Below are 457,444 nucleotides of genomic sequence, written 5' to 3'. Positions count from 1 at the left end.
GTTGTGCAGCCCGTTCAAGAATGGTGATGGTCGCGGCCGCTTCCTCGTGGCCCAGGAAGCCGCCGCCGTTCTCGGCGAGGGCCAGGCGCGCATTGGCCACCTGTCGCCCGCCGGCCTCGCCGCGCAATTGCAGGACGAGCTCATGGATCTGCATCAGGCCGGTGGCGCCGATGGGGTGGCCCTTCGACTCCAGTCCCCCCGAGGGGTTGACCGGCCGGCGGCCGCCCAGTGCGGTGTGGCCATGCTCCGCGAGCCATCCACCCTGGCCGGGCTCGCACAAGCCCAGGTGTTCGCACTGGACGATTTCTCCGAAGGCCGTGGCGTCATGGACCTCGCTCACGTCGATGTCCTCAGGCCCGACGCCGGCATCAGCGTAGGCGCCCAGTGCCGCGCGGCGGCTGATGGGCGTCTCGCGTCCATCGACGCGGTCCGATCCGCTGACGAGAACACTGGCCCGCACGCGCACCGCACGCTTCGCATCGAAGCGCTCCAGGGCGTCCTCGCGCACGATCAACGCCGCAGCCGCGCCATCGCCGATCGGCGCACACATCGGCAGAGTCAGGGGCCAGGTGATGGCGCGGGCCGCGAGCACCTCGTCGACCGACATCGCGACGCGATGCTGGGCCAACGGGTTGTGCACGGAGTGGCCGTGGTTCTTGGCGGCCACATGGGCCAGCTGCCGCTGCGTGGTGCCGTGGCGTGCCATGTGCGCGCGAGCCAGGGCCGCATAGATGTCCATGAAGACGCTGCGTTGCTGTGCGACGGCGGCTTGTGTGGGGTCCTCACCAGCTTGTTGTGCAAGAAAGCGCAGCAGTGCCTCAGGCCTTTCGGCGTCATGGGCGCCATCGAAGATGGAAAAGGTGCGGGCTTTGTCCGGGTGCGACAGCTTCTCCGCTCCCACCGCCAATGCGACGTCACACAGCCCGGCGCGCAGATGGGCGCAGGCGAGGTAGAAGGCGGTCGAAGCACTGGCACATGCGTTCTCGACGTTGATGATCGGAATGCCATCCAATCCTGCCTCGCGCAGCGCCACCTGACCACCGATCATGTGCTGTCCCTGCAGCAGCGACTGGCCGACGTTGGCGAAGAACGCGGCACCCACCTGATCGGTCGTCGCGCCGGCGTCGGCCAGGGCGAGATCGATGGCCTGGCAGGCCATCGTGCGCAGCGCAACGTCCGCGAAGCGGCCCGTGGGCGTGCTGCCCACGCCCACGATGTACAGCGGAACCGTCATCTCAGGCCTTCGCTGCCGCGGCGGGCACTGCCGTGCGGCGGATCCGGTTGCGCAGCGTGCCGATGCCCTGCGCCTCGAGTTCGATGACATCGCCATCGCGCAGCAGCCGGCCGGTCTCCACGCCACAGCCACCTTCGAAGGTGCCCGAGGCGAAGAGTTCGCCAGGGTGCAGCGTGCACGAGCGACTGGCATAGCTCACGATGTCCTCGAAGGTCAGCTGCATGTCGGCGGTGCTGCGGGTGGTCTGGACGACACCGTTGAGCCTCGACTGCACCTGCAGCTGGTAGAGGTCGGGGATCTCGTCCAGCGTGGCGATGCAGGGGCCGATGGCATAGGCGCCGTCGAAGTCCTTGCTCTTGCCAGCCGGGCTGCCTTCAGCCACTTGCGTATCCCGCGCGGTGAAGTCGTTGAACAGCGTGACCCCGAAGATGTGGTCGCGTGCTCGCGACACGGGGATGTCCTTGCCACCCACGCCGATGACGACGGCCAGTTCGAGTTCGTAGTCCAGCGATTCGGCGAAACCCGGCCAGGCGATCTCGGCATCCGGCCCGGTCATGTTGAGCGGATTGCCGGTATAGAAGCGAGGCACGGTGAACCAGTTCGGGGGCAACTCGAGCGAGCCATCGGCTCGTGCGGCGGCCATGGCGGCCTCCGGGTCGGCCGACCGGGCGGCCAGTTGCTCGGCGCGTCGCCGCAGGAAGAACCTGGGGTGCTCGATCATGGTTCCCCAGTCCCGGATCAGCGGCGGATTGGGCAGCGGGGGAAGCAACGCGGCGCCGACCAGGGACTCTGCAGCGCCGCCGTGCTTGGCGATCTGCGCACGCGCAAGGTCCCAGGATGCAGGGCCTGCGCGCAGGAAAGCCAACGCAGAGCCGAAGGCCTCTTCGCCAGGGTGGCGAGCCGTGAGGTCCAGCACGCCGTCGACGCCGATGAGGGCACCGAGGCGAGGTGCGTCAAAGCCCTCACGCACGAAAGTCACGATACGCATTGAAGTCGCTCCTCAGTTGGACAGGAAGGCCACGGCACGGGCGGGGGCTGCGCTGGCGCGCGCCAGCTTCAGCGGGAAGAAGCCCACGTGGAAGCCGCGAAGCGGCAAGGCACCGAGGTTGCACAGCTGCTGCACGATGAAGGCCTCCTTCTCGCGGATCGCCTTGTGGCCGTCCCACAGCTGCTGCTTGTCGCCCGTGTCCCTGAAGGCCTGGGCCATCACGGCGAAGGGACGGTCCCAGCCGACCGCATCCGTGCCGAGCACGGTGGCCCCTTGCTCCGACAGGAACAGCGTGCCTTCGCGGCTCATCCCCGGGTACTGAAAGAAGGCCGGCTCGCCCAGGCGATATCGCTCTTGACCGGTCCGGATCAGCACGGCGTCGCCGGGACGGATGGGCTCGCCCACTGCGGACAACGCCTGGCGAAGCGCATCGACGGGGATGGCCTGCCCAGGCTGCGCCCAAGGGCGCACATCGAGCACCTTGCCGGGGCAGAAGAGCTCGTTCAGTTCGACCTGGTCGATGGTGCGTGAGGTTCGTCCCTCGCAGGTCGACCCGCTGTGCAGCGGTGCGTCCACGTGCGTGCCGCAATGCGACGACATGTCGTTGAGCACCTCCGAACCCCAACCCTCGCCGTCGGGCAAGTCGTCGTGGCTGCAGCCGAAGAAGTGGCAGAAGCGGTCGCGGCCGTCCGGCGTCGCCGGGTGGGAATAGTCCACCCGGGGCGCCACCACGCCCGCGGCGGCGGCCATGGCGGGAGGAAGCAGATCGCGGTCGTGCGGGTCCAGCGTCGAGGACAGATCGATCAATCTCATGAAGTCTCCTTTAAGTCATACGTGCGTATAAATATACAACTGTATGATTTCAAGGATTGGCTGTCAACGAACTTCAATACCTCGCCACTTCCCTCATGCCCAAGCCCACCGCAGCGAAAACCGCCGTCTCTTCGAAGCGGCAGGCGCTTTCCGACACCACCGCAAACCAGATCCTCGATGCCGCCGAGGCCCTGTTTGCTGCACATGGCTACGGGGGCACCAGCATGCGAGCGATCGCGGAGCGGGCCAACGCCAACCTGGGAGCCTTCCATTACTACTGGGGATCGAAACAAGCGCTGTGCAAGGCAGTGCTGGAGCGCCGCCTTGGGCCGGTGATGAAGGAGCGCAAGGAGCGCCTGGATGCATTCGAGGGTCGGAAGGTCCCGTTGCGAGACATCCTGCGGGCCTCCATGGCGCCGTCACTGCTTGTCGCGGGAGCCAGTGTCCAGGAGCGCGAGTCGTTCCGCGCGTTCTACGGCCGCATGTTGATGGACCCTGCCGATGAAGTGCATGCGCTGACAGCCTCCATCGTGGACGACTTCGCGCGACGCTTCGTGGATGTCGTAAGCCACGAGCTTCCTCACTTGAGCAGCGAAGAGTTCTACTGGCGCGTCATCTTCGTCTACGGAGCCTTCTTCTATGCGCACAGCACGCACACGCGGGTGCAGGCGCTGTGGCCCGAGAAGCTGCAGCAGACCAGCATCGAGGCCGGTGTCGACTTCCTGGTGAACTTCATCGAGGCCGGTCTCAAGGCAAAGCCGGCGCCCAGATCCGCGGGTTGACGGGCCACCTGACAGACAAGCGTCTGGTTCGGGGGCAGCACTGAGATACGTGATTCGAATGTTCCGGTCGCGCTGGCGGCCATGGCACTGCTCGTCTGAAACAGGAGGCCGGAGCGCCAATAACAGGACCCCTCACGAACACCGGCCGCAGTGATCGAGATCGAAAGCGACGCGATCAAATGACGCTCAGGAAATGCGACTTCGTTCTCTACGCCGCGCCTTCCGGCATGCCATCAGCACCAAATGCAACACCGCGCTCTTCCAGCTTCTCGCGCGCGGCGTGGTGCACCACGCCGCGTTTGCGCGTGTCGGACTCCAGCAGCCTGCGCAACGTGGCCTGGCTGACATTGGCATTGCGCACCACTTCCATGCGGACGCCCCAGAACTTGTCATTCGCAAAACGATCCAGGATCTCTTCGTCTGCATCCGGGTTCATGGCCGCCACGGCGCGTATGGCCTGATTGGGATCAGTCAAGAAGGGCTCGAGCTCAACCGCATTGGCCGCTCCACTGGCAGCGATGTAACGAAGCGCCTCTGCAGCTTTCTGTTCAGTTGTCTTTTTGACCATTGCACTCTCAAAGTGATGAAGCTCACCTAGCTTCTCATGCGCAATGGTTGATGCATCCGAATTCCGGCTGCCCGGGTCGGATATACGGCCATGGATCCCGCAAGAATCCTCGCGACCTGTGGGGGGCGAAACGACTTTCCTCCAGCTTTCGGCTCAAGCCGGCGACGATGGCCGGGATCATCGGCGCGTCGCCGCGAGCGCTCAGTGCATCGAGTTGTGCATTGCCGAGCGAGCAGGCGGCAGTTGCTGCGATCGCATAGGGAATTTCAGGTCCAAGGGAGTTCCAATGCGGTCTACGACAGGCCGTTCTACGGGCTTGCCTGCCGGGATCGTCCTTAAAGCAGACATCGGCGGCCCCGAGTCCGGCGGCGGAAATCGTTGCATAGCAGCCCCTCGCAAGGATGAGCTGCCGGATTGCGCCCAGCACGCTTCTACCGCTTTCGGCGCGCTCTCAACAGCCGATAACTGGGTATTCAACTTCTCCCGCTCGTGTCACAAGCATGAATTTGGCGTCCCCGGCGGTCACCCGAACTGCGGCAGCGGTAGGGCGTGCAGAATTCCACCAGCCTCACTTCTTTCCCGCTGAATCAGGTAGTACCGCGGCGGGTCACCCTGCCAAGAAGAAGGAAGAGCGCGGCGCGGGCTGATCAGCCGGGTCCGGCTTCAGCCACGCGCAACCGGTAGAGACCGACGTCGACGAGCCCCGCGCGGAAGCCGGCCTCGCAGTAGGAGAGGTAGTAGGTCCACAAGCGCTTGAACGCGGCGTCGAAGCCGAGCGGCTCGATCTGCGGCCAGGCGGCGAGGAACCGGCGACGCCACTCTGCCAGGGTTCGCGCGTAGTCCTTGCCGAAGCAGCGAGAAGCCTCGATCACCAACCCTGCGCGTTGCGCCTGTTCCCGCAGCACGCGCGGACTTGGCAGCATGCCGCCGGGAAAGATGCAGTGCTGGATGAAATCGGTCCCCTGGCGGTAGCTGTCGAACTGCGCATCGGCGATCGTGATCGCCTGCAGCACCACGACGCCACCAGGCTGGAGGCGCTCGCGCAAGGTGGCGAAGTAGGTGGGCCAGTAGGCCTCGCCGACGGCCTCGATCATCTCGATGGACACGATGCGATCGAACCGGCCCTGCACGTCGCGGTAGTCCTGCAACCGCAGGTCGACCCGGTCGGCCACGCCCCAGTCCTGCGCGCGTTCGCGGGCGAAGGCCAGTTGCTCGCTCGACAGCGTGACGCCGGTGACGCGCGCTTCGTGCCGGCGGGCCAGGCTCGCGGCCAGCGTTCCCCAGCCGCAGCCGATCTCGAGCACGTCGCCCCCTTGCGGGGTGTCGAGCATGTCGGCGATGGCGGCGAGGCGACGCGCCTGGGCGGCTTCCAGCGTGTCGTCGTCGGCGTCGCTGAACATCGCGCTCGAATACAGCATGCTGTCGTCCAGCCAGTGCCGGTAGAACGCGTTGCCCAGGTCGTAGTGGAACGCGATGTTGTGCCGGCTTCCGCGCCGGCTGTTGCCGTGGGTCAGGTGCCGCAGCCGCGCCGCCCAGCGCGCCAGCCCGCGTCCCTTGAGCAGCGATCCCCAGGCCGATTCGTTGGCCAGGCCGAATTCGAACAAGGCCAGCAGGTCCGGACTTTCCCACTCGCCATCGCGAAATGACAGGGCCAGGCCCAGATCGCCTTGCAGCGCCAGGTGCAGCAGCGGGCGCCAGCTCAGCAGGCGCAGGCTCGCGTGCGGCCCGGGTTCGCGGCCGACCACCTCGATGCACCGGCCGCCCGGAAGGCTCAAGCTCAGCCGGCCGAAACGCGTGCGGGCCAGCAGCCGGCGCAGCGGGGAGAAGACCGGCGCGGCATCGAGGGCGGGTGCGGAAGGTGTGGTCAGGCTCATGGGGTCTTGTTCGAAGGAACGATGGTGAGGTCGTGGTCGGGGGCAGCCGGTCGCGGATGCAGCGGCACGCGCTTGATCCACAGACGCAGGGCCTGCCAGTGGATGGCGGCCACCACCTTGAGGGTCAGCAACGGATGCGTGATGAACACGCGCAGCAGCGCCAGGTCGCTCAGGGGGACGCGTTGGCCGTCGAGCCGCGCGTTGAGCACGGCGCCAGCCGCGTCGTGCACGCTGATTCCGACCGAGACCGCCTCGCCCGGCGGTGCGACGCGGAACCGGTAGTGCAGGTCCATGCCGTTGAAGGGGGAGACGTACATCTGCTTGTCGCAGTGCTGCTCGACGATGGACGCGCCGTCGTCAGCGACGGGGATCAGGTAGCTGTGCCGCTGCCCGAAGGTGTTGTTGACCTCGTACAGCAGCGCCTGCAGCGCGCCGTCGGGTGCATGGCAGAACCAGACGCTGAGCGGGTTGAACACATGGCCGAGCAGCCGCGGCATGGCCAGCAGCCGGATCGCGCCGCCGGTCGGAAGGCCGGCCTCGCGCAGCCGCGCCTCCACCTGGACCCGCAGGTCGCGGCCCGAGCCGTCGCCATGGTCGGCGGCATGGAAGCTGAACAGGTTGAACCGGTCCACCGAGAAGCAGCGCAACCGGGCGTGCAACTGCGGCAGTTCGTCGATGTCGATCAGCAGGTTGTAGACCCGGTAGCTCAGCCGGTGCCGCTTCGGCCGCAGCCGCTGGTGCATGACGCGTCCGATGTAGAGCGCCGAGCCTTCGTGCGCATTCATGGTGCGACGGTCTGTGCGCCTTGCGGCAGGTGGATGCGCCCGGACTCCTGCGCCACGCGCCAGGGCCGGCGTACGCCGCCGAGCGCTTCGGCGACGGCCAGGCCGGCCTGCAATCCGTCCTCGTGGAAGCCGGCGCCGAAGTAGGCGCCGCAAAACCAGGTGCGGCGCTGGCCCTGCAGCTGCCACAGCTGGCGCTGCGCGGCCATGGCCGCGGCATCGAACAGCGGGTGGTCGTAGACCTCGGTGCGGATCAGGTGCTCGGGCCGCGGGTCGATCGCCGGGTTCAGGGTCAGGAACAGCGGCTCGGCCGCCGCGCCCTGCGGCAGGTGGGGCTGCAGCCGGTTCATCCAGTAGGTCACCGTCGGGGCCGCCCCGCTGCCGCGCGTGCCGAGGTAGTTCCAGCTCGACCACACGGCGCGCCGCGCCGGCATCAGGGCGGGGTCGCGGTGCAGCACGGCCAGGTTGCGGCTGTAGGGCAGGGCACCGAGCAGGGCACGCTCGGCACCGGTGGGTGCGTCAAGCAGCGCCAGCGAGCGGTCCGCATGGGTGGCCAGGACCACCTGGTCGAAGCGCTCGGGCCACCAGCCGGCGCTCGTGCGAAGCCGCACACCTGCCGGCTCGCGATGCAGTTCGAGCACGGCCCGGTCCAGCTGGATGCGGTCGGCGAAAGGCTGGCTGAGGCGCTGTACGTATTCGCGGCTGCCGCCCACCACGGTGCGCCAGATGGGGCGGCCGCTGATCTGCAGAAGCCCATGGTTCTCGCAGAACCGAACAAAGGCGGCCACCGGATGGCGACCCACCTGCGCCGCTGGCGTGGACCAGATGGCCGCAGCCATGGGGTAGAGGTGGTCGTCGCGAAACGCGCGGCCATAGCCGTGGGCATCCAGGTAGTCGTCGAGCGCCTGGTCGCCTGCGACCTGCGCATCGCGCGGAGCCTCGCGGTAGAACCGCAGCAGGTCGCGCAGCATGGCCCAGAAGCGGGGGCGCGCCAGGTTGCGCTTTTGCGCGAACAAGCCGCGCAGGTCGGTGCCGGCGTATTCGAGCCCGCCGGCGTCCAGGCTCACTGCGAACGACATGTCCGAGGCCGCGGTCGGCACGGCCAGGTGCTGGAACAACGCGGTGAGGTTCGGGTACGCGGGCTCGTTGTAGACGATGAAGCCGGTGTCCACCGGCACGCTGCCGCGCCGGCCCGGTGCGTCCACGGTATGGCTGTGGCCGCCCAGCCGGGGCTCGCTCTCGAACACCGTGACCTCGTGGCGCTGCGACAGCAGCCAGGCGCACGACAGGCCCGCGATGCCGGTGCCGACGACGGCGATGCGCTGGCCCGAGGGCACCGAGGCAGGCATCGGCAAGGCGGCAGGCGGGGCGAGAAGAGGCAGCATGGGGAGTCTCCGTCGGGTCGTGCTGCCTGTACGCAGGAAATGGCCGTTTGGATTACCGGCGTGTCGCTGCGATGATCCGAACGCGGCTTCCTTGCGTATGACAGCACATGACCGCGGCTCCTGATCCGTCCAACCCCTCTGCGGGCACTCCGTTGCCCCGCAGTCGTCGAGCGTCCCTCTTGACCGTTGTCTCCCCCGATTCCGAGCCATCTGCCTTGCCCGACGACCTCTGGGCCGAGGCGATGGCCGCCGTGGCGCAGCGACAGGACCGGGACGCGTTCGCGCAGCTGTTCTCGCATTTCGCGCCGCGCATCAAGCACTACCTGATGCACAGTGGCAGCCCGGCCATCCAGGCCGAAGAACTGGCCCAGGAAGCCCTGGTCACCGTCTGGCGCAAGGCCGCGCTGTTCGATCCGGCCCGGGCGGCCGCCACGACCTGGATCTTCGCCATCGCGCGGAACCTGCGCGTGGACGCGCTGCGGCGGCGCCAGGGCGTGCAGTCGTCTGAAGACGTGTTCGACTTCGACCTGCTCCAGTCGGACGACCCGGCCGTCGAAGACCAGCTGCACGACGCGCGCCTGAGCGAACGGCTGCGCGGCGCGCTGCGCCAGCTTCCGCCCGAGCAGCAGCAGGTGCTGCACCTTTCCTATTTCGAAGACGCGCCGCATGCCCGCATCGCAGCCCAGCTGCGCATTCCGCTGGGCACGGTGAAGTCGCGCGTGCGCCTGGCGGTCGCCCAACTGCGCCGCCTGCTGGAACATTGACGATGGACATCCGACACCACCCCGACGACGACCTGCTGCTGGCCGGGTCCTCCGGCCACTTGCCGGCTGGCATGCGACTGGTCCTGGCCAGCCACCTGGAACTGTGCCCGCTGTGCCGTGAGCGCGCGCGCGCACTCGATGCCGTGGGCGGCATCCTGCTCGACGGCCTGGAGGCGGCCCCGATGGCCGACGACGCGCTGGCGCGCACCTGGGCCCGGATCGATGCGCACGAAGGCGCTGAACCCGCTCGCGTGCGGGTCAGCGCGCCCCCGCCGCTGCCGCCCGGTGCGCGCTGGCCGCGCGCGCTCGCTCATTGCAGTGCCACGCCCTGGCGCTGGATCGGCCCCGGCATGCGCTGGAGCCGTGTGACCGTGCCCGAGGCCCCGGAGGCCAACGTCTTTCTTCTGCGCATCGCGGCCGGCAAGTACCTGCCGCAGCACACGCACCAGGGGCAGGAGTTCACCCAGGTGCTGCACGGCCGCTTCCACGATGGCCGGGCTTTATTCGGCGCCGGCGATTTCGATGCGGCCGATGCCGAGATCAACCACCAGCCGGTGGTTCAGGACGGCAGCGAGTGCATCTGCCTCGCCTCGCTGGACGGTCGGCTGCGCTTCGACGGGGCTATTGCGCGTTTCTTCGGCGCGCTGGTCGGGATGTGATGCGCGCCGCGACCCACGCCGACACGCCGCTCACGGCCGTGCCCCATGCCAGGTCGGCGGCCGTGACGGCCCAGGGCCAGTCGCGCAGCGTGGCCTGGTTCGTCAGGTCATAGGTCGCGTAGGCCACGAGCCCGAGCAGCGCGCCGCGACGCAACGCCACGGCGGGCTCGCCAGCCTCCAGTGCCGGCGCGATCGCCAAGACGACCAGGCCGACCAGGTAGAGCGCATAGAACAGCGCCGCCGCCGTCCAGTCCACCTGCGGCGCCATCAGCGCACCGAGCGCGGGCTGGTACAGGCGCGGTCCCATGACCGACAGCCAGATGGCGTCCAGCACCAGAAAACACACGAGCGCCCACAGGTAGGCAGCGAGCAAGGTACGCGGGGAGGGCTTCATGGGGTGCTCCGTGCAGGAGAGGTCAGTCGGTAGCTCAGTTGGCGATCGCCCTTGGTGTCAGCGTCGAGCCCGATCCAGCGTCCGCTGTCGGCGGCATACCAGATGCGGATGCGCTGCTGCGCCGCCTGCAGTCGCCAGCCGCGCGCCCGCACGGGCTGACCGCGGACCTCGAGGGTCGCATCGGGCAGCGGCTCGAAGCGGACCGGCTCGACCTTGCCCGTCTGGGGATCGATCAGGCGCTGTTGTTTCACCAGCCGGGGATTCCAGTAGGCAAAGCTCATCGGGCAGTCGCCGTCGAAGCGCTGCGCGATCTGCTGGCGGATGCCGTCGTCGTCGGTCTCGGCGCGCAGTTCACGCAGGCAGTCGCCGGCCCAGCGCTCCTCGGCCTGGTGCCGGTAGCGGTAGACAGGGATGCCGAGCACGCGCACGGTGAACCGGGCACGACTGTCGACGCTGCGCGTCGCCGCCGTGCCGCCGACGACAAAGCGATGGGTCCCGATCGGCTTGCCATCGAGCATGGCGGTGAAGTGCCATTCGCCCGCTTCCTCGTCACCTTCCTGTGCCACGGCCAGGCAGGTCGCCAGTGCCAGCATCAGCCCCAAGGCTCGGTGCTTCATGGACGGGCGCCACGTCGCGGCGGCCAGGGGATGAAGGCACTGGTGCGTGCCGCGTAGCTGCGGTAGGCGGGCCGGCGCTCGGCGATGTCGTGCTCCAGCAGCGACACGCCCGACACCTTGAGCAGCAGGACGGTCATCAGCAGCGGAGACACCAGGCACCACGCCACCGCCCATCCGCCCGCTGACAGCGCTGCCAACCCAAGGCCCCACCAAACGCAGGCCTCGCCGAAGTAGTTGGGGTGGCGCGACCAGGCCCAGAGGCCGCGGTCCATCACCGCATCCTCGCGGCGCGGGTTGCGCAGGAAGCGGGCGAGCTGGGCGTCGGCCACGGCCTCGAAGACCACACCGCCGCCGGCCAGCAGCAGGGCCAGCACATCCAGCCAGGACAGGGGCGACGGGTGCGCGAACGCGGCCAGCAGCGGCCAACCGACGATCCATGCCAACACCGCCTGGAGCCCGAACACGAGGTAAAGGCTTTTCAGTCCGAAGTGCGGTTCGTTGCGCGCACGCATGGCCTGGTAGCGGCGGTCTTCGCCGTGGCCCCAGTTGCGACGCCCGATGTGCAGCGCCAGCCGGCAAGCCCATACCAGCAGCAGCCCGAGCATCCAGATGCTGCGGGCGTCGAGCGCGCGGGCATCGGCGCCGGCGTAGGCCAGGGCCGGCGCCGCGATCATCAGGGGCCAGATCCGGTCCGCCAGGCTGGCATCGCGCACCACGACGCTGAACACCCAGACCGGCAACGCCAGGCCGAGGGCGATCGCCAGACCCAGGCATGCGAGCGACAGCATCACCGTTTCTCGAACAGGTAGTGACCGACCCACCACTGGCCGCCCTCGGCGTAGCCGAACAGCTCTTCCACCGAAATGAAGAAGAGCCGCCAGCGGGTCCACCACACCGGCGCGTCGCGCTCTCCGTAGACGGCGGCCAGCAGGGGCATGAGGGTGACCCGCCGGGCGTCCATGCGCGCCAGCCAGGCGGCCGAGGTCCGCGCGTAGTGGCGGCCATCCCAGCGCCAGCGGTGCAGCAGGCGCAAGTCGTCTTGGCAGCGCAGGGCGAGATCGTCGCTCGGCATCATGCCGCCGGAGAAAAAGTGGCGGCTCATCCAGTCGCTGGCATCGCGCTCCTCGAACGGGTAGGGCGCTTCGCGGTGAACGAAGACGTGCATGAAGAACCGCCCCTGCGGTTTCAACCAGCGGGCCACGTGCGAAAAGGCGCGCGGCCAGTTGCGCAGGTGCTCGAACATCTCCACCGACACCACCCGGTCGAAGCGCTCGCCGGTCTCGAAATCATTGAAGTCGCAGGTGATCACCTCGAGGTTGTCCAGGCCGCGTGCGGCGGCCTCGGTCGTGATGAACAGCCGCTGCGAGTGCGAATTGGAGACCGCCGTGATGCGGGCGCGTGGGAAGTGTTCGGCCATCCACAGGCTCAGCGAGCCCCAGCCGCAGCCCAGCTCCAGAATGCGCAGCCCGTCTTCCAGGCCGGCGCGGGCGCAGGTTTCGGCCAGGGCCGCCGCCTCGGCCTGCTCGAGCGTCTGCACTCCTTCAGGCCACCAGCAGCAGCTGTACTTCCGGTGGAGGCCCAGCACGCCTGTGAAGAACTCAGCGGGCAACTCGTAGTGCTGCTCGTTGGCTTTTTCGGGCAGCAGGGCCAACGGTGCCTCCTGCAGTCCGTCGAAAAATGCCTCCGAACGCAGGGCGACGGCTTCCGGGTCGCCGCTGTCCAGCTCGACCAGGCGCTGGCGCAGCAGCCGCCGCACCCCCACCCGAACGGCGCCGTCGGGCACCAGGCCTTGTTCAACCCAATGGATGGCAGTGGAGGTGCTCGAGGCTTGGGGCATGGCGGTGGGTGCAGGAGAGAGTCTCTTCCTCCTACGCCAGGCCGGCCGCAATGGATCACTGTTCGTCGACTTCAGCGCATGGGGACTGAGGCGACGGTGCGAAGTACGGCGGTCGGACACTTGGCGGCGCTACAGGCCAGGCCCACTATCTCTGGACAAACTGGACATGCACCGCAAGAGCTGCGAAGCGGACGTAGCTGTGCACACGGCTCCCGGCGTCAAGAGGGGGCTGAGCCCGCGCCGACGTTGATTTCACGAGGCTTGATGCATCGGCGCGTGGCGCGACCGGCCGACGATCCGGATCGCAGACGCAGGGGCCGTCTGAATCGCCGGATGGGCGGGCGGGTGCAAACCCTGGGTGAACGGCTAGACCACGCCCCGGAACAAGGGCAGGCAGGCCATTGCAAGCTGTTTGACGTGGCGGTCGTCGGTGCCGCAGCAACCGCCCATGACATTGAGGCGCTTCAACCGGTGCATCTTGAGCGCGGCATAGGCCTGCCCCAACTCCACCGGGTCGCCCGCATCCAGTTCGGGCGCCTCGTTCAACTCGGCATGGCTCATCCTGGAGGCGTTCGCGCGCAGACCGCGAATCCGCTCGGCCCACGGCGCGTCGCCATGCACCACCTGCTGGAAGTGGCTGGGGTGGGCGCAGTTGATCATGAAGTAGGCCGGATAACCCGCGGTGGCGCCGTCCACCTGCTGGATGGCGTCCGCCAGGGACTGCCCCGTCGGCAGCCTGCCATCGGTCTCCACCGTGAAGGAAATGACGACGGGCATGTTCGCCTGCTTCGCGGCCAGCGCGATCCCCGACGCCTCTTCGACGTAGTTCATGGTGATGGCGGTCACCAGGTCGGCCGCGGTGCCGGCGAAGGTCTCGACCTGCGCACGATGGTAGTCCTGCGCTTCGCGCACCGACATGGCACGGTCCGGGACATAGCCGTCGCCGCGAGGTCCAAGGCATCCGCTGATGACGATCGGCGTCCGGCGAGTCTGGTAGGCATCGCGGATGTCCTCCAGCAGACCCACCAGCTGCCGGTTGACCGCCGCGAGCTCCTCGGGGCCGTAGCCCAGCCTGTTCCCCCAGTCTGGATTGGACCGCCAGGTTGCCGTTTCCAGAATCAGCCCGACGTCGAAGCTTCTGGCCAGCGCCGCGTAGGTCCGGAAATACTTCCGCAACGCTCTTTCGCCTTCCGGCGTCCGGAGCAGGTGAAAGGCGGCAAAGTCGGGAAGTTCCTGCCCCTCCAGAAAGATCAGGGTGGTCTCGATGCCACCGTCGGTCATGAAGAAATCATCGCCGAGCTGCGGCAATGCGCTCCTGTAGGTTGCCATCGCTGACTCCTCTCATTCGGGTGTCCGAATGGCCGCAGCCGCCAAGGCGCCGGGCCCGCGAAGCGGATGATGACAGTGAGCGCCTCGCGGGCCAAGTGCCTGGCCGGCGGCGCGCCTTTCTCCCCCTCAGGCTTCGGCTGTCGATCAACTGCCGGTGGCGGTCACTCGAAGCCTGACGGAGGGGCTGGAGTTCACGGAGTGATCTCTCCGGATCGGATGGCCATGCGAACAGCTTCGGCTGTCGTCGTGGCCCCCAAACGTCGGCGGACACGCCGCAGGTGATTCTCGATGTTGCGTTCGGAAAGGCCCATGCTGGATGCAGGCTTCCGCCGGCCGCTTTCCGGCAGCCATCCAGCGCATGACCGTTTGTTCGCGCGGAGTCAGGCGATGCTCGAACCGCTGAGCCTTTCCGGTCGACGCCTGCACCCGGCGGCTCCGTGCAACGGCGTCAGCTCGTTCGGCGCTTCACATTCGGAACCAAGGCCTTGATCACCGCGTCGGCCATCCGATGCAGAGACGGCGCGTTCTGATAAACCCGCTCCATCACTGCCAGGCCTCGGGTGAATGTGATGACAACCTGCGCGGTTTCCTTGGGGGACAGCGACAGCTGTGTCGACATATCCCCCGTCGACATGGCGGCTGAGACGACGCCCTGGAGCTCGTCGAGCAACTGACGCAGCCGCTCCTGGATGCGCGGGCCTGCACCATCGACCTCCGTTGCCGTCTTCGTGGTGAGACAGCCCCGAGGCGGTACGCCTTGCGTCATGTTGGTGATCGCGACCTTGAAGAAGGCGCGCAACGCCGTCTCTGCACGGGGTTTGTCGAGGGCTGTGCGCGCGTTGTCCAGAAACCTGGTGGCGTACGCCTCGAAGGCCAGCAAGAACAGCTCCTCCTTGCCGCCATAGGCGTGATAGAGCGAACCGCGCTGCACATCGGCGGCCTCTGCCAGATCGGCCATGGACGTGGCCCGCCAGCCTTTTTGCCAGAACACGTCCAGCACCGCGTCCAGCACCTTGGCCTCATCGAACTGCCTGACTCCTGCCATGAGAAATCCTCGCGCTTTCTATTTTTGACAACGACGTCAAACTTGACAATACTGTCAATGATAGTCCGTCTGCCACGCAGGCGATGCCCGCGGCGCCAGGCAAGACACTCGCATCGCTTTGAAGGAACCCATTCCGATGACTCGGCTTTCTGCCTCACCGCCAGTTTCCCAGCTCGGCATCGATCGTCGATGGGTGGGTGTGCTGTTCGGACTCGCTTCGGCCCTGATCTGGGGCGCCTTTCCGGTCGTGACTCGCTTCGGGCTGACTCACACGGCATTGGACGTCTACGACATCACCTGCATCCGGTACACGGTCTCGGGCGTGATGCTGCTGCCGTTTCTCGTACGACGAGGTCTCATGGGGCTGAGCTGGACCGCCATCGCGCTCATGACCGCCGGCATTGGCGCGCCCTACATGCTGGTGGTCGCCTTCGGCCTCGGCATGGCGCCGGTGGAGCAGTTCGCCGTGGTCACGCCTGGCAGCATGATCCTGTTCTCCGCGCTCATCAGCGCCTGGGGACTCGGCGCCAGGCTCTCGCGCAGGGAGACGGCGGGCATTGCGCTGATCATCCTCGGGGTCGCGTTGGTCGGCTTCCACAACTTCAGCGCCGTCCGCTCCTCGCCGTGGGCCTACCTGATCTTCCTGCTGGGCGGGCTGCTGTGGGCCATCTACACGGTCTCGTCCAAGCAGTTCTCTGCATCGGCGCTGCACGCCACCGCCATCGTTTCGGTGTTCTCGATGATCATCTACCTGCCCGCCTACCTAGCGACGCGCGGGCTGCACCTGTTGCAAGCGCCGCTGGGCGACATCGGTGTGCAGGCGTTCTATCAGGGGGTCATGGTCTCCACGGTGGCCTTGTTCTTTTTCAGCAAGTCCGTCCAAATTCTGGGCGCAGCCGTCGGTGCCACGTTCGCTGCACTCGTTCCCGGCGCAGCGACGCTGCTCGCCCTGCTGATTCTTGACGAGCGGCCCAGCGCCACAGCCATTGCCGGGCTGGTCATCGTCACAGGCGGCATGACTGCGATGCTGATACAGCAACGTCGATCCTCGTCCCCCGTTGAATCCAGAGGACATTGAGTCCCTGACCGGCAATTTCCGTCGAGGCGTTTCTGCATCGAAGGGCGCAGCTTCCTCGGTGGTTCATTCATCGAACAGGCGGCGCAGCCGCGAGGCCGTGGAGCAGCACCGTCCAGTGCTGCAGTCGGGCCATGGCGGCCTCGCGGCCTTTCTGCGCCGCTTGCGGACCGCTGCCGTCGTCGGCCAGCGCGATCAGTTCGTGGGCAGCCGTCGTCACGGTCCGCGCGAAGTCCTCGGTGTGGCCTCGCCACACCACGATGCGATGGTGCAGGCCCAATTGCGCGGCGCGCTGCGCATTGATCGCCTGCTCGGGCTGGTCGGTCAGGAGCAGGAGGATCGGCTTGCGGTACACCGCCGCGACCGACAGCGCCGCCATGCCGGGTGCCGAGACGATGAAGGCGCTGCGCGCAGCCCTCTCGATCCAGTGCCCGTCCTGCGCGTGCCAGCCCGCGCGCTGCGCATAGCCTTCGCCGACGAGGTGCGCCGGCGTGCGCGCCTCGGCCAGGCCGCGCTCCAGGCCGTCGGCCAGCGCGGCTTCCTTGAAATGCGGGTTGAGGTACACGGCGGCCTGCGGCGCGAGGTCGTCGTGCGCTTCCGTGTCGGCGCCCACTGCGGCCACCGGCGTGGCGAGCCGGTGGCCGCCGCGTCCGTCGGCCTGCGGCTCGCCGTAGGCGAAATCGTGCGCGATGCGCGCGCGGCTGCGGTCGATCTGCCACGCGACGATGCGGCTGAAGCTATTCGCCATCCACGCCGGCATGCGCCCGCTGAAGTTGGTCTGCAGCGCATGCCGCAGGCTCGCGCCATACACATGCACCACCTTGCGCCGCCAGCCCGGCATCCAGCCCATGAACAGCAGCGCGGGGTGGAAGGAGTCGTTCACCACCAGGTCCGCATCGCGGAACCACGCGCGCAGCCGAAGGATGTCGCGCAGCATGCGCTCCGGGCGGAACACGTAGTGCGCCACGTTGCGATCGGTTTCGCGGCGCAGCATGTTCTGCTCGCGGTCGAACTGCACCGCGTAATGGCGCGAGAGCACCGGCGCCTCGATGCCGAAGCCAGCAAGAAAACGCGCGCCTTCATCGGAGGTGGTGAGCACCTGCACGCTCGCGCCCGCGGCGCGCAGCGAATGCGTGAGCAGTTGCGCGCGCATCAGGTGGCCGCGCGCGTCCGCGGTCGCGAGGTAGACGATGCGCGGCGGCATCGACGGACTCAGGCTGCCACCGGCCGCGCACGGCCGGGGCCCAGGCGCAAGGCTACGCCCGCGAGGTACATGCCCAGCGCGCCGGTGATGCCGAAGCCGCGCTCGGTGTCGCGCACTTCACGCATCAGCTGCGCGAGCCGTGCTTCTTCGTGCGGCGCCACGCAGCGCTGCAGCGTGTGGCTGCACAGGCGGATGTGGCGGTCTTCGTCGGCCAGCACGCGCGTGAGCAGCGGGTGCAGCGCATGCCGCGGGCCGATCAGCGCGCAGTGGCGCTGCAGGATGCGCGAGGCCATCTGCTCGGCGGCGAGGCCGATCGCATAGGCCGGCACGAGGCCACCGTGCGCGAAGTGCGGCGCATGGCGCTGGATGAGGCGCTGCCAGCGCGCGAGCTTGCGCTGGCTCAGCCAGTCGGGCTTCGGCGCCGCTTCCGGCGATGCAGCTGCCTGCGCCGTGCCGCCGCGCGCGGCGATGGCGTCGGCGAAGAGCCGCGCATGCAGTTGCTCGTCGGCCAGGTGTTGGTCAAGCTGGCGCGTGAGCCATTCGGGCGCGTTGGTGCGCAGCTCGCGCTGCAGCGCCTGCTCGGACGATTCTTCGCCGATCAGATAAAGGCGCAGCAACATCACTTCGCCGGCGCGGCTCGCATGCATCTGGCGCAATGCGGCGCGCTTGATGTGGTGCACCAGCCGGGCCTGCAGCGCCGGCCAGCCACGCAGTTGCGGCGGCGAGAGGCAGTCGAATGCCGCGTTCGCCGTGGCGGTGTCAGCGTCCATCGGTTTTTTGGGCCACCGGGGTCTGCGGCTGCAGTTGCTGCCAACCGAGCACGAGGCCGATGAAGCTGCCTTGGAGGAAGGCGCGCGCCGATGCATCGGCACCGGCGAACTCGCGCTGCTGGCCGTCGTAGCGCACGTAGCCCTTGCCGCCCGCGGCACCGAGCACCAGCTTCTCGTTCTTATGAAAGCCGCGTTGCATCAGCGGCAGCAGCAGCGACTGCGATTCGAGGCCATAGAGGAACAGGTCGCGCTGCACCACCTGACGCGGAATCTGTCCGCTCAGCGCCTGCAGCTCGAGCGACCAGTCGCCTTGCCGCATCGCCTCGGACAGCTCGCTGCCCTTGGCCCCCGGCGCGTGGAAATGCGCGCGCGCCACCGACTTGGAGGCGCGGCCCAACCCCAGGCCGACGGTGATGTCCGCATCGGTGGCGTCGCCTTTGCGGTTGTCCCGCACCTGCACGAATTCGTTGGCGAGCCGCGCGGCGATCGAGGGCCTGGAGAGCGTCTCGGCGATCTGCGCCGGCGTGAGCACCACGCGCTCAGCGCCGCCTTCGATCACCACGACCTGGTACGGGTCGATGCGGATGTCGCTGAATTCGCCGCCGACGGGCGAGTGCGCATGGCTGCTCACCGACCAGTCGTTGCCCGAGCGGCTCAGCAGCGCATGGAAGGTCAGCGGCACGCGCTGGCCACTGTGACGCGACTGGCCCGAGCCTTGCAGCAGCACGTCGCCCACGACGGTCTTGCGGCCGTAGCTGCGCGGGTTCGCAAAGCGCAGGGTGTGCGCCGCGCTGTCGAGTGCGACGCGCGTGTCGGCATCGTCGAGGGCGAGGCGGTTGCACTCGTTGGCGGGGCCCGCGAGCGCGGAGAAGGGGCAGCCGCTGTCGGACTTGAAGTTGAAGACGCCACGCCCGGTGAAGTCGGCAGCGCCCGCCGCGGCGCATGCGCCGGCCAGCACGAGAAGGCTGAAGATATTTTTCTTGTTCATGTCGGGCGATGGTACGAAAGCGCCTGCGCGTCCGCGTTCGTGCGGCCCGTCGTGTGCAGGCCGATGCCGCGCGCGAAGGCGCCGAGCATGTCGATGGCCGAGAAGCCCACGATCAGCGCCACGCCCGCGAGCCAGCGCAGGCCCCGCAGGGGCGGCAGGTCCTGGTGGTTGAGCGCGCGCACGCTGAAACCCAGCCGCGTGAACAGCACGCACAGCGGCCCGATCGGCCCGCTCTTCGCAAGCCACTGCCAGCGCGCCGACACGTAGCTGCGCAAGAGATGCGGCGTGAGCGAGTACGTGTCCTGCCCGCGCATCCAGCGCAGCTTGAGCGCTTCGGCGCGCGTGTCGGGCAGGCGGTGCTCGGTGTGGGCCGCGGCCGCGTAGTGGATGGGAACGTTGGCCGCCTTCAGCCGCATGCCCAGCACCTGGCAGTGCGCGCGGTACACGCCATCGAGCGCCTGGTAGCTGTGCTGCTCGAACACGTCGCGGCGGAAGGCCACGTTGTTCGCGTAGAAGTTGCTCGTCGCGCCCGCGTGGTCGGCGTTGGGAAAGTACATGAAGTCGATGGTCGTGAGCGCGGTGCCCACGATGCTGGCCGCGTAGCTCGTGCGGCCGGCCACCACCGCGGGCGCGTCGGCGCCGCGCGTGAAGGGCGTGAGCATCTGCAGCAGCCAGTCGTCGTCGGGCAGGCAATCGGCATCGGCGAACACCACGTGGTCGCAGCGCGCCGCATCGGTGGCCGCGAAGCCGACGTTCTTGGCGTCGTAGTAGCCGGTGGCGGCGTCGATGCGCACGAAGTCGATGGGGCGGCCCGCCAGCGCCATGACGGCCTCGCACGATGCGGCGTTCAGCCCGTCGTGCGTGATGACCACCTGGGCCAGGGCCGTGAGCGGCAGCTTCTGCTTGGCCAACAGGGCGACCAGGCGCTGCAGGCTGATGCTTGCGGCGGCTTCGGCATCCGCTCCGCCGCGCAGGTTGTTGGTCTCCAGGACCAGCGCGCAACGCGCGGCAACGTGATCGGGCATCATCGAATTTTCCTGTCTGGACATTGTTTTGAAGGCTTGCATCCTGCTTTTATCTCACAACCGCCGCGGCTGCCAGTGCCTTGGGGGAGGGCGCTGCGCATGAGGCTCGCCATCTTCGGTGCCGGTTATGTGGGCCTCAGCTTCGCCGCCTGCATGGCCGAAGCGGGGCACGACGTGCTGTGCGCGGATGCCGATGCCGGCCGCATCGAGGGCCTGCAGCAGGGCCGGATGCCGCTGCACGAGCCGGGGCTGGAGGCGCTGGTGTCCACAGGCCTCTCGACGGGGAAGCTGCGCTTCACGGCCGACGAGCGTGCCGCGAGCCTGCATGGCGACGTGCTCTTCATCGTGGTCAACACGCCGGCCGATGCGCAAGGCGATGTCGACCTGCGGCATGTGATGGCCGTGGCCCGCAGCATCGGGCAGCACCGGGACCGCGATGCCGTGGTCGTCTGCAAGTCCACCGCACCGGTCGGTACCGCGGAGCAGGTCGAGGCCGTGCTGCACGCGGCGCTTTCGCAGCGCGGTGCGGCCCATCGCGTCGCGGTGGCCGTGAACCCCGAGTTCCTGCGCGAGGGCTCGGCCGTGCGCGACTGCCGCCAGCCCGACCGCGTGGTGATTGGTGCGACCGACCCCGCGGCCATCGATCTGCTGACACGGCTCTACGAACCCTTCGTGCGCGACCCGGCGAAGCAGCTTCTGGTGATGGACCGGCGCTCCGCCGAGCTCACCAAGTACGCCGCCAACGCGATGCTCGCGACCCGTATCAGCTTCATGAACGAGATGGCGCGCGTGGCCGAGCATGCGGGCGCCGACATCGAGATGGTGCGTCGCGGCATCGGCTCGGATCGGCGCATCGGCCCCGACTTCCTGCAAGCGGGTGCGGGCTATGGCGGCTCGTGCCTGGCGAAGGACGTGCGGGCGCTGCGGCATGCGGCCGATCGCGAGGGGCAGCCGCTGCGTCTCCTCGCGGCCGTCGAGGCGGCGAACCATGAGCAGAAGGGACGCCTCTTCGACCTGATGACGCATCACTTCGAAGGCCGCATCGCGAACAAGACCATCGCCCTCTGGGGCCTGGCCTTCAAGCCCGACACCGACGACATGCGCGATGCGCCGAGCCTCGTGCTGCTGGAGCGCTTGTGGGCGGCGGGCGCGCACGTGCAGGTGCACGACCCGGCGGCGATGCCGAATGCGCGCGCCATCGTCGGCGAGCGCGCCGACGTGCGCTGGTGCGACACGCCCGAAGACGCCTTGCAGGGCGCCGACGTGCTGGCGCTCGTGACCGAATGGCCCGTGTTTCGTCGCCCCGATCTGGCGCGCATCGCCAGCACATTGAAGGCGCCCGCGATCTTCGACGGCCGCAACCTCTACGACGCCGCCGAAGTCGAAGCCGCCGGCATCGCGTACTACGGCATCGGGCGCGGGCGGTCAGTGCGGCGCTGAATCGTCGTCAGCAGCATGCCGGTCACTCGCCGGCTTTTGATTCATTGAAAACGTCAACCCCATGTCGGAACGAATCGAACTGAAGCTTGATTGGACAAGAAAACAGGTCCGGCAACTGGCCGCAAACGGCGAGGTGTCCATCCTGCAATTTGCCGCCGCACAGGAGGTGCCGCCTTCGCTGCTGGAAATCCTGAACGAAGATCTCTTCAGGCATCGGCCGGACATCACATGGCGGATGTATGGAAGCTACGCGCGTGTGTGCGATCTTTCTTGCCTGAGGCTCATGCCCCATGTCGAAAGGTTGAGCCTTGACTGCCTCACTCGGGTCAGCAACGCGCATGCCGTAGATGCCTTGCCGAAGCTGAAGGAGTTCGTCTTTGATGTGTACGAAGCAGATTCGCTGGATGTGTTGAACGCAGTGCCCACAGACCTGCAAAGACTCAGAATCGGCAAGACGAAAACGAAGAAGACCGATCTTTTCGGGCTGGAGCGCTTTTCCCATCTGAGACAACTCGTTGTTGCCGGCCACACGCGAGGCCTCGAGGTGATTGGAAAGCTGTCGACCTTGAATGAGGTGTCCCTCATGGGGATGCCTCTGTCGAACCTGGTCTTTCTACGGCATCTGCCCCACCTGCATACGCTTCAACTGGGATTCGGAAGCGCGCAGAACCTGGACACGCTTGCGGGCCTGAACGCCCTGAGACACCTGGCACTGCTGCGGATCAAGGATTTGTCGGACCTGTCGGTCGTCAGCCAACTGGAGACGCTGCGAAGGTTGACTGCGCAAGATCAGTCACACCTTGCCAGCTTGCCCTCGTTGGCTGCGCTTGAGGATCTGGCGCTGATCGTTCTCAACAACGTGGGGCTGAAGGACCTGAGGTGGGTGGCCTCTGCACCGGCGCTCGAAAGCCTGGCCATGTTTCAGATGCCAACGCTGGTGCACGGTGACATCCAGAGTCTCCTGCGTCAGCCCGGCCCCCTGAAGCGCCTGATGGTGGGATTGAAAAGCGCCCGCGAGCACAAGCTCGCGCGGCAGGCGATCGAGGATTCAGGCCTGTGGGACGATGGCGGATGGTGGCGGTGACATCGCGACCCTTGGCGTGGTCGTCGCATTGAACTGCGAGGCGATGTCTGTACTCATCAATTCGGAGACGGCCTGCATGAGCATGGCCGCACTGACCGGCTTGGGCACCCCCACCCGCATATTCGGGCCAGCGCTCATTCCTGGCGCGCGTGGCTTTGGCGCACGGCTTGCAGATACCCGTCCAATGCCAGCAGGACCTCCTGAACCATGATGTCCGCGCTCGGCAACACGGCGCTCACCAGCAGCGTCTGCTTCACCAAAGCATCGACGACGGTGTAGGCGCCGAAGGCCACGCGCGCATCGTGCAGCCCTTCGGGCCAGTCCACCGCGCACGTCAGTGCCTTGCCGAAGAGGTTGACGTTGTGCTGGTACAGGCGGTTGTAGACGAGCTGCGGCGAGACGCGGCGCTCGATGGAGCTCAGCGCCCGCCAGCGCCCGCCGCCCTCCAGCATCGTGTGCACCTGGGTCTGCGCCAGCAGACGCGTGATCTCGCTCAGCGTGCGTTGGCCTTTCGCCTGGACGACGTCGTCCACCGCGCTCGACAGCGCCGTCGAGAGCTTGCGCACCCAGGTGCGCACGGTCATGGCCGCGACCGCTTCCTTGCCGGGGAAGTACTGGTAGACGCTGCCGACGCTGACGCCGGCCACGTTGGCGATGTCGCGCATCGACGTCTTCTCATAACCCTTTTCCAGCAGCAGGAGCACGAAGGCATCCTGGATGGCGATGGACGTCATCCATGCGCGTGACTGGGAGGGCTTGCGTCGGGGTTTGAGGGCGGTCGTCATGGCTGAAAAGCGAACACCGGGACGGCGCACGCAAGGAGGAGGGCCTCGTTGCAGAGGGAAATCAACGCCTCGGCGCGCGTTCCGAAAACTGAACATGCCTGCCCGGTCGATTTCCTAGACTTCTTCCAACCCAAGGCAGCCGGTGGCCGCGAGCCCCGAACCTCACTTCAATCCAAGGCCAACGCGCGCGCACTCGTCATTCTTGCATGTCACCTCCAGCGACCTACAAAGCACCCTTGCGCGAACTGCGCTTCGTCCTGAACGACCTGCTCGGCATCGATGAAGAACTGAAGGCACTTCGCCTGCCCGGCGCCATCGCCCGTGAAGACATCGACGCGCTGATGGAGGACATGGCGGCCTTCGCCGAAGAGGTGCTCGCACCGCTCAACCAGAGCGCGGACCGCGAAGGCTGCGCCTGGCGTGACGGCGAAGTCGCCATCCCCGGCGGCTTCAAGGCCGCCTACGACATGTTCCGAGGCAAGGGCTGGGCCGGCCTGGGCGCGGCGCTCGAACACGGCGGCCGCGCGTGGCCGACGGTGCTGACCCATCTGGTGACGGAGCTGATCGGCTCGGCCAACCATTCCTGGCTGATGTACCACAGCATTTCGCGCGGCGGCTACGAATGCATCCGCGCCAACGGCACGGCCGCGCAGCAGGCGGCGTACCTTCCCCACCTGGCCAGCGGCGCGTGGACCAGCAGCATGTGCATCACCGAGCGCGAGGCCGGCACCGACGTGGGCCTGCTGCGCACGGTGGCCGTTCCGCAGCCGGACGGCGGCTACCGCCTCACCGGTCTCAAGCGCATGGTCACGGCCGCCGAGCACGACCTGGCGGACAACATCGTCCATCTCGTGCTGGCCCGGATCGCGGGTGCGCCCGAGGGCGCGCGGGGGCTTTCGCTGTTCATCGTGCCCCGGCATCTGCCCGGCGCTGCCGAGCGCAACGGCGTGCGCTGCGAAGGGCTCGAGGACAAGATGGGCATCCGCGGCACGCCGACCTGCTGGCTGCGGCTCGACGGTGCGCGCGGCGAACTGCTGAACACCGCCGGCAACGGCCTGGCGGCCATGTTCGTGATGATGAACATCGCCCGCCTGGCCACGGGCATGCAGGGCGTGAACCAGGCCGAGGCGGCCTACCAGCTGGCGCGCGACTACGCCCGCACGCGGCTGCAGGGGCGCGGCTTCAGCGGGGCGCGCAAGCCCGAGCCACAGCCGGCCGCCGATCCGTTGATCGTGCATGCCGACGTGCGCCGCATGCTGCTGGTGCAGAAGGCCTGGACGGAAGGTTCGCGCGCGCTGGCCTACTGGCTCGCGTTGCAGGTCGATCGCTCGAAGCTCCACCCCGAGCCTTCGGTGCGCGGCGAGGCCGACGAGCTCGTCTCGTTGCTCACGCCGGTGCTCAAGGCCTTCGCGACGGACAACGGCTACGCCAGCGCCACCCTGGCACAGCAGGTCATGGGCGGCTGGGGCTACCTGGACGATAGCGGTGTTCACCAGTACCTCCGCGATGTGCGCGTGGGGCAGATCTACGAAGGGGCCAACGGCATCCAGGGTCAGGACCTGCTCGGTCGCAAGATCCTCGGCGACGGGGGCGCCAGGCTGCGCCGGTTCCTGGACGTGGTGCACCAGGTGCTCGAGAAGCACGAGGCGCACCCGGTGCTGCAGCCCTGGGTGGCGCAGACGCGGACGCTGTGCGCGCGCCTCGAGGCGCTGGCCCGGCACCTGATCGCTCGGGCACCGTCGCACCCCGACCAGGTCGGCGCGTCCGGCCACAGCTGCCTGCGCATCGTCGGTGTGCTGGCCCTCGCGTGGCAGTGGATCGGCATGGCCTCGATCGCGCAGCGCAGGATCGACGCGCGGCAGTCCGATGGCTTCGACGTCGCCAAGGTGGCCACGGCCCGCTTCTATTTCGCGCACCTGTTTCCCGAGGTCGAGCAGCACTTGCTGGTGGCCGCGCAGGACGACGACGCCGTGATGGCGCTGGACGCCGACTTCTTCTGATCCCGCCGCGCAGCTGCTCCCGGCTGCGCCCACAAAAAACACCGGAGGCGGGGCCCGGCGGCATCGCGCTGCCCGGCCCTGCATCCAACTGGAAAAAACTCCATGAACCTGATCTCGATGTTCGACGAGAGCGCGTCGCGCTGGCCGACGAAGACGCTGCTGCACTGCGGCGACGAGGCCTTCAGCTACGCGCAGATCCAGGCGCTCAGCCGCCGCGCCGCGCAGGTGCTGCGTGACCGGGGCGTGGGGCAGGGCGACCGCGTGGCGCTCATGTGCTTCAACACGCCGTACTTCCTCATCGGCGTGCTGGGCGCGCTGCGCCTGGGCGCGGTCATCGTGCCGGTCAACCACAAGCTGCAAAAGCCCGAGGTCGAGTTCATCCTGCGCCACAGCGCCGCAATGCTCTGCATCATCGACGTCGCCCTGGGCCCGTTGGCGCAACGCATCGAGACCGAGGCCTGCCTGCTGGGCACCGGCGACATGGCCGGCGCGGCGGATGTCGGCTTCGATCGCTTCGACACGCTGGTGCAGCGCACGGAAGCGGGCGAGCTGCCTGCGCCGGTCGATGACGATGCGCTGGCGCAGGTGCTCTACACCTCGGGAACCACCGGCCAGCCCAAGGGGTGCCTGCACAGCCACCGCGCGGTCTTCACCACGGCGCTGGTCTGCTCGGCGGCCCTGTCGATGACGCACAACGATCGGATGCTCATCGCCATGCCGATCTGGCATGCGGCGCCGCTCAACAACTGGACCTTCGGGACGCTGCTGATGGGCGGCACGCTGGTCTTCCTGCGCGAGTACGCGCCGCGCGGATTCCTGGAAGCGATTGCGCGGCACCGCGTCACGCTGACCTTCGGCGCGCCCATCGCCTTGCTCGCGCCGCTCGAACTCACCGACTTCGACCGCCACGACCTGGGCTCGATGCGCCTGTGGATCTATGGCGGCGGCCCGCTGGGCGAAGACATGGCGAAGCGGCTCATGCAGCGCTATCGCACGACGCAGTTCATGCAGGTCTACGGCATGACCGAGATGGGCCCGCTGGGCACCGCGCTGTTCCCGGAGGACGCGCTGCGCAAGGCCGGGTCGATCGGCCGCTCCAGCCTGCCAGGCGTGCAGGTGCGCGTGGTTGCTGAGGACGGCAGCGCGACGCCCGCGGGCCAGGTCGGCGAGATCCAGCTGCGCAGCGAAGCCGCCATGCGCGGCTACCTGAACGACCCCGAGGCCACGCGCGCCGCGTATACGCCCGACGGCTGGTACCGAAGCGGCGACCTGGCCCGGGTCGACGAGGACGGCTACTACTACGTGGTGGACCGGCTCAAGGACCTGATCACCACGGGCGGCGAGAACGTGTACTCCAAGGAGGTGGAAGACGCGCTGTCGCCGCATCCCGATCTGGCCGACGTGGCCGTCATCGGCCGCCCCCACCCGGACTGGGGCGAAACCGTGGTGGCGGTCATCGTGCCCCGGCCCGGCCGGCAGCCGGACGCGGAGGCGCTCAAGGCCTTCCTGGCCGACAAGCTGGCCCGCTACAAGATCCCGCGCGACTACGTCTGCGTCGACACGCTGCCGCGCACGCCGTCGGGCAAGTTGCAAAAGCACCTGCTCCGAGAAGACATCGGTGCACCGGCTCCCTCTCTTCTTTCCACTTTCAAGGACATCCACGCATGAACCTGTTCGACCTGAACGGAAAAGTCGCCGTCGTGACCGGTGCCAGCCGCGGCATCGGCCGCGCCACCGCCGAGCACCTGGCGCTGCTCGGGGCCAAAGTCTGTGTTTCCAGCCGGCGGCTCGAGGCCTGCGAGGAAGTGGCCGAGGGCATCCGCGCGCAGGGCGGGCAGGCCTTCGCCTGCCAGGCCAGCATCTCGCAGCCCGAGGAGCTGCGCGCGATGGTGGCGGAGGTGCGCGAGCGCTTCGGCGCCATCGACATCCTGGTCTGCAATGCGGCCACCAACCCGCACTACGGGCCGCTGGCCGAGATCGCGGACGAGATGTTCATGAAGATCGTGCGCAACAACGTGCTGAGCAATCTCTGGCTGGCCAACCTCGTTCGGCCCGACATGCAGGCCAGGGGCAGCGGCGCCATCGTGATCGTCTCGTCCATCGCGGGCCTGCAGGGCTCTTCGACGATCGGCGCCTACGGATTGTCCAAGGCCGGCGACATGCAACTGGCCCGCGACCTGGCGGTCGAGTGGGGCCCGCAGGGCATTCGCGTCAACTGCATCGCCCCGGGCCTGATCGACACCAAGATGGCCGGCATGCTGCTCGCGGACCCCGAGATCCAGTCGTTCACGCAGAAGAAATTGCCGTTGCGGCGCGTCGGGCAGCCGCAGGAGATCGCCGGCGCCATCGCCTTCCTGGCATCGCCCGCAGCCGCGTTCGTGACCGGCCAGACGCTCGTCGCCGACGGCGGCGCCGTCATCGTCTGAACACCCATCGATCGACATCCACACGAGGAGACTTACCGTGAGCCTGACAAAGACCATCGCCGCGCCGATGCTGTGCATCGCCCTGGCCGCCAGCGCCCAACCCGTGCAGACCGTGAAGATCGCCACGCTCGACATGCTGTCGGGCCCGATGGCCGGACTGGGACAGAACGTGTTGAAGAGCTTCCAGTACGCGGCGCGGGTCGCGAATGAGGAGAAGTGGGCGGGGCCCTACCAGTTCGAGATCGTTCCCTTCGACAACAAGCTGTCGCCGCAGGAGGCCGTGGCGCTGCTCGGCACGGTCGTGGCCAAGGACATCCGCTATGTGGTCCAGGGCGCGAGTTCGTCCAGCGTGGGCATCGCGCTGGGCGAGGCCATCGACAAGCACAACGCCCGCAATCCGGGCAAGGAGATCGTGTTCCTGAACTACGCGTCGCAGGCGCCGGTGCTCACGAACGAGAAGTGCAGCTACTGGCACTTCCGCACCGACGCGCACTCGGACATGAAGGTCGATGCGCTCACGACCTACCTGGCCGGCCGCAAGGACATCCGCAAGATTCACCTGCTCAACCCCAACTACGCCTACGGGCAGGACACGGCGCGCGCATCGCGCGAGTCGCTCGCGCGCAAGCGCGCGGACATCGAGATCGTGGGCGACGACCTGCACCCGACCGCACAGGTGAAGGACTTCGCGCCCTACATGGCCAAGATCCGCCAGTCCGGCGCCGACGCGGTGATCACGGCCAGCTCGGGCTCCGACCTGGCGCTCATCGTGCGCGCGGCCAACGACTTCGGGCTGAAGGTCGACTTCTACACCTTCAACGGCAGCAACTACGGCGTGCCCGGCACCATCGGCGCGACGGGCGAGGGCCGCGTCAAGCTGGTCTCGACCTTCAACCCCAACGACCCCGGTGCGAAGAGCTCGGCCGTGCTGGGCAACTTCAAGAAGCAGTTCGGCGAGGACTTCATCAACGGCATGGGCTACAACGCCGTCGTCGCGCTGTCCGGCGCCATCCGCAGCGCGAAGTCGGCCGAACCGGCGAAGGTGGCCGCCCAGCTCGAGGGCTTGCGCTTCGACGGCATCAACGGTCCCGTGGTGCTGCGCAAGTCCGACCACCAGGCCCAGCAGGCGATGTTCGTCCAGAGCTGGGAGAAGGTCGACGGCGCGGCCGTCCGCTACGACCAGGAAGGCACCGGGTTCGGCTGGAAGCAGATCGCGAGCGTGGATGCCAAGGCGGCCGAGCAGCCCACGACCTGCCGCATGAAGAGGCCCCTGTGACCGCACCACGGCGCGAGGCGTTCGCCCCGGCACCATGACCACCATCTACATCGACGAAAGCGGCCACAGCGGCGACATGGTCGACAGCGGCACGGGCTACGACTTCAAGCGGCAACCCTACTTTGCCTTGGCGGGCGTCGGGCTGCAGGACGAAGAGGAGTGGGATGCGCGCCTCCAGGCGTTGCGCGATCGCCATCGCATTCCTTTGGGCGAACCCGGTGCCCGATCGCTGGCATCCAGGCCGGAGTTCTCCGCTGCGGTGATCCACGCCTTGCTCGACCGGCGGGCCCCGCTGTTCGTCGAGCTGGTCGACAAGCGCTACTTCATCTGCACCTGCATCACGTCGTTCCAGCTGCTGCCGTCCTGCCTGGGCTACCCCGAGTCGATGCGGCTCGACTTCCTCAGGAACGCCGTCGCGGATTTCCTGCACGTCCATGCCGATGCGCAGGTGCTGGACCGCTTCGTCGCGTCCTGCCTGACGCCGGAGGCTGGAACACTTCACGCATCGTTTGCCAGCCTGCGCGAGCTGGCCACGCAAACCGCCGAGGAGGAGGAAGAGGCCGCGGCGCAGATCGCCAAGGGGTTCGGCCGCATCGTCGAAGCGGCGAACACCGAGTACCACGCGCTGAGCGAGGCCCAGCATCAGCCCTGGCTGGAGTTTCTTCCGCCGCCCGAGCTCAACACGTCGTCGACACAGGCCTGGACGCTGCCGAACCTGACGTCGTTCATGCGCATCTACGCGCGGATCCATCTGTACTACCGGCACTGCCTGGCCGATGTCCGGCTGGTGCACGACCAGAATTTCGAGGTGCAGCGCATCCTGGGTCAAGGGAAGGCCGCCGCCGAAGGAGCGGACCGTGCGATGGAACTGCTGTGCACGCCCCCGTCCGACCACCGCTTCGAGGACGTGGCCGCCCTCGATTTCAGGCAGTCGCACGAAGCAGCGGGTGTGCAGATGGCCGAGGTGGTGGCGGGCGCCACGATGCGGTTCTTTCGTGACCTGCACGCAGGCAGATGCGTGTGCCCCGCGCTGCGCGAGGCCATGGTGCGGCTGATCTCCGAAGGCGACGAGCGTACGGGGTACGGCCTCAAGCAGGTGGTGCCGACCCGCCAGGTTCGCATCGGTGCCGAAGAGGCGTGGGCCTGAGCGGACGATCGTGTTTCGTCGACCGCCGACACGGAACCTTCGGGCGAGCAGGGCCTCCTATCTGGCTTCTCCGCTTCTTTCCCCCCGTTTCGCCCGATGAATGAAATCCGCAATGCCGCCGCCGAGCTCGCTCTTTTTCGCCGCCGCGTGGTGGTGGTCGGTTGCGCGGTGCTGTTCGGATTCGGACTGATCGGCGCGCGGCTGGTCTACCTGCAGGTGGTGCGCCATGAAACGCTGGCGGACCGGGCCGAGAGCAATCGCACCGCGATCGTCCCCGTGGTTCCCAACCGCGGCCAGATCCTGGACCGCAACGGCGTGGTGCTGGCGTCCAACTACGCGGCCTACACGCTGGAGATCACGCCGTCGAAGGTGGGCGACATCGCCACCGTCATCGACGAGCTGGGCGAACTGCTCGAAGTGACGCCCAAGGACCGCCGCCGCTTCCAGCGCCTGCGCGAGGATTCGCGCAGCTTCGACTCCCTGCCCATCCGCACCCGCCTGAGCGACGAAGAGGTGGCGCGTTTCGCGGCGCAGCGCTACCGCTTCCCGGGCGTGGAAATCCGGGCGCGGCTGTTTCGCACCTACCCGCACGGCGAGGTGGGCGCGCACGTGATCGGCTACATCGGCCGCATCAACCAGCGCGAGAAGACCGCGATGGACGACTGGGAGGAAGACGAGCGCGCCAACTACAGGGGCACCGACTACATCGGCAAGGTCGGCATCGAGCAGAGCTACGAAAAGGCGCTGCACGGCCAGACCGGCGTGGAGCAGATGGAAACCTCGGCCGGCGGGCACGCGGTGCGTCGCCTGTCGCGCCACCCCGCCAGGCCGGGGCAGACGGTGATGCTGTCGCTCGACATCAAGCTGCAGAAGCTCGTGGAAGACATGTTCGGCGAGCGCCGGGGCGCGCTGGTCGCCATCGACCCCAAGACCGGCGAGGTGCTGGCCTTCGTGAGCAAGCCCACCTTCGACCCCAATCTGTTCGTCGAGGGCATCGACACCGAGAACTGGAAGGCGTTGACCGAGTCGCCCGACAACCCGCTGCTGAACCGCGCGCTGCGCGGCACCTACCCGCCGGGCTCCACCTACAAGCCCTTCATGGCGATGGCGGCGCTGCAGACCGGCAAGCGCAGCGCGGACAAGGTGGAGAACGACCCGGGCTTCTACAACTTCGGCGGGCGCACCTTCCGCAGCCACCGGGGCGGGCTGGGCGGCGTCGACATGCACCGCGCCATCCAGTTTTCAAGCAACACGTACTTCTATTCGCTGGCCGCCGAGATGGGCGTGGACCTGATCCACGACTTCATGGCGCCCCTGGGCTTCGGGCAGTTCACCGGCATCGACCTGCAAGGCGAGTCGCGCGGCGTGCTGCCCAGCAGGGCGTGGAAGCGCGCGGCCTACCGGCGCGCCGACATGAAGACCTGGCACCCGGGCGAGACGATTTCACTGGGTATCGGCCAGGGCTACAACAGCTTCACGATGCTGCAGCTGGCCTCGGCCAACGCCACGCTGGCCAACGGCGGCGTGCGCTACCAGCCCCACCTGGTGCGGGCCATCCGCGACACATCGACCGGCGAGGTGGTGCGGCAGGTCCAGCCGCCGGCCCAGGACCTGGGCTATGCGCGCAAGCACGTCGAGGTGGTGCGCGACGCGATGGTGGCGGTCACCAAGGGCGGCACCGGCACGCGCGTGTTCGCGGGCGCCGCGTACACCTCGGCCGGCAAGACAGGCACCTCGCAGGCCGTGGGCCTGAGCCCGAAGGCGCGCGCGAGCGGCAAGGCGCTCGATGCGCGCCAGCGCGACCACGCGCTGTACATGGCATTCGCCCCGGCCGAAGACCCGACCATCGCGGTGGCCGCGATCGTCGAGAACGCGGGCTTCGGCGCGGCGCACGCGGCGCCGATCGTGCGGCGGGTGTTCGACTACTGGATTGCAGGGCAGTACCCGAACGACGCCGACATGGCGGCGGTCCAGGTGGGGAAGGCCGGCGCGCCCATCGGCCAACCGCTGGTGGCCAGCGAGGTGCCGGTGCTGGACGATGGCGCGCAGGGGGATGGGGCTGGGGTGCTTTGAGGGGCCGGGGCGAAGCCTCAACCCGGTGCGAGCCGCTGGGCGAACCAGTCCGCCACGAAGGCGGTCCGCTCCGCCGCATGGTTGTAGATCGTGTGCTCGCCGTCTTCCCACACGCGCAAGGTGACGTCGGGGTTCGTCGCGGCTTCCCGAAGTCCGATCAATAGCTGGGAGGCGCCGGGGCGTCGGCGGGGATGGCGCCGGGTTGGAAAACCTGCGTGAAGTCGCAGCACTCCTGTGCAAGCAGCACCGTGGAGTCGATCAACGTGCTTCGCTGCTCGCTCCTGCTCATTGCGACGTAGGTGATGTCGGGGATTGCCGGCGTGACCTTGATGGGTTGCAGCAAGCCCAGGTCGACCATCGGAGCGAGGCAATCGCGAGGAAGGGGACTGATCCCGATTCCAGACACGGTCATGCCGATGATGGCAATGATGCTGTTGCTGGGCAGCGATTGCTTCGGGGTGAGGCCGAAGGACTTGAACCAGTTCTCCGAGGCGAGGCCCGCCCCCGAGCGGCTGCCCTGGGTCAGGATTCGATGCGAGGCCAGCTCGTGGAGGCGCAACGTCCTGTCCGCAGGCAGCATGCCGGGCTTGCACATCCAGGCGCTGACCACCTTGCCGATGGCTTTCTTGGTGATCCGGCTGTCGTCTTCCGCGTCCGGAACGATCGCAAGATCGATCTCGTCGGCCAGGAGTCTCTTGCGAATGGTCACGCTGCCGTCGACGTCGGGCTCCAGCACAACGCGGGGGTGATGGACCTGCATCATGCCCACCAGCCGCGGGAACCAGGTCATTGCGGTGAGTTCGGTGAGGCCGATCCGCAGTCTGCGCTCGACAACCTGTGCCTGTGCAAGCTGCTCCATCGCTTCGTCGCGCTGGGCAAGAAGCCGCTTTGCGATCGCAAAGGTCTGCTGCCCCTTCTCCGTCAATCGGGCGGCGCGTGAAGAGCGGTCGAACAGTGAAGTATCGAGGAGGCTCTCCAGTTCCTGGACTCGCCGCGAGATCGCCGACTGCGTGGTGTGAAGCTTCTCGGCGGCCTGCGAGAAGCCGCCAAGCTTGACCACCCAATAGATCGCTTCAAGTTGCTTGAACGACATCATGTTCGTTCTGCCGGTGGGACTTCATGCACTGCGGGTTCCCCCTTGGTATATGTGAAAAACAGATGCAATTCTATAAAAATAAATCGTTTTTTTTAATTTTTCAAAGTCTCCAGAATGCGGGCTTCCATCTCATTTCTTGGCCTCTGGCATCCAGCCGCTTCAGGAGTTGCGCTCATGTTCCGATTGACTTTCACTCGCGTCATCGCCGTCGCTCTTTGCGTCTGCGCCACCACGGCACAGGCCGATCGCCTCAGCGACATCAAGGCGCGCTCCAAGCTGGTGTGCGCCACGCTGACGGGGGCGGAACCCCTTGCGTTTCAGAACCCCGCCACCCGCGAGTACGTCGGCTTCGACGTGGATACGTGCAAGAGCCTCGCAAAGCACCTCCACGTTGAACTGGAGCACCGCCCGATTTCCGTCGAAGCTCGCATTCCCGAGTTGGCGCTGGGGCGTGTGGATGTGGTGGCGGCCTCCCTGGGCTACACGAAGGAGCGCGCCGAGCAGATCGCCTTTTCGGACATCTACTACCAGCTGCCCTTGAAGATCATCGTGGCGAGCAATTCGCCCATCCGGACGTTCGCCGACCTTGCCGGGAAGAAGATCGCCGCCAACAAGGGCTCGACCTCGGAGCTCAACGCTCGCAACAAGCTTGCGGGTTCCGAAGTGGTGACCTACCAGGACGGCACCATGGCCTTCCTGGCGCTCGCACAGGGAAAGGTTCAGGCCTATGCCATTTCTCAAGCACCTGGCGCGCGACTGCTCCACGAAAGCTCGGGCAAGTTCCGCTTCCTCGACGAGTCCCTCGTCTACGAGCCCACGGGCCTGGGTGTGAAGAAAGGCGAGAGCGAACTGCTCGATGCGGTGAACAAGGCGCTGCGCGACATGGAGTCGTCCGGGGAACTCGACGCGTTGTGGCGCAAGTGGTTCGGGCCCGACACGAAGCTGAAGATCGTTCGCGAGAAGAAGCTGACGCCGCTCAGTGCATTCTGATCAAGCTCGCAAATCAGAGCCACGAGCGCATCCATGCTTGATCTGAATTTCGGGGCCGTGTTGAACGGCCGCTATCTGGACTGGTTGATCGCCGGCGCGTGCAACACACTCGTGCTCTTCGCGGCTGCATGGGTGTCGGGCCTCCTTCTGGCACTTGTCGTCGTTTCCATGCGGCAGTCCGGTCTGGCCGGACTCCATGCCGTCTCCAAAGGGTTCGTTGGCTATCACCGGAACGTGCCTGGCCTGGTCCAGATCTTCATCTGGTACTTCGGCGTGCCTCAGGTGCTGCCCGAGGCCTGGCAGGCGTGGATCAACGCCCATGGGAGCGAATTCATCTTCGTCTGGATCGCGCTGACGCTGAACGCGGCGGCCTTCATGTCGGAGGATCTGCGCAGTGGTGTGCGGTCCCTGTCGCCCACGCAGATGGAGGCGGCGCGAGCGTTGGGCCTGTCCTACGCCAAGGCGATGCGCTTCGTCGTTCTTCCGCAGGCACTTCGCGTCGCAGTGCCGCCTTTGACCAACCAGACTCTCGGGCTGTTCAAGGCAACGAGCTTGGCCATGGCGATCGGCCTCGCCGAACTGACCTACGCGGCCCACCAGATCGAGAGCGAGAGTTTTCGCACCTTCGAGGTCTACGCCATTGCATCGATCTTCTACTGGGTCTGCTCCTTCGCGCTGATGGGCATCGGCCACGCCTGGAGCGTTCGCCTGGATCCGCTGCGAGGTGTCCGATGATCGACATCCTTCGTGACTATGGGCTTCTGCTCCTGGTCGGCCAATTTCCGAACGGTCCCGTTGGCGGCTTGGCGCTCACGCTGTTTCTCGCCGTGTCGGGGCTGCTGCTTTCGTTTCCCCTCGCCGTCGTGATGGGGGTGGCCCGGACGTCCCCCATCAAGGCTATTCAGTACCCGGCGACCGCTGTCGTCTACGCCGTGCGCGGCCTGCCTGTCCTGATGCTGATCTTCTGGGCCTACTTCATCGTGCCGATGGTCGTGGGGCACAGCATCTCCGGGATCACCACCTTGATCGTCGCCCTTGTCGTCTACGAGCTCGCCTTCATGGGGGAGGTCGTGAAGGCGGGCATCGTGGCTGTCCCCAAGGGCCAGGTCGAGGCCGCTCGATCGTTGGGGATGACCTACTTTGCAACGATGCGCAAGGTGATCCTGCCGCAGGCACTCGTCAACATGATCCCGAGCATCCTGAACCAGTTGATCAACCTGATCAAGAACACGTCGCTCGGCTACATCATCAGCGTCGGAGAGCTGACCTATTCGGCCTACCAGATCAACGCCCAACTGCTCACCCGCCCATTTCAGGTGTATCTGATTCTGGCCATCACCTATTTCGTCCTCTGCTGGACGCTGGGATTGGCTGTTTCCCGGTTGGAAAAGAAGTTGAACCAAGCACGCTGCACGCCCGACGTGCCGACCCCCCTCCAGCGCCTGGTGTCCAAAGAGGCCACGACATGATCACCTTCGACAACGTGGACAAGTTCTACGGCGGCTATCAAGCCCTCAACCAGATCAACGAAACCGTCAAGCAAGGCGAGGTGGTGGTGGTGTGCGGGCCCTCGGGTTCCGGCAAGTCCACGTTGATCCGAACGGTCAATCGGCTGGAGCCGATTTCGAAGGGCCGCGTCATGGTCAACGGCGAAGACGTGCACAACCCGAAGACTGACGTGAACAGCTTGCGCAGTCGCATTGGCTTCGTCTTCCAGAGCTTCAATCTCTTCCCCCATTTGAGTGTCATGCGCAATCTCGAGCTGGCGCCCATGACGGTGGCGAAGGTGAGCCAGAGCGAGGCGCGCGAGCGCGCAATGGAGTTGCTGGTGAAGGTTGGCTTGGCGCACAAGGCGGATGCCTACCCGCCACAGCTCTCGGGAGGCCAGCAGCAGCGTGTGGCGATTGCCAGAGCGCTCGCGATGCGTCCGCCGGTGATGCTTTTCGATGAACCCACGAGCGCGCTGGACCCTGAGATGGTGGGTGAGGTCCTGGCCGTCATGAAGCAGCTGGCCTTGGATGGCATGACCATGATGTGCGTGACCCACGAGATGGGTTTCGCGAAAGAAGTGGCCGACCGAATCTTGTTCATGGACGCGGGGGCGATCGTCGAGCGTGCCGTTCCCGATCAGTTCTTCGCCAATCCACAACACCCCCGCGCCCGGAAATTCATCGCCGAAGTTCGGCGCCCCTGAGTCCCGGCCGCATTCCGATCAAGCCGATTGTGCGTAGCTGCACAGGAGTCGTCATGTCCAATTTTCTTTCCAAGTCTCTGGCTCGCATCAAACCGTCGAGCACCATTGCCGCCACGCAGCGGGCTCGCGAGCTTGCCGCGCAGGGCCGCGACGTGATTGCGCTCAGCACGGGCGAGCCCGACTTCGAGACACCCGAGCATGTTCAGGTGGCTGCCATCCGCGCACTCACTGGCGGCAAGACCAGGTACACGCCGACCCATGGCATTCCCGAGTTGCGTGATGCCGTCGTCGAGAAGTTCCAGCGGGAGAACGGCGTTGTCTACACGCGCGATGAAATCATCATCAGCAATGGAGGCAAGCAGGTCATCGCGAATGCGTTCATGGCCACGCTCAACGAGCACGACGAGGTGCTGATTCCCGCTCCCTACTGGGTCTCGTATCCGGAGCTCGTGGCCATGTGCGGAGCGACCTCCGTCATTGCGCAGACGACCGCCGCCAACGGCCTGAAGCTGACACCGGAAGCGCTCGAGCGGCACATCACTCCCCAAACGAAATGGGTCGTTCTCAACTCGCCAGGGAACCCCTCCGGCGCAGCCTACACGCGCGATGAACTGCGTGCGCTTGCAGATGTCCTGCTGCGTCATGAGCACGTCTGGGTCATGAGCGACGACATCTACGAGCACCTGGTGTACGACGCGTTCGAGTTCGCAACCATTGCAGCCGTCGAGCCGCGGCTGCGGGAGCGGACGTTGATCGTCAATGGCGTTTCGAAAGCCTATGCGATGACGGGGTGGCGCATCGGCTACGGGGCCGGGCCGGCCTCCTTGATCAAGGCGATGGACGTGGTCCAGGGGCAGGTGACGTCCGCCGCCAGTTCCGTCGCGCAATGGGCGGCTGTGGCGGCGCTGCAAGGCCCACAAGATTTTCTGGCGGCGAGGCGCGAAGTGTTCAAGCAACGCCGAGACCTGGTCGTTGACCAACTCGATGCCTGCGTTGGCCTCGCATGCGCACGACCCGAGGGCGCCTTCTATGTATTTCCATCGTGCGCCGGAACCTTCGGGAAACAAGCGCCCAGTGGCAAGCCGATTCAGGACGACGCGACATTCGCGCTGGAGCTTCTTGCCGCAGAAGGCGTCAGCGTTGTGCATGGAAGCGCATTCGGCATGCCCGGTCACTTCCGCGTTTCGTACGCCGCGAGCACGCAGAGCCTGGTCGAAGCCTGCAAGCGCATCCAGCGCTTCTGCGCCGAACTCTCTCCCTGCTGAATCCGCCGGCCACACGACGCAGCCGTGCGCGAGCGGCTCTCAATTTCCACCGTACGGGCCGAGCGATTTACAGCCCGCTGATTTTCTGGTTGATACGGAATCAAAAACTTTACCCCTTGATTGACAAGATAGGAGACGAAAAATGCCGCTGTGGACGGAATTTGAACCTGCACAGGCCGTGAATGAATTTCGCGCCTTTGCCGAAACCTACGCAAAGCCTGCTGCGGCTCAACTCGATCGGGATGATGCATACCCCTCCGATGTCGTGGAGCAAGCGGCCAAACAGGGCCTGAATGCGTTGATCGTCCCTCAAGAATATGGAGGTGGCGGATGCTCATTCCGGCGAGTGGTTTCGTTTTTCGAGGAAATCGGGGTCGCCAGCGCCTCTGTCGGGATTTCATTGAATTCGAATTTTCAGGCGCAGAACGCAATTTTGCGATCTGGCAATGAAAAGTTGAAAAGAGAATTCTTGCCAAAATTTTCCCAGGGCCTGACAGCAGCATATGCACTGACTGAGCAAAATCATGGCAGCGACATCCGTTCCTTGGACACCAAAGCGGTGCTCGAAAGTGATCATTGGGTCCTGTCCGGCCAAAAATCATTCATTACATCGGGGAGTGGTGCCGATCTGTTCATCATCCTGGCCCAAACCGAGAAAGGACTGGGGGTTTTTGCAGTTCCGCGAGAAGTACCTGGCGTGAGCACCTTTGTCGGAGAGAGGAGCGAGACCTTTGGCGGGCGAAATGGGCCACACGTGGAACTCAAACTCGAGAACGTTCGCTTGCCCTACGAATACCTTCTGGGTGAACCGGGTGGAGGCCTGAAAGTCGTGCTGCGCAATCTGAACTATTCGCGCACGCTCAATGCGGCCATGGTCATCGGAATGGCCCGTGCGGCATTCGACGAATCCCTTGCCTACGTCAAAAACCGAAAGGCCTTCGGGCAGTCCGTCTTCGATTTTCAAGGAATCCAATGGTATTTCGCAGAAATGCTCACGGACATCGACGCAGCCCGCCTGTTGCTGTACTCGGCGGCTGACGCATTGGAGGCGCAGCGCGAGCCCGAGCGTTACGCCAGTGAAGCAAAGCTGTTTTGCTGCTCCGTCGCCAATCGGGTGACGTCCCAGGCCATTCAGGTTTGCGGCGCATACGGAACGGCTGTGAATTCGCCTTTCAATCGCTATTGGCGGGATGCCAAGGTTGCTGAGATCGGGGGAGGGTCGGTGGAAATATTGAAGAACACGATTGGCAAATACATCGGCCGAATGGAGTTGGGTTGATTGAAAACAGCCTGCAAATCGATCGGCTGACAAAAGGTCACTGCCCACCTTCTTCTGAAGAAGAGAGTGGTGGCGAAACGTTTCAAATATTCTGCAGAGAACCCAAGCAATGCTCAATCAAAATATCCGCAATTTGGCGCTCCTCATTCAGGACGCCGTTCGACGATCGCCTGAAGCGGTGTTCGGCACAGACAAGGTGTCGGCCCCCATGGCAGATGCTTTCAAGACGGCGCAGGCGCTTTGCGCATCGATGTCTGGCGCCATTCTCAAGGGGCAAACAGTCGCTTTTGTTGGGGTCACCAGCGAGCACTATTTGATCTTCTGGATGGCTTGCCAGTTGCACGGCGTCCGCACGGCACTCATCAATCCGCACTACCCTCAAGACCTGATCAGGGAAATGCTGCTTGATCTGAATCCGGATGCCGTTGCATTTTTCGATGACACGTACTGCGCACCCACTCATCCGAACTGGGCTTCTATCGACGCACGGAACGCGTGGTCCGGCCATTTGGTTGTAAAGAGTGCCGAGATCCCGAGACCAGGCAAATCAGACGTGCCAGTCGAGGGCGATGCGCTCTTGACGGGGCTGGCCTGCGACGGCTCGGAGATCGCGTGCTATATGCATACCTCGGGCACCTCGGGTCGCCCCAAGTTTTGCGCACTGAGCCACTCCTATTTCATCAGGCTGGGCCGCTTCATTGCCGACTCTCTCGGCTACGTTCGCGATGACGTTGTCTTTGCGCCGATGCCGATGTTCCATATCAACCCCCTCGGCTACGGTGTCGTGGCGGCCTGGACTGCAGGCGCGGGCGTTCTGGGGACACAGCGTTTTGCCGCACAGAATTTCTGGAGCACCGTGAAGCAGATCGGCGCGACCGCGCTCGTTCTGCATGTCACGCCCCTTCAAATGCTGATGAAGGAAGCGGATGTCGACGCAAGCGCGGGCCATCAGGTGCGCGTGGTATTTGGCGCCATCAGCGAATTCCTGGGCATGTTCGGAATTCCCATTGGAATCACGGCGTATGGGTCCACCGAAGCCGGTGGGCTTTGTCACACATGGCATGTTCGCGCAGGCGACCGCTCCTTGGCGGAAGAAGGCCCTACCCACTACGCCGGGCGCGTGCGTTTCGACGCCGAATTCAAGATATCCGAAGAGGGCGAAATCCATGTCAGAGCGCGGGAGGCGGACACGCTGTTTTCTGGCTACCTTCGCGACGGAGCTTTAGACCCTTCGACGGACGCCGACAGCTGGTTTCACACGGGCGACCGAGGCCGCGTTGACCACCTTGGAAACCTTGTCTTCATCGAGCGGATGAGCGAATCCATTCGAGTCAACGGCGAATACGTTCCGATCGATTTCGTGGAACGTTCTTTGGAAAAGGAAGCGGAGTTGTCCGAGTTCGCGATCTGGTCGAGAGCGGATGCGGTGAGCGGTCAACGCGTCGTCTTGTGGATTGCAGATCCTCGAATTGACCTGGAGAAGACGCTCGCAGCAATTCAGCGTCTGCCGAGCATCATGCGGCCCGTGGAAATCATCCAGATCGCGAGCCTCCCCCGCGACACCGGAGTGAACAAGGTTCAGCGCCGACGGCTGCACGATGAGCACGCACTGTGGCGCCATGAAGTTTCCGCGCAATAGCACTCGAGGGTACGTTTCATGAATGCTTGTCGTGTCAGCTGTGAACTCACAGGGCATGTTGCCGTGCTCGAAATCAACAATCCCCCGCACAATTTCGTCGACATCGAGCTGGTCAAGGAATTGGCCGACAGTCTTGAGCATTTCGATGCGGTCGAGGATTGCCGCTCGATCGTTCTGCGCAGTGGCGGCAGCGTGTTTTGCGCTGGAGCGAATTTCGATCAAGCCGAAAACAGCACGGCGCTCGACCCGTCGCCGTTCTACGCGCAGGCCATGCGGCTTTTCTCGAACAGGAAACCCATCGTTGCCGCGATACAGGGCGCTGCCATTGGCGCCGGATTGGGGCTGACCCTGGTCGCTGACTTCCGCGTGGGATCGCCCCAGTCGCGGTTCAGCGCCAACTTCAACCGACTGGGCATTCATCCCGGTTTCGGAATCAGCCACACCTTGCCGCGCGTCGTGGGCGCGCAAAAGGCCGCCTGGATGCTCTACACGGGCGAGCGGATCAGCGCGCAGCAGGCATTGGCGCTGGGGTTGATCGACGCTCTTTCCGAGGATCAAGACCCGTTTGCCACGGCACTGGCCATGGCGGAAGAGATCGCGCGCTCGGCGCCCGGTGCCGTCCAAAGCACGAGGCGCACGTTGCGAGCGGGATTCGCGGACCACGTGATGCAAGTGAATCGCCATGAGTGCGCGGTTCAACGCGAGCAGTTTCGGCATCCCGACTTTCTGGAGGGCGTGAGGGCTGCCGCACAACGCCGCGTTCCGGTGTTTCAGGGCCGTTGAACGCCTTCTACATCAGGCCCGCAGCGTTGCGGAGCCTGGACCTTCGCTTGATCTGTCAGTGCAGGGCGCATTGAACATTCACGGGACACGATATGAATCGAACACTTACCGAGAGACATCCAGGGGCTCCTGATCGCTCGACCCACCTGAGTCGGCGATCCGCCGTGCAGCTCGCGGCCGCCGGTCTGGCGGTGTGGACTGCAGGTGCATGGGCGGCGTCGGCGCAGAGCGACGCCTTTCCCGTGCGGCCCATTCGCATGGTCATTCCATTTCCTCCATCGGGCGCCGCCGATCTCGTCGGCCGCGTGTATGCCAAGGCTCTGGCAGAACTCTCGGGTCAGCCGGTGGTTCCTGACAACAGGCCTGGCGCAAGTGGCCTGATCGGTGCACAGAACGTGCTTGCATCTGCGCGCGACGGATATTCGCTGCTGATCGGGAGTTCGTCGACGCTTGCAGTGAACGCCGCCATCGCCAAGAGCTTGCCCTACGATCCCCTGACCGACTTTGTACCCGTGGGTGTCCTGGCAACAGGGCCCGTTGTGCTTGTGACGGGGGCATCTTCGGGAATCAAGAGCTTCGAAGACCTGGTCCAGAAAGCACAGGCCCGTCCCAAGACCCTGAACCTGGGCATCGGCTCCACGGCCTTGCAGCTGCAAGCCGAGTGGCTCAACGAGACGGTGGGCATCAAGACCACGACCATTCCGTACAAGGGTGGCAGTGAAGTGGCCTCCGCCTTGTTGGCAAACGCCGTCGACGTTGGAATGCTGGATGTGTCGGCAGCACATGCCCTCATCCGGTCGGGCAAATTGCGAGGTCTTGTGCTTGGCGCAAGCCAGCCTCTCGCCTCGCTCCCGGGTGTGCCGACGACCGCGCAACTCGGTGTGAGGGGCTATACCGGTGAATCCTGGATCGTCGCTGCGGTAGCTGCGGGCACTCCGGATCATGTGGTTGACTACTACGCCACGGTGCTGGCGAAGGCCGCCAAGCTGCGATCGACGCAGGATTGGCTCCGCGAGCGAGACCTCGGCTACGTCTATCGCACCGCAGCGCAGACCAAGGCGTTGATCGCTGCCGACATTGCGCTCTACAAGCAGTTGGTCGATCGACTGGGTATCCCGAAGGTATGAAGGCCGTGACACCAACACCTCGCACGCTGCTACTGGCTGGGCGCTACAGCCAGGTCTTCAAGGAACCTCTGCTGGCCTGTCTCGGCCCCGGTTGGGTTGCCGAGTCATGGTGCGCCGAGGAGGGCACGGAAGGCTTGACGCGCAAGGCAGCCGCGGCCGAAATCCTGATCGGATCTGCCGAATGGGCGCGACACGCACAAGGCCTCGGCGTTGAAGCGACCTTCGCCGCCAGCCGCCGGCTCGGCCTGACCATTCTCCCGTTCTCGGGTGTCGACTGGTTGCGCTCCGAGTGGGTGCCAGCCAACTCGGTGGTCTGCAACGTCAGCAACGGCAGCGATCCCATCGCCGAGTACGTGATGGGCGCCATCTTGAACGCCGAGATTCCATTCCGCGAGATGGATGCCGAATTGCGGCAGCACCGATGGACCTGGGGCGGCGGCTCCGTTGTCGGTCGCAAGCACGGAGAGTTGCAAGGCAAGACCATCGGCCTGGTGGGCTACGGAAGAATCGGCCAACGTGTCGCTCAATTGGCCACTGCGTTTCGAATGCAGGCGATCGCCGTGAGTCGATCGCCCGGCGTCTCCCGCGAGCTGAACTGGTGGCGCGGCATGGAGGCTCTGCCGACCCTCCTTGCGCAGAGCGACTATGTTCTCCTGTGTGTACCGGGTGGCGCAGAAACGCTGAACCTGATCGACAAGGATGAGCTGTCTCGCATGAAGTCGAACGCCATCCTCATCAACGTTGCACGCGGGCCGGTCGTCAACGAGGCGTCACTTTTTGGAGCGCTTCAGCGGCGCGAAATTCGTGGTGCCATCGTTGACACCTGGTACACGTATCCGCCGCCGTCTTCGATGGTGGGCGCACCCGGCAGCCTGGCGTTCGAAACCTTGGACAACCTGGTGATGACGCCGCATGCCGCGGGATGGACGGATGCACTGGAAACGCGCCGGGTTGAAACCGTCGTGCGCAACGTGCACAGCTACCTGCATCGCGAGGCACTCACCGACGTTGTCATCGACAAGCGTTCGGCGGCGTGCCAATGCCTCTGATTTCCTGGAAAGTGTTCACCGTGTCTGGAGAAGAACAATGCAATTGACAGCAGCCTGCCTGCCGCCGCCGGAGCACTATGCGGCCCCCGACTTTCAGGTCCCCGCGCGGGCGTGCGATTCTCATTGCCATGTCACGCCTGAAGATTTCTTGAACACGGTGCCGGACGCGAGCTACGAGCCCGCACCGGCACCGCCTGCGGAACTGCGCCGCCTGCGCCGATCGATCAAGTTCGAGCGATCGGTGGTCGTTCAGGCCAGCGTGTATGGCAAGGACAACCGCGCCGTCGAGCAAGCACTGCGCGCTGAGCCGCAGGTGCTGCGTGGCGTGGTGGTGGGTGATGCGGACACGACCGATGCACAGCTCGATGCCTGGCACGCCATGGGCGTCAGGGGGATGAGATTCATCATGTCCGGCCAACTTGGCGGCACCGTCGATCTCAACGACCTGAAGGTCCTGGCGCCGAAACTGGCGGACCGTGGTTGGCATGCCGAGATTCTTCCCAGGGAGGATCAGTGGCCCTCGCTCAAGTCAACGCTGGAGCAGTTGCCCTGCACGCTGGTCGTCGACCATCTCGGCGGGTTGTCCTTGGGGGAGCAGTCCAGCGAGGCTGAGCGCGTCTTGTCGTCGCTGCTGTCAACGGGCCGTGTGTGGGTCAAGCTGATCGGCTATCGCCTGTCGGCCGACCTTCGAGATCCTCGCATCGCCCGCCGCGCCCAGCGCTTGTACTCCGAAGCGCCAACTCGCATGGTCTGGGGAACCGACTGGCCCCATGTGGGATTTTCGGTGGAGCAAGACGCTGGCGTCTTGCTTAATGCTCTGGCGAGTTGGTTTGACCAAGATGCAAGCGCCATCGAGAGGATCCTTGCCTCCAACCCTGAGGAGCTTTTCGACTTCCCGCGCGCTGCCGTCCGCATGGATCCCGTCGATCCGATCATCGTGACCGGAACCCCACAGCGCCGAACTTGACGCTCGGGGCGAGAACGGGGGGAGGCGATTCGGCACGGTCCGCGCATCTGTTCAATCCAGTAGTCCCGCTCGGACGGGTTGCGATCACCGGGCGCCAGCTGGCCGGGCCGGGCGAGAATCCTCCGATTCCCCGTCCGCCTTCCCGTTCCACCCGAATCGCCCAGCGCCCGTGACCTCCACCGACCTCCAGGGCTTCATCCTCACGCGCCACTGGCGTGATGCACCGACCGGCACCGAGATCGAGTACTGGCTGGCCACCGAGGCGGGGCCGAGGAAAGTGGTGCTGACCTCCCGCAGCAGCGTTGCGTTCGTCGCCGCCCGGCACAGGGCGGCTGTGGAAGCCCACCTCGCGGCCATGCTGGGCGTGCAGTTGCGCGAGCTGGAGCTCCGGAATTTCCAGCAGGAAGCCGTCCTCGGCATCTATGCGACGCACTTCCGCCAGATCGGCCGGTTGGCGCGCGCCCTGCAGGCGCAGGGCATCCCCTTGCTCGAAGCCGACGTGCGCCCGCACGACCGCTACCTGATGGAGCGCTTCATCACCGCCGGTGTGCGGGTGGAAGGCGGGCGCGCCGAGCGCGCCACGCTCGTCGACTGCAAGCTCAGTCCTGCGCCTGAATTCCGACCGGTACTCAAGGTCGTGTCGCTGGACATCGAGACGAGCCAGCATGAAGGGCTCTATTCCATTGCGCTGGACGGCACGGCGGAGCGCGTCGTCTTCATGCTCGGCGAGCCGCCGCCCGAGCCGGGCGACTCCATGGACTTCTCGCTCGTCTACTGCCCGACCCGCAAGGCCATGATCGAGCAGCTCAACGACTGGTTCGAGCGCAACGACCCCGACGTCCTCATCGGCTGGAACGTGGTCCAGTTCGACCTGCGCGTGCTGCAGAAGACCGCCAACGACTGCGGCGTGCCGCTGCTGCTGGGGCGGGAGCGCCGGCCCATCGAGTGGCGCACGCACCCGGGCAAGCAGGGCTACCTGTTCGCGCCCACGCCGGGGCGGATCGTCCTCGATGGCATCGAGGCGCTCCGGGCCGCGGTGTGGAGCTTTCCGTCCTTCAGCCTCGAGAATGTCTCGCAGACGCTGCTGGGCGAAGGCAAGGCCATCGGCGATGAGTACGACAAGATGGCGGAGATCGAGCGGCGGTATCAGCACGACAAGCCCGCGCTCGCGCTGTACAACATCCGCGACTGCGAGCTGGTCCTGCGCATCTTCGAGAAGGCGAAGCTGCTGCAGTTCATGATGGAGCGCGCCCAGGTCACCGGCCTGCAGGCCGACCACTTCGGCGGCTCCATCGCCGCATTCAGCCACCACTACCTGCCGCGGATGCATCGCCTGGGCTACGTGGCGCCGAACGTGGGCGAGATTGCGAGCAAGGCCTACCCGGGCGGCTACGTGATGGACTCGAAGCCGGGCTTCTACGACTCCGTCGTGGTGCTGGACTACAAGAGCCTCTATCCCTCGATCATCCGCACCTTCCTGGTCGATCCGGTGGGCCTCGTCGAGGGCTCGAACGCCGCCGATCCGACCGGGCTCATCCACGGACCGCAGGAGACTGTCTTCTCACGCGACAGGCACTGCCTGCCGCAGATCGTGACCACGCTCTGGCACGCGCGGGACGAAGCCAAGCGGGCGAAGAACGAGCCGCTGTCGCAGGCGCTGAAGCTGCTCATGAACTCCTTCGCCGGCGTGCTGGGCGCGTCCGAGTGCCGGTTCTTCAACCCGAAGCTGGTGTCCGCCGTGACCCTGCGCGGGCACGAGATGATGAAGCTCACGCGCGAGTTCGTGGAGCAGCGGGGCTACGAGGCGATCTATGGCGACACCGACTCGATCTTCATCTGGCTCCGGCGCACCCATACCAACGAGGAGGCGCATGCCGTCGCGGCTCGCCTGGCGGGCGACATCAACGACTGGTGGGCGCGCACGCTGCGCGAGGAACAGGGCCTGCAGAGCTTTCTCGAGATCGAGGTCGACACGCACTACAAGAAGTTCTTCATGCCCACCATCCGCGGCTCGGAGGTGGGCAGCAAGAAGCGCTACGCCGGACTCAGCGTGGATACCGCGGGCAACGAGGAGATGGTGTATCGCGGCCTCGAGATGGCGCGCAGCGACTGGACCCCGCTGGCGCGCCAGTTCCAGGAGGGCCTGCTGTCACGCATCTTCCAGGGTGAGCCCTACAAGGCCTTCGTGACCGACTATGCGAAGGCGACGCTGGCGGGCGCCAAGGACGACCTGCTCATCTACCGCAAGCGCCTGCGCCACCGGCTCGACGACTACCTGGTCAACGTGCCGCCCCAGGTGCGGGCCGCGCGCATCGCCGACGAGCACAACGCCCGGGTCGGCCGGACCCAGCAGTACCAGAAGGGCGGCTGGATCCAGTACGTCATGACCCGCAACGGGCCGGAGCCGCTGGAAACCCGCCATTCGCGCATCGACTACGAGCACTACCTCACCCGGCAACTGCAGCCGATCGCCGATGCCATTCTTCAGCCCATGGGCGACAGCTTCGCGGCCTTGACGACGTCGCAGCGCGAGCTCTTCGAGCCAGGATCGCCGTGAAGCGACCGCAGGATCAGGTGCCGGGTCGCGGGTCCTTGTCCGTAATGGACAGGTCGACCGGCACCCGCGTCTCGTGCCGGAGGTTTCCGGGCATCTCGAACACCACCGTGAGGTGCCCCTTGACGCGCTCGAAAGGCTTGTCCAGCTTCACGTAGAAGCCCCGCTGGCTGCTCAGGGCGTTGTCGTAGGTCCAGAGCGAAAAGTCCTGCAGCGACGACGCACCGCTGTCGTCCTTCAGGCGCAGCTTTTCGTTCTTCTCGTTGGTCAGCGCGTAGTCCTTGATCCGGTAGGTGGCAGCGTCGGCGATGTCGTCGTTCGTGTTGACGATGTGGCCGTTGCGTTGGTATTCGTCGACCTTGGCCTTGGGCAGCGGGTAGTAGGTCAACACGTCGAACGCGCTCGCCGGTTTTTTCCGGATCAGCGTCTGGTCGGAATTGATGACCATCACATGGGCACCGAGTTGCGCGAGCAGCGCCCGCGCCTGGTCCGGGGTGTACGGCTGGCGCGGTGCGGCGTGGGCCTGGGAGGCGGGCAGTGCGAACAGGGTGGACAGGACCAGCGGCAGCAGTTTCTTCATCGGGGAGCCCGTGCGGGACGAATGACGGATGCCGGCCATTAGGCCATGGCAGCGTCATGCCCCCGGTGCGCTCCTAGTCGTCGTCGCGCACCCGGTACTGCCCCATCAGCGTGCGCTGCACGGTCGGCGGCACGGCCTCGTAGTGCGACAGCGCGATGGTGTAGCGCCCCTGGCCGCTGGTCATCGCGTTGAGGCGCGACTGGTAGTTGGCCAGCTCGACCTCGGGCACCTGTCCGCCGATGGCCACCGTGCCGGCCCCCAGGCCCGACGTGCCAGTGACCAGGCCGCGCCGCGCCGACAGGTCGCTCGTGACGTCGCCCACGGCATGCTCGGGCACGGCGATCTCGATCTGCACGATCGGCTCGAGCACGGCCGGTTGCGCCTCGCGGATCGCCGCCATGAAGGCCTTGCGGCCGGCGGTCGCGAAGGCGATGTCCTTGCTGTCCACGCTGTGGTGCTTGCCGTCGTAGACCACCACGCGCACGTCGACCACCGGGTAGCCGGCGATCGCGCCGTACGCCAGTACCTCGCGCACGCCTTTCTCGACCGCGGGGATGAACTGGTTCGGAATGGCGCCGCCCCGGACTTCGTCGGCGAACTCGAAACCCGCGCCGCGCGCCAGCGGTTCGATGCGCAGGAAGACTTCGGCGAACTGGCCGGCGCCGCCGGTCTGCTTCTTGTGGCGGTGATGGCCCTCGGCCGGCGCGGTCACGGTCTCGCGGTAGGCGATGCGTGGCGGCCGCGTCTGGACCTCGAAGCGGTACACCTCGCGCAGGCGTTCGAGCACGAGGCGCAGGTGCAGCTCGCCGAGGCCGTAGAGCACCGTCTCGTTGGTCGCGGCCACATGCTCGATGCGCAGGCACGGGTCTTCGGCCGCGAGCTTGCCCAGGATTTCCCAGGCGCGCTGCTCGTCGCCATGGCGCTTGGGCTCCACGGCCAGGCCGTACACGGGCACCGGGAACGGCAGCGGCGCGAGGTGCACGTGGCTGTCTTCGGCCGCGTCGTGCAGCACGGCATCGAAATGGATCTCATCGACCTTGGCCACCGCCACGATGTCGCCCGGCACCGCGTGCGACACCTCGACGTGGTCCTTGCCCTGGAGCATGAACAGGTGCCCCACCTTGAACGGCTTGCGGCCGTCGCCGATGTAGAGCTGGCTGTCGCGCGTGACCGTGCCCTGGTGCACGCGAAAGATGCCCATCTTGCCGACATAGGGGTCGATCGTGACCTTGAACACGTGCGCCAGCACGTGCAGCGACGGGTCGGGCCGGGCCTGCATGGGCTGGGCCTGCGCGCCTTCGCCGACGAGGAACTCCGGCGGGTTGGCCTCGGTCGGGTCGGGCAGGAGCTTGACGATCACGTCCAGCAGCTCGGCCACGCCGGCGCCGCTGCGCGACGAGGTGAAGCACACCGGAATCAGGTGGCCTTCGCGCAGCGCCTGCTCGAGCGGCGCGTGCAGCTCGGACGGGTCGACGTCGCCCTCTTCGAGGTAGCGGTCGACGAAGGCCGCATCGACCTCGACCACCTGTTCCACCAGCGCGCGGTGCGCCGCTTCGACGGGCCCGAAGTCGGAGCGTCCGAAGCGGTTGAAGAAGCAGTCGATCACCTGCCGGTTGACCCCATCGGGCACGTTCAGCGGCAGGCATTCACGGCCGAAGGTGGCCTGGATGTCGGCCAGCAGGCCCGACAGCGAGACGCCCTGCGAATCGATCTTGTTGACGATGATCATGCGGGCCAGGTGGCGCGAGGCCGCGTACGCCATCATGCGCACCGCCATCGGCTCGATGCCGGTGGCGGCATTGATGACCACCGCCACCGTCTCGACCGCCTCCAGCGCCGGCAGGCTCTGGCCGAGAAAGTCGGGGCCGCCGGGCGTGTCGATGAGGTGGATGCGCGTGGCGGCGTGCGTGAGGTGCATCACCGAGGCGTTGAGCGAATGCAGCATGCGGCGCTCGAGCGGGTCGTGGTCGCTGACGGTGCTGCCGCGCTCGACGCTGCCGCACGCGCCGACGGCGCCCGCCTTGAACAACAGGGCCTCGGCCAGGGAGGTCTTGCCAGCGGCCGCCGCGCCCACCAGCGCCAGCGTTCGCACTGCTTCCATTTCGGCCGCGAGGCCGTTCGATCGGCTTGGCATGGCGGGACTCCTTTGCGCGTCCGCAAGGCCGGCCCGGCGGCCCGCAAGGGCTCGGGTGCTGCGCATCGACGCCGGGGCAGCGTACGGGATTGACCGTGCCGATGCAAGCCGGGGAGGGCGCGCCGGTCAGCCGCTCAGGGCTCCTGCGGCGCGGTGCCTTCGGATGGCGGCCGGTCGGCGGGCAACCTGCCCAGCCGCGAGGAGGTCGCGCGCTCCGTGCGGATCTTGCGCAGCGTGTTCGTCAACGCCTGCGGGCTCGTGTTGAGCTGCCTCGCCGCCTTGGCCGGGCGCATGCCCTCGACCAGCACCAGCCGCGCGGCGGCAAGGGACGGGGTGGCTTGCAGGTGCAGCAGCTCGGCCACCTGCCAGAACTCGGCCGAGGTGAAGGTGCCGAGGTCCGGCGGTAACGAGCGCGAAGGGACGGCCTGGCGTTTCTCGAAAACGCAGTGGGGCGCCGGGTCCATCTGCCCGACCCGCGCGACCAAGGCCTCGAGGTAGGCCTGCGTGGCGGGGGTGTTGGAAACCCAGTTCGAATGGATGACCAGCTTCGTCCCGTCGTCGGGGAACGTGTGCTCCCAGCTGACCCTCAACTCCGTCATGGCTGGCTGCGGAACGAGCGCAGCGTGGGGCGGCTCGTTTCCATGTGATTTTTTTGCATTCGTGCAGTATGTCGCGACAACTCGCGCATTCTTTTGTCGATGTCGCCAGTGTGACCGATGAAGGCGGGTTTTATCCCGGGCTTTCGGTGTAGGCGAATGGAAAGACGGGCTGCCTCGCGGCGATGTGGCACGCGATGCCCACCGGTCACCGGAGGCGAGCCAAGAAGGGCGCACGAACACGCGCCGCGCGCGACCGGCGCGGCGAGGGCTGTCTTCCTTGCGGTCTGTCCGCCCTAGGCCGATGCGGCCGATGGCTGGGCGGATGCGGCCTGCGGTTGTTCCTGCGAGGTGCGAACCGGCGCGGGGGGACCGCAGTCGTCCGGCATCTTGCGCGAGGTGCCTCTCACGAGGTGGCGGGGCACGTGGTGTGTCTTGATGAAAAGCGCCAGCGCCTCGCTGCGCGCGGGCTCGGAGACCGGTAGAAACATGTGCAAAGCGCTCATGGTGTCGTTCCGTCGATGCCAGGCAGGAAGGCGGCGCACCCGCTTGTGCCGGGTGGCTGGCGACCCCTGGCATGGCCGCCCGGCGAGCATTATGAGCGTCTGGATCAACCGCGTTGGCGCTGATGTTTTCGGGCGTTCGGCCGCGCCAGAATGCTTGCTTGTCAACAGGAGCACACCCCATGGGCCACACCGCAACGATCGTCTCCACGGACGTCAATTTCAACCACCGCATCCAGGTCGGCAAGTTCCAGCTCGTGGCGGACGAGCCGGCGTCGCTGGGCGGGCAGGGCGCGGGGCCGGCGCCCTATGACTACTACCTGGCCGCGCTGTCCGCCTGCACCGCGATCACGCTGCGGATGTACGCCCAGCGCAAGGGCTGGGAGCTGGGCGAGTTCAAGGCCGAGCTGAGCTTTTCGAAAGACGCGGACGGCAAGGCGCACATCCACCGCGTGCTGGACGCCAGCGCACCGCTGACCGATGCGCAGTGGAGCCGGCTGCTCGAGGTGGTGGCCAACACGCCCGTCACGAAGACGATGCGCGAAGGCGCCGAGATCACGAGCGAGCGTGGGGTGGCTGCGGCCTGATTCAGGCAGCAGGCGCGGCGCTGTTCAGCGCCGCGAGATCACGCGAACCACCGGTTCGCTGTGCACGCGGAAACCCATGCGCTCATAGATGCGCCGCGCGCCCGCGTTGCCCTGCATCACATGCAGCACGGGCATTTCGCCACGCTGCATCTGCTGCGCCACCAGGCGCGTGACGAGGCGCTTCGCGTAGCCCTTGCCCTGCGCGTCGGGGTGCGTGCAGACACCGCTGATCTCGCGCAGCGTGCCGGCGGCCATGCGTTCGCCGGCCATCGCCACGAGACGGCCGTTGTCGTCGAAGCAGCCGAAATACTCGCCGAGTTCGATGGTCCGCGTGGAGAAGGGACCGGGGCGCGTCAGGTCGGCCAGGGCCAGCACTTGTTCCAGATCTGCTGCGCCCAGTCGAACGACATCGGGGAGCGTGTCGGCCACGGGCACAGTCGCGTCCCAGATCATCTTCACGATGACCGACTCCATGTCGACCTGCCAGGTGGACGGTGCGGTGCCCGACCAGCCGATGGCATAGAAGTGCTCGTCCGGCGTGCAGAAGGGCAGGAGCGCGTCGAGGTCGGGGTGCAGTGCGTCGGCAAAACCGACGATGGGGGAGAAGCCTGTGGCGTACCGGCGGGAGGTCGCTGTGCCGCTGGCATAGGGCGCATGCGGGCCTGAAAGGGCGTGCCAGGTGAGGTTCGTGAGGAGGTCTGTCATGGGACTGGATTCTTGCGGTCTGACAGGGACCGTTTTGCGCCGACCGTTGATGTGGGGGCGGCGCCTCCTCGTCGGTGACGAGGAGGTGTGTCGCGTCACGAGGCGAGGGCAACCTCGCCGGCGTCGGCGACTCAGTGCATCAGCACTTCATGGCCGTGGCTTGTGCGGCGAAGGCGTCGGAAGCGGCCTTGCAGGCAGCGCCGAGTTGGGCGGCGTTGGCGCCGTAGCTGGCCCAGGTGGCCTTGGTCTGCTCGAGGCTGCCCTTGAGCGCGTCGGCGGCGGCACCGCTTTGCTTGCCCACGCAGGCGCTCACCTTGTCCAGGTACTCCTGGCATTCCTTGGGCACGTCGGCCGATGCCGTCGTGGTGGCAGCGGGCGCGGCAGCAGCCGGTGCGCTGGCGGCCGGTGCGGGTGCCGGCGTGGCCGGTGCGGTGGCAGCAGGTGCTGCGGGTGCGGCCGGCGCTGCGGGCGTGGACTCTTGCTTCGAGCAAGCGGTGATGGCGGCAGCCACGAAGATGAGTGCGAGCAGTTTGTTCATTTTTTCTTACATGAGCGAGTTGGATGATGTGCCACGCCTCGTGTCCTCCGGCGCGCAGTGCGCACACCAGGAACGCAAGATTCGGGGCCGGAACAGTATCACCGCGCCCTGTGCAACAGACCCCCGCGAAGGCAGGAATCGGGGGTCTGCAGATGCTCCAAAAACGTAACAATTATCTTGAATCGTTAAATATTGCCGGGTTAAGCAGTCGAAGCTGCGCGGGCGTACACAGGGGGCGTGATGGCCCGCCGAACCGGGTGCTCGACCGGCCTCGCATCTGCAAGCGGATGTTGTTGATTCTTTCGAATTACATCGAAGCGACGAGGCCGCGCGAAGTTTCCCGGAGGCGCGGCGCGGGCCATTTCCGGAGTCGGCCGATCGGCCTGTCGTGCCTCTTCAGCGGTCACGCACATGGTTACAACCCCGTGCCGCAGACCCGCTCCTCGCGGTGCGCGGCAGCCGGCGGGACATGGCCGGATGTGGCCCGGTTCCCGGTCGATCGAATTGCCGCCGGACCCTTGGCTTGTGCATTGCATCAATTAATTCTTATGGCAAAGGTTCTCATTGCAGGATGGCATGCACATGCTCTTTCAGTTGTGAATCGGCTGCGATGAATTGAGGCGTTGGTGCGCCATTCATGACGACCGAGTTCTTTGTCATCAAGGAATAGGGAATTCCCACCCCGATTTTCTACGGAATCCCGTAGTTGAAAATCGGAAATAAATCGGGTAATTAAATCGCGCGAAATTTGCAAAGGCTTCGATCGCCTTGCTGTCGAGGGAGGATCGCCTTGTGCGGAGAGGAGTACGGCGATGGATATGCCTCACATATGAGCCGGCGAATGGCTCACTATGAGCGGGTAACAATTAATTTCAAATTGATGGGAAAAGCAAAGGAAGCCGTTGTTTTTGCGATTTTTTGACGGTATTGGCTCGAAAAGATAGAACGTTAATAGTGGACACATTTGCATATTTGTCGTCACACTTTGAGCCATGCCAAGGTCTCAATCGCCCCAATTCCTTCGCCCACGCGCTCATCGATTTGCGCTGGAAAGCCGGCAGCTATTTGATGGCGCCGCTTTTGTGGAGGCCGCCGCGGCGGCACCGGCGGACGCGCCGCAGGGCCCGCACGGGGATGCGCCGCATGCCGCGGACGCGGCGGCACCCGTTGCCGTGCCGCATGGGCGCGAAAGCACGCCCGAAGCGGACGCGCGATCCGCGCCCGGCCCGGCCCCGGCCTCGTCCAGCGAGGTCTACGTCGTCGACAAGAACGTTGCCAATTGGCAGCAGCTCGCAGCCTCGGTGCCGCAGGGCGCCGGCCTGATCCTGCTGGACACCGGCTCGTCCGGCGTCGAACAGCTGCGCCAGGCGCTCGAGGGGCGCAGCGGCCTCACGGCGCTGCACATCCTCAGCCACGGCAGCGCGGGCGAGATCACGCTGGGCAACGAAACCCTCGACGTCGCCGGCCTGGCGCGCTCGGCCGGCGCCTGGCAGGCGATCGGCGCGAGCCTGGGCGCGAACGGCGACATCCTGCTCTACGGGTGCGACGTGGGCGCCGACGGGCAACGCTTCGTGCAGGCCCTGGGTCGCGCCACGGGCGCCGACGTGGCGGCGTCGAGCGACGCCACCGGCGCCGCCTCGCGCCAGGGCGACTGGTCGCTCGAAGTCGCGACGGGCCTCATCGAGTCGCGCGCCTTCGCCGCCGCCGACTACGACGGCCTGCTGGCCGCGCCCACCGTGTCGACGACCACGCCGCGCCTCACGGTCAGCGAACCCAGCTCGCTCAACGCGCCGGGCGCCGACCGCGCCACGCTCAGCGGCTGGACGCTCACCGACGACGGCGCGGGCAACGTCACGGTCGACGTGACCGTCGAGAACCCCGCGCTGGGCGCGCTGTCCAGCGCCAGCATGAGCGGCGTCACCACCGTGCCCGGCGGCTACCGCTTCGTCGGCAGCGTGGCCGATGCCAACGCCTGGATCAACCAGCTGGTGTTCACCGCCGCCGACACCGAATTGGGCAACGCCACGGCCACCACGCGCATCCTGGTGTCGATCACCGATTCGGAAACGCCGGCGCTCACCGCCAACCGCGCGCTCGACGTGACGATCACGCCGTCGAACGACCCGACCACGGTGGCCGACGCGGCGCAGACGGTCTCCGAGGGCGGCACCACGCTGCTGACCGGCACCACGCTCGACGCCGTCGACCCCGAGGTGACGGTCGGCTCGCAGAACACCGGCCAGATCGTCTACGGCATCGCGACCAACACCACGCACGGCTACCTCACGCTCAACGGCGAACGCATCGGCGTGGGCTCGGTCTTCACGCAGGCCGACGTGCTCGCGGGCCGCGTCGCCTATGTGCACACGGCCACCGGCGCGGACCAGAACCTGGACGACAGCTTCGTCATCGTGGTCAACGACGGCGCCACGCCGCTGGCCGGCTCCGACCACGCCACCATCACACTGAACGTCACGCCGCTGAACCAGCCGCCGGTGGTCTCGGGCGGGGGCAGCGTGTTCGAAGGGCAGCCACCCAACGCCATCGACCCCGGCGGCAACCCGGCCTCGGTCGTGGGCAACTTCATCGTCGCCGACGGCGGCGGCGACGATGCCAGCGGCGACCTCACGGTGCGGCTGACCAGCCTGCCCACCGACGGCACGCTGTACTTCACCGGCACGGTGCTGATCGGCGGCGTGCCCCAGAACGTCACCAACCGCGCCATCACGCAGGCCGACATCGATGCCGGCTTCGTGTTCGGCTACGACGACCGCGGCGGCCTCACCTACGGCAACAACGGCCAGCGCGACAACAACGGGCAGAGCTACCCGTTCACCGACGGCTTCGGCGTCACGGTGAGCGACGCCGGCGGCGGCACGGGCACGCCGTCGTCCACCTCGGGCACCATCGCCATCAACGTGCGTCCGGCCAACGACGACCCGGTGCTCGACCCCGGCAGCACGCTCGAGGCGACCGTGGACCCGGCGGGCGGCGGCTACACCGTGACGCTCACGCCCGGCATGCTCGGCGCGACCGACGTCGATTCGAGCGACGACAACCTGACCTTTGCCGTCACCTCGATGAACGGCCTGAACCAGGGCTACCTGTTGCTCGACGGAAAGATCCTGCCGCCGGGCGGCACCTTCACCATGGAAGACGTGCGTTCGGGCCGCGTGCAGTACGTGCAGACGCAGGGCGCGGCGGCGGGCGACACCGACACCTTCAGCTTCCAGGTGGTCGACAACACGCTCGGGCCGACCTGGGACGCCAACGGCAACACCGTGATCCGCGAGGGCGCCGACCGCAACCCCGACGGCACGCTGAAGACCTACGAGTTCACGATCAACCTCGTCGAAACCCCGGCGGGCAACGGCGATCCGCTGCAGACCATCGACGGCACCGTCACCACCTCGGGCTCCAACCACGCGGGCACCGACCAGAACGGCGCCACGCGCGGCACGCTCAGCGAAGGCGGCTCGGTGGTGCTGGGCGGCACCGGCTCCGACTTCAACACCGTGCCGGGCCTGAGCTACGTGGTCGAAGGCGTGCCGCCGTCGCAGGTGATCTACACGGTCACCGACTACACCGGCACCACGGGGCCCGTGCGCAACGGCGTGCTGCAGCGCTTCGACGGCGCGGCCTGGGTCGACATCGACACCTACGAGACCTTCACGCAGGAAGACCTGAACGCCGGGCGCATCCGCTTCCAGCACGACGGCGACGTGGAAGACTTCGAATCGGCCGTGTCGCTCTCGGTGACGGCCGGCGTCGCCGTCGGCGGCGTGCGCAACGTCTGGAACACCAGCTTCTCGTTCTTCATCACGCCGGTCAACGACGTGCCCGTGGCCACCGGTTCGTCGAACACGGTCATCCGCGAAGGCGAGACCGCCTACCTCACGACCGGGCAGATCCGCGTCGTCGATGCCGACGATGCCGCGAGCGAAAGCTACCTCGAAGGCTCGGCCACGCTGCTGAACGGCGACCCGAACTACGCCTTCAACAACGCCGGCAGCGGGCCGGGCGCGATGCAGTTCGAGTTCGACAGCCTGCCCACCGGCGGCCAGCTGCAGTACTGGAACGGCGCCGCCTGGGTGGCCGTGGCCGTGGGGCAGCGCATCGACGCCTCGCTCATCACCGGCAGTGCCGGCACCACGGGCCTGCGCTTCGTGAGCGACGGCTCCGAGGTGCGCACCACCCAGTTCAACGTGCATGCCGTGGACCGCTGGGGCGCCGCGTCGAACCCCGTCACCGTCGGCATCCAGATCACCAACGTCAACGACGCGCCGGTGATCGCGCCCGACCCGACGCAGCCCGACCCGCCCGGCACCGCCAACCAGCCGCTGACCGTGGCCGAGGGCGGGCGCGGCCAGATCACGCCGGGCATGCTCAGGGCCTTCGACCCCGACAGCACGCTCACGCAGCTGCAGTACACGATCACCTCCGTCACCACGCACGGGCGCATCATGTACTCGACCGACGGCGTCAACTTCGTGGCGCTGGGTGTGGGCTCCTCGTTCACGCAGGCCGATGTGAACGCCGGGCGCATCTACTATTTCAATTCGGGCGACGAATCCGACGGCCACACCGAAGCCAACGGCGATCCGCCGAGCGACCGCTTCACCTTCACGCTGAGCGACGGCGACAAGGAACAGACCGGCGGCCAGTTCTGGATCTACGTCACGCCGCTGAACGACGCGCCCACGGTGACCGCACCGGCCGGGCCGATCGACATCGACAGCAGCAACCCGGCGCACAACCCCGTGCCCGGCTTCAACGTCGGCGACACCGACCTGGACGCGGTGATCCAGGGCGAGACCGACTTCGTCCAGGTGACGGTGCGGCTGCTGGACGCCAACGGCAACCCGCTGAATGCCGCGGCCTACGCGGGCGCCACCATCGGCTCGACCTCGATGGGCGGCGTGACCGTCGACGCCGACAAGAACGGCAGCGGCGACTTCCTCACGCTGCGCGGCACGCGCGCCCAGGTGAACGCCGCGCTCGCCGGCCTGACACTGACCTTCGACACCGACCGCGACCAGGCCTATCGGCTGCAGGTGATCGTCGACGACCGCCTGCGCGACACCGCCACCGGCGTGCTGCAGCCCGGCGCCAACGGCGGCCCGCAGAACGAGCCGAGCGTTCCGGGCGGGCCGAACATCACGATCCCGACCACCGAGTACGACTGGTACGCCGACACGGTGCCCACCACCGGCGACATCACGGGCAACATCGCGGCCGCCTCGGTGCTGGTGCGCGCGTCGAGCGAGAACGACCCGGGCGTGCTGGTCGTGCCGCCCGCGCACACGGTCTACGAAGACCAGCCGACCTACATCGGCGCGGGCTTCGTGGTGTCCGACCCCGAGTCGGCCGCCTTCGGCACGCCCATCACGCTGCGACTGACCGTGCCCAACGGCACGCTGGGCATCGGCGGCACCGGCGGGCAGACGAGCTTCACGCTGCCCAGCGGGCGCGTCGTGACCATCGCCGGCGACAACACCGGCGCGCTCACGCTCGCCGGGCGCGCCAGTGACATCCAGGAGCTGATCACCAGCGGCGCCGCCACGGGCCTGACCTACCGCAGCGCCACCCACGTCAACCACGACCTCAACGGCGCCGACGCCGGCGACGTGACGCTCACCGTCTCCTTCGACGACACCGGTTCGCAGATCGGCGGCGACACCGGCGGCGGCAGCGTGTCGAACAACCCGCCCGACATGACGATGGCGCTGACCATCGTGGCGGTCAACGACGCGCCGACGGCCGGGCTCACGCCGGGCACCAACCCGAACACGCCGCTGTACCTGACGGGCGGCAGCACGCCGTCGGCCGTGCCGGGCTTTGTCGTGCGCGACCTGGACATCGACGGCGACGGCGGCGGCATCGCGCCCGGCGAAGCCGATTTCCTGCAGGTCACCGTGCGCATCACCAACGGCACGGGCGCGCCGCTGGGCGCGGCGCAGTACACGGACGGCGGCAGCGACGCCATCACCATCACCTCGAGCAATGCAGCCGGCTCGGGCGTGACCATCGACAGCACCTACGACGGCACCGGCAGCGCACTCGTCATCCGCGGCACGCGCGCGCAGGTGCAGGCCTACCTCGATGGCCTGCAGGTGGCGCTGGGCGGCAGCCTGGCCAACACCGACCAGGCCTACCGCGTGCAGGTCATCGTGGACGACCGCCTGCGCGAGAACAGCAGCGGCGCGCTGGCGGGCGGCGCCAACGGCGGCCAGAACAACAACGCGAACGGCGGCACGGTGGCGGTGCCCACCACCAACGTCAACCCCTACGCGCTGATCCCCGCGGGGCTGACGGCCAACGTGGCCTCGGCCTACCGCACGCTGTTCCCGTCGTCGATCAACGACCCGGCCCACATCGCGGCCGGCAACCCGACGGTGGACGAGGGCAACGGCAGCGTCACGCTGACCGGCCTCACGGTCACCGACCAGGACGCGGCCGCCACCGACGTGCTGACAGCCACGGTGTCGGTGCCCCCGGGCTTCGTCATCAACGGCGTGGGCGGCAGCGGCGGCACGGTCGGCCCGTTGGGCGGCGCCAGCATCACCATCACCGGCACACTGGCGCAGATCAACAGCCGCATCAACGCCATCTCGATCGCGCTGCCCGACGCCCCCGGCGCCGCGCTGCCGGCCGACTGGAACGGCACCTTCACCGTGACCGTGGTGGTCAACGACGAGGGCCACACCGGCGGGCGTCCGGGCGTCCTGGCGCCCGGCGACAACAGCACGACCGGCACCTTCGCCTACGCGGACGGGGTCGGCAACCGCCTGGTCACCACGCGCACCTTCGTCTTCACGGTGGCGCCGGTCAACGACGCGCCGGTGGTGGTGGGCGGCACCACCCAGACGCTGCCGAACGTCACCGAAGACGTGGGCAACAACGCGGCCGGCACCCCCGTGGGCACCCTGTTCGGCTCGCACTTCGACGACGGCGCCGACCTGATCGACAACAGCGGCAACGGTGGCACCGGCGGCAGTTCGTCCGACACCTTCTTCGGCGTCGCGATCACGGGCCACGTCCCGGACCCCGCGCAAGGGGCCTGGCAGTACTCGCTGGACAACGGCACCACCTGGATTCCCGTCGGCGCACGCACCGACGGCACGGCCCTGGTGCTGGCGGCCGACGCGCAGCTGCGCTTCGTGCCGGCCGCCAACTTCCACGGCACGCCCACCACGCTGACCGTGCGGCTGGTCGAGACCGACACCAACAACGACAGCGCCACCGCCGACCCCACCTCGGGCAGCCAGGTCGACACGTCCGGTGCCCGCAATGGCGGCACCACCGTCTACAGCGCCGGCACCATCGTGCTCGGCACCACGGTGATCAACGTGAACGACCGGCCGACGGCGACCGATGCGACCGTGCCCGCCGGCGTCGAGGACGTGACGGGTGCCGGCGTGCGCGTCGACACGCTGCTGGGCGACGGCTACGGCGACGCGACCGACAACCAGACGGCCATCAGCGGCGGCGGCGATGCATCGACCTCGTTCGGCGGCATCGCCATCGTGGGCAACAACGCCAACGCCGCGCAGGGCGCGTGGGAGTACAGCCTGAACGGCACCGACTGGCTCGCCGTGCCGACGGGCGCCTCCGACACCAGCGCCTTGCTGCTGCCCACCAGCGCGCAGCTGCGCTTCGTGCCGGCGGCCGACTTCAACGGCACGCCCGGCGGGCTGGTCGTGCGCGTGTCCGATGCGCCGGTGGCGGCGGGCAGCGGCGACATCAGCGCCATCGTCAACGACGCCACCAGCCAGTGGTCGGTGCTGCGCAACGTGTCGACCAGCATCGCGCCGCGCAACGACGCACCGGTGATCGGCGGCACCACCGGCGCGACCGCGGTGGAGAACAACCAGACCGGCACCGGCGTCAGCATTCCGCCCGTGGCGCTGGTCAGCGGCGGCACAGTCGGCGACCTCGACCTGGCGACCACGCCCGGCCTGGCCGCTGGCGTGTTCGGCGCGGGTTCGCTCACCGTGAGCCTGGACGGCTACCAGCCGGGCGACCAGCTGTTCGTCAACGGCGCGCTGCCCCCGGGCGTCACCGTCTCGGGCGGCAACGGCGCGCCGCTGGTGGTGCAGTTCGACGCCGACACCACCGTGGCGGAGGTGCGGGCGGTGCTCGACCAGCTGTCCTACCGCAGCAGCAGCGACAACCCGACGGCGTTCGGCACCGACAACGAGCGCGTCTACTCCATCGTGCTCAACGACGGCAACAACGTGCAGCCCGGCGGCAACGCGGGCGGCCCGCAGCCGCTGAACAGCAACGTGCTCACCGGCACGCTCACGATCACCGCCGTGAACGACCCGCCGACCGCGGTCGACGACACGCACAGCATCGACGAAGACACGCCCTCGGTGGGCAGTAACGTCATCAGCGGGCGCATTCCAGGCGAGGCCGACCACGACCCAGACAGCACCACGCTCACGGTCACCAGCATCCGCACCGGCCCCGAGGCCGGCGCCGGCACGGCCGGCACGCTGGGCAGCCCGCTGACTGGCACCCACGGCAGCATCGTGCTGAACGCCGACGGCAGCTACACCTACACGCTGGACAACACCGACCCGCGCGTGCAGGCGCTGATCGCCGGCGAGACGCTCACCGACCTGTTCACCTACGCCATCTCCGACGGCGCGGGCGGCACCGACACCGCGCAGATCACCATCACGATCCGCGGCGCCAGCAACGACGTGCCGGGCATCACGGTGACCGACGCCAACGGCAACGCGACCGGCCAGGTGACGGTGCACGAGTCGGGCCTGACGAGCGTGGGCGACACGAGCGAGACAGCGGGCGCCGGCTTCAATATCGCGGCGGCCGACGGCGTGGCGAGCATCAACGTGGGCGGCACGATGGTGACGCTGGCGCAGCTGCAGGCCCTCACGCCGGGCGCACCGATCACGATCACCACGCCCGACGGCCAGATCCGCCTCACGGGCTTCAGCGGCACCACGCTGTCCAACGGCGTCGTGACCGGCGGCACGGTCAGCTACACCTACACGCTGACCTCGGCGCAGAACCACAGCGCGGGCGAAGTGACCGAGGCGGTGGCGCTGAGCGTGACCGACCGCGACGGCGACGTGGCCAGCGGCACGCTCACGGTGCTGATCGTGAACGACGTGCCCACCGCGAACCCCGACACCAACAGTGTCACCGAAGACACCGCGCCGAACCCCGTGAGCGGCAACGTGAAGACCAACGACCGCGAGGGCGCGGACACGGCCGTGCCGGTGACCGGCGTGAGCTTCGGCGGCAACGCAGGCACGGTGGGCAGCGCGCTGGGCATGGAATACGGCAGCATCGTGCTGAACGCGAACGGAACCTACAGCTACACGCTGAACAACAGCGACCCGCGCGTCAACGCGCTGAAGGACGGCGAGACGCTCACGGACACGGTGAGCTACACCCTCACCGATGCCGACGGCGACACCTCGACCACCACGCTGACGATCACCATCCACGGCCGCACCGACGCCAGCCCCGAGATCGTGCCGTTGGACGGCAACGGCGCGGCCACGGGCCAGACCGAGGTCTACGAGCGCGGCCTGGTCGACGGCCCGGGCGGTCCCGATGCACGCGAGAACGGCAGCGGCGTCGTCACGGTGTCGGCGGCCGACGGCCTGCAGACCGTCACCGTGGGCAACCGCACGCTGACGCTGGCCGAGCTGGCCAACCTGGGCACCACGCCGGTCGTCATCACGACGCCGCTGGGCACGATCACGCTGACGGGCTTCACGGCCACCACCTCGGTGGGCGGCGTGCCGACGGCGGGCAACCTGGCCTACACCTACACGCTGCGCGCGCAGGTGTCGCAGCCGAACGCGACCGAGAGCACGGAAGCCATCGACCTGCAGGTGACCGACGCCGGCGGCGCCACGGCCACGGGCACGCTCACCGTGCGCATCGTGGACGACGTGCCGCAGGCCACCGACGACACGGCCGCCATCACCGAAGACGCCGCGCCGAACACGGTGTCGGGCAACGTGGCGACCAACGACACCATCGGCGCGGACGACCGCAACGTGGCGCCGGTGACGGGCGTGAGCTTCGGCGGCGCGGCCGGCACGGTGGGTGCGTCGATCACCACGACCTACGGCGCCATCGTGCTGAACGCCGACGGCAGCTACACCTACACGCTGAACAACACCGACGCGCGCGTGCAGGCGCTGTCGGTGGGCGAGACGCTGACCGAGCAGGTGCGCTACACGATCACCGATGCCGACGGCGACACCAGCACCGCCACGCTCACGATCACCATCCGCGGCGCCAACGACCTGCCGGGCATCGCCGTCACCGATGCCAACGGCGCGGCGACCGGGCAGGTCACGGTGTTCGAGTCGGGCCTGGTGAGCATCACCGACACGGGCGAGCGCGCCGCCAGCAGCTTCAACATCACCGCGCCGGACGGCGTGGCCAGCATCAACGTCGGCGGCACGGTGGTGACGCTGGCGCAGCTGCAGGCGCTCACGCCGGGCGCGCCGGTCACGATCACCACGCCCGACGGGCAGATCCAGCTGACGGGCTTCAGCGGCACCACGCTGCCCAACGGCATCGTGACCGGCGGCGCGGTCAGCTACACCTACACGCTGGGCGCCCCGCAGAGCCATCGCTCCGGCGGCGTGCTGACCGAGGTGACCGAGCAGATCGCGCTGTCGGTGACCGACCGCGACGGCGACGTGGCGAACGGCACGCTCACCGTGCTCATCGTCAACGACACGCCGCAGGCCACCGACGACACGGCCGCCATCACCGAGGACGCGGTGCCCGACACGGTGAGCGGCAACGTGAAGGCCAACGACCGCGACGGCGCGGACAACGGCAACGGCGTGCCGGTGACGGGCGTGAGCTTCGGCGGCGCGGCCGGCACGGTGGGCGTGTCGCTCACGACCACGTACGGCGCCATCGTGCTGAACGCCGACGGCAGCTACACCTACACGCTGGACAACGACAACGCCGCCGTCAACGCGCTCAAGACCAACGAGCAGCTGACCGAGACGGTGCGCTACACGATCACCGACGCCGACGGCGACACCAGCACCGCCACGCTGACGATCACCATCCACGGCCGGCTGGACGGCGACCCGGCCATCGGCGCGGTGGACGGCAACGGCGCGGCCACGGGACAGGCCGAGGTGCACGAGCGCGGGCTGGTCGACGGCCCGGCCGGCCCCGACACCCGCGAGCGCACCACCGGCACGATCGTGGTCTCGGCGAGCGACGGCATGCGCAGCGTCACCGTGGGCGGGCGCACGCTGACGCTGGCCGAGCTGGCGAACCTGGGCACGACGCCGGTCACCATCGACACGCCGCGCGGCACGCTGGTGCTCACCGGCTTCACGCCCACCAGTTCGGTGGGTGGCGTGCCGACGACGGGCGAACTGGCCTACACCTACACGCTGGACGGGCAGGTGGCGCAGCCGAACGCGACCGAGAGCACGGAAGACATCGCGCTGGTGGTGACCGACGCCGGCGGCGACACGGCCACGGGCACGCTCACCGTGCGCATCGTGGACGACGTGCCCGAGGCCGTGAACGACACCAACGCCATCACCGAGGACGGCGCGCCGAACACGGTGGGCGGCGACGTGAAGGCCAACGACATCGTCGGCGCCGACGACGCCAACGGCGTGCCGGTGACGGGCGTGAGCTTCGGCGGCGTGGCCGGCACGGTGGGCGTGCCGATCACCACCACCTACGGCCGCATCGTGCTGAACGCCGACGGCAGCTACACCTACACGCTGAACAACGCCGACCCGCGCGTGCAGGCGCTGGTCGTGGGCGACACGCTGACCGAGGTGGTGAGCTACACGATCACCGACGCGGACGGCGACACCAGCACCGCCACGCTGACCCTCACCATCCACGGCGCCAACGACGGCGTGACGCTGGTGATCGGCGACAACAACGGCCCCGACACGGCAGGGCAGGCCACCGTGTACGAGCGCGGCCTGGTCGAGCCGGGCGACGCGAGCGAGACCGTCTCGGGCAGCTTCTTCGTCACCGCGCCCGATGGCCTGGGCAGCATCGCGGTGCACGGCACCACGCTCACGCCGGCGCAGCTGGCCGCGCTCGGCACCAGCCCGGTCACCATCGCCACCGACCGCGGGCGCATCACGCTCACCGGCTTCGATGCGGCCACGGGCACCGTGCGCTACACCTACGTGCTGGGCGCCGCGCAGAGCCATGCGGGCGGGCAGGTCACCGACGACATCGCGCTGCAGGTGACCGACCGCGACGGCGACACCACGCAGGGCACGCTGCGCGTGCTGGTGATCGACGACGTGCCCACGGCACGCAACGACGCCACCGCCATCGGCACCACGCGCCCCGGCGCCACGGCCACCGGCAACGTGTTCGGCGGCAGCGGCATGGGCGCGAACGACGTGGCCGACCGCCTGGGCGCGGACGGCACGCCGACGCCGGTCACGGGCGTCTCTTTCGAGGGCGTGGCCGGCACCATCGGCGGATCGACGGCGGGCCGCTACGGCAACCTGCGCCTGAACGCCGACGGCAGCTACAGCTATTCGGTGAACGCCAGCAATGTGCGCGTGGCCTCGCTGGGCGACGGCCAGACGCTGACCGAGGTGTTCGACTACGTCATCACCGACGCCGACGGCAGCACCAGCACGGCGAAGCTGGTCGTCACCATCAACGGCACCTCGCAGCACCGGCCGCTCACGGGTGACCAGGTGTTCCCGGCGGACTTCGGCGACCCCAGCCGCCGCATCGACCAGTCGATGACACCGGCGCTGTTCGTGCAGATCGCGGTGCAGGAATCGCAGCGCCTGAGCCAGAGCTTGTCGGGCGCGATCGCCGCGCGCGCGCTGGGCGGCGACCGCCTCTTCGGCGAGGACCGTCCCACCGACCTGTGGGGCGAGCCGCAGGGCGTGGACTACGCCGAGCACGTGAGCCGCGACGGCGTGGCCTTCTCGCTGCGCATGGTGCGCGACGTGGAGCAGACGCTCGCGCTGCGCGGCGTCACGGCCGGCAAGCTGGTCGACGGCGCGAGCCCGCTGTTCGGCGACTTCGACAGCTTCTCGGCGCCGCAGCAGCAAGCGCCGCAGGAGGCGCCGGCGCGCGAAGGCGGGCGCATCGTGGTGCCGCGTGCCGATGCGGCGCATCCGTCCACCGAGCCCGCGCAGGCCGATGCGGTGCCGGCGGCCGGTGCCGCCGCGCCGGTGGCCGCCGACACGGCGCGCTCGTTCTCCAGCCGCGTGGCCGCGGCCGCCGCGGAGCGCGACGCGGTGCGCGAGCTGCTGCGGCATCCGCAGCGCGCCACGCCCACCGTGCGCGTGCCCACGAGCTGATCGACGCAGAGAAAAACGCCGGAGCCATCGAACCATGTCCTACCCATCGAGCACCATGACCGACATTCACAAGCAACCCGCGTCGACCTTCCGTTTCCCCCTGTCGTGGACCGCTGCCGCGGCCGCGCTGATGCTGGCCGGCTGCAGCATGACGCCGGTGCAGCTCACGCGCGACGAGATCGTGGTGCGCGTGCGCCACGACCAGAAGCAGCTCTACAAGGACCAGGCCGCGGTCGCCACGCCCATGACGTATTCCGAGGTGCTGGCGCGCGCGCTCAAGTACAACGCCGACTACCGCCTGAAGCTCATGGAGTCGGCCCTGGCGCGCGGCCTGCTCGACGTGTCGGCCGCCGACATGCTGCCCAAGCTGGTGGCCGACGCCGGCTACAACGACCGCAGCAACGACTCGGGCGGCACCAGCATCGGCATCGAGGACCGCGTGGTGAGCCTGCGGCCCTCGACCTCGGAGCAGCGCTCGCACTACTACGGCCGCGCCACGCTGTCGTGGAACGCGCTGGACTTCGGCATCAGCTACTTCCGCGCCAAGCAGGCGGCCGACGAGGTCAACATCTCGGAAGAGCGCCGCCGCAAGATCCTGCAGAACATCGCGCAGGACGTGCGCAGCGCCTACTGGCGTGCCATCGGCGCGCAGCAGCTCATCGGCGATGCCGACCGGCTGGCTGTGCGCATCGAGGACGCGTTGAAGAAGTCGCGCGAGGCCGAGCGCGCCGGCGTGCTGCCGCCCGCGCAGGGCCTGGCCTACCAGCGCGCGCTGCTCGACGCAATGTCGCTGGTCAACGCCAAGCGCCAGGAGATGCAGTTCGCCAAGCGCGAGCTGGCCGCACTCATGAGCCTGCCGCCGGGCGTCGACTTCACGCTGGTCGAAGGGCCACAGGACGGGCGCGCACCGGTCACGCTGGACATCGACAAGCTGGAGGTCGCCGCGCTGGAAAACCGCGCGGAGCTGCGCGAGGAAGACTACAAGGCGCGCATCGGCATCGCCGAGACCAAGAAGCAGATCGCCTCGCTGTTCCCCAGCCTGAACCTGTACGCCGGGGCGCGCTACGACTCCAACTCCTTCCTCTACAACAGCAACTGGAGCGACGCGGGCGTGAGCCTGTCGATGGACCTGTTCCGGCTGGCGGCCATCCCGGCCATCAACCGCACCAACGACGCGCGCAAGAAGACCGACGAAGCCCGCCGCCTGGCGCTGACCATGGCGGTGGTCACGCAGGTGCGCGTGTCGGCCGAGCGCTACAAGCTGGCGGTGGTTGACCAGGAACTGGCCGCCGAATCCAGCCGCGTCGATCAGCGCATGGCCAGCGTGGCGCGTGCCGGCGCGAGCAACCAGCTCGAGAGCGAACTCGAGGCGCTGCGCGTCGATGCGCGCGCGCTGGTGTCGCGCTTCCAGCTGGCCACGGCTTATGCGGCCACGCAGACCTCGTACGGCCGGGTGCTCAACTCGGTCGGCATCGACCTGATGCCGGCCACGGTGGCCAGCACCGACATCAAGACCGTCGCCAAGGCCATCGAGCAGAGCATGGCCGAGGGCGAGAAGGCGGTGTTCCTCGAGGCGGCGCTGATCCCGGTGCGCAACCGGCCGGTGACCGTGCGCGTGCGCGACCTGCCAGCGGGCGTGAGCGAAGCGGCGGTGCGCGGCGCGGTCGAGCGCATCGTCACGCGCAACGAGCTGGTGGCCTCGGGGTCGGCCGATGCGCTCGTGCTCACGCTGGCCTTCCAGCGCAACGTGCCGCAGCAGCGCGGCACCACGCGCGCCCAGTGGCGGCTCACGCTGGCCGAGCCGGGCGGGCGCGAGCTGCTGTCGCAGAACTACGCGAGCTACGTGCCGGCCGTGACCACGGAGAGTGCCGTGAGCGCCTTCGCCGAGGCGGCGACGCTGTCGGTGATCACGGATGTGCGGCGCCTCGCGCGCACGGGCGCCACGGTGACGCAGAAGTGAAAGCGAGCCCGCCCTTGAAACCGTCGTCCTTCTCCGCGCTTCGCATCGGCGTGCTCCTGGCCTGCGCCCTGGGCGGTGCCCTGCAGGCCGGCGCCCAGCCGGCACCCGCGCCGCGCGCCGCCCCGGCGGGTGCGCCGGGCAACCTGGCGCCGGTGCGTTTTCTCGTCGTGGCCGCGCAGGAAAGCGTGCTCTCGGCCTCGGCACCGGGCCGGTTCGCGAAGGTGCCGGTGAGCCTGGGCGACACAGTGCGCGCGGGCCAGGTGCTGGCCGCCTACGAATGCGACGAGATCCAGGCGCGCCGCGCCGCCGCGCGGGCCGAGCACGAGGCCGCCAAGGTGCAGTACGTGGGCAAGCTGAAGCTGCAGGGTCTGCAGTCGGCGGCCGAGATCGAGGTCGAGCTGGCGGCGGCCAACGTGAACAAGGCGCAGAGCCAGGTCCGCATCTTCGATGCGCAGATCGCGCAGTGCAATTTCGTGGCGCCGTTCGCCGGCAAGGTGGCGCGCGTGCATGTGAAGGTGGGGCAGGGCGTGAACCCCGGCGCGCCGGTGGTCGAGCTGGTCGGCAATGGCCCATTGAAGGCGCGCATGAACGTGCCCTCGCAATGGCTCGCGTGGCTGAAGACCGGCCAGCGCCTGGACGCCACGGTCGACGAGACCGGCGCTGCGTTGGTGTTGAAGGTCACGCGCGTGTCGGGCCGCGTGGACGCGGTGAGCCAGACCATCGAGATCGAGGCCGAGCTCGCGGGCGATGCGGCCGGCCAGGTGCTGCCGGGCATGAGCGGGCAGGTGCGCGCGCCGGTCGGCAGGGGATGAGCGCCGCGCGCGGCAAGGGCGGAGCGTCGTGACCGATCTCGCGTTCCATGCGCTGGCCGCGAAGGTGCGCGCGGCGCAGCGTCCGGCCGACCTGGCCTTTCTGATCTGCAACGAGACCCACGCGATCGCGCCGTACCGGCAGGCCGCGCTGGTCGGCTTCTTCGGTGCGCGCCGCACGCGGCTGGTGGCGCATTCGGGGCTGGCCGATGTGGAGTCCGACTCGCCCTATGCGCTGTGGCTGGCCTCGGTGGCCGACCACCTGAAGGCGCGGCTGGACGAACTGCCGGCCGCCGCGCGCGTGCTGGCGTTGTCGCCCGGCATGCTGCCGCCCGCGCTCGCCGCCTCATGGGCCGACTGGCTGCCCGACCAGGTGTGGGTGCTGCCCATGGCCGACCCCGACGGCCGCGCACGCGCCGCGCTGTTCCTGGCGCGCGAGGCGCCGTGGCCCACTGAGTTCGACGCCAAGGCGCCCGAGTTCCTGCTGCTGCAGGCCGCCGCGATGTACGGCCATGCGTGGTGGGCACTGACCGGGCGCCGCCGCTCCATCGGCACGCTGCTGCAGGAAGCCTGGGCGCGCAAGCCGCTGCGCTGGGCGCTGGCGCTGCTGCCGCTCGCGCTGCTGGTGCCGGTGCGCGAGTACGCGCTGCTGCAGGCGGAGGTGATCTCCACGCGCAGCCAGGTGATCGCCTCGCCGCGCGACGGCGTGATCCGTCGCATGACCGTGCCGCCCAACACGCCGGTGGTGGCCGACCAGACCATCGCCGAGCTCGACGACACCACGCTGGACAACCGCCTGGCCGTGGCGCGCGCGGCGCTGTCGACCGCGCGGCTGGAGCTGCACCAGGCCTCGCAACGGGCCATCGAGTCGCAGTCGGCCAAGGCCGAGCTGAGCCTGGCCGAAGGCAAGCTGCGCGAGCGCGAGGTGGAGGTGGGTGCGCTGCAGCGCGAAGTGGCGCAGCTGCAGATCAAGGCGCCGGCCGCGGGCGTGTTCGTGTACTCCGACCCCGACGACTGGGCCGGCCGCCCGGTGCAGACCGGCGAGCGCGTCGGGCTGCTGGCCGACCCGGCCGTGCTCGGCGTGCAGGCCTGGGCACCGGTGAGCGAAGCGGTCAACCTGGCGCCGGGCGCGCCCATGACGCTGTTCCTGCGCGTGGCGCCGCTGGACCCGGTGTCGGCCCGGCTCGATCACGCCGGCTACCAGGCGGTCGAGGCGCCCAACGGCGTGGCGAGCTACCAGCTGCGCGGCCACCTGAGCGAACCCTCGGGCGTGGCGCGCATCGGCCTGCGCGGCACGGCGCGCGTGTCGGGCGAGTGGACCGTGCTCGGCTACCTGCTGCTGCGCCGGCCGTTCGCGGCGGCGCGGGAGTGGTGCGGGTGCTGAGCGGCACGGCGCCCGCAGGCCGTGGCGCCCCGGCGGGTGCTGCAGCGCCGCCGCCGTGGCCGGCGCTGCGCGAGGAACTGCAGATCCATCCGGCCGGCGCCAACGGCGACGGCTCGCCGGCCTGGCACGTGTGCGACCCGGTGCGCAACCTGTTCTTTCGCATCGGCTGGCTCGAGTTCGAGATCCTTCAGCGCTGGCCGATGGCCGACGCCGCGCGCATCGCGCAGGCGATCGAACGCGACACCCCGCTGGCGCCCGACGCCGACGACGTGGCGCGCTTCCAGGGCTTTCTCGAACAGCACCAGCTGCTGCGCACCGTGCGCCGCAAGCCGCCGATGCCGGCCTGGCGATGGCTGCTCAACAACTACCTGTTCGTGCGCATTCCGCTGGTGCGGCCGGCGCGGCTGCTCGAGAAGATGCTGCCCTGGGTCGAGTGGCTCTACAGCCGCTGGTTCGTGGCGCTCAGCGCGCTGGCCGCCGGCGTCGGCATGCTGCTGGCCGCGCGGCAGTGGGACACGGTGGCGGCCCAGCTGCGCGGCGCCATCAGCTGGGAAGGCGTGCTGGGTTTTGCGGGCGCGCTCGTGGTGTCGAAGCTGCTGCACGAGATGGGGCACGCGCTCATGTCCACGCGCCACGGCGTGCGCGTGGGGCACATGGGCGTCGCGCTGCTCGTGATGTGGCCGATGGCCTACACCGACACCGGCGAAAGCTGGAAGCTGGCGCGCTCGCGGCACCGCCTGGCCATCGCGTCGGCCGGCATCTGCGCCGAGCTGGTGCTGGCCGCGTGGTCGACGCTGTTGTGGGCCTTCATGCCCGACGGCGACCTGCGCAATGCGCTGTTCTTTTTGGCGACCACGGCCTGGGTGCTGACGCTCGCGGTGAACGCCAGTCCCTTCATGCGCTTCGACGGCTACTACATGCTGACCGACGCGCTCGATTTTCCGGGCCTGCACGAGCGTGCCGGCCAGCAGGCGAAGCGCGCGCTGCGGCGCTGGCTGCTGGGCTTCGACGATCCGTCGCCCGAGACGCTGACGCCGGGCTTCCGGCGTTTTCTCATCGCCTTCGCGTTCGCCACCTGGGTCTACCGGCTGGTGCTGTTCATCGGCATCGCGGTCGTGGTCTATCACGCGTTCTTCAAGGCGCTGGGTGTGTTCCTTTTCATCGTCGAGATGGGCGTGTTCGTGGTGCGGCCGGTGATGGCGGAGCTGCGCGTGTGGCACGCGCGGCGCGGCGAGATCAAGCCACGGCGGCGCCTCGGCGCGGCGCTGCTGCTCGCGCTCGTGGCGGTCGTGCTGCTGGTGCCGTGGCACGGCGGCATCTCGGCGCCGGGCGTGATCCGGGCGGGCGTCGAGCAGCCCGTGTTCTCGCCTTACGCGGCGCGGCTGGCGGCGATGGAAGCGAACGACGGCGCGGCCGTGGCGGCGGGGCAGTCGCTGGTCACGCTCGAGGCGCCCGGCCAGACCGAGGAGCGCGAGAAGGCGCGCGTGATGTCCAGCGCCTACGCGCGCGCGGCGCGCGGCGCCATGGGCCTGGAAGAACGACCGGCGGCGCAGCAGGTGCTGGCCGAGCAGCAGGCCAGCCGCTGGGACACCGAACGCCGCGCGCGCGACGCCGAGCTGCTGCGCCTGCGGCTGGTGGCGGCGCACGGCGGCACGCTGCGCGACGTCGATCCGCTGCTGCAGTCCGGCACGTGGGTGGCGCCGTCGCAACTGATGGCGATGGTGGTCGACGGCCGGCGCTGGCGCGTGGAAGCGCTGGTGCCCGAGCACGACCGCCAGCGCCTGGCTGCCGGCAGCCGCGCGGTGATCCTCGTGAAGGGCCGCACGCGCAAGCTCGAAGGGCAGGTGCGCGCCATCGACAACAGCCCGGTGCGCCGGCTGCCGCACCTGCTGCTGGCGCAGGACCACGGCGGCCCGATCGCGCTCAACCCGACCGCGCAGAAGAAAGACCTGCGTCCGGCCGAAGCCTGGTTCCGCGTGACGGTGGAGGGAGAAGACGACGCGCCGGTCGATGGCGTGCGCGAGGTGCGCGCGCATTTCGAAGGCACCCGCGAGAGCCTGGCCCGCCGCTGGATCCATGCGGCGACCTCGGTGCTGATCGAGCAGTCGGGGTTCTGAACAAGCGCGCCCGCTTGCGCCGGCCGGCCATGTGCCGGCAGGCGATGCCCGCGGTCTGCCTTACAGCCGGGTGTGCTCGGAGCGCGGCAGGCGGTCCTGGTCGGAACGCAGGACTGCCAGCATGCTCATGAGCGTCACGCCCGCGGCAAGACCGACCAGGAAAGCAAGCACAACGAGGGAGGGGTCGGTTGTCATGCGGTTCTAACGCCGACCCATCCCGCAAGGTTTACGAGTGTTTACACTTATTTGTCATGTCTGCAGGTCCGGGGTAAACAGGCGTCCACAAGAGGGTCCCTGTGCTTCGGCACCCACCTGCCACACGGCGTGGCTATAGTCGTTCGACCATGCAGAAACGGATCGAGGTTGTCTTTGTCTCGCGGCGCAATTCGCTGCGCAGCGTGCTGGCCGAGGCCTGTCTTGCCCACCTCGATGCGAAGCGCTTTTCGGTGCGCTCGTGCGGGCAGCCGGGGCGGCTGGCGGCGGACGTGCACCCCGCGGCCGTCGAGGCACTGGGCAGCGCCGGCATGGCCTTGCCGACCTCGCCGCCGCGCAGCTGGGACCTGCTGGCGCGCGCGGGATCGCACAACGCCGATGTCGTCATCACGCTCGACCCCGCGCTCGAACCGCTGCAGCCGCGCTGGCCCGGCCAGCCCGATGCGGCGCTGTGGCCTTACCCCGACGTGGCCGGCGCCAATGCCGGCCCGGACGACGCGGCGCATGGCGCGCTCCTGGTGCTGTATTCGCTGCGCCGCCGGCTCGAATTGCTGGTCAACCTGCCGCTCGTGGGCGCCGACCGCAGCGCGCTGCGCTCCGACATCCGCGACATGGCGCACATGCGCTGACGCGCTCCGCTAGGGAGCGGCGAGCCGCAGCACGAAGGTCTTGGTGTGCGGGTCGGTGAGAAACACCTGCGCCACCTGCCAGGCCTGCGCATGCGCGTCGCGCCAGGCGGTGGCGTACTTGATGTCCAGGCGGGTCATGGGCGGTTCGTCGAGCCGCTCGAGCCGGCGCCAGAGCCGGTAGCAGTGCGCGACCTGCCGGGGCGAGCCGAGCAGTTCCTCGAGTTTGATGCGGTAGGTGAATGCCGCCACCATCACGTCGCGCACCGTGACGTTGCGGCCCTCGACTTCGATGGTGTAGAGGTGCTCGGCGGAGTGGATCTCGTCCTTCATGCGGCGGCGCGGAAATCGGGGCGGACGGTGTCGACCTGCAGGGCAGGCCGGTCGGGAGGATGCGCAGAAAGAGGGAGACGGATCACGGCCGCTCCATCCTAGATGGCACGCTGTTTCGGCGCGAGTGCCGAAAGTCATGCGGATGTTCACACATGGTGTCCCTTTGCGCGAAGCGCGTGAAATTGTTATTAAACGAAATTAAATGCTAATACCTAGGAACTATGTCCTAGGGCGGCGCCGGCAGTAGCCCTAAGCTCCTCACTGACATGAGCGCCACACAGCAACATCTTTTCGTCGAACTTTCCGACGGTTGGTCCAGCGAGATCGACATCCGCCAGACCACCGGCGGCCGCTATGCCGGCGTGGCCGAACTCCGCCTGCGCGGGCTCAAGCGCGGCGTGCTCGTCTTCATGCAACAGCCCTCGCTGGACGCCGCGCTCGCGCGCGTGCGACTGCGGGCCAGCCAGTTCGCCCGCGAGCGCCTGTCGCTCGCCGAAGCCCGGACCGGCGCACGGGCGAGCTGAGCGGGTTCATCCGCACCCGCCGCACCCGCCGCACTTGCGGTTGAAGTTTTTCTATCCCGGCCATCGGCATTGCCAAACCCGCTGCGCCCGCAAGCGGCGCACCATCGAGGCTCACGGATCTCACCGATGGAGCACACGACATGTTGAAGACCTTCAGGAAAGCCATGGGCGCCGCCATTTCGCTGGCCGGGTTCGTGGTGCTGGTGACCCAGCAACTCTGAACGCCCGGCCTCTTTTCCCACATGCTGCAGCTCAGGGCCGCGCCGGCAGCAGCGGCGAGGTGTACACCGCCGGCGGCGGGCGCTGCGGATGCACCGAGGTGCCGAAGGTGTTGCCCATGCGATGCCCGGTCGCCGCGCGGTTGAACAACCCCAGCTGATTGCCCGGCCGCTGCGTGATCGCTTCCGACGCCAGCCCGGGCGCCGCGTCGTCCGGCCCGCGCGCGGGCATCGTGGGCGCGAGCTTGCGGGTCAGGCAGTCGTAGGCGGGCGTGCGCTCGCCGTTCACCACCACTTCGACGCAGCTGCCGTCGGCTTCGCCGCCACCGGAGGGCGGCGTCTGCGCCGCCGCGCCAGTGCCGATCACCGAGAGCATCACGCCGAACAGCCACACACCGACGCGCATCGTTGCACCCCAGGAAAAAAAAGAAGAAGAAACGCCGTACCGCGATCACGGCCAACCCGGCAGTCTGGACCGCGCGCAAGTCAGGAAGAAGACGGAATCTCGCGAGCTCGGAAGTGTGAACGAAACGTCACATGTCGGTCATGCACGGTCGCTAGTCTCGCCCGCACGCTCACCCGGGCCGCACGGCGGACGGCCGCTTTCCAGACCCTTCGTTGCTGCTGTTGATCCTCCGTCACATGACACGTACTTCCGCATCGGGCGGTGGCCTGACACTGTCCTGGTGCCTGGTCATGGCGCTGGTGATGTGCGCCGCCCACGCCGCGGCAGCCGACGACATGGCGAGCGACGCGCCGGCGCTGCATTTCGACCTGCCGGCGCAGCCGCTGGCACGCTCCCTCGCCGTCTTCGGCCGCCTCACCGGGCATTCGGTGCTCGTCACCAGCCGCCTCACCGACGGCCGCGAGGCGTCGCCGGTGCAGGGCGACTTCGCGCCGCGCGACGCGCTGCAGCGGATGCTCGTGGGCACCGGGCTGGTGGCGCGCTACACCGGCGCCAGCGCGTTCACGCTCGTGCCCGCACAGTCGGCGACCGCCGTCCCCGAAGAACGCGCGCCGGCGGGCGCCGCCCCGGCCGGCAATGCCCCGGCCTTGCAGGCCTACGCGGCCGTGCTGCAGGGCGCGGTCACGCGCGTGCTGTGCATCGCGCAGCCCGACGCCTTCGGCCGCTACCGGCTCGCGGTCCAGTTGTGGATCGACCCGGCGGGCGCCGTCACCGAGGCCCGCCTGCTCGAGGGCAGCGGCGTGCCGGCGCGCGATGCCACGGTGCTCGCCAGCCTGCGCACGCTCGGGCTGGACACGCCGCCGCCGGCCGCGCTGCCGCAACCCGTCACGCTGCTGCTGACGCCGCGCCCCGATCCGGCGCGCGACTGCCGGCCGTACCTGCGCGCGCGCGCAGGCTGAGGCGCATGTCCGAATCGATCAAGGCCTCGCTGCGTGCGCTGTTCCTGGCGCGCTATGCGCAGTTCCGCAAGCACCTGCACCACCGCCTCGGTTCGGAAGACCTCGCCAACGACGCGCTGCAGGAGGCCTACCTGCGCGTGGAGAACTCGACCGTGCGCAGCGCCGTGCGCTACCCCTCGGCCTACCTGTTCCGCATTGCGCTCAACGTGGCGGAAGACCAGCGCAAGAGCAACGCGCGGCTGCTGAGCGTGGGCGAGGTCGAGGCGCTGTACGACATGGCCGACGAGGCCGCCGACCCCGCGCGCGGCGCCGAGGCGCGCAACGAGCTCGAGGCGCTCGAGCGCGCGCTGGCCGAGCTGCCGCGCCGCCGCCGCGCCATCGTGCTGGCCGCGCGCGTCGACGAGATGCCGCACAAGGACATCGCGGCGCGCTACGGCGTGTCGGCGCGCACCGTCGAGAAGGAACTGCGCGCCGGCCTGGAACATTGCTGCGAGCGGCTCGGCCGGGATTTCATCCAGCGCTTCGGTCCTGGCGCCGGAAAACAGTCTCCCCATGATGACCGCTGAAGAATCCCAGGCGACCGAGGCCATGAAGCAGACCCTGCAACGCGAAGCGCAAGCCTGGGTGGTGCGGCTCGGCTCGCAACAGGCCACCGAAGACGACGCCCAGGCCTTCCGGCGCTGGTGCGCGCGCAGCCGCGAGCACGCGCAGGCCTTCGTGCAGGCGCGGCAGGTGTGGCAGGCCATGGCGCCGGCCGCGCAGCGCGTGCGCCAGCAGGAAGCGCGCGAGGCGGCTCGCCGTCTGCCGGTGCCCGGACGCCGTGCCTTCCTGGGCGGCGCGGTCGCGGCGTCGGTCGCCTACCTCGCGGTGTCGCCGCCGCTGGCGCTGTGGCCCTCGGTCGCCGAATGGGGCGACGACTACCGCACCGCCACCGGCGAGCAGCGCGAGGTCGCCATGGGCGACGGCGTGGTGCTGCAGATGAACACGCAGACGCGCATCAACCTGCGGCACGGCACAACGGAGAGCGCGGGCGAAGCCATCGAGCTGGTGTCCGGCGAGGCCGAGGTGCTCGCCGGCGGCCCGGCGTCGGCGCGCGTCACGGTCGCGGCGGGCGGCGGCACGGTGTCGGCGACGCGCGCGCGTTTCAACATCCGCCACCTCGACGGCGAGGTCTGCGTGACCTGCCTGGCGGGCCAGGTCGACGTGGCGCAAGGCACGCAGCAGGCGCGGCTCGACGAAGGCCGGCAGCTGCGCTACGGCCCCGCGGGGCTCGGCGTCGTCACCGGTGTGGACACGGGCCCGGTTGTCGCCTGGCGCCGCCGCCAGCTCGTGTTCGACCAGGTGCCGCTGTCCGAAGTGGTGGCCGAGGTCAACCGCTACCGCCACGGCCGGCTCATCCTCACGAACGAGGCGCTGGGCCGCAGCCGCGTGCAGGCCAGCTTCTCCATCGACCGGCTGGACGACGTGGCCTTCCTCGTGCGCGACGTGTACGGCGCCGAACTCACGCAGCTGCCCGGCGGCATCGTGCTGCTGGGCGCCGCCAGCGCCTGAAGTGCGTTCGTGAAGATTTCGTGACATGGTGCAGTCGCGCCGGACCTTCGCTGTCATAGCTCGGTAGTCCACGGGCCCTTGCGCTTCGTGGCCCCGATCGAGCAACGAAACACGAACCCATGGAAGTCCGCATGCAACGCAGCAGCCGCCGCACGGTGTCCCGGCGCAATCCGCCGAACGCGTCCTCTTCTTCTTATTCGTCCGCCGCATTCGCGCAGGTCCGGCTCACGCCGCTGGTGCGCGCCATCGCGCTGCTGCTGGCCGGCGGCGCCGCGTTCGACGGCGCGCAGGCGCAGCAGGCGTTCAGCGGCGCCTGGATGGCGCAGAAGAACATGGCGCAGAGCACCGCGCTCGCCACCGGCCGCCTGCCCAACGGCCTGCCCGCCGCGATGCTCGCGGGGCCGCAGGCGCAGCAGCAGCGTGCCAATGAACAGCTGCAGCAGTCCCTCGGCAACCTGAACCTGGCGGCGCGTGCCATCGCGGCGCAGCAGTCGGCGCAGGCCGCGGCGCGCGCCGCCGCGCAGCACGATCCGTCGGTGCCCGACGGCCTGGCCGAAGGCGGCCTGAAGGTCGACACGAACGCGCTCACCGCCGGCTGGCACAACGCGCGCCCGCTCACGACCGATTCGCAGCGCCAGGCCGCGGGCCGCACCGTGGTCACGGTCGAGCAGACGGCCGACAAGGCGATCCTCAACTGGGAGACCTTCAACGTCGGGCGCAACACCACGGTGAAGTTCGACCAGCAGGCCAGCTGGTCGGTGCTCAACCGCGTGAACGACCCGAAGGCTCGGCCTTCGCAGATCCAGGGGCAGATCCAGACCGACGGCACGGTGATGGTCGTGAACCGCAACGGCATCGTGTTCAGCGGCAGCAGCCAGGTCGACACGCGCAACCTCGTGGCCGCGGCCGTGGGCATGAGCGACGCGCAGTTCAAGCGGGGCCTGTACAGCGAAACGCGCGGCAGCGCCCAGGTGCCGGTGCTGGCCAACGATCTGGTGCTCCACGCCACCGGCGCCACGCACGGCGCGGCCACCGCCGACGTGGTGGTGGAGCCCGGCGCGCGCATCGCCACGCGCCGGCCCACCAGCGTGACCGAGGGCGGCGGCTACGTGCTGCTGGCCGGGCGCGAGGCGCACAACCACGGCAGCATCACGACCGCCAACGGCCAGACCGTGCTGGCCGCCGGCGACGCCTTCGTGATCCGCAAGGGCATGGGTACCGACGGCAACAGCGACTCGAGCACGCGCGGCAACGAGGTCGATCCGCTGCGCCTGGCCGGCAGCGCCGCCGGCCGCGTGCGCAACACCGGCCTGATCGCCGCGCCGACCGGCGACGTGACCCTGGTCGGCAAAACCGTGGAGCAGCAGGGCGTGCTGCTGTCCAGCAGCTCGGTCAACACGCGCGGCACGCTGCACCTGCGGGCGGTGGGCGAGGCCGGCGAGGCGCGCGTCACGCTGGCGCCGCAGAGCACCAGCGCGATCGTGCTGGAGAACGACGGCGCGACCGCGCTCGACGTGCAGCGCGACACCCTGCTGAAGGACTCGATGCGCCTGAGCGACGGCGGCTACAACCGCCGCGACCAGTCGCTGGTGAAGATCGACTCGGCCGGCGACATCGACTTCGACGGCGGCTCGCTCACCCTGGCCACCGGCGGCCAGGTGCAGGCGCGCGCCGAGCGCCGCACGCGCGTCGCCAGCGGCGCCGCCATCGACGTGGCCGGCGCGGTCGGCGTCGGCGTGGCCATGGCGTCGAACAACGTGAAGATCAACGTGCAGGGCAACGAGCAGCGCGACGCGCCGCTCAACCGCGACGGCAAGCGCCTGAACAACCTGGACATGTGGATCGACCGCCGCGACCTCGTGCGCGTGGCGGCCGGCGTCAACGGCTACGCCGGCGAGCGCTGGTACACCGGCGGCGGCCTGCTGGAGGTCGGCGGCTACCTCAACACCGACGGCCACACCGTCGGCGAATGGGCCGCGTCGGGCGGCACGGTGGCCTTTGCCGGCGGCGAGTTGGTCACGCAGCGCGGCTCGCGCATCAACGTGGCCGGCGGCACGCTCGACGTGCAGACCGGCCGGCTGCAGCAGAGCTGGCTCAAGGGCCCCGACGGGCGCCTGTACAACCTGTCGACCGCGCCGGCCGACATCGTCTACACCGGCCTGTACCGCGGCTTCGAGGACGAGCACGCGCGCTGGGGCAAGACCACCACCGGCTACTTCTACAACCCGCTGATCGCACCGCGCGAGCGACTGGAAAACGGCTACACCGTGGGCCGCGATGCCGGCCAGGTGCAGGTCGGCACGCGCGCCGCGGTGCTCGAAGGCGACATCGACGCCACCGTGTTCCAGGGCGAGCGCCAGCAGCGCAAGCGCGATGCCGGCCTGGACAGCTACCGCCAGCTGCAGACCGCGGCCCCGCTGGCCGGGCGCCTGGTCATCGGCGGCGTGGCGCCGGTGTACGACGCCGCCACCGGCCTGCTGCGCGACAACCCGTCCGCGCGGGTCGACCGCGTCACCTTCGCCGAGGCGCCGATCTCGCCCGCCTCGCTGGCCGACGCGCTGGCCGCCGGCGAGGCGCTGCCGAAGGACCTCGCGGGCCACGTGCGCATCGACAGCCAGTGGCTGCAGCGCCAGCGCCTGGGCGGCGTCGTCGCCTATGCGAACGACACGGTGGCGGTGACGTCCGCGCTCGCGGTCGCGCCCGGCGGCAGCATCGCGCTGCACGCGCCCACGGTGGCGGTGGAGGCCGACCTGGTCGCGCGCGGCGGTAGCATCGCGCTGGGCGACCTGGTCAGCCGCTTCGCCAGCGCCAACGGCGGCAGCTGGGTCGACATCTCCATTGCCGACGTGCTGCCGGTCGGCTACGCGCCGCGCGTGGCGGTGGGCGAGGGCGTGCGGCTGGATGCGCGCGGCCTGTGGAGCCACATCGCGCAGTCGCCCGATCGCATCGAGGGCCTGCCCTATGTCGATGGCGGACAGGTCACGCTGCGCAGCACCGGCGACGTGGTGCTCGGCGCGCGCAGCCTGGTCGACGTGTCGGGCGGCGCGGCCCTGCTGGCCGGCAACGAACTGCGCGGCGGCCGTGGCGGCGACGTGACGCTGATGGCGGCCCAGCCCGGCAACGATGGCGCGGGCCCGGGCACGCTGCGCATGGACGGCGAGGTGCGCGGCCACGGCGTGAAGGGCGGCGGCAAGCTGACGCTGGCCAACGGCGCGGCCATCGGCATCGGCGAACTGCCCGCCGGCGGCGACGGGCAGCTCGCGGCCGGGCGCAGCAGCACCGTGCACCTGCGGCTGGCCGGCGACTACGTGATCGCCGCCGGCAGCGAGATCCCGATGGACTTCGCCGTCACGGTGTCGCGCGCGCTGCCGGGCGAGGCGCTCAAGGAGAGCGTGCAACCCGGCGTCAGCAACGCGCGCACCGTCATCACCGGCGCCGACTGGGTGGTGCCGCCGGGCACGCAGGCGTTCCTGCTCGACGGCAAGGGTTACGAGCCGGGCCAGACGGTGCCGGCCGGCAGCGTGCTGGCGGCCATCACCCTGCTGGCCCAGGGCTACGTGCTGCCCAAAGACGTGTTCCCCTCGGGCCTGCCGATCCCGCCCAAGACCACGTCGTACAAGGCCGGCACGGTGGCCGCCGCCGACACCGTGATGCCCGCGGGCACGCCGATCGTCGCGGGCACCGCGCTGCCGCGCGCGGTCGCGGTGCAGCCGCTGCTGCGCCTGGACACCGACTTGTTCCACAGCGGCTTCGCGCAGTACACGGTGCGCGGCCAGGACGGCGTGGCCGTGGCCGACGGCGCGCGCGTGGACGTGCGCATGCCGGTGCAGCGCTTCGACCCCGTCGCTGGCGCGCTCGCGCCCACCGGCGCCGACCCGTCCATCGCGCTGCCGCTGTGGACGCCGCCGGTGTACCAGGACGATCCGGTGAAGCAGAAGCTCACCCAGCGCGCCGGCGCCGACCTGACGCTGGAGGCCGGCACGCTCTACCAGCGCGCGCCGCTGGTGGTGGGCGAGGGCGCCCACATCGCGCTCGATCCCGGCCGCACGCTCACGCTGCGCGGCAACGACCAGATCACGGTCGATGGCACGCTCTCGGCCTGGGGCGGGCGCGTCGCGCTGCTGCCGGGCGATCACGGCATGGGCAACGCGCGCAACCTGGCCGACGGCATGCCCAACGCGCGCTCGTACTGGATCGGCGAGCACGCGCTGATCGACGTCGCCGCGCGCCCGGTGGTGGCCACCGACGCGCGCGGCCACCGCTACGGCCAGGTGGCCAACGGCGGCACCATCGAGATCGGCGGGCGCCACGTGCTCGATGCCACGCAGCTGGACGCGGCCGATGCCTTCGTGGTGCTGCGCCCCGGCGCGCGGCTGGAGGCCTCGGGCACGTCGGCGACGCTCGACCTGCCGGGCCGTGGCGCCACCGAGGTCGCCAGCCATGGCGGCACCATCGCGCTGAGTTCCTTCCGCGGCCTGTTCCTGGACGGCGACATGCGCGCCGCAGCGGGTGGCGCGGGCGCGGCCGGCGGCATGCTGGCGCTGAACCTGGACACGCCCCTCTACGGCACGGTGGCGCGCTACAACCTGAAGGGCGAGAACGTCGACGACGCGGTGCGCGTGCCGCGCGAGATGCTGCTGGCGCAGGTGCAGGGCCGCAGCGCGGTGGCCGACGCCGCGGGCCTGCGTCCGGGCCAGGCGCACGGCGCGCTGGCCTACGGCACGGCGCGCATCGGCGTCGATCGCATCCACGACGGCGGCTTCGACAACCTGTCGCTGCTCAGTCACGGCATGCTGTCCTTCGACGGCAGCGTCGATCTCTCGCTGGGCCAGAGCCTGCGCCTGACCACCACCGCGCTGGCCCTGGCCGAGGCGTCCGCGCCCGATGCGCGCGTGACGCTGGCTGCGCCTTACATCCGCCTGGCCGCCAGTGGGCGCACCCAGATCGACGACTACATCCTGCCCAACCCGGTGCTCGGCTCGCGCAACGCGGGCGGAGGGGCCGGCACGCTGGGCGTGCCGCTGGTGTCGGCCGGCAGTTCGCTGCGGCTGGACGCGCAGCTCATCGACCTGGCGGGCATGGTGCAGCAGGGCGTGCGCGGCACCATCGTGCGCAACGTGCCCGAGGACCTGGTCGTGGAGCGCAACGCCTTCGACCGCACGCTGCTGCGCAGCAGCGGCGACCTGCGTTTCTCGAACAACGCCAGGTTCTACGTGCCGGGCGACCTCACGCTGGCGGCGGCGCAGATCTATCCGGCCACCGGCGACAGCGGGCTGGTGCAGGTCGGCCAGCGCAACGTCATCGACAAGTGGGGCACCCGCCAGGCCGAGATGGACATGAACCGCCGGCTGGTGATCGAGCGCGTGGGCGATACGCCGGCCATGCCGCAGTCGGCCTTCGGTTCGCTCACCTTCCACGCCGCCCACATCGAGCAGCGCGGCGTGCTGCGCGCGCCGCTGGGCGGCATCGCGCTGGGCAGCGTCTTCGGCGACACCGCCACCAGCACCGTGCAGCTGCATGCGGGCAGCCTGACCTCGGTCAGCGCCGACGGGCTGCTGATGCCCTACGGCGGCACGCAGGACGGACTGACCTATCTCTTCAACGGCAAGGACGTGGCCTACCGCGTGCCCGGCGTCGGCCCGGCCATCACGCTGTCCGGCCACGCGGTGGACGTGCGCGAGGGCGCGGTGCTCGACATGTCGGGCGGCGGCACGCTCACCGGCACCGCCTTCCTGGCCGGGCGCGGCGGCTCCACCGACGCGCGCATGCACCCGCTGGTGCAGGTGGGCGCGCAGCGCAAGGGCTTCGTGCTGCCCGGCCTGGCCACCAACCCGGTCTATGCCATCGTGCCGGGCGTGCAGCCGCTGCAGGCGCCGCTCGGCGCAGAGAAGGGCGCGAGCGATCCGGCACTGGGCCGGCAGATCACCGTCGGCGCCGGCGTGCCTGGCCTGGCGCCGGGCCGCTACACGCTGATGCCGTCCACCTACGCGCTGCTGCCCGGCGCCTTCCGCGTCGAGCTCAACGGGCTGGCCACGCAGGTCGGCGCGCCGGGCAGCGCGACGGCGATGCGCAACGGCTCCTACACCGCGCCCGCGCAATTGGGCGTGGCCGGCACCGGCATCCACGACGCGCTGCCGCTGCAGGCGGTGTTCACGCCGGGCGACGTGCTGCGCACCTACGCGCAGTACAACGAGACCGGTTATGCCGACTTCGCCGTGGCGCAGGCGCTGCGCGACGGCGTGCCGCGCCCGCTGCTGGAGCGCGACGCCAAGGCGCTGCGCTTCCAGTTCGGCCTGAAGGGCTCGGCGGGCGAGATGCCCGGCGAACCCGCGCTGCGCTTCGCCGGCACCGCGCGCTACGCCACGGTGGGCGACGGCATGGGCGGCACGGCGCTGGTGATCGGCGGAACGGCGCGCTCCTTCGAGGTGCTGGGCGACGGCGCCGCGCCCACGCCGGACTTCAAGGGCACCTCGCTGCATGCGCGCGACCTCAATGCCATCGGTGCCGCGCAGCTGGCCATCGGCGGCGCGCCGGCGGGCACCTTCGTGCAGGACGCCACCGCGGCCGACCGGCTGAGGGACGCCAACCGCCTGGGCTTCAGCAGCGCCGCCGAGGGCATCGTGCTGCGCGAGGGCGCGGTGCTGCGCGCGGGCGAGGTGTTCCTGGTCACCGACCGCCGCGACTCGGGCATCACCGTCGAGTCCGGTGCCGGCATCGACACGCTGGGCCGCGGGCCGGCGGCCTGGGACTCGCGCCGTGGCTACATCTACGAGCCGGGCTTGCGCAGCGTGCTGGCGGTGTCCAACGGCTGGATCGACATCCAGCCGCCGTCCGCGTCCAGCGGCGGACAAACGGGCCCCGGCCGCATCGACATCGGCGTGTGCACCCCCAGCGGCAGCTGCAGCGCCGGCGCGCGGCTGTATTCCGAAGGCACCATCACCGCCGCCACCGACCAGGCCTTCACGCTCGGCGAAAGCACGCGCTACGGCACGCGCAACCTGGTGCTGGCGCTGGGCGGCATCAACGTGGGCGGCGAACGCGCGCTGGGCGACGCCGCCGCACGCGGCGCGCTGCCGCCGGGCCTGACGCTGAACCAGTCGGTGCTCGACCGCCTGCTGCGCGGCGACACCAGCACCGGCGCGCCGGCGCTGGAGAACCTCGTGTTCACCGTGCGCGACGCGGTCAACTTCTTCGGCTCCACGCAGCTGTCGACCATCGACCCCGCCACCGGCCGGTCGACGATCTCGCGCCTGATGCTGACCACGCCCGCGATCTACGGCTGGGGCGATGCCGACAGCGTGGCGCGCATCCACACCGACGCGCTGGTGTGGAACGGCACGCGCACGCCGCCCGGCCTGGTGGCCACCGGCGGCGCGGGCACCGGCAGCGGCCGGCTGCAGATCGACGCGCGGCGCATCGAACTGGGCGCCGCGCGCGACATGCGCGTGGACACCGTGCACGACATGGACCGGCTGGTGCTGGGCTTCGGCGAGGTGCAACTCAACGCGAGCGAGCAGGTCACGGCGCGCCAGAAGGGTTCGCTCTCGGTCTACCAGTCGCAGGGCGCGTGGGACGAGGCGGCCAAGGGCCATGTGCGCACGGGCGGCGCGCTGCGCATCGACACGCCACTCTTGACCGGCGAGGCCGGCTCGGTGATGCGCTACACCGCCGGCGGCGACGTGCGCGTGGCCGCGCCGCAAGGCATGCAGCCGGCCGCGACGACCGACGTGGAGGCGTCGCGCGCGCTGGGTGCCGAGATCGCCATCGACGGGCGCAGCGTGACGCTCGACACCGCGGTGGTGCTGCCCAGCGGCAAGCTGGTGCTGCGCGCCGAGGGCGACGTGCAGCTGCACGACGGCGCGCGGCTGGACCTGGCCGGCCGGCGCCTGCGCTTCTTCGACGTCGACAAGTACAGCTGGGGCGGCGACGTGGAGATCGAAAGCCGCACGGGCAACGTGCGCCAGGCACAGGGCGCGCAGATCGACCTGTCGGCGCAGAACAACCGCGCCGGCCGGCTGGCCGTCACCGCGCTCGGCGCGGGCGCCGGCCAGGTCGAGCTGCTGGGCCGCATTGCGGGCGGCAGCAGCGGCGAGTACGACGCGGGCGGCACGGCGGTGCCTTACGCGGCCGGGCGCATCGACGTGCGCGCGCAGCGCCTGGCCGACTTCGCCGGCCTGAACCGCCGCCTGACCGACGGCGGCGTGGTCGGCGAGCGCAGCTTCCAGCTCAAGCAGGGCGACCTGGTGGTGGGCGACGAGCTGAAGGCGCGCGAGATCAACCTCTCGGTCGACGGCGGCCACCTCACCGTGGCCGGCACCGTGGACGCCGGCGGCGTGCAGGTCGGCAGCATCCGGCTGGCGGCACGCGACGGCGTGACCCTCGCCGGCAACGCGCTGCTCGACGCGCACGGCACGCGGCTGCGCGTGGACAGCTACGGCCAGGCCATCGAGGCGCCCAACCGCGCCACCATCGAGATCGACAGCGGCAAGGGCCGCCTCGTGCTGGAGAGCGGCGCGCGCATGGACCTGCGCGCCGGCACCGACGGCACGCCGCGCGCCTTCGGCACGGTGGAACTCAACGCGCCGCGCCTGGGCGGCGCGCGCGGCAACGACATCGACATCGACGCCGGCGGCACGCAGCGCATCGAGGGCGCGCGCACGATCACCGTCAACGGCTTCTTCCGCTACGACGACGCGCCCACGGGCACCGACCCGGACATCAGCGGGCGGCCCTACCAGCGCATCGACCAGGCCTACCTGCAAGCCAAGCACGAGGACAGCACGGCCTTCATGCGCAACGTGCTGGCCAACGGCGCACTGGTCGACGGCCGGCTGGCCGGCCTGCGCGCCTACGGCGATGCCTTCCACCTGCGCCCCGGCGTGCAGATCGTGAGCCGGACGCCCGACGGCGACCTGCAGATCGACGGCGACCTCGACCTCTCGGCCTTCCGCTACGACAGCCTCAACGCGCGCACGCAGCGCACCGGCGTCTACGGCTCGGGCGAGGCCGGCGCGCTGGTGATGCGCGCGGGCGGCAACCTGAAGATCCACGGCAGCATCAACGACGGCTTCGACACCTCGGCGCTGCCGGCCACGCGCGACGACGACGGCTGGGTGCTGCTGAAAGGGCGCGTGCCCTTCGGTGGCGACGTGGTGGTGCCGCGCGGCGGCGTGGTCACGCTGGCCGAGAACACCTTCCTGCAGCCCGGGCGCGCGCTCAACTTCCAGGCGCCGCTCAAGGCCATGAGCCTGGCCGCCGGCACCGTGCTGCCGGTGCGCGCGGTGCTCACCGAGGGCTACACGCTGCCCGCGGGCACCGTGCTCGGCGGTGCGGTGCGCGATGCGTCCGGCCAGGTCCTTCATGCGGCCGGCACCGTGCTGGCGCAGCCGCTCGTGCTGGGCGCGAACATGCAGCTGGACCCCGGCGTGCGGCTGGCGGGCGCGGCCAAGGTCGGCCCGATGCTGTGGCCGGTCGGCGTGCCGCTGCCGTTCCCCGACGGCGCCGTGCTGGACGTCAACCAGCCGCCGTTCTACCGCTACAACGGCCCGGTGCTGGCGCGCGAGGTGCCGCTGCAGCGCGGCGCCGTCATCCCGGCCGAGACGGTGGTCGTGCTGCCCGGCGGCGCGGCGTCGGTGCGGCTGCGCCTGGCCGACGGCGACGGCAACCAGGGCCGCAACTTCGCCATCGCGCCGATGCTGGCCGAGGGCTCGCAGTCGTGGTCGATGCGCCTGGTGGCCGGTGCCGACACGCAGGCCGCCGACAGCCGCGCGCTGCAGCCGCGCGGGCCGCAGCGCGACCTGCTGCTGGCCGACACGCACTACGGCAACGCCTTCACGAAGCAGCTGGTCTCCGGCGGCAAGGTGTGGTCCTGGAACCAGCAGGCGGAGGACGAAGGCCTGGGCGGGAAGGGCGTGATCCTCACGCCGGAGGAAGTGTCCTGGGGCATGTGCGACATCGGCTATTGCGACCTGGTCTCCGAGACCCCCGAGGTCTGGGACTTCAAGTCCTACCCCGTGCGCCAGCCGCTGTTCAGCGTGGTGCGCACCGGCACCGGCGACCTGGACCTGCTGGCCGGCAACGACTTCACGCAGCGCTCGCCCTACGGCATCTACACCGCCGGCACCCGCGCCGCGGCGCGCGCGGACGACGCCGACTTCCACCTGCCGCGCGCCAAGGGCCCGCAAGGCACGGTGCTCAACGGCGGCTACGACATCTTCGAGCAGTTCGTCGACAGCCAGAGCCTGTACCGCGCCTGGTACCCCGACCACGGCGGCAACCTGCGCATGCGCGTGCAGGGCGATGCGCGCGGCGACACCATCGGCGTGCGCGGCAACATGCGCCGCACGACCGACGAACTGGGCGTGTTCCGCAAGCAGATGCCCAGCGCCATGCTCGGCAACTGGCTGTGGCGCCAGGGCACCGGCAGCGTGGTGCCGGGTGCCGAGGGCGTGCCCACCGCGTGGTGGGTCAACTTCGGCAGCTACGTCGCGGGCCACGAGGGCACGACCTACGACCTCGGCGGCCTCTGGCCCTACCTGGTCGGCTTCACCGGCATCGGCACGCTGGGCGGCGGCAACCTGGTGTTCGAGACCGGCGGCAACGCCGGGATGATGGAGCAGATGGGCGACCACAGCGCCACCTACGTGGCACGCAGCCAGGGCCTGCATCTCGCCGTGGGCAGCACCGGCCGCGTGACGCGCGCGGGCGAGCTGCTGCTGACCGGCGGCGGCGACCTGGACGTGCGCATCGGCGGCACGCTGAACCCGGCGCCCGAGGTGCGCGCAGTGCCCGCCAGCACCACCTGGCAGGCCGGCAGCCTCCAGCGCTACGACCGCATGCGGCTGGACCTGAACGGGGTCTTCGCCAACCTGCGCGGCGCGCTGCGGCTGGAAAGCGGCGCGGTGGGCGGCATCGAGCTGGACTTCGGCACCCCCGGCCCGAAGGACTCGCGCGCGCTCAGCCCCTACGTCGCCGGCTCGTCGATCGCCTCGGGCGGCCCGGTGCTGATTCCCGGCGATGCCGGCGTGCGGCTCGACGCGCGCGGCGACCTGGTGCTCGGCGGCGTGGCCGATCCGGGGCGCGTGCCCACGCTCACGCACGGCACGCCCTTCAGCGCCAACGGCACGCAGCACCCCGGCGAAGGCTGGACCTGGTTCTCGCTGTGGACGCCGTCGACCGCGATCGACCTGTTCAGCGCCGGCGGCAACCTCACGCCGACGCTGGGCTGGACCGACCTGGGCGATCGCACCAACCACCAGGCGACCGACGGCCGCTTCGTCTACCCGGCCGTGCTGCGCGCGCTGGCGGCCAGCGGCAGCCTGTACTACGGCAGCGCGAGCTCGGGCGTGCGCGACGAATCGAGCAACGGGCCGGTGCTGTCGCCCTGGAGCCTCACGCTGGCGCCGTCGCCGGTCGGCCCGCAGTACGCGGTGAAGCGCACCGCGCAGCTGGAGCTGCTGGCGCGCGACTCCATTCACGCGGCGGGCTACACCATCACGCCCTCGGGCGCCGATCCGTCGCGGCTGGTGGACCCGTTCCAGCCGGGCTTCGCCGCGCTGGGCGGCGAACTCTGGTACGGCCGCGAGCTGATCCACAACACGGCCGCCGACGCGCTGCTGCCCTCCATTGCACTGGACGGCCAGAATTCGTGGCTGCGCTTTCCGCTGTTCACGCTCACCTCGCCCAGCGTGGCCGACGTGGCGCCGGCGGGCCAGCCGCCGTCGCGCTTCTATGCGCTGGAGGGCGACATCGTGGGCCTGCGCACCGGCTCGATCGTCTACCGCGGCTCCAACACCGGCGTGGCGACGCCGAACGGGCTCTGGTACGAAGGGGCGGGCCCGGTGGCGATCCGCGCCGGGCGCGACATCGTCGGTGCCGGCACCGCGCTGGGCGAGGTCGATCTCGTGCCGTCGGAGGGCGCGGGCTGGCGCGGGCGCGACTTCCCCGGCCGGCCGGAGCTGCCGCCGCAGCCGCAGACGCTGAACGCCGCCTCGGCGCGCGGCAACCTGATCGTGCACCGCCACGCCGACGACGTGTCGGTGGTGGAGGCCGGGCGCGACATCCGCAACAGCAGCTTCCACATCGCCGGCCCCGGCGAGCTGGTACTGAGCGCCGGCCGCGAGCTGTACATGGCCGACAAGGGCGAGCTCAAGAGCCTGGGCGCCATCGTCAACGTGAAGCCGGGCGACCGCAGCAGCGGTGCCGGCATCTCGGTGGCGGTGGGCGTGGGCCGCGACGGGCCGGACTGGGCCGGCTTCGCCGCGCGCTACCTCGACCCCAGGCGCCGCGCCGCGAGCGGCCAGCCCTTCGCCGACCAGCCCGGCACCGCGCTGTACAGCTACGGCGGCGAGCTCACGCTGGCCGGCTGGCTGTCGCAGCAGTTCGGCTACGGCGGCGACGAGGCCGCTGCCGATGCCTACCTGAAGCGCAAGCAGGCCGAGATCGACGGCCAGCGCAGCGAAGGCGGCGGCAGCACGCGCCGCGACCTGGTGCGCGAGTTCGGCCTGGCCGAAGGCCTGCACCTGGTGAACTGGCTGCGCGACCGCTTCGGCGGGCGCAACAGCCAGGGCCGCCACTTCGACGCCGCCACCATGGACGCGCAGGCCTTCTTCGCCGCGCTGCCGCCCGAGCAGCAGCAGGTGTACCTGCGCAACGTGTACTTCGCCGAGCTGCGCGCCGGCGGGCGCGAGTACAACGAAGAGGGCGGTCCGCGCCGGGGCAGCTACCTGCGCGGGCGCGAGGCCATCGCCACGCTGTTCCCCGCGCAGGGCGCCGACGGCGGCGCGCGCCGCTACCAGGGCGACCTGACCATGTTCAGCAGCGCCAACTACTACGCGAGCAGCTCGGACCCGTTCACCAAGCGCCCGCAGGCCGGCAAGAACTACCTGCGGCGCGACGCCTGGACGGCCGCCGGCCGGCCCAGCGACATCGGCGTGTACGACGCGCTCGATGCCGGCATCCACACCAACTTCGGCGGCAACGTGAACATCCTCGTGCCGGGCGGGCGCACGCTGGTGGGGGTGGACGGCGGCTTCGTGCCGGGCGAGGGATCGGGCGTGCTGACGCAGGGCGCGGGCGAGGTGCAGATCTATTCGCTGGACAGCATCCTGCTGGGCCAGAGCCGCATCTTCACCACCTTCGGCGGCGGCATCCTGGCCTGGTCGGCGCAGGGCGACATCAACGCCGGGCGCGGCTCCAAGTCGACCGTGGTCTACACGCCGCAGCGGCGCCTGTACGACGACGCCGGCAATGTCAGCCTGTCGCCGACCACGCCCAACACCGGCGCCGGCATCGCCACGCTGAACCCGATCCCCGAGGTGCCGCCGGGCGACATCGACCTGATCGCGCCGCTGGGCACCATCGACGCGGGCGAGGCGGGCATCCGCGTGTCGGGCAACGTGAACCTGGCGGCGCTGCGCGTGGCCAACGCCGAGAACATCCAGGTGCAGGGCAAGTCCACCGGCGTTCCGGTGGTGGCGGCGGTGAACGTGGGCGCGCTCACCAACGCCAGCGCCGCCGCCTCGCAGGCCGCCACCGCGGCGCAGGACGCCGTGCAGCGCGACCGCGCGGCGCAGCGCCAGGCGCTGCCCTCGGTGTTCACCGTGCGCGTGCTCGGCTTCGGCAACGAACCCGCGGGCGGCGAGGGCGGTGGCGGCGGTGCCGGCCGCGAGCGCAGCGGCGCGGCCTACGACCCCAGGGGCGTGGTGCAGGTGCTCGGCGCGGGCGCGCTCACGACCGCGCAGATGCAGTCGCTCACGCCGGGCGAGCAGCGGGGCCTGAAACGCTGAGGCGCTGAACCTTTGCGCTACCCGCGCAGGCGGAAAAAACAGAAGGGCCTCCCATGCGGAGGCCCTTCTTCTTATGTGCGCGAAACCCACCGCGCCGGGCCTCGTGCCGATTTCTTGATGAAGTTTTCGTGACAAACGACAGTCGCCGCGCACGCCGTGCGTCTAGGTATCGGTACGCAGCAGCGACATGAAGGCTCTCCACCATGAGCCGCTGCCACGCGAGCTTCATCCTTGAGAACCGAGCTGTAAATGCATGACATGAAGAAGAACGCCCCACCGACCTGCTGGAGAGCGGTGTGGCTGGCGGTGATGGCGATCGGTGCCCCGGTGGCAGCGTTCGCACAAGCACCTGCCGCTGTCTCCACGCCGGCCGCGACCTCGGCCACCCCACCGGCCGCGCCCGCGGCCACCGAACCGACCCGCAAGGTCGACATCGCCGAATACATCGTGCGCGGCAACACCGTGCTCGACGCCCGCGCCATCGAGAAGGCGGTCACGCCCTTTCTCGGCCCCGAGCGCACGCTCAAGGACGTGGAGGGCGCGCGCGACGCGCTGCTCGCGGCCTACCAGGCGGCGGGCTACCAGTCGGTGTACGTCGACCTGCCCGAGCAACAGGTCACGCAGGGCGTGGTGTTCCTGCAGGTCAACGAGACCCGCGTGGGCCGCGTGCGCGTGGTGGGCGCCGAGTACAACTCGCCGCTCGACGTGCGCGACCAGGTGCCGGCGCTGAAGGAGGGCGGCGTGCCCGACTTCAACAAGGCCCAGGCCGAACTTACCGCGCTCAACCGCAGCCCCAAGCGCCAGGTGATGCCGCTGGTGCGACCGGGTGCGATGCCGGGCACGATGGACGTCGACCTGAAGGTCGAGGACCAGAGCCCGTGGCGTGCCAGCGTCGGCCTGAACAACGACTACAGCGCCGACACGCGCAAGCTGCGCGCCAGCGCCTCGCTGGGCCACGACAACCTCTGGCAGATGGGCCACAGCGCCTCCATCAGCTTCTTCGGCGCGCCGCAGGACCTGAACCAGACGCAGGTGTTCTCGGCCTCGTACAACGCGCCGCTCAAGGGCACGAACTGGAGCCTCGAAGCCAACGCCTTCGTGTCCGACAGCAACGTGGCCACCGTGGGCGGCACCACCGTGCTGGGCAAGGGCCACTCGATCGGCCTGAAGGCCACCTACACCGTGCCCAACACCGGCAACTGGTGGCATGCCTTCAGCGTGGGCGTCGACTTCAAGAACAACAAGGAAGCGCTGACGCTCAAGGGCAGCGGCGACACCGTGCCGCTCAAGTACGCGCCGATCACGCTGTCGTACTCGGGCTTCCGCCAGACCGACAAGAGCCAGTACGGCGTGGGCGTGTCGCTGGTGGCGGGCACCAGCAGCTCGTTCAAGTACGGCAGCGACTGGGCGGCCTTCGACTACAAGCGCTACAAGGCCTCGCCCAGCTTCATGGTGCTGAAGACCGACCTCAACGGCGCGCACAGCTTCGAGGGCGGCACGCAGGTGGCCTTCCGCGTCAACGCGCAGATGACCGATTCGCCGCTCGTCTCGAGCGAGCAGATCGCCGCGGGCGGCATGAACTCGGTGCGCGGCTACCTCTCGGCCGAGGCCACCGGCGACTACGGCGTGGTCGGCTCGGTCGAGCTGCGCAGCAAGCCGCTCGCCTTCCTGGGCAGCACCGTCGAGAACTGGCGCGTGTACGCCTTCGCCGACGCCGCGCGGCTGCGCCTGAAGAGCCCGCTGCCCGAGCAGGCCGACCGCTTCTCGCTGTATTCGGTGGGCGTGGGCACGACCTTCAAGGTGGGCACGTATTTCTCGGGCCGCGTCGACATCGGCTATCCGCTGGTCGACGGGCCGCGCACCAAGAAGCACGACACGCAGGTGAATTTCAGCATCACCGCGAGCTACTGACCGAACGAACGACCGACGGCAACAGCCATTCCTCTTTTCGATTTTTTTTCTCATTCCACGAGCTTTCCGGAGAACCCTGTCATGCGACGACTTCTTTTCATCGCGCTCACGCTGCTGAGCACGCTCCTGCCGGGCCTGGCCCATGCCTGGTGGCAGGCCGAATGGGCCTACCGCAAACCCGTCACCATCGACGGCGGCCCGCAGGCCGGCGCCATCGGCAGCGATGCCGGCCGCGTGCCGGTGCTGGTGCGCCTGCACACGGGCAACTTCAAGTTCGAAGGCGTGAGCGAGACCGGCGCCGACCTGCGCTTTGTGGCGGGCGACGACAAGACCGTGCTCAACCACCAGATCGAACAGTTCGATCCGCTGCTGGGCATCGCGCTGATCTGGGTCGACGTGCCCAACGTCTCGGCCGGCACGCCGCAAAAGCTGTGGATGTACTACGGCAACCCCAAGGCCCCGGCCTCGGGCAACGGCCAGCGCAGCTTCGACCCCGACTACACGCTGGTCTACCACTTCGCCGAAGGCGCGGTGCCGCCGCGCGACACCACCGCCTACGGCAACAACGGCCAGACCGCGGCGGTGCCCGTCGAAGGCACGGTCATCGGCAAGGGCGCGCAGCTCGGCAACGGTGCGCTGATGCTGCCCGCCACGCCCTCGCTGGCCGTGACGGCCGGCGGCACGCTGACCTTCTCGGCCTGGATCAAGCCCGATTCGCTCGGCGCGCGCCAGGCGATCTATGCGCGCCGCGACGGCGCCGGCGAGCTCGTGGTCGGCATCGACCAGGGCGTGCCCTTCGTGCAGGTGAACGGCCAGCGCAGCACGCCCGGCCAACCGGTGCAGGCCGGCCAGTGGTCGCACCTGGCGGTGAAGGCCGAGGGCGACAGCGTCGCGCTGTATGTGGGCGGCCGTCCCGCCGTGTCGCTGGCCGCGAAGCTGCCCGCGCTGAACACCGCCGCCGCGCTCGGCGCGGATGCACCGGTTGCCGCACCCGCTGCACCGGGCGCTGCACCCGTGGCCGGCTTTGCGCCGTTCACCGGCGCGATCGACGAAGTGCGCCTGTCGAAGGTCGCACGCCCTGACGCGCTGTTGCTGGCCGATGCCGTGTCGCAAGGCGCCGAATCGCGCCTGGCCGCGTTCGGCCCCGACGAGCAGCAGGCCGGCAAGAGCCACTTCGGCTTCATCCTGGCCGCGATGCCGCTGGACGCGTGGATCGTGGTCGGCCTGCTGGGCCTGATGATGGCGCTGTCGTGGGCCATCATGATCGGCAAGGGCCGCAACTTCGGCGCCACCTCGCGCGCCAACGCCACCTTCATCGAGCACTTCCGCGAGGCCGCCGGTGCGCCGCTGGACCGCCTGGCCACCAACAACACCGTGCCGCAAGAGGTGCGTGCCGATTCCTCGCTGTGGCGCCTGTACGAAGTGGCCATCGAGGAGATGCGCCGCCGCCATGACCGCGGCTACGACCTGAACGCCGTGTCGGCCTCCACCATCGGCGCCATCCGCGCCGCGATGGACGGCGTGATGGTGCGCGAGACCGAGCGCATGTCCAAGCGCATGAACTGGCTGTCGACCACCATCGAAGGCGCGCCGTACGTGGGCCTCTTTGGCACCGTGATCGGCATCATGCTGGTGTTCGTGGTGGCGGCCATGGCCGGCGCCGTGGACATCAACTCGGTGGCGCCCGGCATGGCCGCCGCGCTGCTGTGTACCGCCGCCGGCCTGGGCGTCGCGATCCCCGCGCTCTTTGGCTACAACTGGCTGGCCTCGCGCTCGGACGCCATCGGCGCCGACATGGCCGTGTTCGTCGACGAGTTCGTCACGCGCCTGGCCGAAGAGCAGGGCGAGGGCCGCTCGCTGCCGGTGGCCGTGCAGGCGCGCCGCGCCTGAGGACCGCGCACCATGGCAAACACAGCCGCGAAGTTCGCCGTGCGCAAGCGCACGGGCGGCATCAACATCACGCCCTTCGTCGACGTGCTGCTGGTGGTGCTGGTGATCTTCATCCTCACCAGCAACGCCAGCATCCCGGGCATCAAGGTCGACCTGCCCAAGGCCAGCGCCTCGGTGGCGCTGGAGAAGCCCAAGACCAAGGCCATCACGATCGACAACGCGGGCAACGTGTTCCTGGACGCCTACCCGGTCACGCTGCCCGAGCTCGAGGAGCGCCTGCGCACCGAGAAGGCGCTGTCGCCCGACTTTCCCGTGATCGTGCGCGGCGATGCCAGCGTGCAGTACGCGAAGGTGGTCGACGTGCTCGACCTGCTGCGCCGCATCGAGCTGAACCAGATCGGCCTCGTGACCGGCAAGCAGAAGTGAGGACCGGAGCGTGAACCCTCGCGACCCGATTTCTTCTGCCTCGCCCGCGCCTCGTACGAGTGGCACGGGTGGAACGGCCGCGCTGTGGCGCCGCTGGGGCGGGGTGGTCATCGGCCTGGCGATCGTCGTGGCGCTGGCGCTGCTCGTGTGGCGGCTCTTGTCCGACACCGCGAGCCAGAAGCGCGTGGTGGCCGACGCGCCCACGCTGATGCTGCCGCCGCCCCCGCCACCGCCGCCCGAACCCGAGAAGCTGCCCGAGCCCGAGCCGGAAAAGATCAAGCCCGAAGTGGTCGAGCCCGAGCCCAAGCCGGTCGAGCCGCTGGAAGCGCCGAAGGACGACGCGCCGCCCAGCCCCTCGAAAGACCTGGGCGACCCGGTGACCATGGACAGCGCCGGCCAGGCCGGCAACGACGCCTTCGGCATCCAGGCCGGCAGCGGCGGCGGCATGAGCGGCACCGGCGCCGGCGGCGGCCTGGGCAGCGGCTCGTATGCGCGCTACGTGTCGAGCATGTTGCAGCAGGCGCTGTCGCGCGATCCGCGCACGCGCCAGCTGGTGTTCGACGACATCCAGATCGACCTGTGGCTCGGCGCCGACGGCAAGACCACGCGCGCCCAGCTGGTGCGCGGCACCGGCACCGAGGACATCGACGAGGCCGTGCTGGCGCTGGTGCGCGGGCTCGATCGCGTCGACGAACGTCCGCCGGCCTCGATGCGCTTTCCGATGCGCGTGTCGATGAAAGGCCGCCGGCCATGACTTTCCATTCCTGTACGGCCGACGCCCGGCCCGACTCCTTTCCTCCAGTGAACGAAGCGATGAACACCCTGCACAACACCCTCCCGCGCCGGGGCGCGATGCCGGCCCTGCGCCAGTGCGCGCTCGCGGCGGCCGTGGCCTCCGCCTTCGTGCTGTCGGCCGGCACCGCCATGGCCCAGACCGCCGCCGCGCCCGCGGGCGAATCCGCCATGGTCAAGCTGATTCGTGGCCTCATTCAAAGCGGCACGCTCGCCAAGGACGTGGGCGAAGCGCTGCTGGCCCAGGCCCAGACCGAAGCCATCGCCGCGCAGCAGGCACAGCGCCAGGCGGCCGTGTCGGCCACCGCCGCGTCGGCCACCGTCGCGGGCGGCATGCGCCTCGAAGCCGGCGACGTGCGCGTGCCCTACATCTCGCAGACCGTGCGCGACCAGATCCGCGACGAGGTCAAGGCGCAGGTCATGGCCCAGGCCAAGGACGAAGGCTGGGCCGCGCCCAACGAGACGCCCGAGTGGAGCAAACGCATCCGCTTCGAAGGCGACGTGCGCGTGCGCAACGAGTCGCGCAGCTACGCCGGCAACAACAGCGACATCGAGATCAACTGGCCCTCGCTCAACCAGGGCAGCGGCTACGACGTCAACCCGAACACCAACCTGTCGCTGCCGTCGATCCTGAACACGCGCCAGGACCGCCGCAACCTGTTCCGCGCCCGCGCACGCGTGGGCCTGCTGGCCGACCTGTCGGAGAACACCAAGGCCGGCGTGCGCCTGGCCTCGGGCAGCGATGACAGCCCCGTCTCGACCACCACCACGCTGGGCGGCGGCCTGGGCAAGAAGAGCGTGTGGCTCGACCAGATGTGGATCTCGCACAAGCCGACCGACTGGCTCACCGTGACCGGCGGTCGCTTCGGCAACCCCTTCATGTCGACCGACCTGCTGTACTCCAGCGACCTGAACTTCGACGGCATTGCCGCGCAGTTCGACAAGAAGCTGGCTGCGAACCGCGACCTCTCTCTCTTCGGCACGCTGGGCCTCATCCCGCTCGAATACTCGGCGGACGGTTCGCCCACGCGCAGCCAGCGCAAGATGAAGAGCGAGAACAAGTGGCTGCTCGGCGCGCAGGTGGGCGCCGACTGGAAGATCAACGAAGACAACCGCGTGCGCGGCGCGCTGGCGTACTACAACTTCCGCAACGTCAGCGGCAAGGTCTCCGAGCCTTGTGCGCTGTATGCGGGCGCCGACGGCTGCAGCACCGACTGGTCGCGTCCGGCCTTCATGCAGAAGGGCAACACGCTCATGCTGCTGCGCGACATCTCGCTCGACCCGCTCAACCCGGCCGGCACGCCGCAGCCGCAGTACGTGGGCCTGGCCTCGAAGTTCCGCCTGATCGACCTGAACCTGCGCTGGGACACCCAGGTGGCCGGCAACAACCTGCGCCTGGACGCCAACTTCGTGCGCAACACCGCCTACGACGCCAACGACATCTGGAACCGCGCGGGCATCCGCGGCGCCATCGTCAACAACTTCGGTCCCACCGGCGGCACCAGCAAGTCCGACTTCAAGAGCGGCGGCAACGCCTACATGCTGCAGGCCACCTACGGCAAGCCGGCACCGGCCGCGCGCGGCGACTGGAACGTGCTCGCGGGCTACAAGCGCATCGAGCCCGACGCCATGCCCGACGGCTACAACGATTCGAGCTTCCACGGCGGCGGCACCAACGCGCGCGGCTACTTCCTGGGCGGCTCGTACGCGATCGACAAGAACATGTGGTTCACCGGCCGCTGGATCTCGACCAAGGAGGTCTACGGCCCGCCGCTGTCGATCGACACCCTGCAGCTCGAATTCAATGCGCGTTTCTAAGAAGGAGTCCGCCGTGTCCCGAACGATCTTCCCGGCGCTGGCCCTGGCCGCGCTGGCCGCCACGGCCGGCGTCGCGCAGGCCCAGCAGCCGCAGGGCCAGAGCATGGAGGAGCGGCTGCGCGCGCAGCTGCGCACCACCACCACCCAGCTGCAGCAGGCGCAGAACGAGCTGGCCGCGCTCAAGGCCGGCCAGCCCGCGGGCAAGGCGCCCGCGGCACCCGGCGCGCCGCCGCCCGCGTCCGAGCTCGAAACGCTGAAGAAGGAACTGGCCGCCAGCCAGGCCCAGCTTGCGTCCGAGCGCCACGCACGCGGCCAGGCCAGCGCCGGCAACGCGCAGCTGCGCGAGCAGGCCCAGGCCGCCAGCGAGAAGGCGGGTGCGCAGATCGCGCAGTTCCGCGGCGCCTACGACGAGCTGCTGAAGATGGCGCGCGCCTCCGAGGCCGAGCGCCAGCGCCTGGCCGGCGAGGCCGCGCTGCAGCGCACCGCGCTCACGCAGTGCGAGGCGAAGAACACGCAGCTGTATGCCGTCGGGCAGGAAGTGCTGCGCGCCTACGAAACCATGGACGTGGGCAGCGTGCTCGCCTCGCGCCAGCCCTTCGCGGCGCAAAGCCGCGTCAAGTACGAACAGATCGCGCAGCAGTACGGTGACAAGCTCTACGAGAGCCGCTTCGACGTGCGCGCCGTGAGCGCGCCGGCGCCTGCGGCTGCTGCATCCGCCACGGAAGGAAAGCCCCAATGAACCCCGCACAAGCCACCCCCGCAGCCGGGCTCGGCCGCCGCCTGCGCGCGGCAGCCGGCGTGCTGCTCGTCTCGTCGGTCGGCGTCGCCGCCGCGCAGCAACCCGCCGCGCCCGGCCCCGCCGTGGTCGCGCGCATCGGCGAAGTGACCATCGGCCAGGACGAGATCGAGAAGCTGCTGCAGACCCTGCCCGAGACCGAACGCGCCGCCGTCAAGGCCGACCGCGCGAGCCTCGACGGCTGGCTGCGCCAGCGCCTCGTGAGCGAAGCGCTGCTGCGCGACGCCCGCGCCAAGGGCTGGGCCGACCGGCCCGACGTGAAGGCCAAGATCGACGCCGCCACGCGCGAGATCACCGCGCGCATCGTCGCCACCAGCTACCTCGAATCCGTGAGCCAGGTGCCCGCGGGCTTTCCGTCGGACGCCGAGGTGAAGACTGCCTACGACCAGGGCAAGACCGGCTTCAACCTGCCGGCCGCCTACCGCGTGGCGCAGATCTACCTGGCCACGCCCGAGCGCGACCCGGCCGCCATCGCCAAGGTGCGCGACGAAGCGAATCGCCTCGCCAAGCAGGCCCGCACCGGCGACTTTGCCGCCGTGGCGCGCGCCAGCTCGCAGGACCGCCGCACCGCCGAACGCGGCGGCGAGGTCGACACGCTGCCACTCGCGCGCATCCTGCCCGAGCTGCGCGACACCGTGGCCAGGCTCAAGCAGGGCCAGGTCAGCGAACCGGTGCAGGCCGAGGCCGGCTTTCACATCGTCAAGCTGCTCGACACCCAGCCCGCGCGCACCGCCACCCTCGAGGAAATGAAGCCGCAACTGCAGGCCGCGCTGCGCCAGCAGCGGCAGCAGCAGCTGGTGCAGGCCTACATGGCCCAGCTGGCGCCGCCGGCGCAACTGAGCATCGACAGCGCCGCGCTCGACGCCGCGCTCAAGAAAACCAACTGAACCCGTTTCCCCCCTTTCCTGAAAGAAGAACCACACCATGAACACCACCGCCACGACCCCGGACACCGACGACCAGGCCGCCACGCCGGTGCCTTTCGACATGCTCGACGCCGTCACGCCCGACCAGGTGTCGGACGCCATCAAGGCCGCCGGCGGCGCCGTCACCGCCATCGAACAGGATGGCGTGGTGCGCCTGCACAGCGCCAGCCACGGCATCGGCTTCCAGGTGCTGTGGGGCAACGCCGTCACCACCACCCAGTACACCGACTTCACCCTGAGCTGCCCACTGCGCGTGCAGGGCGGCACGCTGCCCGAGGCCGTGCTCGCCGCCTGGCACCGCAGCAAGCGCTTTGCGCGCGTGGCGCAGCACGGCGACTTCGTCGTGCTCGAGATGGACGTGGTCGTGGCCGGCGGCGTCAGCCCCGCCTACCTGGCCTTTGCCGTGCGGCTGTGGATGCAGATGATGGGCGAGTTCTTCCTGCACCTGCGCAACTACGGCCCCGCCGCCGAGACGCGCGGCGATGCGGCGAATGCCGACGCCGCTGCAGCCACCGCCGCCGTCCAGGGTGTGCCCGCCGCCGCGTGATGCCACTGCCCATGCGCGCCGCATCCGGCCTGTCCGTGGACGACCACCACCATCCCTCGCACGACTCGCCCACGGGCCGCGCCATCCAGGCCGCGGCGCGCCAGGCCCAACGCGCGCGCCGCGCCGAAACCGTGCGGCTGCGCCAGCGCGCCGCGCTGCTCGAGCTGCTGGTGCAGACCATGGCGGAGTTGCACATCTCGATGGCCGAGCTCAATGCGGCGCGCAAGGCGCTGGCGCCGGCTTGGCGGCAGGTGGGGGATGGGGGCGCTTCGCTCGATCGCGATCTGGAGCGTTGACGCAAGGCGGTGAGGCGGCGCAGGGTAGGGCAGAATCGCGCGCCCCACGCTCCCGAAAGGCCGCACCCGTGACGACGCCCGCCCGCTCTGCCCAGATCGCACAGACCACGCCCACGGGCGCCGCCATCGCAGAGAAGGTGGCGCAGGCCTACGACTTCGGCGAGGTCCGGTCGTGCGAGCTGCTGCGGCGCAGCTTCAACCATGTCTACGGCCTGCAGTTTGCCGACGGCCGCCACGCCGTCGCGCGCCTGAGCGCCGACCGCCCGCGCGGCGCGCCCAACATCGGCTACGAAACGGCGCTGCTCGTGCATCTGAAGGCCAGGGGCGTGCCGGTGGCCGGTGCGCTGGCGGCACGCGATGGCGCACATGCTGTCGCGATGGACTTGCCCGAGGGCGAGCGTCCGCTGATCCTGTTCGAGCACCTCGACGGCGACGTGCCCGGCGACGTGCTGTCCGACGTCGAAGCCACCGGCCGCGGTCTGGCGCTGTTGCACGACGCCGCGCAGGACTACCACGGCCCCGCCAGCCGCTACACACTGGAACTGCCCGACCTGCTGCACGCGTCGCTGGAGCGCCTGCACGCCGCGCCCACCATGACCGACGCGCTGCGCCCGGAGTTCGGCGCCATCGCGCGCGCGCTCGAAGCCCGCATCACCGCGATGCCGGCCCTGACGCGCGTTCACGGGCATGGCGATTGCCACGGCATGAACAACTTCGTGACGGAGGGACTTGACGGCGTGCGCGTCGCCTCGTTCTTCGACTTCGACGATGCAGGCCCCGGCTGGCTGGCCTACGACCTGTGCGTGTACCTGTGGGCGATGCACCCGCGCACCGTGGGCGGATCACTCGACGCGACGTCGCTGGCGCGTTGGCGCAGCTACCTGGCGGGCTATCGCAGCGCGCGTCCGTTGCCTTCGGCGGACGTCGACGCCATCGCCGCCTTCATGGCCGTGCGGCAGTTCTGGCTCATGGGCGAACACGCGGGCCGCATCGCGGTGTGGGGCACGCAGTCGATGCCGACGAGCTGGCTGCGCACGCAGGTGAAGATGTTGACGGCGTGGGCGGAGTTGCAGACGCCGGAGTGAGGGTTCGGCTCAGGCTTGCGCCACCCAGCCCCTGAAGGCCATGCCTGCATAGAACAGGCGGACGTTGATGAAACCCGTCTCTTCAAGCAATGCCTCTTCCTGCGCCGGGCTGAGCAGCGTCAGCGTGGAACCGATCGCGGAGGCCGCCTTGCGCGCGTTGTCCGGATCGACGCCGGAAGCCGCCGCGAAGGCGACGTAGCGTGAGAGCCACAGCTCTCGCTCCCCATCTGCCTGGGGAAAGCTGAGATGCGCCATGACGAACGGCGCACCGGGCTTCAGGCGACGACGAATTTCCATCAGCGTCGACTTGCGTTCATCGAGCGTCAGGAAGTGCATCGTCAGCAGACAGGTCGCCGCATCGAACGGACCTTCGGGTGCGGTGTCGGTGTAGCCGTGGTGCAGCGCGACCCGCTCGGCGAGCGGACCCAGCGTTGCCGCGGCGAGGTCGAGCATGGGCTGCGACGGATCGACACCGACGAAATGCCATCGGGGATGCGCCTGCGCGAGCACCTTCAACTCCATGCCACCGCCGGCGCCGATGACCAGCACGTTGGCCGCATCGGGCGCGCGCTCGGCGACGAGCAGGGCTGCCATCGTCTGCAGGTCATGCAGGCCTGGCACCAGGCGGGCGGTCTTTTCGGCGTAGTTGTTGGTGGTGGACGACGTGCTGAAGGCGGCGGTGGGCTGGGACATTTCCACAGTCTATGTGGGCGTCGCGTGCTTCGCAGGCGCAGGGCTGTGGGAGAGCTCAACCGGCCTGCGACTGCCTCAGGCCAACGTCGATACGCGCTCAGCGAGAGACACCCTCGCAAGCCGCCACGTCATCCCGATCCCCACAACCGTCGCGATCAACCCCACCAGGAACACACTGTCGTGACCGTAGTGGTCGGCAATCAGCCCCGCCATCGGGCCTGTGACGCCGTACGCCAGATCCTGGAACGCCGCGAAGCCGCCGATGGCTGTTCCGCGCAGGTGGGCGGGCACGCGCTTGACGGCCTCCAGTCCCATGGCGGGGAAGACCATCGAGCACCCCATGCCGGTGAGCAGTGCGCCCACCATCGCCACGGCGGGATGGGGCGCGAGCCACAGCAGCGCTTGACCCACGGCCTCGATCGCCAGGGAGACGAGCGCCACTTTGATTCCTCCGATGCGGTCGGGCAAGCGACCTGCCAGCAGGCGCACCAGGACGAAGCCCAGGCCGAAGCATGTCAGTCCGTAGCCGGCACCCTGCCAGCCATGGGCCAGGAAGTACAAGGGAAAGAACGCGCCCAAGGCGGCAAAGCCAACGCCTTGCAGGCCCACGACCGCGCCTTGCTTCCAGATGAGTCCCAAGACATCCGAGAACGGTGCTCGGCGCCCCTGTGCCGACATGGCGGGCGCGATGGACCACAGCATCGCGCCGCTGACCAGCGGCAAGGCGATGCTGCCCGCCATCAGGCCGGCGAAACCGAGCCGCTCCAGCAGCCAGAGGCCCAGCGGGCCGCCCACCGCGAAAGCGCCGTACATGCCGGTGCCGACGAGCGCCATGACCTGCCCGGACCGCGCGGGGCCCATGGCCGCCATCGCCCAGCCCAGCATGCCGACGAGCGCGAAGCTTTCGCCGAGGCCCAGCACGAGACGCCCCACCAGAAGAACCAGGTACGCGCCGACGCCATGGCCCAGCACGGGCAGCGAGGAGGCCCAGCACAGGAGCGATGCCGCCGCATAGAGGACAAGGCCCCGGAACATGGCGACCTTGCCGCCGCGTTCGTCAGCCAGCCGACCCGCCCAGCCGCGACTGAGGATGGTGGACAAAAAGGCAATGCCGACGCCCAGGCCGGACGCGACATTGCCCAGGCCCAGCGTCTGCGACACATGGAGCGTCACGGCCGGCATCGACATCGCGACAGACAGGTAAGCGAGAAAAAGCGCGAGGGTCATCCAGACCAACGTGCGCAGGGAAGAAGAATTTGTTTGGACGTTCGTCATCGAGCGCCGCTCCTTGAGTTTTCAAAGGCAGCACCAGCCGGTCGAATGGGCGGGACGATGAGCACCGAAGCGACCCACGCGCACCGCCAGTCGGCATGCGGGTGCCACTGGTGATGCGTTGGTTGACGTAAACGCTTACGGCGGGATGGAGCTCTGAACAGGTCAGAGTCGATTTTTGCAGCGGCGATTCTAGCAACGTGATCGAGAACGGATCGCTCGCGCGCAGACTTCGGCCCGGTCTTCACGAGCCTGCCGCTCGCCGGCGCTTCCTGTCCGGCTACAGTCGGATGGCTCCATGTCCCTGACCCTATGAACAGCATCACTCCCTGCGATTCCGCCCGAACGGCGCGGCGCTTCGCTGCATTCCCTCTCTTGTCGACGCCCACCCTGACGATGGAGCGCACATAGCCATGCACGAAATCATCTGCCCCCATTGCAGCAAGGCATTCAAGATCGACGAAGCCGGTTACGCGGACATCCTGAAGCAGGTGCGCGACGGCGATTTCGAGAAGCAGTTGCACGAGCGGCTGGAACTGGCCGAGCGCGACAAGCGCGCTGCCGTCGAACTCGCCCAGACCCGGGCCGCTGGCGAACTGCAGAAGGCCGCCGCCGCCAAGGACGGCGAGATCCAGGAACTCAAGGCGAAGCTCGAAGCCGGCGATGTCGCGCGCAAGCTCGCCGTGAGCGAGGCCCTGGGCGCCGTGGAACGGGAGCGCGACGCGCTCGCCAACGAGCTTGAAAAGGCCAAGCAGGACAAGCTGGCCGCCACCGCGCTCGCCGAGGCGCGGCACGTGGGCGAGCTGCAGAAGAGCGCCGCCGCGAAGGACGTGGAAATCCAGGAACTGAAGGCCCGGCTCGACGCCATCGAGGTGGCGAAGAAGCTCGCGATCAGCGAGGCCGTCAGCGTCGTCGAGAAGGAGCGGGATCAGTGGAAGAGCGGCCTCGAGCGGGCGGAGCTCGAGAAGCAGCTCGCCGAGAAATCGCTCAAGGACAAGTACGAGACGCAGATCAAGGACCGCGACGACGCGATCGAGCGGCTGCGCGACATGAAGGCGCGCCTGTCGACCAAGATGGTGGGCGAAACCCTGGAGCAGCACTGCGAGACCGAATTCAACCGCATCCGGTCGATGGCGTTTCCCCGCGCCTACTTCGAGAAGGACAACGACGCGCGCACGGGCAGCAAGGGCGACTACATCTTCCGCGACGCGGACGAGGCCGGCACCGAGATCGTCTCGATCATGTTCGAGATGAAGAACGAGAACGACCGCACGGCCACGAAGAACAGGAACGAAGACTTCCTGAAGGAACTCGACAAGGACCGCACCGAGAAGGGCTGCGAGTACGCGGTGCTGGTGTCGCTGCTCGAGCCCGACAACGAGCTCTACAACACCGGGATCGTCGATGTGTTCCATCGCTACCCGAAGATGTATGTCGTGCGGCCGCAGTTCTTCCTGCCCATCATCACGCTGCTGCGCAATGCGGCGATGAATTCGCTCAAGTACAAGTCGGAGCTGGCGCTGGTCAAGGCGCAGAACATCGACATCACGAAGTTCGAGACCGAGCTGGAGACCTTCAAGGCCGCCTTCGGCAGGAACTACGACCTGGCCCACGGCCACTTCCAGAAGGCGATCGCGGAGATCGACAAGTCGATCGATCACCTGCAGAAGACGAAGGAAGCGCTGCTCGGCACCGACCGCAACCTGCGCCTTGCGAACGACAAGGCACAGGACGTGACGATCAAGAAGCTGACGCGCGGCAACCCGACGATGGCGGCCAAGTTCGCCGAACTGAAGAAGCTCGGGTCTTCCGAGACGGAATGACGCTGCCGCAGGCGCTGCCCAGGAAACACATGAACCACATCACCATCGACTACCGCCAGGACGTGCCCCTAGACCCGGTCGACGTCGCCCGCGTCTTCGACCGTTCCGGCATCAAGCGCCCCACGAACGATCTCGCCCGCATTGCACGGATGTTCGCCGCGCCCAGCCTTTTGCTGTCGGCCTGGGTCGACAACGAACTGGTGGGGCTGTCGCGGTCGCTGACCGACCATGCGTACTGCTGCTACCTGTCGGACCTGGCGGTGGACAAGAAGTACCAGGGCCATGGCATCGGCCGGGAGCTCGTGCAGCGCACGCAGGCGATCATCGGCGACGAGGTGTCGCTGATCTTGCTGTCTGCACCTGACGCGATGTCTTACTACCCGACGCTCGGCTTCGAACTGGCGCAGAACGCATACGTCATCCGGCGCAAACGCTAGAAGCCGCTACGGCGACCGCCGTGACCCCGCCAGCCCGGCCTTCGCATCCAGCAGGTGTCCGAGCGGCAGCGCCGTCTCCGACTTGATCTCGCGCAGCACGATGCTCGAGCGCACGTGCGTCACGCCGGGCAGGCTGAACAGCACCTCGTGCAGGAAGCGCTCGTAGTGCTTCATGTCGGGCACGGTCACGTTGAGGATGTAGTCCGCGGGCCCGGTGGCCGACACGCAGCGGATGATCTGCGGGCTCGCGGCCACGGCTTCTTCGAAGCGCTGCACCATCGCCTCGCTGTGGCGGTCGAGGTTCACCTCGGCCACGGCCGACACGTGCAGGCCCACGTGCTCGGGGTCGACGAGCGCGGTGTAGCCGCGGATGACGCCGGCCGCCTCCATGTCCTTGATGCGCTTCCAGCAGGGCGTGGGCGACAGGCCCACGGCCTCGGAAATCTGCTGCACGGTCTGCCGCCCGTCATGCTGCAGTGCAGAAAGAATCTTGAGGCAATGCTCGTCAAGAGAAACAGAACCGACGTTCATCGTGGTTTTCGAGTGAATTCTTCTTCAAACAAGGGTCTGCGCCAGTGTATTGAAGAAACACTTACTTGGGGGGGCGCAGAACAATTTCGGGCATGAACGCCCCACTTGAAGCGACCGCACTCCGACGGCCCGACTACCAACTTTCCGACAACCTCTGGGCCGATGCCGGCTCGGTCTTCCTCACCGGCACGCAGGCGCTGATCCGCATCCTGGCGATGCAGAAACAGCGCGATGCGGCACGCGGCCTGCACACGCAGGGCTTCGTGAGCGGCTACCGCGGCTCGCCGCTGGGCATGGTCGACCAGGCCATCTGGAAGGCCGGCGAGCGCTTCAAGAAGACAGGCATCCGCTTCGTGCCCGCCGTGAACGAGGAGCTGGCCGCCACGCAGGTGCTGGGCACGCAGCGTGTCGAATCCGACCCCGAGCGCACCGTCGATGGCGTGTACGCCATGTGGTACGGCAAGGGCCCGGGCGTGGACCGCGCAGGCGACGCGCTCAAGCACGGCAATGCGTATGGCTCGTCGCCGCACGGCGGCGTGCTGGTGGTAGCGGGCGACGACCACGGCTGCGTGTCGTCGTCGATGCCGCACCAGAGCGACCACGCCTTCATGGCCTGGCGCATGCCCGTGATGCAGCCCGCGAGCGTGGCCGAGTACCTGGAGTTCGGCCTGTACGGCTACGAGCTGTCGCGCTACTCGGGCGCGTGGGTCGGCATGGCGGCACTGTCCGAAATCGTGGAGAGCGCGGGCACGGTGGACCTCGATGCGGTGAATGCGCGCGTCGCCGCCTGGGAAGACGCCGACGCCGTGCGCGCCGCCACCGGCCACGCCGCGCCGCCCGACGGCCTGCACTACCGCTGGCCCGACCTGCCGTCGCTGCGCATCGAGTCGCGGCTGGAAGACAAGCTCGCGGCCGTGGCCGCCTTCACCCGGCGCAACAGCATCGACCGCCATGTCATCGTGAGCCCGCATGCCAAGGTGGGCATCGTCACCTGCGGCAAGGCGCACCACGACCTGATGGAGGTGCTGCGCCGGCTCGAACTCTCGCCCGATCAGCTCGCGCGCGCCGGTGTGCGGCTGTACAAGGTGGGCCTGAGCTTTCCGGTCGAGCAGACGCGCCTCAAGGAATTCGCGCGCGGGCTTGGCGAGATCCTCATCGTGGAAGAGAAGGGCGCGGTGGTCGAGACGCAGCTGCGCGACATCTTCTACAACGCGCCGCCCGAGGCGCGCCCCGTGCTCGTGGGCAAGCACGACCACGCGGGCCAGCCGCTGGTGTCGGCGCTCGGCGAGCTGCGGCCGTCGCGCCTCATCGAGCTGGTCGCACACTGGCTGGCCGCGCACTTTCCGGAGAACCACGACCTGGGTGATCACCTGCAGCATGTGCGCGACTTCACGCCGCCCGAGCTGCTGGCCAACGCGAGCGATGCGGTCAAGCGCCTGCCGTACTTCTGCGCCGGCTGCCCGCACAACACCAGCACCAAGGTGCCTGAAGGCTCGACGGCGCGCGCGGGTATCGGCTGCCACTTCATGGCCAACTGGATGGACCGCAGCACGGCGGGCCTGATCCAGATGGGCGGCGAGGGCGTCGACTGGATCTCGCACGCGATGTTCACGAAGACGCCGCACGTGTTCCAGAACCTGGGCGACGGCACCTACTACCACTCGGGCTACCTCGCGATCCGCCAGGCCGTGGCGGCCAAGGCCACGCTCACCTACAAGATCCTGTTCAACGACGCGGTCGCGATGACCGGCGGGCAGCCGGTCGACGGTGTCATCAGCGTGGACGCCATTGCGCGGCAGGTGGAGTCGGAAGGCGTCACCAAGGTGGTGGTCGTGAGCGATGCCATCCATCACTACGACGCCATCAAGAACAAGTTTCCGGCGGGCACCGAGTTCCACGACCGCGCCGCGCTCGACGAGGTGCAGCGCCGCCTGCGCGAGATGCCCGGCGTGACCGTGCTCATCTACGAGCAGACCTGCGCCGCCGAGAAGCGGCGCCGCCGCAAGAAGGGCGAGCTGGCCGATCCGCCCAAGCGCCTCTTCATCAACGAGGCCGTGTGCGAAGGCTGCGGCGACTGCACCGTGCAGAGCAACTGCGTGGCCGTGCTCCCGCACGAAACGCCGATGGGCCGCAAGCGCAAGATCGACCAGACCAGCTGCAACAAGGACTATTCCTGCGCCAAGGGCTTCTGCCCCAGCTTCGTGGGCGTCACGGGCGGCAAGTTGCGCCGCAAGAGCGGGGCGCTCGCGGCCGGGCGCGATGCCTTCCTGCACCGCGTGGGCGCGCTCGCGCATCCCGCGCCGCATGCGTGGACCGGCCCGTACGACCTGCTCGTGACCGGCGTGGGCGGCACCGGCGTGGTGACGGTGGGCGCGGTCATCGCGATGGCCGCGCACCTCGAAGCCAAGTCGGCCAGCGTGCTCGACTTCATGGGCTTTGCGCAGAAGGGCGGCTCGGTGCTGAGCTTCGTGCGGCTGGCCGACACGCCCGAACGCCTGAACCAGGTGCGCATCGACACGCAGCAGGCCGACGCCATCCTCGCGTGCGACGTGGTGGTGGGCGCCTCGGCCGACGCGCTGCAGACCGTGCGGCATGGGCGCACGCGCGTGCTTGCCAACATCCACGAGATCCCGGTGGCCGAGTCGCTGCGCAACCCCGATGCCGACCTGCATGTCGACCTGCTGCTGGAGAAGATGCGCTTCGTCGCGGGCGAAGAGCAGGTCGAGACCTTCGATGCGCAGAGCCTGGCCGAGGAGTTTCTGGGCGACACGCTGGCCGCGAACATCGTCGCGACCGGCTATGCGTGGCAGCGCGGCCTCGTGCCGCTGAGCCTTGAGGCGCTCATGCACGCGATCGAACTCAACGGCGTGGCCGTGGCGGCGAACCAGTCGGCGTTCTCGCTGGGGCGGCTCGCGGCGGGCGACCCTGCGGCGCTTGACCAGTTGCGTGCGGCACCGGTCGAGGCGGCGGCGCACCAGGTCGACGACCGCCCGCTGGAAACGCTGCTGGCCGATGCGCGTCGCCATCTCACCGGCTACCAGAGCGCCGCGTGGGCTGCGCGCTTCGAGCAGCGCATCCGCGCACTGCAGGCGGTCGAGTCCGCGTTGCCGGGCGGCGACGCGAGCCTGCCTTTCACGCGCAACGCGGCGCGCAGCCTCTTGAAGCTCATGAGCTACAAGGACGAGTACGAGGTCGCGCGCCTGTACACCGACGGCGCGTTCCTGCAGAAGCTGAAGGACCAGTTCGAAGGCGATCTGAAGCTCGAGTTCCACATGGCCCCGCCACTGCTCTCGCGCCCAGCGCACGGGCAGGCACCCGCCAAGGTGCGCCTCGGTGGATGGATGCTGCCGGCCATGAAGTGGCTGGCCCACGGCAAGCGCCTGCGCGGCACGCCCTTCGACCTGTTCGGCCACACGGCGGAGCGCCGCACCGAGCGCGCGTTGATCGAGCACTTCGACCGCCTGCTGCAGGAGATGGCCACCGCGCTGACCCCCGACAACCAGCCGACCGCCGCACGCATCGCGGCGCTGCCGCTGTCGGTGCGCGGCTTCGGCCATGTGAAGCTGGCGAACCTGGACGCGGCGCGCCTGCGCGAGGCCGAGCTGCTGCACCGCTTTGCGCCGTCGCGCTACGCGAAGCCGGTGGACGCACCCAGCGCCGGGCAGATTCGGGGTATCGCCATCGTGGCAAGCGCGCGGTAGTGGGCGCGGGCGGCGAGCGTGAGTTGCTCGGCTACGATCCTTGCCGAAACACTCACGCCCGCCACACCCCGACGATCGCAGGACATGCGCGCCTTCCTCTACTACGCCCTGATGCTCCTGCTCGGATATGCCTGGTACAGGTACGGACAGAAGCTGCTGCGCAAGGGCTATCGCGATGAGGAGGGCGAACTCACCCAGGGGCTCGTAGGGCCCGTCGGATTCCTCATGGCCGGTGGCGTGACCTGCTACCTCTTCTTCGCGATGCTGCGCGCCCTGGTCCGGGGCGAGGTGCCGTGCGTCGGAAAGGGCTGCGTGGGGCAGGTCTACACGCTGGCGGCGCATGCGGGTGACTACTGGGCCAACCTGTTCTTCCTGGCGTGGTGCGTCCTGGGCTTGGGCTATGCGATGTACGTGACGCTCAGGATCTGGTTCCGGGCTTAGCCCGCGCAGTGCGCGCAGCCGGCTCCCGCGCCAGCATCTCGACGACCAAAGCAATGAACCACTGGTGCAGCGCCGAGGTCTCGTGCCGCTCGTGCCAGACCAGCTCGACGGTGCGCGCCGGCGCCGCCAGCGGTGGCGCCACGCGCTTGAGGCCCGTCATGCGCATCGTCTCCAGGCCCTCGGACCAGGGCAGCACGGCGATCAGGTCGGAGCGGCGCACGGCCTCGTAGGCTGCGGAGTAGTGACTCACCGTGCTGACGAGGTTGCGCTGCAGGCCGCGGCCTTGCAGCACGCGGTCGTAGATGCCACCGACACGGCCCGCCAGGCTCACGTCGAGGTGGCGGGCGGCCAGGAATTTCTTCAGCGGAATCTTGTCCAGCTTCGCCAGCGGATGGTCGTTGCGCATGAAGCAGGCGAAGTCCACCGACCACAGCCGGCGTGAGCGCATGAAGCCCGGGCGCTGCACGTCGTCGTTGTAGGCGCCGATGGCGAAATCGGCCCGGTTGTCGTCCAGCGACTGCCCGAAGTCCACGACCGTGCCGGGGTGGGTGTGCAAGCGCATGCCCGGCGCAAGTTCGCCGAGCCGCTCGAGCAGGCGGGGGGCGACGATGCAGGCCACGTAGTCGGTCATCGAGACTGTCAGGCGGGCGTCGCTTTGCGAGGCATCGAAGCTCTCGCCCTCGAGCGTGCCCCGGATGGTGCGCAGCGAGCGCGCCAGCGGCGCCCACAACTCCGTGGCGCGCCGCGTCGGGCGGATGCCCGCGCCGTTGCGCACGAACAAAGGGTCGCCGTAGGTTTCGCGCAGCCGGCGCAGCGCGTTGCTGACCGTGGGCTGCGTCAGCGACAGCTTGGACGCGGCACGCGTCACGTTGCCTTCGTTCATGAGGGCTTCGAAGACCTTCAGCAGGTTCAGATCGGCGTTGCGGTAGTTCATGGACAGGGGAGGCTGAAACCATTCACATGGTCAATGGAATGGATTCAGCATATAAATTTTTCGGAATTGTGACGCGATCCTACGATCCCGTCATTCCTCACCGCCCATGCCCTCGGAACCCGGCAAACAGACCCATGACTCAGATCCTCGTCAAGAACGCCCGCCTGCTCGATCCGCTGAAGCCCGAGCTGCAGGACCGCCACGACATCCTGATCGAGGGCGACACCATCCGCGAGGTGTCCGACCGGCCGATCGTGGCGCGCGATGCGCGGGTCATCGACGCCGCCGGCAAGACCGTGATGCCCGGCCTGATCGACCTGCATGTGCACGTGGTGGCCGTCGACCTGAACCTGCAGCGCCAGGCGCTGATGCCCAACGTGCTGGCGACGCTGCGCAGTCTGCCGATCCTGCGCGGCATGCTGCGCCGCGGCTTCACCACCGTGCGCGACGCCGCCGGCGCGGGCGATGCGTTCAAGCAGGCGGTGCAGTCGGGGCTGGCGCAGGGGCCGCGCCTGTTCGTCTCGGGCCGCGCGCTGAGCCAGACCGGCGGCCATGGCGACGGCCGTGCGCGTTCCGACTATCTGGTGGCCAACGCCGTGTGCCCCAACTGCGCCCGTGTGGGCATGCTCGCCCGCGTGGCCGACGGCGTGGACGCCGTGCGCAAGGCCGTGCGCGAAGAACTGCAGATGGGCGCAGACCAGATCAAGATCATGGCCGGCGGCGGCGTGGCGTCGCCCACCGACCCGGTCGACGCCCTGGGCTACAGCGAGGACGAGATCCGCGCCATCGTCGGGGAGGCCGCGGCCCGCAACACCTACGTACTGGCCCACGCCTACACCCCGGCCGCGATCCAGCGCGTGGTGCGCTGCGGCGTGCGCACGATCGAGCACGGCAACCTGGTCGATGCACCCACCGCCGCGCTCATGGCCGCGCACGGCGCCTATGTGGTGCCCACGCTGGTGACCTACGACGCGCTCGCCAACGAAGGCGCGGCCCTGGGGCTGCCGCCCGCCAGCGTGGCCAAGGTGGAAGACGTGCGCGGCGCCGGGCTGCGCTCGCTCGAGATCTACAAGGCGGCCGGCGTGAAGATGGGCTTCGGCACTGACCTGCTGGGCGAATCGCATCGGCTGCAGAGCGACGAGTTCCGCCTGCGCGCGCAGGTGCTGTCGCCGGCCGAGATCATCGCCAGCGCCACGCGGATCGGCGCCGAGGTGCTGGGCATGAGCGACCGGCTCGGCCGGTTGATCCCGGGCGCGCTGGCCGACCTGCTGCTGGTCGATGGCGATCCGATGCGCAATCTCGATTGCCTGCTGGGGCAGGGCGAGCGCATTCCCCTGGTGATGAAGGCCGGCGTGGTCGAGTTCGACGCGCTGTAGCCCACGCTCCCGAGCTGTTCAGACAACCCGCCGGATGCCTCCGGCCCTCTTCAAGGAAACGACACATGCCCAAGCTGACGCAAGCCGTCTGGCGGTACCGCCACGACCAGATGGTCCGGTTGATGGACGAACTCGCCGTCGATGCGCTGGTGTTCACCACCGCCGATTTCTTTCAGTTCGCGACCAACTTCCACACCGACGTGCAGCCCTGGGAGCGGCCGATCTTCGCGGTCGTGCCGCGCCAGGGCGAGGGCTTCCTGGTCATGAACGAGCTGTCCACGAACCACATGCGCTTCTCGATGGAAGCGCACAAGGTGTGGATCACGGACGTGACGTTCTATGCCGAGCATCCGATGGTGAGCAACCGCCTGCCGCTCGTGTCGCAGCTCCCCGAGATCCTCGCCGAGCGCCTGAGCCGCGCCGGCCTGCGCCGCTCGCGCATCGCGCTGGATGCCGGCAGCGGCGTGATGGCGGCCGTGCAGCGCCTGCTGCCCGACCTGAACGTGCGCGTCGCCACCGCGGAAGTGCGCAGCCTGCGCTGGCAGAAGCACGCCGAGGAACTGGCCGTCATGCAGGCCATGGCCGGGCTGACGGACTGGCTGCAGGACCGCTACCGCGAAGCGATCAAGCCCGGCCGCCTGGTGCAGGAGATGGACTGCGCCATGGCCAGCCTGTTCGTGCAGGAGGCCGCCGAGCGCTTTCCCGGCGAGCAGTTCGAGGTCGTGCGCTGCTGGACGCTCAGCGGCCCGGCGTCGGCCTCGCCGCACGGCGACGGTGCCTCCTGCGGCGCGCGCATCCGCGAAGGCGACGTGCTGGTCAACATCGTGATTCCCCGGCTCAACGGCCTGACGATCGAGAACGAGCGCACCTGGTTCTGCGGGCGCCCCGACGACCAGAAGAAGGCGCTGTGGACGGCCGCGCGCGACGCGACCGATGCGGCCATCGGCGCGGCCGTGACAGGCCGGCCTGTGTGCGCGATCGACGCCGCGGCGCAGGCCGTGATCGAACGCGCCGGCTTTGCCGACTGCATCCGCCACCGCACGGGCCACGCCATCGGCATCGTGCACCACGAGTACCCGGAGGACATGGCCTTCAGCCAGCGCCCGCTGCGCGACAACGAGGTCTATTCGGCCGAGCCCGGCCTGTACGTCTACGGCGTGGGCGGCTTTCGAATCGACGACACGGTCGTGGTGGGCGCGACGCCGCGCGTGCTCACCGCCACGCCCAAGTCGCTCGACTACGCCACCGTCGGTTGATACCGCTCACACCTTTCGCAACCACCGACCTTGACTTCATCATGACCACCCGTCGCACCATGCTTTCCGCGTTGGCCGTTGCAGCTTCGCTGCTCGCCGCACCCGCCTTCGCGCAGGGCTTTCCTTCCAAGCCGATCAAGGTCGTGGTTCCGCAGCCGGCCGGCTCGGGGCCGGACACGCTGGCGCGCACGCTGGCCGACGTGCTCGCCAAGAGCATCGGGCAGAGCGTCGTGGTGGAGAACCGGCCCGGCGCCAACGGCACGCTGGCTGCGGCTTATGTGCTCTCGCAGCCTGCGGACGGCTACACGCTGTTCCTGGCCGGCGTCTCGAACATGTCGTGGAACCCGCACCTGTACAAGTCGCTGGGGCACCAGCCGGCGCGCGACTTCACCGGCGTCGCCGTCATCGCCAACACCCCGTTCGTGACGGTCGTGTCGCCGAGCCTGGGCGTGAAGACGCTGCCCGAGCTCATCAAGATGGCCAAGGCAGAGCCGCAGCGGCTCAGCTTTGCATCCGCCGGCATCGGCAACTCCACCCATCTTGCGAGCGAGCTGCTGAAGTCGCGCACCGGCATCCAGATGCAGCACGTGCCCATCAGCGGCGCAGGTGGCCCCAACGCGCTGACCAGCGTGATGGCGGGCGACACGCCGGTGATGACGACCGTCCCCGTCGGCGTCGTGCCGCTGGTCAAGAGCGGCAAGCTGGTGCCATTGGCCGTGACCGGTGAGCGGCGGCTGGCGCAGCTGCCCGACGTGCCCACGTTCAAGGAGCTGGGCATCGACATGGAAGTGCCCGGCTGGTACTCCCTGGTGGCGCGCGCAGGCGCACCCGGCGACGCGGTCACGCGGCTCAACGCCGAGATCAATAAAGCCCTGGACACGCCCGAGATGAAGGAGCGCCTGGCCGGCCAGATGCTGATCGGCGTCAAGTCGACCCCGGCCGATGTCTTGAAGTTCACGCAGCGCGAGTCGGCGACCTGGGGGCCCATCATCGATCGGCTGGGCATCGCACAGTGAGTGACATGGCGCAGGTTTCTTTCGAGGCGCTGGACCACGCGCTGCGGCGGTTTCCGGGGCACCGGCTGTTCACCGTGCTGGCGATCGACCCCGGCCTTGCGGCGTCCCGGCGCCTGTACACGAGCGACCCGGTGGCGTATCCGTGCGGCGGTACCAAGCCACTGCACCATGACAACGACTTCTTTCGCGAGGTGGTGCAGGGCGGCCGGGCGCGCATCTGCGTTGATCAGGAAGACTGCCGTCGCGCGTTCCCGGACCATGCGCTGATCGACGCGCTGGGCTGCCGGTCTGCCATCAATGTGCCGATCCGGCACGACGGCCGCACCCTCGGTTCGCTGAACCTGCTGCACGAGGAACACTGGTACCAGCCCGACATGGTGCCCGCGCTGATGCGCTTCGCCGAACAGGCCGCACCCTTGCTTCTTTCGCTCCGATACGTTGAGATGCCCGCATGACGATCCATCGCCGAACCTTCGTGCTGAATGCTGCCGTGTCCCTGTATGCGGCATCGCTCGCCACCGCGGCGCGTGCAGCCGGCCCGGGCTACCCCAGCAAGCCGATCACCATCGTGTTTCCTTATGCGGCAGGCGGTGCCACCGACGCCATGACGCGGCAAATCGCGGACCTCATGGCCAAGGCGCTCGGCCAGCCGGTCATCGTCGACGCGAAGCCGGGCGCCGGTGGATCGATGGCGCTGCAGCAGGCCGTGCGCGCCAACCCGGACGGGCACACGCTGGTGCTCGTGGCCAGCGGAACGATGGCCGTCAACCCTTACCTGTACGACCTGAAGTACAAGCCGGTGGAAGACCTGGCGCCCATCACGATCCTGGTCGACATTCCCTTCGTGGTCGTGACAAGGCCGGACTTTCCCGCACGCACCCTCAAGGAATTCATCGCCCATGCCAAGGCGAATCCGGGAAAGATCTCGTTCGCGAATGCAGGCGTGGGCACGCAGGCCCACCTGACGCAGATGATGTTCATGAAGGAGGCTGGCATCTCGGCCAACGTCGTTCCCTACAAGGGCGGCACGGGCGCCATCGCCGACCTGCTCGGCGGCCACATCGACGCCATGATCGACAACGCCGCCGCGCAGGTTGCGAACGTGCAGGCCGGCAAGGTGCGCGCGCTGTTCGTCACCACGCGCGAGCGCAGCGAATCGCTGCCCGGCGTGCCCACGGCGCAGGAGGCGGGGTTGCCGGGCTTCGTGACCTCGGGGTGGTTCGGGCTGGCCGCGCCGAAGGGTACGCCGCAGGCCATCGTCGACAAGCTCAACGCGGTGATCGTCCAGGGCATGGCGCGGCCTGAGACGCGGAAGAGGTTGATTGACGCGGGGTGGATGCCGATGGGCAGTTCACCTGGGGAGGCGGTGGATCGGGCGCGGGCGGACCTGGCGCGGTTTGGGGAGATTGCGCGGCAGATTGGGCTGAAGAGGGAGTGAAGGCCGCCATGGCCTCGTGAGCAGGCGTTGCAAAGTCCGATCGAGCGTGGGTGTGCCGCCGGACTGTGAATGCCCAAGCGATGGGCGCTGCTTTCAAGCGCATGCACGGCACACACTGTGGAGCAGAGCTGGCGGACTCCGATCAGCGACTGGCTCAAGAACTAAGGCGCCACGGGGATCACGAGAACATCTTGGACCAGAACGATTTTTTCGCAGCCGGTGCGTCCGCCACCTTGGGTGGTACTGCGGGGGAGGCAGACGCAATGGTCTCGATGGAGGGGGTGGTGTCGAGCACGATGTCGGGCACGCTTTCCCATTTCACGCGGTCGTTGTGGCTGATTTCACGGAACTCCGCGTCGATCGCCGTGCCGTTGTCATACCACTTTTTGAAGCGCATCTGGCGCTCCTGCAGCGTGCTCATCTCGGTGTCGATGGCAGTGAGTTGCTGCTTGAGGCTCAGGAAGGCCGGGAAGAACCGGTCCGAGAAATCGGGTGCGTCCACCAGCCGTGTCACTTCCTTGGATTGCTCCTGGAGATTGGCGATCATGGCACTGATCATCTGCGCGAACTTGGCCTGACGCTCTTGTTCCTTGTAACTGTCCCAAGCTTCGAGCGCGATGCCGGCAACGGCCAGCGTGCTGCCGAGGCCGTTGGCCACCTTTGTAGCGCCCCAGGGCTTGAATTTGAGGTACTTGCTGATGTCGAGGCCCACCATTTTGGTGGCGGCATTGACGCTATCGCGCACGGCGAGAACCTTGCTGTTCGTGATGACGCCCGGCTGCGAGAGAAAGTTGACGCCCTTCTTGCCAAGCGAGCTCACCACATCGTTGTAGTGCGCAAGTTCGTTGTTGACGTTGATCTGAATTCGGCTCAGATCGCGTGAGATTCCTCCCACTTCGTCACTGAAAATTTCCTCGATTCGTTGCTGGACCAAACAGCCTTCATTGCCGATTTCCCGATGCACGAAGTCGTCGAATGCATCCACGCTCACGTTCTTGGCCTGCAGTTGCAGGTCTTCGAAGTAGCGCAGCAGACGACCGCGCAGACGCACTTGCGTTTGCCCGATGCTGGCGTGGATCTTTTGAAGTTCGATGGCCTGGCTTTGCTTGATTGCTGTGACGCGGCGCGCTTCATCGGCCAGCAGGGCATAGGCCTCCTTGGCCGCGGGCAACTGCTTGGTGATGACGTCCGAGATGATGGATTTCTTGGTCTCGTTGGCCATTGCCAGAAGTCCACCATTGCTTTCGATCTTCTTCTGTGTTGCAGTCTGCAGCTCCCCGATGCGGGAGAGCTTGCGGAAGTCGGCGATGTTGCGCAGCCAGTGCTCCACGCCCATGTCGAAGGGATTGGCCGACACCGCTACGATGGCGGCATCAGTTTGCTCCTGCGGCGCCAGCTCGAGCACGTCGTTCAAGCGCTTGAGGACCGAGGTCTTCTTGATGAGGAATTTTTCCTGGAATTCGGCAGAGTCCGCCATGTCTGCTACTTCGTCGAATCGGCTGAGTACGAACACGGTTCGGGGCAACAGGTTCAGCGTACGGAACAGCCACTTCAGGTCTTCTGTGTGGCTTTCCTTGATCGGATTGGTCGAATTCATCACATACAGAACAAGGTGGGCTTCGCTCACGTAGCGCTTGGTGATGTCCTTGTATTTTTCGATCTGCTCAGTCGATGCGTTGGTCTTTTCCTTGAAGCCGAAAAGACCAGGTGTATCGATGATCTGCAGCTGGTCTTTGAAGTTGTAGATCGCGACTTCGCTGGAGGATTCTTGCTGGCTGATGTTCATGCTCTTTCGGTCGAGCTCTTCTAGCCACGCGGCGGCGATAGAGGTTTTCCCCTCGGAGAAGCCGCCGATCAACGCGACCCTGAGCTTCTGGTCGGTGGCGCTCTCCACTGATTTCTGTAGCTTTTCTGCCAGTTCAGGATGCAGTTGAATGCCTAGCTCGCGGCCTTCCTTCACGAAGGTCGTCAGACTGGACAAGATGTTCAAAGCCTGCAGCTTCTGTTGCTCAAACGAATGAATTGCGCTGGTCATGTTTGTGATGGCTCCTGTTTTCATGCGGCTGCCGCAGCGTCTGCGGCAGTTTTGATGGCTGTGGTGGTAATTGCTGCTCCCGGTGCTGGCTCAGGAATGAGCTTGTCGCGCAAGGTCGTCATCTTGTCGGCAATTTCTTTCAACGCCGTCTTGGTGTTGATGCTTTGCTCGTAGGGAATGCGCATCTGCATTTTGGTGTCCTGCAGCGCTTCATTGATCTTGGCGCTCGCGGAGTCGAGGTTGTTGTCCAGCATTTCGCTGAGCTTCGCGAACACCTTTTCCAGGTTGTCATCGGCAGACTTGCGCTGCTGCTTTTTCTTGTAGTCGCTGCTGAAGAAGCTGCGAACGGCTTTGTAGAAGCTGAACACGAGACCGACCGCTGCAATCACGGCGGCGGCAGTCCAGCCCACGGGATTGGAGGCCAAAAACGATGTCCAAACCAGTGCCACTGCACCACCGAGGGTCGAGATGAGGCCGAAGACGTTGATGCCGCTATCCAACTTGAAGTCGGTGTTGAATCTGAGCTTCATGGACGAGAATGGGGCGTCGATCGTGTAGTGCAGGATCTCGTCCACGTTCTCCTGGTTCTTCTTGATGATCTCCCCGGCCTCGTGTTTGAACATCTCAAACACTTTGGAAAATCGCGCTTCCAGGTCTTTGCCAGCGTTGGTCTTGAGCTCCTCGAAGTCCGTGGTCAGGCGATCTTTGAAGTCATCGTTGCTCTGGTCTGTGCTGATGTAGTCGTAGATCGCCCTGCGCATGGCGGTCTTCTTCTCGGTCAATTGGTCGTGGCATTCGTTCTTGAGTTTCTGCGAAGTGCCGGAGAGCAGGACATCGATCTGCGAGGATGCGGATTTCTGCTGGGCGCCTAACTTTTGCGCCGCGTTGGCGAAGTTGTCGCGTGCCTGGTGCAGGTGGTTGATGCCTTCCTGCAGACAGCTCCGGATCTTTTTCAAGTTGGCGTCGGCGATTTTTCTCTGGAAGTTCTGGCAGATATCGGTGCGTATGAATTGCAGAAATGCGTCCATGCCACTGCGCTTAAGAATTTCGCTGGTACTCATTGCCAGCAAAAATTTCTCGCGACTTTTGACATGCGGGTTGTTGGGGGCCAAGCAACTTGCCGACGCTAGAAAGGCCGGCATGCCGCTCAGGCAGATGTGGCCTTTGTAGGTTTCTGGGCCCAGCGTGCCGGTCAATGACTTGCCCATGTCAACCAGACCGACGGAATCATTCTTGTTGATCAGCGTCTCGCCCTGCAGAACCTGCGGGTTCGTCGCGCTCTTGTTATAGATCGCCCAGACTTCAGTCTGCTTGCCGAGTTGGCGCTTGATCTTGTCGATCGTGCCTTCCTGGCCTTCGCTTCCCGAGCCGGGTGGTGTGGCTGCGCGCGTCACATAGAAGATGGCATGAGCTTTCTTGACGGACGCTTCGATGGCGCTCATTACCTGCGTTTCGTCGCCTTCGATGCCGGGGACATCGATCAACTGAAACTTCTGGCCGTTTGCCGTGAAGCGGTAGGCATGCGACAGCAGTGTGAAGTCGGATCGGCCGTTGCCGATGATGTTGCCGTCCTGCAGTGGTACCAGTTGCGCACACGAGTTCTCCACTTGGACTTGCTCGCTGCGGCGCGCATCTAGCTCAGCGCTCACTTTGAGCGATTCCGCGGCGATGGCTTCGAGTTCTCCTCCGTTGCTGGCCTTGAGCTGAGCGAGTTGCAGCTCCAGCGCGTGCAGAGCTTTTTCTTCGCCCAGTTTCTTGAACAGGTATACCGTCTTCTGCCACCAGTTCAGGCTCTTGCGCTTGTGCTCAATGGTAGCTTTCAGTGCCTGCAGATGGGCGCCTTGCTGTCGCTCCTCTTCTTGCAGCGTCTGCTTGAGGATCTCCACTTGACCTTGGATTCCGGTGAGTTGCAAATTCAGTTGCCGGATGGATTGCTCCAAGGCCGCGAGGCTGTGTGTATCGATACGAAGGTCCTTGGCCAGCGCCTTGAATTTCTGCTGCGTGGCGAGCTTCTCGCTGTCGCTCAGAAGGATTCGCAGGGTTTCGATCAGCGTTGACTTGCCCGCGTTCGTCTCTCCATAGAACGCAATGGTGAATGTGTCCCATTCGGCGAGCTCCCGAAGTTCGCGAATGTCTTCGTTGGTCTTGTCGCGGAAATTCTCTAGCAATGTTTTGGAGCTGGCGATCGCCTTCGCCAAGTCGTGGTTGCCATTGGTGGCTGAGGCCTTCTTGAGCACCGCTGCAAGCGATTGATCGATCATTGCGGTGACTTGATCGTAGACCTGATCCGTAGTGTTGGTGTTGGACATTTCCGTCAGGGATTTCTGGATTGGAGAGATTGACGTTCATCGCAAGAGGCCTGGGGATACGCTGACGCCTTCCCATTGCTCGGCGACGGGTTGCGCCTCCAAGGCGACAAAGTGATGAAGATGTTGGTCGGCTTGACTTAGCTGCGCCGACTCGGATGCTGCGGGGCGTCTGAGGCTGGAAATATGCGGCGAAGTCCTGACAAGGAGCTCCGCCAGTTGAAAAGGATCGACCCTTGCATCACGCCCTCATGTTTCTGGTTGTTACGAGTGCATTTTGGCATCTGGATGCCTTTCATCAAGACGTCTTGAATGTTGGGCCGTCCGCTTCTGGGTAACTTGCTCCTTGCGTGGTCGCCAATAATGCAGGTGCGCCGTTCCAAGCCACCAGCTCGAAGAACGTGCTGGTTGCGAACTGGCACCACTTCACTCGCACGCTGCTGGAGCAGATACTCGGCTTAGTGGTGCACGGAGTGTTCGCGGGAGGGGAGTCTTGGCGCTACGCAGTGGCGAAGCACGTCGTTGTCTACTACCGCAGCCGAGCAGTCATTGGTCCTGCCGGATTGAAGGTTGGCAAGGCTCACCTCATCCCGTCCGAAAAACACCCTCCGCGAGATCCGCAATCCGCCCCCTCACCGCAACCCCGATTGCCGATCCGCCGCCTCCACCAGCTGCATCAACCCCGGCCCGATGGTGTCCAGCAGCTGCGCCTTCTTCCAGCGAAACCCCGGCACCGCGCAGTTGAACAGCAACCGGCGCGGCCCGTAGCGGATGCGTGCGGCGGCGCCTGCGGCGAGCACGCCGAAGCCTGAGTCGCCCAGGTTGATGGCGAAGCCGCGCTTGCCGTAGTGCGCCACGCTCTCGCGCACGCCTTCGAGGCAGCGCGCGTGCTCGTCGGGCCGCTCGTGCTTCACGCGGGCCAGGAACTCCTGGCGCTCACCCGCAGGCAGCTGCGCCAGCCACGCACGCCCCATGGCGGTTTCGACGATGCCGCGCACGGCGCCGACACCGGGGCGCTTGAGGGTGCCGCCTTCGTGGGCGCACGTTTCCAGGTAGACCACGTCGAGGTCGCTGGTCACGCCGACCGACACCGCGCCCTCGACGCGGTCGGCCAGTTGCTGCATGGCCGGGCGCAGCAGGGCCAGCATCGGCGTGTTGATGACGTAGGGGTAGCACAGCGCCACGGCAGCGGGGCCGATGAAGTAGCGGTCCAGGCGTTCGTCGTGGTCCAGGAAACCCATGGTCAGCAAGGTGCGGCACAGGCGCGAGACGGTGGGGCGCGACAGGCCCAGCTTGGCGGCGAACTCGCTGTTGGCGTGCGCGCGCGGGTCGCCCACGAAGGTCTGCAGGATGAGCAGGCCCTTGGCCAGGGTGCCGGCGATGTACGGGTCTTCGTCCCGCACGCGGCGCAGGTCGTCGGAATGCTTCATGGGCTGGCGGCGATTCTGGACAGGGCGGGGCATGGGAGTGAATCGTAGTTTCAATGATTGAAATTCAGTGCCGGCAATTGTGGACCTGCTTCCTACAGTCGCGGCCACCATGATCCGAGACACCCCCCACTTCGAGGCCCTGCGGGCCGACATCCGCGCCTTCGTTCGCGAACGCTGGCATCCGCTGGAAGACCAGGTCAGCCGCGACAACGACATCCCGTCCGACGTGGTCGACGAGCTGCGACGCAAGGGCTACTTCGGCTGGAGCATTCCCGAGGCTTACGGCGGCCTGGGCCTGACGACCGAGGAACTGGTGCTGTGCGCGATGGAGCTGTCGCAGTCGTCGGTGGCGCTGCGCGCCCGCGTGGGCACCAACACGGGCATCGGCTCCGAAGCGCTGGTGGCCGACGGCACCGAGGCGCAGAAGCAGCGCTGGCTGCCGCGCATGGCGACGGGCGAGCTCACGGGCTGCCTGGCGCTCACGGAGCCCGAGGCGGGCTCGGAGGCGAGCAACGTGCAGACCACTGCGCGCCGCGAGGGCGACCACTACGTGCTCAACGGCAGCAAGCGCTTCATCACCAACGCGCCGGTGGCCGATGTGTTCACCGTCATCGCCCGCACCGAAGACGGCTCGAAGGGCAGCAAGGGGGTGTCGGCGTTCCTGGTCGAGCGCGGGCCGGGCCTGACGACGGGCGCGCCCTACCGCATGATGGGCCAGGCCGGCTCCTTCGTGTCGGACGTGCATTTCGACGAATGCCGCGTGCACGCCGACCAGCTCATCGGAGGGCGCGAGGGCATGGGCTTCCAGACGGTGATGAAGGTGCTCAACAAGCAGCGCCTGCACCTGGCGGCGCTGTGCACGGGCCCGGCGATCCGCATGCTGGACCTGGCCATGGCGCACACCAGCAGCCGCCATCAGTTCGGCCAGGCGGTGGCCGACTTCCAGCTGGTGCAGGCCATGATCGCCGACAGCCGCACCGAGATCTACGCGGCGCGTTCGATGATCCTCGAGGCGGCGCGTGCACGCGATCGCGGCGAAGACGTGGCGATGTCGGCCTCGATGTGCAAGTACTTCGCGTCGGAGATGTGCGGCCGCGTGGCCGACCGCGCGGTGCAGATGTTCGGTGGCTCGGGCTACGTGGCTGACTTCAGCCCCATCGAGCGCTACTACCGCGACGTGCGCCTGTTCCGCCTGTACGAGGGCACGAGCCAGATCCACCAGTTGAACATCGCCAAGCTGGCGCTGCGCGAGGCGGGTGCGCGATGAACGTGCGCACGGACCTCGTTGCACGGGTGCGCGACTTCGTCGAGCGGCATTGCATCCCGCTCGAATCGACGGTCCACGTGCACGACCCGCGGGCGATGGACGCGGCGCTGTCGCAGCTGCGCCCGGTCGCGCGCGAGCTGGGCCTGTACCTGCCGCAGATGCCGGTGGAGGAGGGCGGGCTGGGCCTGTCGTGGGTCGAGCGCGCGGCGGTGTTCGAGGAGGCCGGCCGCAGCTACCTGGGCCCGGCCGCGCTCAACTGCGCCGCGCCCGACCAGCCCAACATGATCAGCCTGCTGCGCCAGGGCACGCCCACGCAGCAGCAGCGCTACCTGCGACCGCTGGCCGAGGGCCGCATCCGCTCGTGCTTCGCGATGACCGAGCCGGCGCCCGGCGCGGGCTCCGACCCGTCGATGCTGCGCACCACCGCGCGGCGCGAGGGGGACGGGTGGGTCATCGACGGCCATAAGTGGTTCATCACCGGCGCGGTGGGCGCGGCCTTCTGCATCGTGCTGGCGCAGACGGACGAGGGGCCCACGCAGTTCATCGTGGACATGGACCACCCGGGCCTTTCGCTGGTGCGCGCCATCCGTGCCGTCGACCCCTTCGCCGTGGGCGGCCACGGCGAGCTGCGCTTCACGGCCTGCCGCGTGGGCGCCGACGCGGTGCTGGGCGAGGTGGGCTCGGGCTTCGTGGCGGCGCAGCAGCGGCTGGAGCCCGCGCGGCTGTCGCACTGCCTGCGGCTCATGGGCCGCGCGCGGCGTGCGCTCGAGATCGCGCAGGCCTACGTGTGCGAGCGCACGTCGTTCGGCGATCGTCTGGCCGACCTGCAGCAGATCCAGGCGATGGTGGCCGACTGCCACATCGACCTGCATGCCAGCCGGCTCATGAGCCTGGACTGCGCGCGCTGCATGGACGCGGGCCTGTCGGTGAAGACCGAGTCGGCGATGACGAAGGTCTTCGTGTCCGAGGCCCTGAACCGCGTGGCCGACCGCGCGGCGCAGATGTGCGGCGCGCTGGGCATGTCGGAAGACGCGCCCATCGCCCTCATCGTGCGCGAGCTGCGGCCCTTCCGTATCTACGACGGCGCCTCCGAGCTGCACCGCGCCACGCTCGGGCGCCGCTTCCTCACGCACTGACACGCTGAACACACAGAGAAACTGGAGACTGACGATGACGTCCTTGATCAAGAAAATTTCGCACCTGACCGCAGGCTTCGTACTCAGCCTCGCCGGCTCGCTGGCGATGGCTGCCTTCCCCGATCGCCCCGTGAAGCTGGTCGTGCCTTTCCCTGCTGGCGGCAGCACCGACCTGGTGGCGCGCGAGGTGGCGCTGGAACTGGGCCACGCGCTGGGCCAGCCGGTCATCGTGGAGAACAAGCCCGGCGCCGGCAGCCTCATCGGTTCCGAACTCGTGGCCAAGTCCGCGCCCGACGGCTACACGCTGCTCATGGCGGGCCTGACCAACATCTTCCTGCCTTACGTGCACAAGGGCCTCACCTGGAACCCGGTGGACGACTTCGTGCCCGTGGGCCTGGTGGCCGACCTGCCCAACGTGATCGCGGTCAACGCGAAGACGCCGTACCAGAAGCTGTCCGAGCTCATTGCCACCGACAAGGCCAAGCCGGGCCAGCTCGCCTTCGGCTCCGCGGGCCCCAGCACGCCGTCGCACCTGGTGTGCGAAATGATCAACCACCAGGCCGGCATCAAGATGCAGCACGTGCCCTACAAGGGGAACGCACCGGCGGTGAACGACCTGATCGCCGGCCACATCCCGGTGATGTGCAACAACCTCGGCGGCACGCTGCCCTACATGAGCAGCGGGCAGATCCGCATCCTGGCGCAGACCGGCCGCACGCGCTCGCCCTCGGCGCCCGACGTGCCCACCTTCGCCGAGCTGGGCCTGCAGGGCTTCGACAGTGGCCTGTGGATGGGCATCGTCGCGCCGAAGGGAACGCCCGATGCCGTGATGCGTCCGCTGCGCGCCGCGCTGGCCAAGGCCTTGCCCGCGGTGAAGGACAAGCTGGCCAAGCTGGGTGCAGCCGCGCTCGATCCGTCGCTGCCCGCGTTCGGCCAGCGCATCGCCGCCGACCGCAAGCTGTGGGACCCGGTGCTCAAGCGCGTCGACCTGAAGGGCAACTGATGGGCCAGCCTGCCGACCACGCGCCCCTGCACGGGGTGCGCATCCTCGACATGGCGACCGTGCTCGCCGCGCCGTTCTCGGCCACGCTGTGCGGCGACATGGGCGCCGACGTCGTCAAGCTCGAGCTGCCGGGCGGCGGCGATCCGCTGCGCGGGCTCACGCCGGTGCACGAGGGCCATCCGCTGTTCTGGAAGACCGCGAACCGCGGCAAGAAGGGCATCTCGCTGGACGTGCGCAAGCCCGAGGGCCGCGCGCTGTTCCTGCAGCTCATCGCCGGCTTCGACGTGCTGGTGGAAAACTTCCGCACCGGCACGCTGGACGGCTGGGGCCTGGACATCGCCACGCTGCACGCGGCCAACCCGCGGCTCATCGTGCTGCGCCTCACGGGCTTCGGCCAGACCGGCCCGTACGCGCGCCGGCCGGGCTTTGCGCGCATCTTCGAGGCGATGAGCGGCTTCACGCACCTGACCGGCGAGCCCGGCGGTCCGCCGCAGCACATGAACTATCCGCTGGGCGACGTGGTGGCCGGGTTGTTCGGCGCCTTCGCCATCAGCACCGCGTTGGCCGAGCGCAATGCGTTGCCGCGCGATCGGCAGCGGGGCGCCGAGATCGACCTGTCGGCCACCGAGGCGATGTCGCGCCTGCTCGATCCGCTGGCGGCCGAGCACCGCATCGGCGGCGTGGTGCGCGAACGAACCGGTTCGCGCGCCACCTACACCGCGCCGTCCAACGTGTTCCGCGCGCTCGACGGCGTGTGGTTCACGCTGGTGGGTACGGGCGGGCCGATCTTCGCGCGCATCTGTCGCGCGATCGACCGGGAAGACCTGCTCACCGACGTGCGCTTTGCCGACAACGCCGCGCGCATCCGCCACCTTGAGGCGCTGGACCGCATCATTGCCGACTGGTGCGGCAGTCTTCCATTCGCGGAACTGGCCGTGCGGCTGGACCGCGAAGACGTCCCCTACAGCAAGGTGTATTCGATCGCCGACCTGCGGGCCGATCCGCACATGCAGGCACGCGGTGCCTTCATCGACGTGCCCGACGAGCAGTTCGGCACCGTGCCCGCACCGGCGCCGGTGCCGCGCTTCGTGGGGCGCGACGGCGTTCGCCCGGCCGCCACGGGGCCGCGCACGGGGCAGCACAACGCCCAGGTGTATGGCGCGCTGGGCCTGAGCGAGGCGCAGCTCGAGGCACTGCGTGACGCGCAGGTGATCTGAAGCGCGCCTGCGCTTTCGCCTGCCCTGCGGGGTAGGCGTTTTGTCATGCCTGCCCCCGTGCCGTCGCGGGACACCTGACTCCCCCAGAAAAGGGCGCTCCGCTCATGTGCGAAAGCGGTGCGATTCCTACAGTCATCCCCATGCCGAACGCTTCTTCCCACGCCGGGAAGGCCAGCGGCTTCGGCCGGCCACGATCACCGGGGACACCGCATGGAACCGCTCGAAGTTCTGCCGAGAACCGCCCTGAGCCTGCTGCGCGAAGACGCCGGCATGTCGTTCATGGAGGTTGCGCTGATCGGTGCGCTGGTGATGGTCGTGGCCATTTTGCTGGTGCTCGCCCTGCGGCGCAGTGCCTGAACACGGGGAGCCCGCCATGCAGGAATTCAACGCTGTTCTCGAACTGCTCGCGATGCTGGCCACCGACATCCGCATGCTGGCGCTCTTCGCGCTGCTCGGCGTGGCGGCTGTCAGCGACTGGCGCTCTTATCGCATTCCCAACTGGCTGACCTTCGGCGGCGCGTGCTTCGCCCTCATCTACGGAACGATGGCGGCACGCACGCCGGCGTCGGGCGCGGCGAGTGCATTCGGTGGCCTGGCCGTGGGCTTCGCCGCGATGCTGCCGTTCTATGCGCTCGGGATCATGGGCGCCGGCGACGTCAAGCTGATGGCGATGACCGGGGCCTTCCTGGGGCCCCAGCAGACGCTGATGGCCTTGCTCTTCACTTTCATCGCGGGCGGCGTCGCGGCGCTGGCCTTCGCGATCCATCGCCGCCGCCTGGTCCACATGCTTGGCAACGTCAAGGCCACGGCGCAGGGCATGGTCATTTCCAGCATCGCGGGCATGCGGCCCGACGGGCGCCTGCAGGCGGGCCAGTCCGTGGGCAAGTTGCCCTACGGCGTCTGCATCGCGGCGGGCACGGTGGTCCAAGTGCTGGCGCACCAGCTGGGCTTTGTCTAGCTCCTACATGTTTCACCCCTGGCGGAGGTTCGTATGAAGAACATCAAGGCGATCGGGCTGATCTTTCTGGCCCTGCTGTTCGGGCTGGCGGCCGCGGTCTACGCGACCGGCTGGATCTCCCGACAAAGTGGCATCGCGTCCAACAAGGTCGTGGTGGCCGCCGTCGACATCGACCTGGGCAGCCGCGTCAATGCACAGATGCTGTCCACGGTCGACTGGCCCAGCGGCTCGGTGCCGAACGGCTCCTTCAGCGACATCAAGGCGCTGAACGACCGCGTGGTGAAGGTCGGCGTGCTGCGCGGCGAAGCGCTCATGGAGGGCAAGCTGGCGCCGGTGGGCACGCAGGGCGGGCTGTCGGCGGTGATCGCCAGCGGCAAGCGGGCCATGACGGTGCGCGTCAACGACGTCGTCGGCGTGGCGGGCTTCGCGCTGCCGGGCAACTACGTCGACGTGATGGTCAACGCCCAGCAGGACAAAGGGCGCGGCGAAGACGCGCTGCAGATCAGCAAGACCGTGCTCGAGAAGGTGCTGGTGCTGGCGGTGGCCCAGGAGGCCAACCGCGACGACACCAAGCCGAAGGTCGTGAGCGCGGTGACGCTCGAACTCTCGCTCGAAGACTCCGAGAAGCTCGACCTGGCACGCAGCGTGGGCACCCTGTCGCTCGTGCTGCGCAACCAGATGGACAAGACCACGGTCGCCACCCTGGGCATCACCAAGGGGCAGCTGTTCGGCGAGAAGAAGGACATCGTGCCGGTTTCCACCGCGGCGGCTCCGGCCCACCCGCGGGTGCGGCTGGCAGGTCCCGCCACGCCGCGAGCCACCGAATGCGTGGAGGTGATCCAGAGCGCCGCCCGTTCGGTCACCTGTTTCTGATCGTCCATCAGGAGGAACACCAAGTGCGCCCACTCACAACAACCATCGCCCGTCTGCTGGCGACCCTCGCGACAGTGGCGACCCCCGCCATGGCCGCGGAGGTCGTGGCAGCCGCCCCGGCCACGGCCGTCGCCATGCCTGCGCCTGCTGCAACCGCTGCAGCAGCAACTGTTGCTGCAGCACCCGCAGCCCCGGCCAGCCGGCGCTGCACCGCCATCATTCCGGACTCCGAGCCGACCTATGCCGTGCTCGGCAAGTCGGTGGTCATTCCGTTGAAGGCGCGCGTGGTGCGCATCGTGTTCGGCGGACAGCCGCAGGGCCGGGCGGCTGCGCCAGCAGCGCCGGCGCAGCCCGGAGCAGCGATGCCGGCGCCTAATGCGAACGTGGGCGACGGCGTAGCTGACATCGAGGTCACGCTGCTGAGTCCGACCGACCTGTTCTTCCGCGGCCGCCAGGCCGGCTCGATGAACGTGGTGTTGCAAAGTGCCGACGGCACCTGCTACATCAAGGATGTGGTCGTTACCGTCGACCCCGGGGCGCTGCAGTCCAAGCTGGCGGAGCTGATGCCGGAAGAGAGCCGCATCCGAGTGCGCAGCGCGGAAAAATCCATCGTGCTCACCGGCGAGATCAGCGACGCGCTCAAGCTCGATGACGTGATGAGTCTGGCCTCGGCCTACGGCGCCGACGGCAAGAAGGTGGTGAACCTGCTGCGTGTCACTGCGCCACAGCAGGTCATGCTCGAAGTGAAGATCGCCGAGATCAGCAAGAACTTGCTGGACCGCCTTGGCGCACGCGTCGGGCTGGCCCGCTCCGGTAACGGTGGTCTCAACAGCTATTCGCTGATCTCCAATTTCCTGAGCGGCGGTGGCGGCCTGATCGAGGCGTTGAGGATCGGTCGCACGTCGATCTCCATCGACGGCCAGAAGGACGACGGCCTGGTGCGCATCCTGGCGGAGCCCAACATCATGGCCATCAGCGGCCAGCAGGCGAGCTTCCTGTCGGGCGGCAAGATCTTCATTCCGGTGGCGCAGAGCTCCTCCAGCGGCAATGGCACGAACATCACGCTGGAAGAAAAGGAGTTCGGTATCGGGGTCAAGTTCACCCCGACCGTGCTCAACGGCGGCCGCGTCAACCTCAAGATGGTCTCGGAGGTGTCGGACCTGTCGCAAACCGGCTCGCCTTTCACCACCATCGGCGGCGTGACCGCCGTGCTGCCATCGCTCACGGTGCGCCGTGCCGACACCACCGTGCAACTCAACGACGGGCAGAGCTTCGTCATCGCGGGGCTCATCAAGAGCAACGTCACGGAGTCCATCAAGCGCTATCCCGGATTGGGCGAAGTGCCGGTGATGGGGGCGTTGTTCCGTAGCACGGAGTTCCAGAACGACCAGACCGAGCTGATGTTCGTGATCACGCCCCGCCTGGTCCGGCCGCTGGCCGAGTCGCCTCGCCTGCCGACCGACAACCACGTCGTTCCCAGCCGTGCGGAGGTTTATCTGAACGGCAGCCTCGAAAGCGCCACCCCGGCACCGGCCGCACCGGCCACCAATACCCAGTGAGGAGCATCACCATGTTCATCAAGTCGACGACTCTCGCATTGACGCTGCTCCTGGGCACCGGATGCTCCCACGTCACTCCCAACTACGACGCGCGCTTTGGCGACGCGGTGCGCGACGCGAAAAGGAAGATGACGATCAATCCAGATGCCGGCAAGGACGGCAATCCGGTGGTGGGCATGGACGGCCGGGCGGCGCGGGAGTCGATGGTGCAGTACCAGAAGTCCTACAAGGCGCCGCCGCCGGCGGTGAACGTCATCAACATCGGTGGCGGGATTGGTGGTGGAGATAACGGCGGCGGGGGTCGTTAGGCGGCCCTCGAACGATTCTTGAATTCGATCAGAAAGGAGTTGCCACGCAAAGATAGAAGTCAATCAACCCAAGAACCAACGCAAGATTTTTCTGTTTTCTTACTGCAATTCAAAGGTGAAAAAAATGAACCAACTTTTTGTCCGTGCCGGCAACTTCATGTCCTCGTTCGTCAAGGAAGAGGATGGTGCGCAAGTTATCGAGTACGCGCTCATCATCGCAGTCGTGTCGATCGCCCTGGTCATTGCACTGCAGGGCCTGACCACCGGAGGTTATTTCACAACCTTCATTGAGCGCGTGGCCGCTTGCCTCCAGGGCAACATGGCCGTCTGCAACCCTTAAGCCCGGCGATCGCATTTATTGGAACGATGGCTATGGCGGTGGCGGTGGTGGGGCCGGCTTGTCCGTTGCCCGCCGCCGCCCAGTACAAAGCGAGGTACTCATCATGTTCAAGTCATTCCTGCGGGATGAGAGCGGCGCCCAAGTGATGGAGTACGCGCTGGTCATTGCCGTGATCTCGATCCTGCTGGCCATCGCGTTGCGGCCATTGGTGACGGACACCGACCTCAGCAATGTTGTCGATCTCGTCCGCACCTGCCTTGGTGGCGTGACATGCGGCTGAAGCACAGAGCTTTTTCGAACCGCCACCCACACACAGGAGCCGATCATGAAAGTCCACACTTCCGGCCACAGCCAAGGCGGCGCGGTAATCGTCACCGTCGCTCTGGTCCTGCTGTTCCTCCTCGGGTTCATGGGCATCGCACTGGACTTCGGTCGCCTCTTCATCGTGAAAACGGAGCTGCAAACCGCCATGGACAGTTGTGCCCTGTCTGCCGCGCAGGAGCTCGACGGCGCCAGCGATGCGTTGACGCGTGCCACCAGCGCAGGAAAGACCGCGGCCGATCTCAACAAGATCAATTTTCAAGGTGGGGCGACCGGCATCGCCCAGACCGATATCGTGTTCAGCGACTCGCTGATCGGCACCTACAGCCATACCTTCACGCCCGTTGCGAATGCCAGGTACGCCAAGTGCCTGCATACGAAGTCGGGCATCGCGCCTTGGATCCTCAATGCCCTGGGCGCGTTCAGCGGAAGTGCTACTTATGGGGCATCGCACAGCGTGGCCGCAGTCGCCGTTGCCACCAGGGCTCCGTCCCAGTCCAATTGCCTCATTCCCGTCGGCATCTGCCAAAAATCCACCGCCCCCGGCTGGGGGTTCACGCGAGGGGAATGGGTCGAGGGCGTGACCAATGACAACGACGATGTGGAGTCCGGTCAGTTTCACTGGGTGGATTTCACCGGCAGCGGCGGCGGGGCGCGCGAGATCAAGGATCTCCTGACCAGCAGTGGGCAATGCGGTCTTCCCGGTATGGGTACAAACGTCGGCAAGGCAGGCAAGACCAATGGAGCGGTTGCCGCGTGGAATACCCGCTTCGGCATCTATCAGGGCAGCCTCAACGCCGCGACTGCCATTCCCGATCAGACCGGGTACGCCTGGTATGCCGACAGCGCTGCCGCCGTGAAGCCAGGCAGGTATGACGACGCCGGCTCGAACGGATTTACTGCCAAGCGCAATTCATTCGCGCCTTACGAAGGGGACAACAAGAACCCCGACACCAAGAACCTCAAGACTCAGGGAAATTTCAATGCCACCGACTACACCAAGGGTGCCAATCGACGTGTGGTCACGACTGCGGTGGTCGACTGCCCGTCGATCACGCTCAAGGGTTTCAGCTGCATGCTGATGCTGCATCCGCTGGAAAAGAATGCGAGCGGAAAGAAGTCGAAGATGTGGCTCGAGTTCATTGGCGATGCGACGCTCGCCGGCAGTCCATGCGCCACCGCGGGTTTGGCCGGCGGCACAAACGGACCCAGGGTCCCGACGCTCGTTCAGTAGGAGCTGGCATGAAAAAGAAACAGAACGGCGTGGCACTGGTCGAATTCGCCCTGATTCTTCCCTTGCTGCTCATCCTGACGTTCATCACGACCGAGTTCGGGCGGGCGCTGTACCAGTACAACACCATCGCGAAATCGCTCCGCGACGCCTCTCGCTATCTGTCCACCCAGGACCCGTCGATCGCAACCACGGATCCCTCCAAGATCACGACGGCCAGGAACCTGGTGGTCTATGGCAACCCGGGAGGTAGCGGCTCGCCATTGGTCCTGGGCCTCACCACTTCTCACGTCCCCGCCCCGACCTGGCAATTCAAGGGCAGCGGCCCGGCCATCAATACCGTGACCATCAAGGTCACGGGATACAAGTTCCGCCCGCTCCTCACCGGCGCGTTCGGGCTTGGTTTTGGTGATGCGAACGGAGAAATTCCCTTCGGGGATATCAGCGCCACCATGCGAGGTCAATCATGAATCGAACAAGACAGATGGGTGCGACCGCGGTGGAGTTCGCGCTGGTCCTGATGTTCTTCCTGACCTTCCTGCTGGGCATCATGGATTTCGTGCGCATGTTGTGGACGTGGAATGCAGCCGCCGAAGCGACGCGCTGGGGTGCGCGTGCGGCCGTCGTGTGCGACCGAAACGCCACGGTCGTACTTTCCAACATGCAGAAATTCCTGCCCCAGTTGACCGCAGCCAATGTCAGTGTCGACTGGTACGACGCGGCAGGCAGCATCAGCGCGACCTGTACTTCCGCCAATTGCAGCGGCGTGAACGTCCGCATCGTCGATCTCGACTACCGATGGATTTCACCCATCGGATTCGGAACTCGTTCTCCGATCCCGATGCCGGGTTTTTCCACCTATCTGCCGCGCGAAATCATGGGGCAGGACCCGAACAGCAACGCCGTCTGCTCCTAGCAACACACCGGACACGACCATGACCATGAAGATCGCCATCGTTTCCCCCAATCCGAACCACCTGCAGGACATGCGCAAGGTGCTGGAGCCGCGCGGCCATGTCGTGTCGCTCTTCGAAGGCGGCAAGAGCCGGATGCAGGCGGTCGTCGACAAGGTCGCACCCGACCTGCTGCTGGTCGACGGCATGTGCTGCGACCCGCAGGAGCTCTCGCTGGTGGAGGCCCTGACCTTGCGGCATCCGGCGGTGGCGGTGGTGCTGCTGTGCGCGATGCAGACGCCCGAGTTCCTGATCCACGCGATGCGCGCGGGCGTGCGCGAGGTGCTGCCGTCGCCCGCCGACACCGTCGCACTCGAGGCCGCCGTCGATCGCATCGCGCTCAAAATGGCCGGTTCGCAGGCGCGCAGCCCTGGGCGGGTGGTGGCGTTCATGCCCTGCAAGGGCGGCAGCGGCGCGACCTTTCTCGCGACCAACATCGCGCACCAGCTGTCGCGCGAGCGCTCGGTGCTGCTGATCGACCTGAACCTGCAGTTCGGCGATGCGCTGTCGTATGTGAGCGACCTGCGCCCGACCGCGACGATGGCCGACGTGGCGCGCGACATCGGGCGCCTCGACGCTTCGCTGCTGGCGGCGAGCGTGGTGCGCGTGTCGCCCAGCTACAGCATCCTGCCCGCGCCCGAAGACCTGGCGCGCGCGATGGACGTCAAGGCCGAGCACATCGACGCCATCCTGCAGGTGGCGCTCGCGCAGTACGACTTCGTGATCTTCGACCTCGGCACGCGCATCGACACGCTCACGCTGCGCGTGCTCGACCGCGCGGAGCGCATCTTCCCCGTGATGCAGACCAGCCTGCCGCACATCCGCAACGTGACGCGCCTGATGCAGGTGTTCAAGTCGCTCGGCTACGCCACCGGCAAGGTTGAGCTGCTGGTGAACCGCAGCACCGGCGGCGGCGAGATCGGGCTGTCGGACATGCGCCGGTCGCTGCCCGGCGCGACGTTCACGACGGTGCCGGACGGCGGCAAGGACGTCGATGCGTCCATCAACCGCGGCGTGCCGCTGGCGGAGATGTCGCGCGGCAGCGCGCTCGCCAAGCGCCTGGACGAGATCGCCCACACGCTCAGCCCGCGGCAGGAGGCGACGCCCGGCTTCATGGGGCGGCTGTTCCGCCGTGCTTGAGACAGGGCGGATTCCCATCAATACCCAGGCGGAGGTGCCAACATGTCATTCAGGGACCAACTCAATGCGATCGACAGCGATGCCGGCGCGCGCTCGGCGGGGCCAGCGGGGCCGGTCCTCGAGCTGACCACGTCGCCTTTCGCCTCGGACACCTACAAGCTGCTGAAGGAGCGCATGCACCTGAAGCTGCTGGACCGCTTCGACCTGGCGGCGCTCGAAACCCTCCAGCCCGACGCCCTGCGGCAGGAAATCTCGACCATGGTCGGGCGGCTGCTGCAGGAAGAGCCCGAGGCGCTCAACGACATCGAGCGGCGCACGCTGATCCGCGACATCCAGCACGAGATGCTGGGCTTCGGACCGATCGAGCTGCTGATGGCCGACCCGACGGTGTCGGACATCCTGGTCAACTCGCCGGACCAGATCTACGTGGAGCGGCGGGGCCGGCTGGAGCTGACCAACGTCAGCTTCACCGACGAGAAGCACCTGCTGCGCATCATCGACAAGATCGTCTCGCTGGTGGGGCGCCGCATCGACGAGTCCAGCCCGATGGTCGATGCGCGGCTGCCCGACGGTTCACGGGTCAACGCCGTCATTGCGCCGGTGGCGCTGGACGGGCCGATGATGTCGATCCGCCGTTTCGCGAAGATCCCGCTGCGCATGAACAACCTCGTGAACGATCTCAAGTCGCTCACGCCACCGATGGCGCAGATGCTCGAAGGCCTGGCGCAAGCCAAGATCAACATGCTGATCTCGGGCGGCACCGGGGCAGGGAAGACCACGCTGCTGAACATTCTCTCGGGCTTCATTCCGGAGTCCGAGCGCATCATCACCATCGAGGACGCGGCCGAGCTCCAGCTGCAGCAGCCGCACGTCGCGCGCATGGAGACGCGGCCGATGAACATCGAAGGTAAGGGCGAGATCACGCAGCGTGCGCTGGTGCGCAACGCGCTGCGCATGCGGCCCGACCGCATCGTGATCGGCGAGGTGCGCGGCGCCGAGGCGGTCGACATGCTGCAGGCCATGAACACCGGCCACGAAGGCTCGCTGACCACCATCCACGCCAACTCGCCGCGCGATGCGCTGGCGCGGCTGGAAAACATGATCGGCATGGCGAACCTGAACCTGCCCCACCGCACCGTGCGCCAGCAGATCGCCTCGGCGATCACGGTGGTGGTCCAGGTGTTGCGGCTGGTCGACGGGCGGCGCAAGGTCACCAGCATCCAGGAGATCACCGGCATGGAGGGCGAGATCGTCACCATGCAGGAGATCTTCACCTTCCACCAGACGGGCATGAGCCCCGACGGCCAGGTGCGCGGCCATTTCCATGCGACCGGCGTGCGGCCGAAGTTCATGGAGCGGCTGCACGCGTACGGCGTGGAGCTGCCCGACAGCATCTTCGATCCCGAAAAGCACTACGAATAGGAGCGCGCCATGTTCGACAACCTGGGGGGGAACACGCTGGTCACGGTCACGGTGCTGGTCTTCGTGACCGCGCTGCTCATGATCGAGGGGCTCTACCTGCTGTGGCGGTCTTACAAGGGGCCCGGCGCGCGCAAGATCGAAAAGCGCTTGCAGGCGATGTCCGCCGCGGTCGACCGCACGCCGCAGGCCCATCTCGCCAAGGAACGCATGCTCAGCGACATGCCGTGGATGCAGCGCCAGTTGCTGGCGCTGCCGCGGGCGCACCGGCTGGACCGCTTCATCCTGCAGGCGGGGCTGGACTGGACGGTGTCGAGCTTTCTGCTGGCCTGCGGTGCACTCGGTGCGTTCGCGTTCTTCGCCGTGTGGCTGGCGCACCAGCCCGTGTGGCTGGCGCTGCTGGCCGGGGCCGTGGCCGCGCTGCTTCCCATCCTGTACCTGCAGCATCAGCGCAGCCGCCGGCTGGATCGCCTCGAAAAGCAGCTGCCGGACGCGCTGGACCTCGTGACGCGCGCGCTGCGCGCGGGCCACTCCTTTGCCAGCGGCGTGCAGATGATCGGCGAGGAAATGCCCGACCCGATCGCCAGCGAGTTCCGCCTGGTGGCCGACGAGGTGAATTTCGGCGTCTCGCTGCAGCAGGCGCTGACCAACCTCAGCGAGCGCGTGCCGCTCACCGACCTGCGCTACTTCGTGGTGTCGGTGCTGATCCAGCGCGATTCGGGCGGCAACCTGACCGAGGTGCTGGGCAACCTGAGCCAGCTCATCCGCGCGCGCTTCAAGCTGCTCGCGCGGGTGCGGGTGCTGTCGTCGGAAGGGCGGCTGTCGGCCTGGATCCTGGGCATCATGCCGTTCGCCCTGGCGGCACTCATGAACATCTTCAATCCCGAGTTCATGTCGCCGCTGTGGACCGACCCGATCGGTCAGACGGTGCTGCGCTACATGCTGGTGCTGATGCTCGTGGGCATCGTGCTGCTGCGCAAGATCGTGAAGATTCACGTCTGAAGGAGAAGCGTCATGGCCATGTTGTTCCCCATCCTGGTTTTTCTGTCCGTGTCGCTGACGGTCATCGGCCTGGCGGTGTGGTTCTCCCCGTCGCGCACCGCGCAGCGGCTGCAGGCGGTGGCGATGCCGTCCGGCAAGTCGGCCTGGACCGAGACCGCCGTCAAGCTCGTCGGGCCGTTCGCGCAGCTGTCGTCGCCGACCGGCGACGCCGACCTGTCGCCGATGCGCGTGCGCTTTCTCAATGCCGGCATCCGCCACCCGGATGCGTACCTCATCTACTTCGGCCTGAAGACGCTGCTGCCGCTGGGCTTCGCGGCCGTCGCGTTCCTCATGCTGCGCGCGGCGGGTTCGGCGGGCGGCATGACGATGCTGCTGTGGCTGGCGCTGGCGGCGCTGGCCGGCTGCTACCTGCCCAACGCGCTGCTGTACCTTCGCATCCGCACGCGGCGCCGCGAGATCTTCGAGAACTTTCCCGACGCCGCCGACCTCATGCTGGTGTGCGTGGAGGCGGGGCTCGGGCTGGACGCCGGGCTGGCCAAGGTCACGGAGGAAATCCAGATCAAGAGCCGGGCGCTCGCACAGGAACTGCACTGGACCAACCTGGAAATGCGCGCCGGCGGCACACGCGAGAAGTCGCTGCGCAACCTGGCGCTGCGCACGGGCGTGGAAGAAATAGGCACCTTCGCCACCATGCTGACCCAGGCGGACCGCTTCGGCACCAGCATCGGAGAGTCGCTGCGCGTGTTTTCGGACGACCTGCGTCACAAGCGCCAGGTGCGCGCCGAGGAGCTGGCGGCGAAGGTGCCGACCAAGATGCTGCTGCCGCTGGTGCTGTGCATCTTCCCGTGCATCTCGCTCGTGATCCTGACGCCGGCGGCGATCCGCGTGATCCGGATGATCGGGCCGATGCTGACCGGGCATCAATGAGGAGGCGACCGGGCCGGAAGGCCGGCCGGGCGCCGCTGCAGCGGATCAGGCCGCCAGCGTGTCGAGCTGGTGCTTGATCGCGTAGATGTACAGCTCGAGCCGGTTCGTGACGCCCAGCTTCTGGTAGATCGCGCACAGGTGATTGCGCAGCGTGTGCTCGGTGACGAAGGCGCGCTCGGCGAGCGCCTTGTTGGAGGCGCCGCAGCCCGTCGCGACGATGCGGATGATCTCGCGCTCCTTGTGCGTCAGCGTGGCCTGGCGCGCCGTGTCGGGGTCGGCCTTCGGCGGCTTCCTGGCCGACGTGAGTTCGGAGAAGACGCGGCCCATGGTCTGTGCGTCGACGCACAGCTCGCCACGGAACACGCGCTCGATGGCGTCGAGCAGCTGCTGCGCCGAGGCGTCCTTGCCCACCACGCCGCGCGCGCCGCGCAGCACGGCCAGATCGAGCGTGCGCTGCTCTTTCTCGGCCGTCAGCACCATCACGCGCGACACCTCGTTGGTCAGCAGCCGGGGCAGGATGTCCAGCGCGCTGTGGCCGTCCAGGTCGAGGTCGAGCACGATGACATCGGGCGCGAGGCTTTGCGCCGTGGCCACCGCCTCGTCGCAACAGCTGGCCGTGCCGACCACCTTCATGCGTGGCTGCTCGCCGTCGATCAGCTTCGACAGGCCCCACAGCATGGTCTTGTGGTCGTCCACGAGCAGCACGGCAATGGGATGGTCGGGATGGTCGAGGGTTTGCATGACGGACTCCTTCCTGTGTCTGCGGCGAGCGGTCAGATCGGGATTTCGATCCGTACCGCCGTGCCGCCATTTGCGCATCGGTCGACATGCGCCTGGCCGCCCAGGGCCGCGGCGCGCTCGGTGAGAGAGCGGGGGTGGAAGGCGGTGAAGCTTTCCTGGCAGGCGTCGTTCTCGATGCACAACGCCAGCTGGCCGTTCTTGCAATCGATGCGCACGCTGCCGTGGCGCGCATGGGTGTGCTTGCAGATGTTGTTCAGCCCTTCGCTCACCATCTGCAGCAGCTCCGCGGTCACGCGGTCGTCCAGGTGCAGCGGGCCGTCGACGGCCATCACGATGTCGATGTCGATGCCGTACAGGCCCTTGATCCGCGCGGCCTGGCGCTCCAGGTGGGGCCGCACCAGCCCGCCGGGATCGTCGTTCGCGCCGTGCCTGACTTCGCCGGCGTAGCGGCGCAGGTCGGCGATCACGCCGTCGGCCACGTCCGCGAGCTTGTCCAGGTCTTCGCGCAGCGGGTTGTCGGCGGCGGCCCGCTTGCGCAGCGCGCACAGGCCCATGCGCAGGCCGATGTAGGGCTGGATGGCGGTGTCGTGCAGGTTGAGTGCGATCTTCAGGCGCTCCGTCGACGCGGCTTCGGAGGCCATGCGGTCGAGCACCTCGATGGTCTCGATGACCGGGAAGATCTGTTCCATGAGGTGGGCGAGGAACAGCGCGTCGGACTTGCCCAGCCGCCCGTCGCGCGACGAGATGAACACCCGGCCTTCGCCCAGGCGCATCGGCAGCGGCGCGCTGATGAAGGCCCGCGCCTCCAGCAGGGCGGCGATGGTGGTGCAGCGCTGCGCGCCGGCTTCGTCGGCGCTGCGCCAGGCGGTGGCGCCCGCTTCGAAGACACGGTGCTGCGCGCGCAGGTGGTTCAGCGGCCAGGGCAGGCGATTGCTGAGTACGACGCTGTCGGGCGTCAGGGCCATGAGCGGCGATTCCGCGAGGCGGCCGATGGTCTCGATGCTCACCTGCTCGCAGGTGTCGTCCTCGCGCAGCGTGCGCAACAGCCAGGTGCCGGTGGCGCGGTCGCGCGTCAGCAGGATGCAATGGCTGGCCCGGAAGAAGGCCAGCGTGCGCTCCATCGTGCGGGCGATGGTGCGTCCGGCGCCGAAGCGCGGGTTCGACAGCTGGCTCACTTCGCCCAGGAGGGCAAGGCGCCGTTGCAGCGCCAGCTTGGAGCCGCCCCAGTAAACGATCATGTGCCCGAGTGCCAGCAGGAAGGCGGTGCGCATCAGCAGCTGCGGCGTGTCGTCCGTGCCTGTGGCCAGTCCGCAGGCGGCGAAGGAGGCGACCGAGGCGATCGTCACGCGGGCACCTTCCTCGAAGCCCCAACGGAACGACGAGGTGAGGATGGCGAAGAAGTAGAAAAGGAAGAACAGGCTGTGGGTGCCGTCGGTCACCACCATGATCAGCGTGAACCACAGCACGTCGGACCAGTGGATGGTTCGGCCCTGGAAGTAGGGCCGCCCCACCGCCGTGCAGACGTGGATCAGCAGGCTGTGAAGGATGTAACCGAAGAAGGCCAGCCAGACCGCTGCGGGGACCTGCTGCCGGCTATCGGCGGCGTCGACCGTGATCGCCAGCAGGGCCGAGATCGACAGCACGAGCCGCATGCGTCCCACCATGAGCGCATCCGCCGCCAGGCTGGCGTCGATGCTGGGGGCGGAGCCGTGCGCTCGCATGGGGATGCATCCGGTGCATGGACCATGTCAGGCACCGCGGGAGATCGCGGTACGGACAGGAGCGCTCGGCAGTGACAGTTTGGAATACATTTTTCTTGCCTGAGACCACAACGTGTGACGAGTTCACATTACTACTTTGGTGTTCAGATGCAATTGAAATCTCGTTCCATTAACGTTTGGTAACTATATTTGCATTGGATTGCATGCGGATAAATGAGGCCGCTGCAGAGGGCGGCGAGAGGGCGTGGTGCCGGTTGGGGAGGCCTAGGAGAGGGCAAGGTACCTCAACGGGGCGTTCGCCTGCCTTGGCGAAGGCGCAGGCCGCGGGGTAACCCGGTTGCGCGGCCTCAGGGCAGGAACAGCAGCATCCCGTAGACCGCAAACAGCATCAGGTGCATGAGCCCCTGGATCGGCGAGGTGCGCTGCCCGTTGAAGCTCAGCAGGCTCAGCACCGCCGTCACCGCAAACAGCAGGGTTTCGGCGCCCGAGATGCCCATGAGCACCTGCTTGCCCGTGACCAGCCCGATGGCCAGCACGGCCGGCACCGTGAGCCCCACGGTGGAGACGAAGGCGCCCAGGCAAAGGTTGATGGCGCGCTGCATCTCGTTGTTCATCGCGGCGCGCACGGCGGTGATCGACTCGGGCGTGAACACGATGATGGCGATGAGCACGCCGCCCACGGCCGCGGGCACGCCGGCCGCGGCAATGCCGTAGTCGGTGACCACCGCGAGGTAGTGCGCGAGCAGCACGATGGGCAGGATCATCGCGAGCAACAGCAGCGAGCGAACGACCACGGCGCGTTTGTCCAGGCGGGCGTGATCGGCCTGCGTGGCAGGCGAGGGCGAGGTCGCCCGCACCGACATCCGCCCCGGCGCCGGCTGGATGAAGAAGCGCTGGTGGCTGCGCATCTGCATCCAGAGAAACGCGCCGTACAGCACGGCCGTGAGCACCGACATGCCGATCGCCTGCACCGGCGTGAACTCGCCCGCGCCCGAGCTGTGGTTGGGCAGCACCAGCGCAGTGCCGGTCAGCAGCACGATCATCGACAGGTAGGCGCCGGCGCCCTGCGCGTTGTATTCCTGGTCGCCGTGGCGGGCTGCGCCCGCGATCAGGCAGATGCCGATGACGAGGTTCAGGATGATCATCATCACGGCGAAGATCGAGTCGCGCCCGATGGTCGGAAACTCGCCCGGGCCCAGCAGCACCGAGGCGATGAGGATCACCTCGATCGACACGATCGAGAGCGTCAGGATCAGCGTGCCATACGGCTCGCCCAGCTGGTGCGCCAGGTGGTCTGCCTCGCGCACCACGCCGAACGAGGCGGCCAGGATGGTGACGAACAGCGCCAGGAAGACGCAGCCGGCCACCACGGGGCTGATCGGCGCGGCCAGCCAGCGGTCGCCGAAAGCGACGAAGAGCCCGACCACGAGCCAGGCGGCGGCGATCAGGGCCCAGGTGGCGTGCGGCACGAGGCGGGCGGGGGAGGGTGTTGTTGTCATGGGCGTTGTCACTCCGACATCAAGAGGGAAGCCAGGGCCAAGAGGCCGCTGCCAGCGAGGCTCAGCCCGCTCGCGGTCCACAGGGCCTTCACGTCGCGCGGTTCGCAGCCTTCGCGGCGCGCATGCCAGGCGGCATAGGCCAGGGCCACCGCCATGGTCAGCGCGGGCCAGTGCAGATCAGGACCGTTCATCGCGCGGCTCCCGATGCGGTGGGCGCGCGCGGGCATTCTGCGCGGTAGGACAGCCGGGTCGCGCCCGTGCGCACGTGCAGGCGCACGGCGCCGAGCGTCAACCGGAAGGCATCCGGCACGGTGGCGCGAGCGCGAGGAAGGCGGAAACGGGAGAAGAAGCGTTGCGCAGCGAGGCGCCAGGAAGGGAGCAGTACGGCCATGTCGAAACTTCGCGAGAAGTCAGGAAAGGGCCGTCCCTTGCAAGGTGAAGGTGCAAGACCGAGGTCGTCCTCGGCCCGGTTCGCGCAGGGCGCGCGAACGAAAAAATGATAGCAGGGAAATCGGGGGCGACGCCCTCAGCCTCCGCGTGCGCGCACCTGGGCCGCATGCAGGAGGCGGGCGCTGTCCACCTTCTGCTTGGACAGGAGCCGCATCCTGCTGCAGCTCGAGCAACGGTACAGGCGCAGCCAGGGCAACAGGCGCATCCACCCTCTGCGCGGCTGGCGGTCCATGTCCTGAAGGTGGCAGGGGCAGGCGGAAACCGAATGAGTCGACGACATTTGTCAGAGTGACCATGCTGTCCAGATCCCACCCTGACCAAGCTCTGCGGCTCTTCGGCTACTGGGAATTGAAAGTATTCATTCTTACGACAAATGTAAACAAGCACACTCACCTGATTTAGGTATTCGCGCCCCGTTTTCCTCGGTTTCGGTCACACCCCGTTTCACTTCTCCCGCGCTTCCTGTGCACCAGTTCACAGAGGGAAAGCCGCCAGTTGACCGGTGTAAACTGCCCGGTTTTCTCCCTCTCTCGCGGTATGGTGCAAGTGTCACGGCGCACAGGCTTCACCGGCTCGGCGCTCACTCGCTTGCTCGCTCAATTGAGCGACATCGACGTTCCCGAATCCAGGCAAGCCCTCGCGGATCGTTTGAGTCAGTGGTTCAGTTGGACCGACGCCATCTCCTTGTCTGCAGCTTTGGATTCCGATCTGGGCGTCGCCGTGTCCGGCGTCCGGGCGTCCGAGGGTGCCGAGGAGGCGCAGGAGTGCGCGCGCCTGAAGGCCGCGCTGGCCAAGGGCAATGCAGACGGCGGTGTGGCCTCGGTGCTGCCCGGCGCGAACGACGACTTTCCGCCGTACCGCCGCCGCTACTTCGCGCGGCAGCAGGCCATGGAAACGGCCATCGAACCGCTGCGCGCCCGCCTGCGGGCCCGGCTGGCCACCCGCTCGCCCGAGCTGGCCCGGCTGGCCGCGGTGGACGCCATCCTGGAACAGGTGGTGGGCGCGCGCGAACGCAGCCTGCTGGCGAGCGTGCCCACGCTGCTGGAGAAACACTTCAAGCGTCTGCGTGAGGCCCATCAGGCCGCGCAGGACGCCAACCCCGACAACCCCCAGCCGCCAGCGACCGCCGCCGCCGGCTGGCTGGACGTGTTCGGCCGCGACATGCAAAGCGTGCTGCGGGCCGAGCTGGACATTCGCATGCAACCGGTCGAAGGCCTGCTCGAAGCCCTTCGCGATCGCTAGCGTGCCGCCCTACAAGAGACAACAAGCTTCCATGAACAGATTTTTCCATTACGCCGTCTTCCTCGTGGGCCTGGCCGTCGTGTGCTGGGTCGGTGCCAGCTATGTCGGCCACAACCCGCTGGCCCTGGTGATCACGGCGCTGATCGGCGCGTTCTACCTGATGGGCGCGCTGGAGCTGCACCGCTTCCACCAGGCCACCGGCACGCTGTCGCATGCGGTGAACGACCTGTCGGCGCCGCCGGCGAGCCTCGGCGACTGGCTCGCCGGCCTGCATCCTTCGCTGCGCAACGCGGTGCGCCTGCGCATCGAAGGCGAGCGCGTCGGCCTGCCGGGCCCGGCGCTCACGCCGTACCTCGCGGGCCTGCTGGTGCTGCTGGGCATGCTGGGCACCTTCCTGGGCATGGTGGTCACGCTCAACGGCACGGGGCTGGCGCTCGAAAGCGCGACCGACGTGCAGGCCATCCGCAACTCGCTGTCGGCGCCCGTGCGCGGCCTGGGCCTGGCCTTCGGCACCTCGGTGGCGGGCGTGGCCGCATCGGCCATGCTGGGCCTGGCCTCGGCGCTGTGCCGGCGCGAACGCCTGCTGGCCGGGCAGTCGCTCGACACGCTCATCGCCACGTCGCTGCGCGGCCATTCGCTGGCGCACCGCCGCGAAGAGTCGTTCAAGCTCATGCAGCAACAGGCCCACGCGATGCCCGCGCTGGTCGACCAGCTGCAGGCCATGGTGGCCGCGATGGACCGCCAGAGCCAGTCGATCAACGAACGTCTCGTCGCCAGCCAGGACCAGTTCCACCAGAAGACCGAAGCCGCCTACACGGGGCTCGCCGCCTCGGTCGACCGCTCGCTCAAAGACAGCCTGGCCGACAGCGCGCGCATCGCCGGAGAAACCATCCAGCCCGTGGCGAAGGTGATGCCCGAGCTGGTCGGCCAGCTGCAGACCATGATGGCCGCGATGGAGCGCCAGACCCAGACGCAGAACGACCGCCTCGTGGCCAGCCAGGACAGCTTCCACCAGAAGGCCGAAGCCGCCTACACGGGGCTGGCCGCTTCGGTCGACCGCTCGCTGAAGGACAGCCTGGCCGACAGCGCCCGCATCGCCGGCGAGACCATCCAGCCCGTGGCGAAGGTCATGCCCGAGCTGGTCGGCCAGCTGCAGACCATGATGGCCGCGCTGGAGCGCCAGGGCCAGGCGCAGAACGAGCGCCTCGTCGCCAGCCAGGACAGCTTCCACCAGAAGGCCGAAGCCGCGTACAGCGGCCTGGCCGCCTCGGTCGATCGCTCGCTGAAAGAAAGCCTCACCGACACCGCCCGCATCGCCGGCGCAACGATCCAACCCGTGGTCGAGGCGGCCATGCTCGGCATCGCGCGCGAAGCCGCGTCGCTGCAGGGCGGCATGGCGCAGGCCGTCGAACGGCAGCTCGAAGGCCTCACGGGCCGCTTCGAGGCCTCGACCGCCGGCGTGGCCGACACCTGGAAGGCCGCGCTGGCCGAACACGAGCGCGCGAGCGGGGCGCTGTCGAGCGACCTGCGCGGCACGCTCGAACGCTTTGCCGAGACCTTCGAGCAGCGCTCGGCCGCGCTGGTCGACGGCGTGTCGGCCCGCCTCGAAAGCACCGTGGGCAGCGTGTCCGACACCTGGGGCAGCGCGCTCGCGCAGCACCAGCGCGTCAGCGAAAAACTGTCGGGCGATTCGCACCAGGCGCTCGCCGCCGCCGCTGCCACCTTCGAACAGCATTCGGTGTCGCTGCTGCGCACCGTGGACGAGGCCCACACCAGCCTGCAGACCGAACTGGCGGCGCGCGATGCGCAGCGCCTGTCGGCCTGGAGCCAGTCGCTCGAAGCCATGGCCGCGTCGCTGCAGAAGGAATGGCAGCAGGCCGGCGCGCACACGCTGAGCCAGCAACAGCAGCTGAGCGATACGCTGGCGCAGGCCGCGCGCGACGTGTCGGCGCAGGCCGAGGCGCATGCGAAGCAGACCGTCGCCGAAGTCGCGCAGCTGCTGCAGGCCGCATCGGACGCACCCCGCGCCGCGGCCTCGCTGCTCGACACCGTGCGCGAGGCGCACGCCAACCTGCAGACCGAACTCGCCACGCGCGATGCGCAGCGCCTCGCGGCCTGGAGCGGGTCGCTCGAGACCATGGCCGCCTCGCTGCAGAAGGAATGGCAGCAGGCCGGCGCGCACAGCCTGAGCCAGCAGCAGCAGATGAGCGAGACGCTGGCGCAGACCGTGCGCGACATGTCGGCGCAGGCCGAGGCCAATGCGAAGCAGACCGTGGCCGAAGTCGCGCAGCTGCTGCAGGTGGCCGCCGAGGCACCGAAGGCCGCGGCCGACGTGATCGCCGAGCTGCGCCAGAAGCTGTCCGACGGCATGGCGCGCGACAACGACATGCTCGAAGAGCGCAGCCGCATCCTCGGCACGCTCGAAACCCTGCTCGGCGCGGTGAACCACGCCTCGACCGAACAGCGTAGCGCCATCGACGCGCTCGTCACGGCCTCGGCCGACATGATGGAACGCGTGGGCAGCCGCTTCACCGAGAAGGTCGAGAGCGAGACCGAGAAGATGGCCGGCATCGCCGCGCAGATCACCGGCGGCGCGGTCGAGGTGGCGAGCCTGGGCGAGGCCTTCGGCTTTGCCGTGCAGCGCTTCGGCGAATCGAACGACAAGCTGGTGGCGCACCTGCAGCGCATCGAAGGCGCGCTGGGCAAGTCGCTGGCGCGCAGCGACGAGCAGTTGGCCTACTACGTGGCGCAGGCGCGCGAGGTGATCGACCTGAGCATCATGTCGCAAAAGCAGATCGTCGAAGACCTGCAGCAGTTCGCCAGCCGCCAGACCGCCGTGACCAGCGAGGCCTGAGATGGTGCGCGACGAGATCGACCTCGACGCCGGCCTGGAGCCGACCGTCCCCGTGTGGGCGGTGTTCGGCGACCTGATGGCGGGCATGCTGGGCGCGTTCGTGCTGATCCTGGTGTGCGTGCTCGGCATGCAGCTGGACCTGGCGAGCCGCCTTGAAACCGAGGTGCAGCAACGCCGCGCCGAATCGCAGCGCCGCGAGGCGCTCGAACAGGCGCTGGCTGGGCCGCTCGCCGCGGGCCGCGTGACGCTCAACAACGGCCGCATCGGCATCAGCGGCAGCGTGCTGTTCGCCTTCAACTCCGCCGACCTGCAACCCGGCGGCCGGCAACTGCTGAAAAGCCTGGCCGGCCCGCTGGGCGCCTACCTGAAGGCGCGCGACGAGATCCTGATGGTGAGCGGCTTCACCGACGACCGGCAGATGCGCGACGGCGCGCGCCTGTTCGCCGACAACTGGGAGCTGTCGGCCCAGCGCGCGCTCACCGTGACGCGCGCGCTGATCGAAGAGGGCGTGCCCTCGTCGTCGGTGTTCGCCGCCGCCTTCGGCGCCGAGCAGGCCGTCGCCTCGAACAGCGACGCCGAAGGCCGCGCGAAGAACCGGCGCGTGGAGATGGCGCCGACGCCCCGACCCAAGAACGCACCCGACGCTGCGAAGTCCCGTGAGTAACGACACCGCACCGGACGATCAGGTCGACGCGATCGCGGCGCTCGACGCCTGGCGCGCGCGCGGCGACGACCGCTTCGACCCGGTGCGCTTCCGCTTCATCGCGGCGATGGCGCAGCGCGCGGCGGCGCACGAGGGCGAGGCACGGCGCCTGCTCGATGCGCGGCTGGCCAGCCTCATGGCAACCTACCGCGCCGATCTGGAGAAGGTCGAACCCGAGGCCGAAGCGCCGGCCGAGGCGCCGCTGCACACCGCGCTCGCCGAGCTGATGAACCACATCGCCCAGCTCGCGCCGCTGCCGCCGCCGCCCGACGCGGAGGCGACCGACGGCGACACCGTGCCCAGCCTGTCCACGGCACCCGAGCTCAAGACGCTGAGCTATTTCCGCGGCACCTGGTCCAAGCTCGCCGCCGACCAGCGCGTGACGCAGTCGCTCGCCAAGGTGCCGAAGAACGCCGGCCCGCTCAACACGCACCACCTCGTGCAGCGCGCGCTCACGCTGATGCGCGACCTGTCGCCGCAGTACCTGCAGCGCTTCATGGCGCACGTCGATGCGCTGCTGTGGATCGAGCAGGTGAACGCCGCCGCCGAGGCCGCGCGCGTGGCGCGCACCGAGAGCCCGCGCAAGAGTTCGCGCAGCCGCGTGAGCTAGAAGCTCAGCCGGCCGCGTCGTGGCACACGACGCACAGCTTGTTGCCGTCCGGGTCGCGGAAGTACGCGCCGTAGTAGTCCGGGTGGTAGTGCGTGCGCAGCCCCGGCGGGCCTTCGCAGCTGCCGCCGTGCGCGAGCGCGATGCGGTGCACCGCATCGACCATCGCCCGCGTGCCGGCGGTGAACGCCGCCATCTGGCCGTTGCCCGCGTCGTGCGGCCGGCCGTCGTGGGGTTGGCAGATCACGAAGAAGGGCCGTGCGCGCCCCGCGCTGTGCCAGCCCGCCCAGGGCTTCTCCGGCTCGCAGAAGCGGCGCTCCAGGCCGAGGCCGTCCATCACCGCGTCGTAGAAGGCCAGCGCGCGGTCGAAATCGGAGACGCTGAAGAAGACATGAGAGAACACGTCGGCTCCTTGTGAAGAGGATGAACTTCCAGCGGATTGTCGTCAGCGCGGCCAGAGCCACCAGGCCAGCCCGGCCGCCACCAGCACCCAGATGCCGATGACCAGGGCCATGCCGGCCTTGCTCTTCGGCTTGCTGCCCGTGCGCGTCATCCATTCCTCGGCCCGCACGCGGCTGCGCACGATGACCTCGGGCGGCAGCAGGCGCACCGCAAGCCAGATCAGCGCCGGCAGCAGCAGCACGTCGTCGAGGTAGCCGAGCACGGGAATGAAGTCGGGAATCAGGTCGATGGGGCTCAGCGCATAGGCCACGGTGAACCAGCACAGCGCCTTCGGCAGCCACGGCGTGGCCGGGTCGCGGCAGGCGAACCAGAGGGTGACGGCGTCGCGTTTGATGCGGCGCGCCCAGTCGCGCAGGTTCATCGTGGCCACGCGCCTCAGGCCGCGCTGCGCGGCCCGAACATGATGATGCCCATGCCGACGAAGCACACGGCCACGCCGACCCAGTCACTGGCCGAGGGCGTCACCTTGTCCACCGCCCAGAGCCACAGGATGGCCACGCCGATGTAGACCCCGCCGTAGGCCGCATACACGCGGCCCGCGGCGGTCGGGTGCAGCGAGAGCAGCCACGCGAAGAGCGCCAGGCTCAGCGCCGCCGGCAGCAGCAGCCAGGCCGACTGGCCTTGCTTGAGCCACAGGTAGGGCAGGTAGCAGCCGACGATTTCCGCGAGCGCGGTCGCGATGAAGAGGCCGAGGGTCTTGAGCAGGTCCATGCCCGCCATTGTGGCGGTGGCCTGTCGATCTCAGGGCTGTCGTCCGGGGCCTGTGCCAGGCCGTGACGAAGGCTCCCACACATCGGGCGTGGTGGCGACCAGCGACTTGAAGTCCTTCCACGGCCGCGCGCCCGGCACCGTGCGCCCGCCGACGATCACCACCTTCGCGTAGGCCACCATGCGCTCGCGCAGGTAGCGGCGCTCGGACTCGGGCCAGGTCTCGATGGCGTGCGGGCCGCGCGACAGCACGATCTCCTTCACGCCGCGGATGCGGTTGTAGGCGGCCACGGTGCCTTCGAGCGATTCGGCACGGTCCCACAGGCCCTTGCCGAAGAAGGCGGCGGGCCAGCGGTCCATGCCCGCGAGCGTGGCGGAGTTCGGATAGAAAAGGATGTGGTGGTCCGCCGCCATGCCGCCCAAAAACAGGTTGCGGTCGGCCAGGTCGGGCGCGTCGGGCAGGTAGCCCGCGCCGCTGGCGAACGACGACAGCAGGATCGCCCCGCGGATGTTGCGCCAGCCGCGCGCCGGCGTGCAGTTGGGCACGGGCATGTCGAAGCTGCAGGCGGCCACGTAGTTGCGCGTGAGGGCCCAGGCGGTCGACATCGAGCCGCGCGAGTAGCCGCCCAGCACCAGCGGAATTTCGCTGGCCTTCTGGCCCGCCAGCAGCCGGCCGCGCGCGGCATTGCCTTCGAGCAGCTGGCCCGTGGGCGTGAGCACCCGCAGGCCCTGGCCGTGCTCGAGCTGGGCGAGCACGCGGAACACGTCCTCGCCTTGCTCCAGCGTGTTGGTGTCGCTCACGCCGCCCGACAGGCCTTCGCCGCGCCGGTCGTAGGCCAGCACGTCGAAGCCGGCCTGGTTCAGCGCATGCAGGTTCTCGCGCCACCAGCGCTGCCCCATGGCCTCGGTGGTGCCGTTGGGGAACGACACCGGCACGGCCTTGCCGCTGGCGCCCTCGATGCGGTAGGCCACTTCGTCCGGGTGCTGGAGGGCCGTGAGCTGCCCGCCGCCGCCCGCCGCCATGACGGCGAGGGCGCGCACCCTGCGGCCGCGTCCGTCGTCCACGCCCGCACCTTCGAGGTACCAGCCGCGCAGCTTGATCGGGTCGGTGAGCTTCAGGTCGAGCCGCTCGAAGGTGTCGCGCGGCACGGTGAACTCGACGATGTGGGTGCGCGCGTCGGCCTCGGCAATGCCTTCGCGGTAGGGCGCCTTCGCGAAGAAGGCGGGGCGGCGGATCTGTTTCAGGTCGACGGTCGGACTGTCGGCATCGATGCGCCCGGCCGGATCGACCGCGCCCGTCACGCGCGTGGCGCGCGCCTTGTTGGGCGGCAGCCAGCGCTGCATCTGTGCGTTCACGCGCTCGAAGCAGGCCGGCTCGGCCTTGCAGGTGCGCCAGCGCGCCTTGAGCTGGTCGTCGGTGAACGCGCCCACGTGGTAGTCGCCGCCCGCGTAGCCGGTGGGCACGGGGTAGGCGCTCATGAGCACCGGCACGCACACGCGCGGGCCGCCGGCGTTCACCGCGGTGCCGGCCTGCGGCAGCAGGTAGCCACCCACCCGCGCGTTGCGGTCGGCGCCGACCCAGGCCATGCAGTCGGTGGGCGGCGGCTTGCTGGCGGCGGCCTGGCGCTGTTCGGCCGTGGTGCCGGTGGTGCAGGCGGACAGGCCCAGCAGGGCACCGAGCAGGGCGAGCGGAAGGGTGGCGCGGGAAGAACGCATGGGGCGGGAAACGCTCGCGGAATGAAGAACCATGTGATTGGAACGCAGCCGAGGCGCAAAAAGGGACCGCGCAGGACCAAGCGTGAACAAATGGATGCCGATACTGTTGCAGAAGGCATGCCAGCGCGGCGGGTGTGAACGCCGCGTTCTGGCGCAGGAGGGTTCCTACTGCTTGTGACCGGACACGGCCTCCCGAAGCATGGGCTGGCGCGCCATCACCTCGTCGCGCGGGCCGTGGTCGCGCACATGGCCGGCTTCCATGAGGATCACCGTGTCGAAGCGCTCGAGCAGGCTCAGCCGGTGCACCGAGGCGATCACGCAGGCCTGCGGAAACGCCGCTGCAATGCGCCCCAGCACGCGCGCCTCGGTGGCGGCGTCGAGCGCGCTGGTCGGCTCGTCGAGCAGCAGCAGCGAGCTGCCTTCGGCCGCGAGCACACCGCGCGCCAGGCACAGCCGCTGGCGCTGGCCGCCCGACAGGTTGAACCCACGTTCCGAGATCGCGCTGTCGAGGTCGCCGTGCGTGGCCTGCAGCACCTCGTCGAAGGTGCTGGTGTGCAGCGCGGCGCGCAGGCGCTCGTCGTCGCAGGGACGACCGAAGGCCAGGTTCTCGCGCACGCTGGCTTCGAACAGCTCGGTCTCCTGCGGGATCAGCGTGGCGAGCTGGCGCAGCCGAGCCCAGTCGGTTCGCTCGCCGTCGAGCGAGAGTGTGCCGCCGTGCGGTGCATACAGGCCGGCCAGCACGCGCAGCAGCGTGCTCTTGCCGCCGCCGCTGGGGCCCACGAGCGCCACGCGCTGGCCCCGGCGCAGCGTGAGCGCCACGTCGTGCAGGCCGCTGCGCGTGGGCGCGGCCGGGTCGTTGGCGACGGCGCCGCGCGGGGCATAGCGCCATTGCAGCTGCGCGACCTGCAGCTGCGTCCACGGCGCCTGCGCGTCGATGCGCTCGTGCGCCGGCACTGCTTCGGGCGGGGCCTCGAGCGTGGGGCTCGTCGGCGCGTGCCAGATCGGCTCGGCGCTGCTGTAGTCGGTGTGCATGCGCGCAAAGAAACTGAAGTTGGCCGCCACCGAGGTGACCACGCCCGCCGCCTGCTGCGCGTACTGGTAGATCATGAACACCGCGCCCAGCATCACGGCCTGGCCCGGCGCGCGCGCCTGCCACACATAGATCACCACCAGGCCCCAGGTCAGCGCCAGCCCCATCAGGTCGACCGCGAACCACTTGCCCTCGTTGAGCACCACGGTGCGCTTCAGCGGCTGCGACACGGCCGCCATGCGACGGCGCAGCAACAGGCGCGACGCGCCCTGCAGCCGCAGGCCGATCACCGTGGAGGCGTTGCCCAGGAAGTCGAGCAGCGCGGCCACGTAGCGCCGGTCGGCGTCGTTCTCGGCGCGTGCGAGCTTCATGAGCGCGCGGTCGATGCGCACGATCACCACGCCGATCAGCACATAGCCCGCGAGCGCCGTCACGCCGCTGGTGCGCGACAGCAGCGCCAGCGCCACCAGCGGCCCGACGAAGTTCACGGCGTTGGTGAGCCAGATGAACTGGTTCTGTGCGAAGTCGGCGAGCGCGCGGCTGGCCTGGTGCACGCGGTGCTGCAGCTCTCCCGAGTGGTGGCTGTCGTGCCAGGCGAGCGGTGCGGCGGCGATGCGCGCATAGAGCTGGTCGGCCAGCGTCTCGCGCACCTTCAGGCCCACGTTGCGCTCGAGGATGCGGCCCGGTCCGTGCAGCGCCCACGCGCCGACGTACACCCCCGCGAGCGTGGCGATCCAGCGGCCCGCCGCGGGCAGGTCGCCGCGCTGCAGCGCGTTGATCGCCTGGCCGGCGAGGTAGGGCAGCGTGAGGCGGATCAGTTGCGAGCTCGCGAGCAGCGCGGTGGCGGCCAGCAGCTGCGCACGCGCACCGGCCGCGAAGTGCCACAGCGCGGCGTAGAGCGCGCGGATGGCGCGGCCGGGGGATTCGGTGGTGGGGGTCGTCGAACTCGTCATGCGCGCATCAGCCTGCCTTGCGGAAGGTGAGGTTGATGCGCTGCGCGCCGAGCCGTGCCTGCAGCGGATGCGAGGCGTCCTTGAGCGGCAGCACGCCATGAAAGCGCAGCCGGTCCACGCCGCCCCACACCACCACGTCGCCGTGCACCAGCGGAATGCGGGTGGTCTTGTCGGCGCGCGCGAGCCCGCCGAACTGGAACACCGCCGGCATGCCCAGCGACACCGACACGATCGGCGCGCCGTGGTCGCGCTCGTCGCGGTCCTGGTGCAGCGAGAGCCGGCTGCCCGGCTGGTAGCGGTTGACCAGGCAGGCGTCGGGCGCAAAGCCGTCGAAGCCCGCCAGCGCCGCCGCGTCGCGCGCGAGCAGTGCAAAGGCCTCGGGCATCGCGGGCCAGGGCACGCCGCTGTCGGGGTCGACCGCGCTGTAGCGGTAGCCGCGCCGGTCGCTGGTCCAGCCGAGCGCGCCGCAGTTGGTGAGCGCGACCGACATGGTGAAGCCGCCCGGCGTGACCAGGTGGCGAAACGGTGCGCGCGCCGCCACGCCGTCGATGGCGTCGAGCAGCGCCTCGGCGCGCGGCAGTGCAAAGCCCGGCAGCACGAAGGCGGCCGGGCCGATCGGCTCGCGCGCGGCGCGCGGCGGAGCGTCGAAGAGGTCGAGCGTCATGGAGGCATTGTCGCCAGCGACGAGGGCGCTTCGGACTGCGGGCGGCGCCTGCAATGCATTCAAGCTGTCACAAAGCGTCACTAGCATTCCGAGCACCAAAGCAGTACGCGGCACCGGCCCGGCGCCTGCGATTCCTCCTTCGTCACAGGACCCGGCATGTCTCGCGTTGCTCGGTCACGGTGGGTGTGTGTCTTGACCCTGATCCTCGGAATTCTGTCCCTCGCGGCCGTGTCGCATGCCGGCGAACCCGCGCCTTCGCCCGATGCGGCGGGGCGCATCGTCTTCGACCTGCCGGCCCAGCCGCTGGCCACCGCCGTGCAGGTCTACGCGCAGGCAACGGGGCAGTCCGTGTTCTTCGACGGGCAGCTCACCGCCGGCCTCGAATCCGCCGCGTTGCACGGCCTGTTCACCCCGCGCGAGGCGCTGCAGCGCCTGTTGGCCGGCACACGGCTGGCCGCTCGCCATACCGATGCGCGCACCTTCACGCTGGTCGAGGCCGAGGCGCCGCCGCCCGTGGCCGCGACGGCACCGGCCGCGCCCGCCGTCCCCGCCATGTCCCCGCGCGACGCGCGTGTGGTGCAGCAGGCGCTGGAGCGCACGCTGTGCCGCTGGCCGCATGCGCGCCCCGGCACCTACCGCGCGCTCGTGCAGCTGTGGGTCGGGCCCGGCGGCCATGTGCGGCGCACGCGGCTGCTCAGTTCCACCGGTTTGGCGCAGCGCGACGCCGCGCTCGAAGCCGCGATGAACACGCTGGTGCTCGAGCGCCCGCCCGAAGGCGAGGCCGACCAGCCGCTCACGGTGCTGCTGCTGCCGCGCACCGGCGACCGCCCCGACGTCTGCGACGCAGCGGTTTCTCCCTGAGCACGCCGTGGAACAGGACACCCCCGGCTTTCTGCGCAGCTTGCTGACCAGCCGCTACATCGACTTCCGCAACCGGCTGCGCCGCCGCCTGGGCTCGGAAGAGCAGGCCGACGACGTGCTGCACGAGACCTGGCTGCGCGTGCAGCGCATGAGCGACCCCGGCCCGGTGCAAAGCCCCATGGCCTACCTGCTGCGCATCGCGTCGAACGTGGCGGAAGACCGGCGCATCTCCCACGGGCGCCTGCTCGACTTCGTGGAGGTCGAGGAGCTGCTGCATTTCTCGGACGACAGCCACGACCCGGCCCGCGTCTCGGAGGCACGCAGCGAGGTGCAGGCGCTGGAGCGCGCGCTCGAGGAACTGCCGCGCCGCCGCCGCGACATCTTCATCGCCTCGCGCGTGGACGAGACGCCGCATGCCGACCTCGCGCGGCGCTACGGCGTGTCGGTGCGCATCGTCGAGCGCGAAGTGAAGGCTGCGCTGGTGCATTGCGCCGGCCGTTTGGGCCGCGACGTGATTCAAAGGTTCGGTCCCGGTGCCGGAAAACAGTCTGAGAAGACATGATGGCCGCCCCCACCCCGACCGATCGCGAACGCGCCGCGCTGGAAACGCAGGCGCACGACTGGCTCGTGCGCCTGACCTCCGGGCGCGCCACCACCGGCGACGCGCAGGATTTCCGTCGCTGGTGCGCCCGCAGCCCGCAGCATGCGCAGGCCATGGCCGAGGTGACGCGGCTGTGGGACCTGACCCGGCCCGCTGCTGAAGCGGTGGCACGGCGCATGCCCGCGGTGGACACACCGCCGCGCGCGGCCATCGCCGCGTCGCGCCCGCCGATGTTCGGCCGCCGCCAGTTCCTCGGCGCCGCGCTCGCGGCCGGTGCCGCCGCCTTCGTGGTGGTGCGCCCGCCCGCCGGCCTGTGGCCTGCGCTGTCCGACATGACGGCCGACTACCGCACCGGCACCGGCGAGCAACGCCGCGTGGTGCTGGCCGATGCGGCGGCGGTGGTCGAGATGAACACGCAGACCAGCCTCAACTTCGCGCGCGGCGCCGAGGGCGAGCCGCCCGTGCTCGACATGCTCGGCGGCGAGGCACAGGTGCAGCTCGACGCGGCGCGTCGCGCGCCCTTCACCATGACGGTGGGCGGCGCGCGCCTCGTGGCCGCGTCGGCCAGCCGCTTCAACGTGCGCGCCACCGGCGGCGAGGTGTGCGTGACCTGCTTCGCGGGCTCGGTCGAGCTGCGCGACGGCGAGCGCGTGCTGGTGGCGGGCGAGGCGCAGCAGATCCGCTACGGCGGCCGGCGCGAGGCCGAGGTGGCGCGCGCGCCCGACCTCGCGGCAGTGACCGCCTGGCGCGAGCGCGTACTGGTGTTCGACGACACGCCGCTGGCGGCCGTGGTCGACGAGATCAACCGCTACCGGCCGGGGCGCCTCATCGTCACGCGCGCCGAACTCGGCCGCCGCAAGGTGCAGGCGCGGCTGCGGCTGGACGAGCTGCCGCATGTCGAGACGCTGATCGCCGTGAGCTACGGCGCGAAGCTCACGTCGCTGCCCGCCGGCATCGTGCTGCTCGGATAGCCGCGCTGTGTGACGCGGCTGTGAAAAAAGCAGTGCGTCGTCTTCGTTCGCAAATTCTCCCGAACTTTTGCAGCACGCGTGTCGGTCGCATCCGGTGAGCCCGGTCTCTTCTCCAGAACGGTTTTTCTCTGGGGTATGACATGAGCAACAAGACATTCCGCCGCGCGCCGGTCGCACACGCTGCCGCCCTCGCGCTGGCCATGGCGGGCCTGGCGGGCAATGCACAGGCGCAGCGCGCCTTCAGCGCCGCGTGGATGGCGCAGAAGAACGTGGCGCAGGGCACCGCCGTGGTCACGGGCTACCTGCCCAACGGCACGCCGGCCTCGATGCTGACGAACCCGCTGGCGCAGCAGCAGAAGGCCAACGAGCAGCTGCGCCAGTCGCTCGGCAACCTGGGCCTCGCGGCGCAGGCGATTGCCGCGCAGCAGGCCGCGCAGGCCGCCGCACGCGCCGCCGCGCTGAACGAGCCCTCGGTGCCCGACGGCCTGGCCGAGGGCGGCCTGAAGGTCGACACCAACTCGCTCAGCGCCGGCTGGCTCAACGCCCGTGCGCTGAACCGCGATTCGCAGAAGCAGGTCGACGGCCGCACCGTCGTCACCGTGGAGCAGACCGGCGACAAGGCCATCCTGAACTGGGAGACCTTCAACGTCGGGCGCAACACCACGGTCGATTTCAAGCAGCAGGCCGACTGGGCCGTGCTCAACCGCGTGAACGACCCGAAGGCGCGGCCCTCGCAGATCCAGGGCCAGATCAAGGCCGACGGCACGGTGCTCATCGCCAACCGCAACGGCATCGTGTTCAGCGGCACCAGCCAGACCGACACGCGCAACCTCGTGGCCGCTGCCGCCCACATCGGCGACGACCAGTTCAAGGCGCGCGGCATCTACTCGAACGACACCGCGCCGAGCTTCACCACGCGCAAGGAAGACCAGGGCAAGGTCGAGGTGCAGGCCGGCGCACGACTGACCACCAAGGAGCCCGCCTCCGTCACGCAGGGCGGCGGCTACGTGCTGCTGCTGGGCAAGGAAGTGGCCAACGCCGGCGAGATCGCCGCGCGCAAGGGCCAGGCGCAGCTCGCGGCGGGCGACAGCTTCGTGATCCGCAAGGGCATGGGCACCGAGGCCAATGCCTTCTCGACCACGCGCGGCAACGAGATCGCGCCGCAGTTCGCGGCCGACAGCACGGCGGGCACAGTGCGCAACACTGGCCTCATCGTGGCGCGCGAAGGCGACATCACGCTGGCCGGCCGCGACGTGCGGCAGGACGGCGTGGCGCTGGCCACCTCCACCATCGCCGTGCGCGGCACGGTGCACCTGCTGAACTCGGCCGCCGACACGCGCGGCAACGTCGCCGTCGGCCAGGGCGCGGTCACGGCCGTGCTGATCGAGGACGACGGCAAGGCCAGCGCGCTCGACAGCCAGCGCGACGCGCTCATCAAGGAGTCGGCCGCGCAGGACGCCGCGCGCGCGCTCGTGCCGCCCGCGCTCTTCGACAACCTCTCGCGGCTGTCGGACCGGCGCGACCAGTCGCGCATCGAGATCGTCTCGGGCGGCGACATCCGTTTCGAGGGCGAGTCGCTCACGTTGGCCACCGGCGGGCAGATCGCGGCCAGCGCCACGCGCCGCAGCTTCGTGGCCGACAAGGCGCGCCTCGATGTGTCGGGCGCGGTGGGCGTGAACGTGACGATGGAATCCAACAACGTCAAGGTCAACGTGCAGGGCAACGAGATGCGCGACGCCCCGCGCAACCGCGAAAGCGGCAAGCTCTTCAACAACGACGTGTGGATCGACCGGCGCAAGCTCGTGCGCGTGGCGCCGGGCGTGGGCGGCTACGAGGGCGAGCGCTGGTACGCGGCGGGCGGCCTGCTGGAGGTCGGCGGCTACCTGGGCAACCAGGGCCACGGCATCGGCGAATGGGCCGCGCAGGGCGGCACGGTGGTGCTGGGCGGCAGCGAGGTGGTCACGCAGGCGGGCTCGAAGGTCAACCTGTCGGGCGGTTCGCTCAACGTGCAGACCGGCAAGATCTACCAGACCTGGCTCAAGGGCAGCGACGGTCGGCTGTACAACCTGAACAGCGCGCCGTCGGACCTGCTGTACGACGGCGTCTACAAGGGCTTCGAGGCCGAGCACGTGCGCTGGGGCAAGGCGAACACCGACTATTTCTACAACCCGCTGATCGGGCCGCAGCGCAAGCTGGAGAACGGCTACACGGTCGGGCGCGACGCCGGCCGGCTGGTGGTGAGCGCGCCCACGGCGGTGCTCGAAGGCGACATCGTGGCCGAGGTGTTCAACGGCGCGCAGCAGACACGCGCACGCGACGCCGCGCTGGACGACGGCTACCGCCAGTCGCAGACGGCGGTGGCGCGCGGCGGCGTGCTGGCGGTGGGGCGCTACGGCGCGCTGGGCCGCATCGACCTGTTCGACACCGACGTGCGCTTCGGCGACGTGGCACCGGTCACGCAGCAGATGGCCGCGGCCGACGCACTGGCCGACGAGCGCATCGGCACGCTGTGGCTCGACGCGGCGCACCTGAATGCGCAGCGCCTGTCGGTGCTCGACATCGGCACGCGCGGCAGCATCAACGTCGAGAAGGCGCTCACGCTGGCCGACGGCGGACGCATGGCCCTGCTCGGCGCGTTCATCGACATCGGCGCCGACGTCACGGTGCGCGGCGGCGCGCTGGAAGCCGGCAATGTCTTCACGTCGCCGGTGGCGGGCGCCCAGCCGCGCGTGCTGGCGAAGGACGCCGATTCGTCGCTCACCGTGCGCGACGGCGTCACGCTCGATCTGCGTGGACGCCGCGTCGACATCGGCACGGCGCCTGAAGACTCGGCCACGCTCGCGGTCATCGACGGCGGCACGGTGCGCCTCGAATCGACGCACGGCGTGACGATCGGGCAGGGCAGCCTGATTGACGTGTCGTCGGGCGCGGCGCTGCTGGCCAAGGGCAAGCAGAAGGGCGGCAAGGGCGGCAAGGGCGGCAACGTGACGCTGGTGGCCGACTCGGCCGCGTCGCCCACCGACGCGAAGGGGCGCCTGTCGCTGGGCGGCGAGATCCGTGGCCATGGCGTGAACGGCGGCGGCACGCTGAAGATCGAAACGGGTCACGCGCTGCTCATCGGTCCCGACCCGGCGCTGTCGGATGCGACGCAGCTCGTGCTCGACGCGTCGCGCCTGCAGTCGGGCTTTTCCACCTACGACCTCAACGGCCATGCGGGCCTCACGGTCGCGCCGGGCGCGCAGCTCGACGTGCTCATGCCGGTCTACCGCATCGCGCCCGGGGCCGGTGCCGACCATGAAGGCGGCATCGCATTGCAACTGTGGACGCCGCCGCTGCTGCAGCAGGACACGGTGAACCGCCAGGCCGTGCAGCGCCAGGGCGCCGACCTCGTGCTGCGTTCGCAGCGCCGCATCACCGAAGGCGGCAACATCGCCATCGGCGCGGGGGCGGTGGTGACGGTCGATCCGGGCCGCTCGATCCAGCTGCTCGGCGGCGGCCTGAGCAGCTTCGTGGTCGATGGCCGGCTCAACGCCTGGGGCGGGCGCATCGCCATCGACATCGAGGCGCCGGCTTTCAACTCGCCGCTGAGCACTTCGCTGCAGCCGCACAACCGCTCGGTGTGGATCGGCGAGGGCGCGGTGCTCGACGTGGCGGCGCGCGCGCAGACCGGTGTCGACGACGACGGCCGCCGCTACGGCAGCGTGCGCAACGGCGGCACCATCTCCATCGGCGGCGGGCTCGACTGGGAAGCGAAGGGCGCGGCCAACGCACCCGACCTCGCGATCGTCATCCGCCCCGGTGCGCTGCTCGATGCCTCCGGCAGCCATGCGCGCATCGACGTGCCGGCGGCCGGCGGCCTGTGGCGCGAACTCGACGTGGCCAGCGACGGCGGCAGCATCGTGCTCAAGTCGGCGCACAGCCTGTACCTCGATGGCACGCTGCGCGCCCACGCGGGCGGCGCGAATGCGGCGGGCGGCACGCTCGCGGTGGCGCTCGAGGCGCCGGTGTTCTCGAAGATCTACACCGTCGACGACGCCGTGCGGCAGGCGCGCGAGCTGGTGATCTCGCAGGTGCAGCAGCCCAGCGGATTGCCGGCCACCCTCAAGCCGGGCCATGCCGATGCGGCGCTGGCCTACGGCAAGGGGCGCCTGAGCGCGGACCAGGTGCGGGACGGCGGCTTCGGCAACCTGTCGCTGCTGGTCAACGGCCTGCTGAGCTTCGACGGCCACGTCGACCTCACGACCGCGCAGAGCTTGCGCCTGTACGCCGGCAGCTTCGCGCTGGCCGACAGCGCGGCCACCGATTCGAGCGTGCGGCTCGCCTCGTCCTACCTGCGGCTGGCCGGCGTGACCGGTGCGCCCAAGCAGGACAACGAGGTGATCTACACCACCACCTGGCGCCACGGCGCATCGACCCGCGCGAGCGAGGCCACCTTCACGGCCGAGGCCGACCTGATCGACATCCGCGACCGCGTGGGCTTCGGCGCGCACGGCGAGATCGCCATGAAGGCCGGCCCCGCGCAGGTGGTGGACCGCCGCGGCTTCGACACCGTGAGCATGACCAGCCGCGGCGACCTGCGCCTGCTGGGCGGCACGCCCACGCTCGGCCTGCTGGGCGCGACCACGACCGAGCTGGCGACGCTGGGCGACCTCACGCTCACCGCCGCGCAGATCTATCCCGCCACCGGCGCCAACGCGCAGATCCGCGCGGGCTACGACGAGGGCCGCGTGCTCGACATCCGCCGCCAGGTCGAGGGCGACGTGGCCATGCCGCAGTCGGCGTTCGGCACGCTGGCGCTCGGCGGCGGCACGGTGCGCCAGGGCGGCATCGTGCGCGCGCCGCTGGGCAACCTGATCGTGGGACAGGACGGGCGCAGCACCTTCGAGGCGCGCGCCACCGTGGTCGACCTGCTGCCGGGCAGCATCACCTCGGTCAGCGGCGCCGGCCTGCTCATGCCCTACGGCGGCACGACCGACGGCATCGGCTACAGCGTGGCGGGGGCGCCCATCGACAAGCGCGCCATCGGCAGCAGCGGCGTCCTGCTCACGGGCGACAGCGTGGTCGGGCACCGGGGCGCGCTGCTCGACCTGTCGGGCGGCGGCGAGCTCACGGGCGCGGGCTTCGTGAGCGGTCGCGGCGGTTCGGTGGACGTGCTGCGCACGCCGCTGGCCAACGCCAACCCGGCCAACACCTTCAGCAAGGCGGGCAACGGCGTGTACGCCATCGTGCCGGGCTTCCAGGGCGGCTACGCGCCGGTGTCGCCCGACGCGGGCGCCGGCGAGCCGGCCATCGGCCGGCAGGTCACGCTCGATCATGACGTGGGCGGGCTCAAGGCCGGCACCTACACGCTGCTGCCTTCGACCTACGCGCTGCTGCCCGGTGCCTTCCGCGTGGAAGTGGGGGCGCAAAGCGTGCTGCCCGCGACGCCGCTGCCGGCCGGCTACGGCTCGTACGTGGCGAGCGGCTATCTGGGCGTGGCGAACACGGCGGTGAAGTCGTCGCTGGCCAGCCAGCTGGTCGTCACGCCGGCGGCGCTGGTGAAGCAGCACGCCAGCTACAACGAGATGGGCTACGACGCCTTCGTGGTGGCCGATGCGGCACGCCGCGGCGGCGTGCGCGGCGAGATCGCGGCCGATGCCCGCAACCTGCTGCTGGACTACTTCTATTCCAAGCCGAAGGACGGCGTGTCGATGCTGCAGTTCGACGGCACGGCGCTGTTCAACCCGGCGGCCGGCAGCGCGGGCTTCGGCGGCACGCTGTCGGCGAAGGGCATCGCCATCGAGGTGACGGCACCGGGTGCGCAGCGCACGGCCGGGTTCACGGGCGCGTCGCTGCAGGCCGACCAGCTCAACGCCTTCGGCGCGCCACGGATGATCCTGGGCGGCCAGATCGATCTGCCGTATGCCGACAACTACGCGACCTTCAAGTCGAACACCGGCCATGTCGTCGTGCGCAGCGGCGCGACCTTGCGCGGCGCGGAAATCTTCCTCGTGGCCGGCGGCTACGGCGACGGCATCCAGGTGGAGCAGGGCGCGTCGCTGAACACGCTGGGCGCCGGTGCGCCGGCCTACGACTCCACCGACGGCGTGGTGTTCTCGGCGGGATTGGGCGGGGTGCTGGGCCTGTCGAATGGCTGGATCAACCTGCTGCCGCCCGTCGCCGGGGGGATACCCGCCATGGTCCAGATCGGCGCGTGCCCCAGCGGCGCCTGCACCGGCCACACCACGCTGTACGGCGAGGGCACGCTGGCCGTGGCCACCAACCGCTCGTTCACGATGGCCGACAACGTGCGCTACGGCGCGAAGAACCTGCTGCTGGCCGTGTCCTCGGTCAACCTGGGCAGCGACGCGGCGCTGCAGCAGGCGGCGGCCAACGGCCAGCTGCCGTCGGGCCTGTCGATGAACCAGGTCATCCTGGCGAACCTGCTGGCCGGCAACAAGGGCGAAGGCGTGCCCGCGGTCGAGACGCTGGTGCTGAACGCGCGCGAGTCGGTGAACATCTACGGCGCGGTGTCGCTGGACACGCTCGACCCCGCCACCGGCGTGTCGTCGATCGAACGGCTGGTGCTGGGCACGCCCGCCATCTACGGCTACGGCGGCGCGGGTGACACCGCGAAGATCACGACCGGCGAATTCATCTGGACCGGCCTCACGCCGCGCCCGCCCGGCAACGACGAGGTCTTTCCCGGTGGGAACGCACCGGGCGGCGCCATCGGCAGCCTGCTGGGCCACGGCACGCTCGACGTGTCGGCCGCGCGCATCGTGCTGGGCCACGCGCCCCACACGCAACCCGACGCGGGCTACTCGGCGGACCGGCTCGCACTGGGCTTCGGCACGGTCAACCTGAACGCGAGCGAGCGCATCACCGCCAACGGCAAGGGCACGCTGGGCGTGTACCACCAGCAGGGCGCGTACGTGACGGGCAAGGGCTACGACTTCACGGGCGGCCAGTTGAACCTGCGCACCCCGCTGCTCACCGGCGAGGCCGGCTCGAACAACCGCATCACGGCGGGCGGCGACATCGTGGTGAGCGCTCCGGCGGGCGCGCAGCCGGCCGGCGATGCTGCGCTGGGCGCGCAGCTGGCGCTCACGGGCCGCAACATCACCATCGACGGCACGGTGGGCCTGCCCTCGGGCAAGCTGCAGCTCACGGCCAGTGGCGACGTGACGCTGGGTGCCAATTCGCGCATCGACCTCGCGGGCCGCGCCGTGAAGTTCTTCGAGCAGACGCGCTACAGCCGCGGCGGCGACCTGGAGGTGACGAGCACGGCCGGCAACATCGCGCAGGCGGCGGGTTCGGTGATCGACCTGTCGGCCACGCACAACCGCGGCGGCACGCTGCAGGCGACGGCGCTGGGCGCCGGCGCGGGGCGCATCGACCTGGGCGGGCGCATCCTCGGCACCGCGAGCGGCACGTACGACGCGGGCGGCACCATCGTGCCCTACGACGCGGCCGAGATCAGCCTGCGCGGCCAGACCGTGGCCGACTTCGCGGGCCTGAACACGCGCCTCAACGAAGGCGGCGTGACCGGCGCGCGGCGCTTCCAGATCAAGCAGGGCGACCTCGCCATCGGCGACGAAGTGAAGGCGCGCGTGGTCGAGGTCACGCTCGACGGCGGCAGCCTCACGGTGAACGGCCGCATCGACGCCAGCGGCTTCCAGGTGGGCGCGATCCGCCTCGCCGCCAAGGGCGACCTCACGGTGAACGGCACGCTCGACGCGCATGCCACCGGCCTGCGCGTGGACAGCTACGGCAAGATCATCGACAGCCCGAACCGCGCCATCGTCGACCTGACGAGCACGCACGGCACGCTGACGCTGGGCGGCGGCGCGGCCATCGACCTGCGCGCGGGCACGGCCGTGAGCGCGGCGCAAGGCAACGACGGCGCATCGCGCGGCACGCTCGCGCTGAACGCGCCGCGGCGCGGCGACAACGACGTGGCGGTGAACGTCGCCGGCACGCCCGCGATCCAGGGCGCGAAGAGCAGCGCGGTCAACGCCTTCCGCACCTACAGCGACGCACCGCTGGCGAGCGCGCCCGACGTCACGGGCCACGTGCCGCAGCTCATCACGCAGAAGTACCTCGACGAGATCGACGGCCACAGCAGCGCCTTCATCGACAAGGCGCTGGCCAACACCTCGCTGTCGGCGCGCCTGGCGGGCCTGGGCAGCTACCACCTGCGCCCCGGCGTGGAGATCGTCAGCAGCACCGGCGAGGGCGACCTCAGCGTGGTCGGCGACATCGACCTCTCGGGCTACCGCTACGGCCCCGGTGCGAACCGCAACGACCCGGCGCGCCGCGGCTTCGGCGAGCCTGGCGTGCTGGTGATCCGCGCGGGCGGCAACCTCAACGTGTACGGCAGCATCAACGACGGCTTCGCGCCGCCGCCGGCCACGCCCGACGACAAGGGCTGGTACCTCACCGAGCAGCGCACGAAGTTCGGCACGCCGTTCACGCCCGACGGCGGCGACATCGTCGTGCCGATCGACGGCGTGGTGCTCGACAAGGGCACCGTGTTCCCGAAGGACGCGCTGCTCAACTACGACGTGCCCGCCGAAGCCATGGTGCTGCCGGCCGGCACGGTGCTGCCCGTGACCGTGACGCTGGGCGCGGCCTACACGCTGCCCGCCGGCACGGTGCTGCGCGCCAACGTCTACAACGCCGACGGCAGCGTGCGCCTGAAGGCCGGCACGGTGTTGGGCGAGGCCATGGTGCTGGACAGCGGCATGAAGCTGGGCGCCGGCACCGCGCTGCGCGCCGAGGCCAGCGTGCAGGCGATGGTGTGGCCCAAGGGCGTGCGCCTGCCGGTCGCGATGAAGGCCGACGGCACCATCGCGCTGGCGCGCGGCGCGGTGATTCCGTCGCTGACCGATGTGCAGCTGCCGAACGACGCGGCCGTCAACCTGCGGCCCGAAGTCGACGGCGTGCAGGGCCGCAACTGGGCGGTGGCGCCGATGCTGGGGCAGGGTGCGACGAGCTGGAGCCTGCAGCTCACGGCCGGCGCCGACCTGGACTCGGCCGACCGCCGCGCGGTCGACCCGGCCAAGCACGGCGCGCTCATCCTGGCCGACAGCCACGCGATGTACAACGTCAAGCTCACGCCGGGTGGCAGCGGCTTCCTGTGGGGGCCGAACGGGCCCATGTGGGGCCACGACGAGGGAACGCCGATGGACCCGCTGGATTTCGAGGCGGGCTACTGCGACTGGGGCGGTGAGGGCACCTGCGTGGTCGACCCGGCGCGCCTTTCCTACTTCTGGGGCCCCAACGGCGACGACTGGGACCCGAGCTTCGTCGAGGGCACGCCGGTGCTGCCCGAATACGTCACGATCTGCGAGTGGGGGCCGGGCATCTGCACGACGGTCATCAACCCCGTCAAGGACGTCACCAAGTACACGCCGCTGTCGCCGATGTTCAGCGTGCTGCGCACCGGCACCGGCGACCTGGGCCTGGCGGCGGCCGGCAACTTCGTCATGGAGTCGCCGTTCGGCGTCTACACGGCCGGCACGCGCTCGGCGCCGCTGCTCGACGCCAACGGGATCGACCCCTTCAACCTCGCACGCGGCAAGGCCGTCGGCGGCTCGGTGATCGGCCCGCAGACGGCGGACTACAGCGCCGCGCTCGCGGCCTACCAGGCCTGGTACCCCGAGCAGGGCGGCAACCTCGACATCACGGTGGGCGGCAACGTCGTCGGCGACGTCTGGGGTCATTTCGGGGGCGAGCGCGGACAGGCGCCGAGCGCCGCGGTGGGCAGCTGGCTGTGGCGCCAGGGCTCGGGCACGGCCCTGCCCGGCAGCGACCGCATCGCGACGTCGTGGTGGATCAACTTCGGCACCTACGCGCTGCCGGCCGGTGCGCAGGTCAGCACCGACAGCAGCCCCGAGCCCTTCCTGGTGGGCTTCACCGGCATGGGCACGCTGGGCGGCGGCAATCTCACGCTGCGCGCGGGCGGCGACGCGGGCCTCACCACGCGGCTGGGCAACGGCCAGGTCTGGCAGCGCAGCGAAGCCATCGTGGCGGCGGTCGGCAGCACGGGCCGCGTCGATGCGAACGGGCAACTGACGCTCACCGGCGGCGGCGACCTGCAGCTGCGCATCGGCGGCGTGGTCAATCCGAACCTGGCCGCGGCGCAGTACGGCAGCTCTGGCACCAATACGCAGTACCAGGACCTCAACGGCGCCCTGGTCAACCTGCGCGGCGCGGCCACCGTGTCGGCCTCCGCCATCGGTGGCGTTGAGGTGCGCTACCGCAAGTACGCGTTCTCGCTGCCGGGCCAGGAGGGCGATGTGAAGGACACGCGCCCCATCGACCCCTTCACCCCGACCATCGGTGTCGGCAATGCCGGCATCGTGCTCGTGCCGGGCGATTCGGCGATGTACCTGGACACGCCGGGCGACCTGGTGCTCACCAGCGTGGCCGACGCGGGCCGCGCGCGCGTGCCGAACAGCTCGGCGTTCAGGCTGGGCGGCACCGAGTACGGCATCGGCCAGGGCTGGTTCACGCTGTGGACCGACCGCACCGCGATCAACCTGTTCAGCGCGGGCGGCAACCTCACGCCCGGCACCGACCTGGCGAACCGGGAGGCCGCCGGCCGGTACCTGGGCAGCATCAACATGAGCGACAACGTCACGGTCTACCCGTCGATCCTGCGCGCGACGGCGGCCTCGGGCAGCCTGTACTTCGGCTTCTCGGCCACGCCGGCCAAGGAGGCGCCCGGCCGTGCGCTGGTGCTCGCGCCGTCGCCCTCGGGCGCGCTCGAGTTCCTGGCGGGCAATTCGCTGTTCGGCGGCGGCTATCCGGTGGGGATGTCGGGCGCGGTCACGCCGCTGCCCACGCCCTGGGCACCCGCCTTCGTGGGCTACAACTCGCGCCAGCAGCCGGTGGTCTACAACACCAGCCCGGAGGGCTCGATGGTCGGATCGCCCGGCGTGCCGAACTACGGGGTGGTCGACAACCACCCTCTGTTCGCCTTCGGACCGGACACGCTGGGCGCCCGCGCGCTGCACCCGGCCGATGCGCCGCCCTCGCTGTTCTACGCCGTGCGCGGCGACATCCTGGGCCTGGCCAGTGGCACGGCGCGCAAGGTGCAGGCCAGCGGCGAACCCGCGCCCGAGACCTGGTACCGCTCGGCCGCGCCGGCACGCATCCGCGCCGGGCGCGACATCGTCGGCACCGAGGCGCTGATCGTGAACAACGACCCGCGCGACGTGTCGCTGGTGCAGGCCGGGCGCGACATCCTGTACGCGAACCTGCAGGTGGCGGGCCCCGGCACGCTGGAGGTGTCGGCCGGTCGCCACATCACGCAGGACGACCGCGCCAGCGTGGTGAGCCGCGGCGCGCTGGCCGAGGGCGACACGCGCCCCGGCGCGAGCATCGCGATGATGGCCGGCATGGGCCCGATGGGCGTGGGTGGTCCCGACTTCTCGGCCATCGCCGACCGCTACCTCGACCCCGCGAAGCGCGCCGAGTCGGGCCCCGGCCAGTCGCTGGCGAGCCAGCCGGGCCGCGTGGTGAAGACCTACGACGCCGAGCTGGCCGCATGGCTCAAGGAACGCTACGGCTTCGTCGCCACCAGCGCCGACGTGAAGGACCCGGGCAGCGCGCTCGCGTACTTCAAGGCGCTGGCGCCCGAGCAGCAGCGCGTGTTCCTGCGCGGCGTGTACTTCGCCGAGCTGCGTGCGGGCGGGCGCGAGTACAACGACGTGGACGGCCCGCGCTACGGCAGCTACCTGCGCGGGCGCGGCATGATCGCCACGCTGTTCCCGGACCTCGACGCGGCGGGCCAGGAGATCGTGCGCACCGGCGACATCATCCTGTACGGCCCCTCGGGCGTGCACACCGACTTCGGCGGCGACATCCAGATGATGGCGCCGGGCGGGCAGATCGTGGTGGGCGTGCAGGGCGCGGTGCCGCCGGGCAGCGCGGGCGTCATCACGCAGGGCATGGGCCACATCCAGCTGTTCAGCGAAGGCAGCCTGCTGCTGGGCCTGTCGCGCGTGATGACCACCTTCGGCGGCGACGTGCTGGCCTGGTCGGAGCAGGGCGACATCAACGCGGGCCGGGGTTCCAAGACCACGCTGGTCTACACGCCGCCCAAGCGCGTGTACGACAACATCGGCAACGTGAAGCTGTCGTCGCAGGTGCCCAGCTCGGGCGCCGGCCTGGCCACCTTGGCGCCCATCGCCGAAGTGCCGGCGGGCGACATGGACCTGATCGCGCCGCTGGGCACCATCGACGCGGGCGAGGCGGGCATCCGCGTGTCGGGCAACGTGAACCTCGCGGCCCTGCAGGTGGTGAACGCGGCCAACATCCAGGTCAAGGGCGAGTCGGCCGGCCTGCCGGTGGTGGCCTCGGTGAACGTGGGCGCGCTCACCAACGCCAGCGCGGCGGCCTCGCAGGCCGTGGGCGCGGCGCAGGAGGCGATGCAGCGCGAACGCGCGGCGGCGCGCCAGGCGCTGCCGTCGGTGTTCTCGGTGCGCGTGCTGGGCTTCGGCAACGAGGCCGCCGACGGCGCCGCCGCGCCGGCCGATGCGGGCCGCGCCACGGCGCGCCCGGTGGGCTACGACGCGCACAGCCCGGTGCAGGTGCTGGGGCGCGGGCCGCTGGGCGATGCGCAGAAGACGAAGCTCACGGCGCAGGAGCGGCGTCTGCTGGGGCAGTGACGGGGCAGGGCGGCAGATGAAATTTTTGTGACAAACGACATTCCGGGGCGCGCAGTTCCGTCTTTGTCTCAGAGTTTTCGTGACTGTCCGATGCCCCCTCTGCTGCTGTCTTCTGCCGGCCCCCGCCCGTTCCCGCGGGCGTCGTTCCTGTTCGCCCTGGCGTTCACCGCCCTGGCCGGCGCGGCGCATGGCGCGCCGCCCGAGGCCAACGCCAGCGGCGTGTTCCTCAACGCCGCCGGCGACGTGCTGACCGCGCGCCATGCGGTGTCGGACTGTCGTTCGCTGTTCGCCCTCAAGGACGCGCAGGTGGCGCAGGCCCGGGTGATCGCCGAGAGCGCCGAGCTCGACGTCGCGGTGCTGCGCACCACCCTCACGCCGTACCTGCACGCCACGCTCGCGGCGGACGCACGCACGCCGGCTCCGGGCAGCGTGGGCGTGTTCACCGAGGCCTACGCGGTGCTGCAGCGCATGCCCGACCGCGCGGCGTTGCTCAGCAACGCCATGACCGTGCCCGGCGTGGAAGGCCTGCAGCTGCTGTCGGGCGTGCAGCCCGGCGCCAGCGGCAGCGCGGTGTTGGGCGCCGACGGCCTGCTGCTCGGCGTGGTGGTCGAGCGTGTCGCCGCCGCGCCGCATGCGTCGGGCATGGTGCTCAGCCGCGCGGCCTCGGCCGCGGGCGTGGCGGGCGGCGTGACGCGGGTGCGTGCGGTGCCGGCGGCGCGCCTGCGCGACTTCCTGGACGCCCACGGCATCGCGTACGCGCACAGCCGCGAACCGCAGCTCGGCCCCCAGCAGTCGCCCGCCGCGCGGGCCTCGACCCTGTCGGTCGGCGTGCTGTGCGGCTGAGCGTCCTTCTTCGACTTTTTCATTGGAACTCCCATGACCTTTTCTTTCGGCAAGATCCGCGGCTGGCGCCGCCTGCGCCTGGCGCTCGGCGGGCTCGGCCTCGGGCTGTCCGCCGCCGCCGCGCCCCTGGCCGCATCGGCGCAGGCCCAGCCGCAGGTGCCGCAGCACTGGATCAGCTACGCCAACCTCGCCAGCAACCAGCTGCAGTCGTCGCTCAGCGACCCGGCCAGCGACACCGTGGTGCGGCTGCACACGTGGATGCAGGAACGCATGCTGAAGGAAGGCCAGCCCGTGCCGCCCGCGCCGGTGGTGGTGCGCGTGTGGGTCGCGGGCAGCGGCAAGGTCGAGCGCGTGGCCTTCGATTCGCTGGGCGATGCGCAGGCCGACACCGACCTGCGCGCGCTGCTCACTGCGCAGCCGCTGGCCGAACCGCCGCCGCGCGACATGCGCCAGCCGATGGTGCTGCAACTCACGCTCAGCTTTGTCGCGCGCACCTGACCGATCGCGCCGCCTTTGCGTGGCGCTGCTGGGCCTTGCGGCTGCAGTACCGCTGCACGCCGCCATGCCCTGGCCCGTGCCGGGGCTCGCGGCACTGGTGAAGGCCTTCGGGCCGGCCGTGGTCCACATCGGCGTGGAGCGGCCGTCGGTGCCGGCGCGCCGCTTCAGCGACCGCTGGCTGCTGCGCGCACCGCCGGCCGAGGCCGATGAAAGCAGCCTGGGCAGCGGCTTCCTCGTGAGCGCCGACGGGCTCATCCTCACCAACGCGCACGTCGTCGCGCACGGCACGCAGATCCGCGTGAAGCTGCCCGATCGGCGCGAGTTCCGGGCGCGGCTCATCGGTCTGGACGCACTGGCCGACGTGGCCTTGCTGAAGATCGACGCGACCGGCCTGCCCACCGTGCGCATCGGCGACCCAGCGGACGTGGAGCCCGGCGACGGCGTGGCGGCCATCGGCTCGCCCTACGGCTTCGGCAACTCGGTGACGGCCGGCATCGTCAGCGCCAAGGGGCGGCTGCTGCCGGGCGCCGAGTCGATGCAGTTTTTGCAGACCGACGTGCCGATCAACCCCGGCAATTCGGGCGGGCCGCTGTTCAACCTGCGCGGCGAGGTGATCGGCATCAACTCGCGCATCTACAGCCGCAGCGGCGGCTACCAGGGGCTGTCGTTCGCCATTCCCATCGACGCCGCCATGCGCATCAAGGACCAGCTGCTGGCCACCGGCACCGTCACGCGCGGGCGCATCGGCGTGTCCGTGCAGGAGGTGGGGCAGGCGCTGGCCGACACCTTCCGCCTGCCGCGCCCGGCCGGCGCGCTGGTGACCGACGTGGAGCCGCGCGGCGCGGCTGCGCGGGGCGGGCTGAAGACCGGCGACGTGATCCTGTCGGTGCAGGGCCGCGAGGTGGTGCAGGCGGCCGACGCGCTGGGCTTCATTGCCGAGCAGGTGCCGGGGCAGCGCGCACGCCTCATGGTGTGGCGCGACCGCGCCGAGCACGTGGTCGAGGTGAAGGTGGAGGGCTACGACACGCCGCGCCTGCAGGGTGACGCGGCGGCAGCGGCCTCGGTGCCTTCGCGCCTGGGCTTCGCGGTGCGCCCGCTGGCGCCGGCCGAGCGGCAGTTCCTGCGCGTGGAGGGCGGGCTGCTGGTGCAGCGCGTGAACGTGGCGGCGTCGCGCGCGGGCGTGCAGCCGGGCGACGTCATCCTGGCGCTCAACGGCCAGCCGATCGACAGCGCCGAAGCCCTGGCCCAGGCGCTGGAGGGGGCAGACGGCACGGCGGCGTTGCTGGTGCAGCGCGCGGGGGCGCGGATCTTCGTGCCGATCTGCGCGCAGGCCGGGTCGCCGAAGTGCTGAGAAGGCCTCGCGCTGACCGGCCAAGTCATCCGAACGTCATGCAGCGAACCTAGCATCCGCTTCGACATGCCCCCCGGGCCGTGGCTTTCGCCGGGCGTATCGAACTCATGCGGCATGCACCTCCTTCCTTTCCTCTCGTCTCCCTGGTCGGCATCGCGCTGGTCGCCTGCATGACCGGGCCGTGGATGAGCGCTCGCGCGCAGTCCGACGCGGCGCCGCCTCGGCCGCAGGCTGCGCGCATCGCCTTCGACATCGCGGCCCAGCCGCTGGCCGCCGCGCTGGAGCAGTACGGCCGCGCGACCGGGCTGCCCGTGTTCTTCGATGCCGAACGCGTGGCCGGACGTCACGCCGCGCCCGTGCACGGCCTGTTCGATGCGCAGGCCGCCCTCGATGTGCTGCTCGCGGGCACGGGCCTGGTCGCCGACGACGCCGGCGTGGGGGGCGCGACCGCCTTCGTGCTCCGGCTCGCGCCGGCTGTGCCCGCGCCGGCACGTCCGGCTGATGCGGTGCAGGTCGCGCCTGCGACCGTTCACCGCGGCTACGACGGGCTGGTCCAGACCCGCGTCTGGGAAGCCCTGTGCGCCCACCCGCGCGCGGCACCGGGCGGCTACCGCGCGGCGATGCGCTTCGTGATCGACGGCACCGGCCGCATCGCCCATGCCTTCCTGCTGCACACCAGCGGCGAGCGCGTGCGCGACGAGGCCATCCTCGATACGCTGCGGCAGTTGCGCATCGATCGCGCGCCGCCGCCGGACATGGCGCAGCCGCTCACGATGCTGATCCTGCCGCGCTCGCAGACGCCCGGGCTCGAGTGCCCGGTGCGCCACTGACGCCACCGCCATGCCCGAGAACGCGCTGCCCGCGTTGCGCGACTTCCTGGTCGCGCGCTACGACGAGCTCAAGCAGCGGCTTGCGCGGCGGCTGGGCAATGCCGAGCGCGCCGGCGATGCGCTGCAGGACACCTGGCTGCGCCTGGAAAGCCGCGACGACATCGACGGCGTGCACGACCCCGCCGCCTACCTGCTGCGCGTGGCCGTCAACCTGGCCTACGACCAGGTCGCGAAGCAGGGGCGCCTGGCCACGTCCGACGAGATCGAGGCGCTGCTCGACGAAACGCCCGACCCTGCGCCGGGGCCCGCGCAGATCGCGCAGGACCGCGCGGAGCTGGCCACGCTGCGCGCGCTCATCGAGCGCCTGCCGCCACGGCGCCGGCAGGTGCTGGTGATGGTGCGCTGGCAGCACCTGCCGCAGCGCGAGGTGGCGGCACGGCTGGGCATCTCGCTGCGCACGGTGGAGAAGGAACTCAAGGAGGCGCATGACCACATCGCCGCCCGCATGGGCCGCGCGGACCGCATGCCGCAAGGGAGGGAGTCGCATGAAAAATAAAGTGCGGTTCACCGCGTCGAGAGCCGTCTCATGGGTATGCGACATCTTTCAACGCGCACGGGTTGAAGCCCCGATGACCCCGCCCGATGCACACGCCCAGGCCTTGCGCGAAGCGCAGGCCTGGCTGCGCCGGCTGTCGTCCGGCGCGGCCACGCAGCACGACGTCGAGGGCTTTCGCCGCTGGCGCGATGGCAACCCCCAGCACCAGCCCGCGCTGGCGCAGGCCCGGCGCCTGTGGCAAGCGCTCGACCCGGCCATCGGCGGCATGCCGGCCGAAGTCCAGCGAGCTCCCGTGTTGTCGGCGCGGCCGGTGGCCGCGCGCCGCGCGTTCCTCGGCGCGGCGGTGGGCGCAGCCGGCGCCGCGGGCGTGGCGGTGGTCTCTCCGCCGCTGGGCCTGTGGCCGTCGTTCGGCGAATGGAACGCCGACTACCGCACGGCCACCGGCGAGCAGCGCGCGGTGCAGGTGGCCGAAGGCGTCGACCTGACGCTCAACACGCAGACCAGTGTGCAGCGCCGCAGCGTCGAGGGCCGCGTCGTCGGCATCGACCTGATCGCGGGCGAGGCGGCCCTCGACCTGGTGGCCGGGCCGCAACCCTTCGGCGTCGTGGCGGGCGCGGCCCGCAGCGAGGCGCAGGCCGGCCGCTTCGAGGTACGCTACCTCGCGGGCCGGGGCTGCGTGACCTGCCTCGAAGGGCGCGTGCGCGTCACGCACGCGAGGGGCACGCGCGATCTGCAGGCCGGCGAGCAGGTGCTGTACGACGCGGGTTCGCTCGGGCCGGTGGCGGCTGTGGCCACCCGCGAAGCCTCGGCCTGGCGCAGCGGCGTGCTGGTGTTCCGGCAGACGCCGCTGGCGCACGTGATCGAGGAGATCAACCGCTATCGGCCGGGCCGCGTGGTGTTGCTGGCGCAGCGCCTGGCCGGGCGCGAAGTCAGCGGGCGTTTCGCCATCGCTTCGCTCGACACGGTGCTGGTGCAGATCCAGCGCTCGTACGACCTCGAGGCGCGTGCGCTGCCGGGCGGCGTGCTGCTGCTTAGCTGATGAATGTGACAGCCTGATTGGCCCTCGCGTGCACTCAGGATTGGTCCAGAAACTTAGCGGTTTTGTTTGCGTCCGTCGGTCTGTCCCGTAAGGGGCACGGATTCCGTGCCTGTGCATTTCATTCTTTACGGGTCGTCAGATGAACACACACGAGGGACACCGCAGCCGCCGCCAGGGCGCTGCCGTGCAGGCGAGGAGCTTCCGGATTTCGCCGCTGGCACAGGCCATGGCACTGGCGCTGGCCGCCGGTGCGGCCACCGCGCCGGCGCATGCGCAGCGCGCCTTCAGCCCGACCTGGTTCAACGCCAAGGGCGCGGCGCAGGCCAACGCAACGGCCACCGGCCTGATGCCCAACGGGTCGCCGGCGGCGCAGTTCACGAGCCCGCTCGCGCAGCAGCAGCGCGCCAGCGAGCAGCTGCGTCAGTCGATCGGCAACCTGAACCTCGCGGCACGCGGCATCGCGGCGCAGCAGGCGGCACAGGCGGCCGCGCGGCGCGCCGCGCAGAACGACCCCTCGGTGCCCGACGGCCTGGCCGATGGCGGCCTGAAGGTCGACACGAATTCGCTGACCGCCGGCTGGTCGAATGCACGCGCACTGACCGGAGATTCGCAGCGGCAGGTCGACGGTCGCACGGTCGTCACTGTCGAGCAGACGGCCGACAAGGCGATCCTCAACTGGGAGACCTTCAACGTCGGGCGCAACACCACCGTGGCCTTCGCGCAGCGCAAGGACTGGGCGGTGCTCAACAAGGTGAACGACCCGCAGGCGCGGCCTTCGCAGATCCAGGGGCAGATCAGGGCCGACGGCACGGTGATGGTCGTCAACCGCAACGGCATCGTGTTCAGCGGCAGCAGCCAGGTCGACACACGCAACCTCGTGGCCGCGGCGGCGCAGATCGACGACGCGCAGTTTCAGGCCCACGGCGTGTACGCCAACGGCAGCGCGCCCAACTTCAAAAACGCGCAAGGCCGCGTCGAGGTGCAGCCCGGCGCACGGCTTTCCACGCCCGCGCCGGGCTCGGCCACGCAGGGCGGCGGCTATGTGCTGCTGCTGGGCGCCGAGGTGCACAACGCCGGCGAGATCGCCACGCCCGGCGGGCAGACGATGCTGGCGGCGGGCGACCACTTCACCATCCGCAAGGGCGTGGGCACCGACGGCAACCTGGGCTCGACCACGCGCGGCAACGAAGTCGCGGTGACGCTGGACACGAACAGCCCGGCGGGCACGGTGCGCAACACCGGGCTGATCCAGGCGACCACCGGCGACGTCACGCTGGCCGGGCGCGAAGTGGTGCAGGGCGGCGTCGTCCTTTCCAGCACCTCGGTCAACGCACGGGGCACGGTGCATCTGAACGCGATTGGCGCCACGGGCAAGGTCGCGCTCGGCGAAGGCAGCACCACCGCCATCGTGCTCGACACCGGCGGCGCGACCGCGCTCGACAGCCAGCGCGCCGGGCTTATGGCGCCGGCGGTCCAGCTGGGCACCGGCAGCATCGTGCTGGCGGGCAACGACCGCCGCGACCTGTCGCGCGTCGAAGTCGCCAGCGGCGGCACGGTCGAATTCCAGGCCGGCTCGCTCACGCTGGCCACCGGTGGCCAGGTGGTGGTCGACGCGAAGCAGCGCAGCCTCGTGCGCGAGGGCGCACGCATCGACGTGTCGGGCGCGGTGGGCGTGAAGCTCGCGATGGAATCCAACAACATCAAGATCAACGTGCAGGGCAACGAGCAGCGCGATGCGCCGCTCAACCGCGACAGCAAGAACCTCAACAACAACGACCTGTGGATCGACCGGCGCTCGCTGGTCTTCGTGCCCGGCGGCACCGGCGGCTACCAGGGCGAGCGCTGGTACACCGGCGGCGGCTTGCTCGAGGTGGGCGGCTACCTCGGCACGCAGGCGCACGGCGTGGGCGAGTGGATGGCGCAGGGCGGCGTGGTGGGCTTCAGCGGCGGCGAGCTGGTCACGCAGCGCGGCGCGAGCATCAACATTTCGGGCGGCACGCTCGACGTGCTCACGGGCAAGCTCAACCAGAGCTGGCTCAAGGGCGCGGACGGGCGGCTCTACGAAGTGTCGAAGGCGCCCGGCGACCTGCGCTACACGGGCGTCTACAAGGGCTTCGAAGACGAGCACGCGCGCTGGGGCAAGAAGACGACGGGCTTCTTCTACAACCCGCTGATCGGCCCGCAGACGCGGCTGGAAAGCGGCTACACCGTGGGCCGCGATGCCGGCCTGCTCATCGTCGGCACCCAGGCCGCGGTGCTCGAAGGCGAGATCGTCGGCGAGACCTTCCAGGGCGACCGCCAGACACAGGCGCGGCAGGCCGGGCTCGATGGCTACCAGCAGTCGACAGGCGCGGTGGCGCAGCGCGGGCAGCTCGTCGTGGGCCGCTACGACGCCTACTACGACAAGACGGGCGGTGCGATCCACCGGCGGCTCGATGCTGCGGGCATCAAGAACGTGGTGCTCGGCGACACGGCCGAAGGCATTGCCGCGGGGTTCGACCTCGCGACCGTGTTGCCGGCGGAACGCCGCGACACGCTGGTGCTCGACGCGGCGCAGCTCAGCGGCTTTGGCCTGGGCGCGGTGCGCATCGCGGCCACCGACAGCATCGCGGTCGACAAGGCGCTGCAGGTCGGCGACGGCGGCCACCTCGTGCTGTACAGCCCGAACGTGAAGGTCAACGCCGACCTCGTCGCGCGCGGCGGCGGCATCCAGTTGGGCAACGTGCTTGAACAGGTCAGCCTCAACTACCTGAAGGACACCAGCACGCTCAACGCGCCCGACGGCGGCACGACCTCGGTGGTGCTCGCAGGCGGTGCGACGCTCGACACCCGCGGCCTGTGGACCCATCTGCTGACGAACCCGGCCGACGCGGGCGGCGTGGCCTACCGCAACGGCGGCAGCGTGTCCGTGCGCAGCACCGGCGACGTGGTGCTGGGCACCGGCAGCGCCATCGACGTGTCGTCGGGCGCGGCGCTGTTGTCGAAGGCCAAGCCGCAAGGCGGCAAGGGCGGCAGCGTCACGCTCGAGGCGGACGGCTTCAACACGGGCAGCGGCCATGTCGCGCTCGACGGCGCGCTGCTGCGCGGCCACGGCGTGGACGGCGGCGGCACGCTGACCGTGCAGACGATGCGCGTCGCCATCGGCGACACCTCGGGCGCGGCGCAGGCCGACACGCTGATGCTCGACGCCGGCTTCTTCGACAAGGGCTTCAGCCGCTATGCGCTCATCGGCAACCATGGCCTCACGGTGGCCGACGGTGCGCAGATCGACGTAAAGATGCCGGTGTACCGCTTCGGCGCCCACGCGCAGGACATCGCCACCGGCAGCTCGCCGGCCCAGGCGCTGGAGGTGTGGACGCCGCCGCTCTACCAGGAAGACGCCACCCAAGCCGTGCTCACGCAGCGCAAGGGCGCGAGCCTGTCGCTGCAGGCCGGCACGACGACCACGCTCGCCAAGGAGCTGCCGACGGTGCAGGCCGTGGTGGGCAAGGGCGCGGCGATCCATGTCGACCCAGGCCAGGCCATCGAGGTGCGCAGCGCCGGCCAGCTCACGGTGGACGGCACGCTGCGCGCGAACGGCGGGCGCATCGTGCTGAAGACGGTGGACATCACCGACCTCGAGGCCGACATTGCCAATGCAACGGCCCATGCCCGCTCGATCTGGATCGGCGGGCAGGCGGTGCTCGATGCGTCGGCGCACGCGGCCACCGCCACCGACACCACCGGCAAGCGCTACGGCCTGGTGCGCGACGGCGGCAGCATCGTGGTCGGCGGCGAGATCGATGCGGTCGCTGGCAAGGCCACCGCGTCGCAGAACTTCGTCGTCGTGCGCCCGGGCGCGTTGCTCGATGCCTCGGGCACGCATGCGGTGCTCGACGTGCCCGGCATGGGCGCCACCGATGTCGCCAGCAACGGCGGCAGCATCTCGCTCGCGTCGTACAACGGGCTGCAGCTGGACGGCACACTGCGCGCCGTCGCGGGCGGCGAGCGCGCGGCCGGCGGTACGCTGGCCGTGGTGCTCGGCACGCCGGGCCTGCGCCTGCACCTGGACCCGCTGCAGCAGGCGGAAGACCGCGTGCGCCGGCACCGCGTGCTGGTGCTGGGTGTGGAACAAGGCGCACCGCTCGCGCCCGACACCCTGCGAGCCGGCGTCGACGACGGTGCGCTCGCCTACGGCCAGGCCCGGCTGGGCACCGACACGGTCCGGCGCGGCGGCTTCGACAGCCTCTCGCTGTTTGCCGGCTCCACGCTCGCCTTCGAAGACGGCGTTGACCTGCGCATGCGGCAGGGCCTGCAGATCTACGCCGGCGGCCTCGCGCTCGGCACGAACGCGCCCGACGACGCGCATGTGGCACTGTCGGCCGCGCACGTGCGACTGGCCGGCGCGATGCCGTCGTTCACGCGTGAAGTCCTGAGGGCGCCCGTCGCCGAAGGCGGTGTGGTGCGCGTGCCGTCGGGCGCCCGCCTCGATGTGGCCGGCGACCTGATCGACATCCGCGATGGCATGGGCTTCGGCGTCAACGGCAAGGTCCCCGTGCTCGACAGCGCGAGCGAAGCGCCCGTGGTCGACCTGGCCGCCTTCGGCCATGTCACGCTGGCCAGCAGCGGCGATCTGCGCTTTCTGCAAGGCCGGCAGGACGTCGGCGTTTCCACGAGCCTCGTCGTGCCCGGCAGCCTGACCCTGCGCGCCGCGCAGATCTACCCGGCCACCGGCGTGGTGGCGCTGGTGTCCGCGGGCCTGGCGCCGGACGGCACCTACCGGCCCGACACGGCGCTGCGCATCGAGGGCACGGGTGCGAGCCCGCAGGTGCCGTACTCGGCCTTCGGCGACCTGTCGCTGCGCGCCGGCGTCATCGAGCAGGGCGGTGCGGTGCGGGTGCCGCTCGGGCAGCTGACGCTCGGCGATGCGCTCACCACGCAGGTCAGGCTGATGCCCGGCAGCCTCACGTCCGTGAGCGGCGAGGGGCTGGACATGCCCTATGGCGGCACGGTCGACGGCATCAACTACCTGTACGACGGCAAGCAGGTCAAGCTCACCGGCGTGGGCGCGGGCGACACCTACAAGCGCAACCAGACGATCGGCCTCACGTTCATGGGGGCCAGCGTGCAAGGCCAGGAAGGCGCCACGCTCGACCTGTCGGGCGGCGGCAACCTCAGGGGCGCGGGCTTCGTGAGCGGACGCGGCGGCTCGACCGACGCGCGCTTCAGCCCGCTGATGCAGGTCGGCGCCCGCGGCGGCTTCACGCTGCCGGGGCTCGCGACCAACCCCGTGTATGCCATCGTGCCCGGCGTGCAGCCGGCGGTGGCACCCACCGGCGCGGAGAAGGGCGCGGTCGATCCGCTGGTCGGTCAGCACATCACCATCGGCGCCGGCGTGCCGGGCCTGCCCGCGGGCACCTACACGCTGATGCCCTCGACCTATGCGCTGCAGCAAGGCGCCTTCCGCGTGGAGCTGAACGGCGCGGCCGGCCTGGGCGCGCCCACCGGCACGCTGGCGATGCGCAACGGCTCGTGGCTCACGGCCGCGCAGCTGGGCGTGGGCCGCACCGGCATCGGCGACACGCTGTTCCGTCAGGCCATCGTGACTGCGGGCGAGGTGCTGCGCAGCTACTCGCAATACAACGAGATGGGCTACGGCGACTTCGTGCGCGCCGATGCGCTGCGCGTGGGCGTGCCGCGCGCCATGCTGCCGGCGGACGCGCGCAACCTGCACCTGAAGCTCGCGCCCGGCGCGGGCGCCGAGGCCTTGCGATTCGACGGCACGGCGCGTTTTCGGGTGGGCGCGGGCGGGCGGGGCGGTTCCGTGGTGGCCACGAGCAGCGAGGAGCAGCTCGGTCTCGAGATCGTCGCGGCCGGCGCGCCGGCGACGGCGGGCTTCCAGGGCGTCACGCTCGATGCGGGCGCGCTCAGTGGCATGGGCGCGTCGCGCCTGGTCATCGGCGGGTTGCAGGGCGCCGACTATGGGCAGAGCGGCAACGTCATCCAGACCGGCGACGGCGGGCAGAGCGTGGTGCTTCGCCAGGGGGCGGTGCTGTCCGCACCCGAGGTGTTCCTGGCCGCGGTGGGCGCGACCGAGGGCACGCCGCTCAGCGTGGTGGTCGAGCAGGGCGCGCGCATCCACACCCTGGGCCGTGGCAAGGCCGCCTACGATGCCGGCGACGGCTTCGTCTACGCCGCGACCGGCCAGATGCTGATGGTCTCCAACGGCCGGGTGAGCACGCTGCCGGTGCCGCAGACCCAGGCCACCTCGGACAACCGCAGTCTGCAGATCGGCGTGTGTGCCAGCGCGTCGTGCGGCGGGCAGACCGAGCTGTATTCCGAAGGCACCATCGCGATGGTGACATCCGACCGCTTCGAGATGAACGAGGCGGTGCGCTACGGCACGCGCCACCTCACGCTGGCGGTGCGCGGCATCAACGTGGGCGACGGCGCCGCGCTGGCCGCCGCCGCGCAGAACCACACGCTGCCGCCGGGACTGGCCATGAGCCAGGCCCTGCTCGACCGCCTGCTGCGCGGCGACCGGCAGTACGGTGCGTCCGCGCTCGAAACGCTGGAGCTGAGCGCCAGCGGTGGCGTCAACTTCTTCGGCACTGCGGCGCTGGACACCATCGACCCCGCCACCGGCAAGGCGACGATGGCGCAGCTGGTGCTGGCCACGCCTGCCATCTATGGGCAGGGCGGCGCGGGCGACGTGGCGACCATCCGCACCGGCCGCCTGGTGTGGCAGGGCGCGACCACGGCGCCTTCCGCCGTGGTGCGCGACGGCGCGGGCACCGGCAGCGGCACGCTGAACATCGAGGCCGAGCACATCGAATTCGGCTACGGTCCCCACAGCCAGCCAAGCGGCCTGGAAGACGCGGGTCGCCTGGTGCTGGGCTTTGCCGACGTGAACCTCAAGGCCTCCGAGCGCGTGAGCGCCAACCACAAGGGCAGCCTGTCGGTCTACCAGTCGCAGGGCGCGTACGAAGCAGGCAAGGGCTACGCGTACAGCGGCGGCAACCTGAGCATCGTGGCGCCGCTGCTGACGGGCGAGGCGGGCTCGGTGAACCGCATCACGGCGGGCGGCACACTGCGCGTGGCCGCACCCGCGGGCGCGCCGGCGGCCACCGGCGATGCCGCGCTGGGCGCCGAGCTGAGCCTGCGCGGGCGCGAGTTGACGCTGGACACCGCCGTGGCGCTGCCCAGCGGCAAGCTCACGCTGAGCGCCGAACGCGACCTCACGCTGACCGACCGCGCGGTGCTCGACCTGTCGGGCCGCGAGGTGGTGTTCAACGACGTGAGCAGGTACAGCGCCGGCGGCGACGTGGTGCTCGAAAGCCTGCACGGCAACCTGCGGCAGGCGGCGGGGTCGGTGATCGACATCTCGGCGAAGAACAACCGCGCCGGCACGCTGAAGGCGATGGCGCTCGACGATGCCGCCGGGGCAGTCGACTTGCAGGGCCGCATCCTCGGCGCGAGCAGCGGCCATTACGACGCGGGCGGCACGCGGGTGCCGTTCGCGGCGGGCAGCGTGGACGTGCGCGCGCGGCAGCTCGGCGATGCCGAGTTCGCGGCGCTCAACCAGCGGCTCAACGACGGCGGTGTGTTCGGCGCGCGCAGCTTCCAGCTGCGCCAGGGCGACCTTGTCATTGGCGACGGCCTGAAGGCCGGCGAGGTGAACGTGTCGCTCGACAACGGCAGCCTCTCCGTCACCGGCACCATCGACGCGAGCGGCGAGCGCGTGGGCCGCATCAGCCTGGCCGCGAAGCACAACCTCACGCTGGCCGGCAGCGCGGTGCTCGATGCGCACGGCCGCACGCTGCGCGTGGACAGCCACGGCCAGATCATCGATTCGCCGAACCGCGCGATGATCGAACTCACGTCGAACGACGGGCAGCTCACGCTGGCCTCGGGTTCGCGCATCGACCTGCGCCACGGCACCGACGCCCGGGTGGGCGGTGAACCGGGTCAGAACGACGGCCGGGCGCGCGGCACGCTGGAGCTCAACGCGGGCCGCACCGGCGAGACCGTGGGTGACATCCGCATCGACGCCAGCGGCACTCTCGCCATCGAGGGCGCGCGCTCCATCGCCGTGAACGGCATGTGGCGCTACGACGATGCACGCTTCGGCACCGACGCCGCGGCCACCGGCCGGCCTTACCAGGTCATCGACCAGGCGTACCTCGACGCCAAGCACCTGCAGAGCACGGCCTTCATCGACCACGCGCTGGCCAACGGCGCGCTGATGAACGGCAAGCTCGCGGGCCTGAACAACGCGCGCTATGCCGATGCCTTCCACCTGCGCCCCGGCGTGCAGATCGTCAGCAAGACGCCCGACGGCGACATGGTGGTGCAGGGCGACATCGACCTGTCGGGCTACCGCTACGCCAGCGCCAATCCGCACACGCAAAAAACCGGCGTGTACGGCTCGGGCGAGGTGGGCGCGCTGGCCCTGCGCGCGGGCGGCAACCTCGACATCTTCGGCAGCATCAACGACGGCTTTGCGCCGCCGCCCGCCACGCCGGACGACGGCGGCTGGCTGCTGCTGCCGGGCGTCAACCTGCTGCGCGGCGACACCGTGCTGCCGCGGGGCGGCGTGGTGCTGGCCGACGGCACGACCTTCGAGGGAGGCGCCGGCACGCTCAACTACGACCTGCCGATCAAGTCGACGGCCTTCGGGGCCGGGCAGGTGATGCCGGTGGCCAGCGTGCTGGCCAAGGCGCTCGAACTGAAGGTGGGCACGGTGCTGAGCGCCGACGTGCGCAACGCCTCGGGCACGCTGCTGTTCGCGGCGGGCAGCATCGTGGGCGGCGCCAACGTGACGCTGCCGGTGGGCACGCGCCTGGGGGCCGGCATGCGCCTGCCGTCGGCGGCCACGCTGTCGGGCGTGGTGTGGCCCAAGGGCGTGCCGCTGCCCGGCAACGGCAAGAAGTTCGTGCTCAACGGCGCCCTCACGCTGCCGCTGGGCGCGCTGCTCCCGGCCGCGACCAACATCAAGCTGCCCGGCGGGGTGACTTCGGTGAACCTGCGCCCGGACGGCGCCGGCAGGCTGTGGGCCGCGGCGGCGATGCTGCCCGAAGGTTCGCAGTCGTGGTCGGTGCGGCTGGCCGCGGGTGCGGACCTGAACGCGGCGGACAACCGCATCGTGCAGGTGCATCCGGCGGCGGGCCGGGGCGACCTGCGGCTGGCGGACAGCCACTACGGCATGTTCGGCAAGCTGAAGCCCGGCGGCGCGTTGTGGAGCGTGGAAGGGTCCATCAACTTCGTGGGCGACGAGAGCATGGCTGGCAAGCCCATCGATTTCGCGGACATCCAGTACCCGGAGCTTTGCGTGGACCTTCCCAGCTATTGCGTCATCGCCGCCCCGGAGTACAGCTACCTGCCGGGCAGCACGCGCTTCAGCGTGGTGCGCACCGGCGCGGCCGATCTCGACCTGCTGGCCGCTGGCAACCTGCGCATGGATTCGCTGTTCGGCGTGTACACCGCCGGCGCCTCGTCGCAGGCCACGCGGGCCGGCGACCCCTACAACCTGCCGCGCGCGGTGGGCGCCAAGGGCACGGTGCTCAACGACGCGAGCGGTGGCTACGAGAAGTTCGTCGATGGCGGCACGCAGAACCTGGCACGCGCCTGGTACCCCGCCTCCGGCGGCAACCTGACGCTCCAGGCCGGCGGCGACCTGATCGGCGACATGACGCTGATCTCCGGGGGAAGCGGTTTGGGGCGGCCGAATCCTGCCGACAAGGGCTTCAGCAGCGGCGCCATCGGCAACTGGCTGTGGCGCCAGGGCACGGGCGACAGCTTCGGCGGCGCGCAGGACCAGCCCACGGCGTGGTGGATCAACTTCGGCTCGTATGTCGGCACGACCGGGGCGGCCGACAAGTTGCTCGGCTTCACCGGCTTCGGCACGCTGGGCGGCGGCGACCTGCGCGTGGACGTGGGCGGCAACGCGGGCCTGCAGGGACGGCGCGGCGCCAAGACAGATTCGTCCACCGACAGCCGGCGCAGCCAGGGCTTGGTGCTGGCGGTGGGCGGCACCGGCCGTGTGCTGGCCGACGGCAGCCTGAGCCTGACGGGCGGTGGCGACGTGCTCGTGCGCGTGGGAGGCGCCTTCAATCCGCTCCACACGCCCTACGTCGAGGGTGCCGGTGGTGACTCCGACGCCGGGCTCAACGGGGCCATCGTCAACCTTCGGGGCGACGTGCAGCTGCAGGCCGGCACCCTCGGCAGCCTGCCCCGGGTCTATGGGCTCTCCGAGCGGGCGCAGTCGCCCCGCGAGACCCGCGCCTACGACCTCTACACGGCAACCCGCGGCATGGCGCAAGGCGGCATCGTGTTGGCCCCGGGCGATGCGAACTACACGCTCGCCACGCGTGGCGACCTGGTGGTCAAGGGGGTGATCGATCCGACGCGCGTCGACCTCCCCAATGCCACGCCGTTCAGCGCCAACGGCCTGGAAGGACGGGGCCAGAGCTGGTTCACCCTGTGGACGCCGCACACGGCCATCCGCCTCTTTGGCGCAGGCGGCAACCTGGTGCCGGTAACGGGTGGCGCGGGCGTGCCCGTGACCGACTCGGCCTTCGTGTACCCCTCGATCCTGAGTGCGGTGGCCGCCAGCGGCAGCCTGTTCTATGGCGATGCGGCGACCTTCGACAACACCGGCACGGGCACGCCGCTGGTGCTGGCGCCCTCGGCCTACGGCACGCTGGAGTTCCTGGCCAGCGACTCGATCTATGCGGGAGGCAATATCGTGAGCCAGTCGGGCGCGGCGGCCTCTGCGCTGGCGACGCCGCTGCGTCCGGCCTTCCAGGGCACGACCGGCGATGGCACGGTGCTGGACAACCTCTCGGGCGGCAATCGCCTGGACGGCGGCGGTGTGCGTCCGCTGTTCGCCTTCGGCCCCAACACGGTGTCGGGCGAAGCGGTGGGCACGCAGCCGGCGCGCTTCTACGCCGTGCATGGCGACCTGGTCGGCGTGAGCAGCGGGCGCATCCTGCGCTTCGGGCCCGACGACGCGACGCGTGCCGGCCAGACCTGGTACGAGGGCGCGCAGCCGGTGTGGATGCGGGCCGGGCGCGACATCGTCGCGAGCGGCACGCCCGTCGGGCAGACCGAGGCTTCGAGCGGCGTGGCGCAGACCTACTTCGAGAGCAGCGGCAACCTGTTCGCGCATGCAAGGCCGGGCGACATCTCGGTGGTCTCGGCAGGCCGCGACATCCTGTTCAGCACCTTCAACGTGGCCGGCCCCGGCACGCTGGAGATCACGGCCGGGCGCGACATCCGCATGGAGAACAGGGCCTCGGTCAGCAGCCTCGGCGCGGTGGTGCCGGGCGACAGCCGGCCCGGTGCGGGCATCGCGATGTTGGCCGGCGTGGGCGCCCACGGGCCCGACTACGCGGGCTTTGCGCAGCGCTACCTCGACCCCGCCCACCTCATGCAAAGCGGCCAGCCGCTGGCCGACCAGGCCGGGAAGGTGGTGAAGAACTACAACCGCCAGCTCACGCTGGGCGACTGGCTGCGCGCCGAGCTTGGCTACAGCGGCGACGACAACGGCGCGGCGGCCTGGATGGCGCAGCGGCAAGCCCGCCTCGACGCGGACACCGGCACGCCGCGCCGCGTGCTCGCCAACGACTACCGGCAGGCGAGTCAGCTGTACCTGGTGAACTGGCTCGAAGCCTCGCAGGGCTACAGCGGCAAGGGCGGCGCACAGGAGGCGCTGGCCTTCTTCAACGCCCTGCCGCCGGAGCAGCAGCGCAGCTACCTGCGCGGCGTGTACTTCGCCGAGCTGAAGGAGGGCGGCCGCGAATACAACGACGAGGCTGGCGTGCGCTACGGCAGCTACCTGCGCGGGCGCAACGCCATCGCGTCGCTGTTCCCGGGAACGAGCTACAGGGGCGACATCACGATGTTCGGCGCGGCCGGCATCAACACGCTGTTCGGCGGCGACATCGCGCTGCTCACGCCAGGCGGACGCCAGGTGTTCGGCATCGAGGGCGCGGCGCCCAAGGCGGTGGGCACGCTGATTCCGGGTGTCATCACGCAGGGCGCGGGCGACATTTCTCTGTACGCGCTGGGCAGCATCCTGCTGGGCCAGAGCCGGATCATGACCACCTTCGGCGGCAGCGTGCTGGGCTGGTCGGCCGAGGGCGACATCAACGCCGGTCGCGGCTCGAAGACGACGGTGGTCTACACGCCGCCCAAGCGCGTGTACGACCGTTGGGGCAACGTGGTGCTGTCGTCGGACGTGCCGAGCACGGGCGCGGGCATTGCCACGCTGAACCCGATTCCCGAGGTGCCGGCCGGCGACATCGACCTGATCGCGCCGCTGGGCACCATCGACGCGGGCGAGGCGGGCATCCGCGTGTCGGGCAACGTGAACCTGGCGGCGCTGCAGATCGTGAACGCCGACAACATGGCGGTGCAGGGCAAGAGCACGGGGCTGCCGGTGGTGGCGTCGGTGAATGTCGGTGCACTGACCAACGCCAGCGCCGCGGCGTCGCAGGCCACGGCGGCGGCGCAGGACGTGATGCAGCGCGAGCGCGCGGCGGCGCGCCAGAGCCTGCCGTCGGTGTTCTCGGTGCGCGTGCTGGGCTTCGGCAACGAGCCCGCGGCCGGCGCGCCCGAGGCCCCGGAGGTGCGGCGCAGGCCGGCGGAGCAGGCGAGCTACGACCCGTCGGGCTTCGTCCAGATGGTGGGGCACGGTGCGCTCACCGACGCGCAGCTGACGCGCCTGAACGAGCCCGAACGGCGCGGCCTGCCGCGCGGCCGCTAGGCGGCGACGCACCATGTCGCACGCCTGCCTGCTGCCCCGCGGCGATGCCGCGGGGACCGCCCCTGCGCCACCGGACGTCCAGCAACTGCTGGTGGCGCACTACGCGCAGCTGCACCGGCGGCTGTCGCTGCACCTGGGGTGTGCCGACGCCGCCACCGAAAGCCTGCACGATGCCTGGCTGCGCCTGGCCGAGGCCGCCTTCACGGATGCCTTGCACAACCCCGTGGCCTACATCTTCCGCGTGGCCTGCAATGCCGCGATGGACCGCCTGCGCGCCGAGCGCCCCTGGCAGTACACCGGCGAGGCGGACGACACGCTGGCCCAGGTGGCCGATCACGCACCGGGGCCCGAGCTGATCGCCGAGGCGCGCTCCGACCTGAAGGCGGTCGAACGCGCGATGCAGGGGCTGCCGCACCGCCATCAGGACATCTTCGTGGCCTTGCGCGTGCACGAGCTGACGCGGCACGAGGTGGCGGTGCGGCACGGGCTGTCGCTGCGGCGGGTGGATTCCACGCTGCGCCAGGCGCTGCAGCGCCTGCCGACCGGTCGCCGCTCGGACATGCATGCCTGAGCCGTTGCTTTTGTATGCAATGTTTGCAAATGAAAACTAAAGGCCTATGATGAATTCATCATGGACTCCGCTCGACTCGACCTTCACGTGCCAGGTGGCTGGACGGGATGGTTCGAACTCACGCGCACCCCGAAGGGCACCTACGCCGGCATCGCGGCGCTGAGCCTGGACGGCATTCCGCGCTGCGCGCTGGTCATCACCCAGCAGCTGTCGTGGGACTCGGCCGTGGCGCGCGCGAACGTGCGCGCGGAGCACTTCGTGCGGCAGTGGTCCGAGCGCGCGCACTGACGAAGGCATCGGCTGCGCGCTCGCGCCGCGCGTGGTAGAAACCGCCACCCGTGGGCGCGGTCGTGCACCGCGCCGCGCGGCAGCGGCGTTTTTTCTCCTTCGCTCCCGTGCCCTTGCCCTCCCTCTTTTCTGTCGTTCATGCGCAACCTGTCCCCCTGGGCTGACGTGCCGCGCGCCCGGTGGTTCGCCTGGCTGCTGTGCAGCCTGGCGCTGCTCGTGCTCGCCGGTTGCGCCGGCTTGCCGACCGAGGTGGTGCGCAAGCCCTCGAGTGCCATCACCGACGGTGCGGACACTGCGCTGGGCCGCCTCGTGCGCGCTGCCGCACCGCCGGGCGAACCGCTCAGCGGCTTTCGGCTGCTGCCGATGCCGCAGTTCTCGCTGCACGCGCGCATCGAGCTGGCGCGCCGCGCGCAGCGCTCCATCGACGTGCAGTACTACCTCGTGCAGAACGACGAGACCGGCCGCTACCTGCTGCGCACGCTGCGCGACGCGGCCGATCGCGGCGTGCGCGTGCGCCTGCTGGTGGACGACCTGTACACGGCGGGCGCCGACCCGCTGTTCACCAGCTTTGCGTCGCACCCGAACGTCGAGGTGCGCCTGTTCAACCCGTTCCCGGCCGGGCGCTCGCGTTTCGGCACGCGCTGGGCCTGGTCGATCCTGGACTTCGACCGCGTGCACCGCCGCATGCACAACAAGCTGTTCGTGGTCGACAACACGATGGCGGTCATGGGCGGGCGCAACATCGCCAACGAGTACTTCCTGCGCGACGGCGGCTCCAACTTCATCGACATCGACACGCTGGTGGCCGGCGCCGTGGTGCCCCGGCTGTCCTCGCTGTTCGACATGTACTGGAACAGCCCCTACGTGTACCCCATCGAGTCGCTGGTGCCGCGCGGCAGCGAGTCGGCGCAGGCGCTGCGTGCGCGCTTCGACCGGCTCACCACGGGGCCCGAGACGCTGCACCCCGAAGAGCCCGAATCGACGGACCTGCTGGGCCACAACCCGCTGGCCAAGGACCTCAACGCCGGCAAGCTCGCGCTGAGCTGGGCGCGCGCCGAGGCGTACGCCGACGCGCCCGCCAAGGCGCTGGCGCCCACCGACGAAGGGCGCGGGCTGCCGGCCGACCAGGCCGCCGACAGCGTGCTCTACAACGTGCAGCGCTACCTGCGCGGCGCGCAGCACGGGGTGCTGCTGACCACGCCGTACCTGATCCCCGGGCGGGGCGGCATGGAGACGATGCAGATCGTGCGCGGCAACGGCGTGGGCTACACCATCGTCACCAACTCGCTGGCGGCCACCGACGAGTCGCTGGTGCACATCGGCTACCGGCGCTATCGCGCGCAGATGCTGCGGCTGGGCGTGGAGCTGTACGAGCTGAGCCCCAAGCGCGTGGAGCAGACGAAGCGCTTCGGCATCTACGGCTCGGCCAGCGGGCGGCTGCACGGCAAGTCGGCGGTGATCGACGGGCAGGTGGTGTTCGTCGGCTCGATGAACTTCGACCCGCGCTCGGCGCTGCACAACACGGAGATCGGCCTGTTCATCTTCAGCCCGCAGATCGCGCAGCAGCTGACGAGCCTGATCGGTTTCATGCGGCTGGACGGCGCCTACCAGCTGCAGCTGGGGCCGCGCGGCGGCATCGAGTGGGTGAACCCGGCGTCGGGCGACGGGGCGGACACCATCCTGCACACCGAGCCCGAAACCCATTTCTGGGCCCGCTGGCGGCTGGAGCTGCTGGCGCCCCTGGTGCCCGAAAGCCTGCTGTAACGGCTTTTACGTTTACTGCTGCAAACGGCCGTTGAGGTACGGCTCGGGATCGACGGCGGTGCCGTTCTTGCGGATCTCGAAATGCAGCTTCACGCGGTCGGATTCGCTGTTGCCCATTTCGGCGATCTTCTGGCCCTGGCGCACCACGGCGCCTTCCTTCACGAGGATGGTCTTCGCGTGGGCGTAGGCCGTGAGGAAGGTTTCGTTGTGTTTCACGATGACCATGTTGCCGTAGGAGCGCAACTCGCCGCCCACGTACACCACGCGGCCGTCGGCCGAGGCCACGATGGGGTCGCCCAGGTTGCCCGCGATGTCCAGGCCCTTGTTGCGCACGCCGTCGAAGCGGCCCACGGTGGTGCCGGCGGCGGGGCGGATGAAGAGGGCCTGGCGCGGTGGCGGCGGCGTGGCGCCTGGAACAGGCTGCTGCTGCGGCGTGGGGCCGGGCGTGGTGCAGGCGGCAATGCCCCCAGCCACGAGGAGCGTGGCGGCGGTTCGGAAAACAAAAGTCTGAAGGTGCATGACGCTGTTGGAACGGATTCGTTGCGGAGGGTTCCGTCGAAGGCCGACATCTCGGTGTCGGCCGCTCGGACGATGCTAGCAAACTCGCATCGCCGAGCCGTTCAGCAGCCCTTCAGCGGCCGTTCACTTGAGCGGAATCGGCGTGCCGCGATCGACCGGCACGGCCGTCACGCTGTTCTTGGGCGAGCCGTCGATCAGCAGGTCGGAGTAGGTCAGGTAGACCAGCGTGTTGCGCTTGGGATCGACCATGCGCACCACGCGCAGGCGCTTGAAGAGCACCGACAGGCGTTCGCTGTAGACCTCTTCGCGCTTGGGCAGCGGCTGCGTGATGCTCACCGGGCCGACCTGGCGGCAGGCGATGGAGGCCTCGGCCTTGTCTTCGGCCACGCCGAAGGCACCGGCGATGCCGCCGGTTCGCGCGCGCGAGACATAGCAGGTGACACCGCTGACCTTGGGGTCGTCGTAGGCCTCGACCACGATCTTGTGGTCCGGGCCGATGAGCTTGAAGGCGGTGTCGACCTCGCCGACCGTGTCAGCCTTGGCCGCCGAAGCTGCGAGTGCGAAGCCGAGGCTGGCGCCACAGAGGAGGGTGGCGCGCAGGGTCTTGAGCATGGGGAAGTTTTTCAAACGATGCTGAGTTCGTGGACGCGGTCGAAGCTGCCGCGCTTGCGGTCTTCGAAGTAATGTTCGAGCGCCTGGCGCACGGTGCGAAAGGCGATCTCGTCCCAGGGAATCTCGTCCTCGGTGAACAGGCGCGCTTCGATCGTCTCGTGGCCCGGGTCGAAGCGGTCGTCGAGCAGGCGGGCGCGGTAGAACATGTGGACCTGGCCCACGCGCACCACGCTGATCACGGCGAACAGGCCCTCGATCTCGAAGTTCGCGCCGGCCTCCTCGTCGGTCTCGCGGGCCGCGCCCTCGGCGGTGGTTTCCTCGAGCTCCATGAAGCCCGCGGGCAGCGTCCACTTGCCCCAGCGCGGCTCGATGTTGCGCTTGCACAGCAGCACCTTGTCGCCCAGCACGGGGATGGTGCCCACCACGTTCAGCGGGTTCTCGTAATGGATCGTGTGGCAGGCCGGGCACACCGCGCGCTGCTTGGTGTCGCCGTCGTCCGGCACGCGGTAGACCACCGCCGTGCCGCAGTTCTTGCAATGCTTGATGGGTACGCGAAGGAGCATGAAGCGGGACCGCGCGGGCGTCAGACGATCTTGACGGTCAGCGCGGGCAGGCCCGCGACCTGGCCCACCAGCATGTCGCCGGCCACCACGGCCGCGACGCCTTCGGGCGTGCCCGTGAAGATCAGGTCGCCGGGCTGCAGCTCCCAGGCTGCCGACAGGTGCTCGATGGTCTCGGCCACGTTCCAGATCAGCTTGCTCACGGTGCTGCGCTGGCGGTCTTCGCCGTTCACCTGCAGCGAGATCTCGGCCTGCTCGGCGTTGCCGGCCTGCGCCACGGGCACGATCGGGCCGATGGGCGCGCTCTGCTCGAAGCTCTTGCCGATGTCCCAGGGGCGGCCCTGCTTCTTCATGTCGTTCTGCAGGTCGCGACGCGTCATGTCCAGGCCCACGGCGTAGCCGTAGATGTGCTTGTGGGCGTCGGCCGCTTGGATGTTCTTGCCGCCGGTGCCGATGGCCACCACGAGTTCGATCTCGTGGTGCAGGTTCTTCGTGAGCGTGGGGTAGGCCATGGTGCCGGTCTGGCCCGCATCGACCGTCACCAGCGCATCGGCCGGCTTCATGAAGAAGAAGGGCGGCTCGCGGCCGGTGAAACCCATTTCCTTGGCGTGATCTTCGTAGTTGCGGCCCACGCAGTAGATGCGGTGCACCGGGAAGCGTGCGGGCTGACCGGCCACCGGCACCGAAACGGTGGCCGGCGGGGCGAAAACAAACTCGGAAGCCATGGGAAGGTGTCCTTTTTCAGCGAAGCGGGAGGGGAGACCGGCAGTGTGCCAGAGGCGGCACGGGCTTGCCGGCACGCCGGACTCGGGATTTTGCGGCGGCCCACAATAGGCGCTTCTGCGCGTTTCCCCGATCTCTTTTCTCCCTCGCTCCACCATGCCCATCCGACTCGGCAAAGCCGGCAAGGCCACCGCCTTCAACGAACTCGGCCGCGAACGCGACGAGGCCGGCGACCAGGACGGCGCCCTGGCCGCCTACACGCAGGCCAGCGCCATCCATCCGTACTGGTCGGCGCCCTGGTACAACGCCGGGCTCATCCACAAGTACCGCGGCGACTGGGCCGCGTCGTTGCAGGCCAACGCCCGCGCCGTGCTGTGCGAGCCGGGCAACGAAGGCGCGCTGTGGAACCTGGGCATCGCGGCCACCGCGCTGGGCGACTGGCCCACGGCGCGGCGCGCATGGCGCCAGTACGGCATCGGCATCCCGGACGGCGAAGGGCCGGTCGACTATTTCGTTGGTCTCACGCCCATCCGCGTGCACGGCGACGAGGCCAGCGAGGTGGTCTGGGCCGACCGCATCGACCCGGCGCGCGCCATCCTGCGCAACGTGCCCACGCCCGCCAGCGGCCACCGCTACGGCGACCTGGTGCTGCACGACGGCGCCGCCAACGGCTACCGCCGCCGCGGCGAACGCGAGGTGCCGGTGTTCGACGCGCTCGCGCTGATCGCGCCGTCGGACCATGCGACCTACGAAGTCTTCGTCGAAGAGGTGCAGGCCGAGGCGATCGATGCGCTGGTGCGCCGCTTCGAGGAAGCGGGCCTCAGCGCCGAGAACTGGACCAGCAGCATGCAGGTGCTGTGCAAGGCCTGCTCTGAAGGCCGCCCCGACGACCAGCACAACCATGCGCCCGGCGAGCCACCCGCGGCCGAAGGGCCGTGGCACCTGGGCATCGCCGCGCGCGAAGAAGCCGCAGCGCGCGCGCTGCTCGACACGTGGCGGCAAGAACACCCCGAAGCCCGGCTGCGCGACTTTCGCTGCGCATTGCCGGCCACACCACGCTCCTGAGAGGGCGCTATCCTCGAGAAATCATGAAGCTGCATAACTATTTCCGCTCCTCCGCCTCGTTCCGTGTCCGCATCGCCCTGAACCTCAAGGGCCTGGACTACGACTACGTGCCCGTGCACATCGCGCGCGGCGAACACCGCACCGGTCCGTACTCGGCGATCTCGGCCGACATGCTCGTGCCGCTGCTCGAGGACGAGGGCGAGCGCTTCTCGCAGTCGATGGCCATCATCGAGTACCTGGACGAAACGCACCCCGAGCCGGCGCTGCTGCCCAGCGACCCGGTGGGCCGCGCCCACGTGCGCGCGCTGGCGCAGTCGATCGCCTGCGAGATCCATCCGCTGAACAACCTGCGCGTGCTCAAGTACCTCGTGAAGGAACTGAAGGTCGACGACGAAGCCAAGAACACCTGGTACCGCCACTGGGTGCGCGACGGCCTGCTGTCGTTCGAGCGCCAGCTCGCGCAGCACCCGGGCGGCACCTACTGCTGGGGCGACACGCCCACCATCGCCGACTGCTGCCTCGTGCCGCAGATCTTCAACGGCCGCCGCTTCGACTGCGACTTCAGCGGCCTGCCGCGCACCATGGCCGCCTTCGATGCCTGCATGAAGCTCGACGCCTTCCAGCGCGCGCAGCCCTCGCAGTCGCCCGACGCGGAACCCTGAGCCGGCACGTCGCGATGAATCCGCAATGGCTGGTGCCCGAGTGGCCCGCGCCGCCGAACGTGCGCGCGCTGTGCACCACGCGCGACGGCGGGGTGTCGACCGGGCGCTATGAGAGCCTGAACCTCGGCGACCACGTGGCCGACGATGCCGCGCACGTCGCCGAGAACCGCCGGCGGCTGCAGCAGGCGATCGGCACGCGGCCGGTGTTCCTGCAGCAGGTGCATGGCACGGGGCTCGTGTCGCTCGACGATGCGCTGCCTGACGGTACCGTCGCCGATGCCTGCACCGCCACGACCTCCGCGCGCGCCTGCACGGTCATGGTGGCCGACTGCCTGCCCGTGCTCTTCACCGACGAACGCGGCCACCGCGTGGCCGCCGCGCATGCGGGCTGGCGCGGGCTGGCCGGCGGCGTGCTCGAACAGACCGTGCGCGCCTTCGCGCAGGATGAAGGGGCGCCGCGCCTGATGGCCTGGCTCGGCCCCTGCATCGGCCCGAAGGCTTTCGAGGTGGGGGCGGAAGTCAAGGCCGCCTTCGAGGCGCAGTCGCCTGAGGCGGCAGCGTGCTTCACGCCCGCGGCGGCCGATGGCAAGTGGCTGGCCGACCTGCCTGCGCTGGCGCGGCTGCGGCTGCGTGCGGTGGGTGTCGAGTCGCTCTATGGCAACGACAGCGGCGATGCGTGGTGCACCGTCGCGCAGCCGTCACGGTTCTTTTCGCACCGGCGCGACGGCGTCAGCGGGCGTTTCGCTGCGCTGGTCTGGATGGTCTGAAGCCGCGGCTTCCGCGGCGGCGCGACGGGCGGCTTCCTGCGCTTGCGCCTCGCGTTCCTTGATCGCCCGCCGGCGCGCCGGCGTGGCCATCAGGTAGATCACCAGCGCCACCGGCGCGAGGCCGTAAAGAAGAAATGTGAAGATGGCACCCAGCACCGTGCCCGTGGTGTTGGTGGCCTCGGCCACCGCCATCATCACGGCCACATAGAGCCAGCCGATCACGATCAAATGGATGAACACAGGCGCAGACGTTTTGTTTCAAGGGATTAGTGAAAGCGCGGCGTTGTGAGTGCCTTGCGAATGCAGCATACTCAAAACACGCAAGCCATCCGTTCGTATCGACCCAGGCCACGGCCAGGAGACATGATGAAGCAACAAGACACGGGGGCCGATGCGTTCGCGCCCTTTCAAAAAGCCCTCACGCAGGGCTGGACCCAGGCCATGGAGGCTTTCCAGAAAGCTGCAGGTCCAGGAGGTTCCGCCGCTTTCGACGTCGGCGGCACGCCGCTATGGCAATTGCCACAAATGGCGCAATTCCCGGGCGCAGCCACCATGCCCGAGCTGCCCAAGTTCTCCATCGATCCCGAGCAGCTCCAGTCCATCCAGCAGCAGTACCTGAGCGACGCCACCGACCTGTGGCGCCGCGGCTTCGGTGCCCGCCCAGAGGGCGACAAGCGCTTTGCCGCCGAGGCCTGGGGCAGCAACCCGCTGGCGGCCTTCTCGGCCGCCGTGTACCTGCTCAATGGCCGTACCATGATGCGCATGGCCGAGGCCATCGACGCCGACGACAAGACCAAGGCGCGCCTGCGCTTCGCGGTCGAGCAGTGGATGGCCGCGGCCTCGCCCAGCAACTCGCTCGCCTTCAATGCCGAGGCGCAGAAGAAAGCCATCGACACGCAGGGTGAGAGCATCGCCAAGGGCATCCAGAACCTGCTGCACGACATGAAGCAGGGCCACGTCAGCATGACCGACGAGAGCGCCTTCGAAGTGGGGCGCAACGTGGCCACCACCGAAGGCGCCGTGGTGTTCGAGAACGACTATTTCCAGCTGCTCGAATACAAGCCGCTCACCGCCAAGGTGTACGAGCGGCCGTTCTTGCTGGTGCCGCCGTGCATCAACAAGTTCTACATCCTCGACCTGCAGCCCGACAACTCGCTCATCCGCTATGCGAACGAGCAGGGCCACCGCGTGTTCGTGGTGAGCTGGCGCAACCCCGATGAGTCGCTGGCCCAGGCCACCTGGGACGACTACATCGAGAACGCCGCCATCAAGGCGATCCACACGGTGCAGGAGATCAGCGGCAGCAAGCAGATCAACACGCTGGGCTTCTGCGTGGGCGGCACCATCCTGAGCACTGCGCTGGCCGTGCTCGCGGCGCGCGGCGAGAAGCCGGCCGCGTCGGTCACGCTGCTGACCACCTTCCTCGACTTCAGCGACACCGGCATCCTGGACATCTTCGTGGACGAGCCCATGGTGCAGTACCGCGAGATGCAGCTGGGCAAGGGCGGCCTGCTGCCCGGCGGCGACCTGGCCTCGACCTTCAGCTTCCTGCGCCCGAACGATCTGGTGTGGAACTACGTGGTCGGCAACTACCTCAAGGGCGAGACGCCGCCGGCCTTCGACCTGCTGTACTGGAACAGCGACGCGACCAACCTGCCGGGCCCGTTCTACGCCTGGTACCTGCGCAACACGTACCACGAGAACAAGCTGGCCAAGCCGAATGCGCTCACCGTCTGCGGCGAGAAGATCGACCTGGGCAAGATCGACATCCCGGCCTACATCTACGGCTCGCGCGAAGATCACATCGTGCCCATCGGCGGCGCCTACACCTCCACGCAGTTGCTCACGGGCAAGAAGCGCTTCGTGATGGGCGCCTCGGGCCACATCGCCGGCGTGATCAATCCGCCCGCCAAGAACAAGCGCAGCCACTGGCTGCGCGAGGACGGCAAGTTTCCCAAGACCCAGCCCGAATGGCTGGCCGGCGCGCAGGAGCAGCCGGGCAGCTGGTGGACCGACTGGGCACAATGGCTCAAGGGCCACGCGGGCAAGCAGATCCCCGCGCCCAAGGGCTACGGCAACGGCAAGGCCTACAAGGCCATCGAACCGGCGCCGGGACGCTACGTGAAGGCCAAGGCCTGAACGGGCGCCAGCTCCCGCAAGATCGCAACCGATTTCAAATCACCTCAACGGAGAGAACCTCATGGAAGACATCGTCATCGTTTCGGCTGCGCGTACGGCGGTCGGCAAATTCGGCGGCTCGCTCGCCGGCATTCCCGCCACCGAGCTGGGCGCCCTCGTGATCAAGGAAGTGATCGCGCGCGCCAACCTCACGGCCGACCAGGTGGGCGAGGCCATCATGGGCCAGGTGCTCGCGGCCGGTGCCGGCCAGAACCCCGCGCGCCAGGCCTGGCTCAAGGGCGGCGGCACCAAGGAAACGCCGGCGCTCACCATCAACGCCGTGTGCGGCTCGGGCCTGAAGGCCGTGATGCTGGCGGCGCAGGCCGTGGCCACGGGCGACAGCGAAATCGTGATCGCCGGCGGCCAGGAAAACATGAGCATGGCGCCGCACGTGCTGCCCAACTCGCGCAACGGCCAGCGCATGGGCGACTGGAAGCTGGTCGACACCATGATCGTCGACGGCCTGTGGGACGTGTACAACCAGTACCACATGGGCATCACGGCCGAGAACGTGGCCAAGAAGTACAACATCGACCGCGCCTCGCAGGACGAACTGGCCCTGGCCAGCCAGACCAAGGCTGCTGCCGCGCAGGACGCCGGCAAGTTCAAGGACGAGATCGTCGGCGTGAGCATTCCGCAGAAGAAGGGCGACCCCATCGTCTTCAACCAGGACGAGTTCATCAACCGCAAGACCAACGCCGAAGTGCTGGCCGGCCTGCGTCCCGCCTTCGACAAGGCCGGCGGCGTGACCGCGGGCAATGCCTCGGGCCTGAACGACGGCGCTGCCGCCGTGATGGTCATGACGGCCAAGAAGGCCGCCGCCCTGGGCCTGAAGCCGCTGGGCCGCATCGCCAGCTACGCCACCGCCGGCCTGGACCCGACCATCATGGGCATGGGCCCCGTGCCGGCATCGCAGAAGGCGCTGCAGCGCGCTGGCTGGAAGGCCGCCGACCTCGACCTGCTCGAGATCAACGAAGCCTTCGCCGCACAGGCCTGCGCCGTGAACCGCGAAATGGGCTGGGACGTGAACAAGGTGAACGTGAACGGCGGCGCCATCGCCATCGGCCACCCCATCGGCGCGTCGGGCTGCCGCATCCTGGTGACGCTGCTTCACGAAATGCAACGCCAGAACGCCAAGAAGGGCATCGCCTCGCTGTGCATCGGCGGCGGCATGGGCGTGGCGCTGACGATCGAGCGCTGAGCCTGAGCACCGGGTGAACCGGTACGGGGAGGGGAGGCAGGGGCTCGCAAGGGCCGCTGCCTCCCCTCCCTTTTTTGTGCGCGCTGTTTGCGGGTTTCGCCTGCGGATTACTTCGACCGGTCTGAGTCCACGAGGTCCCAGGCCAGGCCCGCGAGCCAGCCGATGCCCACCAGCCACGCGCCGGCGTGCACCGTGTCGATGTCGGCCGGTGCCAGCCGGTGAACCAGCAGGGCGATCAGCAGCCCGGCGACGGCACCGAGGCAGGACCCGGGGGAGCTGAGGGCTTCGAGCATGTCAGGGCGACTGTAGCGACCCTCTTTCGCGCCTCGCATCGACCCGATTCGGCGTTCTGAGAACCTTTGGATTCATTTGGGCGACGGTCACCCGACTGGCTGACGCTCTTGTTCACCGCTCAAAAATTGAGCAATGTGTGGAATCCCTTTGTAAAACAACAACTTGCATTCGTTTTACAAAGCTCCGCCCCAGTTACCCCCAAAGTTGCCCACAGAAAGTGGGGATTGAAGCGGACTTCTTCACAACCGGCGGCAAGTCGTTGGTTTCAAAGGGTGGCCTAGCACAGGCAACCCCCTGTTTTTTCGCTTGACTTTCCTGTTTTAGAGCCATTTTTGGACCTGTCGGCCGCCAGACTTGTGCACTGCAAAAATTTTAAGCAAACTAACTATTCTCTTTATAAAACAACGACTTGCAATCGCTTTACAACGCTGCCCCTGACTTACCCCCAAAGTTGTGCACAGAAAATGGGGAAGACATCGGGTTTCTCACAAGCCGCCTGCAAGTGCCTGTTTTTGGCCGGAAATCGGGCTGTCAGCCGGTTTCGGCTTGCTGGTCTGTGTAGTGCCGGCACAGCGTCTCGACCAGCGCCTGCGCGTAGACGGGCAGGGCGGCGCGGTCGCGCACGAGCAGGTAGCGCTCGCGCACGCACCACGGGTCGCTGAGCTCGACCAGCGCGAGCCGCATGCTCTCCTGGTTGCGCCGCGCGGCCGATTCCGGCACCACGCCGATGCCCACGCCGCTGCCGATCATCCGGCACATGGCGTCGAAGCTGCCGAGCTGGATGCGCAGCTTCTGGCGCTTGCCCAGGTGGTCGGTGATCTGCCCCAGGAAGGCCTGCAGCGTGCTGCCCTGCTGCATGCCGATGGCGTCTTCGTCGAGCGTTTCGGCGAACGAGATGCGGCGCCGCCGCGCAAAGCGGTGCAGGCGCGAGGTGACGAGCACCAGCCGGTCGGTGCTGAAGTGGATGGTGTCCAGGCCCAGCGTGTCCATCTGGCCCGCGACGATGCCGATGTCGGCGCGCCCGTCGCGCACGCCGCGCGGGATCTGAGCATTCGGTTTTTCCTGAAGGTCGACGTTGATGCGCGGGTTGGCGGCCAGGAAGCCGGGCAGGATCTCGGGCAGGAAATCGGTCACCGCCGTGGTGTTGGCGAACACGCGCAGGTGGCCGCGCAGGCCGCCGCCGTACTCGAGCAGGTCGGCGCGCAGCTGGTCGGCCTGGTGCAGCACCAGCCGGGCGTGGTGCAGGAAGGCTTCGCCCGGCGGCAGCAGCCGTACGCCGCGGGCCTCGCGCTGCAGCAGCTGCAGGCCGGCCTGGGTCTCGAGCGCCTTGATGCGCGCGCTGGCCGCGGCCAGCGACAGGTGCTGGCGCTCGGCCGCCCGCGTGAGGTTGCCGAGTTCGGCCGTGGCCACGAACAGGCGCAGGTCGGTGAGGTCGAAGAGCATGGGGCGATGGTAGTCAAGCCTTCGGAATTTCAGAAGCCTGGCTTCCGAAATCGCAGATTGCGCCGGCGGGGCGGGCAGAAGACCATGCGGCGATGGAGACACAACACAAGCCAACCACCAGCGGATTAAAAGTCCGTTGCTCTGTCCCGATGAGATTCCGCGCCCGCGCGCTGCTCGCTTTCGGACTCACTGCCACCGCCTTGCTGGCCACCAGCCCAGCCACCGCCCAGACCTACCCCTCGCGCCCCATCACGCTCGTCGTGCCGCAGGCCGCGGGCGGCACCAACGACATCGTCGGCCGCCTCGTCGGCCAGAAGCTCGGCGAGGTGTTGAACAACGCCAGCGTGGTGGTCGACAACCGCCCCGGCGCGGGCGGCAACATCGGCACGCAGCTGGTCGCCAAGGGCCCGAAGGACGGCTACACGCTGCTCATGACGATCAGCAGCAGCCAGGCCATCAACCCCGCGCTGTACAAGAACCCGGGCTTCGACCCCGAGAAAGACTTCAAGCCCGTCGGCCTGGTCGGCGCCGTGCCCAACGTGCTGCTGGTGAACCCGTCGTTCCCCGCGAAGAACTTCGCCGAATTCCTGAAACTGGCGCGCGAGAAGGGCGCCAACTACCAGTACGCCTCGGCCGGCAACGGCACGCTCAACCACCTGCTGGGCGAGATGCTCAACAGCATGGGCGGCATCTCTTTGCAGCACGTGCCGTACAAGGGCGTGGCACCTGCCATCAACGACGTGCTGGGCGGGCAGCTGCCGATCGTGTTCGCGAGCCTGCCTTCGGCGCTGGCGCACATCAAGGCTGGCAAGCTGCGCGCGCTGGCCGTGAGCGGCGAAAAGCGCTCGCCCGTGCTGCCCGACGTGCCCGCCATCGCCGAGCAGGTGCCGGGCTACAACGGCACGCTGTGGATCGGCCTGTTCGCGCCCGCGGGCGTGCCGGCCGACGTGCTCGCCACCTTGCAGGACGCCACGCGCAAGGCGCTCGCGGCCAAGGACCTGCGCGACAAGCTCGACCAGCAGGGCGTCGAGATCGCCGCGCCCACCTCGCCCGAACAGTTCTCGGCGCTGCTGCGCACCGACCTCGCCAAGTGGGCGCGCATCGTCAAGGCCTCGGGCGCCGCGGTCGACTGACCTCGCCACTCATCCTTCTTCCCGACACACACGACATGACTTCTCCCCTGATCGACGCCGAAGCCCTCGCGCGCCTGCAGGCCTGGCAGGGCCGCACCGAAACGCTGCGCGACGACCTCACGGCCGCGCCCGTGCGCGGCCTGTCCGCCACGCTCGACCGCGACGACCCGCTGCCCGAGGCGGGCACGCGCCTGCCTGCGCTGTGGCACTGGCTCTACTTCCTGCCGCACCACCGCCAGTCGGAGATCGGCGAAGACGGCCATGCGAAGCGCGGCGGCTTTCTGCCGCCCGTGCCGCTGCCGCGCCGCATGTGGGCCGGCGGCCGGCTGACCTGGGAGCCGGGCAATCCGCTGCAGGTGGGCGATGCGGTCGAGCGCACGTCGACCATCGCCTCGGTCACGCACAAGGCCGGCCGCACGGGCGAGCTGGTGTTCGTGCTGGTGCGCCATGAAGTGCGCAACGCGCGCGGGCTCGCGCTGACCGAAGAGCACGACATCGTCTACCGCGCCGCCGCCGCACCCGGCGAAGCCACGCCGCCGCCCACGCCGGCACCGAAAGACGCCGCCTTCAGCCGGGACCTCGTGCCCGACGACGTGCTGCTGTTCCGCTACTCGGCGCTGACCTTCAACGGCCACCGCATCCACTACGACCGCCGCTACGTGACGCAGGTCGAGGGCTACCCGGGCCTCATCGTGCACGGACCGCTGATCGCGACGCTGCTGGTCGACCTGCTGCGCCGCAACGCGCCGGCCGATGCGCAGCTCGCGCGCTTCGAGTTCCGCGCCGTGCGCCCCACCTTCGACATCGCGCCGTTCCGCGTGCACGGCAAGCCCGCCGAAGGCAGCACCGACGGCAAGACCTTCAGCCTGTGGGGCGAAGACGCCGACGGCTGGCTCACGATGCAGGCCACGGCCGTGCTCGCCTGACGCAAGGAAAGAAAGAAGAAGCCCATGACCAGACCCCTGGACGGCATCACCGTCATCTCGCTCGAACACGCCATTGCGGCGCCGTTCTGCACCCGCCAGCTCGCCGACCTCGGCGCGCGCGTCATCAAGGTCGAGCGCCCCGGCGGCGGCGACTTTGCGCGCGCCTACGACGAGCGCGTGAACGGCGAGGCCTCGCACTTCGTGTGGGTCAACCGCTCGAAGGAAAGCCTCACGCTCGACCTGAAGCAACCCGCCGCGCTCGCCGTGCTGCAGGAGCTCGTGGCCGGCGCCGACGTGCTGGTACAGAACCTCGCGCCCGGCGCCGCCGCGCGCATGGGCCTGGGCGCGCAGGTGCTGCAGGAGAAGCACCCCGCGCTCATCGTCTGCGACATCTCGGGCTACGGCGAAGACGGCCCGTACCGCGACAAGAAGGCCTACGACCTGCTGATCCAGAGCGAGGCCGGTTTCCTCTCGGTGACGGGCACGCCCGACGACCCGTGCAAGTCGGGCAACTCCATCGCCGACATCGCGGCGGGCATGTACGCCTACACCGGCATCCTCGCGGCGCTGATGCAGCGCGGCAAGACGGGCAAGGGCTCGCACATCGACGTGTCGATGCTCGAATCGCTCGCCGAGTGGATGGGCTACCCCATGTACTACGCTTACGACGGCGCGCCGCCGCCGCCGCGCAGCGCCGCCTCGCACGCGACCATCTATCCCTACGGCCCGTTCCCCGCGGGCGATGGCGGCACCGTGATGCTGGGCCTGCAGAACGAGCGCGAGTGGCGCGCCTTCTGCGACAAGGTGCTGCTGCGCCCCGAGCTCGCGAGCGACCCGCGCTTCGACAGCAACGCGCGGCGCAACGAACACCGCGAGGCGCTGCGCACGCTCATCGTCGACACCTTCGGCGCGCTCAGCGCGGCGCAGGTGCTCGAACGGCTCGACACCGCGCAGATCGCCAATGCGCGCATGAACGACATGGCCGGGCTGTGGGCGCACCCGCAGCTGCAGGCGCGCGAGCGCTGGCGCCAGGTGGGCTCGCCGGCCGGCGACATTCCGGCGCTGCTGCCTGCAGGTCGTCAGAGTGCGTTCGACTACCGCATGGACCCGGTGCCCGCAGTCGGCCAGCACACCGACGCCATCCTGCGCAGCCTGGGCCGTGGCGACGACGCGATTGCAGCGCTGCGCGCGGCCGGCGCGGTATGAGCGGGCCCGCGAACGCCGCGCTCGCCCTGGCGCGCGCCTTTCTCTTCGTGCCCGCTGACCGGCCCGAGCGCCATGCCCGTGCATTGGCGACGGGCGCGGGCGGCGTGATCATCGACCTCGAAGACGCCGTGGCGCCCGCGCGCAAGGCCGAGTCGCGCGACGCGCTCGGCGCCTCGCTGGCGGCGCTGCCTGCCGAAGGGCGAGGGCGGCTGCTCGTGCGCGTGAACGCCAGCGGCACGCCGTGGCATGACGACGACTGCGCGCGCGCGGCCGGCTGGATCGCCGAGGGCCTCATCGCCGGCATCGTGCTGCCCAAGGCCGAGCACGCCGATGAACTGCATCGGCTGGCCGCCACGGCCGGACCGAAGGCCGTGCTGGTGCCGCTCATCGAATCGGCCGCGGGGCTTGCGGCGGTCGATGCCATCGCGGGTGCGCCGCAGGTGCTGCGGCTGGCCTTCGGCCACCTCGATTTCCAGGCCGACCTCGGCATGGCCTGCGACGCCGACGAGGCCGAGCTGGTGCCCGTGCGCCTCGCGCTCGTGCTGGCCTCGCGCCGCGCGGGGCTGGCCACGCCCATCGACGGCGTCTCGCCCGACTGGCGCGACGCCCAGCGGCTCGCCGCCGACACCGCGCGCGCGCGGCGCGGCGGCTTCGGCGCCAAGCTGTGCATCCACCCCGAGCAGGTCGCGCCCGTGCAGGCCGCGCTCGGGCCCACGGCCGACGAGGTGGCCTGGGCGCACCGCGTGACCGAGGCCGTGCGCGCGGCCGGCGGCGGCGTGGTGAGCCTCGACGGCCGCATGGTCGACGGGCCCGTGGTGCGGCTGGCCGAGCGCTGGCTGGCGCTGGCCGCATCTCACGGCCCGGGCGATTCATCCCTGACGCACTGATCCACAGACAAACCAAAAGGAGACAAAGAAGTGAACGCAACGAAGACCTGGAAACTGAAAGCCCTCATCGCGGCCTCGGCGGGCGCCTGCCTGCTGGCCGCCGCATCGCCTGCCGCTGCGCAGGCCGCGTGGCCCGACAAGCCCATCGTGATGGTCGTGCCGTACTCGGCCGGCGGCCCCACCGACGTGGTGGCGCGCATGCTCGCCGTGCCCATGGGCAAGTCGCTGGGGCAGACCGTGGTGGTCGAGAACACCGTGGGCGCGGGCGGCACCATTGCGCCGACCCGCGTGGCCAAGGCCGCGCCCAATGGCTACACCATCCTCATCCACCACATGGGCATGGCCACCGCGCCCGCGCTGTACAAGAAGCTCAACTACGACCCGCTGAAAGACTTCGAGTACGTCGGCCAGGTCATGGACGTGCCGATGACCCTGCTGTCGCGCAAGGACTTCCCGGCCAACAACTTCAAGGAACTGCTGGCCTACGTGAAGGCCAACAAGGACAAGGTCTCGCTCGCCAACGCCGGCATCGGCGCCGTCTCGCAGCTGTGCGGCATGCTCTTCGCGCACCAGATCGGCGTGCAGCTCACGACCGTGCCCTACAAGGGCGCAGGCCCGGCGCTCAACGACCTCATGGGCGGGCAGGTCGACCTGCTGTGCGACCAGACCACGCAGACCGCGCCCGTCATCAAGGACGGCCAGCGCGTGAAGGTGTTCGGCGTGACCACGCCCAAGCGCCTGTCGAGCATGCCCGACATCCCCACGCTCGACGAGCAGGGCCTCAAGGGCTTCGACGTGAAGGTGTGGCACGGCGTGTATGCGCCCAAGGGCACGCCGCCGGCCGTGATCGAGAAGCTCAACGTGGCCCTGCGCGCCGCGCTGCAGGACGACAACGTGAAGAAGCGCTTCGCCGAGCTCAGCACCGAGGCCGTGCCGATGGAAAAGGTCACGCCCGAGGCGCTGCGCAGTCACCTGGCGGCGGAGATCGAGAAGTGGGGGAAGGTGATCCGGGCTGCGGGGGTGCAGGCGGATTGAGCGCGACAGCCTGAGAGGAGGTTCGGAGTCGGGGGCCGCAATGCCCCGGGCTCAGAGCTTCTTCTTCATGTAGGCGAGGTAGTTGCCGCGCGCGTAGTTGTCGATGCGCGCGAACTCTTCGTAGCCCTGCTTCAGGTAGAAGCCTCGCGCCTGCCACTCGAAGGTTTCGAGCGCGGCATTCCCGGCGCCCAGTGCCTTGCCGCGCGCTTCCGCCTCCGCGAGCAGGCGGCGACCCAGGCCGGTGCCCCGGGCTTCCTCCTCGACGAACAGCACGTCGATGCGCAGCCATCCGAGGAACACGAAGCCACGCAGCCCGCCCATCAGGCGGCCCTGCGCGTCCTTCGCGTTCAGCCACACGGGTTGCGTATCGGGGTACTCGCCGACGAAGCCGTAGTTGAACTCGCGCAACCGGCGGCCCAGGACGCCGGAGCGGACCTCCTCTTCGGAGGCGGTCGAAATCACTGTTTCAGTCATGCGTCGCCGTTCGCCAGCAGCGTCTCTTCGAACAACTTCAGCAACAGCCGCGCGAACACATCCATGTTCCATGGCCGGTCGGTCGCGCCGGTTTCGATCGTGCGGCTGACCACGAGGCCGTCCGCGCCGGTCACGGCGATGCAGACGTGGCCCGGCGCATCGCCGTACGGGCTGCCCGACGGCCCCGCCGCGCCGCTCTCGCAGATGCCCCATTTCGAGCGGTGGGCATCGCGGATGCGGCCCGAGATGAAGCGCGCATAGGGCTCGGTCTCGCCGCGCATGTCGCCCATGTCCTCGGGCGTGAGGCCGAGCAGGGCCTTGCCGGCGCGCCGCGAGTAGATGACCGCGCCGCCCAGGAAGTAGGCCGAGGCGCCTGGCAGGGCGAGCAGGGCGGCCGAGACCAGGCCGCCGGCCGACGATTCGGCCACCGCCACTGTCTGGCGCCGCTCGCGCAGCGTCGCCCCCACGCGGGCGGCGAGCACGGAAAGCGGTTCGAGGTCGGTGAGGTCGGGCGTGGACATGGAGGTCGAAAGAAGTAAGAAAGAAGAAATGACCGACCGTTCGATCGATCAAGGGAACGCGTGAACGAATGAACGAACGGTCAGGCGAGGCCCGCGCGCGACCCCGGTCGCCGCACATACGACGGCGCGCGCTCATGGCTCGAGGTGTGGCCGTACACCGTGTCGGCCGGGTAGTACTCGGCCTGCAGCTGCACCTTGGCCGCGGCTTCCTCGCCCGCCACATGGGCGATGAAGGCCAGCATCAGGTCGGTGCCGGCCGACACGCCGGCCGAGGTCCAGACGTGACCGTCCTGCACGAAGCGCTGCTCGACCACCTTCACGTCGCCGAGTGCGCGCAGGCGGTCGAGCGATCCCCAGTGCGTGGTCGCGGTGCGGCCCGAGAGCAGGCCGGCCGCATGCAGCACGAAGGCACCGGTGCACACCGACAGCAGCGCCTTGCAGCCGGGCGCCTGCGCGGCCAGGAACTGCACCATGGCGGGGTTGTCGACCTCGCGCCGCGTGCCCATGCCGCCGGGCACGAGCACGAAATCGAGCGGCGGGCAGTCGGCAAACGAGACATGCGGGTTGATCGACAGCCCCTTGGCGCAGACGACCGGGCCGTGCGTTTGCGCCACCACGAGGCAGTTGGCGGGGCCGCCGGCCAACTTGCTCCACATGGTGAGCATTTCCCAGGGACCGACGAAATCGAGCTCCTCGACCTCGGGGAAGACGACGATTGCGAAATTCATGCGTGCGAACTCCTGGTGGGGTGGCCGGCAGGGGCCCTGTCACGGGCGCGAAGCCGCAAGCATATAGAGTGCCGCCGAGGTGATGTCCGTGACAGCTGGTTGCAAGCTTGGCTCAGTGTTCTCCCTCAGAGTTGTGTGGCCTGAAAATGGCTAGAGTGAAGGCGGCCGTTCAGGCTTTTTGCTAGCTTCAATCAAGGAAATCTCATGAGCAAGAAAGTTGCATATGTCACCGGAGGCATGGGTGGCATCGGAACAGCCATCTGCCAGCGTCTCTACAAGGACGGGTTCACCGTGGTCGCAGGTTGCGGCCCCACGCGGGACTACGCCAAGTGGCTGGCCGAACAGAAAGCCGAAGGCTTCGAGTTCCACGCGTCGGTCGGCAATGTCGGCGACTGGCAATCCACCGTCGAGGCCTTCTCCGCCGCCAAGGCGGCCCACGGGGCGATTGACGTGCTCGTCAACAACGCCGGCATCACGCGGGACCGCATGTTCCTCAAGATGACCCCCGAGGACTGGAGCGCGGTGATCGAAACCAACCTCAACAGCATGTTCAACGTCACCAAGCAGGTGGTGGGCGACATGGTCGAAAAGGGCTGGGGCCGCATCATCAACATCAGCTCGGTCAACGGCGCCAAGGGCCAGGCCGGCCAGACCAACTACTCGGCGGCCAAGGCCGGCATGCACGGCTTCACGATGGCGCTGGCGCAGGAGCTGGCCAACAAGGGCGTCACCGTGAACACGGTGAGCCCGGGCTACATCGGCACCGACATGGTCAAGGCCATCCGCCAGGAAGTGCTCGACAAGATCGTGGCCACGATCCCGGTCAAGCGTCTGGGCGAGCCGAGTGAAATCGCTTCCATCATCGCGTGGCTCGCCACCGACGAAGGCGGCTACAGCACCGGGGCCGACTTCTCGGTCAACGGCGGCCTTCACATGCACTGAGCATGCGCGCCACGCCCTGAAAACAAAAACCCGCTTCGGCGGGTTTTTTCATTTGGGCCGGAACCACACCCACAGGACACACGACTTCAACCATCGAAAGCAACCCGGCACGAACCCTTTCTTCTGCGTTTTCCTTCATCTTTTCAGGAGGCAGTCATGGCACATACAACAAGCACAGTACCCAGGAAGCTCCCCCTTTACCGTTCCCTGTACGTGCAGGTGATCACCGCGGTGATCGTCGGCGTGCTGCTGGGGTACTTCTACCCCTCGCTCGGCGAGTCGATGAAGCCCTTGGGCGACGGCTTCATCAAGCTCATCAAGATGATCATCGCGCCGATCATCTTCTGCACGGTGGTGGTCGGCATCGCCGGCATGGAAGACATGAAGAAGGTCGGCAAGACCGGCGGGCTGGCGCTCTTGTACTTCGAGATCGTGAGCAGCATCGCGCTGGTGGTCGGCCTCGTGCTGGTGAACCTGCTCAAGCCCGGCGCCGGGATGAACATCGACGCGTCCACGCTCGACACCAAGGCCATCGCGGCCTACACCGGCCCCGGCAAGATGACCGGCACGGTCGACTTCCTGCTCAACGTGATTCCCTCCACCGTGGTCGATGCCTTCGCCAAGGGCGAGATCCTGCAGGTGCTGCTGATCGCGGTGCTGTTCGGCTTTGCGCTGCACCGCTTCGGCGGGCGCGGCACGCTGGTGTTCGACGTGATCGAGAAGGGCTCGCACGTGCTGTTCGTGATCGTCAACTACATCATGAAGCTCGCGCCCATCGGCGCCTTCGGCGCCATGGCCTTCACCATCGGCAAGTACGGGCTGGGCAGCCTGCTGTCGCTGGGCAAGCTCATGGGCACCTTCTACCTGACCTGCCTGCTGTTCATCTTCGTGGTGCTGGGGCTCATTGCGCGCTTCCACGGCTTCAGCATCTGGAAGTTCATCAAGTACATCAAGGAAGAGCTGCTGATCGTGCTGGGCACCTCGTCCAGCGAATCGGTGCTGCCGCGCATGATGGAGAAGATGGAGAACCTGGGCGCCCACAAGACCTGCGTGGGGCTGGTGATTCCCACGGGCTACTCGTTCAACCTGGACGGCACCTCGATCTACCTGACGATGGCGGCGGTGTTCATCGCGCAGGCCACCAACACGCCGATGACGCTCACGCAGGAGATCACGCTGCTGGCCGTGCTGCTGCTCACCTCGAAGGGGGCGGCCGGCGTCACGGGCAGCGGCTTCATCGTGCTGGCGGCCACGCTGTCGGCGGTGGGGCATGTGCCGGTGGCGGGGCTGGCGCTCATCCTGGGCATCGACCGCTTCATGTCGGAGGCCCGCGCGCTGACCAACCTGATCGGCAACGGCGTGGCCACCATCGTGGTCGCCAAGTGGACCAACGAACTGGACACCGAGCGGCTGCAGGCCGGGCTCAACAACGAGAGCTGGGTCGAGTCGCAGGAGCCCGAGGAGCTGGTGAACGCGCGCGAATCGAAGATGGCGCAGTAGCGGGCGCAGGGCGCCGGCCCGCGCGTTTCGGTGCGGTGCGGCGCGTTTCGGTGCGCTTCAGTGCACCAGGGCCACCGCGAGCAGCGGCTGCGCCCTGGCGTCGAGCTCGCGTTCGTACAGCGGGGCGGCCTTGGCGTAGGCGCCCTGGGCGCGATGGGCCGCGGCCAGGTTCTGCCGGCTGTACAGCACCGCGTGTGCGTCGGGGCGCCGCTGCTTCTCGTGGATCGCCAGGGCGCGTTCGTACAGCGCAATGGCCTGGTCGAAGGCTTCGCGGCGGTAGTGCAGGCCGGCCAGCGCGCTCAGCGTGAACGCCACCCGCGGGCTGTCCGGCCCGGCGGTCTTTTCCTGGATGGCGAGCGCGGCCGTGTACGACTGCGCGGCCCGCGTCAGCTGCCCCTGCCGCTGGTGGACATGGGCCAGCAGCACGAGGCTGAGGGCCATGTCTGCGGACTCGGGCCCGCCCGTGCGTTGCGCCGTCTGCAGCACCTGCTGCGCCAGCTCGAGCGTGCCGACGTCGTAGCAGTTGGCGTTGATGCGTTGCACGAGTTCCTGGCGCAGCGCGCGCCATTCGGGGTTGCCGTCCTGCGCGTACAGCGCGCCGAACTGCGTGGCCGCCAGGACGACGCCGGCGGCAAGCCATGCCTTCGCGAATTTCATGGGGCCGAATCTAGTGGCCCGGCCCGAAAAACGAATACCTCGTTCATGGGAGTCCGCGCCCGCGGGGCAGGGCCCCGGGGCGCGGACGGCGCTGGCGCCCCGCCTCAGGCGAGATCGAAGCGGTCCAGGTTCATCACCTTGGTCCAGGCGGCCACGAAGTCGTCGATGAACTTCTGCTGGCTGTCGGAAGCGCCGTAGACCTCGGCGATGGCGCGCAGCTGCGCGTTGGAGCCGAACACCAGGTCGACGCGCGTGCCGGTCCACTTGAGGGTGCCGGTCTTGCGGTCGCGGCCTTCGTATTCCTCCTTGGCGTCCGACACGGCCTTCCACTCCGTGCCCATGTCGAGCAGGTTCACGAAGTAGTCGTTGCTCAGCGTGCCGGGCGTCTTCGTGAAGACGCCGTGGCGCGTCTGGCCGACGTTGGTGTCGAGCACGCGCAGGCCGCCGACCAGCACCGTCATCTCGGGCGCCGTGAGCGTGAGCAGCTGTGCCTTGTCGATCAGCAGCGCTTCGCCGGGCACGCTGTAGCGGCCCTTCAGGTAGTTGCGGAAGCCGTCGGCAGCGGGCTCCAGCGGCTCGAACGAGGGCACGTCGGTCTGTTCCTGCGAGGCGTCGGCGCGGCCCGGCGAGAAGGGCACCTTCACTTCACGCCCGCCGTTGCGCGCGGCCTGTTCCACGCCCGCACCGCCGGCCAGCACGATCAGGTCGGCCAGCGAGATCTTCTTGCCGCCGGTCTGCGCCGCGTTGAACTCGCTCTGGATGCCTTCGAGCACCTTCAGCACCTGGGCCAGCTGCGCGGGCTGGTTGACGGCCCAGTCCTTCTGCGGTGCCAGCCGCACGCGGGCGCCGTTGGCACCGCCGCGCATGTCGGAGCCGCGGAAGGTGGAGGCCGAGGCCCACGCCGTCGACACCAGCTGCGCAGGCGTGAGGCCCGAGGCCAGCACCTTCTTCGTCAGCGCCGCGACGTCGCTGGCGTCTACCAGCGGATGGTCGACGGCCGGGATCGGGTCTTGCCAGATCAGCTCCTCGGCCGGCACCTCGGGTCCGAGGTAGCGGGCGCGCGGGCCCATGTCGCGGTGCGTGAGCTTGAACCAGGCGCGCGCGAAGGCGTCGGCGAGCTGGTCGGGGTTGGCCAGGAAGCGGCGCGAGATCTTTTCGTAGGCCGGGTCCAGGCGCAGCGACAGGTCGGTCGTGAGCATGGTCGGCGCGTGGCGCTTGGAGCCGTCATGCGCGTCGGGGATGGTGCCGGCACCGGCGCCGCCCTTGGCGACCCACTGGTGCGCGCCGGCGGGGCTCTTGGTCAGCTCCCATTCGAAGCCGAACAGGTTCTCGAAGAAGTTGTTGCTCCACTTCGTGGGCGTGGTGGTCCACGTCACTTCGAGGCCGCTGGTGATGGTGTCGCCGCCCTTGCCGGTGCCGAAGCTGTTCTTCCAGCCGAAGCCCTGGTCTTCGAGGCCGGCGGCTTCGGGTTCCTTGCCGACGTTCGAGGCCGGCCCCGCGCCGTGCGTCTTGCCGAAGGTGTGGCCGCCGGCGATGAGCGCCACGGTTTCCTCGTCGTTCATGGCCATGCGGGCGAAGGTGTCGCGGATGTCGTGGGCCGCGGCGATCGGGTCGGGGTTGCCGTCCGGGCCTTCGGGGTTCACGTAGATCAGGCCCATCTGCACGGCGCCCAGCGGGTTCTCGAGGTTGCGGCTGTGCGGCACCTTGCTGTCGTCGTCCTTCACGAGCACGCCGCGGTCTTTCTCGACGCCGGGCGAGCCTTGTGCGTAGCGCACGTCGCCGCCCAGCCAGGTCTTCTCGCGGCCCCAGTACACGTCCTGGTCGGGTTCCCACACGTCGGGGCGGCCGCCGCCGAAGCCGAAGGTCTTGAAGCCCATGGTCTCGAGCGCGACGTTGCCGGTGAGGATCAACAGGTCGGCCCAGGAAATCTTCTGGCCGTACTTCTGCTTGATCGGCCACAGCAGGCGGCGCGCCTTGTCCAGGCTCACGTTGTCGGGCCAGCTGTTGAGCGGCGCGAAGCGTTGTTGCCCGCGGCCGGCGCCGCCGCGGCCGTCGCCGATGCGGTAGGTGCCGGCGCTGTGCCAGGCCATGCGGATGAAGAGCGGGCCGTAGTGGCCGAAGTCGGCGGGCCACCAGTCTTGCGAGTCGGTCATCAGCGCGGCGAGGTCTTTCTTCACCGCGGCGAGGTCCAGGCTCTGGAAGGCCTTGGCGTAGTCGAAACCGGCGCCCAGGGGATCGGATTTGGAGGAGTGCTGGTGCAGCAGGTCCAGGCGCAGCTGCTCGGGCCACCAGTCGCGGTTCGTGGTGCCGGCGCCGGTGGCCTGGCTGAACGGGCACTTCGCTTCGGTTTTCTCGTTGCTCATGGGGAGGCTCCTGTTGTTGGGGGGACGGGGGGACCGCTCAAATTCTGGATGAGAAAGGTGTCGATGCGAATAGAAGTGCTTTATGCCTACGATAGTTCGCGTCGCTTCCGTAGGGGTGTAGACGCAGGCCCGTAGAAGCCTGCGGGCTTCAAAGGTTGGAGGCCGTTCCTGCAAAATGGACCGATGCCCCACAGCGTCTCCCTCATCAATACGATTGCCGCCGGCCTGGGGTTGGCGCTGGTGTTCGGCTTTCTCGCGGCGCGGCTGCGATTACCGGCGCTGGTGGGGTACCTCCTGGCGGGCGTGATCATCGGCCCGTTCACGCCGGGCTTCGTGGCCGACGCGGGCATTGCCGCGCAGCTGGCCGAGATCGGCGTGATGCTGCTGATGTTCGGCGTGGGCCTGCATTTTTCGCTGGCCGACCTGCTCGCGGTGCGCAAGATCGCGCTGCCCGGCGCCATCGCGCAGATCGCGGTCGCCACGCTGCTCGGCGGCGGCCTCGCCATGTGGTGGGGCTGGAGCTGGGGCACGGCGCTGGTGTTCGGGCTGGCGCTGTCGGTGGCGAGCACGGTGGTGCTGCTGCGCGCGCTCGAGAGCCTGGGCATCCTCGATTCCTTCACCGGCCGCATCGCCGTCGGCTGGCTGGTGGTCGAAGACCTCGCGATGGTGCTGGTGCTTGTGCTGCTGCCGCCGCTGGCGGGCGCGCTGGGCAGCACCAAGGTCGACACCAGCGGCGACCCCGTCTGGCAGACGCTGGGCCTCACGCTGCTGCAGGTCGGCGGCTTCGTCGTGCTGATGCTGGTGGTGGGGCGGCGCGTGTTCCCGTGGATCCTTTGGCAGGTCACGCGCACCGGTTCGCGCGAGCTGTTCACGCTGTGCGTGGTGGCGGCGGCCGTGAGCATCGCCTTCGCCTCGGCGGCGCTGTTCGGCGTGTCGTTCGCACTGGGCGCTTTCTTCGCCGGCATGGTGATGCGCGAGTCGCAATTCAGCCACCGCGCGGCGCAGGAGTCGCTGCCGCTGCGCGATGCCTTTGCCGTGCTGTTCTTCGTGTCGGTCGGCATGCTGTTCGACCCCTCCGTGCTGGTGGAGCGACCGCTGCAGGTGCTGGCCGTGGTGCTGGTGATCGTGCTGGGCAAGTCGCTCGCCGCCTGTGCGCTGGTGCTGGTGTTCCGCTACCCGCTGGCCACCGCGCTCACGGTGAGCGCGAGCCTGGCGCAGATCGGCGAGTTCTCGTTCATCCTGGCCGGGCTGGGCGTGTCGCTCGGCCTGCTGCCGGTGGAAGGACAGAGCCTGGTGCTGGCGGGCGCGCTGATCTCCATCGCCACCAACCCGCTGTGGTTCAGCCTCATCGCACCGCTGCAGAAATGGCTGCACGCGCATTCGAAGTTCGCACGCGAGCTGGACGCGCGCAGCGACCCGCTGGCCGAGCTGCCCATGACCACCGAGGCCAAGTACCTGTCGCGCCAGGTGGTGCTGGTCGGTTACGGACGGGTGGGCCGGCGCATCGCCGCCGAACTCGAGACGAACGACATCCCCTACGTGGTGGCCGAGCAGAACCGCGAGCTGGTCGAGAAGCTGCGCGAGGCCGGCATCCCCGCCGTGTGGGGCGACGCGGCCGACCCGGCGGTGCTGATCCAGGCGCATGTGGCGCGCGCCCGCGTGCTCGTCGTGGCCACGCCCGACGCCATGAACGTGCGCCAGATGATCGAAACCGCGCGCACGCTGAACCCCACCATCCAGACCGTGGTGCGCAGCCACAACGAGCAGGAAGCCCGCCTGCTGGCCGCCGAAACCGACGCGAAGGTGTTCCTGGGCGAACAGGAACTCGCCCAGGCCATGGCCCGCGATGTGGTGCAGCGCGCCGCCGCGATGGCGGTGCCGGCTTGACGATTCAAAGATCCTCGATCACCAGCGTGCGATAACGCTCGGCGATCGAGTAGGGCACGGTACGCACCAGTTCCATCACGCGCTCGGTGATGGCGCCGTCCTTGGTGCGGATCAGCAGGCCCGTGTGGCCTTCGTGGGCCAGCTGGATGAAGGCGCGCACCGTGTCGCCGTCGGTGCCGGCGGAGGGCAGGGGACTGTGCGAGGCATGCACGGTCGGCGCGATTTCCGCCAGGACGGTTTCGGCCGGTATCAGGTAGACCTCGTCGCCGCTCACGATGCCTTTCGCGATCAGCCCGTGGCCGATGCGGCTGGCATCTTCGACGCTCGGAAACATCACCAGGGAGTAACCGGTCGGGTAGAACGCGCCACCGAAGGCGGCGCGCATGTTGGGTTCAAGCGTGAAATGTTTCATGCTGACTCCTTGTTCTGATGCAACTCCCCACCCCTAACATTAGGCCGCGCGGCGTCCGGGCACTGTAGGAGAAGCCCTAGTACTGACAACCGCGCCGGCCCCTTGCCCGTTCAAAGGCGAGTTCATTCCCTGTTTCATTTTTGACCGTCATGCCTTCGCCGAGAGACATCGCACTCACCGTCCACGAACTGGAAGAAGGGGAGTTCTACTGGGTGCTGATGGAGGCCGTGGACGGCTCGCCCGGCGATTCCACCCATGTGTACGTGCCGCTCGAAGCCGCCCACGAGCCCTACGCCACGTATTCGAATGCACTGGTGGCCGGCGTGGCGGTGCTGCGGCGGCTGTTCGGGCCCGACGGCAAGCCCGTCTGACGGGGCCCGCAAGGGTGCCGCCGCAGGGCGCTCCCTATAATCCCGGCGGTTGGAAACATTGGTTCACACCGGTGTCGTCCAACACCCCACGGTTCGAAGGTGCCCTGCACGACCAGTCACAGGATTGGCGGCGGGGTTAAACGGGAAGCAGGTGCGAGGCGTCGTTTTTTCGAACGACCCTTCCATTCCTGCGCTGCCCCCGCAACGGTCAGCGGACATCGACACCCTCAGGCCCCGGCGATTCTTCGCCCGGGCAGCCACTGCGCTTCGGCGTGGGAAGGCGAGGGCTTCGGCGCCGAGGTGCATGCATTGCACCCCGACGCACTCCGCGAGCCCGGATACCGGCCTTCGCAACCGCCTTCGGATGCTGCGGGAGTGCGTGTCCGGGCCTGCCGCTTTTCCCTCGCGCGAAACGGCACCGCCCCTCGTCTCTTCTCCCTCGGCGTCCGCGATCGGTCAGGAGCCTGCGGGGACGCGGGCTGGAGGAGAAGTCGGATGAATCGCATTGCATCGCCACCGCGCGATCGCTCGGGCCCGCCCTTGCAACGGGCGCGCCTTTCGGGTCTTTCAGGTCTTTCGCTGGGGCTCGGCCTCGCTTGCGGGCCCGTTCTCGCCCAGTCGGGCGACACGGCCGGTCGCCCCAGCCTCACGCCCGTGCAGGTCGAAGCCAGCCGTCACACGCCGCTGGCCCTGGACGAACCCACGCAGACCGGCAGCCGCCTGGGCCTCACGCCGCTCGAAACGCCCGCCAGCATCGAGGTGCTCACCGGCGACGCGATCCGCGCGCGCGGCGACGTCTCGGTGGTCGAGGCCGCGAGCCGCGCCACCGGCATCACGGGCTCGCCCGCGCCGGGCAATGGCGGCTCGTCGCTGTCGGCGCGCGGCTTCAACGGCCACGGCTCGGTGATGCAGCTGTACGACGGCACGCGCCTGTACGTGGGCGCGGGCACCGTCACCTTCCCGTTCGACACCTGGTCGACCGACCGCATCGAGGTGCTGCGCGGCGCCGCCTCGGTGATGTTCGGCGAAGGCGCCATCGGCGGCGCGATCAACGTGGTGCCCAAGAAGCCCACGCGCGGCCCGATTCGCAACGAGGCGCTCGTGACCGTGGGCTCCGACGCCACGCGCCAGGTCGCCTTCGGCAGCGGCGGGGCGATCAACGACATGCTCTCGTACCGCTTCGACATCAGCCACCGCAGGACCGACGGCTTCATGCGGCGCGGCGAGGCCGAGAGCCTGGCGGTGGGCGGCGCGGTGCGGCTCGATGTGTCGCCGCGGCTGCAGTTCACGCTCTCGCACGACGAGGGCCGCCAGACGCCGCAGCGCTATTTCGGCGTGCCGCTCGTCAACGGCCGCCTGAGCAGCCTGAACCGCGAACAGAACTACAACCTGGACGACGCAGAGGTCAAGTACCGCGACCGCTGGACCCGCCTCGATGCGCAGTGGACGCCCAACGACGCCGTCACCGTGCGCAACCAGCTGTACCGCCTGGACAGCAAGCGCCACTGGCGCGACAGCGAAACCTACACCTACAGCGCCACGACGAACCGCGTGACGCGCGGCGACTACCTGGAGATCGGCCACGACCAGGAGCAGATCGGCAACCGCACCGACGCCACCTTCAAGCACGCGCTGTTCGGCCTGAAGAACCAGGTGCTGGTGGGCTTCGACGCCAACCGCATCGACTTCCTGAACTCGAGCGACACGCCCTACGGCGGGCGCTCGGTGGTCGACGCCTTCGTGTTCAACCCCGGCACCTACGTTTCGCCCACGCCCTACCTGCCGCGCTACAAGACCAAGACCAGCACTTACGCCTTCTTCGCCGAAGACAAGCTGGCCTTCAGCGAACACTGGTCGGTGGTCGGCAGCCTGCGCTGGGACCACGCGAAGATCGTGCGCACCGACCCGCAGAACCGCGCCCCGCGCCTGGACAAGACCTTCGAGTACGCCACCGGCCGCCTGGGCGTGGTCTACGCGCCCGACGCCGCACAGTCGTTCTATGCGCAGGTGGCGCGCGCGGCCGATCCGCTCACCGGGCTCATCAGCACGTCCGCCACGCAGGTGCCGTTCGAGCTCAGCGTGGGCAAGCAGGTCGAGGTGGGCTACAAGCGCCAGCTGGCCGAGGGCCGCGGCGCCTGGAGCGTGGCGGCCTACCGCATCGAGAAGACCAAGCTGCTGTCGCGCGACGCGAACGATCCGACCGTCGTGCAGCAGATCGGCAAGCAGTCGTCCGAAGGCATCGAGGCCACGCTCGACCTGGCGCTCACTTCCACGCTGCGTCTCGAAGCCAACGCCGCGCGGCTGCGCGCGCGCTACGACGACTTCAACGAAGCGGTCGGCAAGTCGCTGGTCTCGCGCGCGGGCAACACGCCCGCCGGCGTGCCCGAGGTGGCGGCCAACCTGTGGCTGCACTGGCGCTTCCTGCCGCAGTGGGAGGCCGAGCTCGGCGTGCGCCACGTCGGCGCGCGGCAGGTCGATGCGGCCAACACGCGGCAGATCGGTTCGTACACCGTGGCCGACGCGGGCGTGAGCTGGCAGGCGAACCCGTCGCTCAAGCTCGCGCTGCGTGCCTACAACCTGGCCGACCGCAGGTACCCGGTCTCGTTCTCGAACGGCGGTAACCAGTGGCTGCTGGGCCGTCCGCGCTCGTTCGAGCTGTCGGCGTTCGTGACTTTCTGAGCATGGCTGCATGAGCACCGCATGGCAACGCACATGGCCCCCGCTGCGGCGGGCGCTGTACTGGACGCACCGATGGCTGGGCATCGGCGGCTGCCTGCTGTTCGTCATGTGGTTCGTCTCGGGCGTGGTCATGATGTACGTGGGGTACCCGAATCTCACGGACGAAGAGCGGCTCGCGGGGCTCGCTCCGGTGCGCTTCGAACAGGCGGTGGTCGCGCCGGCTGCCGCGCTCGAGGCGCTTCCGCCTGCAGTGCGTGCGCAGCCGCCCCGGCGCATGGCGCTGGAGATGCAGGCCGGCGCCGACGCGCAGCCCGTGTGGCGCATCGTCGATGCGCGCGGCGGGCGGCATGCCGTGTCCGCGCGCGACGGCCATGTGCTCGGCCCGGTCGATGCCGCGCGGGCCGAGGCCATCGCCCGCGACTTTGCCGCACAGCCCGGCGCACGATGGGCCGAGACGCTGGAGCGCGACCAGTGGACCGTGCCGCAAGGCCTGAACCCATTGCGCCCGCTGCACCGCATCGAAGTCGGCGACGCGGCGGGTACCGAGCTGTACGTGTCCTCGCGCACCGGCGAGGTGGTGCGCGACACCACGCGCGCCGAGCGCTTCTGGAACTGGCTGGGCGCCGTGCCGCACTGGATCTACTTCACGCCGCTGCGCGCCGACCCGCCGCTGTGGCACGACGTGGTCGTGTGGCTGTCGGCCGCCTGCATCGTCTCGGCCGTGACGGGCATCGTCATCGGCATCCTGCGCATCCGGCTGCGGCGGCGCTTTCGCAGCGGCGCGGTCACGCCGTACACGGGCTGGATGGCCTGGCACCACATCGCCGGGCTCATCGGCGGCTTCTTCGTGCTGACCTGGATCGTGAGCGGCTGGCTCTCGATGAACCCGAACGGGTGGTTTCAGCGCGCACCGGCCGATGCGGCCGCGATGGCGCGCTACACGGGCACCGGTGCGTCGCCGTTCCCCTGGCCGCCGGCCGTGGTGCCGGCAGGCGAGGGCGCTGCCGCACCGCGCGAAGTCTTGCTGATGGGGTTCGACGGCAAGCCGCTGCTGCAGCTGCGCGATGCGCAGGCCCGCGTGCAGGTGGTCGATGCCGCGACCGGTGCACCGGCTGCCATCGCCCGCGACGACATCGCGCGCGCCGCCGCCTGGCTGCGCCCCGGTGCCGCGATCACGCAGGTCACCTTGCAGACGCACGAAGACTTCCACTGGTACGGCCACCACCGCACGCGCGTGCTGCCCGTGTGGCGGCTCGAGTTCGACGACGCCGCGCGCAGCTGGCTCTACATCGACCCGACGAGCGGCCAGGTGGCCGGCAGCAACGACCGCAACGCGCGGCTGCGCCGCTGGCTCTTCAACGCCGCGCACAGCCTCGACTTTCCCTGGCTCATCCAGTACCGGCCCGCCTGGGACCTGGTGATGTGGTTCCTGTCGGTCATCGGCGTCGTCGCTTCGGCGAGCGGCGTGGTGATCGGCTGGCGGCGACTGCGGCGCAAGCCACAGCCATCGCCTGTTCAGCGGGGGCTGCAAGGCTCTCGGGTTTCATGACGGGGACTTGCGCAAGCCAGTCCATCCCCCAACAATCAACTTTCGCACTTCGGTGCATTTCAGGAGGTGCGCGATGCACATCGAACCCGGACTCGTCGACGGATCCAAGATCTTCCTCAGCTATGCCACGGGGGCGGCTGCACTGGCTTACACAGGCAAGGTCGCCTTCGACACCTTGCGCAAGGACGGCCCCATCGGCCTGCTGCTGCGCTCGGTCTTCACCGTGATGCTCGTGTTCTGCTTCTTCGAGGTGTTCCCGCACCATCCGGTGGGCGTGTCCGAGGTGCACCTGATCTTGGGCACCACGCTGATGCTCCTCTTCGGGCTCGCGCCCGCGGCCATCGGCCTGGCGGGTGGCTTGCTCATCCAGAGCCTGTTCTTCGCACCACCTGACCTGCCGCAGTACGGCATGAACGTCACGACCTTGCTCGTGCCGCTGTTCGCGACCGCCGCGCTGGCGCGCCGCATCATTCCCGCGAACATGGCCTACGTGGACATCAGCTACCAGCAGGCCTTCAAGCTGTCGGTGGCCTACCAGGGCGGCATCGTGGTGTGGGTGGGCTTCTGGGCGCTCTACGGCCGCGGCACGGGCTTGGAGAACCTGGGCCAGATCGCCAGCTTCGGCGCGGCCTACATGACGGTCGTGCTGGTCGAGCCGCTGGTCGACCTGGGCGTATTGGCCGCGGCCAAGGCCTGGCGCCGCCTGCAGGGCACGGCCCTGGTCGAGCGCCGCCTGTACAGCGCCGTCTGATTCGCGCCGGCTGCCCCTCGTTGAAGAGGGCGTGCCGTTCGCCGGCGCGTGCGCCACGCACGCGTCGCGCGCCCGATTCCCCGCGCGCTTTGCGCGCCTGAAAGCATCCATTCCATGACACAAAGCAACGCCAAGATCCCCGTCACCATCGTCACGGGCTTCCTCGGCAGCGGCAAGACCACGCTGCTGCGCCACATCCTCGGCAACGCCGAGGGCCGCCGCATCGCGGTGGTGGTCAACGAGTTCGGCGAACTCGGCATCGACGGCGACATCCTGCGCGGTTGCGGCATCGGCTGCGACGACGAGGGCAACGAGCGCGAAGGCGCGCTGTACGAGCTGGCCAACGGCTGCGTCTGCTGCACCGTGCAGGAAGAATTCCTGCCCGTGATGCTGCAGCTGGCCGAGCGCCGCGACCAGATCGACGCCGTGCTCATCGAGACCTCGGGCCTGGCGCTGCCCAAGCCGCTGGTGCAGGCCTTCCAGTGGCCCGACATCGCGAACATCTTCACCGTCGATTCGGTGGTCACCGTGGTCGACGGCCCCGCCGCCGCCTCGGGCCAGTTCGCGGCGAACCCCGCGCAGGTCGACGTGCAGCGCCGCGCCGACCCCAACCTGGACCACGAATCGCCGCTGCACGAGCTGTTCGAAGACCAGCTCTCGGCCGCCGACCTCGTGGTGCTCAACAAGACCGACCTCATGGACGCCGCCGCGCGCGCGCAGGTCGAGGCGCTGGTGCGCGAAGAACTGCCGCCCGAGGTGAAGATCGTCGGCGCCACCGAAGGCAAGCTGCCGCTCGCGCTGCTGCTGGGCCAGGGCCGCGCCGCCGAAAGCACCATCCACCTGCGCGAGAGCCACCACGACCACGAGGAAGACCACGACCACGACGAGTTCGACTCGCTCGTGATCGAGCTGCCGCCCGTGGACCGCGACGGCCTCATCGCCGTGCTGGCCGCACTGGTCGAACAGCACACCATCTACCGCGTGAAGGGCTTCGTCGCCGTGCCGCACAAGCCGATGCGCCTGCTGGTGCAGGGCGTGGGCCGTCGCTTCGACCACCACTTCGACCGCCGCTGGCGCGATGGCGAGGCGCAGCGCACGCGGCTCGTGTTCATCGGCGAAGACCTCGATGAAGGCGCATTGCGCAAGGCGCTGGAAGGCGTGGCGGCCGTTCCCGCCTGACCGCATGCACCTGCTGAGCACCCAGCCCGGCCGCTTCGTCGAAGACGATCCGAGCGTCGTCACCCGGCTCGACCAGACGCCGGGCGACATCGTAGTGCTCAGCTCGGCCGACACCACGCTCGCGCTGCTCGCCGCCGCGCGCACGGCGCTGGCGGCCACCGACCCCGGCTATCCCTCGCTGCGGCTGGCCAACCTCATGCACCTGCGCCAGCCCGCGTCGCTCGACCTGTACGTCGACGAGGTGCTGCGGCATGCGCGCGTGGTGGTGGTCGATCACCTGGGGGCCGAATCGGCCTGGGCCTATGGGCTGCAGCAACTCGAGAAGCTTGCGAAGCGCCAGGGCCAGCAGCTCGCGATGTTCTCGGGCGACCTGCAGGAAGACGAAGACCTGCTCGCGCGCGGCACCGCGGCGCGCGGCGTGAGCCGGCAGCTGTGGCAGTACCTGCGATCGGGCGGCGCGGGCAACGCGGCGCAGTTCCTGCGCGCGGTGGCCTTCCACGGGCTGGGCCATGGCGAGGCCCCGTTGCCGCCGCGCAGCCTGCCGCAGGTGGCGCTGCATGTGCCGGGCGGCATGGACGCGACGCACACGGTCGCGGGCATCGACGACCTGCGCGCCGGCTGGCATGCGGATGCACCCGTGGTGGCGCTGGTGTTCTACCGCTCGCACCTGCTGTCGGGCAACACCGAGGCCTTCGATGCGCTGGCCGCCGCGCTGCATGCGCAAGGGCTGAACCCGCTGCCCGTGGCGCTCGACTCGCTGAAAGACCCGCTGTGCCTGTCCGCGTTGCGCGCGCTGTGCACCGAGCACGACGTGCAGCTGGTGCTCAACACCACCGCCTTCGCCGCGCTGGGGCAGGGCGTTTCGGATGAAAGCGGTGAGCCTCTGGCACTCGCGGGCGACGCCCCCGTGCTGCAGGTGATCGTGAGCGGCGGCAACCGCGAAGACTGGCTGGCCGACAGCCAGGGCCTGCGCCCACGCGACATCGCGATGCAGATTGCCCTGCCCGAGATGGACGGGCGCATCATCACGCGCGCCGTGAGCTTCAAGGGCCTGTCGCACCGCTGCGAACTCACGCAGACCGAGGTGGTGGGCTACCGCCCCGAGCCCGACCGCATCGCCTTCGTGGCCGAACTCGCGCGCCGCTGGTGCAGCCTGCGTCGCCTGCGCGCCGACGAGAAGCGCGTCGCGCTCATCCTCGCGAACTACCCCGGCAGCGAAGGCCGCATCGGCAGCGGCGTGGGGCTGGACACGCCGGCCTCGGTGATGGCCATCCTGCGCACGATGCAGGCAGAGGGCTACACGCTCGACACGCTGCCCGCGGACGGCGACGCGCTGATGCGCACGCTGCAGGAAGGCATCGCGAACGACCCCGCCCAATGGGCCGCGCGACCCGCGTGGCAGAGCTACGCGCTCGCCGACTACCGCACGCGCCTGGCGGCGCTGCCCGAGGGCATGGCCGCCGCCATCGACGCGCAATGGGGCCCGCCCGAGCACGACCCGATGCTGCGCCAGGGCCGTTTCATGATCGCCGGGCTGCGGCTGGGCCGCGTGTTCGTCGGCATCCAGCCGGCACGCGCCCTCGGCCCGCTGGGCCTGGCCGACTACGCGAGTTACCACGACGCCGAGCTGGTGCCGCCGCACAGTTATCTCGCGTTCTATTTCTGGCTGCGCGATGTGTTCGCCATCGACGCGGTCGTCCACGTCGGCAAGCACGGCAACCTCGAATGGCTGCCGGGCAAGAGCCTGGCGCTCGCGGCCACCTGCTGGCCCGACGCCATCCTCGGGCCGCTGCCCAACGTGTACCCCTTCATCGTCAACGACCCCGGCGAGGGCGCGCAGGCCAAGCGCCGCACGCAGGCCGTGATCGTCGACCACCTGATGCCGCCGCTCACGCGCGCCGAGAACCACGGCCCGCTGCAGGACCTGGAGCGGCAGGTCGACGAGTACTACGACGCGCTGCTGGTCGACGCGCGCCGCGCCAAGGTGCTGCGTGCGCAGATCCTCGCGACCGTGCGCGCCCAGCACCTGGTCGAAGAACTGGGCATGCCGGGCGCGGAAGACGATGCCGTGCTCGCGCGCGTCGATGCGTACCTGTGCGAACTGAAAGAGACCCAGATCCGTGACGGCCTGCATGTGTTCGGCGATTCGCCGCACGCGCGGTTGCGGCGCGACACGCTGCTCGCGCTCGCGCGCTTTCCGGCCGGCGACGGCGCGGGCGAGAACGCCGGGCTGCTCGGCGCGCTCGCGGCGGACCTGCTGCCCGACGACGCCTTCGACCCGCTCGACATCGACGCGGCGAAGCCCTGGCAGGGCGCGCGGCCTGCGTTGCTGGCGGCCGTGAGCGACGAGGCGTGGCGGCATCAGGGCGACACGCGCGAGCGGTTGGAGCTGCTGGCGCAGCAGCTGCTCGAAGCGAACAGCTGTCCGCCCGATCTGCCGCGTACTGCTGCCGTGATGGGGCGCATCGCGCACCGTCTCGCGCCCGCGCTCGATGCGTGTGGCGCCGAAGAACTGCGTCAGCTCTCGCGCGCACTGCAAGGCCGCTTCGTGCCGCCGGGCCCCAGCGGCTCGCCCTCGCGCGGCCGGCCCGACGTGCTACCGACCGGGCGCAACTTCTACGCGGTCGACACGCGCGCCATCCCCACGCCCACGGCCTGGATGCTCGGGCTCAAGTCGGCCGCGCAGCTGGTCGAACGCCACCTGCAGGAGCACGGCGACTACCCCGTGGCGCTGGGCCTGTCGGTCTGGGGCACGGCCACCATGCGCACCGGCGGCGACGACCTGGCGCAGGCCTTCGCGCTCATCGGCGTGAGGCCCAAGTGGGCGCCGGGCAGCCAGCGCGTGGTCGATTTCGAAGTGCTGCCAACGGTCGGCATCGGCCGTCCGCGCATCGATGTCACGCTGCGCATCTCGGGCTTCTTCCGCGACGCCTTTCCCAATGCCGTGCAGATGTTCGACGCGGCCGTGCAGGCCGTGGCCGCGCAGGAAGACGAAGACGCCGAGCGCAACCCGATCCGCGCACGCATCCTGCGCGAGGCCGCCGCGCTCGAAGCGCAGGGCGTGGCGCCCGGCGAGGCACGCACGCAGGCCGGCTGGCGCGTGTTCGGTTCCGCGCCCGGCAGCTACGGCTCGGGCCTGCAGCCGCTGTTCGACCATGGCGACTGGCAGACCGACGACGATCTGTCGAAGGCCTACGTCGGCGGCAGCGCCCACGCCTACGGGCAGGGCAGCGACGGCGTGCCGGCGGGCGATGCGCTGGTGCGCCGGCTGCGCGCCATGAACGTCGTGCTGCAGAACCAGGACAGCCGCGAGCACGACCTGCTCGACTCCAACGACTACTACCAGTTCCAGGGCGGCATGGCCGCCGCCGTGCGCCACCTGAGCGGGCAGCAGCCTGCCATGTACCACGGCGACCACGGCAACCCGCAGGCGCCGCGCGTGCGCACGCTGAAGGAAGAAATCAGCCGCGTGATCCGTTCGCGCGTGGTCAACCCGAAGTGGATCGACGGCGTGAAGCGCCACGGCTACAAGGGCGCCTTCGAGATGGCCGCCACGGTCGACTACCTCTTCGGCTTCGATGCCACCGCGCGCGTGGTGGGCGACCACCAGTACGCGATGGTGGCCGACGCCTACGTGCTCGACGAGGCCACCCGCGACTTCGTGAACGCGCACAATCCGCGCGCGCTGCAGGACATGCTCAACCGCCTGCTCGAAGCCATGCAGCGCGGCCTCTGGCAGTCGCCCGGCGACTACAAGGACCAATTGGAAAACCTGCTGCTCGACCACGAGCAGCAGATGGAAGGAAGCCCCCGATGACCACAGCCGCCCCGATGCCGGTGCCGTTCCCCTTTGCCGCGATCGCCGGCCAGCCGCAGCTGCGCCAGGCGCTGCTGCTGGCCGCGGTCGATCCCGCGCTGGGCGGCGTGCTCATCGAAGGCCCGCGCGGCACCGCCAAGACCACGGCCGCGCGCGCGCTCGCCGAGCTGCTGCCCGGCGCGCCCTTCGTCACGCTGCCGCTGGGCGCGAGCCTCGAAAGCCTCGTGGGCACGCTCGACCTCGGGCAGGCGCTGGCCGGCCATGAACTGAAGTTTGCGCCGGGCCTGCTGGCGCGCGCGCATGGCGGCGTGCTGTACGTCGACGAGATCAACCTGCTGCCCGACGCGCTCATCGACTCGCTGCTCGACGCGGCGGCCAGCGGCGTCAACGTGGTGGAGCGCGACGGCATCTCGCACCGGCATGCCGCGCGCTTCGTGCTCGTGGGCACCATGAACCCGGAAGAGGGCACGCTGCGTCCGCAGCTGCTCGATCGTTTCGGCCTGTGCGTGCGGCTGCGCAACCTGCAGGACGCGGCCGAGCGTCAGGCCATCGTGCGTGCGCGGCTGGCTTTCGATGCCGATCCGCAAGGCTTCCGTGCGGCACATGCGAAGGAGGAGGCCGAACTTGCGGCGGCGCTGGTGCGTGCGCGCGCCCTCGTGGCGGACGCGGCGGCCCTGCCGTACGGCGATACGGTGCACGAAGCCGTCGGCGCGCTGTGCATTGAGGCCGGCGTGGACGGCCTGCGTGCCGACCTCGTGATGCTGCGCTCCGCGCGTGCGCTCGCGGCGTGGGAAGGCGCGGCATCGATCACTGACGACCACGTGCAGCGCGTGGCCGAGGCGGTGCTGCTGCACCGGCGCCATCCAGCGGCCGAAGCGGCGGCGGCGCCTCCCATGGCGTCGCCCGCACCTCATCGCAATCCGGGCGATGCAACCGCACGCGATGCCGGCGACGGCGATTGGGGCGCGATGCCGCCCGAGCCTGTCGGCATCGAGCGCGTGAAGCCGCTGCGCCCGCTGATCTCCACCCAGCAGGCCACCCCAAAAAAAGCCTGAGCCTCCGGGACGCCGCACCCGCTGGCGCACGCCAGGGTGACCGGAGGCAGGGCACGCAACGGGACGCCTGGCACGGCGCCGCCGCGCCCGGCACGGCGTTCGACTGGCCGCGCACGCTCGTCGCCCGCGGCGCGGACCGGCTGCAGGCCGCGCACCTGCGCCATCGCCCGCAGGAGGCGCGCAGCGGCGCGTTGCATTGCTTCCTGCTCGACTGCTCGGCTTCGATGCGCCACGACGGCCAGTTGGCGCGGGCCAAGGGCCAGCTGCTCGCGTTGATGCAGGAGGCCTACCAGCGACGCGACCATGTGGCGCTGCTGTGCTTTGCCGGCGACGTGGTCGAACTGCGCCTGCCGCCGCGCCGCGCCAGCGCCTGGAACGACGACTGGGTTGCGCCCATCGCGGCCGGTGGCGGCACGCCGCTGGCACTCGGCGTGCTGCGCGCGCAGCAGTTGCTGGCGAAGCACGAGGCCCGCCAGCGCTGGCTCTGGCTGCTGACGGACGGCCGCAGCAACGAAAGCCCCGCGCGCCCCGCCGCGGCGGACGTCGCCTGCGTGATGGACTTCGAACGCGCCCGCACGCCGCTGCACCGGGCGCGGCAGCTGGCCGCGCAGTGGGACGCGCGCTACCTCAGCGCCTGAATCACAGGATTGCGGGGCGCGCCTCGGCATCCACCGATCGACTTGGAGCGCGCAGGGACATCCGCTGCACGGCATGCCTGTGCACGCGGCGCCTTCGATACTGCCGCGCTCTCAACGAAAGGAAGCCCATGCCCGTCACTCCCCGCCGCGTGGTGCGCGAAGGCGCGTTCAAGCACATCATTGCCGACGGTGTGCAGGTCGGCGACACCATTTATCTCTCGGGCCAGGTGAGCGTGGACGAGGAGGGACGCACCGTCGGCGCCGGCGACATCGCGGCCCAGGTGCGGCAGGCCTACGCCAACGTGCGCAGCGTGCTCGCATCCTTCGGTGCCTCGATGGCCGACGTGGTGGACGAAACCCTGTTCGTCACCGACATCGACGGCTTCCTCGGCCAGGCCGAGGCGCTGTTCGCCTTGCGCGCCGAGATGTTCGGTGGCGAGCCGCAGATCTCGCAGACGCTGGTGCAGGTGGCGCGGCTGGGCAGCCCGGATTGGCTGATCGAGATCAAGTGCATCGCCAGAACAGCTGCAGCCTGAAGGGCTGAAGGCCTGTTCCGCCAGGCAGTTCGGGTACCGTATGGCATGCGTCCGAAACCCCGTCTCCTGGCCCTTGCGTTGACCCTGGCCATGCCTGCCGCCTTGGCCCAAACCGAGCCGGCCGTGCAGCCCTTGAGTGCCGAAGAGTGCAAGGCGCAGGAAGCCGTGCTGGAGCGCGACATGGCCCTGGCCCGTTCGCGCGGCCAGATGCTGCGCCGGCGCGAGCTGGCCGACACCCTGAGCGCGCTGCAGCAGCGCTGCCAGGCGCTGGCGCCGATGAGCCGCGAAGCGCGCATCGAGAAACTGGAACGCGAGATCCGCGCGTTGCGCACCGAGCTCGAACGCGCGGAGGCGCAATTGCGCAGCGTGAAGAGCGAGTCGCCCTGAGCTACGTCACCAGGGCAGCTCGCTGAGCGGTCTGCGCGGATCTGAAACAGCCGGCGCCACATCGGCGGGGGTGGCCGGCCCGTCTTTCTCCGCCACGGCTTCCACCGGCGCCAGCATCGTCCCGCGGCAGTTCGGCGAGCCGCAATGGCAGGGGTACTTCGACGGCGGCGAGCCGTCGTCGGCCGTCAGCGAATAGTCGATGAAGAGCTCGTCGCCGGCCTCCACCGCCTCCATCGTCTGGAAGCGCAGCACCATCTCGCCCGCCTCGTCGTACTCCTCGACCGCCTCGCAGTTCGGCTCGCACGAATGGTTCAGGTGGCGCGTGGCGTTGCCGCCCTTGGCGCCGTCGATGGTCTCGCCGGTCGTCAGCGTGAACAGGTAGGTGAGCTGGTCGTCCCAGAGCTTGGAGGCGACTTCCTGCTTGGTGTAGCGGCGGCCTTCGTACAGGCCCAGGAAGGCTTCGGCCGGCAGGTCGCGCGTGGCGAAGGCGCCCAGGCCATGCACGCCGCTGGGGCCCACGCGAATGAAAGGGGTGGACGAGGTTCGCTTGGGGGACTTCATGAACGGGCGGGGCGCGAGGAATCGGAAGAAAAGGTGGGCTGGGGCTGGAGTGTCGCGGTCATCTCGATCTGGCGTATGACAACGGTGGCGCCGCGTGCGGCCAGGGCGCGGTGCATCGGGCTGCCCTCGGGCTCGTCGACCAGCCGCCAGCGCGCGCCGGGGCGTGCCTGCGCGAGTGCGTCGAGCAAGGCATGGGCCGAGGCTTCGTCGGGCGCGGCGGCGTCCAGCAGCATGTGCAGCGGCAAGGCCGGCGGCAGGAGGATGGCGTAGCCGCCCGTGGCCGTGCCGAGGGCTACGGCACCGTCGTGGGCCAGCGCGCCTTGCACGGTCGGCCACTCGCGGCGCCAGGTGGGGCGCGAGAGGGCGGTGCAGGCCGCATGCAGGGCGGCGAGCGCGTTGGTGCCGGGCGCTGTCGAAGCTGCATCGGCACGAGGCTCGAAGCTGCCTTCGAGCACCTCGAGCGTGCGGGTTTCGACGAAGCCCGCCTGCCGGTAGAGCTGCCGCGCCGGGTTCTGCTCGATGACTTCGAGCTGCACCTGCATGACGCCGGCTGCCGACAGGTCGCGCAGCTGCGCGTCGATGAGCTGCTTCGCCAGCCCCCGGCGGCGCTGCGCGCTCGCGATGCCGAAGCCCGCGAGGTAGGCACGCGAACCGCGCCGACCGACGAGCGAGAGGCCACAGGCGTTGCCGTCGGCGACGATCACGCGCGAGAGCGCCAGGTCGGCCTCGGCGCGCCGCACGTGCCGCTCGAACATCGCGCGGTCGAACGCGATCGGCACGAAGTAGTCTTCGTAGGCGCGATTCCAGAGCGCGGTGAGTTCGTCGGTGCCGAAGTTCGCGGCGGGAACGATGTCGAAGTTCATGGCGTGCCGAAGATCAGTTGCGCGGCGCATCCAGCGACGCAAGGCAATTCACGATGGCGTCGGCCGCCTCGTCAAGCCGGGGGCCGGGCCGCATCATCAGGTCGAAGCGCGCCGAGGCAAAGCTGCAGACGCGCCCGCGCTGGATGGCCGACATGGCCGACCAGCCGGGGCGCCCCGCCATGGCCGAGATTTCGCCGAGGGCCGAGACCATCAGCACGTCGGGGTTGGCGCGCACCACGAACTCGGGGTTCATTCGGGGGAAGGGGCCGAGCGAGCCCGGCACCGCGTTGGCCAGGCCCAGGCGCGCCAGGGTCTCGCCGATGAAGGAGCTTTCGCTCGCCGCCGCCACGCCGCCGTGCACCTCGAAGTACACGCGCCGCCCCTGCCAGTTCAGCGGCACGCGGGCGCGCGCCGCGTTCAGCCGGGCATCGAGGCTGCGCCAGAAGGCCTCGCCCGCACCCGGCTTGCCGGTGGCGCGGGCCACGGTTTCCATCACGCGGCGCATGTCGGCATGGGTCTTGGCGTCGAGCGCCAGCACCTTGATGCCCAAGCGCTCCAGCGCCTCGGCGGCGCGGCTGCGCGGGCGCAGCAGCACGAGGTCGGGCTTGAGCGCGACGATGCGCTCGATGTTCGCGTCGTCCATGCCGCCCACCTGCGGCAGGCCCTTCACCGCCGCCGGCCAGTTGGCGTGGCGGTCGATGCCCACGAGCCGGTCGCAGGCGTCGAGCGCGCAGACCGTCTCGGTGAGCGAGGGCATCAGCGACACGATGCGCCTGGCGGGCGCCTGCAATTCGAGCACCCGGCCACGGTCGTCTTCCAGGCGGATGGCGCCGGCATGCGCCGCCGGGCCGAGGCCCAGTGCCACGAAGGCCGCGGCCCGCGCGATGTGGCGCACGGCGGTGGAAGCAAAGGGTGGGCGCTGGGGCAGGGCGTTGGAAGTCATCGGGGCGGGCGGAGTCAGCCCGCTATTGTCGCGGCGCTTGCATCCGCAGCTGGCGCGCCGCTTCTTCCGCCCGTGCGTCGTCCACTTCGCGCAGCACGTTGCTGAGGTCGACCGGGCCGGTCTCGCGCACGAAGGTGCCCGTGAGCTCGGTCTCGGGCCGCAGCAGGCCCCGCTCGTAGAGCTGCCAGATCTCGTCGCCGTAGTGCGTCTGCAGCAGCGCGGGCGCGTACTGCCCGAAGAAGTTGCGCAGGTTCTCCACGTCGCGCAGCAGCATGCGCTTGGCGTGGTTGTTGCCGGCTGCGTCCACGGCCTGCGGCAGGTCGATGATCACCGGGCCGTCCTCGGCCAGCAGCACGTTGAACTCCGACAGGTCGCCGTGCACGATGCCCGCGCAGAGCATGCGCATCACTTCCTTGAGCAGGCTGGCGTGGTGGCGCAGCGCATCGTCGGGCGAGAAGGCCACGTCGTTCAGGCGCGGGGCGGCATCGCCGTTGGCGTCGGTCACCAGGTCCATGAGCAGCACGCCTTCGAGGAAGTTGTGCGGCGTGGGCACGCGCACGCCGGCCGCGGCCAGGCGGTAGAGCGCATCGACCTCGGCGCTTTGCCAGATGGCCTCGGTCACCTTGCGGCCGAAGCGCGTGCCCTTGGCCATGGCGCGCGCCTCGCGGGTGTTCTTCACGCGGCGGTTCTCGGTGTAGTCGACGGCCTGGCGAAAGCTGCGCTTGTCGGCTTCCTTGTAGATCTTGGCGCAGCGCGTTTCCTCGCCACAGCGCACGACATAGACCATGGCTTCCTTGCCGCTCATGAGCTGGCGCACGACGCTGTCGATCAGCCCTTCGTCGACGAGGGATTGCAGTCTTTGGGGTGTCTTCATGCGTGCGCCTCCGGCACAGCCAGGGGGCGGGTCGAGAGGAAGGCCCTCAGGCTTTCCGTGCCGATCTGGTAGGCGCCATCATGCCTGTGCGGGGCAAAGCCCAGCTGGTGGTTGATGGCGAGCATGGGTGCATTGACCTCCGCGTTCTGCGTGACGGCGATCACCACCTCGGGATGCCGCTCGCGCACGAGCTGCAACATGATCGCCTTCACGCCCTTGGCCAGTCCCCTGCCGCGCCAGGCGCGGGCCACGCCGGTGAGGCGCTGGAACATGCGGTCGGGGTACAGCTGGTTCCAGCTGGCGTCGCACACGGCGGCCACGTCGTCGTTGGCGTCGCGCAGCAGCACGAGAAAGTGCTCGCCGCCGCGCCGGTCGATTTCGGCGTACCAGGCGAGGAAGCCTTCCAGCTCGAAGCGCAGGGGCGCGCGTTCCAGCGCGCTGGTGGGCGCGTCTTCGAGCAGCGCGGACAGCGGCGCCATCAGCGTGGCCAGCCGATCGAAGGGCACGCGGCCTGCGTGGATCTCCAGGCGCAGCCCGTGCGTGGGCGCGAGGGCGTCGGCGCGCCAGCGTGCGAGCGCCGCCCAGTCGAGGCCGGCGAAGGCCATGCGGTTCTCGATGCTGCGGTGCTTTTCGGTCGCGCCGATGGCCGCGAGGAACGCTCGGCCTTCCGGCAAGTGGGCCTTGAAGGTCGCGGTGGTGGGGCGCGCGTCTCCATCAGCGCCAGAAGCCGGTGCAGCAAGGTGCTGGCCACGCCCTGTCGTTGGTGCGATCGCAGCACGCCGCCCCACACGTCGATGAAAGGCGCGAAGGTCGCGTAGTCGGGCGAGCCTTCGCGGCGCACGCCCATGTTGAGGCTGCCGACGATGCGCCCCTGTGCGTCCCGCGCGAAGGCGCGGTGCACCACGTGCAGCGGCGTGTGCTGGCGCACGTCCTGCTGGGTGTGGGCGTCGTCGGGCTGCGGCTCGCCCGGAAAGTCTTCGTCGTGGCGCTGGCGCCAGTAGGCCAGGGCCTGCGCCCATTCTTCAGCGGACGCCCGCTGCGGATCGAAAGAAGAAGTCGTGAACTGCCGCGCATCGGCGGCACGGGTTTCAAGCATGGTGAGCCTTGATTCGAAAAGGGAACGGACCGCGCGCGGCACTCATGTGCCGGCGTGGCGTTGTCTGAATCGGACGGCGTGTCGCGGCAGGACACCGCGAGGGTCGAACGGGCTGGCTGGTGGTGCCTTCAGCGGCACCTGGAGCGTGGAAAGCGCTTCAGCAGCAGTTCGGATGCGACCCGACGAACCGTACGTGGGAGGGAGAGTGAATAGCAGTGTCTTCCATCGCGCACCTCCAGTCCGGTTTGTTGATCGAGGCGTCGAATGTAGCGAGGTTCGCGCGGTCTGTGAAGTGCAAGGCGCGTGCGGCAGAATCCAAAAACCAACAGGGAGATGCCATGAATCCGAAGAAGATCTTCGACGCGGCGGGCGAAGCCGATGTCGACACGGTGCGCGCCTGCATCGCGGCCGGGGCCGACCTGGCCGCCGTGAACAAGCAGGGCTTCACCGCGTTGCAATGTGCCGCGGCGGGTACGAACGAAGCCGAGCTCGAACCGATCCTCGCCGTGCTGCAACTGCTGCTCGAGGCCGGCAGCCCGCTCGAATACACCGGCACCGGCGGCCGCACCGCGCTGTACCTCGCGGCCGAGTTCTCGCCGACCACGGAGCCGGTGCAACTGCTCATCGACGCGGGCGCGAACCCCGACGTGCGCGACAGCCACGGCAACCACATCACGGAGAACGCGATGGAGGAAGAGGTCGCGCAGCTGCTGTCGCGCATCACCGGCCACGCGCTGCCCGAACCGCCGCCGCCCGAGCCTGACCCGGTGAAGATGAGCGCCGCGCAATGGCGCGCCGCCGAGGCACGCATCGCCGACGTGTTCGCCGCGCTGACGCAGGCGGGCCTGGTCGCGCTGCAGGACGCGGGCGACACGCAGTCCGACGGCTTCTCCGATTGCTCCGAAGCGTTCCGCGAACGCGGCGGCAAGAAGGCCGGCGTGCACGGCTTCTGCTTCTACACGCGGCAGGACCAGAACCGCGCCAAGCGCACCAGCCAGCTCTCGCTCGCGTTCTGGGGCGCGCCCGAGGGCGGCGATGCGGACATGCAGCGCGTCGGCGAACTGGTGGTCGGCCAGTTCCGCGGCGCGGGCTTCGAGGTGCGCTGGAACGGCGCGTCGTCGATGCGACCCGAAGTCGATCTGCGCGCGTAAGCCTCAACCCAACGCCGCGCGCAGCCGGGTCGCGAGCTGGCGCGCCTGGGTGGGCGAGGCGACGTTGGTGAAACCCATCAGCAGCCCCTGGCTTTCAACGGCCGTGGTGCCCCGGGCCGACAGCGGCTGGCAGTTGAGGCCGGCCGCTTGCGCGCGGCGGGCCAGCACCACGTCGCTGTTGCGGCGCCCCTCGAAGCGCGCGATCAGGTGCATGCCGCCGGCCTGCAGGTCGATGCGCACGCTGTCGCCGAAGGCCTTGTGCAAGGCCTCGACCAGCAGGGCGCGGCGGCGCGCGTAGAGCAGGCGCATCTTCTTCAGGTGGCGCGAGAAATGGCCGTCGCGCATGAAGTCGGCCACCGTGGCCTGCGTGATCTGCGGGCAGCCGTTGGACGCGATGCGCGCCGCGTCCTCGAAGCGTTCGCGCAGCGATTCGGGCACCACCAGGTAACCCAGCGCGAGGCCCGGGTAGAGCACCTTCGAGAAGCTGCCCGCGTACAGCACGCGGTCGTGCCCGTCGAGGCTCTTGAGCGCGGGCAGCGGCGCGCCGGCGTAGCGGTACTCGCCGTCGTAGTCGTCCTCGACGATCCAGGCCTTGGCGCGCGAGGCCCAGTCGAGCAGCTGCAGCCGGCGCGCCAGCGACATCGACATGCCCAGCGGCGCCTGGTGCGAGGGCGTGACGACCGCCATGCGCGCCTTCGGCGAGCGGCGCACACCTCGCGCGACGGCCAGGCCTTCGTCGTCCACCGGCACGGGCACCACGCGATGGCCGGCGCTGTGCAGCACGTCGCGCGTGGGCGCGTACCCCGGGTCTTCGATCCACACGCGGTCGTCCCGGGCGAGCAGCGTGCGTGCCACCAGCGCCAGCGACGCGCGGTAGCCGCCAGTGACGAAGACCTGCGCCGGCTGGCAGGCCACGCCACGCGACACCCGCAGGTAGGCCGCGATGGCCTCGCGCAGCGGCGCATGGCCTGCGGGGTCGCCGTAGAACAGGTCGGCCGCGCCCATGGCGCGCGCACGGCGGGCCATCAGCCGCGCCCAGAGCTTGCGAGGAAAGGCGTCGAGCGCCGGGATGCCGAGTTGCAGCGGTGGCGGGGCGGTGGGGCCAGCCAGTGCGGGCGCATCCGCGACGGGGCGCGAACCGGCGCGCACCGGCCGCTGCACCGGCAGCGACGGCGACACCACCGTGCCCGCCTGTCCCTGCGCGCAGAAATAGCCTTCGCCCGCGAGCTGGCTGTAGGCCGCTTCCACCGTGCCGCGCGCCACGCCCAGCTCGCTGGCTAGGCTGCGCGCCGACGCTACGCGGTCGCCGGGGCGAAGCACGCCGTGTTCGATGGCCGTGCGAAAGCGCTCGTAGACCTGGCGATGCAGCGGAGTCGCCGTCGAGCGGTCGATGCCGGGGAAGGCGTTGTTTGGCGGTTTTGTCATGGCCCAGTCATTTTGACGATTCTTGGTTCTTTCGTCTGGTGCATCCCGATCCTAAGCTCGTGGCTTCGAACAGCCAGCAGGAAAGAAGGACACGCAATGGGCGAGAAGGTATTCGTAGCGGGCGCGACCGGGGCCGTGGGCTCGGCGCTGATCCCGCTGCTGGTCGAGGCCGGCCACACGGTGCATGGCGGCACTCGCCGGGCCGAGCGTGCGGCGGCGCTGGAGGCACGCGGTGCCACGCCGGTCGTCGTCGATGTGTTCGACGCGCAGGCCTTGCGCGACGCGCTGGTGCGCATCGCGCCCACGGTGGTCATCCACCAGCTCACCGATCTGCCCCGGGACCTGGACCCGGCGCTCATGGCCGAAGCGGTGGTGCGCAATGCGCGCGTGCGCATCGAGGGCACGCGGCACCTCGTGGCGGCGGCGCTGGCGGCCGGTGCGAAGCAGCTGATTGCGCAGAGCATCGCCTGGGCCTATGCGCCCGGGCCGACGCCGCACACCGAGGACGATCCGCTCGACCTCGGGGCCGAAGGCGGTCGCCGCATCAGCATCGACGGCGTGGCGGCGCTGGAGCGCAGCGTGCTGGGTGCCGTCGGCCTCACGGGCACGGTGCTGCGCTACGGGCAGCTGCATGGGCCGGGCACCTCGAACGCGGCACCGAAGGGCGCGAGCCCGGTGCATGTCGAGGCCGCGGCCTGGGCAGCGCTGCTCGCGATGCGGCATGCGCGCGGCGGCATCTTCAACATCGCGGAGGACAGCGCCGAGGTCAGCAGCGAGAAGGCAAGGCGCGAACTGGCGTGGCATGCGGCGCTGCGGTTGTCGCAGGAGGTCGTGTCGTGAAGGCCGAACGCTGGCATCGCACGCCGTCGATCGGCGCGGGCCTCGCGGGGCTGTCGCTGGTGCTCGCCGCCGGCTGGGCGCTGATGCCGCGCACCGGCCAGCAGGAGGCCGTGCAGTGGTTCGCCGACGTGTGCAGCGCGGTGGCGCGGCCGATGTTCGCGTCCGCCCCCGTGCCTGCGGGCTCGGAGGCCACTGCGCGGCCGGCGACGCAGGTCAAGGTGCTGTCGTGCGAGGCGCTGCCGCATGTGCCCGGCAAGTCGGTGACGACGGTGCTGGTCGACTTTCCGCCGCTGGCCTATTCGCCCGCGCACCGGCACCCGGGCTCGGTGACCGCGATCATTGTCGAGGGCACCATCCGCTCGCAACTGGGCGGCGGCCCGGTGGGCACCTTCAAGAGCGGTGAGACCTTCTTCGAGCCGCCGAACACGCTGCACATGTTCGCGGAGAACCCCGACCCGGTGAAGCCCGCGAAGCTGATGGCGGTGTTCGTGACCGACAGCAATTGCGGCCCGCTGCTGCTGCCGCCCTGAGCGGCCCCGGATCGCGCAAGGGCTCCGGCGCCTGCCGCGCCAGGCGCGTTTAGAGTCCGGCGATGACCCTGACCTATGCATACCTCGCTGTCGCGATCGTCGTCGAAGTGCTCGCGACCAGCTTCCTCAAGGCCTCGGACAGCTTCACCCAGCTCTGGCCCAGCGTGGCCACGGTGGTGGGCTACGCCGTGTCGTTCTACTTTCTCTCGCTCGCCCTGCGCGTGCTGCCCACCGGCATCGCCTACGCGATCTGGTCGGGCGTGGGCATCGTGCTGATCTCGGTGGTGAGCTGGCTCTGGTTCGGCCAGACGCTCGATGCGCCGGCCATCGTCGGGCTGGGGCTCATCATCGCGGGCGTGGTGGTGGTCAACGTGTTCTCGAAGTCGGTGGGGCACTGAGGCATGGGCACTGTCGAACAGCTGCTGCCCCGGTTGCCCGCCGGCACGACATGGATGCGGGCCAGCGAGGGCGAGTCGGGCGATGCGGTGTTCCGCCGCAGCGACGGCGCGGCCTTCGCGAAGGTGTCGCTCGGTGCGGGCGCCGCGCAGCTCGACGAAGAACGCCGCCGCACCGAATGGCTCGCGCCGTACAACGTCGGCTCCGCGCGCGTGCTCGACTGGCGCGCGACGCCCGAGGGCGCCTGCCTGGTCACGGCCGCGGTGCCGGGCGTGCCGGCCAGCGACCTGCCGGCGGCCGAGCTGCTGCGCGCCTGGCCGTCGATGGCGCGGCGGCTGCGCGCGCTGCACGAGATTCCGGCGGGCGAGTGCCCGTTTGCGCGCCCGCTGTCAGCGATGTTCGACCGCGCGGCCGATGTCGTTGCACGCGGTGCGGTGAACCCGGAGTTCCTCGACCCCGACCAGCAGGACGTGCCGCCGCCGCTGCTGCTGGCGCGGTTGCACGCCGACCTGCCGCACAGGCTGGCACAGGAAGCGCAAGACCTCGTGGTGTGCCACGGCGATGCCTGCCTGCCGAACTTCCTCGTTGACCCGCAGACGCTGCAATGCACGGGCCTCATCGACGTGGGGCGGCTCGGCACGGCGGACCGGTATGTCGACCTGTCGCTGCTGCTGGGCAATGCGCGCGAGAGCTGGCGCGATGCGGCCGACGCGCGCGCCGCGCATGCCTTGCTGTTCGCGCAGTTGGGCATCGACGCGCCCGACGACGGCCGGCTCGATTTCTATCTTCGGCTCGACCCGCTGACCTGGGGTTGATGGCCACGCCGGCGCGCCGCATTGTTTCCTTTTCGGGAACGCCGTGGTTCTTTTTGCTGCGGGTTTTTACCTAGATCCCGCCGCACAATTCATCTCACGGACCGGCCCCCAAAAGCCGGGCCGGATGAACAGGCCCCGAGCGAGTTGGCCGCCCTTCGAGAAGAGGGACGGTGACCCACCCCAGACCGGTTCAAACCATCCAAGCAAACACTTGTACTACTGAACTGAATTGAAGAAGGAAACCGCCATGAACGCCTCGAAGATCCTCTCCGCCGTTGCTGTTGCCCTGATGGCCGTCGCCGGTGCCGCCCACGCTGAAACCTACGAAGGCGTGCATCGCCTGACCTCGGCCGCCAGCCGCGCCGACGTCGCCGCACAAGCCGTCGTGGCCGCGCACAGCGCCGACCCCTATGCGACCGGCGCCGAGGCAGGCCCCGCCCAGGTGTTCGTGTCGACCGTGAGCCGCGACGCCGTGCGCGCCCAGGCCGTGGTGGCCGCTCGCAGCGAGAACCCCTACAGCGAAGCCGTGACCTCCCGCGTGGCCCCGGTGCTGGCCAGCGGCCTGGACCGCGCCAGCGTGCGCGCCGAAGCCCGTGCCGCCGCACGCGGCGAAGCACTGCCGCTGTAATCGATCGGTCTGACAGGCAGGCACGCGCACTCGGCCCCACGGGGCGGGTGTCGGCGGGCCAGGGAAAGAAAAACCGGCCTTGCGAAAGCAAGGGCCGGTTTTTTCACGAACGGAGTGGGGCGGTCGTCAGAAGCAGCGTTCTTCGATCGTGCCCACGCGGTCCGGATAGAAGGCCACGTAATCCTTGATCGGCGCGACCGATTCATAGGGTGACTCGTAGGTCCACACGGCATTCACCGAGCGTTCGCCGCCGGCTGGAATGCTGTAGTAGGCGCACTCGCCCTTGTACGGGCAATAGGTCGCATGCGTGGTGCGCTCCAGCAGCGACATGCGCACGTCCTTGCGCGGAAGGTAATGCACCGTGCCGAAATGCGACTCTCGCAAGGTCAGCGCCTCGCGCGAGCTGGCAATGACATGGCCTCCCACCGACACCACCACGCGCAACGGATTCGGCGTGATGGTGATCGCATGGTCGGGGCCCGGAATCTTGACGGTGCGTTCTGGCGTAGCGAACATGGACAAGCTCCTTCGGACGAATCGGCGGATGCGCATCTTGCTGCGTTGTCGCGACGATTTGAAGTCTCCCGCGAATCCACCTGTTCCCGGCGTGGTTAAAGGCGGCCCGGCTCGAAAACCAAAGTTTCAGATTCGCTGTTTTTGCGGTGCACACCGAAGCCCGCGCGGCCCGGCGCGATGTGTTCGCGCAGCGTGAGCGCCGGAATTTCGTAGTCGCCACCGTTCTGTCGGCGGAATGCGATCGGGTCGGTGGACCACAGCGTGTCGAGCCGCTCGCCCAGCTCGCCGGTGATGCGTGCATAGGCTGCGGCATCGACTTTGCCCGTGCGGTGCACCACGAAGGGCGGCAGCACGTCGAAGCCCGGGTAGTAGAGGATGCCGTGGTGGATGGGAAACAGCAGGTCGTCCATCGGCCCGTTGATGCCGCGCGGGGCGTAGTGCGAGGCCCAGCCGCCGGTGGTCACCACCAGCATCGCGCGCTTGCCGGCCAACGTGCCTTCGCCGAAGCGGTCGCCCCAGTGTGTATCGGAATGTTCGCCCACGCCGTAGGCAAAGCCGTAGGCGTAGATGCGCTCGATCCAGCCCTTGAGGATGGCGGGCATCGAGTACCACCACAGCGGGAACTGCAGGATCACCGTGTCGGCCCACAGCAGCTTCTCCTGCTCGGCGGCGATGTCGGCGGTCTGCGTGCCGCCCTCGAAGGCGCGCAGCGAATCGAGCACGGGGTCGAAGGGCGCGGCGGTGTCGCGCGCGGGGAAGTCGTCGGCGTCGAGCGCCGGCTTCCAGCGCATCGCGTACAGGTCGGACACGCGCACGGAATGGCCCGCGCTCGTGAGGCGTTCGACCATGAAGCGGTGGAGCGAGCCGTTCAGCGAGGAGGCGGCTTCGGGATGGGCAAGGACCAGCAGGATGTTCACGGTGTCAAAGGGTTCGAGTGAAGATGCCCTCAGGTTAGGGATTGCCAAGCTATATTGGAAATGAATAGTTTGAATTCCAGGTATCGCCATGAACAATTTCAGCCGCATCGACCTCAACCTGCTGGTCACGCTCGACACCTTGCTGGCCGAGCGCAACGTGACCCGCGCGGCCGAGCGCCTGAACCTCTCGCAGCCCTCGGTGAGCGTGCAGCTCGCCAAGCTGCGCGAGCTCTTCGACGACCCGCTGCTCGTGCCCGCGCAGCGCGGCATGCGGCCCACCGCACGTGCCGACGAACTGCGCGAGCCGTTGCGCGAAGCGCTCGCCTCGCTGGGCCGCGCGGTGGCGCCCAGCCAGCCCTTCGACCCGGCCAAGGCGACCACCACCTGGCGCGTGGCCGCGGCCGACTACGCCGAGTCGGCCATCCTGCTGCCCGCGCTGGCCGGCCTGCGCGCGGCCGCGCCCCACACCCGGCTGGCCGTGGTCGAGGCCGTGCCGACGCGCATGGCGCGCCAACTCGAGCAGGCGGAGATCGACCTGTTCTTCCACACCAGCGTCGGCGCGCCACCGGGCCTGCACCGGCGCGTGCTGTTCCACGAGCGCTACGTGCTGGCCGGACGGGCAGGGCACCCGCGCCTGAAGCGCCGGCCCACGCTCGCGCAGTTCTGCGCGCTGGAGCATGTGGTGGTGTCGCTCAGTGGCGGCGGCTTTGCCGGCCCCACCGACGAGGCGCTGGCGGCGCAGGGCCTCACGCGGCGCGTGGCGCTGTCGGTGCCGCACTTTCTTTTCATGATGTCCGTGCTGGCCAGCACCGACATGGTCGCCATGCTGCCCGAGCGCCTGGCGCGCGGCGCACCGGGGCTGCGCGTGGTGGAGGCGCCGCTGGAGGTGCCGGGCTACGAGATGGCGATGCTGTGGCACGAGCGGCGGCATCGCGACCCGGGGCATCGGTGGCTGCGAGAGCAGATCGCCCGGAGCTTGTAGCCTCAGCTGGCGAGCCGGTCGCCCCCTTTGCCGGCGTCGGCTTTTCGCCATGACGGCGCAGAGCTTGCCGCTGCGGGCGTACAGTCGGCGCGTGGGCCTGTCGGGGCTCTCTCTGCACGAATGGAGGTCGAAGATGGCCCAGCACGCAATTACCGCTGTTCACTTCAAGGACGGAAAGGTGGACCTCGTCGCCATTCACCCGGTCGTGGAGAAGGAGTTCGGTTCGACGGAATTTTCCCTTGGCACCGCACAGCGCGTCAGCGTCGGCGAATGCGTCAAGCTCCTTGCGGCCGGCGAGGAGGTGTGCCTGGCCCGGCGCACTGAAAACCACGGCTGGGAAGTCATTTGCGACGCCCGGCTCTTGCCGGGCGGGACCGCTTTCGCTGGCGTCGACATCCTGGACCGTCCCACGGATGCCCTGCTGCAGCTTCCTGCGTGGGACTAGGTCACCGGGGGCCCGCGCTGAATGCACCTTTGAAGGGCCGCCAACAAGTCACCGACGATCGGTTCAGCCGGAGACACTCTTTGTGTGACGGAAGAAGTTCTCGGGGTCGTATCTGCGCTTGAGCGCCGCGAGTTTGTCCAGGTTGGCCCGGCCGTACGCGGCTTCGATGCGGTCCTGACCCTCTTCCTCCGTCAGGAAGTTGATGTAGGCCCCGCCTGTCGAGCAGGCGCGCGTCGCTTCGAAGCAGTCCCGCGCCCACTGGATGTGGATGTGGTCGTCGCCCGGCTTCTCCCAGGAGCCCGCGATGTTCAGCACATAGGCCGCGTCCCGGTTGCCTGCCGGCGAATGCCCGGCAGGCAGCTCGCCCAGCGCACCCTGGATCTGGAACAGGAGGATGGCCGAATGGGGCGACTGAATCCGGCCCGCATGCGTCACGGCGAGGTCGATGGTCCGCTGATCGATGCCTGGCAGGTAGTGCGACTTCCAGTAGTAGCGCCGTCCCTTGGGCTGCGTGGCGTCGAGCAGGCTCTGCATCTGCGTGTAGGGCCGGCGCGTCACGATGTCGGCCACCGGCTGGCCAAGCCTGCGCAGCGGTGCGATCAATGCTTCTCCCTCTTCGACCTTGCCGGTGTAGCAGACGAAGATGGCCACGATCGGCTTGCCGTGCATCTCTTTCGGGAGCCAGGGGGCCGGCGGCGCGATCCGCAGAACGGCCACGCTGGTCAGTTCGCGCGGGGCCTCTGCGCTGAACGCACGGTAGGCGTCGAGAACCTGCCGGGCGTCGTCGCCGCTCCATGCGATCGCACCGCCCAGGATTTCGGGGCCGACGGGAAAGAGCCGGTACTCGAAGGAGGTGACGATGCCGAAGTTGCCGCTGCCGCCACGCAGCGCCCAGAACAGGTCCTCGTTCTCGTCCGCAGACGCACGCACGACTTCGCCGCTGGCCGTCACGACCTCCATCGAGACCACGTTGTCGCAGGTCCAGCCGTGGCGACGCGTGAGGTAGCCGAATCCGCCGCCGACGGTGAGGCCTGCAATTCCGGTGGCAGACACAAAACCGAGCACGGCGGCGAGCCCGTGCAGCTGCGTCTCGCGGTCGACGTCGCCCAGCGTGCAGCCCGCTTGCGCGCGCGCCGTGCGACGCGCCGGATCGACCCAGACACCTCTGAGCAGCGACATGTCGATCATGAGGCCGCCCTCGCAGACCGCCAGCCCTGCGATGTTGTGGCCGCCGCCGCGCACGGAACTCAGAAGCCCGTGCTGGCGCGCGAACCGGACGGCCTGCACGACATCGACCGTGCCGGTGCAGCGCGCCACCAGGCCAGGGCGACGATCGATCATCGCGTTCCAGACCTTGCGCGACTCCTCGTAGGCCGGGTCCTCCGTGGTCAGCACCTGGCCTTTGAACGTGGCCTTGAACGACTGCAGGATCTCCGGCGAAAGGTCCACGGTCCCGCCGTCCATGCGTGTGAGTTGGATCGTCATGAGTCGTCTCCGAAAAGAGTGAGGAAGTCGGGGGGCAGCTTGCGCGTGACCCGGCGAGCGAACAAGTCCAGAATCTGAAGCGTTGCCGCTCTGGAGACGAGGCGATGGAAAACACCTACGGTCAGTTCTGCACCGTCGCCAGGGGGGCCGAGGTGTTGTGCGAGCGATGGACGCCGCTGGTCGTGCGCGAGTTGCTGTGCGGCAGCAAGCGCTTCAACGACCTGCATCGCGGCGTCCCGCGAATGTCCACCAGCCTGCTGGCGCAGCGGCTTCATCGCCTCGAGGAGTTCGGTGTCGTGCGCCGCAACACCGTCGGCAAGGTGTGGGAATACAGCCTCACCGAGGCCGGCGAGGAACTTCGGCCCATCGTCATGGCGCTGGGCCATTGGGGTGCGCAATGGATCGGCAGCCGCCTGCGCGACGACGAACTGGATGCGGGCCTGCTCATGTGGGACATGCGCCGGTTCGCGTGCATCCAGGAGTTCCCGCCCCGACCCGTGATCATCCACTTCCAGCTGCGCGACGCACGAACGCGCGAGCGCACGTGGTGGCTCGTGGTGGAGGACGGCGTGGCTGATCTGTGCCGCGACGACCCGGGGCGCGAGCTGACGCTCGTGGTGGATGCCTCCGTGCGCGCCTTGACCGAAGTTTGGACGGGCGATCGCACGCCTGCGCAGGCGCTTCAGTCGCGCGAGATCCGTGTCGATGGGGCGAGGTGCGACGCGCAAGACTTGTGGCGGTGGCTGGGCACCAGCGTGTTCGCCTCGACGCGTCGCGCTGCGGGACGGAAGTTGCCGGACGGCCAATCTCTGGCGCCGTAGCAGCTCACGGCGAGCCAGCTACGCCGGTGCAAGGTCCTCGTGGATGCACAGGAAGTTGCCTTCCGTGTCCTTGAACCACGCCGCCTTTTCCGAACCGAGCACGCAGACATGGTCGACCGTCTTCAGGTCGGGAAAGTCGTAGTCCTCGAACACCACGCCGGCGCGCTTCAGCTTGTCGATGCTGGCGGCGATGTCCGGCACCTGGAAGCTGATCGCCGTGTGGTCGGCCTTGGTGCCCTCGGGTTTGGGGAACAGCGCCAGCGTGCTGCCGCCCACCGTGTAGACGAACTTGCCGTCGGGCCGCAAGCCACCGGCCTTCAGGCCCAGGCAGCCCTCGTAGAAAGCGCGCGCGCGGTCCATGTCCTTCACCGGAAGCATGGTCGTGACAGACGAGTTGGACAGCATGGTGGGTCCTTTCGCACAGTTCGGCGCAGCGGGTGCCGCTTGGCGGCATGGCCTTGGCTGGCCGGGCGGTGGTCAGCTTACGCCTGAGGCGGGTGCGATGCCAGTGCGGTGGGTAACCTGTTTGGTGACGCGAGGCCCTTCGCGAACTCGCCTCAGGTGTTCAGGAAGCAGCGCGTCGTCGCCATCATCCGCACGTTTTTCGTCGAGTTGACGGAGGGCGTGTGCAAGAGGCGCAGGTCCATCAGGAAGACATCGCCTGCGCGCCCTGACATCTCGACGAGGTCGATGCCCAGTGGATGGAGGCTCTGCGCCAGGTCGCCGGTCGTCTTCAGAAGCTGCCTCAGCTCGGAGGCCGCAACGCGCCCCGGTGTGCCGACGCGATGCGACCCGGCCAACGCCAGCGTCGCGCCGCCGCCGGGTGCCACGTCGTCGATCAGGAAGAAGGCCTGGATTCCCGGCAGCGGATCTTGCGGTCGGGCCGAGACGTCGACGTGCCAGTTCAGGCCCGTGAGGGTTGAGGCGCCTTGAAGGGGCGGGGACAGCAGCAGCTGCGTGTCCTGGATGGCGGTCGGGGCGCGCCCACCGAGTCGGGTGACGCAGTCGATCAGCGCCGGCGTCACCAGCGCTTCATGCACGCCGGGCACCTTGACGAGTGCCGACAGCTTGCCGATCTGCTGGAAGACGGGGAGTTTGTGCAGCGCGCCGGGCAGGCTCTTTCCACCGGACAAGGCTTTCAGGCGTTTGATCTCGTCGAGCAGTTTCTGCCGCAGGCCCGCGATCTGCTTTTGCGGATGGAAGCCTTCCAACCGCACATAGCCTTTGTCGGTGAAGAAGTCGGTGTGAGAGGGAGTCATGGCTTGAAGCGGCCGCGCAGTCCGCCAATGAACGTCGCGCGGCGTGGAAGCAAGAATACAAGAGCGGCTGCACAGGGCGGGCATGGCTAACATCGGCCCAAAGCAGATCAAGGAGGACGCAGGATGACGGTGGTGGCAGAGACTTTGCGGATGGCGACGCTGCAGCAGCTCGGCGCGTCCGCGCCCTTGGTGCAATTGGCGATGGGCGAGTGCCTCCATGAAGTGTTCCGCACGGTCTGCCTGGGGCCGCCGTTCCTTGCGTACCACGGTGCCCGCGCACCCGACGGGCCGCCATGGGTTCCGCTGTGGGATCGCGGCAGCCGGGTGACGGGCCTGCGCGCGCATCCGGATGGCCTGGAGTTCGTCGAGTTCAGCGTGGAAGACCCTCGCGCGTTCGAGCGGATCGCGTTGACCGAGCAAGGCTTCTGGGTGACCCGGTTCGACGTGCTGTATGAAAACGATGTGCCCGAGAGCGTCCTGCACGAGGCCGCACGGCGGGTCGGGTTCCGGTATCTGGATCAGCACCTGGCTGCGAGGGAAGAGGCCGAGGAGCGACTGAGCACCTTCAGCGATCACCGCCTGTGGCTGCAAGGCCTCGTGGCGGACATCGATCGACAGGCCAGCGAGGCCTGACCGCAGTGTTCACACGAAACCTCTCCTTTCATTGGTGCATCGCCCTCGCATCAGCTCTCATGCTCCACATGCCGGCGCACCCGGCCGAGGCCGAACCCGCTCGCGACACGACGTCCGCGCAAGCGCAGATCCCGTTCTTCGATGCCGTGGAGCGCGGTCGCCTGCGCGAGGTCGAGGCATTTCTTGCGCAGGGCTTCGGTACCAACGATGTGCAGGGCTACGGTTTCAATGTGGGCGACTCCCCGTTGATGAAGGCCGCGCAGCAAGGCAACGCGCAGATGGTGAAGTTTCTGCTGCGTCGCCATGCCGATGTGAACTACCGCAATGCCAACGACGGCGAGACGGCGCTGTTGCGTGCAGCCAAGTTCGCGGGCTCTGGCGGCATCAGCGACACGCACGCCATCGACTTCCGCCAGACCCTGGCGCTGCTGCTGAAGGCGGGCGCGAACCCCGACACGCCCGATCGCAACGGCGGCCTTCCGTTGTTCTTCGCGCCCACGACCTGGGTCATTCAGGCGCTGCTGGCTGCGGGCGCGGACCCCAATGCTGCGACCAGTAACCCACCGCTGATCGAGCACGCACACGACCCTGCGCGCGTGCGGCTGCTGCTGGCCGCTGGCGCGCGGCCGGATGTGCGCGATGCGCAGGGCGCTTCGGCGCTGGCGATGGCAGCTGAGAAGGGCCGCCTTGCAAGCGTCCGGCAGCTCCTGGCGGTCATGTCGCCGGATGCGGTGCGGGGCGCCGATGCCGATGGGCACAACGCGCTCGATGCGGCGGCCAGGGGTGGCGATGGGAGGATCGTTCGCCTGCTGCTGGCGCAGGGCCTGCCGGCGACCGAGCGCGCCGTGCGTGCAGCGGCGACGCAGGGGCATCTGCAGGCCGCCCGCCTGCTGCACCGGGCCATGGACCCGCCGCAGTGGCCGCCCCTCGAAGCGGGAGCACCGGCCGAGGCACGGGTCTATCTGCTGATCCTGCAGCAGAGGCCGCAGGAGGCCCTGGCCGCCTACCGCGCCTTCGAGACGGTCGCTTGCGGACGCATGACGCCGTTGGCGTCGGCGGTCGATGCCGGCAATGTGGAGGCCGTGCGCGCCTTGCTGGCCCTGGGCGTCGACGTGAACCACCAGACCCCCGCGCCGTTGCGCAGCGAGCTGGTGCCGCAGCCGCAGACCTCGTCGGGGCTGCCCCGCCTGGTCCATGTGCTGCCGCCTCCTTGCAACGACGCTTCGCTCGCACCGCAGGCAGGTTCACCGACGTTGCTGCAGGCCGCGTTGCCTGTCGGCCGGTTGCCGTTCGCACCCGCGCCCGGCACTGAAAGCGCCTTGCCGCAAGCGGGGTTCTGGACGGACAACGCCCTGATGCGCGCCGTGGCGCGCAACCACCTCGAGATCGCACGGTTGCTGGTGGCGGCAGGTGCCGATCCGGCGCTGCGAAGCCACTACCCGCCGCACGCATCGGCGCAAGCATGGCTGCAGACGCGCCCGCCATCGCATGGCGCGTCGCTGGCCGCATGGAAGAAATTGCTGAAGCTGAGTCGGCCCTGAGATGCAAACCCTGTCGCTCGATATCCGAGGTTGGCTTTGGTAGATTCCGCCACTCCGATCTCCACCGACAGGAGCGCTTCATGAGTACACAAAAAGAACTGCATCGCGGCCGCCTGATCGACCACATCGGACTGGTCGTTCGCGATCTGGCGGCCAGCAAGGCCTTCTACAGCGCCGTCTTCGAGGCGCTGAAGATCCCGATGGGCGGCTCGGACGCGCGCAACTTCTGGGCCGACGAGCTGTTCGTCTCCGCGCCTGGCAGCGAGGAAGTGCAGGGCGAAGTGACCGGGCGCCACCACATCGCATTCCAGGCGCAGGACCGGGCCATGGTGGACGCCTTCTACCGGGCCGCATTGGCGCACGGAGGCCGGGACAACGGCCCGCCAGGTGAACGCGCCTACCACCCGGGCTACTACGCGGCGTTCGTGCTGGACCCGGACGGCAACAACATCGAGGCCGTGTTCCACGGCGAGGCCGATCGCAGTGCGGCTTCGGTGCGGATCAGGTTCTGATCGCTCCCGGTACGTCGTCCCGAAGCCATCGCTAGTAGAGGTAAACCGCCCCCCGATTGACAGCGCTGTTGTCCGCCTGATCGCCACCGATGCCGGTTGCGGCGCTGCTTTCTCCTCGCGCCCCCACCGCGATCGTCCGGCCGTCTGCCGTGATGTCGATGGCCTCGCCGAACAGATCGCCGCTTCCCGTGTTGGAGGCCTTCAGATACTTCGCATGGGCGAACTGCGCGCCGGCCAGGCGATACACGTGGACCGCGCCGGACCCCGGGGCCGCGCCTTGCGTCGTGTCGGCATCGACTCCCGTTCCACTGCTCGAATCACCGCGCGCGGCGATCGCCAGGGCGGTGCCGTCCTGCGTGAGCGCCAGGCCGAACCCACCGAACATGGCGTCCGGCGTGAGCTGGGGCGCCGGGATCGTCTGGGCGAGGGCGTAGGTGCCCGCGTTGCGCCGGAACACATGGGCGACGCCGGCGCGAGACACGCCCGCAACCGACGCGTTGCGCGTGCCGATGATCACCGTGTTGCCATCGCCCGAGATGGCGGTGCTGGCGCCGAACAGATCGTGGAGGGTGGGCACCGGTGCCTTGAGGTAGGCCCGCTTGGTCCATGTGCCCGTGCCGGTGTCGTAGCCATAGACGAATGCCGCGCCGGCATTGGACACGCTGGTGTCGGTTTCATCGGTGAGCGAGCCGCTGGGCTCGTACTGCGCGCCCACCACGATCGTGCTGCCATCGGCCGAGATCTTTGCTTGCACGCCGAACAGCGAACCCGGCTGCGCATGCTCGGGTTCGATGGTGGCTTCCCGGGCCCAGGTGCCGCCCGTCTTGCGGTACACGTGAAAGCTTCCACCCCTGGCGCTGAAGTACTCCGAGACCACGACCACCGTGCCGTCCCGCGAGATGCCGAGGAACGCGCCGAAGTTGCCTATGAAACGCGGGGCTGGCGGGTTCCACTCGTCGGCCTGCGTCCAGCCCGAGGGGGTTCTCGAGAACACCTTCACCAGGCCCTGGTCGCCAAACGCCCCATCGTGGCCAGGCATGCCCACGAGCAAGGTGCCGTCGTCCGAGACGACTGGGTTGGGAACGCTCCCCACCTGGAAGCCCAGCGTTTGCACCCACTGCCACTGGCCCGCGCTGCGCGTGAACAGCTCCAGGGTGGCCCCATCGCCCACGGCCATGGCACTGCCGTCCGGGGACAGGGCAAGGCCTCGGCCGAAGGCGTGGGCGCCGGTGGACGTCGACTTGAAATAGCCGATCGCCCGGTTGCCATCCGGCGTGACCGGCAGCGACCAGGGGCTGCAGCCATTGGCATTGCAGGCCTGCAGCGCATGGCGCCATGCGGCCGGTGGCTGGGTCAGCGCCAGTTCCTGCCGCGCGTAGGTGGTGCTGCCGAGGTTGTCCGCCACCACCGTGAAGCTGCCTGTCGCGCCCGGGTCTTCACCCAGCCGGTAGTAGGTGGCGTTGGCGACGGCCGGCCAGCTGAACAGGAACGACTTGGGCGCATAGCCCACGCTGGGCGCGGCGGGAATCGGCGGCGGCTGCAACGACGGGTCGGCGGCGCACTGGGCCACCACCGAGGTGACGGCCGCGTTGACCGTGCCGCTGGCGCCGGTGAGCTTGCACAGCAGCCCGGCCGGTTGCGTGTGCACGGTCACGTCGTACGTCGCGCCTTCGGGCACGGCCTGCGCGAACGCGAAGTGGCCATCGGCCGTGAGGCTCAACGGGTCCGCACCGTTGTTGCGCAGCACCAGTGTTCCGCCCGCCAGGCCCGAGAGCGTGCCGCCCACCGTGTGCGTGATGGCCGCGCAGATCACGCGCACGTCGGTGACGGCGGCCGAGGCCGTGCCCTGGCCCGCGCTCACCGCGCAGGTCTGCCCCTGCGGTTGCCGGGCGATGCTCACTGCGTAGGGATTGCCGGCCGTCACCGGCTCGGTGAAGCGGAAGGCGCCGTCGGCCTCGAGGGTGAGATCGTCCTTGCCGTTGTTGCGCAGCACCAGCGTGCCGTTCAATCCCGAGACGCTGCCGCCGATGGGGTAGCTCGCGGCCGGCACATCGGGCTGCACAGGCACCACAGGCATCCATCCGATGCCGCCACCCCCGCCGTTGCCTCCGCCCCCGCATGCCGCCAGCACCAGTGCGGCCATCCATGCCGCATGCCTCGCAGCAAGGCGCTGCAGACCCCTCGATTGAATCACTCGCCCACCTCGTCTCGTTTGGTGACGAGATGCTATGCAGCGAGGCGGGCGCTGGAAATCCCAAGAAACTGGTAGACCCGAAGAACCACGCGGCTCACAGCCTGGGCGTGTACTTCACCGTGAACAGCACATTGCGCGGATCGCCGTAGTTGTTGTTCCCGTTGGCCTCGCTGTAGGCCGGGATGTAGTAGCGCTTGTCGAAGATGTTGTTGATGTTGACGGCGAGCGCCACCTCCGGCGTCAGCTGGTAGGCCAGACGCGCGCTCCACACGGCGAAGCCGGGCACCTTGTACGTGCGGTCGTAGCCCAGCGTGTGGCTCTGGATGCTGAAGCCGCCGCCCACGCTGAGCCGGCTCCAGTCGCCGGGCAACTGGTAGTTGGTCCACACGCGCAGCATGTGCTTGGGCGTCCACTGGCTGAAGATCTTGCCCTTGTTGTCCGGGTCTTCGAGGAACTTGGTGGTGTTGTAGGTGTAGCCCGCCGTGAGCTGCAGCCGCGGCGCGACCTCGCCGCTGACCTCGGCCTCGAAGCCCTGGCTGCGCACCTTGCCCGACGACTTGGAGCAATACCAGCCGTCGCAGGCAAAGCCGCCGTCGCGGTCGGTCACGGCGCGGTTGGTGTGGTTGTAGCGGAACACGGCCAGCGAGGTGTTCAGGCGGCCGTCCATCAGCTCGCCCTTCAGGCCCACCTCGTAGTTGCTGCCGATGATGGGCTTGAGCCCGTCGCCCGAGACGGTGCGCTCGGTCTGCGGCTCGAACACGTCGGTGTAGCTCGCGTAGGCCGACCATTGCTTGTTGAGCGCAAACACGAGGCCGACGTACGGGGTCACTTCGCCCGACGTGCTGACGGTGCTCGTGAAGCCCGCGGACTGGCTCGAGTAGAGGTAGTCGTACCAGCTCAGGCGCGCGCCGACGATGGCCGTGAGCGGCTCGGCCAGCTGGGCGCGCCAGCTGCCGTAGATGCCCTTTTGCCGCACGTCGTAGTGCGTGTGGCTCTTTCCGCCGCCGGCGGCCATGATGGTGTCGTAGTTCTGCGCCGGGCGGTTGTGGTCGATGGCGAAGATGTTGCCGCCGCCGCTGAACCGGCGCGCATACCGGTCGGTTGACTCGAACTTCGAGTAGTTGGCGCCGATGGTCAGGTCGTGCTGCATCGACAGTGCGTCGAAGCGTCCGCGCAGGTAGACGTCGAAGCCGAGCTTGCGCGAATCGAAGCGGGTGTCCCAGTCGGCGAAGTTCAGCCCGCTGCCGTCGGTTTGCACGTCGCCGTGCATGCGCTGGTGCTGCGCGCTGTTCTTCTCGTTCATGCCGAGCGCGGAGAACTTCAGCTTCCACTTGTCGTTGAAGCGGTGCTCGGCGTCGACATACACCGTGGTCTGCTCGATGTCGCTGTGGTTCCACAGGGCGCCCGTGAACACGGAGCGCGGCAGGCCGATGTCGGTGCCGTCCGGGTAGCGCGGAAAACCGCGCAGCATCGGACGCCCCTTGGCGTGCGAGTGGCTCACGCCGAAGCCGACGGTGGTGTCGGGGGAAATGTCGTAGTCGATGGCGCCGTAGAGCGAGCGCGTCTTGCGCCACACGTAGTCGGTGAACGAGTGGCTGCGGTCTTCGTCGACCACCACGCGGCCGCGCAGCGTGCCTTCGGCATTGAGCGGACCGCCGGCGTCGAGTTGCGCGCCGTAGTGGTCCCACGAGCCCGCCTTGCCGGTGAGCGTGAGCGTCTTCTCGGGCTGGCCGCGCTTGCGCACGAGGTTGATTGCGCCGCCCGGGCTGCCGGTGCCTTGCAGCAGGCCCGAGGCGCCGCGCAGCACCTCCACGCGGTCGAAGAACACCGTGTCTTCGGTGGCCCAGTTGCCCAGCGAGTACATGTTGCGCGGCACGGGCACGCCGTCGTATTGCCAGGCGTCGATCTGGAAGCCGCGCGACGTGAGGACCATGCCCGGGCCCACGCCCTTGACGCCCACCACGCCCGTGACGTTGTTGACCGCGTCGCGCAGGTCGACGAGACCCTGGTCGTCCATGCGCTGGCGCGTGATCACGCTCACCGACTGGGGAATGTCCTTGAGCGCCTGCTCGCCCTTGCCGAGCGTCAGCGCGCGCGCCGTGTACGAGCGCGTGCCTTCGGTGGTGGCGCTGCGTTCGGCCTCGGCCGTGACGGTGACCGGTGCGAGCGTGGTGCTGCCATCGGCGCCGGTGTCCGCAGGGCCGCCGATGCTCGAGCGACGCAGCGCATACGCGCCGCCCGCGCCACCCGCCGCCTCGAGGCCCGAGCCGGCCAACAGCCGCGCGAAGCCTTCGCCCACGGCATGCTGGCCCTGCAGGCCGGGCGAGCGCTTGCCCTGCGCGAGGGCAGGCGGAATCGTGATGCTCACGCCGGCGGAGGCAGCGAAGCTCGACAGGGCCTCGTCGAGTGGGCCGGGCGCGATGTTGTAGGCCTTGCGTGTTTCGGCCTGCGTGGCCGGTGCGTTGGGCACACCCGGCGTCTGCGCGGCGACCGTCCCGGTGGCGGCGCACGCCATGGCGAACAACGCGCCATGCACGGCGAGCGACAGTGCACGCAACGAGACGGTGTCGGAATCAAGGGGGGACGGTCGGCGACGGGCCATGGATTTCTCTCTCTCCTGCAAGGGTGTGAAGTTGCTGTTCCTCAAGGCTTCACACGCGAGGAAAGAAAAGGGGACAGGCCGCGACAGAAAAAATCGCAACGGCCGAAACCATCGCCGGCACCCGATGCCTCAACCGCCCGGCGCCACCACCGTGACCCAGTAGCGCGTGCGAAAGAGCACGTCCACCGGCAAGGCCTGCGGCAGGCTGTCGAGCACCGGGCCCGTGTCGCGCAGCTGGAACACGCCCGACACGCGCAGGTCGGCCACAGCCGGATCGCAGCGCAGCACGCCGGGCCGGTAGCGGCCCAGCTCGGCGAGGAAGTCGTGCAGCCGCATGCTCCTGGCGCGCAGGACACCGCGCGACCAATCGTCGGCATCGGCATCTGCCGCCGTGATCTCGCCGATGGCCGCCGAAGAGAACATGGCCTGCTCGCCGGCACGCACCACCGCCGCGAGGCTGCGCGCGTGCTCGGGGCGAACCTCGACCGCGCCGTCGAGCACCGTCAGATGACTGCGATCGCCTTCGTGCTGCCGGACCACGAAGCGCGTGCCCAGCGCACGCAGGCGCCCCTGCGCGGTCTCGACGATGAAGGGGCGGTAGGAGGCGTCGGAGGAGGGCACGGCATCGGGTGCCGTGTCGATGAGTATTTCGCCCGCATGCAGCCGCACGACGCGCTGCGTCGCGCCGTAGGCCACGTCGATGGCCGTTGCGGTGTTGAGCTGGATGCGCGTGCCGTCGGCCAGTCGCAGTTCGCGGCGCTCGCCCGTGGCGGTGCGGTGGTCGGCCAGCCATTCGCGCGCCGGTGATGCGCGCCACGCCAGCCAACCGGCGGGCGCTGCGGTCAGCAGCACGGCGAGTGCCTTGGCGGCGGTGCGGCGGTCGCTGCGCACCGCGCGGCCCAGCACCGGCATCGACAGTGCGCCCGGCAGCCTGCCGAACTTGCCGCTGACTTGCTCGGCGCGCTGCCAGGCCACTTCGTGCGCGGGGTCGGCCGCTCGCCAGCGTGTCCATTGCGTGCGATCGGCCGCCGTGGCTTCGCCCGACTGCAGCAGGACGAACCATTGCGCCGCCTGCAGGGCGACGGCCTTGTCGACCCCGACCGCCATCGTGCGTTGCACCGTCACGCGACGAGCAGGATGCAGCGGGCCATGGCCTCGGCCATGTAGCGCTTGACGGTGCGCTCGCTCACGCCCAGCTTCGCGGCGATCTCCGCATAGCCCAGCCCTTCGAGCTGCGCCATCAGGAAGGCCTGGCGCACCGGCGGCGCCAAGCCGTCGAGCATGGCGTCGATCTCCTGCAGGGTTTCGAGAATGATCGCCTGCTGCTCGGGCGAGGGCGCGAGCGGCTCGGGCAATGCGCTCAGCGCATCGAGGTACGCCTGCTCCAGCGAACGCCGGCGGTACAGGTTGGCCAGCAGGCGCTTGGCGACGACCGTCAGGTAGGCACGCGGCTCCCGCAATTGCCAGTCGCACTGCTTCTCGGGCGTGTGGTCTGGCGCGGTGAGGATGCGCAGGAAGGTGTCTTGTGCGAGGTCTGCCGCATCGAAGGCATTGCCGAGCTTCCTGCGCAGCCAGCCCTGCAACCACCCATGGTGCTCGCTATAGAGGGTGTGGATGTGCGGGTGCAGAGCGGGATCGGCGGCCATGGCGGACGTAGTGCGGTGGCCAAGCCATCCAAATAAGAATTATTCTCATTGTATGACGACTGTGCACCAATGGCTACGTTCGGGGCTGCTGCACCAACTGAAGTTCGTTGCCGGCGGGGTCGCGCAGCGTGGCGAGGATGCCGCCCCAGGACTGCGGCTCGGGGAGGCCGCTGAAGGTCACGCCGCGTGACGAGAGTTCGGTGTACTTCGACTGGATGTTGTCCACGTCGAAAGACAGGCCTGCGAAGCGGCCTACCAAGGCCAGGTCTTCCGGTGGGGCATCTGCTTCGACACTTTCGACCACAAGGCTCATGGGTCCTGCGTCGAACACGCAAAAGCCCTGTTCGCGTCCGTCGGCCTTCAGGGGCAGGCCGAGGATCTCTTCATAGAAGCGGGCGGCGAGGGCGAGGTCCTGGACGAAGATGCGGGCGGTGTGAAGCTGCATGGTGTCTCCTGGGTGAGGACGAGGTGTGTACTGTCGAAGGGCAACAGATCGAGATGACCACTTGCCCTCGGTTGGGCATTGAGGTCAGGCCCAACCCGACGCATTGCGCAAGCGTATGCCACTGGCATGCAGCGTGCTGTTCCAGACGCCACGCAAGGGCAGCAACGAGTCGACAACCCGCAACTCGGTGTGGCTGTCGTTCAAGGCCAGGGGAAGATTCGCGATTCTTTCGCAGCCCAGCGGACGCACCACGTTTCGACTGACGAACATGCCTGCGTCGTCAATGCACTCGAACGAGTGGACGGGAAACTCGTAGCGGAAGATCGAGCCAGATCGATGGCGGTCCACCCAGGCTCGCTCTATGAAAGCAATGGCCTGTACGCCGCACGGAAGATCGCCCATCCACGCCATTCGATCATCGGGACTCGATGCCGAGTGCGCCCAGACAACGATGCGCGGGCACTCTCGCGGAAAGAGATACAGCCGCTGGTGATCGGCATCGATGGCCCACACGAGCGGGCTGTTGAGCCATTCCTGACCGGGTTTGCGAAGTGCCGGCTGGCGTACAGAGCGTGGCGTGAACTGGTCGATCTGACCGTCTTCGCTGAAGTGAAAGAGGCGCATGTCGGGGAGTCAAAGGTCGACTCGAGTCGTCGCGGCGAAAAGGCCGCCCGCTCGCATGACCGTGAGCCGAAGGTATGCATTCTTGGCGCCGATGGCGCGTGCTATTTTTTCGCAAGAAACGCTGCAACCAAGGCATTCGCATGCCCATGACCCATCTGGTGCTGGGTCTTGAGCTGGCTCACGAGCTCCATGTGCTTCAGCGGGCCCGCAGCCTGAAGAATGTCCATCCAATGCGCGATCGGTTGGCCGTAGGTCTTCTCGATGGAGGGGAAGTACGAGGCGGGTCCTTTTACCTTGGCGGTCTCGGTCATGGGCGGTTCTTTCGCAGGTGGAGAGTGATATTCGTGCAACCGTGGGAGGGCATTCTTACAGCTGCCAGCTCCTGTTGCTGGCATTGGGCTGGATCAGGTCCCACATGTTCCCGCACAGGTCCTTGAACACCGCCACGACCCCGTGCGGTTGCTCCTCCGGCGGGCGGACGAACTCGACGCCTGCGGCCTTGTACTTTTCGTAGTCTCGCCAGAAGTCGTCCGTGTAGAGGAACAGGAACACACGGCCGCCGGCCTGGTCGCCGATGGCGCGTTGCTGTTCTGGCGCCGATGCTTGCGCCAGGAGAAGGCAGGCCCCTTGTCCGCCTTGCGGTTTGACCACGACCCAGCGCTTTCCTTGCGCAGGCACGGGCGTGTCTTCGACGAGTTCGAAGCCGAGTGTGCCGACGAAGAATTCGAGTGCCTTGTCGTAGTCGGGGACCACCAAGGAGATGAGGCCGAGTGATTGGTGCATGGGTTGTGGTCGGAAGAATCAGGGACGGCAATAGGATCAATCGCTCATGTGCGACCCTAGTCCATGCGCAAATGGTATCGGAGTAAGTGGCCCATACCGGCTGTATGAATTCCTCCATCGCTGATGCTCGGCGGGCCAATCTCGTCTGCTTGTTGGCGGCTTCCTGTTGTTCTGGTCGTGAGATCGGAGCGTAAGGGAGCTTCGGCAATCCTTGGGATCAGCTCAGAGGATGTGTGTGCCTCGTGCTCGGATACGATCAACCTTCAGTTTTGCAGAGGCATAGCAGTCCGCAAATCGACTTGCATTCTCGGGAAGTGACGCCAAAGAAAAGAAAATTGCAAAGGCCTCTTCCACGATGTCCCTGTGCCTCTCTCTCAGCATTTTGAATACTTGGCGCTGAGATATTTCAGGGCTGCCGGCAGCACGCCACCGTTCATTTAGATGGGCTACCCGCTCGATGGATGCTCGGCGCGAGCATCGCTCCTCAATGTATTGCACTAGCGTTTTTTCAAACCACTGCTCGGCGGCGGCGGCAAACCAAGTGCCGGCCGACAGCCGCTGCTGCTGCAACTGCCTGACCGCTTCACCAACGTCGGGGTTTCGTAGAAACTCCCGATAGAAGCCTTGCAAACCAGAGCGGATTTCGTAAGGACTAATTTCAGCCGTTGAAGAGATTAGCGCATAGCACGGGGCGGGCTCGATCGGAGCCATGTGACTACTGAAATATGCTCCAAAGCAAGCGGACACGATCGCCACGAGGTTGAAATTGGTAGCGATGTTGACGCGGCTCAACGCCCTGCTCAGGTCGGCCCAAGACAGCATGCTGCTGTTTGCAAACTCAAGCCCGTGGTTTTGATCCCCATGGCACTCAATTTGAACGACTGGCCGCATGCCTCGTTCTCCATCTTCCTCTAGTTGGCTTATAAGCCGCAAAAAGTCGAGGTAGCTTTCGCAGTTGATGAGCTCTACAGATACCGGAAGCCCCTGGCTTTGCATCTCCACGCTAATGAAGTCGGCCATCTGCTTGCCGGTTTGCGTCTCATGCGGTTCCAGCGATTGGACGATCACCACGTGGTTAAAACGGAAACCGCTTATCCTCCCCTTGGGTACGAGCTTCCATGTTTCGTTGTCGGTCATGGTCGTGTTCTCACAAAGCTCAATGCGATCAGGCATCTGGACCAAGCACGGCCTGATGTGTCGCAGGCGACACCGATACCCGACTGCCGATTGGAACGGCTGCTTTATCGACATCGAGCAAAGATATGACCACACGCCACGCCCGCTTTCGCTGCTCCTCGGAAGGAGCATTGCCAAAGTTGAAGTGCATGATATGAAGCTGAGCCCGCGCTGAGATTTTCTTGCCGTCTGGGGTGGCAACAACAACCTGTTCCGAGATGTTCTTCCAGCCATCCCGTACTGGGAAATCAGGCACCAAAGTCAGGCCGATACCCGAAAGCTGAAATCGTTCTTCTACGGTCAGCAGTTCGAATAGTTTCAATGAATTGAACTCCTGCAACGCATCGTCGGTCTTGGCCGAAAATCCAGTCGGTCAGTGACGGGACAGGTCTTAATAGCGTACTTCATAGGACTTCCGTACAACCTTCAGGCTTGAACACCCGCGTGGTCGATGCCGGAAAATTTTCAAGCTTGGCCGCTGGCCGCGACGGGCGCGGGACCAGCTCTCCGCCGCAGTTCGGGCATGTGCCTGTGAGGCGTTGGTTCGCGCAATCACTGCAGAACGTGCACTCGAAAGAACAGATGCGGGCATCGGCCGAATCCGACGGCAAGTCTCGGTCGCAGCATTCACACCCGGGGCGCATTTGGAGCATGGCGAAACCTCAGAGAGCGTTTTGTCAGTCGAGCTTAAACGAAGGCAAGGTGGCCGATGACGGAAGTCAGTCCGCCGATCCAACGGGCTTGAGTGCAAGGCTCATCGGCTGCACCATCAGATTCGAGTGTTCCCGCAGCGGCTCCAACGCGCCATCGGGGCGGAAGCCGCACCCCATGTACAGGCGCATCGCGGGCGTGTCTGCGACTGTGACTCCCAGGCCCACGCGCTTCATCCCCGCGCGCGCGGCCCAGGAAACCGCCGCTTCGAGCAAAGCGCGACCGGCTCCCATGCCTCGTGATGCGGGGTCGACCCACATCTGGAAAAGATGGGCGACAGCCGGTTCATCACTGGACAACTTGCACCAGATCAGACCGCATGCGTCGTTGCGGTTGAACGCGAAAAGCACACGGTCTTTCCCGGACGAAGTTGCCGCGGCAATGCGGGCGGACCACATCGCATCGGTTCTCGTGGCCTCTGCTTCGTATGTGCTTCCGAAGGCGTCCGGGGAATCGAGCAACGCCCGCAGGCGCAGGTCTCGATAGGTCTTCCATTCATCGGGTTTCGCTGGTTGCACCGAGATCTCTACGGTCGGGTTCATGGACGATCGTTCATTCAAAAAAATACTAGCGAATGCCGCGACGCATGCGGTTCAAGCGGCTGCTCATGATCCACGCAACCACCGGCCCGATCACCATGCCAGCCAGGCAGCTCCACACAACGACATGGCTCTTGAGTTCCAGCAGCCAGGTGAGCATCGGGTACTGCGCCGCCACGGCGTCCGGGAAGCTCCACCAATAGGAAGCGCCGCGGCTGGAGCCCGTGCGATGTTTGGTGCCGTCGAGCCAGTAGGCGGCCAACGGTGCAAGGCCCAGATAGGCAAACATCGCCGCCCAGGGCCCGAGCACGATGGCGCCCAGGAAGGCGTCGATGAAACGGGAGCGCATCGATTTACCGTTCACGCATGCGCCGCCAGATCAGGTCCGCCGCCTCGCTCGCACTCACCAGCGCCGAGTCGATGACCAGGCGGCTCGTGCCCCAGGCCTCGTAGTCATGCCCAAGCACAGCCTCCCAGCTCGGCAACGCAAAGCCCGCAATGTCGGCCTCCCGGTTCTCCACGCGCCTGCGATGTTCAACGACGTCAGAGCACACGACCTCGATCTCCACCAGATGCGACGAGGTCTCCGCCGCCACGGCCCGCCACGCCTCACGCGTGACCGGCAGCGGGTTGACGCAATCAGCAACCACGGACATGCCGAGCGCAAGGTTGGACCGAGCCAGCGCGTAGGCCACGACGTAGCCCGCCGGGCCCACGTCGTCAGTGTGCCCGCTTGCGGTTTTCAGTGCGTGCTCGATGGCGTCGATGCGCAGGTACACCGACGGGGCGCGCGCCACGAGTTCGCGCGCGATCGTGGTCTTGCCTGTGCCGGGCAGTCCGCTCAGGACGATCAGGGCTCGATGTTCCGAAGTCGATCTCATGGAAGGGGAAGGGGATGGCGTCTGCGAAGGGCCGTTCGTCGGCGATCGTACCCACCGTTCGGTCATGCGGGCCCGTCGATTCGTCAGATCAGCGGCACCGTCGCTTCCTTCAGCACCCGCAGCACGAAGTGCGACTTGCTATGGCGAATGCCGGGGATCTTGTAGAGCTTCTCGCGCAGCAGTCGCTCGTAGTCGCGCGTGTCGCGCACGGCGATGCGGATGTAGTAGTCGTAGTCGCCCGACACGAGGTAGGCCTCCTGGATCTCGGGAATGGTGGCGAGGGTGCGGCCGAAGTCGTACAGGGTTTCGTCGGTGTGGCTCTCGAGCGTGACCTGCACGATGACCGAATCGTGGTACCCCAGCTTGGCCGGGTCGACGTCGACGGTGTAGCGCTTGATGACGCCCGAGGCCTCGAGCTTCTTGATGCGCGTCCAGCAACTGGTGGGCGACAGGCCGACCTCGTTGCCGATCTCCTGCAGGGTCTTGCGCGAGTCGAGCAGCAGCACCCGCAGGATCGCCAGATCGGTCTTGTCGAAAGATCCTTCGCTGTCTGTCGATGTTTGGCGATTGGTTTTCATGTTTCGAGCTCAAACGGCCAAAAGAAAGAAGCAAATTCTGCCTCAAGAGCGGAAGAATTGACGGCATGCGACTGCTCGACCTTCCCCCCACATCCTCGCCCTCCCTCTCGCCGGCCATGCCCGAGACCCCACCCCGCGTGCGCAACGGCGCCGAAGCGCTGCTCGACACGCTGGTCGAGTGCGGCGTCGACACGATCTTCGGCTACCCCGGCGGCGCGGCGCTGCCGCTGTACGACGCGCTGCACGGCGAACCCCGGCTGCGCCATGTGCTGGTGCGCCACGAGCAGGCGGCGGTGCACGCGGCCGAGGGCTATGCGCGCAGCACGGGCCGCGTCGGCGTGGTGCTGGTCACCTCGGGGCCGGGCGTGGGCAACACGATCACGGGGCTGCTCGACGCGATGAGCGATTCGGTGCCGGTGCTGTGCATCAGCGGGCAGGTGTCGACGGCGGTGATCGGCACGCAGGCTTTCCAGGAAAGCGATGCGCTGGGCATGTCGCGTCCGGTGACCAAGTGGAACCGGCAGGTTCGCGCGGCCGACGACGTGCCCGCGCTGGTGCGCCGCGCGCTCGACATCGCCACCACCGGCCGCCCCGGTCCGGTGCTGCTCGACGTGCCGAAGGACATCCAGCTGATGCGCCTCACGCACGGCGCCGCGCCGGCCCCGCTGCGCGCGCTGCGCACGGGCCGCGCGCCGTTGCCGCCGCGGGCGATGCTGCAGCGCGCCGCCGACCTGATCTCGACCGCGCGCCGGCCGGTGCTCTACGGCGGCGGCGGGCTCATCAACTCGGGGCCGGCGGCCTGCGAGGCGTTCACGCAGCTCGTGCATCGGCTGCACGCGCCGTGCACGCTCACGCTGATGGGGCTGGGCGCGTTCCCCGCGTCCGACCCGAAGTTCGTCGGCATGCTGGGCATGCACGGCATGCTCGAAGCCAACCTCGCGATGCACGAGGCCGACCTGGTGGTGTGCGTGGGCGCGCGTTTCGACGACCGCGTGACGGGCAAGCTCGACGAGTTCTGCCCGCACGCCCGCAAGATCCACATCGACATCGACCCCGGCAGCATCAACAAGGTGGTGCACGTCGACGTGCCGATGGTGGGCGACTGCGGCGCCATCGTCGAAGCGCTGTTGGGGCTGCTGCCCGAAGACTTTGCGCCCGAGCGGCTGGCGCCGTGGTGGGCGCGCATCGAGCGCTGGCGCGCCGAAGACTGCCTGGCCTTCACGCCGTCGGCCGAGGAGATCCTGCCGCAGCAGCTGATGTCGTCGCTGCAGCGCGCCATCGCGGGCCGCGACGCGATCGTCTCGACCGACGTGGGCCAGCACCAGATGTGGGCCGCGCAGTACCTGCGCTTCGACAGCCCGCGCCACTGGCTCACCTCGGGCGGCGCCGGCACCATGGGCTACGGGCTGCCCGCGGCCATCGGCGCGCAGATCGGCCACCCCGACGCGCTCACGGTGTGCGTGAGCGGCGACGCCTCGGTGCTGATGAACATCCAGGAGCTGTCGACGGCGATGCAGCACGGCACGGCCGTGAAGCTGGTGCTGAGCAACAACGGCTACATGGGCATGGTGCGCCAGTGGCAGGAGCTGAACCATGGCAACCGCCTGAGCCACAGCTGGAACGAGGCGCTGCCGGATTTCGTGGCGCTGGCGAAGGCTTTTGGGTGGGGCGCGCGGCGGGTGTCCGATCCGGCGGAGCTGGAAGAGGCGTTGGCCGAATGTCTGGCGAGCGACGGGCCGTTCTTTCTCGACGTGCAGGTGGCGGCGCAGGAGAACTGCTTCCCGATGATGCCGTCGGGGTGCGGGCACCACCGGGTGATGCTGGCGAAGGACCGGTGGTACGAGGGGGAGTGAGGGCAGGGGCCTGACAACATCGCGCGGCCTCCATCGCCGCTCACCGCCGAAGACGGCAGCTGACGCGGCGACGCGCTCGGCGCACGTCGCCGCAGCGCGCCGCAGCACGCTTCAGGGCGCCCGAACCGGCGTGACCTTGCGGATCACATTGCCGTAGGTGTCGGCGACATACAGCGTGCCCGCTGCATTGATCGTGAGCCCTTGCGGCTTATTGAACATGGCAGCCTTGCCGATGCCGTCTTGGCTACCCGGCGTACCCTCTTGGCCGGCGAGCGTGGAGACCACCCCTGCCGGTGTGATCCTGCGCAACAGGCTGTTCCCGAAATCGGCCACGTAGACATTGCCGTCCGCGTCGACAGTGACGCCGCGGGGATTGGAGAAAGTCGCGGAGTTGCCGGGGCCATCGGTGGCGCCGGGCGTCCCCGTCCCTGCAAGTGTCGTGACCACCCCGGCGGGGGTGATCTTGCGAATTCGATGGTTCTCGGAGTCGGCGACGTAGAGGTTGCCTGACGCATCGATGGCAATGTTGTAGCCGCGCCCGAATTTCGCGGCGGGTCCCGTGCCATCGGCAAAGCCCCGCGGGCTGCTGCCGGCAAGTGTGGTGACATTGAGGGCCGGGTCGATCTTGCGAACGACGCCGCCGCCATACTCCAGAACGTACAGATTGCCGGCAGCATCCACGGCCACCGAGATGGGCGCGTTGAAGGTGGCGGCGGTTCCGTTGCCATCGGTCGTGGTGTTCGTGCCATTGATGCCCGCCACCGTGGTCACATCGCCCGTCGGCGTGATCTTGAAGATTCGATGGCTTTGGGCGTCCGCGATGAAGACGGTGTCGTTCGCATCCACGGTGAGGTTGGTGGGGTCTGCGAACGGCGGGTTGGGGCCGTCGCCGGCAAACGTAGTGACGTCGGCCTCGGGCGAAATCTTGCGCACGAAACTGTTTCCCCAGTCGCCGATGAGCAGACCACCATCCTTTGTGAAGGCGATGCCGGAAGGCAGCAAGAACGATGCAGCCGTACCCTTGCCGTTGACGGCGCCCTGGGTGCCGTCGCCGGCGAACGTCTCGACCTTGGCCGCGGCGGCCGAGCAGGCCACCGTCACGTCGCTCACGTCGGCCGAGGCCTTGCCGGTGTCCTTGGTGACGGTACAGAACTGCCACAGGGGTTGCGTACGGATGCTGACCTTGTAGTCCGAGCCCTCGACCAGGGTCGTTGCAAAGGTGAACTTGCCATCGGCCGACAGCTGGAGGTCGTCGCCGGCATTGTTTTGCAGCACCAGGCGGCCTTCAAGGCCGGTGACCGTGCCGCCGATGGAATGCTTCACGACGGGCGGCACTGTCGCCGGAGGGGGCGGTGCGACCATCGGCAGAAAAGTACCGCCACCTCCACCCCCGCCGCACGATGCCACCAACATGACCGCACCGGCCACGGCGCCGATTCGCGCGACCGAACTTGCTTGACTGAAAAGCATCTTGACTCCTCTTTATGGTTGTATGGCTCAACAAAAAGAAGCCCCCTGCCGACGGGCGTGCAGGGGGTTTCTAAATGTCAATCATTGTTAAAAAGAGTGTCCGATGACATCCCTGGAATTGGGTATTTTTTTACGGTCGGCCCTCTCATCTGGCGCCAGCAATGGCTCCCTGGTCCGCCAGCCAGGGGGACCTGACAACGTCGCGCGGCCTTCATTGCCGCTCACCTTCACCCCAACGCTCTCCCGCAAGCGGGAGAGGGAGTCATTCATTCGGGAGCCGTCCGGGAGCCCCCTTCACGAGTGCCCGTCCACCCGCATCTGGAACAGGAAGTAGGGCGGAATGCACGCCCCGCGTCCTTCGGGTTGGCCTTCGGCTTGCGCGCAGATGTAGTCCTCGCGGCAAGGCTGTTGCGCCGAGCAGCTGCGCAGGTTGCCGGGCCGTGTGTGCTTGCTCAGGCAATCCCCGAAGGGTTGCTTGGCTGCCAGGCACTGGTTGAAGTCGCTGAGGATGGCGATGCCACCGCAGGTGCCGTTCGGGTCTTTCGGATCGCAGCGGCCTGAGCACATGCCGCCGGGGAATCCGACCGAGGTTTTCTCGCAGACCGAATCCGCGCCTTCGCAGGTCGTGGTGGCGGTGCGCGGCAGCTTCTGCGCGCGGTCGCGCCATGGGTCGGCCGAGGCGGTGATGCGCGTGGGCTCGCAGCTGGCGCCGACGGTGGCTTTGTCGGGCGCGGCGTTCGCGTCGTCCGGCGAGGCCAGCGGGCGGAACGGGTCGGGCACGGGCGTCGTCAACGCGGCCTTCACATAGCGCTCGCGCCGCGCCAGTTCATCCTGCAAATGCGGCGAGTGCGGCAGCGCGAGCGCGTTGCCGGTCGTGAAGGTGCGCGAGGCGCCGCGCCGGTCCACGCCCAACAGGTGAAAGCCCGCGACCGCGCGGCTCTGGTGGCAGCCCGCGCAGCTCAGGTCGTCGAGCCGGCGCAGCACGGCCTGCGATGACTGCAGCGTGCGGCTGCCGGGCACGGGCTGCCAGTCGCCGGGCGCGAACAGTTGCTCGAAGGAACGGTTCGCCAGGCGCTCGAGGCCGCGCGGCGCGACGGAGATCGACTCGGTCGCCAGGAAGCGATCGGGGATGCGCACGGTGGCGCTGTCGAGCGCGCGCAGCGTGTCGGGTTGCTGCAGCCATTGCAGCAGCGCCTTGCGCAGCGGGGCATCGGCCTTGAGCTTCGCGACGTCGGGGGTGTTCTCGAGCGGACCCGCGTCGAAGCGCTGCGTGCCCGCGTTCCAGCGGAAGGCGCGCAGCAGGTACTCGGCATGGCCGCCCAGGTCGGGCCGCACGGCCGAGGGCCAGCGCACGCTCTGCAGGTTGGTCGTCACCTGCGCGATGCGGGCCTGCGCGAGCCGCGGCGGCGCGAGCGGGCCGTCGGCCGACACGAGCCAGCGGCCGACGGCCTCGTCTTTCATCGACGTCTGTGGCGGCTGCCAGCGCCGCGCGGCACTGGCGCAGCTGCCGTCGGCATCGGGCGCATCGCCGCGCAGCTCGACGGCGACGGTCATCGGCAGGCGCGACTGCATCGCAGCCGAGCGGTACGCCAGCCGGTACACGAGCCGCGTCTCGCCGCAGGCGCCGGGCTGGAAGGGGCGGCGGTCCATGCGGTTGGCCACGCCGACCAGCTCGAAGAAGGCGTCGGGGCTGGCGAGCCAGCGCGCGTCGAAGATCCGGTGCGGGTAGCGCGCAATGCCGACGCCGGCCTGCGGGTCGCGGCGTTGCAGGGCGGCGAGGCTGGTCTTCAGCGGGTCGGCAATCGATTGCCAGGCGGGCGCGCGTGCGAGTGCCTGGTTGGTGGCGATGCCGCTGGTCGCAGAGGGCACGTCGAACCAGCGGCCGAAACCGGCGCCGGCTTTCTCGGCGGCCTGCAGCGCGACGGGCGAGGTGACGAGCAGTACCGGGTCGGCCGCGTGGACGAGGGAGGACGCGAGCGCGAGGCCGGCGGTCAGAAGGTGAAGTAGGCGTGGCACGCGGACGATTGTGCCGCCGCGATTCAGCCCGTCACCGTCAACGCCATCTGCTGCCGCATGAGCCCGGCCACGGCCACGCCCTGCGGATCGCCCAGCCGCTCGAGTGCGGCGATCACGCCCTTGCGATCCTCTTCCGAGCGGTCCTGGTTGAGCTTGAACTTGCCTTCGAGCACGCGCACGGGAATCTCGACCGCCGCGATCATGTCCAGGCGCGGCGCCACGAAGTCGAAGGGCATGGCGTCGAAGTCCCAGTTGCCGCCCAGCGGCGTGTCGTACAGCGCGACGGTGCGGCGCAGCACGGCATGGATGGCCATGCGCTTCTCGATCACGCGGGGCGTGCCACGCGCGTGGATCGCGGTGTAGTTCCAGGTCGGGAAGGTGCTCTGCTTCACGTACCAGCTGGGCGTGACGAAGGCATGCGGCCCCTGGAAGATGGCGAGCACTTCGGCGCCCGCACGCAGTTCGTCGAACTGCGGGTTCTTCTTCGACAGGTGCGTGGTGAGCAGGCCGGGGCCGTCGTCTTGTGCATCGAGCAGGAAGGGCAGGTGCGTGGCGCTGGCGCCCGACGGGCCGACGGTGATGAGCGTGCCGAAGCTCCAGGCGCGGATGCCGGCGTGCAGCGTCGCGAGGTCGTCTTCGATGTACGGCTTGGGCGTGTACATGGCGAGGGCTTCAGCGCGCGGCCAGCGTGTGCATCCAGCGGGCGGCATCGTCGAAGGCGCGGCCGGCCACGTCGGCGATGGACACGGCTTCGAGAAAGCCGTGGATCGTGCCCGGGTAGAGCACGTCGGTCACGGCCACGCCGGCTTCGCGCAGCTGCGCGGCCATGAGCACGCTGTCGTCGTGCAGCGGGTCGCACTCGGTGATCGCCAGGCACGCGGGCGGCAGGCCCTCGAGCCGCGCCGTGAGGCTGGCCAGGCGCGGGTCGCGAAAGTCTTCGGGCCGGCGCAGGTACAGGCCGTAGAACCACACCATCATGTGCAGCGACAGGCCGTACTCACCCGCGCCGTAGCGCACCACCGACTCGCGGTACAGCTCGGTGCTGTAGGCGCCGTAGTTCAGCAGCATGCCCAGCGGCAGCGCCTCGCCTGCGTCGCGCAGCACGAGGCAGGCACCCACCGACAGATTCGCGCCCGCCGAGTCGCCGCCGATGAAGAGCTGCGCGGGGTCGATGTCGAGCGCGCCCGCGTTCGCCGCGAGCCAGCGCATCACGTCGACGCACTCGTCGTGCGGCTGCGGAAACTGCGCCTCGGGCGCCCGCGTGTAGTCGATGCCGATGACGGCGATGCCCGCGCGGCCCGCGTACTCGCGCATCACGCGGTCGTGGGTGTCGAGGCTGAACAGCACGAAGCCGCCGCCGTGGATGTAGACCAGCGCGCCCTGCAGCCTGCGCGTCTGGGGGTAGTGCACGCGGATGCGCACGTTGCCGTGGCGCGTGGGCACCTGCTGTTCGACGGTGCGCGCCATCGTCGGGCCGCCTTCGGTCCACGGGGCGCGCACCTTCTCGGCGTTGGCGCGGCCTTCGGCGATCGGGATGGTGTGGCGCTTCGGGTAGCGGCCGCCCTCGGCCGCCATGAGGCGCATGAACTCGACGATCTGCGGATCGAGCGGGGGCGGGGCGGTGGGGTTCAGCCAGGTGGCGGGCAAAGGAGCGGCGGTCACGCAAACACTTTCTCGGGAGGGCAGGAGACAGAATCGGCCAGCGACGCGAGCGGCCGAGGCGTGGCCGCCAGCAGCGCCTGCGTGTAGGCATGGCTCGGCTGGTCGAACACGGCGTCGCGCGGGCCTTGCTCGACGATGCGGCCGCGCTCCATCACGACGACGCGGTCCGCAATCTGCTCGACGGCCGCGAGGTCGTGGCTGATGAACAGGCACGCAAAGCCGTGGTGCGCCTGCAGGCTTTGAAAGAGGCGCAGCACCTGCGCCTGGATGGTCATGTCGAGTGCGGACACGGGCTCGTCGGCCACCACGAAGGCGGGCCGGCGCACCAGCGCGCGCGCAATCGCCACGCGCTGGCGCTGGCCGCCCGAGAGCTCGTGCGGGTAGCGCGCGCCCAGGCCGTCCAGGCCGACTTCGTCGAGCGTTTCGTGCACGCGCTTCACGCGCGCGGCGGCATCGAGTGCGGGCAGGTGGCGCAGCGGTTCGGCCACGATCTCCTGCACGCGCATGCGCGGGTCGAGCGACGAGAACGGGTCTTGAAAAACGAGCTGGCAGGCGAGCCGGAAGCGGTGCAACGCGGCGCGGTCGGCGCTGCGCACGTCGTCGCCGCGAAACAGGATCTGCCCCGCGTGCGACGGCGCGAGCCGCAGGATGGCGCGGCCCAGCGTGGTCTTGCCCGAGCCGCTGCCGCCCACCAACGCGACCATCTCGCCGGGGTGGATGTCCAGGTCGAGCCGGTCGATGACCTGCACCGGCGCATGGCGCTTGAAGAAGCCGGCGCGCGGGCCGGGGTAGCTCACGCACAGGCCGCGCACCTGCACCAGCGGCTGCTGCGGCGCGGCCGGGGCCGGCTTCGCGGCCTGGCGACGCGGCAGGGCGTCGACCAGCTTGCGGGTGTAGGGCTGCTTCGGGTCGACCAGAATGGCGGGCACGTCGCCCGTCTCCACGAGCTTGCCTTTTTCCAGCACGATGGCGCGCTGCGCGTAGCGCCCGACGAGCCCGAGGTTGTGCGTGATGAGCAGCACGGCCGTGCCCTGGTCCTTCGCGAGGCCGACCATCAGGTCGAGCACTTCGCGCTGGCTCAGCGTGTCGAGCGCGGTGGTCGGCTCGTCGGCGATCAGCAGGCGCGGTTTGAGCAGCATCACGCTGGCCAGCATGATGCGCTGGCGCATGCCGCCCGAGAACTCGTGCGGGTAGGCGTGCAGGCAGCGCTCGGGGTCGGCGATCTGCACGCGGCGCAGCATGTCGAGGCAGCGCGCGCGAATCTCGGCGGCCGACAGCTTCGTGTGCATGCGCAGACCCTCGGCCATCTGCTCGCCGATGCGGTGCACCGGGTTGAGCGAGACCATCGGCTCCTGGAACACCATGCCGATGCCGGGCCCGCGGATGGGGCGCATGGCCTTCACGTCGCGGGTGCTCAGGTCTTCGCCGTCGAACACGATCTGCCCGCCGCTTTGCGCGATGCCGGGCGGCAGCAGCTGCAGGATGGCGCGCGCGGCCATGGTCTTGCCGCTGCCCGATTCGCCCACCACGGCAAGGAATTCGCCGGGGCGCACGTCGAACGAGAGGTCGTGCACCAGCGTCTGGGCGCCGCCGTGCAGGTCGATCTTCAGGTGCCGTACGGAAAGCACGGGCGCCGAGGAAGAAGAGGGATGGGTCATGACTTCTCCGTGCGCGGGTCGAGCCGGTCGCGCAGCGATTCGCCCAGGAGGTTGATGCCCAGCAGCGTGAGCGCGATGCACAGGCCCGGCACCAGGCACAGCCACACGGCCGAGGCCATGTAGGGGCGTGCGCTGGAGAGCATGTTGCCCCAGGTGGGCGCGGGCGGCGGCACGCCCAGGCCGAGGAAGCTCAGGGCGCTTTCCGACAGCAGCACCCAGCCGAACATGCTGGTGGCCAGCACGGCGACGGGCGCCACGCAGTTGGGCAGGATGTGGCGCCACATGGTGTAGATCTCGCCGTTGCCGATCATGCGCGAGGCCTCGACGTACTCGCGCTCGCGCAGCGACAGCACGGTGCCGCGCACCACGCGCACCACCGAGGGCGCGTAGGCCATGCTCAGCGCGAGCACGATGCCCCACTGGTTGGCGCCCACGATCACCATCACGCCCAGCGCCAGCAGCAGGCCCGGAAAGGCCAGCAGCGTGTCGTTGAAGGCCATGAGCACGCGGTCGGTCCAGCCGCGCACGAAGCCGGCGAGCACGCCTACCACGAGGCCGACGGCGGTGGCCAGCGCCACCGTGAGCAGCGCGATGAGGCAGCTGGTGGAGGCCGCGCGCATGGCGCGGCTGGCCACGTCGCGCCCGAACTCGTCGGTGCCCAGCCAGTGCGCGGCCGAGGGCGGTTGCAGCTTGCCGCGCAGGTCGATGCCCAGCGGGTTGTAGGGCGTCCACAGCGCGGCCACCAGCGCCAGGACCAGCAGCACGCCGATGAGCACGCCGCCCACGAGGGTATGGGTCTTGATCTTTTTCACTGAACCGACACCCGGGGATCGAAGAGGGGATAGCACATGTCCACGATCAGGTTGATGACCACGTAGATGCAGGCCGTGAACAGCAGGCAGCCCTGCAGTACCGGGTAGTCGCGCGCGAAGATCGAATCGATCATCAGGCGGCCCAGGCCGGGCAGGGTGAACACCGTTTCGAGCACCGCGATGCCGCTCAGCAGGTGGCCCAGGATGAGGCCGATCATGGTGAGCGTGGGGTTGAAGGCGTTGGGCAGCACGTGGCGGCGCAGCACCTGAGACTCGGGCACGCCCTTGGCGCGCGCATGCGTCACGTACTCGAGCCGCAGCACCTCGATGGTGCTGGCGCGCGACATGCGCGTGAGCACGCCGGTCTCGACCAGCACCAGCGTGACGATCGGCAGGATGACGTACATCAGGCCCTGCGAGAAGTCTTCCGACATGGGCACGTAGCCCACCACCGGCAGCCAGTGCAGGTACTGGCCGAAGAACATCAACAGCAGCAGGCCGAGCCAGAAACTCGGCACCGACAGCATCAGCGTGGCCGCGCCGATGATGGCGAGGTCGGTCGGCCGGTCCTTGCGCCAGGCGGCGACGAGGCCGGCGGGCACGGCGATCAGCGAGGCCAGCGCCACGGCCGTGAGCACGATCACGGCGCTCACGTGAAAGCGCTCCCAGATCAGCGGCAGCACGGCCAAGCCGTTGGTGGTCGACACGCCCAGGTCGCCGGTGAGCGCGTGGCGCAGCCACACGACGTACTGGGTGACCAAGGGCTGGTCCAGTCCCATCTGCTGGCGGGCGAGTTCGAGCTGCGCGGGGTCGGCGCCTTCGCCGAGCATGAGCTGCACCGGATCGCCCGGAATCAGCCGCATGAGCGTGAAGACGGCAATCGACACCAGCAGCAGCGTCGGGACCGTCATGGCGATCCGTCGCAAGAGGTAGGCAAGCATGGCGGCGGCGCCCCGTCAGCCGCGCGCGTCGAGCCGGACGTTCCAGAACCGGGGCTTGGCCGGCGCCCAGCCCTTGAAGCCGGTCACGCTCTTGCGCATGGCGGTGGCGTCGCTGGCGTTGAAGAGCACGACCATCGGCACGTCCTGCAGCATCTGCTTGTGCAGCTCGTCGAACAGCACCTGGCGGCGCGCCTTGTCGCGCGAGACCATGCTCTCGGTGAGCCGGGTCTGCGCGGCGGCGTTGTCCCACACCTTGCGCGGCTGCGTGGCCTTGTCGCCGGACACCATCTCGTAGTTGAGCGAGGGGTCGATGCGCGCCGAGTAGATGAAGGCCATGCTCTGGTACTGGCCCTTGGTGTAGCGGTCGAGCTGCGTGGCCCAGTCGAGCACCTCGAGTTCGATGTTGATGCCGGCTTCGGAGGCCATGGCCTGCACCAGCACGGCGGCCGAGTACAGCGCCTCGTAGCGCTTGTTGGCGACGAGCTTGATCGGCTGGCCGCGGTAGCCGGCTTCGGCCAGCAGCTTCTTCGCACCGGCGATGTCGCGCTTGTAGCCGCCGGCCTGCACGGCGCTGTAGAACGGGCTGGACGAAGGCACGACCGAGTTGTTGACGGCCGACAGGCCCTCGGTGACCGACTTGGCGATCTCGGGCGTGTCCAGCGCCAGTGCCAGCGCGCGGCGGATGCGCACGTCCTTCAGCAGCGGGTCGGTGGTCTGCAGCAGCAGCGCCACCATGGTCATCACCGGCGTGGTGTCGACGCGCACGTCGCTGCGACCGCGCATCTCGACCACGTCGGCCGGGCTGGGGCTGATGAAGGCGTCGATGCCGCCGCTGTACAGCGCCGCCTTGGCCGCGGCCGAGTCGGGAATGACGACGAAGCGCAGGTTCTCGATCTCGGCCTTCTTGCCGCCGGTGAGGCCGTCGCGCGCTTCGGGGCGCGAGCTGTAGCCGTCGAAGCGCGTGAGCTCGATGTACTGGCCGCGCTTCCACTCCTTGATCTTGTAGGGGCCGGTGCCCACGGGCTCCTTCCACTGGCCGTCGGCACCGAGCGAGCTGCGGTGCAGGATGGCGGCGCCGCCGCAGTCGGGGCGCGCCATCATGGTGAGGAACAGCGCACTCGGGCGCTCGATCTTGAAGACCACCGTCTTGGGCGTGGGCGCTTCCACCGCGAGCACCTTGGTCATGCCCTTGCCGTCGAACTCGGGCAGGCAGCGCCAGCCGCTGGTGGGCTTGAGGTAGCGCTGCCAGCTCCACACCACGTCGTCAGCGGTGAGTACCGCGCCGTTCTGGAACTTCACGCCGTCGCGCAGGGTGAAGGTGTAGGTCAGGCCGTCGGCCGAGGTGTCGACCTTGCTCGCGAGCATCGGGCCGACCGAGGTGTCTTCGCGCAGCGCGACCAGGCCTTCGACCACATGGATGAGCACGTTGTCGGTGTTGTCGTCGCGGTTGCCGCCGGGGTCGGTGGAGCGGATGTCGGAGTTGATCTGGATCCGCATCGTCCGGCCGGCCGGGGCCTGGGCGAAGGCCGCGCTGGCGGCCAGGCCGAGGCCGAGGACCAGCGCGGCGGCGGTGCGCGCAGCGGGAGGAAGGGACGGGGGCGTGGGCAGGTTCATGGCAACACTCCTGGCGATGGCTGGGCGGGGCGGGCGGATCAGAGGGAATACTCGGTGAAGCGGTGCGCCTTGAAGGGCGCCGGCGCGATGCGCATCTTTCGTGCCGCCGGGTCCATGACGATGGTCGCCACGGTGGCCGACGAGGCACCACCGGGGCCCGCGCTCGGGCTGCGGCACACGGCGCGCGGCGCGCCGAAGCGGTCTTGCAGCGCGTCGAGCACGTCCTGCTCGGTGAGCAAACCTGCAGCGCGCTTGTTGTGCAGCGCCTCGGTCACGCGGCGGTCGCGGTAGAGCGAGTCGGGCGTGGTCTCCAGGCTGCGGTCGACCACGCGCGCCAGCGCCGCCGGGGTCTTGAAGTGGTTGGCGTGCACCAGGATGCCGCCTTCGGGCTGCTGCCAGAACACCTGCTCGGGGCAGGTCTCCAGGCTCACGGCCTCGCCCTCGGCGTGCGTGATGATCATGTTGTTGGAGATCGAGCGCGCGCTGCGGCACACCACGCCCAGCGCGTTGGCGTACAGCGTCGACTGCAGGATGCCGCGGCGGATCAGCGCCAGCGGCACGCCTTGCTGCTTGCCGTCGTTGTCGGCCTTGATGAAGTTGCCGGTGACGGCGATGCCCGCGCTGTTGAGCCCGGCGCGTGCCAGCGTGCCGGCTTCGGCGAAGGTGAGCATGGCCGGGCCTTCGTCCGGCTGGATGCGCAGCACCACGCCGAGTTCGAGGCTCTCGACGCGCCAGTCCCAGTTCTGCGCGTGGATGAGCTTGCCGTCGCGCGCGGCCGAGGGCATGACGACCACGCCGGTGCAGCCGTCGGGCGGCTCGGTGGCTTCGAGCTGCTGGAAGGCGTAGAGCATTTCGCTGCGCGCGTTGAGCGCCACGATGTCCTCGGCCGGCACGCCCGCGCCTTCACCCACGCCCTCGATCTCGCGCAGCATGCCGGCGTCGAAGGCCTCGACCATCGGCATGAAGCGGCGTGCCAGCGCGCGCGTGCGCTCCCAGCTCAGGCCCACGCGCTCGAAGGCGGCGCGGTAGGTGCGCAGGCTCAGGTCGATGCGGTCGCCGGCGGCGCGGCCGTACTGGCGCCCGCGCTGCTGTGCGTCGCCTTCGATGTCGTACAGGGGGAACGATTCGATGTCCATGGTGTGTCTTGTCTCCGGGGCTTGTCTTGTGTGTGCGATGCGGCCTGAGGGGCTCAGGCTGCGGTGTCGGTGGCTTGTGCGGTCTGCGCGATGGCGGCGCGCAGGCTGTCGATGATCTGGTCGATGTGCCGGCGCTCCAGCGTGAACGGCGGCGACAGCGCAATGGTGTCGCCCACCGAGCGCACCAGCACGCCGCTTTCGTCCAGGCAATGTTGCGCCACCGCCTGCGCATGCGTGCCGGGGCCCGAGGTCCAGCCCTGCAGCTCGATGCCGGCCAGCAAGCCGACGTTGCGCACGTCGATCACGCCCGGCAGGCCGCGCAGGCTGTGCAGGCCGTCTTCGAAGTAGGGCGACAGCTCGGCGGCGCGGGCGATCAGGCCGTCTTCGGTGTAGGCGTCGAGCGTGGCCATGGCGGCGGCGCAGGCCAGCGGATGGCCCGAGTAGGTGTAGCCGTGCGACAGCTCGACCGCGCTCACGCTGCCGTGCATGAAGGCGTCGTGCACCGCGCCGCGCATGAGCACCGCGCCCATCGGCACGGCGCCGTTGGTCAGGCCCTTGGCGGTGGTGATGAGGTCGGGCGTCACGCCGAACAGGTCGGACGCGAAGTTGCTGCCCACGCGCCCGAAGCCAGTGATGACCTCGTCGAAGATCAGCAGGATGCCGTGCTTGTCGCAGATCTCGCGCAGGCGCTTCAGGTAGCCGCGCGGCGGCGGCAGCACGCCGGTGGAGCCGGCCACGGGCTCGACGATCACGGCGGCGATGGTCGAGGCGTCGTGCAGCGAGACCAGCGCCTCGAGCGCGTCGGCCTTGTCGATGCCGTGCGGCGGCTCGCCGCGCGAGAAGGCGTTGCGCGCCAGGTCGAGCGTGTGCGGCAGGTGGTCCACGCCGTTGAGCAGCGGCCCGAAGGTGCTGCGCTGGCGCCCGATGCCGCCCACCGAGATGCCGCCGAAGCCCACGCCGTGGTACGAGCGCTCGCGACCGATGAGCCGGTAGCGGCCCGCGTCGCCGCGCGCCCGGTGGTAGGCCACGGCGATCTTCAGCGCGGTGTCGACCGACTCGGAGCCCGAGTTGGTGAAGAACACGTGGTCCATGCCGGCCGGTGCCATCTGCGTGAGGCGCTGCGCCAGCGTGAAGGCGGCGGGGTGGCCGATCTGGAAGTTGGAGGCGTAGTCGAGCACGTCGATCTGCGCCTTCATCGCCGCGCTGACCCGCGGGTTGCGGTGCCCGGCGTTCACGCACCACAGGCCGGCGATGGCGTCGAGCACGCGGCGGCCGTCGGCCAGGTCGTAGTAGAGGCCCTCGCTGCCGACGATGAGGCGCGGCGCCTGCTTGAACTTGCGGTTGGGCGTGAAGGGCATCCAGAACGCGTCGAGCGAACCGGGTGGCGTTGTCAGGGTATCGGCGGAAGCCACGGTGTTTTTCTCCTTGGGAAACGACCCGTCGTCCGGGTCGGCGTGGGGCCGATCTTGAAATCCAAATTGTATTTTTGGCGCGAGATGTACATGGTTTTTTAGGGCCAAAAATACAAAGAACCCGCGATGATCGGCACCCAGCCCGTGTTTCCGGAGACCCATGGATGGCCCCGCAGCAGCAGATGCAGACGCAGATGGACAACAAGTCGATCCCGCCGCTCACCCAGCGCGTGAGCCGCTACATCCTCGACCAGGCCCTGGCCGGCGGCTACGAGAACGGCCGCCACATGACCGAGACCGACCTGGCCGGCCGGCTCGGCATTTCGCGCACGCCGGTGCGCGCCGCGCTGCGCCTCTTGCACGAGCGAGAGTTGCTGGCGCATGTGCCCAACCGCGGCTACACGCTGGTGGCCGACCGCGAGGCGCTCGACCGTGCACGCCGCGAGATGCCGGAAGACGAGGAGAAGACGCTCTATTACCGCGTGCTGCGCGACCGCCTTGCGGGCAAGCTGCCGACGCGCGTCAACGAGCTCGAGCTGGCCCAGACCTACGGCGTGCCGCGCCCGCTGCTGCGCAACGTGATGACCACGCTGCTGCAGGACGGCGTGCTGCGCGGTCGCCACTACCAGCGCTGGGAGTTCACTGAAACCCTCGACTCGGTCGAGAGCGAGCGCGAAAGCTACCGCTTTCGCCTGGTGGTCGAATGCGCGGCGCTGCGCGAGCCGGGCTTCAAGGTCGAGCACGAGCGGCTGCTGGCCTGCCGCGAACAGCAGCAGACCTTGCTCACGCACGCCTCGCGCCATTCGTGGATGGAGTTCTTCGAGGCCAACGCACAGTTCCACGAGCTGCTGGCCAGTGCCTCGGGCAACCGCTTCATCCTCGATGCGGTGAAGCAGCAGAACCGGCTGCGCCGCATCTCCGACTTGTCGGACTACCCGCTGGTGAACATCGACCTGCTGCGCAAGTCCTGCCGCGAGCACCTGCAGATCCTCGACGCGGTCGAAGAGAACAAGCTCGAAGTCGCCGCCAAGCACATGCACGCCCACCTGAGCCGTGCCAGCGACATCCTGGAGCGCCGCGTGATGGGCGACCTCGATGCGCTCGGCGAATGAGCCACGACGCCCCTATGACCCCCCAAGAAACGACGGCTCCCGATGCCGCGCTGGCAGACGGCTGGCGCGATGGTTTTCCCACGGCCGGCACCGCGGTGCCGCGCCCGCGCGAACGCCCGATCTTCCAGGCCCCCGAGAACCGCTGGGCCTTCTCGCACCTGCGCGAGCTGCAGCCGACGCGCAATGTGTCGCGCGGCACCGGCCCGGTGTCGGTGCTGCCGCGCGCCGAGCGGCCCGAACTCGACACCCTGGCCTTCACCTTCCCCGCCGACGGCTCGCGCACCGACTGGCGCAGCGCGCTCACAACGATCTGCGCCGACGGCGCGGTGGTGCTGCACCGCGGCCGCATCGTGTACGAGCGCTACTTCGGCGCGCTCGACGAGCAGGGGCAGCACATGGCGATGTCGGTCACCAAGTCGGTCGTCGGCACGGTCGGCGCGATGCTCGCGGCCGAGGGCGAGCTCGACGAACACGCGCAGGTGCGGCACTACATCCCCGAGCTGGCGGCCAGCGCCTTCGGCCATGCCACCGTGCGCCAGGTGATGGACATGACGACGGGCATCGACTACTCGGAGGACTACACCGACCCCGAGGCCGGCGTGTGGAAGCACGCGCGCGCCGGCCAGCTGTTGCCGCGCCCCGCGGACTACGCGGGCGCCGAGGGCTACCGCCAGTTTTTGCAGACCGTGCAGGGGCAGGGCACGCACGGCGAGGCCTTTGCCTACCGCACCGTCAACACCGACGTGCTGGGTTGGCTCATCAGCCGCGTGGCGGGCCAGCCGCTGGCGCGGGTGCTGGGCGAGCGCATCTGGTCGCGCCTGGGCGCCGAGCAAGACGCAGCCTTTGCGGTGGACGGGCAGGGCGCCGAGTTCGCGGGCGGTGGCCTGTGCACCGGCCTGCGTGACCTTGCGCGGTTGGGCGAAATGATGCGGCTCGGCGGCGCCTTCAACGGCACGCAGATCGTGCCCGAGGCTGTGGTGGCCGACATCCGCCGCGGCGCCGATCCGGCGCGCTTCGCGCTCGCGGGCTACACGCGGCTGGCCGGCTGGAGCTACAGAAACATGTGGTGGGTGGCGCACGACGCGCGCCGCACCTTCACCGCGCAAGGCATCCACGGCCAGGCGCTGCACATCGACCCCGAGGCCGAGATGGTGGTGGCGCGTTTTGCCTCGCACCCGCTGGCCGCCAACGCGCACCTGCCGACCTCGATGCCCGCCTTTCGCGCGCTGGCCGAGCACCTGATGCGCGGCTGATTTCCTTTCCTCCTTCTCTTCATTTCTCTTTCTTCATGCTCACCCAAGTCACGACCAACGCGAGCCTGCAGGCCCGCAAGAACGCCGCCTGCGCGCAGGGCATCGGCACGCTCACGCCGCACTTCACCGCTCGCGCCGACAACGCCGAGCTGTGGGACGTGGAAGGCCGGCGCTTCGTCGACTTTGCCAGCGGCATCGCCACGCTCGCCACCGGCCACCGCCACCCGCGCATCGTGGCCGCCGTGCGCGCGCAGCTCGACGACTTTCACCACACCTGCTTCCACGTCACGCCCTACGAGGAATACGTGGCGCTGTGCGAGCAGTTGAACCGCGTGGTGCCCGGCCCCAGTGCCAAGAAGAGCGCGCTCTTCACCACCGGCGCCGAGGCCATCGAGAACGCGATGAAGGTGGCGCGCGCCGCCACCGGCCGCAGCGGCGTGGTGGCGTTCTCGGGCGCCTTCCACGGCCGCACCTTCATGGGCATGGCGCTCACCGGCAAGGTTGCGCCGTACAAGGCGGGCTTCGGCCCGATGCCGGGCGATGTGTGGCACGTGCCGTTCCCCGCCGCGCCGCTGGGCGTGACGGTGGACGACAGCGTCGCGGCACTCGACCGGCTGTTCAAGACCGACGTCGATCCGCAGCGCGTGGCCGCGATCGTCATCGAGCTGGTGCAGGGCGAGGGCGGCTTCTACGTGGCGCCGCCCGCGCTCATGGAGCACCTGCGCGCGGAGTGCGACCGCCACGGCATCCTGCTGGTCGTCGACGAAATCCAGACCGGCTTCGGGCGCACCGGCAAGCTCTTCGCGCTGGAGCACTACGGCATCGAGGCCGACCTGGTGACGACCGCCAAGAGCCTGGCCGGCGGCTTTCCGCTGTCGGCGCTCACGGGGCGCGCCGAACTCATGGACGCCACGCGCGTCGGCAGCCTGGGCGGCACCTACGCGGGCAACCCGCTGGCGGTGGCCGCGGCGCTGGAGACGATGCGCGTGATCGAGGACGAAGGGCTGGTCGCCCGCGCCCGCATGCTCGGCGAGCGGCTGACGGCCAGCCTCGCGGCCCTGCGCACCGAGGTGCCGCGCATCTGCGACGTGCGCGGCCTGGGCGCGATGGTGGCGGTGGAGTTTCGCGATCCGCACAGCGGCGAGCCCGACGCCGAGTTCACGAAGCGCGTGCATGCGGCGGGGCTCGAGCGCGGTCTGCTGCTGCTGACCTGCGGCGTGCACGGGAACGTGGTGCGCTTCCTGTTTCCGCTCACCATTCCGGAGGCGGTGTTTGAAGAAGGGCTGGGGCTGCTGGCCGAATCGATTCGCGCGGCCAACGTCTGAACGACTAACGGCGCGGCGCAATGCCGAGCGTGCGGCAGAAGTCGTAGAAATCTTCGAGCTGCAGCGACTTGTCGAACACCGCATCGACGCCCGCCGACAGCGCGCCTTCACGCACCTCGGAGGTCGCGTGGTTCATGAACACCACGGTGCGCTGCGCGGGCGACTTGCGTTCCCTCAGGTGGTTGGCCACGGTCAGGCCGTTGCCTTGCGCAAGGAACACGTCGATCACGGCGGCGTCCCAGGCGTCGGGGTTCGCGTCGAGCCAGTCGATGGCTTCGTCGCTGCTGCTGGCGGTGGCGACGACTTCGCATCCGGAGAATTCCCTCAGTCCATCGGTCAGGGTGGTGGCGATCAGGGGGTTGTCTTCTATGAGGTAGATGCGGGTCATCGGTGCGTAGCCTGGAAATGAAATGCGTCGGCTCGTCTGCGCTTGTGGCGCGGGTCTGCCGGGCCGGTCCATTGTCACGAGGCGAGGGCGGGGCGGAGTCGGACAACGCCGCCACATGGCGTCCCCCGCGCACGCGAAAGCGCTGTTTGTGCATTGCATCACTGGCGTACAAGACGCGGGCGCGGGGCGTGCATATCTTGCGGGGCTTCTTTGACTCCGTCACGACAGGTTGTTTGATGTCGCCTTCTTCTTCGTCTTCCTTCGCTCCGCCTTTCACCGCCTCGGGCCGCAGCGCGCTCGTGCAGGCGCCGCCGTGGCACTACGCCGGGTGGCTGGTCAACGTGGGCTTCTCGTTCGATGCCGCACGCGGCGCCGCGCTGGTGCCGCCGGAGGTCGGCGTGGCCACGGGCCATGGCTGCGTGCATTTCGCCGACTGGCAATCGTGCGGCGACGACGGGCGCGAAATGCTCGACCCCGTGTACGCGCAGTACCGCGAGACCATCGTGGTGCTCGAGATCGAACCGGCGCGCGGCGACACGTCGCGCCGCTGCTTCTACTGCCCGCTCATCTACGTCGACCAGGACATCTCGATGCTGCGCGGCTGGCTGCAGGGCTGGCCCAAGAAGATCGGCCAGACCTGGCTCACGCGCAGCCTGCCGCTGATCCATCCGGCCGCCGCGCCGATGGTCGCCGGCAGCCGGCTCGGCGCGAGCCTCAGCGTGAAGGAGCGGCGACTCGTCGATGCCTCGGTCACGTTGTCGGGCGAGGCGAGCGGGCCGCTCGGCTTCCTGGCCGCGCCCACCATCGGCGCCATCGGCTGGCCCGACCTGACGCAGGCGGGCAGCATGGCGGTGCCGCGCTACCTGCGCGCCGACATCATCGACCGCGTCGAAACGGGCTGGGTGCGGGGCGAGGCCACGCTGCGTTTCCACGAGCACCCGGTCGAGGAACTCGCGTTGCTCGGCCCCGTGCAAACGACGCAGGCCAGCGCGGGCTGGATGGGCCTCACGGTGCGCGGCGCGATCGCGGTGTGAGGAGGGCGCTGCCTCCGACAGGTAGCTGCGCTACCCTCGGCGGGTCATGACGCTTCCCGCCCCGACGACCTCGCACGTGATCGGCCTGCCGCTGGCCGACGGCACGCCGGTCGAGGTGATGTTCGCGGGCGATCCCAAGGCGCACTTCGCGCTGCACTGGCATGCCGAGTGGAGCGTGGGCGCGATCGTCGAAGGTCGCTGCGAGTTCGTCTGCGCCGGCGCGCCCCGCACCGCGCAGGCCGGCGAGCTGGTGCTGATGCCGCCGTTTGCGCTGCACACCGCCGGCGTGAGCGCGCAGGGCTTTCGCATGGTGATGTTGTATGTGCCGCACGCCTGGGTGGCGGCGCGAATGGGCTGGCCGGCGGGTCGGCGCGGGTCGCTGCGGCAGGAGGTCTGGCGCGACGAGGCGAGCGTCGATGCGCTCGCGCAGGCGGCATCGGCGAAGGACGGTGCGCGCATCGGCGCGCTGCTCGACGGCATCTTCCGCACGCAGACGACCGAGCCGCTCGTGGCGGTTGCGCGGGCGGCGGCTGATGCGCGCGTCGAGGCCGTGTGCGACCTGCTCGCGACCGAGGACGCCTGCCGCATCGAACCCACGTCGCTCGCCGAACGGCTCGGTGTATCGCGCGAGCATTTCCATCGCCTGTTCCGCGCGGCGATCGGCATGGCGCCGGCGCAGTACGCGCGGCTGGCGCGCATCGCTCGCGCCAAGGTGCTGCTGCGCGAGGGCCATGCACCCGCCGAGGTGGCGGCGCAATGCGGCTTTGCCGACCAGGCGCATTTCTCGCGCTGGTTCCGCCGCTGCTTCGGCGTGACGCCGGGGAACTACCGGGCAGGCGGCTCGCCAAAAACCGGCGCGTGAGAAACTACGCCCCCGAGCGAGCGCCCCGCGTATGAACGACAAGTCCTTGAATCTGAAAGAAAAAATCATCTCCGTCGCGCCCATGATGGATTGGATGGGACCTTCAGAAAAACTGTAGGCCTATCAGTCACTTACGCTACAACGGCCTCTGGCCTGTGCCAGGAATGTGGCATTCGGGTACCGCTTGGGCCGCTTTCGACCATGTGGGCGCTGCCTCCGTCGAAGCCGACTACCTGCAGATATGGGACGCCCGTGCGATGTGGGTCAGCGAGTGCGGCCGCTATCGCTACGACCACGATCTGCACGTTTGGACTGACGCGCAAGGCGTTGTCATCCGCGCGCCGCGCCATGTGGCCTTCGTGGAGATGTGGAGCGGCTACAGCCCGCAGCGTGCATGGTCCGACATCGTGCGCGAATTCCTCGAAGCCACGATCAAGGCGAAGGCAGGGGACACGGCGCCGCTCGAAGGCTTCGTGAACGAAACCCTTGCCCAGTATTGGGAGGCTGTGGTGGAGCGCGCCGACGAGCACGCACTCTCACGTCGCGCCGAGAAATATCGTCACTTCACGGTGCCGTATGGCGGCCTCGTGCTGGTCACCGGTGTGGACGTTCAAGACAACCGCTTCGAGGTGGTGACCTGGGCCATTGGCCGCGGCGAGGAAATGTGGTGCATCGATTACAGCGTGATCTACGCGACCCCCGCCGACGAGCGCGATTGGTCGCACCTCGACGCCTACCGCAAGACGATCTTTCAACATGCCAGCGGGCAGGCAATGAAGATCGAAGCGATGGCCGTGGACACCGGCGGTCACTTCACGCACCAGGCCTACAACTACTGCCGCCAGCGCGAGCGTGAACGGGTCTTTGCGGTGCGCGGCGACCCGCAGCCGTCGAAGATGGTGAAGAGCAAGGCCACCGTCCAGGACGTGAACTGGGGCGGGAAGATCATCAAGCGCGGCGTGCGCCTCTGGTACGTCGGCGCCGACACCGTCAAGGATTTGCTTTACGGCCGCCTGTGCGTCGAGAAGAAGGGCGTTGGCTTCGTTCACTTCTGCGTGGACCTGCCGCGCGAGTTCTACACGCAGTTGACCTCTGAGGCGCGCGTGCCGCAGCGCGTTGCTGGTGGCGAGGCCTACAAGTGGATGAAGTCGCCTGGCGTGCGCAATGAGGCGTTGGATTGCTCGGTCTATGCGATCTCTGCACGCACATGCTCGGTCTGCACCTATACACCGGAAAGATGTGGGAACGGCTGGAGTCCATCGTGCAGCCGGCGAACGGTGATCTGTTTCGTGTGGAACAAGCGCAAGAGGTTTCACCAGCGGACGTTCCACGCGAAACGCAATCGGTTGAGCAGCCCTCCGACCAGGCAGATGCCGAGCCGAGCACGACGAGCGCGCCGCTAGCGCCTCCCGCACCGCCAATACCCGCGCCGCCGTTAGTTGCGCCCCCTAAGCCGGCTCCGCCGCGCCGAAGCGTTCAACGTCCCTCCCGTCAATCCTTCCCCGCTAGATCATGGTGAACATCACGAATCAAAACGACATCGTTCTCGACATCCTCGGGCGAGTGCAGGAAGCACTTGCCGAAGCCAAAGGCGAGCTGACGCCTGAGTTGGTGAAGGGCGTCGAGGCTGGCATCCGTGCGGACTGGGGTGGTGACCGTGTGTTCATCGCGAAGCGCCCCGGGGAGGGGCATGGCAATCGCAATAGCCGGATCTTCCGTGACTACCTTGCCGGCGAGCGCATAAAGCTGCTTTCGCGGCGCTATGAGCTTTCTGAGCGTCAGGTTCTCCGTATCGTCAAAGCGCCCGGGCGTTGAGCCGGTCCAAGACGCCTGCAACTATCGGTCGATAGTGTTGAGGCCGCGGCGAGAAGAATTAATTGCGAACTACTCAGTTGACTCGCAGCGGAAACCAAAGGCTCAAAGGATGACGGCCGATGTCATCTATGGCGCGTGGGGAAGCGTTGAGCTGGCATAAGCTGTTGCGTTAAAACAGGAATGGATTCGCGCCGCGTCGTGCTTGCTATTTGACGATTGGATCGGGAGGTGACCTGCATTCTGCGCATTGTCTGGAAACCATTGACTGGTTATAAGAAGACTGAGATATCTGTTGCATTTCCTGGGGAGCCCACCGACTTAAACTTATAGCCAAAAGCTAGGCTTTTGGCATAGACGACATCCGCCACCGGAAAAGGCTCCCACTGAGTGGCGTTTATAAGTAAGGATGCTACATTTAAGGTTGGAGACCTGATGATGCCAAGTTTTACAAGATCTTCTCGAAAATCAAGCGTTTGAACGAGCGCCAAAAATGTTGCTTGCATTGCATGCATTACTGTTCCTAGTTTGGCTTGGGCGACGTTGCCAAATCTGTCATGTTTGACGTTGTTATAGCTTTTCCACCAAGATGGATTTTTTGCCGCTTGCTGCCATGCATGCCATGGAAATGACGAATCACTTCTTTGTATATACCAAACCTTTTTGCCGTAAAACTGATCAGGGCGAAACACCTTTCGCGAGTCATTGATGTTGTAAAACGGCGCAACTCCGGCATATCGTTTTGCCCGGATCGCTGCAATTCCAAGGATGCTGTTATACCTGGCGTTATCCATTGCACTCTTGAATATGGATTCGCTTAAACTTCCACAATCCAGAAGGAGACTTGCAAGTACAGGGGAATGGACCTTTTGGTGGGCAGGAATAAATGTCACGACATTGCAAAAGGCTACAAATCTCTTTTCGATTTCCAAGAAGCTTTCGATTGCATCCAGTGCGTGATTTTGAGACATTGATTTTTCAATTGTTAAATTGCCCAGAGCGCGAGGCCGTGACGAAGTATCGTCGGCCTGAGAATGGTCCTGTTATGTTCTGTAATTGGTTTCTCTTCCGCTGACTTCAATTTGTTTGGCTGTAACCTTTGCTTGGCTTTCATGCCAAGCAGAAGTCATTTTTGCTTGATTGTCATTCCAATTTTTCTGTACATCTGATGTTTGAGAAAAATACGCGATGTCAAATTTGGTTTTCTGTTCAATGAGCGCAATATAGGCTTTTACAAGCTCCGAATTTTCTGGCAGCTCTTGGATCTTTTGTTCGAGAAAATATTTGCATTGATAGAATGCGTTGTCATTCATAATGGCCTTTGAGTTTTTGCGAAGGTAAATGGTTTGACGCCAACACGATAGTCAGGCTGTGCGTGCATTCGTTACAAACACTATAGCGAGTTTGAACGGCGAGGCCCGCTTGCTGGCGGCCCAGCCTTCATTTGCCTCCGCCGCCATTGAGATGCGGTTGGTTCGTGCGAAGCCCATTTCGGGAGTCGATTGGCGTAGATCGCTATTGCCGGGGCAGTGTTGAAGTAGCCTTGCTTTTTTCTGATCCTCGGGGATGGACTGCAGCTTCTGGCCGGCTGAGCTGAAGGGCGTGCGCCGGTTCATGCGCCATCAGACCTTGGCGCGCCGTCACAGTGCGCGTAGCGACGAGGGGAGGTGTCACCTTGCGCCTTGTCGATGTCACTTGTTGCCTTTGATAGTCCGGTCAACTCTGACCAGAGGCCCGACCGTGGCTATCGACACACCTAACACCGAACCCATCTCCTTCATCCCCGGCGATACCGTCAAATGGACGCGAGCGCTAGCGGACCATCCGGCCTCGGCCGGTTGGGCGTTGAGCAACGAACTGCTCAATGCGATGCATCGCTACGAGATTTCTGCGAACGCAGACGGCGATGCGTTTCGCGTCGTTGTTGCTGCACAGGCTACGCAGGCCTATGGCTCTGCGCGACTCGTCGATGTATTTCTGGATGGCTTCGGCGAAGGTCGGATCGGGCGCCCTGAGCTTTTTCCAGGGCCCCAGGCTTGGAGAGTTCGGCCTCTCGGTTTTTCATCCAGAGCTTCGAGGCCGGCTCGCGGTCGAAGGTTTCCGTTTCAATGTGGACGACGACGCCTTCCTCCTGAATCCGGATTCGAGCCATGTGCGCTACGCTTCCGTCCGCGCGTTTGCGTTTGGTAATGCTGCCCAAGGGGGCCCTCTCGTTGGTACATGCCGAACTTGTGGCAAGAATGTACCAGCGACACCCGAAAAATAGCGATAAACAAGATCGAATGACAGCGAATGAGATTAGCGGTAACCCCGCGCCAGTACTTGATTTTCCTCGGAAGGCCCGTGCCGCCGAAGCCATGCGCTTGTCCGTGGCCCCGATGATGGACTGGACCGACAGGCATTGCCGCGTCTTCCATCGCCTCATGACGCGCCACGCGCTGCTCTACACGGAGATGGTGACCACCGGCGCGCTGATCCATGGCGACGTGCCGCGCCACCTGCGCTTTCATGAAGAAGAACACCCCGTCGCGCTGCAGCTCGGGGGCAGCGAGCCGCACGACCTCGCGCACTGCGCCAAGCTCGGGCAGGAGTGGGGCTACGACGAGATCAACCTGAACTGCGGCTGCCCGAGCGAGCGCGTGCAGCGCGGCGCGTTCGGGGCCTGCCTCATGAACGAGCCGCAGCTGGTGGCCGATTGCGTGAAGGCGATGGTCGATGTGGTCGATGTGCCGGTCACGGTGAAGCACCGCATCGGCATCGACAAGATCGAGAGCTACGAGTTCGTGCGCGACTTCGTCGGCGCGGTGAGCGAGGCCGGCTGCGGCACGTTCATCGTGCATGCGCGCAACGCCTGGCTGCAGGGCCTGAGCCCGAAGCAGAACCGCGAGATTCCGCCGCTGCGCTATGCGCTGGTGCACCGCCTGAAGCACGACTTTCCGGCGCTGCAGTTTTCGATCAACGGCGGCATCGCCACCAACGCGCAGGTGCACGAGCACCTGCGGCTGCTCGACGGCGCCATGATCGGCCGCGAGGCGTACCACAACCCCTGGTGGCTGGCCGAATGGGACGCCGAGTTCTACGGCGACGCCCCGCAGACGCTCACGCGCGAGGACATCGAGGCGCGGATGTGCGACTACATGGCCCGCGAGGCGGCCGAGCACGGCACCAACTGGTGGTCGATCGCGCGCCACATGCTGGGCCTGCGCAACGGCCTGCCCGGCGCGCGCCGCTGGCGCCAGGTCTGGAGCGACCACCGCCTGAAGACCCGCCCGCCGCACGAAGTGATGGCGCTGGCGCACGAACCTGCCGCCCAGGCCGCCTGAATTCCGGCCTCGCCGCCCCGACTTTGTAGACAGTCAACACAATTGAGCGAAGTTGACGCTCGATGGAACACAGTTTCATGACAATGCAACAACAAGTGTGAGCGAAGCACCTGTTTTTGCTCAAGAATAAGGCGGTCAGGGAAACAAGAAAAAGGTTCTGTCTTATGAGTGAAGCTGCAGGCAGCAAGGAAGAAGTCAGTGCGCTTGCCAGGGGGTTGTCGCTGCTGAAGGTCATCGGGATGGCGGCGGCGCCCGTCGGAAACCGGGAGCTGGCCGACACCACCGGCATTCCGAAGGCCACGGTGTCGCGCCTCACGGCGACGTTGGTGGGGGCGGGGTATCTGCGGCAGTCGCAAGACAGCGAGCGTTTCAGCCTGGGGCCGGTGTTGCTCGACATGAGCAGCCGCTACCTGCGCAATTTCGACCTGAGGGCGCTGGCGCGTCCGCACCTCAGCAACCTGGCCGAACTGTCGGGCGCCAGCATCCACATGGCAGTGCGCGACGACCTGGACATGCTGGTCATCGATTCGCTGCGCCCGCGCTCGGCGCTCATCAGCTCCCGCATCGACGTCGGCTCGCGCATGTCCATCGCCACCTCCGCCTCCGGCCGCGCCTACATCGGCGCCTTGCCCGGGCCCGAGCAGTCGGCATTGCTGGAGCAGATCCGCCTCGAAACCGGCGAGAACTGGCACGCCATCGAGCCGCGCCTCATCGCCAGCCTTGAAGAGCACGCCCGCCTGGGCTACTGCACCTCCTTCGGCGAATGGAACCCCCAGATCCACGCCCTGGGCTTTGCGCTCGAAGGCCCGCGCGGCGAACGCTACGGCGTGAGCTGCGGCGGCCCCGCCTACCTGCTGCCGAGGGAAGCCATGCTCAGCCGTGTCGCCCCGCGCATGCTGGAAATCGCCCAGCGCATCGCGACAGAGGCCGGCACCCTCACGCTAGGCTGAAAAAGGAAATAGACCGCGCCCGAAGGGCGCCGGTCACCTTCGTGGGACGCCGCGGAACCGGCTCTGCCGGGCCGCAGGCGTCGCCCCCGGAAGGGGGTTGGCGAAGCGACACGAAGTGCGCGCAGCCTGGGGGAGAGCCCTATACAGCGGCTTCGAGGCCGTTGAGGAAGTGCTCGCGCATGCGTGCCATGGCCGTGGCCGCGTCGCGCGCCTCGATGGCCGCCATCACCGCCCGGTGCTCCGCCAGCGACTCGCCAATGCGCCCCGCCTTCAGCAGCGAGTTGTGGCGATTGAGCTTCATCACCTTGCGCAGGTCGGCCACCATCTGGTCGCGCCACTTGTTGTTGGCAATGGCCAGCAGGCTCATGTGGAAGCGCTCGTTCACCGCAAAGAAGTGCTCGCGGTCTTCCTTGCCCGGGGCGGCGGCGGCTTCCAGCTCGGCGTGCAGCGCCTTCAGCTCGGCGCGCTGGGCGTCGGTGGCGCGCTCGGCCACCACGCCGGCGGCGTCGCTCTCGAGCAGCGAGAGCAGGTGGTACACGTCGGCCAGATCCTGCTCCGACACCTCGGTGACGTAGGCGCCGCGGCGCACCTTCATCGTCACCAGCCCTTCGGCGGCCAGCACTTTCAGCGCCTCGCGCAGGGGCGTGCGGCTGATGCCGTATTCCTCGGCCAGCTTGAGCTCGTCGATCCAGCTGCCCGGCTCCAGCTCGCGGCGGAAGATCCGCTGGCGCAGGAGCTCGGCCACCTCTTCATAGAGGGCGCGGGGGGTCAGGGTGACGGCGGACATGGGCTGAACTGTACTTCAAAATCGCGTTTGAATTAATAATTACAGATGGGTTAGACTTGTGAACGGCTTGCAAATCCGTGCAAGCGACCTTGCGAATCCCGTCAGACCACCGCCTGGAGCGGCGCCTTCCATGAGCAGCAGCACACCCGAACCCACCTACAAGCCGGCCGACCTCGACGCCTGGGCCAAGTCCGCCGCCAAGTCGGCGCCCGGCGGCGACGTGAATGCGCTGAACTGGATCACGCCCGACGGCATCAGCGTGAAGCCGCTGTACACCGCGGCCGACCTGCAAGGCCTGAAGTACACCGACACGCTGCCCGGCTTCGAGCCCTACCTGCGCGGCCCGCAAGCCACCATGTACGCGGTGCGCCCCTGGACCATCCGCCAGTACGCCGGCTTCTCCACCGCCGAAGAATCGAACGCGTTCTACCGCAAGGCGCTGGCCGCCGGCGGCCAGGGCGTGAGCGTGGCCTTCGACCTGGCCACCCACCGCGGCTACGACAGCGACCACCCGCGCGTGACCGGCGACGTCGGCAAGGCCGGCGTGGCGATCGATTCGGTCGAGGACATGAAGATCCTGTTCGACCAGATCCCGCTCGACAAGGTGAGCGTGTCCATGACGATGAACGGCGCCGTGCTGCCGGTGCTGGCAGGCTACGTGGTCGCGGCCGAAGAGCAGGGCGTGGCGCAAGACCAGCTGAGCGGAACCATCCAGAACGACATCCTCAAGGAGTTCATGGTCCGCAACACGTACATCTTTCCGCCGGCGCCGAGCATGCGGATCATTGGCGACATCATCGAGTACACGGCGCAGAGGATGCCGAAGTTCAACTCGATCTCGATCAGCGGCTATCACATGCAGGAAGCCGGCGCCAACCAGGCGCTGGAGCTCGCCTTCACGCTGGCCGACGGCAAGGAGTACGTGAAGACCGCACTGGCCAAGGGCCTGGACGTCGACGGCTTTGCCGGACGCCTGAGCTTCTTCTGGGCCATCGGCATGAACTTCTATCTGGAAGTGGCCAAGATGCGCGCGGCGCGTCTGTTGTGGTGCCGCATCATGAAGGAGTTCAATCCCAAGAACCCCAAGAGCCTGATGCTGCGCACGCACTGCCAAACGTCTGGCTGGTCGCTCACCGAACAGGACCCGTACAACAACGTGGTGCGCACCACCATCGAGGCGATGGCCGCGGTGTTCGGCGGCACGCAATCGCTGCACACCAACGCGCTCGACGAAGCCATTGCGCTGCCCACCGAGTTCAGCTCGCGCATCGCGCGCAACACGCAGCTGATCATCCAGGAAGAGACGCACATCACGAACGTGATCGATCCCTGGGCCGGCAGCTACATGATGGAAAAGCTCACGCAGGACATGGCCGACGCCGCCTGGACCATCATCGAAGAAGTCGAGGCCATGGGCGGCATGACCAAGGCCGTCGACAGCGGCTGGGCCAAGCTCAAGATCGAAGCCGCCGCCGCCGAGAAGCAGGCGCGCATCGACTCGGGCAAGGACGTGATCGTCGGTGTCAACAAGTACAAGCTCAAGAGCGAAGACGCGATCGACAGCCTGTCGATCGACAACGTGAAGGTGCGCGAGCAGCAGGTGGCGCGCCTGCAGAGCATCCGCGCCTCGCGCGACAACGCCAAGGTGCAGGCCGCGCTCGACGCGCTCACCGACGCCGCCGAAAGCAACACCGGCAACCTGCTGGCGCTGAGCATCGACGCGGTGCGTGCGCGTGCCACCGTCGGCGAGATTTCCGACGCCCTCGAAAAATCCTTCGGCCGCCATCGCGCCGACACGCAGAAGGTGACCGGTGTGTACGCTGCCGCCTATGACTCGGCCGAAGGCTGGGAAGCGCTGAAGACCGAGATCAACGACTTCGCCGAAGCGCAGGGCCGCCGCCCGCGCGTGATGATTTCCAAGCTGGGCCAGGACGGGCACGACCGCGGCGCGAAGGTGGTCGCCACCGCGTTCGCCGACCTGGGCTTCGACGTCGACATGGGCCCGCTGTTCCAGACGCCCGAAGAATGCGCGCGGCAAGCGATTGAAAACGACGTGCACGCCGTGGGCGTGAGCACGCTCGCCGCCGGCCATAAGACTCTTGTGCCGGCCATCATCGAAGAACTGCGCAAGCAGGGCGCGGACGACATCATCGTCTTCGTCGGCGGCGTGATTCCGCGCCAGGACTACGACTTCCTGTACGAAGCCGGCGTCAAGGGCATCTACGGCCCGGGCACGCCCATCCCGGCCAGCGCCAAGGACGTGCTGGAGCAGATCCGCGCGGCCGTCGCAGTCTGAGACGAAGCGACGTGGGCGATCTCTTGTCGCGGCTGTCGCTGCAGCCCGTGGATTCCAGCGATTTCGAAGACATGCTGGCCGTGCGCATCGATGCGATGCGTCCGAGCCTGGAGCGCGTCGGCCGTTTCGACCTCACGCGCTCGCGCGAGCGCCTGTCGGCCGGTTTCGTGGTGCCGTACATGCACCACATCGTGCTCGACGGTGAGCAGCGCCTGGGCTTCATCACGCTCAAGCCCGAGGACGCGGATGCGCTGCGCCTCGATCACCTGTACCTGCGCACCGGCTTCCAGGGGCGCGGCATCGGCGAATGGGCGCTGCGCTGGGCCAAGGCGCAGGCGCGCGAACAGAAGCTGGACATCAAGCTCACCGCGCTCGTGCAGAGCGACGCCAACCGCTTCTACCAGCGGCACGGCTTCGTGCTCGAAGGCGAGGAGGGCGTCGACCTGCACTACCGCTGGCGCGTGGCGTCGGAGGCAGCGTGCTGAACACCGTCGGCGCGCTCGAACGCGCGCTCGCCGATGCGCCGGGCATGGCGCAGCGGCGTGCCATCGCCAAGGCGATCACGCTGCTCGAATCGACGCGCGCCGACCACCGCGCGCACGCCGACGAGTTGCTCACGGCGCTGTTGCCGCGCACCGGCCAGTCGTTCCGCCTGGGCATCTCGGGCGTGCCCGGCGTGGGCAAGTCGACCTTCATCGAAACGCTGGGCCTGCTGCTGATCGGCAAGGGCCACCGCGTGGCCGTGCTCACCATCGACCCCTCGTCCACCGTGTCGGGCGGTTCCATCCTCGGCGACAAGACGCGCATGGAGCGCCTGTCGGTGCACGAGCGCGCCTACATCCGGCCCAGCCCCTCGAGCGGCACGCTCGGCGGTGTGGCCGAGAAGACGCGCGAGGCCATGCTGGTCTGCGAGGCCGCGGGCTACGACATCGTCATCGTCGAGACCGTGGGCGTGGGCCAGAGCGAAACGGCGGTGGCCGGCATGACCGACATGTTCGTGCTGCTGCAGCTGCCCAACGCGGGCGACGACCTGCAGGCGATCAAGAAGGGCGTGATGGAGCTGGCTGACCTGGTCGCCATCAACAAGGCCGACATCGACCGCGACGCCGCCACGCGCGCGCAGGCCCAGATCACCTCGGCGCTGCGCCTGTTCGGCCACCAGGGCAACCCCGACCACGCGCATGCGGTGCACGACGCCCACAGCGGCGTGGAGCGCCGCTTCTGGCTGCCCAAGGTGCTGCAGCTCAGCGCGCTCGCCGGCACCGGCGTCGACGCCTTCTGGGACGCCGTGCTCGAATTCAAGACGCTGCAGACCGCCAACGGCAAGCTCGCGAAGCGCCGCGAAAAACAGGCCACCGCGTGGATGTGGGAACGCATCGACGCCGGGCTCAAGCAGGCGTTCCGCCAGCACGCGCAGGTGCGCGAGCTGTTGCCGCAACTCACGCAGCAGGTGGCCCAGGGCAGCCTGCCGGCCTCGACGGCGGCGCGCCAGCTGCTCGCAGCGGCAGCCATCACCGCCCGGGTGTGACACCCCGGCCCCCGCAAGACTCTCCCAGCAATCCAGAACCACAGCTTCGGAAGCACACCATGCAAGAACTGATCGAACAACTCGAAAAGAAGCGCGCCCAGGCGCGACTCGGCGGCGGGCAGAAGCGCATCGACGCGCAGCACGCCAAGGGCAAGCTCACGGCGCGCGAGCGCATCGAGCTGCTGCTCGACGACGGCACGTTTGAAGAGTGGGACATGTTCGTCGAGCACCGCTCGGTCGACTTCGGCATGGCCGAGCAGAAGATCCCCGGCGACGGCGTGGTCACGGGCTACGGCATGATCAACGGCCGCCTCGTGTTCGTGTTCAGCCAGGACTTCACGGTCTTCGGCGGCGCGCTCAGCGAAGCCCACGCCGAGAAGATCTGCAAGGTGATGGACCAGGCCATGAAGGTCGGCGCACCGGTCATCGGCCTGAACGATTCGGGCGGCGCGCGCATCCAGGAAGGCGTGGCCTCGCTGGGCGGCTATGCCGACGTGTTCCAGCGCAACGTGATGGCCTCGGGCGTGGTGCCGCAGATCAGCATGATCATGGGCCCCTGCGCCGGCGGCGCCGTGTACTCGCCCGCCATGACCGACTTCATCTTCATGGTGAAGGACAGCAGCTACATGTTCGTCACCGGCCCCGAGGTGGTGAAGACCGTGACGCACGAGAGCGTGACGGCCGAAGAACTGGGCGGCGCCATCACCCACACCACGCGCAGCGGCGTGGCCGACATGGCGTTCGAGAACGACGTCGAGGCGTTGATGATGCTGCGCCGCCTGTACAACTACCTGCCGCTGAACAACCGCGAGAAGCCGCCGGTGCGCCTGGGCAACGACGGCCAGGGCGACCCGGCCGACCGGCCCGACTACTCGCTGGACACGCTGGTGCCCGACAACCCGAACAAGCCCTACGACATCAAGGAACTGATCCTGAAGGTGGTGGACGACGGCGACTTCTTCGAGCTGCAGCCCGACTACGCGAAGAACATCGTGATCGGCTTCGCGCGCATGGAAGGCCAGACGGTCGGCATCGTGGCCAACCAGCCGCTGGTGCTCGCGGGCTGCCTGGACATCAAGAGCAGCATCAAGGCGGCGCGCTTCGTGCGCTTTTGCGATGCGTTCAACATCCCCGTCATCACCTTCGTCGACGTGCCCGGCTTCATGCCCGGCACCGGCCAGGAGTACGGCGGCATCATCAAGCACGGCGCCAAGCTGCTGTACGCGTACGCGGAGTGCACGGTGCCCAAGATCACCGTCATCACGCGCAAGGCCTACGGCGGCGCGTACGACGTGATGGCCTCCAAGCACCTGCGCGGCGACGTCAACCTGGCCTGGCCGCGCGCCGAGATCGCGGTGATGGGCGCCAAGGGCGCGGTGGAGATCATCTTCCGCGAAGACAAGAACGACCCCGAGAAGCTCGCTGCCCGCGAGGCCGAATACAAGGCCCGCTTCGCCAACCCGTACGTGGCCGGCGCGCGCGGCTACATCGACGACGTGATCCTGCCGCACGAGACGCGCAAGCGCATCTGCCGCTCGCTCGTGATGCTGCGCGAGAAGAAGCTCGAGAACCCGTGGCGCAAGCACGGAAACATTCCGCTCTGAGCCGCACGGAGAAAGAAGAACATGTTCAAGAAGATCCTGATCGCCAACCGCGGTGAAATCGCCTGCCGCGTGATTCAAACGGCCAAGAAGATGGGCATCCTGACCGTCGCCGTCTACTCCGACGCCGACAAGGAAGCCCGCCACGTCGAGCTGGCCGACGAGGCCGTGCACATCGGCGCCGCGCCCAGCCGTGAGAGCTACCTGCAGGCCGACCGCATCATCGCGGCCTGCAAGAAGACCGGTGCCGAGGCCGTGCACCCGGGCTACGGCTTCCTGTCGGAGAACGAAGCCTTTGCGCGCAAGGTCGAGGAAGAGGGCATTGCCTTCATCGGCCCGAAGCACTATTCGATCGCGGCCATGGGCGACAAGATCGCCTCGAAGAAGCTCGCGAACGAAGCCCAGGTCAACACCATCCCCGGCTGGAACGACGCCATCGAGACGGCCGAGCGCGCCGTCGAGATCGCCAAGGACATCGGCTACCCGGTGATGATCAAGGCCTCGGCCGGCGGCGGCGGCAAGGGCCTGCGCGTGGCCTTCAACGACAAGGAAGCCTTCGAGGGTTTCACTTCTTGCCGCAACGAGGCGCGCAATTCCTTTGGCGACGACCGTGTGTTCATCGAGAAGTTCGTCGAGGAGCCGCGCCACATCGAGATCCAGGTGCTGGGCGACTCGCACGGCAACGTCATCTACCTGAACGAGCGCGAGTGCTCCATTCAGCGCCGCCACCAGAAGGTGATCGAGGAGGCGCCGTCGCCCTTCATCACCGACGCCACGCGCAAGGCGATGGGCGAGCAGGCCGTGGCACTGGCCAAGGCCGTGAAGTACCAGAGCGCGGGCACGGTGGAGTTCGTGGTCGGCAAGGACCAGAGCTTCTACTTCCTGGAGATGAACACGCGCCTGCAGGTGGAGCACCCGGTGACGGAATGCATCACCGGCCTGGACCTGGTCGAGCTGATGATCCGCGTGGCGGCCGGCGAAAAGCTGCCGCTGACGCAAGCCGACGTGAAGCGCGACGGCTGGGCCATCGAGTGCCGCATCAACGCCGAAGACCCGTTCCGCAACTTCCTGCCCTCGACGGGCCGCCTGGTGAAGTTCCAGCCGCCGGCCGAGAGCATGTTCGCGAGCGACACCGGCCACCTGCACGGCGTGCGCGTGGACACCGGCGTGTACGACGGCGGCGAGATCCCGATGTACTACGACTCGATGATCGCCAAGCTCATCGTGCACGGCAAGGACCGCAACGAAGCCATCGCGCTCATGCGCGAGGCACTCAACGGTTTCGTGATCCGCGGCATCAGCAGCAACATCCCGTTCCAGGCCGCGCTGCTGGCGCACCCGAAGTTCGTGGCGGGCGATTTCAACACCGGCTTCATCGCCGAGCACTACGGCAAGGGCTTCCACGCGGAAGACGTGCCGCACGCCGATCCGGCGTTCCTGGTGGCGCTGGCCGCCTTCGTCAACCGCCGCTACCGCGCGCGCGCCTCAGGCATCAGCGGGCAGCTCGCGGGCCACGGCGTGAAGGTGGGCGAGCAGTTCGTGGTGGTCGAGCTGGGCCCCGAGGGCAAGCATGTGCACCACGCGGTGTCGGTGAGCGACTTCCAGGGCAAGACCGGCGCCAGCGTCGTCACGGTGGGCGACAAGCGCTACCAGATCGAGAGCGACTTCGCGCTCGGCGCGGTGCGCGTGCAGGGCACGGCCAACGGCAAGCCGTTCACGGCGCAGGTGGAGCGCGGCGCGGGCAAGAACCCGCTGGCGCTGCGCGTGTCGCACGACGGCACGCAGATCGAGACCATGGTGCTGTCGCCGCTGGGCGCGCGCCTGCTCGAGCTGATGCCCTACAAGGCGCCGCCCGACCTGAGCAAGTTCCTGATGTCGCCGATGCCGGGCCTCTTAGTCGAGGTGTCGGTGCAGCCGGGGCAGCAGGTCCAGGCCGGCGAGAAGCTGGCCGTGATCGAGGCCATGAAGATGGAAAACGTGCTGTTCGCCACGCAGGACGGCGTGGTGGGCAAGATCTCGGCGGCCAAGGGCGAATCGCTCGCCGTCGACCAAATCATTCTGGAGTTCAACTGATGGGTGCCAACGACCTGCAACAAGCGGCAATCACGCTGCACCGCCCGGCCAAGGCCGTGGCGACGCCCCAGGGCCCCTGGTCCGTGGAGGCCATCCAGGCGCTGCTCGACAAGCCTTTCATGGAACTGCTGTTCGAGGCGCAGACCGTGCACCGTCGGCATTTCCCCGAAGGCGACATCGAGCTGGCCACGCTGCTGTCGGTGAAGACCGGCGGCTGCCCCGAGAACTGCGGCTACTGCCCGCAGTCGGCCGAGTTCGACACCGGCGTGAAGGCGCAAAAGCTGATGGAGGTCGACGAGGTGGTGCGCGCCGCGCAGGCCGCCAAGGACGCCGGCGCCACGCGCTTTTGCATGGGCGCCGCCTGGCGCGCGCCCAAGGACCGCGACGTCGAGAAGGTGGCGGTGCTGGTCGAGGCCGTGAAGGGCCTGGGCCTGCAGACCTGCGCCACGCTGGGCATGCTGGAGCCGCACCACGCGCAGCAGCTCAAGGCCGCCGGCCTCGATTACTACAACCACAACCTGGACACCGCGCCCGAGTACTACACCGACGTGGTCGACACGCGCACCTACCAGGACCGCCTGGACACGCTGGCGGCCGTGCGCAGCGCCGGCATCAGCGTGTGCTGCGGCGGCATCGTGGGCATGGGCGAGCAGCCGGTGCACCGCGCCGGGCTGATCGCGCAGCTCGCCAACATGGACCCGTACCCGGAGTCGGTGCCGATCAACAGCCTGGTGCGCGTGCCCGGCACGCCGCTGGCCGACTCGGAGCCGGTCGATCCCTTCGACTTCGTGCGCATGATCGCCGTGGCGCGCATCACCATGCCGACCGCGCGCGTGCGCCTGTCGGCCGGCCGCCAGCAGATGGGCGAGGCGGTGCAGGCCCTGTGCTTCATGGCCGGCGCCAACTCGATCTTCTACGGCGACAAGCTGCTGGTCACCGGCAACCCCGACGTCGACGCCGACGTGCAGCTGCTGCGCAAGCTCGGCCTGCGCTCGCACCGCACGCAGGAGCAGGCGGAAGAAGGCGGTTGCGCATGACCACGCCGCGTCCCTTCAAGGTGCTGGGCATCCAGCAGATCGCTATCGGCGGCCCCGACAAGCTGCGCCTGCAGAAGCTGTGGGTCGACATGCTGGGGCTCGAGGTGACGGGCACCTTCCGCAGCGAGCGCGAGAACGTCGACGAGGACATCTGTTCGATGGGCAGCGGCCCGTTCAAGGTCGAGGTCGACCTGATGCAGCCGCTGGACCCCGAGAAGAAGCCTGCCGTGCACACCACGCCGCTGAACCACGTCGGCCTGTGGATCGACGACCTGCCCAAGGCCGTCGAGTGGCTCACGGCGCAGGGCGTGCGCTTTGCGCCGGGCGGCATCCGCAAGGGCGCGGCCGGTTTCGACATCTGCTTTTTGCACCCGAAGGCCAACGACGAGTTCCCGATTTCGGGCGAGGGCGTGCTGGTCGAGATGGTGCAGGCGCCACCCGAGGTGGTGACGGCCTTCAACACGCTCGCCGCTACGCGCTGAGTGCCTTGCGCACCGGCGGCTTCACGTCGGCGCGCTGCGGCGGCAGCATCGGCTGGTGCTCGCGCGCCGGGTTCAGGATGATCGAGGTCGCGGTCTCGGTCAGGATGCAGAACTTGGCGAGCACCGCATCGAGGTGCGGCACGTCGATCACGGCGATCTCGAGGATCCAGCTGTCCTCGCCGGTCACGTTGTAGGCATTGACGCATTCGGGCGTCTCCTGCACCAGCTTCACCACGAGGTCGTAGTCGGCGCGTCCGACGCGGATGATCCCGCGGATGCCGTAGCCCAGCCGCGTGAGGTTCACGGTGGCGCGGTAGCCGGTGATGACGCCGGCGGCTTCCAGCTTTTTCACGCGCTCGGTCACGGCCGGCTGGCTCAGGTGCACGCGCCGGCCCAGTTCGGCCATGCTCAGGCGGGCGTCGGCCTGCAGTTCGGCCAGGATGCGGGTGTCGTGGGCGTCCAGCGTGGGGGTCAAGGTGAAGTCCATGGAAGTCCTTTAATTCGACGGTGCGGTGCGAGCAGAACCATGAATTTCGCATGGCTGCCGGCCCATGGCTTTCATACCATGACGGGCATTCCATACCAAGAAGAGACACCCTCGATATGTCGACACTCGCCACGCCCGCGCAGGCCGCGCCTGCCGCTTCCTCCTCGCGTCCCCGGCTGACGCCGCTGCTGTGGCTGTGCCTGGCCGCCACCTGGGTGGTCTGGGGCTCGACCTACCTGGCCATCAAGTACGCGCTGATCAGCTTTCCGCCGTTCCTGCAGATGGGCTCGCGCTTCCTGGTCGCGGGCGTGCTGCTGGCGGCGTGGATGCGCTGGCGCGGCACGCCCTGGCCGATGCGCCTGCAGTGGCGCAATGCGCTGGTCGTCGGCGCGCTGATGCTCGGCGGCGGCATGGGCGGCACGGCCCTGGCCGAGGTGTCGATCGGTTCGGGGCTGGTGGTGGCGTTCATTGCTGTCATTCCGTTGCTGATTGCGCTCTTGAATCTGATCTGGGGCGTGAAGCCGGCGCGGCTCGAAGCGGCCGGCATCGCGCTGGGGCTCGTCGGCGTGCTGATGCTCACGCAGGGCAGCGGCTTCAAGGCCTCGCCCGAAGGGCTGGTGGCGATCTGCGTGGCCTGCATCTGCTGGTCGCTCGGCAGCGTGCTGAGCCAGCGCAAGCTGCCACTGGCACCCGGCGCGATGGGCTTCGCGAGCGAGATGCTGTGCGGCGGCGTGGTGCTGATGGTGCTGGCCGCGGTGTCGGGCGAAACGATGAGTTGGCCGCCGCAGCCGGTGGCGCTGGGGGCGTGGGTCTACCTCGTGGTGTTCGGCTCGCTGATTGCCTTCAACGCCTACATGGTGCTGCTCGCGCAGGCGCCGGCCGGGGTGGCGGCGAGCTACACCTTCGTCAACCCGGTGATCGCGATGCTGCTGGGCGTGTGGATCGCCCACGAGACGGTCACGCGCTTCGAGTGGTACGCCGTGGGCGTGGTGCTGGCGGGCGTGCTGCTGTTGCTGTTCAAGCGCCCGCAGAAGGGCTGAGTTCGACGAGGCTCAGGCGGGGCGGCGCCAGAAGGCGAGGGTGGCGGCCAGCAGCCACATGCCGACGGCACAGCTGCGGTTGAGCGCCTTGAGGCCACGGCGCGAGAGCCAGCGCACGGCCTGCGTGCCGGCGCCGGCATAGGCCAGCATCACGCAGGTGTCGAGCACCACGAAGATCGCGCCCAGCACCAGGTACTGCATGCCCTGGGGCTTGGCCGTGTCGATGAACTGGGGCAGGAAGGCGGCGAAGAACAGCACCGTCTTCGGGTTGGACAGCGCCACCATCAGGCTGCGCACGAGCGCGATGCGACCGTGCGGACGGACCTCGATGGCCGACTTGGCCAGCGCGGTGCCCAGGTCGGTCGCCTCGCTGCGCCACAGCTTGATGCCGAGCCACACCAGGTAGGCCACGCCCGCGACGCGGATCGCGTTGAAGAGCCATTCCGAGGCCGCGAGCAGCGAGCCCAGCCCGAGCGCCACGATCGCGATCAGCGAGACGCTGCCGAGCGACGCACCCGCGATGCCCCAGCTGGCGCGGCGCATGCCGCCGTCGATGCCGTTGGACAGCGCCAGCAGCATGGTCGGGCCGGGAATCACCGCCAGGGCGAGCGAGGCGACGGCGTAGATCAGCAGGGTGTCGAGGGTCATGGTTTCGTGGCGCGTTGTTCGGCGGCGGCGCGGGCTCGTGCCAGCGCGGCTTCGACGATGGAGCGCTTGCGCGTGTCGGCGGCTTGCGGCTCGGCGGCGGCAGGGGCCGGTTCAGCCTCGCGCTTTGCGGCGTCGCGATGTTGGGCGTGCAGCTTGTAGCGTTGGAGTGCGGCTTCGGCTTGTGCCTGCGACCACGCCTGCCAGCCGCTGCGGCCAGGGGTTTCAATCTCGAGCGAAATGCAATCGACCGGGCACACCGGAATGCACAGCTCGCACCCCGTGCAGTGCGCCTCGACCACCGTGTGCATGCGCTTGTGGATGCCGATGATCGCGTCGGTCGGGCAGGCGTCGAGGCACAGCGTGCAGCCGATGCACCAGGCCTCGTCGATGACGGCCATGGCGCGCGGGCCTTCGGTGCCGAACTGCGGGTCGAGCGGCAGCACGGGGCGGCCCGTGAGCAGCGCCAGGCGCTCGATGCCCTCGGCGCCGCCCGGCGGGCACTGATTGATGCCGGCCTCGCCGTCGGCGATGGCCTGCGCGTAGCCTGCGCAATCCGGGTAGCCGCACCGTGTGCACTGCGTCTGAGGCAGTGCGTCGTTGATGCGTGCGGCCAGCCCGTTCACGGTGGGTGATGCGCGCGGCTCAGCGCGCGGCGCTGGCGCGGGGCTTCTTTGCCGCTGCGACCGGCTTCTTGGCAGCCGGCGCGGCCTTCACGGCGACGGCCTTCTTGGCGGCGACCGGCGTCTTGCGGGCCGCGGCGGTTGCCACGGCCTTCAGCTTCTGACCGGGCTTGATGCGGTCTTCGGCCGGCAGCTCTTCGCGCGCACCGGCGCGGCGCTGGGGCTCGTCGCTGGCGGCGATGAAGTTGCGCACCTTCGGGTAGACCAGGTCGCGCCAGCGGCGGCCGCTGAAGATGCCGTAGTGGCCCGCGCCCTTGACCTCGTAGTGCTCGCGCTTGGCGTCGGCGATGCCGGTGCACAGGCTGTGCGCGGCCTGGGTCTGGCCCGAGCCGGAGATGTCGTCGAGTTCGCCTTCGACGGTGAGCAGGGCGGTGGCGTGGATGTCCTGCGGACGCACACGCTCCACCTGGCCGGCGGGGCTCTTCACGTCCCAGGTGCCGTTGACCAGGTCGAAGTCCTGGAACACGGTGCGGATGGTCTCCAGGTAGTAGTCCGCGTCCATGTCGAGCACGGCGTTGTACTCGTCGTAGAACTTGCGATGGGCTTCGGCGCTGGCGTCGTCACCCTTGATCAGGTCCTTGAAGTAGTCGTAGTGGCTGCTGGCGTGGCGGTCGGGGTTCATGGCCACGAAGCCCGTGTGCTGCAGGAAGCCCGGATAGACCTTGCGGCCCGCGCCCGGGAAGCCTTGCGGCACGCGGTAGATCACGTTGTTCTCGAACCACTCGAAGCTCTTGTTGGTCGCGAGGTTGTTCACGGCCGTGGGCGATTTGCGCGCGTCGATCGGGCCGCCCATCATGGTCATCGTGAGGGGCAGCGGCTCGCCGCGGCTGGCCATGAGCGACACGGCCGCCAGCACCGGCACGGTGGGCTGGCACACGCTCACGACGTGGCAGTTGCCGTACTCGGCCTGCAGGCGGCGGATGAACTCCTGCACGTAGTTGATGTAGTCGTCCAGGTGGAACTCGCCGTCCGACAGCGGCACCAGGCGCGCGTTCTTCCAGTCGGTGATGTAGACCTTGTGGTCCTGCAGCATGGTGCGCACGGTGTCGCGCAGCAGCGTGGCGTAATGGCCCGACAGCGGCGCCACGATCAGCACCACGGGCTGGCTCTTGAGCGTCTTGAGGATATGCGGTTCGTCGGTGAAGCGCTTGAAGCGGCGCAGTTCGCAGAAGGGCTTGTCGAGCTCGACGGCCTCCTGGATCACGACCTCTTCGCCGTCGACCTTGACGGACTTGATGTTGAACTCGGGCTTCTCGTAGTCCTTGCCCAGCCGGTACAGCAGGTCATAGCCGGCGGCCATGCGCTGTGCCATCGGCAGTTGGCTCCAGACGGCGCCGGGGCCGTAGAGCTTGGAGGCGGCCTGGGCGAAGTCCGAAAAGGGCTCCATCAGGGAACGCTGGGCTTCGTAGAGTTGATAGAGCATCGCGGGTCTTTGAGTGGATGTTGCAGTGCAATATATCAGTGCATTTGCCGCGGCGCAGGGGGCCGAACCCTAGCCCGCAGCGGGCTGGATTCGGCTTCTGTGGCCGAATGTGAACGAATCGTCAAAAAGTCGATTCAGTCACATCCGGTTGTCACCTAGATGACCTTCGCAATCGACGCGCAGACGTAGTCGATGTTCTTGCTGTTGAGCGCGGCGACGCACATGCGGCCGGTGTCGGTGCCGTACACGCCGAACTCGTTGCGCAGGCGCACCATCTGGTCCTTGGTCAGGCCCGAGTAGCTGAACATGCCGATCTGGGTGGTGATGAAGCTCATGTCTTCCTTCACGCCGGCGGCCTTCAGGCCGTCGACCAGCTTCTGGCGCATGGCCTTGATGCGCACGCGCATCTCGCCCAGTTCCTTTTCCCACAGGGCGCGCAGCTCGGGGGTGCCCAGCACCGCGGCCACCACGGCGCCGCCGTGGATCGGCGGGTTGCTGTAGTTGGTGCGGATGGCGATCTTGAGTTGCGACAGCACGCGGCCGGCTTCTTCCTTGTTCTCGCACAGCACCGACAGGGCGCCGACGCGTTCGCCGTACAGGCTGAAGCTCTTGGAGAACGAGGTCGAGACGAAGAAGGTCAGGCCGGCGTCGACGAACTTGGCAACGGCTGCGCCGTCTTCCTTCAGGCCGTAGCCGAAGCCCTGGTAGGCCATGTCGAGGAAGGGCACCAGGCCCTTGGCCTTGACGGCCGCAACGACCTGGTCCCACTGCTCGGGGGTGATGTCGTAGCCGGTCGGGTTGTGGCAGCAGGCGTGCAGCACGACGATGGTGCCGGCCGGTGCCGCGTTCAGGGCGGCCAGCATGCCGTCGAAGTTGATGCCGCGCTGGGCGGCGTCGTAGTAGGGGTAGCTCTCGACCGTGAAGCCGGCGTTGGTGAACAGCGCGCGGTGGTTTTCCCAGCTCGGGTTGCTGATCAGCACGGTGGCGTTGGGGTTGAGCTTCTTGAGGAAGTCGGCGCCGACCTTCAGGCCGCCGGTGCCGCCGATGGCCTGGATGGTGGCCACGCGGCCGGAGGTGACGGGCTCGCTCTCGGGGCCGAAGACCAGGCCCTTGACGGCGTTGTCGTAGGCCACGATGCCGTCGATCGGCAGGTAGCCGCGGGCCGAGGGGGCCTTCATCATGTTCTGCTCTGCGGCCTGCACGCACTGGAGCAGGGGCAGCTTGCCGTTGTCGTCGTAATACACGCCGACGCCGAGATTGACCTTGAGGGGGTTGGTGTCGGCTGCAAATTGCTCGTTGAGGCCGAGGATCGGGTCGCGCGGCGCCATTTCGACCGCGGTGAACATAGACATGGAAAGGTCCTTTGGGATGAAAGCTTCGCTGGCAACCGGAGGAGGCTTTATCCTTTCCGGTTGCCTTGAATTTTACCGGCGCCACGCCACCTGTCGGGAACAGCCATGCCAGAGAACACCGAAGCCATAGCAGACCTGAAGAAAGTCGACCCGATCGGGCCGGCGAAACAGGGCGAATTCATCCGCTATCCCGACTCGCCGTTCGAGCTGTTCCAGCCCTATCCGCCGGCAGGCGACCAGCCCACGGCCATCGACGGCCTGGTGGCCGGGGTGCTCGACGGCGAGGTGTACCAGACGCTGCTGGGCGTGACCGGCTCGGGCAAGACCTTCACCATGGCCAACGTGATCGCCCGGCTGGGCCGTCCGGCCATCGTGTTCGCACCCAACAAGACGCTGGCGGCGCAGCTCTACAGCGAATTCCGCGAGTTCTTCCCGAAGAACGCCGTCGAGTACTTCGTGAGCTACTACGACTACTACCAGCCCGAGGCCTACGTGCCGCAGCGCGACCTGTTCATCGAGAAGGACTCCTCGATCAACGAGCACATCGAGCAGATGCGGCTGTCGGCCACCAAGAGCGTGCTGGAGCGGCGCGACACGGTCATCGTGGCCACGGTGAGCGCCATCTACGGCATCGGCACGCCCGAGGACTACATGGAGATGCGGCTGATTGCCCGCGTGGGCGACAAGGTCGGCCAGCGCGACCTGATCTCGCGGCTCATCCGCATGCAGTACACGCGCAACGAGCAGGACTTTGCGCGCGGCACGTTCCGCGTGCGCGGCGACACCATCGACGTGTTCCCGGCCGAGCACAGCGAGCTGGCGATCCGCTTCGAGCTGTTCGACGACGAGATCGAGTCGCTGCAGCTGTTCGACCCGCTCACCGGACGCATCCGCCAGAAGGTGCCGCGCTTCACGGTGTACCCGTCGAGCCACTACGTGACGCCGCGCGACAAGGTGCTGGCGGCGGTCGAAACCATCAAGATCGAGCTGGCCGGCCGGCTCAAGGAGCTGACCGGCTCCGGCAAGCTGGTCGAAGCGCAGCGGCTGGAGCAGCGCACGCGCTTCGACCTGGAAATGCTGGCCGAAATCGGCCACTGCAAGGGCATCGAGAATTACACGCGGCACCTTTCGGGCGCGGAACCTGGCGACCCGCCGGCGACGCTCACCGACTACATGCCGAAGGACTCGTTGATGTTCCTCGACGAGAGCCATCAGATGATGGGCCAGCTCAGCGCCATGTACAACGGCGACCGGGCGCGCAAGGTCACGCTGGTCGAGTACGGCTTTCGCTTGCCGAGCGCGCTGGACAACCGGCCGCTCAAGCTCGAGGAGTTCGAGAAGCGGGTGCGCCAGTGCATCTTCGTGTCGGCCACGCCGGCGCAGTACGAAAAGGACCACGCCGGCAACGTGGTCGAGCAGCTGGTGCGGCCGACCGGGCTGATCGACCCCGAGGTCGAGGTGCGTCCCGCCACGCACCAGGTGGATGACGTGCTGGGCGAGATCCGCATCCGCGTCGAGAAGAACGAACGCGTGCTGATCACCACGCTGACCAAGCGCATGGCCGAGCAGCTCACCGACTACCTGAGCGACAACGGCGTGAAGGTGCGCTACCTGCACAGCGACGTGGACACGGTCGAGCGGGTCGAGATCCTGCGCGACCTGCGTCTGGGCACCTTCGACGTGCTGGTGGGCATCAACCTGCTGCGCGAGGGGCTGGACATTCCCGAGGTGTCGCTGGTGGCGATCCTCGATGCCGACAAGGAAGGCTTCCTGCGCGCGGAGCGTTCGCTGATCCAGACCATCGGCCGCGCGGCGCGCAACCTGAACGGCAAGGCCATTCTTTATGCCGACCGGATGACCGAGTCGATGAAGAAGGCCATCGGTGAAACCGAGCGCCGCCGCACCCGGCAGATTGCCCACAACGAGGCGAACGGCATCACGCCGCGCAGCATCGTGAAGCAGGTGCGCGACCTGATCGACGGCGTCTACAGCGAGAAGACCGGCAAGGAAATGGCCAAGCTCGACCTGGAACGCGCCAAGGTCGAGGACATGAGCGAGAAAGACATCGCCCGGGAAATCAAGCGGCTCGAGAAGCAGATGCTGGAGCACGCCCGCAACCTCGAGTTCGAAAAAGCGGCCCGGGTGCGCGACCAGCTGGCGCTGCTGCGCGAGCAGGCTTTCGGGGCGTCGGGCGGCGACAACATCGCCGGTTTGGCGTCCTGATTTCAGCTAGGTCATAAGTTCGCTTTCTTCAAGCGAGCCGCGCTGGGGTTTACCCGAGCAGATCTCAGGGGCTTCTGCTATACTTGACCGAAATACTCAACAACAAAGAACTTCGCGATGAAGGACCGACTCCTACCGGCTGGTTCACCAGCGTCGGGGTCGGGCAGGGCGGAGACGAAGTCACCGCGGCCCAAGGCTGTGGTGTCATTTCAACGGTAAGCACTTGAAGGAGCTTGCGATGCGTCTCACTACCAAAGGCCGTTTTGCGGTCACAGCAATGATCGATCTGGCGTTGCGTCAGAACACCGGTCCGGTCACGCTGGCTGCGATCAGCCAGCGGCAGCAGATTTCGTTGTCGTACCTCGAACAGCTGTTCGGCAAACTGCGCCGCCACGAGCTGGTCGAGTCGACCCGCGGCCCCGGCGGCGGCTACAGCCTCGGCCGCAAGGCGGCGGACATCACGGTCGCCGACATCATCGTGTCCGTCGACGAGCCGATCGATGCCACCCAGTGCGGCGGCAAGGAAAACTGCCTCGGTGAGCAGGGTCGCTGCATGACCCACGAGCTCTGGGCCTCGCTGAACCAGCGCATGGTCGAGTTCCTCGACTCCGTCACGCTGCAGAAGCTGGTCGACGACCAGATCGCCAAGGGCGTGCAGATCGAGAACAAGCCGGTCGTCAAGCGCGCCATCTCGGCCCAGCCGGTGGTCAAGCCCATCCGCGTGAATGCGCCGAATTCGGTCTTCGCCCTCGGCAACGTCTTCGCGAAGTCCTGACCCCGATGAGTCCGGCGATGCCTGCGGGCATCGCCCTGAGTTTGCCCTGATCCCAGAACACAACCCCCCACGCCAGCCCGAGCCAGCCATGGACGTCACTCCTCATTTCCCGATCTATCTCGATTACGGCGCCACCACGCCGGTCGACCCGCGTGTGGTCGACGCCATGATTCCCTGGTTGCGCGAACATTTCGGCAACCCGGCATCGCGCAGCCACGCCTGGGGCTGGGAAGCCGAAGAAGCGGTCGAGAAAGCGCGCGGCCAGGTGGCCGACCTGATCAACGCCGACCCGCGTGAAATCGTCTGGTCGTCGGGCGCCACCGAGTCGATCAACCTGGCGCTCAAGGGCGCGGCCCACTTCTACAAGGGCAAGGGCAAGCACCTGATCACCCTGAAGACCGAGCACAAGGCTGTGCTCGACACCATGCGCGAACTCGAGCGCCAGGGCTTCGAAGTGACCTACCTCGACGTCGAGGAAAACGGCCTCGTCGATCTCGAGAAGTTCAAGGCGGCCATCCGCCCCGACACCATCCTGGCCAGCGTGCTGTTCGTGAACAACGAAATCGGCGTGATCCAGGACGTGGTCGCGCTGGGCAATGCCTGCCGCGAAAAGGGCGTGATCTTCCACGTCGACTCGGCCCAGGCCACCGGCAAGATCGACATCGACATCACGAAGCTGCCCATCGACCTGATGAGCCTGGCTTCGCACAAGACCTACGGCCCCAAGGGCATCGGCGCGCTGTACGTGCGCCGCAAGCCGCGCATCCGCCTCGAAGCGCAGATGCACGGCGGTGGCCACGAGCGCGGCATGCGCTCGGGCACGCTGCCCACGCATCAGATCGTCGGCATGGGCGAGGCCTACCGCATCGCCAAGCTCGAGATGAAGGACGACATCGCCCATGCGGTCCGCCTGCAGAAGCGCCTGCTCGACGGCCTGAAGGATGTCGAACAGGTCTTCATCAACGGCGACCTCGAGCGCCGCGTGCCGCACAACCTGAACATGAGCTTCAACTACGTCGAAGGCGAGTCGCTGATCATGGGCATCAAGGGCCTGGCGGTGTCGTCGGGTTCGGCCTGCACCTCGGCCAGCCTGGAGCCCAGCTATGTGCTGCGCGCCCTGGGCCGCAGCGACGAGCTGGCCCACAGCAGCCTGCGCATGACCATCGGCCGTTTCACGACCGAAGAAGAAATCGACTACGCCATCTCGACCATCAAGCACAACGTCGCCAAGCTGCGCGAGCTGAGCCCCCTGTGGGAGATGTTCCAGGACGGCGTCGACATCAGCACGATCCAGTGGTCGGCCCACTGACCCAGGCCAGCCCAAGGCTCCACGATTGAACAAAGTTTGAGAGGTACACCATGGCATATTCTTCCAAGGTCATCGACCACTACGAAAATCCCCGCAACGTCGGCTCCTTCGAAAAGGGCGACGACTCGGTAGGCACCGGCATGGTCGGCGCACCGGCTTGCGGCGACGTGATGAAGCTGCAGATCAAGGTCAACCCCGAAACCGGCGTGATCGAAGACGCGCGCTTCAAGACCTACGGCTGCGGCTCGGCCATCGCCTCGTCGTCGCTCGTGACCGAATGGGTCAAGGGCAAGACGCTCGACGAAGCGGCAGCCCTCAAGAACGCGCAGATCGCCGAAGAACTGGCGCTGCCGCCGGTCAAGATCCACTGCTCGATCCTCGCGGAAGACGCCATCAAGGCGGCCGTGAGCGACTACAAGGCCAAGCACGGCGCCAAGACCCCCGAGTCGACCGCCGAAGCTGCTGTTCACTGAGATGGCCGTCACGCTGACCGAAGCCGCTGCGCGCCACGTCACCCGCTACCTCGGCAAACGAGGCAAGGGCGTGGGCGTGCGGCTGGGCGTGAAGACCACCGGCTGCTCGGGCCTGGCCTACAAGCTCGAGTACGTCGACGAGTTCACGCCTGAAGACGTGGTGTTCGAAGACCACGGCGTGAAGGTGCTGGTCGACCCGAAGAGCCTGGCCTACATCGACGGCACGCAGCTCGACTTCGTGCGCGAAGGCCTGAACGAGGGCTTCAAGTTCATCAACCCGAACGAACGTGATCGCTGCGGCTGCGGCGAAAGTTTTCGCATCTGATGCGTCGTCGCTGACCGCGACCACAGCCGCCACCATGTCATGTGCTGGCGGTTTTTTCTTGATCCTATGAGCCCCCACGTTCGGCACTTTGTGTCCTCACTGCCCCCCGAGGGGGCGCAGACCGCCTTTGGGGCGGCCCGGCAGGCAGTCTGATGAACCTCAACGACACCGACTTCCAACTGTTCGCCGTCCCGGCGACCTTCGCGCAGGACCGCGCCGTGCTCGACGCGCGCTGGAAGGAGCTGCAGCGCGAGGCGCACCCGGACCGCTTTGCCGCGCAGGGTGCCGCCGCGCAGCGCGTGGCCATGCAGTGGTCGGTGCGCATCAACGAGGCCTACCAGCGGTTGAAAGACCCGATCCGCCGCGCGAGCTACATCTGCGAACTCAACGGCGCACCGCTGAATGCGGAGAACAACACGGCGATGCCGGGTGCCTTTCTCATGCAGCAGATGGAGTGGCGCGAAGCGCTCGACGACGCCCGCGACATCGCCGCCGTCGAACTGCTGCAGGCCGACGTCGAAACCACGCGCGCCCGCGCACTCTCGTCGCTCGACTGGCTGATCGACGAGAAGGGTGACTACCCCGGTGCCGTTCAGCAAGTGAGAGCCCTCATGTTCATTGAGCGCTTCGGCGAGGACGTCGAGAAAAAACTCGATCAGTTGGGACAATAAGCCCTTATGGCTCTTCTTCAGATTTCCGAACCCGGCCAGGCGCCTGACCCGCACCAGCGCCGCATCGCCGTGGGCATCGACTTGGGCACCACGCATTCGCTGGTGGCCTCGGTGCGCAACGGCGTGGCCGAATGCCTGCCCGACGACCAGGGCCGCGTGCTGCTGCCCTCGGCCGTGCGCTACCTGGACGGCGATCGCCGCCAGATCGGCTTCGACGCCGTGGCCGCGCGCGCGCAGGACCCCGCCAACACCATCACCTCGGTCAAGCGGCTCATGGGCCGCGGCCTGGCCGACATTGCGAACCGCGACGCCATGTCGTACCGCATCGGCGGCGACGACGGCGGCATGGTCAAGGTGCAGACCTCGGCCGGCGAGAAGTCGCCCGTCGAGATCAGCGCCGAGATCCTGGCCACGCTGCGCTACCGCGCCGAAGACACCTTCGACGACGAACTCTACGGCGCCGTCATCACCGTGCCGGCCTACTTCGACGAAGGCCAGCGCCAGGCGACCAAGGACGCCGCGCAGCTCGCGGGCCTGAACGTGCTGCGCCTCATCAGCGAGCCGACCGCCGCCGCCATCGCCTACGGCCTGGACAACGCGAGCGAAGGTGTCTATGCGGTCTACGACCTGGGCGGTGGCACCTTCGACATCTCGATCCTGCGGCTCACGCAGGGCGTGTTCGAAGTGATCGCCACGGGCGGCGACTCGGCCCTGGGCGGCGACGACTACGACCATGCCATCGCCGACTTCGTGCTCGCGCAGACCGGCCGTCAAGCCGGCAGCGACAACGACCGCGCCGCGCTGCTCGTGGCAGCGCGCGCCGCGAAAGAAGCACTGACCGATGCCGAGTCGACCCTCTTCAGCGCCGCGCTGGCAGGTGGCCATGCCGAGTTCACGCTGACGCGCGCGCAGTTCTTCGCCGCCACGCAGGCGCTCACCGACCGCACCCTCGCGGCCGTGCGCAAGGCGTTGCGCGACGCGAAGCTCAAGCCCGAAGAGTTGCAGGGGATCGTGCTCGTCGGCGGCTCCACGCGCATGCCGCAGATCCGCAGCGCCGTGGCCGCCTATTTCGGCCGCGAGCCGCTGATCAACCTGAACCCCGACGAGGTCGTGGCGCTCGGCGCCGCCATCCAGGCCAACCAGCTGGCCGGCAACAACGGCGCGGGCGAGCTGCTGCTGCTCGACGTGATCCCGCTGTCGCTCGGCATCGAGACCATGGGCGGCCTGGTCGAGCGCATCGTGCCGCGCAACCAGACCATCCCCACCGCGATGGCGCAGGACTTCACGACCTACCAGGACGGGCAGACCGCGCTGGCGTTGCACGTGGTGCAGGGCGAGCGCGACCTCGTGTCCGACTGCCGCAGCCTCGCGCGCTTCACGCTGCGCGGCATCCCGCCGATGGCGGCCGGCGCGGCGCGCATCCGCGTGACCTTCACCGTCGACGCCGACGGCCTGCTGAGCGTGAGCGCCAAGGAGCAGGGCAGCGGCGTCGAGGCCAGCGTGGCGGTCAAGCCGTCGTACGGCCTGTCGGACGACCAGATCGCGACCATGCTGCAGGAAAGCTTCTCCACCGCCCAGCAGGACATGCAGGCCCGTGCGCTGGTGGAATCGCGCGTCGATGCCGACCGGATGCTGCTGGCCACGCAGAGCGCGCTCGATGCCGACGGCGACCTGCTGAGCGCCGAAGAACGCGCCGCCATCGATGCCTCGATGGCGCGGCTGCGCGAAACCGCCAAGAGCAGCAACGAAGCTGCCGCGATCGAAGCCGCCACGAAGGCGCTGGCCAACGACACCGAAGCCTTCGCCGCCCAGCGCATGAACGCGGGCATTGCACGCGCGCTCGCCGGCCGCAAGGTCGAATCCCTGTAGACAGAACCATTTCATGCCCACGATCAAGATCTACCCGCATCCCGAGTACTGCCCGCAAGGCGCCGAGATCACCGCGCCCGCCGGCACCTCGATCTGCGAGGCCCTGCTCGACCACGACATCAACATCGAGCACGCCTGCGAGATGAGCTGCGCCTGCACCACCTGCCACGTGATCGTGCGCGCGGGCTTCGACTCGCTGAACGAAGCGGAAGAGGGCGAAGAAGATTTGCTCGACCGCGCCTGGGGCCTGGAGCCGCAATCGCGCCTGAGTTGCCAGTCGATCCTGGCGCAGGAGAATGTGACGATCGAGATTCCGAAGTACTCGATCAACCACGCCAAGGAAAACCACTGATGTCGCGCCAGATCGTTCTCGATACCGAAACCACCGGGCTCTCTGCGGAGAACGGCGACCGCATCATCGAGCTGGGCTGCGTGGAGCTGTTCGCGCGCAAGCTCACCGGCAACGACCTGCACATCTACTTCAACCCGGAGCGCGAGAGCCACGAGGACGCGCTCAAGGTCCACGGCCTGACCACCGACTTCCTGCGCGACAAGCCGAAGTTCGCCACGCTGGGCAAGGACATCATCGAGTACCTGCGCGACGCCGAGCTGATCATCCACAACGCGGCCTTCGACGTCGGCTTTCTCAACAAGGAATTCGAGCGCGCCGGCCTGCCGCCGCTCAAGACCTTCGTGAGCGAAGTGACCGACACGCTGGCCATGGCCAAGCTGGTGTACCCGGGCAAGCGCAATTCGCTCGACGCGCTGTGCGACCGCTTCGGCGTCGACCGCTCGAACCGCACCTTCCACGGCGCCAAGCTCGACGCGCAGCTGCTCGCCGACGTCTACATCAACCTCACGCGCGGGCAGGACGCACTGCTGATCGACGTGGCCTCGAACGAGCCCGCGCAGGGCACTACCATCGTGGCCATCGACCTGAGCCAGTTCGAGCTGCCGGTGATCGCGGCGGCCGAGCATGAACTCAGCGCGCACGAGGCCGTGTTGTCGCAACTCGACAAATCCAGCGGCGGAAAAACTTTATTTCGCCAAAACGGCTGAAAAGCTATGGCATAATCTGAGGCTTCGCACAACGCGATACGTGTTCAAGACACTGAACTCAAAAGCAGTGTCTCAGGGCGGTTAGCTCAGGGGTAGAGCACAGCATTCACACTGCTGGGGTCGGAGGTTCGAAGCCTCCACCGCCCACCATTTCAGACCTACGACAGACGGCACCATCAGGTGCCGTTTTCGTTTCAGGCGGCACCTTCGGGTGCCGTTTTTGTTTGGTCTCGCGCAAATCCCGATGCCATTCAGGACGGGCTTGCCGCGCTCAGAAGGACCGGCCTTCGCGGTTTCGCTGCAAGTCGGCCTCCACCATCATCGCGCACAGCTCCTCCAGCGTCGTCCTCGGCTCCCAGCCCAGCGTCCTCCTGGCATGCGACGCATCGCCGATGAGCAGTTCCACCTCCGCCGGCCGATAGAACTTCGGATCGATCCTCACGAGGACCTTGCCGGTCTCGCGGTCGATGGCGACCTCTTCCTGCGCCGTCCCTTCGAACCGGAGTTCGTAGCCCGCGGCCCTGAACGCCATGTCGACGAAATCCCGCACGGTTTCCGTGCGGTTGGTGGCGAGCACGTAGTTGTCCGGTTTGTCGGCCTGCAGCATGCGCCACATGCCATCGACGTATTCCTTCGCATAGCCCCAGTCGCGCTTGGCATCCATGTTGCCCAGCGTGAGCACATCGAGCTTGCCGAGCCTGATCTTGGCCGCCGCGTCGGTGACCTTGCGTGTCACGAATTCGCGGCCGCGCAACGGGCTCTCGTGGTTGAAGAGGATGCCGCAACAAGCGAAGAGCCCGTAGCTCTCGCGGTAGTTCATCGTCATCCAGTGGGCGAAGAGTTTGGAGACGCCGTACGGGCTGCGGGGATAGAAGGGCGTGTCTTCCTTCTGCGGAATGGCCTGCACATTGCCGAACATCTCCGACGTCGAGGCCTGGTAGTACCGGATGCCGCGGTCCGTCAGGCGGATCGCGTCGAGCAGGTGGAGGGTGCCCAGCCCGTTGATGTTCGTGGTGGCTTCGGGCTGGTTGAAGCTCGCGCCCACGTAGCTCTGCGCCGCCAGGTTGTAGACCTCGTCGGGCTGCGCATCGCGAATGAGCGTGATCGAACTGCCCAGGTCCGTCAGGTCGTACTCCACGAGATGAAGCTCCGGATGATCCTGGATGCCGAGCGACTCGATGCGCCAGAAGTTCACCGAACTGGTTCGGCGGAAGGTTCCGTAGACGGTGTAGCCCTTGCCCAGCAGCAGCTCGGCCAGGTACGCCCCGTCCTGTCCGGTAATGCCAGTGACGACAGCACGTTTTTTCATGGCTTCAATGAGGTGAGAGGAAGGGAAGGGGCGGGTCAGGCCGGCGCATCGACGCCGCGTTCGGCCGCGGGCTGCAGGGCCGCTTGCAACGCGAGTGCCTCGCGCTTCTCGGCCGCGGGGCAGCGGCCGTAGGTGTCGTCGAAGCGCACGATGTCGTCTTCGCCGAGGTAGCTGCCGGTCTGCACCTCGATCACTTCCAGCATCGTCTTGCCTGGGTTCTCCAGCCGGTGGATGGTGCCCGAGGGCAGGTAGATCGACTCGTTCTCCCGCACCAGCAGCACTTCGCCGCCGCGCGTGGCCTTGGCCGTGCCCTTGACGACGATCCAGTGCTCGGCGCGGTGGTGGTGCATCTGCAGCGACAGCTTGCCGCCGGGCTTGACGGTCAGGTGCTTCACCTGGAAGCGCTCGCCGGTGTCGATGCTGTCGTAGGCGCCCCAGGGCCGCACCACGCGGCGATGCTCGGTGGCTTCGACCGTGCCTTCGCGCGCCAGCATGCGCACCACCTCGGCCACCTGTTCGGCGCAGTCCGCGCCCGCGACCAGCACCGCGTCCGGCGTGTCCACGATGATCAGGTCCTCGGTGCCCAGCGCCACCACCGGCCGGTGCGGCGCATGGACGAAGGTGTTGCGCGAGTTCAGCACGCTGCCCGCGCCGCTCACGCGGTTGCCCGCCTCGTCGGCCGGGTGCAGCTGGGCCACGGCGTTCCAGCTGCCCACGTCGCTCCATGCGCCCTCGAAGCGCACCACCGCGACGTCGGCGTGCTTTTCGAGCACCGCGTAATCGATGCTGTCGCTGCGGCAGCCTTCGAAGGCCTCGCGGTCCAGCCGCACGAAGCTGCCGTCGACCGACACCGCGGCGGTCGCGCGTTCGCAGGTGGCGAGGATGTCGGGCGCATGCGTGCGCAGTGCCGCGACCAGCGTGCGCGCCTGGACCAGGAAGATGCCCGCGTTCCAGCAGTAGTTGCCCTGCAGGATCAGCGTTTGCGCCACCGCCGCCGTCGGCTTCTCGACGAAGCGCGCCACCGCGTGGCTGGGGCCATGCCCCGTGGCCCCGGCCGCCTCGATGTACCCGTAGGCCGTGCTCGGAAAGCTGGGCGCGATGCCGAAGGTGACGATCTTGCCTGCCAGGGCTGCTTCGACGCCGCTGCGCATCGTGGCCTCGAACAGCGCCACGTCGGGAATGTGGTGGTCCGCGGGCGCAAAGAGCAGCAGGTCGTCGGGCTCGGCCAGCAGGGCCGCCGCGGCCATCGCGGCGGCCGTGTTGCGGGGCACGGGCTCGAGGATCTGGCGGCCCTGCGCGTGCGCGTTCTCGATCGCCTCGCGCACCAGGAAGCGGTGCTCTTCCGACGCAACGCAGGTGATCGTCCGGTTCAGGGTCGCGAGCCGTTCGAGCGTGAGGTGCAGCAGGCTCTTGTTGCCCACGATCGGTGCGAACTGCTTGGGAAAGGCCTTGCGCGATAGCGGCCACAGCCGCGTGCCGCTGCCGCCGCACAGGACCACGGGATGAATGGTGGGGGTGTTCATGGTGACCAGCCTTTGTGTGTGCAGTGGGTGACGAACCGGATCGCTTCGTGGATGTGCCGCTCAGATCAGGCCCGTGTGAACGGCGAGGTTCACCGCCTGGGCGCGCGAATGCACATGCAGCTTCTTGTAGATGCTCTTGATGTGCACGTTGACCGTCTGGCCCGTGATGCCGAGCTTGGCGCCGATCTCCGCCGAGACGTAGCCCGACGCCACGTGGCGAAGGACCTGGCTCTCGCGCGGTGTCAGCGTCGTGTCGCGCGGTGGCGATGCGTCGTCGGCGGGCTGCGGCTCGCGGGGCTGGTGGTTCAGGCGGTGCAGCAGGCGCCGCGCGAGCCGCGGCGTGATGACGGCGCCGCCGTTCACCACGTGCAGCACGGCATCGGCAAAGCTCTGCAGCCAGGCGTTCTTCAGCAGATAGCCCGTGGCGCCCAGCTCGAAGGCGCGCAGCACGTGGGCATCGTCCTCGAGCGCGGAGATCACGATGATCTCGCCGTTGCCATGGTGACGGCGCGCCTCGGCGATCAGCTCGAAGCCCATGCCGTCGCTGAGCCGCAGGTCGACCATCAGCACGTCGAACGCATGCGTGGCCAAGAGCTTGCGCCCCTCGCGGATGCTGTCGGCCTGGCCTTCGAGCTGGATGCGCAGGTCCGACAGCAACTCCTGGGCGATCACCCGGCGCATGTACTCGTCGTCGTCGATGAGCAGCACGCGCACCGGCGATTTTTCCTGGCCCGTCATGAAGTCCGGCCACAGCCTCGCGGCGGGCGCGCACACGGGGGCGGACGGGCCCGGGCGGCGCGGCGCCATCACGGCGGGGGTGGGGTCGCCAGAAGGTGTGAGCGTGTTTTCAGCCATGTTCTTGCCCCGGTTGAAGTGAGTGAGTGACGGCGGTCGGTGCGGTGCCGTCGGCGGCGCGGACCGGGAAGCCCGGCACCGGCCCGTCGAAGCCGCGCGGGTTCGCCAGCTGCCAGCGCCAGCTGTCGGCGCACATCTGGTCCAGGCTGCGCTGCGCGCGCCAGCCGAGCCGGTCCTGGGCGTGCTGCACGTCCGCCCAGTAGGCCGGGGCGTCGCCGGGACGGCGCGGACCGATGTGCACCGCGATGCGGTGCCCGCATGCGCGTTCGAAAGCCGCAATCACGTCGAGCACCGACGCGCCGTGCCCCGTGCCCAGGTTCACCGTGAGCAGGCCCCGATGCAGCGTCGCGTACCGCAGGGCCGCCACATGGCCTTCGGCCACGTCCATCACGTGCACGTAGTCGCGCACACCCGTGCCGTCGTGCGTCTCGTAGTCGTTGCCGTGCACGACGACGTGCCCGCGCTCGCCCACCGCGACCTGCGAGACATACGGCACCAGGTTGTCGGGCGGTCCCTGCGGGTGTTCGCCCAGCAGGCCGCTCTCGTGCGCGCCGATGGGGTTGAAGAAACGCAGGCACGCGATGCCCCAGCGCGGATCGGAGCGGGCGAGGTCCGCGAGCATCCGCTCCACCATCACCTTGGAGCGCCCGTAGGGGTTGACGGCCGCGTACGACGCGCTCTCCCGTATCGGCGAGCGCGGGATGTCGCCGTAGACCGTGGCCGAGGACGAGAAGATCAGCGTGCGCACGCCGGCACGCTCCATGGCCCGCGCCAGCGCGAGGCTGCCCGCCACGTTGACGTCGTAGTAGCCGAGCGGGTCGCTCACCGAGCGGCTCACCGCCTTCAGCCCCGCCAGATGCAGCACCGCGTCGGCCCCGTGCTCGGCGAACACGCGGTCGAGCACCGCCGCGTCGCGCACGTCGCCGCGCACGAGCTGCGGCTGCACGCCGCAGATGCGTGCCACGCGCTCCAGCGAACGCGGGTCGCTGTTGACCAGCGTGTCCAGCACCACCGGCAGGTAGCCGGCCGCGATCAACGCCACGCAGGCGTGGCTTCCGACGAAGCCGGCGCCACCCGTCACCAGAATCTTTGAGTGGGTCATGGTTGGGACTCGCGCAGTGGGGTTGGCGTGGCCGTGCCTCGGTCCGCCACGCAGCGAAGCAGCGCTTGTTCGAGGCGCGACAGGATGGCGTCCTGGTCGAGCTCCGTCTGCGCGAACGCGCGGCCCGCCGCACCGAGCGCCTGGCGCAGGCCCGGCGAGCACGCGAGCTGCGCGATCGCGTCGGCCAGCACGGCCGCATCGCCCGGGGGCACCACGAAGCCACGGTCCGCGACCACGCGGGCGAGTTCGGTGCCGGGGTGCGCCGTGGCGATCACGGCCTTGCCGCTCGCGAACATGCCGGCCAGCTTCGAGGGCATCACGAGGTCGGCGGCATCGGCGCGCTGCGGCAGCACGTGGATGTCGGCCATGCCCAGCAGCTCGTTGAGCCGTTCGGCGGGCTGCAGGTCGAGAAAGTGCACGCGGTCCAGGCCGGCGCAGGCCGACTTCAGCGAGGCGCGGCTCGGGCCGTTGCCGCAGATCACGAAGTGAATGTTTTGCGGGTCGGCGAGCAGGCCCGCCGCCTCGGCCAGCAGCTCGATGCCCTGCTTGGCGCCCAGGCTGCCCGCATAGAGCACGACCACGGCATCGGGCGCAATGCCCAACTCGGCTCTGTAGCCATCGGCCGCGCGGGGAGCGGGGCGGATCGCCGACACGTCCACCCAGTTCGGAAAGAGAACCAGCCGGCCTTCGCCGATGCCCTTGCTCCTGGCCTTGTCGACCATGGCCACCGAGATGGTCGACACGCGGTCGAACCTTGCCAGCAGCCATCGCTCGAGCGACAGCGCGACGCGCCGCACGCCCGCGCCGCGCACGAGGCCCAGGCCGAACGCCGCATCGACTTCGAAGTCCTGGATGTGCAGCCACGACCTGATGCCGAGCAGCTTCGCGAAGCACAGCACCGCGGGCGCGCAGAAAAGCGGCGGCTCCACGACGAACACCAGGTCGGGCTTCCAGCGCGCCTGCGCCAGCAGCAGCGGCAGGCTCGACAGCATGAACGAGCACAGGTGCGCCACGCGCGCCAGCGCACGCGGTTGCGAAGGCACCCAGGTGGGCGCGCGCCAGACCGTGAGGCCGTTGCGCCCGGTGGTCTTGCGGTAGGCCCAGGCCGAATGGCCCTCGAACACCGCCCAGTGCGGGAAGAAGGGCGGCGCCGCGATCACGCGCACGTCGTGGCCCCGGGCCTGGAGCCAGTCGGCCATCTCGCCCGAGTATTTGCCGATGCCGGCCAGCTCGGGCGCGAAGTTCATCGAGTACAGCAGGATCTTCACGGCGACCTCCCCAGGGCCGGGCGCAGCAGGCGCACGATCGGAAAGAAGCCGAACAGCGCGCGCATGCGCAGCTCGTACAGCACGAAGTCGGTGACGAAGGCAATGAAGAAGACGTAGTGCGGCTTGTCGGGAAAGAGCGAGATCACGACGCCGTACGAGGCCAGCCGCAGCGCGAACTCCAGCAGCGTCCACCATCCGAGCGAGCCCATCGTGGCGTTGAGCGAGAGCATCGTTTCGTGGTGGACCGTGTAGGTCCTCAGCAGGAAGTACGGCGCGATGCACACGAAGATGTCGCGCGCCTCGGGCCCGAGCTTCAGCAGCGGCGCGGCCACCGCCATCAGCCCGGCCAGCCCCACGAAGAGCACGCAGCCGAGCAGGAACGAATGCCGCGCCAGCCGCAGCTTCTCGATCGTCAGGTTGGCCGCGTTGGCGTCCAGCATCGCCGGCGTCTTCGTGACGAGAAAGGCCTGCACGAACTGCGAGGGCGCCTCCGCAAGCAGAAAGGCCAGCTTGAACGCACCCACGTAGCCCAGCGGCATGAAGAGCGCCACCAGCAGCAGGTCCGACTTGCGCAGCAGGAAGGTCAGCAGCGCATACACCGTGGCGCTGGCCTGCGACGCGAGCGCCAGCACGGGCGGCCCGGCCGGCGGCGCCGCGCCGTTCGCGGGCAGGAAGATGGCCGCGCCCACGAGCACCAAGGCCAGCAGGTTGATGGCGAGCAGGTGCGCCACACCGATCTCCAGGCCGAGCGCAGCGAGCGTCGCCACGCCCAGCACCAGCACGGTCGCGCGCACGCCCGACTCCAGGTTGAGCAGGCCCGCATGGCCCAGGCCCCGGCTGTACGACAGGCGCAGGCTGTTGAAGGCGAAGACCGCGAGCGACAGCACGATCAGCACGAAGGGCGCGCCGGCCACCGGCAGGCGCTGCGCGCCCACGACGCCGGCCGCGAGCAGCGCGGCCAGCGGCAGCCCGATCGCCAGCGTGCGCAGCAGGTCGCCGCGCGTCACCCGGGGCGGCACGCTCGCGGCATTGCGCGAGAACAGCAGTGAACTGCCCAGCGTGCCCACGACCAGCCCCACTTCCAGCACCGACTGGTAGACGGAGTACTCGCCGAAGCGCGCGGGCGCCACCTGCGCCGCGATCAGGAAGATCGCCAGGAAACCCGACAGGTACACATACAGCCGCGACGCGAGCGCCCCCAGGCCCAGGCGCTGTGCCAGGCGGATGCCGGGCAGCGCGAACGAGGTGCCGGCGGCGGGCTTCATGGCGTGCTCCCGTCCGCGGGGTGCTTCGGCGTTGGCGCCTGCGCGACGCCCAGGGTGTCGGCCATGCGGCGCGCGCGCGAGGCGATCCGGTGCGCGTTGTTCTTGGCCCGGCGCGCCATCTGCAGTGCCCAGGTGAGCAGCGCGACCGTGTACACGCGGCGATGCAGCGCGGGCTGCATCGCCAGCTTGGCGGCGCCCTGGAAGTGCAGCGCGAGCACGCGCACCGTGTCGCCCGCCGGCGTCTGCAGGCAGGGCTGGCCGTCGACGAAGGCCAGGCGCTTGGCGCCGCCGCGCACGCGGAACTCGCGCACGAAGTGGTTGGTGCCGCCGTTGACGTTGTGGTCGATCACCTGGCCGTCGAACACCCGGTTGATCGGCACGGTGTTGCCGCTGGCCTGCGCCCACAGGTACAGCAGCGTCATGTCGGATACTCCCCCGCGCACGCTGCGGGTCGCGAAGCGCTCGGCGATCTCGCGCAGCTGGTGCAAGCCCGTGGGCGTGCTGTACATGCGCAGGAGGCAGGCGACGAAGTCCTGCAGGCCGGCCGCCGTCCAGTAGCTCACGTGCGGCGAGATCTGGCAGGGGTTCCAGCCGTCCGTGGGCAGGATGCTGGAGCCGGAGAAGTCGGCGTTGCCCACCAGGCGCGCGATGTGGGCGCCGACGCCGCGAAACAGCAGCACGTCGCTGTCGATCAGCACGAAGGCACGGCAATCGGGGTGCGCTGCGAGATGGTTCGCCAGGAGGAAGTAGCGCCGGAAGCAGATCTTCTCGAACGCCGGCGTGTTGCTCGACAGGTGCACGTAGGCCTGGCAGAAGCGTTCGTATGCCGGCCCGGCGTCGGTGTCCGACAGGACAACCAGCTGCTCCTGCGCCATGGCCGCGGATTCGCAGCACAGGCGCAGGGCCGTGTTCTGGCGGTCTTCCACAACGATGAAGGGGAGGGCGTGGTCCATGGTCGGGCAAGCGGGTTGGTACGGGTCAGGGCCGCGGCGCGGTGGCGCTGCGCACCAGCGCGACGTGGGCGGGAAGAAAGTGGAAGTCGGCGTCCAGCGGCATGTCGAGCGTGAGCATTCCGCCCCGGGCGCTCGCGTCGCCGATCCAGCTGCGCAGCTGCGCCGCCGAGAAGCGCGGCGCGCTCGGCTGGGCCCAGGAGGCGCCCAGCGGCGTCAGCACATGCAGCCGGAGTTCGGAGGGCGGCGAGGCCAGGCGTGCGGCGGGCTGCAGGTACTCGCCCGCCATGAGGTTCTGGCACGGCGCGCTCTTGAGGCTGAAGCGCGCCGCCCCCTCGCCGGCATTGAAGGCCAGCCACCGGGTGGGTGCGCCGCTGCGCGCGGCCGCGCAGAACCGGTCCCAGTCGCGCGTCGTCATGCCCGTCGTGTTGTAGACGCCGTCGAACCACCAGCCCGTGGCGAGTGGGCCGTAGTGCTGCGACCAGCTGTCGATCACGGCCGACCAGGCAGCGATGAAGCGCGTCGGCGGTGGTTGCTGTTCGGAGACATCGCCCAGGCACTCCATCAGGTAGGCATCCCCTTGCGGCGCGCGGAACGGCAGGTAGAGGATCAGCGCGATGCCGTGGCGCCGCAGCGCGCGGCCGATCTCCATCGGCAGGTCGCGCGGCGAGCGGTGCGCGGCGCTGCGCGGGCACAGCGCTTCGAGGGCGGCGTTCGGCGCGATGAACTGGCCGTTGTTCTGCCCGAGCGTGAGGATGAGATGGCTGGCGCGCATCCCGGCGAGTTCGGCGGCGAAGGCCTCGACGTCGAAGCGCCCGATGCCGGCGATGGACTGCTTGTCGGGCAGGTAATGCACCATCACGCCGAAGCCCGGTGCGCCCTGCGTTTCGGGCAGTGCTGCGACGGCGGGCCGCGCCCATGCGGCCAGCCCGAGCGCCAGCATCGCGAGCGTGCGAAGCAGGGAGCGTGCGCGGTTCGTCATGGCGTGGCCCTCGCCAGCGACGCGTCACCGCGCTTCAGCCTGAGGTAACTTGCGGCCACCGCGCCCGGCGTGCAGACCCGCGAGAGCGACCATGCGGGGCGCGTGCGCTGGTGCGCGGCCAGGTAGCGCTCGATGCTGCCGAGGCCGACGAATTCATTGCCGATGAAGAACGCGTAGCCCGCGAAGAGCTCCCGGTGCACCGGAAGGTCCGAGAGCAGCAGCGGCACGCCCAGCGTGGCCGCCTCGGCGGCCGACAGGTTGAAGCCCTCGAAGGTGGACAGCGAGATGAAGGCCGTCGCCCCCCGATACAGCCGCAGGAGTTCTTCCCGCGACACCAGTCCCCGGTGCCGCACGCAGCCGCGGAACGCGGGCGCCATGGCCGAGATCATGCGTTCGACCTCCTTGGCGCCGTTGCCGGTGATGTCGAGGTAGTCGACCAGGCCCTGGCGCTTCATGCGCACGAAGAGCTTCAGGATGCCTTCGAAGTTCTTGTGCGGGTAGTAGTGGTAGGCCGCGATCAGGTAGCGCCCGTCGGGTGCTGCCGTGCGGTCGGCGTTCGCGGCGACGGCGCCCGCATCCACGGGATTGAAGATCACCGCCGGGTGCTCGCAGCGCCTGAAGTGCCGCTCGAAATCTTCCTGGCTGCTGCGGCTGATGAAGACCACGTCGGCGGCGCTGCGCGCGACGCGGTGCAGGTTCCAGTCGAGCCAGAGGCGCTTGCGCGCGCTGAAGTACTGCGGGTACGACTTGTACTGCACGTCGTGCACCACCACGATCGAATCCCGATGGCGGCCGAAGGGCGCCAGCAGCGAGAAGGGCAGGAAGTAGTTCGGGAACAGCGAGTACACGCGCTCCCCGCGCAGCCATCCGCGCACCAGGTGGACGTTGTAGAGCAGCGTGTCGAGGATGAAGCGGCTGATCTTCAGCCGCCGTGCGGCCGCGTACAGGTGCGGATGGCGCTCGCTGATCGGCTGCACCTCGTGGCCCGGCGCGTCGCGCATGCTCTCGAGCAGCACCTCGGACACGTTCAGCACCCCGCCCGCCGACGCGTTGAGCCGGATCGTGTCGTAGAAGAGGTAGGTGGCCATGGTCGCTCCTGCGTGCGTTCTCATGCGGTCGGCAGGCTGGCGCGCGCCGGGCGGGGGGCCGGCCTGCGGAACCACGCAGCGAGGCTGCCGGCGACGACGGCCGCGACCAGCCCCGAGACGGCGAACGGTCCCCAGCCCAGGATCGGCCCGCGCAGGAACGGCACGTAGGCCGCCAGCAGCACCAGCGCGCACAGGTAGCCGGCCGTCAGCGTGCGTTGCGGGTCGATGGCCTTGTCGACGAGGCGAAAGAGCGCCGAGACCGCGAAGCCCAGCAGGGCCGGGCCCGCCAGCCCGAAGTCGAAGTAGGCGGTGGTGAAGGGCGGCAGCGACAGGTTGCTCTGGGAGAAGTTGCCCAGCACGGCCGGCCAGCCGAGCGGGTCGAAGCCCGAGAACATCTTCAGTTCGCGCGGCAGGATGAAGGAGAAGGCCGAGAGCAGGTAGCGCCCGTAGCCGAGGTCGGGCGAGGGCGCGCGCTCCAGGATGCCCGCGACGACGAACATCGCGTCGAAGTCCTGGCTGAACGGGTACGACGCCAGCTCCGCGCCCCACATGGCGTCCCGCGAGATCAGGTTCAGCACCGGCCCCAGGCCCGCGATGGCGCCGAAGATCACGGCGGCGAGCGTCCACCGGTGGCGCCGCCCGAGGGCATGGATGAGCAGCGGAAGCAGCCCGATCAGGATGACCTGGCGCGCCGTGTTGACCGGGTTCGCGGCGATGGCGGCCAGTGCGAACGCGAGGCCCGCGACGCACCAGGCCCACAGCGTGCGCTGGCGTGTGGCGTGGATCGCGAGCGCCACGCAGCACAGCAGCACCATGAGCTTGGGCAGCGTGGAATAGACGATGTACTGGACCGGCGCGGCCTCCTCTTCGGAAATCACGCCGCGCGCCGTGAAGTTCATGTCGGGGCGCAGGAAGAGCATGGCGAACGCCACCTCCAGGCAGGCCAGCAGCAGGAAGGGGTGGGCGACGCCGGCACTGAGCGCGCGCTGCGCCGGCCGGGGCGTGGCGGGCGGCTCGGGCAGGCCCAGCCGGGCGGCTTCCACGCCGGCCATGTACAGCAGCACGAGCATCAGCCCCTGCGTGTGCGCAGCCTGCCCGACGATGCCGACCTCCCAGAAGTCGGTGTCGGTCGCGATCTGCATCGCCGGCGCCAGCGAGAAGTAGATGAGAACCGCCGTGTAGTGGATCAGCAGGAACACGCTGTCGCTGGCGGTGCCCAGCATCGACAGCTGCACCACTGTCAGCACGAACACCACGCCGTAGCCCCAGACAGGATCGATCAGCCCGCACAGTGCGGCGCAGACGATGCCGGACCAGAAGACGAGGGTTCTCATGGCGAGGTCCGTTTCTTCTTCAGGCGTGCTCGGCCTCTGCGGCGGTCCGGCGCGCCGTCTGGTAGTCCGCATAGGTGCGGCGCAGCCCTTCGGCCAGCGGCACCGTGGCGCGCCACCCGAAGCTGGCTGCGCGCGACACGTCCAGCAGCTTTCGCGGTGCGCCGTCGGGCTGGGCCAGGTCGTAGTGGATGCTGCCCTCGTAGCCCACCACCTCGCGGATGTGCTCCACCAGCTCGGCGATCGAGACGTCCTCGCCCGTGCCGAGGTTGATGTGGCCGCGCATCGGATCGGTGTGCTGGTCGTAGGCGGCACGCGACAGGTTCATCACGTCCAGGCAGCCCTCGACCATGTCGTCCACGTACAGGAACTCGCGCCGCGCCCGGCCGCTGCCCCAGATCAGCACGCTCGGCGTGCGGCTGATCTTGGCCAGGTGAAAGCGCTGGATCAGCGCCGGCACCACGTGGCTGTTCTCCAGGTGGTAGTTGTCGCCGGGGCCGTAGAGGTTGCTCGGCATCACGCTGCGGAAGTCGACGCCGTGCGTGGCGCTGTACTGCCGGTTGTAGCTCTCGCACAGCTTGATGCCCGCGATCTTGGCGATCGCGTAGGGCTCGTTGGTGGGCTCGAGCTTGCCGGTGAGCAGGGCCTCTTCGCGGATCGGCTGTTCGGCCAGCCGCGGGTAGATGCAACTCGAGCCGAGGAACAGCAGCCGCTTGACGCCGGCGAGAAAGGCCTGGTGCGTGAGGTTGGCCGCGATCAGCAGGTTCTCGTAGATGAACTGCGCGGGGTAGGTCATGTTGGCGTGGATGCCGCCGACCTTGGCCGCCGCCACGTAGACCTGGTCGACGCGCTCGGTCGCGAAGAAGCGCGCGACGGCGGCCTGGTCGAGCAGGTCGAGCTCGGCGTGGCTGCGCGTCACGACCTCGTGGCCGAGTTCGCCCAGGCGCCTCGTGAGCGTCTGGCCGACCATTCCGCGATGACCTGCAACATAGATTCGCATGACGTTCTTTCAGTGAAGGAAGAGGGGGCTCCAGGTCTCAGCGCGAACCGCGCGCCCCGAGCACGACGCGGAAGGTCTTCAGCAGGATCACCACGTCGCGCAGCAGCGACAGCGTGGCGACGTACTCGGCGTCCATGGCGGCGCGGCGGCGGTAGCTCACCTCGTTGCGTCCGCTGATTTGCCACAGGCCCGTGATGCCCGGGCGCACGGCGCAGTAGTACGCCCAGTACGGGCCGTACAGCTCCTTCTGCGCAAACATGCAGGGGCGCGGGCCGACCATGCTCATGTCGCCCTTGAGCACGTTCCAGAACTGCGGAAACTCGTCGATGCTGTAGCGGCGCAGGAAGGCACCGAAGCGGGTGATCCGCGGGTCGTGCTCGAGCTTCTGGAACTTCTCCCATTCGCGCCGCGCCGCGTCGTTCTCGCGCAGGTGCCGGGCCAGCAGGGCATCGGCGTCGGGTGCCATGGTGCGGAACTTGTAGAAGCGGAAGATCCGTCCGTCGCGGCCGTAGCGTGGCTGCACGTAGATGGCCGGGCCGCCCGAGGTCAGCAGCACGCCGAGGGCGATCAGCGCATAGGCCCAGCCCAGGAACAGGAAGAAGGCGCCCGCCAGGAGGATGTCCATGGCGCGCTTGGCGGCCTGCAGGAGCCGCGAGCCGCCCACCGGCACGGAGCGGGCGGCGGTGCGGTGCGGCGTGCGTGAAAGGTGCGTGCTCATGATGTCGCGCGCTCCGGTTCGGCGCGGGGGGTGTGCCCCAGCGCGGGCGGATAGATGTTCGGCGGCAGGCCGTAGGGCCCGTAGTCGTAGCCGTAGGCGTTGTGGCGTTGCCGCGCGTCCTGCGCGTTGAGCACCACGCCGTGGAACGCCGCGCCCACGTGCGCCAGCCGCTTGGCGCTCTCCACCAGGTCGCCCAGCTCGCTGTCGCCGGCGCGGGCCACGAGCATCAGGGTGCCCACGTCCGGTGACATCGCCACGGTCTCGGTTGCCAGCAGGATCGGCGGTGCATCGATGACCACGGCGTCGTACAGCGCCGAGAGGGTCTCCAGCAACCGCGTGAACGCAGTGGAACCCATCATCGTGGCCGGATCGAGCGGCAGCTTGCCGGTGGTGATCACGTCCAGGTGCGGCAGCACCTGCGCATGCACCGCTTGCGCGAGCGTGGCGGTGCCGGCGATCAGCTCCGACAGGCCGGTGGTCGCCTTGAGCCCGAACTGGCTCGCCAGCTTGCCGCGGCGCATGTCGGCGTCGATCAGCAGCACGCGCTTGCCCGAGGCCGCCAGCACGGCCGAGAAATTCGCCGACAGGAAGGTCTTGCCCGCGCCCGGCGTGGCGCTGGTCAGCAGGATGCGGTTGTTCTGCGCGCCGGCCATCAGGAAGCCCAGCGCGGTGCGCAGCCTGCGCACGCCTTCGAGCGCCGGGTCGTCCGGGTGCGAGGCCGCCAGCAGCTTCACGCCGGGCTTGCCCTGGCGGATGGCGCGGTCGAGCGTGCCCTGCCGCGTGCTGAGTGCGATCGTGCTGTAGACGTTCAGGCCGGTGCGCATCTCGATCTCGTCGGGGGTGGCGACCGTGTTCTTGAGCACCTTGCGAAGCACCGACGTGACCGCGCCCAGGAACAGCCCCACGACCAGTGCCAGCGCCATCACGATCACCGCCTTGGGCCGCACCGGCTTCTCGGGCGACAGTGCCTGGTCGAGCACGCGCACGTTGCCGATGCGGCCTTCGCGGGCCAGGCGCATCTGCAGCGAGCTGTTCAAGAGCGACGAATAGAGCTCGGTGTTGACCTTGATGTCGCGCTGCATGCGCAGCGAGTTCTGCTGCAGCATCGGCATGCGGCGGATGCGGTTGTCCACGCCGCCCAGCTCCTTGCGCAACGAGGCGATCTGCGCGTCGAGCGTGATCAGCATCGGGTGCTGGCTGGTGAAGCGGCTCGCCAGGTCCAGGCGCTTCTGGCGCGCGTCGAGCAGCTTGGCCTGCAGGTCGACGTTCTGCGACAGCGCGTTGCGCGCCTCGTCGTCCAGGCTGATGGTTCCGTTCTGGTTGCGGTACTGGTTGTAGGCCTCTTCGGACTGTTCCAGCTGCTGCTTGAACTTGGGCAGCTCGGTGCCCAGGAAGTTCAGCGTGCGCTCGGCCTGCGCGGTCTTCTGGTCGATGTTCTGGCGCATGTACAGGCGCGCCACTTCGTTGAGCAGGTTCGCCAGGTGCTCGCGATCGTCGGTCTGCCAGCTCACGTCGATCACGCTGGACTGCTTGCCCTTCTCGATCACGCGCAGCTCGCGCTGCAGCTCGAGCATGGTGAGCTGCGTGGAATGCCGCGTCAGCTCGAAGGCGCCGCCGGGCCGGGCGTCGATCGAGGCCACGAGCAGGTGGACCGTGCCGCCCGGCACCGAGCTGTCCTGCGGCTCGCCGACCCGGCCGTGCAGCGGGGTGTCGAGGTCGGGGTGCGTCAGGGTGTAGGTGCCGTCCTTGCCGGCGGTCAGCAGGAACTTCTTGCCCTCGAGGGCCGGCGGCACGTCCATCTGCGCGACCGCGATCCGCTCGGTGCCCGACACATAGCCGCGCATGCCGAGGAAGCCCGGCCTGGACAGCGTCTTCGAATGCCGTGCGATGAAGGCGCCCACGACCGGGATGTAGTGCGGCCGTGCCTTGATGAACAGCTTGGTGTTCTCGATCGCCTGGCCGAGCACCATGCGCGACTTCAGGATCTCGGCCTCGCCCGAGGTCGGCGTCTTCACGCCCACGCCGTTGACCGCGGCATCGCCCGCGCCGCCGGGCGAACGTTCGGCGTCCTCGAGCTGGATCAGCACGTTCGCTTCGTACACGCGCGGCCCGAAGAGCGCGTAGCCCGCGCCCAGCACCAACACCGCGGCGGTGACCGAGGCGATCAGCCATCGGTTGTCCAGCATCAGGTCGACGTATTCCTTGAACCTCGAGTGCGGGCGCTCGGGTTCCGGGTTGTACGGTGCGGGAAGCGGGGGGTACCAACGCGCATTCATGGGCTTCACCTTCTTTGTCGTGTTCGGGCCGGGGCTGCGCGGCCTACCTGCTGCGGGCGGTGTCGCGCGCGAGGTTGATCACCTGGGCGGCGGGAAGGATCAGGTTGGCGACCCGGTTCCACGAGACCAGCGGCACGCGGTCGACGTAGACGACATCGCGCGGCCGCAGCTCGAAGCGGTCGGCCAGCGCGAGCGCGGCCGGGTTCTTCGCGTTCAGGCTGAAGATCTGCGGCGTGTCGGGCGTCTGCGGCGAGTTGCGGATCACGTAGATCTGCCCGGGGTCGGCCGTGAGCAGGTCGGGCCCGCCCGCATCGCCGAGGGCCTCGTTCAGGCTCATGCGGCCGTTGCGCATGAGCAGCGCCGAGGGCCGCAGGATCTCGCCCATCACGTAGATGCGGCTGTCGTCCCGGCTGCCGACGTACACGATGTCGCCGTTGCGCAGCGGAATGTTGTTGGCGTCGGCGCCGAAGCGCTTGAGCTGCATCAGGTCGATGACCACCGTGCGGTCGCCGCGCGTGAGCGTCACATGCGAACGGTCGCCCCCGGCGGTGATGCTGCCCGCGCGGTTGAGCGCCTCGGACAGCGTCATCGGGATGTCCGTGAAGATCTGCAGCCCCGGCGTGCGGACCTCGCCCTCGACATAGGCGCGCTGGCTGCGGAACGACTGGATGCGCACGCTCACCAGCGGTGCCTTGATGATGCTGCCGATGCGCTTGGCGATCAGCTCGGACGCACCGCTTTCCGTCAGGCCCTGCAGCCGGGTGCGGCCGATGTAGGGAAAGCTGATCTCGCCCGCGGCATCGACGATGAAGCCCGGCGCCACGGTGACGCCGGTCGGATCGCTCTGCTGCGCGATCACCGCGCCCAGGTTGGGCTGCAGCTCGGGGTTGTTGTAGACGGTGATGCCCACCACGTCCCCCGGCCCGATGGTGTAGGGCGCGGGCCGGCCGAACAACGCCTTCACGTCGGGCGGGATGCCCGTGTTGCCGGCGAGCTGCGCGCGGACCAGCTCCGGCGTGATGGCCGCGATCCTGCCGCCGGCCGTGCCGTCGGCCGACTGCAGCGGGCCCGGCGTGCCGAAGCCGGGTGCGCAGCCGCACAAGCCGAGCGACAGCAGCAGTGCCATGGCGCGCGACCGGAAGCGGCCACCGGGAAGGGCGCGGGCGCCCTCGGTGGCGAGGAGGCGCTCGCCGCGCGGGTTCGCTGGGGTTGCGGATGTCATGGCAATCTCCTTGGCTTCGGTTGTTGTTTCAGGGCGCGGCGAGCGTGGCCGGGATCGCGCGCGGGGTGCCTGTCGCCGGACGGTCCTGCCGCTGCGGGCTGCCGGTGGCCAGACAGTGCTCGACGACCCAGTCGCCGACGGACTGCAGGAAGAGCTGCTGGCCCTTCACCGTGCAGACGGTGTGGTCCACGTCCCGCATGAACTCGTACTGCAGGCCCTGCATGAACGGTTCGCGGCGCAGGGCGCCGAGCTGGTCGCGGTCGCGGTCGCAGACATGCAGCGATCCCGAATACAGCAGCTGCACCGCCACCTCGCGTTCGACCAGCCGCTTCATCGTGGCTTCGAACCAGATCGCGTTGACGTTGGGCGGCCGCCGGTCCACGAAGTAGCCCGGCAGCGGCTTGCCCACCGTGCTGCCCGGCAGATGGCGCAGCACCCAGCGCCGCGCCTTGCCCGGGAACGACGGGTGCAGCGGCGCCGCGAGCGCGCGGCGCACCGTGAGCTCCCAGCGCGTGCGCCGCTGCGGGAAGGCAAAGCCGTCGAACAGCGAGAGCGCCACCATGCGCGCGTCCACCGCGGCGGCCGACATGGCGTGCTCCACGCCCGAGCACATGGCCACGGTCGCGAACTGGCCGATGCCCTGCATGCGTTGCACGAGGTCCATGGCGGCCTGCAGGCTGTGCACGGCGCGCGTCTGCAGGTCGGGCCCGGTGTCCAGCGCCTCGCTGTCGCCGATGCCGCCCAGGTCGAAGCGCAGGCTGCCCACGCCGCGCGCGGCCAGGAGGTGCGCCAGCTTCACGTTGATGCGGCGCGGCCCGACGCGGTGGTTCGCGCCCATGTTGAACATCAGGCAGGCAACCGGCGCCGCCGCGCGCTGCGCGGGCACGGTGAGCATGCCCATCAGTGCGTTGCCGGGGCCGAAGCACACCGGGGTCTGCGTCATGTCATTCATGGATCGCTCCCTGCAGGCGGTTGAGCGCATTGGCCGGCACCATCGCGCTGTGGGGAAAGGGGTCGGACGTCCAGTCCAGCGGGTGGCTCAGGTAGGCCAGGCGCACCGGCATGTGGCGTGACTGCTGCTCGGCCGCCCATTGCGCGGTGGACGTGTCGTCGGGCGGGGCCAGCACCAGGGTGTCGTGCAGGGCCGTGAGCGGCAGCGACTGCGGCGTGAGGGCGCGCAGCTGCGCCTGCAGCGCCGGCGAGAGACGCACGCCCAGCGCCTCCTCGGGCAGCGCATCCGGTTCCCGCGCGAGGTTGCGGCGCCAGGACAGGTCGGGAATGCAGAAGGTCGTGTCGATCGCCTCGACGTGGCGCTCGCGCAGCAGGCGCGCGTAGCCCGGCCCGTCGATCACCGGCTCCCAGAGCACCAGCCGCGCCGGGTCGCAGCGCCCGTTGCGCGCGGCCAGCACGGCCAGGGTGGCGCCCAGCCGCGCGCCGATCCACACGATGGCGGCATGGGGTGCGTGCCGCCGCAGCTCCTCGTGCGCCGCGCACAGGTCGCGGCGCCAGCCGTCGAGCTCGCCTTCGCTCTCGTCGCCCGGCGAGTCGCCGGAGCCGTAGAAGTCGAAGCGCAGCGTGGCGATGCCGGCGCGCGCGAGGCGTTCGGCCAGCACCTTGAAGAAGCGGTGGGTGCGCAGGCCCTCCTGCCCGAAGGGCGGGCACAGCAGCACCGCGGTGGGCTCGCCCCGTGCGTCGTCGGCGGCGTGGAACGCGCCGAAGACCTGGCGCGAGGCCGGCCCGAACATGAGGGGCGTGAAGAGGGTCATGCGACACCCCCTGCGCATCGCGCCTCGCTCATCCCCTTGCGCGGATTCAGGGGGCGCATGCGGCGGCCTTCGGGGTCGGCCTGCGAGGGCCGGGCACGGGCTTCGGTATGGCGCCATTCGGCGAGCGAGCCCACGCTGTCCGCCCGCGCGGGCGCCGGCCCCAGCGCCAGCACCAGGATGCGGCCGGCCACCGGCAGCTCGACGCTGCGGCTGTCCGGTGCCAGGCCCACGTCGAAGCTCTGCGGCGACACGAGCAGGCCCACGCCGATGGCCTTCAGGCAGGCTTCCTTGCGGGTCCAGCAGGTCAGGAAGGCCTGGTCGCGTTCGTGTGCGGGCAGGGCGGCCAGCGCCTCCTGTTCGCGCCGCGTGAAATGCGCCGCCGCCAGGTCGGCCGCGTCCGGCATCGGGCGCAGCAGCTCGACGTCGGCGCCCAGCGGGCCGCGACCGCCGATGGCGATCAGTGCCAGGCCCTGGCTGTGGCTCAGCGAGAACTGGGTGCGCGGATGGCCCGCCAGCGACGGCTTGCCGAAGGCGCCGGTGGCCAGCGTCAGTGCATCGGGGGCCAGGCCCGTGTACGCGCACAGCGCCTGGCGCAGCGCGACATGGGCCGCCACGAAGCGCTGCCGGTCGACGGGAAAGTGCAGGTTCTCGGCGCGTGCGCGCTCTTCCTCCGACAGCACCTGGGCGGGCAGGGTGTCGGTGAAGCTGTCCAGCTCGACGTACCGGCAGACCGGTGCGTCGATGGACAGTGCGTTGGCGGCGCCGGTCATGGTCACCCCTTGCGCAGCCAGCTGCCGAGCGCGCCGAGCAGCCCGCCGCGCTGTGCATGCGCGGCCGTGCCGGCGGCCAGGTCGGCGAGGTCCGAAGGCACGCCGTGCGGCGTGCCATGCGCCGAGGACGCGATCTGCCCGAGGTTCTCGAACAGGTAGCGGCGCGGCTCCACGCGGTGCCCCAGCGTCTGCGCCGCCTGCTGCACGGCGCGCAGCACCAGCAGCGAGTCGCCGCCGAGGTCGAAGAAGTTGTCGCTGGCGCGGATCTCGTCGACGTCGATGCCGATCACGTCGGCCCAGATCTGGGCCAGCTGGGCGTGCTCGGGACTGAGCAGGCCCCGCTTCGCCTCGCGCTCGTCGCCGTTGAGGGGCTCGGCCGGCGCACTCTTGTCCGCCTCGTCGGCCGCCAGCTTGCGCAGATAGCGTGCGCTGGCCGAGCCTTCGGTGCTGGCGATCTCCGCGAGCGTGGCGTTCGGGTGGTCGGCGACGCGGGCCAGCACCTCGAGATAACGCTCGCGCAACTGGGCGCCGGTCTCGCGCAGGTAGACGTCGGCGTTGTAGAGCAGCGCGCCTTCCAGGCCGTGCGGCTTGTCCATCAGCCACACGCCGACGTCGTCGGTGGCGCCGTGCTGCATCACGTGCACCTGGCGGGTCTGCAGGCTGCCGACGGTGCGCGCGCGCTCGCGGGCGTCCTGGAACGAGAACATCGCCTGGTAGGGCCCCGAGGCCTTGATCTGCCCCGCATAGCCGGGCTCGGCCATCAGGCGCTCGAAGGGCACCTGCTGGTGGTTCATCATCGACAACAGCTCCTGCTTCACGTAGCGCATGAAGTCGGGCAACGGCAGCGCCATGTCGACCGCGAGCGATACCGGCAGCACGTTGTTGAAGAAGCCCATGACGTCTTCCGTCTCGGCCTGCTGGCGCCCGCGCACCGGGTTCGCGATGACGATGGCGTCGTTGCCGGTCGCCTGGGCCATGGTCAGCGCGTAGATGCCGAAGGTCAGCATGCTGAGCGTCACGTCCATGTCGCGCGCCACCTCGCGCAGCCGCTGCGTGCTCTGCAGGTCGATGTGGATCCAGTGCGCGCCGCCCTGGCCGCTCTTGCCCGCGCGGCGCGGCATGTCGGTCCTTGGCGGACGCACGGCCCTGGCGCTGGCGAGCCGGCCGCGCCAGAACGCGAGCTGCTCTTCGCAGGCCGGCTCGGTCAGCCATTTCTCGAGCCACTCGGCATAGTCGCCATGGGTGGTGGCGAGCGCGGGCAGGTTGTGCGGACGGCCACGTTCGGCGGCGTCGTAGAACGCTCCCAGCTCGCGCTGCATCAGGTCGAAGGACCAGCCGTCCCAGATCAGGTGATGCGGCACGAACAGGAAGACGTGCTCGTTGTCGTCGAGCTGGAACAGGGTCGCGCGCATCATCGGTGCGCTGTGGATGTCGAGCGGCCGGTCGGCCAGCTCCTGCATCTGCTCGGCCAGCTCGGCCTCGCGCTGGTCAGCGGGCAGGCCGCGCAGGTCGACCAGCGGCAAGGCGAACTCCACCGACTCCGCGATCGACTGGATCGGGCGACCCGTGTCCTCGTCGAAGCCGATGCGCGTGCGCAGCGACGGCTGGCGGCGGATCATTTCGCGCAGCGCGCCTTCGAAGCGCGCGGCGTCGAGCTTGCCGGTGAGCCGCTGCGCCGAGGGCGCGTTGTAGACCGAACGGCCCGTGTACAGCTGCTCCATGAAGCGGATGCGTTCCTGCGAAGGCGTGAGCGGTGCGCTGCGGCGATCGGGGTGGCAGGCAATGGGCGCCTGCAGGCCGACGCCCGCGCCCTGCAGGGCCTCGATGACCGCGGTCAGCTTCTCGGCCGTGGGCGCCTCGAACAGCGCCCGCAGCGGCAGCGTGATCTGGAACTCGCGGCTCAGCAGCGTGGTGAGCCGCGCGGCCAGCAGCGAGTGGCCGCCCATGGTGAAGAAGTTGTCGTGCATGTCCAGGCCCGGCAGGCTCAGCACCTTCTCCATGACCGCGAGCACCTTGCGCTCGTGCGCGTTGCGCGGACCGGCGCCGCGCCGCACCTCGTTGCGCGCCACCGCCTGCGGCGGTGGCAGCGAGACGCGGTCGACCTTGCCGTTGGCCAGCGTGGGCAGGGCGTCGAGCGTCACCACGTGCTGCGGCAGCATGAAGGCCGGCAGGTGCTTGCGCAGGTGCACCATCAGCGCATCGAGGTCGAAGCCGCCGCCGGGCAGCAGCGCCAGGTAGGCCACCAGGCGCACGTCGCCGGGGTTGTCCTCGCGGGCCACGACCACGCTGCGCGAGACGCCGGCCACTTCGCAGCAGCGCACCTCGATCTCGCCGGGCTCGATGCGGTAGCCGCGCACCTTGACCTGGAAGTCGAGCCGGCCGAGGTGGTCGAGCAGCCCGTCGTTGCGCCAGCGGCCGCGGTCGCCGGAGCGGTAGACCTTCTTCGTGGCGCCGAAGATGCGCACCGTGACAAAGCGTTCGGCGGTCAGTGCGGGGCGGTCGAGGTAGCCCAGCGAGACGCCTTCGCCCGCGATGCAGATTTCGCCGGGCACGCCGATCGGGCAGGGCTGCAGGTCGGCGTCGAGGATCCAGATCTCGGTGTTGTCGACGGGCCTGCCGATCGAGATGCCGCGCGAGGCGATCTCTTCGGGACGCACATGCCAGGCCGTGGAATACACCGTCGTCTCGGTCGGGCCGTAGCCGTTCCACAGGCCTTCCATGCGCTCGCACAGCGCCAGCGCCATGCTCGGGCGCAGCGCCTCGCCGCCGGTCCAGCCGCGAAAGCCGGGCGTGCCGCCGGCCCACTGGGCATCGAGCAGCAGCTGCCACATGCCGGGCGTGGCCTGCAGCAGCGTGATCTGTTCGTCGTCGAGCGCCCGCGACAGGCGGTTGCCGTCCATCGCGACCTCGCGCTGCACCATCACCAGCTCGGCGCCCGCCGCCAGCGGCAGCAGCAGGTCGGGCACGGCCATGTCGAACGACAGCGTGGTGACGGCGGCGATGCGGTCGGACGGGCCGATACCCGATTCGCGCTGCATCCACTGCAGCAGGTGCGCCACGCCCCGGTGGTGCGCAATGACGCCCTTGGGCAGGCCGGTCGAGCCGGAGGTGTAGATCACGTAGGCCGCGTCTTCGGAGCCCGGGTCGTCGCTGCTCGGCGGCAGCGCTTCGCCCGACAGCTGGCGCCAGGCGGTGTCGCGATCGATCTCGAAGACGCGCTGGTCGGCGTCGGCGCGCCAGTCGCGCGGCGCCACCGCGATGTCGGACGAGGTCAGCATCAGGCTGAGGGTGGCGTCGCTGGCGTAGTGGTCCAGCCGCGCCTGCGGAAATGAGGTGTCCATCGGCACGTAGGACGCCCCCGCCTTGAGGATGCCCAGCATGGCGACGACCATCTCCAGGCTGCGTTCCAGGCACAGGCCCACGCGCTGGCCGCGGCCCACGCCGCGCGCGCGCAACGCACGCGCCAGGCGGTTGGACAGCGCATCGAGCTCGCCGTAGCTGCAGCTGCGCGCGCCGTCGCGCACCGCCGGGCGGTGGGGCTGCTGCGGCACGCGCGCCACGAAGCCGGCGTGCGCCAGCGGCGCGCCGCGCAACGGCACGCGCGCGGGCTGCAGCGCCAGCAGCGCACGCGCGGCGCCGGCGGACAGCACGTCGAGCCCGCCGATGGTGTCGTCGGGCTTGTGCGCGGCCGACTGCAGCACGCACTCGAACATGTCGAGCCAGCGCTGCACGCTTACGTCGTCGAACAGGTCGGTGTTGTATTGCGCCTCGACCTGCAGGCTGCCGGCGTGCGGGCGCAGGTTCACGAAGAGTTCGAAGTTCTCGTAGCGCCGGGCGATGGTGTCCTGCACCACATCGAGCGTGGTGAAGGCCTGCGCGCTGCTCGCCACGTCGGGGTCGACGTTGAAGGTCACGCTCACCAGCGGCAGCCGGCTCGGGTCGCGCTCGAGCGAGAGCTGGCCCAGCAGCGCGCCATAGGTCAGGGCCTGGTGATCGAACGCGTCGAGCACGGCGGTGCTGCATTCGTCCATCAGCGCGTCGAAGCGCATGGCGGGATGCGCGGCGATGCGCAGCGGCAGCAGGTTCACGCAATGGCCGACCAGGCCGGGCACGTCGTGCGCGAGCTGGCCCGAGGTCGGGATGCCGACCACGATGTCCTCCTGGCCCGTGAGGCGGTGCAGCGTCGCGACGAAGCCGCTGAGCAGGCCCGTGAACAGGCTGACGCCGGCCTTGGTGCTCGCGATGCGCACGGCGCCGACCACGCGCCGGTCGAGCAGGCGCTCGGCGCGGCGCGAATTGAAGGTGCGTGCGGCCGGGCGGGGGCGGTCCAGCGGCAGGTCGAGCACGGGCTGCGTGTTGCCCGCGAAGCGCTCCAGCCAGTAGTCGATGTGCGCCTGCATGTCGGGGCTCGCGGCCGCGATGGCTTCCTCGGCGGCGAAGTCGGAGAAGAGCGGCGCGGCCTTGAGTTTGAGCCCGATGCCGGTTTCCTCGGCATAGAGGTGGCCCAGCTGCTCGGTGATGACCGCCCACGACCAGCCGTCGCAGACCACGTGGTGCGCCGACATCACGAGCTCGTGCTCGTCATCGCCCAGGCGGTACAGCACCGCCCGGAACAGCGGGCCGTGCTCGAGCGAGAACGGCGTGCAGACCGCCTCGTCGTGGGCCGCGTGCAGCGCCTGCGCGAGGGCTTCGGGCGCGAGCCCGCCCAGGTCGTGGCGGACCAGGTGGTTCCCGGCCGGCGGGCTGACCAGCATGAAGGTGCCGTCCGGCGAGATCGTGGCGCGCAGCGCCTGGTGGCGTTCGAGCAGCCGGTCGGTGGCGCGCGCCAAGGCGTCGCCGTTCAGCGCGCCGCGCAGGCGCAGCACGACCGACTCGTTGTAGGCCATCGAGGCCTCGGGGCTCAGCGTGGCGCCGAGCCAGATTTCGCGCTGCGACTCGGTGGTCGCAATGATGCATTCGACGAGGCCACCGCTCGCGGTGGGCTTGAGTGCGGCGTTCATGCTGCGGCCTTTCCGTTGATGAGGCGCTCGTGCAAGGCGGCGTCTTCGGGTACGTACCAGTACGGCTGGCCGTCGCTGTCGCGGGCCAGCACGCTGCCGTCCTCGACGGGCTTGCGCGCGTCGAAGCGGGTGGGGGCGGGAGCGCGGCGCGGAAGGAAGCCGGATTCCTGCATCTCGGCGACCGACTCCTTGAAGGCGCGCTGCAGGAAGGCGATGTCCTCGGCGCTGTGCGCGCTCGTGAGGAAGCACGGGAAGTTGTCCAGGATGTGCACGCCGCGGCTGCGCATCATGGCGAACAGCAGGTCCTGCAGCGGCTGGTCTTCGAGCCAGCTCACGCGCCACAGCGAGGCGAAATGACGGATCTCGATCGGCGCGCCGACCTCCTGGCACCAGCCCGAGAGCTCCGTGGCCATGGCGGTCGTGCTGGCATTGAGCCCGGCCTGCAGCGCGGGCCCGACCTCTTTCAGGTGCGTGAGCGAGGCCTTGGCCGCGGCGAGCGCCAGCGGATGGCGCACGAAGGTGCCGGCGAAGTAGGTCACGCCCACGCCCGGGATCGAGTCGTCGCCGTACTGCCAGGCGCCGCCGTCGAGCGCGTCCATGAACTCGCGCTTGCCGGCGATCACGCCGACCGGAAAGCCGCCGCCGATCACCTTGCCGTAGGTGGCGAGGTCGGCGCGCACGCCGAACAGCTCCTGCGCGCCGCCCAGCGCGCTGCGAAAACCGGTGATGACCTCGTCGAAGATCAGGCAGCAGCCGTTCTTCGCGGTGACGTCGCGCACGTCGTGCAGGAACTCGCGCGGCTGGAAGTCGGGGCGGCGGCTTTGCACCGGCTCGACCAGCACGGCCGCCAGGTCTGCGGCGTTGTCACGGATGAAGGCCAGCGCCTCGGGCGTGCCGTAGTCGAGCACGCGGATGTCGCCGAACATGCCGCTCATCACGCCCGGTGCGGCCGACAGGCCCTTGCCGCCCTTGCCGGCGCGCACCAGCACTTCGTCGAAGGTGCCGTGGTAGGAGCCCGTGAAGGCCACCACCGTGCTGCGCCCGGTGACGGTGCGCGCGATGCGCAGCGCCGCCATCACGGCCTCGGAGCCGGTGTTGCACAGGCCGGCGCGCTCGCTGCCCGTGAGTTCGCAGATGAGGCGGGTCACGTCGGCCGCGAGCGGATGCTGCGGCCCGATCTCGTAGCCCGCATCAAGCTGGGCCCGCACGGCGTCCTGCACGAAATCGGGTTGCCAGCCGAACAGGTTCAGCCCGAAGCCGTTGAGCGCGTCGACGTACTCGTTGCCGTCGAGGTCCCACAGCCTGGAACCCTTCGAACGTTCGATCACGATCTGGTAGGTGATCTCCTTGGTCAGCGGACGAAAGCCGTTGACCACGCGCGGATCGGCCATGTGGGCACGGTTGTCCTCGGTGAAGCGCTTGCTCTTTGGCGTGCGCTCGACATAGCGCCGCACGAAGGTCGCCAGCCGCGCCTTCTGCCGCGCGCTGGGTTCGGCGGTGCGCTGGGTGTGGATGCGGGCAATGGCGCCGAAGGCCTTGTTGACGTCGTAGCGAAGCGGTGCTTCGGCGGGCGGTTGCGGCTGCGCGGCGGGTGCGGCCTCGGCCGACACGGGCACCGCCGCCACCGCCACTGGCGCGGCCGCGCCGGACAGGAGCGCGAGCTGCTGGCGCATCAGCTCCATCTGCTGCGCGATCACCTGGTTCAGCAGGCCGGTGGGCTGCGCAAGCCCTGGCGGTGGCGTTGGCATCGACACCTGCACGGCGGATGCCGCAGGCATGGCGGGCATGGCCGGCGTGGGGGGCACAGCCACCGGCTCGGCCTCGGGCGGCAGGCTCTTCAGCAGGTACGCGGCCAGCGCGTCGAAGCTGCGGTAGTTCTCCATCAGCTGCCGGAAGCTCAGCTCGACCTTGAAGCGTTTCTTGATCTGCGTGGCGGCCTGGGTCAGCGTGAGCGAGTCCATGCCGATCTCGCCGAACGGGGCCTGGCCCTCGGCCTGGGCCATGTCGATGCCCGAGATGTCTTCGAACAGGGCCCGCAATCGGCTGTCGACCGACGCCGCGCGCGACGCCTCGGGCGGCGGGGAAGAAGGCGGAGGAAGGTCAGGCGAGGGCGCTGCAGCGGTCACGATCGGCTCCAATGAAACAGGCAGGGCGGGCGCAAGGGCCGGCAACACCGGTGACACCGGTGCGGTGGGCGCGATGTCGACCCAGAGACGCTTGCGTTCGAACGGGTAGGTGGGCAGGCACACGCGCCGGGCGCCGGCGCGCGGTGCCAGCAGGGCGAGGTCGACCTCGGCGCCGCAGGTCCACAGGCGCGCGGCGGCCAGGCGCAAGGTCCGGGTCTCGTCGGCCGGCTCGCCGTGCAACAGCGACACCGCCACCGCGCCGGCCTTCGATGCCAGGGCCAGGCCTGGCAGGCGGTGCTGGCGCACCAGCGCGGCCAGCGTGTTGCGGGGACCGACCTCCACGAACACCGGATGGGTGGCGTCGTCCGCCGCGCTTTGCAGGGCGGGCGAGAAGCGCACGGTGCCGCGCAGGTGCTGCGCCCAGTAGGCGGGGCTCGTGGCCTGTGCGTCTTCGAGCAGGCGGCCGGTGAACGTGGAGTAGAGGGGGATCTGCGGCGCATGCAGCGCCACCTGGCTCACGAGCGCTTCGAAGGGCGCCACCGCGGCGTCCATCATGGCGGAGTGAAACGCGTGCGAGGTCTGCAGCAGCCGGCAGGCGACGCCCTCGGCTTCGAGCGCGGCCTGGAGTTCGGCGATGGCCTCGGTGGGGCCGGCGGCCACGCAGGCGCCGGGTGCGTTCTCCGCGGCGAGCGAGACCTGGGGCGAGGCCGCGAGCCGCGCGGCCAGCGCGTCCGCGCCGAGCCGCACCGACAGCATCGTCCCGGCGGGCTGGGCCTGCATGAGCGCGCCGCGGCGGGCAATGAGCCGGGCCGCATCTTCCAGGCGCATCACGCCGGCGATCACGGCCGCGACGAATTCGCCGACGCTGTGGCCGATCAGCGCGTGCGGGCGCAGGCCCAGCGACAGCAGCCGCCGCGCGAGCGCGTACTCGAGGGTGAAGAGCGCGGGCTGCGTGACGGCTGTCGGCGCGAGCGCCTGCGGGTCGTCTGCGAACAGGCGCTCGCGCAGGTCGAAGTCCAGCGCGCCGTCGAAGGCACGCACGCAGTTGTCGAACGCGGCCGCGAACACCGGATCGCCGGCATGCAGCGCGCGGCCCATGCCCGGGTACTGTGCGCCCTGGCCCGGGAACATCAGCACGGGCTGCGGTGCGCGCTCGGCGATCCGGTCGCTCACGCGCCACGCCGTGTTCTCCGAGCGCAAGGCCTCGATGGCCTGCGCCGCATCGCCGGCCACCACGGCGCGGCGGAAGGCATGGGCCTTGCGGCCGACGCACAGGGTGAACGCCGCGTCGGCCAGGCAAAGCCCGGGCTGCTCCTCCAGGTGCGTGGCCAGCTGCTGCGTCGCGACCGCGAGCGCGGCCTCCGAGCGCGCCGACAGCGCCAGCACATGGACGCCCGGCTGCGTGGTGCGTGCCTGCCGCGCCGGCGCTTCCTCGAGCACGACGTGCGCGTTGGTGCCGCCGACACCGAAGGAGCTGACGCCCGCGCGGCGCGGCAGCGCGGCCCGCGGCCACGGCTGCAGCTGGTTGCTGACGTGGAACGGCGTGCGCGCGAAGTCGATCGCCGGGTTCGGTGCCGTGAAGTGCGCGGTGGGCGGAATCAGCTCGTGGTGCAGCGACAGCGCCGTCTTGATGAGGCCGGCGGCGCCCGCGGCCGTGACCATGTGGCCCACGTTGCTCTTGAGCGAGCCCAGCGTGCAGTAGCCCCGCGCGTCGGTGTGTTCGGCGTACGCGACGGCCAGCGCCTCGACCTCGACCGGGTCGCCCATCGGCGTGGCGGTGCCGTGCGCTTCCACGTAGGAAATGCTGCGCGCGTCCACGTCCGCCGCGGCCAGCGCGGCGCGGATCACCGCCGCCTGGCCGTCCACGCTGGGCGCGGTGAAGCTGGCCTTGGCGCCGCCGTCGTTGTTGACGCAGGCGCTGCGCAGCACGGCATAGACGGTGTCGCCGTCGGCCTGCGCGTCGGACAGCCGCTTGAGCAGCACCACGGCGGCGCCGTCGCTGAACACGGTGCCCTTGGCCTGCGCGTCGAAGCTGCGCGTGTGGCCGTCGGGCGAGAGCATCGAGCCCTCGTTGTAGAGGTAGCCGCTGCGCGGCGGGCAGGTGACCGAGGCGCCGCCTGCCAGCGCCATGTAGCACTGGCCCGTGCGCAGCGCGTGGAAGGCCTGGGCCACCGCGACCAGCGAGGTCGAGCACGCGGTGTTGACGCTCACCGCCGGCCCGCGCAGGTTGAGCCGGTTGGCCACGCGGGTGGTGATGTAGTCCTTCTCGTTGGCCAGCATCACCTGGAACTCGCCGACGGCCTCCACGAGGTCGGGCCGCGAGGCGACGTGGCGCTGGAAGTAGGTCGCGTTGTACGTGCCCGCATACACGCCCACCGGGCCCGGCGCTTCGTCGGGCACGTAGCCCGCGCGCTCCAGGCACTCCCAGCAGATCTCGAGGAACACGCGGTGCTGCGGGTCCATCAGCGCGGCTTCCTTCGGGCCGATGCCGAAGAAGGCGGCATCGAAGCCCTCGATGCCGTCGATCACGCCGCGCGCCCGCACGTAGGCCGGGTCGCGGCGCAGCGACTCGCTGACGCCGGCGTCCAGGCTGGCGTCATCGAAGAAGCTGATGGTGTCGCGCCCGGCGACGAGGTTGTCCCAGAACTGCTCCACATCGCCCGCGCCGGGGAAGCGACCGGCGGTGGCGATGAGAGCGATGGGCTCGGGGACGCTGGCGGCGTCCTCGCGCACGGGCACGGGTTGTGGCGCCTGCGGCGCCTCGCCAGCCGACTGCAGTTGCGCCGCGATGGCGCCTGGCGTCGGGTGGCGAAAGAAGAGGTTGGTCGACAGCGGCGGCGCGCCTTCGCGCTGCAGGTCCGCCAGCACCTGCAGCACCAGCAGCGAGCTGCCGCCCAGGTCGAAGAAGTTGTCGTGGCGCCCGGCCTTGTCGATGCCCAGCGCGCGCGCGAAGGCGTCGCAGACCTGTTGTTCGAGCGCGTCGCGCGCGGCCTCGAAAGGCTGCACGAGTTCGGGGCGCTCGGCGGCCGGCTCGGGCAGGGCGTTGCGGTCGAGCTTGCCGTTGGGCGTGACGGGGAGCTGCGCGAGCCACACCTGCGCCGACGGAAGCATCACCGCGGGCAGGCGGGCCGCCAGGTGCGCGCGCAGCGTGTCCCACGCCAGCTTCTGCGTGCGCGCGACCAGATAGGCGACCAGGCGCAGCTGGCCGTCGCGACCCGGCCGCGCGACCACCGCGCAGGACTGCACCGCGGGGTGCGCGAGGATGGCCGCCTCGACCTCGCCGGTCTCGATACGGTGGCCGTGGATCTTGACCTGGCCGTCGATGCGGCCGATGAATTCGATCGTGCCGTCGGGCAGCCAGCGGGCGAGGTCGCCGGTGCGGTAGAGCCGCTCGCCCGGCGCACCGAAGGGGTCGGGCACGAAGCGCGCGGCCGTGAGTTCGGGCTGGCCCAAATAGCCGCGCGCCAGGCCGTGTCCGCCGATGCACAGCTCGCCCACGAGTCCGCTGGGCAGCAGCTCGAGCGTCGGGCTCAGCACGCGCAGCACGGTGTCCTTGATCGGGCGCCCGAGCGGTACCGAGCGCGGGCCCGCTGCGATCGCGGCGCGTTCGATGCGATGGGTGGTCGCGAAGGTCGTGCACTCGGTCGGCCCGTAGCCGTTGCTGAGCGTGAGCCCGGGGAGTGCGTCGAGCGCGCGCCGCACATGGGGTACCGACAGCGCCTCGCCGCCGGTGAACAGGTGCGCCAGGCCCGCGAGGTGCTGCGGATCGCCGTCGACCATGGCGTTGAAGAGCGAGGCCGTGAGCCAGGCGGTGTGGACCTCGTGGCGGGCGATGGTGCGTGCGAGGCCGGCGCCGGTGGGTACCCGTTCGCCGTGGATCACGCAGCGCCCGCCGTTCAGCAAGGACCCCCAGACCTCGAGCGTCGAGGCGTCGAAGGCGAGCGGCGCCGCATGCAGCATCGCGCGCCCGGGTGTGAGCTCGATGTAGTCGACATCGACGACGAGCCGCAGGATGGCGCGATGGCCGATCTCGATGCCCTTGGGTACGCCGGTCGAGCCCGAGGTGTACATGAGGTACGCCAGCGATTCGCCGTCGAAGGCCGGGGGTGTCCACGGCGTGGCGTCCACGCCGTCTTCGGGCGCATCGATGCGCACGGCGGTGCGGGAGGCCGGCACGAGAGAGGCCAGCGCCTCGGTCGTCACGACCCGGGTCACGCCGGCCTGGTCGAACATCGTGGCGACGCGTTCGGGCGGAAAGTCGGTGGGTACCGGCACGTAGGCCGCGCCCGCCTTGAGGATGCCGAGCATGGCGACGATGGCGGCCATCGAGCGCTCGAACACCATCCCGACGGGGTCGCCTGCGTGCACGCCCGACTGCTGCAGGCGCTGTGCGAGCCGGTCGCTGCGCGCGTCGAGCTCGGCGTAGGTCATCGTTTCGTCGCCTTCCACCAGCGCCACGGCGTCGGGCGTGGCCGAGGCCCGGCGGCCGAACACGGTGGGCACGGTGAGCGACAGGTCGGGCGCGGCGGGCGGCGTGGCCCAGGCGGCGAGCTGGTCGCGGCGGTCGGCGTCGGGCAGGGCGCGGATGTTGTGAAGCGCCGCACCGGGATGCACCAGCAGATCGGCGGCGGTGTCGGCGATGGCTGCGAGCAGGCGGCTGGCGCAGGGCGCGTCCATCAGGCTCGCGTCGACGTCCAGATGCAGGCTGGCGGGGAGTTCTGTCCGGGCTTCGAGCCGCAGGGGTGGCTGGGTGTCGGCGGTGTGCGGCGTGGCCCGCCGGTCGAGGTCGAGCTGGGTCAGCCACGCGCTCGCGGTGCCGGGCAGCGACGTCGGCATGCCGTGAGACCCCGGCAGGGCCGCGCCCAGCCAGCGCGATTGCAGCAGCAGCCAGGCACCCACGAAGAGCGTGTCGGGCAGGTACCCCGTGGTGCCCAGCGAGGCGAGCCAGCGCTGCGCGAACCCGGCTTCGAGGGCCAGCGAGACGTCGAGCCGTTCGCCTGCCGCCGCGCGCGCGGGCGGCGACACGAACAGATCGCCCAGCGCGGCCAGCGAGGCCACGGCGGCCTCCGGCGACGAAGCAATGTGGGTTTCCATGCAATTACCCGGCTGCAGACTGTGAATGGAAAATTCAATTGAAGGAATCGAATTGATTTCAATTGGATTTGGTTCTTGGTTTGTCGCGATCCTATGAACTTGGCGAGCCTTCTGTTTGGCTCTTTTCTCCATGTTTACATTTGGATATAAATATTTCCGAATCGAACTACCTAAGCCATGACATTTGAGGTACCAAGGCCATTTGTGGTGGGCGTTTTGTCACCCCTGTAGGAAGCCATGATGGAACGTCGATTCAAAAAAATGGCGATTCTTCTTCGGTATGTCTGCAGACCTGAGAGTCTGAGTTTCGGTATAACTTCTATGAAGATTTCTAAAATCAGACAAGTTTTGACGGTTGACAAGAAACTTTTCGCGAATTGAGACAGTTGGAAGGAATCGGTATTCGAGCGTTGAGCACTCAGAATGGGGTAGATATTTTTCTTCTGTGGAATGGTTTTTTCGTCTTTTGGTTAATTCAAGGGTGAATTTGGAAATCCTCAAAAGGCCTAAAAGATCTAATGAAAAATGTTACTTATCATCTGATTTTTGGTGCCTGGGATGCAATTTTTCGTGGTTCTTGGTGATCATTGAAATTCAAATGATGTCCATTGTTTTAATGAAATAGAGAGCAATGGGGGTCGAGGTACTTTCCCCTCTGTCAGCGCACGGAGCGCGGGGATGCATTGCGACAATCGCCGGCGAATTTCGGAAAGGCGGTCGCGCCATGGGTACCGGCATTGATCCCGGCTGATTTCTGTCGCGCCGGCCGGAAGGCCCGAACCGGGTCCGGGCATCGATGCAGCGGGCCCGTCATTTCGTCCGCAATTCACCGCCGGACCGCGGCGCGAATGCTTTGCGGGCACGGGTTTTTTCAGGCCGGACAGACGGCGTTTTTTCGACGCGACCAGCGGGTCGTGGGGGCCGCGCCGGGCACGCGGTCCCAGGCAGGCGCTTTGTCACGCTCGCATGCACGCCGGGCAGGGCGCATGGCTCCCTCACCAAAGGGCGCTTCGCTCATGTGCGAAGGCACGGCGATGCCTAGACTGGCCCTGCCATGCATCGTCCACTGTGATCCTCCCTGTGTGGTGTGGGAGGGGCGAGGACACAGCAGCGTGCGTGGCCCTGTTGCTGGAGTGCCTGGGCGAAGGCCTTGTCGGTGCGCACCGACGACGCCTTCCGCCACGGGCCGCTTGCAGGCGCGTGAGGACGCGCTAGAACGAAGAGATGGAACGAAGGAGTGCAGCCATGGCCACCCAACCCGATCTTCCGTCTCCGATCACGCCCGACCTGCCGGTCGAGCCCGACGAAGGGCCGGAGCACGCGCCCGACGAGCCCACCGACCCCGAGCCGCCGCCGAGCGCGAGGTAGGCAGAACGCCCGTCGCGCCGCGCTAAGCTCGCGCGATGGATGAAATCGATTGCGCCGTCATCGGTGCCGGCGTGGTGGGTCTGGCCGTGGCGCGCGCATTGGCGCTCGCGGGCCGGGAGGTGCTGGTGCTGGAGTCCGAAGGGGCCATCGGCACGGGAACGAGTTCGCGCAACAGCGAGGTGATCCACGCGGGCATCTATTACCCGCAGGGCTCGCTGAAGGCGACGCTGTGCGTGGAAGGACGCGACGCGCTCTACAGCTACGCGCAGGCACGCGGCGTGCCGCACAGCCGCTGCGGCAAGCTCATCGTGGCGACCTCGGCCGAACAGGTGGGGCAGCTCGACGCGATCCGCGCCAAGGCCGCGGCCAATGGCGTGGACGACCTGGTGCTGCTCACCGCGCAGCAGGCCAACGCGATGGAGCCGCAGCTGCATTGCGTGGCGGCGCTGCATTCGCCGAGCACGGGCATCGTCGACAGCCACGCGCTGATGCTGGGCCTGCTCGGCGACCTCGAGAACGCAGGCGGCATGCTGGCGCTCAAGTCGCCCATCGAACGCGCCGAATGCGTGGATGGGGCCGTCGTGCTGATCGCCGCCGATGGCACGGCCCTGCGTTGCCGCACCGTGGTCAATGCCGCCGGGCTGGGCGCGCCGGCGCTGGCGCGGCGCTTCGAAGGCATGCCGGCGTCGGTGGTGCCGCGCGAGCACTTCGCCAAGGGCAGCTACTTCACGCTCGCGGGCCGCGCGCCGTTCGGGCGGCTCATCTATCCCGTGCCGGAGCCGGGCGGGCTCGGCGTGCACTTGACGCTGGACCTCGGCGGGCAGGCCAAGTTCGGGCCCGACGTGCAGTGGGTCGAGGCGGCCGACGACCTCGTGGTCGATCCCGCACGCGGCGAGCGTTTCTACGACGAGGTGCGCAGGTACTGGCCGGCGTTGCCCGACGGCGCGTTGATCCCGGGCTATGCGGGCATGCGCCCGAAGATCTCGGGGCCGGACGCGCCCGCGGCCGACTTCATGATCGCGGGGCCGGCGTCGCATGGGGTGCCGGGGCTGGTCCATCTCTTCGGCATCGAGTCGCCCGGACTCACCAGTTGTCTGGCCATCGGACGGCACGTGGCGGACCTGCTCGCCGACGCCTGATGCATGCACTCGGGCACAACTGAGCACATCTGTCGCGCATGAGGGGCTTTCGAGCCTGTAACATGACAGCACGCCATATGCTGGCGTGAAGCCGCCGGCGCGGTGCCGGTGTCATCACGGAGGAAAGATTCCAATGAGTGCATCCAACAATCTTGAAGCAGCAGCCGAAGACATCGCAAGCGACGTGCGCGGCGTGCTGGCCAGCAAGGACCTGGATTCGGTTCCCCACATCAAGGCGCTGCGCCAACGCATCGACACCAAGCTCGCCATCGCGCGCGAGCTGGCTTCCGAAAAGAGCAAGCTGGCCGCCAAGAAGGCGCGCCAGGCGGCCACCGCCACCAACACCTACGCCCACGATGAACCTTGGCAGGTTGCCGGTGCCGCACTGGCCGTCGGCGTGCTGGTGGGCCTGTTGCTTGGCCGCCGCTGAGCGTCACTGCACCCGCCTGAGCGCACACCGCCGTCCCTTCGTTCGCCGTTGCCACACTGTGGCCGGTGAGGGCGGAGGCGGCGCATGAGACTGCTGTCCCTGTTCGGGCTCGATGCCCGCATCCGCCGGTTGCGCATCGCCGCCGCCGAAGGTGCGCTGGCGGCCGAGGACCGGGTGCAGTTGCTGCGCATGGCCTGGGAGGACGAGAAGCAGCGCCTGAAGCTGACCCTCGTCCTGGTCGTCGCCGTGCTGGGGCTGACCACCGTCGCGGTGGCGCTGCTCTCGATGGCGGTGGTCGTGCATTACTGGGACACGCCGTACCGCGTCACCGCCGCCTGGGTGGTGGCCGGTGTCTGGGCGGTGCTGTGGCTGGCGGCCGTCATCGGCCTGATGCGCAGCCTGAGCAACGCCTCCAACAGCTTCGTTCCGACCTTTCAGGAGTTCGAGCGCGACTGGGCCTGGGTCCAGGACCGCTTCAACCTCGGCAAGGACCCGGAGCTGGACGACGAAGCGCCGCGTCCGCCGCGCCCCGCCACGCGCGAAGAGCTGCTGGCCCGCATGGACCGCCAGCGCGAGCGCATCGCCACCCTGCAGGGCGGTCGCGAGACGCAGCCGGCCTCGGGCGAGCCCGTCAACGAATCGGCCGCGGCAACCGCGTTGCGCATTGCGCGCGAGCACCCGGTGGCTGCCGGGGTGGTCGCTGCCGCTGCCGTGGCGGTGATCCGCCCGAAGCGGTTGCTGCGCTGGGCCACGGTCATTGCGCCGGTGCTCTGGCGCATGCGCTGAGCCACCGGTAGCTAGAAGAAAACCGGCTCAGGCCTTGCGGCGATCCCGCTGCAGCGCCTGGGCCGTTTCGCGGACCAGCCCGGGGCCGCGATAGATCAGGCCGGTGTAGATCTGCACCACGTCCGCGCCCGCGGCGATCTTGGCCTTGGCATCGGCCGCACTCAGGATGCCGCCCACCCCGATGATCGGAAAGTCCTTGCCCAGTGCCGCGCGCAGTTGCGCGATCACGCGGTTGCTGGCTTCGCGCACCGGCGCGCCCGAAAGGCCACCGGCTTCCTGGGCGTGCGGCAGGCCGGCCACCGCGTCGCGCGCGAGCGTGGTGTTGGTGGCGATCACGCCGTCCATGCGGTGGCGCTGCAGCGTGGCGGCAATCACCGCGACCTGTGCGTCGTCGAGGTCGGGGGCGATCTTCACGAACAGCGGCGCGCGCTTGCCGTGGCGCGTGGCCAGCGCTTCGCGCCGCTCGGCCACGGCGCCCAGCAGGGCGTCGAGCGCTTCGTCGCTCTGCAGCGAGCGCAGGTTGGCCGTGTTGGGGCTGGAGATGTTGATCGTCACGTAGTCCGCGTGCGGGTAGACGCCGTCCAGGCAGGCCAGGTAGTCGTCCACCGCGCGCTCGATCGGCGTGGCCGCGTTCTTGCCGATGTTCAGGCCCAGCAGCATCGGCGACTTGCCGCCGCCGGCCAGCTTGCGAAAGCGCGCCTTCTGCACGTTGGCCAGGAAGGCGTCGAGCCCTTCGTTGTTGAAGCCCAGGCGGTTGATCAGTGCGTCGCGCTGCGGCAGGCGGAACATGCGCGGCTTCGGGTTGCCGGGCTGGCCCTTGGGCGTGACCGTGCCGACTTCGACGAAACCGAAGCCCATGGCCGCGAAGGCGTCGATGCAGCGCGCGTTCTTGTCCAGCCCGGCGGCCAGGCCGACGCGGTTGGGGAAATTCAGGCCTGCCAGCTGGATCGGGTCTTCGACGCGCGTCGCCGCGTAAGCGCAGGCCAATGGCGTGTTCTGGGTGCGGGCCAGGCCGTCGAGGGTGATCTCATGGGCGTGCTCGGGGTCGAAACCGAACAGAAAAGGGCGGGCCAGGCCATAGAGCGAAGAGGGCAACAGCAGGGGCATCGGATAATTCTCGACTTCAATGAGCCAAGGATTCTCCGCGATGACCGCACCCGCCTCCCCAACCCCTCTTTCCCAGGATGAACTCAAGGCCCAGGTCGGCCTTGCCGCGCTGGCCTACGTGGTCAAGGGCGAAATCGTCGGCGTGGGCACCGGCTCCACGGTCAACAAGTTCATCGACGCGCTGGCCACGATCAAGGACGAGATCAAGGGCGCCGTCTCCAGTTCGGTCGCGTCCACCGAGCGCCTGCGCGCACTGGGCATCCCGGTGTTCGACAGCAACGAGGTGGAAGAGCTGGCCGTCTACATCGACGGCGCCGACGAGATCGACCACCGGGGCTTCATGGTGAAGGGCGGCGGCGCGGCGCTCACGCGCGAGAAGATCGTCGCGGCGCAGTCCAAGCGCTTCGTCTGCATCGCAGACGCCTCCAAGCTGGTCGAGACGCTCGGCGCCTTTCCGCTGCCGGTGGAGGTGATCCCGATGGCCGTGCGCCGCGTGATGCGCCAGTTCGCCGGCTTGGGCGGCATCGCCCAGGTGCGCGAAAAAGACGGCCTGCCGCTGGTGACCGACAACGGCCAGCACATCGTCGACGTGACCGGCCTGCGGATCACCGACCCGCGCGCCTTCGAATCCGAAGTGAGCCAGTGGCCCGGCGTGGTGACGGTGGGGGTCTTCGCGCACCAGAAGGCCGACGTGTGCCTGCTGGGCACGACGTCGGGCGTGAAGACGTTGCAGTTCGCCGGCTGAGCGGCGGCGATGCAGCACGGGGGCGAGGCCCCCGTCGTTCCTAGAACTTGATGCCGGCCGGGTTGTTCGGGCCCGGCGCGTTCGAGGGCGGCGCCGGCGCGGGGTTCGGCGGCTGCAGGGGCGTGTCGGTCGCACGGGGGGCGGCCGCCGCCGGTGCCTGCTGCGCGACGAGCGGGCGCGCAGCCGGCGGGCGGTAGCCTGCGGGCAGGCTGTTGCTCTTGGGATAGCCGGCCGCGTCGAGGTAGCGCGACCATTCCACATCCGAGAAGCCCTTGAGCTGCTGCGACCCGACGGTCAGCAGCGGCAGCGCGTTCTGTCCGCTCAGGCGCTGCAGGGCGTCGACGTCCTCGTTGCTCTTGATGGTGCGTTCCTCGAAGGGAATGCCGCGCGTGGTGAGCAGCGTGCGCGCCTCGTTGCAGGGGCTGCAGCCCTCGCCGCTGTAGAGCGTGACGGGGTAGCGCTGTGCCACCTGGCGCAATTCGTAGGGAAGCCCGCTGTTCGTCGGCGCGTTGACGCCGGCCGGCTGGGGCCCGCCCGTCGGCGCGTTGGTGACGACGGGGGGCTGGTCCGAGAACGTGACCTTGCCGTTCTTGTCGACCTGGCGGTAGACCGCCTGCGCCAGCACGCTGGCGGTCGACAACACGAGGACCAGGCCGATCAGGCCGCGCATCGGGAGTTTGTAAAAAGTCGGATACATATCTCCCGAGTATCGCAAGCTTCAGCGCCGTATCAAGCGGGCTGGGCCTGAGCCATGCCCTGATGTCGCAGCAGCGCATCAAGCTGCGGTTCGCGGCCCCGGAAGGCCTTGAACGAATCCATGGCGCTGCGGCTGCCGCCGGCCTCCAGGATGGCCTGGCGGTACCGGCGGCCGGTCTCGATGTTGGGTTCGCCGTCGGCGCCCACCGTTTCCTCGAAGGCCGCGTAGGCGTCGGCGCTCAGCACCTCGGCCCACTTGTAGCTGTAGTAGCCGGCCGCGTAGCCGCCCGAGAAGATGTGGCTGAAGGTGTTCGGCGTTCGGCTGAAGGGCGGCGAGGGCATCACGGCCACTTCGGCGCGCACCTGGCCGAGCAGCGCCATCACGGCGCCCGGGGCGGCAGCAGCAGCCTGGTGCTCGGTGTGCAGCAGCATGTCGAACAGCGAGAACTCGATCTGGCGCAGCGTCTGCAGCCCGCTCTGGAAGTTCTTGGCGGCGGTCATCTTGTCGAACAGCGCGCGCGGCAGCGGCTCGCCGGTGTCGACGTGGGCCGTCATGTGGGCGAGCACGTCCCATTCCCAGCAGAAGTTCTCCATGAACTGGCTCGGCAGTTCGACCGCGTCCCACTCGACGCCGCTGATGCCCGACACATCGCGCTCGTTCACCTGCGTGAGCATGTGGTGCAGGCCGTGGCCGAACTCGTGGAAGAGGGTGGTCACGTCGTCGTGCGTGAGCAGCGGCGGCTGGCCGTCGACACCGCTGGCGAAGTTGCAGACCAGCTGCGCGATCGGCGTCTGGAGCACGCCATCGTCGGGGCGCAGCCAGCGGGCGCGCACGTCGTCCATCCACGCGCCGCCGCGCTTGGCGGCGCGGGCGGAAGGGTCGAGGTAGAACTGGCCGACCTTCTGGCCGGCGCGCTCGATGCGATAGAACTCGACGCTCGGGTGCCAGGTGGGCGCGCTGTCGCGGCGGATCGACACCTCGAACAGCGTCTCGACGATCTTGAAGAGGCCCGCCATCACCTTCGGCGCGGGGAAGTACTGCTTCACCTCCTGCTCGCTGAAGGCGTAGCGCGCTTCCTTGAGCTTCTCGCCGACGTAGGTCCAGTCCCAGGCCTGCGGGTCGACGAGGTTCAGTTGTTCGGCCGCGAAGGCACGCAGGTCGGCCAGGTCGCGCTCGCCGTAGGGCTTGGCCTTGGCGGCGAGGTCGCGCAGGAACTTGACGACCTGCTCGGGCGATTCGGCCATCTTGGGCACGACCGAGAGTTCGCCGAAATTCTTGTAGCCCAGCAGCTTCGATTCTTCCTCGCGCAGCGCGAGGATCTCGGTGATGAGCGCGGTGTTGTCGAACTTCGGGTCGCCGAGTTCGCTGGCGCGCGTGACGTAGGCGCGGTACAGGGTTTCGCGCAGCGCGCTGCTCTTGGCGAACTGCATCACCGGCAGGTAGCACGGCATCTTGAGCGTGAGCTTGTAGCCCTTCTTGCCTTCGGCCTCGGCGGCCGCGCGCGCGGCGCTCACCACGTCTTCGGGCACGCCGTCGAGTTCACCGAGCTGCGCGTAGTGCGCGAAGGCGTCGGTGGCGTCGAGGGCGTTCTCGCTGAACTTCTGGCTCAGCTCGGCCTGGCGTTCCTGGATGTCGGCAAAGCGCTGCTTGGCCTCGCCCTGCAGCTCGGCGCCGCCGAGCACGAAGTTGCGCACGGCGTTCTTGTGCGCCTGGCGCTGCTCGGGGTTGAGCGTGGCCGGGTCGATGGCCTTGTACTTGGCGTACAGGCGCTCGTCGGAGCCCAGGCGGGTCCAGAAGGCGGTGACGCGCGGCATGGCCTCGTTGTAGGCGGCGCGCAGCTCGGGCGTGTCGGCCACGGCGTTGAGATGGCCGACAGCGCCCCAGGCGCGGCTGAAGCGTTCGGAGGCCACGTCGAGCACCTTGGAGATCGCGATCCAGTCGGTCGGGAATTCGGGCGCCGTCACCGTCTGCAGCGCGGCCTCGGCATCGGCCAGCAGCGCGTCGACCGCGGGCGACACGTGTTCGGGCTTGATGCGGTCGAACAGGGGGAGGTCGGTGAAGTCGAGGAGCGGATTGGTCATGTGAAAGATCCTGGGCGAGCGTAGCGAAGCCATTTCGGGAACCTCCGCGGAACCGGCTTTGCCGGGCCGCTGGTGGTGCCCGTTGAGGGGGAGGCGGCTACACGCAGTGAGCCAACAACGGGGTGGTTCTTATCTTGCGGCGCGTTCGGCCGCTTCAAGGGTGTTGACCAGAAGCATGGCGCGCGTCATCGGGCCGACGCCGCCGGGCACGGGGGTGATCCAGCCGGCCACTTCCTTCACGCCGTCGAAATCGACGTCGCCGGCCAGCTTGCCGTCCGCCTTGCGGTTCATGCCCACGTCGATGACGACGGCGCCGGGCTTCACCATGTCGGCGGTCAGCAGGTCCAGCTTGCCGACGGCGGCGACGATCACGTCGGCCTGCCGCGTGATCGCACCCAGGTCCTGGGTGGCGCTGTGGCAGATGGTCACGGTGGCGCTCTTGGCGAGCAGCATCATGGCCATCGGCTTGCCGACGATGTTGCTGCGGCCGATGACCACGGCGTGCTTGCCGCGCAGGTCGTAGCCGATCGATTCGAGCATCTTCATGCAACCGTGCGGCGTGCATGGCCAGAAGCCCGGGGCACCGGTCATCAGCGCGCCGGCGCTGGCCACGTGGAAGCCGTCGACGTCCTTGGCGGGCGAGATGGTCTCGATGACCTTCTGGCTGTCCATGTGCTTGGGCAGCGGCAATTGAACGAGGATGCCGTGCACCTTGGGGTCGTCGTTGAGGGCGCGGATGCGCGCCAGCAGGTCGGCCTCGCTCAGGTCGGCGGGGTAGGTCTCGAGCGTGGCCGAGAGGCCGGTCTCGGTGCTGTCGTTGACCTTGTGCTTGGTGTAGACCTGGCTCGCCGGATCGCTGCCCACCAGGATGATGGACAGGGCCGGGTTCACGCCGCGGGCCTTCAGCGCAGCGGTGCGGCCGGACACCTCGGCGCGGATGGTTTTGGCGAGGGCGTTGCCGTCGATCAGTTGGGCGGTCATCGGTTTTGATTTTCCAAGTAAAAACGCCCGCTTGCGCAGGCGTGGGGAAGGTGCGTGGCTATCGCAGGGATAGCTGCGGCTCAGGAGGCCTTGGCGGCTGGGGCCGCTTGCCCGAGCGCGATCTTGAGCAGATCGGCCACGGTGTTGGCGTTGAGCTTTTCCATGATGTTGGCGCGGTGCGCCTCCACCGTCTTGATGCTGATACCCAGGTCGTCGGCGATCTGCTTGTTCAGGCGGCCGGCGACGATGCGCTCGAGCACCTGCGCCTCGCGGCCGGTGAGCTTGGACAGCAACGCGTCGCGGCTGGCCGACTGCTGGTGCTGCGTGAAGGCGCCGCGTGCGTGTTCGAGCATGCGCTCGACCAGTGACACCAACTCTTCGTCGTTGAAGGGCTTCTGGATGAAATCCATGGCGCCCTTCTTCATGCTGTCGACCGCCATCGGCACGTCGCCGTGGCCGGTGATGACCACGATCGGCAACGGAGAACGCCGTTCGATCAGCCGATCCTGCAATTCGAGGCCGGTCATGCCGGCCATGCGGATATCGACGATCAGACAGGCGACTTCGCGCGGGTCGTATCGGGAGAGAAAGGATTCGGCGGACTCGAAACAGCGGACTCTGTAGTCCTTGCCTTCGAGCAGCCATTGCAGCGAATCGCGTACGGCTTCGTCGTCATCGACGACATAGACCGTGCCCTTCTTCGGAATCAAACTCATGCAGGTACCTTTGCCTCGTCGCTTGCTACGGAACTGATAGCGTCCAACACCGGAATCCAGAAGGAAAAACGGCATCCGATCACATCCGGGCCATTGTAGATGTTCTCCGCCTGCATCCGGCCGCGGTGCGACTCGACGATGGTGCGGCACAGGTTGAGCCCGATGCCCATGCCCTCGGGCTTGGTGGAGAAGAAGGCTTCGTAGAGCCGGTCCATGACCTCGGGCGAAAGGCCCTTGCCCGTGTCCTGCACCGAGAACTCGATGGCATTGTGCCCCTCGATCACCTTGGGCAGCACGCGCAATTCGACGCTGCGGCGCGCCAGCGGGCGGTCGGCGATGTCGATGGATTCGGCCGCGTTCTTCAGCAGGTTGACCATCACCTGCTCGATGAGGATCGGGTCGACGCGCACCACCGGCAGCCGCGCGGCCACGTAGTGGTTCAGGCGCACGTTGCGCCGGCGCAGCTCGATGCCCGCGAGTTCGACCGCCTCGCTCACCATGGTGGCGACGTCGGCCGGCGTGCGGTTGGGTTCGCTGCGTTTCACGAAGGAGCGGATGCGCTGGATGATCTGGCCCGCGCGCTGTGCCTGCTTCGAGGTTTTTTCGAGCGCGGCAAGCAGGGCGTCGTTGTCGATCGTCTGGCCCTTGATGCGCGACATCATCCCGTTGCAGTAGTTGGCGATGGCCGTGAGCGGCTGGTTCAGCTCGTGCGCCACGCTCGACGCCATTTCGCCCATGGTGATCAGGCGGCTCGCGGCCTGGGCCTTGTCGGCCTGCGCGGCGGCCTGCTCTTCGGCGTCGCGGCGCGGCGTGATGTCGGTGGCGATCACCAGCTGCGCCAGGCGCCCGTCGACCCAGGTCAGGTAGCGCGAGCGCACCTCGAGCCACTTGCCCAGGTGCGGCACGAAGATTTCGTTGTTCGCGGTCTGGGCGGCGGTGAGCGTGTCGATGGGCAGGCCGGCATAGGGGTCGACGTCGTCCAGGCCTTCGTCGTGCGCGTTCGACGGCGGCACGCCGGCCTGCGCCACCATGCCCAGGTGGCCCACGGTGTCGGAGCCGAACCACAGGCGGTACAGCTTGTTGGCGAACAGCAGTTCTTCGCTGCCGATGGGCGCCACCGACACGGCAGCGTCGAGCGCTTCGAGCACGGTGGTGAAGCGTTCGTACGAGGCGGACAGCTGCTCGCGGATGCGCGTCGGTTCGGTGATGTCGGTCATCGACGTCATCCAGCCGGTCTGGTGGCCGCGCGCGTCGATCAGCGGCGACACGTACAGGCGCGCGTTGAACACGCTGCCGTTCTTGCGCTTCACGCGCACCTGGAAGCCGCCGGGCAGGGCGCGGCCGTGCAGCTCTTCTTCGAGGCGCTCGTTCATCACCTCGCGGTCGGATTCGAGCCAATAGGGGAAGGGCGGCGTCTGGCCGACGAGTTCGTCTTCGCTCCAGCCCGTCATGGCGCAGAACGCGGCGTTCACGTAGGTGATGCGGCCTTGCAGGTCGAGCACGCGCATGCCGGTGAGCATGGAGTTTTCCATCGCGCGGCGGAAGTTGGTTTCGGCCACCAGCCGCTGCTGCGCCTGCAGGCGTCGCCGCGTGTGGCGCCAGGTGCCGATCAGCATCCAGCTGGTCATCACGCTGAGCGCGCACACGAGCCAGAAGAGGCCGTTGCCCACCACGCCCTGCGAGGTGCGGTAGGCCTGCGCGCGCAGCATCAGCGCATTGCCCACGGGCGACACCGGCACTTCGTATTCGTTGGTGGCTTCGGTCCAGGGCAGCAGGCGGGTGCCGCTGTTCTTCAGCGGCGTGGTGTTGCCGGCGATGACGTTGCCCTTGGCGTCGAGCAGCGAGACGGCATAGCGCGCCTGCACCTCGGAGGGCATGCCGTAGCGCAGCAGGCCGTCGATGGAGAACTCGCCGAGCACGACGCCCGCGAACAGGCCCTGGTCGAACAGCGGGATGTGCAGCTGCAGCATCGCGGCCGGCTCGCCGCCGGCCACGGGTTGCGAGTACACCGGCTGGCGCAGTTCGCGTGCCAGCGCATAGTTGCTTTCGATGTCGCCGGGGCGCAGCACGTCGCCGATCAGGTGCTGTTGCGCCGGATGCACGCTGGGTGCGGCATAGCCGGCCTTGAAACGGCGGCGGTCGTCGATCCAGCTGATGGTCTGCAGCTCGGGGAACTGGCTCACCAGCGATTCGGCGCGGCTCGTGAACTCGACCGGATCGATCTCGCGGTTGGAGGCGTCGCGCGCGATGCGCATCAGCTGTTCCTGCCGCTCCAGCAAACGCAGGCGCATGCGCTGTTGCGCGTACTCGACATCGCGCCGTACCGACTCCTGCTCGCGCTCGACTTCTTCGGAGCGCAGGTACCAGAACGCCGACACGATGGCCGCGAGAAACAGCAGCACGGCCGCCATCGGCGCGAGCATCGCGACGGCGTCCTGCAGCACGGGTGTCTGCTTGCGCCACCACGTGCGCCACCAGGACAGCGGCGAGGCTTTGACGGCACTGCGGGCGACCGCGAGCGGGGAGGAAAGGGGCATGGGCGGAGTTTAGGTGATGGCCCTTGCGGCGAAGAGGCCCTGCCGGGGACGTGCCTCCTTGATATTTCATAATAAGAAATCAACAAGCACTATTTGAAATAGGGAAACTTCTATGCGAAACTCCGGCGCGCTCGGTGCCCAGCGCACTAAATTACAGCCACAGCCCTAAAAGGAGAGACAAGCATGTCGGCAAATCCCGAGAACCTGTTCGGCTCGGCCGCAAACGATGCGGACGCCCAGGAGACGCGTGAATGGATGGATGCACTGTCTTCCGTCATCCAGAGCGAAGGGCCCGAGCGGGCGCACTTCCTGCTCGAACAACTGCTCGAACATGCGCGCCAGAACAGCGTCGACATGCCGTTCTCGGCCAACACCGGCTACGTGAACACCATCGAGCCGGGCGTGGAAGCCCGCAGCCCCGGCAACCTCGAGATCGAACAGCGCCTGCGCGCCTACATGCGCTGGAACGCCATGGCCATGGTGGTCAAGGCCAACCGCATCCACCCGCCCGAAGGCGGTGACCTGGGCGGCCACATCGGCTCCTTCGCCTCGCTGGCCAGCATGTTCGGCGCCGGCTTCAACCACTTCTGGCACGCCGAGAGCGAAAACCACGGCGGCGACCTGCTGTACATCCAGGGCCACGTGTCGCCCGGCATCTATGCCCGCGCCTACCTGGAAGGCCGCCTCTCCGAAGACCAGCTGCTCAACTTCCGTCAGGAAGTGGACGGCAAGGGCCTGTCGAGCTACCCGCACCCGAAGCTGATGCCCGAGTTCTGGCAGTTCCCCACGGTGTCGATGGGCCTGGGCCCGCTGATGGCGATCTACCAGGCGCGCTTCCTGAAGTACCTGCACGCCCGCGGCATCGCCAACACCGAGAACCGCAAGGTGTGGGTGTTCTGCGGCGACGGCGAAATGGACGAAGTCGAATCGCTGGGCGCCATCGGCCTGGCCGCGCGCGAGAACCTCGACAACCTGATCTTCGTCATCAACTGCAACCTGCAGCGCCTGGATGGCCCGGTGCGCGGCAACGGCAAGATCATCCAGGAGCTCGAAGGCGAGTTCCGCGGCGCCAACTGGAACGTCATCAAGCTCATCTGGGGCAAGGGCTGGGACGCCCTGCTCGAGAAGGACCATGACGGCGCGCTGCGCAAGATCATGATGGAGTGCAACGACGGCGACTACCAGTCGTTCAAGGCCAACGACGGCGCCTACGTGCGCAAGAACTTCTTCGGCCGCGACCCGCGCACGCTGAAGATGGTCGAGCACCTGACCGACGACGAGGTCTGGAACCTGCAGCGCGGCGGCCACGATTCGCAGAAGGTGTACGCCGCCTTCCACGCCGCCCAGAACCACAAGGGCCAGCCCTCGGTGCTGCTCGTCAAGACCGTCAAGGGCTTCGGCATGGGCAAGATCGGCGAAGGCAAGAACACGGTCCACCAGACCAAGAAGCTCGGCGACGAAGACATCAAGGCCTTCCGCGACCGCTTCAACATCCCGATTCCCGACAGCCAGATCGCCGAGCTGCCGTTCTACAAGCCGGCCGACGACACGCCGGAAATGCGCTACCTGCACGAGCGCCGCAAGGCCCTGGGCGGCTACCTGCCGCATCGCCGCGTGAAGGCCGACGAGAGCTTCACGGTGCCCTCGCTCGACACCTTCAAGGCAGTGATGGAGCCCACGGCCGAAGGCCGCGAGATATCGACCACGCAAGCCTACGTGCGCTTCCTCACGCAGCTGCTGCGCGACAAGGCCCTGGGCCCGCGCGTCGTGCCCATCCTGGTGGACGAGGCCCGCACCTTCGGCATGGAGGGCCTCTTCCGCCAGATCGGCATCTACAACCCGCACGGTCAGCAGTACACCCCGGTCGACAAGGACCAGGTCATGTACTACAAGGAAGACAAGGCCGGCCAGATCCTGCAAGAGGGCATCAACGAAGCCGGCGGCATGTCCAGCTGGATCGCGGCGGCCACGTCGTACAGCACAAACAACCGCATCATGGTGCCGTTCTACGTGTACTACTCGATGTTCGGTTTCCAGCGCATCGGCGACCTGGCCTGGGCGGCCGGCGACATGCAGGCCCGCGGCTTCCTGCTGGGCGGCACCTCGGGGCGCACCACGCTGAACGGCGAAGGCCTGCAGCACGAAGACGGTCACAGCCATATCCTGGCCAACACCATCCCGAACTGCGTGAGCTACGACCCGACCTTCGCGCACGAAGTCGGCGTGATCCTTCACCACGGCTTGAAGCGCATGGTCGAGAAGCAGGACAACGTCTACTACTACCTGACGCTGCTGAACGAAAACTACGCGATGCCCGGCCTGCAGCCCGGCACCGAAGAGCAGATCATCAAGGGCATGTACCTGTCCAAGCAGGGCCCGGTGGTCAAGGCCGCCAAGGGCGCCAAGGAAGCGCCGACCGTGCAACTGCTGGGCAGCGGCACCATCCTGCGCGAAAGCTTCGCGGCGCAGGAGCTGCTCGAGAAGGAGTGGGGCGTGTCGGCTTCGGTGTGGAGCTGCCCGAGCTTCAACGAACTGACCCGCGACGGCCAGGACGCCGACCGCTGGAACCTGCTGCACCCCGACCAGACGCCGCGCGTGCCCTTCGTGGCCGAGCAGCTCGGTGCCTCGACCGGCCCGGTGATCGCGTCGACCGACTACATGAAGGCGTACGCCGAGCAGATCCGTCCGTTCGTGCCGAAGGGCCGCAACTACAAGGTGCTGGGCACCGACGGTTTCGGCCGCAGCGACTTCCGCGCCAAGCTGCGCGAACACTTTGAGATCAATCGTCACTACATCGTCGTGGCCGCGCTCAAGGCGCTGAGCGAAGATGGCACCGTGCCGGTGGCCAAGGTGGTGGAAGCGATCAAGAAGTACGGCATCAATGTCGACAAGGTCAACCCGCTTTACGCTTGAACATCAACAACCAACGAACGAACGGCGCCTGACGGCGGGAGACAACGATATGGCAGCAGTGGAAGTGAAGGTGCCGGACATCGGCGATTTCGATGAAGTCGCGGTGATCGAGGTGCTCGTGAAGGTGGGCGACACGGTCAAGGCCGAACAGTCGCTCATCACGGTCGAATCGGACAAGGCGTCGATGGAAATCCCGTCGTCCACGGCCGGTGTGGTCAAGGAAATCAAGGTCGCCGTGGGCGACAAGGTCAAGGAAGGCTCGGTGGTGCTGGTGGTCGAGGCCGAGGGCGCGGCTGCCGCCGCCCCGGCGCCGGCCGCTGCGCCTGCTGCCGCGGCACCCGCTCCGGTTGCTGCAGCGCCTGCGCCCGCCGCAGCCGCACCGGTTGCTTCGCGCCCGGTCGACATCAAGGTGCCGGACATCGGCGACTTCAAGGACGTCGCGGTCATCGAGCTGCTGGTGAAGGTGGGTGACACCATCGCCGCCGAGCAGTCGCTGATCACGGTGGAGTCGGACAAGGCCTCGATGGAAATCCCGTCGTCGGCTGCCGGCGTGCTGAAGGAACTCAAGGTCAAGGTCGGCGACACCGTCAACATCGGCGACCTGATCGCGGTGCTCGAAGGCGCCGCAGGGGCTGCCGCACCCGCATCGGCGCCCGCGCCGGCACAGGCCGCAGCTGCTGCGCCCGCCGCCGCAACCGCCAGCGCACCTGCACCGGCCGCCGCAGCACCTGCTGCAGCCGCCCCGGCCCACCAGCCGACCTCGGCGCCCACCGGCAGCCTGCCGCACGCCTCGCCCTCGGTGCGCAAGTTCGCACGCGAACTCGGCGTGCCGCTCGAAGAGGTCAAGGGTTCCGGCCTCAAGGGCCGCATCACGCAGGAAGACGTCCAGAACTTCACCAAGGCCGTGATGAGCGGCCAGGCCAGCACCAAGGCCTCGGCGGCCAAGGCGCCGGCCGGTGGTGGTGGCGACGGCGCGGCGCTGGGTCTCATCCCGTGGCCGAAGGTCGACTTCACGAAGTTCGGCACCGTCGAGCGCAAGGACCTGTCGCGCATCAAGAAGCTCAGCGGCGCGAACCTGCACCGCAACTGGGTGATGATTCCGCACGTCACCAACAACGACGAAGCCGACATCACCGAGCTCGAAGCCTTCCGCGTCTCCACCAACAAGGAGAACGAGAAGTCGGGCATCAAGGTCACGATGCTCGCCTTCGTGATCAAGGCGGTGGTCGCGGCGCTGAAGAAATTCCCCGACTTCAACACCAGCCTGGACGGCGACCAGCTCGTCTACAAGCAGTACTACAACATCGGCTTCGCGGCCGACACGCCCAACGGGCTCGTGGTGCCGGTGCTGAAGGATGCCGACAAGAAGGGCATCCTGCAGATCAGCGCCGAGATGGGCGAACTCGCCAAGAAGGCGCGCGACGGCAAGCTCGGCTCGGCCGACATGCAGGGCGGCTGCTTCTCGATCAGCTCGCTCGGCGGCATCGGCGGTACGCACTTCACGCCCATCATCAACGCCCCCGAAGTGGCCATCCTCGGCCTCTCCAAGGGCCAGATGAAGCCGGTGTGGGACGGCAAGCAGTTCGTGCCGCGTCTCACGCTGCCGCTGTCGCTGTCGTATGACCACCGCGTGATCGATGGCGCTCTGGCTGCGCGTTTCAACGCCTACCTGGGCCAGGTGCTCGCGGACTACCGTCGCATCCTGCTATGACCACCGTAGTGGCCGTCCGAAAGGGTGGCCAGGTCACGATGGCGGCCGATTCGCTGGTGACCTTTGGCGACACGCGCATGTCGCACAACGCCGAAGCGAACCAGAAGATCTTCACCGTCGAGGATGCCGCGGGCCAGAGCCTGTTCGCGGTGGCGGGCGCCGCCGCGCACCAGCTGGTGCTCCAGCATGCGCTGGCGGCCCAGCCGCGCGAGGCGCTGCAGTTCGGCAGCAAGCACGAGGTGTTCCACACCTTCACGCAGCTGCATCCGGTGCTGAAGGACTCGTTCTTCATGCAGACCAAGGAAGACGAGCACGAGCCCTACGAGTCGAGCCAGTTCACGATGCTGCTGGCCAACCCGAGCGGCATCTACGGCATCTACAGCTACCGCGAGGTGTTCGAGTTCAAGCAGTACTGGGCCATCGGCTCGGGACGCAGCTTCGCGCTCGGTGCCATGCACGCGGCCTATGACAACAAGTCGCGCAACGCGCGCGACGTGGCGGAGGCGGGCATCGCCGCCGCCTGCGAATTCGATCGCAATTCGGCCCTGCCGGCCGACGTTCTCACACTCAAACTGAAAGTGTCCAAATGAGCGAACAACACATCAAGGTGCCGGATATCGGCGACTTCGACGAAGTCGCGGTGATCGAGGTGCTGGTCAACGTCGGCGACACGGTCAAGGCCGAGCAGTCGCTCATCACGGTCGAATCGGACAAGGCCTCGATGGAGATTCCGTCGTCGGCCGCCGGCGTGGTGAAGTCGCTGGCCGTGAAGGTCGGCGACAAGGTCAAGCAAGGTTCGGTCGTGCTGACGCTCGAAGTCGACGGGGCCGCCGCGCCCGCGCCGGCTGCTGCCCCCGCACCGGCGGCAGCTGCGCCTGCGCCCAAGGCGGCCGCACCGGCCCCTGCCGCGGCAGCGTCCGTGGCGGCATCCAGCTACGGCGGCAAGGTCGATGTCGAGTGCGACGTGGTCGTGCTGGGCGCGGGCCCCGGCGGCTACTCGGCCGCCTTCCGCGCGGCCGACCTCGGCCTGAAGGTCGTGCTGATCGAACGCTACGCCACCCTCGGCGGCGTGTGCCTGAACGTCGGCTGCATTCCTTCGAAGGCGCTGCTGCACGTCGCTTCCGTCATGGACGAGGTGAAGCACTTCGCCGACCTGGGCGTGAGCTTCGCCGCGCCCACGGTCGATCGCGCCAAGCTGCTCGGCCACAAGAACAAGGTGGTGGGCAAGCTCACCGGCGGCCTTACGGCCATGGCCAAGATGCGCAAGGTGACGGTGCTGCGCGGCGTCGGCAACTTCATCGACCCGTACCACCTGGAAGTCGAAGAAACCTCGGGCACGAGCTGGGACACCACGGGCAAGAAGCAGACCGTCAAGTTCCGCAACGCGATCATCGCGGCCGGTTCGCAGTCGGTGAGCCTGCCCTTCATGCCGAAGGACCCGCGCGTGGTCGACTCCACCGGCGCGCTCGAGATGGGCACCGACCCCAAGCGCATGCTGGTGCTGGGCGGCGGCATCATCGGCCTCGAAATGGGCACCGTGTACTCGACGCTGGGCGCGCGCCTCGATGTGGTCGAGATGCTCGACGGCCTGATGCAGGGCGCCGACCGCGACCTCGTGAAGGTCTGGCAGAAGATGAACGCGCCGCGCTTCGACAACATCATGCTCAAGACCAAGACGGTCGGCGCCGAAGCCACGAAGGAGGGCATCAAGGTCACTTTCGAGGGCGAGAACGCGCCGAAGGAACCGCAGGTGTACGACCTCGTGCTGCAGGCCGTGGGCCGCAGCCCGAACGGCAAGAAGATCGGCGCCGAGAAGGCCGGCATCACGGTGAGCGACCGCGGCTTCATTCCGGTCGACATCCAGATGCGCACCAACGTGCCGCACATCTTCGCCATCGGCGACATCGTGGGCCAGCCCATGCTGGCGCACAAGGCGGTGCACGAGGCGCATGTGGCGGCTGAAGTGATCGCCGGCGAGCAGAAGGGCGACAAGGAGCTGTCCAGCGCCGCCTTCAACGCCCGCGTGATCCCCAGCGTGGCCTACACCGACCCCGAAGTGGCATGGGTCGGCCTCACCGAAGACCAGGCCAAGGCCGAAGGCATCAAGGTCAAGAAGGGCCACTTCCCGTGGACCGCATCGGGCCGCGCCATCGCCAACGGTCGCGACGAAGGCTTCACCAAGCTGCTGTTCGACGCCGAGACGCACCGCATCCTGGGTGGCGGCATCGTCGGCACGCACGCCGGCGACATGATCGGCGAGATCGCGCTGGCCATCGAGATGGGCGCGGACGAGATCGACATCGGCAAGACCATCCATCCGCACCCGACATTGGGCGAGAGCATCGGCATGGCGGCGGAAGTGGCGCACGGCACCTGCACGGACCTGCCGCCGGCGAAGAAGGCGGCCTGATCGAGAGGCGCTACGGCGCCTGTCGAGCGCCCACAAAAAATCCCGCCGCGGCGGGATTTTTTTCGTCCTGGATTCGGTGTGCCGAATCAGTCGCTGGCGGTGCCCATGGCCGCGGCCTTGACCTCGTCGCCCTGGCCGCTGAGCACGCGGCGGGCACCGTCGAAGCGACGCTGCCAGTAGCTGCCGTTCATGTCTTCGACGCGGACCTGGGCGCCGGAGCGGGGGGAGTGGATGAACTTGCCTTCGCCGACGTAGATGCCGACGTGGCTGAAGGTGCGGCGCATGGTGTTGAAGAACACGAGGTCGCCGGGCTTGAGCTGGCTGCGGTCGATCTTCTCGGTGGCGGCGGCCTGTTCTTCGGCGCGGCGCGGGAGCACGTGGCCCACCGTCTGGTTGTACATGGCGCGGACGAAGCCGCTGCAGTCGAAGCCGGATTCGGCGGTGTTGCCGCCACGGCGGTAAGGAACGCCGAGGAAACCGATGGCGGTCACGACGAGGTCGGACGTGCGCTCTGCGACGGTCTGGCGAACCTGATGGAACTGGCCGACCAGGCCGCGTTCGGCAAGGATTCGGTCCATCTCATCCGATCGATCCTGTTGAGGGGGGGCGGCGTGGACGGCCACGGCGAACAGGAGGGATACGGGTAGGACGAAAAAACGCATGGCGCGTAGGATATTGATGACGCGCAGTTATGTCAATTTAATCTGAATTGTTGAATGCGTGCGTAAACCATTGATTTACATGTGTTTTTTCGATCCGGCGGAAGAAAAAATGTAACGGTGAACGTTTATGCGGCATAAGGATTCGAATGTAAACACCTCGGCTGATATGACTTCGAAGTCTTAAAAGTCGATATGTGCATTCCATTTGTTGTCAAGACGGCCTCAAATTCAGGAAATCTTCATGAACTTGCGAAATTGCTCCTTTCTTCGCTCCCTGGGAAGCCTCTTGGTGCTCGCGGGTTGTGGCATGGCTGGCGCGGCCATGGCGCAGGTGCGCACCGAAACCGTCGCTTCCGGTCTTGAAAACCCCTGGGGCGTCGCCTTCCTGCCGGAGGGCCGTTTCGTGGTCACCGAGAAGCCCGGCCGCCTGCGGCTGGTGGCGGCCGACGGCAAGCTGGGCGCGCCCATCCAGGGCCTGCCGCCCATCGCGGCGGGCGGGCAGGGCGGGCTGCTCGACGTGCTGGCCGACAGCGGCTTCGCGCAGAACCGCACCCTGTACTTCTGTTATTCGGAACCCGAGGCGGCCGGCGGATCGGCCAACAGCACCGCGCTTGCACGCGCCCGCCTGTCGGCCGACGGCACGAAGCTGGAAGCATTGCAGGTCATCTTCAGCCAGAAGCCCAAGGTCGCGAGCCGCGCGCACTTCGGCTGCCGCATCGTCGAAGCCCGCGACGGCAATCTGTTCCTCACGCTCGGCGACCGCTTCAGCCGCAAGGACGATGCGCAGACGCTCGACAACCACCACGGCAAGGTGGTGCGCATCGCCAAGGACGGCAGCGTGCCGAAAGACAACCCCTTCGTCGGCAAGCCGGGTGCGCTGCCCGAGATCTGGAGCTACGGCCATCGCAACAGCCAGGGCGCGACGCTCGCGCCCGATGGCCGCTTCTGGATGACCGAGCACGGCCCGCAGGGCGGCGACGAGATCAACATCCCGCGCGCTGGCGTCAACCATGGCTGGCCGGTGATCACCTATGGCGAGAACTACGGCGGCGGCAAGATCGGCGAGGGCATCACCCGCAAGGACGGCATGGAACAGCCGCTGCATTACTGGGTGCCGTCGATCGCGCCTTCGGGCATGGCCTTCCTCACCAGCGACCGCTACGGCGCCGGCTGGAAGGGCAACCTGTTCGTGGGCTCGCTGAAGTTCGGTTATCTCGACCGCATCGAGCTCAAGGACGACAAGGTCGTCGCCGAGCACAAGCTGCTGGCCGACGGCCGGGCCCGCATCCGCGACGTGAAGCAGGGGCCGGATGGCCTGCTCTACGTGCTCACCGACGAGTCCGACGGCAAGCTGCTGCGCCTGCGGCCGAACTGACGGGCGCCTCAGCCCGGGCAGCCCGGCAGCGGCAGCGTCGGCAGCAGGCGGCGCCAGAGCCGCCGCCACTCGGGCCAGTCGTGTCCGCCCTCGGTCGTGACCACGCGTTCCGCCGGCAGCGCGCCAGCCAACAACCGGTGGCTGAAGGCAAAGCGGTCGTCGAGCGCGTAGCCCAGGTACAGCGGCGGCCGGTCGCCGAAGGTGCGGGTGTGGCCGACGTAGCCGCGCAGCCATTGCCACAGCTGCGTGTCGCTGGGCGTGCGTGGGTCGCTGCCGGGTGGTGCTTCGAGCGGGCCGCGCCAGCGCGACAGGCCGCCGGCATTGGCGATGTCCTGGCTCAGCACGCGTTCGCCCAGGTAGGGCGCCAGCACGACCAGGCCGGCGAGGTCGCCGGGGTGCGTCTGGGCATACAGCAGCCCGCCGAAACCGCCGACCGAGATGCCCGCGATCCAGATCGCCTTGTAGCCCTGGCGGCGCGCCGGTGTGATCACGTCCTGCGCCAGCCGGTCGAGGATGGTCTTGTTGCGGTAGTAGCCCATGTGGGCATCGACGCGCAGGGTGTCGACCGCGAGCCGGCTCTCGTTCAGCGCGTCGATGAAGCCTTCGCGCACGAACTCCTCGGGCGCCGAGTAGGCGCCGGGCAGCAGCACGATCAGCGTGTCGGCGTTGCGGGTGCAACTGCTCTTTTCCAGTGTGCTGGCCAGTGGTGCCTCGGCGGTGCGCAACCCGCCGCAGCCGGCGAGCAGCAGCAACGAGGCGGCGCCGAGGAACAGGGCGAGGCGGCGGCGCAGGAGCGACAGGGTCTGCATCCGCCGGAGTCTAGGTGCGCGACACCGGAATTGGCAGGTCGACCATCACGGGCTGTCCCGGCACGGTGCAGCCGGTGTCGCAGCACTTGCCGGGCTGGCGGTTCTTCGTGATGGCGCGTTGCGGGTCGTGCGGCGCGGCGGTCGGCGTGCCGTCGGCTGCGATGCCGCGCTCGAGCAGGCGCTCGACCAGCTCGACCTTCGAGCCCACCGGGTAGTTGCGCCAGATTTCCTGCTTCATCGCCGCCGGCGAGCCGCCGCCATGCAGGCTGATCACGCTGTACCAGCCGCCCTGATAGCCGGCCGTGAGTTCTTCGATGAATCGCGCGGTCTCGATGCGCTGCTCGTAGGGAATGGCGGGGTTGGCGCGCAGCACCTCCGACAGCCGCGCCGCGGTCTCGGGGTTGTGGTCTTCGTCGGGGCCGGGCAGGGTGACGATCAGGCCGCCGCTCACGTAGTGCGCGATGCGGTGCATGTCGTAGATCTTGGTGGCCAGCAGCAGCTTGCCGATGTTGCTGAACATCGGGTCGGGCATGAAGACCTCGCAGTGGTCGTCGGCCTTGCCGTAGACGCTGGCCGCCACGCCGCAGGCAAAGAAGCTCTCGGTGATGGTGATGAGCTCGACCATCTGCTCGCGCAGGTGGCTCTCCTTGCCGGGGTCGAAGCCGTTGGCCTCGCACATCAGCGCGCCGGCGCCGATCAGCAGGTCGCCGAAGCCGGCGCGGGCGGCGATGCAGCTGTGGCGGTGGTGCGTGGCGTAGCTGTAGGTCAGGTGGCCCGAGTGCTCCCATTCGCCGGCGTAGAACACGCGCTCCCACGGCACGAACACGCGGTCGAACATGCACACGCCGGTGCTCTGGCCGTACTTGCGGCTGAAGAGGGCGTCGCCGTGCTCCAGCTTCTCGCCGGGTCGCCCGGCGGGCCGCGCGACGATGGTGAGGCCGGGCGCGTCGAGCGGCACGGCGCAGCAGACGGCGAAGTCGGCGTCTTCCTTGCCCATGTTGCGGCAGGGCATGACCAGCAATTCATGCACATACGGCGCGCCGGTCACGATGGCCTTGGTGCCCGAAATGACGATGCCGCGCGCGTTGCGCTCGACCACGTGCAGGTAGCTGTCGACGTTCGCCTGCTCGTGCGGCCGGCGACTGCGGTCGCCCTTGGCGTCGGTCATGGCGACGCCCAGGGTCAGGTCCTGGTCCTGGATGCGGTGCAGGTAGTTGTGAAAGCGCGCGGTGTGCTCGGTGCTGCCGCGCGCGTCGTCGATGCGCGCCGACACCTGGGCGATGGCGTTGAGCGCGTCGTGCGTCAGGTAGCGCTGGGCGCAGCCGGTTTCCTGGCAGACCAGTCGCACGGCCTCGAGCTTGTTGAGCAGGTCGCCTGAACTCGTGTTGATGTGCGAGAGCCGGTTCACGCGCTTGCCGCTGGTGTGCTGCACGGCGGTCATGAGCGGCGCGTACTCGGACTTGAGCGCGTGGTCGTAGGTGAGGGCGATGGCGTTGATGCCGGGCTGGAAGGCGGGCTCGTCGGCCACGCTGGCGACGCGGCGGCCGTCGACGAACACGGTGGGCGTGTAGCGGCGCAGCGATTCACGGTAGTCGGCGCCGGACATGAGGAGGGCGTCGGAAGGCGAGGCATTCATGCGTGTTGTCTCCAGGGGCTCGTGGGGGTTTTTGGACCGTTGGCGCAAAGATTTAAACACTGTTCAATTTTTAGATCAACGTTCGAAAAAATGATCAGTAACCAGATCGAGGGCTATAGTCCCGCCCATGCACGCCAAGCTCCAACGCCGCCAGACCCTCACCGACGCGCGCCGCGCCCTGGTGCTCGACGCCGCCCGAACGGTGTTCGCCGAGGCGGGCATCGAGGGCGCGAGCATCCGTGAGATCGCGAAGAAAGCCGGGTACACGCCGGGCGCCATCTATTCGTACTTCGAGAGCAAGGAGGCGATCTACGCGGCCTTGCTCGACGAGTCGCTGCTGCGCCTGCAGGCCGCGGTGGCCGAGGTGGCGGTGTCCGAGGTCCGGCCCGACCAGACCCTGGCCGCCAAGGCCCAGGCCTGGTTCGATTTCTACGCGGCGAACCCGCGCGACCTCGACCTCGGCTTCTATCTGGTGCATGGCATGCGGCCCCGGGGACTGACGCACGCGCTCGATCACGAATTGAACGACCGCCTCTACGACGCCCTGCGCCCCTGCGAGGAAGCGCTGCTGGCGTTGGGCCTCGATGCCGACCTCGCGCAGCAGGAGAACACGGCGCTGTTCGCGCACGGCGTCGGCCTGCTGCTGATGCAGCACACGGGGCGCATCCGCATGTTCAGGCAGTCGGCCGATGCGCTGTTCAAGACCTACCTCGCGCAACTGGCACAGCGATCGACCCCTGTCGCAACAGCGGAAGACGCGGTGAAACCCGCTCTTTTCAGTGGTACGGTTCAGCCCAGTTCAACCGATACCTGAAAGAAGAAGTCCATGCTGCTCGACGCCACGCAATCCCAACTCGTCCTGGTCGATTACCAGGCGCGGCTGATGCCGGCGATCTTCGAAGGCGAGGCGGCAGCGCGCAACGCGGCGCGCCTGGGCCAGATGGCGCAGTGGGTCGACGTGCCGGTCTGGGGCACCGAGCAGAACCCGTCCAAGCTGGGCGAGAACCTGCCCGAGATCCGTGCCTTCTGTCGCAAGACGCTGGCCAAGATGCATTTCAGCGGCGTGGAAGAGGGGCTCGGCGAATGGCTGCGTCCGCCCGCCAAGGCCGCGCCGCAGGGCAATGCCCGCAGCCTGCCCAAGCACCTGCAGAAGCCCCCGGCCGCGGCCGAAGAGCGCAACACCATCGTCATCGCCGGCTGCGAAGCCCATGTCTGCCTGCTGCAGACCGCGCTCGACCTGCTCGAGGACGAGTTCGACGTGTGGGTCGTCACCGACGCCTGCAGCTCGCGCACCGAGCGCAACCGCGACGCCGCCTTCGACCGGCTGGCCGGCGCGGGCGCCGAGCTGGTGACCACCGAGATGGTCGGCTTCGAGTGGCTGCGCACCGCCGAGCACCCGGCGTTCCGCGACCTGCAGGCACTGATCCGCTAGTCCGCTGATTCACTGAATTGCTGTCGAAGGGCGGCCCGGCAAGGGTGCCGCCCGGATTGCCGCGGCTGTCAGCTTCCCGCAAGATCGGTCCCCATAATTATGAATTCAGTTTCGGCGCGAGTCCGGAACGGCATCCATAAAACAGGAGACAGATCCCGATGAGCCGCTATGAAGAGTTCTACCGCCAGTCCGTCGACGCGCCCGAGGCTTTCTGGGCCGAGCAGGCCAAGCTGATCGACTGGCACACGCCCGCGCAGCAGATCCTCGACGCCAGCCAGCCGCCGTTCGCGCGCTGGTTCGTCGGCGGCACCACCAACCTGTGCCACAACGCCGTCGACCGGCACCTGGCCGATCGGGGCGACCAGCCGGCGCTGATCTTCGTGTCGACCGAGACCGGCACCGAGAAAAGCTACAGCTTCGCCGAACTGCACGCCGAGGTGCAGCGCACCGCCGCCAGCCTCGTCGAGCTGGGCGTGGGCAAGGGCGACCGCGTGCTCATCTACATGCCGATGATTCCCGAGGCCGCTTTCGCGATGCTGGCCTGCGCGCGCATCGGCGCCATCCACTGCGTGGTGTTTGGTGGTTTCGCGAGTGGCTCGCTGGCCACGCGCATCGAGGACGCCGAACCCAAGGTGGTCGTGAGCGCCGACGCGGGGTCGCGCGGCGGCAAAGTCATCGCGTACAAGCCGCTGCTCGACGAAGCCATCCGCCTGTCGAAGTACAAGCCTGAAGCCGTGTTGCTGACCGATCGCGGCCTGGCGCCCATGGATCTGACCGCCGGCCGCGACCATCTGGCGGGCGACCTGAGGCACAAGCACCTGGATGCGCAGGTGCCCTGCACCTGGCTGGCCTCGACCGACATCAGCTACACCATCTACACGAGCGGCACCACCGGCAAGCCCAAGGGCGTGCAGCGCGACGTGGGCGGCTACGCCGTGGCGCTGGCCGCGAGCATGAAGCACATCTTCGACGGCCGCCCCGGCGAAACCTACTTCTCGACCAGCGACATCGGCTGGGTGGTGGGCCACAGCTACATCGTCTACGGCCCGCTGATCGCGGGCATGGCCACCATCATGTACGAGGGCCTGCCCACGCAGGGCATCGACCAGCAGCCCGACGGCGGCATCTGGTGGCGCCTGGTCGAGAAGTACAAGGTGACCGTGATGTTCAGCGCGCCCACCGCCGTGCGCGTGCTCAAGAAGCAAGACCCGGCGCTGCTCAAGAAGTACGACCTGTCGACCCTGCGCGCGCTGTTCCTGGCCGGCGAGCCGCTGGACGAACCGACTGCGCGCTGGATCAGCGAGGGCCTGGGCGTGCCGATCATCGACAACTACTGGCAGACCGAATCGGGCTGGCCGATGATCACCATCGCCAACGGCGTGGAAGCCAAGCCCAGCAAGTTCGGCAGCCCCGGCGTGCCGATGTACGGCTACCGCATCAAGATCCTGCACGAGTCGACCGGCGAGGAGCTCACGGGCGCGAACGAGAAGGGCGTGGTCGTGGTCGAGGGCCCCACGCCGCCGGGTTTCATGCAGACCGTGTGGAAGGACGACGCCCGCTTCGTCAACACCTACTGGAAGAGCGTGCCGGGCAAGATGGTCTATTCGACCTTCGACTGGGGCATCCGCGACGCCGACGGTTACTTCTACATCCTGGGCCGCACCGACGACGTGATCAACGTGGCCGGCCACCGCCTGGGCACTCGCGAGATCGAGGAGAGCATCTCGGGCCACGCCAACGTGGCCGAGGTGGCGGTGGTCGGCGTGGCCGACACGCTCAAGGGGCAGGTGGCGATGGCCTTCGTCGTGCCGAAGGACGGCCTTGCCGTGACCGATGCCGACGCGGCGCTCAAGCTCGAGGGCGAAATCATGAAGGTCGTGGCCGACCAGCTCGGCGCCCTGGCGCGGCCTGCGCGCGTGCGCTTCGTGAGCGGCCTGCCCAAGACCCGCAGCGGCAAGCTGCTGCGCCGGGCGATCCAGGCCGTCTGCGAGCAGCGCGACCCGGGCGACCTGACCACCATCGACGATCCGGCCACGCTCCAGCAGATCAAACAGTTACTGTCCGCCACCTGACCGCGGGCGCGAATCGGGGTAGGGTTGCGGGCCTTGCGCAGCCGCGTTCTGTCGTCATATGGTTGACGTGGCACAATGCCAAGGTACTCAGGCCCTTCCCCAGCCACAGTCGCATCCGCCAATCGGTCCAGCCGTGTCGCGGAAGGTTTCTTAACCAACTCGTGCTTCCTCCAGGGAAGCGAAGGTCAGCGGATCATGAGCGATTCCTCTACGCCCACGGCGTACACCGCCTATCAAGGCAACACCTACCTCTTCGGCGGCAATGCGCCCTATGTCGAGGAGATGTACGAAAACTACCTCGCCAACCCCGGCAGCGTTCCCGACAACTGGCGCACGTATTTCGACGCCCTGCAGAACGTTCCCGCCGCCGACGGCACCAGCGCCCGCGACGTCCCCCACCTGCCGGTCATCAACGCCTTTGCCGAACTGGCCAAGCAGGGCACGACCCGTGTCGTGCAGGCCAGCGGCGCCGACTCCGAACTCGGCCGCAAGCGCACGGCAGTCCAGCAGCTGATCGCCGCCTACCGCAACGTCGGCGCCCGCTGGGCCGACCTCGACCCGCTCAAGCGCGCCGAGCGTCCCGCCATTCCGGAACTCGAGCCCTCGTTCTACGGTTTTGCCGACGCCGACCTCGAGACGGTGTTCAACACCAGCAACACCTTCTTCGGCAAAGAGACCATGTCGCTGCGCGACCTGCTCAATGCCTTGCGTGAAACGTACTGCGGCACGATGGGTGCCGAGTACATGTACACCACCGACCAGAACCACAAGCGCTGGTGGCAGCAGAAGCTCGAAAGCGCCCGCACGAACCCGAAGCTCAGCGCCGAGCAGAAGAAGCACGTGCTGAATCGCCTGACGGCCGCCGAAGGCCTCGAGCGTTTCCTGCACACCAAGTACGTCGGCCAGAAGCGCTTCTCGCTCGAAGGCGGCGAAAGCTTCATCGTCGCGATGGACGAGCTGATCAACCAGGCCGGCGTCAAGGGCGTGCAGGAAATCGTGATCGGCATGGCCCACCGCGGCCGCCTGAACGTGCTGGTGAACTCGCTGGGCAAGATGCCCGCCGACCTGTTCGCCGAGTTCGACCACACCGCCCCCGAAGACCTGCCCTCCGGCGACGTCAAGTACCACCAGGGCTTCAGCTCGGACGTGACCACCCCTGGCGGTCCGGTCCACCTGAGCCTGGCGTTCAACCCCTCGCACCTGGAAATCGTGAACCCCGTGGTCGAAGGCTCGGTGCGCGCCCGCATGGACCGCCGCGGCGACCCGCTGGGCAAGCAGGTGCTGCCCGTGATCGTGCACGGCGACGCCGCCTTCGCAGGCCAGGGCGTCGTGATGGAAACGCTGGCACTGGCCGAAACCCGTGGCTACTCCACCGGCGGCACGGTGCACATCGTGATCAACAACCAGATCGGCTTCACCACCAGCGACCCGCGCGACAGCCGCTCGACGCTGTACTGCTCGGACATCGTCAAGATGATCGAAGCACCGGTGCTGCACGTGAACGGCGACGACCCCGAAGCCGTGGTGCTCGCCACCCAGTTCGCCCTGGACTTCCGCATGGAATTCCAGAAGGACGTGGTCGTCGACATCATCTGCTTCCGCAAGCTGGGCCACAACGAGCAGGACACGCCCTCGCTCACCCAGCCGCTCATGTACAAGAAGATCGCGGCCCACCCCGGCACGCGCAAGCTGTACGCCGACAAGCTGGCCGCGCAAGGCCTGGGCGACACGCTGGGCGACGACATGGTCAAGGCGCAGCGCGCCGCCTTCGACGAAGGCAAGAACACCGTCGACCCCGTGCTCACCAACTTCAAGAGCAAGTACGCCGTCGACTGGAGCCCGTACCTCAACAAGAAGTGGACCGATGCCGGCGACACCGCCATTCCCTCTGCCGAGTGGAAGCGCCTGGCCGAACGCATCACCAAGGCACCCGAGAACTTCACCGTGCACCCGCTCGTGAAGAAGGTGCTGGACGACCGCGCCGCCATGGGCCGTGGCGACGTCAACGTCGACTGGGGCATGGGCGAGCACATGGCTTTTGCCTCGCTGGTGGCCAGCGGCTACCCGGTGCGCCTGTCGGGTGAAGACTCGGGCCGCGGCACGTTCACGCACCGCCACGCCGTGCTGCACGACCAGAACCGCGAGAAGTTCGACACCGGCACCTACACGCCGCTGCAGAACGTGGCCGAGAACCAGGCACCGTTCGTCGTCATCGACTCGATCCTGTCCGAAGAAGCCGTGCTGGCCTTCGAATACGGCTACGCCTCGAACGACCCCAACACGCTCGTCATCTGGGAAGCCCAGTTCGGCGACTTCGTGAACGGCGCGCAAGTGGTGATCGACCAGTTCATCGCCTCGGGCGAAGTCAAGTGGGGCCGCGTCAACGGCATCACGATGATGCTGCCGCACGGCTACGAAGGCCAGGGCCCCGAGCACAGCTCGGCCCGCCTGGAGCGCTTCATGCAGCTGAGCGCCGACACCAACATGCAGGTGGTGCAGCCGACCACGGCCAGCCAGATCTTCCACATCCTGCGCCGCCAGATGGTGCGCAACCTGCGCAAGCCGCTGATCATCCTCACGCCCAAGTCGCTGCTGCGCAACAAGGACGCGACCTCGCCGCTGTCCGAGTTCACCAAGGGCAGCTTCCAGACCGTCATTCCCGACAGCAAGGGTCTGAAGGCCGAGAAGGTCAAGCGCCTGATCGCCTGCTCGGGCAAGGTCTACTACGACCTGGCCAAGAAGCGCGAAGAGCAGGGCAGCGACGACGTGGCGATCATCCGCGTCGAGCAGCTCTATCCGTTCCCGCACAAGGCGTTCGCCGCCGAGGTCAAGAAGTACCCCAACCTCGTGGACATCGTGTGGTGCCAGGACGAGCCGCAGAATCAGGGCGCCTGGTTCTTCGTGCAGCACTACATCCACGAAAACATGCAGGAAGGCCAGAAGCTCGGCTACTCCGGCCGTGCCGCTTCGGCATCGCCTGCCGTCGGCTACTCGCACCTGCACCAGGAACAGCAGAAGGCGCTGGTCGATGGCGCATTTGGCAAGCTCAAGGGCTTCGTGCTGACCAAGTAAGAACCGTCCCTTTTCACACGAACACCCTCAAGAACAAAACGGAGCTCACTCCAAATGTCTATCGTAGAAGTCAAAGTCCCCCAGCTTTCCGAATCCGTGGCCGAGGCCACCATGCTCACGTGGAAGAAGAAAGCCGGCGAAGCCGTCGCCGTCGATGAAATCCTGATCGAGATCGAAACCGACAAGGTCGTGCTCGAAGTACCGGCCCCCTCGGCCGGCGTGCTGGTCGAGATCGTTCAGCCCGACGGCGCCACCGTGGTGGCCGAGCAGCTGATCGCCAAGATCGACACCGACGGCAAGGCCGCCGCGGCAGCGCCTGCTGCTGCAGCTGCACCCGCCGCCGCGCCGGCCGCTGCTGCACCCGCAGCGGCAGCCGCCGCCACCGGTGGTTCGAAGGCCGACGTCGCCATGCCCGCCGCCGCCAAGCTGCTGGCCGACAACAACCTGAAGACCAGCGACGTGGCTGGCACGGGCAAGGACGGCCGCGTGACCAAGGGCGACGTGCTCGGCGCCGTGGCTGCCGGCGCCAAGCCTGCCGCCACCATCGCCGCCCCGGCTGCCAAGCCCGCGCTGCAACAGGTCGCAGCGCCTGCCGCGCCCGACCTGGGCGAGCGTCCGGAACAGCGCGTGCCGATGAGCCGCCTGCGCGCCCGCATCGCCGAGCGCCTGATCCAGTCTCAATCGACCAACGCCATCCTGACCACCTTCAACGAAGTGAACATGGCCCCGGTCATGGACCTGCGCAAGAAGTTCCAGGACGCGTTCACCAAGGAACACGGCGTGAAGCTCGGCTTCATGAGCTTCTTCGTGAAGGCTGCGGTGCACGCGCTGAAGAAGTACCCGGTGCTCAACGCCTCGGTCGACGGCAACGACATCCTGTACCACGGCTACTTCGACATCGGTATCGCCGTCGGTTCGCCGCGCGGCCTGGTGGTGCCCATCCTGCGCAATGCCGACCAGATGAGCTTCGCCGACATCGAGAAGAAGATCGCCGAGTACGGCAAGAAGGCGCAAGACGGCAAGCTGGGCATTGAAGAAATGACCGGCGGCACGTTCTCCATCTCCAACGGCGGCACCTTCGGCTCGATGCTCTCGACCCCGATCATCAACCCGCCCCAGTCGGCCATCCTGGGCGTGCACGCCACCAAGGACCGCGCCGTGGTCGAAAACGGCCAGATCGTCGTTCGCCCGATGAACTACCTCGCCATGAGCTACGACCACCGCATCATCGACGGCCGCGAAGCCGTGCTGGGCCTGGTCGCCATGAAGGAAGCGCTGGAAGATCCGTCGCGCCTGCTGTTCGACATCTGATCCGGGGAGCAAGAACCAGATGGCAAACAAGCAATTCGACGTCGTCGTCATCGGCGGCGGTCCTGGCGGCTACATCGCGGCGATCCGCGCTGCGCAGCTCGGCTTCAACGTGGCCTGCATCGACGAGTGGAAGAACGGCAAGGGCGGCCCCGCACCGGGCGGCACCTGCACCAACGTCGGCTGCATCCCCTCGAAGGCGCTGCTGCAATCGTCGGAGCACTTCGAGCAGGCCGGTCACCACTTTGCGGACCACGGCATCAAGGTCGAAGGCCTCGGCCTGGACATCGACAAGATGCTGGCCCGCAAGGACCAGGTCGTGAAGCAGAACAACGACGGCATCCTGTACCTGTTCAAGAAGAACAAGATCAGCTTCTTCCATGGCCGCGGTTCGTTCGTGAAGGCGGACGAAGCCGGCTACGAAATCAAGGTGGCGGGCGCCGCTGAAGAATCGATCAGCGGCAAGCACATCATCATCGCCACGGGCTCCAACGCCCGCGCGCTGCCGGGCACGCCGTTCGACGAGGAAAACATCCTCTCGAACGACGGCGCGCTGCGCATCGGTGCGGTGCCGAAGAAGCTGGGCCTGATCGGCTCGGGCGTCATCGGCCTCGAAATGGGCTCGGTGTGGCGCCGCCTCGGTGCCGAAGTCACGGTGCTCGAAGCACTGCCGACCTTCCTGGGCGCCGTGGACGAGCAGATCGCCAAGGAAGCCAAGAAGGCCTTCGACAAGCAGAAGCTGAAGATCGAACTCGGCGTCAAGGTCGGCGAGATCAAGTCGTCGAAGAAGGGCGTGAGCGTCGCCTGGACCAACGCCAAGGGCGAAGCCCAGACGCTGGAAGTCGACAAGCTGATCGTCTCGATCGGCCGCGTGCCCAACACCATCGGCCTGAACGCCGAAGCCGTGGGCCTGAAGCTCGATGAGCGCGGCGCCATCGCCGTGGACGACGACTGCAAGACCAGCCTGCCCAACGTGTGGGCCATCGGCGACGTGGTGCGCGGCCCGATGCTGGCGCACAAGGCCGAGGAAGAAGGCGTGGCGGTGGCGGAGCGCATCGCGGGCCAGCATGGCCACGTGAACTTCAACACCGTGCCGTGGGTGATCTACACCAGCCCCGAGATCGCATGGGTCGGCCAGACCGAGCAGCAGCTCAAGGCCGCGGGCCGCGCCTACAAGGCCGGCACCTTCCCGTTCCTGGCGAACGGCCGCGCACGCGCGCTGGGCGACACGACCGGCATGGTCAAGTTCCTGGCCGACGCCGCCACGGACGAGATCCTGGGCGTGCACATCGTGGGCCCGCAGGCCAGCGAGCTGATCTCCGAAGCCGTGGTGGCGATGGAGTTCAAGGCCAGCGCCGAAGACATCGCGCGCATCTGCCATGCGCACCCGTCGCTGTCGGAAGCCACCAAGGAAGCGGCCCTGGCCGTGGACAAGCGCACGCTCAACTTCTGATCTCCGGTTCTTGAGCGAACCCGGCCCCGATCGACCCTCGCGGGGCGGTCGGGGCTCTCCATTTTTGAAGCGATCCGATCCCTTGAGCGTCAAACAGGCTTACGAAGCGGAACTCGCGGCACGCGGGTTCAAGAGCGATCCCGCACAACTGGCGGCCGTCGAGGCGCTCGACCGCTGCGCCACCGAGTGGGGCGAGTACAAGGCCCGGCGCTCCAACGCGCTGAAGAAGCTCATCAACCGGCCGGAGCTGCCGCGCGGCGTCTACATGTACGGCGGCGTGGGGCGCGGCAAGAGCTTCCTGATGGACCTGTTCTTCAACGCCGTGCCGCTGCGGCGCAAGACGCGCCTGCACTTCCACGAGTTCATGCGCGAGGTGCACCGCGAGCTGCGCGACCTGCAGGGCACCGTGAACCCGCTCGACGAGTTGGGGCTGCGCATTTCCAAGCGCTACAAGCTGATCTGCTTCGACGAGTTCCACGTCGCGGACATCACCGACGCGATGATCCTGCATCGGCTGCTCGTGGCGCTGTTCGACAACGGCGTGGGCTTTGTCACCACCTCGAACTTCAAGCCCGACGACCTGTACCCCGGCGGCCTGCACCGCGACCGCATCCTGCCCGCCATTGCACTGCTCAACCAGAAGCTCGAAGTGCTGAGCGTGGACAACGGCACCGATTACCGGCGCCGCACGCTCGAGCAACTGCGCATGTACCTCACGCCGAACGACGCGGCGGCCGAGAAGGAAATGCGCCACGCTTTCGACAAGCTGGCGGAGACGGCCGACGAAAACCCGATCCTGCACATCGAGCAGCGCGAGATCCGCGCGCTGCGCAAGGCCGGTGGCGTGGTGTGGTTCGATTTCAAGACGCTGTGCGGCGGCCCGCGCTCGCAGAACGACTACCTCGAGATCGCGAGCCAGTTCCACACCGTGCTGCTGTCCGACGTGCCGCACATGCCGGTGCGCATGGCCTCGGAAGCACGCCGTTTCACCTGGCTGGTCGACGTCTTGTACGACCGGCGCTGCAAGCTCATCATGTCGGCCGAGGTTCCGCCCGAGGCGTTGTACACCGAGGGGCCGCTGGCGCACGAGTTTCCGCGCACGGTGTCCCGGCTCACCGAAATGCAGTCGAGCGAATTCCTCGCCCTGGAACGCCGCATCGTCGACACCCGACTCACATGAAAAAAACCGCTCTTGCCCTGTTCCTGGCCTTGGCCAGCCTGCCGCTGTGGGCCCAGTCCAATGCGGCGGCGGGCAACGCCGACCTCGAAGCCGAACGCAGCCGCCTGGCGGCCGAGCGCGAGGTCATCGAGTCGCGCTACACGAAGGAGCGCGCGGCCTGCTACAAGAAGTTCGCGGTCGAAGACTGCCTGCGCGAAAGCCGCAGCCGCCGTCGCAAGGAAACCGACCACATCAAGCGGCAGGAAACCGCGATCAACGACATCCAGCGCCAGCGCAGCGGCGCGGCCGAGCTGCAGAAGCTCGACCAGAAGGCCGCCACCCAACGCCCGCAGGATTCGCGCGAACAGCGCGAGAAGGCGCAGGAAGACCAGAAGGCGCGCGAGCAGCGCGCCGCCGACCACGCCGCGAGCCGGGCCGCGACCGCGGCCGACGCGGCCGAGCGCCAGCGCCAGTTCGAGAACAAGCAGAAGGCCCATGCCGACGAGCAGGCCAAGGCGGCGCAACGCCGCGCCGAAGCGCCGGCCGCGACCACGCGCTTCGAGGACAAGCAGAAGCGGGCGGCGGAACACCGCGCCAACCGCGAACGCCAGAACGCCGAGCGCACCAAGCCGCGCGGCGCGCCGTTGCCACCGGCACCGGCGGCTTCCTCGCCCTGATCCTTGAAAGAGGGCGGGCGCTCAGGCCGCCGCGGGCAGCCGGTCGAGCTTGAGCACCGCGATCGAGATGTTGTCGCCCGTGCCGCGCGCACGGCGCCGCGCTTCTCCCACCAGGATTTCCACCGCGTCGCGCGGTGGCTGCGCGTACAGCACGCTGGCCAGTTCCTCGGGCGAGAAGTAGTGCCACAGGCCGTCGCTGCAGGCCATCAGCAGGTCGCCCGGCTGCAGCTTGGCAATGTGGTGCGGATCGACGGGCGGCGGCGTGGTCGTCATGCCCAGGCAGCCCAGCAGGATGTTGCCCTGCGGATGGATGTTGGCCTCGGCCTCGCTGATCTGGCCGCGATCGACCAGGGCCTGCACGTACGAATGGTCGCGCGTGCGCTTGACCAGCGCGCCGTCGTTGAAGTGATAGATGCGCGAGTCGCCCGCATGGATCCAGGCGCAGTCGCCCTTGGGGTTCATCAGGAAGGCGGCCAGCGTGCTGTGCGGCTCCTGCTCGCTCGACAGCGCCGTGAGCTTGATCACGGTGTGGGCGTCTTCGAGCAGCTGGCGCAGCACGACGGCAGGGTCGTCGCGCTCGGGGCTGTAGCGGGTGAAGAGCTGGCGCGCGGTCATGAGCACCTGGTCGGACGCCTTGCGCCCGCCGCTGCGCCCGCCCATGCCGTCGGCGATGACGCCGAGCACGCAGCCCGGCGTGCGGGGGTGGCTCATCAACAGCACCTGGTCCTGCTGGTAGGGGCGATCCCCCTTGTGGAGGCCGGTGGCGGCGGCGAGTCGAAAGCCTTGGGTCATGAGCGCTGGGGCGCCAGAGGCGCGCTTTCTGTCTTCTCTGGGGTTCGTGTCAGGACGTATTATCGAATGAACACGCGCGGCCCCATGCGGCACGCGCACCCCCACCGTTGGACTCCAATCTTCATTCCCTTTCCCGTCAGCTGATCGAGCTGCGCATCGCGCATGCCGACCTCGACGCCACCATCGACCGGCTCTCAGAAGACGGCACGCCGCAGGACGAACTGCTGATGCGCCGCCTGAAAAAGCGCCGTCTCGCCCTGCGCGACCAGATCGCCCAGCTCGAGAACGCGCTCGACCCGAAAGAGCCGGCGTGACGTCGCCGCTCGAAAACCAGGTGCGCGATGCGTTCGCGCAGGACGGGGTGCTGTCGCAGGCCGCCGAGCAGTTCCGCGAGCGCGGCGGCCAGACCGAGATGGCGATGGCCGTGGCCCGCACCATCTCCGACGGCGGCATGCTCGTGGTCGAGGCCGGCACGGGCGTGGGCAAGACCTTCTCGTACCTCGTGCCGGCGCTGCTGAGCGGCGAGCGCGTGCTGCTCTCGACCGCCACCAAGACCCTGCAGGACCAGCTGTTCGGCCGCGACCTCCCGCGCCTCGTCGAGGCCTTCGCACTGCCGATACGCACGGCGCTGCTGAAAGGGCGGGGCAGCTACCTGTGCCTGCACCGCCTCGACATGGCGCGCCACGACGCCTCGCTGCCCGAGCGCGGCAGCCTGCGCACGCTGGCAAAGATCGAGCAGTGGTCGAAAGCCACGCGCACCGGCGACCTCGCCGAACTGCCGGGGCTCGACGAACGCTCGCCGCTGATCCCGCTGATCACGTCCACGCGCGAGAACTGCCTGGGCGCGCAATGCCCGCAGTTCAAGGCCTGCCACGTCAACCTGGCGCGGCGCGAGGCGCTGGCGGCCGACATCGTGGTCATCAACCATCACCTGTTCTTTGCCGACCTCGCGGTGCGCGAGACCGGCATGGCTGAGCTGCTGCCGACCGTGAGCGTCGTGGTGTTCGACGAGGCGCACCAGCTCAACGAGACCGGCGTGCAGTTCCTGGGCGCGCAGCTCGGCAGCGGGCAGGCGCTCGATTTCGCGCGCGACATGCTCGGCGCGGGCCTGCAGCATGCGCGCGGGCTGGTCGACTGGCAACAGCTGGTGGCGGGCGTCGAACGCGCGGCGCGCGAACTGCGGCTGGTGGTCGGCAAGCAATGGCCGGGCGCCAAGCTGCGCTGGATCGGCCCGGCTCCCGAGGGCGTGAATGCCGAAGCCTGGCAAGGCGCACTCGACGACCTGCAGGACGCCTTCGTTCTGGCCGCCGACGGGCTGGACACGGTGAGCGAAATCTCGCCCGACTTCGTGCGCCTGCACGAGCGCGCGCGCCAGCTCGCCAAGCGCACGGCACGCTTCGCGCAGCCGTGCGAGCTCGACTCCGTGCGCTGGGTCGACGCGGGCACGCAGCTGCGCCTGATCGAGTCGCCGCTCGACATCGCCGATGCGATGCGCAAGCGGGTGCTCAAGCTGGCCGACGAGCCTGTGGAGCCCGACCTGCCCTATGGCGACGACGAGGAAGACCCGGAGCACGGCGCCGTCCCACCGCCACCGCAGGAAGACAGCCGCCGCGCCTGGGTCTTCACCTCCGCCACGCTGGGCGACGACCCCACGCTGCGCTGGTTCACCGAACCCTGCGGCCTGCGCGATGCCGAAGTGCTGCGGGTGCAAAGCCCCTTCGACTACGCCTCGCAGGCAGCGATCTACGTGCCGCGGGCCTTTCCGAAGCCCAACGATCCCACGCACAGCCAGCAGGTGGCCAAGCTGGCCGCGCACGGCGCCGCCGAACTCGGCGGGCGCACGCTGGTGCTGACCACCACGCTGCGTGCGCTGCGCACCATTGGCGACGCGATGCGCCAGCAGTTCGAGCTGCTCCAGACAGAAGCACGCCCCGAGGTGCTGGTGCAGGGCGAACTGCCCAAGCGCGTGCTCATGGACCGCTTTCGCGAAGGCGCGAGCAACGGGCGCGCGGGCTGCGTGCTGGTGGCGTCGGCCTCGTTCTGGGAAGGTTTCGATGCGCCGGGCGACGCGCTGCAGTTCGTGGTGATCGACAAGCTGCCGTTCCCGCCACCCAACGATCCGCTGGTGGAGGCCCGCTCGCAGCGGCTCGAAGCGCAGGGGCGCAGTTCGTTCAGCGACTACTCGCTGCCCGAAGCGGCCGTGGCATTGAAGCAGGGGGCGGGGCGCCTCATCCGCCGTGAAACCGACAGCGGCGTGCTCGCAATCTGCGACACGCGCCTCGTGGCGATGGGCTATGGCCGGCGGCTGCTGGCGGCGTTGCCGCCGATGCGCCGGCTGGAAACCGAAGCGGATTTCGAGAGCGCGATCGACGCGCTCAGGAAACCTTACTGATATCTATCGGGGGGGCGCTGGATTACCAGAGCTTCCACCAGGGGTCGGTGCTGCCCTTGAAGCCGTTCGCCAGGTAGGTGCTCTGCGGGTAGTTGGTGGTCAGCACGCGTTGTGCATCGTCACGCAGGTCCTTCATGCCGAGCGCGTCGTACGACTTCACCATGATGTACAGGGCTTCTTCGAGCGCCGGCACTTCGCGGTAGTCGGACAGTGCGATCTGTGCCCGGTTGATGGCCGCCAGGTAGGCGCCACGCGAGTAGTAGTAGCGCGCCACGTGAACTTCATACTGCGCGAGCGAGTTCACGATGTAGTTCATGCGCTGGCGCGCGTCGGGCGCGTAGCGCGACTCGGGGAAGCGCGTCACGAGGTCGCGGAAGGACTCGAACGATTCCTTGGCGGCCTTCTGGTCGCGCTCGGACAGGTCCTGGCGCGTCAGGAACGCGAACATGCCCAGGTCGTCGTTGAAGTTGATCACGCCCTTCAGGTAGAGCGCGTAGTCGAACGCCGGGCTGGCCGGGTGCAGCTTCATGAAGCGGTCGAGCGTGGCGATGGCGTTGGCCTTTTCGCCGGCCTTGTGCTGGGCGTAGGCCTTTTCGAGCTGGGCCTGTTGGGCCAGCGGCGTGCCGGCGGCACGGCCTTCGAGCTTCTCGTACAGCGGCACGGCCTTGTCGTAGGCGCCGGAGCCGACTTCGTCCTTGGCTTCCGAGTAGATGCGGTTGGGGCTCCAGTTCGCGGTCTTGTCTTCCTTGGTGGTGGAACCGCAACCGGCGACGAGAAGGGCCGCCGCGCTGAGCGCGATCCAGGCAGGGACCGATAATTTGGCGCGAAACATCACATACGGCTTTCGTGAAACAGTTGCCCTCAATTATATCGACCGACCCCCTGACCGATCCCCCGGAAGGGCCTGAACCTGAAGAGGGCGCCGATCTCGCGGAGCCCAGCGAGCTGCGGCCCTTCGCTATTGACCAAGCGCAGCACGGGCAGCGGCTCGACCGCGCCCTGGCGGCGCTGGTGCCCGAGTTTTCGCGCAGTTACCTTCAGCAACTCATTGAGGCGGGCGCCGTCGAACTGCAAGGGCGCACGCTCACCAAGGTTTCTGCCACGGTGCGCGCGGGCCAGTCGGGGCGCATCGAGCTGCGGCCTACGCCCCAGAGCCAGGCCTTCCGGCCCGAGGCGATGGAGCTGGTCACGGTCCACGAGGACGAGCACCTGCGGATCATCGACAAGCCGGCCGGCCTGGTGGTGCACCCGGCGCCGGGCCACTGGAGCGGCACGCTGCTGAACGGGCTGCTGGCGCTCGATCCGAAGGCCGTGCTGCTGCCACGCGCGGGCATCGTGCACCGCCTCGACCGCGACACCAGCGGCCTGATGGTGGTGGCGCGCACGCGGGCCGCGATGGACGCCATGGTGGCGCTGATCGCCGCGCGCGACGTGAAGCGCCAGTACCTGGCGATGGGACACAAGGCCTGGGAAGGCGCGGCGGCCCGGCAGGTCGATGCGCCGATCGGCCGCGATCCGCGCAACCGCCTGCGCATGGCCGTGGTCGACCTGGAGCGCCACGCGGGCAAGACCGCGCGCACCTTGATTGAACGGCTCGACAGCCACACCGACGGCTGCGCGGTGCGCTGCACGCTCGAAACCGGCCGCACCCACCAGATCCGCGTGCACATGGCGTCGATCGGCCATCCGCTGGTCGGCGACGCGCTGTATGGCGGCGCGCCCGCGGCGGGCCTGTCGCGGCAGGCGCTGCATGCGTTCCGGCTGGCGTTCGTGCATCCTGTCACGCAGCAGGCGATGGAGTTCCGCTCGCCGCCGCCGCCCGATCTGGCGCAGGCTTTGCAGACCTGGGGGCTGGATTACAATCGCGCCTGACGGCCCGAGGGCCGCGCCGGCCACCCGATGCCGGCCTTGCGTTGCACTCGCCGCGTGCCGGCAACGCCTACCCCTTCCATCCATCTGAACAAGCGTCGCCAGGCGCCTTTTTCCGGATAACGCGAACCATGAATACGGCGGATGCCAAGCGCATTCTCGAAACCGCCTTGATCTGTTCGAGCCAGCCGCTGCCGGTGCGCGACATGCGCGTGCTGTTCGACGACGAGCTGGGCGTGGACACGATCAAGGTGCTGTTGCTCGAACTGCAGGAAGACTGGGCGCAACGCGGCCTGGAGCTGGTGAGCGTCGGCAGCGGCTGGCGTTTCCAGAGCCGGCCCGAGATGCGCGATGCCCTCGATCGCCTGCATCCCGAGAAGCCGCCGCGCTACACGCGCGCCGCGCTCGAGACGCTGGCCATCATTGCCTACCGGCAGCCGGCCACGCGCGGCGACATGGAAGACATCCGTGGCGTCACGATCAACTCCCTGATCCTGAAGCAGCTCGAAGACCGCGGCTGGGTCGAGGTGATCGGCCACCGCGAAACGGTCGGCCGGCCCGCGCTCTACGCGACCACCCGCCAGTTCCTCGACGACCTGGGTCTGGCCTCGCTGGACCAGCTGCCGCTGGTGGAAACGCCCGCGCAGCAGGCGGCGCTGGTTGACGCACTGCAGCAGGCCGCGGGCGACCAGCCGGGGCTGCCGATCGACGGCGATGCGGCGGAAGAGGCCGTTGCGGAATCTGTAGAGGCCGCAGCGCAAGCAGATGAAGAAGAAGGCGTGCAGGCGGAACTCACCATGGTCGATGCGCCGCCCGAGTCGGCTGAGCTGGCCGAGGTCGTCTCGACCGATGCGGCGGAGTTCGCCGAAGAGGTGGTGGCGATCGCCGAGGCCGCCGAGCCCGTCGATGAGGCGCTGCCTGTGTCCGAGCCAGAAGCCGGCGAGCCGCCCGCCGAACCCGAAGCGGCCGCCGCGCCCGAAGAACCCGAATCCGACGTCCCGTCCCCCGCAGCGGACGAGACCGACCCCCACGACCCCCACGCTGTTTCTCCCGGAAAAACCCCATGAGCTCATCCGACACCGACGACGCAGCGATGCTGCCGGTCGAACCCGAAGTCAAGAAGCGGAAGCGGGCCGCCACGCCCAAGAAGGTGACGGAAGTTGCTGTTGAATCCGTCGCTGCGCCCGCAGAGCCGGCAGGGGCCGAGGCCGGGGAAGCACCGAAGAAGCCGCGTGCACCCCGCAAGAAGAAGGTGGTCGAGGCGCCGGCTGCCGATGAGCAATTGGTGAGCGCGGCGGAAGTCGCTCCTGCTGCGGAAGCTCCCTCGACGGTCCAGCCCGATGTGGCGCCCGTGGTTGGGGAAGCCGTGGCAGCCGAGGCAGACGAGCCGGCGCCGATCGAAGCGCAGCGTCCCCAGATGTCCGACGAGGACCAGGACGACGACCGCGGGGATGACGAAGACGACGAGGAAGACGAGCCCGACGAAGAGGAAGACGACCTCGACCGCGCCCGTCGCGCCGCCGAGCGCGAGCAGCGCAATGCGCCGCCGACCGAGCCGATCCGTTTTGCCGACGTCATTTCCGGTCAGTTCGACGCCGACGAGGAAAGCCCCGAGGTGCCGCCGCTCAAGCGCGTGCTGCTGCCCGAGGCCGATTCGCCCAAGCTGCACAAGGTGCTGGCGCAGGCCGGTCTCGGTTCGCGCCTCGAGATGGAGCAACTCATCTTGCAGGGCCGCATCTCGGTCAACAACGAGCCAGCCCACATCGGCCAGCGCATCCAGTACGGCGACCAGGTCAAGATCAACGGCAAGCCGATCCGCTACCGCATCGCACCGCCGCCGCCGCGCGTGATCGCGTACCACAAGCCCGTGGGCGAGGTCGTCACGCACGACGACCCGCAGAACCGCCCGACGGTGTTCCGCAAGCTGCCGCGCCTGCAACAGGGCAAGTGGCAGTCGGTCGGCCGGCTCGACCTGAACACCGAAGGCCTGCTGCTGTTCAGCAGCTCCGGCGATCTCGCCAACCAGCTCATGCACCCGCGCTTCGGCCTGGAGCGCGAGTACGCGGTGCGCGTGCTGGGCGCGCTCACCAGCGAAGAAAAGAAGAAGCTGCTCGAGGGCGTGCGCTTGGACGACGGCATGGCGCAGTTCGGCACCATCGAAGACGGTGGCGGCGAAGGCTCCAACTGCTGGTATCGCGTGACCATTTCCGAAGGCCGCAACCGCGAAGTGCGCCGCCTGTTCGAGTCGGTGGGCCATGCGGTCAGCCGACTCATCCGCATCCGCTACGGCGCGATGGTGCTGCCGCGCGGTCTCAAGCGCGGTGCCTGGATGGAGCTCGACGAGCGCGATATCCAGGCGCTGTTCCAGGCCTCGGGCGGTGCGCAGGCGCGACCGGCGGGGCCGTCGCAACGCGGTCCCGGCGGGCCGGAGGGTGGCGGTCGCAACGGGCGGAACAAGAAGCGCCGCGGCAACAACAACCGCAACGGCGGCATGGGCGGTGGCCAGCCGCGTGAAGCGCGCGGCGAAGCACCGATTCCGAGTCCGCTGGGTGACGGTCGTCCGCCGCGCGGTGAGCGTGGAGGGCGCGGTGGTCCCAATCGGGGCGGTGGCAACGGTGGCCCGCCACAGCAGGGGCGCCGCGGCAACGCAGGTCCCGGCAACCGTCAGGGCGGCCAGGGGCAAGGGCAGGGTGGCGGTGGCAACCGGTCGGCGGGTGCTGGCGGTGGCGGCGGTGCGAACCAGCCCGATCCGATGAAGACGTCGCTCGGCTACATCGGTGCCGACAGCTTCTCGCGCCAGCGCAAGGAACAACGCGGCGGCCCGGGACGCCGCGGCGGTGGTGGCGGCTCGCAAGGCGGCGGTGGTGGCTTTGGCGGTGGTGGCGGCGGACGCCGCCGCGGACGCTGAAAGCCAGCCGTCGGAGCGCGGCCTTTCGCGGGGTTTTCACCAATCCCGCAGGTCGCGCCGGTTAAAATCAGAGGCTTTGTCGACGTGCCACGAAACAAACTCGTTGCAGTTGTGACAAAACACTTCAAAATCAAAGCTCAGGAAGCATTTCAATGGCTATCGAACGTACCCTTTCCATCATCAAGCCCGACGCCGTCGCCAAGAACGTCATCGGCAAGATCGTTTCCCGCTTCGAGGCTGCCGGCCTCAAGATCGTCGCCGCCAAGCTGGTTCACCTGTCGCGCAACGAAGCAGAGCAGTTCTACTCGGTGCACAAGGAGCGTCCCTTCTTCAAGGACCTCGTCGAGTTCATGATCTCGGGCCCCGTGTTCGTGCAAGTGCTCGAAGGCGAGAACGCCATCGCCAAGAACCGTGACCTGATGGGCGCTACGGACCCCAAGAAGGCAGCCGCCGGCACCATCCGCGCCGACTTCGCCGACAGCATCGACGCCAACGCCGTTCACGGCTCGGACGCGCCCGAAACGGCTGCCAACGAAGTGTCGTTCTTCTTCGCCGGCCTCAACGTCTACGCACGCTGAAGCCGTTGCTCGCCTGAATTCATGACCACAGCCAATCTGCTCGAATTCGATCTCGACGGGCTGGCTGCGTTCTGCGAAAAACTCGGCGAGAAAAAATTCCGCGCCACGCAGCTGTTCCGCTGGATTCACCAGCGTGGCGCCAGCGACTTCACCCAGATGACCGATCTGGCGAAGTCGCTGCGCGAGAAACTCGCGACCACCGCGCGCGTGGAGGCCCTGTCGGTCCTCACGCAGCATGAATCCAAGGACGGTACGATCAAGTGGCTGTTCGACGTCGGCGGCGGCGATGCGGTCGAGGCCGTGTTCATCCCCGAAGACGACCGCGGCACGCTGTGCGTGTCGTCGCAGGCCGGTTGCGCCGTGGGCTGCCGCTTTTGCTCGACCGGGCATCAGGGCTTCAGCCGCAACCTCACCACGGGCGAAATCGTCGCCCAGCTCTGGTTCGCCGAGCACTTCCTGCGCAAGCACCTGAATCGCAGCGAGCGCGTCATCTCCAACGTGGTGATGATGGGCATGGGCGAGCCGCTGCAGAACTACTCGGCGCTGGTGCCCGCCTTGCGCACCATGCTCGACGACAACGCCTACGGGCTGTCGCGCCGACGTGTCACCGTGTCGACCTCCGGCGTGGTGCCGATGATCGACCGCCTGGGCACCGATTGCGCCGTGGCCATGGCTGTCTCGCTGCATGCGCCCAACGATGCGCTGCGCGACGACCTCGTGCCGCTCAATCGCAAGTACCTGATCGCCGAACTGCTCGAGGCCTGCAAGCGCTACCTCGTGCATGCGCCGCGCGACTTCATTACCTTCGAATACTGCATGCTCGACGGCGTGAACGACCAGCCCGAACATGCGCGCCAGCTGATCGAGCTCGTGCGCAAGCACGACGTCTCGTGCAAGTTCAACCTGATTCCGTTCAACCCGTTCCCGGCGTCGGGCCTGCTGCGCTCGCCGCAACCGCGTGTGCTGGCCTTTGCCCGCACGCTGAGCGAAGCGGGCCTCGTGACCACCGTGCGCAAGACGCGCGGTGACGACATCGACGCCGCCTGCGGACAGCTCGCCGGCGACGTGAAAGACCGCACCCGTGCGGCCGAACGCATGGCCCAGCGCCGTGCGGCGGTGGCCGAGCGCCCCGTCGTTCTGCACCCGCCCCGCGCCAAGACCCCCAAGACCACCGTTCCCCAGGAGCATTGACGCAATGAGCATGGCCTTTCCGACGACGACCGCGAGCGTGCAGCGAGTGCTGAGCGCAGGAATCGCGAGCGTCGCCGTGGCGCTTCTTCTCGCGGGCTGCGTCAACACGCGAACCACCACCACCGGGCTTGTCGGCAGCGGGGCCGACAGCGGTACCACTGCCGTGACCGACGTCGACGAAAACAACCGTCGCCGTGCCCGCCTGCGGATGGAGCTGGCGGCCGGCTATTTCGAACACGGCCAGCCCTCGGTCGCCCTCGAAGAGCTCAAGCAGGTGCTGGCCATCGACCCGAACTACGCCGACGCCTACAACCTGCGCGGCCTGGTCTACATGCGGCTGGACGACGCCGGCCAGGCCGAAGACAGCTTCCGCCGCGCGGTCGCAATCAATCCGCGCGACGCCAACACGCGCCACAACTATGGCTGGCTGCTGTGCCAGCAGAACCGCTACGGCGACGCCGCGCAGCAGTTCGCCGCGGCACTGGCCGTGCCCAGCTATGCCGACCGTGCCAAGACGCTCATGACCCAGGGGGTGTGCGAGCTCAAGGCCGGCCAGCGGCCGCAGGCCGAGCGCAGCCTCCTGCAGGCCTACGAGCTCGATGCCGGCAATCCGGTGGTCGGCTTCAACCTGGCCTCGGTGCTGGCGCAGCGCGAAGAATGGTCGCGCGCGCAGTTCTACGTCCGCCGTGTCAACAACAGCCCCTCGGCCAATGCCGAGACGCTCTGGCTCGGCATCAAGATCGAACGGAAGCTCAACAACCGCGAGGCTGTCGCGCAGCTGGGCGGTCAATTGCAACGACGTTTCCCTCAATCGCGGGAGGCAATGGCGTACGAGCGCGGGAATTTCAATGACTGAACGGGTTTCGGAGTTCGGGACGTCCGCGGCGCTGCCGCTGGCAGAAGGCGACGTCGCGCACAAGACGGCCGGTGACATGCTGCGCGAGGCGCGCGAAGCGCACGGCCTGCACATCGAGATGGTGGCCGCGGCGCTCAAGGTGCCGCCGCAAAAGCTGATCGCACTCGAGGCCGACGACATCGCCTCGCTGCCCGACCCGGTGTTCGCCCGGGCCCTGGCCAGCAGCGTGTGCCGCGCACTGCGCATCGATCCGGCGCCCGTGCTCGCCAAGCTGCCGGGCGCGCAACGTGCACCGCTGGCCGAAACCAACCGCACTTTGAATGCCCGCGTGGTCTCCGACACGCCGCGCTGGAACGGTGGGCGCTCCGGCGGCCTGCCGTCGCGCGCGCTGCTGACGGTCGTGGTGCTGCTCTTGATCGGCGCCGGCGTGCTGTTCTGGATGCCGCAGTCGGCGTTCGACCAGATCGGCGCCTCCGTCGCGCGGCTGACCGCAAAGAACGAGGGCGAGACCATGCCGCCGCCCGCCGATCCGGCCGATGTCTCGGAGCCCGTGCCGACGCAGGCCGTGGCGCCGACCGGCCCGGTGGGCGCCGCCCCGGCCGCCGGCGTGGCGGCTGCCGCGCCAGCCGCCCCGGCCTCTGCGCCCCTCGCGGCCGTCGCCAACACCAGCACCGCCAGCAGCCAGCAGCTCGTCTTCGTGGCGCGCGAGGAATGCTGGATCACCGTCACCGAAGCTGGCGGCAAACAGTTGCTGCGCCGCAGCCTGCAGGTCGGCGAGACCGTCGGGCTGTCCGGCACGCTGCCGCTGTCCGTGGTGGTGGGGCGTGCATCGGCCGTCGATGTGCAGGTGAACGGAAAGCCCTACGATCTGAAGCCTGTCACCCGCGGAGGCGGCGTGGCGCGTTTCGAGGTGAAATCGTGACAACCGACTGCACTCCCCAACCCATCGAATCGGCGGCGCCCAAGGCGCGCCGCTCGCGCCAGGCCAGCGTGGTCTGGGGCCCGCGCATCGTCACGGTGGGGGGCGACGCGCCCACGCGCGTGCAGTCGATGACCAACACCGACACGGTCGATGCCATCGGCACCGCAATCCAGGTCAAGGAACTCGCCATTGCGGGCTCCGAGATGGTCCGCATCACCGTCAACACGCCCGAGGCCGCTGCGCAGGTGCCCTACATCCGCGAGCAGCTCGATCGCATGGGCATCGACGTGCCGCTGATCGGCGACTTCCACTACAACGGCCATCGCCTGCTCACCGACTATCCGGCCTGCGCCGAGGCGCTGAGCAAGTACCGCATCAACCCCGGCAACGTGGGCAAGGGCGACAAGAAGGACAAGCAGTTCGGCCAGATGATCGACGCGGCCATGCGCTGGAACAAGCCGGTGCGCATCGGCGTGAACTGGGGCAGCCTCGACCAGGAACTGCTCGCCAGCCTGATGGACACCAACAGCCAGCGCGCCGAGCCCTGGGATGCCAAGCAGGTGATGTACGAGGCGCTGATCACCTCGGCCATCGAGTCCGCGAAGCTCGCCGAGTCGATGGGCATGGCCGGCAACCAGGTCATCCTGTCGTGCAAGGTGAGCGGCGTGCAGGACCTGATCTCGGTCTACCGCGAACTCGCGAAGCGCTGCGACAACCCGCTGCACCTGGGCCTGACCGAAGCCGGCATGGGCACCAAGGGCACGGTGGCCTCGGCCACGGCGCTGTCGATCCTGCTGCAAGAGGGCATCGGCGACACGATCCGCGTGTCGCTCACGCCGCAGCCGGGTGAGTCGCGCACGCAGGAAGTGCTGATCGCCAATGAAATCCTCCAGGCCCTGGGCCTGCGCGTGTTCGTGCCGAGCGTCACGGCCTGCCCGGGCTGTGGCCGCACCACCAGCACCACGTTCCAGGAACTGGCCAAGCAGATCGACGACTACCTGCGCCTGCAGATGCCGGTCTGGCGCAAGAAGTACCCCGGTGTCGAGACGCTGAAGGTGGCCGTCATGGGCTGCATCGTCAACGGCCCCGGCGAGAGCAAGCACGCCGACATCGGCATCAGCCTGCCCGGCACGGGCGAAGCGCCGGCCGCGCCGGTCTTCATCGACGGCGAAAAGGCCCTCACGCTGCGCGGCGACAATATCGCCAACGAGTTCCACCAGCTCGTCGAAACCTACATCGAAAAGCGCTTCGGCAGCGAACACGCTGTCCTGGCCTGACACCTCCGCAGACTCATGGCTGAAAAACTGAATGCCGTCAAAGGCATGAACGACATATTGCCGCCCGAATCGGCGCGCTGGGAGTGGCTCGAAGCCACCGTGCGCGACCTGATGGGGCGCTATGCGTACCGCAACGTCCGCACCCCGATCCTGGAGCACACGGCGCTGTTCGTGCGCGGCATCGGCGAGGTGACGGACATCGTCGAGAAGGAGATGTACGCCTTCGAAGACCGTTCGGACAAGCATGGGCAGTCGGAGCACCTGGCGATGCGCCCGGAGAACACGGCCGGCCTCGTGCGCGCCGTGATCGAGCACAACATGCTCTACGAAGGGCCCAAGCGCCTCTGGTACACCGGCCCGATGTTCCGCCGCGAAAAGCCGCAGCGCGGGCGCTTCCGCCAGTTCCACCAGATCGGCGCCGAGGCGCTCGGTTTTGCCGGCCCCGATGTCGATGCCGAGCTGATCCTGCTGGCCACCGCGCTGTGGAAGGCCATCGGCCTGACCGACGTGCGCCTGGAACTCAATAGCCTGGGCCAGCCAGCCGAGCGCGCGCTGCACCGCGCACAGCTCATCGCCCACTTCGAGCAGCACGCCGACAAGCTCGACGAGGACGGCAAGCGCCGCCTGCACAGCAACCCGCTGCGCATCCTCGACACGAAGAACCCGGCCATGAAAGAGGTGGTCGAGTCGGCCCCGAAGCTGATCGACTTCCTCGGTGCCGAATCGCTGGCGCACTTCGAGGGGCTGCAGGCCATCCTCAAGGCCAACGACATCGCCTTCACGATCAACCCGCGCCTCGTGCGCGGGCTCGACTACTACAACCTCACGGTGTTCGAGTTCGTGACCGACCGCCTCGGCGCGCAGGGCACGGTGTGCGCCGGTGGCCGTTACGACGACCTGATCGCGCAGATCGGCGGCAAGCCGGCGCCCGCCGTGGGCTGGGCCATCGGCGTCGAGCGCGTGCTCGACCTGCTGAAAGAGCAGGGCGCCGAAGTGCCGGCACCGGTGCCCGATGTCTATGCCATCGTGCCCGACGCCGCTTCGATGCCCGTCGTGCTGCGCGCCTTGCAGCAGCTGCGCGAAACCGGCGTGCGCGTGCAGATGCACGCCAGCACCGCCGAGGGCCTGGCGAGCTTCAAGGCGCAGATGCGCAAGGCGGACGCCAGCGGTGCCACCTACGCGCTGATCTTCGGCGCCGATGAACTTGCGCGCGGTGAAGTGACTCTCAAGGCCTTGCGCGACGCCAGCGTCGCGCAGTCCGCCCGTTCACTTGCTGAAGTGACCACCTGGGCCGCCACCCTACAATCGCCGGCTCCCAACCTCTGACAGCGCATGGCCACCCATCTCGACCTCGAAGAACAGGAACAGCTCGACCAGCTCAAGCATTTCTGGAACACCTACGGCACCCTGATCACCTGGGCCGTGCTGCTCGTCGCCGGCGCCTTCGTGGCCTGGAACGGCTGGCAGTACTACCAGCGCACCAAGGCTGCCCAGGCCGCGGCCCTTTATGACGAGGTCGAGCGCAGCACGCAGTCGGGCGACGTCGAGCGCATCCAGCGCGTGATGACCGACATGAAGGACCGCTTCGCAGGCACCGCCTACGCGCAGCAAGCCGGCCTGCTGGTCGCCAAGACGCTGTTCGACAAGGGCAATGCCGACGGCTCGCGCGCCGCGCTGGGCTGGGTCGCGCAGAACGCCGTCGACCCGGGCTACCAGGCCATCGCCAAGCTGCGGCTCGCGGCCGAACTGCTCGACGCCAAGTCCTACGGCGACGCGCTCAAGCAACTCGAGGGCAAGGTGCCGACCGAATTCGAACCGCTGGTGGCCGACCGCAAGGGCGACATCTACATGGCGCAAGGCAAGCGCGACGAGGCGCAGGCCGAGTACCGCAAGGCCTGGACCGGCCTGGGCGCCGGCTCGGACTACCGCCGGCTGGTCGAGATCAAGCTCAACGCGGTCGGTGTCGACCCGAAGACCCTGGCGCCGACCGTCACAGTGACGCCCGCCGTCCCCAAGAACTCCTGATCGCACACCCTCATGAATTTCAAGCGTTTCATGCCTGAATCGACCGCCCTGCGCGCGGGTTCTGCTCTTGTTCTGGTAGCGCTCCTGGCCGCCTGCTCGGGCTCCGGCAAGCCCAAGCCCGCCGAGCTGCCGGCCAACCCGTCCCTGATGGGTGTGCGCCAGGCCTGGAACGTGCGGATTCCGGGCGTCGAATTCCCGCTCACCGCCGATGTCAGCGGTGACATCGTGACCGTGGCCGGCAGTGACGGCACGGTCGTCGCCATCGATGCCCGCGCCGGTCGCGAGACCTGGCGCGCCAGCGCCGGTGCGCCGCTGGCGGCCGGTGTCGGCAGCGACGGCTCGCTGACGGCCGTGGTCACTACCAACAACGAAGTGGTCGCCATCGAGAACGGCAAGGTGCTGTGGAAGCAGCGCTTGTCGGCCCAGGCCTTCACCGCACCGCTGGTGGCCGGTCGCCGCGTCTTCGTGCAGACCGCCGACCGCAGCGTCAGCGCCTGGGACGGCCAGAGCGGCCGTCGCCTGTGGCAGCAACAGCGCCCGGGCGAAAACCTCGTGCTGCGCAAGTCGGGCGTCCTGATCGCGGTCGGCGACACGCTGGTCGCCGGTCTGGGTGGCCGACTCGTCGGCATGAACCCCGGCAACGGCAGCTCGCGTTGGGAAGCACCCATCGCCGCGCCGCGCGGCACCAACGACGTGGAACGCCTGGTCGACCTGACCGGCAGCGTGAGCCGCTACGGCGACACGGTCTGCGCACGCGCCTACTACGCCAGCGTCGGCTGCGTCGACACCCTGCGCGGCCAGCTGCTCTGGAGCAAGCCGGCCTCGGGCGCCGACGGCGTGAGCGGCGACGAGCGCTTTCTCTATGGCACAGAGTCGGATGGCAGCGTTACCGCCTGGCGTCGCGCCGACGGCGAACGCGCCTGGCAGATGAGCCGCCTGAAGAACCGCGAACTGACCGCACCGCTGGCCGTGGGCCGCTCGCTGATCATTGGCGAGAGCACCGGCACGCTGCACTTCGTGTCGCGCGAAGACGGTGCGCTGCTCAACCGCGTGACGCCCGATGGCTCGGCCATCACCGTGACGCCGGTCCTGGCCGGCAACACGGTGGTCGTCGTGACCGCCAAGGGTGGCGTGTTCGGCTACCGCCCTGAATAGTCATTTCTTGTCTTTCTCTTACTTCCAAGGCCCGACCATGAAAACCGCGCCATCGAAAGGCCGGCCATGAAGCCGGTCGTGGCCCTGGTCGGCCGTCCCAACGTCGGCAAGTCGACGCTCTTCAACCGCCTGACCCAGACGCGCGACGCCATCGTCGCCGACTTCGCCGGCCTCACGCGCGACCGCCACTACGGCAACGGCCGCCTGGGCAAGCACGAGTTCATCGTGATCGACACCGGCGGCTTCGAGCCCGATGCCGGCAGCGGCATCTACAAGGAAATGGCCAAGCAGACGCGGCAGGCCGTGGCCGAGGCCGACGTCGTGATCTTCGTGGTCGATGCCCGCGAAGGCCTCTCGGCGCAAGACCACGACATCGCCAACGAGCTGCGCCGGCTGGGCAAGCCCTGCGTGCTGGCGGCCAACAAGGCCGAAGGCATGCACGACGGCACCAAGCTGGTCGACTTCTACGAGCTGGGTTTCGGCGACGTGCACGGCGTGTCCGCGGCGCACGGGCAGGGCATGCGCGACCTGGTCGAGCTGGCGCTCGCGCCGCTGAACCTGGCTGACCCGGACGACGAGGAAGACGAAGACGACGTCAACAAGCCGATCAAGCTGGCCGTGGCCGGCCGGCCCAACGTCGGCAAGTCGACGCTGATCAACACCTGGCTGGGCGAAGAGCGCCTGGTGGCCTTCGACATGCCCGGCACGACGCGCGACGCCATCTCGGTGCCGTTCGAGCGCAACGGCCAGCGTTTCGAGCTGATCGACACCGCCGGCCTGCGTCGCAAGGGCCGGGTGTTCGAGGCGATCGAGAAGTTCTCGGTGGTCAAGACGCTGCAGGCCATCGAGTCGGCCAACGTCGTGCTGCTGCTGCTCGACGCCACGCAGGGCGTGACCGACCAGGACGCGCACATCGCCGGCTACATCCTCGAAAGCGGACGTGCCGTGGTGATCGCCATCAACAAATGGGACGCGGTCGACAGCTACCAGCGCGAGCAGATCCAGCGGCAGATCGAAACCCGCCTGCCGTTCCTTAAGTTCGCGTCATTGCATTTCATCTCGGCCATCAAGCGCCAGGGCCTGGGCCCGGTGTGGCAGGCCATTGCGCAGGCCCACAAGTCGGCCACGCGCAAGATGTCGACGCCGGTGCTGACGCGCCTGCTGCTGGAGGCGGTGCAATTCCAAGCGCCTCAGCGCGGCGGCATGTTCCGGCCCAAGCTGCGCTATGCGCACCAGGGCGGCATGAATCCGCCCGTGATCATCATTCACGGCAATTCGCTGGAGCATGTGACCGACGCCTACAAGCGTTTCCTGGAAGGGCGTTTCCGCAAGGAATTCGACCTCGTGGGCACGCCCTTGCGGATCCAGTTCAAAAGCTCGCAGAATCCGTTCGTGGACAAGGACAACTGAGGGCGCTTGGCTGCCGATGGCAGCCGTTGAGCCGCAGCAGGAGCGGAAGTTCCGTCTTTTGAGAACCGTTATTTTCTCAAGGCTTTTGACCCCGATTGCTGCGGCGCAGAAACCCTGTGTTAAGGTCATCTCTCCAACAACTACTCTTGAACACGGAGAATATCGTGAGCAATAAAGGGCAACTTCTGCAAGACCCGTTTCTGAACACCTTGCGTCGCGAGCATGTGCCGGTTTCCATTTATTTGGTGAACGGCATCAAGCTGCAAGGCCAGATCGAGTCCTTCGATCAATACGTCGTGTTGCTTCGCAATACAGTGACGCAAATGGTCTACAAGCACGCCATTTCCACCATCGTGCCGGGTCGTGCCGTCAACTTCTCGGCCAACGAGAACGACGACGCCGCCGCCTGATCGCGCGGAGCGCGGCGGCAACCCCGCCGCGCTTTTTCCATATCTGATTCCGCTTGTCTGATTCGATCCCCCGCCAGGAAGGCGCCGCCGTTCTCGTCGGTGTCGATTTCGGGCTGCCCCATTTCGACAGCGAGCTCGAAGAACTCGGCCTGCTCGCACAAACCGCGGGCCTGACGCCCGTCGCCCGCCTGGCCTGCAAGCGCAAGGCGCCCGATGCGGCGCTGTTCGTCGGCAGCGGCAAGGCCGAAGAGATCAAGGAGCTCGCCGCCATGCACCGGGCGAGCGAGGTCATCTTCGACCAATCGTTGAGTCCTGCGCAGCAGCGCAACCTCGAACGCCAGCTCGATGTCGCGGTCTATGACCGCACCTTCCTCATCCTCGAGATCTTCGCCCAGCGCGCCCGTTCGCACGAAGGCAAGCTGCAGGTCGAGCTGGCTCGGCTGCAGTACCTGAGCACGCGCCTGGTCCGCCGCTGGTCCCACTTGGAGCGCCAGACCGGCGGTGCGGGTGTGCGTGGTGGCCCCGGCGAGAAGCAGATCGAACTCGACCGCCGCATGATCAACGAGTCGATCAAGCGCACGCGCGAACGCCTGGCCAAGGTGCAGAAGCAGCGCAGCACGCAGCGCCGCCAGCGCGAGCGCCGCGAGACCTTCAACATCTCGCTCGTCGGCTACACCAATGCGGGCAAGTCGTCGATCTTCAATGCGATGGTCAAGGCGCGCGCCTATGCGGCCGACCAGCTGTTCGCCACGCTCGACACCACCACGCGCAACCTCTACCTGGGCGACGCGCGCCGGCAGGTGTCGATCTCCGACACGGTGGGCTTCATCCGCGACCTGCCGCACGGCCTGGTCGATGCGTTCAAGGCCACCTTGCAGGAGGCGGTCGATGCCGACCTGCTGCTGCACGTGATTGACGCCTCCAACCCGCACTATCCCGAGCAGATGGCCGAGGTCCAGTCGGTGCTGCAGGACATCGGCGCAGGCGACGTGCCGCAACTGCTGGTGTTCAACAAGCTCGACGCCCTTGAAAGCGCGCAACATCCGCTGCATCTGCAGGACGAGATGGAAATCGACGGCGTGCAGGTTCCCCGCATCTTCCTCAGCGCCAGGACCGGCGAAGGCCTGCCGCTGCTGCGGGCCGAGCTGGCCCGGCAATCGGGTTCCGTCGCCGATACGATGACCCCTGAGGCGGACGCTGAATTGCACGATGCGGCCCCTTGATTGGGCACAATCCCGCCACTGACACGAGAACGAAGCGAATGAATGCAAAGCCAGCGCGGAGAGGGTTTCTGGGCATGTTCAACCTGAACGATGGCCGATGGGGTCGCGGCGACGAGCCGTCCTCCAACGGCGACCGCCCGGCCGGCAACCGGCCGCCCGATGCCGATCCCCCCGGCGCCCCGATCCCGCCGCCTTCGAGCGGCAACCAGAACAACAACGGCAACGGCAATCGCCCGCGCGGCCAGGGCCCGAACCAGGGCCCGCCCGACCTCGACGAACTCTGGCGTGACCTCAATCGCAAGCTCGGCGGTTTCTTCGGCGGCGGCAAGGGTGGCGGCAATCGCCCCAACGGCACCGGCGGCGGTGGCGGCAACGGCTACAAGCCCGACATGAAGAACGCCGGCTTCGGCATCGGCCTCGTGGCCGCCGTGGCGGTCCTGATCTGGCTCGGCACCGGCTTCTTCATCGTGAACGAAGGCCAGCAGGCCGTGGTCACGCAGTTCGGTCGCTACAAGTCGACGGTGAACGCCGGCTTCAACTGGCGCCTGCCATACCCCATTCAACGCCACGAAGTGGTGGTGACCACGCAGATCCGCTCCACCGACGTGGGCCGCGACGCCATCGTGCGTTCCACCGGCCTGCGCGAATCGGCCATGCTGACCGAAGACGAGAACATCGTCGAAATCAAGTTCGCCGTGCAGTACCGCCTGAGCGATGCGCGCGCCTGGCTCTACGAGAGCAAGTCGCCTGCGGAAACCATCGTGCAGGTGGCTGAAAGCTCCGTGCGCGAAGTGGTCGGCAAGATGAAGATGGACGCGGCGCTCGCCGAAGAGCGCGACCAGATCGCCCCCCGCGTGCGCGCACTGATGCAGACCATCCTCGACCGCTACAAGGTCGGTGTCGAAGTCGTCGGCATCAACCTGCAGCAGGGCGGCGTGCGTCCGCCCGAGCAGGTGCAGGCCGCCTTCGACGACGTGCTCAAGGCCGGCCAGGAACGCGAACGCGCCAAGAACGACGCCGAGGCCTATGCCAACAACGTCGTGCCACTGGCCACCGGTACCTCGTCGCGCCTGAAGGAAGAGTCCGAGGCCTACAAGGCGCGGATCGTGGCGCAGGCACAAGGTGACGCAGGTCGCTTCAGCTCGGTGCTGACCGAGTACCAGAAGGCGCCGCAGGTGACGCGCGACCGCATGTACACCGACGCCATGCAGCAGATCTACGCCAGCACGACCAAGGTGCTGGTCGACAGCAAGCAGGGCTCCAACCTGCTGTACCTGCCGCTCGACAAGCTGATGCAGCAAGGCGGCGGCAACACAGCCACGCCCGTGGACGCCGCCAGCCCCAGCGTGGCCGGCACCGCACCGACCCAGTCGTCGGTGATCCCGGTGGCGCCCGCCACCACCGACGTGCGCGCCCGTGACGGCCGCTCGCGTGACCGCGACGTGCGCTGAGAAAGGCCCGGAACAACATGAACAGAATCGGTTTCATCGCCACCTCGGTCCTCGTCCTGCTCGTGCTGCTGAGCTCGACCCTCTTCGTGGTCGACCAGCGCCAGTTCGGCGTGGTCTATGCCCTCGGCCAGATCAAGCAGGTCATCACCGAGCCCGGCCTCAACTTCAAGCTGCCGCCGCCGTTCCAGAACGTGTCGTACATCGACAAGCGCCTGCTGACGCTCTCGAGCCTGGACACCGAGCCCATGCTCACCGCTGAAAAGCAGCGCGTGGTGATCGACTGGTACGTGCGCTGGCGCATCTCCGACCCGCAGGCCTACATCCGCAACGTCGGCCTCGACGAGAACGCGGGCGCCATGCAGCTCAACCGCGTGGTGCGCAACGCGTTCCAGGAAAACATCAACAAGCGCACCGTGCGCGACCTGATCTCGGTGCGCCGCGAGGCCCTGATGGCCGACGTGCAGCGCGAAGTGCTGGCCGTGGTGAAGGGCGCCAAGCCCTGGGGCGTCGACGTGGTCGACGTGCGCATCACCCGCGTCGACTACGTGGAAGCCATCACCGAATCGGTCTACCGCCGCATGGAAGCCGAACGCAAGCGCGTGGCCAACGAGCTGCGTTCCACCGGTACCGCCGAAGGCGAAAAGATCCGCGCCGACGCCGACCGCCAGCGTGAAGTGATCGTGGCCAACGCCTACCGCGACGCCCAGAAGATCAAGGGCGAGGGCGATGCCCAGGCTGCCGCGACCTACAGCGAGGCCTTCGGCCGCGATCCGCAGTTCGCCCAGTTCTATCGCAGCCTCGAGGCCTACAAGCAGAGCTTCAACAAGAAGAGCGACGTGATGGTGCTCGACCCGTCCTCGGACTTCTTCCGCGCCATGCAGAGCTCCGGTTCGGCGCGCAAGTAACAACAGGCCGTCCGTTTCCGCTGTCCTGCCTGGAGCCGTGAGCGCCGACACCTTCTGGAGCGCGTTGGCGCTGGTCCTGGTGATCGAAGGCATCCTGCCTTTCGTCTCGCCGGGCGGGTGGCGGCGCGGCTTCAGCCAACTGCTGCAGCTGCGCGACGGCCAGCTGCGTTTCTTCGGTCTTTGCAGCATCCTGCTGGGTTTGGTACTGCTCTGGGTTCTGGGGTAGCTCGGGCCCGGTAGAATCCCGGTTTAACCACGCCCCCGATCCCCATGTCCGCCTGGGTCCTCCCGGATCACATTGCCGATGTGCTGCCCTCCGAGGCGCGCCACATCGAAGAACTTCGACGCCAGCTGCTCGATACCGCCCGTGGCTATGGCTACGAGCTGGTGATGCCGCCGCTGCTCGAGCACCTGGAGTCGCTGCTTTCGGGCACCGGCGAGGCGCTCGACCTCCAAACCTTCAAGCTCGTCGACCAGCTCTCCGGTCGCAGCATGGGCCTGCGTGCCGACACCACCCCCCAGGTGGCGCGCATTGATGCCCACCTGCTGAACCGCGACGGCGTGGCGCGCCTGTGCTACTGCGGTCCGGTGGTCCACACCCGGCCCGACCGCCCGCATGCCACCCGCGAGCCGCTGCAGTTCGGCGCCGAGATCTACGGCCACGCCGGCCTCGAAGCCGACACCGAAACCCTGCTGCTGGCGCTCGACTGCCTCGACGCCGCCGGCCTGCGCGACGGCGTGATCGTCGACCTGGCCGACGCCCGCATCGTGCGCGCGCTGTTTGCCGGCGTGCCGGTCGATGCCGCCGCGATCGCCCGCGTGCATGCCGCGCTGGCCGCCAAGGACGCGAGCGAGCTGCAGGCGCTCACCAAGGATTTCCCAGCCGCATCACGCGACGGCCTGCGGGCCCTCGTGGGCCTGTACGGCGATGTGGCCGTGCTCGACGAGGCCGCCAAGGCCCTGAAGGGCACGCCCACCGTGGTCGCGGCGCTGGCCGACCTGAAGCAACTCGCCGCCGGCCTGAACGGCACGGCAGGGCGCCAGATCAGCTTCGACCTGGCCGACCTGCGCGGCTACGCCTACTACAGCGGCATGCGTTTCGGCATCTACGTGCCGGGCGCGGCCGACTCGCTGGTGCGCGGTGGCCGCTACGACGAGGTGGGCGCCGTGTTCGGCCGCAATCGTCCGGCCGTTGGCTTCAGCCTCGATGTGCGCGAGCTCGTCGGCGTGCTGCCGGCCCGTCCGTTGCGCGCCGCCATCCGTGCGCCCTGGAGCGATGCGGCCGGCCTGCGTCAGGCGATTGCCCAATTGCGCAAGGCCGGCGAAACGGTAGTCTGCGTGCTGCCCGGCCACGGCAGCGAAATCGATGAATTCCATTGCGACCGCGAGCTCGTCGAGCAGGCCGGCCAATGGAATGTCCGAGCGATCTGAATTTTTAAGCAATGGAACGAGCATGAGCGTAACCACCGGAAGAAACGTGGTCGTCGTCGGTACCCAGTGGGGCGACGAAGGCAAGGGCAAGCTGGTTGACTGGCTGACGGAAAGCGCCCAGGGCGTGGTCCGTTTCCAGGGCGGCCACAACGCGGGCCACACGCTGGTCATCAACGGCGTGAAGACCGCGCTGCACCTGATCCCGAGCGGCATCATGCGGCCCGGCGTCAAGTGCTACATCGGCAACGGCGTGGTGCTGTCGGCCGCCAAGCTGTTCGAGGAAATCGAAGGCCTGGAGAAAGCCGGCGTCGAAGTGCGTTCGCGCCTGCGCATCAGCGAGGCCTGCCCGCTGATCCTGCCGTTCCACGCCGCGCTGGACATCGCGCGCGAGGCCTACCGCGAAAAGGGCGGCATCGAGAAGATCGGCACCACCGGCCGCGGCATCGGCCCGGCGTACGAAGACAAGATCGCCCGCCGTGCGCTGCGCGTGCAAGATTTGAAGCACCCCGAGCGTTTCGCCGCCAAGCTGCGCGTGCTGCTCGAGCTGCACAACCACGTGCTGACCCAGGTGCTGGGCGCGCCCGCCATCGACTACGACACCGTGTTCGACGAGGCGATGCGCCACGCTGCGCTGCTCAAGCCCATGATGGCCGACGTGTCGCGCGAGCTGAACGACGCCCACAAGGCCGGCGCCAACCTGCTGTTCGAAGGCGCGCAGGGCACGCTGCTCGACGTCGACCACGGCACCTACCCGTACGTCACCTCGAGCAACTGCGTGGCCGGCAACGCCGCCGCCGGTTCGGGCGTGGGCCCGGGCATGCTGCACTACGTGCTGGGCATCACCAAGGCCTACTGCACCCGCGTGGGCGGCGGTCCGTTCCCCACCGAGCTCGACTGGGCCACGCCGGGCACCCCCGGCTACCACATGAGCACCGTGGGCGCCGAAAAGGGCGTGACCACCGGCCGCAGCCGCCGTTGCGGCTGGTTCGACGCCGCGCTGCTCAAGCGCTCGGCGCAGGTCAACGGCCTGTCGGGCCTGTGCATCACCAAGCTGGACGTGCTCGACGGCCTCGAAAAGCTCGAGCTGTGCACCGGCTACGAACTCGACGGCGAAACCACCGACATCCTGCCGATGGGCGCGGACGAGATCGAGCGCTGCACGCCGATCTACGAAACGCTCGAAGGCTGGACCGAAAGCACCGTGGGCGTCACGCAGTACGACAAGCTGCCGGTCAATGCGCGGCTGTACCTGCAGCGCATCGAGCAGGTCACCGGCGTGCCGATCCACATGGTGTCCACGAGCCCTGATCGCGACCACACGATCATGATGCGCCACCCCTACCTCGCGGACTAAGTTCTCCCCCAGGCTTGCCCACTTCGTGTGGCCGCCAACCCCCTTCTGGGGCAACACCAGCGGCCCGGCAAAGCCGGTTCCGCGGTGTTCCACGAACGAGAAAAAAGACTGAAGGAATCCAGACCATGTTGACCGAAGACGGAAAGCATCTCTACGTCAGCTACGACGAGTACCACAACCTGATCGAGAAGCTCGCGATCAAGGTGCACCAGTCGGGCTGGGAGTTCGACACCATCCTGTGCCTGGCGCGCGGCGGCATGCGCCCGGGCGATGTGCTCTCGCGCATCTTCGACAAGCCGCTGGCGATCATGTCGACCAGCTCCTACCGCGCCGACGCCGGCACGATCCAGGGCCATCTCGACATCGCCCGCTACATCACGACCCCCAAGGGCGAGATCGCCGGCAAGGTGCTGCTGGTGGACGACCTGGCCGATTCGGGCCACACGCTGCACGCCGTGATGGACATGCTGCGCAACAACTACCAGCCGATCACCGAGCTGCGCAGCGCGGTCATCTGGACCAAGGCGCTGTCGACCTTCACGCCCGACTACTCGGTCGAGTTCCTGGCCACCAACCCGTGGATCCACCAGCCCTTCGAGGGCTACGATTCGCTCGGCGCCGAGAAGCTGATCGAGAAGTGGTCGGTCTGACGACCGGCCCTGGCACCACCGGCCGGCGCGCTCAGCTGCTACAGCTGCCGCCGCCGGGGGTGTCGAACATCGCGGTGTAGCGCCGCTGCATTTCCTCCGGCGTCAGCTTCTCGATGCTGTGCCCCACGTTCCACCGGTGACCGAAGGGGTCGCGGAACACGCCGGAACGCTCCCCATAGAACTGATCCTGCGGTGCCATGTCCAGCGTGGCGCCCGCGGCGACCGCGCGCGCGACCAGCGCATCTGCGTCGTCCACATGCAGGTGCAGCGAGACCGCGCTGCCGCCGAGCGCCTTGGGCGAGCGGATGTTGAACTCGGCGAACTCGTCCGAGATCATCAGGATCGCGCCGTTGTGAAAGTCCAGTTCGACGTGCCCGATGCGGCCGCTGGGCTCGGTCAGTCGAAAGATTTCCTTCACCTCGAACACGTGGCAATAGAAGTCGACGGCGGCGGCGGCGTTGTCGACGCAGAGGTACGGAAACAGCTCGTGGATGGCCATGGCGGGACCTGCCTTTCTTTCTTGAATCGGATGTTGAAACGGGGACCGTGGCGCCGATTCTGCGCAGCCCCGGCGCTAGCGTCTTGAAGGAATTTGACCTGCCGCGCAGACAGCCGGCACATGACGCGGCGACGTCGCACCCGTCTGCCGCCAGGCTTGCGGCGACAGGCCGGCCAGCGCCGAGAACTCGCGGCTCAGGTGCGCCTGGTCGCTGTAGCCCGCTGCGAGCGCGATGTCGGCCCAGGCGCGCGCAGGATCGTCGGCGGCCAGCGCCAGCACGCGGTCGAAGCGCATCACGCGGGCGTATTCCTTGGGCGCGAGCCCGACCGCCGCGCGGAACAGCGCGATGAAGCGCCGGTGGCTGTAGCCGCTGCGCGCCACCAGCGTGGCGATCGACGCGGGCGTGTCGCGCGTCATCTGCCCGAGCGAGGCGGCCACGGCCGGGTGCAGGCCGCGCGGGCTGGTGCGGGGCAGGGCGGTCGCGGCCAGGCGCCGGGTCAGCAGGGCCTCGAACACGTCCAGTTGCCGGGCCGGGTCGTCGGACGATGCATGCAGTTGTTCGAGCGCGTCGGCGGTCTGCCGCTCGCCCCACAGCGCGTCGAGCGGCGTGTGGCGACCACTCAGAGCGTCTTCAGGTGCGCCGAGCAGCAGCCGGGCGGCACCGGGGTGCAATTGCGCGCCGACCGAGCGTGTCGCCACCGACACATCGCGCAGATAGAACGCGGCGCGCGCACCGCCGACGATGGCATGGCCGACTGTGTGGCCGCGCAGGTCGCATGTGTCGTCGAAGAGCCGCAGCGGCGGCCCCGAAAGCCGGAACACCAGGTGCATGCCGCCCGTGGGCAGCACGTGCTCGCGGGCGCCGGTGCGTGTGTCGGGTGTGCCCTCGGGCGCCGAGGCCCACAGCAGCCGCAGGAAGGGCCGCAGATGAGGGGACGGGGGCCGCGTCAGCTGCATGGCGCGACGGGCCCCGGCAAGGGCGGGCGGGTGAGCATCGGCGCATTGTGCGCCGAGGAACCGCCCGGGCCCAGGCGGCTTACTTGCTCGTTGCGAGGCGCTTCTGGATGTTGGCCGCGCGGTCGCCGGAAGCGGGGTGCGAGCTGAGCATCGAGCTCTTGCCGCCGTCGAGCTTGGCCAGCTTCTGGAACGCGGTGACCAGGCCTTCGCGCTTGAGCTTCTGCGCGGTCAGCAGGTCGAAGGCGTAGTTGTCCGAGTCGGTTTCCTGCGACTGCGAGAACTGCGCGTTGACCAGCTTCTCGGCGAAGTCGCCGATCTGCGAGGACGACAGCTGCGTGATCGCCGCATTGCCCGTGGCGCCGGCCAGGCCGCGCGCGGCCGACACGGCGTAGGCGGTCTGCATGGCCTTCTTGCTGTGACCCAGGGCGACGTGGCCGATCTCGTGGCCGATGATGCCGCGCAGCTCGTCGTCGTTCATGAGGTCCATGAGGCCGCTGTAGACGCGGATGCAGCCGTTGCCCATGGCCCAGGCGTTCACGTCCTTCGTGAGGTAGACCTTGTAGCTGGCAGGCTGGCCACCGATGGTGGTGGGCAGGCCCTGGCGCACGCGCTCCAGGCGCTTGCTGTAGGCATCGGCGGGGCCCGCGACCTTGGAGCTCTTGTCGAGCTCGGCGCAGGACTGGTTGGCCAGGGCCTGCACGTCGCCGTCGGTGAGCGACATGGCCTTGAAGGCGCTGCCGCCGGCGCCCGCGAGCGCGTTCGAATCCAGGTTCTTCATGCCGCCGCAGGCGGACAGGGCCGCAGCGGCCGTGATGGTGATGAGCAGATGACGCATCGAGAAAATCCTCCCTTTATTTTCGGAGGGGCAACTCTATCCGCAATGCACGGGCGATCCGGCCAAGGCCGTCGACATCGCACGGAGAATGTCACGGCCGTCGAGGGTTCCTCGCGGAGCGCTAGCATCGGCACATGAGCAAGCCTTCCACGACCCTGATCCACCATCCCTACACGCCGCCGGCCACCTTCGCTGCGCCGCAGCCCGGCGTGTTCAAGGCCTCGACCGTGTTCTTCGCCGACGTCGCCGCCATGCGCGCGCGCGACTGGAAGACCAAGGCCGGCTACACCTACGGCCTGCACGGCACGCCCACCACCTTCACGCTTGAGGAGCGCCTGGCCACGCTCGAAGGCGGCACCGAATGCCTGCTCGTGCCGAGCGGGCTGGCCGCGATCTCGCTGGTCTCGTTCGCGTTCCTCAAGACCGGCGACGAGGTGCTGATTCCCGACAACGCCTACGGCCCCACCAAGGCGCTGGCCACCGGCGAGCTCGCCAACTTCGGCATCACGCACCGCCTGTACGACGCGATGAATCCGTCCGACCTGGAAGCCAAGCTTTCGCACCGCACGCGGCTGGTGTGGCTCGAAGCGGCAGGCTCGGTGACGATGGAATTCCCCAACCTGCCGGCACTGGCCGAGGTCTGCCGCGAGCGCGGCGTGATGACCGCACTCGACAACACCTGGGGCGCGGGCCTGGCCTTCGCGCCCTTCGATTTCAACGGCACGGGGCAGGGCGTCGACGTGTCGGTGCACGCGCTCACCAAGTACCCCAGCGGCGGTGGCGACGTGCTCATGGGCAGCGTGGTCACGCGCGACGAGCGGCTGCACCGCGCGCTCAAGCTCACCCACATGCGCACCGGCTTCGGCATCGGCGTGGGCGACGTCGAAACCCTGCTGCGCTCGCTGCCGAGCATGGCGCTGCGCTACGCCGCGCACGACCGCGCGGCGCGCGAGCTGGCCGGCTGGCTCAACGGCTGCGAAGAGATCGCGCAGGTGCTGCACCCCGCGCTCGAGGATTCGCCGGGCCACGCCAACTGGCGCGCGCTGTGCGGCGCCACCGACCTGGCCGCGGGCCTGTTCTCGGTGGTGTTCGACGAGCGCTTCAGCACCGAGCAGGTCGATCGCTTCTGCGACAGCCTGAAGCTCTTCCGCCTCGGCTATTCGTGGGGTGGCCCGATCAGCCTCGTCGTGCCCTACGACATCGGCCTGATGCGCGACGCCAGCGTCGCCCGCTGGCCCTACAAGGGCACGCTGGTGCGTTTCTCGGTCGGCCTGGAGGACGTGGATGACCTGCGTGCCGACCTGCAGCAGGCCTTGCTGCAGATGTAGGCGCTGTTGCGCGCAGTGGGCAGGAAACACCGCAAGAGCCAGCGCGTCGGGCCGCCGGCTGCGCGCGATGCGGCGCAGCCCGCGTCACGGGCCGTCGCGTCGCGGGTGCTGGGCGTGCCCGCGCAGGTGCTGGAGGCGCTCGCGCAGTCCGGCCCGCTGGAAGGCGTGCCCGACCTGCGCGGTACGCGGCTCTTCATCGGCGGCTTCGTGGCGTTTTTCGCGTTGATCGCGGCAGGGCTCGTCGCCGCTGTGATGCTCGAGGAGGACTGGTCCAACGCGCGCGGCAACGAAGCGATCCTCCTGCTGCTCGGACTGCTCCTCTTCGGGGTGCTGGGCAGCGGCATCTGGTATTTGCTGCGCCAGTTTCCGCGCGTGGGCGAGGGGATGCTGCGGATCGACGCGAACGGCATGTGCTGGGGCGATCCGGCATCGCCGCAGGTGGTGCATTGGCGCGAGGTGTGCCGTGCGCGCGCAGGTTTCCATGACGTGAAGACCGAGTTCGTATCGAGCCAAGCCATCGTCAAGCGGCTGGTGTTCCAGCAGGTGACGCGGGGTGGCGAACCCAGGGAAATTCGGCTGCCCCTGGCGCTGACCGTCGACACCGGCCGTGTCCTTCGCTTTCGCAACCGGACCGTGCTGCTGCGCGCGTTATTGCTGCACCTGGCCACCCAGCCGAGGCCGCGCCTGCGCTTCGACGCCGAGGTGTTCATCGACGCCGGCATCGACCCGCAGACCTGGGCGCCCATGCCCGCCCCGAGGCGCTGGATGTGGCTGTCATCGCTCGCCGGGCTGTTGCCGGTGCTGGCCGTGATCGTTCTCTGGCCGATGGGCGAACACATCGGATGGATGGTGGCCACTACGGTCCTGGCCTTGGTGGCCGGCGCGGGGGCCATGGGCTGGTTCATGCACCAGCGTTATCCGGGTTTGCAAGGTGTGTTCGAGTTCGAAACGGCCGCCGGTGCCGCGTCTTGAGACTGCACCGTTATCGCTTACAGTAGGCTGAAGCGCAGTCACCCTGACTGCCTCGCCTGAAGGAGAAGCAGTGGCAACACCCAATTACGGCTACGAGAAGCGCCAGAAAGAGCTGGCCAAGAAGAAAAAGAAGGAAGAAAAGCTCCGGGAGAAGGCGAACCGCAAGCTCAATCCGAGCAGCGACGGGCTGGCCCCCGGAGACCCGGAGACCGACGTGGCATCGCTCGAACGCGATCCCCCCACGGCGCCCGAGTTGCCGACCAAGAACGGGTGACCGCTCGTTCCTGGCACCCCTGAAAACAGAAAAGCCGCTGCAGGCGCAGGCCTGCGGCGGCTTTTTCTTTGGGGCGCGCGCAAGGAGGCGAGGCTACTTGGGCAGCAGCTTGCGCAGCTCCGGCCAGACGTTGTCCAGGATCTGCGGCTGCGCCGCGGCGGTCGGGTGGATGCGGTCGGACTGGAACAGCGTCATGGCGTCGGGCGCATCGGCCACGCCCTTGAGCAGGAAGGGCACCAGCGCCGACTTCGTCGCGCCCGCCACCTTCGCGAACACGGCCTCGAAGCGCCGCGTGTAGTCGCCGCCGTAGTTCGGCGGCACCTGGATGCCGACGATCAGCACCCGCGCGCCCGCGGCCTGTGCGGCCTTGGTGATCTGCAGCAGGTTGTCTTCGGTGTTCGACAGCGGCAGGCCGCGCAGGGCGTCGTTGGCGCCCAGCTCCAGCACCACGTGGCTGGGCTTGTGCTGCACCAGCAGGGCGGGGAAGCGGGCGCGACCGCCGGAGCTGGTATCGCCGCTGATGCTGGCGTTGACCACCGAGGCTGCGATCTTCTGCTGCGCAAGCCTTTTTTCCAGCAAGGGTACCCAGCCTTCGCCGCGCTTGAGGCCGTACTCTGCGCTCAGCGAATCACCGAGCACGAGGATCACCGGCTTGCCGGCCGATGCCGCCTGTGCCTGGGCCGCAGCACCCGTCCATGCCCCCGCGCTGCCGAGCGCGGCGGTGGTCAAGATAAAGTCACGTCGATTCAAAACGAAAAGCCTTTCATGTCCCAACCCCCGTCTGATGCCATTGTCGCCGTCGAGCATGTCTTCAAGTCCGTCACCGACTCGGCCGGCACGCTGGACATTCTGCAGGACATCCATTTCACCCTGGGCGCGCGGGAAACCGCCGCCATCGTCGGCGCCTCGGGCTCCGGCAAGAGCACTTTGCTGTCGATCATTGCCGGGCTGGACACGCCCACGCGCGGCACGGTGAAGCTGGCGGGCGACGACATCTTCGCCATCGACGAGGACGAGCGCGCCGCGCTGCGCGCCCAGCGCGTGGGCTTCGTGTTCCAGAGCTTCCAGCTGCTGGGCAACCTGAGCGCGCTCGAGAACGTCATGCTGCCGCTGGAGCTGGCCAACCGCAAGGACGCGCGCAAGGCCGCCACCGAGATGCTGGGCCGCGTCGGGCTGGGCCAGCGCCTGGGCCACTACCCCAAGGTGCTGTCGGGCGGCGAGCAGCAGCGCGTGGCGCTGGCGCGGGCCTTCGTGGTGCAGCCGGCCCTGCTGCTGGCCGACGAGCCCACCGGCAGCCTCGACTTCGCCACCGGCGAGCAGGTCATGAAGCTGATGTTCGACCTGAACCGTGAGCTGGGAACCACGCTGGTGCTGGTCACGCACGACCGCAGCATCGCCTCGCAGTGCGAACGGCGCATCACCATCGAAGCCGGGCGCGTGGCGCTCAACGAAAAAACACCCGAATCGACCGTGGCTCAGGCCGCCTGAGCCAGCAAAAAAGACAGCGCCCGGCTCCCGCGGCGCTCCCCGAACACAGAGGAGAGTTCATGACCCAGCTTCCCCCCGAGGCCATCGCCGCCCTGGAGCGCGGCAACCTGATCGAGGCCATCAAGATCGTGCGCGAGCGCACTGGCATGGACCTCAAGTCGTCCAAGGAGGCCGTCGAGCGCTATGCCCACAGTGGCGCGGTCGCCACCGGCGCGCCGGCCGACTGGCAGGAAGGCGACTGGGGCCGGGGCGACGCCGGGGCCGAGACGGGCGGCATGCAGGGCAACGGCCCCGCCGCGGTGCCGGCCGCCGCGCTCGCGGCCCTGGCGCGGGGCCAGAAGGTCGAGGCCGTGCGCCTCACGCGCGAGGCCACCGGCCTGGGCCTGGCCGAGGCCAAGCAATTGGTCGAGGCGCACCAGAACCCCGCCGCCGGCGACTTCGGACACCTGCCGTCGAGCCCGGCGGCGAACCCGATGGCCGAGCCGGGCCGGGTGACCGGCGGCGGCTTCAAGTGGCTGCCGGTGATCGTCGTGCTGCTGATCGCAGCGGCGGCGTGGTCGTATTTCAAGGGCGCCTGAGGCCGTGATCGTTCCCCAGTTCTGGGCCGAAGGCCGTATCCAGGAGCGGGTGGCCGGCCGGCAGGTCACGGTGCGCCGCTTCGGCTGGTCCGACGACAGCCCGCTCGCCGCGCAGGCCCATGCCGACCAGCGCACGCGCGAGGCCTATGACCGCATCGTGGTCGACGGCGAAAAGCTGGAGCGTCGCGAACGCAAGCTGGCCTACAACGGCGCCAATGGCGTGCCGATCCGCGAGGAGATCGTCGAACGCCAGGGCGACAGCGTCGTCACCCGCAACGGCTACGGCGCGCGCTGCCTCAACACGCCCGACGTGCTGTTCGTCGACGTCGACTTCGAGGTCCAGGATTTGCGCGACAGCACGCGCGGATTGACGGTGATCGGCATGGGGTTCATTGGGGCGCTGGTTGCGGGTTACGGCACGCGTTCGGCGATGGCCGGAGTGGTCGCGTTCATTCTGGTGGCAGCCTTCGGCTTCTGGCGCGCCCGCTACGAGGGGCTGCGCCTCACCGAGGACAAGAGCGATCCGCTGGAGGGCGCACGGGCACGTGTCGAGCGCTTCATCCACCAGCATCCCGACTGGCACCTTCGGCTGTACCGTACGCCGGCCGGGCTGCGCGTGCTGGCCATGCACGATGTCTTCGCGCCGTCCGACGCCGCCGTGACCGACGTGTTCCAGACGCTGGGCGCCGACAAGGTCTACGCGCGGATGTGCCGCAACCAGAACTGCTTTCGCGCCCGCCTGAGCGCCAAGCCCTGGCGCGTGGGCATCGCCGAACACCTGCGGCCGCGCCCGGGCGTCTGGCCCGTGTCGCCCGACCGGCTGCCCGCGCGCGACGCCTGGGTGGCGCGCTACGAAAAGGCGGCCGAGGGGTATGCCGCCTGCCAGTACCTGGGCAGCGTGGGCAACACGCTGAAGGTGCACATGAACGCCCTGGTGGTGCAGGAACTGCACGACGACCGCACCCGCGCGAACAGCGGTTTGCCGCTGGCCTGAGGGCGAGGGCGCCGCGCCCTCGATAATCGGGGGATGTCTTCCCCTAAAGTGATCTTCGGCTTCCATGCCGTGGGCGTGCGCATCAAGACCGCGCCGAAATCGGTGCTCGAAGTGATGTTCGACGCCAGCCGGCGCGATGCGCGCATGAAACAGTTCATTGCGCGTGCGCAAGAAGCCGGCGTGCGGCTGGTCGAGGCCGACGGCCTGCGGCTGTCCAAGCTCAGCGGCAGCCACGGCCACCAGGGCGTGGTCGCGCGGGTCGAGCCCGTGGCCCAGGTCCGCTCGCTCGACGAGCTGCTCGAAGGCCTCGAGGAGGCCGGCACCGTGCCGCTGCTGCTGGTGCTCGACGGCGTGACCGATCCGCACAACCTCGGCGCCTGCCTGCGCGTGGCCGACGGCGCCGGCGCCCATGCGGTGATCGCGCCCAAGGACCATGCGGCCGGCATCAACGCCACCGTCGCCAAGGTGGCGAGCGGCGCGGCCGAGACCGTGCCGTACTTCATGGTGACCAACCTCGCGCGCACGCTCAACGAGCTCAAGGAGCGCAGCATCTGGTGCGTGGGCACCAGCGACGACGCGCCGGGCACCATCTACCAGAGCGACTTCAAGCGCCCGCTGGCGCTGGTGCTGGGCGCCGAGGGCGAGGGCATGCGCCAGCTCACGCGCAAGACCTGCGACGAGCTGGTGAGCATTCCCATGGCCGGCGCGGTCGAGAGCCTGAACGTCTCGGTGGCCAGCGGCGTGTGCCTCTACGAGGCGATGCGCCAGCGCAGCGCCTGAGCGGGGCCTAGCGGGCCACCGGCCCGCTGCCCTTGCGGTGGAAGTACACCAGTTCCGCCGCACGCCGCATCGGCGCTGTGCCGAGCAGGCGGTTGAACATCCAGTCGCTCTGGAAGTGGTCGAAGGCCCAGCGCAGCGTGCGCTTCATCAGAAAGCGCGGGTAGCCGCGCACGAACCACGTCGCGGGGTCGTCCGCCTCGCCGCGCACGAAGCGCGCCACGGCCTCGCCGGCGCGCTCGCCGTGCTGCAGCGCCGTGTGGATGCCGCCGGCCGTCACGGGCGACACCATGCCCGCCGCATCGCCCACCAGCAGCGCCCGTTCGCGGGCCACCACCGGCAGCACGCCGCCGCAGGGGATCATCCCGGCGCGCACGGCGACCGGCGGCGCGTCGCCGGGCGACACCACGGCGGCGATCTTGCGCAAGAGCGGATCGAGCCGCAGCGCGCCCGTGTCGTGGCAGCCCATGCGGCGCGCCAGGCCGATCTGGCTCACGCCGACACCGTCGAGCGCCCAGCCGATGTAGCCCGGCGCGAGTCGGCGGTCGATGAAGCAATGCAGCAGGTCGGGCGCCATGCGCGCGCCCTGGTACTCGTGCTCCACGCCGTAGAGAAAGCGCGTGTTGCGCGACAGGCCCAGCGCCTTGGCGACGCGCGAATGCGGGCCGTCGGCGCCCACGAGGTAGGTCGCGCGGATGCACGGGCCCTGCGCCACCGGCACCTCCCAGCGGCCGTTCGCCCACAGCGCCTGCTCGAACAGCGTGCCCAGGCGCACCTCGACGCCGCAGGCCCGGGTGGACTCCACCATCCAGTCGAGCAGCGCGGGCGCGTCGGTGGCCCAGAACCAGTAGCCGGGCGCGTGCAGGTCGACGTGGTGCATGTTGGGCGCGTACAGCCGCACGCCTTCGATGCGGCGCACCAGCGCGGGCGGCACTTCGGCCAGCCACGGCACGCTGTCGACCGCGTCCTTGACGATGATCCCGGTGGTGTGCAGCTTGGCGCCGGCGGCGGCCTTCTTCTCGAGCACCATCACGCGCAGGCCGGCCTTGGCGGCGGCGCGGGCGCAGGCCAGCCCGGCGAAGCTCGCGCCGATGACGAGCAGGTCGACCTGGGTGCAGGCCGTACCCGGGTCGCTCACGAAGGCCGGCGCGGGGCAGGGCGCGACCGACGAGGAAGGTGCGTGGGGAGAAAAGAGACAGGAAGAAGAGGCGTGCATGGGAGGCTGACTTGCAAAGCGCACCACGGGGTGTGGTGCGCCTGCGAAGTTAGCGACGCCATGTGCGCCGGGCGTGAAGCCTGTGTGAACTGATCTGTGAAGCGATCAGGCTCGTTCAGGACGGGTCTTTGCTGCGCGTGCGGGCCACGGCGCTGAAGACGCCGATGCCCAGCAGGATCAGCGCGCCGATGCCGATGTAGAGCGTGGGCACGCCGGCCACCGAGGCGCCCCAGGCGACCCCGGCCAGGAAGATCAGAAAGCCGATCATGTAAAGCGCAAAGGACATCGTGCGGCTCCGGTAGCTGAGATGCCTTGCAGTATCCCGACGCACCCCGTGGCCCGGACCGGCCTGAGTCGTCTCTGCGTGTGGGAGCTTGCCTACCGCATCGGTCAGGCAATCGTTCAATCAATCGGGAACGGCGACCAGCAGGTAGCGGCAGGCGGTGGGCCCCAGCGCCTTGAAGACCAATGGCCGGTCGACGCCGAAGTCGAGGCAGTCGCCCGGGGCGAGCTCGAAGCGCTCGTCGCCGTAGTCGACCTGCAGTGCGCCCTCGAGCATCCACAGGCTCTGCCGGTACGGCGTGCCGCTCCATCGCGGGTAGCCGACCTGCGCAGCGCGCGGCAGTTCGACCTCCACCAGTTCCACGCCGCTGCCCGCACCGCGCTCGGCGACCTGGCGGCGCACATAGCCGGCTTCGGGGTCACGCCAGACCTCCTGCGCGGCCCGTTTGCGCAGCCGTTGCGGCTGGGCCTTGTCCTCGGTGAGAAGCTGCGCCAGCGAGACCCCGAGGCCGGCGGCCAGCTTGCCCAGCAGCACGGCGGTGGGGCTGCTCTGCGCGCGCTCGACCTTGGAGATCATCGCCTTGCTCACGCCCGACAACCCGGCCAGATCGGCGAGGCTGAGCCCCTGGGCCTGGCGCAGCGCCAGCAGCCGGGTGGCGATGAGCGCGTCGATGTGGCCATCGGCCGGCGCCGGCGAGGGGGTGGAAGGTGAAGTGTTTCCCATATGAGATTATTATTCTCTTATATTGAACGACAGAGAAACACCATGCGTCTCATCGCCTGCACCGAAGAAGCCCATTCAGGCGCCATCCTGGCGATCCTGAACGAGGCCATCGTCAACTCCACCGCGCTGTACGACTACAAGCCGCGCACGCCCGAGAACATGGTGACGTGGTTCGCCGCCAAGCGCGCCGGCGGCTTTCCCGTGATCGGCGCGGTGGACGACAACGGCAAGCTGCTGGGCTTCGCAAGCTACGGCACGTTCCGCGCCTTTCCGGCCTACAAGTACACGGTCGAGCACTCGGTGTACGTCGATGCCGCGCACCGCGGCGAGGGCCTGGGCCGCACGCTGATGGAGGCGATCGTGGCCGAGGCGATCGCGCGCGAGGTGCATGTGATGGTCGGCGCCATCGACGCCTCGAACGCCGGCAGCATCGCGCTGCACGAGCGCCTGGGCTTCACGCATGCAGGCACCGTGCGGCAGGCCGGCTTCAAGTTCGGCCGCTGGCTCGACGTGGCGTTCTACCAGCGCATCCTGGCGACGCCACTGAACCCGGTCGACGGCTAGCCGAGGCTCAGGCCGGCGTCTCGGCGCTGGCCCGGTCGAGCATGTCGATGGTGCCCGCGTCCAGCTTGAGCTGCGTGGCCACCACGAGTTCTTCGAGCTGCGCCAGCGAGGTGGCGCTGGCGATCGGCGCCGTCACGCCGGGCCGTGCGATCTGCCACGCAATGGCGACCTGGCCGGGCTTGGCGTTGTACTGCTGGGCCACCTTGTCCAGCGCATCGAGGATGCGCAGGCCGCGCGGGTTCAGGTACTTCTTCGTGGTGGTGCCGCGTGCGCTCTTGGCCACATCGGCCTCGGTGCGGTACTTGCCGGTGAGAAAGCCCGCCGCCAGCGCGTAGAAGTTGATCACGCCCACTTCGCGCTTGAGGCACAGCGGCTCGAGTGCGTCCTCGAACACTGCGCGGTCGTACAGGTTGTACAGCGGCTGCAGGCTCTCGTAGCGCGCGATGCCCAGGCGCTCCGACACGTCGAGCGCCTCGGCCAGCCGCGGCGCCGTGTAGTTCGAGGCGCCGATGGCGCGCACCTTGCCCTCCTTGATGAGCGCGTCGAAGGTGCCCAGCGTGTCTTCGAGCGGCGTGTTGGCATCGTCGTCGTGCGACTGGTACAGGTCGATGTAGTCGGTCTGCAGGCGCTTGAGCGACGCCTCGACGGCTTCGCGGATGTACTTGGGCGACAGGCCCACCTTGCCTTCGCCCATCGGCTTGCCGACCTTGGTGGCGAGCACCAAGCGGTTGCGCTTGCCGCTGTGCTTGAGCCACTTGCCGATGATCGTCTCCGACTCGCCGCCCACATGGCCCGGCACCCAGGCCGAGTAGACGTCGGCCGTGTCGACGAAGTTGAAGCCGGCGTCGAGCCAGGCGTCGAGCAGCTTGAACGAGGTCGCCTCGTCGGCGGTCCAGCCGAACACGTTGCCGCCGAAGGCGAGGGGAGACACCCGAAGGGTGGAACGGCCGAGCGGACGAAGTTGCGACATGGCAGAGGGCTCCTGAAAGAAAAAGTATGCAGAAAGGAAAAAGGCTCAAACGAAGCCTACCGCGCCCAGCGCCGCGCCGCAGCCCAGCAGCCACAGCAGGTGGATGCGCGTGCGCCAGACCACCAGCGCGGCCACGCCGCTGAGCAGCCACAGGTGCCAGGCCGGCACGCCGCTCGACTGGTTGCCGCCGGCCAGCACCCAGCCGGTGGCGATGAGCAGCCCGACCACCACCGGCGCCATGCCCTGCTTGAAGGCGCGCACCTCGCGGCGCGTGCGGTTGCGGTGGCCCCAGCGCGTGGCGACGTAGGTGAGGGTGGTGCTCGGCAGCATGATGCCGACCATCGTGACCATCAGGCCGAAGAAGCCCAGCAGCCAGGCCATGGGCCCGGCGCCGATGCCGCCGCCCGCGTTGAGCCCGACGTTCCAGCCCATCAGCGCGACGAAGAGCACGTTGGGCCCCGGTGCGGCCTGGGCGATGGCGACCGAGGAGGTGAACTGCGCCTCGGTGAGCCAGCCGTGCTGCGCCACGAGGTAGCGGTGCATGTCGGGCACTGTGGTGATCGCGCCGCTGATCGACAGCAGCGACAGCAGCAGGTACTGGCCGAAGAGGGCCAGCCAGTCGTGCCATTGCATGACGATATTCATGGCGCGATCTTCTTCCAGGTCCACACGCAGGCCACGCCGCCCACCGCCAGCAGCACCCACCCCAGCGGAATCTTCAGCAGCGCGATGGCCGCGAACACCAGCGCCACGAACGCCAGGCAGGTCGCAAAGCCCAGCGGGTGCTTGCGCAGCTGCGGGATCAGCTTGATGCCCGTGGCGGCGATGAGCCCGCCCGACACCGCGCCCATGCCGCGCAATGCGGCCGCCACCTGCGGGTTGGCGGCGTAGTGCGCGTAGAGCACGGCCAGCGCGAGGATCACGAACAGCGGCACGGTGAGCATGCCCGCCACCGCGGCCACGGCGCCGCGCAGGCCGAAGTAGCGGTCGCCGATCATCAGCGCCAGGTTGATCACGTTCGGCCCCGGCATCACCTGGGCCACGGCCCAGTCCTCGAGGAACTGGTCGGGCGTGAGCCATTTCTTCTTCTCGACCATCTCGCGCTGGACGATGGCGAGGACGCCGCCGAAGCCCTGCAGCGCGAGCCAGGTGAACGAAACAAAAAGGTCGCGTGGCGACGCGGGCTGGGGATGGTCGGGCGGCGATGCCGCGGCGGGGGCGGACGGATGCATGTGGAACGATTATCGTAGGCGCACTGCTTCACCGGGACCCGACGCCATGCTCATTCGACTTCGCGCACTCTTCGATCTCTGCCGGCGCGCTTTCGCTTCCTGGTCCAACGACTACGCCCCGAGCATGGGCGCGGCGCTGGCCTACTACACGGTGTTCTCGATCGCGCCGCTGCTGCTGATCGTGATCGCGGTGGCCGGCCTGGTGTTCGGGCAGGAGGCCGCGCGCGGCGAAATTTTTGCGCAGCTCTCGGGCCTCATGGGCGAGCAGGGCGCGGCGGCGGTGCAGGGCATGCTGCAGGCGGTCAACAAGCCGACCGAGGGCATCGTGGCCACGGTGGTCGGCATCGCGCTGTTGATCGTGGGTGCCACCACCGTCTTCGGCGAGCTGCAGGACGCGCTCGACCGCATCTGGCGCGCCCCCGCGCGCACCCGCAACAAGGGCGTCTTCAACATGCTGCGCGTGCGGCTGCTGTCGTTCAGCATGATCATGGGCATCGGCTTCCTGCTGATGGTGTCGCTGGTGGCGAGCGCGGCACTGGCCGCGCTGGGCAAGTGGTGGTCGCCGATGTTCGGTGCCTGGGCCACGCTGGCGCAGGTGGTGAACTTCGTCTTCAGCTTCGCGATGGTCACGGTGATCTTCGCGATGATCTACAAGATCATGCCGCGCGCCAAGGTGCAGTGGCGCGACGTGTGGGTGGGCGCGGCGGTGACGGCGCTGCTGTTCACCGTGGGCAAGCACCTCATCGGCCTGTACATCGGCAAGAGCAGCGTGGCCTCGGGCTACGGCGCGGCCGGCTCGCTGGTGGTGGTGCTGGTGTGGGTGTACTACTCGGCGCAGATCTTCCTGCTGGGCGCCGAGTTCACCTGGGTCTATGCGCGCACCTACGGCTCGATGAAGGACGCCATCGGCGAGCCGGCGGGGCAGGCGTCGCCGACGCGCGACGTGCCGCTGCCTGCGCACGTCGACCCGGCCTAACCGCCCTAACCGGCGAAGCCGCCTTCGTCGAGAAACTTCTGCTCCTCGGGCGTCGTGGTCCGCCCGAGCATCCGGTTGCGGTGCGGAAAGCGCCCGAAGCGCGCCACGATGTCGCGGTGCAGCACGGCGAAGTGCTGCGTGTTGGCGTCCTGCGTGGCGTTGAGCTCGACCGAACGCTCCTGCTCCGCCAGCACCTCCGAGTGCATGAAGGGCAGGTAGAAAAAGCGCTGCATCAGCGCCTCGGCCTGCCGGTCGAAGCCGGCCTCGACGGCGCGGCGCGCCACGGCCAGCGCGAGGCCGTCGGTGGCGAGCATGTGCGGGTTCTGGCGCCAGGCGTTGCGCGGGAACTGGTCGAGCAGCACGAGCAGGGCCAGGGCGCCTTCGCCGGTGTCGGCCCAGTGGTCGAGCCGGCCGCTGGCCGCGGCCTGGTGGGCGGCGGCCAACTGGTCGATGCATGCGGCATCGAAGGCATCGCTTTTCGCGAACCAGCGCTCGGGGCCGGCATCGCGCCAGAAGGCGACCACGTCGTGTGCGGAGGGAAGGGTGTCGTCGGAAATCATCGTTGCATTCTCTTGCACAGGCGTGCGAAGAAGGGGTGCTGGCCGACAAGGCCGCAGGCGGCGTCTGCCTATGCTGAATGCTTTCATCCACAGGAGACCCCGACCATGAACAACACTCGCACACTCTGGCGCAGCACCCTCGTCGCGGGCCTGGCCGCCGTCGCGCTGGCCGGCTGCGGAATGATGTCGAAGTCGAACGTCGCGAGCTTCAGCGGCGCGATGAACGCGGCCAGCCAGGTGCCGCCCAACATGACGCGCGGCAGCGGCATGGCCGAGGCCTGGCTCAACCGTGACACCAACGTGCTCAAGTACAAGATCACCTACGAAGGCCTGAGCGGCCCGGCCACGGCGGCCCACTTCCACGGGCCCGCCGCCGCGGGCGCGAATGCCGGCGTGGTGCTGCCCTTCGCGAGTCCGGCAAGCCCGATCGAGGGCCAGGCCACGCTCACGCCGGCGCAGGCGGCCGACCTTGTAGCGGGCAAGTGGTACGCCAACATCCACACGGCCGCCAACCCGGGCGGCGAGATCCGCGGGCAGATGCTGCCGAAGATGTGAGATTCGTCCGGGCTGAAGCCGCGAAAAGGCCCCTGGTCAGGTGGCTGTCGCGGGGCTGGTGTCCAATGACCGCATGACGACGACACCCAAGAAAAAGCCTCGCGCCGCCACCGCTGCTTCCTCTTCTTCGCACGCACCACCCCATCCCTTCATCGCCCGCCGCGAAGGCATGCGCACCGCCCGCAAGGCGCTGGTGCTGCAGGGCGGCGGTGCGCTCGGCGCCTACCAGGCGGGCGTGTACGCCGCGCTCAGCGAGACCGACCTGCAGCCGCACTGGATCGCGGGCGTGTCGATCGGCGCCATCAACGCCGCGCTCATCGCCGGCAACGCGCCCGCGCAGCGGGTCGACCGGCTGCGCGAGTTCTGGCACCTGGTGTCCTCGGGGCCGGCGCAGCGCCTGCCGTCGTGGCTGGGCGACCGCGCCACGCAGAACCAGTGGAGCGCCACCATGGCCTCGCTGGTCGGCATTCCGGGTTTCTTCGAGCCGCGCTATTCGCCGGCCCTGCTGCTGGGCGGTGCCGCGCCGCTGCTGAGCTACTACGACACCTCGCCGTTGAAGGCCACGCTGGAGCGGCTCATCGACTTCGACCGCATCAACGCCTGCGAGGCGCGCTTCAGCGTGGGCGCCGTCAATGTGCGCACCGGCAACTCGGTGTACTTCGACAACACGCGACAGCGCATCGGCCCCGAGCACATCATGGCCAGCGGCGCGCTGCCGCCGGGCTTTGCGCCGGTGCACATCGACGGCGACGACTACTGGGACGGCGGCATCGTCTCGAACACGCCGCTGCAGTACGTGCTCGACACGCACCCGCGTTCCGAGGCGCTGGTGGTGCTGCAGGTCGACCTGTTCAACGCGCGCGGCGAGATGCCGCACACGCTGTCGGGCGTGATGGAGCGCCAGAAGGACATCACCTATTCGAGCCGCACGCGCCTGAACACCGACGCGCTGGCGGCCAACATGAACTTGCAGCAGGCGATTGCCGACCTGATCGCCAAGCTGCCGCCCGGCCTGCGCAACGACCCGAGCGTGGTCGAGGTGCAGGCGCAGCTCACGCACGAGCCGATCGACATCTTTCACCTGATCTACCGCGACAAGACATACGAGCTCGAGTCGAAGGACTACGAGTTCTCGCGTGCCGCGGTCGAGGAGCACTGGGAATCGGGCGTGCGCGACATGGGCAAGACGCTCGCGCACCCCGAGACGCTGCGCGCCGACGCCACGGTGAACGGAGTGACCACCTTCGACCTCGGCGAGCCGGGCACCGGGCGCATCAAGCGGCCGGGACTGTCGCGCTGAGGGACGTCAGCCGGGCGCGTGCCCGGTTCTTGCTCGTTTTTTTCCTATCCACCACTTCCAAGGACGCTTCACCATGCAACTCAAGGACAAGGTCGCCTACATCACCGGCTCGGCCAGCGGCATCGGCAAGGAAATCGCCATCCTGTTCGCGCAGGAAGGCGCGAAGATCATCATTGCCGACCTCAACAAGGAAGCGGCCGATGCCACCGCCGCCGAACTGAAGGCCACGGGCGCGCAGGCCATCGGCGTGGCGGTCGACGTGACGAACGAAGACCAGGTCAATGCCTCGGTGGAAGAGGGCGCGAAGGCCTTCGGCGGCATCGACATCCTCATCAGCAATGCCGGCATCCAGATCGTGCATCCGGTCGACGAGTTCAGCTTTGCCGACTGGAAGAAGATGCTCGCCATTCACCTGGACGGTGCGTTCCTCACCACCAAGGCTTGCCTCAAGCACATGTACGCGCAAGGCCGCGGCGGCAGCGTGATCTACATGGGCTCGGTGCACTCCAAGGAGGCGTCGCTGCTGAAGGCGCCGTACGTGACGGCCAAGCACGGGCTCATCGGTCTTGCGAAGACGGTCGCCAAGGAAGGCGCCAAGCACGGCGTGCGCGCCAACGTGATCTGCCCGGGCTTCGTGCGCACGCCGCTGGTTGAGAAGCAGATTCCCGAGCAGGCGAAGACGCTGGGCATCACCGAAGAGCAGGTCATCAAGAACGTGATGCTCAAGGAAACGGTGGATGGCGAGTTCACCACCACGGACGACGTGGCGCGCGTGGCGCTGCTGTTCGCGGCGTTCCCGACCAACGCGTTGACCGGCCAGTCGCTCGTCGTGAGCCACGGCTGGTACATGCAGTAGGCGCTACAGCTTCAGCTCCCACGTCTCGCCCACCTGCGGCTGGCCGTAGCCCTCGTGCGGCTCCGAGTGCGTGAGCTGGAAGCCGCGCTTGGCATAGATGCTGCGCGCGGCCGTGAGGCAGCTGTTGGTCCACAGCGTCATCTTCTTGTAGCCCTTGCGGCGCGCGAAGGCGATGCACTCGTCCACGAGGCGTCCGCCCAGGCCCAGCCCGCGCGCGGCCGGCGTGAGGATCAGCATGCGCAGCTGCGCCACGGTGGCCGACTTGCGCACCACGAAGATCGCGCCGACGCGCTCGCCGTTGAGCTCGGCGATCCAGCAACGCTCCCATTCGGGCTGGAACTTGAGCAGGAACTCGCCCGCGATGCCCGCCACGAGCGCCTCGAAGCGGTGGTCCCAGCCGTATTCGCGCGCGTACAGCTCGCCGTGCTGCTGCACCACCCAGCCGATGTCGCCGGGCGCCGGGTCGCGCAGCACGGCGGCCTGGGGCCGGGCCGGCGGCTCGGCCGGTTCGAGCAGCGCCTGCACCGTGTCCATGGCCTGCACCAGCTGGTTTTGTTGCGCCGGCGGCAGCGCGGCGAGCAGGGCGGCGGCTTCGTCGCGCGATTTCTGTTGCAGCGGCGCAAACGCGGCATGGCCGGCTTCGGTCAGGCGCAGCACGCTCTGGCGCGCGTCGCGCGGGTGCGGCTCGCGCGTGAGCCAGCCGTGGGTTTCGAAGCGGCGCAGGATGCGGCTGAGGTAGCCGGCGTCGAAGCCCAGGTCGCGCCCGATCTCGCTGGCGACGGGGGTTTCGCGGTGCGCCAGCTCGTAGAGCACGCGCACGTCGGTCAGCGACAGGTCGCTGCCCAGGTAGGGGTCGAGGGCGCCGATGCGGCGCGTGTAGAAGCGGTTGAACCGGCGGATGGCCTTGACGGCGGACGGGTCGACGGAGGGCGTTGGGGTGGGCATGGTTGCCATTGTCATTCAATTTAATTGACTTTGGCAATCAAATAAGAGCCCTCTCATTCCGGGGCAAGGGATCTTCAGGGCGACAGAAATGCTGGAAAACCCTAAAATCGAGGGTTGCCCACACAGGCGGCGCCCCGGCGCTGTCCGCTCCCACCGATGAACGCCCCCGTCGACGTCTCCTTTTTTGCGCGTGCCGCCAAGCCGCTGACCAGCTACCGCAAGTACTGGGCGGCCCGTTTCGGCACGGCCAAGTTCCTGCCGACCTCGCGCAAGGAGATGGACGCGCTCGGCTGGGACAGCTGCGACATCATCGTGGTCACGGGCGACGCCTACGTCGACCACCCCAGCTTCGGCATGTCGGTCATCGGCCGCATGCTCGAGGCGCAGGGCTTTCGCGTGGGCATCATCGCGCAGCCCGACTGGCAAAGCGCCGAGCCCTTCAAGGTGCTGGGCAAGCCGAACCTGTTCTTCGGCGTCACGGCCGGCAACATGGATTCGATGATCAACCGCTACACGGCCGACCGGAAGATCCGCAGCGACGACGCCTACACCCCTGGCGACGTCGGCGGCTCGCGCCCCGACCGCGCGGCCATCGTGTATTCGCAGCGCTGCAAGGAAGCCTGGAACGACGTGCCGATCATCCTCGGCGGCATCGAAGGGTCGCTGCGCCGCATCGCGCACTACGACTACTGGTCGGACAAGGTGCGCCGCTCCATCGTCGTCGACGCCAAGTGCGACCTGCTGCTGTACGGCAACGCCGAGCGCGCCATCGTCGAGATCGCGCACCGCCTGGCCGCCAAGGAGCCGGTGCAGCAGATCACCGACGTGCGCGGCACCGCCTATGTGCGGCGCGAGACGCCCGATGCCTGGTTCGAGATCAACTCCACCAGCGTCGACGAGCCGGGCCGCGTCGAGGCGCACGTCAACCCGTACCTGATGGTGTCCGACCAGGCCAAGGCCAACGGCGCCACCTGCGCGAAGGAGGACGAGGCGCAAGCCGTCGCCAAGGCCGCCGAAGCCGCGGGCTCCGCCGCCGGTTCGGTCGTCAACCCCGCCATCAAGCCGCTGAACTTCGTGCCCAACCCGGCGCTGCAAGGCCGCGGCAAGATCGCCGTGCCGCCGCGCGACCGCTCGGTGATCCGCCTGCCGTCGTACGAGCAGGTGCGCAGCGACCCGGTGCTCTACGCCCACGCCAACCGCGTGCTGCACCTCGAGACCAACCCCGGCAACGCCCGCGCACTCGTGCAGGCGCACGGCGAGGGCGCCACGGCGCGCGACGTGTGGATCAACCCGCCGCCCATTCCGCTCACCACGGCCGAGATGGACCACGTGTTCGACCTGCCGTATGCGCGCAGCCCGCACCCGCGTTACGCCGACGAGAACGGCAGCCACGACGGCGCGACCAAGATCCCCGCGTGGGAAATGATCCGCTTCAGCGTGAACATCATGCGCGGCTGCTTCGGCGGCTGCACCTTCTGCTCGATCACCGAGCACGAGGGCCGCATCATCCAGAGCCGCTCGGAAGACTCGATCATCAAGGAGGTCGAGGCCATCCGCGACTCGGTCAGCGGCTTCACCGGCACCATCTCCGACCTGGGTGGCCCCACGGCCAACATGTACCGCCTGGGCTGCAAGAGCCCCGCGATCGAAGCAGCGTGCCGCAAGCCCAGCTGCGTGTACCCGGGCATCTGCCCGAACCTGGGCACCAACCACGACCCGCTCATCAAGATCTACCGCCGCGCGCGGGCGCTCAAGGGCATCAAGAAGATCCTCATCGGTTCCGGCCTGCGCTACGACCTGGCCGTCCAGTCGCCCGAGTACGTGAAGGAGCTGGTGCAGCACCACGTCGGCGGCTACCTGAAGATCGCGCCCGAGCACACCGAGCAGGGCCCGCTCACGAAGATGATGAAGCCCGGCATCGGCAGCTACGACAAGTTCAAGCAGATGTTCGAGAAGTACTCGGCCGAGGCGGGCAAGAAGCAGTACCTCATTCCGTACTTCATCGCCGCGCACCCGGGCACCAGCGACGAGGACATGATGAACCTCGCGATCTGGCTCAAGAAGAACGGCTTCCGCGCCGACCAGGTGCAAACGTTCTACCCGAGCCCGATGGCCACGGCGACGACGATGTACCACACCAACAAGAACCCGCTGCGCAAGATCACGCGCGAGAGCGAGACGGTGGACATCGTGCGCGGCGACAAGCGCCGCCGCCTGCACAAGGCCTTCCTGCGCTACCACGATGCCAACAACTGGCCGCTGCTGCGCGAGGCCCTCAAGAGCATGGGCCGCGCCGACCTCATAGGCAACGGCAAGCACCACCTGATCCCGACGTGGCAGCCGCTGACCGATGGCGGCTACACGAGCGCGCGCCGCAAGAACTCGACCTCCGCGCCGGTGGCTGCGAAGGCCGCGGCACCGGTCCGGCTGGCGCCGGTGAAGCCCTCCAAGGGCCGCATCCTCACGCAGCACACGGGCCTCCCGCCGCGCGACAACGGCAGCGGCGGCAAGCCGCTCAACAAGCCTTCACGCAAGGTGCGTTGAGGCCTGGTCGAAGGCGCGGTCAGCCGAAGGCCGCGTGCTTCGACAGCCAGAACACCCACGCCCCCAGCGCAGCGCAATGCAGCGCGACCGTGACGTGGAACCTCCACAGGAAACTCGCCTTGCTCGACTTGTGCCGCAGCAGCTGCTGCGCGCACCAAGCGCCCGGCCAGCCACCCGCGAGCGCGAGCAGGTGCAGCGTGCTTTCCTGCGTGCGCCAGCGCCCCGCCTGCGCCGCGCGCTTGTCGAAGGCGTAGGCCCCGAAGGTGAGCAGGCTCAGCCCCGCGACGACCGCCAGCGCGAGCAGCGGCAGGTGGCCGAGCCAGACGGCGGCGCCCAGGCCCAGCGCGTAGACCCCGATCAGCCACGCACCCCACGGCGTGCCGGCCGTGCTGCGACCCGAAGGCCGGCGCGGCTGCGCGCGTGATGCTGCGCGGGGGACGGCACCCGCCGAGGCCGCAGCCTCCACGGCCATCGCCCGCGGCCCCTTGCCGCCGACATGGATCTCTTCGAAGTGCACCGCCATGCCGACTTGCGGCTTCAGCTGGCGGTCGCGAAAGTCGCGCAGGTGCACGAACACGTCGGCCGACACCTCCGGGCTGCGGATGAAACCGAAGCCGCGCTCGGCCTCCCAACGAACGAGTCGACCTTGGCGCTTCATGGCAGGCGGTGATAGAGAGCAGGGCACATGCCGGCGATTCTCTCTTGTGGGCGCGGGGCGCCGCTCCTATCATCGGCCGCTCATGCACCTGCATCACTCTCCCCCTTCCTCGACCTGCTGCTGACGTTCGCGCGCGCTTCGCGCCGCGCCCGTCAGGCCCGCAAGTGGTCGCTGCCGTCCGCCTTCTTCCGCTGAGCGAAGACGGGCCGGGCGGAGGCCGGATGGTCATGCCCGCCCCCGGCAATGCGTCGACGCGACGCCGAGGCGACGGGCCTCACGGAGAGTTTCAACATGAATGCAAGAACAACGGCCGCCCTGGCCTGGGGCGGCGTGCTGCTGGCCGGCGTGCTCTGGGGCGGCGGCGCCCTGGTGGCGCAATTCCTGATCGACGGCGGCATTGCGCCGCACAGCCTGTCGCTGGCGCGCTTCGCGCTGGGCATGCCGCTGCTGTGGTGGCTGCACTGGCAGGCGACGCGGCGCGCGCCGGTCGCCGATGCCGGGTGGCGCCACCTGACGCGGCGCGAGCAGGGCCACGTCGTCGGCACCGGTGCCGCGATGGCGCTGAACGTGAGCTGCTGGTTCGCCGGCATCGCGCACCTGGGTGCCGCGCTGCCGACGGTGATCTCGATCTGCTGCGCGCCGCTGATCGTGGCCTGCGTGTCGGTGCTGCGCGGCTACGAACCCTTCGGCGCGCGCCTGCTCGGTGGCCTCGTGCTGGCGCTGGCGGGCGTGCTGCTGCTGGTGATGCCGGCCGCCGGCTGGGGCGCCTTGCCGACGGGCTACGGCGCCGGGCTCGCGTGGTCTTTTGGCTCGGCCGTCTGCTACGCGCTGGTGGTGCTGGGCAACGCGCGCATGCCGGCGCGGGTGCCGGCCGTGACCGCGTCCGCCTGGGGCATGAGCGCCGCGGCGCTGTGTATGCTCGGCGTCGCGGTGGCGAACGGCATCACCTGGCCCGAGGGCACGGCGCAATGGACGGGCGCGGCCTACACCGGCGTCGCGACCACGTCGGTGGCCTACCTGGCCTTCGCCTGGGGCGCGCGCCGGCTCTCGCCGACGGCGGCGGTGGTCGGCACGCTGATCGAACCGCTGGTTGCGGCCTGGCTCGCGGCGCTGTGGCTGGCGCAGCCGATGGCGCCGCGCCAATGGCTGGGCGCGGCGCTGCTGGCGGGGGCGATGCTGCTGCTGGTGCGGCGGAACCGGGGTATCGTGTAGCCCCATGATGAGCAGTTCGCCCCCCGTGCCGGTTTCGTGGAAGCGCATCCTGGCGGTGGCCGCCTGCTGCGGCGTGTCGCTGCTGGCGCAGGCGGCGGCCCCCGAGGCCTCCGCGCCCGCGGGTGCCCAGGCCCTGCGTGCCGAGCACCAGAAGCTCAGCGACAAGCTCGACCAGAGCCGCTTCGGGCGTCCCGTGCAGCTCGACTCCACCGAGACGCCCGGCGGCCTCGAGGGCGACATCTACGCCGTGGTCGAGCATCCGCTGTCGAAGGTCAGCGCGGCACTCAAGGGCTCGGACCACTGGTGCGAACTGCTCACGCTGCACATCAACAACCGGCGCTGCCGCATCAGCACCTCGCCGCAGGGCAAGGAGACGCTCACGCTGTTCGTGGTGCGCCGCTACGACAAGCCGGTCGACCAGGCCTTCGAGCTGCCTTTTGCCTACCGCGTGGCCAGCGCCACGCCCGAGCACCTGCAGGTCGAGATGTCGGCCGACACCGGCCCGTTCGGCACCAGCAACTACCGCGTGCGGCTCGAGGCGGTGGCGCTCGACGAGCGCAAGACCTTCCTGCACTTCAGCTACGGCTACAACCACAACACGATGGTGCGGCTGGCCACGCAGGCCTACCTCGCCACCTTCGGCAGTTCCAAGGTGGGCTTCACCGTGGTGGGCAAGGGCGCCGACGGCCAGCCCGAGTACATCCGCGGCCTGCGCGGGCTGGTGGAGCGCAATGCGATGCGCTACTTCCTCACGCTCGACGCCTACCTGGCCACCGGCAGCAACGAGCCGGCCGAGCGCCGGCAGCGCTACTGGTTCGCAGCGGCCGAGCGCTACCCGCGCCAGCTGCACGAGGTCGACCTCGACACCTACCTCGCGGTCAAGCGCGAAGACCGCCAGCGCGACGGCAGCGGTCGTTGAGAAGGCGCCGACCACCGCAACCTTTCGGTTGCAGTTTCACGGGCTTGTCATCTGCCTCGGCATTAATCGCCGGGGCTTGCGCCTTTGCGCGGGCGCATCACAAGGACAACAAGCAATGCGCAAGACAACAAGAGGATCGAGGATGGGATGGCTGGCGCTCGTGGGCGCTGGCGCGGTGCTGACCGCCTGTGGCGGCGGCAACGGCGGCGGGGGCGGCTGGTCGTTCCCCGTAGGCGGCGGCACCACCAATCCGCCCGCTGCACAGTCGAAAACCGGCACTTTCCTCGATGCCGCCGTGGAAGGCCTCGACTACGTGGCCGGCAGCGCGCCCAAGGCCGCCACCAACGCCAAGGGCGAATTCATCTGCAAGGACGGCGAGACCGTCACCTTCAGCGCCGGCGCGCTGGCCCTGGGCAGCGCCGCGTGCGGTGACGCGATCACGCCGCTCACCCTGGCTGGCGGCAGCGACGTGAAGGCCGATGCCGTGGTCAATCGCCTGCTCGCGCTGCAGAGCTTCGACGAGGACCGCGACCCCGCCAACGGCATCCGCCTGACGCCCGCGCTCAAGGCTGCGTTGACGGCCGGCGCGCTCGATTTCAACGCCTCGCCCGAGGCCTTCCACACCGCGCTCAACGCGGTGCTGGCCGCGTTGCCCGCTCCCTACAATGCCCGCATGGTCGACTCGAACCGCCGCATGCTGGCCCGCGAACACTTCGAGGACACGCTGGCCTCGCGCCTGGCCGCACCGGTCACCGAGGCGTCGACGCAGACGAACCAGCTCGGCGCCATCGGCATCGCCGTCACGCGCTACCAGCTGCAGGCCGACACCCGCTTCCACGTGCCCTACGAGGGCGACAGCACGGACATCAAGGCCGACTTTCCGCAGGGCTTCCTGCCGGCCTACGGCTCGGGCCTGGCGTTCAAGGGCAAGGCCGACGACGGCGCGCTCGAGTTCTACGCCATCACCGACCGCGGCCCCAACGGCGACGGCCCGACCGCGCCCGTGCCCGGCGGCGGCGACGGTGTCACCAGCATCAGCAAGGTGTTCCCGGCGCCATCGTTCGCGCCGAGCTTCGGCATCGTGCGCGTGGGCAAGACCGGCGCGGTGCTCAGCACCAGCGTGCCGCTCAAGCGCGACGCGAACACCAAGATCACCGGCCTGCCGCCGCGCTCGGGCGTGGGCTCGACGGGCGAGACCCCGCTGACCGACCAGTACAAGTTCGACGAAGCCAAGGCCGGCTACGACGCCAACGGCCTCGACCCCGAGACCCTGGTGCTCGACAAGGCGCGCAACGTGCTGTGGACCAGCGACGAGTACGGCCCCTTCATCGCGCGCCTGAACATCGCCAGCGGCGTGGTCGAGAAGAAGTACGCGCCCGGCCCCGGCGCCACCGACCTGCCGGCGGTGCTGGCCCAGCGCCGCCCCAACCGCGGCATGGAAGGCCTGACGCTCGATGTGGCCAGCGGCGTGCTGCACGGCTTCCTGCAGAGCCCGATCGATCCGCGCGACGCCAACGGCAAGTCGATCAAGGCCAAGCCGCCGGGCGGCACCAACACCGACGTGCGCCACATCGCCAAGTTCACGCGCTGGCTCGCATTCGATCCGGCCACCGAGACCTCGAAGCTTTACGCCTACCCGATCGACGGCAGCCAGTACGACAAGGACCGCACCGGCAACGCCAAGCTCGGCGACATGGTGAGCCTGGGCAACGGCCGCTTCATCGTCATCGAGCAGGGCGCGCGCAAGGGCGACGGCAAGGTGTTCAACAAGCTGATGCTGGTGGAGCTGCCGGCCAACGCGACGAACATCGCCGCCCCGGAGTTCAACCACAACCTCGAGATCAGCAGCATCACGCAGGCCCCCTCGAATGGCGTCGACTATTCGACCGTGGTGACGATGCGCAAGACCGAGCTGCTCGACCTCAACGTGCTGGGCTGGCTGGCCGAGAAGGCCGAGGGCCTGACCATCGTCGACGACCAGACCCTGGCGCTGGTGAACGACAACGACTTCGGCCTGGGCACCGTGCTGCTCGCCGCCGATGGCACCCGCCTGGCCGGCAGCGTGGAAGAGTGCACGGCCGCCGTCGACGGCCAGCTCCGCGGCTGCCCCGCGGGCGCAACCCGGGCGCGCATCACGCGCGGCTCCGACCTGGAGCGGCCGACGCGCATCTGGCTCATCAAGCTCGACCGCAAGCTGAGCGAACTGCGCCTGCCGGCGTCCTGAGCGCCGTCAGTCGGCCAGCGTGAGCAGCGGCACGTCGCGCTCACGGCCCATGGCCTCCAGCTCGGCGCGCGTGCGCGTCGCGAGCCAGGCGGTCAGCGCCGCGTGCGTGGCCGGCGCCATCATGTCCGGCGGCGCCACGCCGGCGACCTCGCACAGGCGCGCCGCGAAGTGCGGCTCCAGCGCCGCCACCGCCACGCGGCCGTCGGCACAGGGGTAGACGCGATAGCCGGCGTGCGCGCCGCCCACCGCGCCGTCGGGCTTCGTCAGGCCCCAGGTGCGGGGCAGGGCGAGCCAGTCGGCCGAGGCGTTCAGCGCCACCTCGAGGTACACGCCGCCGCGCTGGCGCGTTTGCTGCAGCACGGCCTTGAGCACCGCCTCGCTCGCCAGCAGCGCGCCGCCCATGTCGGCGTACAGCGTGGGCGGCAGTTCGGTGCCGGTGACGAGGCCGCTCTCGGCGAGGTAGGTCAAGTCGTGGCCCGGCTCCTCGGCGCGTTCGCCCGGTGCGCCGACGATGGCGACCTGCGACAGCGCCGGATGTCGCGCCTGCAGCGAGGCCCAGTCGAGCTTCAGCTTCTGCAGCGCCGACGGACGGAACGAGGTCAGCAGCACGTCGGTGCGGGCCAGCTCGGCGTGCAGCTGCGCTTGGCCGGCCTCGGTCTTCAGGTCGACCGTGCGGACCTCGACGCCCTCGTGCAGCGCCGTGTACGCGGGCCGGTTGTACAGCCCCATCGGATCGCCGCCGGGCGGCTCCAGCTTGAGGCAGGCCGCGCCCATCGTGCGGCAGCGCAGCAGCGCGGCGGGGCCCGGCAGGTTGAGCGCCAGGCTCAGCACGCGCACGCCGTCGAGCGGCAGGAAGGAAGCATCGGAGGAACGGGGCATGGGTCGTGTGTCCGGAAGGTCCAGGGGTGAAAGGGAAGGGGCGCGGCCATTTTCACCCGCCGGCAGAGCCAGATTCCGCAAGCCATGGCGCCCTGGCAGTCGTAGCATGCGGCCGATGGCAGCACGCGCTCCTGCCGCTGCCGCAACGCCAAGGAGACCCCTCATGTTCGAAGCATCCCTGATGCGCGGCCAGCGCATCCTCGTCACCGGCGGCGGCACCGGCCTCGGCCGTGCCATGGCCGAGCGATTTCTGAGCCTGGGCGCCGATGTCGCCATCTGCGGCCGGCGCCAGGCGGTCTGTGAAGAAACCGCCGCCGCCTGGCGCCAGCAGTTTCCCGATCGGAGCATCGATGCCTTCGGCGTCGACATCCGCATCGCGCAGCAGGTCGACGACATGGTCGAGAGCCTGTTCCAGAGCGGCGGGCTCACCGGCCTCGTCAACAACGCGGCGGGCAACTTCGTCTCGCCGACCGAGAGCCTCTCGCCGCGCGCCTTCGACGCCGTGGCCAACATCGTGTTCCACGGCAGCTTCTACGTGACGCAGGCGGTGGGCAAGCGCTGGGTGGCGCAGGCCAAGTCGGGCGCGTGGAAGCCGGGCGACGCCTTCCGCAGCGTGATGAGCATCATCGTCACCTGGGTCGACAACGGTAGCCCCTACGTCGTGCCCTCGGCCATGAGCAAGGCGGGCATCGAGGTCATGACCAAGTCGCTCGCGGTGGAGTGGGCGCGCCACGGCATCCGCCTGAACGCCGTGGGCCCCGGCGAGATCCCGACCGAGGGCATGAGCAAGCGCCTGAACCCCGGCGAGGAACCCGGCGCGCGCAGCATCAAGACCAACCCGATGGCGCGCGTGGGCCGCATGAGCGAGCTGCAGAACCTCGCGTCCTTCCTGATGGCGCCGGGCCAGTGCGACTGGCTCACGGGCCAGAGCATCATGATGGACGGCGGCAACGCGCTGGCCACCGGCGGCAACTTCTACGAGCTGCGCGAGTGGAGCGACGCCGACTGGCTGGCCGCGCGCGAACGCATCGAGGCGCAGAACCAGAAGGACAAGGCGCAGCGCTGACGCTTACTTGCGCGGCGGCTTCGCGGCGCCCACGGTGATCTGCTTGCGCACGGGGCTCGACAGCACCAGCGAGGTGGTCACCGAACCGTCGACCGCCAGCGCGTCCACCACGCGCTCCAGGTCGGTCGGCTCGGCGATGGCGCAGCGCACGAAGAAGCAGTCGGCGCCGGTCACGCGGTCCACCGCGAGCACCTCGGGCATGGCCTCGAAGAGCGCGAGGTAGCGCGCAATGGCCGCGTGCGTGGTGTCGATGCGGATGATGGCCTCCAGCCCCACGCCCAGCGCGCGCAGGTTCACGCGCGCGCCGTAGCCTTCGATCACACCCGCATGCTCGAGCTTGCGCACGCGCTCGCTCATCGCCGGCTGCGACAGGCCGATGCGCTTGCCGATCGCGGCCAGGCTCTGGCGCGCGTCGGTCTGCAGGGCTTCGAGGATGAGGCGGTCTTTCTTGTCGAGGGTCATGGCGTGCGGCGAAAGAAGAGGGGACCGATGATCGATCGGTAGGCGGCGCCGATTTTCGATGGGTTGCCCTTCTGCGCGCGCGGCGCGGGCGCTATGGTGGCGGTCATCTTTTTCCAGGAGACCCCATGCAACTCGTCGGCATGCTCGACTCGCCCTTCGTTCGTCGCGCCGCCATCTCGCTGCGCCTGCTCGGCCTCGCTTTCGAGCACCGCTCGATCTCGGTCTTCAGCACCTTCGAGCAGTTCCGCGCGATCAACCCGGTGGTGAAGGCCCCGACGCTGGTGTGCGATGACGGCACGGTGCTGATGGACTCGACGCTCATCATCGACCATGCGCAGGCGGTCGTGGGCCGCAGCTTGTTTCCTGCCGATCCGGCCGATCGGTTGCGCGACCTGCGCCTCACGGGGCTGGCGCTCGCGGCCTGTGAGAAGACGGTGCAGATCGTCTACGAGCGCAACCTGCGGCCCAGCGAGAAGCAGCACCAGCCGTGGGTCGATCGCGTGCAGGGCCAGCTGAATACGGCCTATGCCGAGGTGGAGCGCGAACTGGCGGCTGCGCCGCTGGCGGCACCCGCAGAAAAAACGATCACGCAGGGCGGTATCTCGGCGGCGGTGGCCTGGACCTTCACGCAGTTCATCCTGCCCGACGCGGTGCGCCCGTCGGACTTTCCGCTGCTCGCCGCCTACACGGCGCAGGCCGAGCAGCTGCCGGTGTTCGTCGGCGCGCCGCTGGTCTGAGCGACCGCGCTCAGGCCGCGATGTCCGCCCCGCGCTCGGCCAGCAGGCCGCGCAGCAGCGAGCGGTGGCAGTGCGATTCATCCTCGCAGTAGCAGCCGACCGCGAGCGCGGCGGTGTGCGAGAGCGCCGCGAGCAGGTCGAGGCTGCGGCTGGCGTCGGCCTCGGCCATCTCGGCCTTGTACTTGCGCATGAAGGCGTTCCATTGCGCCGGCGTCTCGGCTTCCTGGCCCAGCTTCATCGTCTCGGTCGACGGCGCGAGGTTGGGGTACCACACGTCGTACCAGTTCTGCGAGGCGAACTCGGTCTTCGGCACGCCGCGCGGCGGGCGGCGCACGGTGCCGATGCGCAGGCCCTCGCCGGGTGCGCGCGGGGTGCCGAGGCGGACGATGCGGATGCTCATGACGGGGATCTCCTTGGGCTGTTGTTGTGGTGTGTTCGACTGTCAGGTGCCGACGATACCGCCGTCGCGCCGGCGGATCGCCAGCGTGGCCGAGCGCGGTCGCGCGCTGCCCGGTTGCGTGCCATCGGGCCAGGCGCTGTTGTGCTTCGCGTCGCCGTCGTCGCGCGACTCGCCCGGGTGCTGGATGTTGACGAACAGCGTGCGCCGGTCGGGCGTGACCACGCAGCCCGTGATCTCGCAGCCGTTGGGCCCCGTGAGGAAGCGCTGGATGCGGCCCGTGGCCGGGTCGGCGCACAGCATCTGGTTGTTGCCGAGCGCGGCATAGGGCGGCTTGCCCATGGACTGCCCGCTCATGTCGGTCTGGATCCACAGCAGCCCGCCGCTGTCGAAGTGCAGGCCGTCGGGGCAGCCGAACGCGTCGGCGCTGTCGCTGGGGTAGCGCGTGCCGGCGCCGGGCTGCGCGGGGTCGCCTGCGAGCGCGTAGTGGTCCCAGGCGAAGGCGGTGCTGGCCGCGTCGCCGCCGTCTTCGCGCCAGCGCAGGATGCCGCCGAAGAAGTTGGGTGCACGCGGGTTGGCGGCGTCGGCGCCGGGCTTGCCGAGGTCGCCGCGCTGCGTGTTGTTGGTGAGCGTGACGTACACCTCGCCGCTGTGCGGATGCACGGCGATCCATTCGGGGCGGTCCATCTTCGTGCCGCCGACGATGTCTCCCGCCAGCCGTGCGTGGATCAGCACTTCGGCTTGGTTGGCGAAGCCGCTGGCGGCGTCGATGCCGTGGCGGCCGTGCACCAGCTCGAGCCAGCGCCCGCGCCCGTCGGCGTCGAAGCGCGCGACGTGCAGCGTGCCTTCGTCGAGCAGGTGCCGGTTGGCGGCGCGCGCGGCGGCATCGGTGCCGGGGCGCACGGGGTCGCGGCTCACGAACTTGTAGATGTATTCGAAGCGCGCGTCGTCGCCCATGTAGACCACCACGCGGCCGTCCCTGGCCACGGTGCAGGTCGCGCTTTCCTGGCGCTTGCGGCCGAGCGCGGTGCGCTTGACGGGCACCGACTCGGGGTCGAAGGGATCGATCTCGACCACCCAGCCGAAGCGGTGCGGCTCGTTCGGATGGCGGCTCAGGTCGAAGCGTTCGTCGAAGCGCCAGTATTCGACCCACTGCGCGCCCGGCACCGTGCCATAGCGGCGCTGCGCGGGCGTCGCGTGGTTCGCAGCCTCTTTCGGGCCGCCGAAATAGCCGTGGAAGTTTTCCTCGCAGGTCAGGTAGGTGCCCCAGGGCGTGACGCCCATCGCGCAGTTGGCGAAGGTGCCGAAGACGGTGGTGCCCGCCGGGTCGGCGGCGGTGCGCATCAGCGGCGTGCCCGCGGCGGGGCCGGCGATGCGCATCGGCGTGCGGCCATGCACGCGGCGCGCGTAGGGCGAGGGCAGCACCTGGCGCCAGCCTTCTTGTGTGCGGCGGACCTCGATCACCGACACGCCCATCGCATGCAGCGACTTGCGGACCTTGTCGGCGCTCCAGGCTTTCACGCCGTCGGCGTGCAGCAGTTGCTCGTCGGTGTACTCGTGGTTCATCACGAGCAGGCCGCGTTCGCCGCGCGCATCGAGCGCGAAGAAGTGCATGCCGTCGTGGTGCATGCCGGCCTGCAGGGCCTGCTCGTCGGCGCTGTTGCCGGCGTCGGGCGCGAAGGCCGGCATGCGGCCCGCAACGCCCGTGGGCGCGCCCCAGGGGTAGAGCATCTGCCACTCGTACTCCGGCGGCACCACCACCGCATCGCGTTGCGAAATGGGCACGCTGGTGAAGAAGCCCGACGGGCCCGTCGCGCTCGTGGAGGGCGGCAGCTGCGAGCGCGCGCAGCCCTGGCCGAACAGCGCGACGACGGCGGCGGTGGCGCCCGATTGCAGGAGGAAGTGACGGCGGTCCAGAGGCATGGCGAGGCAGCGGAGGTGTTGGGTCGGCGACAGTGCGCATCATCGCCCAGCGGCCCGGTCGCGCGATACTGAGCCGATACCCGGACACCGACAGGAGACATGCAATGAGCGACCGTATCGAATGGACCCGCCACGCCGACGGCGTGGTGGAACTGCAGCTGGCGCGCGCCGACAAGATGAACGCGCTCGACCCCGCGATGTTCGACGCGCTGGTCCAGGCGGGCGAAGCGCTGCGCGACGACAAGAGCGTGCGCGCCGTCGTCATCGCGGGCCGCGGCAAGGCCTTCTGCGCGGGGCTCGACATGGCGTCGTTCGAACGCATGGGGCAGGGCGCCGCCAGCGACGTGCTGGGCGCCGCGGCCGGCGGCACCGACCTGGTCGCGCGCACGCACGGCCTCTCGAACGCCGCGCAGCAGGTGGCGATGGTGTGGCGCGAAGTGCCGGTGCCGGTCATCGCGGCCGTGCACGGCGTGGCCTTCGGCGGCGGGCTGCAGGTGGCGCTGGGCGCCGACATCCGGCTCGTGGCGGCCGACACCAAGCTGTCGGTGATGGAGATCAAGTGGGGCCTCGTGCCCGACATGGCCGGCATGGTGCTGATGCGCGAACTGGCGCGCACCGACGTCGTGCGCGAACTCACTTTCACCGGCCGCATCTTCTCGGGCGAAGAGGCCGTGCGCCTGGGCCTGGCCACGCGCGTGGCCGTCGACCCGCTGGCCGAGGCGCTGCAGATGGCGCACGAGATCGCCGCCAAGAGCCCCGACGCCATCCGCGCCGGCAAGCGGCTGCTGAACGCGTCGCTCGCGCACAGCGCCGCCGAGCTGCTGATCGCCGAGTCGGTCGAGCAGCAGGCGCTGATCGGCAGCCCCAACCAGCGCGAGGCCGTGAAGGCCAACATCGAGCGGCGGGCGCCGCAGTTCAGCGCGCCGGCCTGAGTTTCTTCTTCTCGGTTTTTTCTTGCGTTCCTCGCGGTGCGGACAACCGCGAGGCGCAGCTGTTGGCGCGCCCGTTTCCGCCGGCCGAAGCGGCGGTCGCAACATTTCGTATGCCAAAAATCGTACACAAAGCGCGCCATCCGTGTCTTTGTGTAAGAATTAAGTAGTTGTTTTCCCGAGTAATTCGGCGGAATTGACCGCACTTTGTGTGCAGAAGGTCACGTCTTGCCGTATGCCCTCGGTCGGGAAAATGACTATCGGAGTCACACTCGAAAACAATTAATCAACTTTTGCTTTGGCTAGCGACGGCGTTCCGCATGTCGACGAATACGTTTTTTTGCAATCTCAGCGTGCCCATCCTCGTGGGCGAGGACCGCTACAAGTACGTCCCGATCGTGGGGGTGTTTCGCAGCATCCCCATCGAGCAGGTCGACGAGTGGGTGATGCACCCCGACGGCCGTCCGCGCAGCGATCGCGAACTCGCCGCCGAAGTGCTGGTCGAAATCCGCAAGCCGCTCGGCACCAGCGGCCACACGGCGCCGAACGCCTTCGACGTCGCCGACATCCTGCAGCTCGATCGCGCGGCGGCCATCGTGGTGTCGACCTTTCTCGCGGCGCTGCCGCGGGTCTGAACACCGCCTCGCGGCGTCTTCCTTTTTCTTCCCGTCTCAGCTCGCGATGGCGCCGACCGCCCAGTAGAAGGTCGGCCGCGCACCGTTGAGCAGGTGGTCGCCCACCACGCGTCCCTTGTAGATCGTCGGGTTGTGCGACGCCAGCGTGCGCGCATTGCGCCAGTGCCGGTCGAGCCGCCGGTCTTCCTGCAGCGCCGAGGCGCCGCCGATGTCGAACAGCCGCGTCCCCGCTTGAAGCACCGCGTCGACGATGCCGGCCTGCGCCTTGGCGGTGTTCAGCTCCACCTCGAACAGCAACTGCTCGGGCACGGCCTCGCCGCGCTGCAGGTGGCGATCGACCTCGCCCAGACCGCGCGCCACCGCTTGCACCGTCGACGCGGCCACGAAGGCCGTGCTCGCGAGCTGGCCGATCACCTGCTGCACCAGCGGGTCTTCGCGCGGCGTGGCGCCGCTGCCGTGGCTGTAGACGCGCTTGCGCGGCTGCACGAAGGCCACCGCATCGCGCACGATGGCGCGTGCGATGCCCGCCAGCGTCGCCAGGTGCGTGAGCTGGAAATGCGCGGTGAGCGGCGTGGGCTGGTCGCGCACGTACAGCAGCACGTGCTCGGGCTTCACGCGCACCTGGCGAAAGCGCGTCGTGCCCGAGGCACTCAGGCGCTGGCCGAAGCCGCGCCAGTCGTCGACACGTTCGACACCCGCGGCTTCCGCCGGCACGAGCGCGATCACGCGGTCGCTGCTGCCGTCGTCGTTCAGGCGCTGGGCCGCGACCGAGATCCAGTCGGCGTAGAGCGTGCCAGTGCTGTAGAACTTGTCGCCGTCCAGGCGCCATGTGTCGGCGCTCTGCACGTCGCGCGTGAGCGTGGTCTGCAGCGCGCCGAGCGCGCCTTCGCCGAGCTCGGTGGTGGCGTTGCCGAAGATCACGCCGTCGGCCGCCAGGCGCATCCAGGGGCCGTGCAGCGCAGGATCGATCTCGGCGAACAGGCGTTCGATGAAGCCGAAGTGCGCGCGAAGGATCTGTGGCAGGTTGGAGTCGGCCTCGCCGAGTTCGATCAGCAGGTCGTACAGCTGCTCGACCGAAGCGCCCAGGCCGCCGTGCGCGAGCGGCACGCGCAGTGCGCCGAAGCGGGCGGCCTTGAGCCAGGCCACCGGCGCGTAGGCCAGTTCGCGGTCGTTCTCGCGCTGCGCCGCGTGCTCGGCGATGCGCGCGAAGACGGGGCGGAAGCGCTCGGCGAGTTGCTGGGAAGAGGGTGCGAGCGTGGAAGGGCGGGCGGAGGCCGTGGGCGCGGCGGGGCGCGTCGGCGTGTCGTGGATGGATGCCATGGAGAGCCGGGCGGCCCCGAGGGCGCGCCGGAAAAAGAGCGATACAGGCGTGGGACTGTGCCCGCGCCATGCCGTCGCTGGGAAATACGCTTTTCGTGTTTTCTTATGCGCGGCGGGCGGGCTGCGCCGTCGCGTCAGAACTCGCCCTTGAGCCCCACGCGCACGCCCACCGATCCGCTCGACCCGCTGACCCCGGCGGAGAGCGCCAGCGGCATGTCCGTCGCGAGGCGGTGCACGACGCTGGCACCCATCGCGGAGTGGCCCTTGTAGTTCGCCAGCTGCGCGGCCCAGCTGGTCTTGCCGGGGGCGGACGGCATCGGCGCGTCGCCCATCGCCATCGCCGCGGCCACGCCCTTGGCTGCGAAGCTGCGCGCCTCGGACACCGCGGCTGCCGTCAACTGCTGTGCCTGCTGGAGGTTGACCGCGTCGGTGGGCAGCACGCCGGGCGCCACGTTGGCGATGCTGCGCGTCTGGCCGGTGGCGGCATTGCCCACCGACACCGAGTTGTCGCGCGCGGCCACGGAACCCTGGCCGAGGGCGACCGAGTTCGATCCCGCGGCCAGCGTGTTGGCGCCCAGCGCCACCGCGTTGTTGCCGGTGGCGACGGCGTCGTTGCCGACGGCGGTCGTCGGATCGGCCAGCGCCTTCGCGCCCGCGCCGATCGCCACCGAGCCTGCGTAGCGCGCCTGCGCCCCGTTGCCGATCGCCGTGGTGTTGTCGCCCTGGGCCGTGGCGTTGGTGCCCAGCGCCGTGGCGCCCGTGCCCGTGGCCTGCGTGCCGGTGCCGCAGGTCACATTGCCGCCGCTGAAGCTGCACAGGCCGTTGGACAGCGCCTGGTTCATGACGCCCTGCAAGGCGGCGATCTGCTGCATCGTGAAGGTGTTGGCCGTCGTCAGCGCGCCTTGCTGCACCTGCTGCAGCTGGCCGACGTTGGCGGCATCGGTGGCGGCGACGCCCGCGCGCACGTTGCTCAGCGTGGTGCCGGCGCCGCCGTTGGCGTTCAGCGCGACCTGGGCACCGCCCGCGCCGTACTGCACGGAGTTGTTCGCCACCCCCAGCGCCGTGTTGGCGGTGCTCTGGGCCGTGGCTGCTGCTGTGGTCGCGGTGTTGGCCGTGCCCTGGGCGGCCACCGCTGCGGCCTGCGCCGTGGCGGCGCCCGACTGCGCGCCCTGCGCGGTGCTCAGAGCGGTGTTGGCTGTGCTTTGCGCCGCGCCCGCGTCGGCCATGGCGGTGAGGGCCGTGCCATTGGCGGCCGAGGCCGTGGCCTGTGCGTTGGCCGCGCTCTGATGCACGGTGTACAGCTGGCCGCCGTTGACGGCATCGGTGCTGGTGGCGTTCACCGCGCCGGCGCTGACGTTGACCAGGCCGCGCGTCTGTCCCGCGCTGCCGAAAGACACGGTGTTGGCCGATGTGGCGACCGAGTTCGCGCCGATGGCCACGCTGCCGTTCGCACCGTTCACGACCCGGCTGCCGGAGCCGATCGCCACGCTGCCCGTGGCCTGCGCTGCCGCACCCGAGGCTGTGTCGCTCGCGCCGCCGATGGCCGTGCTGCCGTTGCCGGAGGCCTGGGCGCCCTGTTGGGTGCCCAAGGCGCTGCCGATGGCGACGGCGGCGTTGCCCGATGCCTGTGCGCCGCTGCCGCCCGACGGGGGGGAAAAGCCGCAGCAACCGCTAGCGCCGGTGCCTCCCGCGCCGAGCGCGATGGCCCCGCTGGTCGATGCCTGTGCGCCACGTCCTCCGGTGCCGCCCGTGCCGCCTGCGCTGCCCTCTCCACCGGTGCCTCCGCCTCCGATGGCCGTCGTGCCGCTTGCGGTGGCGCTGGCGCCGGCCCCTCCCGTGCCGCCGGTCCCGCCGGACGTTCCCACGCCACCATCGCCGCCCGCACCCAGCGCTGTCGCACCGTCGCCGGAGGTCGAGGCGGCACCTCCGCCGACACCGCCGAATCCACCCGACTGCACCGCGCCCACATTGCCCACGTTGCCGTGGACCAGGCCGGCCGCATGGACACTGCCGGCAACCAGCAAGGCCACGGCGGCCAAGTGCCGAAGGGCGCGGATGCGCGGCGGTTGTCCATGGACATCATGGATGTGGACGTGGATCGGCATGGACTCTTCCCCTGTGAAAGCAAACAAGACAAACGCGACGGAGTGTGTCTTTTTGCCCTCGAGGGAGCCATCACCGAAAACTGGTACGAGCCCTCGCCAGGGTGCTAGATCGCCTTGACCTCGAAGTAGGCTTCGTCCGTGTCGCCCAGGTCGCGAAAGCCCGCCGTGCGCGCAGCGTCGTAGGCCTTGACCCAGCGCGCGGCCAGCGCGAGTTCGCTCTTGGTGAGGTCGGTGTCGCTCGACTCGCTGGCGTTCTGGAAGGCGCGCATCGCCGGCAGCACGTCGGCGCCCAGCTGCTTTTCGAGTTCGCGCCGGAAGCGTTGCTCCGCGACCTTGACCGCGTCGGCCGACGAATGGGGGTAGTCGATCAGCTTGGCGGAAAAGGCGTCACGCGGCTCGTCCTCGGTGTCTTCGAGCGCGGCCGCAGCGGCGGCGGGCTCGTGGAAGTTGAAGAGGGGCGAGGGCGGCGTTGCCGGCCGGGGGAAGAAGAGTTCAGCTTGGGTCATGGTTCACCCACGCGTTGGACTGGGATGCGTTCTTCGGCATGTGGATTCCTTGAGAATACTGTTTAAATGTACAGTATTGAATCCAGAATTCAAATGACAGACGGCGCGCATCTGGCGCGTGGAACCCTCTGCTTTAATGGCGCCTTGCCGGGGGAGGGCCCAGGCTGTGTCACAGAGGAAGGCGACGTGCAGATGGATTGGATGACCGTCCTGGGGACCGTCGGAGTGATCGTCCTTCAGGGGCTGTCGTTCTGGTTTCTCTACTGGCTCTGGAAGAAGCTCCGTACGCCAAAGGCGCCCCGGGCGGGCGCTGCGCCCCTCGCGATCAAGGGGGGCGCGGTGCCCGTCGTGGCCACCTTCACCGGCCTGCGCGGACTGCCGTGGGTGGCGCTGGCGACCAACAGCCTGAACCCTGTCTTGCGCATCGAAAGCGAGCAACTCGTGTACCGCGTGCTGCGCCAGCGCGAGCGGCCTTTCGCGGACATCCGCCAGGTCGATGTGCGCGAGGCCTATGGCACCTTCAACCTGATCTTCGAGTTCCACGACGCGCGGCGGACCTTCGTGGCCAATGTGGGCACGGCGGCGCGCGGGGCGCAGGCGCTGGCGCTGCTGCCGCCGGGCGTGGCGTTGTCCGCGCGTGCACAGGCCGCTGTCGCCGACGGGCACTGATGGCCGCCATGTCCGCAGCCTTTTTCTCGATGGTGCCCTTGCTTGTCTACGGGCTCGTGGCCTGGTTCGTGGCCATGGTCGCCTTGCTCGTGCTGGGCCTTGTGTGGCTGGCGTTGGACTGGCCGGGCGCCGTGCCGCTGTCCAGGTTCGCGGCCTGGTTCGGCTTCCTCACGGATGCGGTCTTCAGTCTCCTGGGGGGCTTCGCCATGGGCGCCTTCGCCGTCTGGGACACGATCAAGAAGTCGCGAACCGCCATGACGGACCTGCCTTCGATGGCCGAGTACATCATCGTCCCGGTGGTGCTGGGGGTGCTGTCGCTGCTCATCATGAAGCACGGCTGGTACACCTTGACCACCAGGCTGCGTGGCAAGACACGCTGAAGGCGCAAGCGGCCAGGGTCGGCGTCCGCTGCCCGTGCCATTCTTTCAGCGACGACTCATTGCCAGGTGGTCCTTCCCTTGTTCTGACGGCCAGGGGCCAAGGGCCTCAACGGCCGGGTCCGAAATGATTCTGCGCAACGCACCGACGCCCGCCGGATTGCACGGCATTGCAGGCGTTCTCGGCGGCGGCGTATTGCTGTTGGCGCGTCTGGCGTTCCGCGGCGATCTGGGCGGGTGTCACGCCGGGCTCGGTGGGGCAGTTGGCGGCGATCATGTCCAGCACCGTCTTCGTCATGAACATCACTGTTTCCTGGCTGGCGGTGATCGAGGCATTGGGTGCGACCTTCGTCGCGATGACCGACTGCTTCATGGCTTCGCAGGTCTGGCTGGAAAGGCGCGTTCCGGCAGGGCGGCTGGCCGCGTTGGCCGTGCCCGCTGGCGACGAACCGCCACCCGCGTTCGTGCTGCCACCCGACTCACCCGTCATCTGCCGCGCCGTCGTGGCCGCCAGTGGATGGTCGGGGAAGCGGCTCATCAAGGTGCGCTGCACTTCGCGCGCGCGGGCGCGGTCGCCCTGGGCGTTCAGTTCGTCGGCGCGCGCGAACAGCTGTCCGGGGTTCATGTTTTGCAGGCTGGCCTGGAACTGCTGCTCGGCGCGTGCAGCCTCTTCGCGCTTGCGTTGCTTCTCGGCCTCTGCTGCGAGCCTGGTCTTCTCGGCGGCCTCGCGGGCGGTGGCCTCGCGCGCGGCCGGCAGATTGACCTCGGTGCGAACGCCGGCCACGTCGTACTGCGTGCCCACCGACAGCTTGCCGTTCTCGTAGCGGCCTTCTTCGGCCAGCGTGCCATCGGCGCGGTACTCACGCCCTTGTGTGCGCCAGTTGGTGCTCATGCTTCCTTCGAAACGTGTGCCGTCGGCGCGCGAGAAAGTACCCTGGAAGGACGCGTTCTTGCTCCAGGTGCCTGACCGCGTCGATCCGTCCCTGAGCGCCTGCACGCCTTGTCCTTCGCGGTTGTCGCTGGCCACCTCTCCCACGTAGCGATTGCCATTGGGGGCGTACAGCATGTCGGCGGCACCATGCACGCGATTGGCGTTGAACTGTCCGCGCTGGATCTCGCCATCGGAAAAGATGCGTGTGCCGGTGCCGTCTGCCTTGCCGTCCTTGACTTGCCCGTAGTAGACCCAGGTCGTGTCACCGTTGCTCTTGCCCGACAGCATGTCGCCAATGCCCACCTCGCGCACGCGCGCCCCGATCTCCTGCGACAGGCGCTGCGGCTGCGCCAGGCCACCGAGCTTGCGCTCGTTCTCGCGGTCATCGCCGCCGAGCACTGCGGTGAACATCGCATCGGGCGTGACCTCCTTGCGGTAGAAGCCGAAGAAGTTGCGCGTGCCTTCGCCGATGGCCGTCTGCAGCCGCTCGAGGTAGCCCTTGGCGCGCGCGCAGGTCTTCTGCGCGCTCAGCACGAAACGGCAACCGATGTGGGCCGAGCAAAGGTCGGCCTGGGTGACCGTGGCTTCGTCCTTGAGCTCGAGGCAATTCGCGATCTCGGGATTGACCTGGGCCCGCGCTGTCATGGGGACCGCGAGCACACAGGCGCTGAGGACGAGTGCTGACAGGAAAGGGTGCGGAAGCCGGATCGCCTGCCTGGGGCGCTGGTGCCCTCTGTGCATGGAATTGGAAACGTGCGCTGGTTCTCGTGCGGTGGTCGCCATCGTCATGACGTTCTCCTCGGTCTTGTGATCGGCCGAATCTAGCGGAGCGATCTGCAAACCAAATACCGCTTTTGTGGGAGTCCACGGGAACCGGTGGGTCGGGTCGTTTGGCGGCGATACGAGAGGCGCATGCCGGCGCCGCGGTGGGGCGCAGGGCTTCCCGACATGCGATCAGGACGCGGACGACAGAGGGGAAATGGTGTCCGGAGGAGGTTGAAGGGGGCGCAACCAGGTCGTCACGTCGCCAGTGCGCCGTTCTTGATCGGCTGCGGGAAGTTGGTCGCTGGGCCGACGCCACAGAGCCTGAGCCGCCCTGAATTGCGCCCCGATCCTGGCTTCGGTCAGGGCCGAGGACCGTGCAATACTGGCGCGATGACTCGCATCGAAAAACTACTTGAGGGGATCGATCTTCAGGCTGCGGCGGGGATCGAGATCGGAGCACTGGACAAGCCCATCATTCCGCGGGAATCGCCCGGGGTGTTCTATGTTGACCACGTAGACACGCCAGCCTTGCGCGAGAAGTACGGCGACGATCCGCAGGTCAACGTGGACAACCTTGTTCATGTCGGTGGAGTCTGGGGCGAGAAGGGACTACCGGAGATCGCAGCCTCCGTGGCTCCCGTGGATTTCCTTGTCGCCTCGCACGTCATCGAGCATGTTCCCAACCTCATCGCTTGGCTGAAGGAAATCGAAGCGGTGCTGAAGCCCACGGGAAGCCTGCGCTTGGCGATCCCAGACAGGCGCTACACCTTCGACCTGCTGCGAACCGAAACCGTGCTGGCCGATGTCCTGTCCGCCTATCTCGTTGGCGCGCGTATCCCTCAGATCCGGCAGGTGATCGATGACGTGGCGAACGTTGCCGAGGTCGATACGTGGCACGTCTGGGACGGAACGCTCGACCGCTCGCGCCTGGCATTGCTGCATCCGCCGGCCGACATCGAGATGCTGGCGCGCGACGTGCTGGAGAACCAGACGTACCGTGATGTGCACTGCTGGGTGTTCACCCCGTCGTCGTTCGCCCAGCTCATGGGGCGGATGGCCGAACTGGGCTACCACTCATTCAAGTGCACTCGACATTTCCCGACCGAATACCACCAGAACGAATTCATCGTGCACGCCCAACCAGGTGCGAATGCCGCAGAGGCGGCCGCGAGCTGGCAAGCGATGTTCGTTGATGTGGAGTGCGATGCCGTGGAGAAGGCGGAGCCTGCAGCTCTGGAACGGGCAATGGCTTCGCGAGATGCCGAGATCGAGGCACTCCAGGCACAGGTGGCAAACCTGAAGGCAACCATCAAGGCCTTGAAGGATTCGAATTCCTGGAAGGTCACTGCGCCCATGCGTTCAGTCGTGCACGCCCTGCGGCGCGGTCGCTGATCTGGCGCTTACCACCAAGCAGGTACGGGAGCGACCAAGGGAAAGGGTGAGCAGGGGCGGCGGCCACCGTTGCTCGTGGCGCAAGAACGCCGGCTTCTACGGAGGAGAAATGGCTGTTTCCGACTCTTTGTGGGGGAACGCGGAGCCAAGAAATGGCCTGCCCGGAGGGGATCGAACCCCCGACAACCTGCTTAGAAGGCAGGTGCTCTATCCAACTGAGCTACGGGCAGATTCCGGTCGAGAAGCGAGGGCGGGAGCCTTCGGTCCTCGGGCCGCAAGCGGTGCGGCAACAGACCCGAAAAATCAACGGTCTGGACGCTTCTGCCTCTGACCGGGGAAGCGCGGATTCTACCTACATCCCTCCATGCACGACGCCTTCGGCGGCGGTCGTTGAGAGGGCGAAAGGGCGGGATCGGCGCGGGGCGACACCCTGGCGGTCTCGGCGGCCTGCTTCGACACGAGCTGCTTCTTGCCGCAGGTGCTGCACCGGTAGAACCTGAGGGCCGGCAGCATCCTCATCCAGGTTCGCCGCTCGATGCGGCGAAGGCCGGCCAGGCCGCAGGAACATCGGAGAAACAGATTCAGCAGCATCACAGAAGAGTTCAAACCGGGAAGGTGTCGACACTCTTTCCCCGACGCTGCTTCGCGGTTTGCTCAACCGTGAAGCACCCGCGTTCGATTCTGTGGGGGCGCAGGGCATGCAGCGAAAGGGCAACACGCGCAACAGATTGCTAAGGACGGCGTTTCGCCCGCCCGATGCCTCTGTGGATCGCCTGGGCTGAGAGGGTGTCAGACGTTTTCCGAGCGGTACTTCCAGACCGCGTCGTTCACCGCGCGTTCGGACGCCAGTTGCTTCTTTCCGCAGGCGCTGCATTGGTAGAAGCGCAGGCTCGAGAAGAGTCGCATCCATGGCCGGCGCTCGATGCGTGCGAGATGCCTGAGGCCGCAAGAACAGCGGGAAAAGTAATTCAGCATCGGAAAAGGGTCCAGGGGTGAGGGTTCTGTTGCGACGTCCATCCCTGACTCAGCTCTTCGGCTTTGTAAACGCGATTCCGCATACTTTGTAAACACGATCACGATTGGCTTGATTCTGCGTGAGCGCCGAGGGCCTCACGGGTAGTTCCTTAAGAAAAAGGTTGTCTTGATGGTGTAACAACAAGGCAGCGGCGTTGCCCGATGTACGGAAAACCGTGGGTCGTGCTACGAAACGTCTAAAGGGGCGTGAGATTCGCGGCGATCTCGACCGGCCCGGAAAAGAAAAAAGCCTGCAACGACTTTCGTCATTGCAGGCTTTCACTTTTCTTTTGGTCGGGGCGAAAGGATTCGAACCTTCGACCCTCTGGTCCCAAACCAGATGCGCTACCAGGCTGCGCTACACCCCGCCAAGCCTTCCATTCTAGCCCGAATAAGAGGCCACTCAGCGCTTCTCGTACTGTGTCTTGCCAAAAAGGATCTCGCGCGCCTTGTCATCGGTGATGGGGCGGCGCAGGTCGGCCAGCACTTTCACGCCGCGCTGCACGGCGGGGCGTGCGGCGATGCCGTCGAACCAGGCCTTCAGGTGCGGGTAGTCGGTGAGGGTGATGCCCTGGTTCTCCCAGCTGCGCAGCCACGGGAAGATGGCGATGTCGGCAATCGAATAGCTCGTGCCGGCGATGAACTTGTGCTTGGACAGCTGCCGGTCGATCACGCCGTACAGGCGCCGGGCCTCGTTGGTATAGCGGTCGACGGCATAGGCGATCTTCTCGGGCGCGTAGATGCGGAAGTGGTGCGCCTGGCCGAGCATCGGACCGACGCCGCCCATCTGGAACATGAGCCACTGCAGCACGTCGTAGCGTTCGCGGTCGCCCGTGGGCAGGAACTTGCCGGTCTTGCCCGCGAGGTACACGAGGATGGCGCCCGATTCGAACAGCGAGATCGGCTGGCCGTCCGGTCCGTCGGGGTCGGTGATGGCGGGGATCTTGTTGTTCGGGCTGATCTTCAGGAACTCGGGTGCGAACTGGTCGCCGGTGCCGATGTTCACCGAGTGCGCGTGGTACGGCAGGCCGCACTCCTCGAGCATGATGTGAATCTTGTGGCCGTTCGGCGTGGGCCAGGAATAGACCTCGATGGGCGATGCGGGCATGTCGCGGGCTCCGGAGTGAGAGGGTTGTGACGGGAGAACGGCAGCATATACACGCGCATCCGGACGCGTGCGGGTGCGGGCATTGGCCGTTCAGCCGCTGGTCACCCCACCTGCCGCTCGTGCGCGTTGCACCACATCCAGTGTTCGCCGGGCTCGATCGACTGGATCACCGGATGCCCTTCGGCCCGCGCATGTTTCGTGGCGTGGCGGTTCTTCGAGGAGTCGCAGCAGCCCACATGGCCGCAGTGCACGCACAGGCGCAGGTGCACCCAGCTGTCGCCAGTCTTCAGGCAGTCTTCGCAGCCGCGGGGTGTGTGCGGCTGCGCGAGGTCGGCGGGAACGTGTTCGCAGGCGTGGATGGGCATGGGCGTTTCAGGACAAGAAGAAAGGTTCAGGCCACGGCCGAGGCCGACGACAAATGCTGGTGAATGAGCGCCACCACCGCGGCGCCTTCGCCGATCGCGCCGCCCACGCGCTTGACCGAGCCCGAGCGCACATCGCCCACCGCGAACACGCCCGACACGCTCGATTCGAGCGCCGTGGCGGGGCGCGCGGGAAAGCCGCTGCTCGCGGCCGGGCCGGTCAGCACGAAGCCGTGCTTGTCGACCGACACGCCGCAGCCTTCGAGCCATGAGGTCTCGGGCTCCGCGCCGACGAACAGGAAGATGTTGCGTGCGGGGCAGTCGTGCTCCTGGCCCGAGGTGTGGCAGCGCCACGTGGCGCCGGTCAGGCCTTCTTCCGGCGCGCCGTGCAGCCGCACGAGTTCGGTGTGCGGTTGCAGCGAGATGTTGGGCGTGGCCTCGATGCGGTCGATGAGGTAGCGCGACATGCTGGCCGCCAGCGACGGCCCGCGCACCAGCACGTTGACCTTGGCCGCATGGCGCGACAGGAACACCGCCGCCTGACCGGCCGAGTTGCCGCCGCCCACCAGCGCCACCTCCTGCTGCGCGCAGATCTTGGCTTCGATGGCCGAGGCCCAGTACCAGATGCCACGGCCTTCGAATTCGGCCAGGCGCGGCACGCCGGGTCGGCGGTAGCGCGCGCCGCTCGCGATGACCACCGTGCGCGCGCTGATCGTGCGGCCGTCGGTGAGCTTCAGCGCCAGGCTGCCCAGCGCGTTCTCGCGCGAGCAGTCGAGCGCCGCGACCTGCGCCGGGATCAGCATCTCGACGCCGAACTTCTGCGCCTGCACGAACGCGCGGCCCGCCAGCGCCTGCCCCGAGATGCCGGTCGGAAAACCCAGGTAGTTCTCGATGCGCGCACTGGCGCCGGCTTGTCCGCCGAAGGCGCGGCAGTCGAGCACGATCACGCGCAGCCCTTCGGAGGCGGCATACACCGCGGTCGCGAGGCCGGCCGGCCCGGCGCCGACCACGGCCACGTCGTACAGCTCGTCGCGCGCCGCGGTGTCGACCATGCCGAGGCAGCGCGCCAGGCCTTCGTCGCTCGGGTTGACCAGCACCGAGCCGTCGGGGCACACGGCCAGCAGCTGGTCGGGGCCGTACTGGGCGAGCAGCGCGGCGGCATCGGCGTCGGCCGCCGCATCGACCAGGTGATAAGGATGGCCGTTGCGGCGCAGGAAGTTCTCCAGCCGCGCCATCTCGGGCGCATCGGGCCTCCCGATCAGCACCGGCCCGGCCGCGCCCGATTCGATCAGCGCCACGCGCCGCAGGATCAGCGCGCGGGTGATGCGCTCGCCCAGGTCGGCCTCGGCCACCAGCAGCGCCCGCAGGCGGTCCGGCGGCACGACCAGCGCCTCGACTTCTTCGTCCGCATGGCCGTCGACCAGGGCAGGGCGCCCGCTCAGCTGGCCGACCTCGGCGAGGAATTCGCCCGGCCCCTGGCGCGCGATCGGCACCACGTGGCCCAGGCCGTCGCGTTGCGTGACGGCGACCACGCCCTTGAGCAGAACGAACATGCCGGCGCCGGTCTCGCCGGCGGTGAACAGTCGCTCGCCGCGCGCAAAGCGCTGCACGCTGCCGAAGCTGGCGATGCGTGCCATCTCGGCGTCACTGAGGACAGGGAAAGTCTGGTGCAGGCGGCTGTTGGCGCCTGGTGCATCGGTGGCCATGGGGTCGAACTCCGTGTCGCGAATGCCCCGCATTAGACGCCGAAGCGGCGCCAAAGCGACGCTGACGCGCGATGTAACAACGTCATGTGTCTGCCACGCCGCTGACATGCCGGTTTCATTGCGCGTGTCCAGACTCGGTCAGCAGAAAGGGATTTCCCATGAAAGAACTGCCGAACCCGACGTTTCCGCTCTCGCAGCTCGGACTGCGCGCAGCCTTGTGGCCCGCACCCGCGGCCGGAACCCCCGCCGTTGCTGCTGCTGCCGCTGCCACCGTCGCCGCACTGGCCACCCGCACGTCGGTCCCCGAGGCGCCCCTGGCCGTCATCGTGCCGCCGGCCGCCGAAGCCAAGCCGGGCATCACGGTGAGCTGGGCGCGTCATCTGGATGACGTGCGCGCCGCGCAACGCCTGCGTCACGACGTGTTCGTCGGCGAGATGGGCGCACGCCTGACCACGCCGCTGGCCGGCCACGACATCGACCTGTTCGACGACTTCTGCGAACACCTGCTGGTGCGCGACGAGCTCACCGGCCAGGTCATCGGCACCTACCGCGTGCTGACCCCGGCGCAGGCGCGCCGCGTCGGCAGCACCTACAGCGACACCGAATTCGACCTGACCCGCCTGCGCGACCTGCGCGAGCGCATGGTCGAGCTGGGCCGCAGCTGCGTGCACGCCGAGCATCGCCAGGGCGGCGTGATCCTCGCGCTGTGGGGCGCGCTGGCCGGCTTCATGCATCGCAACAAGCTCGACACCATGATCGGCTGCGCAAGCATCCCGATGTCGCACAACGGCGTGACCAGCGGCGACGCGGCGGCCAGCATCTGGCGCCAGCTCTCGGCCAGCCACCTCGCGCCGATCCAGTACCAGGTGCAGCCGCGCCTGCCGCTGCCGGTCGAGCGGCTCGACAGCGCGCTCGACGTGGAACCGCCCGCGCTCATCAAGGGCTACCTGCGCCTGGGCGCCAAGGTGCTCGGCGCGCCGGCCTGGGACCCGGACTTCAATACCGCCGACCTGCCGATGCTGATGCGCATCGACGACCTGCCGGCGCGCTACCGCAAGCACTTCCTCGGCGCATGAAGCCGGCGGCCATCCGGCCCGACGCCGGGCCGCACGCTGCTTCGCTGTCGCCGAATGTGTCAGGTTCGCTCTCTGCGGGGCAGGGTGCGTCACGCGAATGTCATGGAACTGTCACGGACGAAGTTGACACTGTCATATTTCAGCCGTCGTGTTCTCCCGTGCCGCTTGCTCCAGAATCAGTGCCCATGCCCTCCCTCTCCGCTGACCCGTCGCGCGCCAGCGAAGCGTCTTCGTTCGCGTTGCTGGACCGCGACCACAGCATCCTCTCGTTCAACGAGCGCGTGCTCGACTGGGCCCACCGGCCCGAAGTGCCGCTGATCGAACGGCTGCGCTACCTGTGCATCGTGTCGTCGAACCTCGACGAGTTCTTCGAAGTCCGCGCCGCACCGCACCTGAGCGCGGGCAGTGCCGGCGATCGCAAGGGCACCTACACGGTCGAGTCTTTCGAACGCCTGTCCGAAGCGGCCCACACGCTCGTGGCGCGCCAGTACGCGCTGTACAACGACGAGCTGATGCCGACCTTTGCCACGCACGGCATCCACATCGTGTCGCACGGCGAACGCAACCCGGCCCAGCGCAAGTGGGTCAGCGAGTATTTCGAGCGCGAAGTGCGCCCGCTGCTGATCCCCGTGGGGCTCGACCCGGCGCATCCGTTCCCGCAGGTGGCGAACAAGTCGCTGAACTTCATCGTGCGCCTGGGCGGCAAGGACGCCTTCGGTCGCGAGAACCCGATCCAGATCGTCAAGCTGCCGCGCGTGCTGCCGCGCCTGATCAAGATGCCGGCCAAGGTGTCGGACGGCAAGACGCTGTTCGTGGCGCTGTCGAGCGTGGTGCGCGCCCACCTGGCCAGCATGTTCCCGGGGCGCGAGGTGGGCGATTTCTCGCAGTTCCGCGTCACGCGCCACTCCGACCTCGCGGTCGACGAGGAAGACGTCAAGAACCTGCGCACCGCGCTGCGCCAGGGCCTGCAGCACCGCCACTACGGCCAGGCCGTGCGGCTGGAGGTGTCGGCCAGCTGCGCCGAATCGCTCGCGAGCTTCCTGCTGGCGCAGTTCAACCTGCCGCCGCAGGCGCTGTACCGCGTGCACGGGCCGGTGAACCTGGCGCGGCTCACGCAGCTCATCGACCTGATTGGCGAGCCGCAGCTGCGCTTTCCTCCGTACGCGCCGTCGTTCCCCGTCACGCTGTCGCCCGCCCAGTCGTTCTTCGAGCGGCTGCAGCGCGGCGACGTGCTGATCCATCAGCCCTTCGAGAGCTTCGACGGCGTGCTCGCGTTCCTGCGCGAGTCGGTGCTCGACCCGCAGGTGCTGGCGATCAAGCAGACCATCTACCGCACCGGCGCCGATTCCGAGCTCATGGACCTGCTGCGCGAAGCCGTGCGCCGCGGCAAGGAAGTGACGGTGGTGGTCGAGTTGAAGGCGCGCTTCGACGAAGAGGCCAACATCAACTGGGCCGAAATGCTCGAGTCGATCGGCGCACAGGTGGTGTACGGCGTGGTGGGCCTCAAGACCCACGCCAAGATGCTGCTGGTGACGCGCCGCGAGGGCAAGCAGCTACGCCGCTACGGCCATCTTTCCACCGGCAACTACAACCCGCGCACCGCGCGCCTGTACACCGACATCAGCCACCTCACGGCCGATCCGCTGCTCACGGCCGACATGGAGGCCGTGTTCGTCCACCTGGCGAGCCAGAGCCGCCTGCCCAAGCTCAACCGCATGTGGCTCGCGCCCTTCGACCTGCACAAGAACCTGGTCGCGCGCATCGATGCGCTCGGACAGGCCGCCGCCAGCGGCGAGCCCACGCGCATCGTCGCCAAGATGAACGCGTTGACCGACGAGGAGATCATCGGCGCGCTCATCCGCGCGGGGCAGAAGGGCGTGAAGATCGACCTCATCGTGCGCGGCGCCTGCACGCTGCCGGCGCAGGTGCCGGGGCTCACCGACAACGTGCGCGTGCGCTCGGTGATCGGGCGTTTCCTCGAGCATTCGCGCGTGTTCTATTTCCGCCACGGCGAGGACGAGTCGCTGTACCTGTCGAGCGCCGACTGGATGAACCGCAACATGATGCGGCGCATCGAGCTGGCTTGGCCCGTGACCGACCCCAACCTGCGCCAGCACCTCATCGACGAGTGCCTGGTGGCTTACCTGCACGATGGGCGCGACGCCTGGGACCTGGGCGGCGACGGCATCTACCGGCGTGTCGACCATGACACGCACCCCGGCGAGGCGGGTGCGTCCCCCGCGATCGAAGCGCATGGCGCCCAGGCCGCCTTGATGGGCCGCTATGCATCACGAGGAAACCACCGTGATGCGTCCGGCAATTGAAATTGAAGAAGAAGTTCGAAAGACGATGAGCATGGACTTGATCTTCTGGCGTCACGCCGAAGCCGAGGACTGGACCGAAGGGTGTGACGACATGCAGCGCTCGCTCACCCCGCGCGGCGAAAAGCAGGCCAAGCGCATGGCCACCTGGCTCGACCGGCAGCTGCCCGACGGCACGCGCATCGTGTGCAGCCCGGCGCGCCGCTGCGAGCAGACCGCGCTCGCGCTGGGCCGCAAGTACAAGCTGCGCTCCGAGCTGTCGCCCGACACCACCCCCGACGCACTGCTGGCCGCCACGGGCTGGCCCAACGGCAAGTCGGTGGTGCTGGTGATCGGCCACCAGCCCTCGCTGGGCCAGGCCATCTCGATGCTGCTCGGCCTGAAGCAGGACAGCTGCCCGGTGCGCAAGGGCTCGCTGTGGTGGATCCGCACCCGCGAGCGCGACGGCGACGTGCAGACCGTCGTCGTGACGGTGCAGGCGCCCGAGCTTCTCTAGCTGCTACAGCGGTCCTCCGCTGCGAATACCCCTGCCTGGCGCTTGCGGACAGGCGCTTTGTCACGGTTGTGGGCAGAGGTGGCAGGGCGCTTGTCTCCCGGAAAAAGGGGCGAAGCACTCATGCGCGCGCGCGGCGCAATTTCTACAGTGTGACTCCACGGCAGCGTGCTTTTGACGCCGATGCGGGAAAGAGGCGGTGCCGGTCGACCACATCACTGGGGAAGACGCATGAAACCGCTCAACACACTGCCAGGAAGCTTCTTGAACATGCTGCGTGCAGACGCGGACGTGCGGTTGAAGGCGCTGTTTTTTCTGCTGGTTGCCGCAGCCCTGCTGTCGGGGTGTGCGACGAACACCGCCGCGCCTGTGCCACCGACCCGTCACGATGTCGCCCGGTCGATCGAGAAGGTCGAGCTCATCTACAACCAGGAAGACCAACTGATCGTCACGGATGGCGGCGGGTCGGGGCTGACGGGCTTCGCAGGGTTTCTGGGACCCCTCGCTGCACTGGTGGCCATCTCCGTCGATACCAACAGCCGACTGACGATGGCCGCCCGGACCGACCAGCGCAGCAAGGAGTTCACGGCCGCAGTGAAGAACAGCGGAGTGACCATGGGGCTCAACAGGCAGTTCGCAGAGCGACTGGCGGCGCGCCTGCGGGACAGTGGCCGCGAGGTGAAGCTGACGCCTTTCTTCCGCGCGACCGGAGAGCACGCGCAGATGCAGGTGCAGGAACTCCAGCCCACGCCCGGCTACAGCACATTGATCTTGCGGATCACGACGTCCTATGGCGCGGCCGATGCGACATCGAGCTTCAAGCCGTACGTCTGGGTGGAGCAGTTGCTGAGGGACGAGAAGCAGTCCGTCGTGGGCCAGACCTTGCAGGTCGCCGACGTGAGCGAGCCGACCTATCTCCTGTACGACGGCCTGCTCAAGGACACCGCAGGCGCTCGCGAAGGGTTGAAGCGCGGGCTCGACCAGATCGTGCAGCCGGCCTATGTCAGCCTGTTCGGGGAAGACGAGCCGCGCAAGGCCAGCGCTGCAGCAGTCACGCAGACGGCCGGCATCGACACGAAGTGAAACGGCTCAGGCGCCGCTGAGTTCCACGCGCCAGTTGCCGGTCTTTTGCCAGGCCAGCACTTCCTCGCGCAGCAGGTGCGCCGACTGCGGGTACATCTCGGCCCAGTCGGGCGCGCAGGCGATCGTGAAGGCCCTGGCACCGAGTGCCGCGAGGTTCAGCGCCTGCGGCTCGGGGTCGCGGCGCGCGTGGCACAGGATCACGGCCAGGCGCAGTGCCAGCAGCTGCATCACGAAGGTCTCGTCGTCCAGCGAGGCTTCGAGCTTGCGCAGCTTGCCGCGCTGGCCCAGCACCAACTGGCCGAGGGCGTGCAGTTCGTTCACTGCAAAGCCGGGCGCGTCGGTGTTGTCGAGGATGTAGGCGCCGTGCTTGTGATAGTCGCTGTGCGACACCAGCGCGCCGATCTCGTGCAACTGCGCGGCCCAGCCGAGCTTGCGCAGTGCGCGCCCGGCGCGGCTCGAGGTGCTGCCGCCGCGCGCGGCGGGGGCGAGCTGCACGAACAGTGCGGCGGCGGTGTCGCTCACGCGCTTGGCCTGCGCCGGGTCGACCGCGAAGCGGGTGGCGAGCCGCGCCACGGTGGCGCTGCGCATGTCGGCCACGCTCTCGTCGCGTTCGAGCAACTCGTAGAGCACGCCGTGGCGCAGGGCGCCCTGGGCGACCTTCATTTCCTGGATGTCGAGCAGGTCGAACACCGCGCGCAGCACGCTCAGGCCGCCGCCGATCACGGCCTTGCGGTCTTCGCGCATGCCGTCGATGCGCAGCTTGTCGATGCTGCCGGCCTTGAGCAGGCGGTCGAGCAGCCAGTCGAGGCCCTCGCGCGTGACCAGGCCGGCCTCGCCGCCGGCTGCGGCGAGCACGTCGCCCACCGCGCCGATGGTGCCGGAGGCGCCGTAGGCCACGTCCCACTGGTCGCGCGTGTAGCTGGAGAGCGCGTCGTCCAGCACGGCCTTGGCCGCGACTTCGGCGGCGCGGAAGGCGGGGGCGGTGAACTGGCCTTCGCCGAAATGCTTCATCGACCAGGCGACGCTGCCCACGCGGTACGACTCCATGCGCTCGGCCTCGAGGGCGTGGCCGATGATCATTTCGGTGGAGCGCCCGCCGATGTCGATGACGAGGCGGCGTTCCTGGTCGGAGGCGTCGGTGTGCGGCAGGTGGTGGGCCACGCCCTGGTAGATCAGGCGGGCTTCTTCCCGGCCCGGGATCACGTCGATGCCGAAGCCCAGGATGGTGCGCGCGCGCAACAGGAACTCTTCGCGGTTGCGCGCTTCGCGCAAGGTCTGGGTGGCCACGGCGCGCACCTGCGAGCGCTTGAAGCCGGCCAGCCGCTCGCCGAAGCGGGCGAGGGCGTCCCAGCCGCGCTGCATGGCTTCGGTCGTGAGGTTGCGGGCGCTGTCCAGGCCATTGCCCTGGCGCACGGTTTCCTTGAGGTACTCGGTGCGGTGGATCTGTCCGTGGTCGACCTGGCCGATTTCCAGCCTGAAGCTGTTCGAGCCGAGATCGACCGCTGCGAGGCGGGTGCCGTTTTGCATTTTTTAGTGAAGAGGGCGGTTCTCTGATCGTAGCGCCGTGACAGCAGGCGCCGCCTCCCAAGTCACGTCACGGCGAGGGCTGGAGGTTAGGCGGGGTGAATGACGGTTGTGTGACAGCGTCACACACAGCAGGGGTGGCGCAGCGGCATTTTCCCTCGACAGAAGGGGTGTCACATCGATGTCACAAAAGCTTTTTAGAGTCCGTTCGAGCCCCCAAAGGGACTACTTCTTACTTCTCAAGGAAGCTTTATGAAAACGACGTTCAAATTTGCAACCGCCGGCCTCGTGACCGCGCTGTTCTCCATTTCCGCCTTCGCGCAAGACGTGACCGGCGCCGGCGCCAGCTTCCCCGCACCGCTGTACGCCAAGTGGGCTTCCGACTTCAACAAGGCCACCGGCGTCAAGATCAACTACCAGTCGGTCGGCTCGGGTGCCGGCCTGAAGCAGATCGAAGCCAAGACGGTCGACTTCGGCGCCTCGGACGCTCCCCTGAAGGACGACGAGCTGCAAGCCAAGGGCCTGATGCAGTTCCCCACCGTCATCGGCGGCGTGATCCCCGTGGTGAACATCCCCGGTATCAAGCCGGGCGAGCTGAAGCTCAACGGCCAGGTGCTGGGCGACATCTACCTGGGCAAGATCACCAAGTGGAACGACCCCGCCATCAAGGCGCTGAACGGTTCGCTGGCCCTGCCTGACGCCGCCATCGCCCCGGTTCGCCGCGCCGACGGTTCGGGCACCAGCTTCCTGTTCACCAACTACCTGAGCAAGGTCAACGCCGAGTGGAAGAGCAAGGTCGGCGAAGGCACGGCCGTGAACTGGCCCACCGGCGCGGGTGGCAAGGGCAATGAAGGCGTCGCCGCTTTCGTGAACCGCCTGCCCAACTCGATCGGCTACGTCGAGTACGCCTACGTCAAGCAGAACAAGATGACCTACGCCCAGCTGCAGAACGCCGCCGGCACGTTCGTCTCGCCCGACGACAGCGCCTTCAAGGCCGCCGCCGCCGGTGCCGACTGGAACAAGAGCTTCTACCAGGTGCTGACCAACCAGGCCGGCAAGGATTCGTGGCCCATCACCGGCGCCACCTTCATCCTGATGCACAAGGTGCAGGACAAGCCCGCCAGCGCCACCACCGTGCTGAAGTTCTTCGACTGGGCCTACAAGGGCGGCGACAAGACGGCTGACGAACTCGACTACGTGCCGATGCCCGACGCCGTGAAGGCCACCATTGCCAAGGCATGGGGTGAAGTGAAGGACGCATCGGGCAAGCCGGTCGCGTTCAAGTAAGAAGCAACCCTTCATCCACCCTCCAGGACGGCGCGCCCATGAGCAACTCTTCGCTCCAGGACGCGCCGCTTTCGTCTTTGCCGGAGCGACCCGTGTCATCCACCTTCCCCGCTGCTGCCGCCTCCCTCGACCTCGCGGCCGAGCGCGCGCGCACCTCCGCCGCTCCTCCGCCGCCCGTCAAGGCGGCACGTTCCGGCCCCATGGCCGACCGCCTCTTCGGCTGGGCCGCCAAGGGCGCCGCGCTGCTGACGCTCGCGATGCTGATCGGCATCCTGCTGTCGCTCGTCGCCGGCGCCTGGCCCGCCATTTCGAAGTACGGCCTCGGCTTCCTCACGAGCAGCGTGTGGGACCCGGTGAAGGACGAGTACGGCGGCCTCGTGATGATCTACGGCACGCTGGCCACCTCGTTCATCGCACTGGTGATCGCCGTGCCGGTGAGCTTCGGCATCGCGCTGTTCCTGACCGAACTCTCGCCCAACTGGCTCAAGCGCCCGTTGGGCACCGCCATTGAACTGCTGGCTGCCGTGCCGTCCATCGTGTACGGCATGTGGGGCCTGCTCGTCTTCGGCCCCATTCTTTCCACCTGGGTGCAGCAGCCGCTGCAGAAGCTGCTGGCCGGCGTGCCGTACCTCGGTGCCCTGGTGTCCGGCCCGCCCGTGGGCATCGGCATTCTGTCGGCCGGCATCATCCTGGCGATCATGATCATTCCGTTCATCGCCTCGGTGATGCGCGATGTGTTCGAAGTGACGCCCGCGCTGCTCAAGGAGTCGGCCTACGGCCTGGGCTCCACCACCTGGGAAGTCGTCTCCAAGGTCGTGCTGCCCTATACCAAGGCCGGCGTGATCGGCGGCATCATGCTCGGCCTGGGCCGCGCACTGGGCGAGACCATGGCCGTCACCTTCGTGATCGGCAACATGAACCAGCTCAACTCCCTGTCGGTGTTCGAGGCCGCCAACAGCATCACCTCGGCCCTCGCCAATGAATTCGCCGAAGCCGGCGCGGGCCTGCACCAGGCCGCGCTGATGTACCTCGGCCTCGTGCTGTTCTTCATCACCTTCGTCGTGCTGTCGCTCTCGAAGATGCTGCTGGCCCAGATGAAGAAGAGCGAAGGAACCAAGTCGTGAGCACCGCGCAAAACCTGATCAACGCCAAGACCCTGGCAGAGACGCGCCAGGCGAAGTTCGCCGCGCGCAACCGCGTCAACAAGATCGCCCTCACGCTGTCGCTCGCCGCGATGGCGTTCGGCGTGTTCTGGCTCGTGTGGATCCTGTGGGAAACGCTGCGCCAGGGCGTGGGCGGCCTGGCGCTGGCCACCTTCACCGAGATGACGCCGCCGCCGAACGAGGCGGGCGGCATCGCCAACGCCATCTTCGGCTCGTTCGTGATGGTGATGCTGGCGACCTTCGTGGGCACGCCCATCGGCATCATGGCCGGCATCTACCTGGCCGAGTACAACCCCAAGGGCTTGCTGGCCTCGATCACGCGCTTCGTCAACGACATCCTGCTGTCGGCACCCTCGATCGTGATCGGCCTGTTCGTCTACGCCGTGGTGGTGGCCTACTTCAAGACCTTCTCGGGCCTGGCCGGCGCACTGTCGCTGGCGCTCATCGTGATTCCGGTGGTGATCCGCACCACCGAGAACATGCTGCAGCTGGTGCCGCCGGGCCTGCGTGAAGCGGCCTACGCACTGGGCACGCCGAAGTGGAAGGTCATTCTCAGCATCACGCTGCGCGCCGCGCGCGCCGGTGTGGTCACAGGTGTGCTGCTGGCCGTGGCCCGCATCGCCGGCGAAACCGCGCCGCTGCTTTTCACCGCGCTGAACAACCAGTTCTGGACCGCCGACGTGAGCCAGCCGATGGCCAGCCTGCCGGTCACGATCTTCAAGTTCGCCATGAGCCCGTACGAGAACTGGCAACAACTGGCCTGGGCCGGTGTGTTCCTGATCACCGTCGCCGTGCTTGCCCTCAACATCCTGGCGCGCGTGCTGACGCGCAACAAACACTAAATCAAGAAGGCGCCAACATGCCAAACACCGTCGCACAACAACAACCGTCGCGCTCGAAGATCTCGGTCAAGGACCTGAACTTCTACTACGGCAAGTTCCACGCGCTCAAGGGCATCAACCTCGAGATCCCCGAGAACAAGGTCACGGCCTTCATCGGCCCGTCGGGCTGCGGCAAGTCGACCCTGCTGCGCACCTTCAACCGCATGTTCGAGCTGTACCCCGAGCAGCGCGCCGAAGGCACCATTGCGCTGGACGGCGAGAACCTGCTCACGTCCAAGCAGGACGTGGCGCTGATCCGCGCCAAGGTCGGCATGGTGTTCCAGAAGCCCACGCCGTTCCCGATGTCGATCTACGACAACATCGCCTTCGGCGTGAAGCTGTTCGAAAATCTGTCGGCCAGCGAAATGGACGACCGCGTCGAGTGGGCCCTGAAGAAGGCCGCCCTGTGGACCGAAGTGCGCGACAAGCTGCAGCAAAGCGGCTCGGGCCTCTCCGGCGGCCAGCAGCAGCGCCTGTGCATTGCGCGCGGCATCGCGATCAAGCCCGAAGTGCTGCTGCTCGACGAACCCTGCTCCGCACTCGACCCGATCTCGACCGCGAAGATCGAGGAGTTGATCGCCGAGCTGAAAAACGAGTACACCGTGGTCATCGTGACCCACAACATGCAGCAGGCCGCCCGCTGCAGCGACTACACCGCCTACATGTACCTCGGCGACCTGATCGAGTTCGGTGCCACCGAACAGATGTTCTTCAAGCCGCAGCGCAAGGAGACCGAGGACTACATCACCGGCCGCTTCGGTTGAGTTGAAGTCAAAGGAAACAACACCATGACCGAGAAACACCTTTCCAGCCAGTTCGACAGCGAACTCAACGGCGTCTCGTCGCGCGTGATGGAGCTCGGCGGCATGGTCGAGTCGCAGATCCACCAGGCCGTGTACGCCCTGCTGCAGTTCGACGCCGAAGCCGCCGACCGCGTGATGGAGACCGAGCACCGCGTCAACGCGATGGAGATCGAGATCGACCGCGAGCTGTCGTCGATCATCGCCCGTCGCCAGCCCACGGCACGCGACCTGCGCCTCTTGATCGCCATCAGCAAGACCACCGCCAACCTGGAGCGCGTGGGCGACGAGGCCAACAAGATCGCACGCATGGTCAAGTCGATCATCGAGAGCGGATCGGCCCGCCAGCTGCCCACCACCGAGCTGCGCATTGCCGCCGACCTGGCCTCGAACCTGCTGCGCACCGCGCTGGACGCCTTCGCGCGCCTGGACACGGCCGCCGCGCTGTCGATCCTCAAGGACGACGACCTCATCGACAAGGAGTTCGACGGCTTCGTGCGCAAGCTGGTCACCTACATGATGGAAGACCCGCGCACCATCTCCGCCAGCCTGGACCTGCTGTTCCTGGCCAAGGCCATCGAACGCATCGGCGACCACGCCAAGAACATCGCC

Annotated in this window: 388 protein-coding genes, 3 tRNA genes and 1 riboswitch (2 of these 392 running past the window's edge); of the genes, 227 read left to right on the top strand and 164 right to left on the bottom strand. The window is 68.5% G+C overall.

Annotated elements, in window-relative coordinates; genetic code table 11:
• The 3 genes in view from AC07OX_RS04590 to AC07OX_RS04580 are tightly spaced (at most 12 nt apart) and all read right to left on the bottom strand, a layout consistent with a single transcriptional unit that may run on beyond the window.
• Window positions 1–1,234, bottom strand: the 5' portion of a protein-coding gene (locus tag AC07OX_RS04590; RefSeq protein ID WP_495260030.1) for a thiolase family protein. Its footprint begins 8 nt before the window's first position; the window shows 1,234 of its 1,242 coding nt (coding positions 1–1,234); it begins with the start codon at window positions 1,232–1,234; its stop codon lies beyond the left edge, outside the window.
• Between the two features lies 1 nt (window position 1,235).
• On the bottom strand, window positions 1,236–2,222 hold the full coding sequence (locus tag AC07OX_RS04585) for a fumarylacetoacetate hydrolase family protein (RefSeq protein WP_495260029.1): 987 nt from the start codon (window positions 2,220–2,222) through the stop codon (window positions 1,236–1,238).
• A 12-nt stretch (window positions 2,223–2,234) separates the two neighbouring features.
• Window positions 2,235–3,035 (bottom strand): cyclase family protein, encoded by an 801-nt coding sequence (locus tag AC07OX_RS04580; protein ID WP_159271261.1) that lies wholly within the window; start codon window positions 3,033–3,035, stop codon window positions 2,235–2,237.
• 95 nt (window positions 3,036–3,130) lie between these two features.
• Between AC07OX_RS04580 and AC07OX_RS04575 the strand changes: the two genes are divergently transcribed.
• Entirely contained in the window at window positions 3,131–3,817 is a 687-nt protein-coding gene (locus AC07OX_RS04575) for a TetR/AcrR family transcriptional regulator (protein ID WP_495260028.1), read from the top strand.
• Window positions 3,818–4,025: 208 nt separating this feature from the next.
• On the opposite strand, the gene AC07OX_RS04570 is transcribed toward AC07OX_RS04575, so the two are convergent.
• The 4 genes from AC07OX_RS04570 to AC07OX_RS04555 form a co-directional block, all read right to left on the bottom strand.
• A complete protein-coding gene (locus AC07OX_RS04570; RefSeq protein WP_495260027.1) occupies window positions 4,026–4,385 on the bottom strand; it encodes a hypothetical protein in 360 nt (119 codons plus the stop codon).
• 647 nt (window positions 4,386–5,032) lie between these two features.
• Complete coding sequence (locus AC07OX_RS04565) at window positions 5,033–6,259, bottom strand: class I SAM-dependent methyltransferase (protein WP_495260026.1); 1,227 nt, start codon at window positions 6,257–6,259, stop codon at window positions 5,033–5,035.
• Window positions 6,256–7,044 carry a DUF1365 domain-containing protein gene (locus AC07OX_RS04560; RefSeq protein WP_495260025.1) on the bottom strand — a complete coding sequence of 263 codons (789 nt, stop codon included), beginning with the start codon at window positions 7,042–7,044 and terminating at the stop codon, window positions 6,256–6,258. Before AC07OX_RS04560 ends, AC07OX_RS04565 begins: the two co-directional genes overlap by 4 nt.
• A complete protein-coding gene (locus tag AC07OX_RS04555) occupies window positions 7,041–8,426 on the bottom strand; it encodes an NAD(P)/FAD-dependent oxidoreductase (RefSeq protein ID WP_495260024.1) in 1,386 nt (461 codons plus the stop codon). The genes AC07OX_RS04560 and AC07OX_RS04555 overlap by 4 nt, the downstream gene beginning before the upstream one ends.
• A gap of 215 nt (window positions 8,427–8,641) precedes the next feature.
• On the opposite strand from AC07OX_RS04555, the gene AC07OX_RS04550 reads away from it, so the two are divergent.
• The gene (locus AC07OX_RS04550) at window positions 8,642–9,190 is read left to right on the top strand and encodes a sigma-70 family RNA polymerase sigma factor (RefSeq protein WP_369629353.1); all 549 of its coding nucleotides are present in this window, start codon (window positions 8,642–8,644) and stop codon (window positions 9,188–9,190) included.
• A 2-nt stretch (window positions 9,191–9,192) separates the two neighbouring features.
• Entirely contained in the window at window positions 9,193–9,849 is a 657-nt protein-coding gene (locus AC07OX_RS04545; protein WP_493191892.1) for a ChrR family anti-sigma-E factor, read from the top strand.
• Here AC07OX_RS04545 and AC07OX_RS04540 read toward each other — a convergent pair.
• The 7 genes from AC07OX_RS04540 to AC07OX_RS04510 all read right to left on the bottom strand — a co-directional run bounded on the left by AC07OX_RS04540 (window position 9,812) and on the right by AC07OX_RS04510 (window position 15,071).
• Entirely contained in the window at window positions 9,812–10,243 is a 432-nt protein-coding gene (locus tag AC07OX_RS04540) for a DUF2177 family protein (RefSeq protein ID WP_369629351.1), read from the bottom strand. The genes AC07OX_RS04545 and AC07OX_RS04540 overlap by 38 nt on opposite strands.
• Complete coding sequence (locus tag AC07OX_RS04535; RefSeq protein ID WP_495260023.1) at window positions 10,240–10,860, bottom strand: DUF6134 family protein; 621 nt, start codon at window positions 10,858–10,860, stop codon at window positions 10,240–10,242. The genes AC07OX_RS04540 and AC07OX_RS04535 overlap by 4 nt, the downstream gene beginning before the upstream one ends.
• On the bottom strand, window positions 10,857–11,648 hold the full coding sequence (locus AC07OX_RS04530; RefSeq protein WP_492738502.1) for a DUF1295 domain-containing protein: 792 nt from the start codon (window positions 11,646–11,648) through the stop codon (window positions 10,857–10,859). The genes AC07OX_RS04535 and AC07OX_RS04530 overlap by 4 nt, the downstream gene beginning before the upstream one ends.
• The gene (locus tag AC07OX_RS04525) at window positions 11,648–12,697 is read right to left on the bottom strand and encodes an SAM-dependent methyltransferase (RefSeq protein WP_495260022.1); all 1,050 of its coding nucleotides are present in this window, start codon (window positions 12,695–12,697) and stop codon (window positions 11,648–11,650) included. Before AC07OX_RS04525 ends, AC07OX_RS04530 begins: the two co-directional genes overlap by 1 nt.
• 366 nt (window positions 12,698–13,063) lie before the next feature.
• The gene (locus AC07OX_RS04520; RefSeq protein ID WP_495260021.1) at window positions 13,064–14,026 is read right to left on the bottom strand and encodes a homocysteine S-methyltransferase family protein; all 963 of its coding nucleotides are present in this window, start codon (window positions 14,024–14,026) and stop codon (window positions 13,064–13,066) included.
• Between the two features lie 191 nt (window positions 14,027–14,217).
• Window positions 14,218–14,337 carry a LuxR C-terminal-related transcriptional regulator gene (locus AC07OX_RS04515; RefSeq protein ID WP_495260020.1) on the bottom strand — a complete coding sequence of 40 codons (120 nt, stop codon included), beginning with the start codon at window positions 14,335–14,337 and terminating at the stop codon, window positions 14,218–14,220.
• A 137-nt stretch (window positions 14,338–14,474) separates the two neighbouring features.
• On the bottom strand, window positions 14,475–15,071 hold the full coding sequence (locus AC07OX_RS04510) for a TetR/AcrR family transcriptional regulator (RefSeq protein ID WP_495260019.1): 597 nt from the start codon (window positions 15,069–15,071) through the stop codon (window positions 14,475–14,477).
• Between the two features lie 136 nt (window positions 15,072–15,207).
• Between AC07OX_RS04510 and AC07OX_RS04505 the strand changes: the two genes are divergently transcribed.
• A complete protein-coding gene (locus AC07OX_RS04505) occupies window positions 15,208–16,149 on the top strand; it encodes a DMT family transporter (RefSeq protein WP_495260018.1) in 942 nt (313 codons plus the stop codon).
• A 67-nt stretch (window positions 16,150–16,216) separates the two neighbouring features.
• Here the strand turns inward: AC07OX_RS04505 and AC07OX_RS04500 are convergent, their stop codons facing one another.
• The 4 genes from AC07OX_RS04500 to AC07OX_RS04485 are packed head-to-tail and all read right to left on the bottom strand — an operon-like array spanning window position 16,217 to window position 20,136.
• Complete coding sequence (locus tag AC07OX_RS04500; RefSeq protein WP_495260017.1) at window positions 16,217–17,350, bottom strand: glycosyltransferase family protein; 1,134 nt, start codon at window positions 17,348–17,350, stop codon at window positions 16,217–16,219.
• Window positions 17,351–17,358: 8 nt separating this feature from the next.
• The gene (locus AC07OX_RS04495) at window positions 17,359–18,120 is read right to left on the bottom strand and encodes a hypothetical protein (RefSeq protein ID WP_495260016.1); all 762 of its coding nucleotides are present in this window, start codon (window positions 18,118–18,120) and stop codon (window positions 17,359–17,361) included.
• A complete protein-coding gene (locus tag AC07OX_RS04490) occupies window positions 18,110–19,108 on the bottom strand; it encodes a hypothetical protein (protein ID WP_495260015.1) in 999 nt (332 codons plus the stop codon). Before AC07OX_RS04490 ends, AC07OX_RS04495 begins: the two co-directional genes overlap by 11 nt.
• Window positions 19,105–20,136: a glycosyltransferase family 2 protein gene (locus AC07OX_RS04485; protein WP_495260014.1), complete on the bottom strand. Its 1,032-nt coding sequence runs from the start codon at window positions 20,134–20,136 to the stop codon at window positions 19,105–19,107. The genes AC07OX_RS04490 and AC07OX_RS04485 overlap by 4 nt, the downstream gene beginning before the upstream one ends.
• 96 nt (window positions 20,137–20,232) lie before the next feature.
• Here AC07OX_RS04485 and AC07OX_RS04480 point away from each other — a divergent pair, with 96 nt between their 5' ends.
• Entirely contained in the window at window positions 20,233–21,573 is a 1,341-nt protein-coding gene (locus tag AC07OX_RS04480; protein WP_495260013.1) for a UDP-glucose dehydrogenase family protein, read from the top strand.
• Between the two features lie 61 nt (window positions 21,574–21,634).
• Window positions 21,635–22,657 (top strand): hypothetical protein, encoded by a 1,023-nt coding sequence (locus tag AC07OX_RS04475; RefSeq protein WP_495260012.1) that lies wholly within the window; start codon window positions 21,635–21,637, stop codon window positions 22,655–22,657.
• Between the two features lie 134 nt (window positions 22,658–22,791).
• On the opposite strand, the gene AC07OX_RS04470 is transcribed toward AC07OX_RS04475, so the two are convergent.
• Entirely contained in the window at window positions 22,792–23,442 is a 651-nt protein-coding gene (locus tag AC07OX_RS04470; RefSeq protein WP_495263342.1) for a TetR family transcriptional regulator, read from the bottom strand.
• A gap of 236 nt (window positions 23,443–23,678) precedes the next feature.
• On the opposite strand from AC07OX_RS04470, the gene AC07OX_RS04465 reads away from it, so the two are divergent.
• The 6 genes from AC07OX_RS04465 to mrdA all read left to right on the top strand — a co-directional run bounded on the left by AC07OX_RS04465 (window position 23,679) and on the right by mrdA (window position 32,364).
• The gene (locus AC07OX_RS04465) at window positions 23,679–25,442 is read left to right on the top strand and encodes an acyl-CoA dehydrogenase C-terminal domain-containing protein (protein WP_495260010.1); all 1,764 of its coding nucleotides are present in this window, start codon (window positions 23,679–23,681) and stop codon (window positions 25,440–25,442) included.
• Between the two features lie 102 nt (window positions 25,443–25,544).
• A complete protein-coding gene (locus tag AC07OX_RS04460; protein WP_495260009.1) occupies window positions 25,545–27,110 on the top strand; it encodes a class I adenylate-forming enzyme family protein in 1,566 nt (521 codons plus the stop codon).
• Entirely contained in the window at window positions 27,107–27,868 is a 762-nt protein-coding gene (locus AC07OX_RS04455) for an SDR family NAD(P)-dependent oxidoreductase (RefSeq protein ID WP_495260008.1), read from the top strand. Before AC07OX_RS04460 ends, AC07OX_RS04455 begins: the two co-directional genes overlap by 4 nt.
• Before the next feature lie 67 nt (window positions 27,869–27,935).
• Window positions 27,936–29,144, top strand: a complete 1,209-nt coding sequence (locus AC07OX_RS04450; protein WP_495260403.1) for a branched-chain amino acid ABC transporter substrate-binding protein — start codon at window positions 27,936–27,938, stop codon at window positions 29,142–29,144.
• A gap of 34 nt (window positions 29,145–29,178) precedes the next feature.
• Entirely contained in the window at window positions 29,179–30,291 is a 1,113-nt protein-coding gene (locus AC07OX_RS04445) for a DUF3800 domain-containing protein (protein ID WP_495260007.1), read from the top strand.
• Window positions 30,292–30,387: 96 nt separating this feature from the next.
• Window positions 30,388–32,364 (top strand): penicillin-binding protein 2, encoded by a 1,977-nt coding sequence (gene mrdA / locus AC07OX_RS04440; protein WP_495260006.1) that lies wholly within the window; start codon window positions 30,388–30,390, stop codon window positions 32,362–32,364.
• 17 nt (window positions 32,365–32,381) lie between these two features.
• On the opposite strand, the gene AC07OX_RS04435 is transcribed toward mrdA, so the two are convergent.
• Window positions 32,382–32,525 carry a hypothetical protein gene (locus AC07OX_RS04435; RefSeq protein WP_240531145.1) on the bottom strand — a complete coding sequence of 48 codons (144 nt, stop codon included), beginning with the start codon at window positions 32,523–32,525 and terminating at the stop codon, window positions 32,382–32,384.
• Complete coding sequence (locus AC07OX_RS04430; RefSeq protein WP_308789331.1) at window positions 32,522–33,460, bottom strand: LysR family transcriptional regulator; 939 nt, start codon at window positions 33,458–33,460, stop codon at window positions 32,522–32,524. The genes AC07OX_RS04435 and AC07OX_RS04430 overlap by 4 nt, the downstream gene beginning before the upstream one ends.
• Before the next feature lie 174 nt (window positions 33,461–33,634).
• Between AC07OX_RS04430 and AC07OX_RS04425 the strand changes: the two genes are divergently transcribed.
• The 12 genes from AC07OX_RS04425 to AC07OX_RS04370 all read left to right on the top strand — a co-directional run bounded on the left by AC07OX_RS04425 (window position 33,635) and on the right by AC07OX_RS04370 (window position 47,310).
• Window positions 33,635–34,450, top strand: coding sequence for an ABC transporter substrate-binding protein (locus AC07OX_RS04425; RefSeq protein ID WP_495260005.1), 816 nt, complete (start codon window positions 33,635–33,637; stop codon window positions 34,448–34,450).
• 33 nt (window positions 34,451–34,483) lie between these two features.
• Window positions 34,484–35,185, top strand: a complete 702-nt coding sequence (locus AC07OX_RS04420) for an amino acid ABC transporter permease (RefSeq protein WP_495260004.1) — start codon at window positions 34,484–34,486, stop codon at window positions 35,183–35,185.
• Window positions 35,182–35,919 (top strand): amino acid ABC transporter permease, encoded by a 738-nt coding sequence (locus AC07OX_RS04415; protein ID WP_495260003.1) that lies wholly within the window; start codon window positions 35,182–35,184, stop codon window positions 35,917–35,919. Before AC07OX_RS04420 ends, AC07OX_RS04415 begins: the two co-directional genes overlap by 4 nt.
• Window positions 35,916–36,644 (top strand): amino acid ABC transporter ATP-binding protein, encoded by a 729-nt coding sequence (locus tag AC07OX_RS04410; protein WP_495260002.1) that lies wholly within the window; start codon window positions 35,916–35,918, stop codon window positions 36,642–36,644. Before AC07OX_RS04415 ends, AC07OX_RS04410 begins: the two co-directional genes overlap by 4 nt.
• Window positions 36,645–36,697: 53 nt before the next feature.
• Window positions 36,698–37,909, top strand: a complete 1,212-nt coding sequence (locus AC07OX_RS04405) for a pyridoxal phosphate-dependent aminotransferase (protein WP_495260001.1) — start codon at window positions 36,698–36,700, stop codon at window positions 37,907–37,909.
• 142 nt (window positions 37,910–38,051) lie between these two features.
• Window positions 38,052–39,188: an acyl-CoA dehydrogenase family protein gene (locus tag AC07OX_RS04400; RefSeq protein ID WP_495260000.1), complete on the top strand. Its 1,137-nt coding sequence runs from the start codon at window positions 38,052–38,054 to the stop codon at window positions 39,186–39,188.
• Between the two features lie 109 nt (window positions 39,189–39,297).
• Window positions 39,298–40,827 carry a class I adenylate-forming enzyme family protein gene (locus tag AC07OX_RS04395; protein ID WP_495259999.1) on the top strand — a complete coding sequence of 510 codons (1,530 nt, stop codon included), beginning with the start codon at window positions 39,298–39,300 and terminating at the stop codon, window positions 40,825–40,827.
• 63 nt (window positions 40,828–40,890) lie between these two features.
• The gene (locus AC07OX_RS04390) at window positions 40,891–41,610 is read left to right on the top strand and encodes an enoyl-CoA hydratase/isomerase family protein (RefSeq protein WP_495259998.1); all 720 of its coding nucleotides are present in this window, start codon (window positions 40,891–40,893) and stop codon (window positions 41,608–41,610) included.
• Between the two features lie 164 nt (window positions 41,611–41,774).
• Window positions 41,775–42,737, top strand: a complete 963-nt coding sequence (locus AC07OX_RS04385) for a Bug family tripartite tricarboxylate transporter substrate binding protein (protein WP_495259997.1) — start codon at window positions 41,775–41,777, stop codon at window positions 42,735–42,737.
• Window positions 42,734–43,786 carry an NAD(P)-dependent oxidoreductase gene (locus tag AC07OX_RS04380; protein WP_495259996.1) on the top strand — a complete coding sequence of 351 codons (1,053 nt, stop codon included), beginning with the start codon at window positions 42,734–42,736 and terminating at the stop codon, window positions 43,784–43,786. Before AC07OX_RS04385 ends, AC07OX_RS04380 begins: the two co-directional genes overlap by 4 nt.
• Window positions 43,787–43,823: 37 nt before the next feature.
• Window positions 43,824–44,753 (top strand): amidohydrolase family protein, encoded by a 930-nt coding sequence (locus tag AC07OX_RS04375; protein ID WP_495259995.1) that lies wholly within the window; start codon window positions 43,824–43,826, stop codon window positions 44,751–44,753.
• Between the two features lie 169 nt (window positions 44,754–44,922).
• Window positions 44,923–47,310, top strand: coding sequence for a DNA polymerase II (locus AC07OX_RS04370; RefSeq protein WP_495259994.1), 2,388 nt, complete (start codon window positions 44,923–44,925; stop codon window positions 47,308–47,310).
• Between the two features lie 13 nt (window positions 47,311–47,323).
• On the opposite strand, the gene AC07OX_RS04365 is transcribed toward AC07OX_RS04370, so the two are convergent.
• From AC07OX_RS04365 to AC07OX_RS04350, 4 genes are all read right to left on the bottom strand, one after another.
• Window positions 47,324–47,887, bottom strand: coding sequence for a hypothetical protein (locus tag AC07OX_RS04365; RefSeq protein ID WP_495259993.1), 564 nt, complete (start codon window positions 47,885–47,887; stop codon window positions 47,324–47,326).
• Between the two features lie 73 nt (window positions 47,888–47,960).
• The gene (gene fusA, locus AC07OX_RS04360; protein ID WP_495259992.1) at window positions 47,961–50,021 is read right to left on the bottom strand and encodes an elongation factor G; all 2,061 of its coding nucleotides are present in this window, start codon (window positions 50,019–50,021) and stop codon (window positions 47,961–47,963) included.
• 134 nt (window positions 50,022–50,155) lie between these two features.
• A complete protein-coding gene (locus AC07OX_RS04355; RefSeq protein WP_062471967.1) occupies window positions 50,156–50,620 on the bottom strand; it encodes a hypothetical protein in 465 nt (154 codons plus the stop codon).
• Between the two features lie 293 nt (window positions 50,621–50,913).
• Window positions 50,914–51,123 carry a hypothetical protein gene (locus tag AC07OX_RS04350; RefSeq protein ID WP_139702348.1) on the bottom strand — a complete coding sequence of 70 codons (210 nt, stop codon included), beginning with the start codon at window positions 51,121–51,123 and terminating at the stop codon, window positions 50,914–50,916.
• Window positions 51,124–51,302: 179 nt separating this feature from the next.
• On the opposite strand from AC07OX_RS04350, the gene AC07OX_RS04345 reads away from it, so the two are divergent.
• Window positions 51,303–51,707, top strand: a complete 405-nt coding sequence (locus tag AC07OX_RS04345) for an OsmC family protein (protein WP_495259991.1) — start codon at window positions 51,303–51,305, stop codon at window positions 51,705–51,707.
• A gap of 24 nt (window positions 51,708–51,731) precedes the next feature.
• Here the strand turns inward: AC07OX_RS04345 and AC07OX_RS04340 are convergent, their stop codons facing one another.
• A complete protein-coding gene (locus tag AC07OX_RS04340; protein WP_495259990.1) occupies window positions 51,732–52,412 on the bottom strand; it encodes a GNAT family N-acetyltransferase in 681 nt (226 codons plus the stop codon).
• 139 nt (window positions 52,413–52,551) lie between these two features.
• Window positions 52,552–52,950 (bottom strand): hypothetical protein, encoded by a 399-nt coding sequence (locus AC07OX_RS04335; RefSeq protein ID WP_062472018.1) that lies wholly within the window; start codon window positions 52,948–52,950, stop codon window positions 52,552–52,554.
• 1,082 nt (window positions 52,951–54,032) lie between these two features.
• On the opposite strand from AC07OX_RS04335, the gene AC07OX_RS04330 reads away from it, so the two are divergent.
• From AC07OX_RS04330 to AC07OX_RS04305, 6 genes are all read left to right on the top strand, one after another.
• Entirely contained in the window at window positions 54,033–66,275 is a 12,243-nt protein-coding gene (locus AC07OX_RS04330; RefSeq protein ID WP_495259989.1) for a cadherin-like domain-containing protein, read from the top strand.
• 34 nt (window positions 66,276–66,309) lie between these two features.
• Window positions 66,310–68,235, top strand: coding sequence for a TolC family protein (locus AC07OX_RS04325; RefSeq protein WP_495259988.1), 1,926 nt, complete (start codon window positions 66,310–66,312; stop codon window positions 68,233–68,235).
• A gap of 14 nt (window positions 68,236–68,249) precedes the next feature.
• Window positions 68,250–69,047 carry an efflux RND transporter periplasmic adaptor subunit gene (locus AC07OX_RS04320; protein ID WP_495259987.1) on the top strand — a complete coding sequence of 266 codons (798 nt, stop codon included), beginning with the start codon at window positions 68,250–68,252 and terminating at the stop codon, window positions 69,045–69,047.
• A gap of 28 nt (window positions 69,048–69,075) precedes the next feature.
• Window positions 69,076–70,428, top strand: coding sequence for an efflux RND transporter periplasmic adaptor subunit (locus AC07OX_RS04315; RefSeq protein WP_495259986.1), 1,353 nt, complete (start codon window positions 69,076–69,078; stop codon window positions 70,426–70,428).
• Window positions 70,422–72,545, top strand: coding sequence for a site-2 protease family protein (locus AC07OX_RS04310; RefSeq protein WP_495259985.1), 2,124 nt, complete (start codon window positions 70,422–70,424; stop codon window positions 72,543–72,545). Before AC07OX_RS04315 ends, AC07OX_RS04310 begins: the two co-directional genes overlap by 7 nt.
• A gap of 344 nt (window positions 72,546–72,889) precedes the next feature.
• Entirely contained in the window at window positions 72,890–73,387 is a 498-nt protein-coding gene (locus AC07OX_RS04305; RefSeq protein ID WP_495259983.1) for an arsenate-mycothiol transferase ArsC, read from the top strand.
• A 9-nt stretch (window positions 73,388–73,396) separates the two neighbouring features.
• On the opposite strand, the gene AC07OX_RS04300 is transcribed toward AC07OX_RS04305, so the two are convergent.
• Window positions 73,397–73,717: a hypothetical protein gene (locus AC07OX_RS04300; protein ID WP_062482657.1), complete on the bottom strand. Its 321-nt coding sequence runs from the start codon at window positions 73,715–73,717 to the stop codon at window positions 73,397–73,399.
• Window positions 73,718–73,983: 266 nt separating this feature from the next.
• On the opposite strand from AC07OX_RS04300, the gene AC07OX_RS04295 reads away from it, so the two are divergent.
• Window positions 73,984–74,241 (top strand): hypothetical protein, encoded by a 258-nt coding sequence (locus AC07OX_RS04295; protein WP_095947032.1) that lies wholly within the window; start codon window positions 73,984–73,986, stop codon window positions 74,239–74,241.
• 252 nt (window positions 74,242–74,493) lie between these two features.
• Here the strand turns inward: AC07OX_RS04295 and AC07OX_RS04290 are convergent, their stop codons facing one another.
• The gene (locus AC07OX_RS04290; protein WP_495259982.1) at window positions 74,494–74,865 is read right to left on the bottom strand and encodes a hypothetical protein; all 372 of its coding nucleotides are present in this window, start codon (window positions 74,863–74,865) and stop codon (window positions 74,494–74,496) included.
• A gap of 236 nt (window positions 74,866–75,101) precedes the next feature.
• Here AC07OX_RS04290 and AC07OX_RS04285 point away from each other — a divergent pair, with 236 nt between their 5' ends.
• The 14 genes from AC07OX_RS04285 to AC07OX_RS04220 all read left to right on the top strand — a co-directional run bounded on the left by AC07OX_RS04285 (window position 75,102) and on the right by AC07OX_RS04220 (window position 101,649).
• Window positions 75,102–75,824 (top strand): secretin and TonB N-terminal domain-containing protein, encoded by a 723-nt coding sequence (locus AC07OX_RS04285; RefSeq protein WP_495259981.1) that lies wholly within the window; start codon window positions 75,102–75,104, stop codon window positions 75,822–75,824.
• Window positions 75,825–75,829: 5 nt separating this feature from the next.
• Window positions 75,830–76,390, top strand: a complete 561-nt coding sequence (locus AC07OX_RS04280) for an RNA polymerase sigma factor (protein WP_070061200.1) — start codon at window positions 75,830–75,832, stop codon at window positions 76,388–76,390.
• The gene (locus AC07OX_RS04275) at window positions 76,380–77,375 is read left to right on the top strand and encodes a FecR family protein (protein WP_495273850.1); all 996 of its coding nucleotides are present in this window, start codon (window positions 76,380–76,382) and stop codon (window positions 77,373–77,375) included. The genes AC07OX_RS04280 and AC07OX_RS04275 overlap by 11 nt, the downstream gene beginning before the upstream one ends.
• A gap of 131 nt (window positions 77,376–77,506) precedes the next feature.
• On the top strand, window positions 77,507–91,162 hold the full coding sequence (locus tag AC07OX_RS04270) for a filamentous hemagglutinin family protein (RefSeq protein ID WP_495259979.1): 13,656 nt from the start codon (window positions 77,507–77,509) through the stop codon (window positions 91,160–91,162).
• Window positions 91,163–91,420: 258 nt separating this feature from the next.
• Window positions 91,421–93,073: a ShlB/FhaC/HecB family hemolysin secretion/activation protein gene (locus tag AC07OX_RS04265; RefSeq protein WP_495259977.1), complete on the top strand. Its 1,653-nt coding sequence runs from the start codon at window positions 91,421–91,423 to the stop codon at window positions 93,071–93,073.
• Between the two features lie 81 nt (window positions 93,074–93,154).
• The gene (locus tag AC07OX_RS04260) at window positions 93,155–94,963 is read left to right on the top strand and encodes a DUF2341 domain-containing protein (protein ID WP_495259976.1); all 1,809 of its coding nucleotides are present in this window, start codon (window positions 93,155–93,157) and stop codon (window positions 94,961–94,963) included.
• Between the two features lie 12 nt (window positions 94,964–94,975).
• Entirely contained in the window at window positions 94,976–95,389 is a 414-nt protein-coding gene (locus AC07OX_RS04255; protein WP_062474100.1) for an ExbD/TolR family protein, read from the top strand.
• A gap of 10 nt (window positions 95,390–95,399) precedes the next feature.
• A complete protein-coding gene (locus tag AC07OX_RS04250) occupies window positions 95,400–96,143 on the top strand; it encodes an energy transducer TonB (protein ID WP_447745381.1) in 744 nt (247 codons plus the stop codon).
• Between the two features lie 59 nt (window positions 96,144–96,202).
• Window positions 96,203–97,999 carry a putative porin gene (locus AC07OX_RS04245; protein ID WP_495259975.1) on the top strand — a complete coding sequence of 599 codons (1,797 nt, stop codon included), beginning with the start codon at window positions 96,203–96,205 and terminating at the stop codon, window positions 97,997–97,999.
• A gap of 13 nt (window positions 98,000–98,012) precedes the next feature.
• Window positions 98,013–98,738 carry a hypothetical protein gene (locus tag AC07OX_RS04240; RefSeq protein WP_253252343.1) on the top strand — a complete coding sequence of 242 codons (726 nt, stop codon included), beginning with the start codon at window positions 98,013–98,015 and terminating at the stop codon, window positions 98,736–98,738.
• Window positions 98,735–99,682: a peptidylprolyl isomerase gene (locus AC07OX_RS04235; protein ID WP_495259974.1), complete on the top strand. Its 948-nt coding sequence runs from the start codon at window positions 98,735–98,737 to the stop codon at window positions 99,680–99,682. The genes AC07OX_RS04240 and AC07OX_RS04235 overlap by 4 nt, the downstream gene beginning before the upstream one ends.
• Before the next feature lie 37 nt (window positions 99,683–99,719).
• On the top strand, window positions 99,720–100,268 hold the full coding sequence (locus tag AC07OX_RS04230) for a YbjN domain-containing protein (RefSeq protein ID WP_495259973.1): 549 nt from the start codon (window positions 99,720–99,722) through the stop codon (window positions 100,266–100,268).
• Between the two features lie 11 nt (window positions 100,269–100,279).
• A complete protein-coding gene (locus AC07OX_RS04225) occupies window positions 100,280–100,564 on the top strand; it encodes a hypothetical protein (protein ID WP_070061194.1) in 285 nt (94 codons plus the stop codon).
• A 68-nt stretch (window positions 100,565–100,632) separates the two neighbouring features.
• Window positions 100,633–101,649, top strand: a complete 1,017-nt coding sequence (locus AC07OX_RS04220; RefSeq protein WP_495259972.1) for a phosphotransferase enzyme family protein — start codon at window positions 100,633–100,635, stop codon at window positions 101,647–101,649.
• Between the two features lie 9 nt (window positions 101,650–101,658).
• On the opposite strand, the gene AC07OX_RS04215 is transcribed toward AC07OX_RS04220, so the two are convergent.
• Window positions 101,659–102,342, bottom strand: coding sequence for a class I SAM-dependent methyltransferase (locus AC07OX_RS04215; RefSeq protein WP_495259971.1), 684 nt, complete (start codon window positions 102,340–102,342; stop codon window positions 101,659–101,661).
• Between the two features lie 75 nt (window positions 102,343–102,417).
• On the bottom strand, window positions 102,418–103,617 hold the full coding sequence (locus tag AC07OX_RS04210; RefSeq protein ID WP_495259970.1) for an MFS transporter: 1,200 nt from the start codon (window positions 103,615–103,617) through the stop codon (window positions 102,418–102,420).
• 410 nt (window positions 103,618–104,027) lie between these two features.
• On the opposite strand from AC07OX_RS04210, the gene AC07OX_RS04205 reads away from it, so the two are divergent.
• Window positions 104,028–105,437 carry a DUF2130 domain-containing protein gene (locus AC07OX_RS04205; protein WP_095745864.1) on the top strand — a complete coding sequence of 470 codons (1,410 nt, stop codon included), beginning with the start codon at window positions 104,028–104,030 and terminating at the stop codon, window positions 105,435–105,437.
• 29 nt (window positions 105,438–105,466) lie between these two features.
• A complete protein-coding gene (locus AC07OX_RS04200) occupies window positions 105,467–105,874 on the top strand; it encodes a GNAT family N-acetyltransferase (RefSeq protein WP_492727554.1) in 408 nt (135 codons plus the stop codon).
• A 6-nt stretch (window positions 105,875–105,880) separates the two neighbouring features.
• Here AC07OX_RS04200 and AC07OX_RS04195 read toward each other — a convergent pair whose 3' ends face one another.
• Window positions 105,881–106,405, bottom strand: a complete 525-nt coding sequence (locus AC07OX_RS04195) for an Lrp/AsnC family transcriptional regulator (RefSeq protein ID WP_062474115.1) — start codon at window positions 106,403–106,405, stop codon at window positions 105,881–105,883.
• A gap of 92 nt (window positions 106,406–106,497) precedes the next feature.
• Here AC07OX_RS04195 and AC07OX_RS04190 point away from each other — a divergent pair, with 92 nt between their 5' ends.
• Complete coding sequence (locus AC07OX_RS04190; protein ID WP_495259969.1) at window positions 106,498–110,106, top strand: indolepyruvate ferredoxin oxidoreductase family protein; 3,609 nt, start codon at window positions 106,498–106,500, stop codon at window positions 110,104–110,106.
• An 84-nt stretch (window positions 110,107–110,190) separates the two neighbouring features.
• The gene (locus AC07OX_RS04185; protein ID WP_495259967.1) at window positions 110,191–110,547 is read left to right on the top strand and encodes a hypothetical protein; all 357 of its coding nucleotides are present in this window, start codon (window positions 110,191–110,193) and stop codon (window positions 110,545–110,547) included.
• Here AC07OX_RS04185 and AC07OX_RS04180 read toward each other — a convergent pair.
• Window positions 110,525–111,481: a LysR family transcriptional regulator gene (locus tag AC07OX_RS04180; RefSeq protein ID WP_495259966.1), complete on the bottom strand. Its 957-nt coding sequence runs from the start codon at window positions 111,479–111,481 to the stop codon at window positions 110,525–110,527. The two genes, AC07OX_RS04185 and AC07OX_RS04180, sit on opposite strands and share 23 nt — an antisense overlap.
• A gap of 134 nt (window positions 111,482–111,615) precedes the next feature.
• On the opposite strand from AC07OX_RS04180, the gene AC07OX_RS04175 reads away from it, so the two are divergent.
• The 5 genes from AC07OX_RS04175 to AC07OX_RS04155 all read left to right on the top strand — a co-directional run bounded on the left by AC07OX_RS04175 (window position 111,616) and on the right by AC07OX_RS04155 (window position 116,567).
• Window positions 111,616–112,857, top strand: a complete 1,242-nt coding sequence (locus AC07OX_RS04175; RefSeq protein WP_495259965.1) for a metal-dependent hydrolase family protein — start codon at window positions 111,616–111,618, stop codon at window positions 112,855–112,857.
• A 65-nt stretch (window positions 112,858–112,922) separates the two neighbouring features.
• On the top strand, window positions 112,923–114,113 hold the full coding sequence (locus AC07OX_RS04170) for a M24 family metallopeptidase (RefSeq protein WP_095745859.1): 1,191 nt from the start codon (window positions 112,923–112,925) through the stop codon (window positions 114,111–114,113).
• Window positions 114,114–114,154: 41 nt separating this feature from the next.
• Window positions 114,155–115,129: a Bug family tripartite tricarboxylate transporter substrate binding protein gene (locus AC07OX_RS04165; protein ID WP_495259963.1), complete on the top strand. Its 975-nt coding sequence runs from the start codon at window positions 114,155–114,157 to the stop codon at window positions 115,127–115,129.
• Window positions 115,130–115,134: 5 nt separating this feature from the next.
• Complete coding sequence (locus AC07OX_RS04160) at window positions 115,135–115,584, top strand: GAF domain-containing protein (RefSeq protein WP_495259962.1); 450 nt, start codon at window positions 115,135–115,137, stop codon at window positions 115,582–115,584.
• A complete protein-coding gene (locus AC07OX_RS04155) occupies window positions 115,581–116,567 on the top strand; it encodes a Bug family tripartite tricarboxylate transporter substrate binding protein (RefSeq protein WP_495259961.1) in 987 nt (328 codons plus the stop codon). The genes AC07OX_RS04160 and AC07OX_RS04155 overlap by 4 nt, the downstream gene beginning before the upstream one ends.
• Before the next feature lie 178 nt (window positions 116,568–116,745).
• Here the strand turns inward: AC07OX_RS04155 and AC07OX_RS04150 are convergent, their stop codons facing one another.
• The 3 genes from AC07OX_RS04150 to AC07OX_RS04140 all read right to left on the bottom strand — a co-directional run bounded on the left by AC07OX_RS04150 (window position 116,746) and on the right by AC07OX_RS04140 (window position 122,338).
• Window positions 116,746–118,602: a LeoA/HP0731 family dynamin-like GTPase gene (locus AC07OX_RS04150; protein WP_495259960.1), complete on the bottom strand. Its 1,857-nt coding sequence runs from the start codon at window positions 118,600–118,602 to the stop codon at window positions 116,746–116,748.
• A gap of 20 nt (window positions 118,603–118,622) precedes the next feature.
• On the bottom strand, window positions 118,623–120,911 hold the full coding sequence (locus AC07OX_RS04145) for a hypothetical protein (RefSeq protein ID WP_495259959.1): 2,289 nt from the start codon (window positions 120,909–120,911) through the stop codon (window positions 118,623–118,625).
• A 629-nt stretch (window positions 120,912–121,540) separates the two neighbouring features.
• On the bottom strand, window positions 121,541–122,338 hold the full coding sequence (locus tag AC07OX_RS04140) for an IclR family transcriptional regulator (RefSeq protein WP_240531139.1): 798 nt from the start codon (window positions 122,336–122,338) through the stop codon (window positions 121,541–121,543).
• A gap of 109 nt (window positions 122,339–122,447) precedes the next feature.
• Here AC07OX_RS04140 and AC07OX_RS04135 point away from each other — a divergent pair, with 109 nt between their 5' ends.
• The 18 genes from AC07OX_RS04135 to AC07OX_RS04050 all read left to right on the top strand — a co-directional run bounded on the left by AC07OX_RS04135 (window position 122,448) and on the right by AC07OX_RS04050 (window position 137,992).
• The gene (locus tag AC07OX_RS04135; RefSeq protein ID WP_495259958.1) at window positions 122,448–123,605 is read left to right on the top strand and encodes an acyl-CoA dehydrogenase family protein; all 1,158 of its coding nucleotides are present in this window, start codon (window positions 122,448–122,450) and stop codon (window positions 123,603–123,605) included.
• Window positions 123,602–124,741, top strand: a complete 1,140-nt coding sequence (locus AC07OX_RS04130) for an acyl-CoA dehydrogenase family protein (RefSeq protein WP_495259957.1) — start codon at window positions 123,602–123,604, stop codon at window positions 124,739–124,741. The genes AC07OX_RS04135 and AC07OX_RS04130 overlap by 4 nt, the downstream gene beginning before the upstream one ends.
• Before the next feature lie 34 nt (window positions 124,742–124,775).
• Window positions 124,776–125,744 carry a Bug family tripartite tricarboxylate transporter substrate binding protein gene (locus tag AC07OX_RS04125; protein ID WP_495259956.1) on the top strand — a complete coding sequence of 323 codons (969 nt, stop codon included), beginning with the start codon at window positions 124,776–124,778 and terminating at the stop codon, window positions 125,742–125,744.
• The gene (locus AC07OX_RS04120) at window positions 125,744–126,961 is read left to right on the top strand and encodes a CaiB/BaiF CoA transferase family protein (RefSeq protein ID WP_495259955.1); all 1,218 of its coding nucleotides are present in this window, start codon (window positions 125,744–125,746) and stop codon (window positions 126,959–126,961) included. The genes AC07OX_RS04125 and AC07OX_RS04120 overlap by 1 nt, the downstream gene beginning before the upstream one ends.
• Before the next feature lie 210 nt (window positions 126,962–127,171).
• Window positions 127,172–127,318 (top strand): hypothetical protein, encoded by a 147-nt coding sequence (locus AC07OX_RS04115; RefSeq protein ID WP_167395048.1) that lies wholly within the window; start codon window positions 127,172–127,174, stop codon window positions 127,316–127,318.
• 16 nt (window positions 127,319–127,334) lie between these two features.
• Window positions 127,335–127,919 carry an A24 family peptidase gene (locus tag AC07OX_RS04110; protein WP_492696766.1) on the top strand — a complete coding sequence of 195 codons (585 nt, stop codon included), beginning with the start codon at window positions 127,335–127,337 and terminating at the stop codon, window positions 127,917–127,919.
• A 33-nt stretch (window positions 127,920–127,952) separates the two neighbouring features.
• Entirely contained in the window at window positions 127,953–128,792 is an 840-nt protein-coding gene (cpaB, locus tag AC07OX_RS04105) for a Flp pilus assembly protein CpaB (protein ID WP_062474148.1), read from the top strand.
• 89 nt (window positions 128,793–128,881) lie between these two features.
• A complete protein-coding gene (locus AC07OX_RS04100) occupies window positions 128,882–130,351 on the top strand; it encodes a type II and III secretion system protein family protein (protein ID WP_370680859.1) in 1,470 nt (489 codons plus the stop codon).
• Window positions 130,352–130,362: 11 nt separating this feature from the next.
• Window positions 130,363–130,659 carry a hypothetical protein gene (locus tag AC07OX_RS04095; protein WP_495259954.1) on the top strand — a complete coding sequence of 99 codons (297 nt, stop codon included), beginning with the start codon at window positions 130,363–130,365 and terminating at the stop codon, window positions 130,657–130,659.
• 124 nt (window positions 130,660–130,783) lie between these two features.
• On the top strand, window positions 130,784–130,999 hold the full coding sequence (locus AC07OX_RS04090) for a Flp family type IVb pilin (RefSeq protein ID WP_495259953.1): 216 nt from the start codon (window positions 130,784–130,786) through the stop codon (window positions 130,997–130,999).
• Window positions 131,000–131,102: 103 nt separating this feature from the next.
• Window positions 131,103–131,279 (top strand): Flp family type IVb pilin, encoded by a 177-nt coding sequence (locus AC07OX_RS04085; RefSeq protein ID WP_139702491.1) that lies wholly within the window; start codon window positions 131,103–131,105, stop codon window positions 131,277–131,279.
• Window positions 131,280–131,324: 45 nt separating this feature from the next.
• Window positions 131,325–132,554, top strand: a complete 1,230-nt coding sequence (locus AC07OX_RS04080) for a pilus assembly protein TadG-related protein (protein ID WP_495259952.1) — start codon at window positions 131,325–131,327, stop codon at window positions 132,552–132,554.
• Window positions 132,555–132,562: 8 nt separating this feature from the next.
• Window positions 132,563–133,021, top strand: coding sequence for a TadE/TadG family type IV pilus assembly protein (locus AC07OX_RS04075; RefSeq protein ID WP_062474159.1), 459 nt, complete (start codon window positions 132,563–132,565; stop codon window positions 133,019–133,021).
• On the top strand, window positions 133,018–133,467 hold the full coding sequence (locus AC07OX_RS04070) for a TadE/TadG family type IV pilus assembly protein (RefSeq protein WP_369629274.1): 450 nt from the start codon (window positions 133,018–133,020) through the stop codon (window positions 133,465–133,467). The genes AC07OX_RS04075 and AC07OX_RS04070 overlap by 4 nt, the downstream gene beginning before the upstream one ends.
• A gap of 19 nt (window positions 133,468–133,486) precedes the next feature.
• On the top strand, window positions 133,487–134,644 hold the full coding sequence (locus AC07OX_RS04065; protein WP_495259951.1) for a CpaE/TadZ family protein: 1,158 nt from the start codon (window positions 133,487–133,489) through the stop codon (window positions 134,642–134,644).
• Between the two features lie 42 nt (window positions 134,645–134,686).
• Entirely contained in the window at window positions 134,687–136,066 is a 1,380-nt protein-coding gene (locus tag AC07OX_RS04060; protein ID WP_495259950.1) for a TadA family conjugal transfer-associated ATPase, read from the top strand.
• Window positions 136,067–136,075: 9 nt separating this feature from the next.
• A complete protein-coding gene (locus AC07OX_RS04055; RefSeq protein ID WP_139702488.1) occupies window positions 136,076–137,065 on the top strand; it encodes a type II secretion system F family protein in 990 nt (329 codons plus the stop codon).
• Window positions 137,066–137,077: 12 nt separating this feature from the next.
• Window positions 137,078–137,992: a type II secretion system F family protein gene (locus AC07OX_RS04050; RefSeq protein ID WP_062474167.1), complete on the top strand. Its 915-nt coding sequence runs from the start codon at window positions 137,078–137,080 to the stop codon at window positions 137,990–137,992.
• Between the two features lie 45 nt (window positions 137,993–138,037).
• Here AC07OX_RS04050 and AC07OX_RS04045 read toward each other — a convergent pair whose 3' ends face one another.
• The 5 genes from AC07OX_RS04045 to AC07OX_RS04025 all read right to left on the bottom strand — a co-directional run bounded on the left by AC07OX_RS04045 (window position 138,038) and on the right by AC07OX_RS04025 (window position 142,344).
• Complete coding sequence (locus AC07OX_RS04045; protein ID WP_095947069.1) at window positions 138,038–138,733, bottom strand: response regulator; 696 nt, start codon at window positions 138,731–138,733, stop codon at window positions 138,038–138,040.
• A gap of 32 nt (window positions 138,734–138,765) precedes the next feature.
• A complete protein-coding gene (locus tag AC07OX_RS04040) occupies window positions 138,766–140,454 on the bottom strand; it encodes a sensor histidine kinase (protein WP_495259949.1) in 1,689 nt (562 codons plus the stop codon).
• 347 nt (window positions 140,455–140,801) lie between these two features.
• Entirely contained in the window at window positions 140,802–141,953 is a 1,152-nt protein-coding gene (locus AC07OX_RS04035) for a calcium:cation antiporter (RefSeq protein WP_495259948.1), read from the bottom strand.
• A gap of 8 nt (window positions 141,954–141,961) precedes the next feature.
• Window positions 141,962–142,144 (bottom strand): hypothetical protein, encoded by a 183-nt coding sequence (locus tag AC07OX_RS04030; RefSeq protein ID WP_495259947.1) that lies wholly within the window; start codon window positions 142,142–142,144, stop codon window positions 141,962–141,964.
• Window positions 142,141–142,344 carry a hypothetical protein gene (locus tag AC07OX_RS04025; RefSeq protein ID WP_495263355.1) on the bottom strand — a complete coding sequence of 68 codons (204 nt, stop codon included), beginning with the start codon at window positions 142,342–142,344 and terminating at the stop codon, window positions 142,141–142,143. The genes AC07OX_RS04030 and AC07OX_RS04025 overlap by 4 nt, the downstream gene beginning before the upstream one ends.
• A gap of 596 nt (window positions 142,345–142,940) precedes the next feature.
• Between AC07OX_RS04025 and AC07OX_RS04020 the strand changes: the two genes are divergently transcribed.
• The 4 genes from AC07OX_RS04020 to AC07OX_RS04005 are packed head-to-tail and all read left to right on the top strand — an operon-like array spanning window position 142,941 to window position 147,812.
• Window positions 142,941–143,645 (top strand): DUF3348 domain-containing protein, encoded by a 705-nt coding sequence (locus AC07OX_RS04020; RefSeq protein ID WP_095745831.1) that lies wholly within the window; start codon window positions 142,941–142,943, stop codon window positions 143,643–143,645.
• A gap of 31 nt (window positions 143,646–143,676) precedes the next feature.
• A complete protein-coding gene (locus tag AC07OX_RS04015) occupies window positions 143,677–146,499 on the top strand; it encodes a DUF802 domain-containing protein (protein WP_495259945.1) in 2,823 nt (940 codons plus the stop codon).
• Between the two features lies 1 nt (window position 146,500).
• Complete coding sequence (locus AC07OX_RS04010; protein ID WP_139706701.1) at window positions 146,501–147,163, top strand: OmpA family protein; 663 nt, start codon at window positions 146,501–146,503, stop codon at window positions 147,161–147,163.
• Window positions 147,156–147,812, top strand: coding sequence for a DUF2894 domain-containing protein (locus tag AC07OX_RS04005; RefSeq protein WP_495259944.1), 657 nt, complete (start codon window positions 147,156–147,158; stop codon window positions 147,810–147,812). Before AC07OX_RS04010 ends, AC07OX_RS04005 begins: the two co-directional genes overlap by 8 nt.
• A 4-nt stretch (window positions 147,813–147,816) precedes the next feature.
• On the opposite strand, the gene AC07OX_RS04000 is transcribed toward AC07OX_RS04005, so the two are convergent.
• From AC07OX_RS04000 to alkB, 6 genes are all read right to left on the bottom strand, one after another.
• Window positions 147,817–148,212, bottom strand: a complete 396-nt coding sequence (locus AC07OX_RS04000) for a VOC family protein (protein ID WP_307585192.1) — start codon at window positions 148,210–148,212, stop codon at window positions 147,817–147,819.
• Window positions 148,213–148,254: 42 nt separating this feature from the next.
• Window positions 148,255–148,632, bottom strand: coding sequence for a YkvA family protein (locus tag AC07OX_RS03995; RefSeq protein WP_495260402.1), 378 nt, complete (start codon window positions 148,630–148,632; stop codon window positions 148,255–148,257).
• A 14-nt stretch (window positions 148,633–148,646) separates the two neighbouring features.
• Window positions 148,647–148,982 carry a YnfA family protein gene (locus tag AC07OX_RS03990; RefSeq protein ID WP_062474197.1) on the bottom strand — a complete coding sequence of 112 codons (336 nt, stop codon included), beginning with the start codon at window positions 148,980–148,982 and terminating at the stop codon, window positions 148,647–148,649.
• A gap of 30 nt (window positions 148,983–149,012) precedes the next feature.
• On the bottom strand, window positions 149,013–150,695 hold the full coding sequence (locus AC07OX_RS03985; protein WP_495259943.1) for an alpha/beta fold hydrolase: 1,683 nt from the start codon (window positions 150,693–150,695) through the stop codon (window positions 149,013–149,015).
• A gap of 165 nt (window positions 150,696–150,860) precedes the next feature.
• Window positions 150,861–152,678 (bottom strand): ABC transporter ATP-binding protein, encoded by a 1,818-nt coding sequence (locus AC07OX_RS03980; RefSeq protein WP_495259942.1) that lies wholly within the window; start codon window positions 152,676–152,678, stop codon window positions 150,861–150,863.
• A gap of 7 nt (window positions 152,679–152,685) precedes the next feature.
• Entirely contained in the window at window positions 152,686–153,342 is a 657-nt protein-coding gene (gene alkB, locus AC07OX_RS03975; RefSeq protein ID WP_495259941.1) for a DNA oxidative demethylase AlkB, read from the bottom strand.
• 192 nt (window positions 153,343–153,534) lie between these two features.
• Here alkB and AC07OX_RS03970 point away from each other — a divergent pair, with 192 nt between their 5' ends.
• The 14 genes from AC07OX_RS03970 (at window position 153,535) to AC07OX_RS03905 (ending at window position 188,922) form a co-directional block, all read left to right on the top strand.
• Window positions 153,535–154,203 carry an STN domain-containing protein gene (locus AC07OX_RS03970; RefSeq protein ID WP_495259940.1) on the top strand — a complete coding sequence of 223 codons (669 nt, stop codon included), beginning with the start codon at window positions 153,535–153,537 and terminating at the stop codon, window positions 154,201–154,203.
• Between the two features lie 7 nt (window positions 154,204–154,210).
• Window positions 154,211–154,765 carry an RNA polymerase sigma factor gene (locus AC07OX_RS03965; RefSeq protein ID WP_070061142.1) on the top strand — a complete coding sequence of 185 codons (555 nt, stop codon included), beginning with the start codon at window positions 154,211–154,213 and terminating at the stop codon, window positions 154,763–154,765.
• The gene (locus AC07OX_RS03960) at window positions 154,765–155,775 is read left to right on the top strand and encodes a FecR family protein (protein ID WP_495259939.1); all 1,011 of its coding nucleotides are present in this window, start codon (window positions 154,765–154,767) and stop codon (window positions 155,773–155,775) included. The genes AC07OX_RS03965 and AC07OX_RS03960 overlap by 1 nt, the downstream gene beginning before the upstream one ends.
• A gap of 140 nt (window positions 155,776–155,915) precedes the next feature.
• Entirely contained in the window at window positions 155,916–168,434 is a 12,519-nt protein-coding gene (locus AC07OX_RS03955; protein WP_495259938.1) for a filamentous hemagglutinin family protein, read from the top strand.
• Between the two features lie 90 nt (window positions 168,435–168,524).
• Window positions 168,525–169,277, top strand: a complete 753-nt coding sequence (locus AC07OX_RS03950; protein WP_495259937.1) for a S1 family peptidase — start codon at window positions 168,525–168,527, stop codon at window positions 169,275–169,277.
• Between the two features lie 33 nt (window positions 169,278–169,310).
• Complete coding sequence (locus AC07OX_RS03945) at window positions 169,311–169,775, top strand: YbaB/EbfC family DNA-binding protein (protein WP_495259936.1); 465 nt, start codon at window positions 169,311–169,313, stop codon at window positions 169,773–169,775.
• 64 nt (window positions 169,776–169,839) lie between these two features.
• Window positions 169,840–171,126, top strand: a complete 1,287-nt coding sequence (locus AC07OX_RS03940; protein ID WP_095747650.1) for a trypsin-like peptidase domain-containing protein — start codon at window positions 169,840–169,842, stop codon at window positions 171,124–171,126.
• Between the two features lie 107 nt (window positions 171,127–171,233).
• Window positions 171,234–171,956: a TonB C-terminal domain-containing protein gene (locus tag AC07OX_RS03935; protein WP_495259935.1), complete on the top strand. Its 723-nt coding sequence runs from the start codon at window positions 171,234–171,236 to the stop codon at window positions 171,954–171,956.
• Window positions 171,957–171,966: 10 nt separating this feature from the next.
• The gene (locus AC07OX_RS03930) at window positions 171,967–172,512 is read left to right on the top strand and encodes an RNA polymerase sigma factor (protein ID WP_495259934.1); all 546 of its coding nucleotides are present in this window, start codon (window positions 171,967–171,969) and stop codon (window positions 172,510–172,512) included.
• A gap of 73 nt (window positions 172,513–172,585) precedes the next feature.
• On the top strand, window positions 172,586–173,551 hold the full coding sequence (locus tag AC07OX_RS03925) for a FecR family protein (protein WP_495259933.1): 966 nt from the start codon (window positions 172,586–172,588) through the stop codon (window positions 173,549–173,551).
• Window positions 173,552–173,690: 139 nt separating this feature from the next.
• Window positions 173,691–186,299, top strand: coding sequence for a filamentous hemagglutinin family protein (locus tag AC07OX_RS03920; RefSeq protein ID WP_495259932.1), 12,609 nt, complete (start codon window positions 173,691–173,693; stop codon window positions 186,297–186,299).
• A 13-nt stretch (window positions 186,300–186,312) separates the two neighbouring features.
• The gene (locus tag AC07OX_RS03915) at window positions 186,313–186,870 is read left to right on the top strand and encodes an RNA polymerase sigma factor (protein WP_095745813.1); all 558 of its coding nucleotides are present in this window, start codon (window positions 186,313–186,315) and stop codon (window positions 186,868–186,870) included.
• Window positions 186,871–186,930: 60 nt separating this feature from the next.
• The gene (locus AC07OX_RS03910) at window positions 186,931–187,158 is read left to right on the top strand and encodes a hypothetical protein (RefSeq protein ID WP_070061133.1); all 228 of its coding nucleotides are present in this window, start codon (window positions 186,931–186,933) and stop codon (window positions 187,156–187,158) included.
• 138 nt (window positions 187,159–187,296) lie between these two features.
• On the top strand, window positions 187,297–188,922 hold the full coding sequence (locus tag AC07OX_RS03905) for a phospholipase D family protein (RefSeq protein WP_495259931.1): 1,626 nt from the start codon (window positions 187,297–187,299) through the stop codon (window positions 188,920–188,922).
• Window positions 188,923–188,934: 12 nt separating this feature from the next.
• Here the strand turns inward: AC07OX_RS03905 and AC07OX_RS03900 are convergent, their stop codons facing one another.
• The 4 genes from AC07OX_RS03900 to AC07OX_RS03885 form a co-directional block, all read right to left on the bottom strand.
• Window positions 188,935–189,441 carry a murein hydrolase activator EnvC family protein gene (locus tag AC07OX_RS03900; protein ID WP_495259930.1) on the bottom strand — a complete coding sequence of 169 codons (507 nt, stop codon included), beginning with the start codon at window positions 189,439–189,441 and terminating at the stop codon, window positions 188,935–188,937.
• A gap of 123 nt (window positions 189,442–189,564) precedes the next feature.
• On the bottom strand, window positions 189,565–190,053 hold the full coding sequence (locus AC07OX_RS03895; RefSeq protein ID WP_062480278.1) for a CreA family protein: 489 nt from the start codon (window positions 190,051–190,053) through the stop codon (window positions 189,565–189,567).
• Window positions 190,054–190,064: 11 nt separating this feature from the next.
• The gene (locus AC07OX_RS03890) at window positions 190,065–190,616 is read right to left on the bottom strand and encodes an NUDIX hydrolase (protein ID WP_062480276.1); all 552 of its coding nucleotides are present in this window, start codon (window positions 190,614–190,616) and stop codon (window positions 190,065–190,067) included.
• Window positions 190,617–190,636: 20 nt separating this feature from the next.
• A complete protein-coding gene (locus tag AC07OX_RS03885; protein ID WP_495259929.1) occupies window positions 190,637–191,338 on the bottom strand; it encodes a fumarylacetoacetate hydrolase family protein in 702 nt (233 codons plus the stop codon).
• Between the two features lie 154 nt (window positions 191,339–191,492).
• On the opposite strand from AC07OX_RS03885, the gene AC07OX_RS03880 reads away from it, so the two are divergent.
• From AC07OX_RS03880 to pgeF, 3 genes are read left to right on the top strand one after another with little or no spacing between them, the layout of a single operon-like run.
• Window positions 191,493–192,401 carry a tetratricopeptide repeat protein gene (locus AC07OX_RS03880; RefSeq protein ID WP_495259928.1) on the top strand — a complete coding sequence of 303 codons (909 nt, stop codon included), beginning with the start codon at window positions 191,493–191,495 and terminating at the stop codon, window positions 192,399–192,401.
• A gap of 23 nt (window positions 192,402–192,424) precedes the next feature.
• A complete protein-coding gene (gene maiA / locus AC07OX_RS03875) occupies window positions 192,425–193,063 on the top strand; it encodes a maleylacetoacetate isomerase (protein ID WP_062480269.1) in 639 nt (212 codons plus the stop codon).
• Between the two features lie 14 nt (window positions 193,064–193,077).
• Entirely contained in the window at window positions 193,078–193,830 is a 753-nt protein-coding gene (pgeF, locus tag AC07OX_RS03870; protein WP_495259927.1) for a peptidoglycan editing factor PgeF, read from the top strand.
• Here pgeF and AC07OX_RS03865 read toward each other — a convergent pair.
• On the bottom strand, window positions 193,762–194,070 hold the full coding sequence (locus tag AC07OX_RS03865; RefSeq protein ID WP_495259926.1) for a hypothetical protein: 309 nt from the start codon (window positions 194,068–194,070) through the stop codon (window positions 193,762–193,764). The genes pgeF and AC07OX_RS03865 overlap by 69 nt on opposite strands.
• A 126-nt stretch (window positions 194,071–194,196) precedes the next feature.
• Here AC07OX_RS03865 and phaC point away from each other — a divergent pair, with 126 nt between their 5' ends.
• Both phaC and AC07OX_RS03855 read left to right on the top strand, forming a co-directional pair.
• Window positions 194,197–195,969: a class I poly(R)-hydroxyalkanoic acid synthase gene (phaC, locus tag AC07OX_RS03860; protein WP_495259925.1), complete on the top strand. Its 1,773-nt coding sequence runs from the start codon at window positions 194,197–194,199 to the stop codon at window positions 195,967–195,969.
• A gap of 61 nt (window positions 195,970–196,030) precedes the next feature.
• A complete protein-coding gene (locus AC07OX_RS03855) occupies window positions 196,031–197,209 on the top strand; it encodes an acetyl-CoA C-acetyltransferase (protein ID WP_062480264.1) in 1,179 nt (392 codons plus the stop codon).
• Between the two features lie 107 nt (window positions 197,210–197,316).
• On the opposite strand, the gene AC07OX_RS03850 is transcribed toward AC07OX_RS03855, so the two are convergent.
• Both AC07OX_RS03850 and AC07OX_RS03845 read right to left on the bottom strand, forming a co-directional pair.
• Window positions 197,317–197,502: a hypothetical protein gene (locus tag AC07OX_RS03850; protein WP_495259924.1), complete on the bottom strand. Its 186-nt coding sequence runs from the start codon at window positions 197,500–197,502 to the stop codon at window positions 197,317–197,319.
• Window positions 197,503–198,034: 532 nt separating this feature from the next.
• Window positions 198,035–198,946 carry a LysR family transcriptional regulator gene (locus AC07OX_RS03845; protein ID WP_495259923.1) on the bottom strand — a complete coding sequence of 304 codons (912 nt, stop codon included), beginning with the start codon at window positions 198,944–198,946 and terminating at the stop codon, window positions 198,035–198,037.
• Window positions 198,947–199,095: 149 nt separating this feature from the next.
• Here AC07OX_RS03845 and AC07OX_RS03840 point away from each other — a divergent pair, with 149 nt between their 5' ends.
• The 5 genes from AC07OX_RS03840 to AC07OX_RS03820 are packed head-to-tail and all read left to right on the top strand — an operon-like array spanning window position 199,096 to window position 204,133.
• A complete protein-coding gene (locus tag AC07OX_RS03840) occupies window positions 199,096–200,079 on the top strand; it encodes a Bug family tripartite tricarboxylate transporter substrate binding protein (protein WP_495259922.1) in 984 nt (327 codons plus the stop codon).
• Between the two features lie 35 nt (window positions 200,080–200,114).
• Window positions 200,115–201,005 carry an HTD2 family dehydratase gene (locus tag AC07OX_RS03835; RefSeq protein ID WP_495259921.1) on the top strand — a complete coding sequence of 297 codons (891 nt, stop codon included), beginning with the start codon at window positions 200,115–200,117 and terminating at the stop codon, window positions 201,003–201,005.
• Window positions 201,006–201,029: 24 nt separating this feature from the next.
• A complete protein-coding gene (locus tag AC07OX_RS03830; RefSeq protein WP_070061123.1) occupies window positions 201,030–202,211 on the top strand; it encodes a CaiB/BaiF CoA transferase family protein in 1,182 nt (393 codons plus the stop codon).
• Entirely contained in the window at window positions 202,208–203,098 is an 891-nt protein-coding gene (locus AC07OX_RS03825; RefSeq protein WP_495259920.1) for an HpcH/HpaI aldolase/citrate lyase family protein, read from the top strand. Before AC07OX_RS03830 ends, AC07OX_RS03825 begins: the two co-directional genes overlap by 4 nt.
• 30 nt (window positions 203,099–203,128) lie before the next feature.
• Window positions 203,129–204,133, top strand: a complete 1,005-nt coding sequence (locus AC07OX_RS03820; RefSeq protein ID WP_495259919.1) for a tripartite tricarboxylate transporter substrate binding protein BugD — start codon at window positions 203,129–203,131, stop codon at window positions 204,131–204,133.
• Between the two features lie 51 nt (window positions 204,134–204,184).
• Here AC07OX_RS03820 and AC07OX_RS03815 read toward each other — a convergent pair whose 3' ends face one another.
• From AC07OX_RS03815 to AC07OX_RS03805, 3 genes are all read right to left on the bottom strand, one after another.
• Window positions 204,185–204,607: a GNAT family N-acetyltransferase gene (locus AC07OX_RS03815; RefSeq protein ID WP_495259918.1), complete on the bottom strand. Its 423-nt coding sequence runs from the start codon at window positions 204,605–204,607 to the stop codon at window positions 204,185–204,187.
• Window positions 204,604–205,128 carry a CinA family protein gene (locus tag AC07OX_RS03810; RefSeq protein ID WP_062480868.1) on the bottom strand — a complete coding sequence of 175 codons (525 nt, stop codon included), beginning with the start codon at window positions 205,126–205,128 and terminating at the stop codon, window positions 204,604–204,606. The genes AC07OX_RS03815 and AC07OX_RS03810 overlap by 4 nt, the downstream gene beginning before the upstream one ends.
• Before the next feature lie 80 nt (window positions 205,129–205,208).
• The gene (locus AC07OX_RS03805) at window positions 205,209–205,856 is read right to left on the bottom strand and encodes a DJ-1/PfpI family protein (protein ID WP_070061119.1); all 648 of its coding nucleotides are present in this window, start codon (window positions 205,854–205,856) and stop codon (window positions 205,209–205,211) included.
• A gap of 204 nt (window positions 205,857–206,060) precedes the next feature.
• Between AC07OX_RS03805 and phbB the strand changes: the two genes are divergently transcribed.
• The gene (phbB, locus tag AC07OX_RS03800) at window positions 206,061–206,798 is read left to right on the top strand and encodes an acetoacetyl-CoA reductase (protein WP_062480872.1); all 738 of its coding nucleotides are present in this window, start codon (window positions 206,061–206,063) and stop codon (window positions 206,796–206,798) included.
• A gap of 156 nt (window positions 206,799–206,954) precedes the next feature.
• Entirely contained in the window at window positions 206,955–208,298 is a 1,344-nt protein-coding gene (locus AC07OX_RS03795) for a dicarboxylate/amino acid:cation symporter (RefSeq protein WP_062480874.1), read from the top strand.
• 57 nt (window positions 208,299–208,355) lie between these two features.
• On the opposite strand, the gene AC07OX_RS03790 is transcribed toward AC07OX_RS03795, so the two are convergent.
• Both AC07OX_RS03790 and katG read right to left on the bottom strand, forming a co-directional pair.
• Window positions 208,356–208,955, bottom strand: coding sequence for a tetratricopeptide repeat protein (locus AC07OX_RS03790; protein WP_495259917.1), 600 nt, complete (start codon window positions 208,953–208,955; stop codon window positions 208,356–208,358).
• Between the two features lie 104 nt (window positions 208,956–209,059).
• The gene (gene katG / locus AC07OX_RS03785; protein WP_495259916.1) at window positions 209,060–211,318 is read right to left on the bottom strand and encodes a catalase/peroxidase HPI; all 2,259 of its coding nucleotides are present in this window, start codon (window positions 211,316–211,318) and stop codon (window positions 209,060–209,062) included.
• Window positions 211,319–211,501: 183 nt separating this feature from the next.
• On the opposite strand from katG, the gene AC07OX_RS03780 reads away from it, so the two are divergent.
• Window positions 211,502–213,205 carry a cation:proton antiporter domain-containing protein gene (locus AC07OX_RS03780; protein WP_062480880.1) on the top strand — a complete coding sequence of 568 codons (1,704 nt, stop codon included), beginning with the start codon at window positions 211,502–211,504 and terminating at the stop codon, window positions 213,203–213,205.
• A gap of 4 nt (window positions 213,206–213,209) precedes the next feature.
• Here the strand turns inward: AC07OX_RS03780 and AC07OX_RS03775 are convergent, their stop codons facing one another.
• Complete coding sequence (locus AC07OX_RS03775; RefSeq protein ID WP_062480884.1) at window positions 213,210–213,617, bottom strand: hypothetical protein; 408 nt, start codon at window positions 213,615–213,617, stop codon at window positions 213,210–213,212.
• 149 nt (window positions 213,618–213,766) lie between these two features.
• Here AC07OX_RS03775 and AC07OX_RS03770 point away from each other — a divergent pair, with 149 nt between their 5' ends.
• The 10 genes from AC07OX_RS03770 to AC07OX_RS03725 all read left to right on the top strand — a co-directional run bounded on the left by AC07OX_RS03770 (window position 213,767) and on the right by AC07OX_RS03725 (window position 226,579).
• Complete coding sequence (locus AC07OX_RS03770) at window positions 213,767–213,988, top strand: hypothetical protein (protein WP_062480886.1); 222 nt, start codon at window positions 213,767–213,769, stop codon at window positions 213,986–213,988.
• Between the two features lie 81 nt (window positions 213,989–214,069).
• Window positions 214,070–214,352: riboswitch (cobalamin riboswitch) on the top strand.
• Between the two features lie 131 nt (window positions 214,353–214,483).
• Window positions 214,484–216,667 carry a TonB-dependent receptor gene (locus AC07OX_RS03765; RefSeq protein WP_495259915.1) on the top strand — a complete coding sequence of 728 codons (2,184 nt, stop codon included), beginning with the start codon at window positions 214,484–214,486 and terminating at the stop codon, window positions 216,665–216,667.
• A 10-nt stretch (window positions 216,668–216,677) separates the two neighbouring features.
• The gene (locus AC07OX_RS03760; protein WP_495259913.1) at window positions 216,678–218,216 is read left to right on the top strand and encodes a PepSY domain-containing protein; all 1,539 of its coding nucleotides are present in this window, start codon (window positions 216,678–216,680) and stop codon (window positions 218,214–218,216) included.
• 73 nt (window positions 218,217–218,289) lie between these two features.
• The gene (locus AC07OX_RS03755) at window positions 218,290–218,967 is read left to right on the top strand and encodes an energy-coupling factor ABC transporter permease (RefSeq protein WP_062480892.1); all 678 of its coding nucleotides are present in this window, start codon (window positions 218,290–218,292) and stop codon (window positions 218,965–218,967) included.
• Window positions 218,968–219,081: 114 nt separating this feature from the next.
• Window positions 219,082–220,146 carry a cobalamin biosynthesis protein CobW gene (gene cobW / locus AC07OX_RS03750; RefSeq protein WP_495259912.1) on the top strand — a complete coding sequence of 355 codons (1,065 nt, stop codon included), beginning with the start codon at window positions 219,082–219,084 and terminating at the stop codon, window positions 220,144–220,146.
• 4 nt (window positions 220,147–220,150) lie between these two features.
• Complete coding sequence (gene cobN, locus AC07OX_RS03745; RefSeq protein WP_495259911.1) at window positions 220,151–223,963, top strand: cobaltochelatase subunit CobN; 3,813 nt, start codon at window positions 220,151–220,153, stop codon at window positions 223,961–223,963.
• Window positions 223,960–225,018, top strand: a complete 1,059-nt coding sequence (locus tag AC07OX_RS03740) for a magnesium chelatase ATPase subunit I (protein ID WP_495259910.1) — start codon at window positions 223,960–223,962, stop codon at window positions 225,016–225,018. Before cobN ends, AC07OX_RS03740 begins: the two co-directional genes overlap by 4 nt.
• A gap of 191 nt (window positions 225,019–225,209) precedes the next feature.
• Complete coding sequence (locus AC07OX_RS03735) at window positions 225,210–225,656, top strand: vWA domain-containing protein (RefSeq protein ID WP_492734958.1); 447 nt, start codon at window positions 225,210–225,212, stop codon at window positions 225,654–225,656.
• A gap of 128 nt (window positions 225,657–225,784) precedes the next feature.
• Window positions 225,785–226,192, top strand: coding sequence for a RidA family protein (locus AC07OX_RS03730; protein ID WP_495259909.1), 408 nt, complete (start codon window positions 225,785–225,787; stop codon window positions 226,190–226,192).
• 102 nt (window positions 226,193–226,294) lie between these two features.
• Window positions 226,295–226,579: a DUF1090 family protein gene (locus AC07OX_RS03725; protein ID WP_495263306.1), complete on the top strand. Its 285-nt coding sequence runs from the start codon at window positions 226,295–226,297 to the stop codon at window positions 226,577–226,579.
• Between the two features lie 6 nt (window positions 226,580–226,585).
• Here AC07OX_RS03725 and AC07OX_RS03720 read toward each other — a convergent pair whose 3' ends face one another.
• Genes AC07OX_RS03720 through AC07OX_RS03700 form a run of 5 tightly spaced genes read right to left on the bottom strand, consistent with a single transcriptional unit; the run spans window position 226,586 to window position 230,494 of the window.
• On the bottom strand, window positions 226,586–227,140 hold the full coding sequence (locus tag AC07OX_RS03720; RefSeq protein ID WP_139703075.1) for an SET domain-containing protein: 555 nt from the start codon (window positions 227,138–227,140) through the stop codon (window positions 226,586–226,588).
• Entirely contained in the window at window positions 227,137–228,003 is an 867-nt protein-coding gene (locus tag AC07OX_RS03715; protein WP_495259907.1) for a GNAT family N-acetyltransferase, read from the bottom strand. Before AC07OX_RS03715 ends, AC07OX_RS03720 begins: the two co-directional genes overlap by 4 nt.
• Window positions 228,004–228,016: 13 nt before the next feature.
• The gene (locus tag AC07OX_RS03710) at window positions 228,017–228,946 is read right to left on the bottom strand and encodes an ABC transporter substrate-binding protein (protein WP_495259906.1); all 930 of its coding nucleotides are present in this window, start codon (window positions 228,944–228,946) and stop codon (window positions 228,017–228,019) included.
• A 22-nt stretch (window positions 228,947–228,968) separates the two neighbouring features.
• On the bottom strand, window positions 228,969–229,820 hold the full coding sequence (locus AC07OX_RS03705) for a PA4780 family RIO1-like protein kinase (protein WP_095745783.1): 852 nt from the start codon (window positions 229,818–229,820) through the stop codon (window positions 228,969–228,971).
• Window positions 229,817–230,494, bottom strand: a complete 678-nt coding sequence (locus tag AC07OX_RS03700; protein ID WP_495259904.1) for a hypothetical protein — start codon at window positions 230,492–230,494, stop codon at window positions 229,817–229,819. The genes AC07OX_RS03705 and AC07OX_RS03700 overlap by 4 nt, the downstream gene beginning before the upstream one ends.
• A gap of 56 nt (window positions 230,495–230,550) precedes the next feature.
• Here AC07OX_RS03700 and AC07OX_RS03695 point away from each other — a divergent pair, with 56 nt between their 5' ends.
• Window positions 230,551–230,928, top strand: coding sequence for a hypothetical protein (locus AC07OX_RS03695; RefSeq protein WP_495259903.1), 378 nt, complete (start codon window positions 230,551–230,553; stop codon window positions 230,926–230,928).
• A gap of 326 nt (window positions 230,929–231,254) precedes the next feature.
• Complete coding sequence (locus tag AC07OX_RS03690; protein ID WP_495259902.1) at window positions 231,255–232,067, top strand: ankyrin repeat domain-containing protein; 813 nt, start codon at window positions 231,255–231,257, stop codon at window positions 232,065–232,067.
• A 3-nt stretch (window positions 232,068–232,070) separates the two neighbouring features.
• On the opposite strand, the gene pdxR is transcribed toward AC07OX_RS03690, so the two are convergent.
• On the bottom strand, window positions 232,071–233,492 hold the full coding sequence (gene pdxR, locus AC07OX_RS03685; RefSeq protein WP_495259901.1) for a MocR-like pyridoxine biosynthesis transcription factor PdxR: 1,422 nt from the start codon (window positions 233,490–233,492) through the stop codon (window positions 232,071–232,073).
• Window positions 233,493–233,588: 96 nt separating this feature from the next.
• Between pdxR and AC07OX_RS03680 the strand changes: the two genes are divergently transcribed.
• The 5 genes from AC07OX_RS03680 to AC07OX_RS03660 all read left to right on the top strand — a co-directional run bounded on the left by AC07OX_RS03680 (window position 233,589) and on the right by AC07OX_RS03660 (window position 236,701).
• Window positions 233,589–234,332: an NAD-dependent epimerase/dehydratase family protein gene (locus AC07OX_RS03680; RefSeq protein WP_495259900.1), complete on the top strand. Its 744-nt coding sequence runs from the start codon at window positions 233,589–233,591 to the stop codon at window positions 234,330–234,332.
• Window positions 234,329–234,862 carry a cupin domain-containing protein gene (locus AC07OX_RS03675; protein WP_159271462.1) on the top strand — a complete coding sequence of 178 codons (534 nt, stop codon included), beginning with the start codon at window positions 234,329–234,331 and terminating at the stop codon, window positions 234,860–234,862. The genes AC07OX_RS03680 and AC07OX_RS03675 overlap by 4 nt, the downstream gene beginning before the upstream one ends.
• A gap of 62 nt (window positions 234,863–234,924) precedes the next feature.
• Complete coding sequence (locus tag AC07OX_RS03670; RefSeq protein ID WP_062481473.1) at window positions 234,925–235,260, top strand: SMR family transporter; 336 nt, start codon at window positions 234,925–234,927, stop codon at window positions 235,258–235,260.
• Between the two features lie 3 nt (window positions 235,261–235,263).
• A complete protein-coding gene (locus AC07OX_RS03665; RefSeq protein WP_495259899.1) occupies window positions 235,264–236,073 on the top strand; it encodes an APH(3'') family aminoglycoside O-phosphotransferase in 810 nt (269 codons plus the stop codon).
• 247 nt (window positions 236,074–236,320) lie between these two features.
• The gene (locus AC07OX_RS03660) at window positions 236,321–236,701 is read left to right on the top strand and encodes a helicase SNF2 (RefSeq protein WP_095947133.1); all 381 of its coding nucleotides are present in this window, start codon (window positions 236,321–236,323) and stop codon (window positions 236,699–236,701) included.
• Between the two features lie 126 nt (window positions 236,702–236,827).
• On the opposite strand, the gene AC07OX_RS03655 is transcribed toward AC07OX_RS03660, so the two are convergent.
• Both AC07OX_RS03655 and AC07OX_RS03650 read right to left on the bottom strand, forming a co-directional pair.
• Complete coding sequence (locus AC07OX_RS03655) at window positions 236,828–237,217, bottom strand: DUF427 domain-containing protein (RefSeq protein ID WP_062481469.1); 390 nt, start codon at window positions 237,215–237,217, stop codon at window positions 236,828–236,830.
• Window positions 237,218–237,312: 95 nt separating this feature from the next.
• Window positions 237,313–238,134, bottom strand: coding sequence for an NAD(P)H-dependent oxidoreductase (locus AC07OX_RS03650; protein ID WP_495259898.1), 822 nt, complete (start codon window positions 238,132–238,134; stop codon window positions 237,313–237,315).
• An 88-nt stretch (window positions 238,135–238,222) separates the two neighbouring features.
• Here AC07OX_RS03650 and AC07OX_RS03645 point away from each other — a divergent pair, with 88 nt between their 5' ends.
• On the top strand, window positions 238,223–239,116 hold the full coding sequence (locus AC07OX_RS03645) for a LysR family transcriptional regulator (RefSeq protein WP_095947135.1): 894 nt from the start codon (window positions 238,223–238,225) through the stop codon (window positions 239,114–239,116).
• A 133-nt stretch (window positions 239,117–239,249) separates the two neighbouring features.
• Window positions 239,250–239,561 carry a hypothetical protein gene (locus AC07OX_RS03640; protein ID WP_095747647.1) on the top strand — a complete coding sequence of 104 codons (312 nt, stop codon included), beginning with the start codon at window positions 239,250–239,252 and terminating at the stop codon, window positions 239,559–239,561.
• Window positions 239,562–239,624: 63 nt separating this feature from the next.
• Here the strand turns inward: AC07OX_RS03640 and AC07OX_RS03635 are convergent, their stop codons facing one another.
• Window positions 239,625–241,046, bottom strand: a complete 1,422-nt coding sequence (locus AC07OX_RS03635; RefSeq protein WP_495259897.1) for an FAD-binding oxidoreductase — start codon at window positions 241,044–241,046, stop codon at window positions 239,625–239,627.
• A 104-nt stretch (window positions 241,047–241,150) separates the two neighbouring features.
• Between AC07OX_RS03635 and AC07OX_RS03630 the strand changes: the two genes are divergently transcribed.
• Complete coding sequence (locus AC07OX_RS03630) at window positions 241,151–241,867, top strand: winged helix-turn-helix transcriptional regulator (protein ID WP_095745771.1); 717 nt, start codon at window positions 241,151–241,153, stop codon at window positions 241,865–241,867.
• Between the two features lie 18 nt (window positions 241,868–241,885).
• On the opposite strand, the gene AC07OX_RS03625 is transcribed toward AC07OX_RS03630, so the two are convergent.
• On the bottom strand, window positions 241,886–242,272 hold the full coding sequence (locus tag AC07OX_RS03625; RefSeq protein ID WP_070061092.1) for a VOC family protein: 387 nt from the start codon (window positions 242,270–242,272) through the stop codon (window positions 241,886–241,888).
• A gap of 152 nt (window positions 242,273–242,424) precedes the next feature.
• Window positions 242,425–243,126, bottom strand: coding sequence for a phytanoyl-CoA dioxygenase family protein (locus AC07OX_RS03620; protein ID WP_495259896.1), 702 nt, complete (start codon window positions 243,124–243,126; stop codon window positions 242,425–242,427).
• A 123-nt stretch (window positions 243,127–243,249) separates the two neighbouring features.
• Between AC07OX_RS03620 and AC07OX_RS03615 the strand changes: the two genes are divergently transcribed.
• The 3 genes from AC07OX_RS03615 to AC07OX_RS03605 all read left to right on the top strand — a co-directional run bounded on the left by AC07OX_RS03615 (window position 243,250) and on the right by AC07OX_RS03605 (window position 245,812).
• Window positions 243,250–243,759 carry a hypothetical protein gene (locus tag AC07OX_RS03615; protein WP_495259895.1) on the top strand — a complete coding sequence of 170 codons (510 nt, stop codon included), beginning with the start codon at window positions 243,250–243,252 and terminating at the stop codon, window positions 243,757–243,759.
• 59 nt (window positions 243,760–243,818) lie between these two features.
• On the top strand, window positions 243,819–245,300 hold the full coding sequence (locus AC07OX_RS03610; RefSeq protein ID WP_495259893.1) for an ankyrin repeat domain-containing protein: 1,482 nt from the start codon (window positions 243,819–243,821) through the stop codon (window positions 245,298–245,300).
• Window positions 245,301–245,380: 80 nt separating this feature from the next.
• Complete coding sequence (locus tag AC07OX_RS03605; RefSeq protein ID WP_495259892.1) at window positions 245,381–245,812, top strand: VOC family protein; 432 nt, start codon at window positions 245,381–245,383, stop codon at window positions 245,810–245,812.
• Between the two features lie 31 nt (window positions 245,813–245,843).
• On the opposite strand, the gene AC07OX_RS03600 is transcribed toward AC07OX_RS03605, so the two are convergent.
• The 15 genes from AC07OX_RS03600 to AC07OX_RS03530 all read right to left on the bottom strand — a co-directional run bounded on the left by AC07OX_RS03600 (window position 245,844) and on the right by AC07OX_RS03530 (window position 257,991).
• A complete protein-coding gene (locus tag AC07OX_RS03600) occupies window positions 245,844–247,889 on the bottom strand; it encodes a hypothetical protein (RefSeq protein ID WP_495259891.1) in 2,046 nt (681 codons plus the stop codon).
• Window positions 247,890–248,100: 211 nt separating this feature from the next.
• Window positions 248,101–250,608, bottom strand: coding sequence for a TonB-dependent siderophore receptor (locus AC07OX_RS03595; protein ID WP_495259890.1), 2,508 nt, complete (start codon window positions 250,606–250,608; stop codon window positions 248,101–248,103).
• Between the two features lie 129 nt (window positions 250,609–250,737).
• Window positions 250,738–251,733, bottom strand: a complete 996-nt coding sequence (locus AC07OX_RS03590; RefSeq protein ID WP_495259889.1) for a FecR domain-containing protein — start codon at window positions 251,731–251,733, stop codon at window positions 250,738–250,740.
• Window positions 251,730–252,254 (bottom strand): sigma-70 family RNA polymerase sigma factor, encoded by a 525-nt coding sequence (locus AC07OX_RS03585; protein ID WP_495259888.1) that lies wholly within the window; start codon window positions 252,252–252,254, stop codon window positions 251,730–251,732. The genes AC07OX_RS03590 and AC07OX_RS03585 overlap by 4 nt, the downstream gene beginning before the upstream one ends.
• 73 nt (window positions 252,255–252,327) lie before the next feature.
• Window positions 252,328–252,699, bottom strand: a complete 372-nt coding sequence (locus AC07OX_RS03580) for a VOC family protein (RefSeq protein ID WP_495259887.1) — start codon at window positions 252,697–252,699, stop codon at window positions 252,328–252,330.
• Window positions 252,700–252,783: 84 nt separating this feature from the next.
• Window positions 252,784–253,323: a DUF6886 family protein gene (locus AC07OX_RS03575; protein WP_495259886.1), complete on the bottom strand. Its 540-nt coding sequence runs from the start codon at window positions 253,321–253,323 to the stop codon at window positions 252,784–252,786.
• A gap of 101 nt (window positions 253,324–253,424) precedes the next feature.
• A complete protein-coding gene (locus tag AC07OX_RS03570; protein ID WP_070061083.1) occupies window positions 253,425–253,634 on the bottom strand; it encodes a DUF4287 domain-containing protein in 210 nt (69 codons plus the stop codon).
• 55 nt (window positions 253,635–253,689) lie between these two features.
• Window positions 253,690–254,106, bottom strand: a complete 417-nt coding sequence (locus tag AC07OX_RS03565; protein ID WP_495259885.1) for a VOC family protein — start codon at window positions 254,104–254,106, stop codon at window positions 253,690–253,692.
• 222 nt (window positions 254,107–254,328) lie between these two features.
• Window positions 254,329–255,243, bottom strand: a complete 915-nt coding sequence (locus tag AC07OX_RS03560; protein WP_495259884.1) for a hypothetical protein — start codon at window positions 255,241–255,243, stop codon at window positions 254,329–254,331.
• 28 nt (window positions 255,244–255,271) lie between these two features.
• The gene (locus AC07OX_RS03555; protein ID WP_495259883.1) at window positions 255,272–255,604 is read right to left on the bottom strand and encodes a hypothetical protein; all 333 of its coding nucleotides are present in this window, start codon (window positions 255,602–255,604) and stop codon (window positions 255,272–255,274) included.
• Between the two features lie 82 nt (window positions 255,605–255,686).
• The gene (locus tag AC07OX_RS03550) at window positions 255,687–255,935 is read right to left on the bottom strand and encodes a DUF1272 domain-containing protein (RefSeq protein WP_495259882.1); all 249 of its coding nucleotides are present in this window, start codon (window positions 255,933–255,935) and stop codon (window positions 255,687–255,689) included.
• A gap of 66 nt (window positions 255,936–256,001) precedes the next feature.
• Window positions 256,002–256,535, bottom strand: a complete 534-nt coding sequence (locus AC07OX_RS03545; protein ID WP_495259881.1) for a GNAT family N-acetyltransferase — start codon at window positions 256,533–256,535, stop codon at window positions 256,002–256,004.
• 25 nt (window positions 256,536–256,560) lie between these two features.
• Complete coding sequence (locus AC07OX_RS03540; protein ID WP_495259880.1) at window positions 256,561–256,881, bottom strand: hypothetical protein; 321 nt, start codon at window positions 256,879–256,881, stop codon at window positions 256,561–256,563.
• Between the two features lie 4 nt (window positions 256,882–256,885).
• A complete protein-coding gene (locus AC07OX_RS03535) occupies window positions 256,886–257,413 on the bottom strand; it encodes a P-loop nucleotide/nucleoside kinase family protein (protein WP_495259879.1) in 528 nt (175 codons plus the stop codon).
• 83 nt (window positions 257,414–257,496) lie between these two features.
• The gene (locus tag AC07OX_RS03530; protein ID WP_205736667.1) at window positions 257,497–257,991 is read right to left on the bottom strand and encodes an Lrp/AsnC family transcriptional regulator; all 495 of its coding nucleotides are present in this window, start codon (window positions 257,989–257,991) and stop codon (window positions 257,497–257,499) included.
• A gap of 65 nt (window positions 257,992–258,056) precedes the next feature.
• Here AC07OX_RS03530 and ilvB point away from each other — a divergent pair, with 65 nt between their 5' ends.
• Window positions 258,057–259,844: a biosynthetic-type acetolactate synthase large subunit gene (gene ilvB, locus AC07OX_RS03525; protein WP_495259878.1), complete on the top strand. Its 1,788-nt coding sequence runs from the start codon at window positions 258,057–258,059 to the stop codon at window positions 259,842–259,844.
• A 111-nt stretch (window positions 259,845–259,955) separates the two neighbouring features.
• Here ilvB and AC07OX_RS03520 read toward each other — a convergent pair whose 3' ends face one another.
• The 10 genes from AC07OX_RS03520 to aptA form a co-directional block, all read right to left on the bottom strand.
• Window positions 259,956–261,314, bottom strand: coding sequence for an NHL repeat-containing protein (locus AC07OX_RS03520; protein ID WP_495259877.1), 1,359 nt, complete (start codon window positions 261,312–261,314; stop codon window positions 259,956–259,958).
• A gap of 294 nt (window positions 261,315–261,608) precedes the next feature.
• Complete coding sequence (locus AC07OX_RS03515; RefSeq protein WP_495259876.1) at window positions 261,609–263,330, bottom strand: hypothetical protein; 1,722 nt, start codon at window positions 263,328–263,330, stop codon at window positions 261,609–261,611.
• 23 nt (window positions 263,331–263,353) lie between these two features.
• A complete protein-coding gene (locus tag AC07OX_RS03510) occupies window positions 263,354–263,992 on the bottom strand; it encodes an FMN-binding negative transcriptional regulator (protein WP_495259875.1) in 639 nt (212 codons plus the stop codon).
• 10 nt (window positions 263,993–264,002) lie between these two features.
• Complete coding sequence (locus AC07OX_RS03505; RefSeq protein WP_495259874.1) at window positions 264,003–264,992, bottom strand: alpha/beta hydrolase fold domain-containing protein; 990 nt, start codon at window positions 264,990–264,992, stop codon at window positions 264,003–264,005.
• Window positions 264,989–266,650, bottom strand: coding sequence for an ABC transporter ATP-binding protein (locus tag AC07OX_RS03500; RefSeq protein WP_495259873.1), 1,662 nt, complete (start codon window positions 266,648–266,650; stop codon window positions 264,989–264,991). The genes AC07OX_RS03505 and AC07OX_RS03500 overlap by 4 nt, the downstream gene beginning before the upstream one ends.
• Window positions 266,647–267,462 (bottom strand): ABC transporter permease, encoded by an 816-nt coding sequence (locus tag AC07OX_RS03495; protein ID WP_062473185.1) that lies wholly within the window; start codon window positions 267,460–267,462, stop codon window positions 266,647–266,649. The genes AC07OX_RS03500 and AC07OX_RS03495 overlap by 4 nt, the downstream gene beginning before the upstream one ends.
• Complete coding sequence (locus AC07OX_RS03490; protein ID WP_070061073.1) at window positions 267,459–268,403, bottom strand: ABC transporter permease; 945 nt, start codon at window positions 268,401–268,403, stop codon at window positions 267,459–267,461. The genes AC07OX_RS03495 and AC07OX_RS03490 overlap by 4 nt, the downstream gene beginning before the upstream one ends.
• A gap of 15 nt (window positions 268,404–268,418) precedes the next feature.
• On the bottom strand, window positions 268,419–270,017 hold the full coding sequence (locus AC07OX_RS03485) for an ABC transporter substrate-binding protein (protein WP_495259872.1): 1,599 nt from the start codon (window positions 270,015–270,017) through the stop codon (window positions 268,419–268,421).
• A gap of 38 nt (window positions 270,018–270,055) precedes the next feature.
• Window positions 270,056–271,153: a C45 family autoproteolytic acyltransferase/hydrolase gene (locus AC07OX_RS03480; protein WP_095745749.1), complete on the bottom strand. Its 1,098-nt coding sequence runs from the start codon at window positions 271,151–271,153 to the stop codon at window positions 270,056–270,058.
• A 53-nt stretch (window positions 271,154–271,206) separates the two neighbouring features.
• Window positions 271,207–272,565, bottom strand: coding sequence for an omega-aminotransferase AptA (aptA, locus tag AC07OX_RS03475; protein WP_495259870.1), 1,359 nt, complete (start codon window positions 272,563–272,565; stop codon window positions 271,207–271,209).
• 164 nt (window positions 272,566–272,729) lie between these two features.
• Here aptA and AC07OX_RS03470 point away from each other — a divergent pair, with 164 nt between their 5' ends.
• From AC07OX_RS03470 to gabT, 3 genes are read left to right on the top strand one after another with little or no spacing between them, the layout of a single operon-like run.
• Window positions 272,730–273,677 (top strand): GntR family transcriptional regulator, encoded by a 948-nt coding sequence (locus AC07OX_RS03470; RefSeq protein WP_495259869.1) that lies wholly within the window; start codon window positions 272,730–272,732, stop codon window positions 273,675–273,677.
• 14 nt (window positions 273,678–273,691) lie between these two features.
• On the top strand, window positions 273,692–274,930 hold the full coding sequence (locus tag AC07OX_RS03465; RefSeq protein WP_495259868.1) for a serine hydrolase domain-containing protein: 1,239 nt from the start codon (window positions 273,692–273,694) through the stop codon (window positions 274,928–274,930).
• A gap of 35 nt (window positions 274,931–274,965) precedes the next feature.
• Window positions 274,966–276,255 (top strand): 4-aminobutyrate--2-oxoglutarate transaminase, encoded by a 1,290-nt coding sequence (gene gabT, locus AC07OX_RS03460; RefSeq protein WP_495259867.1) that lies wholly within the window; start codon window positions 274,966–274,968, stop codon window positions 276,253–276,255.
• Window positions 276,256–276,259: 4 nt separating this feature from the next.
• Here gabT and AC07OX_RS03455 read toward each other — a convergent pair whose 3' ends face one another.
• Window positions 276,260–276,643 carry a response regulator gene (locus AC07OX_RS03455; protein ID WP_062473196.1) on the bottom strand — a complete coding sequence of 128 codons (384 nt, stop codon included), beginning with the start codon at window positions 276,641–276,643 and terminating at the stop codon, window positions 276,260–276,262.
• Between the two features lie 236 nt (window positions 276,644–276,879).
• Here AC07OX_RS03455 and AC07OX_RS03450 point away from each other — a divergent pair, with 236 nt between their 5' ends.
• From AC07OX_RS03450 to AC07OX_RS03435, 4 genes are all read left to right on the top strand, one after another.
• A complete protein-coding gene (locus AC07OX_RS03450) occupies window positions 276,880–277,677 on the top strand; it encodes an acetoacetate decarboxylase family protein (RefSeq protein ID WP_495259866.1) in 798 nt (265 codons plus the stop codon).
• 46 nt (window positions 277,678–277,723) lie between these two features.
• A complete protein-coding gene (locus AC07OX_RS03445; RefSeq protein ID WP_495259865.1) occupies window positions 277,724–278,539 on the top strand; it encodes an AraC family transcriptional regulator in 816 nt (271 codons plus the stop codon).
• A gap of 203 nt (window positions 278,540–278,742) precedes the next feature.
• Complete coding sequence (locus AC07OX_RS03440; protein WP_495259864.1) at window positions 278,743–279,942, top strand: terminase gpA endonuclease subunit; 1,200 nt, start codon at window positions 278,743–278,745, stop codon at window positions 279,940–279,942.
• Window positions 279,943–280,054: 112 nt separating this feature from the next.
• Window positions 280,055–280,354, top strand: coding sequence for a Mor transcription activator family protein (locus tag AC07OX_RS03435; protein ID WP_495331011.1), 300 nt, complete (start codon window positions 280,055–280,057; stop codon window positions 280,352–280,354).
• Window positions 280,355–280,623: 269 nt separating this feature from the next.
• On the opposite strand, the gene AC07OX_RS03430 is transcribed toward AC07OX_RS03435, so the two are convergent.
• The 3 genes from AC07OX_RS03430 to AC07OX_RS03420 all read right to left on the bottom strand — a co-directional run bounded on the left by AC07OX_RS03430 (window position 280,624) and on the right by AC07OX_RS03420 (window position 281,967).
• Window positions 280,624–281,322 (bottom strand): hypothetical protein, encoded by a 699-nt coding sequence (locus tag AC07OX_RS03430; RefSeq protein ID WP_495259861.1) that lies wholly within the window; start codon window positions 281,320–281,322, stop codon window positions 280,624–280,626.
• A 72-nt stretch (window positions 281,323–281,394) separates the two neighbouring features.
• Window positions 281,395–281,664: a hypothetical protein gene (locus AC07OX_RS03425; protein WP_495259860.1), complete on the bottom strand. Its 270-nt coding sequence runs from the start codon at window positions 281,662–281,664 to the stop codon at window positions 281,395–281,397.
• 51 nt (window positions 281,665–281,715) lie between these two features.
• Window positions 281,716–281,967 (bottom strand): hypothetical protein, encoded by a 252-nt coding sequence (locus AC07OX_RS03420; RefSeq protein ID WP_495259859.1) that lies wholly within the window; start codon window positions 281,965–281,967, stop codon window positions 281,716–281,718.
• 741 nt (window positions 281,968–282,708) lie between these two features.
• On the opposite strand from AC07OX_RS03420, the gene dusA reads away from it, so the two are divergent.
• Window positions 282,709–283,674, top strand: coding sequence for a tRNA dihydrouridine(20/20a) synthase DusA (dusA, locus tag AC07OX_RS03415; protein WP_495259858.1), 966 nt, complete (start codon window positions 282,709–282,711; stop codon window positions 283,672–283,674).
• Between the two features lie 164 nt (window positions 283,675–283,838).
• Entirely contained in the window at window positions 283,839–284,624 is a 786-nt protein-coding gene (locus AC07OX_RS03410; protein WP_062473201.1) for an IclR family transcriptional regulator, read from the top strand.
• 139 nt (window positions 284,625–284,763) lie between these two features.
• On the opposite strand, the gene AC07OX_RS03405 is transcribed toward AC07OX_RS03410, so the two are convergent.
• On the bottom strand, window positions 284,764–285,411 hold the full coding sequence (locus AC07OX_RS03405) for a GntR family transcriptional regulator (RefSeq protein ID WP_062473203.1): 648 nt from the start codon (window positions 285,409–285,411) through the stop codon (window positions 284,764–284,766).
• 130 nt (window positions 285,412–285,541) lie between these two features.
• On the opposite strand from AC07OX_RS03405, the gene scpA reads away from it, so the two are divergent.
• Genes scpA through AC07OX_RS03370 form a run of 7 tightly spaced genes read left to right on the top strand, consistent with a single transcriptional unit; the run spans window position 285,542 to window position 294,428 of the window.
• A complete protein-coding gene (scpA, locus tag AC07OX_RS03400; protein WP_495259856.1) occupies window positions 285,542–287,707 on the top strand; it encodes a methylmalonyl-CoA mutase in 2,166 nt (721 codons plus the stop codon).
• Window positions 287,708–287,718: 11 nt separating this feature from the next.
• Window positions 287,719–288,192 carry a GNAT family N-acetyltransferase gene (locus AC07OX_RS03395; RefSeq protein WP_062473207.1) on the top strand — a complete coding sequence of 158 codons (474 nt, stop codon included), beginning with the start codon at window positions 287,719–287,721 and terminating at the stop codon, window positions 288,190–288,192.
• Window positions 288,186–289,235: a methylmalonyl Co-A mutase-associated GTPase MeaB gene (meaB, locus tag AC07OX_RS03390; RefSeq protein ID WP_495259855.1), complete on the top strand. Its 1,050-nt coding sequence runs from the start codon at window positions 288,186–288,188 to the stop codon at window positions 289,233–289,235. Before AC07OX_RS03395 ends, meaB begins: the two co-directional genes overlap by 7 nt.
• A 59-nt stretch (window positions 289,236–289,294) precedes the next feature.
• On the top strand, window positions 289,295–290,839 hold the full coding sequence (locus tag AC07OX_RS03385; RefSeq protein WP_062473211.1) for an acyl-CoA carboxylase subunit beta: 1,545 nt from the start codon (window positions 289,295–289,297) through the stop codon (window positions 290,837–290,839).
• Between the two features lie 21 nt (window positions 290,840–290,860).
• Window positions 290,861–292,909, top strand: a complete 2,049-nt coding sequence (gene accC / locus AC07OX_RS03380; protein ID WP_495259854.1) for an acetyl-CoA carboxylase biotin carboxylase subunit — start codon at window positions 290,861–290,863, stop codon at window positions 292,907–292,909.
• Complete coding sequence (gene bioB, locus AC07OX_RS03375; protein ID WP_062473215.1) at window positions 292,909–293,946, top strand: biotin synthase BioB; 1,038 nt, start codon at window positions 292,909–292,911, stop codon at window positions 293,944–293,946. The genes accC and bioB overlap by 1 nt, the downstream gene beginning before the upstream one ends.
• Window positions 293,943–294,428, top strand: a complete 486-nt coding sequence (locus AC07OX_RS03370) for a VOC family protein (protein ID WP_495259853.1) — start codon at window positions 293,943–293,945, stop codon at window positions 294,426–294,428. The genes bioB and AC07OX_RS03370 overlap by 4 nt, the downstream gene beginning before the upstream one ends.
• Here the strand turns inward: AC07OX_RS03370 and AC07OX_RS03365 are convergent.
• Complete coding sequence (locus tag AC07OX_RS03365; protein ID WP_062473217.1) at window positions 294,418–294,915, bottom strand: Lrp/AsnC family transcriptional regulator; 498 nt, start codon at window positions 294,913–294,915, stop codon at window positions 294,418–294,420. The two genes, AC07OX_RS03370 and AC07OX_RS03365, sit on opposite strands and share 11 nt — an antisense overlap.
• 116 nt (window positions 294,916–295,031) lie before the next feature.
• On the opposite strand from AC07OX_RS03365, the gene yedA reads away from it, so the two are divergent.
• Entirely contained in the window at window positions 295,032–295,955 is a 924-nt protein-coding gene (gene yedA / locus AC07OX_RS03360) for a drug/metabolite exporter YedA (protein WP_495259852.1), read from the top strand.
• Between the two features lie 12 nt (window positions 295,956–295,967).
• Here yedA and AC07OX_RS03355 read toward each other — a convergent pair whose 3' ends face one another.
• The 4 genes from AC07OX_RS03355 to AC07OX_RS03340 all read right to left on the bottom strand — a co-directional run bounded on the left by AC07OX_RS03355 (window position 295,968) and on the right by AC07OX_RS03340 (window position 300,058).
• Window positions 295,968–296,603 (bottom strand): LysE family translocator, encoded by a 636-nt coding sequence (locus AC07OX_RS03355; protein ID WP_495259851.1) that lies wholly within the window; start codon window positions 296,601–296,603, stop codon window positions 295,968–295,970.
• Window positions 296,600–297,226: an RnfABCDGE type electron transport complex subunit B gene (locus AC07OX_RS03350; protein WP_495259850.1), complete on the bottom strand. Its 627-nt coding sequence runs from the start codon at window positions 297,224–297,226 to the stop codon at window positions 296,600–296,602. Before AC07OX_RS03350 ends, AC07OX_RS03355 begins: the two co-directional genes overlap by 4 nt.
• 19 nt (window positions 297,227–297,245) lie before the next feature.
• Complete coding sequence (locus tag AC07OX_RS03345; RefSeq protein WP_495259849.1) at window positions 297,246–298,706, bottom strand: polyhydroxyalkanoate depolymerase; 1,461 nt, start codon at window positions 298,704–298,706, stop codon at window positions 297,246–297,248.
• A gap of 155 nt (window positions 298,707–298,861) precedes the next feature.
• Window positions 298,862–300,058 carry an amino acid aminotransferase gene (locus AC07OX_RS03340; protein WP_495259848.1) on the bottom strand — a complete coding sequence of 399 codons (1,197 nt, stop codon included), beginning with the start codon at window positions 300,056–300,058 and terminating at the stop codon, window positions 298,862–298,864.
• A gap of 105 nt (window positions 300,059–300,163) precedes the next feature.
• Between AC07OX_RS03340 and uvrB the strand changes: the two genes are divergently transcribed.
• From uvrB to AC07OX_RS03290, 10 genes are all read left to right on the top strand, one after another.
• Window positions 300,164–302,281, top strand: coding sequence for an excinuclease ABC subunit UvrB (uvrB, locus tag AC07OX_RS03335; protein ID WP_495259847.1), 2,118 nt, complete (start codon window positions 300,164–300,166; stop codon window positions 302,279–302,281).
• 238 nt (window positions 302,282–302,519) lie between these two features.
• A complete protein-coding gene (gene iscR / locus AC07OX_RS03330; RefSeq protein WP_056580055.1) occupies window positions 302,520–303,056 on the top strand; it encodes a Fe-S cluster assembly transcriptional regulator IscR in 537 nt (178 codons plus the stop codon).
• Window positions 303,057–303,144: 88 nt separating this feature from the next.
• Window positions 303,145–304,365, top strand: a complete 1,221-nt coding sequence (locus tag AC07OX_RS03325) for an IscS subfamily cysteine desulfurase (protein ID WP_495259846.1) — start codon at window positions 303,145–303,147, stop codon at window positions 304,363–304,365.
• Between the two features lie 50 nt (window positions 304,366–304,415).
• Window positions 304,416–304,838 (top strand): Fe-S cluster assembly scaffold IscU, encoded by a 423-nt coding sequence (gene iscU / locus AC07OX_RS03320; RefSeq protein ID WP_062473231.1) that lies wholly within the window; start codon window positions 304,416–304,418, stop codon window positions 304,836–304,838.
• 1 nt (window position 304,839) lies between these two features.
• On the top strand, window positions 304,840–305,163 hold the full coding sequence (iscA, locus tag AC07OX_RS03315; RefSeq protein ID WP_007828190.1) for an iron-sulfur cluster assembly protein IscA: 324 nt from the start codon (window positions 304,840–304,842) through the stop codon (window positions 305,161–305,163).
• Window positions 305,164–305,315: 152 nt separating this feature from the next.
• Entirely contained in the window at window positions 305,316–305,834 is a 519-nt protein-coding gene (gene hscB / locus AC07OX_RS03310; RefSeq protein WP_495259844.1) for a Fe-S protein assembly co-chaperone HscB, read from the top strand.
• A 6-nt stretch (window positions 305,835–305,840) separates the two neighbouring features.
• Window positions 305,841–307,703 carry a Fe-S protein assembly chaperone HscA gene (gene hscA, locus AC07OX_RS03305; RefSeq protein WP_495259843.1) on the top strand — a complete coding sequence of 621 codons (1,863 nt, stop codon included), beginning with the start codon at window positions 305,841–305,843 and terminating at the stop codon, window positions 307,701–307,703.
• Between the two features lie 13 nt (window positions 307,704–307,716).
• Window positions 307,717–308,055 (top strand): ISC system 2Fe-2S type ferredoxin, encoded by a 339-nt coding sequence (gene fdx / locus AC07OX_RS03300; protein WP_070061051.1) that lies wholly within the window; start codon window positions 307,717–307,719, stop codon window positions 308,053–308,055.
• A complete protein-coding gene (dnaQ, locus tag AC07OX_RS03295) occupies window positions 308,055–308,762 on the top strand; it encodes a DNA polymerase III subunit epsilon (RefSeq protein WP_495259842.1) in 708 nt (235 codons plus the stop codon). Before fdx ends, dnaQ begins: the two co-directional genes overlap by 1 nt.
• Before the next feature lie 75 nt (window positions 308,763–308,837).
• A tRNA-Val gene (locus tag AC07OX_RS03290) sits at window positions 308,838–308,912 on the top strand.
• A gap of 121 nt (window positions 308,913–309,033) precedes the next feature.
• On the opposite strand, the gene gmd is transcribed toward AC07OX_RS03290, so the two are convergent.
• Genes gmd through AC07OX_RS03195 form a run of 19 tightly spaced genes read right to left on the bottom strand, consistent with a single transcriptional unit; the run spans window position 309,034 to window position 340,407 of the window.
• On the bottom strand, window positions 309,034–310,071 hold the full coding sequence (gene gmd / locus AC07OX_RS03285; protein ID WP_495259841.1) for a GDP-mannose 4,6-dehydratase: 1,038 nt from the start codon (window positions 310,069–310,071) through the stop codon (window positions 309,034–309,036).
• 35 nt (window positions 310,072–310,106) lie between these two features.
• The gene (locus AC07OX_RS03280) at window positions 310,107–311,594 is read right to left on the bottom strand and encodes a mannose-1-phosphate guanylyltransferase/mannose-6-phosphate isomerase (protein ID WP_095947183.1); all 1,488 of its coding nucleotides are present in this window, start codon (window positions 311,592–311,594) and stop codon (window positions 310,107–310,109) included.
• A 60-nt stretch (window positions 311,595–311,654) separates the two neighbouring features.
• Window positions 311,655–312,401, bottom strand: coding sequence for a LuxR C-terminal-related transcriptional regulator (locus AC07OX_RS03275; RefSeq protein ID WP_070061303.1), 747 nt, complete (start codon window positions 312,399–312,401; stop codon window positions 311,655–311,657).
• Window positions 312,402–312,441: 40 nt separating this feature from the next.
• Window positions 312,442–313,551, bottom strand: coding sequence for a UDP-glucose 4-epimerase GalE (galE, locus tag AC07OX_RS03270; protein WP_495259840.1), 1,110 nt, complete (start codon window positions 313,549–313,551; stop codon window positions 312,442–312,444).
• Window positions 313,548–314,819, bottom strand: coding sequence for a glycosyltransferase WbuB (locus AC07OX_RS03265; RefSeq protein WP_495259839.1), 1,272 nt, complete (start codon window positions 314,817–314,819; stop codon window positions 313,548–313,550). Before AC07OX_RS03265 ends, galE begins: the two co-directional genes overlap by 4 nt.
• On the bottom strand, window positions 314,816–316,084 hold the full coding sequence (locus AC07OX_RS03260) for a polysaccharide biosynthesis protein (protein ID WP_495259838.1): 1,269 nt from the start codon (window positions 316,082–316,084) through the stop codon (window positions 314,816–314,818). The genes AC07OX_RS03265 and AC07OX_RS03260 overlap by 4 nt, the downstream gene beginning before the upstream one ends.
• A complete protein-coding gene (locus AC07OX_RS03255) occupies window positions 316,081–317,037 on the bottom strand; it encodes a hypothetical protein (RefSeq protein WP_495259837.1) in 957 nt (318 codons plus the stop codon). The genes AC07OX_RS03260 and AC07OX_RS03255 overlap by 4 nt, the downstream gene beginning before the upstream one ends.
• Before the next feature lie 25 nt (window positions 317,038–317,062).
• The gene (locus AC07OX_RS03250) at window positions 317,063–318,016 is read right to left on the bottom strand and encodes a hypothetical protein (RefSeq protein WP_495259836.1); all 954 of its coding nucleotides are present in this window, start codon (window positions 318,014–318,016) and stop codon (window positions 317,063–317,065) included.
• A complete protein-coding gene (locus AC07OX_RS03245; RefSeq protein WP_495259835.1) occupies window positions 318,013–319,104 on the bottom strand; it encodes a glycosyltransferase in 1,092 nt (363 codons plus the stop codon). Before AC07OX_RS03245 ends, AC07OX_RS03250 begins: the two co-directional genes overlap by 4 nt.
• A gap of 20 nt (window positions 319,105–319,124) precedes the next feature.
• Window positions 319,125–320,438, bottom strand: coding sequence for a hypothetical protein (locus AC07OX_RS03240; RefSeq protein ID WP_495259833.1), 1,314 nt, complete (start codon window positions 320,436–320,438; stop codon window positions 319,125–319,127).
• A 19-nt stretch (window positions 320,439–320,457) separates the two neighbouring features.
• Window positions 320,458–321,435 carry a GDP-L-fucose synthase family protein gene (locus AC07OX_RS03235; protein ID WP_495259832.1) on the bottom strand — a complete coding sequence of 326 codons (978 nt, stop codon included), beginning with the start codon at window positions 321,433–321,435 and terminating at the stop codon, window positions 320,458–320,460.
• Window positions 321,436–321,472: 37 nt separating this feature from the next.
• Window positions 321,473–322,153: a sugar transferase gene (locus AC07OX_RS03230; protein WP_495259831.1), complete on the bottom strand. Its 681-nt coding sequence runs from the start codon at window positions 322,151–322,153 to the stop codon at window positions 321,473–321,475.
• On the bottom strand, window positions 322,150–324,429 hold the full coding sequence (locus AC07OX_RS03225; protein WP_495259830.1) for a polysaccharide biosynthesis tyrosine autokinase: 2,280 nt from the start codon (window positions 324,427–324,429) through the stop codon (window positions 322,150–322,152). The genes AC07OX_RS03230 and AC07OX_RS03225 overlap by 4 nt, the downstream gene beginning before the upstream one ends.
• Window positions 324,430–324,472: 43 nt before the next feature.
• Window positions 324,473–325,651: a polysaccharide biosynthesis/export family protein gene (locus tag AC07OX_RS03220; RefSeq protein ID WP_062473261.1), complete on the bottom strand. Its 1,179-nt coding sequence runs from the start codon at window positions 325,649–325,651 to the stop codon at window positions 324,473–324,475.
• A 28-nt stretch (window positions 325,652–325,679) separates the two neighbouring features.
• Window positions 325,680–326,603 (bottom strand): hypothetical protein, encoded by a 924-nt coding sequence (locus tag AC07OX_RS03215; protein WP_492742909.1) that lies wholly within the window; start codon window positions 326,601–326,603, stop codon window positions 325,680–325,682.
• Window positions 326,596–327,417 carry a serine aminopeptidase domain-containing protein gene (locus AC07OX_RS03210; protein ID WP_495259829.1) on the bottom strand — a complete coding sequence of 274 codons (822 nt, stop codon included), beginning with the start codon at window positions 327,415–327,417 and terminating at the stop codon, window positions 326,596–326,598. The genes AC07OX_RS03215 and AC07OX_RS03210 overlap by 8 nt, the downstream gene beginning before the upstream one ends.
• Window positions 327,414–328,187 carry a 4'-phosphopantetheinyl transferase family protein gene (locus tag AC07OX_RS03205; protein WP_495259828.1) on the bottom strand — a complete coding sequence of 258 codons (774 nt, stop codon included), beginning with the start codon at window positions 328,185–328,187 and terminating at the stop codon, window positions 327,414–327,416. Before AC07OX_RS03205 ends, AC07OX_RS03210 begins: the two co-directional genes overlap by 4 nt.
• Before the next feature lie 2 nt (window positions 328,188–328,189).
• Window positions 328,190–333,187, bottom strand: coding sequence for an amino acid adenylation domain-containing protein (locus tag AC07OX_RS03200; protein ID WP_495259827.1), 4,998 nt, complete (start codon window positions 333,185–333,187; stop codon window positions 328,190–328,192).
• Window positions 333,184–340,407, bottom strand: coding sequence for an amino acid adenylation domain-containing protein (locus tag AC07OX_RS03195; RefSeq protein WP_495259826.1), 7,224 nt, complete (start codon window positions 340,405–340,407; stop codon window positions 333,184–333,186). Before AC07OX_RS03195 ends, AC07OX_RS03200 begins: the two co-directional genes overlap by 4 nt.
• Before the next feature lie 1,245 nt (window positions 340,408–341,652).
• Here AC07OX_RS03195 and AC07OX_RS03190 point away from each other — a divergent pair.
• From AC07OX_RS03190 to AC07OX_RS03175, 4 genes are all read left to right on the top strand, one after another.
• On the top strand, window positions 341,653–341,775 hold the full coding sequence (locus tag AC07OX_RS03190) for a hypothetical protein (RefSeq protein ID WP_062479916.1): 123 nt from the start codon (window positions 341,653–341,655) through the stop codon (window positions 341,773–341,775).
• A 35-nt stretch (window positions 341,776–341,810) separates the two neighbouring features.
• Complete coding sequence (locus tag AC07OX_RS03185) at window positions 341,811–342,914, top strand: NAD(P)/FAD-dependent oxidoreductase (protein ID WP_495259825.1); 1,104 nt, start codon at window positions 341,811–341,813, stop codon at window positions 342,912–342,914.
• Between the two features lie 133 nt (window positions 342,915–343,047).
• Entirely contained in the window at window positions 343,048–343,344 is a 297-nt protein-coding gene (locus AC07OX_RS03180; RefSeq protein ID WP_056580064.1) for a glycine zipper domain-containing protein, read from the top strand.
• An 84-nt stretch (window positions 343,345–343,428) separates the two neighbouring features.
• Window positions 343,429–344,130: a phage holin family protein gene (locus tag AC07OX_RS03175; RefSeq protein WP_062479920.1), complete on the top strand. Its 702-nt coding sequence runs from the start codon at window positions 343,429–343,431 to the stop codon at window positions 344,128–344,130.
• A 27-nt stretch (window positions 344,131–344,157) separates the two neighbouring features.
• Here AC07OX_RS03175 and AC07OX_RS03170 read toward each other — a convergent pair whose 3' ends face one another.
• Window positions 344,158–345,237, bottom strand: coding sequence for a quinone-dependent dihydroorotate dehydrogenase (locus AC07OX_RS03170; RefSeq protein ID WP_495259824.1), 1,080 nt, complete (start codon window positions 345,235–345,237; stop codon window positions 344,158–344,160).
• A gap of 40 nt (window positions 345,238–345,277) precedes the next feature.
• Here AC07OX_RS03170 and rpiA point away from each other — a divergent pair, with 40 nt between their 5' ends.
• Window positions 345,278–345,982, top strand: a complete 705-nt coding sequence (rpiA, locus tag AC07OX_RS03165) for a ribose-5-phosphate isomerase RpiA (protein WP_495259823.1) — start codon at window positions 345,278–345,280, stop codon at window positions 345,980–345,982.
• 40 nt (window positions 345,983–346,022) lie between these two features.
• Here the strand turns inward: rpiA and AC07OX_RS03160 are convergent, their stop codons facing one another.
• From AC07OX_RS03160 to AC07OX_RS03140, 5 genes are all read right to left on the bottom strand, one after another.
• On the bottom strand, window positions 346,023–346,652 hold the full coding sequence (locus AC07OX_RS03160; protein ID WP_492727377.1) for a glutaredoxin family protein: 630 nt from the start codon (window positions 346,650–346,652) through the stop codon (window positions 346,023–346,025).
• A 59-nt stretch (window positions 346,653–346,711) separates the two neighbouring features.
• On the bottom strand, window positions 346,712–348,760 hold the full coding sequence (locus AC07OX_RS03155; protein WP_495259822.1) for a M3 family metallopeptidase: 2,049 nt from the start codon (window positions 348,758–348,760) through the stop codon (window positions 346,712–346,714).
• Between the two features lie 129 nt (window positions 348,761–348,889).
• Window positions 348,890–349,741 carry a bifunctional methylenetetrahydrofolate dehydrogenase/methenyltetrahydrofolate cyclohydrolase FolD gene (gene folD, locus AC07OX_RS03150; RefSeq protein ID WP_159276479.1) on the bottom strand — a complete coding sequence of 284 codons (852 nt, stop codon included), beginning with the start codon at window positions 349,739–349,741 and terminating at the stop codon, window positions 348,890–348,892.
• An 80-nt stretch (window positions 349,742–349,821) separates the two neighbouring features.
• Window positions 349,822–350,457 (bottom strand): response regulator transcription factor, encoded by a 636-nt coding sequence (locus AC07OX_RS03145; protein ID WP_056580071.1) that lies wholly within the window; start codon window positions 350,455–350,457, stop codon window positions 349,822–349,824.
• Window positions 350,454–352,994: a PAS domain-containing sensor histidine kinase gene (locus AC07OX_RS03140; protein ID WP_062479933.1), complete on the bottom strand. Its 2,541-nt coding sequence runs from the start codon at window positions 352,992–352,994 to the stop codon at window positions 350,454–350,456. The genes AC07OX_RS03145 and AC07OX_RS03140 overlap by 4 nt, the downstream gene beginning before the upstream one ends.
• A gap of 183 nt (window positions 352,995–353,177) precedes the next feature.
• On the opposite strand from AC07OX_RS03140, the gene aceE reads away from it, so the two are divergent.
• From aceE to lpdA (AC07OX_RS03120), 4 genes are read left to right on the top strand one after another with little or no spacing between them, the layout of a single operon-like run.
• Window positions 353,178–355,907 (top strand): pyruvate dehydrogenase (acetyl-transferring), homodimeric type, encoded by a 2,730-nt coding sequence (aceE, locus tag AC07OX_RS03135; protein ID WP_062479935.1) that lies wholly within the window; start codon window positions 353,178–353,180, stop codon window positions 355,905–355,907.
• A gap of 49 nt (window positions 355,908–355,956) precedes the next feature.
• Window positions 355,957–357,618 carry a dihydrolipoyllysine-residue acetyltransferase gene (aceF, locus tag AC07OX_RS03130; RefSeq protein WP_495259821.1) on the top strand — a complete coding sequence of 554 codons (1,662 nt, stop codon included), beginning with the start codon at window positions 355,957–355,959 and terminating at the stop codon, window positions 357,616–357,618.
• On the top strand, window positions 357,615–358,208 hold the full coding sequence (locus AC07OX_RS03125; protein ID WP_095745669.1) for an Ntn hydrolase family protein: 594 nt from the start codon (window positions 357,615–357,617) through the stop codon (window positions 358,206–358,208). The genes aceF and AC07OX_RS03125 overlap by 4 nt, the downstream gene beginning before the upstream one ends.
• Entirely contained in the window at window positions 358,205–360,028 is a 1,824-nt protein-coding gene (lpdA, locus tag AC07OX_RS03120; RefSeq protein ID WP_495259820.1) for a dihydrolipoyl dehydrogenase, read from the top strand. The genes AC07OX_RS03125 and lpdA (AC07OX_RS03120) overlap by 4 nt, the downstream gene beginning before the upstream one ends.
• 86 nt (window positions 360,029–360,114) lie before the next feature.
• Here lpdA (AC07OX_RS03120) and AC07OX_RS03115 read toward each other — a convergent pair whose 3' ends face one another.
• A complete protein-coding gene (locus AC07OX_RS03115) occupies window positions 360,115–360,690 on the bottom strand; it encodes a C40 family peptidase (RefSeq protein ID WP_062480809.1) in 576 nt (191 codons plus the stop codon).
• Between the two features lie 307 nt (window positions 360,691–360,997).
• Here AC07OX_RS03115 and AC07OX_RS03110 point away from each other — a divergent pair, with 307 nt between their 5' ends.
• Window positions 360,998–362,065, top strand: a complete 1,068-nt coding sequence (locus AC07OX_RS03110) for a PQQ-dependent sugar dehydrogenase (protein ID WP_495259819.1) — start codon at window positions 360,998–361,000, stop codon at window positions 362,063–362,065.
• An 8-nt stretch (window positions 362,066–362,073) separates the two neighbouring features.
• On the opposite strand, the gene AC07OX_RS03105 is transcribed toward AC07OX_RS03110, so the two are convergent.
• Both AC07OX_RS03105 and AC07OX_RS03100 read right to left on the bottom strand, forming a co-directional pair.
• On the bottom strand, window positions 362,074–362,874 hold the full coding sequence (locus AC07OX_RS03105; RefSeq protein ID WP_495259818.1) for an alpha/beta hydrolase: 801 nt from the start codon (window positions 362,872–362,874) through the stop codon (window positions 362,074–362,076).
• Between the two features lie 10 nt (window positions 362,875–362,884).
• Complete coding sequence (locus AC07OX_RS03100) at window positions 362,885–364,510, bottom strand: 4-hydroxyphenylacetate 3-hydroxylase family protein (RefSeq protein WP_495259817.1); 1,626 nt, start codon at window positions 364,508–364,510, stop codon at window positions 362,885–362,887.
• 127 nt (window positions 364,511–364,637) lie between these two features.
• Here AC07OX_RS03100 and AC07OX_RS03095 point away from each other — a divergent pair, with 127 nt between their 5' ends.
• The 8 genes from AC07OX_RS03095 to AC07OX_RS03060 all read left to right on the top strand — a co-directional run bounded on the left by AC07OX_RS03095 (window position 364,638) and on the right by AC07OX_RS03060 (window position 375,683).
• Window positions 364,638–365,324 carry a TetR/AcrR family transcriptional regulator gene (locus AC07OX_RS03095; RefSeq protein WP_495259816.1) on the top strand — a complete coding sequence of 229 codons (687 nt, stop codon included), beginning with the start codon at window positions 364,638–364,640 and terminating at the stop codon, window positions 365,322–365,324.
• A gap of 12 nt (window positions 365,325–365,336) precedes the next feature.
• The gene (locus AC07OX_RS03090; protein WP_062480816.1) at window positions 365,337–365,942 is read left to right on the top strand and encodes an isochorismatase family protein; all 606 of its coding nucleotides are present in this window, start codon (window positions 365,337–365,339) and stop codon (window positions 365,940–365,942) included.
• Window positions 365,943–366,100: 158 nt separating this feature from the next.
• A complete protein-coding gene (locus tag AC07OX_RS03085) occupies window positions 366,101–368,014 on the top strand; it encodes a propionate--CoA ligase (RefSeq protein ID WP_495259815.1) in 1,914 nt (637 codons plus the stop codon).
• Between the two features lie 195 nt (window positions 368,015–368,209).
• The gene (locus AC07OX_RS03080; protein WP_062480820.1) at window positions 368,210–371,086 is read left to right on the top strand and encodes a 2-oxoglutarate dehydrogenase E1 component; all 2,877 of its coding nucleotides are present in this window, start codon (window positions 368,210–368,212) and stop codon (window positions 371,084–371,086) included.
• Between the two features lie 54 nt (window positions 371,087–371,140).
• Window positions 371,141–372,397 (top strand): 2-oxoglutarate dehydrogenase complex dihydrolipoyllysine-residue succinyltransferase, encoded by a 1,257-nt coding sequence (gene odhB, locus AC07OX_RS03075; RefSeq protein WP_070061019.1) that lies wholly within the window; start codon window positions 371,141–371,143, stop codon window positions 372,395–372,397.
• 19 nt (window positions 372,398–372,416) lie between these two features.
• Complete coding sequence (lpdA, locus tag AC07OX_RS03070) at window positions 372,417–373,847, top strand: dihydrolipoyl dehydrogenase (RefSeq protein WP_307586915.1); 1,431 nt, start codon at window positions 372,417–372,419, stop codon at window positions 373,845–373,847.
• An 82-nt stretch (window positions 373,848–373,929) separates the two neighbouring features.
• Window positions 373,930–375,027, top strand: a complete 1,098-nt coding sequence (gene zapE / locus AC07OX_RS03065; RefSeq protein WP_062480826.1) for a cell division protein ZapE — start codon at window positions 373,930–373,932, stop codon at window positions 375,025–375,027.
• Window positions 375,024–375,683 (top strand): hypothetical protein, encoded by a 660-nt coding sequence (locus AC07OX_RS03060; protein WP_495259814.1) that lies wholly within the window; start codon window positions 375,024–375,026, stop codon window positions 375,681–375,683. The genes zapE and AC07OX_RS03060 overlap by 4 nt, the downstream gene beginning before the upstream one ends.
• Window positions 375,684–375,704: 21 nt before the next feature.
• Here AC07OX_RS03060 and AC07OX_RS03055 read toward each other — a convergent pair whose 3' ends face one another.
• Window positions 375,705–376,475: a PP2C family protein-serine/threonine phosphatase gene (locus AC07OX_RS03055; protein ID WP_095745659.1), complete on the bottom strand. Its 771-nt coding sequence runs from the start codon at window positions 376,473–376,475 to the stop codon at window positions 375,705–375,707.
• A gap of 107 nt (window positions 376,476–376,582) precedes the next feature.
• On the opposite strand from AC07OX_RS03055, the gene AC07OX_RS03050 reads away from it, so the two are divergent.
• Window positions 376,583–376,789 (top strand): HP1242/YdcH family protein, encoded by a 207-nt coding sequence (locus AC07OX_RS03050; protein WP_062481953.1) that lies wholly within the window; start codon window positions 376,583–376,585, stop codon window positions 376,787–376,789.
• Window positions 376,786–378,867 carry a DNA repair helicase YoaA gene (yoaA, locus tag AC07OX_RS03045; RefSeq protein WP_495259813.1) on the top strand — a complete coding sequence of 694 codons (2,082 nt, stop codon included), beginning with the start codon at window positions 376,786–376,788 and terminating at the stop codon, window positions 378,865–378,867. The genes AC07OX_RS03050 and yoaA overlap by 4 nt, the downstream gene beginning before the upstream one ends.
• Window positions 378,868–378,889: 22 nt before the next feature.
• Here yoaA and AC07OX_RS03040 read toward each other — a convergent pair whose 3' ends face one another.
• A complete protein-coding gene (locus AC07OX_RS03040) occupies window positions 378,890–379,699 on the bottom strand; it encodes an outer membrane protein assembly factor BamD (protein ID WP_070061014.1) in 810 nt (269 codons plus the stop codon).
• 23 nt (window positions 379,700–379,722) lie between these two features.
• On the opposite strand from AC07OX_RS03040, the gene AC07OX_RS03035 reads away from it, so the two are divergent.
• From AC07OX_RS03035 to AC07OX_RS02940, 20 genes are all read left to right on the top strand, one after another.
• Window positions 379,723–380,739: an RluA family pseudouridine synthase gene (locus AC07OX_RS03035; protein ID WP_495260401.1), complete on the top strand. Its 1,017-nt coding sequence runs from the start codon at window positions 379,723–379,725 to the stop codon at window positions 380,737–380,739.
• Between the two features lie 128 nt (window positions 380,740–380,867).
• The gene (gene scpB, locus AC07OX_RS03030; RefSeq protein ID WP_495259812.1) at window positions 380,868–381,803 is read left to right on the top strand and encodes an SMC-Scp complex subunit ScpB; all 936 of its coding nucleotides are present in this window, start codon (window positions 380,868–380,870) and stop codon (window positions 381,801–381,803) included.
• Window positions 381,800–383,644: a pseudouridine synthase gene (locus tag AC07OX_RS03025; RefSeq protein WP_495259811.1), complete on the top strand. Its 1,845-nt coding sequence runs from the start codon at window positions 381,800–381,802 to the stop codon at window positions 383,642–383,644. The genes scpB and AC07OX_RS03025 overlap by 4 nt, the downstream gene beginning before the upstream one ends.
• Window positions 383,645–383,796: 152 nt before the next feature.
• Entirely contained in the window at window positions 383,797–384,222 is a 426-nt protein-coding gene (ndk, locus tag AC07OX_RS03020) for a nucleoside-diphosphate kinase (protein WP_013542117.1), read from the top strand.
• Window positions 384,223–384,243: 21 nt separating this feature from the next.
• Entirely contained in the window at window positions 384,244–385,413 is a 1,170-nt protein-coding gene (gene rlmN / locus AC07OX_RS03015) for a dual-specificity RNA methyltransferase RlmN (protein ID WP_495259810.1), read from the top strand.
• A gap of 4 nt (window positions 385,414–385,417) precedes the next feature.
• On the top strand, window positions 385,418–386,269 hold the full coding sequence (pilW, locus tag AC07OX_RS03010; RefSeq protein ID WP_095745652.1) for a type IV pilus biogenesis/stability protein PilW: 852 nt from the start codon (window positions 385,418–385,420) through the stop codon (window positions 386,267–386,269).
• Window positions 386,262–387,191: a helix-turn-helix domain-containing protein gene (locus AC07OX_RS03005; protein ID WP_390343413.1), complete on the top strand. Its 930-nt coding sequence runs from the start codon at window positions 386,262–386,264 to the stop codon at window positions 387,189–387,191. Before pilW ends, AC07OX_RS03005 begins: the two co-directional genes overlap by 8 nt.
• Window positions 387,188–388,468 (top strand): flavodoxin-dependent (E)-4-hydroxy-3-methylbut-2-enyl-diphosphate synthase, encoded by a 1,281-nt coding sequence (ispG, locus tag AC07OX_RS03000; protein ID WP_070061008.1) that lies wholly within the window; start codon window positions 387,188–387,190, stop codon window positions 388,466–388,468. Before AC07OX_RS03005 ends, ispG begins: the two co-directional genes overlap by 4 nt.
• A gap of 15 nt (window positions 388,469–388,483) precedes the next feature.
• A complete protein-coding gene (gene hisS, locus AC07OX_RS02995; protein ID WP_070061007.1) occupies window positions 388,484–389,794 on the top strand; it encodes a histidine--tRNA ligase in 1,311 nt (436 codons plus the stop codon).
• Between the two features lie 6 nt (window positions 389,795–389,800).
• Entirely contained in the window at window positions 389,801–390,493 is a 693-nt protein-coding gene (locus AC07OX_RS02990; protein WP_495259809.1) for a YfgM family protein, read from the top strand.
• Window positions 390,494–390,505: 12 nt separating this feature from the next.
• Complete coding sequence (bamB, locus tag AC07OX_RS02985) at window positions 390,506–391,648, top strand: outer membrane protein assembly factor BamB (RefSeq protein WP_062480765.1); 1,143 nt, start codon at window positions 390,506–390,508, stop codon at window positions 391,646–391,648.
• 66 nt (window positions 391,649–391,714) lie between these two features.
• Window positions 391,715–393,058: a ribosome biogenesis GTPase Der gene (der, locus tag AC07OX_RS02980; protein ID WP_062480763.1), complete on the top strand. Its 1,344-nt coding sequence runs from the start codon at window positions 391,715–391,717 to the stop codon at window positions 393,056–393,058.
• Between the two features lie 164 nt (window positions 393,059–393,222).
• Entirely contained in the window at window positions 393,223–393,468 is a 246-nt protein-coding gene (gene hfq, locus AC07OX_RS02975; RefSeq protein WP_056582504.1) for an RNA chaperone Hfq, read from the top strand.
• 53 nt (window positions 393,469–393,521) lie between these two features.
• Window positions 393,522–394,691 carry a GTPase HflX gene (gene hflX, locus AC07OX_RS02970; RefSeq protein ID WP_095947220.1) on the top strand — a complete coding sequence of 390 codons (1,170 nt, stop codon included), beginning with the start codon at window positions 393,522–393,524 and terminating at the stop codon, window positions 394,689–394,691.
• A 74-nt stretch (window positions 394,692–394,765) separates the two neighbouring features.
• Window positions 394,766–396,142: an FtsH protease activity modulator HflK gene (gene hflK, locus AC07OX_RS02965; RefSeq protein WP_070061003.1), complete on the top strand. Its 1,377-nt coding sequence runs from the start codon at window positions 394,766–394,768 to the stop codon at window positions 396,140–396,142.
• Window positions 396,143–396,159: 17 nt separating this feature from the next.
• Window positions 396,160–397,047 carry a protease modulator HflC gene (gene hflC, locus AC07OX_RS02960; RefSeq protein WP_062480758.1) on the top strand — a complete coding sequence of 296 codons (888 nt, stop codon included), beginning with the start codon at window positions 396,160–396,162 and terminating at the stop codon, window positions 397,045–397,047.
• Between the two features lie 37 nt (window positions 397,048–397,084).
• Window positions 397,085–397,273 (top strand): DUF2065 domain-containing protein, encoded by a 189-nt coding sequence (locus AC07OX_RS02955; protein WP_062480756.1) that lies wholly within the window; start codon window positions 397,085–397,087, stop codon window positions 397,271–397,273.
• Between the two features lie 44 nt (window positions 397,274–397,317).
• On the top strand, window positions 397,318–398,478 hold the full coding sequence (locus AC07OX_RS02950) for an ATP phosphoribosyltransferase regulatory subunit (RefSeq protein ID WP_495259808.1): 1,161 nt from the start codon (window positions 397,318–397,320) through the stop codon (window positions 398,476–398,478).
• A gap of 22 nt (window positions 398,479–398,500) precedes the next feature.
• The gene (locus AC07OX_RS02945) at window positions 398,501–399,832 is read left to right on the top strand and encodes an adenylosuccinate synthase (RefSeq protein WP_062480752.1); all 1,332 of its coding nucleotides are present in this window, start codon (window positions 398,501–398,503) and stop codon (window positions 399,830–399,832) included.
• Window positions 399,833–399,957: 125 nt separating this feature from the next.
• The gene (locus tag AC07OX_RS02940; RefSeq protein ID WP_062480750.1) at window positions 399,958–400,482 is read left to right on the top strand and encodes a phosphoribosyltransferase; all 525 of its coding nucleotides are present in this window, start codon (window positions 399,958–399,960) and stop codon (window positions 400,480–400,482) included.
• A gap of 31 nt (window positions 400,483–400,513) precedes the next feature.
• On the opposite strand, the gene AC07OX_RS02935 is transcribed toward AC07OX_RS02940, so the two are convergent.
• The 3 genes from AC07OX_RS02935 to AC07OX_RS02925 form a co-directional block, all read right to left on the bottom strand.
• Window positions 400,514–400,981: a VOC family protein gene (locus AC07OX_RS02935; RefSeq protein WP_495259807.1), complete on the bottom strand. Its 468-nt coding sequence runs from the start codon at window positions 400,979–400,981 to the stop codon at window positions 400,514–400,516.
• 75 nt (window positions 400,982–401,056) lie between these two features.
• Window positions 401,057–401,938 carry a helix-turn-helix domain-containing protein gene (locus AC07OX_RS02930; protein WP_495259806.1) on the bottom strand — a complete coding sequence of 294 codons (882 nt, stop codon included), beginning with the start codon at window positions 401,936–401,938 and terminating at the stop codon, window positions 401,057–401,059.
• A gap of 79 nt (window positions 401,939–402,017) precedes the next feature.
• A complete protein-coding gene (locus AC07OX_RS02925; protein ID WP_495259805.1) occupies window positions 402,018–402,773 on the bottom strand; it encodes a M48 family metallopeptidase in 756 nt (251 codons plus the stop codon).
• 134 nt (window positions 402,774–402,907) lie between these two features.
• Between AC07OX_RS02925 and AC07OX_RS02920 the strand changes: the two genes are divergently transcribed.
• From AC07OX_RS02920 to AC07OX_RS02910, 3 genes are all read left to right on the top strand, one after another.
• Window positions 402,908–404,101, top strand: a complete 1,194-nt coding sequence (locus AC07OX_RS02920) for a PLP-dependent transferase (RefSeq protein WP_070060997.1) — start codon at window positions 402,908–402,910, stop codon at window positions 404,099–404,101.
• Window positions 404,102–404,107: 6 nt separating this feature from the next.
• The gene (locus AC07OX_RS02915) at window positions 404,108–405,073 is read left to right on the top strand and encodes a hypothetical protein (protein WP_495259804.1); all 966 of its coding nucleotides are present in this window, start codon (window positions 404,108–404,110) and stop codon (window positions 405,071–405,073) included.
• Window positions 405,074–405,143: 70 nt separating this feature from the next.
• Window positions 405,144–405,347, top strand: coding sequence for a hypothetical protein (locus AC07OX_RS02910; protein ID WP_062480739.1), 204 nt, complete (start codon window positions 405,144–405,146; stop codon window positions 405,345–405,347).
• 93 nt (window positions 405,348–405,440) lie between these two features.
• On the opposite strand, the gene AC07OX_RS02905 is transcribed toward AC07OX_RS02910, so the two are convergent.
• A complete protein-coding gene (locus AC07OX_RS02905) occupies window positions 405,441–406,076 on the bottom strand; it encodes an arylesterase (protein ID WP_495259802.1) in 636 nt (211 codons plus the stop codon).
• 36 nt (window positions 406,077–406,112) lie between these two features.
• Between AC07OX_RS02905 and AC07OX_RS02900 the strand changes: the two genes are divergently transcribed.
• From AC07OX_RS02900 to rlmB, 4 genes are read left to right on the top strand one after another with little or no spacing between them, the layout of a single operon-like run.
• Complete coding sequence (locus AC07OX_RS02900; RefSeq protein ID WP_062480734.1) at window positions 406,113–406,835, top strand: ABC transporter ATP-binding protein; 723 nt, start codon at window positions 406,113–406,115, stop codon at window positions 406,833–406,835.
• 59 nt (window positions 406,836–406,894) lie between these two features.
• The gene (locus tag AC07OX_RS02895; protein ID WP_495259801.1) at window positions 406,895–407,413 is read left to right on the top strand and encodes a ribosomal protein L7/L12; all 519 of its coding nucleotides are present in this window, start codon (window positions 406,895–406,897) and stop codon (window positions 407,411–407,413) included.
• Between the two features lie 4 nt (window positions 407,414–407,417).
• The gene (locus AC07OX_RS02890; protein WP_495259800.1) at window positions 407,418–408,407 is read left to right on the top strand and encodes a hypothetical protein; all 990 of its coding nucleotides are present in this window, start codon (window positions 407,418–407,420) and stop codon (window positions 408,405–408,407) included.
• A gap of 33 nt (window positions 408,408–408,440) precedes the next feature.
• Entirely contained in the window at window positions 408,441–409,187 is a 747-nt protein-coding gene (rlmB, locus tag AC07OX_RS02885) for a 23S rRNA (guanosine(2251)-2'-O)-methyltransferase RlmB (RefSeq protein WP_062481059.1), read from the top strand.
• Between the two features lie 7 nt (window positions 409,188–409,194).
• Here rlmB and AC07OX_RS02880 read toward each other — a convergent pair whose 3' ends face one another.
• The 3 genes from AC07OX_RS02880 to AC07OX_RS02870 all read right to left on the bottom strand — a co-directional run bounded on the left by AC07OX_RS02880 (window position 409,195) and on the right by AC07OX_RS02870 (window position 411,406).
• On the bottom strand, window positions 409,195–410,400 hold the full coding sequence (locus tag AC07OX_RS02880; RefSeq protein WP_495259799.1) for an NAD(P)/FAD-dependent oxidoreductase: 1,206 nt from the start codon (window positions 410,398–410,400) through the stop codon (window positions 409,195–409,197).
• A gap of 115 nt (window positions 410,401–410,515) precedes the next feature.
• Window positions 410,516–410,686, bottom strand: a complete 171-nt coding sequence (locus tag AC07OX_RS02875; protein WP_167395039.1) for a hypothetical protein — start codon at window positions 410,684–410,686, stop codon at window positions 410,516–410,518.
• 120 nt (window positions 410,687–410,806) lie between these two features.
• Entirely contained in the window at window positions 410,807–411,406 is a 600-nt protein-coding gene (locus AC07OX_RS02870) for a helix-turn-helix domain-containing protein (RefSeq protein WP_495259798.1), read from the bottom strand.
• Window positions 411,407–411,448: 42 nt separating this feature from the next.
• On the opposite strand from AC07OX_RS02870, the gene AC07OX_RS02865 reads away from it, so the two are divergent.
• Complete coding sequence (locus AC07OX_RS02865; RefSeq protein ID WP_369646710.1) at window positions 411,449–411,970, top strand: GNAT family N-acetyltransferase; 522 nt, start codon at window positions 411,449–411,451, stop codon at window positions 411,968–411,970.
• Window positions 411,971–411,977: 7 nt separating this feature from the next.
• Here the strand turns inward: AC07OX_RS02865 and AC07OX_RS02860 are convergent, their stop codons facing one another.
• The 3 genes from AC07OX_RS02860 to AC07OX_RS02850 are packed head-to-tail and all read right to left on the bottom strand — an operon-like array spanning window position 411,978 to window position 414,172.
• Window positions 411,978–412,940, bottom strand: a complete 963-nt coding sequence (locus AC07OX_RS02860; RefSeq protein WP_495259797.1) for an aldo/keto reductase — start codon at window positions 412,938–412,940, stop codon at window positions 411,978–411,980.
• Between the two features lie 45 nt (window positions 412,941–412,985).
• Window positions 412,986–413,585, bottom strand: a complete 600-nt coding sequence (locus AC07OX_RS02855; protein ID WP_139704537.1) for a chromate transporter — start codon at window positions 413,583–413,585, stop codon at window positions 412,986–412,988.
• Complete coding sequence (locus AC07OX_RS02850; RefSeq protein WP_062481071.1) at window positions 413,582–414,172, bottom strand: chromate transporter; 591 nt, start codon at window positions 414,170–414,172, stop codon at window positions 413,582–413,584. Before AC07OX_RS02850 ends, AC07OX_RS02855 begins: the two co-directional genes overlap by 4 nt.
• Before the next feature lie 46 nt (window positions 414,173–414,218).
• Between AC07OX_RS02850 and AC07OX_RS02845 the strand changes: the two genes are divergently transcribed.
• A complete protein-coding gene (locus tag AC07OX_RS02845; protein ID WP_495259796.1) occupies window positions 414,219–415,148 on the top strand; it encodes a YihY/virulence factor BrkB family protein in 930 nt (309 codons plus the stop codon).
• Window positions 415,149–415,153: 5 nt separating this feature from the next.
• Here the strand turns inward: AC07OX_RS02845 and AC07OX_RS02840 are convergent, their stop codons facing one another.
• Window positions 415,154–415,708 (bottom strand): DUF924 family protein, encoded by a 555-nt coding sequence (locus tag AC07OX_RS02840; protein WP_495259795.1) that lies wholly within the window; start codon window positions 415,706–415,708, stop codon window positions 415,154–415,156.
• Window positions 415,709–415,813: 105 nt separating this feature from the next.
• Here AC07OX_RS02840 and AC07OX_RS02835 point away from each other — a divergent pair, with 105 nt between their 5' ends.
• The 3 genes from AC07OX_RS02835 (at window position 415,814) to AC07OX_RS02825 (ending at window position 418,419) form a co-directional block, all read left to right on the top strand.
• Entirely contained in the window at window positions 415,814–416,263 is a 450-nt protein-coding gene (locus tag AC07OX_RS02835; protein ID WP_070060984.1) for a CHRD domain-containing protein, read from the top strand.
• A gap of 73 nt (window positions 416,264–416,336) precedes the next feature.
• A complete protein-coding gene (locus AC07OX_RS02830; protein WP_447744858.1) occupies window positions 416,337–417,563 on the top strand; it encodes a patatin-like phospholipase family protein in 1,227 nt (408 codons plus the stop codon).
• Between the two features lie 73 nt (window positions 417,564–417,636).
• Complete coding sequence (locus AC07OX_RS02825; RefSeq protein ID WP_095745632.1) at window positions 417,637–418,419, top strand: 3-hydroxybutyrate dehydrogenase; 783 nt, start codon at window positions 417,637–417,639, stop codon at window positions 418,417–418,419.
• A 3-nt stretch (window positions 418,420–418,422) separates the two neighbouring features.
• On the opposite strand, the gene AC07OX_RS02820 is transcribed toward AC07OX_RS02825, so the two are convergent.
• Entirely contained in the window at window positions 418,423–419,364 is a 942-nt protein-coding gene (locus tag AC07OX_RS02820) for a bifunctional helix-turn-helix transcriptional regulator/GNAT family N-acetyltransferase (RefSeq protein WP_495259794.1), read from the bottom strand.
• 156 nt (window positions 419,365–419,520) lie between these two features.
• Between AC07OX_RS02820 and AC07OX_RS02815 the strand changes: the two genes are divergently transcribed.
• The gene (locus AC07OX_RS02815; protein WP_495259792.1) at window positions 419,521–421,908 is read left to right on the top strand and encodes a YgiQ family radical SAM protein; all 2,388 of its coding nucleotides are present in this window, start codon (window positions 419,521–419,523) and stop codon (window positions 421,906–421,908) included.
• 19 nt (window positions 421,909–421,927) lie between these two features.
• Here the strand turns inward: AC07OX_RS02815 and AC07OX_RS02810 are convergent, their stop codons facing one another.
• Window positions 421,928–422,566, bottom strand: coding sequence for a DUF1294 domain-containing protein (locus AC07OX_RS02810; RefSeq protein ID WP_495259791.1), 639 nt, complete (start codon window positions 422,564–422,566; stop codon window positions 421,928–421,930).
• A gap of 291 nt (window positions 422,567–422,857) precedes the next feature.
• Between AC07OX_RS02810 and AC07OX_RS02805 the strand changes: the two genes are divergently transcribed.
• The 3 genes from AC07OX_RS02805 (at window position 422,858) to AC07OX_RS02795 (ending at window position 426,921) form a co-directional block, all read left to right on the top strand.
• Window positions 422,858–423,778: a DMT family transporter gene (locus AC07OX_RS02805; RefSeq protein ID WP_095947237.1), complete on the top strand. Its 921-nt coding sequence runs from the start codon at window positions 422,858–422,860 to the stop codon at window positions 423,776–423,778.
• Between the two features lie 25 nt (window positions 423,779–423,803).
• Complete coding sequence (locus tag AC07OX_RS02800; RefSeq protein ID WP_495312985.1) at window positions 423,804–424,697, top strand: hypothetical protein; 894 nt, start codon at window positions 423,804–423,806, stop codon at window positions 424,695–424,697.
• A gap of 142 nt (window positions 424,698–424,839) precedes the next feature.
• On the top strand, window positions 424,840–426,921 hold the full coding sequence (locus AC07OX_RS02795) for an esterase-like activity of phytase family protein (protein ID WP_495259789.1): 2,082 nt from the start codon (window positions 424,840–424,842) through the stop codon (window positions 426,919–426,921).
• Window positions 426,922–426,927: 6 nt separating this feature from the next.
• Here AC07OX_RS02795 and AC07OX_RS02790 read toward each other — a convergent pair whose 3' ends face one another.
• Window positions 426,928–427,800 (bottom strand): CoA transferase, encoded by an 873-nt coding sequence (locus tag AC07OX_RS02790; protein WP_495259788.1) that lies wholly within the window; start codon window positions 427,798–427,800, stop codon window positions 426,928–426,930.
• A 163-nt stretch (window positions 427,801–427,963) separates the two neighbouring features.
• Between AC07OX_RS02790 and AC07OX_RS02785 the strand changes: the two genes are divergently transcribed.
• Complete coding sequence (locus tag AC07OX_RS02785; protein WP_495259787.1) at window positions 427,964–428,866, top strand: SDR family oxidoreductase; 903 nt, start codon at window positions 427,964–427,966, stop codon at window positions 428,864–428,866.
• 3 nt (window positions 428,867–428,869) lie between these two features.
• On the opposite strand, the gene AC07OX_RS02780 is transcribed toward AC07OX_RS02785, so the two are convergent.
• Window positions 428,870–429,328 carry an Lrp/AsnC family transcriptional regulator gene (locus AC07OX_RS02780; protein WP_495259786.1) on the bottom strand — a complete coding sequence of 153 codons (459 nt, stop codon included), beginning with the start codon at window positions 429,326–429,328 and terminating at the stop codon, window positions 428,870–428,872.
• 125 nt (window positions 429,329–429,453) lie between these two features.
• Between AC07OX_RS02780 and AC07OX_RS02775 the strand changes: the two genes are divergently transcribed.
• A complete protein-coding gene (locus AC07OX_RS02775; RefSeq protein WP_495259785.1) occupies window positions 429,454–430,065 on the top strand; it encodes a glutathione S-transferase in 612 nt (203 codons plus the stop codon).
• Between the two features lie 10 nt (window positions 430,066–430,075).
• Here the strand turns inward: AC07OX_RS02775 and AC07OX_RS02770 are convergent, their stop codons facing one another.
• Both AC07OX_RS02770 and AC07OX_RS02765 read right to left on the bottom strand, forming a co-directional pair.
• Window positions 430,076–430,465, bottom strand: a complete 390-nt coding sequence (locus AC07OX_RS02770) for a DUF488 domain-containing protein (RefSeq protein WP_495259784.1) — start codon at window positions 430,463–430,465, stop codon at window positions 430,076–430,078.
• Window positions 430,466–430,507: 42 nt separating this feature from the next.
• Window positions 430,508–432,385 carry a PhoX family protein gene (locus tag AC07OX_RS02765; RefSeq protein WP_495259783.1) on the bottom strand — a complete coding sequence of 626 codons (1,878 nt, stop codon included), beginning with the start codon at window positions 432,383–432,385 and terminating at the stop codon, window positions 430,508–430,510.
• A gap of 104 nt (window positions 432,386–432,489) precedes the next feature.
• On the opposite strand from AC07OX_RS02765, the gene AC07OX_RS02760 reads away from it, so the two are divergent.
• Together AC07OX_RS02760 and AC07OX_RS02755 are read left to right on the top strand one after the other, a co-directional pair.
• Window positions 432,490–433,317 (top strand): crotonase/enoyl-CoA hydratase family protein, encoded by an 828-nt coding sequence (locus AC07OX_RS02760; protein WP_495259781.1) that lies wholly within the window; start codon window positions 432,490–432,492, stop codon window positions 433,315–433,317.
• Window positions 433,318–433,634: 317 nt separating this feature from the next.
• On the top strand, window positions 433,635–433,949 hold the full coding sequence (locus tag AC07OX_RS02755; protein ID WP_070060970.1) for a hypothetical protein: 315 nt from the start codon (window positions 433,635–433,637) through the stop codon (window positions 433,947–433,949).
• 36 nt (window positions 433,950–433,985) lie between these two features.
• On the opposite strand, the gene AC07OX_RS02750 is transcribed toward AC07OX_RS02755, so the two are convergent.
• The 3 genes from AC07OX_RS02750 to AC07OX_RS02740 all read right to left on the bottom strand — a co-directional run bounded on the left by AC07OX_RS02750 (window position 433,986) and on the right by AC07OX_RS02740 (window position 437,880).
• Window positions 433,986–435,269: an acyl-CoA dehydrogenase family protein gene (locus AC07OX_RS02750; RefSeq protein WP_495259780.1), complete on the bottom strand. Its 1,284-nt coding sequence runs from the start codon at window positions 435,267–435,269 to the stop codon at window positions 433,986–433,988.
• 134 nt (window positions 435,270–435,403) lie between these two features.
• The gene (locus AC07OX_RS02745; protein WP_495259779.1) at window positions 435,404–437,374 is read right to left on the bottom strand and encodes a YadA family autotransporter adhesin; all 1,971 of its coding nucleotides are present in this window, start codon (window positions 437,372–437,374) and stop codon (window positions 435,404–435,406) included.
• Window positions 437,375–437,478: 104 nt separating this feature from the next.
• Window positions 437,479–437,880, bottom strand: coding sequence for a hypothetical protein (locus tag AC07OX_RS02740; RefSeq protein ID WP_495259778.1), 402 nt, complete (start codon window positions 437,878–437,880; stop codon window positions 437,479–437,481).
• A gap of 66 nt (window positions 437,881–437,946) precedes the next feature.
• Here AC07OX_RS02740 and AC07OX_RS02735 point away from each other — a divergent pair, with 66 nt between their 5' ends.
• Window positions 437,947–438,549: a hypothetical protein gene (locus tag AC07OX_RS02735; RefSeq protein ID WP_495263264.1), complete on the top strand. Its 603-nt coding sequence runs from the start codon at window positions 437,947–437,949 to the stop codon at window positions 438,547–438,549.
• A gap of 8 nt (window positions 438,550–438,557) precedes the next feature.
• Window positions 438,558–438,929 carry a hypothetical protein gene (locus AC07OX_RS02730; protein ID WP_157755098.1) on the top strand — a complete coding sequence of 124 codons (372 nt, stop codon included), beginning with the start codon at window positions 438,558–438,560 and terminating at the stop codon, window positions 438,927–438,929.
• A 106-nt stretch (window positions 438,930–439,035) separates the two neighbouring features.
• Here the strand turns inward: AC07OX_RS02730 and AC07OX_RS02725 are convergent, their stop codons facing one another.
• Window positions 439,036–440,646 carry an MORN repeat-containing protein gene (locus tag AC07OX_RS02725; RefSeq protein ID WP_495259776.1) on the bottom strand — a complete coding sequence of 537 codons (1,611 nt, stop codon included), beginning with the start codon at window positions 440,644–440,646 and terminating at the stop codon, window positions 439,036–439,038.
• Window positions 440,647–441,012: 366 nt separating this feature from the next.
• Between AC07OX_RS02725 and AC07OX_RS02720 the strand changes: the two genes are divergently transcribed.
• Entirely contained in the window at window positions 441,013–442,014 is a 1,002-nt protein-coding gene (locus tag AC07OX_RS02720) for a methyltransferase domain-containing protein (RefSeq protein ID WP_495259775.1), read from the top strand.
• A gap of 153 nt (window positions 442,015–442,167) precedes the next feature.
• Here AC07OX_RS02720 and AC07OX_RS02715 read toward each other — a convergent pair.
• From AC07OX_RS02715 to AC07OX_RS02690, 6 genes are all read right to left on the bottom strand, one after another.
• Window positions 442,168–442,244: transfer RNA gene (locus AC07OX_RS02715), tRNA-Arg, on the bottom strand.
• A 559-nt stretch (window positions 442,245–442,803) separates the two neighbouring features.
• Window positions 442,804–442,989 carry a hypothetical protein gene (locus AC07OX_RS02710; protein WP_139140528.1) on the bottom strand — a complete coding sequence of 62 codons (186 nt, stop codon included), beginning with the start codon at window positions 442,987–442,989 and terminating at the stop codon, window positions 442,804–442,806.
• 330 nt (window positions 442,990–443,319) lie between these two features.
• A tRNA-Pro gene (locus AC07OX_RS02705) sits at window positions 443,320–443,396 on the bottom strand.
• Between the two features lie 35 nt (window positions 443,397–443,431).
• Window positions 443,432–444,136 carry a glutathione binding-like protein gene (locus tag AC07OX_RS02700; protein WP_495259773.1) on the bottom strand — a complete coding sequence of 235 codons (705 nt, stop codon included), beginning with the start codon at window positions 444,134–444,136 and terminating at the stop codon, window positions 443,432–443,434.
• 101 nt (window positions 444,137–444,237) lie between these two features.
• A complete protein-coding gene (locus tag AC07OX_RS02695; protein WP_070060963.1) occupies window positions 444,238–444,501 on the bottom strand; it encodes a UBP-type zinc finger domain-containing protein in 264 nt (87 codons plus the stop codon).
• 26 nt (window positions 444,502–444,527) lie between these two features.
• Entirely contained in the window at window positions 444,528–446,204 is a 1,677-nt protein-coding gene (locus AC07OX_RS02690; RefSeq protein ID WP_495259772.1) for an FAD-dependent oxidoreductase, read from the bottom strand.
• 158 nt (window positions 446,205–446,362) lie between these two features.
• Between AC07OX_RS02690 and AC07OX_RS02685 the strand changes: the two genes are divergently transcribed.
• The 4 genes from AC07OX_RS02685 (at window position 446,363) to AC07OX_RS02670 (ending at window position 451,177) form a co-directional block, all read left to right on the top strand.
• Entirely contained in the window at window positions 446,363–447,280 is a 918-nt protein-coding gene (locus AC07OX_RS02685; RefSeq protein ID WP_495259771.1) for a GNAT family N-acetyltransferase, read from the top strand.
• Window positions 447,277–449,604: a polyphosphate kinase 1 gene (gene ppk1, locus AC07OX_RS02680; RefSeq protein WP_495259770.1), complete on the top strand. Its 2,328-nt coding sequence runs from the start codon at window positions 447,277–447,279 to the stop codon at window positions 449,602–449,604. Before AC07OX_RS02685 ends, ppk1 begins: the two co-directional genes overlap by 4 nt.
• A 31-nt stretch (window positions 449,605–449,635) precedes the next feature.
• Complete coding sequence (locus tag AC07OX_RS02675; protein ID WP_062473174.1) at window positions 449,636–450,097, top strand: SixA phosphatase family protein; 462 nt, start codon at window positions 449,636–449,638, stop codon at window positions 450,095–450,097.
• Window positions 450,098–450,325: 228 nt separating this feature from the next.
• Window positions 450,326–451,177, top strand: a complete 852-nt coding sequence (locus AC07OX_RS02670; protein ID WP_495259769.1) for a hypothetical protein — start codon at window positions 450,326–450,328, stop codon at window positions 451,175–451,177.
• Between the two features lie 6 nt (window positions 451,178–451,183).
• On the opposite strand, the gene AC07OX_RS02665 is transcribed toward AC07OX_RS02670, so the two are convergent.
• A complete protein-coding gene (locus tag AC07OX_RS02665; RefSeq protein ID WP_095745557.1) occupies window positions 451,184–452,704 on the bottom strand; it encodes a Ppx/GppA phosphatase family protein in 1,521 nt (506 codons plus the stop codon).
• Between the two features lie 249 nt (window positions 452,705–452,953).
• Here AC07OX_RS02665 and pstS point away from each other — a divergent pair, with 249 nt between their 5' ends.
• The 5 genes in view from pstS to phoU are tightly spaced (at most 38 nt apart) and all read left to right on the top strand, a layout consistent with a single transcriptional unit that may run on beyond the window.
• Window positions 452,954–453,988, top strand: coding sequence for a phosphate ABC transporter substrate-binding protein PstS (gene pstS, locus AC07OX_RS02660; protein WP_307693033.1), 1,035 nt, complete (start codon window positions 452,954–452,956; stop codon window positions 453,986–453,988).
• 38 nt (window positions 453,989–454,026) lie between these two features.
• Window positions 454,027–455,112 carry a phosphate ABC transporter permease subunit PstC gene (pstC, locus tag AC07OX_RS02655; protein WP_095745556.1) on the top strand — a complete coding sequence of 362 codons (1,086 nt, stop codon included), beginning with the start codon at window positions 454,027–454,029 and terminating at the stop codon, window positions 455,110–455,112.
• Window positions 455,109–455,993, top strand: coding sequence for a phosphate ABC transporter permease PstA (pstA, locus tag AC07OX_RS02650; RefSeq protein WP_095950235.1), 885 nt, complete (start codon window positions 455,109–455,111; stop codon window positions 455,991–455,993). The genes pstC and pstA overlap by 4 nt, the downstream gene beginning before the upstream one ends.
• Window positions 455,994–456,010: 17 nt before the next feature.
• Entirely contained in the window at window positions 456,011–456,796 is a 786-nt protein-coding gene (pstB, locus tag AC07OX_RS02645; RefSeq protein WP_056580144.1) for a phosphate ABC transporter ATP-binding protein PstB, read from the top strand.
• Window positions 456,797–456,820: 24 nt separating this feature from the next.
• On the top strand, window positions 456,821–457,444 hold the 5' portion of the coding sequence (phoU, locus tag AC07OX_RS02640) for a phosphate signaling complex protein PhoU (RefSeq protein WP_062473142.1). The gene runs 78 nt beyond the window's last position; the window shows 624 of its 702 coding nt (coding positions 1–624); the start codon lies at window positions 456,821–456,823; its stop codon lies off the right edge, out of view.

The sequence above is a fragment of the Variovorax sp. GW821-FHT09D07 genome, assembly GCF_059416345.1.
The sequence above is the reverse complement of the archived record's forward strand: the minus strand, read 5'-3'. Positions and strand labels throughout refer to the sequence as shown.

Bases quoted from the DNA above. Each gene is read 5' to 3' on its own strand.
- AC07OX_RS03630 (WP_095745771.1), top strand. From the start codon at position 241,151: ATGGAAAACACCTACGGTCAGTTCTGCACCGTCGCCAGGGGGGCCGAG.
- lpdA (WP_495259820.1), top strand. From the start codon at position 358,205: ATGAGCGAACAACACATCAAGGTGCCGGATATCGGCGACTTCGACGAA.
- AC07OX_RS03690 (WP_495259902.1), top strand. From the start codon at position 231,255: ATGAATCCGAAGAAGATCTTCGACGCGGCGGGCGAAGCCGATGTCGAC.
- galE (WP_495259840.1), bottom strand. From the start codon at position 313,551: ATGACCCACTCAAAGATTCTGGTGACGGGTGGCGCCGGCTTCGTCGGA.
- AC07OX_RS02810 (WP_495259791.1), bottom strand. From the start codon at position 422,566: ATGAAGCGCCAAGGTCGACTCGTTCGTTGGGAGGCCGAGCGCGGCTTC.
- AC07OX_RS03915 (WP_095745813.1), top strand. From the start codon at position 186,313: ATGTCGCACGCCTGCCTGCTGCCCCGCGGCGATGCCGCGGGGACCGCC.
- AC07OX_RS03275 (WP_070061303.1), bottom strand. From the start codon at position 312,401: ATGGCGCCGCGCCGCCCGGGCCCGTCCGCCCCCGTGTGCGCGCCCGCC.
- AC07OX_RS03835 (WP_495259921.1), top strand. From the start codon at position 200,115: ATGACTTCTCCCCTGATCGACGCCGAAGCCCTCGCGCGCCTGCAGGCC.
- scpA (WP_495259856.1), top strand. From the start codon at position 285,542: ATGAGCAGCAGCACACCCGAACCCACCTACAAGCCGGCCGACCTCGAC.
- AC07OX_RS03230 (WP_495259831.1), bottom strand. From the start codon at position 322,153: ATGAGCACGCACCTTTCACGCACGCCGCACCGCACCGCCGCCCGCTCC.
- AC07OX_RS03710 (WP_495259906.1), bottom strand. From the start codon at position 228,946: ATGACTTCCAACGCCCTGCCCCAGCGCCCACCCTTTGCTTCCACCGCC.
- AC07OX_RS04300 (WP_062482657.1), bottom strand. From the start codon at position 73,717: ATGAAGGACGAGATCCACTCCGCCGAGCACCTCTACACCATCGAAGTC.
- AC07OX_RS04265 (WP_495259977.1), top strand. From the start codon at position 91,421: ATGAAGAAGAACGCCCCACCGACCTGCTGGAGAGCGGTGTGGCTGGCG.
- AC07OX_RS03325 (WP_495259846.1), top strand. From the start codon at position 303,145: ATGGACGTCACTCCTCATTTCCCGATCTATCTCGATTACGGCGCCACC.
- AC07OX_RS04490 (WP_495260015.1), bottom strand. From the start codon at position 19,108: ATGAACAAGAAAAATATCTTCAGCCTTCTCGTGCTGGCCGGCGCATGC.
- AC07OX_RS04585 (WP_495260029.1), bottom strand. From the start codon at position 2,222: ATGCGTATCGTGACTTTCGTGCGTGAGGGCTTTGACGCACCTCGCCTC.
- iscA (WP_007828190.1), top strand. From the start codon at position 304,840: ATGGCCGTCACGCTGACCGAAGCCGCTGCGCGCCACGTCACCCGCTAC.
- AC07OX_RS04280 (WP_070061200.1), top strand. From the start codon at position 75,830: ATGTCCGAATCGATCAAGGCCTCGCTGCGTGCGCTGTTCCTGGCGCGC.
- AC07OX_RS04565 (WP_495260026.1), bottom strand. From the start codon at position 6,259: ATGAGCCTGACCACACCTTCCGCACCCGCCCTCGATGCCGCGCCGGTC.
- dnaQ (WP_495259842.1), top strand. From the start codon at position 308,055: ATGTCGCGCCAGATCGTTCTCGATACCGAAACCACCGGGCTCTCTGCG.
- AC07OX_RS03100 (WP_495259817.1), bottom strand. From the start codon at position 364,510: ATGAATGCCTCGCCTTCCGACGCCCTCCTCATGTCCGGCGCCGACTAC.
- AC07OX_RS04060 (WP_495259950.1), top strand. From the start codon at position 134,687: ATGTCATTCAGGGACCAACTCAATGCGATCGACAGCGATGCCGGCGCG.
- AC07OX_RS04095 (WP_495259954.1), top strand. From the start codon at position 130,363: ATGTTCATCAAGTCGACGACTCTCGCATTGACGCTGCTCCTGGGCACC.
- AC07OX_RS04460 (WP_495260009.1), top strand. From the start codon at position 25,545: ATGAACCTGATCTCGATGTTCGACGAGAGCGCGTCGCGCTGGCCGACG.
- AC07OX_RS04165 (WP_495259963.1), top strand. From the start codon at position 114,155: ATGACCACCCGTCGCACCATGCTTTCCGCGTTGGCCGTTGCAGCTTCG.
- AC07OX_RS03280 (WP_095947183.1), bottom strand. From the start codon at position 311,594: ATGAACACCCCCACCATTCATCCCGTGGTCCTGTGCGGCGGCAGCGGC.
- AC07OX_RS04495 (WP_495260016.1), bottom strand. From the start codon at position 18,120: ATGGACGCTGACACCGCCACGGCGAACGCGGCATTCGACTGCCTCTCG.
- AC07OX_RS04375 (WP_495259995.1), top strand. From the start codon at position 43,824: ATGCAATTGACAGCAGCCTGCCTGCCGCCGCCGGAGCACTATGCGGCC.
- AC07OX_RS04270 (WP_495259979.1), top strand. From the start codon at position 77,507: ATGCAACGCAGCAGCCGCCGCACGGTGTCCCGGCGCAATCCGCCGAAC.
- AC07OX_RS04030 (WP_495259947.1), bottom strand. From the start codon at position 142,144: ATGAACGGTCCTGATCTGCACTGGCCCGCGCTGACCATGGCGGTGGCC.
- AC07OX_RS03005 (WP_390343413.1), top strand. From the start codon at position 386,262: ATGACTGAACGGGTTTCGGAGTTCGGGACGTCCGCGGCGCTGCCGCTG.
- AC07OX_RS03755 (WP_062480892.1), top strand. From the start codon at position 218,290: ATGCACATCGAACCCGGACTCGTCGACGGATCCAAGATCTTCCTCAGC.
- AC07OX_RS04180 (WP_495259966.1), bottom strand. From the start codon at position 111,481: ATGAACTACCGCAACGCCGATCTGAACCTGCTGAAGGTCTTCGAAGCC.
- AC07OX_RS04500 (WP_495260017.1), bottom strand. From the start codon at position 17,350: ATGCCGCCGCGCATCGTCTACCTCGCGACCGCGGACGCGCGCGGCCAC.
- AC07OX_RS02750 (WP_495259780.1), bottom strand. From the start codon at position 435,269: ATGGCATCCATCCACGACACGCCGACGCGCCCCGCCGCGCCCACGGCC.
- AC07OX_RS04135 (WP_495259958.1), top strand. From the start codon at position 122,448: ATGATCCGAGACACCCCCCACTTCGAGGCCCTGCGGGCCGACATCCGC.
- AC07OX_RS04155 (WP_495259961.1), top strand. From the start codon at position 115,581: ATGACGATCCATCGCCGAACCTTCGTGCTGAATGCTGCCGTGTCCCTG.
- AC07OX_RS02935 (WP_495259807.1), bottom strand. From the start codon at position 400,981: ATGGCCATCCACGAGCTGTTTCCGTACCTCTGCGTCGACAACGCCGCC.
- pstB (WP_056580144.1), top strand. From the start codon at position 456,011: ATGCCAAACACCGTCGCACAACAACAACCGTCGCGCTCGAAGATCTCG.
- AC07OX_RS03140 (WP_062479933.1), bottom strand. From the start codon at position 352,994: ATGCCCCTTTCCTCCCCGCTCGCGGTCGCCCGCAGTGCCGTCAAAGCC.
- AC07OX_RS03830 (WP_070061123.1), top strand. From the start codon at position 201,030: ATGACCAGACCCCTGGACGGCATCACCGTCATCTCGCTCGAACACGCC.
- AC07OX_RS03025 (WP_495259811.1), top strand. From the start codon at position 381,800: ATGAGCTCATCCGACACCGACGACGCAGCGATGCTGCCGGTCGAACCC.
- gmd (WP_495259841.1), bottom strand. From the start codon at position 310,071: ATGAAAAAACGTGCTGTCGTCACTGGCATTACCGGACAGGACGGGGCG.
- AC07OX_RS04065 (WP_495259951.1), top strand. From the start codon at position 133,487: ATGACCATGAAGATCGCCATCGTTTCCCCCAATCCGAACCACCTGCAG.
- AC07OX_RS03570 (WP_070061083.1), bottom strand. From the start codon at position 253,634: ATGACCGAGACCGCCAAGGTAAAAGGACCCGCCTCGTACTTCCCCTCC.
- ppk1 (WP_495259770.1), top strand. From the start codon at position 447,277: ATGAAGCCGGCGGCCATCCGGCCCGACGCCGGGCCGCACGCTGCTTCG.
- AC07OX_RS02855 (WP_139704537.1), bottom strand. From the start codon at position 413,585: ATGAATATCGTCATGCAATGGCACGACTGGCTGGCCCTCTTCGGCCAG.
- AC07OX_RS03490 (WP_070061073.1), bottom strand. From the start codon at position 268,403: ATGCTTGCCTACCTCTTGCGACGGATCGCCATGACGGTCCCGACGCTG.
- AC07OX_RS03645 (WP_095947135.1), top strand. From the start codon at position 238,223: ATGAACAATTTCAGCCGCATCGACCTCAACCTGCTGGTCACGCTCGAC.
- AC07OX_RS03445 (WP_495259865.1), top strand. From the start codon at position 277,724: ATGACGCTTCCCGCCCCGACGACCTCGCACGTGATCGGCCTGCCGCTG.
- AC07OX_RS03890 (WP_062480276.1), bottom strand. From the start codon at position 190,616: ATGCTCCTTCGCGTACCCATCAAGCATTGCAAGAACTGCGGCACGGCG.
- AC07OX_RS02815 (WP_495259792.1), top strand. From the start codon at position 419,521: ATGAACGCCCCCGTCGACGTCTCCTTTTTTGCGCGTGCCGCCAAGCCG.
- AC07OX_RS02675 (WP_062473174.1), top strand. From the start codon at position 449,636: ATGGACTTGATCTTCTGGCGTCACGCCGAAGCCGAGGACTGGACCGAA.
- AC07OX_RS04080 (WP_495259952.1), top strand. From the start codon at position 131,325: ATGAAAGTCCACACTTCCGGCCACAGCCAAGGCGGCGCGGTAATCGTC.
- AC07OX_RS02900 (WP_062480734.1), top strand. From the start codon at position 406,113: ATGTCCCAACCCCCGTCTGATGCCATTGTCGCCGTCGAGCATGTCTTC.
- AC07OX_RS03055 (WP_095745659.1), bottom strand. From the start codon at position 376,475: ATGACCCAAGGCTTTCGACTCGCCGCCGCCACCGGCCTCCACAAGGGG.
- AC07OX_RS02670 (WP_495259769.1), top strand. From the start codon at position 450,326: ATGAAACCGCTCAACACACTGCCAGGAAGCTTCTTGAACATGCTGCGT.
- AC07OX_RS02760 (WP_495259781.1), top strand. From the start codon at position 432,490: ATGAGCGACCGTATCGAATGGACCCGCCACGCCGACGGCGTGGTGGAA.
- AC07OX_RS04015 (WP_495259945.1), top strand. From the start codon at position 143,677: ATGAACAGATTTTTCCATTACGCCGTCTTCCTCGTGGGCCTGGCCGTC.
- AC07OX_RS03155 (WP_495259822.1), bottom strand. From the start codon at position 348,760: ATGACCAATCCGCTCCTCGACTTCACCGACCTCCCCCTGTTCGACCGC.
- AC07OX_RS04085 (WP_139702491.1), top strand. From the start codon at position 131,103: ATGTTCAAGTCATTCCTGCGGGATGAGAGCGGCGCCCAAGTGATGGAG.
- AC07OX_RS04195 (WP_062474115.1), bottom strand. From the start codon at position 106,405: ATGAACGTCGGTTCTGTTTCTCTTGACGAGCATTGCCTCAAGATTCTT.
- AC07OX_RS03170 (WP_495259824.1), bottom strand. From the start codon at position 345,237: ATGCCCCTGCTGTTGCCCTCTTCGCTCTATGGCCTGGCCCGCCCTTTT.
- AC07OX_RS03805 (WP_070061119.1), bottom strand. From the start codon at position 205,856: ATGAATTTCGCAATCGTCGTCTTCCCCGAGGTCGAGGAGCTCGATTTC.
- AC07OX_RS02785 (WP_495259787.1), top strand. From the start codon at position 427,964: ATGTTCGAAGCATCCCTGATGCGCGGCCAGCGCATCCTCGTCACCGGC.
- hflK (WP_070061003.1), top strand. From the start codon at position 394,766: ATGTTCAACCTGAACGATGGCCGATGGGGTCGCGGCGACGAGCCGTCC.
- AC07OX_RS04560 (WP_495260025.1), bottom strand. From the start codon at position 7,044: ATGAATGCGCACGAAGGCTCGGCGCTCTACATCGGACGCGTCATGCAC.
- AC07OX_RS04415 (WP_495260003.1), top strand. From the start codon at position 35,182: ATGATCGACATCCTTCGTGACTATGGGCTTCTGCTCCTGGTCGGCCAA.
- AC07OX_RS04115 (WP_167395048.1), top strand. From the start codon at position 127,172: ATGGAACCGCTCGAAGTTCTGCCGAGAACCGCCCTGAGCCTGCTGCGC.
- AC07OX_RS03680 (WP_495259900.1), top strand. From the start codon at position 233,589: ATGGGCGAGAAGGTATTCGTAGCGGGCGCGACCGGGGCCGTGGGCTCG.
- pstC (WP_095745556.1), top strand. From the start codon at position 454,027: ATGAGCAACTCTTCGCTCCAGGACGCGCCGCTTTCGTCTTTGCCGGAG.
- AC07OX_RS04040 (WP_495259949.1), bottom strand. From the start codon at position 140,454: ATGCGAGCGCACGGCTCCGCCCCCAGCATCGACGCCAGCCTGGCGGCG.
- AC07OX_RS02950 (WP_495259808.1), top strand. From the start codon at position 397,318: ATGTCCGCCTGGGTCCTCCCGGATCACATTGCCGATGTGCTGCCCTCC.
- AC07OX_RS04120 (WP_495259955.1), top strand. From the start codon at position 125,744: ATGGGCCAGCCTGCCGACCACGCGCCCCTGCACGGGGTGCGCATCCTC.
- AC07OX_RS04535 (WP_495260023.1), bottom strand. From the start codon at position 10,860: ATGAAGCACCGAGCCTTGGGGCTGATGCTGGCACTGGCGACCTGCCTG.
- AC07OX_RS03825 (WP_495259920.1), top strand. From the start codon at position 202,208: ATGAGCGGGCCCGCGAACGCCGCGCTCGCCCTGGCGCGCGCCTTTCTC.
- AC07OX_RS03145 (WP_056580071.1), bottom strand. From the start codon at position 350,457: ATGAGTTTGATTCCGAAGAAGGGCACGGTCTATGTCGTCGATGACGAC.
- AC07OX_RS04090 (WP_495259953.1), top strand. From the start codon at position 130,784: ATGAACCAACTTTTTGTCCGTGCCGGCAACTTCATGTCCTCGTTCGTC.
- AC07OX_RS04425 (WP_495260005.1), top strand. From the start codon at position 33,635: ATGTTCCGATTGACTTTCACTCGCGTCATCGCCGTCGCTCTTTGCGTC.
- AC07OX_RS02990 (WP_495259809.1), top strand. From the start codon at position 389,801: ATGGCCACCCATCTCGACCTCGAAGAACAGGAACAGCTCGACCAGCTC.
- AC07OX_RS03260 (WP_495259838.1), bottom strand. From the start codon at position 316,084: ATGAAGCCCGCCGCCGGCACCTCGTTCGCGCTGCCCGGCATCCGCCTG.
- AC07OX_RS04140 (WP_240531139.1), bottom strand. From the start codon at position 122,338: ATGAAGCATTCCGACGACCTGCGCCGCGTGCGGGACGAAGACCCGTAC.
- hflC (WP_062480758.1), top strand. From the start codon at position 396,160: ATGAACAGAATCGGTTTCATCGCCACCTCGGTCCTCGTCCTGCTCGTG.
- AC07OX_RS03730 (WP_495259909.1), top strand. From the start codon at position 225,785: ATGCCCGTCACTCCCCGCCGCGTGGTGCGCGAAGGCGCGTTCAAGCAC.
- AC07OX_RS04365 (WP_495259993.1), bottom strand. From the start codon at position 47,887: ATGAAGAAACTGCTGCCGCTGGTCCTGTCCACCCTGTTCGCACTGCCC.
- AC07OX_RS03620 (WP_495259896.1), bottom strand. From the start codon at position 243,126: ATGACTCCCTCTCACACCGACTTCTTCACCGACAAAGGCTATGTGCGG.
- AC07OX_RS03920 (WP_495259932.1), top strand. From the start codon at position 173,691: ATGAACACACACGAGGGACACCGCAGCCGCCGCCAGGGCGCTGCCGTG.
- AC07OX_RS03980 (WP_495259942.1), bottom strand. From the start codon at position 152,678: ATGACGAGTTCGACGACCCCCACCACCGAATCCCCCGGCCGCGCCATC.
- AC07OX_RS03960 (WP_495259939.1), top strand. From the start codon at position 154,765: ATGGCCGCCCCCACCCCGACCGATCGCGAACGCGCCGCGCTGGAAACG.
- AC07OX_RS04445 (WP_495260007.1), top strand. From the start codon at position 29,179: ATGACCACCATCTACATCGACGAAAGCGGCCACAGCGGCGACATGGTC.
- AC07OX_RS03670 (WP_062481473.1), top strand. From the start codon at position 234,925: ATGACCCTGACCTATGCATACCTCGCTGTCGCGATCGTCGTCGAAGTG.
- aceF (WP_495259821.1), top strand. From the start codon at position 355,957: ATGGCAGCAGTGGAAGTGAAGGTGCCGGACATCGGCGATTTCGATGAA.
- AC07OX_RS03585 (WP_495259888.1), bottom strand. From the start codon at position 252,254: ATGGCCGCCGATCCCGCTCTGCACCCGCACATCCACACCCTCTATAGC.
- AC07OX_RS04345 (WP_495259991.1), top strand. From the start codon at position 51,303: ATGGGCCACACCGCAACGATCGTCTCCACGGACGTCAATTTCAACCAC.
- AC07OX_RS04145 (WP_495259959.1), bottom strand. From the start codon at position 120,911: ATGTCCAACACCAACACTACGGATCAGGTCTACGATCAAGTCACCGCA.
- AC07OX_RS03520 (WP_495259877.1), bottom strand. From the start codon at position 261,314: ATGCTTTTCAGTCAAGCAAGTTCGGTCGCGCGAATCGGCGCCGTGGCC.
- AC07OX_RS02725 (WP_495259776.1), bottom strand. From the start codon at position 440,646: ATGACGATGGCGACCACCGCACGAGAACCAGCGCACGTTTCCAATTCC.
- AC07OX_RS03510 (WP_495259875.1), bottom strand. From the start codon at position 263,992: ATGTACACGCCCAAGCCGTACATCGAAGACGACCTCGCGACGCTGCAC.
- AC07OX_RS02790 (WP_495259788.1), bottom strand. From the start codon at position 427,800: ATGCCCCGTTCCTCCGATGCTTCCTTCCTGCCGCTCGACGGCGTGCGC.
- AC07OX_RS04190 (WP_495259969.1), top strand. From the start codon at position 106,498: ATGAACGCCCCACTTGAAGCGACCGCACTCCGACGGCCCGACTACCAA.
- der (WP_062480763.1), top strand. From the start codon at position 391,715: ATGAAGCCGGTCGTGGCCCTGGTCGGCCGTCCCAACGTCGGCAAGTCG.
- AC07OX_RS04505 (WP_495260018.1), top strand. From the start codon at position 15,208: ATGACTCGGCTTTCTGCCTCACCGCCAGTTTCCCAGCTCGGCATCGAT.
- AC07OX_RS02735 (WP_495263264.1), top strand. From the start codon at position 437,947: ATGTACAGTATTGAATCCAGAATTCAAATGACAGACGGCGCGCATCTG.
- AC07OX_RS03195 (WP_495259826.1), bottom strand. From the start codon at position 340,407: ATGGAAACCCACATTGCTTCGTCGCCGGAGGCCGCCGTGGCCTCGCTG.
- AC07OX_RS02720 (WP_495259775.1), top strand. From the start codon at position 441,013: ATGACTCGCATCGAAAAACTACTTGAGGGGATCGATCTTCAGGCTGCG.
- AC07OX_RS04285 (WP_495259981.1), top strand. From the start codon at position 75,102: ATGACACGTACTTCCGCATCGGGCGGTGGCCTGACACTGTCCTGGTGC.
- AC07OX_RS02825 (WP_095745632.1), top strand. From the start codon at position 417,637: ATGCAACTCAAGGACAAGGTCGCCTACATCACCGGCTCGGCCAGCGGC.
- cpaB (WP_062474148.1), top strand. From the start codon at position 127,953: ATGAAGAACATCAAGGCGATCGGGCTGATCTTTCTGGCCCTGCTGTTC.
- AC07OX_RS03770 (WP_062480886.1), top strand. From the start codon at position 213,767: ATGCCTTCGCCGAGAGACATCGCACTCACCGTCCACGAACTGGAAGAA.
- AC07OX_RS03245 (WP_495259835.1), bottom strand. From the start codon at position 319,104: ATGGCCACCTACCTCTTCTACGACACGATCCGGCTCAACGCGTCGGCG.
- AC07OX_RS03790 (WP_495259917.1), bottom strand. From the start codon at position 208,955: ATGAAATTCGCGAAGGCATGGCTTGCCGCCGGCGTCGTCCTGGCGGCC.
- AC07OX_RS03540 (WP_495259880.1), bottom strand. From the start codon at position 256,881: ATGCGCTCCCGTTTCATCGACGCCTTCCTGGGCGCCATCGTGCTCGGG.
- AC07OX_RS04530 (WP_492738502.1), bottom strand. From the start codon at position 11,648: ATGCTGTCGCTCGCATGCCTGGGTCTGGCGATCGCCCTCGGCCTGGCG.
- AC07OX_RS03795 (WP_062480874.1), top strand. From the start codon at position 206,955: ATGGCACATACAACAAGCACAGTACCCAGGAAGCTCCCCCTTTACCGT.
- AC07OX_RS04245 (WP_495259975.1), top strand. From the start codon at position 96,203: ATGAACACCCTGCACAACACCCTCCCGCGCCGGGGCGCGATGCCGGCC.
- AC07OX_RS03215 (WP_492742909.1), bottom strand. From the start codon at position 326,603: ATGAATGACATGACGCAGACCCCGGTGTGCTTCGGCCCCGGCAACGCA.
- AC07OX_RS04070 (WP_369629274.1), top strand. From the start codon at position 133,018: ATGAATCGAACAAGACAGATGGGTGCGACCGCGGTGGAGTTCGCGCTG.
- AC07OX_RS03535 (WP_495259879.1), bottom strand. From the start codon at position 257,413: ATGAGATCGACTTCGGAACATCGAGCCCTGATCGTCCTGAGCGGACTG.
- AC07OX_RS03125 (WP_095745669.1), top strand. From the start codon at position 357,615: ATGACCACCGTAGTGGCCGTCCGAAAGGGTGGCCAGGTCACGATGGCG.
- AC07OX_RS02920 (WP_070060997.1), top strand. From the start codon at position 402,908: ATGAGCAAGCCTTCCACGACCCTGATCCACCATCCCTACACGCCGCCG.
- AC07OX_RS02665 (WP_095745557.1), bottom strand. From the start codon at position 452,704: ATGCAAAACGGCACCCGCCTCGCAGCGGTCGATCTCGGCTCGAACAGC.
- AC07OX_RS04290 (WP_495259982.1), bottom strand. From the start codon at position 74,865: ATGCGCGTCGGTGTGTGGCTGTTCGGCGTGATGCTCTCGGTGATCGGC.
- AC07OX_RS02860 (WP_495259797.1), bottom strand. From the start codon at position 412,940: ATGTCGCAACTTCGTCCGCTCGGCCGTTCCACCCTTCGGGTGTCTCCC.
- AC07OX_RS02840 (WP_495259795.1), bottom strand. From the start codon at position 415,708: ATGATTTCCGACGACACCCTTCCCTCCGCACACGACGTGGTCGCCTTC.
- AC07OX_RS03485 (WP_495259872.1), bottom strand. From the start codon at position 270,017: ATGAACCTGCCCACGCCCCCGTCCCTTCCTCCCGCTGCGCGCACCGCC.
- AC07OX_RS03580 (WP_495259887.1), bottom strand. From the start codon at position 252,699: ATGCAGCTTCACACCGCCCGCATCTTCGTCCAGGACCTCGCCCTCGCC.
- AC07OX_RS03080 (WP_062480820.1), top strand. From the start codon at position 368,210: ATGAGCGATTCCTCTACGCCCACGGCGTACACCGCCTATCAAGGCAAC.
- AC07OX_RS02805 (WP_095947237.1), top strand. From the start codon at position 422,858: ATGAATGCAAGAACAACGGCCGCCCTGGCCTGGGGCGGCGTGCTGCTG.
- AC07OX_RS03420 (WP_495259859.1), bottom strand. From the start codon at position 281,967: ATGAACCGGCGCACGCCCTTCAGCTCAGCCGGCCAGAAGCTGCAGTCC.
- katG (WP_495259916.1), bottom strand. From the start codon at position 211,318: ATGAGCAACGAGAAAACCGAAGCGAAGTGCCCGTTCAGCCAGGCCACC.
- AC07OX_RS03885 (WP_495259929.1), bottom strand. From the start codon at position 191,338: ATGGCTTCCGAGTTTGTTTTCGCCCCGCCGGCCACCGTTTCGGTGCCG.
- AC07OX_RS03410 (WP_062473201.1), top strand. From the start codon at position 283,839: ATGAGTGAAGCTGCAGGCAGCAAGGAAGAAGTCAGTGCGCTTGCCAGG.
- lpdA (WP_307586915.1), top strand. From the start codon at position 372,417: ATGGCAAACAAGCAATTCGACGTCGTCGTCATCGGCGGCGGTCCTGGC.
- AC07OX_RS04045 (WP_095947069.1), bottom strand. From the start codon at position 138,733: ATGCAAACCCTCGACCATCCCGACCATCCCATTGCCGTGCTGCTCGTG.
- AC07OX_RS03905 (WP_495259931.1), top strand. From the start codon at position 187,297: ATGCGCAACCTGTCCCCCTGGGCTGACGTGCCGCGCGCCCGGTGGTTC.
- AC07OX_RS03250 (WP_495259836.1), bottom strand. From the start codon at position 318,016: ATGACGAACCGCGCACGCTCCCTGCTTCGCACGCTCGCGATGCTGGCG.
- AC07OX_RS03385 (WP_062473211.1), top strand. From the start codon at position 289,295: ATGCAAGAACTGATCGAACAACTCGAAAAGAAGCGCGCCCAGGCGCGA.
- AC07OX_RS02740 (WP_495259778.1), bottom strand. From the start codon at position 437,880: ATGACCCAAGCTGAACTCTTCTTCCCCCGGCCGGCAACGCCGCCCTCG.
- cobN (WP_495259911.1), top strand. From the start codon at position 220,151: ATGCACCTGCTGAGCACCCAGCCCGGCCGCTTCGTCGAAGACGATCCG.
- AC07OX_RS03225 (WP_495259830.1), bottom strand. From the start codon at position 324,429: ATGAATGCGCGTTGGTACCCCCCGCTTCCCGCACCGTACAACCCGGAA.
- phbB (WP_062480872.1), top strand. From the start codon at position 206,061: ATGAGCAAGAAAGTTGCATATGTCACCGGAGGCATGGGTGGCATCGGA.
- AC07OX_RS04275 (WP_495273850.1), top strand. From the start codon at position 76,380: ATGACCGCTGAAGAATCCCAGGCGACCGAGGCCATGAAGCAGACCCTG.
- AC07OX_RS02930 (WP_495259806.1), bottom strand. From the start codon at position 401,938: ATGCAGCTGACGCGGCCCCCGTCCCCTCATCTGCGGCCCTTCCTGCGG.
- AC07OX_RS02820 (WP_495259794.1), bottom strand. From the start codon at position 419,364: ATGCCCACCCCAACGCCCTCCGTCGACCCGTCCGCCGTCAAGGCCATC.
- AC07OX_RS03565 (WP_495259885.1), bottom strand. From the start codon at position 254,106: ATGCACCAATCACTCGGCCTCATCTCCTTGGTGGTCCCCGACTACGAC.
- ilvB (WP_495259878.1), top strand. From the start codon at position 258,057: ATGCGACTGCTCGACCTTCCCCCCACATCCTCGCCCTCCCTCTCGCCG.
- AC07OX_RS03665 (WP_495259899.1), top strand. From the start codon at position 235,264: ATGGGCACTGTCGAACAGCTGCTGCCCCGGTTGCCCGCCGGCACGACA.
- AC07OX_RS04100 (WP_370680859.1), top strand. From the start codon at position 128,882: ATGGCCGCGGAGGTCGTGGCAGCCGCCCCGGCCACGGCCGTCGCCATG.
- AC07OX_RS03175 (WP_062479920.1), top strand. From the start codon at position 343,429: ATGAGACTGCTGTCCCTGTTCGGGCTCGATGCCCGCATCCGCCGGTTG.
- AC07OX_RS03110 (WP_495259819.1), top strand. From the start codon at position 360,998: ATGGCTGGCGCGGCCATGGCGCAGGTGCGCACCGAAACCGTCGCTTCC.
- AC07OX_RS03740 (WP_495259910.1), top strand. From the start codon at position 223,960: ATGACCACAGCCGCCCCGATGCCGGTGCCGTTCCCCTTTGCCGCGATC.
- AC07OX_RS04555 (WP_495260024.1), bottom strand. From the start codon at position 8,426: ATGCTGCCTCTTCTCGCCCCGCCTGCCGCCTTGCCGATGCCTGCCTCG.
- maiA (WP_062480269.1), top strand. From the start codon at position 192,425: ATGAAGCTGCATAACTATTTCCGCTCCTCCGCCTCGTTCCGTGTCCGC.
- AC07OX_RS04150 (WP_495259960.1), bottom strand. From the start codon at position 118,602: ATGACCAGCGCAATTCATTCGTTTGAGCAACAGAAGCTGCAGGCTTTG.
- AC07OX_RS04035 (WP_495259948.1), bottom strand. From the start codon at position 141,953: ATGACAACAACACCCTCCCCCGCCCGCCTCGTGCCGCACGCCACCTGG.
- AC07OX_RS04475 (WP_495260012.1), top strand. From the start codon at position 21,635: ATGTCGGAACGAATCGAACTGAAGCTTGATTGGACAAGAAAACAGGTC.
- AC07OX_RS04020 (WP_095745831.1), top strand. From the start codon at position 142,941: ATGGTGCAAGTGTCACGGCGCACAGGCTTCACCGGCTCGGCGCTCACT.
- AC07OX_RS04455 (WP_495260008.1), top strand. From the start codon at position 27,107: ATGAACCTGTTCGACCTGAACGGAAAAGTCGCCGTCGTGACCGGTGCC.
- AC07OX_RS04110 (WP_492696766.1), top strand. From the start codon at position 127,335: ATGCAGGAATTCAACGCTGTTCTCGAACTGCTCGCGATGCTGGCCACC.
- AC07OX_RS03945 (WP_495259936.1), top strand. From the start codon at position 169,311: ATGACCTTTTCTTTCGGCAAGATCCGCGGCTGGCGCCGCCTGCGCCTG.
- AC07OX_RS04055 (WP_139702488.1), top strand. From the start codon at position 136,076: ATGTTCGACAACCTGGGGGGGAACACGCTGGTCACGGTCACGGTGCTG.
- iscR (WP_056580055.1), top strand. From the start codon at position 302,520: ATGCGTCTCACTACCAAAGGCCGTTTTGCGGTCACAGCAATGATCGAT.
- AC07OX_RS02830 (WP_447744858.1), top strand. From the start codon at position 416,337: ATGACGACGACACCCAAGAAAAAGCCTCGCGCCGCCACCGCTGCTTCC.
- AC07OX_RS03450 (WP_495259866.1), top strand. From the start codon at position 276,880: ATGTCGCCTTCTTCTTCGTCTTCCTTCGCTCCGCCTTTCACCGCCTCG.
- AC07OX_RS03595 (WP_495259890.1), bottom strand. From the start codon at position 250,608: ATGGCCCGTCGCCGACCGTCCCCCCTTGATTCCGACACCGTCTCGTTG.
- AC07OX_RS04540 (WP_369629351.1), bottom strand. From the start codon at position 10,243: ATGAAGCCCTCCCCGCGTACCTTGCTCGCTGCCTACCTGTGGGCGCTC.
- AC07OX_RS03345 (WP_495259849.1), bottom strand. From the start codon at position 298,706: ATGCTCTATCAACTCTACGAAGCCCAGCGTTCCCTGATGGAGCCCTTT.
- AC07OX_RS03235 (WP_495259832.1), bottom strand. From the start codon at position 321,435: ATGCGAATCTATGTTGCAGGTCATCGCGGAATGGTCGGCCAGACGCTC.
- AC07OX_RS02835 (WP_070060984.1), top strand. From the start codon at position 415,814: ATGAACAACACTCGCACACTCTGGCGCAGCACCCTCGTCGCGGGCCTG.
- AC07OX_RS03615 (WP_495259895.1), top strand. From the start codon at position 243,250: ATGACGGTGGTGGCAGAGACTTTGCGGATGGCGACGCTGCAGCAGCTC.
- AC07OX_RS03405 (WP_062473203.1), bottom strand. From the start codon at position 285,411: ATGTCCGCCGTCACCCTGACCCCCCGCGCCCTCTATGAAGAGGTGGCC.
- AC07OX_RS04200 (WP_492727554.1), top strand. From the start codon at position 105,467: ATGAACCACATCACCATCGACTACCGCCAGGACGTGCCCCTAGACCCG.
- AC07OX_RS04430 (WP_308789331.1), bottom strand. From the start codon at position 33,460: ATGATGTCGTTCAAGCAACTTGAAGCGATCTATTGGGTGGTCAAGCTT.
- AC07OX_RS03990 (WP_062474197.1), bottom strand. From the start codon at position 148,982: ATGGACCTGCTCAAGACCCTCGGCCTCTTCATCGCGACCGCGCTCGCG.
- AC07OX_RS03190 (WP_062479916.1), top strand. From the start codon at position 341,653: ATGGCCACCCAACCCGATCTTCCGTCTCCGATCACGCCCGACCTGCCG.
- AC07OX_RS03760 (WP_495259913.1), top strand. From the start codon at position 216,678: ATGAGCACCGCATGGCAACGCACATGGCCCCCGCTGCGGCGGGCGCTG.
- AC07OX_RS02695 (WP_070060963.1), bottom strand. From the start codon at position 444,501: ATGCCCATCCACGCCTGCGAACACGTTCCCGCCGACCTCGCGCAGCCG.
- AC07OX_RS03500 (WP_495259873.1), bottom strand. From the start codon at position 266,650: ATGACCCATCCCTCTTCTTCCTCGGCGCCCGTGCTTTCCGTACGGCAC.
- AC07OX_RS04295 (WP_095947032.1), top strand. From the start codon at position 73,984: ATGAGCGCCACACAGCAACATCTTTTCGTCGAACTTTCCGACGGTTGG.
- AC07OX_RS03930 (WP_495259934.1), top strand. From the start codon at position 171,967: ATGCCCGAGAACGCGCTGCCCGCGTTGCGCGACTTCCTGGTCGCGCGC.
- AC07OX_RS02845 (WP_495259796.1), top strand. From the start codon at position 414,219: ATGCTCATTCGACTTCGCGCACTCTTCGATCTCTGCCGGCGCGCTTTC.
- AC07OX_RS04520 (WP_495260021.1), bottom strand. From the start codon at position 14,026: ATGGCAACCTACAGGAGCGCATTGCCGCAGCTCGGCGATGATTTCTTC.
- AC07OX_RS03655 (WP_062481469.1), bottom strand. From the start codon at position 237,217: ATGTTCGCTACGCCAGAACGCACCGTCAAGATTCCGGGCCCCGACCAT.
- AC07OX_RS02685 (WP_495259771.1), top strand. From the start codon at position 446,363: ATGAAAGAACTGCCGAACCCGACGTTTCCGCTCTCGCAGCTCGGACTG.
- AC07OX_RS04485 (WP_495260014.1), bottom strand. From the start codon at position 20,136: ATGATGCCCGATCACGTTGCCGCGCGTTGCGCGCTGGTCCTGGAGACC.
- mrdA (WP_495260006.1), top strand. From the start codon at position 30,388: ATGAATGAAATCCGCAATGCCGCCGCCGAGCTCGCTCTTTTTCGCCGC.
- AC07OX_RS04325 (WP_495259988.1), top strand. From the start codon at position 66,310: ATGTCCTACCCATCGAGCACCATGACCGACATTCACAAGCAACCCGCG.
- AC07OX_RS04050 (WP_062474167.1), top strand. From the start codon at position 137,078: ATGGCCATGTTGTTCCCCATCCTGGTTTTTCTGTCCGTGTCGCTGACG.
- AC07OX_RS03855 (WP_062480264.1), top strand. From the start codon at position 196,031: ATGGAAGACATCGTCATCGTTTCGGCTGCGCGTACGGCGGTCGGCAAA.
- AC07OX_RS03780 (WP_062480880.1), top strand. From the start codon at position 211,502: ATGCCCCACAGCGTCTCCCTCATCAATACGATTGCCGCCGGCCTGGGG.
- AC07OX_RS03340 (WP_495259848.1), bottom strand. From the start codon at position 300,058: ATGTCTATGTTCACCGCGGTCGAAATGGCGCCGCGCGACCCGATCCTC.
- AC07OX_RS04235 (WP_495259974.1), top strand. From the start codon at position 98,735: ATGAACCCCGCACAAGCCACCCCCGCAGCCGGGCTCGGCCGCCGCCTG.
- AC07OX_RS03425 (WP_495259860.1), bottom strand. From the start codon at position 281,664: ATGAATGACAACGCATTCTATCAATGCAAATATTTTCTCGAACAAAAG.
- AC07OX_RS03775 (WP_062480884.1), bottom strand. From the start codon at position 213,617: ATGAAACATTTCACGCTTGAACCCAACATGCGCGCCGCCTTCGGTGGC.
- AC07OX_RS03240 (WP_495259833.1), bottom strand. From the start codon at position 320,438: ATGAGAACCCTCGTCTTCTGGTCCGGCATCGTCTGCGCCGCACTGTGC.
- AC07OX_RS03105 (WP_495259818.1), bottom strand. From the start codon at position 362,874: ATGCAGACCCTGTCGCTCCTGCGCCGCCGCCTCGCCCTGTTCCTCGGC.
- AC07OX_RS02690 (WP_495259772.1), bottom strand. From the start codon at position 446,204: ATGGCCACCGATGCACCAGGCGCCAACAGCCGCCTGCACCAGACTTTC.
- rlmB (WP_062481059.1), top strand. From the start codon at position 408,441: ATGTCTTCCCCTAAAGTGATCTTCGGCTTCCATGCCGTGGGCGTGCGC.
- AC07OX_RS03880 (WP_495259928.1), top strand. From the start codon at position 191,493: ATGCCCATCCGACTCGGCAAAGCCGGCAAGGCCACCGCCTTCAACGAA.
- AC07OX_RS04580 (WP_159271261.1), bottom strand. From the start codon at position 3,035: ATGAGATTGATCGATCTGTCCTCGACGCTGGACCCGCACGACCGCGAT.
- AC07OX_RS04405 (WP_495260001.1), top strand. From the start codon at position 36,698: ATGTCCAATTTTCTTTCCAAGTCTCTGGCTCGCATCAAACCGTCGAGC.
- rpiA (WP_495259823.1), top strand. From the start codon at position 345,278: ATGACCGCACCCGCCTCCCCAACCCCTCTTTCCCAGGATGAACTCAAG.
- AC07OX_RS04335 (WP_062472018.1), bottom strand. From the start codon at position 52,950: ATGAACAAACTGCTCGCACTCATCTTCGTGGCTGCCGCCATCACCGCT.
- AC07OX_RS03465 (WP_495259868.1), top strand. From the start codon at position 273,692: ATGACCCCCCAAGAAACGACGGCTCCCGATGCCGCGCTGGCAGACGGC.
- AC07OX_RS03850 (WP_495259924.1), bottom strand. From the start codon at position 197,502: ATGCTCGAAGCCCTCAGCTCCCCCGGGTCCTGCCTCGGTGCCGTCGCC.
- AC07OX_RS03840 (WP_495259922.1), top strand. From the start codon at position 199,096: ATGAGATTCCGCGCCCGCGCGCTGCTCGCTTTCGGACTCACTGCCACC.
- AC07OX_RS04510 (WP_495260019.1), bottom strand. From the start codon at position 15,071: ATGGCAGGAGTCAGGCAGTTCGATGAGGCCAAGGTGCTGGACGCGGTG.
- AC07OX_RS02780 (WP_495259786.1), bottom strand. From the start codon at position 429,328: ATGACCCTCGACAAGAAAGACCGCCTCATCCTCGAAGCCCTGCAGACC.
- folD (WP_159276479.1), bottom strand. From the start codon at position 349,741: ATGACCGCCCAACTGATCGACGGCAACGCCCTCGCCAAAACCATCCGC.
- AC07OX_RS03935 (WP_495259935.1), top strand. From the start codon at position 171,234: ATGCGGCATGCACCTCCTTCCTTTCCTCTCGTCTCCCTGGTCGGCATC.
- AC07OX_RS03530 (WP_205736667.1), bottom strand. From the start codon at position 257,991: ATGAAAACCAATCGCCAAACATCGACAGACAGCGAAGGATCTTTCGAC.
- AC07OX_RS03115 (WP_062480809.1), bottom strand. From the start codon at position 360,690: ATGCGTTTTTTCGTCCTACCCGTATCCCTCCTGTTCGCCGTGGCCGTC.
- AC07OX_RS04450 (WP_495260403.1), top strand. From the start codon at position 27,936: ATGCTGTGCATCGCCCTGGCCGCCAGCGCCCAACCCGTGCAGACCGTG.
- AC07OX_RS03845 (WP_495259923.1), bottom strand. From the start codon at position 198,946: ATGCTCTTCGACCTCACCGACCTGCGCCTGTTCGTGGCCACGGCCGAA.
- AC07OX_RS02865 (WP_369646710.1), top strand. From the start codon at position 411,449: ATGCGTCTCATCGCCTGCACCGAAGAAGCCCATTCAGGCGCCATCCTG.
- AC07OX_RS02765 (WP_495259783.1), bottom strand. From the start codon at position 432,385: ATGCCTCTGGACCGCCGTCACTTCCTCCTGCAATCGGGCGCCACCGCC.
- AC07OX_RS02870 (WP_495259798.1), bottom strand. From the start codon at position 411,406: ATGGGAAACACTTCACCTTCCACCCCCTCGCCGGCGCCGGCCGATGGC.
- AC07OX_RS04130 (WP_495259957.1), top strand. From the start codon at position 123,602: ATGAACGTGCGCACGGACCTCGTTGCACGGGTGCGCGACTTCGTCGAG.
- pgeF (WP_495259927.1), top strand. From the start codon at position 193,078: ATGAATCCGCAATGGCTGGTGCCCGAGTGGCCCGCGCCGCCGAACGTG.
- AC07OX_RS04420 (WP_495260004.1), top strand. From the start codon at position 34,484: ATGCTTGATCTGAATTTCGGGGCCGTGTTGAACGGCCGCTATCTGGAC.
- odhB (WP_070061019.1), top strand. From the start codon at position 371,141: ATGTCTATCGTAGAAGTCAAAGTCCCCCAGCTTTCCGAATCCGTGGCC.
- AC07OX_RS03925 (WP_495259933.1), top strand. From the start codon at position 172,586: ATGACCCCGCCCGATGCACACGCCCAGGCCTTGCGCGAAGCGCAGGCC.
- alkB (WP_495259941.1), bottom strand. From the start codon at position 153,342: ATGACGCTCGACCTCTTCGACGCTCCGCCGCGCGCCGCGCGCGAGCCG.
- AC07OX_RS02755 (WP_070060970.1), top strand. From the start codon at position 433,635: ATGTCGACGAATACGTTTTTTTGCAATCTCAGCGTGCCCATCCTCGTG.
- AC07OX_RS04255 (WP_062474100.1), top strand. From the start codon at position 94,976: ATGGCAAACACAGCCGCGAAGTTCGCCGTGCGCAAGCGCACGGGCGGC.
- AC07OX_RS03470 (WP_495259869.1), top strand. From the start codon at position 272,730: ATGGCCCCGCAGCAGCAGATGCAGACGCAGATGGACAACAAGTCGATC.
- AC07OX_RS04230 (WP_495259973.1), top strand. From the start codon at position 99,720: ATGAACACCACCGCCACGACCCCGGACACCGACGACCAGGCCGCCACG.
- AC07OX_RS03625 (WP_070061092.1), bottom strand. From the start codon at position 242,272: ATGCTGTCCAACTCGTCTGTCACGACCATGCTTCCGGTGAAGGACATG.
- AC07OX_RS04210 (WP_495259970.1), bottom strand. From the start codon at position 103,617: ATGACGAACGTCCAAACAAATTCTTCTTCCCTGCGCACGTTGGTCTGG.
- AC07OX_RS03635 (WP_495259897.1), bottom strand. From the start codon at position 241,046: ATGACGATCCAACTCACACGCATGGACGGCGGGACCGTGGACCTTTCG.
- AC07OX_RS03455 (WP_062473196.1), bottom strand. From the start codon at position 276,643: ATGACCCGCATCTACCTCATAGAAGACAACCCCCTGATCGCCACCACC.
- AC07OX_RS03205 (WP_495259828.1), bottom strand. From the start codon at position 328,187: ATGACCGGCGCCGCCAACGCACTGTCCATCGACGCACCGGTCTGCCGG.
- AC07OX_RS03430 (WP_495259861.1), bottom strand. From the start codon at position 281,322: ATGTCTCAAAATCACGCACTGGATGCAATCGAAAGCTTCTTGGAAATC.
- AC07OX_RS03255 (WP_495259837.1), bottom strand. From the start codon at position 317,037: ATGGACCACGCCCTCCCCTTCATCGTTGTGGAAGACCGCCAGAACACG.
- yedA (WP_495259852.1), top strand. From the start codon at position 295,032: ATGTCGACACTCGCCACGCCCGCGCAGGCCGCGCCTGCCGCTTCCTCC.
- pstS (WP_307693033.1), top strand. From the start codon at position 452,954: ATGAAAACGACGTTCAAATTTGCAACCGCCGGCCTCGTGACCGCGCTG.
- AC07OX_RS03985 (WP_495259943.1), bottom strand. From the start codon at position 150,695: ATGCGTTCTTCCCGCGCCACCCTTCCGCTCGCCCTGCTCGGTGCCCTG.
- AC07OX_RS02925 (WP_495259805.1), bottom strand. From the start codon at position 402,773: ATGCGTCATCTGCTCATCACCATCACGGCCGCTGCGGCCCTGTCCGCC.
- AC07OX_RS04125 (WP_495259956.1), top strand. From the start codon at position 124,776: ATGACGTCCTTGATCAAGAAAATTTCGCACCTGACCGCAGGCTTCGTA.
- AC07OX_RS03575 (WP_495259886.1), bottom strand. From the start codon at position 253,323: ATGCGCCTCTTTCACTTCAGCGAAGACGGTCAGATCGACCAGTTCACG.
- AC07OX_RS03940 (WP_095747650.1), top strand. From the start codon at position 169,840: ATGCCCTGGCCCGTGCCGGGGCTCGCGGCACTGGTGAAGGCCTTCGGG.
- AC07OX_RS03180 (WP_056580064.1), top strand. From the start codon at position 343,048: ATGAGTGCATCCAACAATCTTGAAGCAGCAGCCGAAGACATCGCAAGC.
- iscU (WP_062473231.1), top strand. From the start codon at position 304,416: ATGGCATATTCTTCCAAGGTCATCGACCACTACGAAAATCCCCGCAAC.
- bioB (WP_062473215.1), top strand. From the start codon at position 292,909: ATGGGTGCCAACGACCTGCAACAAGCGGCAATCACGCTGCACCGCCCG.
- AC07OX_RS03160 (WP_492727377.1), bottom strand. From the start codon at position 346,652: ATGCGCGGCCTGATCGGCCTGGTCCTCGTGTTGTCGACCGCCAGCGTG.
- fusA (WP_495259992.1), bottom strand. From the start codon at position 50,021: ATGCCAAGCCGATCGAACGGCCTCGCGGCCGAAATGGAAGCAGTGCGA.
- AC07OX_RS04205 (WP_095745864.1), top strand. From the start codon at position 104,028: ATGCACGAAATCATCTGCCCCCATTGCAGCAAGGCATTCAAGATCGAC.
- AC07OX_RS04470 (WP_495263342.1), bottom strand. From the start codon at position 23,442: ATGACGACCGCCCTCAAACCCCGACGCAAGCCCTCCCAGTCACGCGCA.
- AC07OX_RS03600 (WP_495259891.1), bottom strand. From the start codon at position 247,889: ATGCCTGTGGTGCCTGTGCAGCCCGATGTGCCGGCCGCGAGCTACCCC.
- AC07OX_RS04515 (WP_495260020.1), bottom strand. From the start codon at position 14,337: ATGGGCCTTTCCGAACGCAACATCGAGAATCACCTGCGGCGTGTCCGC.
- AC07OX_RS04570 (WP_495260027.1), bottom strand. From the start codon at position 4,385: ATGGTCAAAAAGACAACTGAACAGAAAGCTGCAGAGGCGCTTCGTTAC.
- AC07OX_RS03720 (WP_139703075.1), bottom strand. From the start codon at position 227,140: ATGAAGTCCCCCAAGCGAACCTCGTCCACCCCTTTCATTCGCGTGGGC.
- hscB (WP_495259844.1), top strand. From the start codon at position 305,316: ATGAACCTCAACGACACCGACTTCCAACTGTTCGCCGTCCCGGCGACC.
- AC07OX_RS04355 (WP_062471967.1), bottom strand. From the start codon at position 50,620: ATGACGGAGTTGAGGGTCAGCTGGGAGCACACGTTCCCCGACGACGGG.
- AC07OX_RS04260 (WP_495259976.1), top strand. From the start codon at position 93,155: ATGCGACGACTTCTTTTCATCGCGCTCACGCTGCTGAGCACGCTCCTG.
- AC07OX_RS02775 (WP_495259785.1), top strand. From the start codon at position 429,454: ATGCAACTCGTCGGCATGCTCGACTCGCCCTTCGTTCGTCGCGCCGCC.
- AC07OX_RS02770 (WP_495259784.1), bottom strand. From the start codon at position 430,465: ATGAGCATCCGCATCGTCCGCCTCGGCACCCCGCGCGCACCCGGCGAG.
- AC07OX_RS03610 (WP_495259893.1), top strand. From the start codon at position 243,819: ATGCTCCACATGCCGGCGCACCCGGCCGAGGCCGAACCCGCTCGCGAC.
- AC07OX_RS04075 (WP_062474159.1), top strand. From the start codon at position 132,563: ATGAAAAAGAAACAGAACGGCGTGGCACTGGTCGAATTCGCCCTGATT.
- AC07OX_RS03200 (WP_495259827.1), bottom strand. From the start codon at position 333,187: ATGAACGCCGCACTCAAGCCCACCGCGAGCGGTGGCCTCGTCGAATGC.
- AC07OX_RS03040 (WP_070061014.1), bottom strand. From the start codon at position 379,699: ATGTTTCGCGCCAAATTATCGGTCCCTGCCTGGATCGCGCTCAGCGCG.
- AC07OX_RS03815 (WP_495259918.1), bottom strand. From the start codon at position 204,607: ATGACTGAAACAGTGATTTCGACCGCCTCCGAAGAGGAGGTCCGCTCC.
- AC07OX_RS02730 (WP_157755098.1), top strand. From the start codon at position 438,558: ATGTCCGCAGCCTTTTTCTCGATGGTGCCCTTGCTTGTCTACGGGCTC.
- AC07OX_RS03705 (WP_095745783.1), bottom strand. From the start codon at position 229,820: ATGAAGACACCCCAAAGACTGCAATCCCTCGTCGACGAAGGGCTGATC.
- AC07OX_RS02745 (WP_495259779.1), bottom strand. From the start codon at position 437,374: ATGCCGATCCACGTCCACATCCATGATGTCCATGGACAACCGCCGCGC.
- AC07OX_RS03550 (WP_495259882.1), bottom strand. From the start codon at position 255,935: ATGCTCCAAATGCGCCCCGGGTGTGAATGCTGCGACCGAGACTTGCCG.
- AC07OX_RS03910 (WP_070061133.1), top strand. From the start codon at position 186,931: ATGGACTCCGCTCGACTCGACCTTCACGTGCCAGGTGGCTGGACGGGA.
- AC07OX_RS04225 (WP_070061194.1), top strand. From the start codon at position 100,280: ATGCGCGCCGCATCCGGCCTGTCCGTGGACGACCACCACCATCCCTCG.
- AC07OX_RS04350 (WP_139702348.1), bottom strand. From the start codon at position 51,123: ATGAGCGCTTTGCACATGTTTCTACCGGTCTCCGAGCCCGCGCGCAGC.
- aceE (WP_062479935.1), top strand. From the start codon at position 353,178: ATGTCGGCAAATCCCGAGAACCTGTTCGGCTCGGCCGCAAACGATGCG.
- cobW (WP_495259912.1), top strand. From the start codon at position 219,082: ATGACACAAAGCAACGCCAAGATCCCCGTCACCATCGTCACGGGCTTC.
- AC07OX_RS03560 (WP_495259884.1), bottom strand. From the start codon at position 255,243: ATGACCGACAACGAAACATGGAAGCTCGTACCCAAGGGGAGGATAAGC.
- AC07OX_RS03955 (WP_495259938.1), top strand. From the start codon at position 155,916: ATGAGCAACAAGACATTCCGCCGCGCGCCGGTCGCACACGCTGCCGCC.
- AC07OX_RS02945 (WP_062480752.1), top strand. From the start codon at position 398,501: ATGAGCGTAACCACCGGAAGAAACGTGGTCGTCGTCGGTACCCAGTGG.
- AC07OX_RS04215 (WP_495259971.1), bottom strand. From the start codon at position 102,342: ATGTCCCAGCCCACCGCCGCCTTCAGCACGTCGTCCACCACCAACAAC.
- AC07OX_RS03640 (WP_095747647.1), top strand. From the start codon at position 239,250: ATGGCCCAGCACGCAATTACCGCTGTTCACTTCAAGGACGGAAAGGTG.
- AC07OX_RS03060 (WP_495259814.1), top strand. From the start codon at position 375,024: ATGAAAAAAACCGCTCTTGCCCTGTTCCTGGCCTTGGCCAGCCTGCCG.
- AC07OX_RS03220 (WP_062473261.1), bottom strand. From the start codon at position 325,651: ATGACATCCGCAACCCCAGCGAACCCGCGCGGCGAGCGCCTCCTCGCC.
- AC07OX_RS04185 (WP_495259967.1), top strand. From the start codon at position 110,191: ATGCGCGCCTTCCTCTACTACGCCCTGATGCTCCTGCTCGGATATGCC.
- AC07OX_RS03185 (WP_495259825.1), top strand. From the start codon at position 341,811: ATGGATGAAATCGATTGCGCCGTCATCGGTGCCGGCGTGGTGGGTCTG.
- AC07OX_RS04380 (WP_495259996.1), top strand. From the start codon at position 42,734: ATGAAGGCCGTGACACCAACACCTCGCACGCTGCTACTGGCTGGGCGC.
- AC07OX_RS04410 (WP_495260002.1), top strand. From the start codon at position 35,916: ATGATCACCTTCGACAACGTGGACAAGTTCTACGGCGGCTATCAAGCC.
- AC07OX_RS02880 (WP_495259799.1), bottom strand. From the start codon at position 410,400: ATGCACGCCTCTTCTTCCTGTCTCTTTTCTCCCCACGCACCTTCCTCG.
- gabT (WP_495259867.1), top strand. From the start codon at position 274,966: ATGCTCACCCAAGTCACGACCAACGCGAGCCTGCAGGCCCGCAAGAAC.
- AC07OX_RS04395 (WP_495259999.1), top strand. From the start codon at position 39,298: ATGCTCAATCAAAATATCCGCAATTTGGCGCTCCTCATTCAGGACGCC.
- AC07OX_RS03370 (WP_495259853.1), top strand. From the start codon at position 293,943: ATGACCACGCCGCGTCCCTTCAAGGTGCTGGGCATCCAGCAGATCGCT.
- AC07OX_RS03765 (WP_495259915.1), top strand. From the start codon at position 214,484: ATGAATCGCATTGCATCGCCACCGCGCGATCGCTCGGGCCCGCCCTTG.
- AC07OX_RS04340 (WP_495259990.1), bottom strand. From the start codon at position 52,412: ATGACAGACCTCCTCACGAACCTCACCTGGCACGCCCTTTCAGGCCCG.
- AC07OX_RS02895 (WP_495259801.1), top strand. From the start codon at position 406,895: ATGACCCAGCTTCCCCCCGAGGCCATCGCCGCCCTGGAGCGCGGCAAC.
- AC07OX_RS03810 (WP_062480868.1), bottom strand. From the start codon at position 205,128: ATGTCCACGCCCGACCTCACCGACCTCGAACCGCTTTCCGTGCTCGCC.
- AC07OX_RS04545 (WP_493191892.1), top strand. From the start codon at position 9,193: ATGGACATCCGACACCACCCCGACGACGACCTGCTGCTGGCCGGGTCC.
- AC07OX_RS03090 (WP_062480816.1), top strand. From the start codon at position 365,337: ATGCTGCTCGACGCCACGCAATCCCAACTCGTCCTGGTCGATTACCAG.
- AC07OX_RS03895 (WP_062480278.1), bottom strand. From the start codon at position 190,053: ATGCTCAAGACCCTGCGCGCCACCCTCCTCTGTGGCGCCAGCCTCGGC.
- AC07OX_RS02700 (WP_495259773.1), bottom strand. From the start codon at position 444,136: ATGCCCGCATCGCCCATCGAGGTCTATTCCTGGCCCACGCCGAACGGC.
- pilW (WP_095745652.1), top strand. From the start codon at position 385,418: ATGAGCATGGCCTTTCCGACGACGACCGCGAGCGTGCAGCGAGTGCTG.
- AC07OX_RS03095 (WP_495259816.1), top strand. From the start codon at position 364,638: ATGCACGCCAAGCTCCAACGCCGCCAGACCCTCACCGACGCGCGCCGC.
- AC07OX_RS02940 (WP_062480750.1), top strand. From the start codon at position 399,958: ATGTTGACCGAAGACGGAAAGCATCTCTACGTCAGCTACGACGAGTAC.
- AC07OX_RS04175 (WP_495259965.1), top strand. From the start codon at position 111,616: ATGACTCAGATCCTCGTCAAGAACGCCCGCCTGCTCGATCCGCTGAAG.
- AC07OX_RS04305 (WP_495259983.1), top strand. From the start codon at position 72,890: ATGCAGAAACGGATCGAGGTTGTCTTTGTCTCGCGGCGCAATTCGCTG.
- AC07OX_RS04400 (WP_495260000.1), top strand. From the start codon at position 38,052: ATGCCGCTGTGGACGGAATTTGAACCTGCACAGGCCGTGAATGAATTT.
- uvrB (WP_495259847.1), top strand. From the start codon at position 300,164: ATGCCAGAGAACACCGAAGCCATAGCAGACCTGAAGAAAGTCGACCCG.
- AC07OX_RS04480 (WP_495260013.1), top strand. From the start codon at position 20,233: ATGAGGCTCGCCATCTTCGGTGCCGGTTATGTGGGCCTCAGCTTCGCC.
- AC07OX_RS04575 (WP_495260028.1), top strand. From the start codon at position 3,131: ATGCCCAAGCCCACCGCAGCGAAAACCGCCGTCTCTTCGAAGCGGCAG.
- ndk (WP_013542117.1), top strand. From the start codon at position 383,797: ATGGCTATCGAACGTACCCTTTCCATCATCAAGCCCGACGCCGTCGCC.
- AC07OX_RS03545 (WP_495259881.1), bottom strand. From the start codon at position 256,535: ATGAACCCGACCGTAGAGATCTCGGTGCAACCAGCGAAACCCGATGAA.
- AC07OX_RS03365 (WP_062473217.1), bottom strand. From the start codon at position 294,915: ATGGACTTCACCTTGACCCCCACGCTGGACGCCCACGACACCCGCATC.
- AC07OX_RS03355 (WP_495259851.1), bottom strand. From the start codon at position 296,603: ATGACCCTCGACACCCTGCTGATCTACGCCGTCGCCTCGCTCGCCCTG.
- AC07OX_RS04010 (WP_139706701.1), top strand. From the start codon at position 146,501: ATGGTGCGCGACGAGATCGACCTCGACGCCGGCCTGGAGCCGACCGTC.
- phaC (WP_495259925.1), top strand. From the start codon at position 194,197: ATGAAGCAACAAGACACGGGGGCCGATGCGTTCGCGCCCTTTCAAAAA.
- AC07OX_RS04025 (WP_495263355.1), bottom strand. From the start codon at position 142,344: ATGGCCGTACTGCTCCCTTCCTGGCGCCTCGCTGCGCAACGCTTCTTC.
- bamB (WP_062480765.1), top strand. From the start codon at position 390,506: ATGAATTTCAAGCGTTTCATGCCTGAATCGACCGCCCTGCGCGCGGGT.
- AC07OX_RS03210 (WP_495259829.1), bottom strand. From the start codon at position 327,417: ATGACCCTCTTCACGCCCCTCATGTTCGGGCCGGCCTCGCGCCAGGTC.
- AC07OX_RS02710 (WP_139140528.1), bottom strand. From the start codon at position 442,989: ATGCTGAATTACTTTTCCCGCTGTTCTTGCGGCCTCAGGCATCTCGCA.
- AC07OX_RS03995 (WP_495260402.1), bottom strand. From the start codon at position 148,632: ATGAACCTGCGCGACTGGGCGCGCCGCATCAAACGCGACGCCGTCACC.
- fdx (WP_070061051.1), top strand. From the start codon at position 307,717: ATGCCCACGATCAAGATCTACCCGCATCCCGAGTACTGCCCGCAAGGC.
- AC07OX_RS03715 (WP_495259907.1), bottom strand. From the start codon at position 228,003: ATGAACTTCGACATCGTTCCCGCCGCGAACTTCGGCACCGACGAACTC.
- AC07OX_RS02795 (WP_495259789.1), top strand. From the start codon at position 424,840: ATGGGATGGCTGGCGCTCGTGGGCGCTGGCGCGGTGCTGACCGCCTGT.
- AC07OX_RS03950 (WP_495259937.1), top strand. From the start codon at position 168,525: ATGCCCCCTCTGCTGCTGTCTTCTGCCGGCCCCCGCCCGTTCCCGCGG.
- hscA (WP_495259843.1), top strand. From the start codon at position 305,841: ATGGCTCTTCTTCAGATTTCCGAACCCGGCCAGGCGCCTGACCCGCAC.
- accC (WP_495259854.1), top strand. From the start codon at position 290,861: ATGTTCAAGAAGATCCTGATCGCCAACCGCGGTGAAATCGCCTGCCGC.
- AC07OX_RS03660 (WP_095947133.1), top strand. From the start codon at position 236,321: ATGAACGCCTCGAAGATCCTCTCCGCCGTTGCTGTTGCCCTGATGGCC.
- dusA (WP_495259858.1), top strand. From the start codon at position 282,709: ATGCGCTTGTCCGTGGCCCCGATGATGGACTGGACCGACAGGCATTGC.
- rlmN (WP_495259810.1), top strand. From the start codon at position 384,244: ATGACCACAGCCAATCTGCTCGAATTCGATCTCGACGGGCTGGCTGCG.
- AC07OX_RS03085 (WP_495259815.1), top strand. From the start codon at position 366,101: ATGAGCCGCTATGAAGAGTTCTACCGCCAGTCCGTCGACGCGCCCGAG.
- pdxR (WP_495259901.1), bottom strand. From the start codon at position 233,492: ATGACAAAACCGCCAAACAACGCCTTCCCCGGCATCGACCGCTCGACG.
- AC07OX_RS03480 (WP_095745749.1), bottom strand. From the start codon at position 271,153: ATGGACATCGAATCGTTCCCCCTGTACGACATCGAAGGCGACGCACAG.
- AC07OX_RS04170 (WP_095745859.1), top strand. From the start codon at position 112,923: ATGCCCAAGCTGACGCAAGCCGTCTGGCGGTACCGCCACGACCAGATG.
- scpB (WP_495259812.1), top strand. From the start codon at position 380,868: ATGAATACGGCGGATGCCAAGCGCATTCTCGAAACCGCCTTGATCTGT.
- AC07OX_RS03605 (WP_495259892.1), top strand. From the start codon at position 245,381: ATGAGTACACAAAAAGAACTGCATCGCGGCCGCCTGATCGACCACATC.
- AC07OX_RS02875 (WP_167395039.1), bottom strand. From the start codon at position 410,686: ATGTCCTTTGCGCTTTACATGATCGGCTTTCTGATCTTCCTGGCCGGG.
- AC07OX_RS03900 (WP_495259930.1), bottom strand. From the start codon at position 189,441: ATGCACCTTCAGACTTTTGTTTTCCGAACCGCCGCCACGCTCCTCGTG.
- hisS (WP_070061007.1), top strand. From the start codon at position 388,484: ATGGCTGAAAAACTGAATGCCGTCAAAGGCATGAACGACATATTGCCG.
- AC07OX_RS02850 (WP_062481071.1), bottom strand. From the start codon at position 414,172: ATGCATCCGTCCGCCCCCGCCGCGGCATCGCCGCCCGACCATCCCCAG.
- AC07OX_RS04525 (WP_495260022.1), bottom strand. From the start codon at position 12,697: ATGCCCCAAGCCTCGAGCACCTCCACTGCCATCCATTGGGTTGAACAA.
- AC07OX_RS04160 (WP_495259962.1), top strand. From the start codon at position 115,135: ATGGCGCAGGTTTCTTTCGAGGCGCTGGACCACGCGCTGCGGCGGTTT.